Origin of the sequence: Arcanobacterium hippocoleae (assembly GCF_031456295.1) — a bacterium.
GTDB classification, from domain to species: Bacteria; Actinomycetota; Actinomycetes; order Actinomycetales; family Actinomycetaceae; genus Arcanobacterium_A; species Arcanobacterium_A hippocoleae.
The window spans coordinates 1,672,472-2,033,041 of sequence record NZ_JAVDUJ010000001.1 but is presented as its reverse complement, the minus strand read 5'-3'; the positions used below and the strand labels follow the sequence as shown (position 1 = coordinate 2,033,041).

302 protein-coding genes, 8 tRNA genes and 1 riboswitch (1 of these 311 running past the window's edge) are annotated in these 360,570 nt (G+C 48.9%); of the genes, 93 read left to right on the top strand and 217 right to left on the bottom strand.

Annotated features, from left to right (window positions below):
* Positions 1 to 209: 209 nt before the first annotated feature.
* The 7 genes from J2S36_RS08590 to J2S36_RS08565 all read right to left on the bottom strand — a co-directional run bounded on the left by J2S36_RS08590 (position 210) and on the right by J2S36_RS08565 (position 5,898).
* Positions 210 to 668, bottom strand: a complete 459-nt coding sequence (locus J2S36_RS08590; protein WP_309954355.1) for a hypothetical protein — start codon at positions 666 to 668, stop codon at positions 210 to 212.
* Positions 659 to 2,032 carry an SNF2-related protein gene (locus J2S36_RS08585; protein ID WP_309954353.1) on the bottom strand — a complete coding sequence of 458 codons (1,374 nt, stop codon included), beginning with the start codon at positions 2,030 to 2,032 and terminating at the stop codon, positions 659 to 661. The genes J2S36_RS08590 and J2S36_RS08585 overlap by 10 nt, the downstream gene beginning before the upstream one ends.
* A complete protein-coding gene (locus J2S36_RS08580; protein WP_309954350.1) occupies positions 2,013 to 2,291 on the bottom strand; it encodes a VRR-NUC domain-containing protein in 279 nt (92 codons plus the stop codon). Before J2S36_RS08580 ends, J2S36_RS08585 begins: the two co-directional genes overlap by 20 nt.
* Positions 2,292 to 2,419: 128 nt before the next feature.
* Entirely contained in the window at positions 2,420 to 4,681 is a 2,262-nt protein-coding gene (locus J2S36_RS08575; RefSeq protein WP_309954348.1) for a phage/plasmid primase, P4 family, read from the bottom strand.
* Positions 4,678 to 4,956, bottom strand: coding sequence for a DUF7768 domain-containing protein (locus tag J2S36_RS08665; RefSeq protein WP_510183386.1), 279 nt, complete (start codon positions 4,954 to 4,956; stop codon positions 4,678 to 4,680). The genes J2S36_RS08575 and J2S36_RS08665 overlap by 4 nt, the downstream gene beginning before the upstream one ends.
* Entirely contained in the window at positions 4,850 to 5,119 is a 270-nt protein-coding gene (locus J2S36_RS08660; protein WP_510183385.1) for a DUF7768 domain-containing protein, read from the bottom strand. The genes J2S36_RS08665 and J2S36_RS08660 overlap by 107 nt, the downstream gene beginning before the upstream one ends.
* Positions 5,116 to 5,898: a phage antirepressor gene (locus J2S36_RS08565; RefSeq protein ID WP_309954345.1), complete on the bottom strand. Its 783-nt coding sequence runs from the start codon at positions 5,896 to 5,898 to the stop codon at positions 5,116 to 5,118. The genes J2S36_RS08660 and J2S36_RS08565 overlap by 4 nt, the downstream gene beginning before the upstream one ends.
* Before the next feature lie 247 nt (positions 5,899 to 6,145).
* On the opposite strand from J2S36_RS08565, the gene J2S36_RS08560 reads away from it, so the two are divergent.
* Both J2S36_RS08560 and J2S36_RS08555 read left to right on the top strand, forming a co-directional pair.
* Entirely contained in the window at positions 6,146 to 6,328 is a 183-nt protein-coding gene (locus J2S36_RS08560; protein ID WP_309954343.1) for a hypothetical protein, read from the top strand.
* Positions 6,329 to 6,421: 93 nt separating this feature from the next.
* A complete protein-coding gene (locus J2S36_RS08555; RefSeq protein WP_309954341.1) occupies positions 6,422 to 7,180 on the top strand; it encodes a hypothetical protein in 759 nt (252 codons plus the stop codon).
* Here the strand turns inward: J2S36_RS08555 and J2S36_RS08550 are convergent.
* The 6 genes from J2S36_RS08550 to J2S36_RS08525 form a co-directional block, all read right to left on the bottom strand.
* Positions 7,177 to 9,144, bottom strand: coding sequence for a DNA polymerase (locus J2S36_RS08550; RefSeq protein ID WP_309954339.1), 1,968 nt, complete (start codon positions 9,142 to 9,144; stop codon positions 7,177 to 7,179). The genes J2S36_RS08555 and J2S36_RS08550 overlap by 4 nt on opposite strands.
* A gap of 77 nt (positions 9,145 to 9,221) precedes the next feature.
* Complete coding sequence (locus tag J2S36_RS08545) at positions 9,222 to 9,773, bottom strand: DUF2815 family protein (RefSeq protein ID WP_309954337.1); 552 nt, start codon at positions 9,771 to 9,773, stop codon at positions 9,222 to 9,224.
* 21 nt (positions 9,774 to 9,794) lie between these two features.
* Positions 9,795 to 10,931 carry a DUF2800 domain-containing protein gene (locus J2S36_RS08540; protein WP_309954335.1) on the bottom strand — a complete coding sequence of 379 codons (1,137 nt, stop codon included), beginning with the start codon at positions 10,929 to 10,931 and terminating at the stop codon, positions 9,795 to 9,797.
* A complete protein-coding gene (locus J2S36_RS08535; RefSeq protein WP_309954332.1) occupies positions 10,918 to 11,331 on the bottom strand; it encodes a hypothetical protein in 414 nt (137 codons plus the stop codon). The genes J2S36_RS08540 and J2S36_RS08535 overlap by 14 nt, the downstream gene beginning before the upstream one ends.
* The gene (locus tag J2S36_RS08530; protein WP_309954330.1) at positions 11,328 to 11,579 is read right to left on the bottom strand and encodes a hypothetical protein; all 252 of its coding nucleotides are present in this window, start codon (positions 11,577 to 11,579) and stop codon (positions 11,328 to 11,330) included. The genes J2S36_RS08535 and J2S36_RS08530 overlap by 4 nt, the downstream gene beginning before the upstream one ends.
* Positions 11,580 to 11,645: 66 nt before the next feature.
* Positions 11,646 to 12,107 carry an RNA polymerase sigma factor gene (locus J2S36_RS08525; protein WP_309957415.1) on the bottom strand — a complete coding sequence of 154 codons (462 nt, stop codon included), beginning with the start codon at positions 12,105 to 12,107 and terminating at the stop codon, positions 11,646 to 11,648.
* 633 nt (positions 12,108 to 12,740) lie between these two features.
* On the opposite strand from J2S36_RS08525, the gene J2S36_RS08520 reads away from it, so the two are divergent.
* Genes J2S36_RS08520 through J2S36_RS08500 form a run of 5 tightly spaced genes read left to right on the top strand, consistent with a single transcriptional unit; the run spans position 12,741 to position 17,326 of the window.
* Positions 12,741 to 13,712 carry an ABC-three component system protein gene (locus tag J2S36_RS08520; protein WP_309954326.1) on the top strand — a complete coding sequence of 324 codons (972 nt, stop codon included), beginning with the start codon at positions 12,741 to 12,743 and terminating at the stop codon, positions 13,710 to 13,712.
* A complete protein-coding gene (locus J2S36_RS08515) occupies positions 13,709 to 14,155 on the top strand; it encodes an ABC-three component system middle component 2 (protein ID WP_309954324.1) in 447 nt (148 codons plus the stop codon). Before J2S36_RS08520 ends, J2S36_RS08515 begins: the two co-directional genes overlap by 4 nt.
* Positions 14,152 to 16,026, top strand: a complete 1,875-nt coding sequence (locus J2S36_RS08510; protein ID WP_309954322.1) for a hypothetical protein — start codon at positions 14,152 to 14,154, stop codon at positions 16,024 to 16,026. Before J2S36_RS08515 ends, J2S36_RS08510 begins: the two co-directional genes overlap by 4 nt.
* Positions 16,016 to 16,261, top strand: coding sequence for a helix-turn-helix domain-containing protein (locus J2S36_RS08505; RefSeq protein ID WP_309954319.1), 246 nt, complete (start codon positions 16,016 to 16,018; stop codon positions 16,259 to 16,261). Before J2S36_RS08510 ends, J2S36_RS08505 begins: the two co-directional genes overlap by 11 nt.
* 45 nt (positions 16,262 to 16,306) lie before the next feature.
* The gene (locus J2S36_RS08500; protein ID WP_309954317.1) at positions 16,307 to 17,326 is read left to right on the top strand and encodes a DNA methyltransferase; all 1,020 of its coding nucleotides are present in this window, start codon (positions 16,307 to 16,309) and stop codon (positions 17,324 to 17,326) included.
* Here J2S36_RS08500 and J2S36_RS08495 read toward each other — a convergent pair.
* From J2S36_RS08495 to J2S36_RS08475, 5 genes are all read right to left on the bottom strand, one after another.
* Positions 17,286 to 18,248, bottom strand: a complete 963-nt coding sequence (locus tag J2S36_RS08495; protein ID WP_309954315.1) for a hypothetical protein — start codon at positions 18,246 to 18,248, stop codon at positions 17,286 to 17,288. The two genes, J2S36_RS08500 and J2S36_RS08495, sit on opposite strands and share 41 nt — an antisense overlap.
* Before the next feature lie 472 nt (positions 18,249 to 18,720).
* Positions 18,721 to 20,337, bottom strand: a complete 1,617-nt coding sequence (locus J2S36_RS08490) for an ATP-binding cassette domain-containing protein (RefSeq protein ID WP_309954314.1) — start codon at positions 20,335 to 20,337, stop codon at positions 18,721 to 18,723.
* A 127-nt stretch (positions 20,338 to 20,464) separates the two neighbouring features.
* Positions 20,465 to 21,061, bottom strand: a complete 597-nt coding sequence (locus J2S36_RS08485) for a hypothetical protein (protein ID WP_309954312.1) — start codon at positions 21,059 to 21,061, stop codon at positions 20,465 to 20,467.
* Positions 21,062 to 21,541: 480 nt separating this feature from the next.
* Positions 21,542 to 22,219, bottom strand: a complete 678-nt coding sequence (locus J2S36_RS08480; RefSeq protein WP_309954311.1) for a recombinase zinc ribbon domain-containing protein — start codon at positions 22,217 to 22,219, stop codon at positions 21,542 to 21,544.
* A 587-nt stretch (positions 22,220 to 22,806) separates the two neighbouring features.
* Positions 22,807 to 22,882, bottom strand: a tRNA-Ala gene (locus tag J2S36_RS08475).
* A gap of 133 nt (positions 22,883 to 23,015) precedes the next feature.
* Here J2S36_RS08475 and J2S36_RS08470 point away from each other — a divergent pair.
* Together J2S36_RS08470 and J2S36_RS08465 are read left to right on the top strand one after the other, a co-directional pair.
* Positions 23,016 to 23,088: transfer RNA gene (locus tag J2S36_RS08470), tRNA-Val, on the top strand.
* A 119-nt stretch (positions 23,089 to 23,207) separates the two neighbouring features.
* Entirely contained in the window at positions 23,208 to 23,942 is a 735-nt protein-coding gene (locus tag J2S36_RS08465) for an FMN-binding negative transcriptional regulator (protein ID WP_309957412.1), read from the top strand.
* Positions 23,943 to 24,110: 168 nt separating this feature from the next.
* Here the strand turns inward: J2S36_RS08465 and J2S36_RS08460 are convergent, their stop codons facing one another.
* The 7 genes from J2S36_RS08460 to J2S36_RS08430 all read right to left on the bottom strand — a co-directional run bounded on the left by J2S36_RS08460 (position 24,111) and on the right by J2S36_RS08430 (position 31,154).
* Positions 24,111 to 27,083: an ExeM/NucH family extracellular endonuclease gene (locus tag J2S36_RS08460; protein WP_309957410.1), complete on the bottom strand. Its 2,973-nt coding sequence runs from the start codon at positions 27,081 to 27,083 to the stop codon at positions 24,111 to 24,113.
* Positions 27,084 to 27,235: 152 nt separating this feature from the next.
* Positions 27,236 to 27,763: a flavodoxin domain-containing protein gene (locus J2S36_RS08455; protein ID WP_309957408.1), complete on the bottom strand. Its 528-nt coding sequence runs from the start codon at positions 27,761 to 27,763 to the stop codon at positions 27,236 to 27,238.
* Positions 27,764 to 27,943: 180 nt separating this feature from the next.
* Entirely contained in the window at positions 27,944 to 28,591 is a 648-nt protein-coding gene (locus J2S36_RS08450) for a histidine phosphatase family protein (RefSeq protein ID WP_309957406.1), read from the bottom strand.
* 69 nt (positions 28,592 to 28,660) lie between these two features.
* Positions 28,661 to 29,095 carry a ribosome silencing factor gene (gene rsfS, locus J2S36_RS08445; protein WP_309957404.1) on the bottom strand — a complete coding sequence of 145 codons (435 nt, stop codon included), beginning with the start codon at positions 29,093 to 29,095 and terminating at the stop codon, positions 28,661 to 28,663.
* A 151-nt stretch (positions 29,096 to 29,246) separates the two neighbouring features.
* A complete protein-coding gene (locus J2S36_RS08440; RefSeq protein WP_309957402.1) occupies positions 29,247 to 30,140 on the bottom strand; it encodes a hypothetical protein in 894 nt (297 codons plus the stop codon).
* 197 nt (positions 30,141 to 30,337) lie between these two features.
* The gene (gene nadD, locus J2S36_RS08435) at positions 30,338 to 30,973 is read right to left on the bottom strand and encodes a nicotinate-nucleotide adenylyltransferase (RefSeq protein WP_309957400.1); all 636 of its coding nucleotides are present in this window, start codon (positions 30,971 to 30,973) and stop codon (positions 30,338 to 30,340) included.
* A 40-nt stretch (positions 30,974 to 31,013) separates the two neighbouring features.
* The gene (locus J2S36_RS08430) at positions 31,014 to 31,154 is read right to left on the bottom strand and encodes a hypothetical protein (protein ID WP_309957398.1); all 141 of its coding nucleotides are present in this window, start codon (positions 31,152 to 31,154) and stop codon (positions 31,014 to 31,016) included.
* Between the two features lie 148 nt (positions 31,155 to 31,302).
* Between J2S36_RS08430 and trxA the strand changes: the two genes are divergently transcribed.
* Positions 31,303 to 31,659, top strand: coding sequence for a thioredoxin (gene trxA, locus J2S36_RS08425; RefSeq protein ID WP_309957396.1), 357 nt, complete (start codon positions 31,303 to 31,305; stop codon positions 31,657 to 31,659).
* 170 nt (positions 31,660 to 31,829) lie between these two features.
* Here trxA and J2S36_RS08420 read toward each other — a convergent pair whose 3' ends face one another.
* The 5 genes from J2S36_RS08420 to J2S36_RS08400 all read right to left on the bottom strand — a co-directional run bounded on the left by J2S36_RS08420 (position 31,830) and on the right by J2S36_RS08400 (position 38,281).
* Entirely contained in the window at positions 31,830 to 32,819 is a 990-nt protein-coding gene (locus J2S36_RS08420) for an LLM class oxidoreductase (protein ID WP_309957394.1), read from the bottom strand.
* 120 nt (positions 32,820 to 32,939) lie between these two features.
* Positions 32,940 to 34,463: a GTPase ObgE gene (gene obgE, locus J2S36_RS08415; RefSeq protein WP_309957390.1), complete on the bottom strand. Its 1,524-nt coding sequence runs from the start codon at positions 34,461 to 34,463 to the stop codon at positions 32,940 to 32,942.
* 171 nt (positions 34,464 to 34,634) lie between these two features.
* On the bottom strand, positions 34,635 to 34,892 hold the full coding sequence (rpmA, locus tag J2S36_RS08410) for a 50S ribosomal protein L27 (protein ID WP_309957388.1): 258 nt from the start codon (positions 34,890 to 34,892) through the stop codon (positions 34,635 to 34,637).
* A gap of 69 nt (positions 34,893 to 34,961) precedes the next feature.
* Complete coding sequence (gene rplU, locus J2S36_RS08405) at positions 34,962 to 35,267, bottom strand: 50S ribosomal protein L21 (RefSeq protein WP_309957547.1); 306 nt, start codon at positions 35,265 to 35,267, stop codon at positions 34,962 to 34,964.
* Positions 35,268 to 35,518: 251 nt separating this feature from the next.
* Positions 35,519 to 38,281: an Rne/Rng family ribonuclease gene (locus J2S36_RS08400; protein WP_309957386.1), complete on the bottom strand. Its 2,763-nt coding sequence runs from the start codon at positions 38,279 to 38,281 to the stop codon at positions 35,519 to 35,521.
* A gap of 787 nt (positions 38,282 to 39,068) precedes the next feature.
* Here J2S36_RS08400 and J2S36_RS08395 point away from each other — a divergent pair.
* From J2S36_RS08395 to J2S36_RS08375, 5 genes are all read left to right on the top strand, one after another.
* Positions 39,069 to 40,577, top strand: a complete 1,509-nt coding sequence (locus J2S36_RS08395; RefSeq protein ID WP_309957384.1) for a cytochrome ubiquinol oxidase subunit I — start codon at positions 39,069 to 39,071, stop codon at positions 40,575 to 40,577.
* 21 nt (positions 40,578 to 40,598) lie between these two features.
* A complete protein-coding gene (gene cydB, locus J2S36_RS08390; protein ID WP_309957382.1) occupies positions 40,599 to 41,732 on the top strand; it encodes a cytochrome d ubiquinol oxidase subunit II in 1,134 nt (377 codons plus the stop codon).
* Positions 41,733 to 42,071: 339 nt separating this feature from the next.
* A complete protein-coding gene (gene cydD, locus J2S36_RS08385; RefSeq protein ID WP_309957380.1) occupies positions 42,072 to 43,934 on the top strand; it encodes a thiol reductant ABC exporter subunit CydD in 1,863 nt (620 codons plus the stop codon).
* A complete protein-coding gene (cydC, locus tag J2S36_RS08380) occupies positions 43,927 to 45,846 on the top strand; it encodes a thiol reductant ABC exporter subunit CydC (protein ID WP_309957378.1) in 1,920 nt (639 codons plus the stop codon). The genes cydD and cydC overlap by 8 nt, the downstream gene beginning before the upstream one ends.
* A gap of 19 nt (positions 45,847 to 45,865) precedes the next feature.
* Positions 45,866 to 47,644 carry a sensor histidine kinase gene (locus J2S36_RS08375; protein WP_309957376.1) on the top strand — a complete coding sequence of 593 codons (1,779 nt, stop codon included), beginning with the start codon at positions 45,866 to 45,868 and terminating at the stop codon, positions 47,642 to 47,644.
* 86 nt (positions 47,645 to 47,730) lie between these two features.
* Here J2S36_RS08375 and J2S36_RS08370 read toward each other — a convergent pair whose 3' ends face one another.
* The 8 genes from J2S36_RS08370 to J2S36_RS08335 form a co-directional block, all read right to left on the bottom strand.
* The gene (locus tag J2S36_RS08370) at positions 47,731 to 48,378 is read right to left on the bottom strand and encodes a response regulator (protein WP_309957374.1); all 648 of its coding nucleotides are present in this window, start codon (positions 48,376 to 48,378) and stop codon (positions 47,731 to 47,733) included.
* A gap of 209 nt (positions 48,379 to 48,587) precedes the next feature.
* Positions 48,588 to 49,448 carry a bifunctional DNA-formamidopyrimidine glycosylase/DNA-(apurinic or apyrimidinic site) lyase gene (gene mutM / locus J2S36_RS08365; RefSeq protein WP_309957372.1) on the bottom strand — a complete coding sequence of 287 codons (861 nt, stop codon included), beginning with the start codon at positions 49,446 to 49,448 and terminating at the stop codon, positions 48,588 to 48,590.
* 12 nt (positions 49,449 to 49,460) lie between these two features.
* Positions 49,461 to 50,165, bottom strand: a complete 705-nt coding sequence (gene rnc, locus J2S36_RS08360) for a ribonuclease III (protein WP_309957370.1) — start codon at positions 50,163 to 50,165, stop codon at positions 49,461 to 49,463.
* Positions 50,166 to 50,217: 52 nt separating this feature from the next.
* Positions 50,218 to 50,793, bottom strand: a complete 576-nt coding sequence (locus J2S36_RS08355; RefSeq protein WP_309957368.1) for a YceD family protein — start codon at positions 50,791 to 50,793, stop codon at positions 50,218 to 50,220.
* An 11-nt stretch (positions 50,794 to 50,804) separates the two neighbouring features.
* Complete coding sequence (locus J2S36_RS08350) at positions 50,805 to 51,878, bottom strand: hypothetical protein (RefSeq protein WP_309957366.1); 1,074 nt, start codon at positions 51,876 to 51,878, stop codon at positions 50,805 to 50,807.
* A 13-nt stretch (positions 51,879 to 51,891) separates the two neighbouring features.
* Positions 51,892 to 52,386: a pantetheine-phosphate adenylyltransferase gene (gene coaD / locus J2S36_RS08345; RefSeq protein ID WP_309957365.1), complete on the bottom strand. Its 495-nt coding sequence runs from the start codon at positions 52,384 to 52,386 to the stop codon at positions 51,892 to 51,894.
* Between the two features lie 48 nt (positions 52,387 to 52,434).
* On the bottom strand, positions 52,435 to 52,998 hold the full coding sequence (rsmD, locus tag J2S36_RS08340) for a 16S rRNA (guanine(966)-N(2))-methyltransferase RsmD (RefSeq protein WP_309957363.1): 564 nt from the start codon (positions 52,996 to 52,998) through the stop codon (positions 52,435 to 52,437).
* A gap of 184 nt (positions 52,999 to 53,182) precedes the next feature.
* Entirely contained in the window at positions 53,183 to 55,735 is a 2,553-nt protein-coding gene (locus J2S36_RS08335; protein WP_309957361.1) for an ATP-dependent DNA helicase RecG, read from the bottom strand.
* Positions 55,736 to 56,029: 294 nt separating this feature from the next.
* On the opposite strand from J2S36_RS08335, the gene rpmB reads away from it, so the two are divergent.
* Both rpmB and J2S36_RS08325 read left to right on the top strand, forming a co-directional pair.
* Positions 56,030 to 56,221, top strand: coding sequence for a 50S ribosomal protein L28 (rpmB, locus tag J2S36_RS08330; RefSeq protein WP_309957359.1), 192 nt, complete (start codon positions 56,030 to 56,032; stop codon positions 56,219 to 56,221).
* Positions 56,222 to 56,681: 460 nt separating this feature from the next.
* A complete protein-coding gene (locus J2S36_RS08325; RefSeq protein WP_309957357.1) occupies positions 56,682 to 58,157 on the top strand; it encodes an amino acid permease in 1,476 nt (491 codons plus the stop codon).
* Between the two features lie 85 nt (positions 58,158 to 58,242).
* On the opposite strand, the gene J2S36_RS08320 is transcribed toward J2S36_RS08325, so the two are convergent.
* The 5 genes from J2S36_RS08320 to leuC all read right to left on the bottom strand — a co-directional run bounded on the left by J2S36_RS08320 (position 58,243) and on the right by leuC (position 63,769).
* Complete coding sequence (locus J2S36_RS08320; protein ID WP_309957355.1) at positions 58,243 to 58,776, bottom strand: NADPH-dependent FMN reductase; 534 nt, start codon at positions 58,774 to 58,776, stop codon at positions 58,243 to 58,245.
* Positions 58,777 to 58,983: 207 nt separating this feature from the next.
* Complete coding sequence (locus tag J2S36_RS08315; protein ID WP_309957353.1) at positions 58,984 to 60,135, bottom strand: D-alanine--D-alanine ligase family protein; 1,152 nt, start codon at positions 60,133 to 60,135, stop codon at positions 58,984 to 58,986.
* Between the two features lie 41 nt (positions 60,136 to 60,176).
* Complete coding sequence (gene murA / locus J2S36_RS08310; protein ID WP_309957352.1) at positions 60,177 to 61,499, bottom strand: UDP-N-acetylglucosamine 1-carboxyvinyltransferase; 1,323 nt, start codon at positions 61,497 to 61,499, stop codon at positions 60,177 to 60,179.
* 111 nt (positions 61,500 to 61,610) lie between these two features.
* The gene (gene leuD, locus J2S36_RS08305) at positions 61,611 to 62,207 is read right to left on the bottom strand and encodes a 3-isopropylmalate dehydratase small subunit (protein ID WP_309957545.1); all 597 of its coding nucleotides are present in this window, start codon (positions 62,205 to 62,207) and stop codon (positions 61,611 to 61,613) included.
* A gap of 158 nt (positions 62,208 to 62,365) precedes the next feature.
* Complete coding sequence (gene leuC / locus J2S36_RS08300) at positions 62,366 to 63,769, bottom strand: 3-isopropylmalate dehydratase large subunit (protein ID WP_309957350.1); 1,404 nt, start codon at positions 63,767 to 63,769, stop codon at positions 62,366 to 62,368.
* Between the two features lie 103 nt (positions 63,770 to 63,872).
* Between leuC and J2S36_RS08295 the strand changes: the two genes are divergently transcribed.
* Entirely contained in the window at positions 63,873 to 64,604 is a 732-nt protein-coding gene (locus J2S36_RS08295; protein ID WP_309957348.1) for an IclR family transcriptional regulator, read from the top strand.
* A gap of 222 nt (positions 64,605 to 64,826) precedes the next feature.
* Here the strand turns inward: J2S36_RS08295 and guaA are convergent, their stop codons facing one another.
* The 3 genes from guaA to J2S36_RS08280 form a co-directional block, all read right to left on the bottom strand.
* Positions 64,827 to 66,392, bottom strand: coding sequence for a glutamine-hydrolyzing GMP synthase (gene guaA, locus J2S36_RS08290; RefSeq protein ID WP_309957543.1), 1,566 nt, complete (start codon positions 66,390 to 66,392; stop codon positions 64,827 to 64,829).
* A gap of 128 nt (positions 66,393 to 66,520) precedes the next feature.
* Positions 66,521 to 66,952 carry a (deoxy)nucleoside triphosphate pyrophosphohydrolase gene (locus J2S36_RS08285; RefSeq protein WP_309957346.1) on the bottom strand — a complete coding sequence of 144 codons (432 nt, stop codon included), beginning with the start codon at positions 66,950 to 66,952 and terminating at the stop codon, positions 66,521 to 66,523.
* 82 nt (positions 66,953 to 67,034) lie between these two features.
* Positions 67,035 to 68,234: a pseudouridine synthase gene (locus J2S36_RS08280; protein ID WP_309957344.1), complete on the bottom strand. Its 1,200-nt coding sequence runs from the start codon at positions 68,232 to 68,234 to the stop codon at positions 67,035 to 67,037.
* A gap of 493 nt (positions 68,235 to 68,727) precedes the next feature.
* Between J2S36_RS08280 and pta the strand changes: the two genes are divergently transcribed.
* The 4 genes from pta to J2S36_RS08260 all read left to right on the top strand — a co-directional run bounded on the left by pta (position 68,728) and on the right by J2S36_RS08260 (position 74,156).
* Positions 68,728 to 70,356, top strand: coding sequence for a phosphate acetyltransferase (gene pta / locus J2S36_RS08275; RefSeq protein WP_309957342.1), 1,629 nt, complete (start codon positions 68,728 to 68,730; stop codon positions 70,354 to 70,356).
* Positions 70,357 to 70,446: 90 nt separating this feature from the next.
* A complete protein-coding gene (locus J2S36_RS08270) occupies positions 70,447 to 71,619 on the top strand; it encodes an acetate/propionate family kinase (protein WP_309957340.1) in 1,173 nt (390 codons plus the stop codon).
* A gap of 160 nt (positions 71,620 to 71,779) precedes the next feature.
* On the top strand, positions 71,780 to 72,217 hold the full coding sequence (locus J2S36_RS08265) for a GNAT family N-acetyltransferase (protein ID WP_309957339.1): 438 nt from the start codon (positions 71,780 to 71,782) through the stop codon (positions 72,215 to 72,217).
* 262 nt (positions 72,218 to 72,479) lie between these two features.
* Complete coding sequence (locus tag J2S36_RS08260) at positions 72,480 to 74,156, top strand: fumarate hydratase (RefSeq protein WP_309957337.1); 1,677 nt, start codon at positions 72,480 to 72,482, stop codon at positions 74,154 to 74,156.
* A gap of 103 nt (positions 74,157 to 74,259) precedes the next feature.
* On the opposite strand, the gene J2S36_RS08255 is transcribed toward J2S36_RS08260, so the two are convergent.
* A complete protein-coding gene (locus tag J2S36_RS08255) occupies positions 74,260 to 75,375 on the bottom strand; it encodes a GuaB3 family IMP dehydrogenase-related protein (protein WP_309957335.1) in 1,116 nt (371 codons plus the stop codon).
* Positions 75,376 to 75,638: 263 nt separating this feature from the next.
* Between J2S36_RS08255 and J2S36_RS08250 the strand changes: the two genes are divergently transcribed.
* Positions 75,639 to 76,373, top strand: a complete 735-nt coding sequence (locus J2S36_RS08250) for an exonuclease domain-containing protein (protein WP_309957333.1) — start codon at positions 75,639 to 75,641, stop codon at positions 76,371 to 76,373.
* Positions 76,374 to 76,667: 294 nt separating this feature from the next.
* Complete coding sequence (locus J2S36_RS08245) at positions 76,668 to 77,474, top strand: formate/nitrite transporter family protein (protein ID WP_309957331.1); 807 nt, start codon at positions 76,668 to 76,670, stop codon at positions 77,472 to 77,474.
* Positions 77,475 to 78,176: 702 nt separating this feature from the next.
* Here J2S36_RS08245 and guaB read toward each other — a convergent pair.
* Positions 78,177 to 79,682, bottom strand: coding sequence for an IMP dehydrogenase (gene guaB, locus J2S36_RS08240; RefSeq protein WP_309957329.1), 1,506 nt, complete (start codon positions 79,680 to 79,682; stop codon positions 78,177 to 78,179).
* 371 nt (positions 79,683 to 80,053) lie between these two features.
* On the opposite strand from guaB, the gene J2S36_RS08235 reads away from it, so the two are divergent.
* From J2S36_RS08235 to J2S36_RS08225, 3 genes are all read left to right on the top strand, one after another.
* On the top strand, positions 80,054 to 80,353 hold the full coding sequence (locus J2S36_RS08235) for a WhiB family transcriptional regulator (RefSeq protein ID WP_309957327.1): 300 nt from the start codon (positions 80,054 to 80,056) through the stop codon (positions 80,351 to 80,353).
* Between the two features lie 278 nt (positions 80,354 to 80,631).
* Positions 80,632 to 81,234, top strand: a complete 603-nt coding sequence (locus J2S36_RS08230) for an MFS transporter (protein ID WP_309957541.1) — start codon at positions 80,632 to 80,634, stop codon at positions 81,232 to 81,234.
* A 110-nt stretch (positions 81,235 to 81,344) separates the two neighbouring features.
* Positions 81,345 to 81,863 carry an MFS transporter gene (locus J2S36_RS08225; protein WP_309957325.1) on the top strand — a complete coding sequence of 173 codons (519 nt, stop codon included), beginning with the start codon at positions 81,345 to 81,347 and terminating at the stop codon, positions 81,861 to 81,863.
* 259 nt (positions 81,864 to 82,122) lie between these two features.
* On the opposite strand, the gene J2S36_RS08220 is transcribed toward J2S36_RS08225, so the two are convergent.
* From J2S36_RS08220 to pulA, 3 genes are all read right to left on the bottom strand, one after another.
* Complete coding sequence (locus tag J2S36_RS08220) at positions 82,123 to 83,967, bottom strand: phosphoenolpyruvate carboxykinase (GTP) (protein ID WP_309957323.1); 1,845 nt, start codon at positions 83,965 to 83,967, stop codon at positions 82,123 to 82,125.
* A gap of 335 nt (positions 83,968 to 84,302) precedes the next feature.
* Entirely contained in the window at positions 84,303 to 84,599 is a 297-nt protein-coding gene (gene groES / locus J2S36_RS08215) for a co-chaperone GroES (protein WP_309957321.1), read from the bottom strand.
* Between the two features lie 194 nt (positions 84,600 to 84,793).
* Positions 84,794 to 88,471, bottom strand: a complete 3,678-nt coding sequence (gene pulA, locus J2S36_RS08210) for a type I pullulanase (RefSeq protein WP_309957319.1) — start codon at positions 88,469 to 88,471, stop codon at positions 84,794 to 84,796.
* A 241-nt stretch (positions 88,472 to 88,712) separates the two neighbouring features.
* Here pulA and J2S36_RS08205 point away from each other — a divergent pair, with 241 nt between their 5' ends.
* On the top strand, positions 88,713 to 89,924 hold the full coding sequence (locus J2S36_RS08205) for a class I SAM-dependent methyltransferase (protein WP_309957317.1): 1,212 nt from the start codon (positions 88,713 to 88,715) through the stop codon (positions 89,922 to 89,924).
* Between the two features lie 70 nt (positions 89,925 to 89,994).
* Complete coding sequence (zupT, locus tag J2S36_RS08200) at positions 89,995 to 90,825, top strand: zinc transporter ZupT (protein ID WP_309957315.1); 831 nt, start codon at positions 89,995 to 89,997, stop codon at positions 90,823 to 90,825.
* A 257-nt stretch (positions 90,826 to 91,082) separates the two neighbouring features.
* Here zupT and J2S36_RS08195 read toward each other — a convergent pair whose 3' ends face one another.
* The 9 genes from J2S36_RS08195 to J2S36_RS08155 all read right to left on the bottom strand — a co-directional run bounded on the left by J2S36_RS08195 (position 91,083) and on the right by J2S36_RS08155 (position 99,551).
* Positions 91,083 to 91,814, bottom strand: coding sequence for a succinate dehydrogenase/fumarate reductase iron-sulfur subunit (locus J2S36_RS08195; protein ID WP_309957313.1), 732 nt, complete (start codon positions 91,812 to 91,814; stop codon positions 91,083 to 91,085).
* Positions 91,811 to 93,784, bottom strand: coding sequence for a fumarate reductase/succinate dehydrogenase flavoprotein subunit (locus tag J2S36_RS08190; protein ID WP_309957310.1), 1,974 nt, complete (start codon positions 93,782 to 93,784; stop codon positions 91,811 to 91,813). The genes J2S36_RS08195 and J2S36_RS08190 overlap by 4 nt, the downstream gene beginning before the upstream one ends.
* A gap of 21 nt (positions 93,785 to 93,805) precedes the next feature.
* The gene (locus tag J2S36_RS08185) at positions 93,806 to 94,516 is read right to left on the bottom strand and encodes a succinate dehydrogenase cytochrome b subunit (RefSeq protein WP_309957307.1); all 711 of its coding nucleotides are present in this window, start codon (positions 94,514 to 94,516) and stop codon (positions 93,806 to 93,808) included.
* Positions 94,517 to 94,733: 217 nt separating this feature from the next.
* The gene (gene rimI / locus J2S36_RS08180; RefSeq protein ID WP_309957305.1) at positions 94,734 to 95,219 is read right to left on the bottom strand and encodes a ribosomal protein S18-alanine N-acetyltransferase; all 486 of its coding nucleotides are present in this window, start codon (positions 95,217 to 95,219) and stop codon (positions 94,734 to 94,736) included.
* Between the two features lie 25 nt (positions 95,220 to 95,244).
* Positions 95,245 to 95,958, bottom strand: a complete 714-nt coding sequence (gene tsaB / locus J2S36_RS08175) for a tRNA (adenosine(37)-N6)-threonylcarbamoyltransferase complex dimerization subunit type 1 TsaB (protein WP_309957303.1) — start codon at positions 95,956 to 95,958, stop codon at positions 95,245 to 95,247.
* 62 nt (positions 95,959 to 96,020) lie between these two features.
* Positions 96,021 to 97,055, bottom strand: a complete 1,035-nt coding sequence (locus tag J2S36_RS08170) for a hypothetical protein (protein WP_309957301.1) — start codon at positions 97,053 to 97,055, stop codon at positions 96,021 to 96,023.
* Between the two features lie 118 nt (positions 97,056 to 97,173).
* Positions 97,174 to 97,746 carry a tRNA (adenosine(37)-N6)-threonylcarbamoyltransferase complex ATPase subunit type 1 TsaE gene (gene tsaE / locus J2S36_RS08165; RefSeq protein WP_309957299.1) on the bottom strand — a complete coding sequence of 191 codons (573 nt, stop codon included), beginning with the start codon at positions 97,744 to 97,746 and terminating at the stop codon, positions 97,174 to 97,176.
* 26 nt (positions 97,747 to 97,772) lie between these two features.
* Entirely contained in the window at positions 97,773 to 98,918 is a 1,146-nt protein-coding gene (alr, locus tag J2S36_RS08160; RefSeq protein ID WP_309957296.1) for an alanine racemase, read from the bottom strand.
* Between the two features lie 270 nt (positions 98,919 to 99,188).
* Entirely contained in the window at positions 99,189 to 99,551 is a 363-nt protein-coding gene (locus J2S36_RS08155) for a hypothetical protein (protein ID WP_309957294.1), read from the bottom strand.
* 84 nt (positions 99,552 to 99,635) lie between these two features.
* On the opposite strand from J2S36_RS08155, the gene coaA reads away from it, so the two are divergent.
* The gene (gene coaA, locus J2S36_RS08150) at positions 99,636 to 100,604 is read left to right on the top strand and encodes a type I pantothenate kinase (RefSeq protein ID WP_309957292.1); all 969 of its coding nucleotides are present in this window, start codon (positions 99,636 to 99,638) and stop codon (positions 100,602 to 100,604) included.
* 130 nt (positions 100,605 to 100,734) lie between these two features.
* Here coaA and glmM read toward each other — a convergent pair whose 3' ends face one another.
* The 4 genes from glmM to truA all read right to left on the bottom strand — a co-directional run bounded on the left by glmM (position 100,735) and on the right by truA (position 104,785).
* Positions 100,735 to 102,066, bottom strand: a complete 1,332-nt coding sequence (gene glmM / locus J2S36_RS08145; protein ID WP_309957539.1) for a phosphoglucosamine mutase — start codon at positions 102,064 to 102,066, stop codon at positions 100,735 to 100,737.
* 430 nt (positions 102,067 to 102,496) lie between these two features.
* Positions 102,497 to 102,982 (bottom strand): 30S ribosomal protein S9, encoded by a 486-nt coding sequence (gene rpsI, locus J2S36_RS08140; RefSeq protein ID WP_309957289.1) that lies wholly within the window; start codon positions 102,980 to 102,982, stop codon positions 102,497 to 102,499.
* A gap of 38 nt (positions 102,983 to 103,020) precedes the next feature.
* Entirely contained in the window at positions 103,021 to 103,464 is a 444-nt protein-coding gene (gene rplM, locus J2S36_RS08135; RefSeq protein ID WP_309957287.1) for a 50S ribosomal protein L13, read from the bottom strand.
* A gap of 355 nt (positions 103,465 to 103,819) precedes the next feature.
* A complete protein-coding gene (gene truA, locus J2S36_RS08130) occupies positions 103,820 to 104,785 on the bottom strand; it encodes a tRNA pseudouridine(38-40) synthase TruA (RefSeq protein WP_309957285.1) in 966 nt (321 codons plus the stop codon).
* 97 nt (positions 104,786 to 104,882) lie between these two features.
* On the opposite strand from truA, the gene J2S36_RS08125 reads away from it, so the two are divergent.
* Positions 104,883 to 105,761 carry a phosphoribosylaminoimidazolesuccinocarboxamide synthase gene (locus J2S36_RS08125; RefSeq protein WP_309957283.1) on the top strand — a complete coding sequence of 293 codons (879 nt, stop codon included), beginning with the start codon at positions 104,883 to 104,885 and terminating at the stop codon, positions 105,759 to 105,761.
* Between the two features lie 85 nt (positions 105,762 to 105,846).
* Here the strand turns inward: J2S36_RS08125 and J2S36_RS08120 are convergent, their stop codons facing one another.
* From J2S36_RS08120 to J2S36_RS08100, 5 genes are all read right to left on the bottom strand, one after another.
* Positions 105,847 to 106,932, bottom strand: a complete 1,086-nt coding sequence (locus tag J2S36_RS08120) for an ABC transporter ATP-binding protein (RefSeq protein ID WP_309957281.1) — start codon at positions 106,930 to 106,932, stop codon at positions 105,847 to 105,849.
* Positions 106,933 to 107,143: 211 nt separating this feature from the next.
* On the bottom strand, positions 107,144 to 108,445 hold the full coding sequence (locus J2S36_RS08115; protein WP_309957279.1) for an ABC transporter substrate-binding protein: 1,302 nt from the start codon (positions 108,443 to 108,445) through the stop codon (positions 107,144 to 107,146).
* 95 nt (positions 108,446 to 108,540) lie between these two features.
* A complete protein-coding gene (locus J2S36_RS08110) occupies positions 108,541 to 109,458 on the bottom strand; it encodes a carbohydrate ABC transporter permease (RefSeq protein WP_309957277.1) in 918 nt (305 codons plus the stop codon).
* Entirely contained in the window at positions 109,455 to 110,390 is a 936-nt protein-coding gene (locus tag J2S36_RS08105; protein WP_309957275.1) for a carbohydrate ABC transporter permease, read from the bottom strand. Before J2S36_RS08105 ends, J2S36_RS08110 begins: the two co-directional genes overlap by 4 nt.
* 76 nt (positions 110,391 to 110,466) lie before the next feature.
* Complete coding sequence (locus J2S36_RS08100) at positions 110,467 to 110,652, bottom strand: hypothetical protein (RefSeq protein WP_309957273.1); 186 nt, start codon at positions 110,650 to 110,652, stop codon at positions 110,467 to 110,469.
* Positions 110,653 to 110,747: 95 nt separating this feature from the next.
* Here J2S36_RS08100 and J2S36_RS08095 point away from each other — a divergent pair, with 95 nt between their 5' ends.
* Entirely contained in the window at positions 110,748 to 111,599 is an 852-nt protein-coding gene (locus J2S36_RS08095; protein ID WP_309957271.1) for an ROK family protein, read from the top strand.
* Between the two features lie 201 nt (positions 111,600 to 111,800).
* Here J2S36_RS08095 and rplQ read toward each other — a convergent pair whose 3' ends face one another.
* From rplQ to J2S36_RS08030, 13 genes are all read right to left on the bottom strand, one after another.
* A complete protein-coding gene (gene rplQ / locus J2S36_RS08090) occupies positions 111,801 to 112,310 on the bottom strand; it encodes a 50S ribosomal protein L17 (RefSeq protein WP_309957269.1) in 510 nt (169 codons plus the stop codon).
* A gap of 34 nt (positions 112,311 to 112,344) precedes the next feature.
* Positions 112,345 to 113,355 carry a DNA-directed RNA polymerase subunit alpha gene (locus J2S36_RS08085; protein ID WP_309957537.1) on the bottom strand — a complete coding sequence of 337 codons (1,011 nt, stop codon included), beginning with the start codon at positions 113,353 to 113,355 and terminating at the stop codon, positions 112,345 to 112,347.
* Positions 113,356 to 113,539: 184 nt separating this feature from the next.
* Positions 113,540 to 113,935, bottom strand: coding sequence for a 30S ribosomal protein S11 (gene rpsK, locus J2S36_RS08080; protein WP_309957267.1), 396 nt, complete (start codon positions 113,933 to 113,935; stop codon positions 113,540 to 113,542).
* A 55-nt stretch (positions 113,936 to 113,990) separates the two neighbouring features.
* Positions 113,991 to 114,359, bottom strand: coding sequence for a 30S ribosomal protein S13 (gene rpsM / locus J2S36_RS08075; protein ID WP_309957265.1), 369 nt, complete (start codon positions 114,357 to 114,359; stop codon positions 113,991 to 113,993).
* A gap of 179 nt (positions 114,360 to 114,538) precedes the next feature.
* Positions 114,539 to 114,655, bottom strand: coding sequence for a 50S ribosomal protein L36 (gene rpmJ, locus J2S36_RS08070; RefSeq protein WP_309957263.1), 117 nt, complete (start codon positions 114,653 to 114,655; stop codon positions 114,539 to 114,541).
* Between the two features lie 141 nt (positions 114,656 to 114,796).
* Positions 114,797 to 115,018 (bottom strand): translation initiation factor IF-1, encoded by a 222-nt coding sequence (gene infA / locus J2S36_RS08065; RefSeq protein ID WP_309957261.1) that lies wholly within the window; start codon positions 115,016 to 115,018, stop codon positions 114,797 to 114,799.
* A 306-nt stretch (positions 115,019 to 115,324) separates the two neighbouring features.
* Positions 115,325 to 117,865: a hypothetical protein gene (locus J2S36_RS08060; protein ID WP_309957259.1), complete on the bottom strand. Its 2,541-nt coding sequence runs from the start codon at positions 117,863 to 117,865 to the stop codon at positions 115,325 to 115,327.
* 335 nt (positions 117,866 to 118,200) lie between these two features.
* Positions 118,201 to 119,043, bottom strand: coding sequence for a type I methionyl aminopeptidase (gene map, locus J2S36_RS08055; protein ID WP_309957535.1), 843 nt, complete (start codon positions 119,041 to 119,043; stop codon positions 118,201 to 118,203).
* 197 nt (positions 119,044 to 119,240) lie between these two features.
* On the bottom strand, positions 119,241 to 119,822 hold the full coding sequence (locus J2S36_RS08050; RefSeq protein WP_309957257.1) for an adenylate kinase: 582 nt from the start codon (positions 119,820 to 119,822) through the stop codon (positions 119,241 to 119,243).
* Positions 119,823 to 119,894: 72 nt separating this feature from the next.
* Positions 119,895 to 121,181: a preprotein translocase subunit SecY gene (gene secY / locus J2S36_RS08045; RefSeq protein WP_374717350.1), complete on the bottom strand. Its 1,287-nt coding sequence runs from the start codon at positions 121,179 to 121,181 to the stop codon at positions 119,895 to 119,897.
* A gap of 339 nt (positions 121,182 to 121,520) precedes the next feature.
* Complete coding sequence (locus J2S36_RS08040; protein WP_309957252.1) at positions 121,521 to 122,315, bottom strand: amino acid ABC transporter ATP-binding protein; 795 nt, start codon at positions 122,313 to 122,315, stop codon at positions 121,521 to 121,523.
* A complete protein-coding gene (locus tag J2S36_RS08035) occupies positions 122,315 to 123,190 on the bottom strand; it encodes an amino acid ABC transporter permease (protein ID WP_309957249.1) in 876 nt (291 codons plus the stop codon). Before J2S36_RS08035 ends, J2S36_RS08040 begins: the two co-directional genes overlap by 1 nt.
* Positions 123,191 to 123,220: 30 nt before the next feature.
* Positions 123,221 to 124,102 carry a transporter substrate-binding domain-containing protein gene (locus J2S36_RS08030; RefSeq protein WP_309957247.1) on the bottom strand — a complete coding sequence of 294 codons (882 nt, stop codon included), beginning with the start codon at positions 124,100 to 124,102 and terminating at the stop codon, positions 123,221 to 123,223.
* A gap of 127 nt (positions 124,103 to 124,229) precedes the next feature.
* Positions 124,230 to 124,397: riboswitch (Lysine riboswitch) on the bottom strand.
* 345 nt (positions 124,398 to 124,742) lie between these two features.
* Between J2S36_RS08030 and J2S36_RS08025 the strand changes: the two genes are divergently transcribed.
* A complete protein-coding gene (locus J2S36_RS08025; protein WP_309957245.1) occupies positions 124,743 to 125,342 on the top strand; it encodes a MarR family winged helix-turn-helix transcriptional regulator in 600 nt (199 codons plus the stop codon).
* 25 nt (positions 125,343 to 125,367) lie between these two features.
* Positions 125,368 to 127,458: an MFS transporter gene (locus tag J2S36_RS08020; protein ID WP_309957243.1), complete on the top strand. Its 2,091-nt coding sequence runs from the start codon at positions 125,368 to 125,370 to the stop codon at positions 127,456 to 127,458.
* A gap of 424 nt (positions 127,459 to 127,882) precedes the next feature.
* On the opposite strand, the gene rplO is transcribed toward J2S36_RS08020, so the two are convergent.
* The 27 genes from rplO to rpoB form a co-directional block, all read right to left on the bottom strand.
* Positions 127,883 to 128,359 (bottom strand): 50S ribosomal protein L15, encoded by a 477-nt coding sequence (gene rplO, locus J2S36_RS08015; protein ID WP_309957241.1) that lies wholly within the window; start codon positions 128,357 to 128,359, stop codon positions 127,883 to 127,885.
* A complete protein-coding gene (rpmD, locus tag J2S36_RS08010) occupies positions 128,359 to 128,535 on the bottom strand; it encodes a 50S ribosomal protein L30 (protein ID WP_309957239.1) in 177 nt (58 codons plus the stop codon). The genes rplO and rpmD overlap by 1 nt, the downstream gene beginning before the upstream one ends.
* Complete coding sequence (rpsE, locus tag J2S36_RS08005) at positions 128,535 to 129,227, bottom strand: 30S ribosomal protein S5 (RefSeq protein WP_309957236.1); 693 nt, start codon at positions 129,225 to 129,227, stop codon at positions 128,535 to 128,537. Before rpsE ends, rpmD begins: the two co-directional genes overlap by 1 nt.
* A gap of 21 nt (positions 129,228 to 129,248) precedes the next feature.
* A complete protein-coding gene (gene rplR, locus J2S36_RS08000) occupies positions 129,249 to 129,620 on the bottom strand; it encodes a 50S ribosomal protein L18 (protein WP_309957234.1) in 372 nt (123 codons plus the stop codon).
* Complete coding sequence (gene rplF / locus J2S36_RS07995) at positions 129,620 to 130,156, bottom strand: 50S ribosomal protein L6 (protein WP_309957232.1); 537 nt, start codon at positions 130,154 to 130,156, stop codon at positions 129,620 to 129,622. The genes rplR and rplF overlap by 1 nt, the downstream gene beginning before the upstream one ends.
* Positions 130,157 to 130,176: 20 nt before the next feature.
* On the bottom strand, positions 130,177 to 130,575 hold the full coding sequence (gene rpsH / locus J2S36_RS07990) for a 30S ribosomal protein S8 (RefSeq protein ID WP_309957230.1): 399 nt from the start codon (positions 130,573 to 130,575) through the stop codon (positions 130,177 to 130,179).
* A 55-nt stretch (positions 130,576 to 130,630) separates the two neighbouring features.
* A complete protein-coding gene (locus tag J2S36_RS07985) occupies positions 130,631 to 130,816 on the bottom strand; it encodes a type Z 30S ribosomal protein S14 (RefSeq protein WP_309957228.1) in 186 nt (61 codons plus the stop codon).
* A gap of 2 nt (positions 130,817 to 130,818) precedes the next feature.
* Positions 130,819 to 131,364 (bottom strand): 50S ribosomal protein L5, encoded by a 546-nt coding sequence (rplE, locus tag J2S36_RS07980; protein WP_309957533.1) that lies wholly within the window; start codon positions 131,362 to 131,364, stop codon positions 130,819 to 130,821.
* 14 nt (positions 131,365 to 131,378) lie between these two features.
* Entirely contained in the window at positions 131,379 to 131,723 is a 345-nt protein-coding gene (rplX, locus tag J2S36_RS07975) for a 50S ribosomal protein L24 (protein WP_309957226.1), read from the bottom strand.
* Positions 131,723 to 132,091, bottom strand: a complete 369-nt coding sequence (rplN, locus tag J2S36_RS07970) for a 50S ribosomal protein L14 (RefSeq protein ID WP_309957224.1) — start codon at positions 132,089 to 132,091, stop codon at positions 131,723 to 131,725. Before rplN ends, rplX begins: the two co-directional genes overlap by 1 nt.
* Before the next feature lie 64 nt (positions 132,092 to 132,155).
* Entirely contained in the window at positions 132,156 to 132,422 is a 267-nt protein-coding gene (rpsQ, locus tag J2S36_RS07965; protein ID WP_309957531.1) for a 30S ribosomal protein S17, read from the bottom strand.
* 20 nt (positions 132,423 to 132,442) lie between these two features.
* Entirely contained in the window at positions 132,443 to 132,685 is a 243-nt protein-coding gene (gene rpmC / locus J2S36_RS07960; RefSeq protein WP_309957222.1) for a 50S ribosomal protein L29, read from the bottom strand.
* Positions 132,685 to 133,101: a 50S ribosomal protein L16 gene (gene rplP / locus J2S36_RS07955; protein ID WP_309957220.1), complete on the bottom strand. Its 417-nt coding sequence runs from the start codon at positions 133,099 to 133,101 to the stop codon at positions 132,685 to 132,687. Before rplP ends, rpmC begins: the two co-directional genes overlap by 1 nt.
* A gap of 5 nt (positions 133,102 to 133,106) precedes the next feature.
* On the bottom strand, positions 133,107 to 133,949 hold the full coding sequence (gene rpsC / locus J2S36_RS07950) for a 30S ribosomal protein S3 (RefSeq protein ID WP_309957217.1): 843 nt from the start codon (positions 133,947 to 133,949) through the stop codon (positions 133,107 to 133,109).
* A 2-nt stretch (positions 133,950 to 133,951) separates the two neighbouring features.
* On the bottom strand, positions 133,952 to 134,317 hold the full coding sequence (rplV, locus tag J2S36_RS07945; protein ID WP_309957214.1) for a 50S ribosomal protein L22: 366 nt from the start codon (positions 134,315 to 134,317) through the stop codon (positions 133,952 to 133,954).
* 33 nt (positions 134,318 to 134,350) lie between these two features.
* Positions 134,351 to 134,632, bottom strand: a complete 282-nt coding sequence (gene rpsS, locus J2S36_RS07940; RefSeq protein WP_309957211.1) for a 30S ribosomal protein S19 — start codon at positions 134,630 to 134,632, stop codon at positions 134,351 to 134,353.
* Positions 134,633 to 134,649: 17 nt separating this feature from the next.
* Positions 134,650 to 135,486, bottom strand: a complete 837-nt coding sequence (rplB, locus tag J2S36_RS07935) for a 50S ribosomal protein L2 (RefSeq protein WP_309957209.1) — start codon at positions 135,484 to 135,486, stop codon at positions 134,650 to 134,652.
* Positions 135,487 to 135,519: 33 nt separating this feature from the next.
* Positions 135,520 to 135,837, bottom strand: coding sequence for a 50S ribosomal protein L23 (rplW, locus tag J2S36_RS07930; RefSeq protein ID WP_374717337.1), 318 nt, complete (start codon positions 135,835 to 135,837; stop codon positions 135,520 to 135,522).
* Complete coding sequence (rplD, locus tag J2S36_RS07925) at positions 135,834 to 136,481, bottom strand: 50S ribosomal protein L4 (RefSeq protein WP_309957208.1); 648 nt, start codon at positions 136,479 to 136,481, stop codon at positions 135,834 to 135,836. Before rplD ends, rplW begins: the two co-directional genes overlap by 4 nt.
* Positions 136,482 to 136,486: 5 nt before the next feature.
* Complete coding sequence (gene rplC / locus J2S36_RS07920) at positions 136,487 to 137,158, bottom strand: 50S ribosomal protein L3 (protein ID WP_309957206.1); 672 nt, start codon at positions 137,156 to 137,158, stop codon at positions 136,487 to 136,489.
* An 11-nt stretch (positions 137,159 to 137,169) separates the two neighbouring features.
* Positions 137,170 to 137,478, bottom strand: a complete 309-nt coding sequence (gene rpsJ / locus J2S36_RS07915; protein WP_034232511.1) for a 30S ribosomal protein S10 — start codon at positions 137,476 to 137,478, stop codon at positions 137,170 to 137,172.
* Between the two features lie 308 nt (positions 137,479 to 137,786).
* Entirely contained in the window at positions 137,787 to 138,977 is a 1,191-nt protein-coding gene (gene tuf / locus J2S36_RS07910; protein ID WP_309957202.1) for an elongation factor Tu, read from the bottom strand.
* A 178-nt stretch (positions 138,978 to 139,155) separates the two neighbouring features.
* Entirely contained in the window at positions 139,156 to 141,276 is a 2,121-nt protein-coding gene (gene fusA / locus J2S36_RS07905; protein ID WP_309957200.1) for an elongation factor G, read from the bottom strand.
* 72 nt (positions 141,277 to 141,348) lie between these two features.
* Positions 141,349 to 141,819 (bottom strand): 30S ribosomal protein S7, encoded by a 471-nt coding sequence (gene rpsG / locus J2S36_RS07900; RefSeq protein ID WP_309957198.1) that lies wholly within the window; start codon positions 141,817 to 141,819, stop codon positions 141,349 to 141,351.
* Entirely contained in the window at positions 141,819 to 142,193 is a 375-nt protein-coding gene (gene rpsL, locus J2S36_RS07895) for a 30S ribosomal protein S12 (protein WP_309957196.1), read from the bottom strand. The genes rpsG and rpsL overlap by 1 nt, the downstream gene beginning before the upstream one ends.
* Positions 142,194 to 142,488: 295 nt before the next feature.
* Positions 142,489 to 146,382, bottom strand: coding sequence for a DNA-directed RNA polymerase subunit beta' (locus J2S36_RS07890; protein ID WP_309957194.1), 3,894 nt, complete (start codon positions 146,380 to 146,382; stop codon positions 142,489 to 142,491).
* A 103-nt stretch (positions 146,383 to 146,485) separates the two neighbouring features.
* A complete protein-coding gene (gene rpoB, locus J2S36_RS07885; protein ID WP_374717336.1) occupies positions 146,486 to 149,956 on the bottom strand; it encodes a DNA-directed RNA polymerase subunit beta in 3,471 nt (1,156 codons plus the stop codon).
* A 614-nt stretch (positions 149,957 to 150,570) separates the two neighbouring features.
* On the opposite strand from rpoB, the gene J2S36_RS07880 reads away from it, so the two are divergent.
* Positions 150,571 to 151,593 carry a glycosyltransferase family 2 protein gene (locus tag J2S36_RS07880; protein WP_309957192.1) on the top strand — a complete coding sequence of 341 codons (1,023 nt, stop codon included), beginning with the start codon at positions 150,571 to 150,573 and terminating at the stop codon, positions 151,591 to 151,593.
* A 54-nt stretch (positions 151,594 to 151,647) separates the two neighbouring features.
* Here J2S36_RS07880 and J2S36_RS07875 read toward each other — a convergent pair whose 3' ends face one another.
* The gene (locus J2S36_RS07875) at positions 151,648 to 152,553 is read right to left on the bottom strand and encodes a DMT family protein (RefSeq protein WP_309957190.1); all 906 of its coding nucleotides are present in this window, start codon (positions 152,551 to 152,553) and stop codon (positions 151,648 to 151,650) included.
* Between the two features lie 242 nt (positions 152,554 to 152,795).
* On the opposite strand from J2S36_RS07875, the gene J2S36_RS07870 reads away from it, so the two are divergent.
* The 3 genes from J2S36_RS07870 to J2S36_RS07860 are packed head-to-tail and all read left to right on the top strand — an operon-like array spanning position 152,796 to position 155,739.
* Positions 152,796 to 153,839, top strand: a complete 1,044-nt coding sequence (locus J2S36_RS07870; protein WP_309957189.1) for a TRAP transporter substrate-binding protein — start codon at positions 152,796 to 152,798, stop codon at positions 153,837 to 153,839.
* The gene (locus tag J2S36_RS07865; RefSeq protein ID WP_309957187.1) at positions 153,839 to 154,429 is read left to right on the top strand and encodes a TRAP transporter small permease; all 591 of its coding nucleotides are present in this window, start codon (positions 153,839 to 153,841) and stop codon (positions 154,427 to 154,429) included. The genes J2S36_RS07870 and J2S36_RS07865 overlap by 1 nt, the downstream gene beginning before the upstream one ends.
* Complete coding sequence (locus J2S36_RS07860) at positions 154,426 to 155,739, top strand: TRAP transporter large permease (protein WP_309957185.1); 1,314 nt, start codon at positions 154,426 to 154,428, stop codon at positions 155,737 to 155,739. The genes J2S36_RS07865 and J2S36_RS07860 overlap by 4 nt, the downstream gene beginning before the upstream one ends.
* Positions 155,740 to 155,866: 127 nt before the next feature.
* On the opposite strand, the gene rplL is transcribed toward J2S36_RS07860, so the two are convergent.
* The 8 genes from rplL to J2S36_RS07820 all read right to left on the bottom strand — a co-directional run bounded on the left by rplL (position 155,867) and on the right by J2S36_RS07820 (position 160,663).
* Positions 155,867 to 156,256 carry a 50S ribosomal protein L7/L12 gene (rplL, locus tag J2S36_RS07855; RefSeq protein WP_309957183.1) on the bottom strand — a complete coding sequence of 130 codons (390 nt, stop codon included), beginning with the start codon at positions 156,254 to 156,256 and terminating at the stop codon, positions 155,867 to 155,869.
* A 67-nt stretch (positions 156,257 to 156,323) separates the two neighbouring features.
* A complete protein-coding gene (rplJ, locus tag J2S36_RS07850) occupies positions 156,324 to 156,845 on the bottom strand; it encodes a 50S ribosomal protein L10 (RefSeq protein ID WP_309957182.1) in 522 nt (173 codons plus the stop codon).
* Positions 156,846 to 157,128: 283 nt separating this feature from the next.
* Positions 157,129 to 157,752 carry a uridine kinase gene (gene udk, locus J2S36_RS07845; protein ID WP_309957180.1) on the bottom strand — a complete coding sequence of 208 codons (624 nt, stop codon included), beginning with the start codon at positions 157,750 to 157,752 and terminating at the stop codon, positions 157,129 to 157,131.
* A gap of 287 nt (positions 157,753 to 158,039) precedes the next feature.
* A complete protein-coding gene (gene rplA, locus J2S36_RS07840; protein ID WP_309957177.1) occupies positions 158,040 to 158,738 on the bottom strand; it encodes a 50S ribosomal protein L1 in 699 nt (232 codons plus the stop codon).
* Positions 158,739 to 158,827: 89 nt separating this feature from the next.
* Positions 158,828 to 159,265, bottom strand: a complete 438-nt coding sequence (gene rplK, locus J2S36_RS07835) for a 50S ribosomal protein L11 (protein ID WP_309957175.1) — start codon at positions 159,263 to 159,265, stop codon at positions 158,828 to 158,830.
* 97 nt (positions 159,266 to 159,362) lie between these two features.
* Positions 159,363 to 160,139 (bottom strand): transcription termination/antitermination protein NusG, encoded by a 777-nt coding sequence (gene nusG, locus J2S36_RS07830; RefSeq protein ID WP_309957173.1) that lies wholly within the window; start codon positions 160,137 to 160,139, stop codon positions 159,363 to 159,365.
* A gap of 182 nt (positions 160,140 to 160,321) precedes the next feature.
* On the bottom strand, positions 160,322 to 160,537 hold the full coding sequence (secE, locus tag J2S36_RS07825; RefSeq protein WP_309957171.1) for a preprotein translocase subunit SecE: 216 nt from the start codon (positions 160,535 to 160,537) through the stop codon (positions 160,322 to 160,324).
* 53 nt (positions 160,538 to 160,590) lie between these two features.
* Positions 160,591 to 160,663: transfer RNA gene (locus J2S36_RS07820), tRNA-Trp, on the bottom strand.
* 292 nt (positions 160,664 to 160,955) lie between these two features.
* Here J2S36_RS07820 and J2S36_RS07815 point away from each other — a divergent pair.
* On the top strand, positions 160,956 to 162,173 hold the full coding sequence (locus tag J2S36_RS07815) for a pyridoxal phosphate-dependent aminotransferase (protein WP_309957169.1): 1,218 nt from the start codon (positions 160,956 to 160,958) through the stop codon (positions 162,171 to 162,173).
* A gap of 235 nt (positions 162,174 to 162,408) precedes the next feature.
* On the opposite strand, the gene J2S36_RS07810 is transcribed toward J2S36_RS07815, so the two are convergent.
* The 4 genes from J2S36_RS07810 to J2S36_RS07795 form a co-directional block, all read right to left on the bottom strand.
* Entirely contained in the window at positions 162,409 to 164,094 is a 1,686-nt protein-coding gene (locus J2S36_RS07810; protein WP_309957167.1) for an ABC transporter permease subunit, read from the bottom strand.
* 12 nt (positions 164,095 to 164,106) lie between these two features.
* Complete coding sequence (locus tag J2S36_RS07805) at positions 164,107 to 165,615, bottom strand: sugar ABC transporter ATP-binding protein (RefSeq protein WP_309957165.1); 1,509 nt, start codon at positions 165,613 to 165,615, stop codon at positions 164,107 to 164,109.
* A gap of 91 nt (positions 165,616 to 165,706) precedes the next feature.
* Positions 165,707 to 166,960, bottom strand: coding sequence for a substrate-binding domain-containing protein (locus tag J2S36_RS07800; protein WP_309957163.1), 1,254 nt, complete (start codon positions 166,958 to 166,960; stop codon positions 165,707 to 165,709).
* Positions 166,961 to 167,138: 178 nt separating this feature from the next.
* The gene (locus tag J2S36_RS07795) at positions 167,139 to 168,428 is read right to left on the bottom strand and encodes an aminoglycoside phosphotransferase family protein (protein ID WP_309957161.1); all 1,290 of its coding nucleotides are present in this window, start codon (positions 168,426 to 168,428) and stop codon (positions 167,139 to 167,141) included.
* 121 nt (positions 168,429 to 168,549) lie between these two features.
* Here J2S36_RS07795 and J2S36_RS07790 point away from each other — a divergent pair, with 121 nt between their 5' ends.
* The 3 genes from J2S36_RS07790 to J2S36_RS07780 are packed head-to-tail and all read left to right on the top strand — an operon-like array spanning position 168,550 to position 171,449.
* Positions 168,550 to 169,653 (top strand): adenosine deaminase, encoded by a 1,104-nt coding sequence (locus tag J2S36_RS07790; RefSeq protein WP_309957525.1) that lies wholly within the window; start codon positions 168,550 to 168,552, stop codon positions 169,651 to 169,653.
* Positions 169,654 to 169,712: 59 nt separating this feature from the next.
* A complete protein-coding gene (locus tag J2S36_RS07785) occupies positions 169,713 to 170,621 on the top strand; it encodes an alpha/beta fold hydrolase (RefSeq protein ID WP_309957159.1) in 909 nt (302 codons plus the stop codon).
* 36 nt (positions 170,622 to 170,657) lie between these two features.
* Positions 170,658 to 171,449 carry an esterase/lipase family protein gene (locus J2S36_RS07780; protein ID WP_309957158.1) on the top strand — a complete coding sequence of 264 codons (792 nt, stop codon included), beginning with the start codon at positions 170,658 to 170,660 and terminating at the stop codon, positions 171,447 to 171,449.
* Between the two features lie 40 nt (positions 171,450 to 171,489).
* On the opposite strand, the gene J2S36_RS07775 is transcribed toward J2S36_RS07780, so the two are convergent.
* From J2S36_RS07775 to mtrA, 12 genes are all read right to left on the bottom strand, one after another.
* Positions 171,490 to 172,665 (bottom strand): UDP-N-acetylmuramate dehydrogenase, encoded by a 1,176-nt coding sequence (locus tag J2S36_RS07775; RefSeq protein ID WP_309957157.1) that lies wholly within the window; start codon positions 172,663 to 172,665, stop codon positions 171,490 to 171,492.
* A gap of 208 nt (positions 172,666 to 172,873) precedes the next feature.
* Positions 172,874 to 174,298 carry a hypothetical protein gene (locus J2S36_RS07770; protein WP_309957156.1) on the bottom strand — a complete coding sequence of 475 codons (1,425 nt, stop codon included), beginning with the start codon at positions 174,296 to 174,298 and terminating at the stop codon, positions 172,874 to 172,876.
* 901 nt (positions 174,299 to 175,199) lie between these two features.
* Positions 175,200 to 175,370, bottom strand: a complete 171-nt coding sequence (gene rpmG, locus J2S36_RS07765) for a 50S ribosomal protein L33 (RefSeq protein WP_309957154.1) — start codon at positions 175,368 to 175,370, stop codon at positions 175,200 to 175,202.
* A gap of 51 nt (positions 175,371 to 175,421) precedes the next feature.
* Positions 175,422 to 175,495: transfer RNA gene (locus J2S36_RS07760), tRNA-Met, on the bottom strand.
* 32 nt (positions 175,496 to 175,527) lie between these two features.
* Positions 175,528 to 175,600: transfer RNA gene (locus J2S36_RS07755), tRNA-Thr, on the bottom strand.
* An 88-nt stretch (positions 175,601 to 175,688) separates the two neighbouring features.
* A tRNA-Tyr gene (locus tag J2S36_RS07750) sits at positions 175,689 to 175,769 on the bottom strand.
* 150 nt (positions 175,770 to 175,919) lie between these two features.
* Complete coding sequence (locus J2S36_RS07745; RefSeq protein ID WP_309957152.1) at positions 175,920 to 177,308, bottom strand: FAD-dependent oxidoreductase; 1,389 nt, start codon at positions 177,306 to 177,308, stop codon at positions 175,920 to 175,922.
* Positions 177,309 to 177,501: 193 nt separating this feature from the next.
* The gene (hpf, locus tag J2S36_RS07740; RefSeq protein WP_309957150.1) at positions 177,502 to 178,176 is read right to left on the bottom strand and encodes a ribosome hibernation-promoting factor, HPF/YfiA family; all 675 of its coding nucleotides are present in this window, start codon (positions 178,174 to 178,176) and stop codon (positions 177,502 to 177,504) included.
* A 316-nt stretch (positions 178,177 to 178,492) separates the two neighbouring features.
* Entirely contained in the window at positions 178,493 to 179,344 is an 852-nt protein-coding gene (locus J2S36_RS07735; protein ID WP_309957148.1) for a ComF family protein, read from the bottom strand.
* Between the two features lie 128 nt (positions 179,345 to 179,472).
* On the bottom strand, positions 179,473 to 181,209 hold the full coding sequence (locus J2S36_RS07730; protein ID WP_309957146.1) for an LpqB family beta-propeller domain-containing protein: 1,737 nt from the start codon (positions 181,207 to 181,209) through the stop codon (positions 179,473 to 179,475).
* Positions 181,196 to 183,049 (bottom strand): MtrAB system histidine kinase MtrB, encoded by a 1,854-nt coding sequence (gene mtrB / locus J2S36_RS07725; protein WP_309957144.1) that lies wholly within the window; start codon positions 183,047 to 183,049, stop codon positions 181,196 to 181,198. Before mtrB ends, J2S36_RS07730 begins: the two co-directional genes overlap by 14 nt.
* 6 nt (positions 183,050 to 183,055) lie before the next feature.
* Positions 183,056 to 183,736, bottom strand: a complete 681-nt coding sequence (mtrA, locus tag J2S36_RS07720) for an MtrAB system response regulator MtrA (protein WP_309957141.1) — start codon at positions 183,734 to 183,736, stop codon at positions 183,056 to 183,058.
* Between the two features lie 274 nt (positions 183,737 to 184,010).
* Here mtrA and J2S36_RS07715 point away from each other — a divergent pair, with 274 nt between their 5' ends.
* The 11 genes from J2S36_RS07715 to J2S36_RS07665 all read left to right on the top strand — a co-directional run bounded on the left by J2S36_RS07715 (position 184,011) and on the right by J2S36_RS07665 (position 201,651).
* Positions 184,011 to 185,240, top strand: a complete 1,230-nt coding sequence (locus tag J2S36_RS07715; protein ID WP_309957139.1) for a DUF7847 domain-containing protein — start codon at positions 184,011 to 184,013, stop codon at positions 185,238 to 185,240.
* Positions 185,241 to 185,286: 46 nt separating this feature from the next.
* Positions 185,287 to 186,138 (top strand): DUF4129 domain-containing protein, encoded by an 852-nt coding sequence (locus J2S36_RS07710; protein WP_309957138.1) that lies wholly within the window; start codon positions 185,287 to 185,289, stop codon positions 186,136 to 186,138.
* Positions 186,135 to 187,460, top strand: a complete 1,326-nt coding sequence (locus J2S36_RS07705; protein WP_309957136.1) for a DUF4350 domain-containing protein — start codon at positions 186,135 to 186,137, stop codon at positions 187,458 to 187,460. Before J2S36_RS07710 ends, J2S36_RS07705 begins: the two co-directional genes overlap by 4 nt.
* A complete protein-coding gene (locus J2S36_RS07700; RefSeq protein WP_309957134.1) occupies positions 187,457 to 188,449 on the top strand; it encodes an AAA family ATPase in 993 nt (330 codons plus the stop codon). The genes J2S36_RS07705 and J2S36_RS07700 overlap by 4 nt, the downstream gene beginning before the upstream one ends.
* Positions 188,449 to 189,828, top strand: a complete 1,380-nt coding sequence (locus tag J2S36_RS07695) for a DUF58 domain-containing protein (protein WP_309957132.1) — start codon at positions 188,449 to 188,451, stop codon at positions 189,826 to 189,828. Before J2S36_RS07700 ends, J2S36_RS07695 begins: the two co-directional genes overlap by 1 nt.
* A 193-nt stretch (positions 189,829 to 190,021) precedes the next feature.
* The gene (locus tag J2S36_RS07690; protein ID WP_309957130.1) at positions 190,022 to 192,394 is read left to right on the top strand and encodes a glycogen/starch/alpha-glucan phosphorylase; all 2,373 of its coding nucleotides are present in this window, start codon (positions 190,022 to 190,024) and stop codon (positions 192,392 to 192,394) included.
* 177 nt (positions 192,395 to 192,571) lie between these two features.
* Complete coding sequence (locus tag J2S36_RS07685) at positions 192,572 to 194,614, top strand: maltotransferase domain-containing protein (protein WP_309957128.1); 2,043 nt, start codon at positions 192,572 to 192,574, stop codon at positions 194,612 to 194,614.
* A 58-nt stretch (positions 194,615 to 194,672) separates the two neighbouring features.
* The gene (gene treS / locus J2S36_RS07680; RefSeq protein WP_309957126.1) at positions 194,673 to 196,409 is read left to right on the top strand and encodes a maltose alpha-D-glucosyltransferase; all 1,737 of its coding nucleotides are present in this window, start codon (positions 194,673 to 194,675) and stop codon (positions 196,407 to 196,409) included.
* 182 nt (positions 196,410 to 196,591) lie between these two features.
* Entirely contained in the window at positions 196,592 to 197,986 is a 1,395-nt protein-coding gene (locus J2S36_RS07675; RefSeq protein WP_309957125.1) for a hypothetical protein, read from the top strand.
* Between the two features lie 269 nt (positions 197,987 to 198,255).
* A complete protein-coding gene (gene glgB / locus J2S36_RS07670) occupies positions 198,256 to 200,442 on the top strand; it encodes a 1,4-alpha-glucan branching protein GlgB (RefSeq protein WP_309957123.1) in 2,187 nt (728 codons plus the stop codon).
* A 195-nt stretch (positions 200,443 to 200,637) separates the two neighbouring features.
* Positions 200,638 to 201,651, top strand: coding sequence for a LacI family DNA-binding transcriptional regulator (locus tag J2S36_RS07665; RefSeq protein WP_309957121.1), 1,014 nt, complete (start codon positions 200,638 to 200,640; stop codon positions 201,649 to 201,651).
* 53 nt (positions 201,652 to 201,704) lie between these two features.
* Here J2S36_RS07665 and J2S36_RS07660 read toward each other — a convergent pair whose 3' ends face one another.
* From J2S36_RS07660 to J2S36_RS07650, 3 genes are all read right to left on the bottom strand, one after another.
* Positions 201,705 to 202,673: a co-chaperone YbbN gene (locus J2S36_RS07660; RefSeq protein WP_309957118.1), complete on the bottom strand. Its 969-nt coding sequence runs from the start codon at positions 202,671 to 202,673 to the stop codon at positions 201,705 to 201,707.
* A gap of 132 nt (positions 202,674 to 202,805) precedes the next feature.
* Positions 202,806 to 203,825 carry a hypothetical protein gene (locus J2S36_RS07655; RefSeq protein WP_309957116.1) on the bottom strand — a complete coding sequence of 340 codons (1,020 nt, stop codon included), beginning with the start codon at positions 203,823 to 203,825 and terminating at the stop codon, positions 202,806 to 202,808.
* Positions 203,818 to 205,125, bottom strand: a complete 1,308-nt coding sequence (locus tag J2S36_RS07650) for a hypothetical protein (protein ID WP_309957113.1) — start codon at positions 205,123 to 205,125, stop codon at positions 203,818 to 203,820. The genes J2S36_RS07655 and J2S36_RS07650 overlap by 8 nt, the downstream gene beginning before the upstream one ends.
* A 435-nt stretch (positions 205,126 to 205,560) precedes the next feature.
* Here J2S36_RS07650 and J2S36_RS07645 point away from each other — a divergent pair, with 435 nt between their 5' ends.
* Positions 205,561 to 206,745 carry a DivIVA domain-containing protein gene (locus J2S36_RS07645; protein WP_309957111.1) on the top strand — a complete coding sequence of 395 codons (1,185 nt, stop codon included), beginning with the start codon at positions 205,561 to 205,563 and terminating at the stop codon, positions 206,743 to 206,745.
* A gap of 197 nt (positions 206,746 to 206,942) precedes the next feature.
* Here the strand turns inward: J2S36_RS07645 and J2S36_RS07640 are convergent, their stop codons facing one another.
* The 20 genes from J2S36_RS07640 to argS form a co-directional block, all read right to left on the bottom strand.
* Positions 206,943 to 207,716, bottom strand: a complete 774-nt coding sequence (locus J2S36_RS07640) for an alpha/beta fold hydrolase (protein ID WP_309957109.1) — start codon at positions 207,714 to 207,716, stop codon at positions 206,943 to 206,945.
* Between the two features lie 67 nt (positions 207,717 to 207,783).
* On the bottom strand, positions 207,784 to 208,041 hold the full coding sequence (locus J2S36_RS07635) for an Rv1322 family protein (RefSeq protein ID WP_309957107.1): 258 nt from the start codon (positions 208,039 to 208,041) through the stop codon (positions 207,784 to 207,786).
* A 30-nt stretch (positions 208,042 to 208,071) separates the two neighbouring features.
* Positions 208,072 to 208,767, bottom strand: coding sequence for an endonuclease NucS (gene nucS, locus J2S36_RS07630; RefSeq protein ID WP_309957105.1), 696 nt, complete (start codon positions 208,765 to 208,767; stop codon positions 208,072 to 208,074).
* A 4-nt stretch (positions 208,768 to 208,771) separates the two neighbouring features.
* Positions 208,772 to 209,032, bottom strand: coding sequence for a hypothetical protein (locus J2S36_RS07625; RefSeq protein WP_309957103.1), 261 nt, complete (start codon positions 209,030 to 209,032; stop codon positions 208,772 to 208,774).
* 12 nt (positions 209,033 to 209,044) lie between these two features.
* Positions 209,045 to 210,499 carry a F0F1 ATP synthase subunit beta gene (gene atpD / locus J2S36_RS07620; protein ID WP_309957100.1) on the bottom strand — a complete coding sequence of 485 codons (1,455 nt, stop codon included), beginning with the start codon at positions 210,497 to 210,499 and terminating at the stop codon, positions 209,045 to 209,047.
* 47 nt (positions 210,500 to 210,546) lie between these two features.
* Complete coding sequence (locus tag J2S36_RS07615) at positions 210,547 to 211,455, bottom strand: F0F1 ATP synthase subunit gamma (RefSeq protein WP_309957098.1); 909 nt, start codon at positions 211,453 to 211,455, stop codon at positions 210,547 to 210,549.
* Between the two features lie 2 nt (positions 211,456 to 211,457).
* Positions 211,458 to 213,089: a F0F1 ATP synthase subunit alpha gene (atpA, locus tag J2S36_RS07610; protein WP_309957096.1), complete on the bottom strand. Its 1,632-nt coding sequence runs from the start codon at positions 213,087 to 213,089 to the stop codon at positions 211,458 to 211,460.
* A 61-nt stretch (positions 213,090 to 213,150) separates the two neighbouring features.
* Positions 213,151 to 213,963, bottom strand: coding sequence for a F0F1 ATP synthase subunit delta (locus J2S36_RS07605; protein ID WP_309957093.1), 813 nt, complete (start codon positions 213,961 to 213,963; stop codon positions 213,151 to 213,153).
* Positions 213,963 to 214,544, bottom strand: a complete 582-nt coding sequence (gene atpF, locus J2S36_RS07600; RefSeq protein WP_309957091.1) for a F0F1 ATP synthase subunit B — start codon at positions 214,542 to 214,544, stop codon at positions 213,963 to 213,965. The genes J2S36_RS07605 and atpF overlap by 1 nt, the downstream gene beginning before the upstream one ends.
* A gap of 2 nt (positions 214,545 to 214,546) precedes the next feature.
* Positions 214,547 to 214,756: an ATP synthase F0 subunit C gene (atpE, locus tag J2S36_RS07595; protein WP_309957089.1), complete on the bottom strand. Its 210-nt coding sequence runs from the start codon at positions 214,754 to 214,756 to the stop codon at positions 214,547 to 214,549.
* Between the two features lie 33 nt (positions 214,757 to 214,789).
* The gene (gene atpB / locus J2S36_RS07590; protein ID WP_309957523.1) at positions 214,790 to 215,632 is read right to left on the bottom strand and encodes a F0F1 ATP synthase subunit A; all 843 of its coding nucleotides are present in this window, start codon (positions 215,630 to 215,632) and stop codon (positions 214,790 to 214,792) included.
* Between the two features lie 141 nt (positions 215,633 to 215,773).
* Positions 215,774 to 216,229: a hypothetical protein gene (locus J2S36_RS07585; RefSeq protein WP_309957087.1), complete on the bottom strand. Its 456-nt coding sequence runs from the start codon at positions 216,227 to 216,229 to the stop codon at positions 215,774 to 215,776.
* Positions 216,207 to 217,367: an MraY family glycosyltransferase gene (locus J2S36_RS07580; protein ID WP_309957085.1), complete on the bottom strand. Its 1,161-nt coding sequence runs from the start codon at positions 217,365 to 217,367 to the stop codon at positions 216,207 to 216,209. Before J2S36_RS07580 ends, J2S36_RS07585 begins: the two co-directional genes overlap by 23 nt.
* 10 nt (positions 217,368 to 217,377) lie before the next feature.
* On the bottom strand, positions 217,378 to 218,022 hold the full coding sequence (locus J2S36_RS07575) for an L-threonylcarbamoyladenylate synthase (RefSeq protein WP_309957083.1): 645 nt from the start codon (positions 218,020 to 218,022) through the stop codon (positions 217,378 to 217,380).
* Positions 218,023 to 218,105: 83 nt separating this feature from the next.
* On the bottom strand, positions 218,106 to 219,086 hold the full coding sequence (gene prmC, locus J2S36_RS07570) for a peptide chain release factor N(5)-glutamine methyltransferase (RefSeq protein WP_309957081.1): 981 nt from the start codon (positions 219,084 to 219,086) through the stop codon (positions 218,106 to 218,108).
* Between the two features lie 20 nt (positions 219,087 to 219,106).
* Positions 219,107 to 220,210 carry a peptide chain release factor 1 gene (gene prfA, locus J2S36_RS07565; protein WP_309957521.1) on the bottom strand — a complete coding sequence of 368 codons (1,104 nt, stop codon included), beginning with the start codon at positions 220,208 to 220,210 and terminating at the stop codon, positions 219,107 to 219,109.
* 297 nt (positions 220,211 to 220,507) lie between these two features.
* Complete coding sequence (gene rpmE, locus J2S36_RS07560) at positions 220,508 to 220,720, bottom strand: 50S ribosomal protein L31 (protein ID WP_309957079.1); 213 nt, start codon at positions 220,718 to 220,720, stop codon at positions 220,508 to 220,510.
* Between the two features lie 180 nt (positions 220,721 to 220,900).
* Positions 220,901 to 222,643, bottom strand: coding sequence for a transcription termination factor Rho (gene rho / locus J2S36_RS07555; protein WP_309957519.1), 1,743 nt, complete (start codon positions 222,641 to 222,643; stop codon positions 220,901 to 220,903).
* A gap of 406 nt (positions 222,644 to 223,049) precedes the next feature.
* A complete protein-coding gene (locus J2S36_RS07550; RefSeq protein ID WP_309957077.1) occupies positions 223,050 to 224,024 on the bottom strand; it encodes a homoserine kinase in 975 nt (324 codons plus the stop codon).
* A 118-nt stretch (positions 224,025 to 224,142) separates the two neighbouring features.
* Positions 224,143 to 225,816, bottom strand: coding sequence for an arginine--tRNA ligase (gene argS / locus J2S36_RS07545; protein WP_309957075.1), 1,674 nt, complete (start codon positions 225,814 to 225,816; stop codon positions 224,143 to 224,145).
* A gap of 240 nt (positions 225,817 to 226,056) precedes the next feature.
* On the opposite strand from argS, the gene J2S36_RS07540 reads away from it, so the two are divergent.
* A tRNA-Arg gene (locus tag J2S36_RS07540) sits at positions 226,057 to 226,129 on the top strand.
* 88 nt (positions 226,130 to 226,217) lie between these two features.
* On the opposite strand, the gene aspA is transcribed toward J2S36_RS07540, so the two are convergent.
* From aspA to J2S36_RS07525, 3 genes are all read right to left on the bottom strand, one after another.
* Positions 226,218 to 227,669: an aspartate ammonia-lyase gene (gene aspA, locus J2S36_RS07535; RefSeq protein WP_374717335.1), complete on the bottom strand. Its 1,452-nt coding sequence runs from the start codon at positions 227,667 to 227,669 to the stop codon at positions 226,218 to 226,220.
* A gap of 185 nt (positions 227,670 to 227,854) precedes the next feature.
* A complete protein-coding gene (locus J2S36_RS07530) occupies positions 227,855 to 228,664 on the bottom strand; it encodes a glycerophosphodiester phosphodiesterase family protein (RefSeq protein WP_309957072.1) in 810 nt (269 codons plus the stop codon).
* A gap of 51 nt (positions 228,665 to 228,715) precedes the next feature.
* Complete coding sequence (locus tag J2S36_RS07525) at positions 228,716 to 229,936, bottom strand: M23 family metallopeptidase (RefSeq protein ID WP_309957070.1); 1,221 nt, start codon at positions 229,934 to 229,936, stop codon at positions 228,716 to 228,718.
* A 474-nt stretch (positions 229,937 to 230,410) separates the two neighbouring features.
* Between J2S36_RS07525 and J2S36_RS07520 the strand changes: the two genes are divergently transcribed.
* Complete coding sequence (locus J2S36_RS07520; RefSeq protein WP_309957068.1) at positions 230,411 to 234,136, top strand: multifunctional oxoglutarate decarboxylase/oxoglutarate dehydrogenase thiamine pyrophosphate-binding subunit/dihydrolipoyllysine-residue succinyltransferase subunit; 3,726 nt, start codon at positions 230,411 to 230,413, stop codon at positions 234,134 to 234,136.
* A 298-nt stretch (positions 234,137 to 234,434) separates the two neighbouring features.
* Positions 234,435 to 235,034, top strand: coding sequence for a GDSL-type esterase/lipase family protein (locus J2S36_RS07515; RefSeq protein ID WP_374717348.1), 600 nt, complete (start codon positions 234,435 to 234,437; stop codon positions 235,032 to 235,034).
* A 124-nt stretch (positions 235,035 to 235,158) separates the two neighbouring features.
* Here the strand turns inward: J2S36_RS07515 and J2S36_RS08635 are convergent, their stop codons facing one another.
* From J2S36_RS08635 to J2S36_RS07500, 3 genes are all read right to left on the bottom strand, one after another.
* Positions 235,159 to 235,233, bottom strand: a complete 75-nt coding sequence (locus J2S36_RS08635; RefSeq protein ID WP_369794720.1) for a 50S ribosomal protein bL37 — start codon at positions 235,231 to 235,233, stop codon at positions 235,159 to 235,161.
* Positions 235,234 to 235,435: 202 nt separating this feature from the next.
* Positions 235,436 to 235,765 carry a mycothiol system anti-sigma-R factor gene (gene rsrA, locus J2S36_RS07505; RefSeq protein WP_309957062.1) on the bottom strand — a complete coding sequence of 110 codons (330 nt, stop codon included), beginning with the start codon at positions 235,763 to 235,765 and terminating at the stop codon, positions 235,436 to 235,438.
* The gene (locus J2S36_RS07500; protein WP_309957517.1) at positions 235,762 to 236,367 is read right to left on the bottom strand and encodes a sigma-70 family RNA polymerase sigma factor; all 606 of its coding nucleotides are present in this window, start codon (positions 236,365 to 236,367) and stop codon (positions 235,762 to 235,764) included. The genes rsrA and J2S36_RS07500 overlap by 4 nt, the downstream gene beginning before the upstream one ends.
* A gap of 320 nt (positions 236,368 to 236,687) precedes the next feature.
* On the opposite strand from J2S36_RS07500, the gene J2S36_RS07495 reads away from it, so the two are divergent.
* Genes J2S36_RS07495 through J2S36_RS07475 form a run of 5 tightly spaced genes read left to right on the top strand, consistent with a single transcriptional unit; the run spans position 236,688 to position 244,125 of the window.
* The gene (locus J2S36_RS07495; protein ID WP_309957061.1) at positions 236,688 to 237,173 is read left to right on the top strand and encodes a DoxX family protein; all 486 of its coding nucleotides are present in this window, start codon (positions 236,688 to 236,690) and stop codon (positions 237,171 to 237,173) included.
* 2 nt (positions 237,174 to 237,175) lie between these two features.
* A complete protein-coding gene (gene aroA / locus J2S36_RS07490) occupies positions 237,176 to 238,591 on the top strand; it encodes a 3-phosphoshikimate 1-carboxyvinyltransferase (RefSeq protein ID WP_309957058.1) in 1,416 nt (471 codons plus the stop codon).
* Positions 238,592 to 238,612: 21 nt separating this feature from the next.
* The gene (rsgA, locus tag J2S36_RS07485; RefSeq protein WP_309957056.1) at positions 238,613 to 239,650 is read left to right on the top strand and encodes a ribosome small subunit-dependent GTPase A; all 1,038 of its coding nucleotides are present in this window, start codon (positions 238,613 to 238,615) and stop codon (positions 239,648 to 239,650) included.
* Between the two features lie 60 nt (positions 239,651 to 239,710).
* Entirely contained in the window at positions 239,711 to 240,907 is a 1,197-nt protein-coding gene (locus J2S36_RS07480) for an exonuclease SbcCD subunit D (protein WP_309957054.1), read from the top strand.
* Positions 240,904 to 244,125: an AAA family ATPase gene (locus J2S36_RS07475; RefSeq protein ID WP_309957052.1), complete on the top strand. Its 3,222-nt coding sequence runs from the start codon at positions 240,904 to 240,906 to the stop codon at positions 244,123 to 244,125. Before J2S36_RS07480 ends, J2S36_RS07475 begins: the two co-directional genes overlap by 4 nt.
* A 17-nt stretch (positions 244,126 to 244,142) precedes the next feature.
* Here J2S36_RS07475 and J2S36_RS07470 read toward each other — a convergent pair whose 3' ends face one another.
* Positions 244,143 to 244,607, bottom strand: a complete 465-nt coding sequence (locus tag J2S36_RS07470) for a DUF6912 family protein (RefSeq protein WP_309957050.1) — start codon at positions 244,605 to 244,607, stop codon at positions 244,143 to 244,145.
* Between the two features lie 302 nt (positions 244,608 to 244,909).
* On the opposite strand from J2S36_RS07470, the gene J2S36_RS07465 reads away from it, so the two are divergent.
* The 4 genes from J2S36_RS07465 to J2S36_RS07450 all read left to right on the top strand — a co-directional run bounded on the left by J2S36_RS07465 (position 244,910) and on the right by J2S36_RS07450 (position 250,756).
* Positions 244,910 to 245,632, top strand: a complete 723-nt coding sequence (locus J2S36_RS07465; RefSeq protein WP_309957048.1) for an Rv3235 family protein — start codon at positions 244,910 to 244,912, stop codon at positions 245,630 to 245,632.
* Positions 245,633 to 245,787: 155 nt separating this feature from the next.
* Positions 245,788 to 247,833 (top strand): acyltransferase family protein, encoded by a 2,046-nt coding sequence (locus tag J2S36_RS07460; RefSeq protein ID WP_309957045.1) that lies wholly within the window; start codon positions 245,788 to 245,790, stop codon positions 247,831 to 247,833.
* Positions 247,834 to 248,112: 279 nt separating this feature from the next.
* Entirely contained in the window at positions 248,113 to 249,387 is a 1,275-nt protein-coding gene (locus J2S36_RS07455; protein WP_309957042.1) for an LCP family protein, read from the top strand.
* Between the two features lie 19 nt (positions 249,388 to 249,406).
* A complete protein-coding gene (locus J2S36_RS07450) occupies positions 249,407 to 250,756 on the top strand; it encodes an LCP family protein (protein ID WP_309957040.1) in 1,350 nt (449 codons plus the stop codon).
* A gap of 98 nt (positions 250,757 to 250,854) precedes the next feature.
* Here J2S36_RS07450 and J2S36_RS07445 read toward each other — a convergent pair whose 3' ends face one another.
* From J2S36_RS07445 to J2S36_RS07435, 3 genes are all read right to left on the bottom strand, one after another.
* A complete protein-coding gene (locus tag J2S36_RS07445; protein ID WP_309957038.1) occupies positions 250,855 to 252,177 on the bottom strand; it encodes a sensor histidine kinase in 1,323 nt (440 codons plus the stop codon).
* Between the two features lie 82 nt (positions 252,178 to 252,259).
* Positions 252,260 to 252,937, bottom strand: coding sequence for a response regulator transcription factor (locus tag J2S36_RS07440; protein WP_309957036.1), 678 nt, complete (start codon positions 252,935 to 252,937; stop codon positions 252,260 to 252,262).
* A gap of 9 nt (positions 252,938 to 252,946) precedes the next feature.
* On the bottom strand, positions 252,947 to 254,014 hold the full coding sequence (locus J2S36_RS07435) for an adenylate/guanylate cyclase domain-containing protein (RefSeq protein WP_309957034.1): 1,068 nt from the start codon (positions 254,012 to 254,014) through the stop codon (positions 252,947 to 252,949).
* A gap of 251 nt (positions 254,015 to 254,265) precedes the next feature.
* Between J2S36_RS07435 and J2S36_RS07430 the strand changes: the two genes are divergently transcribed.
* Positions 254,266 to 255,933, top strand: coding sequence for a DUF885 domain-containing protein (locus J2S36_RS07430; RefSeq protein WP_309957033.1), 1,668 nt, complete (start codon positions 254,266 to 254,268; stop codon positions 255,931 to 255,933).
* On the top strand, positions 255,930 to 256,661 hold the full coding sequence (locus J2S36_RS07425; protein ID WP_309957031.1) for a Maf family protein: 732 nt from the start codon (positions 255,930 to 255,932) through the stop codon (positions 256,659 to 256,661). The genes J2S36_RS07430 and J2S36_RS07425 overlap by 4 nt, the downstream gene beginning before the upstream one ends.
* Positions 256,662 to 256,824: 163 nt before the next feature.
* Here the strand turns inward: J2S36_RS07425 and J2S36_RS07420 are convergent, their stop codons facing one another.
* The 5 genes from J2S36_RS07420 to typA all read right to left on the bottom strand — a co-directional run bounded on the left by J2S36_RS07420 (position 256,825) and on the right by typA (position 266,918).
* Positions 256,825 to 262,215, bottom strand: coding sequence for a glycoside hydrolase family 2 TIM barrel-domain containing protein (locus tag J2S36_RS07420; protein ID WP_309957029.1), 5,391 nt, complete (start codon positions 262,213 to 262,215; stop codon positions 256,825 to 256,827).
* Positions 262,216 to 262,549: 334 nt separating this feature from the next.
* Positions 262,550 to 263,881 (bottom strand): citrate synthase, encoded by a 1,332-nt coding sequence (locus J2S36_RS07415; protein ID WP_309957027.1) that lies wholly within the window; start codon positions 263,879 to 263,881, stop codon positions 262,550 to 262,552.
* A 299-nt stretch (positions 263,882 to 264,180) separates the two neighbouring features.
* On the bottom strand, positions 264,181 to 264,498 hold the full coding sequence (fdxA, locus tag J2S36_RS07410) for a ferredoxin (protein ID WP_309957515.1): 318 nt from the start codon (positions 264,496 to 264,498) through the stop codon (positions 264,181 to 264,183).
* Positions 264,499 to 264,624: 126 nt separating this feature from the next.
* Positions 264,625 to 264,987 (bottom strand): hypothetical protein, encoded by a 363-nt coding sequence (locus tag J2S36_RS07405; protein WP_309957024.1) that lies wholly within the window; start codon positions 264,985 to 264,987, stop codon positions 264,625 to 264,627.
* Positions 264,984 to 266,918: a translational GTPase TypA gene (gene typA / locus J2S36_RS07400; RefSeq protein ID WP_309957021.1), complete on the bottom strand. Its 1,935-nt coding sequence runs from the start codon at positions 266,916 to 266,918 to the stop codon at positions 264,984 to 264,986. The genes J2S36_RS07405 and typA overlap by 4 nt, the downstream gene beginning before the upstream one ends.
* Before the next feature lie 269 nt (positions 266,919 to 267,187).
* On the opposite strand from typA, the gene lipB reads away from it, so the two are divergent.
* A complete protein-coding gene (gene lipB, locus J2S36_RS07395; protein WP_309957019.1) occupies positions 267,188 to 267,955 on the top strand; it encodes a lipoyl(octanoyl) transferase LipB in 768 nt (255 codons plus the stop codon).
* Positions 267,952 to 268,977 carry a lipoyl synthase gene (gene lipA, locus J2S36_RS07390; protein WP_309957017.1) on the top strand — a complete coding sequence of 342 codons (1,026 nt, stop codon included), beginning with the start codon at positions 267,952 to 267,954 and terminating at the stop codon, positions 268,975 to 268,977. The genes lipB and lipA overlap by 4 nt, the downstream gene beginning before the upstream one ends.
* On the opposite strand, the gene J2S36_RS07385 is transcribed toward lipA, so the two are convergent.
* The 4 genes from J2S36_RS07385 to J2S36_RS07370 all read right to left on the bottom strand — a co-directional run bounded on the left by J2S36_RS07385 (position 268,946) and on the right by J2S36_RS07370 (position 273,740).
* Entirely contained in the window at positions 268,946 to 270,700 is a 1,755-nt protein-coding gene (locus J2S36_RS07385; RefSeq protein ID WP_309957015.1) for a class I adenylate-forming enzyme family protein, read from the bottom strand. The genes lipA and J2S36_RS07385 overlap by 32 nt on opposite strands.
* Before the next feature lie 5 nt (positions 270,701 to 270,705).
* Positions 270,706 to 272,037 carry a M18 family aminopeptidase gene (locus J2S36_RS07380; RefSeq protein WP_309957014.1) on the bottom strand — a complete coding sequence of 444 codons (1,332 nt, stop codon included), beginning with the start codon at positions 272,035 to 272,037 and terminating at the stop codon, positions 270,706 to 270,708.
* A 19-nt stretch (positions 272,038 to 272,056) separates the two neighbouring features.
* Positions 272,057 to 272,830 (bottom strand): alpha/beta hydrolase, encoded by a 774-nt coding sequence (locus tag J2S36_RS07375; RefSeq protein ID WP_309957012.1) that lies wholly within the window; start codon positions 272,828 to 272,830, stop codon positions 272,057 to 272,059.
* Positions 272,831 to 273,272: 442 nt separating this feature from the next.
* On the bottom strand, positions 273,273 to 273,740 hold the full coding sequence (locus tag J2S36_RS07370; protein WP_309957010.1) for a protein-tyrosine phosphatase family protein: 468 nt from the start codon (positions 273,738 to 273,740) through the stop codon (positions 273,273 to 273,275).
* A 363-nt stretch (positions 273,741 to 274,103) separates the two neighbouring features.
* On the opposite strand from J2S36_RS07370, the gene J2S36_RS07365 reads away from it, so the two are divergent.
* Both J2S36_RS07365 and J2S36_RS07360 read left to right on the top strand, forming a co-directional pair.
* Positions 274,104 to 276,317, top strand: coding sequence for an NADP-dependent isocitrate dehydrogenase (locus J2S36_RS07365; protein WP_309957008.1), 2,214 nt, complete (start codon positions 274,104 to 274,106; stop codon positions 276,315 to 276,317).
* 145 nt (positions 276,318 to 276,462) lie between these two features.
* Complete coding sequence (locus J2S36_RS07360; protein WP_309957006.1) at positions 276,463 to 277,569, top strand: TDT family transporter; 1,107 nt, start codon at positions 276,463 to 276,465, stop codon at positions 277,567 to 277,569.
* Positions 277,570 to 277,592: 23 nt separating this feature from the next.
* Here the strand turns inward: J2S36_RS07360 and J2S36_RS07355 are convergent, their stop codons facing one another.
* Together J2S36_RS07355 and J2S36_RS07350 are read right to left on the bottom strand one after the other, a co-directional pair.
* Positions 277,593 to 278,282, bottom strand: a complete 690-nt coding sequence (locus J2S36_RS07355) for a copper homeostasis protein CutC (protein WP_309957005.1) — start codon at positions 278,280 to 278,282, stop codon at positions 277,593 to 277,595.
* Between the two features lie 132 nt (positions 278,283 to 278,414).
* A complete protein-coding gene (locus J2S36_RS07350; protein WP_309957003.1) occupies positions 278,415 to 279,260 on the bottom strand; it encodes a DUF3159 domain-containing protein in 846 nt (281 codons plus the stop codon).
* Between the two features lie 287 nt (positions 279,261 to 279,547).
* Between J2S36_RS07350 and J2S36_RS07345 the strand changes: the two genes are divergently transcribed.
* Both J2S36_RS07345 and J2S36_RS07340 read left to right on the top strand, forming a co-directional pair.
* Complete coding sequence (locus tag J2S36_RS07345) at positions 279,548 to 280,693, top strand: LLM class flavin-dependent oxidoreductase (protein WP_309957001.1); 1,146 nt, start codon at positions 279,548 to 279,550, stop codon at positions 280,691 to 280,693.
* 166 nt (positions 280,694 to 280,859) lie between these two features.
* Positions 280,860 to 281,609: an NAD(P)H-dependent oxidoreductase gene (locus J2S36_RS07340; RefSeq protein ID WP_309956999.1), complete on the top strand. Its 750-nt coding sequence runs from the start codon at positions 280,860 to 280,862 to the stop codon at positions 281,607 to 281,609.
* A 190-nt stretch (positions 281,610 to 281,799) separates the two neighbouring features.
* On the opposite strand, the gene J2S36_RS07335 is transcribed toward J2S36_RS07340, so the two are convergent.
* A complete protein-coding gene (locus tag J2S36_RS07335; protein ID WP_309956997.1) occupies positions 281,800 to 283,257 on the bottom strand; it encodes an MFS transporter in 1,458 nt (485 codons plus the stop codon).
* Positions 283,258 to 283,600: 343 nt separating this feature from the next.
* On the opposite strand from J2S36_RS07335, the gene uidA reads away from it, so the two are divergent.
* Entirely contained in the window at positions 283,601 to 285,379 is a 1,779-nt protein-coding gene (gene uidA, locus J2S36_RS07330; protein WP_309956995.1) for a beta-glucuronidase, read from the top strand.
* Positions 285,380 to 285,588: 209 nt separating this feature from the next.
* The gene (locus tag J2S36_RS07325) at positions 285,589 to 286,662 is read left to right on the top strand and encodes a LacI family DNA-binding transcriptional regulator (RefSeq protein ID WP_309956993.1); all 1,074 of its coding nucleotides are present in this window, start codon (positions 285,589 to 285,591) and stop codon (positions 286,660 to 286,662) included.
* Positions 286,663 to 286,780: 118 nt separating this feature from the next.
* Here the strand turns inward: J2S36_RS07325 and J2S36_RS07320 are convergent, their stop codons facing one another.
* The 5 genes from J2S36_RS07320 to J2S36_RS07300 form a co-directional block, all read right to left on the bottom strand.
* The gene (locus J2S36_RS07320) at positions 286,781 to 287,356 is read right to left on the bottom strand and encodes a GNAT family N-acetyltransferase (protein WP_309956991.1); all 576 of its coding nucleotides are present in this window, start codon (positions 287,354 to 287,356) and stop codon (positions 286,781 to 286,783) included.
* A 96-nt stretch (positions 287,357 to 287,452) separates the two neighbouring features.
* On the bottom strand, positions 287,453 to 294,097 hold the full coding sequence (locus J2S36_RS07315) for a SpaA isopeptide-forming pilin-related protein (RefSeq protein ID WP_309956989.1): 6,645 nt from the start codon (positions 294,095 to 294,097) through the stop codon (positions 287,453 to 287,455).
* A 67-nt stretch (positions 294,098 to 294,164) separates the two neighbouring features.
* The gene (locus tag J2S36_RS07310) at positions 294,165 to 294,884 is read right to left on the bottom strand and encodes a hypothetical protein (RefSeq protein WP_309956987.1); all 720 of its coding nucleotides are present in this window, start codon (positions 294,882 to 294,884) and stop codon (positions 294,165 to 294,167) included.
* Positions 294,877 to 295,911, bottom strand: coding sequence for a class C sortase (locus tag J2S36_RS07305; protein ID WP_309956985.1), 1,035 nt, complete (start codon positions 295,909 to 295,911; stop codon positions 294,877 to 294,879). Before J2S36_RS07305 ends, J2S36_RS07310 begins: the two co-directional genes overlap by 8 nt.
* A gap of 263 nt (positions 295,912 to 296,174) precedes the next feature.
* Positions 296,175 to 297,809 carry a SpaH/EbpB family LPXTG-anchored major pilin gene (locus J2S36_RS07300; protein ID WP_309956983.1) on the bottom strand — a complete coding sequence of 545 codons (1,635 nt, stop codon included), beginning with the start codon at positions 297,807 to 297,809 and terminating at the stop codon, positions 296,175 to 296,177.
* 428 nt (positions 297,810 to 298,237) lie between these two features.
* On the opposite strand from J2S36_RS07300, the gene uxaC reads away from it, so the two are divergent.
* The gene (uxaC, locus tag J2S36_RS07295) at positions 298,238 to 299,656 is read left to right on the top strand and encodes a glucuronate isomerase (RefSeq protein ID WP_309956982.1); all 1,419 of its coding nucleotides are present in this window, start codon (positions 298,238 to 298,240) and stop codon (positions 299,654 to 299,656) included.
* A gap of 128 nt (positions 299,657 to 299,784) precedes the next feature.
* Here uxaC and J2S36_RS07290 read toward each other — a convergent pair whose 3' ends face one another.
* Positions 299,785 to 299,967, bottom strand: a complete 183-nt coding sequence (locus J2S36_RS07290) for a hypothetical protein (protein ID WP_309956980.1) — start codon at positions 299,965 to 299,967, stop codon at positions 299,785 to 299,787.
* A 579-nt stretch (positions 299,968 to 300,546) separates the two neighbouring features.
* Here J2S36_RS07290 and J2S36_RS07285 point away from each other — a divergent pair.
* Positions 300,547 to 300,819 carry a DUF3990 domain-containing protein gene (locus tag J2S36_RS07285; RefSeq protein WP_309956978.1) on the top strand — a complete coding sequence of 91 codons (273 nt, stop codon included), beginning with the start codon at positions 300,547 to 300,549 and terminating at the stop codon, positions 300,817 to 300,819.
* 153 nt (positions 300,820 to 300,972) lie between these two features.
* Here J2S36_RS07285 and J2S36_RS07280 read toward each other — a convergent pair whose 3' ends face one another.
* The 15 genes from J2S36_RS07280 to ychF all read right to left on the bottom strand — a co-directional run bounded on the left by J2S36_RS07280 (position 300,973) and on the right by ychF (position 329,257).
* Positions 300,973 to 302,700 carry an alpha/beta hydrolase gene (locus J2S36_RS07280; protein ID WP_309956976.1) on the bottom strand — a complete coding sequence of 576 codons (1,728 nt, stop codon included), beginning with the start codon at positions 302,698 to 302,700 and terminating at the stop codon, positions 300,973 to 300,975.
* 234 nt (positions 302,701 to 302,934) lie between these two features.
* Positions 302,935 to 304,038 carry a sugar kinase gene (locus J2S36_RS07275; protein ID WP_309956974.1) on the bottom strand — a complete coding sequence of 368 codons (1,104 nt, stop codon included), beginning with the start codon at positions 304,036 to 304,038 and terminating at the stop codon, positions 302,935 to 302,937.
* Complete coding sequence (eda, locus tag J2S36_RS07270; RefSeq protein ID WP_309956973.1) at positions 304,035 to 304,676, bottom strand: bifunctional 4-hydroxy-2-oxoglutarate aldolase/2-dehydro-3-deoxy-phosphogluconate aldolase; 642 nt, start codon at positions 304,674 to 304,676, stop codon at positions 304,035 to 304,037. The genes J2S36_RS07275 and eda overlap by 4 nt, the downstream gene beginning before the upstream one ends.
* Positions 304,677 to 304,768: 92 nt before the next feature.
* Complete coding sequence (locus tag J2S36_RS07265; protein WP_309956971.1) at positions 304,769 to 305,845, bottom strand: mannonate dehydratase; 1,077 nt, start codon at positions 305,843 to 305,845, stop codon at positions 304,769 to 304,771.
* Between the two features lie 2 nt (positions 305,846 to 305,847).
* Entirely contained in the window at positions 305,848 to 307,455 is a 1,608-nt protein-coding gene (locus tag J2S36_RS07260; RefSeq protein WP_309956968.1) for a mannitol dehydrogenase family protein, read from the bottom strand.
* A gap of 275 nt (positions 307,456 to 307,730) precedes the next feature.
* Complete coding sequence (locus J2S36_RS07255) at positions 307,731 to 312,620, bottom strand: GDSL-type esterase/lipase family protein (RefSeq protein WP_309956966.1); 4,890 nt, start codon at positions 312,618 to 312,620, stop codon at positions 307,731 to 307,733.
* Between the two features lie 228 nt (positions 312,621 to 312,848).
* Positions 312,849 to 313,958 carry a class C sortase gene (locus J2S36_RS07250; protein WP_309956964.1) on the bottom strand — a complete coding sequence of 370 codons (1,110 nt, stop codon included), beginning with the start codon at positions 313,956 to 313,958 and terminating at the stop codon, positions 312,849 to 312,851.
* Between the two features lie 112 nt (positions 313,959 to 314,070).
* Positions 314,071 to 315,861 carry a SpaH/EbpB family LPXTG-anchored major pilin gene (locus tag J2S36_RS07245; protein ID WP_309956962.1) on the bottom strand — a complete coding sequence of 597 codons (1,791 nt, stop codon included), beginning with the start codon at positions 315,859 to 315,861 and terminating at the stop codon, positions 314,071 to 314,073.
* 118 nt (positions 315,862 to 315,979) lie between these two features.
* Complete coding sequence (locus tag J2S36_RS07240) at positions 315,980 to 323,422, bottom strand: DUF5979 domain-containing protein (protein ID WP_309956960.1); 7,443 nt, start codon at positions 323,420 to 323,422, stop codon at positions 315,980 to 315,982.
* Positions 323,423 to 324,046: 624 nt separating this feature from the next.
* Positions 324,047 to 325,492, bottom strand: a complete 1,446-nt coding sequence (locus tag J2S36_RS07235; RefSeq protein ID WP_309956958.1) for a GuaB1 family IMP dehydrogenase-related protein — start codon at positions 325,490 to 325,492, stop codon at positions 324,047 to 324,049.
* Between the two features lie 156 nt (positions 325,493 to 325,648).
* Complete coding sequence (locus J2S36_RS07230) at positions 325,649 to 326,263, bottom strand: hypothetical protein (RefSeq protein ID WP_309956956.1); 615 nt, start codon at positions 326,261 to 326,263, stop codon at positions 325,649 to 325,651.
* A gap of 329 nt (positions 326,264 to 326,592) precedes the next feature.
* Positions 326,593 to 326,820 (bottom strand): type II toxin-antitoxin system RelE/ParE family toxin, encoded by a 228-nt coding sequence (locus J2S36_RS08630; RefSeq protein ID WP_374717334.1) that lies wholly within the window; start codon positions 326,818 to 326,820, stop codon positions 326,593 to 326,595.
* Positions 326,821 to 326,908: 88 nt separating this feature from the next.
* A complete protein-coding gene (locus J2S36_RS07225; protein ID WP_309956954.1) occupies positions 326,909 to 327,238 on the bottom strand; it encodes a type II toxin-antitoxin system RelB/DinJ family antitoxin in 330 nt (109 codons plus the stop codon).
* Positions 327,239 to 327,488: 250 nt separating this feature from the next.
* Entirely contained in the window at positions 327,489 to 328,010 is a 522-nt protein-coding gene (locus tag J2S36_RS07220) for a hypothetical protein (RefSeq protein WP_309956952.1), read from the bottom strand.
* Between the two features lie 167 nt (positions 328,011 to 328,177).
* Complete coding sequence (ychF, locus tag J2S36_RS07215) at positions 328,178 to 329,257, bottom strand: redox-regulated ATPase YchF (protein WP_309956950.1); 1,080 nt, start codon at positions 329,255 to 329,257, stop codon at positions 328,178 to 328,180.
* A 232-nt stretch (positions 329,258 to 329,489) separates the two neighbouring features.
* Here ychF and J2S36_RS07210 point away from each other — a divergent pair, with 232 nt between their 5' ends.
* Positions 329,490 to 330,722 carry a DNA recombination protein RmuC gene (locus tag J2S36_RS07210; protein WP_309956949.1) on the top strand — a complete coding sequence of 411 codons (1,233 nt, stop codon included), beginning with the start codon at positions 329,490 to 329,492 and terminating at the stop codon, positions 330,720 to 330,722.
* A gap of 2 nt (positions 330,723 to 330,724) precedes the next feature.
* Here the strand turns inward: J2S36_RS07210 and J2S36_RS07205 are convergent, their stop codons facing one another.
* A complete protein-coding gene (locus J2S36_RS07205) occupies positions 330,725 to 331,774 on the bottom strand; it encodes a 4-hydroxy-3-methylbut-2-enyl diphosphate reductase (protein WP_309957513.1) in 1,050 nt (349 codons plus the stop codon).
* Between the two features lie 141 nt (positions 331,775 to 331,915).
* Here J2S36_RS07205 and xseA point away from each other — a divergent pair, with 141 nt between their 5' ends.
* From xseA to J2S36_RS07190, 3 genes are all read left to right on the top strand, one after another.
* A complete protein-coding gene (xseA, locus tag J2S36_RS07200) occupies positions 331,916 to 333,202 on the top strand; it encodes an exodeoxyribonuclease VII large subunit (RefSeq protein ID WP_309956946.1) in 1,287 nt (428 codons plus the stop codon).
* A gap of 102 nt (positions 333,203 to 333,304) precedes the next feature.
* Entirely contained in the window at positions 333,305 to 333,748 is a 444-nt protein-coding gene (locus tag J2S36_RS07195) for an exodeoxyribonuclease VII small subunit (RefSeq protein ID WP_309956945.1), read from the top strand.
* A 1-nt stretch (position 333,749) separates the two neighbouring features.
* Entirely contained in the window at positions 333,750 to 334,718 is a 969-nt protein-coding gene (locus tag J2S36_RS07190) for a carbohydrate kinase family protein (RefSeq protein WP_309956943.1), read from the top strand.
* Positions 334,719 to 334,898: 180 nt separating this feature from the next.
* On the opposite strand, the gene J2S36_RS07185 is transcribed toward J2S36_RS07190, so the two are convergent.
* Positions 334,899 to 335,660: an isoprenyl transferase gene (locus J2S36_RS07185; protein ID WP_309956941.1), complete on the bottom strand. Its 762-nt coding sequence runs from the start codon at positions 335,658 to 335,660 to the stop codon at positions 334,899 to 334,901.
* Positions 335,661 to 335,849: 189 nt separating this feature from the next.
* Here J2S36_RS07185 and trhA point away from each other — a divergent pair, with 189 nt between their 5' ends.
* Both trhA and greA read left to right on the top strand, forming a co-directional pair.
* A complete protein-coding gene (trhA, locus tag J2S36_RS07180; protein ID WP_309956940.1) occupies positions 335,850 to 336,644 on the top strand; it encodes a PAQR family membrane homeostasis protein TrhA in 795 nt (264 codons plus the stop codon).
* 252 nt (positions 336,645 to 336,896) lie between these two features.
* On the top strand, positions 336,897 to 337,370 hold the full coding sequence (gene greA / locus J2S36_RS07175) for a transcription elongation factor GreA (RefSeq protein ID WP_309956937.1): 474 nt from the start codon (positions 336,897 to 336,899) through the stop codon (positions 337,368 to 337,370).
* Between the two features lie 21 nt (positions 337,371 to 337,391).
* Here the strand turns inward: greA and J2S36_RS07170 are convergent, their stop codons facing one another.
* Positions 337,392 to 337,562, bottom strand: coding sequence for a hypothetical protein (locus J2S36_RS07170; RefSeq protein ID WP_309956935.1), 171 nt, complete (start codon positions 337,560 to 337,562; stop codon positions 337,392 to 337,394).
* Positions 337,563 to 337,576: 14 nt separating this feature from the next.
* Between J2S36_RS07170 and msrA the strand changes: the two genes are divergently transcribed.
* Both msrA and J2S36_RS07160 read left to right on the top strand, forming a co-directional pair.
* The gene (msrA, locus tag J2S36_RS07165; RefSeq protein ID WP_309956933.1) at positions 337,577 to 338,218 is read left to right on the top strand and encodes a peptide-methionine (S)-S-oxide reductase MsrA; all 642 of its coding nucleotides are present in this window, start codon (positions 337,577 to 337,579) and stop codon (positions 338,216 to 338,218) included.
* Positions 338,219 to 338,412: 194 nt separating this feature from the next.
* Positions 338,413 to 338,817: an FKBP-type peptidyl-prolyl cis-trans isomerase gene (locus tag J2S36_RS07160; RefSeq protein WP_309956932.1), complete on the top strand. Its 405-nt coding sequence runs from the start codon at positions 338,413 to 338,415 to the stop codon at positions 338,815 to 338,817.
* Positions 338,818 to 338,987: 170 nt separating this feature from the next.
* Here J2S36_RS07160 and J2S36_RS07155 read toward each other — a convergent pair whose 3' ends face one another.
* On the bottom strand, positions 338,988 to 339,818 hold the full coding sequence (locus J2S36_RS07155) for a Bax inhibitor-1/YccA family protein (protein ID WP_309956930.1): 831 nt from the start codon (positions 339,816 to 339,818) through the stop codon (positions 338,988 to 338,990).
* Positions 339,819 to 340,280: 462 nt separating this feature from the next.
* A tRNA-Leu gene (locus tag J2S36_RS07150) sits at positions 340,281 to 340,354 on the bottom strand.
* Between the two features lie 244 nt (positions 340,355 to 340,598).
* On the opposite strand from J2S36_RS07150, the gene nhaA reads away from it, so the two are divergent.
* Positions 340,599 to 341,846 (top strand): Na+/H+ antiporter NhaA, encoded by a 1,248-nt coding sequence (gene nhaA, locus J2S36_RS07145; protein WP_309956928.1) that lies wholly within the window; start codon positions 340,599 to 340,601, stop codon positions 341,844 to 341,846.
* Positions 341,847 to 341,938: 92 nt separating this feature from the next.
* Here the strand turns inward: nhaA and J2S36_RS07140 are convergent, their stop codons facing one another.
* The 4 genes from J2S36_RS07140 to eno all read right to left on the bottom strand — a co-directional run bounded on the left by J2S36_RS07140 (position 341,939) and on the right by eno (position 346,098).
* A complete protein-coding gene (locus J2S36_RS07140; protein WP_309956926.1) occupies positions 341,939 to 342,961 on the bottom strand; it encodes a Ppx/GppA phosphatase family protein in 1,023 nt (340 codons plus the stop codon).
* Between the two features lie 44 nt (positions 342,962 to 343,005).
* The gene (locus J2S36_RS07135) at positions 343,006 to 343,602 is read right to left on the bottom strand and encodes a DUF501 domain-containing protein (protein WP_309956924.1); all 597 of its coding nucleotides are present in this window, start codon (positions 343,600 to 343,602) and stop codon (positions 343,006 to 343,008) included.
* Between the two features lie 87 nt (positions 343,603 to 343,689).
* Positions 343,690 to 344,622 carry an FtsB family cell division protein gene (locus tag J2S36_RS07130; RefSeq protein ID WP_309956922.1) on the bottom strand — a complete coding sequence of 311 codons (933 nt, stop codon included), beginning with the start codon at positions 344,620 to 344,622 and terminating at the stop codon, positions 343,690 to 343,692.
* 195 nt (positions 344,623 to 344,817) lie between these two features.
* Positions 344,818 to 346,098, bottom strand: coding sequence for a phosphopyruvate hydratase (eno, locus tag J2S36_RS07125; RefSeq protein ID WP_309956920.1), 1,281 nt, complete (start codon positions 346,096 to 346,098; stop codon positions 344,818 to 344,820).
* Positions 346,099 to 346,223: 125 nt separating this feature from the next.
* Between eno and J2S36_RS07120 the strand changes: the two genes are divergently transcribed.
* Both J2S36_RS07120 and J2S36_RS07115 read left to right on the top strand, forming a co-directional pair.
* Positions 346,224 to 347,021: a sensor histidine kinase gene (locus J2S36_RS07120; RefSeq protein ID WP_309956918.1), complete on the top strand. Its 798-nt coding sequence runs from the start codon at positions 346,224 to 346,226 to the stop codon at positions 347,019 to 347,021.
* Between the two features lie 95 nt (positions 347,022 to 347,116).
* Entirely contained in the window at positions 347,117 to 347,821 is a 705-nt protein-coding gene (locus J2S36_RS07115; protein ID WP_309956916.1) for a response regulator transcription factor, read from the top strand.
* 20 nt (positions 347,822 to 347,841) lie between these two features.
* Here J2S36_RS07115 and J2S36_RS07110 read toward each other — a convergent pair whose 3' ends face one another.
* Entirely contained in the window at positions 347,842 to 349,083 is a 1,242-nt protein-coding gene (locus J2S36_RS07110) for a YycP family beta-propeller protein (RefSeq protein WP_309956914.1), read from the bottom strand.
* Positions 349,084 to 349,470: 387 nt separating this feature from the next.
* On the opposite strand from J2S36_RS07110, the gene J2S36_RS07105 reads away from it, so the two are divergent.
* Positions 349,471 to 350,868 carry an MFS transporter gene (locus J2S36_RS07105; protein WP_309956912.1) on the top strand — a complete coding sequence of 466 codons (1,398 nt, stop codon included), beginning with the start codon at positions 349,471 to 349,473 and terminating at the stop codon, positions 350,866 to 350,868.
* An 82-nt stretch (positions 350,869 to 350,950) separates the two neighbouring features.
* Here J2S36_RS07105 and J2S36_RS07100 read toward each other — a convergent pair whose 3' ends face one another.
* The gene (locus J2S36_RS07100) at positions 350,951 to 351,148 is read right to left on the bottom strand and encodes a hypothetical protein (protein WP_309957553.1); all 198 of its coding nucleotides are present in this window, start codon (positions 351,146 to 351,148) and stop codon (positions 350,951 to 350,953) included.
* Here J2S36_RS07100 and J2S36_RS07095 point away from each other — a divergent pair.
* Genes J2S36_RS07095 through J2S36_RS07085 form a run of 3 tightly spaced genes read left to right on the top strand, consistent with a single transcriptional unit; the run spans position 351,139 to position 354,765 of the window.
* Positions 351,139 to 352,146: an extracellular solute-binding protein gene (locus tag J2S36_RS07095; RefSeq protein ID WP_309956910.1), complete on the top strand. Its 1,008-nt coding sequence runs from the start codon at positions 351,139 to 351,141 to the stop codon at positions 352,144 to 352,146. The genes J2S36_RS07100 and J2S36_RS07095 overlap by 10 nt on opposite strands.
* Positions 352,139 to 353,671, top strand: a complete 1,533-nt coding sequence (locus J2S36_RS07090) for a hypothetical protein (protein WP_309956908.1) — start codon at positions 352,139 to 352,141, stop codon at positions 353,669 to 353,671. Before J2S36_RS07095 ends, J2S36_RS07090 begins: the two co-directional genes overlap by 8 nt.
* Entirely contained in the window at positions 353,668 to 354,765 is a 1,098-nt protein-coding gene (locus J2S36_RS07085) for an ABC transporter ATP-binding protein (protein WP_309956906.1), read from the top strand. The genes J2S36_RS07090 and J2S36_RS07085 overlap by 4 nt, the downstream gene beginning before the upstream one ends.
* 42 nt (positions 354,766 to 354,807) lie before the next feature.
* On the opposite strand, the gene J2S36_RS07080 is transcribed toward J2S36_RS07085, so the two are convergent.
* The 6 genes from J2S36_RS07080 to J2S36_RS07055 all read right to left on the bottom strand — a co-directional run.
* Positions 354,808 to 355,809, bottom strand: a complete 1,002-nt coding sequence (locus tag J2S36_RS07080; RefSeq protein ID WP_309956904.1) for an HAD-IIA family hydrolase — start codon at positions 355,807 to 355,809, stop codon at positions 354,808 to 354,810.
* A gap of 118 nt (positions 355,810 to 355,927) precedes the next feature.
* Entirely contained in the window at positions 355,928 to 356,398 is a 471-nt protein-coding gene (panD, locus tag J2S36_RS07075) for an aspartate 1-decarboxylase (protein ID WP_309956902.1), read from the bottom strand.
* Positions 356,391 to 357,230, bottom strand: coding sequence for a pantoate--beta-alanine ligase (gene panC / locus J2S36_RS07070; protein ID WP_309956900.1), 840 nt, complete (start codon positions 357,228 to 357,230; stop codon positions 356,391 to 356,393). Before panC ends, panD begins: the two co-directional genes overlap by 8 nt.
* 137 nt (positions 357,231 to 357,367) lie before the next feature.
* A complete protein-coding gene (locus tag J2S36_RS07065) occupies positions 357,368 to 358,306 on the bottom strand; it encodes a Rossmann-like and DUF2520 domain-containing protein (RefSeq protein WP_309956898.1) in 939 nt (312 codons plus the stop codon).
* A complete protein-coding gene (locus J2S36_RS07060) occupies positions 358,303 to 360,090 on the bottom strand; it encodes a PH domain-containing protein (RefSeq protein WP_309956895.1) in 1,788 nt (595 codons plus the stop codon). Before J2S36_RS07060 ends, J2S36_RS07065 begins: the two co-directional genes overlap by 4 nt.
* 8 nt (positions 360,091 to 360,098) lie before the next feature.
* Positions 360,099 to 360,570, bottom strand: the 3' portion of a protein-coding gene (locus J2S36_RS07055) for a PH domain-containing protein (protein ID WP_309956893.1). The gene runs 26 nt beyond the window's last position; only the last 472 of its 498 coding nucleotides appear in the window; its start codon lies off the right edge, out of view; it ends in the stop codon at positions 360,099 to 360,101.

The following is a 360,570-nucleotide window of genomic DNA, read 5'->3' as shown; positions in this document are numbered from 1 at the left end:
GTTCAGGGCAGCCAGGATATGAGCATGGAGAGGCTGGTTTGACCGGCATCGCTGGCTCCTTCCCACTGGATGTGGTGAAGCCCCAAGATTCCCGTGTGTGTGGGTTCTTGGGGCTTCTCCTACTTTTCAACCACCTACAGTATTGCAGGCCGAAACAGGCAAATGCATCCGCTGTTCTTGACACCTTTTGGCGCAAAGGCGAAAAACCCTCACAAACGGCCGTACAGCGCAGTCGCAAGCCGAGCCAAGGCACGCGACTTCTTCTGGTAAGCGGTGGTGCGCTCGACGTAGAAGTGGTTACAGATCTGCTGCACGGCCTCATCTTGTGTGCCCTCGCCGAGGAAGAACGCCTCCAACACCAGCCGGTCATCCCCGGAGAGGATCTCCCATGCGGGCAGGAACCAGTCCATGTACTGACGAGCCTCAGCGTAGCGAGCCTTGTAAGTGTCGATGCGTTCAATCGTGGCCACGATCCTGTTCTCGGACGCATGCAGATCGCCAGATGGTGGTGTGCCGTCCATGCGCGGGGATGCTGGGCTGGCCGCATCAGCATAGGCGGCCTTGATCTGCTCGTCGGTACTCTCGATGATCTGTTCCATCACCGCATAATCCTGCAGGGCTGCAATCGCGGCTTTCCTTGTGTCGAGGTATTTCGTCATCACATGCATGAGCTTGTCCTTTCAGTGGTTGTGATTTCTGCTGTGACCGCGTCGATCAACGCAGCCTGCGTAGCATCTTTCGCATCAAGGGCTTTGAGCACGACTTCATCGAGCGTCCCTTCAGAGATCAGGTGCGTGATCGTCACAGGTTCGGATTGCCCTTGCCGATAAAGCCTGGCGTTCGTCTGTTGATAGAGCTCGAGACTCCACGTCAACGAGAACCACACCAGCAGATGCCCACCGCTCTGGAGGTTCAGCCCGTGGCCGGCCGACGCGGGGTGAATCAGTCCGAACGTGACTTCTCCGCGATTCCACGCTTCGATATCCGCGCTTGTTTTGAGTTCGCGAGCCTGCGGGAACCGGGAGACGATGCGTTCGCGGTCATGGGTAAACCAGTAGGCCACGAGCAGTGGGTTGCCGTTGGCTGCCTCGATGAGGTCTTCTAGAGCGTCGAGCTTGCGCTCATGCACAGAAGCCCAGTCACCCTCGCCGGTGTAGATCGCGCCGCTCGCGAGTTGGAGTAGCTTTCCGGACAAAGCTGCGGCGTTCGCGGCATCAACCGTCGCCTCATCAAGGTCGAGGACGAGGTCTGCCTTGAGTTGCTCGTAGACCTTGCGTTCTTTCGGCTCCAACGTGACGGGCGTGGTCGTGACCGTCAACGGCGGGAGTTGGAGGTGGTCGGTGGTTCGCATCGACAACGTCATGTCACCAATCGCCCCATAGATCTCATCCTCAGCACCCACACGGGGCTTATAGGTGAAGACCTGCATCCCATTGCGCTTATCGGGCACAAACCACCGCTCACGATAACGAGTAATGAAACGGCCCAAACGCTCGCCGCCGTCGAGAAGACGGAACCCAGCCCACACATCCATCAGCCCGTTCGACGCTGGCGTTCCGGTCAGGCCAACCCAGCGTTTAACGTATGGGCGCATTTTCACCAGCGCAGTGAACCTCTTCGCACGATGGTTCTTGAAGCTGGACAGTTCGTCGATGATGACCATGTCGAACGGCCACGCACTCCCAAGCTGGCTAATGAGCCATGGGATGTTTTCGCGATTGATGATGGTCACCATCGCAGACGCCGCGAGAGCGTCCAGCCGGTCTTGTTTGGTGCCAACAGCGACCGATACGGTCAAACCTCGCAGGTGATCCCACTTCGCGATTTCTGCAGGCCAAGTGTCTCGCGCGACGCGTAATGGAGCGATGAGGAGGACGCGGTGGATGGTGAAATAGTCGAGCATGAGCTGCCAGATCGCCGTCAACGTGATCACCGATTTGCCCAAACCCATCCCAAGAAAGATCGCCGCCTCGTGATGGTCGATGATGAAATCGGTCGCCTGGCGTTGGTAGTTATGCGGCGTGTAGTGCATCAAGCACCTCCTCGATCCCGTCAACCGAATCGACAACGAAGGTCTGGAATCCCTGGTCGCGCAGTTGGTTCATCCGATGCTGTTGGATTGGGCGTGGTTGTTTGCCTGGTGCTTTGAGCTCAACGAAAACTACGCGGTTTCTCATCAGGCATATCCGGTCAGGTACACCCGTGGTTCCAGGGCAGACAAGCTTCCAGCACAAGCCACCGATGTCTCCAATGGCTTTCTTAAGCTGAGCTTCGATTGTTCTTTCATTCATGACTTTTCCTTGAGTTGTCAAGGGTTGTGTTGGTCATGTAGGTCTAGTTCTAAACCTCTATATAGAAGTATTTTTTTGGCTTCTATATAAAGGGCTAGTACCGACGTACACGACCAACACACCCGTCGTTAGTTGAGCTCGAATTCGTCAAGCAAGCGAAGTCCTCGGATGAGTTTTCCGCGATTGTTTCGACGCGAGGTGAAGCCGTTTTTCTCCACGGCCGCATAGAAATCACTCGTTGAGCGCACGTACTCGCTACGGCTAAGCGCCCAAGCCCTGTAGGAGGAATAGAGCGCCCCAGACTTCTCTTCAAGACCCGGGTCGAGCTCGCAGCATTCGTCGAGGAAATGGGCGAACCAATCGTTAGCCGCCCGATACTTCTCCGACGCTTCTACTACACAGGCGGGTGGGGCGAGCCGGTAATTCTCGGCATGGATCAGGCGTGCGCCTTCCATAATCCAGGCCAGCACTGCTCCGCCTGCGTGGGTATAGAGGTGGTCGGCATAGTTCTTCACATCCACACTGGGCTGGATGGTTTGGGTGAAGGGGATGACGACAAGGCGCCTCCAGATACCGGTATCCATCGCCCCGACCTTGGGCAGGTGGTTTGTGTAGAGCACGAGGGTGTGGGAGGGTGTGAAGGAGAAGGGATCTTTGTATTTCTTCTCCGCTGCGATCTTATCCGTCGAGGCCAGCTGCTTCGTCGACGAGGTCGATAGACGCACGCCCTCATCGTTCTCGCCAGCGATCAGGAGGCGGCGGGCTCGGGTTTCTGCCATTTCGTGCTTGGCGTTGTTCTTCTTCCCCGCAATCAGCACCTCCGCCGAGATGGTCTCCGAATAGGAGCCGAGGACGCGGGCGATGGTGTTCCAAAACGTCGACTTACCGTTGTTTCCATCCCCGTAGGCGATGATGAGGGCTTCGATGAGAACTTTGCCAATCGCGGCCAGCCCGCAGACGCGTTGGACGTAGGCGATCAGCTCGGCATCGCCGCCGAAGGTCAGCTCGAGGGAATCACGCCAGACCTGTGCTCCCTCGTCGGAGGGGTCGGTTGCGGTTTGCTTGGTCAGCATGTCCGCTGGGTCATGCTCACGCCTACTCCCGTCCCGCAGATCAAACGTTCCTGAGGGCGTATTGAACAAATACGCGTCAGCGTCGAGCACTTCGGGATTGATGAGGGCGAGGGGTCGGGCTTGGCGCATGACCGCCTGGATCGTGCGGTCTGAGCGGCATTTGTAGATGAACTTCTGCCACTCTTGGGCCGCCGTCAGCTCCCGATACACCCGCGCCTGCTCAGGTGTAAACATGCCGAGAGCTTTAGCTTTGGTCATGGCCACGAGCATCGCCGTCACCCCGAGCTCGCTGGCGCGTTGACTGATCGCCTCCAGCTCAGCATCGACTTGCTCTAACTGGCGGGTGGTCAGTTCTTGTACGACGTGTTGGACTTTAGGTTCGTTTTCCTCCCACACCCCGCCTTCGTAAACCATCCACGCTGTCGCAGGCGAGTAACAGATCCGATTCGCATACTCACTGGCGAGGACCATGGCTTGGCCGACGTCAGTGAAATCCTCCGGCTTCAACGTGGTCAACTGCGCATACGCCTCGGGCGGCAGGTAGTCGGGGTTGGCTGCGACCTTGGCGGCGAACCGGCACGCCGAGTTCCAAATCGTCGTCAGCTCGCTGTCACTGAGTGGTGGTTCGCATAGATTCGCTTTACGGTCGAACAAGTCACGTGCCTGGTCGGTCTGCCCGTAGCGGATGAGCACCCTGCCTGCGAAGCGCGAGAGCGTAGCGTTGCGTGACCCTTCACCAATCACAAGAGTGGAAGCATCGAAGGTGGCGAATACGTCGATCTCGTCAGCGTTATCGAGCCAGGCATCGAGGATCTGGTCGCCTTCATGCACCGTCACTACCGCGTTCGACGCCCCGTAGATGAACCTTCCTGCGTCGAGAGCGTTGCGATCGAAGAAGGAGAACCGTGATGCGAGGCGGTGCTTGAGCCCCGCATAGTCGTCCGCGTTCGTGATCGTGTGGATTGGGAAGTAGACATGGAAACGCGGCCGCGCCGAAAGCACGCCCTTCGGCTTCATGTGGTTGCGGGAAGTCGCGGTCATAAACTCCACACCAGACATCACCTCAGCGACCTTCTCGGGTGTAATCCACTCGGCCTGGGTTTCTGTATGGTCGTTGTCGATATCCATCACCACGCAATCCGAAGACATGAACGTTGCAGTTGAGCGACGGTCATTCACATAGGTTGCGGCCACATGATCAAAGCCAGCAACCGCCACTAGGGATGCCGCGTCGGCGATGGTGTGTTTGTTCGGGTAGCGGTTATTGTTCTGCACGCCGCTCACATTTGCGGCGTACAAGGTGAAAGGCGTGGTCATGGCATGACCTCCTTGAAATCAGAATCGAAATACTTAATCGGCAACTCGAGGTCGCGTGCCCACCCAATTTCCAGGCGCATACCAGGGCTGACGTGTCCGACGTATGCCCACAGGGCTTCGCATTTGGCGAGCAGCACCCTATTGAAGAACATCGCCAACTCACGCTGATCAGAATCGGCGTCGTCCATGAACTGCGGAAATAACAGATGCGGGGCGAACGGGATCTTGCCTGCTGCTACTGCGAGCTGCATCGCAGAATTGGCGGGCGAGCTCAACGTTCGCCTGCGTGTCGCCCGAATACGGTGAGCAGATATAGACGAGCGGGCGGTAGCCAAACTGCTCGCGCTGGAGCTTCTTCAAAGCGTGGTAGCTTGTCAGGTCCAGATAGCCTTCGGTGTTCTTCTTCGAAAACCCAATATCAAGAGTCGTGACGGTCATGCTTGCACCTGGCCCTCACGCTCAATGACCGGCAGAATGCTGAGCTGGTTCTTGAGAGCCTCGTAGATGAACAAGCGGCCTTTCTGTGTCCAGTAGGTGTGAATCCGGGTGCGATTACCGTCGTCAATGACATGAGTTTTGGTGTCGGTGTAACCGTTGCCAGCGTGCTGGGCGTAGAGCAGCCACACGCCCGATTGCTTGTACTGGATACCGAGTTTGTGCAGGAGCTGGTTGAGCTTGCGACCAGAAAGCCCATAATCCTTCGCAATCACCGTTATCGGAAGAGCGTCCTTGGCTTTGAGTACCATGTCGTAGTAGGACAGTTTCGGTTTCGCTTCAGCCAAGGCTTGAGCTTGCGCAAGATTCTGCAACGTGAGCTCTGCGGTTTTGCGGCGCTCCGCGACGTAGGCATCAAGCACTTTGAGGAGCGCTTCAGGATTAGTGACCAGCTCATCAGTGGCATACAGGCCACGGTGGCGGATCGATGGCAGCACCTCGTGGGTGACCCAACGCTTGAATGCTCGGGCTTCTGGTTTGCGTGATGCCATGATCAGCCCGTAAAGGCCGGGTTCGTTGACGCACCATGTGGCACCGCCGGAGAACCCTAAGTTGAACTTAGCCTTCTCATCATCGTCGAGACGCGAGACAGCAACCGATGGGTTCGTTAGCTCGAGGGCTTGGCAGATATCGGCGGCGATGAACCACGTCTGATCATCGGCGGCGAAGCTACGTACCTGCCCAAAACGGTCATTGGTAAAGGTTTGAATGGTGTTTCCCATAACAAGGCTCCTGTTCTGAGAGCCAAATAGACGAAAGGTGCACCGATTGGTGCGAGCGACTCTCAGTGGTAGGCCACAAACCTTCAAGGAGTTAACCCCCAGGATGGGTTTGTGGTCACTGAGCTTTGGGGCTCTCGCACATACGCCCTCGAGCACCACCTAATCCGGACGGGTGTCATGAAAATTGCTTCCCGAGATGCCGGGTATACCCTGCAGACAAACAGTGCAGCGCGGGCGAGCAGGAGATATGGGTGAGATGGATAAAGCCACGGTGTGGGCGATGGCGAAAAACATGCGGCTATTCGCCTTCATGGAATACCTGCGCGACCTCAACAATGACCCAGCACCGAGTGCTGTAAACCAACAGATAGCCGCGTATCTGCGAGAGTTCATGGAAACCGACCCGAGCATTATCCTTGACGAACAGTAGAAGCGCGCTGGCTAGTTCCATCACAGGGCGTGTTCGTCAACTCGCCTTGGAGATAGAGATGTCTCTCGTCCGATACGAAACTAGAATTGCGTCATGGGAAGGATCTACGGCTACTACGAGTGGGATGAGACAGTTGGCAACCCTGGACACAGAATCGATGGTTCGCTTCATCAGAACCTATACAACGAAGATCGAGTATTGTCCGGTCACGCCCGATTCGTACCCGATGAAGATCGCTTGAATCCGGCAGACGAATACTCGTATGAGAACACATTCGTCACCTCTGACCATCGCCGCGAATCTGAAGAATCCAATGAGCTCGCCGAAGTTATCGGTGAACTTATTGTCGCAGTTACGGTGGCAGGGATAGCCAAGGCGGCTCCTCACGTCAAACAATGGTGGCAAGAAACGGCGCGACCTGCTGTGAACCGTCAGGCGAAATGGATCCGGAGCATCGGAAGAAAGAAGAAGTCTGACGAGCCCGAGACACAGGTGCTAAATCCAGCACGCGATGAACACGCCGCCATCGAACTGGATCAACGACAGATCATGTCCCGCCAAGAAGCAATGGCACGGATTATCGCTGGGCTTGCAGCAAAGGCGTATAGCGACGAACAACTACGCATGGTCAAATCCGCGCGAATCGTCGAGGTTGAAGATTACGCAGAAATTGAACAAGCACTCTCGCAGATTCCTTCTGAGCAGTTGCAAGCTCTAATTATCGAGATGGTCAAGAACCCGGCGCTTCTAGAGGACGGATCGCTCGCAAACCTCGCAAGCATGCTCAACCCGTCAAACCAGCACCTTGGGCTGTCTCCTGAGCCAATCCATCGCGAAGATCCAAAGATTTAATCCTTGCGGTAATAGGCACACTCATACCCATCCGCATCCAGCGGAAGGCCTTCCGCCCATGCTGGGAGCGTGGACATTAACTCACACGCATCGGCGACGGTGAAGTCCGAGTTTGTGGGTTCATCGATGACGATTTCGTCATGAACATGCATCACAATCCGATGCCCCGCCTTGGCGACTGCGTGCATGCCAGTGACGAGCAGGTCACGAGCGATCGCCTGGACGATATTCTCGACGAGTTTTCCACCGTAGGTTTCGAGTTGTCCCCAGCGCCGTGCAGTGGTGGTGCCGGTGTAGGTGATGGAGGTACCGCCCCAACGGTTCTCGCCCAGACGCGGCTGCACATACGCCAACCGTCTACCGGATGGTAGTTCGATGAAGAGAATCCCAGACTCAACACTAAAGCGCAGATTCCGTAGTCGAATCGGCTGGCGCGACGAGATCGCGGCAATCACGGCTTCTTCAACGTCGGCCCAGAGCTGCACAGTATGTGGATTAGCTTGCCGCCAGGCATCGACGACCGGTTTGAGCTCATGCTCGGCGAGTCCCATGTGCAGGGCACCCATAGCTTTCAGCGCACCAACAGAGCCGCCATAACCACAGGCGAGCACCGCAATCTTCCCCTTCTGGCGAAGCTCGGCGTTGATGCCGTGTTTTTCTACTGGGACGCCGAACATGCGGGAGGCGGTTTCGCAGTAGAGGTCTTTGCCCTCACGGAAGGCCTGGAGGGTGGTGGTTTCTCCTGCGAGCCAGGCAATCACGCGCGCCTCGATTGCAGAGAAGTCCGCGACAATAAACCGATTGCCGGTACTAGGGATGAAGGCGGTGCGGATCAACTGCGAGAGAGTGTCGGGCACGGAGTCATACAGCAGCTCAAGCGCATCAAGATCACCCACTCTGACCAAGGTTCGTGCTTGGTCGAGATCAGGCAGATAGTTCCTCGGGAGGTTTTGGACTTGGACGAGGCGTCCGGCGAAACGTCCGGTACGTCCTGCGCCGTAGAACTGGATAAGCCCGCGCGCCCGGCCATCGGATCCTGCGACGTTGTGCATCGCCTGGTATTTCTTCACGCTCGATTTCGCCAGATCACCACGGAGTCCGAGGACTTCTTTCACCTCACCGGTCGCGGTGTCAAGGGCGGCATCGACGTCAGCCTTGGCGAGTGAGTCGATGTGGCAGCCGTGGGTGGTGAGCCAGTCCTTCAGCTGGATGGGTGAGTTCGGGTTCTCCAGCCCGGTCAATGTCTGTGCCCGAGCGAGTGTCGCGTTGCGGTGATGATCGTCGACGGCAACCGCGTGATCGACCAGCGTGTGGTCGAGAAGAATCCCAGCATCATTAATGCGTTGGTCGAGCGTGTAGGTGTCCCACTCGTCATCGGGCATCGGGAATGATGAGAGCCGCTCGTGGATGGCGAGCTCGACTTCGACGTCGCGCCGGTTGTACTCGATGAACCGCGCCCACCCGGTCGGGTCAGCTGATGGTGGGTTCCTGCGTTTGCCGCCGTTCAGGACTGAGGGTGTGGCGGGTGTGCAGAACTGCTTTATCAGCTTCTTGCCTACTGTGTCTTTTTGGACGTCGAGTTTGAGGACGGTGGCAACCGCGTCGAGGCTCATCGGCAGACCAAGGTAGGTCGACCAGATCATGGTGCACCGCCACTGCCTTGGGCCAAGAAACCCATCAGCGAGAAGCTCTGGATGATGCGCTCGTAGCCAAGCGGACAAGCAGACACGTTCGAAGGCGGCGTTATGCGCCCACTTGACCACATCCGGATCCACCAGTGCTGCGAGAACCTCATCGGGCAGGGTCTCGCCGCTGGCAAGATCCACCACTTCGACCGGGCCGCCGTCGACCGAATATCCGAAGAGTAGCAGGGCGAAGTCGGGGTGGTCGGCATACGGGTAGACGCCTGTCTTGGCGAGTTGGGCGGGGCTGAAAGATTCGATATCGCAGAAGAGTGTTCGCATGACGAGGTTCCTTTCACATAGAGGAAAAGTGGAGGGAACCAACGGCATGTGCTGGTTTCCTCCACGTGTGGGGATGGTTAGTTCAGGAAGTCGTCATCAGCGGCGAAGGCACCGAAGTCGGTCTCAGCCGAGACACGCCCGCCGCCAAGGCTCTCACCGTCACGGGTCTTTTGAATGTTCCCCAGTCCGCAGGCGATGCCACGGTTGCCATTCGTGTTAAACGCATAGAAACTCAAGGAAACGCGGGCGTAGCAGCCTGAGTAGACCTCGGCACGATCAAGAATCGGTGCCACATGCTCGTCGACGATCTGCGGAGCCGTCAGGGAGTTGGCGTTGAGGAAGTAGGCGCCCTTGTAGGCTTCGTCGTCACGCTCAATATCCCCATCACGCAGCGGCAACTTGAGGGCGGCCTTGTTGGGTCGCTTCCCGCCAAACTTCCCGATCCCGGCCTCGATGGCGGCATCCACGGCCTTCTCAATAGCCGCAATCGTGGCGGTGTCGGATTTGGGGATAATGAGGGAGACGGAGTACTTGGGTTTTCCGCCTTGGATGGAGTTCGGCTCCCACACATGGGCATAGGACAGGCGTACTTCGCCGGTGACAATACGGGTCGGATTCTGAGTAGTCATAATCTTTTCTGCTTTCTTCGCTTACTTGTTTGTTTGAAAATCGGTGGCCGCACTCACCAGGTCGAGCGACGGCCGTTTGTCGGATGCAGGGACCAGGGTTGGTTTGCCGGCAGGCTTAGTCACGAGATCGCCGAGGATCTCGTTGAAGGCGGGTTTACCCATGAGCCGTTCCATTGCCGTGAGCGTGATGAGCTTGCGATCATAAATGTCCCTATATCCAGCCGCCTCAGCCGCCGCAGCCACGTCGGTTTCGGAGGTGTATTTGCGTACAGAACGTCCAGCGACGAGCTTGAACCCCTCAAAGACCACGCCTTGATTGACGGCCTTCGAGAGCGCGTAGGCCTCCACGTCGGCTGCCCAAGACTTCAAATCCGGAATCCGAGCCAGCACATCCGAGATCTCCACATCAGACAGCTCGGCCGGTGGGGCGAACTCGTGCTTTGCCAGGGTGAGGTTGGCTTCGGCTCGTGCCCGACACGTCGGTGCGATGCGACAGAACTGGCACCACGAGCCTGGACAAAACTCGCCCCCACCCGCCGAGGCCAGCTCAGCCTTCGGCTTGACCTCCGTCTCAGCCCACGCGAGGAGGTCTGCGACGGAGGTTTCCCAGGTGTCGACGTTGCCCCGGCGAGGCTGGTAGATCGTCACCGCTACGGTCTCGATGTCATACAAGTCCCCGAAAACGTGGACGGCTCCGAGCGCGTAGAGCATCAGCTGCGGGTTGTGTGCGGCCTCGACCAGCACGCCTTGCCCGTACTTGAGATCAATGATCTGCAAGGTGGGTTCGGCGATGATCACACAGTCGCCGGTGCCGAAACCTCCCGGAACAATGTGGGAGAAGTCGAGACGCTGCTCGATCAGCACCTGCGGATCACCACAGGATTCTTGGGCGATGGAGATGCGTTCTTGCACGAACGCCACATAGTCATCCGTGAGGGTTTCCATCTCGTCATCAACCCAAGTTGAGACTGGCCGCTTCGAGCGCTGCTTCAACACTCGGCGGAGCTTGTGCTCAGCCAGCGCGTGAGCGACAGTGCCTTGTTCGGCCGCAGCCGACGTCGACTCCGGCTCATCAGACTCCAGACGCGCCGACGGGGTGCAGTTGAGCCACCTGTGAGCACCAGAAGCTGAGAGGAGTGCGTGATCAGACGGTGCCATCAGCAATCTCCTTCGCCCGCTCAAGAAGCCAGCCGTACTTCGACGGGTCAACCGCCGAGAGCTTGTCCGCGCCGGTGGCAACAATCAGCTCGCGAATCTTTGCCGTGTGACCTTGCGCCGAGACCTCAGCGAGCACGCCGCGCACGTCCTCCAACGTCACCGCAGGTTCAGGCTCCGCAACTGGAGACATGTCTGGTGTTTCTTCGTGCGCTGGGGAACAGCTTGGTTCTGATGTGCCGATGAGTCGTGCAGCTGGTATCGGGCGGTCACCGATCATTCCCGCATGGTCTTCAACCTGCTCATACCAGTCGTCCTCGAGGGCCTGCGCCTGCTCACACGCATAGGCGGCAGCCTGGTTCCATGCGCCGATTAGTTGGTTGCGTGTCTGGAAATCCATCATCGCCCTCCACCTCCCGCGCGCCCGTCCAGAGCATCTACCAAGGCCATGAGGTCGTCATCAGGTTCAGTGATCTGGACTTCGACGTTCGTGGTATCGGATCCGGGCAGGAGGATCGCCATCTTGTGGAGCGGTGTGGTGGTGCCGAAGATGGCGCGCAGCATCCGCGTGGTGACTCGGATTTCCTTTGCCGACAGTGCCGCATCGGGGTTGGGGTTTTTGCCGATCTTGAGCTTGAGCTTGGTACTCATTTGTTCGTTCCTTCCTGAGCGGTGCCGTGTGCCTCGCTCATAGGGAGGCCATGAAGATCGCTGGAGTTAACCCCCTGCCGCGATCAGTCCCTCACGCAGGTGTTCAGTGGCTTTCTTCAACGTTTTCGAGATCGCCGCTTTTGACACGCCACGGGCAGCGGCCACCTCCACTGCAGGCCGCTGTTGGACACGGATGGCGATGAACACTTCCCGCTGCGCAGGCGGCAGCTTCTTGATGAGCTCGACCAGCAACTCGCCAACGGCCTGGAGAAGGTGCTCTTGTTCAGTGGCGGTTTCGTTCTCGCATACGATGTCTTCGGCTGACGGCGTGGATCCGGCTTCCTGGTTGCCGTAGGAGTTGTAGGCATCCCACGAGCAGAACTTGACGCCTTTACGGTCTTGACGGTGATATCCGTGTTCGTTGTTGTATTCAGCCCGGTCAAGATCAGTGACGATCTCAACCCACCGATCCTCAGCTTCAACAACGATCGGATCACCGACAACAGACGTATAGGTAATGAATCCCATGAGTGGGGTTCCCTTCTTGTAAAGGGAGACCCCGTTGAGGACTGCCGAGAGAAGACCGAAATGTTGAGCGGATGCAGTGACGGGCACCAGCCCCGCCGGGTTAAACCCGGATTGAGGTGGTGCCCGTCAAGCGCTCAACGGTGGTCTTCCCGAATACGGCTCTGCGCATGCGGAAAAGTAGGAGAAAGGTTTCAGCGTGCCGGTTGACCGGTGCGGCATCGCCGAAAAGGAAAATGAGAGAGTGTTTCGCGGCTGTCGACCGCGCTGCGAAACACCAGCGAGGGTGTTACTTGCCCTTACGCGGCTTGGCTTGGGCCAGCGCGGAGCCTGCTACGGACTTCGTCCTGGCTGAGGTTCGGCCATCGCGCAGAAGTGCCGATGCCTTGGTGGCTACCAGCCGAGACGTCTGCTTCATGTTTCGTTTACCCATGTCTCTTCTCACCTCCTGCCCACGCTCGTTGCGACACGACTACGCGTTCGCGTAGATGAACACGCCAAGAGTGAAGCGAGACTGTATAATCAGAAAGGATGTTGTCACTCGTTCCGCTCTTGCATTTCCATTAAACGAATCTGCGCGTGAGTAGGCGATGGTCAACCGATTGACAGCGATTGAACGCGATTGCGGAGGTGAAATTGGGCGAGAAGAATAACTTCACGCAACTCGTCGATGCGCTTCGTCCAATGATGAAAGGCACCCGCAAGCTTGGCGAGTTCACCGCATTCGTCATCGACCTGGGACTCGTACCAGCACCTGACACGGGTGATGAACGGACAGCTATCGAGCTGCGTGCCGTTTCCACGTGGAAGGGGTATGCGAACGGCTCGTATCCGATGAAGCCGGACTTTGCAGGTGAACTTGCTGGAAGGTGGGATGAAGAAGAATTCTCCTCGAACCTGCTCGACTGGTATCAAGAGCCCGTTCTCAATGAACTCGCCGACAGGTTGCACCATATCGATGCGAGAATCAACAAAGGCAATGTTGGACGTGGTCTCGGTGCGCTCATCCGCGAAGTCCTCGTCTCTATCCGCGACACCGCCCCGTCACCACTCGAGGTTTCGCTCAACCTGCCCACACCCGCCCCGCAGTCGGTTGCTCCGTATATTGATGAGAAAACCAACCGGCTGCGCCTTGGCGATCAATCAGTGGGGCTTCCACCGAAAAAGGACGTTCCCGAACATATTCAGCCCGACGAACTCATCTACGTCGCCGCCTTACTGCACGCCTACTGCGAAGGATTGCCCACCAGCAATCTAGAACCGGTGATTGACGATATTCCGCCACGCTGGTCGGCTCATTTCCAAGACCAACGCAAAGCGTTCTACAGCGCCGAATGGGTACGAGAAGCCTCATGGAGCTGTATCCATAACGGCAAGGCAATGTTCGACGAGTTCCTTGACAGCATGCACGCCGGAGTCACCGACACAAACCTGCGCACCTACCCAAACGGTGTCGAACGGCTCCTGGCCACCCTAGCCCAAGCTGTTCAAGTCCAACTCGATCGTCAGCGGCTCGATCAAATCATCACCCTTATCGACGTGTGGAGTCGTAAAGGCTCATGTCATGAACTGGCCGCACAAGGCAGATTGTCGTGGGTGGACGCATGAGACTTTCAGCCCTCGATACCAGCTTCGAAGCCGAGCTTCGCGCCCTGATCTTCCTATTCCTTCTCGACGAGCCAACCGACGTGGACTACTTGGCATGCCTTGACACGCTCACCGTCAATGCACACACCTTCGGTCTGGGCGAAACGAACGTGAACGGCACCCACCGGCTCGCCTCCGGCGAACTGAACGCCCGCACCAACCTCATGACCCAAGCCTTGCAGCACATGACCATCCAAGGGCTCGTCCACTACACCCAGGACAACGGGCATGGACGCTTCGTCATCAGTGACGAAGGCGCCACGCTGGTTAACCGGCTCAGCACCCAATACGCCACGGACTTTTTCAACGCCGCGCTGGAGACCATTGAGCGTGTCGACGACCAAGACACCAACACGCTCACATCATTCATTCTCACCGCAGCCACCCCAGGAGAGTCCCGATGAAACCAGGCTTTTGGATTACTCACATCACGGTGGCAGGACACCCCACCCGCGAAGACTCCCGCATCAACCTCACCGACGGCCTCAATATCGTGTGCGGGCCATCAAACACCGGAAAATCCTGGGTCTTGCAATCAATCGACTACATGTTCGGCGCGGCCACCAAGGATTTCGCCATCGACGAGCAGTCCGGATACACCGAAGTACGCATGGGGCTACGCACCCCGTTCGGACAACTAACGCTCACACGCCCAATCGGGCAAGGCCACACCATCGTCGACGTTACGAGCACCGACAAACGGATCCCATCAGGACAATACCGGCTCAACAAGACCAAAAACAGGGCGCTACTCAACTCCCTGTGGCTGCGCCTAGCAGGGTTCGAGAATCCTGATGAACTCAAGGTCATCAAGAACCAGAACTACGACGTTCAAAACCTAACATGGCGCACAGTTTCCCACGCGTTCTACGCTGACGAAGACAACATCACCAAGAAAGCCCCTATCCTCCTACCAGAGCAAAACACGGCACACACCGCCGCTAAATGCACGCTCGCAGCGTTCATCACCGACAAGGACTACGCCGCATACGCACGCGAGGAGAACAACGAAACCAAGAAGCTACGAAACAACGCGATCATCGACTACCTGACTCCAAAACCAGACGAGCTACGCCAACGCATCGATACCCTCGAAGCAGCCCTCGAAACCAGCAACCCCGACCAAGCCCAACGCACTATCGACGAACTATCTGCACAGGTCGCACACGTCAACACGCTCATTGAGAACGCTGCACGTGAAGGTGAACAGGTAGCCTCCCGGCTCCAAGAAATCCGTGACCAGTTAGCCGAATCTGGCGCGCTTCGGCATCGCTACGAAGAACTCGCGTCCTCCTACCAAGCCAAAATCGACCGTTTCGACTTCGTTCACGAAGGCCACGTGCTTACCAGTGCTATCCCCGCACCTGAATCGTGTCCCATCTGTGAGCAAACCCTGCCAGCAGACAAGACGCCTGCCGCGGCTGAACCTGATCCGCGCGAGCGGCAAAACCTTCTCACCAGGCTTGACGGGCTACGCCAGACGATCACCCAAATGGAAACCGAACACGCACCACTCGTTGCAGAAGAACAACAACTAGCCTTCCACTCCCGGCGCATTACAGAACACATTGAAAACCAGCTACGCCCGCAACTACATGCCCTCGCATCCAGCATTGCCGCCAACAATGCAGTCGTTGCGATGCAAACCGAACTGGAAGAACTCCGCGAGCGCAAAACAGCGATCGAGCAAGAAATCGCTGAGCGCCAAGCTAAGACGTTCCCCAAAGGTAATTTCAATGCCACCAATGAGTTCCCGGAATCGTTTTGGGAAAAGATGAGCGAAGGCTTGCTCGACACTCTTGGGGCGTGTGCGTTCCCGCGTCTTGACCGTGCAACGTTCTCGCGTGAACTGTTTGATGGCGTGGTCAACGGGAAAACGAAAAGCAAGCAAGGCAAGGGCTACCGTTCGTTCGTGAACACAGCGGTGCTGCTCACGCTGCGCGAATACTTCGCCTCAGAGGCTGCCATGCACAGCCCAGGTGTCCTCATGATCGACACTCCGCTCCTTGGTCTCGATGACCCGCAGCTCGATCCCGAGCTTCAAGAAGCCCGAGAGACCATCCCGATAGCCCTGTATGACTTCCTGACCGAGCGTCAAGATCTCGGTCAGATGATCATTGTCGACAACATCAAATACATGCCCGACATCACCAAACTGCAATCCCGTTGCAACCTGATTTACTTCACCAAACAAGAAAGTCACGGCCGCTACGGCTTCCTCGAAGACATCCACGACGAGGACATCATCGACACGGAGGAACCCGATGCCCAATAGCCCCACCTTCAGCTACAAACCCCTGTGGAAGCTCCTCATCGACCGTGACATGACCAAAACCCAGCTCCAAGAACTCGCAGGGCTCAGCCCAGCAACCATCGCCAAGCTCGGACGTGGAGGCAACGTCACCACGGATATTCTTCTACGGATTTGCGAAGCACTGGATTGCAACATCTCAGACATTTGCCAAGTTGAGCGCCGGGACTCAAGTACCTCTAACGAGACCCGAACTTGACTATCGCGAGCACGAGAGACAACATCTAGCCAACGAGAGGCAGATATGACAGACTTTAATCTTTTCCACAACGACGCCCTTGATGTCTACAGTCAATGGCAAACGCCCAACACTATTGTCAGCGACGGCGCGTACGGAGTTGGAGGCTTTCCAGGCGACCCTAGAACCCCAGACGGACTAGCTGATTGGTACAGACCTCACATCGAAGAATGGTCTAAGCGTTCCACTCTGGCGACCACATTGTGGTTTTGGAACACAGAAGTCGGCTGGGCAAATGCGCATCCCGTCCTCGATGAGAACGGCTGGCAATATGAGTTCACAAATATCTGGAATAAGGGCGTCGGGCAAGTAGCAGGTAACGTGAATTCCAAGACGATACGTCGCTTCCCTGTGGTAACAGAGGTATGTGTTTTCTACACCCGCAAGCCACTTATCTCGTCATCCGATAATAGTTCTGGGCATATTCATATGAAGGAATGGCTTCTGTCGGAGTGGAAGAGAACTGGTCTTCCCCAACGGCTAGCGAACGAAGCATGCGGAGTGAAAAACGCTGCCACTCGCAAGTACTTTGACCAAGGTTGGCTTTGGTACTACCCGCCAGTCGATGCAATGATGAAAATCGTTGCGTACGCAAACGAGCACGGCGATCCTGCTGGCCGCCCCTACTATTCACTGAATGGGGTATCTCCGGTCACCGCGGACGAGTGGGCGGGAACTAGATCTCCCTGGAACTACGAACATGGCATAACAAACGTTTGGGACAGGCCAAGTCTTAGAGGTAGAGAGCGTTATCGCGGAAGCCTCATTAAGTCTGCCCCGCGTGCAGGTAAGCCTACCCAAATGAGTGCGAGCCACCTGAACCAAAAACCGCTCGACCTGATGACACGTATCATCCAGGCAAGCACCAATCCCGGAGATACAGTTTGGGAACCGTTTGGAGGACTCTGTACCGCTTCCGTAGCAGCGCTTCAGCTAGGAAGACATCCGTGGGCCGCCGAAATCAACGATGATTTCTACCAAATGGCTAGTGAGCGCCTTCAGACTCTTCAGAAACCGATGTTTTAGGTTCTTCGACCTTCATCGAGTCGTAGAACTGCATGATGGTAGCTTCAGCCTTCTCCCGTTTCTTATCATTAGTGCTTGTAAGATCTGAGAACACAGTTTTCCAACTCGAAATCGTTTTGTCTAGGTACTTCAATTTCATGATCCGCCTTTTGAAGTCCTCGACATCTTTGTTTGCAACGCGATCAATTTTCGCAAAGTTCGTATCGAGGCGATATTCGAGGTCACGCATCAATTCTGTAGCCTCAGCTTGAGCCTCTTCAGAACACGGGTTCGACGTAGAAAACTCCCGATCCAAGGCCTCTTGGAGCAACTTCGGATCAGACTTCTCAACCTGTAATCTGTACCCATTTACGTTCGATTGCTGAAGATTTGCCGTCCGACTGCTTGTATCATTGGGCTCGATCGTCAGATAGTGCGGAGGTTTGTGATAATGACTATCGCGACTACGCGCCAATTCTTCACCAGAAACAATTAGCGTTCCGAGCACTTTAGGCTCACCAAAAACGAGATTGCTCATACACCAAGCAACGATCACGACATTGATATTTTGATCCAGAAGCAGATTCACAGATTCGCGGAAACGACCAGTAATCTCCGTGCTCAACACGAACCAAGCCTTGATCTCATACCCTGCCAAAATCTCTCTGGACGTGCTATCGACAAGCACCGCGTCTGGAAATCCGGGATCCTGCCGATGCCACTCAAACCCGTCAGATGCGGCTTCATTGAGAATAGAAGCAATTCGCTGCTCCATAAGATTTCCGACCATCGGGCTCAGTTTGCTGACGATCCGAGCGAGGAACGGCGCCTCATCAGCCTCAACGCTTTTTATCTCGATCGCATCCACATCGTCGCCAGCTAGCTCCTGTAGCGTGTCTTGGGCTATCTCTAGCTCGCGCTCAATCTCAGATGCTTCTACCATGACGAAATTCTATCAATCGAAGATGACCAAGCCTGTCTGGACACACGTGTCCCAGCCATGATCCCGCTAGCGTCTTCTGACGCCCCGTGAGCACTTTTGGCGCCTACCCATACTTTTGACGGTAGCCTGCTCTTTTTGACGCTCTCGGGCGCTCGGACCAGTAGACCACCCAACAGACACCAGATTCAGCTCCAATCGACCCTCCCCAGCGACCACTCTGTCACACCCAGAACGCAGAAAACCCCTAGGATTACGCGCTTGACTAGGCAAAGCATGTAACCCGAGGGGTTCTCAACTCACTCAAATCATTGTATCCAAGAGTGAGTACAAACGGTTGTCTGTACTCAACTTTGGCTACAAAGCCCAGGTGGGTGCATTTTTAGATCAGGTGGGTGCAAAATCTGGCTGGGTGGGTGCAGATTTCAGGTCGCATGCACCCACTTCCTGACCAGGGCTTTCAGCATTCATCAAGCTATTTACTGTGCGTCAGTTGAAGTCTGCGTCCATGCCAGTGTTCGATCAGCCATCGATCGTGACTCGCGATAATGAGCGTTCCTTCCCATGTTTGTAGAGTATCTTCTAGCGCTTGCATAGTATCGAGGTCGAGGTAGTTGGTCGACTCATCAATGATCAGAAGTGCAGGGTGGTTGGTTAATGCGATAGCAATCTGTGCTCGGCGCTGGTTTCCAGCAGACAGCTCCGCGATGGGACTAGACCACGTCGATGGGTGCAAGATTCCTTTGCCAATCGCTCCAATTCCATGTCGCCAGATGTCACTACCGAATCCGGGATCCTCTTCCACAGGCAGACGCTGAGGTACGTGACCGATGGAGCTATCTCGGGACAAGAACCCGCTTACGGTTGCGCCTGATGGTGGTTTGCCGGTGGCAATCCAGTTCAAAAGCGTGGTCTTTCCTGAACCGTTCGCGCCTGTGACTAACAGGTGCTCCCCTACTGAAAGATCGAGGTCTAGTGGTGTAAGTCGATGCGCCACGCCAGCTTGTCGTGCTGATACTGCGATTCCGGTAGTCAAGGGGCCTTGCCGGTGTGGGAACTCCAATTCGTAGTAGCGAGGTTTTCTTACTTCGCGCTCATCGAGCCGCTCTAGTCGCATATCGTCATTGCGTGTTCGCTTAACTGACGTTGATGCTGCTCGATCGGAGTAGAATTTCTTTGCTTTCCCTGAAGCGGTTTCGAGCCGGACCCCACCACGTGCGATCTTCATGCTCTCTTGACGATGCACTCGCAAGTGACGCTTCTGGGTTTGTTGTTCAGCGTGAATTTGATGGTGTTTGCTTCGCGCTGTCTCCTTTGCATTCAGGTAGTCCGAGTAGTTTCCGGCGTTACGGTGTAAACCCTGGACGCTCGTGTCACCTTGTGCCTTCGCAAGTTCGCGCCACACGGTGACGTCCATGTCATAAATGACGGTCGCAATGTTGTCGATAAAGGCTCGATCGTGACTGGCTAGGAGCACTGGCCCTGCCCAGTTCTTGATTGTGTTGGATAAGAAGTCGATTGCCGCGATATCGAGATGGTTGGTTGGCTCATCAAGAATCAGAACGTCGGGGTGTAAGAGTAACAGCGCTGCCAACCGTAAACGCGCGCGCTGGCCGGGAGACAATGATGACATGTCACGTTCCGACGACATGCCAATTCCAGCCAGTCCTAAACCAGCTAGTACTTCAGCGGCTCGGGCATCGAGGGACCATACGTCGTGTGCGGTCATTTCCGCTAGTACCCGGTCATATTCCGATTCCTGCGCCTTATCACCGTTGGCAAGGGAAACGGTGATCTGCTTAAAGCGCGCCGACAAGTCGTTGAGCGGTCCTAGGGCGACATCAAAGTACTTCGCTACTTGGCCTTCAAAACCATCAGGATCTGGCACGAGGTGATTTGCTGTGCAAGAAACAACCCTTCCTGAATCTGGTTGGAGGTCTCCCCTAATGATCTTAAGCAGAGTTGTCTTACCACAGCCATTTGGTCCGATGAGTACCGCTCGTTCCCCCTCGCCAACATGCAGGCTTACATGATCCAACACACGGTGAGAACCGTAAGAAAAAGAAATAGTGTCAAGGTTAATTGAAAGCATACTGATCTCCGGGACGTAGAAACTTCTGATACGTCTCAGCCAAGGCTGAGTGGAAATCACATGCTCATCGGAACGACAAACTCCTCAATATCTGATGTCTTAACACGGTCCTGACTTTGGAAGTCTATCAAAACTGACCGCCAACCTCCGGCCCATACGCACCTGTGGCCTCATCCTTAAACCTGACGCTGACGGCGCCTTCAGTGTCGACCATGGCATGGTCAACGAGTAGCGACCAGGCGTCGTCGCGGTACTCGAGCGGCGGGTTGGAGTCCAGGAAGTCGCAGATGGTGCGTGCTTGTTCGAGGCGTGCGTGCCGGTCGGTGATCTGTGATTTAAGGTCAGCGCGCTTAGTGCAGGCCTGATTGTAGCGGGCTTCAAGCTCGGCGTACTTCTGGTCGTACTCGTCTGGGTCGATCGCGGTCTGTACTGCGGTGAGAACCAGCTGGTCGATTAAGACTGTGATTTCCTCAACCTGCTGAGCAGCACGGTCACGTTGGGCTTCCAGCTCACTCGTGTCAAAAACTGTTGCTTCAAGGATTTCGAGCGCGTTGCGGGCACCGGTGTTTGACTTGACGCGCTCAGCGAGAGCTTCGACGAAGGCTTGCTCTAGTCGGTATCGGTGACGTGTGGTGTGGCGCATGGGGTCTTGCCGTGTCCGTATTTGTTGTTGCAGCGCCAGATGCGTCGTTCGTACTTGGTGTTCGAGTGCCAGGTCTTGCATCCGAAGATCCCCCGCAATCGGCGCAGTAGATCATTTTGGTGAGGGGGGGGGAGTGCGTGAGACGTAGCGGCCTGATCGTTGGCGTAGTTCGCTTTGGACGCGGTCCCCCATCCATACTTTTTGACGGTGGCCTGCACTTTTTGACACCCTCGGGCGCTCGGACAACCAGACCGACGTCTGGGCTCCCCAAAAGGGCCTCGCCCAGACTCCTCTAGCCCTGATGCGCACCCAACCCGAACGCAGAAAACCCCTCGTTTTCCACGTTCTACCAAGTAAAAAGCGGAACCCGAAGAGTTCTGTTCGCACTCACACTTTTGTATCCAAAGTTGAGTGGCAATGGTGGAGCCTACGAGAAGTGAACCGGTTTCTGCTTCACCTTGCCCGTCTTGCCTGTGAGCGCTCCGCGTTAGGTCTCTGCTCACCCTTATTGTCCTGTCGAACTTTTTCCAAAATAATGACGAGGAGTGCGTGTGTCTCCGGTCAGCAACGCCCTTTAACTGCTAAATCATCTGCATATAGCACTGGAGTCCATCGCTGCGGGAGGTCGAGTGTTACGGCCTCCCCAGTGATGAAAACTAGACCCAGCTGGTTGCTAGTAAGCACCATCCCGCCTTCGAGAATTTCAAGAAAATCAGGAAGGAACAACACCGCATCACCGCTACGCTCAAAACTACGCATACGGGCATGCAAAAACTGAGACGTAGCCACACACCCAATTTTACGCAGAACCCCCACTACTCCTTTGCGTAAATCCTGATGCCGCTCTGCGAGAATTTGCTGACTTTCGACCAGCTTGCGCTGCAGTATCTCCTGATAAATATGCGGAGTAACGCAGCTGCCACGTTTCTTGTGGTTTGTTGCGCACTCCCACACGTCCGCCCGGTGGGGTGTACCAGAATGCCAGGTCTTGTGACCGTACTTAGCGCCGCAATCTTCGCATTCAATTCGCCCGGAAAGCTGCCTACCAAAAGAACGTGGTTTGCCAAAGCCAAGTATTTTCCGGACTGCGCTGAAGACCTTAAGCTCGGCAGAAATAAAATCTTGAGCCGCCCTAAGCTCATCACAACTGATAACTCCTGCCACTGCAAGATTGTCGAGGTAAAAATTCGTTATCGAGTAATCCATGCGACGCTCTTGCGCTGAAATCTGCTGCTTCAATTCGTGCACCACCATCTACTTGGACTGATAATTGCTCAGTTACATACACGCTCTAAAACAGCCAAATATCCAGTCAGATCCCCGATAAGCATTACCTTTTAGCGACTCGGGAACATTTACGCGACTCTCTACGGTGGTGCGTTAAAGAGGTTCAAAGCCGCCAAGGTGGCGTCTCGTTTACAGAAGAGCTCAAACAGCTTACTGGCAGGAGGCGCGCGCTACACCCGGCTCTAAAGGTCTGCTTTCGAGTGCTGACAAGCGGAAACATGCCTTAATCCGCCAACATCGACACCACGGATATTGTATCCAAAGCAGCTGCTTGTGCGATCCAGCGTGCGATTCGGGATACTTTTCGGCGGCACTCATACTTTTCGGCGCAAGCCACACTTTTTGGCACTACCCCCTTAGAGCACTATTCGCGACCCGACCGAAGCACCCAAAACCTGCTCAGACACCCGCTTCCACGCCCGATCCGAACCATGCCAGAAGCACAACAAACCCCTCGAATTCCATGTTTTACCTAGTAAAACTCGGAACCGAGGGGTTCTGTTCGCACTCACGCTTTTGTATCAAAATGAGCGTCCTAGTGGTGGAGCATACGGGATTCGAACCCGTGACCTCTTCCATGCCATGGAAGCGCGCTACCAACTGCGCCAATGCCCCAAAGACTTTTTCATATTACCTAGATCAGCGCATTTTTCCCAATTCACATGCAAACTTTATAAGTGACACACATCATATTAAATAAAGTGAAAACAATTTTACAAATATTGAAATTACCCGTAAACTCATTTACGGACTCTTAGCTCAGTTGGTAGAGCACCTGGTTTACACCCAGGTTGTCATCGGTTCGAGTCCGGTAGGGTCCACGGATCCGAAAGGGTGGAAGTTATTCAACTTCCACCCTTTCGTATTTTGAAAAATATTCGTAAAATCGAATACGCCATCCAATACCAAGCACTTCGATCAACAAATTCAACAGAAAAATATGTACGTAGCAAACCAACACCGTCTCTCCGAAAATGATGCACTCGCCTACGCACGCAAAATTGGCAATGGCGAATTAATTTCACTTTTTGACGGAGAACTCCAAGCTACTCACATCCCCTTCATCATCGTCCAAGACACAGCCGCTACCAGCGAAGCACCAGCCACATACCATATCGAAACACACCTCTCACAGGTAAATCCGCAATGGCGCGGAACAAACGAAGGCCCCGCACTACTCGTCGTAAATATCGCAGACCAGCACGTTCCAGGGCACCTCCTCCCGCGAGAACAAAAATTTGCACGGCTTCCGCAAGCCCCCACATGGAACTATCTCACCGTACATATCAGAGGCCACTTTACAGCCATTCACGATACCGACTGGAAGCTTGCCCACCTTGATCGATTCGTAAAACATTTCGAACCAGAATGGCGCCCCGCAACTCACTCAAACTACGAACGCTTAAATCATGCACTACCAGCGCTCATCGGGATCAAAATGCAGGTAGAACAAGTGATTGGGAAAGCAAAACTGCATCAACAACTCGCCTCGACCGAAATCTCTCTACTCGCTGAAAAACTTCACCACATCGAGAAATCCAACAGCATTCCACAATTAATGCAAGACATTGCCGCCCCTTGGGCCAGGGAACGCGAAGCACGCGTAGCACTAGCACGAGATAAGAAAACACTGCCGATAATCCCAGCGAAAAACGACAGTAAAAATCACAAATAACAAATATTTTTCGTATTTTATGAAACAGTGTGGGTGCTACACGAAATAAACTTCCGTATAGCACCCACACTTATTCTCAGCACTGATTCCAAAATTAAAACAGCACCCATACAGTACAACTAACTACCAGACCACCAACGCCGCACAGCCTAGCGATCTGCAGCCGTTTTACGCATTGCGTCGCCGCAGCATCACGCCAATTGCCAGCACCAGCAAAGCAACTAACGTTAGCTCTACCGCCCCGCTGCCGGTAGCGGCAAGTACAACTGTTCGCGCATCCTTATCCGCAGAATCTTGCAAAGCCAATTTCCGATTCAACTCAGAATTCACTACAGACGGTACAGCCGGATTCCCAATCTGCGGCAGAATCTGTTCACGCAATTCCTTCCCGGCGTTTACCTTGCCAACGAGAGAACTGCCAGTACCCATGCCAGTTCCACCAGCAGAACCACTCGTAGAGTCGCTAGATGTGCCATCTGCAGTATCAGCAGCCGCTCCCCCAGCAGCCCCACCCGGCTCAGGTTGTGCAGCGCTTTCAGACTTCTTAAACCGCAGCCCAACCTTGATCGGATCATGATCAGAAGAACGATACGGCGTCAAATCAAACAGCTTTTCATACGCCACATTGTAGTTATAACGCGAATACTCAAATGCCAGCGGCTCCATCGCATTCACACTCCACACTTGCGCCCCACTAGCCAATTCCGCTGCTTTCGCATTTGCCAGTGCATGATCAAGCGAACCGACCAAGCCACTAAATTGATATGACGGCGCAAGCGGCCCATACTTTTCTGCCAGATTCGTGAAACCTGCCTTTTCAATCGCCAATACTGGATCTTCTTTCGAATAAGAATTCAAATCACCAATAATAAATACGGCATCCTGAGCAAAGTTTTTCCCAACCCAATCTACCAAGACCTGAGCTTGCGCTGTGCGCAGTTTATTATTATTCCCTTGATACACATCAGTATCATCAGCGATCTTCTTTGAGAGCGACCCTTTCGACTTAAAGTGGTTCACCACCACTACAAATTCGTTTTCACTCACTGCAGCATCATTCACCTGAAACTTTTGCGCCAATGGCTGACGTGCCACTTTCGCAAAAATCGGATCAATGAGAATCTGTGAACTACCTACCGGAGTCACCAAAGCTGGCTGATAAATAAACGCAAGACGAATCACGTCTTCATTACCAGGGATCTGCTCCGGCGCTGGAGAAGGCACCACCGCCCATTTCTCACTGCCAGCAGCCTGATTCAAAGCCTGCACCAGCAGCTTCAACGACGCATCTCGCTCATGCCCAAATTGCGCCGCATTTTCAATTTCTTCCAAACCAAGCACCGAAGCATCTAGCGCATTGATCGCCGCCACGATTTTCGCCTGCTGCCGTCCAAAAGCTTCCTCACTATACGCGCCGCGCACCTGGCAATCCTTCGCCGTCACCGGCTGCCCGTCTTTGTCGTTATACGCTTTACATTTTGCCTGATTTACGCCAAGATCTGTGAAATAATTCAGCACATTAAAACTTGCCAGACTAATTTCGCCAGCGAGCTTCCCAGGCGCTGCCGGACGCTGATTATTACGCAATTCAATATGTTCAAAGGAATGGTTATACCCACCGTTACCGTCAGCATTCGCCGCAGCCACTACCGGCTCGGTCGGTTGCAGATTCCACTGGAAGCGATGCTCCACGATCATTGGTTTCTGAAACACCACTTGCGCACCGACTCGCAGCGGATTATTCACATCGAGATAAGATACCGGAATATTATTGTATTTCTTATTCGTAAAATCGCGTGAAAGACCATCATCAAGCGTAATCAACTTTGCAGCATTCTCTTTCGCGATCTGCTCTACACGTGCCAAATCCGTTGTTGGATTAGCAATATCTGAAGGCTGCGGAAGCGGCTTTAAGCCAGCTGCAAGCCCAATTGAGCCATACCGGTTCGTCGCATAATTATTAGTGACGGTGTAATCACCAGTAATTTGCACAAGCATCCCCTCAAGCTTTTCACGCTCTGCATCACCAGCTGGCACTTGTGTTAAGTGTAATGGCTTCACTGTAAGCGAGCCTTTATCCAGTACTTTCCATACTGGCCTAGTAATTTGCGTAATAGTTTGCTCTGGCTGCTTTTTAGCATCTGGCGCATATTCCGCCACCGTACCAGTAACTTCCACCAAATCACCGATCTTTACCGCCTGTGCCATCTGTGAGCCATAGACAAAGATCCCTTCAGAAGCTTCAGGAACCGCAACCGGCGCACCCGCAGTCTGAATATACACGCCATTAAAACCGCCGCTTGGATAAGCTGCCGTCACAATTCCACGTGTCTTCACTTGCTTCCCAACCAGCGGTGAAGTATCTGAAGTACCCTGAATTTCATTGATTGCAACTTCATGAATCTGCTCTGCCGTTCCACTGGCACTTCCAGCTGAGCCAGCGGTTTCGCTGCTCCCAGTTCCAGAATTTCCATTTGCATTATCCGGTTGCGTTGTACCAGCGGAATTTGCCGCCACTGCGCTTGCCTTACCATGCATTGGCGAAGGCGTGCGAACAGTGAAATCCTGCGCATTATTATCACTATCTGCGCCAGCAGTTGTACGTTCAAAGGATTTTGTGGTGCTAGCTTTTTCGCCCGTTTCAGCGTTACCTTCAACAATTCCGGCCTTTCCCCAGCTGAAGGCATCAACCACGTTCGCCAAGTTCACTGTATTCGCCGGATTTTCAAGAGTTTGCGTATCGGCTACTTTGAATAGTACAACGGTTCCGTCTTTCGCAGCCAGATTAAGCTTTCCATTCGCTCCCGCAGTCAGCTCTTGATAGCCGGGTTTATCACTTTTACCAGTAATTAGATAGTAGCTATTTGGCGCGATTTCCCCGCTCAAAGCAATCCGATTTGCGGCTTTAGTGCCTTTTTGCGAAAAATACTGTAATGACCAACCTTGCAAAGAAATTGGCTGTGTAGTCGGATTATAAAGCTCTACATAGTCAACGTATTGATTCCCCTTATTTCCACCATACGTATAGACTTCGTTGATTACGACGTGATCCCCAGTTTGACTCGCAAAAACGAGTGGAGATATTGAAATGAATGCTAAAGATGTAACTGCAGCTGTTGCTGTAACTCGTTTCCGCATCATATTCCTTCCGATAAGTACAATGAGGCATTACCCCTGCGAGAATAAAATATCTCAAAAGACTATCGGTTTGGTGAAAATTAAGTAAACAATTTTTCGGCACATCAAATCAAAAAATAATTTGATGTGCCGTTTTTAGCGCTGTTAACTTCGGATCAGGCAATCAATTTCGCAAAATCTACCGCGAACTCACGTACCGCATCCCAATCTGTGTAGTCTACTTTTACTCCCTCACCGTGCGGTTTCCCAGAAATTTCAAGGATCTTATTCAGCATCACTTTATCCACACCACGGTAAAGATCGAAGTTCACTTCCCCAGTGAAAAGCTTTGCCATCGCAGGCTTCCAGCGCAGGTTACGGAAAAATTTCTGTGCATACACATTCGTATCTACCGTAGATTTTTCACGCTTTTCCGAAGATAAACTCACGCCCACAAATGCCGACGGTAATTGATTCAGTTCAGCTGCAAACCGCTTCGCAAATTTACGCATTTTCGGGGAATAAAATCCATAACGTACCGAACCGGCGAGTACAACACCATCAGCATCAGCAGGGAATTTCCGTGCTGCACACACTGGGCGAATCTCCACCGATATTCCTTGCTCGCGCCAGACGTATGCCATCTCATTAACAATGCGTAAGGTATGCCCAAATCTGCTTGAGTATAACGCTACGATTTTCACAGTGTAGTCTCCTCGTTAGTTCTTACACACTTCACCATAGATCAAGTGTCGCAAAGTTATCATCTTTCTCTCGAATCAAAATGATAACTCAGAGGAAACAATAAATAGAATTAAATCACAATATTCACGCGAAAATACACAAAGGTACGAATTGCAAAATGCGAAAACGCATAAAAATAATCAGCGCCAAAAATGAGATAAAGAATCAGTGTCGCTAACTGTGCGGTTATATGAGCAGAGTCTCCAGCGCGGATTTTGTAATGGCCTGGCTTCTAATAAAGCCCAATGGCAATTATCCAGACCATGCAATCCCGTCCATTGATCTGGATTCATCCCTAGTAAACCCATAATCCCATTCACGATCGACCCGCCATGAGCTACAAAAAGGATCACGTCATCATCACTGCTTGCCGCGAGCGCATCTTCCACACACTTAGTCACCCGTCGTGCTACCGTCAAACGCTCTTCTACCCCGACGGAAACAGGCGTATTTCCATTGCGCCAATATTGATACTCTGATGGCCAAGAAGCACTGATTTCAGCCGCAGTCAATCCCTCCCATAAGCCATAAGAGCGTTCCCGCAAACGTGGATCTATTTGCAGCTGCAGCTGGGTCAGATCCAGAAAGGCTTGTGCAGTTTGCCGTGCACGAATCAAATCCGAGCAATATACCTTCGTGATCCCCAGGTTCTGCAAATGCGGGGCTACGTGCTGCGCTTGTGCCAATCCAGTATCATTTAACGGATTATCAGTAGACCCCTGGATCCGCCCAGCCAAATTTTGCGCCGTCTGCCCGTGGCGCCAAAATACGATCTGTTTTGCTGGCACAGCACTCCCCTCACATCGTCAGCATACTTATTTAGACTCATTGACTCACAGAGTTCATGCAGACTTAAATCAGCTATTCCCTAAATCAGAAAAATCGAAATACGCACTCATCGAGGATTCGCGATACTCCGGATCAGCCGTCACATCATCAGGCAATTCAATTACCGGGCAATCTCCCCAAAGTTTTTCAAGCGCATAATATTCGCGATCTTCATCTTGCTGCACATGTACCATTAGCTCGCCAAAATCAAGCAAGACCCAATGAGCTTCTCCCTCAAGGCCTTCACGGCGCAGACGGCGATGCCCACTCTTTTCGACGGCTTCTTCAACTGCGTCCACAATTGAACGCACCTGCCGCTCACTTGAACCTGACAGTACCAAAAATGTATCTGTGAGCACCAAGCGCTCAGACACATCGATCGCAACAATTGATGTTGCCTTCATTTCTGACGCGGCACGTGCTGCCGTGATCGTCATTTCAATTGCTGTTTTGGTTGCGCTCACAAAACACCTTCCAACTAAAAACTAAAAACTATCACTATCGTTCTCGACGCAAATCGATCTCGGCATTCAGGCACCAGCAGCAGCCGAAAACACAGCTTGTACTTGCCGCAATGCCGCCCATTTTCGCTCACCTCTTATGTACTGATCACTATCAGTACAGTAATGGCAACTGCAAGGCAGCAATCTCTTGCGGTAAAACTCCTGCTGCAAAGAAAGTAGAGTTGATCCATGAGCCAAGAAGATAACCGATTAGCGCCACAATAATGGCAAGAATCAAGAAAATGAACCAGGTGCGCTTTGAATTTTCTCCGCCTTGTACTTCCAGCTCTGTTCCTTCAGCTGAAGATGCAGCTCCCAAACTAAGCGCTTTCACGTCACTCTCATGCTCCGTGATGCTAGCGCCAGTTTCAATGCTTTCCTTCGCTAAATCAACGGCCGAGGCAGCTTCTTCAGCAATCTGTACATCCGCATCTTGCACTGATGTATCCTGCGTTCCACCCGCCGAGGCTAACGCCTCTACCTGCTCAGATTGACGCATCCGTGCAAATAACTGCTCACGCAAAGACCCTTGCGCAAGCACTGGTTCATCTGATTCGCTATTTTGTACGGCACCAGATTCTTGCTGCAAATCCTCTCCAGTACCGCTCTTAGTATTTTGTTCCAGCGAATTACCTTCATCGGAAAATTTCCCAATTAGCAGATCCTGGGAAATCACCGAATCGTGCTGATGCGCCGGTAATACCTCAGCAGAGACTGCATCAGGTTCAGTTTCAAAACGATCAAATACTGATTTTCGTGCCAGCTGCGTTTCAGCGGATCGATCCACACCTGCGGCAGAATCAGCCTGTGCACTCGCATTGCGCTGCAACGTGAGCTCTTCATTGCGCTCACGTTCGGCACGCTCAGCCTCCCGCATTTCTTTTCGTGACGGGCGGCGAAGCCGCAATTCCTGGGTATCGGTGAGCGCTGGTGCGTCTAGAGACTTCGCCTCCAACTTTCCCATTTCACGCAACTGCTTACGCGTGAGACGCGGGGTTTCACTCATTACTTTTCCTTCCAAAATGGACAGATATCATCAATTCTACCTCAAGAAACCTACGTACTGGCAACTAAGAGCAGCAAAATCTGGCAACTTGCGCAGCTAAATCAGGAAATCACAGCAAATATGCCATCCTGACAAATCATGATTCTGGCTCACAAAAACGATTCTTGAGCACACTAACAGCCACTTGTTTCATTCAGCTACAGCGAATCAGGCGCGATTGAAACACTTTTCGATTGATCAGAATTATATAAATCGTATTTGTTGATATACTGCACCACACCGTCTGGCACGAGATACCACACTGGACGGTTACTTTGCGCGCGCTGACGAATATCGGTAGAAGAAATCGCCATTGCCGGCACTTCTATTAACGTATAATTCGATTCTGGCAGCCCCTCAGTATCAAGCCGATGCCCTGGACGATTTACACCCACAAAATGCGCCAGCTCCCAGAGTTCTGCGTGTTCCTTCCAAGTTAGAATCTGCGGTAAGACATCTGCGCCGGTAATGAAGAAAAGTTCTGCTTCAGGATACTGCGCATGTAAATCACGGAGAGTATCGATAGTGTACGTGATCCCACCACGCTCAATATCTACACGCGATACCGAAAAACGCGGATTATTCGCTGTAGCAATCACTGTCATTAGATAGCGATGCTCAGCAAAAGATACTTTCCGTCCCTGCTTAAAAGGCTGTGTGGAAGTAGGCACAAAAATAACTTCATCAAGCGCAAAATGAGATTGCACTTCCGAAGCAGCCACGAGATGCCCATGATGGATCGGATCGAAAGTGCCGCCCATGATCCCGATTTTCCGGCGCTTCTGTACACTCATAGCATTTATTTTATTTACCATCAGCTGCCTCTTTCACACTTTATTGATCTACAACTTCACCGGAAAACATCTCTTCATTCTTTTCACTATCGCAGCGAAGGAGTCTGTAGAGATTCTTCCAAGCTGATTTCATTGAGTCAACCTCATCGCATATTTTAGCTGTAATCGAATCTAAAGCCACACTAGGATTATCATCGATACGTGATGACTTTTTCCTGCACACTGATTTCATTCTGAGCACAATCTTTCCGGGAATAAGCACAATACTTGCTACGTTTAAGGCTATGCTCGGGTTTTATTCTGAATCCATCTTTTGAAAGGAACATTTTATGGCAACCATCGAAATCACCAAAGGGAATTTTGCCGAAACAATCAAAGAGGGCACAGTATTACTGGATTTCTGGGCTCCATGGTGCGGGCCATGCCGAATGTTCTCCCCAGTCTTTGAAGACGCTTCACAGCGCCATCCAGAAATCAAATTTGGCAAAGTAAATACCGATGCACAGGTAGAACTAGCGCAGGCTCACAGCATTATGTCCATCCCAACTTTAATGGTTTTCCGTGACGGCGTGAAGCTCTACGAAGGTGCAGGCGCGCTCGATAAGAAGGCACTTGAAGATTTAATTCAGCAGGCACAAGAGATTGATATGAATCAGGTACATGCCGAAATTGCAAAGAATGCATAAAGCTGAGCATCCACGATGAAGATGCAACAGGAGTCTTTTGAGAGAACTTAGATTATCTCAAAAGACTCCTTTCGTTTAGTTGCCCATCTGCTTATTTAGCGATTTAGCTGTGAAGCAGGGAGCGGTTTGCTGTTCTTGTGTATTGGCAATTCATTAGCCTCGGCAAATTCTCAAGATTCAGTAAAACTAATTGGCACATCTAACTTTGCACGTTCCCGCATTAACGGCACTACCCCCTTCAGTACGGAAGCAAGATCCGTCGGTAGGGATGCAGGCACAAAGAGAATCCCATCAGCAGCGCCACTGCCCACCCATTTTTCAATCTGATCCGCTACATCGTAGACGGTGCCAACCGAATTCGCGATCCCGTCAAATAGCGGAGAATGCGAGAGCTCGCTAATTAGTGCCGCACGCTCCGTAGCCGATTGCACCGTGGCAGAAATAACAATCCCCAGCTCTACTACCAGCTTAATTTTACGCCCCGCAGTTTTCCCTAGTTCATGAAAGCAAAAACGCATTTCACGAGCCTGCGCGATCGTACCGGCACGCAATTGCACACTGTCTACAAGCCCGGCAATTTTCGCTGCGTGATCAGTCAAAAACTGTAAATCCGCACAAATCGCCACAATTTTTAGATTATTTTCCTTGGCAGCTTGCGAAAAACGTGCAAGTAACTCAATATCAGCAGGCTCACGAATCCCCACTGAAATAGATTTTTTACCGGAAAAATCAGCAAGAAACCCCTTTATGGCAGGTAAACCAAGTTCAAGATCAAGCGGAACCTCAATATTTAATCCACCAGCTGGAACCATTTCCGCAATTTTTTCTGCCGTCTTTACTCCGTCAAGCAAAGCCGATTGATGAAAAGCAGCAGCGGCTTCGCCACCATACATCTGAAAATTATGATTCAACTGGATATAGTCGATCCCACCTTGAAATGCTGCGTTTACTGAAGCAACCAGTAACGGAAAATTCAATGCACTAACAGCCATTTCCGGCCCGTACTCACCTGGTATTTCGGTCGGACGAGCTCCCAGCCCGGATAAATCAAAACCGAGCGTAGCAGTTGTATAAAAATCTGGAAGCTGCGATGGATCATCATAATCTAGCGGACCGGATTCAGTGAGCGCCTTGCGTGAAGCAGCGATTTCAATCGTCATAGCACCTTTCCCCTCGGCAGGTGATGCAAATACAAATTAATTTTCAACAATTATTTATTCAACGGTAAGCGATGTCAGAACCGGATGCAAAATTATTGATCTGCACACCTATCTGCGCACTTAAGCTTCCGGATCGATCCAATGCCCAGCTTGACGCTCTTGCCATAGCTCCTGCCGGGCAGCTTCTTTCGCATCCATATTTTCGTAATATTCAGCTTTGCGTTCTTTACGTGTGGCACGTGTAGATTGATTGAAACGCAAATCTGTACCGCGTGGACCGAGTAATTCCGCACCGGTTGCCATAGTCGGCTCCCAATCAAAAATCATTCCGCCTTCTTCCGGCCCAATCACCACCATATCGCCAGCACGCGCCCCTGCACGCAGCAATTCCTTTTCAATCCCCAAAGTATTGAGCTTATCCGCAAGATAACCTACTGCTTCATCATTAGAAAAATCAGTTTGCCGAACCCAACGTTCAGCCTTTATTCCACGAATCTGGAAAAAAATCTCTTCGCCACGTTGGCGTCTCGTGATTGTAAATGAACTTCCCTGGCGCTTCGCAAGCGGACGAATCACCTGCCGTTGCTGGGTATTTGCCAGATCTAATTCACGTTCACGTACTGTCTGCACAACTTTCCCTAATCCAAAGGCAAGATCACGCAAACCTTCGCGGCTCACAGCCGATACAATAAATACCGGCAAACGCCGTGACTTCAAATCAGCGATCACAAATTCAGCAAGTTCACGTGCCTGCGGCAGATCCGTCTTATTCAGGACCACTACTCGCGGGCGATCCATTAATGGAATTTGCCCTTCCATCGGCGGAATTTGCTGCGCATAAGCCGCCAGCTCAGCTTCAATCGTATCGAGATCGCTGAGCGGATCACGGCCAGGCTCAAGCGTTGCACAGTCAAGCACGTGCACGATCGTGGCACATCGCTCAATATGCCGCAAAAACTCAAGCCCCAGCCCCTTTCCTGTTGATGCCCCCGGGATCAAACCAGGAACATCAGCCATCGTGAAGCGGAACTGCTCAGCTTCTACTACGCCAAGGTTCGGAACGAGTGTAGTGAATGGATAATCGGCAATCTTTGGGCGGGCCGCGCTCATCGCGGCAATCAAAGACGATTTCCCGGCAGATGGAAATCCGACAAGCGCCACATCTGCTACCGATTTCAGCTCTAAAATCAGATCCCGCTGCTCGCCTTCATCACCCAAAAGAGCAAAGCCAGGTGCACGCCGTTTCGGAGTAGCAAGCGCCGCGTTACCTAAACCGCCCTGCCCGCCTTCGGCAGCCAGATACTCAGCTCCCAGACCCACTAAATCAGCAAGCACATTTCCATCAGCGTCTTTTACTACCGTACCGGAAGGCACACTCACGATCAGATTTTCACCGCGTTTCCCATGCCGCAAATCACCAGCTCCCTGCCCGCCATTTTCTGCACGTAAATGCGGAGAATGATGCAGATGCAAAAGCGTAGTCTCTTGCCCATCCACACGTAAAATAATATCGCCACCGTGCCCGCCATTTGCACCATCAGGCCCGCCAAGCGGCTTAAATTTTTCCCGTCGCACAGAGGCCACACCATTACCACCCTTGCCTGCTTGCAAGTGTATCGTCACGCGATCTACAAAATTTGCCATATCCGTCTCTTTATCAGTTAAAAACTCTAGTTTCGGGAAAATCTATGTGCAGGAAACTCAATCCAGTCGATTCATTTGCTGTGCTAGTTTTTCTAAACAGCAGAATAAAATACTAGGGGCGGAGAGCCTAGCTCCCCACCCCTGAAAGAATTTTGCGCTACGATTTCTCGCTTATGCGTCTGCCAGCACGACGTTCACAACTTTGCGATCGCGACGCATACCGAATTCTACGGTACCTTCTGCGAGTGCGAAGAGGGTATCGTCCTTGCCACGACCGACGTTAACGCCTGGGTGGAAGTGTGTACCACGCTGACGAACAAGAATCTCGCCTGCATTTACGAACTGACCGCCGAAGCGCTTCACACCGAGTCGCTGCGCATTAGAATCGCGACCATTGCTGGTGGAGCTGGCGCCCTTCTTATGTGCCATTTTCCTTGACCTGCTCTCTTGAAATTATCTTAGAAGCTCGTTGAACGGATGATCCTTACGGATTCCAGATCACTTAATGCCGGTGACCTTTAGGCGGGTCAACTTCTGGCGATGACCCTGGCGCTTGCGGTAGCCGGTCTTGTTCTTGTACTTAACGATGTTGATCTTTGGACCTTTTTCATCGCGAACAATCTCAGCAGTGACCTTAGCGGAAATACCATCGGCGGCAGTGGTGACCTTGTCACCGTCGACGAGCATGATTGGCTCTAGCTCGACCTTATCGCCTGCTTCGCCTGCCATCTTATTCACAACGATGACGGAATCAACGGATACCTTTTCCTGGCGGCCGCCTACCTTTACAATCGCGTAAACCACGTTCTGCTCATCTCTGTCGATACGGTTGCAGTTACCTGATGCAACTGCACTGAAAAACTTTTGGTACGCGACAACGCACGCACCCAGATGTAACCCTACTGCAAACAAATCCTCTGAAACAACTTCAAATGGCGCGATTATCGCCACAATCAAAGTTATCAGAGACTTTTTGCAGAATCGGATTTGCAACTTTTCTAGCTTAGCGCAACACCGCCAAAATTAAAAACCAGGCGTGTTGCATCTCCTGCCACTTATTGCTCGTCCTTCTTCACTGCCGGAAAACTCATTATTGCAAAAGAAGCAGAGCTTGCCGGGGTGATCGTGCCAGTTGAAGAAACACGACGTCGTTTACTACCAGTTTTCATCTTTGCTTTTTCTGCAGCTTGCGTTTCGGGTTCATCTTTCGATCCAGCTTTTGCTTCCGTTTCCATAGCCGCTTGCAAATTTTCGGATCGCGCAACCTCAGCCGCTCCGCGCTGCTCCTGAGCAGTTTTCCGCCGCTTCACTCGATTCATCCGATTTTCTTTAACCGCATTCCGATTCTCTTGTATCTCGGATTTTTCCTCGGCTTGTGCAGTATCGGCTGAATTTAGTGTCTCCTCATGCTTCAACGCAGCCGCCGCAGCAATATTTGCCAACGCAGCCTTGACTTCAGCATGCTTCTCTTCCGCTTCCTGATCGACCAGCTGCGGCTTCACTTTCTCATTACGCCGCCGCTGATACTGCCGGGGATCAGAATCTTCATCAACTTCATCCTTTTCTACAGGATGATCATGACTGATATAACCACGCCCTTCACATGCTTCACAGGTAGTAGAGAACGCTTCCACTAAGCCTTGCCCGACTCGCTTGCGTGTCATTTGGACCAGCCCAAGAGAAGTAACTTCCGCCACTTGATGCCGTGTACGATCTCGACCGAGACATTCGATCAGCCGCCGCAACACTAAATCACGATTCGCTTCAAGCACCATATCAATGAAATCAATAACGACTATTCCACCGATATCACGCAAACGCAGCTGCCGCACAATTTCTTCCGCAGCTTCAAGATTGTTTTTCGTCACCGTTTCTTCGAGCGTACCACCTGATGCGCCAGTAAATTTTCCAGTATTCACATCAATCACTGTCATCGCTTCAGTACGATCAATCACAAGCGAGCCGCCAGAAGGCAGAAACACCTTTCGATCAAAAGCTTTTTGCAATTGTTCATCCACACGGTTTTGCGCAAAGATATCCGAATCGTGCTCCCACTTTGCGACACGATCTTCCAATTCTGGTGAAAGATCATGCACATAGCTCGAAATCGTCTCCCACGAGTTTTCTCCTTGTACTTTCAGCACATTGAAATCTTCGTTAAAGACATCGCGCACCACCCGCACTGCCAGTTCCGGTTCCCCTTTCAACAGCGACGGTGCATTCTTCGTACTCTTCGACTTCGCATCGATATCTTTCCAGGATTTGATCAGCCGTTGTACATCGCCAACAAGTTGCTCTTCACTAGCCCCTTCAGCAGCTGTCCGCACGATCACACCATGTTCGCTTGGCACAACCTGCTTCAGGATCTTCTTCAACCGCATCCGCTCAGATTCTGGCAGTTTCCGCGAAATACCCGTCATCGTACCATTAGGCACGAGCACAAGATGGCGCCCAGCAAGAGTTATTTGCCCGGTAAGACGCGCACCTTTATGCCCAATTGGATCTTTCGTGACCTGCACGAGTACAGTGTCACCGGATTTCAAAGCATCTTCAATCTTGCGCGGCTTCCCCTCCATCCCGGCAGCATCCCAATTGACTTCGCCAGAATAAAGCACAGCATTTCGCCCTTTACCAATATCCACAAAAGCAGCTTCCATTGACGGTAATACATTTTGCACCCGTCCAAGATAGACATTACCGACCATCGATATTTGGGTATGGCGAGCCACGTAATGCTCTACCAAAATGCCGTCTTCCAAAACTGCAATTTGATTTAGCCCATCGCGCTCACGTACCAGCATTTCACGGTTTACCGATTCACGCCGTGCCAAAAACTCCGATTCAGAAATCGAATGACGCCGCCTTCCAGCCTCCCGGCCTTCTTTCCGGCGCTGCCGCTTTGCTTCCAGACGGGTGGAACCTTTGGGGGCCGTGACTGCATCAACCGCAGCGCCCTCACCACGTCGTCGTCGCCGCCGGACAGTAGTATTCTCAGGATCGCTTTTCTCATTATCGAGCGTTTCAGATCCGTGCGCACGTGCCTCTGGCTGCACCTTCACTCGCGCACGTTTACGTGTCCGCTTACTACTTTCAGTTTCAGAGTTCTGCAGATCTTCCTCTTGTACTTCATCAAGTACAGCATCCGCAGGGGAAATTCGTGCTTCAGCTTGCTCATTAACTTCACCGCGCTTCCCGCCACGGCTTCCGCGCCGCGAGCGCTTCGGGCTTTCGCTTCCTGGCTCAGATTTTTGCTGATCTTTCGGCTGCGCTGCGGTAGCTGTTTCCGCATCTTTTGCAGCTGATTCCAGCTGTACTTTCGTAGCGCGTGCCCGTACTGCACGAGTCACATCCGGAGCCTGGAATAATAGCGCCGTCATCGGAGCCATTTTCGCTTCAACATTTGCTCCGCTGCTCGCTGCAGTTTCTTTCGCCGAGAAAAGATCCATTGGTTCTTGTGCCGTGAGCTCTGCGAGAGATTGCGCAACACTTGCTGATACTTCGCTTTTATCACGCATTTCACTCTTCTGCACCCGTCGCTTTCGCGGGTTTGCTTTTACTGCGGGCTTCTTTTCTGCCGTTACCGGATGTGCATCAGTTGTACCGACGGGTAGATCCTGGGCCGGCGTATTTGCTGCAGCGGTTTCAACTGGAGCTGATGTTTGCCGTTTTGTCCGCCGTGTACGTTTTGCAGGCGGTTTTTGGAACTCATTTTCCGGGGTTTGCTCTGGTGCCGACTTCTTCCGCCGTGTGCGCTTAACGGGTTTATCCTCGTTCGTGACTTCCAACACTACATCTACTGATGGATTTTCATCAGCCATGAAATTCTCCTCAGGTGGCAGCCACAAGCGCGCATCAACACTGTGAACAAGCCGACCATATATTCAATTCTATTTCCGGCGCACTACCTGGATCCAAAGAATCAGCGGATCCCTAAAATACGCTCGGACGAAAGCTTCTTTTCATTGTTCACACCGGCAGCACATTCAAGGCGCACAGGTGAAAACTTATCGGCATCGATGCAAGCCGACTCCCGTCACCATTCTACACGCATCAATTAAATATTCCTATCATTACCATCAAACCAGCTCCGGCAATGTAGCTTTCACAATTTCAGCGCCCCCTACTTTCTGCCTATTTCACGTGTCGAAACGTTTTTCTTCACATTTCAGCAAACTGGCAATTCCTGGCAATAGTAGTGATTTTTCATTGTTCCGCCCGCGGTTTTATTTACGAAAGGAAAATATGACGTATTATTTTTTGCGACGTAATGCCACGAAAAACGCGCCAGCACGGGCTTTTACCGAAAACACAAGGAAATCTCGCAAAACACAATTGAAAAATAGCTGGAAATCACCACAATAAATGCGCCAATATATAAGAGATGACTGAAATGGCCCTTAGTCCCGTTTTTCAACCCGGCTAATTCACCACCAAATCAGTCGAACAAACTTAATCACGCAGGCGCTTCTAGCGATTTAAGCATCTCTGTTAGGTCTTTTGGCTCGCCAAAAGATAATCAATGAGCAAAGTGAATTTCCATCGCAGCTGCGCTACGTAAGATTCGTTTGCACTCATAACGTCATTTGTCATACGAAAGGTGGAAAGGTGGAAGCCCTCGACCTCGCACGGTGGCAGTTTGCAATCACGACTGTGTACCACTTCATTTTGGTACCTCTCACGATCGGACTCTCCCCACTCGTCGCAATTATGCAAACAAAGTGGCTCCGCAGCGGCGATAAGCGCTGGCTGAAGCTCTCGGAGTTCTTTGGAAAACTACTCTTAATCAACTTTGCACTAGGAGTTGCTACCGGTATCGTGCAAGAATTCCAATTCGGCATGAACTGGTCTGAATACTCCCGTTTCGTGGGCGATATCTTTGGTGCGCCACTCGCATTTGAAGCATTGCTCGCTTTCTTCCTAGAATCCACATTCCTCGGTGTTTGGATTTTCGGTCGCGGTCGTATCTCACCAAAAATGCATACCGCAGCGATTTGGCTATTCGCACTTGGTACCAATATTTCCGCGCTATTCATCCTGGCGGCAAATTCCTTTATGCAAAACCCTGTTGGCGCTAAGCTCAATCCAGCAACTGGCCGGGCAGAACTTGATGGGGCTACTGGATTCTTGCAGGTCATCTTCTCCCCGACCTCAATGTACGCATTTGCACATACAATTTCTGCATCGTTGCTCGTAGCTGGTTCATTCATCGCCGGAATTTCGCTCTGGTGGCTCGTGCGCACCGCAAAGAAGGGTGACGGTACAGAGGCGCGTGATCTCTGGAAGCCAGCAGCAAACTTCGGTTTGGTAACAATGCTCATTGCCTCAATTCTCGTGCTAACCACAGGCCACTTTATGGGACAGCATATCTATAAAGAGCAACCCACGAAGATGATCGCTGCAATGGGTATTGCAAAATCTCAAGAAGCTGCACCATTAGCAATTCTCATGACGAGCAATGAACTGAACGAAGAATCGATCATTTCACTGCCAATCCCCGGGCTGGAATCTTTGATGGTCACAAATCATCTTTCCGGCAAAGAATCTAAAGTACTGGGCGCAGATGAAGTAAATAAGATTTATCAGTCATACTTCGCTGATGTATACGGGCCAAACCAAAACTATTTACCAAGTCCACTCATCAGTTTCTACTCATTTAGAGTCATGATGGTATTCGGCTTTGCATCCCTCGCGCTATCGATCCTGGGTCTGGTATTGATCCGTCGGAAAGAGCTTCCATCCGCAAAATGGATCGGCACACTCTTCGTTTGGACGATCCCCTTCCCATACATCTCCTCCACTTTCGGCTGGATCCTCACCGAAATGGGGCGTCAGCCATGGGTCGTATATCCAAACTTCCAGGCACAGCCAATGGATCAAACTGCACCAACTGAAGTTATTGCACAGCTGACGGAGGCTGGTGTGTCCCAGACTGTCAACTCAATCGAAATTATCATTTCACTCGTTGCATTCACCTTGATTTACGCTATTCTCGGTGTCATCTGGTACATCTTGATCAAGCGCTATGCAATTGAAGGCATCAACCCAGCAAAGCAGATCGATACTGAAGTCCGTAAGGAAATCACCATCGATACTAAGCTGAGCTTCGCATACTGAGAGTAAAGTGAGGAAAACATAATGGAACTTACGGCTCTACAGATTATTTGGTTCGTACTCATCATCGTGCTCTGGATCGGGTATGTGACCCTCGAAGGTTTCGGATTCGGCGCTGCAATGAATTTGCACGGTCTGGCAAAAGATGAAAAAGACCGTCGCTTGATTTTGAATACGATTGGTCCGCATTGGGATGGAAACGAAGTATTCCTGCTTACTGCTGGTGGTGCTACATTTGCCGCATTCCCAGAATGGTATGCCACAATGTTCTCTGGCATGTATCTCGCACTTGTAGTAGTTTTACTGCTCTTGATCGTGCGTATTTCAGCAATTGAATGGCGCGGTAAGATCGATTCTGCGAAATGGCGCAATGCTTGGGATAACCTCCACTTTGGAGCTTCCTGGCTAGTTTCAATCCTCTGGGGCGTAGCATTTGCAAACTTCGTCCAAGGCATGACGATCGAAATCGGGAAGTATGAAAATGGCGCTTTCCAAGCTTCCGATAAAGCTGATATATCCGGCGCGCTTGCTGACGGTGCACAGCATTTCCTTACCGGCGGCTTCTTCTCGCTGCTTACACCTTTCACAATTCTCGGCGGTATTGCCGTAGCATTGCTCTTCTTCAACCACGGAACATTGTGGCTTGCATTGAAGACGGCTGGTGATTTCCACAAGCGCGCATTAAAGCAGGCGAAGACCACTGGTTTGATTTCAACGGCAGTGACCGCTATCTGGGCAATTTGGGGTCAGTTGGCATATCACGTGAACTGGTACTCCTGGATTCCACTTCTGCTTGCAGCAGTGCTCTTGATTTGCTCAGCACTTCTGGCTCTGAAAGAAAATGAAAAGGGTGCATTCTTCGTCCACTCTGCTGCACTCGCGGTAGCTGTTATCTTCATCTTCCTGACGCTCGGAGCGAATGCAATCAAATCAACGATCGATCCGGCATATCACCTCACGCTGGCACAAGCTTCGGCTACTGGTCCGACTCACACAGTAATGCTCATTGCAGCAATTATCTTTGTGCCGATTGTGCTTGTTTACACCGTCTGGTCCTATCTGGTATTCGCACAGCGAATCAGCCGTGAAAATATTCCAGACACATTTGTTGGTTTAGATCTGCACGAAATCCGCAAATTTGAGAAAGTGAATTACTAAACTCCTAGTTTTGCGAGGCTAACCGTAATTTAACTAAATCAACTAAGGGTTGTGGGATGAGCATGATGCTCATCCCACAACCCTTTCATAATAGTTCTTTTATCTCACCCCCTCCCGCGATACAACTTTGACTTCGGATCAATGTCGGAATCTTCATCGCACTGCAGCAGTTACAGCTCCAAAGCATTCTGCCGCTCTGGCTCAAAATATTTCCAGCTATTCGGAATGTGCTTATTTAGGACGAAAAGGCTAGAATTGTTACCGTTATCTACCTTTTTGCCTATGCGCTTAGTCCGGTAAGAATTCTCGCAGTCGTCCGATGACGAACGAAGGAGCAGTATGAGACCTTTCGATCCACGCTTGCTGAAATATGCGCGAAGCACTCGGAAGTACATCATCTTTCTGGTAATCACCGGTGTGATCGGTACGCTTCTGATCGGGATCCAGACTCTGCTCATTGCCAGTGCACTTGAGCCGATTTTTTATGGGAAAGGAGATCTTTCCCAAACTTCATGGCTGATCATCATGCTATTCGGCGTTTTCCTGCTCCGTACAGCACTTGTATTCATACAGGAAGCTGTCGGGCATCGCGCTGCACTACGCGTGATTGCCACCTTACGTAAAAAAGTATTGCGCCATGCAGGTGATCTTGGCGCACGCTGGCTTAGCGAAGGAAATACCACCCGCTCCGTCACTCTCGCAACTCGCGGTCTTGATGATTTAGAAGCATATTTCGTCTCTTTCCTGCCGCAACTTTTCCTTACTTTTACTGCTACGCCTGCACTCATCCTGATTATTTTCTGGCTTGATTGGATCTCTGCACTCGCGATTATTCTGTGTATTCCGTTGATTCCCATATTCATGATCCTGATCGGGAAGATGACGGCTAATTACTCTGCGCAGCGGCTCAAGTCGATGCAGCGTTTAGGGAGCCAATTGCTCGATTTGCTGGCTGGATTGAGTACCTTAAAAGCGGTCGGACGAGAGCATGGACCGCAGCAAAGAGTGCGGGCGCTTGGAGAAGCATTTGCACAAAAAACGATGCAAACCCTTTATGTCGCGTTTCTTTCCGGCGCAGCCTTAGAGTTTCTTGCGACACTTTCTACTGCCATTGTGGCAGTAGAGGTTGGTTTCAGAATGGTAGCTGGAAACCTCTTACTCTTTGAAGGTCTTGTGATCATCATGCTCACCCCGGAGGCTTTTAAGCCGCTGCGCGAAGTTGGTACGCAATTTCATGCCTCGGCAAATGGAGTGGCTGCAGCAGCGCAAGCATTCGAAATTATCCAGACTCCGCTGCCAACTTCACCCGCTAAAAAGTCACACAATGCGGCTTTGGCTTGCACGCATAATGCTCATGCTTCCCTTCCCTCAGAGCAAAGCGAAAACAGCGCAAATCTTGCTCTTCCGGATTTGCGTCAGACAGCTATTTCTTTCCAAAATGTCAGTGTTTATGCAGACGGACGGGCGACCGTCGCACCGGCGAATCTTTCAATGCAAATTCAGCCAGGAAAAGTTACAGTTCTTCGTGGAGCCTCGGGAACAGGGAAATCTACTACGATACAAGTACTGCTTGGCTTGCTGCCGCCTTCCGCCGGTGAAATTTTTATTGGCACTACCCCGCTGGCAGAAATTCCCCAAACGCAATGGTGGGAACAAATCACTTGGGTGCCGCAACGGCCGGCACTCTTTCCCGGTACGGTCGCAGAAAATCTTGGGATCGCTGCTCCTGCTGAAAATGCTGCCGTACTTCGTGCCGCGAAACTCACTGGTTTTGCCAAAGTAGTGGCAGATTTGCCAAACGGCTGGCAGACACTGATCGGGCAAGGCGGGATCGGGCTTTCCGTTGGTCAGCGCCAACGCTTGGCACTGACCCGTGCACTTCTTTCCAGCAGGCAACTAGTGATCCTCGATGAACCTTCAGCGCACCTAGATGCCGTAGCTGAAGAAGCAATCCTTGCAACTATCAGCGAATTGAAAGAAACTGGGCACACCGTGGTGATTGTGGCGCATCGAGCAACGCTCACACAATTAGCCGATACCGTGGTTGAAGTATCCGCTGGCACACGCAATATTGATGCAGAGCTTGCATTACGACGGCAAAAAGAAGCCGATCAAGCCGAACGAGAACGCCGGTTACAGGAAAAAATAGACTATGCTTTACCAACCGCCTGGGGACGTGAAGAAGGTGCCACAAATGCATGACTCTCTGTATCAGCCAGAAATTTCCGTTTCCGATTCAAAGGCGCACTGCCAGGATTCGCGGCAGACGAAAGGTGTGCTTCCCAAAGCAGAGCGTGATGCCCTGCGTAAATGCTGCAAACTACTCGAAATCAATAAGAAGCGTTTTATCCTCGCAACGATCTTTGGTTCTGGCGCAATTGGTTCAGGCATCGGGCTCGGGTCAGTTTCTGCCTGGCTGATTGCTCGCGCAGCACAGTTGCCGCCTGTATTGGATCTTTCCATAGCAGCTACAGCCGTCCGTGCCTTTGGCGTAGGTAAAGCAATTTTCCGTTATTTAGAGCGAATTTCATCCCACTGGATCGCGTTAAAAGGGATGTCGGCAATTCGCACACATGCTTATTCCAAACTCGCTGCTGCCCCTACAGATCGCGTAGCATCGATTCGCCGCGGTGATTTACTTGCGCGCACCGGAGCAGATGTAGACGCACTTGGTGATGTGGTTGTGAAATCTCTGCTCCCAGCAGCAGTAGCGATACTGACCTCGGTTCTCTCCGTGATGATTGTAGCTACACTTTCTCCGCTGACCGGGATCATTCTTGCCGCCTGCCTCCTATTCGCCGGGATTCTCGGTCCGTATCTGGCAATGCGCGGAGCGCGGCTTGCAGAAATCCGCCAGGTTGAAGATCAAGCTGAATTGAGCGCACAAGCTTTAACCCTGCTTGAGCATGCGCAAGAATTGCGTGTATCAGGCAATTTAGCACAAATGGAAGCAGCTCAAGAACGCACCGAAATCCGGATTCTGCGAAATCGTGACCGCGCTGCCTTACCAATGGCACTAGCATCTTCCATTGATCTACTCGCACTTGCAATCAGCGTGATTTCAGCCTTATGGATCGGTTCGATGGAAGTGCTTGACGGTTCGCTCAGTGCAGTTAATCTAGTCGTTATCACTTTAACGCCCCTGGCTGCTTTTGAATCTACCCAAAGATTAACTGGGGCAGGCATCCAGTTGGTGCGTTCAGCACGTGCTGCTTTACGAATCGTCGAAATGCTTGGTGCCAATTTCCAGGATCCAGCTATCGCTCAGCGGGAAGATCTTTGTGACGGGAAAATTACACCGAGTGTTCCGCTGAGGCAAAATGCCGGTGCAGAGCTAGCAAAACTGACTCTCACAGCAGAAAATCTTGCACTCGCATGGCCAGGTGGCCCGCAAATTGCACACGGAATCGATCTGGAATTACAGCCTGGAAAGGCAATTGCAATCGTTGGCCCGTCAGGAATCGGAAAATCAACGTTACTCTCCACTCTGGCTGGATTGATTGCGCCAGCCGCAGGAACAGTTGCATTGAATGGCACCGCCGTCTCGCAGCTTGCCCGGGAAGAAATCTCCCAGCATTTGATTCTCACCGCTGAAGATGCACATATTTTTGAAACTTCGGTACTCGAAAATCTCCGGGTAGTACGTGCAGATGTAACTTACGAAGAGGCAGAATATCTGCTCGCACAGGCTGGTTTAAGTAACTGGCTGAGGCAATTGCCTGACGGTTTAGATACAATGCTTGGCAGCGATGCGGCCACGATCTCCGGTGGAGAACGCCGCCGCCTCTTACTGGCTCGCGCTCTCGCCGCTCAAGCCAGTTTCTTACTCCTTGACGAGCCTGGCGAACACCTTGATCCACTCACGGCCGATCAGCTCATTCGCGACTTGCTGCAAGCTGGAAAAACATCTGCAAAATCTGCAGCATCAGCAGATCACCGCACTGAACGCGGAATCATCCTCGTCACGCATCGTCTCAATCCTTTAGATGTGGCAGACGAAGTAATTTTACTCGGCGAAAAACCAGCCCAAATTATCGCGCGCGGGACACACGCCGAATTAATTGCGAGAAATTCAATTTATCGCTGGTCAGTGGCACAGGAAGTCCAAGAATAAGCTCTCAGATGGAGATGTTATGAAAAACCATCGCACCACAGGTAAATGCCCATTTCACGCGGTACAAGCACAGATCGCACGCGCAGCAAACCGTCAGGCGCGCAAGTCAGACCAGGAGACAAGCACCACTACACTCAATACATTCAGTGCATCCACTGACGCAACTTTAATTCGCGAAGTACTCTCAAAAGCCCTTGATCTTACTACTACCCTAGATCGAGATACGGCATTGCAATATTTTGTGGATTCTGCGTGCGAACTTACCGGAGCAAAATATGCTGCGATCGCAGTAATTGACGCACACGGAGACACAATTGAATTTCAATACTCTGGATTATCAAAAGAAATCGGAGCACGCATCGGATCTCCTCCTGAAGGACACGGCGTATTTGCCGATATTCCGGAACGCGGAGCACTGATCGTAAATGATTTGCTAAGCTACCCCAATAGTGACGGCTTTCCTTCGCCGCATCCGGTGATGCACAATTTTCTGGGCGTAATCCTGCCTGCAGCAAATGATGAAGTGTGGGGACGGCTATACTTGGCAAATAAACTTGGTGGTTTCACCCAAGCCGATGCTGAGACGATGTCTTTACTTGCCAGCGGTGCGCGAATCGCAATCCAAAACGCAAAGCAGTACGCCCAATCACAAAGCCGTGCTCGCTGGCTCACCGCATCGCAAAATATCGTTTCCTCACTCTTAGAAGGATCCGATGAAGAAGAAGCACTCCAGGTAATTACTGATGAGATGCGTACGGCTGCACGTGCGGATGTAGCCTTAATGGTATTACCATCAATCAACGATACTTGGGTGGCTGAGATTGGTTCTGGCGACGGAGCGATGGCACTGCTTGGCACTGATTTTCCAAGCGCAGGGCGAGCCCAAAGTGTGATTCGAGAGCAATCTGGAATTGTTGTCGAATCAATGCAAAGGCTCTCCACGGTACGCGTAGAATCATTACGACAATTCGGTCCGGCATTGTATGCGCCGCTAGTTTCTCAGGGAATCGGGCGCGGAGTAATCATTCTCTTCCGTCGTCCAAAAGCACCGGAATTTGATTTGCACGATTTATCAATGGCTGAAAATGTCTCGCAACAAGCAGCAATTGCGCTTGAACTCGCAGAAGCACGCCACGCGAAAGAACTGGCTGCTGAACTTGATGAGCGTGCTCGGATTTCCCGCGATTTACACGATTTGGCAATTCAACAATTGTTCGCATCGGGAATGCACATCACTGCGGTGAAAGAAGACTTGGGAAATCATCTTGACGCAAAAATTGTGAAAGCTCTCGACAGTGCGATTTGGGCGATTGATGAATCTGTTGGGCAAATTCGGAAAATTGTACAATCGCTCCGTGATGATTCTAATCCGGCTGCTGTGGTGGAACGTTTAGGGAATGAAACGTCTGTAGCTTTACAAGCCCTGGGGTTTGCTCCTTCACTGATAATTTCTTGGAATGGTGAGGAGATTAGCTCAGAATTTGATCGGACGATTATTGACGATGCAATCGGTTCGGATATCTCTGATGATGTGGTGGCAGTGGTTCGTGAATGTTTGAGCAATGTTGCCCGTCATGCACACGCTTCATCCGTCACGATCCAGATTTGTGCGAGTCTTGAACAAATCGAAATCTATGTGACTGATGATGGCACTGGAATTGCGCCTTCGCCGTCACGCCGATCCGGCTTAGCAAATCTTTCTGCACGTGCCAGGCGCCATCATGGCACATTCCGGATCGCACCACGCAATGATGGAATGTCTGGCACAGCGGTACACTGGCAAGTGCCGTTGCGCTAAACGGCACAGTAAATGGGAATTTCAATTTCTTGATTGCAAAGTTCAAGTCTCATACTCACCAACTCTGCAACTTTCAATTTGCGGCATTAATTTGCCTGATTTCTCCACCCTGATGCACGTTGCCCAGCGACCCATGCAGCTACTTGGGTCCGCCGCTGCATTCCCATTTTTGAAAGTAATGAGGTGATGTGGTTCTTCACTGTTTTTTCTGCCACGCCTAATTTTTCACCGATTTCCCGATTTGAAAGCCCATCACCGATCAGTTCAAGTACTTTTCGTTCCGATGGCGTTAAATCAGCTGTTGGATCGTTATGGTCAGCGCGACGGCGGGTAATCGTGCGCTCATCAAGCAAGACTCTCCCACCAGCCACAGCTTTGATCACTTCCGTGATTTCAGCTCCGCGCACTGATTTCAAGAGATATGCCTTTGCGCCTGCTGCAAGGGCTTCAGTAAGTGCATCGTCATCATCAAATGAGGTTAAAACTACGCACTTCGTTTCTGGAGAACGCTCACGTAGTTGGTTAATAATATCGATACCAGTGCCATCAGGAAGCCGCAAATCTACCAATGCCACCTGCGGCATCATTAATTCTGCACGCCGTACTGCCTCAGCCACTGAACCTGCTTCAGCGATTACCGTCAATCCTTCGCAACGATCAACCACTTCTGAGATGCCCCGCCGCACCACTTCATGATCGTCAATAATCATCACGTTAATTGTGTTTTCGCCCATCTTATTCCTTGTTGTTTCCGCTTGTATTTCGCGCCTTTAGCGCTGCATTTTCCGTTTCCAAAAGATAACTTCTCCAGATTCGCAGCTTTGCAAATCCGGTAGCTCAAGCACCTGACACACAGACAGTTTCAATTCTAGCTCGTATAGCACTAATTTCCTATTAGAGCAGCAATATCTCCTGATTGTATTTTGCACACAGTACAGTTATTTTATTTTCTGCATGCTTGACACTTCGGGCAAAAGGTAGACGAACGTCCCATAAATGGTTCGCGGATCATGAGTGTGCCACAACGATTACACGGCAAGCCTCCCCTACCGTACGCATTGAGTTCACGCGCAAAATATCCCGAACTCCCGTTCACATTTACGTAAAGCGCATCAAACGAAGTACCTCCAGCGGCAATCGAACGAGTCATCACATTAGCAGCAGCGATGAAAAGCTTTTTCAGGCGCGCTACCGGAATCTTATTTGCGGGCATCATCCCGTTGATTTTCGCTTCCCATAATGCTTCGTCCGCGTAGATATTCCCGATACCAGCCACAAAACTCTGATCTAGCAGCAATGATTTGATCCGCTTCTGCTTCTGTTTGGCTCGCGCAGCTAAATCTGCGAGATAAATATTATCGTCAAGCAAATCTCGCGCAATATGCGCAACGGAACTCGGAATGAGCGCATCTTGTGAGCCTTGCCAACCGGGGAAACCATCTTCAGTAGGGATGAGTGTATCAGCATGAAGATAGCCGAAAGTGCGTTGGTCAAGAAAATCGAGACGGAGCCCGTCCGTGAAGAAAAAACTCGCCCGCAGATGCGGATGTGGCCCGGAGTTGATGCGGAATTGCCCTGACATTCGTAAATGCGCTACCAGCGCCTGTGTCTGCCCGATACGAAACCAAAGGTATTTTCCGCGTCGAGCAACTTCGCTGATCGTTTCACCAGAAAATTTGGTGAACCCATCTGGATCGTGCCGTGATACACGCAGATGATATGTTTCAATCCGCTTGATTTCTTTGCCGCAAATATAAGGTTCAAGACCTGCGCGAATTGTTTCGACTTCGGGAAGTTCGGGCACTTCTTCACCTCACTATTGATTCAAATTTTCATAAGCCGTTTTACAAGCCGCAAGTTTCGCGTTTTTCTGCGAAGATGCACTACCACTGCCGAAGGATCGCCCACCCAAAAAAACTTCAGCAGTATACACGCGAGCATGGTCAGGACCGCTACCGTGCAACTGGTAAGTTAAATCGCCAGAGATCCCCTTCGCACGCGCAAGCTCCTCAAAGGAAGTACGCCAGTCAAGCGCTGGTCCATGCTGTAATGCAGATTCAATCCGTGGACGGATAAAACGTAATACGATTTCACGCGTGACATCAATTCCGTAATACAAATAAGTAACCGCAATCAACGCTTCAACCGTATCGGAAAGAATTGAATCCTTATTCGCACCGCCTGAAGCCGCCTCACCTTTACCGAGCCGAATATATTTGCCAAGTTCCAGTTCCCGCGCCACGATCGCAAGGGCTGCCTCTGAAACACTGGCAGCCTTGATTTTGCTCATTGTGCCTTCGTCGCTATCTGGAAAAGTCCGAAAGATTTCTTCCACAGTAATAATTCCAAGTACCGAGTCACCAAGAAATTCCAGCCGTTCATTATGCTTCGCATCGTGTTCATACGCCCAGGAACGGTGTGTAAGCGCATGTTCTAAACCTGCCAGCGGAATCTCTTTCCCCCAAGCTGCAAGCAAATTCGCATATTTACCTGTCGGCTCAGCATTTTTGTGTATTTGCATTGCGATTCATCACCATATTTTCAAATTGCAGGAAATAACTAACGGATACTACTTATTTTCCGCCATTATCTATTTCGTCAACGAATTGTGCGCGAAGTGCATCAAGTGCTGCAAATCGTGGATCAAGCTGCTCGTGATGATGATCTTTTGGAAGATCACGCCACATCTGCCCGCAGTCTGGGCAGAGTCCGGCACAATCTGGTGCACACAATGGAGTGAACGGCATTGCCAAGACGAGTGCGTCACGCAAGATCGGCTCCAAATCGATCCGGTCGTCTTTGATCACTGGGAAATCTTCAGCTTCTTCGTCATCCTCAGCAAGTAATGCCTGCTTCCGTTCAGGATAGTAGACGAGCTCGGCGACGGCTTCATCCAAATCCAATTCGATCTCACGGAGGCAGCGCGAACAGCGCCCTTGCGCCAGGGCCCGCACGCGCCCATGCACAAGCACTCCTTCAGAGACGGATTGCAAGGTCAAATCCGTAGCCATCACGGTACCAGCCGGTACTGCAAGTAATTGCACGCCACAATCATCGGGCGCAAGAAAATCGAATTGAAAATCTCGCGAAGCGCCTTCTTGCCGCGGTAAATCAACAATTGAAATCACATATGGGGAACGTAGATCCACGTCTCTCTCCTCTAAAACTTTTCGGCTCGAAAATCATCTAGCTCCTGCTCAAATTCGAGCTCTGGCACAAATTCATCAAAATCTTCCGGCAAGCGTGCAGGTAACTCGCTTTGGGGATCTTGCAGCGGCAAAGATCCAGCAGGCCGAGCTTGCTGCTGAAGCGAGTTCGCATGGTGATTTCCAACTTCTGGCATCGCTGCTGTTTCTGCCGTCAGTTCAGTATCAGAACGACCCCATTGATCATGCTCGCCCAATGCGACCTCACCACCGTGCGGTAACTGCGCAACACCCTCCTGCGGAGTTACCGGATGCGCAAACTGCTCCTTCACTGCGGCAAAATCCATTTCTGTGCCACCAAATTCTAACTTATCTTCCGGATTCGCAACGGGATCCAAAGATGCGGAGCCCAAGGCGTCAGCTGCATTCACGGGAGCCAAATGGCTACTACTCGAACGCGGCAGATCAGCAGCAGAAATTTCAGGACCGTTCCCAAACTCGAATTCCTGCTCAACAGATTCGCCATCCTGCTGCTGTAAGCTATATTCATCAAGCCGCTGCGCGAGCACATCTCTCCCAGCTTCGATTTGTACCTGAATTTGTGCCAGATACTCCTGCACGCCGGCAAGCTGACCAGAAACCTCGGCAAGTGTGGAATCTGAATATTGATTTGCCCCGTCCGTCACTCGTGATGCCTTCGACTTTGCTTCATCAACAATTTTCGCTGCTTGCTGACGCGCTTTAATCGTTACCGAATCACGCGAAGCCAAACGTTGCGCCTCAGCTTTTGCCTGCGCCAGAATATGCTTAGCTTGCTCACGGGCTTCAGCTATTAAGCGATCTGCTTCATCTCGTGCCTGACCCGAAACTTTTGCTTTATGTTGCAACATCTGATGTGCTTCCACTAACTGTGACGGGAGCATTTGCGCTGCGCGATCAAGCAAATCAAGCATCTCGTGACGGTTGATCAAAATCGAAGATGAGAGCGGCACCGACTTTGCATGATCAACTAGCGAAGTGATCTCTTCAAGCACAGCGATGAGCGATTCTCCAGTTTCAACCTCGTCATAATTTTCGTATTCACTCATGATTTTCTACTTTCTAGGACCGCTGGAAGCCGTGTGCAGAGATTTTTGCGAGAACGGCGCTTGCCACATTTTCAGGCACAAGTTTATCAATTGAGCCGCGATATGCCGCAATTTCTTTTACATAAGAAGATGCAATATGGGCCAGCCCCGGATTTGCCATTACAAAAACTGTTTCAATCCCGCCTAAATGCCGGTTCAGCAGCCCCATTGATTCTTCGTTGAAAAAATCTCCACCGCCGCGGATCCCTTTTACAATTGCATTCGCTGAACGTGCAGATGCAAAATCGGCAATCAGCCCAGAAACGAGCTCAACGCGCACATTAGGTAAATACGCAAGCGATTCCTGGGTAAGCTGGAAACGTTGCGGATCATCGAATAAATATTTTTTCGCTGCGTTCGTGGCTACAGCTACAATCACTTCATCAAAAATACTTGCGGCACGCTCGATAATATCGATGTGACCATTCGTGATCGGATCGAAAGATCCAGGGCAGATTGCGAGCGTCATAGGCTTATTCTATGCTGAAACACTCTCTAGTTTCGACTTTTCTCGCTTTCACTGCGAAGCAGAAGCGGAATTAACTGCCGTCCAAATTCGCGTATCCCCCCACGAGCGCTCGTCGTCAAGACGGAGAAAATCTGGCCAATTCGGCTCAGGTGTACGTTTTGCGCGTTCCACGATCACCATTGCGTCATCTTTTAGATGCAATTCGAGCCCAGCCAATACTTCAGTAAGTGCGGACTCGTCTAAATCGTATGGTGGATCAATAAAAACCAAATCAAATTTTGTAACTGGCACAGTATTGCACAAGTATGTCGCTACTTTTTGACTCGCAACTTTCACCGGAAGATTTAATTTTCGGGCATTTTGCAAAATAATTTTCGCTGCCCCCGGGTTTGCCTCTACGCAAACAGCATCGGAGGCACCGCGGGAAAGCGCTTCAAACGCGAGCGCCCCTGAACCTGCGAATAAATCCAAAACCACGCATTCTTTGATGTACCCATAATGCTCAAGACGGGAAAAGAGCGCTTCACGGACGCGTTCAGAGGTAGGGCGAGTGCCCGATTTTGGCACTAACAATGTTTGCCCTTTCGCACTGCCAGAGACGATTCGCGTCATTTTCCCTGCTCCTCACTTGAGTTCGTGGGGGATGCTTGTGTTACATATGATTTCGCACTACGCTCGCAAGTCATTTTCAATCTACCTAGATTTCACACATTTGATTTTTTGCATCTTCGCTACTCATCATCACACACGGGAGGCGAAAAATGGGAATTTTCCAGGGAGAAACCACATACACAAATCATCCCTTACCAAGATAATCCGTCTCATTTGCAGTCATTACGCGGGAAATCTCCAAGGCCAAATCCGGATATGCAGTAAGCTTTGGATCACTTGCCACTAAACGTGCAGCGCTCTCTTTGGCAATCTGAATGATCTCTACATCTTGCACAACATTCAAAAACCGCAGCGAACTTTGCATCCCAGACTGCTGTTTACCAAGCACATTTCCCGCATTCCGCAAGCGCAAATCCGCTTCAGCCAACGCAAAACCGTCACTAGTTGCAGCAAATTCCTGTAGCCGTGCAAAAGCAAGTGTCCCTGCAGCAGCCTGGTGCACTGCCAAACACAGCGAATCCTTCCTGCCACGCCCGATCCGCCCCCGCAGCTGATGCAATTGCGAGATCCCAAACCGATCAGCATCCAAAATCACCATCATCGTAGCTTCCGGCACGTCTACGCCAACTTCAATGACAGTAGTGGAAATCAGCAAATTTACTTTTCCAGCCTGGAAATCCGCCATAATTTGCGCTTTCTCTCCGGCACTTAGCCGACCATGCAAGAGCGCAATCCGAGCGTGTGAAAGATCCGGATTAGCTTCCAAGGCGGGTGCTAATTTCGCAACAGAAACAAGCTCACGCTGTGTATCATTGGCAACTTTCGAATCAGCTTCAAGCAAAGTATCAAAGAAGGCGCCTGCATCGGCGCTGCCACTGCCACCATCAACAGGATGCTTCGCGACAGCATCGAATCCTGGATCAATACCAGGTATCTTAACCGCTAAATCTTCACTACCAGCAGTACCGTCAGCAGAAATTCGCGGACAGACGGCATACACTCGCCCACCAGAGGCGATTTCCTCATCCGCCCGTTGCCATACGCGCCGCATCCAGCTTTCATTCCAAGCTGGTACGAGCGTTGTCGAAATCGGTTTGCGCCCTTTTGGCAGCTCATGCAAAGTGGAAACAGTTAAATCTCCAAATACCGTCATCGCCACTGTCCGTGGAATTGGTGTGGCCGTCATTACCAGCAAGTGTGCGCCATTTGCAAGCTTATCGCGTTGATTCACCCCAAAACGATGTTGTTCATCAACCACTACCAACCCCAAAAATGGGAGCTGAATCTTATCTTCAAGTAACGCATGAGTACCAATGATGAGCTGCGCCTGCCCACTCGCCATCCGCAAATAAGCTTTTTTCTTTTCGGCAGCCGTAAGCGATCCCGTCACTAATTCAAGCGAAATCGCTGCTGACGGCGCACCGATCATCCCTCCATCAGCCAGTTTGCCGAGCATCGCTTTGATTGACGCATAATGCTGCTCTGCAAGTACCTCAGTGGGGGCAAGCAGCACCGCTTGATGCTGGCTGTCGATCATTTGCAGCATTGCACGCAGAGCAACAATCGTTTTTCCAGTGCCTACATCGCCTTGCAGGAGCCGACGCATTGGCGTAGTTCGTGAAAGGTCAGTCGAAATTTGCGCACCGACGGAGATTTGCTCAGCTGTTAACGTAAAGGGCAGCTGCTGATCGAAATGCGCAAGCGTGCCATCTTGGAGTTGTGCGGCAGACGGCGCTGTAAAACTAGCCGCATGTGCACGGCGTGCAGCCAACAGCGTCTGTAAGATGAAGGCTTCTTCATGCACCATCCGCGCCCGGGCTTTTTCCCATTCCGCAATTGTTTGCGGTGCGTGCAAGGAGCGCAAAGCCGGCGCCCGCGCCGGCAGCCCGTGCGCTGCTAAATAGCGGGCCGGCAGGATTTCGGGGAAGGTTTCTTCGTTCACCAGCGGGAGTAGCGCAGCGACCGCACGGGCAAGCTGCCAGGATGGCAGCTTTGCGCTTGCATGATATATCGGGATCGGAGCCCCTATTTTTGCTGCTGCAAGCGAAATGCCGGGAGGATCCTCGGCTTGGCTGTCTGCCGCCTCTGACATAACTGGGATCTGCTGCGGATCGGCACCTTGTGCACCCCATTCTGGCCTAGGATCGGGAAGAATTTCGTATTCAGGATGTTGGAGCTGCAATCGACCGCGGTATTCGCTGATCGTACCGGAGAAAGCGGCAATCGCATCTGGTGCCAGTTTTGCCGCGTGAAAGTTTAGTGGGCGTTGGTTTTTTGCAAAAAAAGTAAGTGTTAGTTGCTGTAACCCATCAGTGATTTCAACTTCCATAAGATAACCGCGCCGCGCACGCATCGGGCGAATCCGATGCTGCACTACCCGTGCCACTACAGTAACGGACTGGCCTGCTTGCATTTTTTCAATTGGCATCAGTTTTCCGCGTTCTGCAAGACGGAACGGGGTGTGCCAGAGCAAATCGCCAACAGTTTCCAGCCCGAGTTTCGCGAGGGCATTGACACTGCGTTTGGGCAGGTATTTCTGCAGCGGAGCATCAATGATTGTGTGTTGTTCACTGATCAGTGCAGCAGATTCTGCCGTTTTCAGTGCTGGCGGTAAAAATTCAGACTGCAAGATATCTGCATCTGCAGCCGCGTTTCGATCTCGCGCAGCGAGATCAGCGATATCACTAGCATGATCCGGCACTGTTATGTCTTGCTCTGATTCGTCTTTTTCCCTCACAGTTCTAGGTTACACATCATTGAGTGTGATGCGATGTTTGTTTGGGCTGGGCACGCAAAATACTTACCTTTGTATTTGCTGATCTCGATTGCAGATAGACTAATGTTTCAGACTGTTCATGTTTTCAACTTCAGTAGCGGATCTACTCACATTAAACAGAGATAGTGCCCAATGCCACTTGCCTTAAGTAGTGCTGAAACTTGGTTTGTACTCTTATTTTCGATAGACTGCTTTAGTTGCAATATCGAGGTGCGCCCGATGCGCTCTCGTTTCACAATAACGAAGGAGATAACCGTGGCCTCTGTATGTGATGTCTGCGGCAAGGGCCCGAGCTTCGGCAAGAGTGTTTCGCACTCACATGTGCGTACTTCCCGCCGCTGGAATCCGAATATTCAGCGTGTGCGCGCACTTGTGAAAGGTGCCCCAAAGCGTCTGAATGTCTGCACTTCCTGCCTGAAGGCTGGTAAGGTGACGCGCAATATCTGATTGCGTCCGGCTCGTTGGATCTACTCAGTATTTTGAGTGATTCTGGCACCGCAAATAAACGCTAAAAGCTCTGTTTGAGTCATTTCGAGAAATCGCTCAGACAGAGCTTTTTGTTATTTTTTGACTTTCTTTATTCCGAATCCTTTTTTTTCCCCCCCCCTAAAAAATCTCGTGCCGCCAAAAGATATTTCACCAGCAAGGGCGCTACTTCATAACTCGCGTCTTTCACGAAACAATATGCGGACAGTCAGTAAATGAAAATTTCTTTTCCGCTAAGATTAACTCCACATTGCACTAAGCCTTTACTTCGCTGGCTAAACATTGCACATGCACGCAGGCACACAAGCCAAGCAAAGGTGATCTGCGGCAGTGGCACACATCCGCATAAATCAGGCTCAGCTCGCAAGTTCAGGTCAATACACTTGTAAGTTTAATTACCGAAAACATAGGAGAATTAAAGATGAGTAATGATTCTCTCAGCCGTACCAAGAATCCGCCGCGCACGCATCTTGAGCGACGGCTTACGAGTGCCCAAATTTCGATGATCGCTCTTTCTGGCGCACTCGGCACAGGGCTCTTCCTCGGAGCCGGATCGACTATTAGTTTTGCTGGTCCAGCAACCGTCATCGCATATCTGCTCGCTGGTTCCCTTGCATTAGCGGTCGTATGGGCACTTGCTGAACTCGTCAGCGCACACCCGATTCCAGGTGGGCACGGGGCAATCGCCGCCGCGCATCTTGGTAAACTCGGAGGCTACCTGACCCGCTGGAATTTTGCAATCACGATGCTTACCGCAGTAGGTGCAGAAGTAACAGCAACCGCTACTTATTTTCAGCATTGGTTCCCAAATCTGCATCTTGGGCTTGGCACGGTATTGTGTTCAGCTTTCATTATTACCTTGAATCTTGCTACAGTACGGCTTTATGGATTTACTGAATACTGGTTTTCGATGATTAAAGTCACCGCAATTGTCGTCTTTATTCTGCTTGGGCTCTCGGTGATTTTCTTCGGTTGGCCATCAGATTCACCCGCATTGGGAATTGTAAATCTGACGGAAGTAACCACCGATTCTGGGCTTTCCGGCTTCGCTCCTTATGGTTTCAGCGGAATTCTCCTTGCAGCGTGCATGGCAGTGTTCTCTTTTGGTGGCATCGAAAATGTATCAGTGTCTGCAGCAGAAAGTGAACACCCACAACGCGATATTCCACGAGCTGCCAGTACAATGATTTGGCGTCTATTGATTTTCTACGTGCTTGCGATTACCGTCATTGTGACCCTGCAGCCTTGGACTACTACAGTTGCAAACTCTGGGAATGCTGACGCCTCACCTTTTGTCCTCGTGCTTGACGAGGTTGGAATTTCTGGCGCTGGGCATATTATGAATGCAATTCTGATCGTCGCCGCGCTATCTGCCGCAAACGGCTGCCTTTACTCTGGTTCACGGATGATTCATTCACTCGCAATCGATAAAATGGCACCATCTTTCGCGGCATGCACTTCCGAATCTGGTTCACCACGCGGTGCTGTAATGCTTGCTTCCTGCTGTTTCTTTATTGCTTCAGCACTTTCGATCTGGAGTCCAAATAATGCATTTATGATCCTCTATGGCTGTGCCACTGTAGGGATTCTCTTCACTTGGGTGATGGTGATGATCACGCATCTGAAATTCCGTCAGGATTGGAAAGCACGCGGTCTGCCAGCTCCACGTGCAAGACTCTGGGGGGCGCCGTTTACAAACTGGGCGGTAATCTGTACTTCCGTTGCGATTTTTATTGCCTTATACGGATGTGACTTGCTGCCGATTTCTTTTTATGCTGGAATACCTTATTTGCTGCTCCTAGTTGGCTCTTACCTCCTGCTTTCACGGGTACGGACACTGCCTGTGCCTACCGAGTTGCCTTACGCAACAGATTCTGCAGAAGAAGTGCAAAACTAAGTTCGAGATAAGCGGAAATAGCAAAAATTTGGGGCTGGATTTATTCTGAAAATCCAGCCCCAAATCAATAACCAGTTAGCTAGTTTTATGCATTCTTTACAAATTCAGCAAATGCACCAATCCATCCCTTCAGGAATTCTTCACTTTCAGGATTCACATTACCCTCAATTAAACCGCTGGTAATAGCGTTAATATAGCCTTCTGGCTGCCCCATCAGTTTCGTACCGAAGAAAAGCAGTGAAGAGCGCAGCTGTGTTTGCCCGAGAGCCGCACCAATACCAGAAGGGGAAGTACCAATCGTGGCTACCGGCTTACCTGCAAGTGCCCATTCCCCATACGGACGCGAGGTCCATTCGATCGCGTTATGAATTGCTGCCGAATAAGAGCGGTTATACTCTGGAGTAATAAATAAAACTCCGTCAGCAGATGTGACGAGATCTTTAAATTCTCGTGCTGCTGGAGGAAAATCATTTTCCAAATCACGGTTGAATAGTGGCAAATCGGCAATATTCGCCTCAACCATTTCGACTCCTTCTGGAGCGTTCTGCACTAGAACATTAGCAAGTTGACGGTTTAGTGAATCCTTTGAAAGTGATCCAACCAAGTAAACAATCTTCATTTTCATTCCTTTTTTACGACGTCATTCTGCCATCCGAATTTGCGGCTGCATCGAAAATATTTCTGCCCGCAAAAATCTGCGCGGCGAATCTTATCCTTCAATCTCCGCCTGCATCAGCTTAACAGAATTAGTTAATTCTTCAACTTCTTATTTCTTGCTCAGCTGAATCGCAAATTTAATTCAATCCCCGCATAGCTGATCGCAAGCTCAATGCAAACCTGTACCACGCGCAATAGCAAGCGAAATTAATTCCTCAATCAACTCAGCGTAAGGCATTCCTGCCTTCTCCCACATCACTGGATACATTGAAAAAGGAGTAAAACCAGGCATCGTATTAATCTCATTGACCAGCAGCGTACCGTCAGCTTTCAAGAACATATCTATGCGAGTTAGCCCCTCACACTCAAAAGCTTGAAAAGCACGCACTGCAAGCTCACGCACCCGCTCACATTCAGCAGCAGAAAGATTCTTTGGCGGCACATTCATCACCAATGACTCAGTGTCCAAATATTTATGCTCAAAGTCATAAAATTCTTCGCTTTGCTTCGCAAAAGTCACTTCACCTGGAATCGCCGCCCGCGCAGGATTATTTCCCCGCCCACCAAGCACTGCACATTCAATTTCGCGCCCGTCAATACCAGATTCGATAATCACTTTCGGATCGTGCAGCTGCGCATCTTCCACTGCCGCAGCTACCTCTGCTAAAGATTCAACACGCGTGATCCCCAATGAAGACCCAGCCCTTGCCGGCTTTACATACACGGGAAAAGTCAATTTTTGGACTTCTTCCAATACCTGCTCACGAGAGTTAATCCAACGCTTTTTTGGCACAGCCACATAAGAACCGACGGCAATCCCCTTGCTTTGCAATACAATCTTCATAAAATCTTTATCCATACCAGCAGCAGAGGCGAATACACCGCACCCTACATATGGAACATTTGCCATCTCCAGCAAACCTTGAATTGTGCCGTCTTCACCGAATGGCCCATGAAGCAACGGAAAAGCTACATCAATTCTGCCCAGCGAAGTGATCTCTAATTTATCGTCAGTACCTGCCGCTGAGCGCACCAAGAGTAACTCCTGGCTGCCGTCACCGCCGCCAAACAAAATCCGCGTATCGCCCTTTTTTACGATTGTGCTTGCACCATTTAACTGCAATTTACCGGGATCTATCTCACCAGGTACCCAAGTCCCATCTTGCGCAATCGCAATTGAAAGCACTTCGTATTTTTCAGGATCAAGCGCGCGCATCACAGCGCCTGCCGTCGCACAGGAAATTGGATGCTCTCCAGAGCGTCCACCATAAATCAGCGCAATCCGGATTTTTTGTTTCTCTTGATTATCTAGATTATTCATAAAGGTGATTCTATCCTGTGTTCTCTCCGCCGCTGCGAAGATCAGCTAATTTTTTCTACATCCGAGCCTAATGCCCGCAATTTCTGCATAAAATGCTCATACCCACGGTTAATAATATCCACTCCAGAAACTACCGATTCCCCATCAGCCGCCAGCGCCGCAATCAAATGCGAGAAGCCACCACGCAGATCAGGCACTTCGATCTCTGCTCCCTGGAGCCGCGTTGGCCCTTGGATTACGGCTGAGTGGAAGTAGTTCTCGCGCCCAAAACGACACCGTTTTGAGCCTAAACATTCCCGATAGACCTGGATATGCGCACCCATCTTATTCAAAGCTTCCACGAAGCCGAAACGGTTTTCATAAACCGTTTCATGCACAATCGAGACACCTTCAGCTTGCGTTAATGCAACTACCATCGGCTGCTGCCAATCCGTCATAAAGCCCGGATGCACATCCGTTTCGAGCGGAAGTGAATTTAATTTTCCACCTGGATGCCAAAAACGGATCCCTGAATCAAAAACTTCAAACTGCCCACCGATTTTCCGAAAAATATTCAGAAAATTCATCATTGGCTCTTGCTGCGCGCCAAGAATCGTGACATCACCTTTTGTTGCAAGAGCAGCACACGCCCAAGAACCAGCCTCGATACGATCACCGAGAGCCCGATGCCGAAATCCGTGCAGCTCTTTCACCCCTTCGATGTATATCGTACGGTCAGTATCTACAGTGATCATTGCGCCCATCTTTTGCAGTACTGCAATCAAATCCATAATCTCCGGTTCAATTGCGGCTCCGCTTAATTCCGTCAGACCTTCAGCACGAACAGCTGCCAGCAAGGTTTGCTCAGTAGCACCAACTGACGGATACGGCAGGCTTACTTTGCGCGCCGTCAGACCTTTCGGCGCTGATAAATGCAACCCAAAATCCGTCACACGCCGGCGTGCACCAAAATCTTCAAGTACGGCAAGATGAAAATCCACGGGACGATCACCAATATGGCATCCACCGAGATCTGGAATAAATGCTTCGCCAAGCGCGTGTAAAAGTGGCCCGCAAAAAAGAATTGGGATCCGGGACGAACCGGCGAGCCGCTCAACTTCAAACGGGTTCGGAAGATGCAACTTCCCTGGCGTAATCGTGATTTCGCCAGCTTGCTGATCGTAATCCACCTGAGCGCCGTGGGCACGTAAAAGTGCAGAAACTACATCTACATCGCGAATCAACGGTACATTGCGCAATACTGATGTTTCTTCGGTGAGAAGGGCAGCAACCATCGCTTTCGGTACAAAATTCTTTGCACCACGCACTGAAATCGTGCCTTTCAGTGGCTTTCCGCCGACTACTTTCAGCTTTGCCTCACCCATCGCGTTCCCTTCTTCCGCATTTTATATCCGGACAAATTCTAACAGCTAGTGTATCTTACGCCGGCATCGGTAAAGCTTACATAAGTATTCCGGGATAAATTGCACTGATGCTTAAAATATTGGCAAAGTGCTTGGCTTATAAGCTTCACGTTGGGCTTCAAAAGCAGTGATCGCCGCATCTTCACGCAGGGTTATCCCAATATCGTCAAGCCCCTCAAGCAAACGCCATTTTTGATACGGATCAATCTCAAATTTACAGTTAAAATCTGCTACGCGCACAGTTTCTGACGGCAAATCAACAGTGATTTGTGTGCCAGGGGCTGCTTCCAGGATCTGCCAAATCTGCTCGATCTGCCACTCTGCTACGACACCAGCGACAAGCCCAGATTTCCCGGCATTACCCCGAAAAATATCTGCAAAACGCGGAGCAAGCACCACTTTGAACCCATAATCCATGAGTGCCCAGACGGCATGTTCACGCGAAGATCCGGTACCGAAATCCTGACCAGCTACCAGCACTGATCCTTGCGCATAAGCCGCCTGGTTCAATACAAAATCTGTATCTGCACGCCAACGAGAAAAAAGCCCGTCAGCAAATCCAGCCCTGGAAACTCGCTTGAGATAAACGGCCGGAATGATTTGATCGGTATCCACATTCGCGCGGCGCAACGGCACGCCAACGCCTGTATGCGTAATAAACTTTTCCATTCTTCGCCCTTCTTCTTTTTCTTTGTACTGACGTTCTTTGTACTGACGGCTTTTGCTTTGTTGCATCAGCAAAACAATGCAGCAATATTTTTTGCAACACCAAATTTATTTCAGGAAAGTTATACTTCCGCGGATTTTCCACATCTAACCATGAGATTTTAGTCTAAATCCGCCACGGAACTTATTGTGCCCCGCACGGCAGTAGCTGCCGCAACGAGCGGCGAAGCTAAATGGGTTCGCCCGCCGCGCCCCTGCCGTCCTTCAAAATTTCGATTTGAAGTGGAAATTGAGCGTTCACCTGGCTGTAATTGATCAGGATTCATCCCCAAACACATTGAGCATCCAGCATTTCGCCATTCAGCTCCAAACTGTGTAAAAATTTCGTCTAATCCCTCTTTTTCGGCCTGCATCCGCACACGCGCTGATCCAGGCACGATCAGTACTCTCACTCCTTCGGCCTTCTTCCGACCTTTCATCACACTCGCAGCCGCCCGTAAATCTTCGATTCGCCCATTCGTACACGAGCCGATAAAAACAGTATCTACGCGAATATCCCGAATTTTTGTATGTGGCGAAAGCCCCATATATTCTAATGCCTGCATCGCAGCGCTGCTTTCGTTCTTGGTTGTAAAATCTGCCGGCGCTGGCACCTGCCCGGAAATTGCAGTACCCTGACCAGGGTTAGTACCCCAAGTGACGAATGGCTGCAATTCTTGTGCGTCAAGGTAAATTTCCGAATCGAATTGCGCATCATGATCCGTATTTAGGGTGCGCCACTGCGCCACTGCCAGATCCCACTGCTCCCCTTGCGGCGCATGTGGACGATCTTTGAGATAAGCAAAAGTAGTTTCATCAGGAGCAATCATTCCAGCACGCGCACCGGCTTCGATCGACATATTGCAGATCGTCATTCGCGCTTCCATTGAAAGTGCACTAATCGCTTCACCGCGATATTCGATCACGTATCCCTGAGCACCATTTGTGCCAATTTTCGCAATCAACGCAAGGATAATATCTTTCGCCGTCACACCTGGCGCAAGTTTTCCAGAGATATTCACTGCCATAGTTTTGAAGGGTTTTAGCGGCAGCGTTTGGGTGGCCAATACGTGCTCCACTTCGGATGTACCGATGCCGAATGCAAGCGCCCCAAAAGCGCCGTGCGTAGAAGTATGAGAATCACCGCAGACGATGGTCATTCCAGGTTGTGTGAGGCCTAATTGTGGGCCAACTACATGTACGATCCCCTGCTCTATATCACCTAGCGAGTGGAGTCGAATCCCAAATTCACGCGCATTTTTCCGGAGAGTTTCAATTTGTACGCGGGAGGTGAGATCAGCAATTGGCTGATCGATATCAACGGTTGGCGTATTGTGATCTTCGGTAGCAAGCGTCAAATCTGGACGCCGCACTTTCCGCCCCGACATCCGCAATCCTTCAAATGCTTGCGGGCTGGTGACTTCATGGCACAGATGCAAATCAATGTAAAGCAAATCGGGTGCGCCATTTTCCCCCGGTTTTACAATGTGTTGCTTCCATACTTTTTCCGCAAGTGTTTTTGCCATCTTCGTTCCTCGATCAGCGTGCGATTATCTTCTTTTCATACCTTCGCGCACTTTCCCATTCCTCACATTTGTGTCTCACAAAGTGATATGCGAATATTGTTTTATGGACGGTACAGAACAAGGAAGCGGCGTAGGCGTATTAGATAAAGCCGCACACGTACTTGGCGCCCTGGAAGCAGGGCCGCTAACTCTCGCACAATTAGTGACGGCTACGAAGCTTGCCCGTCCGACAGCCCATCGTCTGGCTGTCGCCCTCGAATATCACCGCTTTGTAGCTCGCGATATGCAAGGGCGGTTTGTACTTGGGCCACGGCTGACGGAGCTTTCTTCGGCAGCTGGTGAAGATCGGCTCCTGGCTGCCGCAAATCCGGTGTTGATCGCCTTACGCGATCATACTGGCGAATCGGCACAGCTTTATCGCCGTCAGGGCGATCAACGAATTTGTGTGGCTGCAGCTGAACGTGCAATGGGGTTGCGAGATTCAATTCCCGTTGGCGCCACGCTTTCAATGCTTGCTGGTTCTGCTGCGCAAGTACTCCTAGCTTGGGAAGAACCAGAACGCTTACACCGCGGGCTGCATGGTGCAAAATTTACCGCCACAGTACTCTCAGCTGTGCGTAGGCGCGGATGGTCACAATCAGTTGGTGAGCGTGAAGCAGGAGTTGCATCGATTTCCGCACCCGTTCGCGGACCTTCCGGGCACGTGATTGCTGCCGTTTCGATTTCCGGCCCGATTGAGCGAATGGGGCGCCAGCCCGGCAGACTCCATGCTGCTGCAGTGATTGCCGCAGCAAATCGCCTCTCCGAAGTACTGAAACGCGCCGAGAGAATCTGAGAAGTTAAGGGCACTGCCGCAAATAAAGCAAAAACTCTCCAACGCTCCCTTCTAAACAGAGGGCATCTCGCAACACAGCAAGTGCTGCATTGATTGTGCATTAGCCTAGCATCACCCCAACAACTAGCTTTGACCGCCAAACTAGCGTAAAAAAAGAAGATTCCGGAGCCTGAAAGAAGCTCCGGAATCACTATGCAAATATCCGCACAATAATGTGTGGAATTATTCCCACTCAATCGTCCCTGGTGGCTTGGAGGTACAATCAAGCACCACTCGATTTATCTCCTGTACTTCATTCGTGATCCGATTCGAGATTTTTGCAAGCAAATCATATGGCAGCCGACTCCAATCTGCACTCATCGCATCTTCGCTACTCACAGGACGCAAAACTACTGGATGCCCGTAAGTGCGCCCATCACCCTGCACGCCCACTGAACGCACATCAGCAAGCAATACCACCGGACACTGCCAGATTTCACGATCAAGCCCAGCAGCAGTAAGCTCTTCCCGCACAATCGCATCAGCCTCACGTAAAATATCTAAACGTTCGCGGGTAACTTCACCGATAATCCGAATTCCCAGACCTGGCCCCGGGAAAGGCTGACGCCAAACAAGGTTCTCCGGCAAACCAAGCTCTAGGCCAATCGCGCGTACCTCATCCTTAAATAAATCACGTAGCGGTTCGATCAGCGCAAACTCTAAATCCTCTGGCAAACCACCCACATTGTGATGCGATTTAATATTCGCGGTACCGTCTCCACCACCTGATTCCACAACATCTGGATAGAGCGTCCCTTGCACGAGGAACTTGATTTCACGCCCTGCATCCCCTGCTTCAGAAATCAGTTTGCGCTGGGCAGCTTCAAAGGAGCGAATAAATTCGCGACCAATGATCTTCCGTTTAGTTTCCGGTTCCGTTACGCCGGCAAGCGCATCAAGGAAGCGTGCAGATTCATCCACGGCAAGGATCTTCATTCCGCGAGCTCCTGCGTAGTCACGAACCACCTGCTCTGCTTCTCCTTTCCGCAGCAGCCCGTGGTCTACGAATACACAAGTGAGCTGATCACCAATCGCACGATGCACAAGAGCTGCGGCAACGGAAGAATCCACGCCTCCAGAAAGCGCACAAATCACTCCCGCAGTTCCTACTTGCGCACGAATTTTCGCGATCTGATCTTCAATGATCCCTGAGGAATCCCAGTTTGGAGTAAGCCCAGCTCCTGCGCGCAAGAAATTTTCAAGCAACTGGCTGCCATTTTGCGAATGCACCACTTCTGGATGCCATTGCACACCATACATTTGCCGCGAAGGGTCTTCAAAGGCAGCGACGGGCGCGCCTGGAGTGGAAGCCGTCACTGTAAAACCTGTTGGAGCCACGGATACGGAATCACCGTGACTCATCCACACATTTTCACTACTTCCGGCATTCGCACAGAGCACCCCATCAGCAATGATTTGCGCTTCAGTAGCACCATATTCACGCTTACCAGTATGCGCGACGGTACCACCTAATGCCTGCGCCATTTGTTGGAAGCCATAGCAGATGCCAAGCACTGGCACGCCAGCAGCTAATAGCGCCGTATCAAGCTCTGGCGAACCTTCAGCATAAACCGAGGCTGGACCGCCAGAGAGAATAATCGCAGCCGGATTCTTTGCGAGAATTTTCGCAGCCGACCACGAATGCGGCACAAGCTCAGAGTAAAAACCAATATCACGCACACGCCGAGCAATCAGCTGAGCATACTGCGCACCATTATCAACAACAATTACGGGACGAAGTTCATTCATATTCACAGATCAAGCCTATCGGAGGGATGCCCGTATTGGAAATAAGACGCGAGAAATGAAAATCAAAATTCCACGAAGTGGACAAGTATTTCTAATTATTACTTTTCGCTCAAGAGAGCTTTTCCGATTTAGTCCAACAATAGCCGCGCCAGCTCTGCAATTATCGGCACATCAGCTGGCGCCCACTCCACCGAAAATAGTTCAGCTACATTCAGCCAGCGGATTTCCTGATGTTCAGTCAGCTTCAGCTGTGCACCAGGAATTTCGCAAAAGTAGGCATCTAGGGTAACAGTGCCGAAATCATATTCATACACTGAACGAGCTACAAATTCGCCGACTCGCGCCTCGATGCATAATTCTTCACGTAATTCACGCGCAAGAGCTTGTGGCCCGGTTTCTCCTGCCTCAATTTTCCCGCCTGGAAATTCCCAGAAACCAGCTAGACTCCGCCCAGCTCCACGCTGCGCTGCAAGCACTCTCTGATCCTGCACAAACACCGCACCCACCACATGGATCTGCTGCTTCACTTCTTTCTGCTCACTTTTCTTAATTTCTTTCACCACTTCAGCCTCCAGATATTCGCAGCAGATTTCAGCTCACACCGGCAACTCTGCACTGATTCTTCCCGCTGCCAAAACTAAATTACTGCACATCAAGCCACAATCGCTGGTTTGAAACAAAGCGCAGCAACTCCCCATCATCAGGGTCGATAAATTCCAGCTCAGCTGCAAGCAACTGGAGATAAAAAGCACGCGCAGCCTCCCGCTCCTTCGTAAACCACACTGGATAGAGCGGATCACCAAAAATCGGTGCTCCCAAATGCAGCATCACTGCCCGCAGTTGATGCAAATATCCCGTATGCGGGCGCAGCTCATAGATTCCCCATTTTTCCGGAAGCGCCACAAAATCAGGATGCGCCTCACGCTGAGCAGAATTAATCTCCGTCATTTTTCCGCGCCCGCTTTGTGTATTGGGATCTCTCCGTGCCCCGCACGTAAACTCAGAATCAGCACCAATCTCCAGCTGCGATTTCAAATCTCCACCGACGGCGCTCAACTTCGAGCCAAGCCACTTTGCTTTTCGCACCTCACGAACCAGGCGGATTTCCGTCTGCGACCCCCATACTCGCCCACCTTTTTCCAGATGTGCCTGCCCACATGGCGAATCTGCCGCAAATACATCCACCGAAATTTGCCCCGCCGGACGATACAACGGCAATTCAAGCGAATGCACCGCGCCGTCAGCATATTCTGCACAAATCGGAGCAGCCGCAAAATATTTCTTTTGGATTTCGCGCCGCTGAAAAACTGTTTGATACTTTGCGCGAAATTCTGGCGCTTTCGTGAGTAGTACAAGCCCAGCAGTCTCCAAATCGAGACGATGCGCCGCTACCAGCAAATCATTTTGAAACTGGCGCCGCGCAGCTACCGTCACCGTATTCGCCACATGCGAACCACGCGGAATCGTCGCCATCCCATGCGGCTTTTCCACCACCAAATAACGCTCATTTTCTGCCACGACGGCAAGCTCAATTGGTTTTTCAGGTTCATCAAGCACTGGCCGAAACACCCAAATGCGCTGCCCTGCCCGATAAGGCGTATCGGCACTCAGCAAAACATTTCCGTCAGCGAGATAATCACCACGCGCAAAAGCCGCGAGCGCATCGTCTCCCCAACCGGCATCCGCCCACTGCCCGAGTGTTTCAAAAGCTACCGGATTACCTTGCGAATCTGTCTGCGGCAAGACAATTTCTGAAGCATTTATTCCACCACGCAGCGGCGGAGCCAAATTTGCACGCATTGCCCGCTTTGCCGCGCGGCGCTCACTGCGTTTCCGATGCATCTTGTGACTCTCCTTCGCTTTAGCTGCCTGCTTTGTTTGAAATAAAATTCTGCTCCCGATTGTAACCAATCAGAAAGAATTAAACCGAAATAACTCCGTTGGCGCTTGAAAGCATGGCAAAAAATAAAGAAAAACTAAAAATTTCACAGCAGGGAAAGGAATTTCCAAAGTTTTTGTAAAGTGCCGTTTTGCTGCAAATATTTTCTGCTCACCAGCATTGATTCTGCTACTGCTGCTTCCACTTGCGTGAGATTAAACAGCTTTCTTAGAAAAAATGAGCAAAACGTCCTAAGAAATGCGAGAATGAAAAAGAATAAATCACATTCAAAACAAATCCGAAACGTGGACAGCGCGGTTCAAACGCACGAACACTCACGGCTTTCGTACTTCACAGCAGCAGCTCACGGTACGAAGGTGAAGAGCAGCGCGTATTTTCCCGCAGCCTCAACGCCGGCCATCATCTACACAATATTACTGTTTGAAAGGATTTTTCGTGACCAAGAGCGTCTATTTAACTGCCACTGAAGGCAACGCCGGCACTCGGCAAGTATTCCTCGCAGCTGTAGAAAAACTTCGCGAACGCTACCCGAATTTCGCAATTTTCCGTCCATTCACGAATGGTCAAATTGCCGATGACCACGTATTTCAGGAGCTTCTTGCCGCAATCGGTCGTGAAGATGATCTTGACCGCGCCTGGGGTACAAACCGCGAAGCACTCTTCTCCAACGAAGAAGCTGCAATGAATCAGCTCGTGAAGCGATTCACTGATTATACGCATCCTTTCGATGCCGTACTGATCGTAGGCGTATGTGACGGCGATACAATTTTCCCAGGTCTGCTCTCGCGAATCGGCCGGGCAGCTGCGCATCTTGGCACCACCGTCGTACCAATCATTTCCGGCGCGTTACGTTCGGCACACCAGATCTCGCATATCACCCGTCTCAGCGCGCAAGAAATTTCTGGTGCACACGCACCAATTTCCGCTCTGATCGTGACGGAAGCGGGCGAGGAATACACGGTTGAAGATGCAGCTGAGCTTGATTCCCCAGCAATTGTAAAAACGGCTGGCACCGCAATGGAATTAACCGATTCCGATACGGAAATTCTCGTGAGCGCAATGGAAGAAGAATCACAAGTAGTTACGCCATTGAGTTTTACGGCCTCACTGATTGCACGCGCTCGCGCGAACCGCAAGCGGATCGTGCTTCCAGAATCAACTGATGATCGAATTTTGAAAGCAGCCGATGAACTTATTTCCCGTGAAGTAGCAGAGATTATCCTGCTCGGTGATGCCCAGGCTGTAGCGAAGCGTGCCGCAGAGCTCGGGCTTGATTTATCTGCTGCACAGATCGTCAGCCCACAAGACCCAGAACTGCTCGATAAATATGCCACCGAATTTGCGCGTTTGCGTGAAAAGAAAGGCGTTACCTACGAGCAGGCTCGCGAGAAAGTCCAAGATCTTTCCTACTTTGGCACAATGATGGTGCATCTGGGTGATGCTGACGGCATGGTCTCCGGTGCGATTCACACTACCGCGCATACCATTGTTCCATCCTTCCAGATCATCAAGACCAAGCCAGGTGCTGATTTAGTTTCTTCCTGCTTCCTGATGCTGATGGAAGATCGGGTTTACGTTTATGGCGATTGCGCCGTCACACCGAACCCTGATCCTGCTCAGCTTGCATCAATTGCGATTTCTTCAGCAGAAACAGCTACGCAATTTGGCGTCGATCCGCGTGTGGCGATGCTTTCTTATTCTACTGGCACTTCTGGTAAAGGGCCGGATGTGGACGCCGTTGTGGAAGCTACCGCGATTGCTCGCGAGCGTCAGCCACAGTTGATGCTCGAAGGTCCGATTCAATACGATGCTGCTGTAGATGCAACAGTTGCCGCTACAAAACTGCCAGATTCTGCGGTCGCCGGGCGTGCCACCGTCTTTATTTTCCCGAATCTTTCGGCTGGCAATATCGGATACAAGGCAGTACAGCGTTCAGCTGGCGCGGTCGCTGTAGGGCCAGTATTACAAGGCTTAAATAAGCCAGTAAACGATCTTTCTCGTGGTGCGCTGGTAGAAGACATCGTGAATACGGTAGCGATCACCGCAATTCAGGCTCAGGGATAAACTGAGCAGAGTCGTTCAAAGCAATACGCAGTTAAACCCGGATACATTAGGTATCGGTTTGCAAACTTTAATATTTAAGGAGCACTATTCATGACAGTCCTCGTAATCAATTCTGGATCTTCTTCGATCAAATACCAATTGATCAATCCCGCTGACGGCGCAGCGATCGCCGCTGGTCTTGTTGAACGAATCGGGGAAGAAATCGGGCACTACGAACACACTTATGCCGGCAAGACCACCGAAATCGATGAGCCAATTTCCGATCATGGAGTCGGGTTGCGCCGCGTACTTGAGATCATGGAATCTGCCGGGCCAAATCTGCAAGAGGCAAATATTAAAGCCGTCGGGCATCGCATTGTGCAAGGTGGAAAATACTTCGACCGCGCGGCAATCATCACTGACGAAGTACAGGCCCGCATTGAGCAGCTCTGCCCATTAGCCCCCTTACATAATCCGGCACATTTGAAAGGGATCGAAGTGGCACGCAAGTTGCTGGATGTGCCGCACGTAGCCGTCTTTGATACCGCGTTCTTCCAGGATCTGCCGGCTGAATCAGCTATTTACGCGCTTGATCGCGAAGTAGCTGAAAAATACGAGATCCGTCGTTATGGCGCACACGGTACTTCCCATAAGTTCATTTCAGAAAAGGTAAGCGAGCTTTTAGGACGCGATGACTTACAGCAAATAGTGCTCCACCTGGGTAATGGCGCATCCGTATCAGCTGTGAAAAACGGGCACGCATTTGACACTTCAATGGGACTCACTCCGCTCGAAGGTCTGGTCATGGGCACCCGCACTGGTGATATCGATCCAGCAGTAGTATTCCATCTGCGCCGCGTTGCGGGAATGAATGTAGACGATATCGATACCTTATTTAACAAGAAGTCAGGCTTGAAAGGTTTATGCGGCGATAACGATATGCGCCAAGTGCGTAAGCGTGCAGCAGCCGGTGAACAAAATGCGATCGAAGCACTTGAGATTTACATCCACCGGATCTTGCGCTACATCGGAGCATATACTGCCGAAATGGGCGGCCTTGATGTACTCACTTTCACGGCTGGAGCTGGTGAAAATGATGCGGATTTGCGCGCTGACGTGTGCGCCCGCCTTGCACCTTTTGGAATTAAGCTTGATGCCGAAAAGAACAAAATTCGTTCAAAGGAGCCACGCACGATCTCAACTGAAGATTCCACGGTGCGTGTAATGGTGATTCCAACGAATGAGGAACTCTCGATCGCTCGGCAAGCGATGGAGCTGATTTAATCACTAAATAGTTGAATTCGCAAAACAGATTCTGAGGTTTTGGCAGCTGGTTACACGGTTATTGCCAAAACCTCAGAATTTTACGTGATACTTCGTGCAGCATATTAGTAGCGCGCAGCAAAATTTTAGTTTTCGTAACTTCCTCTTGAAAGGTACTCTGATGGCAGTTGAACTGATTGAAGCTGCAAGCCCTGAGCTTGCAGCAGCATTTGCAGCATTAATCCCGCAGCTTTCCCGATCTTCCAAGCCAATGGATCTTGAACAGCTTGAATCTTTTCTCGCACAAGAAAATATCTATCTCTTCGGTTATTTTTCGAGTGCAGACGGTGAGCGAAAAATGCTCGGTATGCTCACTCTCGTCACCTTTGAAATTCCAACAGGCTGGCGTGCGTGGATCGAAGATGTAGTCGTAGATGAGGCAGCACGTGGGCAAGGCGCAGGGCAACAGCTTGTGGAAGCTGCAATTGAAATGGCCCAGAAAGTGGGCGCGAAGTCGCTCGATCTCACTTCCCGTCCTGCAAGGGAAGCCGCAAACCGGCTCTATCAGCGTTGTGGTTTTACGATGCGCGAGACGAATATTTACCGTTATCAAGGTTAATTCTCGTTGCAATAATTTTTCCCTGGTACCCGTTAGTATTTTCACGACGGGTACCAGTACTTTATACCTAATGCTTCCCTGCACTTATCGCTCTCTTTTTCCCCACCATCGGCGTAAACTCAACGTTTTTCATAAATTTGCGGAAAATCTATGAAAAACACAAGGAAATACTTACGAATTATCGGGCCACTAGATCCCGTCTCTGACTACTGAGAAAGATATCCTAGAGAAGAAGTCAAAAATCGCTAGGAGAAAATGCGAAATGTCAGAAATCAAGTACAAAGATATGCTTCCTGTCGGCCAAGATAAAACTGAGTATCGGCTACTTTCCAAAGACGGTGTAAAAGTAGTTTCCGGGCCTGATGGAATGCAATTTTTGCAAGTTTCTGAGAGTGCGCTTGAATTACTTTCGGAAACTGCATTTCACGATATTAATCATTATTTACGCACTGCACACCTGAAACAGATCGTGAAGATCACAGAAGATCCTGAAGCTTCACCAAATGATCGTTTTGTGGCAAAAACTCTGCTACGTAACGCAAATATCGCTGCCGATGGTGTACTTCCGATGTGCCAGGATACTGGTACTGCAATTATCAAGGGCGAACGCGGTCAGCATGTGCTCACTCCAGGTGTGGACGAGAAGGCCCTCTCCCAGGGTGTGCAAAATACATACGAAAAATATAATCTGCGTTATTCACAAAACGCTCCGCTTTCGATGTATGAAGAGAAAAATACCGGCACTAATCTGCCTGCACAGATCGAACTTTATGCTGATACTCGCCTAGGGCATGAACTTGAATATCACTTTCTGTTTATGTCTAAGGGCGGCGGCTCAGCAAATAAGTCTTACCTCTATCAGGAGACGAAAGCGATCCTGAATCCAGATTCGATGATGCCATTCCTCGAAGGGAAGATCCGTTCACTTGGTACGGCAGCTTGCCCGCCTTACCATTTGGCAATTGTGATTGGCGGTACTTCAGCGGAATTTGCGTTAAAGACGGCAAAGTACGCTTCAGCAAAATATCTTGATGAGCTTCCCACCCAAGGTGGTATCGAAGGCTACGGTTTCCGCGATATCGAGATGGAAGAAAAAGTTTTGGAACTGACGCGGCAAATCGGGATCGGTGCGCAGTTTGGCGGAAAGTATTTCTGCCATGATGTGCGTGTGGTGCGTCTGCCACGCCACGGTGCTTCCCTGCCGGTAGCAATTGCTGTGTCTTGCTCTGCAGACCGGCAGGCAAAAGGCAAGATCACCCCAGAGGGAGTTTTCCTTGAACAGCTCGAATTTAATCCGGGGCAATTCCTGCCGGCAACTACAGATGCAGAGATCGGGCATCAGGCAGGTGATGAAGTAGTGCATATTGATTTGAACCGGCCAATGGATGAAGTACGCGCCGAGCTTTCAAAGTATCCGATCAAGACCCGTCTTTCTTTGAGCGGCACAATCATCGTGGCTCGCGATATTGCGCATGCAAAGATTCGTGAACGGATCGATAATGGCGAAGAAATGCCACAATACCTGAAAGATCATCCAGTATATTATGCTGGTCCGGCAAAAACTCCTGAAGGCAAGCCTTCTGGCTCTTTTGGTCCGACGACGGCTGGCCGCATGGATCCATACGTAGGACCATTCCAGGCACTTGGCGGATCAATGATCATGCTTGCAAAAGGTAACCGTTCACAGCAGGTAACGGATGCCTGCCAGAAATATGGCGGATTCTACCTTGGTTCGATTGGCGGCCCCGCAGCTCAGCTGGCAGAAGACTGCATCAAACATGTAGAGCTGCTTGAATATCCAGAACTTGGGATGGAAGCTGTTTGGAAGATCGAAGTAGAAGATTTCCCGGCATTCATTGTAGTTGATGATAAGGGCAATGACTTCTTTGCACATTCGCAGGAAGTATCGGTCACGATTGGCAAGCGTCCAGGGCTTTAAGTACGTTCTGAAAATTTTAGCTACTGCATCAGCGGTGAGCTTGCGGGCATCGGCTAAACCGGAAGTGCCTCTAAGCTCACCGCTTTTGCGCTCGTAAATCCGCTTAGCGATGTTCTACTGAAATTGATACCCGTTGGAACTCTTTCACATCGGAATAACCCGTCATCGACATTGCCTGCCGTAATGCGCCAAGAAGATTCGTCTGCCCGGAAGCATCTAAGGATGGCCCGTAAATGATCTGTTCAAGGGAGGCAATTTGTGGTACTTTCACCCGTTCGCCACGCAATAGCTGCTTGTGGTGCGCTTCTGCTCCCCAATGGAATCCTTGCCCAGGCGCCTCATGTGCACGCGCCAAAACGGTACCGAGCATCACCCCGTCTGCCCCGCAGGCGATTGCTTTAATCAAATCTCCAGATGTAGAAATTTGCCCATCAGCAATCACATGGACGTATCTGCCACCAGTTTCGTCCATATATTCTCGCCGTGCTGCAGCCACATTGGCGACGGTAGTAGCCATTGGCACTGCCACCCCGGCGGTACGCCGATTTGCGCTCGTTGCGCCGCCGCCAAAACCAGCTAATACGCCAGCTGCACCTGTGCGCATTAAATGCAGTGCTGCCGTATAAGAAGCTACTCCGCCCACGACTACAGGCACATCGAGTTCATAAATAAAACGCTTCAGATTTAGTGGTTCCCGATTTGAAGATACGTGCTCTGCCGAAACTGTAGTACCGCGAATCACAAACAAATCTACGCCTGCATTCATCACGATTGGCCAAAATTCTTGCGTCCGCGCAGGTGAAAGTGCACCTGCCACTGGTACCCCTGCTGCGCTGATCTGCCCTAAGCGGGCTTGAATCAATTCTGCTTGGATCGGTGCCCGATAAATTTCCCGCATCCGTTGAAAAACTTCTGACTCATCCAAGTGTGCGATCTCATCAAGGTATGGTTGCGGATTTTCGTATCTGGTCCAGATTCCTTCAAGATCCAGTACTCCGAGCATTCCCATTTTTCCCATCTGGATCGCTGTTTCTGGAGAGGTTACTGAATCCATTGGAGCTGCAATAATCGGCGCATCAAGCAAATAAGCATCGAACTGCCAGGTAACTGACACATCTGTTGCATCACGGGTACGCCGTGAAGGGATCACGGAAATATCATCGAAAGAAAACCCCACTGTGGCGCGTTTTCCACGCCCAATTTCCACTTCGTTACTCATGCTTTAAGCCTAACGGATTTTTCTTAAAGCCGGCGCGCAAACTATCGCTGAACGGCAGTTTGTAGCATAAAAATTCGTAACGAAATAATGGGCAAGCATACGATGCTGCGCAAAGCTAACTGACACTATTTTTCCTTTACTTTTCCGGATTTAAGTTCGATTCAAGCCAAAAATTCTCAATAGCACAACCCAATAGCTCAAATGGCAAAGAAATTATCAGGCTAAGACCTCGTATACTGAAAGCAGCAATAATAAATGAATTTATGAAAAGAGCTGTAATGTGGAGTAATCGCGGATTGGTGGGATTTGATACGGAAACTACTGGGATCAACCCGCTCACAGATAGATTGGTGACGGCTTCGGTGATTGTGGTAGACGAGCAGGGCACGCATAAGCACTATTGGCTCGCCGATCCGGGAATTGAAATTCCTGAACGCGCAGTGCAAGTGCACGGTATTTCTACGCAAAAGGCGCAGACGGAGGGTCGTCCGGTTGCCGAAGTATTGGAGGAAGTGGCAAGCCTTCTTTCGATGCATTTGCGTGAAAATCATCCAATCGTAGCTTTTAATGCCGGATACGATTTAACACTGCTCGAAAACGAGCTTCGCAGACATGATTTACCCACGCTTGCAGCTCGGATCGGGCAGGAGATCGCACCCGTGCTTGATCCGTTTTTACTTGATAAATATTTAGATAAATGGCGCAAGGGCAAGCGAAAATTGGAAAATGTGGCAATGCATTATCAGGTATGGGCTGATGATGCTTTCCATAATGCCGAAGCGGACGTATTAGCCACACTGCGGGTATTAGGTGCAATGATTGAAAAATACTCCGGCAATACTGAGGGGAAGGATATCGCAGCAATGGATTTGGCTGATTTAATGCGTATCCAAGGCGAAGTTCATGCAGAAAGTGAGGCTTATTTCCGTAATTTAGCAATAAAAAATGGACGCGCGCCCGCGAATATATCTGGTTGGCCAATTTCTCGGGAATTGTAAATTCATTCCTTCACTAATGCATTTGCCTCAGATTCTGCGTTGCATATACTGTCTTTCTTTTGCCGTATTACCTAAAATCAGGTTGTAATATAGCTATTATTCTTGTATTGCTTTCTTGCTTCTCACGGAGCAGATCTGAAACTTAGCAAAGTTAAAGTATGATTATCTAAATTAGGGCTTTATCCCTGTAAATAACAGTCCTTTATCCCCATAAGAAGAAGATATGTGAGAGCTCTAACGTACGATTTGCCAAGAAAATTTTCCGATTCCACATTTATCCGAAACAATTAACATATGCTTGATTTACACACAACTCTTTATGCGCAAATGCAGTCTGGTCAGCACAAAGCTGACGAGATGCGCACGCCGTTAAAATTTCTGATTGCAACGATACTTGCTGGCTTATATATCGGTATCGCCGATATATATATGATGACGGCAGCTGGTCCGTTTTTCGCAGCTGATTCTCCGGCAACGATGCTCGTAGCTGGTTTAGTTTTTGGAATCGGTCTGGTACTTGTTGTTTTTGCTGGAGCAAACTTACTTACCTCAGCGATGATGGCACTGCCCCATGCTGCTGCCGGAAAAATGATTACCTGGCGCCGCGCATGGCTGGCAATGATCCTGATTTTCTTTGGAAACTTAATCGGATCAGTTATTTTCGCTTACTTGATGGCACATAGCGGAATATTTGACGATGGTACTGCTGCGCGTGAAATGCTTGATTATCTTGTTCATTCCAAGACTGCTAAACCAACTCTTGCCCTGTTTATTCGCGGTATTTTCTGTAATGTGCTGGTTTGTGGTGGAATTTGGATGGCATCGCGCACAAAGAATGACTGTGCAAAGATTCTGATTCTTGTGCTTTCAATTGCGACTTTTATTAGCGCAGGATTTGAACACGTGGTAGCTAATATGACCACAATTTCCCTTGGAATGTTCCTGAGCATCCCTGATGCCACATTCGGAGGTTTTGCTTGGAATCTGCTCTGGGTGGGTCTTGGAAACCTCGTTGGAGGAATGCTTATCGTTGGCGGTTCATATTATGTGTATGCCGCTCCAGCAAAGGCACCAGCTGCAGAAATGAGCGATGCACACTAACAAGATCCGGTTTGCAAAATTTCACGAGTATCAACTCATACCAAGCGGGAAATATTTCCCTGAACGGAGCCGTGCTCAGCTGCATTAGGGAAATAGGAAGATTGCGCTCATAAAATAGTTCAGATTTCGATAATTTTCTGAGTACATTTCAGTTTGTGTTTGTGAAATACGACTTCAGGTGTGCGGCTTTTGAGAATCAAAAGTCGCACACCTGATACTTTTGTTTGCTGATATCTGCCTTCTATCCGCACAGAGATAGTTGCGGATTATTATTCGAGATTGAGATTCTCGCTGCGACAATTCTCTTTACAGTGGCAATCGCGTCGTCCAGTATATTTCCAGATCCTGATTCCGAAAACCACAATTAAAGCTACCAGTGCGCACCAAAGAACAAGATAAATAGGACCAAAAATTGCAACTAAATTCATTGCTAATTATTGTGCGTAGTCAAAGCAGTTAAACCGGATAGATTGAACCGCATCTTGGTTTAATCACCCAAAACTAAGCTATCCCAAATCCGTTTCCTTTATGATACATCTCACACATCGATGGAGTAAATAGTTTCGAATGCCCTCTTTTCACTAACAGCACTGATCGGCACTCCACCACGTTTACATGCTTCTCCTGGTGTAAGCTGCAAGCGCAAGACTTGCAGCTTACACCACACGCTAAATAAATTATGCGAAAAATATAAACCAAATATTAACGATGCGAAGAATAATTTGGCGCTTCTACCGTCATTTGCACATCATGCGGATGAGATTCACGCAATCCAGCTGCAGTAATCCGCACAAATCTGCCCTTCTCATGCAATTCGTCAATCGTGCGTGCACCCGTATAGAACATCGTCTGATGTAAGCCGCCAATCAGCTGATATGCCACTGATGCAAGCGGCCCCCGATAAGGCACCTGCCCTTCAATTCCCTCAGGAATAATCTTATCGTCAGTTGTTACATCAGCTTGGAAATAGCGATCCTTTGAATAGGAAACGCGCCCGCGTGAACTCATCGCCCCCAGCGAACCCATCCCGCGATAATTCTTGAATTGCTTTCCATTCACGAAAACCAGTTCACCAGGAGATTCTTCACAACCAGCAAGCAGCGAACCAAGCATTACCGTAGACGCACCTGCAACCAAGGCTTTCCCAATATCACCTGAATATTGCAGACCGCCGTCTGCAATCACTGGCACACCAGCAGGCTTACATGCCAGGGAAGCCAGGTAAATTGCCGTCACCTGCGGCACCCCCACCCCGGCAACCACCCGCGTAGTACAAATCGATCCTGGCCCAACGCCAACTTTCACTGCATCCACGCCAGCATCTACCAGTGCCTGCGCGCCTTCGGTAGTAGCCACATTTCCACCGATTACCTGAATATTTGCGAATTGCGGATCAGATTTGATTCGCCGAATCATTTCCAGCGCTAACTTTGCCTCGCCATTAGCGGTATCCACCACTAACACATCCACACCAGCGTCTGCCAATGCTTCCGCACGTTGCCAAGCATCTCCCCAATAACCAATCGCAGCCCCTACCCGCAACCGACCATCAGCGTCCTTCGTCGAATCCGGATACTTCTCAGACTTTACAAAGTCTTTCACCGTGATCAAACCGGCAAGCTTTCCTTCATTATCGACGAGCGGAAGTTTTTCAATTTTATTCTTCGCCAGCAATTGCGCTGCTTCTTCAGAAGTAATGCCCACATTCCCCGTAACCAGCGGCATTGGCGTCATTACTTCCTGCACTGCTAAATGATCCCACTTATCTGTGGAGATAAAACGCAAATCACGATTAGTGATAATCCCGAGCAGTACTTGATTCTCATCAACCACCGGCAATCCCGAAACGCGATATTTCCCGCAAAGTGCATCAAGCTGTGAGATCGTGGCCGTCGGCGCTACCGTGACCGGATCAGTCACCATCCCAGATTCGCTTCGCTTCACAATGCGCACCTGATTGGCTTGGTCTTCAATCGAAAGATTGCGGTGCAAAATCCCGATTCCTCCTTGCCGCGCCATCGCAATCGCCATCCGCGATTCTGTAACCGTATCCATTGCCGCAGAAAGCAACGGAAGTTTCAGTGTAATTTCGCGGGTGAGCTGCGAACTTGTATCTACCTCTGACGGCACCACATCAGTAGCGCCGGGAAGCAAAAGTACATCATCGTAGGTTAAACCTGTTAGGGCAAAAGGATCATGCGCAGTCACTTAAACCAACCTATCTGTCTATTTTGCAGGCAAATTTGCATCCTCTACCGCAAATTCACGCTTATTTTCAAGGTATCGGAGTTTTACCGGCAGAGCCGCACAAAACTCTTACTGCCAAGTATAGAACTCTCACTCAGCTTTTTAGCTATCAGCTTTGCGATGTGAGCAAACCTTGATTAATTGAACCGAAAAAGGATAGTCTAAATAGCGAATTAATCAAGAGTTGAACTACTTTTACGGTTTTGCCATCTTCTTGTTAGTGATTGTTCGCAACGGTTTTACAAGCTTTTGCAGCAATTTACAGTTACATACTGAATACTTACATTGGCGGAGAAGAGCTCATTTTCTTGACGGAGCAGGAAGGATAGACCTTGGTTTCACACATCAAAGATGTGCAGGGCGCAATAGTCGATTTTTGGGACTGGCAACAGCAAGGTCTATGCAACACCCTTGATCCTGAATATTTCTTCCACCCCGAAGGGGAACGCGGAGGTCCCCGCCGTCGGCGAATCGAACGCGCCAAGCGCATTTGCTTCAGCTGCCCAGTGATCGAAGAATGCCGCGACTACGCACTCCTCCACCACGAACCCTATGGCGTCTGGGGCGGGCTTTCCGAAGAAGAACGGACGGCAATATTACAGCAACGCCGTCAGCGAGCACGCAGCGCCTAGACACCTGGAACGCCCCCTAAAAGTGAAGTGTCACATAGCTAAATCTGGGGATATTCACAATATCTGAGATGTAAGAAGGTCTATCAGGTATTTTGAAAACGGGATATCATGTAGCCTGTCGTGTAATCATAGATCTACGCCACACAGAAGATAAAACATTGTGAGTTGTAATTTTCGTATTGGCGCTATAGAAGGAATTATCAATGGCTGGACAATCTAATAAAGCTGCTGATCTGACGCAAGATGAAAGCACCGCTAAATAACATTCATTAACACGCATTAAAGGTTATGTTCCCTGGTTTGCAACAGATACTTCTTTAGCATTCTCAAATGCGATTAACGGTTTCGTCCTCCCCGTATTAGTACTCTTAGTAACAAACTCCCCAACAGGAGCCGGAATCATTTCAGCCATCAGCCTTGCAACCGCTGGCATACTGGCAATTTTCGGCGGATGGATTCAAGATTTCTACAATAAGCGCACTATTGTGCTATGTAGCTCATTTGCCGGATTTTTGATTTTTCTCAGCGGAGCATTGCTGCTCATAACGGGATTCTTTAACCTTATCACCGCAGCGATCCTTGCATTTGCGCTCGGCATCCGCACCGGATTAGCCGGAAGCGTAACGAATATGATGCTACGTTCCTTTATTCCCGCAAATCTTCTTCCGAAAGCAATCTCAGTAAACCAGGCGCGCGATTCCGTTGTGCAATTAGGTGGCGAGCCGCTTGGCGGATTTTTATTAGAGCTTGGAAAACCAATTCCCTATCTCACAAACTGTATCTTGAATGCTGCTGGTTTCATCTCAGCATTAATGCTCCCAAGCAACACATTTGCCCCAGCTGCGGATGGAAAAAATACCGTAAAAAAATCAGTGCTGTAGAAGTTTTTATCGGATTTCGTGTATTTAAAGAAAGTTCACTGATTCGAATAATTATCATTGCAGGTAACTGCGCTTTCGCAATTTTTAATGCAGTACTTTTAGTTCTCACAATGCATATTGTAAAAGTCACAGAAAGCACAATTATCGCAAGTTTCTTAGGCACCTCAATCGCAGTTGGCGTATTTGCCGGTGCGCTGCTTGCCCCGAAATTAATCAATAAATTGCATGGCGGGTTGATCATAGTCCTTGCTTACGTGCTACCGCTACTTTCAATATTGGCACTATCACTGACAAATTCAATTTATTTGCAAATAATTTGCCTGCTGCCAGCCATGCTGCTCTTACCCGCCGGCAGTGCTGTAATGGAATCAATCCTGATGCTTGCCGTGCCAAAGAATATGCTTGGACGGTTCTTTGCCACCGTCGGAATTATCGAATTATCGCTGAGCGCCACTATATCACTAGGATTATCAGCTTTCTACGATTATTTTGGATTTTTCTCTACACTACTTCTCGCACTAGCTTTGACAGCAGGATGCGTACTTGTACTGTTGCTCAGTGAAAATATTAGAAAAATTCCGCTTCCAGACGAGTATGAATCATATCTTGCACAGCTTCAGAAGGCTTAACATCATTTTCTTTTAGGTTGCCGGTGTTCCACGTTCGCTCCACAAAAATTAAGTGAATTGAAAATAAATGCATTAAAAAACATCTGCACAATTTCTTGCACGGACACCTTCACAGACGCATTACTGCATGACAATCATACTCATTCAGCAAAATTCAAAACCTCGCTTAAAAATCGCAAATCGGAAACTTTTGGCAATGCAGTTAGACAGTTACCAAAAGTTTCCGATAAGTGCTCATGAGGAAGTTAAATTGCGAAGATTATTGTAATTTCTTTGCAACTCGGCGATGTGCCTCCCAAATTTCCGCTGGCAGATCCGTAAACTGCTGTAGATGCTCTTCGCGGTAGCCGATTTCACGCTTCCACAGTGCAACATCTACCGATAGCAGCGCATCTAGATCTGCTAAATCTCCGGTAAAACCGTCAAGATTCAATTCTTCACGCTTTGGCACAATCCCAACTGGTGTCTCTTCGCCTGTTACCCGTCCCGCTTTAAGATCCAGCAACCAAAGCAGTGCACGCAAATTATCTCGATAACCTGGCCAACGGAAATGCCCGTCAACCGGATCTTTCTGGAACCAATTTACGTGCGCAAAAATCGGCTGATGCTCAGCACTGCCAATCACACGCAGCCAATGACGAGCATACTCACTCTCTGGGTAAGACATGAATGGACGCATCGACATTGGATCGTACCGGAGCACGCCCTCTTTGCCTTCAGCAGCTGCAGTTGCTTCCGCACCGAGTGTCAGACCATCGTAAACACCTTCAGCCAAATCAGTAATTGCACGGATCAGCGGCTCACGGTCTTTTACCCGACCCCCGAAAATGATTGCATCAATTGGCACGCCACGCGGATCTTCATAATCTGGCGCAACATTAGGCACATTTGCCAAAGATGCAGTAAAGCGCGAATTTGGGTGTGCCCACTCATCCCCTTTTGCTTTCGAGCGTTGCTTTTCTGCTGGACGCTCAGAAATCTTATTTCCTTTCCAATCCAGCCAGCCAGTTACATCTTCAGGATAATCTGGGGTCTTGCCCTCCCACCAGACTTCTTCTTTTTCGGGATTATAAGCAACATTGGTGAACAGTGTCTTTGTACCCTCTTTGATTGCTTCCATCGCCGTCGGATTGGATTCCCAATTCGTATCTTTTGCAACGCCAAAAGCACCATATTCTGGGTTCATCCCATAAATCCGTCCGTCATCCCCTACGCGCAGCCAAACGATATCATCGCCATAGAAATGCACTTCATAACGATCACCCAAAGCATCTGGTGCCAGCATCATTGCTAAATTAGTTTTTCCAGATGCTGAGGGGAAGCCGCCACACACATAATAAGTACGATCTTCTTGCTTATCTTTGATCCCGATCAGCATAAACTGCTCAGAGAGGAATTCCTTGGAAGCCCATCCATCATAAGCAGCCTGCCGTAAACCGTGTGCGATTTTGCCGAGCAAAGCATTTCCACCATAAGAAGAACCAAAATGCAAAATTGTGCGATCATCAGCAACTGTTGCAAAAAGTCGCTGATCTTCTGGCGTACCTTGCCCAAGATTCTCCAAATCGCCGGTAACATGTACAGCTTTTACAAACTCATCCGGATCAGCAAGATCATTCAAATACTCGACGCCAACACGCGCCATCCGAATCATATGTAAAACAACCGTGAGATTATCGGTAAGCTCCACACCGCGTGCCCATTTTTCAAGCGGAGATTTTGGAGGTGCCATTAAATAAGGCACCACATACATCGTCTTACCCTTTGAAGCACCGCGCATATGCGCAATTTGAAGTTCCGTAGTTTCAGCAGCATCTTTCCAGTTATTGTAAACTCCTGCATCCTGAGGATTATGCGTTGCAACAACTGTGCGTTCCTCGCTGCGTGCAGTATCCTTGTGGTAGGAGCGTGAGTAGTAGAGATCTTTACCAGCCGGTGCAATTTCGCCACTTGCTAAGCCTTCGGCAATCAGGCGATCGTCGTCTTTTGCGGAAACAACTTCGATTTTCGCAGGTTCAGTGATTTCAGCCCAGTAACTTACATAGCGAACAACGGCTTCGTTGTGTAAGCCAGCATCGCTGAGGATTTGGGAAATATTTTCCATCAGGATTCCTCCATTTGCCAATCAGCAGTTTAACTTAGGGTTACCTAACTTAGGGCACCCTAAGTTGAGTTTACTGCAAAACTCACAAACAAAATAATGCCAAAAGTACTAGTCATAGAATTTCAACCAATATTCATCCTCAGCCACTGAAAACAATCGCAGATCACGGAAAAATTTGGATCGTCAATTTAGAAGCTTCCGCACTTTTCAAATCTAAATCCGGTTTCACACTTCCGGATGCGCAAAAGCAAACTATACACAGCAGAGATAACAAATTGGTCTGCTCAGCTATTTACCAAGCAGACCAATTTGTTGTTTTATTTAGATCACAGTATTTAACGCTCAACGATTGCGAGAATATCACGTGCAGAAAGAATGATGTACTCATCTGCACCATACTTTACTTCCGTACCGCCATAGCGCGAATAGATCACAACATCGCCCACTTGCACATCGAGCGGTACACGGTTGCCATTATCGTCGATCCGACCTGGACCAATCGCAAGCACCTTGCCCTCTTGCGGCTTTTCCTGAGCACTGCCTGGAAGTACCAGACCAGATGCAGTTGTTTCTTCTGCTTCAACCTGCTGGATCACAATACGATCTTCGAGCGGTTTAATGGAGACCGACACGGGTGCTCCCCCTTCTTATTCTTGGAATTTATCAGAACCTGTTTTACTCGTCGTCGCGGGAAACGAGCATTTCACAGGTGGCAGTATTCACCGCCATCAATTAAAGATTATGTCGAAAGTTGGCACTCAGCAAATCTGAGTGCCAACTTCTGTGCAGAAACTCGCTATCTGCGAAACCTACACTTCTTAAGTGCTCATTTCCACGCATACTGCAACTTGCGCAAAGCCACTATCGCAATCCCGCTCAGTACTGCAAGCAATGAAATCAGCACCCCATTCCCGATTCCCGATCCAGTATTCGCAAGATTCTGCTGCTGCACATGATCCGTTACATTGCTGTCTCGCATCGGCAAAATCGATTTGATCGCCGGATCTAGCTGCAGCAACGGATGCTGCTTCTTAGCTGGAGCCAATTCAAGCCACGGGATTATCTTTTTCGCTGTATCTTCGAGAGCGATCCACGGCTTCACCGTCCGACTCGGCTCAAGCTCCACCCACGGAACCACCCTCCGACTCGGCTCAAGCTCCACCCACGGAACCACCCTCCGACTCGGCTCAAGCTCCACCCACGGAACCACCCTCCGACTCGGCTCAAGCTCCACCCACGGAACCACCCTCCGACTCGGCTCAAGCTCCACCCACGGAACCACCCTCCGACTCGGCTCAAGCTCCACCCACGGAACCACCCTCCGACTCGGCTCAAGCTCCACCCACGGAACCACCCTCTTCGCATTGTCTTCAATTGGTGCTAATTCTATCGCTGGAGCACTACGCAGAACCATTAATCGCAGCGCAGCCACATCTGCCCCATTTTCCAAAGTGATTCGCTCAGGCTGCGCAAGCACTTGCCCGTCACGAATCAATACATCATACTTACCCGCAGGTACCATATTTGCCCGCCATTGCTCCATCGCAGAATTTGCCAATACGTAAATATCTGACTTTGCATTTAATTCACCAACAGCTACGGGCACATCTTTCACCTTATATGCAAGATGGAACGGTTCAGCGGTTAATTTTTCATAAGTTGCCGCAATCTTTTCGTACGAATCAAATTTCAGCCACGAATTTTCTGCACGGAATTTATTCAAGCCACGCAGATACTGCACTTCATTCGAATATTGTGCAGCACGGTCATAATCAATTGCATTTACGTGATCCGAGGATTTATACGAATTATGATCACCATTCTTTGTACGCAGCATTTCCTGCCCCGCATGCAAGAATAATACACCTTGCGCAATGTACTGCAAGGATGTACCAAGCGTCTGCCGCTTCGCAATTTCTGCATCTGAAGCTGTCGGCAGCGTTGCTTTTAGCTTGTCATACATCGTGAAGTTATCATGCGCTTCATTGTAAATTACTGATTGCGCCGGTGCAGCAAAATCTCGTACCCCTTTTGCGCCCGTAACGTTTCGATAAATCCGCTCGACGAGCCTCCCATCAGAATTTCCAGAAATGAACCCAGGATTATTCGCCGTGAAATTATCACCCTTCACAGCATCACGAAAATCGTCATTAAAATGCGCCACTCCAGGCATCTGTGCAGCATGACGATAATTTGACGGCACCACTCCGGCAGGATGATTCCCCATCTCCCAGCCTTCACCCAAGACGATGATCGAAGGATCGATCTGATTCAACGCTGCCCGTACCTGGTTCATCGTTTCCACGTCATGAATCCCCATCAAATCAAAACGGAATCCGTCAAGCTGATAATTCTGTGCCCAATATTTCACTGAATCAACGATAAATTTCCGCATCATCGGCTGCTCTGACGCCGTTTCATTCCCCACACCAGTACCATTTGTGAGATTACAATTTTCATCAAGACGGAAGAAATACCCCGGCACCGTCTTTTCCAATGGAGAATTTTGCACATTATAAACATGGTTGTAAACCACATCCATAATCACCCGCAAATCTTTTTCATGCATCGCTTTGATCATTGATTTAAGCTCTTTTACGCGCAGCATCGGATCAAGTGGATCGGTGGAATACGAACCTTCTGGCACATTGTAATTCACCGGATCATAACCCCAGTTATATTGCTTCCCGTATCCTAAATTGCCGGTTTCATCAACCGATCCAAAGTCATATATTGGCAGCAGCTGCACGTGAGTCACGCCAAGCCCGGCAATATAATCCAAACCAGCAGGATTCCCAGCCGTCGTTTTTGTGCCGGTTTCAGCCAATCCAAGGAATTTACCTTTGTGCGTGATACCGTTATTTGGGTGAATCGTGAGATCACGTACATGTGCTTCATAAATTACGGCGTTCTGTGGGGAACCAAAAGCTGCCATTCGCGCTCCCGCATCACCAATGCTTGGGTCGATCACCACTGAGCGCGTGCCATTAGCGGTAGCTGAACGCGCATATGGATCAACAGATTCATTGATCTTGCCGTCAGCAAATTTCAATCGGTAATTGTATTGTGTACCGGCTTGATCTCCGCTGAGCTCAATTTCCCAAGTACCTTTTTCGCCAGTTTTCATCTCAGTAACAGCACCGTTTTGAGAATAGTTCACAAACTGTACAGACTCAGCTGTTGGCGCCCAAAGCCGAAACTTAGTGCTCTGCGGAGTATAAATCGCACCGAGCTCGCCTTCATACGTGTACTTCTCATGAAATTCTTTGCTCCGCATTGCCGCACACTTCACCGGCTCAGGTTTTTCCGGCAAATGATCATTAGCGTAAAACACTACTGGATTTCCTTGCACTATCCATACTTCAGCCTTTCCGTTGGGAAATGACCGAATCGTCAAATCGTCTTTTGTATTCTTTTGTGCCCACTCATTTGCGTCAGTAGATTGACGTACGATCAAGCCCACCGAATCAATTCCGTTTTGATTCGTGTAGTTGATCGTGGCTACGCGTTCATTGCCGACGGCTCCAAAATCAGTGGATCTACCATTTGTTTCCGGAGGCAGCCAGGACCACACATTCCATCCGGTATAGTCTTCATCGTAGCGAATATAATGCACCTTTACTGCAACAGCTGTCGGAGCCTGCACCCCAACCGGCATTTCAGCTCCCGGCTGAGCTAGGATCACGTTCTGGCGATCTTGATAGTTAATGACGGCGGTAGAAGATACCGGAATATTTTTCAAATCTTCCGTCTGCCACGCCCACGCATTATCCGTTGTAGAGCGCCGCACGATTAGATTGATCGTGGAAGCAGGTGCCAGTGGGTGCAGATCTACAGTGAGGCGCCCGAATTGATCTTTACCAGTAAATTTCACTGAGCGCCCACGATCTTGCAGACCCCATACCCAAAGATTGTATTCCGCGGCAGGCACATTTGGATCGGGCGTGAACTTCACATTCACAACACCATTTTTTGCATTTTCTGCAGTACCCGTATTACCAGGATCGGTGCCAGGAGCAGGGGTCACATCACCTAAATTTCCACCTGGTTGATTTCCCGGCGCATCTGGCCCGCCGTGATCATAAATCCATTTATCCGGCTGATCATAGCTGACGGTAATTTGCCAACCGGGCTTAATCCCCTCCAGATTCTTCGTTTGCCAGAGCCACTTATTTTCCTGATTATTTGGGTCACGATGATGCACAATCAAATTCACGGTCGGTTTGCTCGGATCAGGATTTTGGAAACTTGCTGTATAGTTCCCGTGTTGATCCTTCCCGGTAAACATCACATCAATACCTTGCGCCCCGTCATTCCAGACATGAATCAAATATTGTGTGTCGGGAATATGTGCTTTCGCCGGATCAGGTTTGAAGGTCAGCCACACCATGTCTTGATTTGAAAAAGCCTGCGCCGACGCACCTTCGATCGCGGTAATCCCGAACGCGCTGCAAAGTATTGCAATAAACAGCGTGAAAATATTTTTTGACTTACGCTTTCGCACTAATCCTCCTTGATCAAACTTGAGGAAAAATCTATCAAGTTTTCTCTTAGCGCCGCAGGAAGAAGCTAAAAAATGTAAAATCCCGTGCAAAAATTTAAGTATTTAGCAGATATTTACAAGGATTACCGTCATCTTTGTGGAAAATCCTGCAAAATAATGATCAAAAATCCGCTCCCGATTTTGTAGTCAGCAAATTTTCGCTCACGTGAACCATACTGAAAATCTGTGCCACACTAGTATCGTGAGTATTCAAGATTTAGTTACCCCTAAAGGCGCACAGCTCCTTCGCACACTCCCGCCCTACTGCGAATCCGAAGTATTCTCACTCACCACCAAATTACGCAAGCAAGGGCACTCCAGCGAACTCATTTCCAGTGCACTTACGCAGATCCGGCTTCGCGCGAAAGCTCTCGCCAAATTTCCGTCAGCAATGGCGGCGCAGATGCTTTTCACCGCTGACGGTTTGGAACAAGCTACCAGACATAGTATCAGTCAGCTCCATGCCAGCCATTTTATCCACCACAATATCCGCACAATAACTGATTTGGGATGTGGTATTGGTGCCGATTCGATCGCCTTTGCAGAAGCCGGAATCGGAGTAAAAGCAATCGAAATCGATTCTGCAACAGCAACTGCCGCACAGCATAATCTTTCCCGCTACAATCACGCCGAGTTGATCCATGCCGACGGCACCAGAATTGATTTTTCTACACTCAAGACGGACGCGATCTGGCTCGATCCGGCACGCCGGCTGCACGGCAAACGCATCAACGATCCGGAACGGTGGCAGCCAAGCCTGTCACAAGCAATTTCATTTGGGCGCAAATTCAAAGCTGCCGGAATCAAAATTGCGCCTGGGATTTCCTATCAGAATTTACCATCCGATGCCTTTGTAACCTGGATCAGTACAGACGGAAATCTCTTAGATGCCGTGATTTGGCTTGGTGGCGCAGCGCCAGATAGCGGGCGTGCCGCGTGGGTAATTGCAGCAGGCATGGATGGTACCTGTGTGGTAAATAAGCTTACAGATACAAAAACAGATCCAAGCAATGAACCAGTTTTCCTACCTCCGCGAGAGCTGAGAGATTTTATTTATGAGCCTGATCCAGCAATTATGCGTGCTGGGCTGATTTACCGTGTCGCTGAAGAATTTGATCTTGCTCCAGTTTCAGCGAGAATTGCTTATCTCAGCACAGATAAAGAGATCGCTTCACCTTTTCTCAGTAAATTCAAAGTCTTAGAAGTATTACCTTTGAATCCAAAGAAAGCGCGAAAGCGTCTACATGATTTAGCAATTGGCAGCGTCGAAATCAAAAAGCGCGGTACCGATATTGCACCAGAAGTTTTTCGCAAAGCACTCAATTTAGATCGGACACAGAAAAAATCTGCCACACTTTTTGCGACGCAAATCCTTGGAAAGCATGTGTTGATTATTGCTGAGCGCTGCAAGTAAGAAGTTGTTCGGCGAAGAGAAATGATATAGTTTTGCTACCCAAACATAAATTTGATTTTAAGTGTGATCTATGAGTGCTTTTCTGCCTGCTTTTTTACTCACCCTCTTTGCCGGGCTTGCTACCGGCGTTGGGTCCGCGCTCGCATTTTTTGCAAAACGAACAAATCCCCGCTTCCTTGCGATCGCACTTGGATTTTCTGCTGGGGTGATGCTGTATGTGTCTTTTATTGAAATTGTTCCCAAAGCACGCGAGTCTCTAATCAGCGTAAGTGGCACAAGCACAGGATCATGGCAGACGGTGATTGCTTTTTTCCTCGGGATTGCGTTGATCGCGCTCATCGATATTTTCATCCCGGCCTCAGATAACCCACATGAGCTACGTAAAGAAGAGAAATTTAGCGGCGCACCTGGCACGGCAGATGTCATATTTCAGGCAAACCCTACGCAAAATGCGAAGCTAATGCGAATGGGGCTCTTTACTGCGGCTGCATTGGCGATCCATAATTTTCCAGAAGGCTTTGCGACCTTCCTTGCCGGGATGCATAGCGCCGAACTTGCTTTACCGATTGCTGTAGCAATCGCGATCCATAATATTCCCGAAGGAATCGCTGTATCTGTGCCGATTTTTTATGCAACTGGATCACGGAAAAAAGCATTCTGGCTTTCCTTTGCCTCCGGATTATCAGAGCCAGCTGGCGCATTGATTGGCTGGTTTCTGCTCTCGCAATTCCTTGGCACAGCAGGATTTGGTTGGGCTTTTGCCGCAGTCGCTGGAATCATGGTTTATATTTCTCTCGACGAGCTTTTACCAACCGCAGAAGAATATGGTCAGCATCATCATGCAATTCTTGGCCTGATTGCGGGAATGCTTGTAATGGCAATTTCATTACTCTTACTTTAGAATCAGTCACTATCGCAAACCGATAGTGAAGATACAATTTCTCACGCAGAAAATTCCAGCAAGCAGGGCATCATCCGGCTCTTTTGAACACAAAGTGGATATTGGGCTGCTGAAAATAGCGATGACATCACGAATTACCCGTATTTACCGATTATTTATTGCGGCAAGGTTTTGCCGACCGCAGATAAGTTCAACGAAGTTAAAAATGTTTTGGGGGTCAGCCTCTCGCAGGCTGACCCCCAAAACATTCAGCTAAGTTATAGCGCGCGAATCAAATCACGATTCAACATCGAGATAAACTCTAGCGGCACTTGCTTCGGGCAAGCAGATGCACATGCGCCAGTATTGGTACAACCACCAAATCCTTCTGCATCGTGCTGTGAAAGCATATTTACCACACGCTCTTTTCGCTCCGGCTGGCCTTGCGGCAAAATACCGAGATGCACTACCTTCGCGGAAGTGAAAAGCATCGCAGAACCATTTGGACAAGCAGCTACACATGCACCACAACCGATACATGCAGCCGCTTCAAAGGATTTATCTGCGTGTTCTTTGCGTACTGGCACTGCGTGAGCATCAGGAGCCGCACCCGTATTTACCGAAATGTAACCACCAGCTTGCACAATCCGATCAAGTGCTGTGCGATCCACTACCAGATCACGCAATACCGGGAAAGCGGTAGAACGCCACGGTTCGATCGTAATAGTATCGCCGTCCTTAAAGGTACGCATATGCAGCTGACAAGTAGTAGTAACTAGCGGCCCATGCGGATCGCCATTAATTACCAAACCGCACTGACCACAGATACCTTCGCGGCAATCAGAATCGAAAGCCACTGGCTCCTTGCCTTCAGCAAAGAGTTCCTCGTTGAGCTGATCGAGCATCTCAAGGAAAGATGCATCATCAGCAACATTTTGAATCGTATGCGTCTCAAAGTGGCCTTCCGCCTTCGGGCCAGCCTGACGCCAATATTCCAGATTAATTTTCACTTGTAGCTCCGCTGCTTCATCTCAACAAATTCGTACTGCAAATCTTCTTTGTGAAGAACAGGCGCCTGCCCTTCACCCTTCCATTCCCAAGCACCAACATAAGCGAACTGATCGTCATGGCGAAGTGCTTCGCCTTCTTCGGTCTGGTGTTCAGCGCGGAAGTGCCCACCACAGGATTCTTCACGGTGCAATGCGTCAATACACATCAATTCACCGAGCTCGAAGAAATCTGCTACGCGGGTAGCTTTCTCCAAAGATTGATTGAGTTCCATTGCTTTACCAGGCACACGTACGTTCTTCCAGAATTCTTCACGAAGTGCGCGAATCATCTCGATTGCTTTCTTCAATCCGGCTTCTGTACGTTCCATTCCGCAATATTCCCACATGATGTGGCCAAGTTCCTTATGGAAGGAATCCACTGAACGATTACCGTCATTCTTGATCAGGTGTTCGATGCGCTGCGCATTTTCCTGCTCAATTGCGACAAGCTCAGGATGATCTGGCTTCACTTCTGGGAAGGATGCAGCATCAGCAAGATAATCATTGATCGTATTTGGCAGCACGAAGTAACCGTCAGCCAAACCTTGCATCAAAGCGGATGCGCCCAAACGGTTTGCACCGTGATCGGAGAAGTTTGCTTCGCCAGCTACATACAAGCCCGGGATCGTAGACTGTAAATCATAATCGACCCACAAACCGCCCATCGTGTAATGCACGGCAGGGTAAATCCGCATCGGCACTTCATATGGATCTTCAGCAGTAATCTGCTTATACATATCGAAAAGATTGCCATACTTGGCTGAAACCTGATCTTTACCCATTCGCTCAATTGCTTCTGAGAAATCAAGATACACGCCGCGTGCAATCCCACCAATTTCTGGCCCTACGCCGCGACCATCATCGCACATATTCTTTGCCTGACGAGATGCGATATCACGCGGTACAAGATTACCGAATGAAGGATAGATCCGCTCCAAGTAGTAATCCCGATCTTCTTCTGGGATATCACGCGGATCCTTCTTGCAATCTTCAGCCTTCTTTGGCACCCAGATTCGCCCGTCGTTACGCAGCGACTCGGACATCAGTGTCAGCTTTGACTGTGATTCACCATGCTGTGGAATACATGTCGGGTGAATCTGCGTGTAGCACGGATTGCCGAAGAAAGCACCACGGCGATGTGCACGCCAGACTGCAGAACCGTTACATCCCATTGCGTTGGTGGAAAGGAAGAAGACATTACCATAACCACCAGTAGCAATTACCACGGCATCAGCGATGTGCGTTTCGAGTTCACCAGTGACCATATCGCGAGCAATAATGCCGCGTGCACGCCCTTCAACCACTATCAAGTCAATCATTTCGTGACGATTGAAGAGTTCCACCGTACCGGCTTTTGCTTGGCGCATCAACGCCTGGTAAGCACCGATCAGCAGCTGCTGACCCGTCTGACCACGCGCATAGAACGTCCGCGAAACTTGCACACCACCGAATGAACGATTATCAAGCAAACCGCCGTATTCACGAGCGAATGGCACACCTTGCGCCACGCACTGATCAATGATCGCTGCTGAAACTTCTGCCAACCGGTAGACATTCGATTCGCGAGCACGGAAATCGCCGCCCTTGATCGTGTCATAGAAAAGACGGAAGTTTGAATCGTTATCGTTCTTGTAATTCTTTGCTGCGTTGATCCCGCCTTGCGCCGCAATCGAATGCGCACGTCGAGCTGAATCCTGATAGAAAAAGGCTTTCACATGGTAGCCCATTTCGCCGAGCGAAGCTGCACCCGCACCACCAGCCAAACCAGTACCAACCACAATGATCGAACGCTTCCGACGGTTTGCCGGATTTACCAGCTTTGCACTGAATTTGCGCTGTTCCCAACGCTCAGCGAGTGGTCCTGTTGGAGCCTTTGTATCGACAATTGGCTCACCTTCGCGGTAAAGCCCATGAATTAGAGTATCTGTCATTATCGTGCTCTCCCCTAATATTTATGAAATGAAACCGAAGAGAATGAAGGTTGGTGGAAGCATAAAGCCAACCACGATCAAGCCAGCGACAAGGCTGCCAACGAGCTTGTACATCCGTTCACGGCTCCGGCTAGAAAGACCAAGAGTAGCCAGGGCTGACCAAACACCGTGACGAATATGGAAACCTATTGCCAGCATCGCAATCAGATAGAAAATGTAAAGCCATGGAATACTGAATGCGAGCACCATGTTATTGTATGGATTTGCGACATCGTATGCGCCACCTACCTGCAGCTTTAATGCAGTGAATTGCAGTAAGTGGAAGACAAGCCAAATCGCAATCAATACGCCGCCCCAGCGCATCACAAAAGCAGTGTAGCTCTGGCTTGCGCGTACTTTCTTCCCCGAGCTGACCTTGTAGGCATTACCGCGTGCTTTCACTGCACGCTTCCACAAGGTGATTGCCGAATACATATGCAAAACGATGCACAGCAGCAGTGTGATGCGCATGATCCAAACGAATCCCTTACGCGGCAAAATCGGATACAACAATTCATAATGCAAATAATGCGCGTAGTGATTGTATGCATCTGCTCCAAGGAACATCTTCAGATTTCCATACATATGGAACAGGAGGAAGAGGACAAAGATGATACCGGTTGCTGCCATGAGCACCTTCAGTGCCACGGTAGTCTTACTTCCGCGATTAGTTTTTACTTTAGAATTAGCCACGTAACGAAAATACCAGAAGATTCAACGGTTTTTCGGTGCTCAAGACCTATTTTTCATTTTTTCGCATCCCTATCGTCGCTAACTTCAAATCAAGATTATTTTTCACCTTGAGTAATCCGCATCAGCTCGCAGTTTCTGGAAAAATGGCGGGAAATAGCGAAATTTTGTGAGAGTTTATTTGCGTATATCGTTTATCCCCGAGCAAGGCACTGAAAACCTAAATTTCGCATTCTTTACAAAGTTTTTTCTGCATCACGAGCGCATCATCATGCCGATAATAATTCTTTCGCAATCCCACTTCAGAAAACCCGGCATTGCGATAAAGTGCTTGCGCCCCAAAATCAGCTGCGCGCACTTCAAGAAATAAATCAGCTGCCTGATGTGCTTGCGCAACTTCGATCAACTGGGCCAGAAGTGCTTGCGCAATCCCACGGCGGCGTAAATGCGCAGCTACCGCAATCGTCAAAATTTCTGCTTCAATCCCGAAACTTACGCCGCCCAGAGCAATGATTTCACCCAAACTTTGATGTGGCTCAGGCGGATTGAGCAACGCCAGATAGAGGCAGTCTGTACGTCTCAGCTCATTTTGCCAAACTGCTTCAGGCCAGGCATCTACAGCAAAATTTTGCGCATCAAAATTCGCACAGCGCTTCGCCCATGCAGGTGTCAATCGCTGAAATTCTACTTCTTGCAAATTACGCATGATCTGAGTTGTAAATCAGGAAGAGTCACTTTGCGCCAAGTTCATACGGATTTCCGGTTGCAGGCACTTGTGCATGGTTTCCTGCCTGCACGTCAGGACGGCGTAAATATTGCGGGCGCACAGCAAAATCAATTTCCGCTCCCGCATCTTTTTGCCCCTGACGGGAAAGATATAGCCGTGTAAACACTTCGGGAGTGCATTTGGCAGTGATCCGCTGCGTGAACTCATCTGGATAAAGCTCTGCATTTGCACACACCACTATCGCCGGAGATCCGCTCAATTCATCAGCAAGCGCGCTCGGCTTGAGCACCCGCGCAGCTACAAGCACTTCAATATCATCTGCGCCCATTGCTCTTGCACGGAGTGCGAAAACTTCTTTTCGCCGTGCATCGATCACGGCTTCGATCAGATTTGCCCCCTCCTGGGAACCGGCTAAGGCCAATGCTTCGAGTGATGAAATTCCATAGATTGGCACATCCCAGGCACGTGCGAGGGTCTGCGCCGTCACCAATGCTGCACGCAACCCAGTAAAAGCAGCTGGACCAGTACCAGCAATGATCGCATCTGGACGCGTTATCCCAGCCTCAGCAAGCACCTCCTGCACCATCGGGGCAAGATATTCAACATGGTGGCGGGTGTCTGCAGATTCACGCACCGCAATACATTTTACCGCTGCCAAATCACTTTCACAGATCCCAACTATCAAGGTATTGGAAGCATCAATTGTAAGAAACTGCATCGATTTCTTCTTTCTAAAATATTATTTTCGTTATCTGCCAATTCTGATCAGCAAATAACGAATTAATTTTCCAAACTTTCCTGTATCACACTGCCAGGCGGACTTTCATAGAGCGTTACTTCCCCACTTGATTCACTAAATTTTACTTTCTTCTTCCCGATTTCAGATACTTTCTCCGAAGAACGTACGGTACGATGATGCCCTGTTGCCCAATACCATAACGCATCGGCAGCGCTTTGCTTACGTGCTCGTTCAAAACGCGATTCCCAAATCAGCCAGGCAAGGGAAAACACCAATATCGCAGCAATCACTCCCGCAACGATCAACGATGCCAGCCACTGCGTTGAATCATATATTTGTGGTGCAGTCACTTGCTGTTTTTCAAGCGAATCAGCTGTTTCACCATCAGAGATGATCCCCTTTCGCTGGGTATAAAATACTTCCAATGGCACCGTGCCAAGCACCAGATTTTCACCGCTTGCTGAAGCTGCTAAAATCGACTTCCCTTTTACTGCGAACCAGGCTTTCAACTCCGTATCGTAAATCAGAGTTTCTGCATCAGGAACCTGCTGACTACTCGCTGGCGGCGGTAAAAGATGCTGTGCAAGTTTCGCATCGCCAAACACTTTTCGGGTGCTCGTAGCGTCAGTATCAAGTTCGATTTGAATCACGCCAAGAGCATTTCCCTGTGAATCAGAAATCGGCGCTACGCGCAGCTTGGATTGCGTGATTATCGGCCAGCCATTCACATCAGTTTCGTCTTTAAATGAGTAAACTTTTACCGGTTTTCCGATTTGTAACTGTGCGATCTGGGCTGCTTGCAAACTGGGAAATTCTTGCGATGCGAAGGATTTCACCAATGCCATCCCAGATTCCTTCAACCATTTCTCAAGCGTCTCATCACTGATCAGGAATCTTGGCAGTGGTAAAGGCATCCTAGTGCTGAAATTATTTAAGGCAGCTGTTTGCACTTGAATCGCTGAAACTGGAGGTACTGACGGGATGGCAACAACCGTGGAAATCATTGAAAGACAGCTCGCGAGCGCACCGCAAATTCTCACAAGCGAGTACTTCCACTGCCGCTTCAAAATCCGCATCGCCACTCCTTTCTCGCTTTCATTGATTTATTTGCGGAACTGTCATTTGGCAAAATCAGGCTGCACGTGATTTTCCCAATCCGTTTTGTATTTTCCGTTCTGCCTTGTGCCGCTGGCTTTAGTTTTCGTAGCTCATCAGTGCTGCCACATCAGTATCTGCAAGTACAGCTTCCAAATACTGTTTCCCCCGCTCACCATAGGCCACTGCAAGCAAAGTACGCGGTGCGTCAGCATCAAGATCTGCTGGTTCAAGCCCTGCAGCCGCTCCTTGTGGACGCTTAATCGTCAGTTCAATGCGATCAGCGGAGAGCACTTCTACTTTCCCTGCGCCCCATTCCACTACCGTTAGTGCGGCATCGAGAGAGGAATCTAAATCAAGCGCGTCAAGTTCTGCAAGCGAATCTAAGCGATAGGCATCTACATGCACCAAATCAACTCCAGCTGCTCCCGCATAATTTTGCGCAATCACGAAGGTGGGAGACGATATTTTGGCATTCACTCCAATTCCCTGGGCAATACCTTGAGTCATGGTAGTTTTTCCCGCTCCGAGCGGCCCGTTGAGCATGAGCAGATCTCCGCCTTGGGCATGCCGCCCAAATGCAGCACCCACTGCCTGGATCTGCTCCACCGTCAGTACCTCAATTTTTGCAGTCATGAACTTCCACCCATTCTTTTCACTTATTGTTTTCATGCGCTAAAACTGCTGCCAGAAATGCACTATTCTACGTAGTAACGCGGCACTCGTGTACCTAACCGAGACACAATCTCATATCCAATCGTATCGCAACATTTTGCAAGTTCATCGGCTGTTGGGTATCCGTCACCGGTCGCACCAAAAATTGTGACTGTGTCTCCGGGCACTGCATCTGGAGCCGCGATCACGAATTGATCCATGCAGATCCGCCCCACTATTTCGCATTTACTTCCATTTCGCATCACATGTGCCCGATTGGAAGCATGCCGTGGAAACCCATCGGCATATCCGAGAGGGACGGTAGCAAGACGTGTAGGCGTAGTGGTGATCGCCGTGTGCCCGTAGCTTACCCCAGTACCAGCAGGTACATCACGTACCGACACCAAATCAGCTTCGAGCCGCATCACGGGACGAAATCCGAGTTCCTCTGCCGAAGCATTCGCCGGTTCTGGGCTAATACCGTAGAGAATCGCTCCTGGTCGTACCATCGAATACCGCGTATCTGGATGCCAGAGCAGTCCGCTCGACGCAGCAATATGCAAGTATTGCACTTCGATCCCCGCATCCGACACGATTTGCCGTGCTGTTTCAAAAAGTCCTACTTGCTGCCGGGTGACAGGCGAATCTAGTTCATCTGCGCGAGCAAAATGACTCCATAGCCCGACTACTTCAATAAGTCCATTTTTTTCAGATGCAGCAATCACTGGCATCAGCTCACGCAATTGTGCAATCGAAAATCCACCGCGTGCCATGCCAGTATCAACTTCAATATGCACGCGCGCAGTGCATCCCGTATCGGTAGCGGCAAGCGCGATTTCGTCTAATGCCCAGGCAGCACTGAGTGAAAGATCGATTTCCAATTGCAGTGCTTCCCAGAATGGCGCGCCTGGTTCAGCGATCAGCGCGAGCATTCTTCCGCGTTGTGCTAAAGCTTTGCGCAATTCAATTGCTTCACCAAGTTGCGCTACAGCCAACCAATCGACTCCATGATCAAGCGCCCAGGTGCCGATTTGCTTTGCACCATGCCCGTACGCATCAGCTTTGATCACAGCCATCACTTCAGCATTCCCAGCAAGATCGCGCGCACGCTGCAAATTGTGGATAAAGGCGTTTCGTGAAATCAATGCTCGCGATGGGAAATGGGGATCTGCGATGCGGTTACTTGCCACAGATCACGCCTCCTCGCTAAATTGCTTGCTTCTCTTTCATATTCTTTACAGAACCTAGTGTTAGCTGCATCTGCAGCATTAATTATTTCAATGCGTGCAAAGCACTACTCGCAAAATTGTACGCCTGAATATTTCATCCGTACATATTTCGTGCTTTGCGGGCTCGAAATATTGATCGCGAGCAAAGTTCAGCTCCTGCAAAGAATATTTTAGCGCGCTTGCCGAGATCCTTTGCGCATATTTTCCAGCCGAGCAAACTTCGCACAGAAATCAACGTGATCCAAAAGCAATGCGCTTATTCAACAGTAACAGCCTTTGCAAGATTACGTGGCTGATCCGCTCACTGGGTGCACCGTGCGTCGCCCAGCGAGTATGCCCAATCGCAGCAAATGCATTTACCGGAAGCGGATTTGCGATAATTTCTGCGGTGAGATTAGCTACATGGCCAGTCTTCTTCCGCATCTGAATCTCTTCACCAGTATTTACGGCGATCCCAGCCGAATCGTAACCACGATATTCAAGCTGTTCAAGACCAGCAAGTACAGCTTGAATCGCCGGAGCGAATCCTTCGTCTGGCCGTTTAAGCTGGTCAGTTGTATTTTCGCTGCCAATATATCCTACAATTCCACACATAGGGTAAAGATCAAACGAGCATTGAAAGATGCTGATTCTCGATTCCCACAAAGCGATACAACTCACAATATTTGGTGGCTTATTTTGCATCGAAAAAATTCATCACAAGCGGATCCCTGCTTCTCAGGCGCATATGTGCAGATCCCCGCCGCAAAATGGCGTTCCCTTGCTGCTACTACCGAGCTTCCATTAACGGATGAAGACGTGCGTCGTCTGGCAGCCCTTGGGGATCCAATCGATATTGCCCAAGCCGACGCGATCTACCGTCCGCTCTCTGCCCTGATGCAAATGTATGCAAAAAGCACCCGCGAACTTTTACACGAATCTACTGATTTTATTGGTTTCCCAGAATCTCGCACACCGTGGATCATTGGGATTGCCGGCTCAGTAGCCGTAGGAAAATCAACTGCTGCACGTCTCTTGCGCGAGTTAATGAGCCGCTGGCCGCAAACCCCGAACGTAGATTTGATCACCACTGACGGTTTTTTGCTGCCAAATGCGAAACTTACCGAACTTGGGATCATGCATCGGAAAGGTTTCCCAGAATCCTACGATCGGCGTGCACTGCTGGATTTCTTGCATGACGTAAAATCCGGGAAGCCAAATTTGCAAGTCCCGGTATACGATCACGTTACTTATGACATCGTGCCCGATAAATTCATTACAGTAAACCAGCCACAAATTTTGATCGTGGAAGGGTTAAACGTACTGCAGCCTCCGCGCGCATCTACTACTGACGGCGAATTTCGTGCCGTCAGTGACTACTTTGATTTTTCGATTTATCTTGACGCTGCAGAAGCAGATCTCGAAAAATGGTATCTGCAACGAATGCTTGCATTAAAAGCAGGCGCATTTGCCGATTCCCGCTCTTTCTTTCGCAAATATGCAAATCTTTCTGAGCAAGAAGTACTTGCAATGGGGCGTGAAGTCTGGAGATCCGTAAACTTGCCGAACTTGCGTGAGCACATTGCCCCGACCCGCTCACGTGCTACTGTGATTCTCTCAAAAGCTACAGACCACACAGTCAAAGAAGTATTTTTAAGACGGCTCTAAATACATGATACGAAATCAAAATACGTAATTAGATTTGTGGGTGGGGAATCCAGCTTGCTGCATTCCCCACCCTTTCACTGAAATCAAAACAATCTTGCAAAATGCAATACCGCGCCTTGTGCCAAGCGTTTTAGCGCGATAACTTTTCTCGCACCACACCAGCAAGATACTCTGCTGCTCGATCTGCTTCCGCTTGCGTGCCTGCTTCAACCATTACACGAATCAACGGCTCTGTACCAGATGCACGCAACAGCACACGACCAGTCTCACCAAGTTCTGCCTCAACCGCATTCACCTGTGCTTCGACTTCGCTGACCCGATTTTTATCCACATTTGGCACATTGATCAAAGTCTGCGGAAGTTTCTCGACAAAAGCTACCATCTCAGCTAAACTCTTGCCTGCCTTAGCGACCTCACTCGCTACAAGTACGGCGGTGAGCGTGCCATCACCCGTAGTAGCATAATCGAGGTTGATCACATGCCCGGATTGTTCGCCACCAAGGTTATAGCCGCGTTTGAGCATTTCCTCGAGTACGTATCGATCGCCAACCTTCGTCGAGACTGTCTTAATCCCCTTATCACGCATTGCAAGGTGCAAGCCAAGATTCGACATCACAGTAAGTACAAGTGTATTGCGTTTCAAACGTCCGTCTGCTTTCATTGCAACCGCAAGCATCCCCATGATCTGATCACCATCAATGAGTTGCCCGGCACCGTCTACGGCTAAGCAGCGGTCAGCATCACCGTCAAAAGCAAAACCAAAATCAGCTTTCGTGGCCACAGTAAGCGCCTGTAATTGCTCTGGATGGGTAGAACCACAACCGTCGTTGATATTTTTTCCATCGGGCGCAGCATTGATCACCACTACATCTGCACCAAGTTTTTGGAAAACTCGCGGTGCTACATCGGCAGCTGCACCATTTGCACAATCGAGCGCAATCCGCAGCCCATGCAACGGCTGCCCGGCACGAATCAGATGATTCATATAGACCCGATCAGAGACAAGTGCCGTTTCTGAAATGGAACCCACTCCAGCACCTATCGGACGCTGCCATTCTTGCCCAAGCATGGCTTCGATTTCATCCTCGATCGCATCATCTAATTTGAAACCATCAGAATTGATGAACTTGATCCCGTTATCTGCCATTGGATTATGCGATGCAGAAATCATTACACCGAGGTCATAATCTTCTTCAGCCGTAAGATGCGCAACACCCGGAGTAGGAATTTCACGCACATGCTCCACATCCACTCCAGCGCTCGCAAGCCCCGCTGCTAATGCGTGCGAAAGCATTCCTGAAGACTGCCGCGTATCGCGACCAATAATTGCACGTGGCCGATGCCCCAGCTGCTCATTAGCAAGTACCCGCGCAGCAGCTTCACCCAATTGCAGGGCAAAGCCAGCAGTGATTTCTTGATTTGCAACACCACGTACGCCGTCGGTACCAAAAATACGTGCCATTTTCTGCCCTTCGTGAAAAGATACATCAGTTTCAGATGCCATCAGGTTATCTCTACCAGCGATTACGATCTGCTCGATATGACAATGAGCCGACCTAATAGTAGCAGAGCAAAAATCAGCAAGGTTTGCTCCAAGAGCAGATCCTGAGCTGACTCCAGCAAATTTCGTTTTACAAGCAGAAAGTCTAGCACTCTATACCGGTTATATCGATGCAATATTGACCGAATAAATAACTATTTCCGAATCGCGAGAAAACTATCTCAGCCCAATGCCATCACGAAAGTTTACGAAACTCCAAAAACGCCATCTGAAATAAATAGATCGGGTCCATCCCCTGGTTGTGGGGATGAACCCGATCAAAAAGCTTACTCTCCCAGAAATTCTCATTTCTGTGATGCACTGCGCGAAGCGAGCATCCGAAATAAAAGAATTAACGCTTGGAGAACTGCGAAGCCTTACGTGCCTTCTTCAAGCCAGCCTTCTTACGTTCAACAGCACGTGCATCACGGGTCAAGAAGCCAGCCTTCTTCAATGCAGGACGGTTTGCTTCACGATCAATTTCATTCAATGCACGTGAAATACCCAAGCGGAGTGCACCAGCCTGACCGGAAGGACCGCCACCGTTGATGCGAGCAATCACATCGAAACGACCTTCGATATCAAGAAGTGCAAATGGGGAATTCACAAGTTGCTGATGCAACTTATTTGGGAAGTAATCGTCAAGAGAACGACCATTAATCTTCCATTCGCCAGAACCTGGCACGAGGCGGACACGAGCAATGGCTTCCTTACGGCGACCAAGGCCTGCGCCCGGTGCGGTCAAGGATGCACCTTGACCTGTACGCGGAGCTTCGCTCTCGCTGGTATACGAGCTAACTTCGGTTAACTCTTCGGTTTCTACGGTGGTCTCAGCCACGGTACTCCTTAAGTTTGGTCCGGATTAGAATCTCGGATTTACTGTGCGACCTGCTTGAGCTCATATGGCTCTGGTTTCTGAGCAGTATGAGGATGCTCAGATCCGCGGTAGACCTTCAACTTGCTCAGCTGCTGACGGCCTAGTGTGTTCTTTGGAAGCATGCCTGCTACTGCCTTCATCACAGCCTTTTCAGGATTAGATGCGAGAAGCTCAGTGTAGGAGGTAGCCTTCAGACCACCCGGATAACCGGAGTGGTGGTAAGCAATCTTCTGTTCACGCTTAGAGCCGGTGAGCGCCACCTTCTCTGCGTTAATAATCACCACAAAATCGCCAGTATCAGCGTTTGGTGCGAAGTTTGGCTTATGCTTCCCACGGAGCAGGGTGGCAACTTGAGCTGCCAGACGGCCGAGAACGACGTCGGTGGCGTCAATGACGTACCACTTCTTTTCTACATCGCCTGGCTTCGGTGTATACGTGCGCACTTGCGTAGCCTTCGTTTCTATTCGGTGAATCGACACAAAACACTGCAGATTTATGGCTTTTGCAGTTTTTTATTGCTGCCGACTCTTTGGTCAAAATGTCAATCGTTGTACGACTTCGGTGCCAGACGAGTGGGAATGCATCTGCGCACAACCTGCACAACAGTAAATAAGACTATCGGGATTAGCGCACTGAGTCAAAGCTTTCTTAATTGCTGTGAGACGCTTCATTCACCTGATTTACTGAAATTGCCTCTAATTCAGCATATTCCATGCAAAGAATCGCTAATCTCGAAAAGAAAATTACTGAATCCGCATATTGCCTTCTCACCAAGTTACGCTGATGCCACACAAAATCTCAGGCGTCTGTACATCCACAGTCAGCTTCGTCTTGCCCCAGCTCAACTCCTCGGAAACGCCTTGCACGGAGAGCTTGCGCCGCCCACTCTGTGGGCGGCGGATATCCAATTTTCGCTAAAGTCAAACCATGCGCGGGAGCTACAATTACTTCCCCGTTCCGCAATCTTGCCGCAAGTCGTTTTGCCGGCCAGTCCGTTGGTCGCGCTCCACGCCCAACCTCAAGTAATGTGCCAACAAGTGTCCGTACTTGCGAATGGCAAAAGGCATCAGCTTTTACCCGCGCTAAAATAAAACTGTTTCCGGCAGCATCTTCAACGCGTCGGAAATTTAATTCTTGTAATGTCCGCACCGTAGACGCACCTAGCCGCGGCTTGCAGTATGAAAGAAAATCATGTTCTCCAAGTAAAGGTAGTGCAGCTTCGTTCATTGCCGAAAGATCCAGCTCTTGCGGCACCCACAGCACATCCGTGCGCATCGGATCCCAATTCGCTGCTCCGTCAGCGATCTGGTAATTGTACATCCGCCAAAGTGCTGAAAAGCGTGCATCGAATGATTGCGAAACTACCTGCGCAGAATAGACGACACAATCAGAGTATTCTTTCGGTTTGGGAGCATTGTGTGAAAGCACAGCATTTATTTTTCTTACAATCGCCTGCTCTGGCAGCAATTGCGAACGCCCCGGCAGTTTTTCCCAAACTGTGCGTGGTAAATCAAAATGTGCAACCTGCTCGCGTGCATGCACTCCCGCGTCCGTGCGGCCAGCTACAGTCAGCGTCACTGCTGCACGGCAAATCTGCATCAAAGCTTTTACAAGCTCACCTTCAACAGTACGCAGCCCTGGTTGCGCTGCCCACCCATGAAAAAACCTCCCGTGATAACGCAAATCGAGACGAATCCGTAAATTTTGTGCCAGTGTTTTTTCCACGTTCACCGTTCCCACCCCAATTGAAGAGCTACTACCCAATCTCATATTTTCTCAAAATTTTCCGCAAAAAATTTCACTATGTAAAATACCACGCAAAATAAGTTCATCGGAGAGTAAGCTAAACAGCGTGACTCTTATGAAAAATAGCCCCATCAAAGAAGTTCCCCTCCTCTCTCGCGGGAAGGTTCGTGATCTCTACGATTTAGGTGAAAATCTGCTGATCGTAGTGACTGACCGTGTTTCAGCTTTTGACGTCGTATTCGATGAAGTGATTCCAGATAAAGGCGGGATCCTCAATTCGATTTCAGCATTTTGGTTTGAAAAGCTTTCGCAGATCATCCCAAATCACATGATCTCGACGGACCCCGCTTCTTACCCTGAACCTTTCAGTAATTATGCTGAAGATTTAAGACATCGTTCAATGCTTGTCCGAAAGCTGCAGATGATCAATGCCGAGTGTATTGTGCGCGGATATCTTGAAGGATCTGCCCTGAAGTCTTATCGCAAAGACGGAACAGTTAACGGGATCAAAATGCCGGCCGGTTTGCAGCAGGGCGATGCGCTTCCTGAACCAATCTTTACCCCGTCCACAAAAGAAGAAGGCGGGCACGATATCAATATTTCAGTTAAACAACTAGCAAATATTGTTGGCACTGAAACTGCACAAGCTCTCGAATCTGCCTCATTAAAACTGTTCGCAGCAGCATCTACTTATGCTGGTGAGCGTGGGATCATTCTTGCCGATACAAAATTTGAATTCGGCTATCTTGACGGAAACCTTACGCTTGGTGATGAAGCATTCACTCCCGATTCTTCACGTTTTTGGGCAAGTGAAACCTGGGAGCCGGGTCATGCGCAAGAAAGTTTTGATAAACAATTCCTGCGCGAATGGCTGGAAACTCTCGAATGGGATAAAACCCCACCAGCTCCCGCACTTCCGCAAGAAGTAATTGCAAAAACAGCCGCAAGGTACCGTGACGCATACCAGCGTCTGACCGGAAATGCCTGGGTTTAATCAAATCTAGCGTTGATCTGAGAAAAGCAATTTGGGTGCTTGCAAAGATTTACAAGCACCCAAATTGCATTTTTCGCACAACAGCTTAAAGTGTAATTTCTGACTCCGCATCAAAATAGTGGATTTCCTCTTGCCGCGGACGGATCGTCAAAACTTCGCCAACATGAAAATTAGTTCCACGCGTTAGCAGTACCGCAATTCGCTCTGCATGATCATCATCGACTTGCGTACGCATCTTTCCATACAAATATGTTTGCGCACCAAGCATCTCAACCAAATCTGCTGAAATCTCAATTCCCGGCGTTCCAGGACTCACAACTTCCCACGATTCAGGGCGTACTCCAAGCAAAATTTCACCATGCACTTTTGCCACAATATTCCGTGGTATCGGAAGCAGGTAGGATCCAAGCACTGCATGTCCATTATCGATCCGGCAATGGAAGAAATTGATACTCGGTGAGCCAATAAACCCGGCAACGAATGCATTTGCGGGATTCGCGTAAAGCATCTTCGGAGTATCTACCTGCTGTAATTGCCCATCCTTCATCACCGCCACACGATGCCCCATCGTCATCGCCTCAACTTGATCGTGAGTCACATAAATGGTCGTCACTCCCAAGCGCCGTTGTAAGCTTGCGATCTCACCGCGCATTGAAACCCGCAATTTCGCATCAAGATTCGATAGCGGTTCGTCCATGCAATATACCGTAGGCTTCCGCACAATAGCTCGTCCCATTGCCACACGCTGACGTTGCCCACCAGAGAGCTCAGCTGGTTTGCGATGAAGCAGCTCATCTAATTCCAGCATTTTTGAAGCCGAATTAACTCGCTGCTCAATTTCAGACTTCGCAATTTTTGCGTTTTCCAAAGCAAACGCCATATTCTGTGCCACAGTCATATTTGGATATAACGCGTAAGACTGAAAAACCATCGCCACATCACGTTTCCGCGGACGCACGCGCGTCATATCTTCTGCGCCAATCAAGATCCGCCCAGACGTAGTCGGTTCAAGACCAGAAACCATGCGCAACGACGTAGACTTTCCGCACCCTGACGGACCGACTAAGACTAAAAACTCGCCGTCGGCAATTTCTAGATTGAGATTATCTACTGCTGGTTTTGTCGCGCCAGAAAAAATACGCGTAGCTGAATCAAAAGTTACACTTGCCACTTAAAGATCCGTATCCTGTTATGTCGCGTTTCTCAAACGCGAGAACTCATTAAAAAGCTATTGTTTTCTCAACGGCTTAATATCTGTCACTTCGGCGTGCATCACAAAAGCACTCCCTTTTACAGCGAGCGTGAGATGAGAGCAGTATCTTTGAACTGCTCTCATCTCCAGCACCGCCGCTGAACCAATCACTGGCTAACCAAGTATTCTCTTACTTCAGTTTCGGCTTGATTTGGGTGTCAATAATCTTCTGCTGCTCTTCATCAAGGGCCTTAAAAGTTTCTGCAACGTCAGCACCTTGAGAGATCTTGTCTAATGCAGCACCAATCCGCATCCCGCCACCAGGAACAAATGCACGAGCTGCATCCTGCTTTTGCGTAAGCTTCAGCTGTTTCACCGCAGTAAGGAAGTTTGGATTCGCTTCATAGTACTTCTTTGCTTCCGGAAGCTGCGAACCAGAAGTGCGAGTAATCAAGTAACCAGTGCCCTGGGAGAATGCGAAATTATTTTCTGGATTGGTTAAGAATGCCAAGAACTTTGCAGCCGCTTCCTTATTCTTTGCTTTCGCTGGAATTGCTACACCAGATCCGCCGGTGGAAACTCCAGAAACATTCTCTGGCGATGGCAAGAAAGCCGTCCCAACATTAAACTTTCCATCTTTTGAAACGGTCTGCAGGGAGCCAGTTGATTGCAGCATCGCTACTGCTTCACCTGCAACGAATGGTACTGCAGAATCCTTTGCGGCGGTGAAATAACCCTGCTTAAACTGGTCTTGCAAGAACTTTCCAGCTTCGATTGATTTCTCATCAGACATCGTCATCGTCCAGTCCTTTGAATAAGACCCGCCAAAGGACCAAATCATGCCCTGGAAATACCAATCCATATAATTCGCACCATCTGGGATCGAAAGCGGAGTAATATCTGGGAATTTCGCTTTCAACTTTGGCGCAAAATCGTCATTCCATTCTTGCCAGGTCTTTGGCCCACGATCAGGCAAACCAGCTTGCTGCCAAAGATCCTTGTTGTAGTAGAAAAGCGGCGTGGAACGAGCATATGGGACAGCAAAATGCGAACCGTTGAACTTGTACTCGTCATAAAGATTCTGGTTGTAATCTTCCGGCTTTGCATCTGCCTTTTTAAGCAGATCATCCAAAGGCTCCAGCTGACCATTTAACGCAAAGTTAAACCAGGTCACATCAGATGCCACAACCACATCTGGCACTTGCCCACCAGAGAGCGCCGCATTCAATTTTTGCGCAACTTCTTCATAGTCTTTTCCAGCATCCGTGAGCTTCACTTTGATATCTGGATTAGCTGCTTCAAAATCAGCAATAATCTTTTTTTCAATTTCTTTTGAAGATCCTGGGTGATTTGACCAAAAATCAACGGTCACTGGACCGTCAGCTTTATCTGAAGACTTTTCTGCAGCTCCCTGAGATCCCATCCCAGCACAGCCAGATAGTGCCAGCGAAACAATCGCCAGAGTCGCGAGTGCGATTTTGTGTGTTTTCATCATGTACCTTTCAAATACATTTTCATTTCGATTGCGAGAAAGAATTTTCGATTCACTTGTCAGAAGAACCGCTAAAAGTTCCCGATCCAGTGCATTTACCCCTTGACCGCACCAGAAGTAAGACCTTTGATCATGTTCTTCTGCAAAAGCAGGAAGACGATCAGCACCGGAATCACTGCAAGAACCGTGCCAGCCATCACTGGCCCCCAATTTGTAAGACCTTCGTTGTTTTGTAAGAAAGTCAAACCGATCTGTAGCGGTGCAGTAGCTTCGTCATCAGACATTAAGAATGGCCACAAGTACTCATTCCAATCATTGACAATGGTGATCAAAGCAAATGCCGAAAGTGTAGACCACGACATCGGCAAAACAATTCGGAACAACAGCTTCAACGGTCCTGCACCGTCCATCCGTGCCGATTCAATCACTTCCTTTGGCAGCGATAAGAAGTGGTTCCGCATCAGGAAAGTACCAAAAGCCGTTCCTGCAAGCGGCAAGATGATCCCAATAAATGTATTGCGCAAACCAAGATTCGCAATCAGAGAATAGTTTGAAATCAAAGTGATTTGGCTTGGCACCATCAAAGACGCAATGATCAGCATAAACACCAGGTTTCGCCCCGGAAACCGCAGTAAGGCAAGCGCATATGCAGAGGCAACGCCAAGAATTATTTTTATCGTCGAAAGGACAACAGTGATGATAATCGAGTTTCGCAAATAGGCGCCAAAAGCTAAATCTTCGCGAACCGTTTGGTAGTTCTCGATCGTCCACGGATTTGGCCAGTAAGTTGCAGGAGAAGTATAAATATCACCCTGTGTCTTAAAGGACGCAATCACGATCCAATAAATCGGAATCAAGATCAGCAGCAAAGCAATCAGCATTGCAATATAGCCAACAACTTTCAGCCAGACATTATGCGTAACTGCATTCATTTCATCACGGGATTCGACTTTCGTGCGTCGCTTTGGCAAAAATTTAATTTGCCCATTACCCGAAATCATCTTCGCTTTCATTTTTCACCTCGCTGCATGATCCGCACCTGCACCACGGTCACGATCAACAAGATCAAGAACAGGATCGTAGCTACCGTTGCACCATAGCCTGCACGGTTATTCACAAATGTTTCCTGATACACCTGGAAGACCATCGTTGTTGTGCCTGTCCCCTGCGGGCCACCACGAGTCATCACGTTAATAATGTCAAATACTTGGATCGAGTTGAGTAGCACCGTGATCGAAAGGAAGAAAGTTGTCGGACGGAGCTGCGGCAAAAGTACTTTTCGCAAATGCGTCCACGGCGAAGCGCCGTCAATTTCTGCTGCTTCATCGAGATCTTTCCGCCGTCCTTGCAATGCGGCAAGGTAAATCACGAAAGTATAGCCAAGATTTTTCCAAATATACGTCACAGTAACCATAAAAAGTGCCCAGTTGGGGTACTGATAAAAGTCTGGAGCTGCGATCCCGAAACGCTCTAATACGTCCGCGATCAGCCCAAAATCCGGAGCGAAAATGAATTGGAAAGCGACACCAATAGCGGCACCAGAAATCACGTAGGGCGCAAAAACCACTGAGCGCACAAAATTCCGTCCGATTAAACGCTGATCTAAAACAAGCGCTAAGAAAAGACCAAGTACAAGCGAACCAATTACTGCAGCAAGCGTGAAAATAAGTGTATTTCCAAGAATTATCCAGGTATTTGGATTCTTGAACCACTCTAGGTAATTATCAAAGCCAACCCAATTTGCAACGGGAGCAGCCAAATTCCAGTCAGTAAATGAAAGCCGAATATTGTCTGCTAACGGACGGTACGTAAATACTGCCAAGAAAATCAGATTTGGAATAAGTAATACTGCTGCCAATAGCAGCTCATGGTGATCTGGACGATCGGAACGTTGATTTACTTTCTGATCCTCTTTAGTTTTGCGCGCGGTTGCGTGGAACATCATGGGTTCGACTCTAGAGATGAAAATTAAATCGAAATCGTCTGCTCCTGGAACAGAAAATGAACAAAGTCTGAACTTTTTACTGTGCCATTTCAGATTCAGCCAAGTTGGCATTTCCGGCACGATTTTTCAGCTCCATAAACCTTAATATTTCAAGCAAAATCTGCTGCTGTGGCGCAGCTGCAAGATGATGATGCGATAAATAGAAATCAGCAGTAACTATTTGTGTTTTCAAGCACAAATAAATATTTAGATTCAGACGCATTGAGTGTTGCCAATAACTATCGTGAAATTTTTGCCGCATCCAAATGCAGCGCTGCAAAATAGGCTTTTTCCCGTTTTTGCGCTAATGTCATGCTCATGAATGTAGCATCGCACAAATGGCAAAGCGGCGCCCAGCGGAAGAAAATACGCCGGGCACGCCTTGATTCACTCCTCTTACCATTAAACACATTGACAGTTGATTGCGGTGGCGGAGGAATCAAAAGTGCGATCCTTGATCGGCAAGGCGCGGTGATCAGCAAATCGATTCGCACGCCAGTAGCTTACCCTTTTACGCCTGATGATTTACTTGCGATCATTGAACAGCAAATCCGTCAACATCAATTGCCTTTTAAGCGGATAACTGTGGGAATGCCGGGCATTATTCGGCGTGGTGTAGTTACACATACTCCGCATTATATCCGCCAAGGTGGTCCGCATACAGATATAGATCAGAGCTTAGAAGCAGCATGGAATGGTTTGCAATTAGCGCGAAATCTAAGTGCACATTTCAGCGTGCCATGCAAAGTCCTCAATGATGCAGAAGTTGCAGCTTATGCGGTGATTCGTGGAGTTGGAAACGAACTCGTTTTAACCTTAGGTACTGGTTTAGGATGTGCTTTTTTTGTAGCCGGAGATCTCTCAGCACATCTTGAAATATCACACGCGCCTTTTCGCACCGGAAAAACCTTTGATGAAGTACTTGGACAAAAATCGCGGATGCTACTGGGCGATACGGCATGGTCTGAGGAAGTATTTGCAGCCTTGCAAGCACTCTGGCCGGTGTTTCGCTGGGATCAATTGTATCTTGGCGGCGGAAACACACCTTTGATTACTGTGGATGTACAAACGAAAATAAATCATTTCGCACAAACCACTGCCGGGCAAGGATCAATTATTTTTATCGATAATTCTGCTGGCACCACTGGAGGCGTGCAAGCCTGGTATTAAATTTCAAAATTCCAGTGAGACATTTTTCCAAAATATTGCGCGGAAAAAATCTCCCTATTTGCAATATTCAAGATCCATTTTCGGAGTTATTTAGGCTTAATCCGGTAATGTAACTCCGTTTTGCAAATCGAAAATGTATTTCCCAAACAAAACTGGGGTCAAACCCTTTCGGATCTGACCCCAGTGAAGAAATTCGAGATGTTACTTCGTCTCTTCAGTTGCTTCTGCTTCCTCAGCAGCCACAACTTCTGCTTCCACTTCCGCAGCTTCTACTGCTTCAGCTTCTGGTGCTTCTGCTGGCTTTGTTTCTTCCGCAGCTGGCTTTGCCGCAGCTTTCTTAGCCTTTGGCGATACAGCTTCCAGCACAAGTGAAATCTCAGCTTGTGGAGCATTATCACCCTTACGGTTTGGCAGCTTCACGATGCGTGTATAACCGCCTTCGCGATCTGCAAACTTTGGAGCAAGCTCTTCAAAAAGAACGTATGCAGCTTCGCGATCACGCAATACAGCAAGCGCCAGACGACGGTTGTGGGTGTCGCCCTTCTTTGCCTTCGTAATCAGTTTTTCGATATATGGGCGAACGCGCTTCGCCTTAGCTTCGGTTGTTACCACGGACTCGTTCAGAATGAGCTGCTTGCAAAGGTTTGCAATGATTAGACGCTCATGCGCTGGGGAGCCACCCAGACGCGCACCCTTAGTGGGCTTAGGCATGTTTATCTCCTATAAGTTTGATCCAGAATCCGAATTAAATTCGTTCCTGTAGGTCGTCACTGAAAGTCATTGGATAGTTATCGTCTCCGAGGCCGGACATAAATCCTGCTGGAGAATCCTTCAGACGAAGATCGTACTTAGCGAGTTCGTCTTTTACATCCTCAATCGACTTCGCACCAAAATTGCGGATATCGAGCAAATCTGCTTCTGAGCGGAGCACAAGTTCACCGAGCGTATGAATACCTTCACGCTGCAAGCAGTTTTGCGAACGTGCCGGGAGATTCAGGACGGTGATTGGACGCTGCAAATCCGAAGATTGCTGCTCCTGTACTGGTGCTTCCTTCAGCTCGAGACCTTCTACCTCTTCGTTTAGCTCAGTGCACAAACCGAAGAGCTCTACGAGGGTTTTTCCAGCGGATGCGAAAGCATCGCGTGGAGCCATCGAAGGCTTAGTTTCCACATCAACAATGAGCTTATCGAAATCGGTACGCTGCCCCACACGGGTGGCTTCTACCTTGTATGAAACCTTCACCACTGGCGAGTAGATCGAATCAATTGCAATCCGGCCAATTTCGTAATCAGGTGAGTTGTTTTGCTGTGCAGATACATAGCCACGGCCACGCTCTACCGTCAAATCAACTTCAATCTTTCCCTTTTCATTCAGGGTGGCAATCACGAGATCTGGATTATGGATTTCTACGCCAGCGGGAGGAGTGATATCAGAAGCGAGAACTTGCCCTGGGCCCTGCTTGCGCAAGTACATCAACACAGGTTCGTCATGTTCTGAGGTCACTACGAGATCTTTCAAATTCAAAATAATTTCAGCTACATCTTCTTTGCAGCCTTCAATCGTTGAGAATTCGTGAAGTACACCGTCGATGTGAATCGAAGTAACTGCTGAGCCCGGAATTGAGCTGAGCAGCGTACGGCGTAACGAGTTTCCGAGGGTGTAGCCGAAGCCAGGCTCAAGCGGATTGAGAGTGAAGCGTGAGCGGGTATCGGATAGCTTCTCTTCAGTAAGAGTAGGACGCTGTTCGATGATCACAATTATTTCCTTTCGTCGGCGCCCACCATATGACGCCATTTTGATTCCAAGCTGGCAACTAAAATGCCAGCGGAAGTTGGTGCTGTTTCAGATCTTGCCCGGTTTTCGATTGCATTGAGCAGATAGTTTCAATGCCCGATGGGCTAATTCTGATTCACACCGGAAAGGGGCTGCGCCCCTGGGATCACACGCGACGGCGCTTTGGCGGACGACAACCGTTGTGAGCTTGTGGAGTTACATCAGAAATTGAGGTAACTTCCAGACCAGAAGCCGTCAATGAACGAATTGCAGTCTCACGACCAGAGCCTGGACCCTTCACGAAGACATCAACTTTCTTCATTCCGTGATCCATTGCGCGGCGTGCAGCATTTTCAGCAGCGAGCTGAGCTGCGTATGGGGTGGACTTCCGGGAACCCTTGAAGCCAACTTGACCTGAAGAGCAAGACGCAATCACTTCACCCTTTGGATCAGTGATTGAAACGATGGTGTTGTTGAAGGTCGACTTGATGTGCGCCTGACCCACAGCAATATTTTTGCGCACAGTACGACGCGGACGACGCGCCTGTGTCTTTTGTGGCATTTATATCTCCTGAATTTTATCGTCGATTCACGCTTTGCAACGTGAACTACTATTTTTACTTCTTCTTACCTGCAACGGTACGCTTTGGACCCTTGCGGGTGCGTGCGTTCGTCTTCGTACGCTGACCGTGTACTGGCAAGCCACGACGGTGACGCAGGCCCTGGTAGCTCCCAATCTCAATCTTGCGGCGAATATCAGCTTGGATTTCGCGGCGCAAATCGCCTTCGACTTTGTAGTTTTCGTCGATATGGGCCTTGAGCTTGACCAAATCGTCTTCAGTGAGATCCTTAACGCGGGTATCAGGATTTACGCCAGTTGCGGCGAGGGATTCCTGTGCGCGTGTGCGACCGATTCCAAAAATGTAAGTAAGCGCGACTTCGACCCGCTTTTCGCGAGGCAAATCAACGCCGGATAGACGTGCCATTCGTTTGGCTCCTATTTGTAATTCCGAAGGTGTGGAACACTGCTCTCCGAGTTACTTCTTTTCCCGGCCGCAGCCTTCGGACTGCGGGCTGCGCATTGCGCTAACAGTGTTTTTACTTCTCATCAAACTACTACTTGCAGTGCAATACGCATTACCGCAAGCTTTCGTTTGAGTTCAGGTTAGCCCTGACGCTGTTTGTGCCGTGGATTTGAATTGCAAATCACCATCACGCGACCGTGACGGCGAATGATCTTGCAGTGTTCGCAAATCCGCTTCACGCTTGGTTTGACCTTCATAGTGTCTTTCCCCTATCACAGCTTGTTATTCCCATAACTCACAGCGATATATCTCGTTGGTTTACTGATGTATTCGCATTACCGAAGTGCAACAAGTTTAGCTGTGCGGTTGCCGCAATCTTGCCGTAACCGCAGCTTACCTTACTTGTAGCGGTAGGTAATCCGTCCGCGCGTTAAATCGTATGGCGTAAGCTCTACAACTACGCGGTCATTTGGAAGGATCTTGATGTAGTGCTGACGCATTTTACCTGAGATGTATCCGAGCACCATGTGCCCATTATCCAACTCCACTGTAAACATCGCGTTCGGCTTCGCTTCAACAACGGTGCCTTCTACTTCGATGACGCCTTCTTTTTTAGCCATGTCCCCCGCTAACTTCGGTTTTTGCTGTGCTTGGTTAATACTAACCATCTACTATGCGTTTTCGGGCGCACAGTATCAACAAAAAATTTTACGCGATAGAGCTCGAAAAAAGGAAGGTGGTTTGTGGTGTATCGCGTCACTTTCTAGTTTTTACAAGGGTTTCCAGGCTAGCAATAGCCGAAAGTGCCGTGCCTGAAAACATCGCTGATATTTCAGGCACGGCACTTTTCATGCAGGTTCATTTATTCGCTGTGTACTGCAGTGCGAATTGAATACACATCTATTATTTACAGTTTTACAGCGAAATTAGATACTATGCTTTCCGCGACGGCGGGACACCAGCAGAGCTGCACCCGTTACTACGGATGCGGCCGTCATTACACCAAGAGAGATCACATCATACCCGGTTTGTGCAAGCATCTTTTGGGCTTCACCCATCGGCTGCTGCATCTTCGGTTGCGCCAGCTCGCTCTTCCCTCCCAGCATTGGAATCATCGGCTTTGCCGGTTGCAATGGAATCATTGGCTTTGATTCATTTACGTTAAATTCATACCTTGCCCAATCGCCCCACGCATTAGTTGCCGTTACGCTATGCGCACCTGCTTCAAATGGCGTAGTAACCTCAACCGTAAAATTACCTGCAGCATCAGCTTCAAATACTCCTAATTCGACAGGCGTCGAAGCAAGAATTACTTTATTTCGCGAATAAGGGCTAAAGCCGCTGAACATCACTTTGAATTTGCTGCCTGCAAGATGCTTTCCATCAGCTACGCTACTAACAACTTTTTGCTGTTGATGGTAAAGCGCAAACTTTGCTTTTGCCTTCGCAACTTCTGCTTTCCGTTGTGCTAACGTGAGCTGCTTCGACGCAACTAGTTTGCGAGCCTGATCCAACTGTGCAAGTGCTGCCGATACCGACTGCTGCTGCTGAACAAGATTTGCTTTTGCTTTCCGCACTGCCTCTTGCGCTTTCAAGACCTGTTCCTGAATACTTTGCAGTTGCGAATTTAGCTTCGCATCTACTGCTCTTAGCTCACCCAGCATTTTCGCTGCACTCTTCTTTTCTGCAAGTTTCGCCTCATAAGCTTTCTGACGTTCCTGGAATTTTGCGAGCGTCTTTTCAGCCTCGTCAAGAGCTCTTTGCTGCGAATCTGCCCTTGCAATCAGATCATTCAGTTTCTGCTGAGCTGCTGCAACTTTCCCTTGTGCAGCCACAACTTTTAATTCAGCTTCCTGCTTTGCGTCATTCGCATTTTTCAGCTCTGTTTTAAAAGCTGGCAAGACAAACTTGTACTGCTTATCAATTGCGATATCTTTTTCTTTATCCGCAACTTTTACTGCTTCTTCTGCAGCTGCTAGTGTTTTACCACTTTCTAAATCATTTTTTTCTTGTGCAAGAGCTTTGTGTCTATTAGCAAAATCTTGTTGCCGTTCTTCCAATTTAATTGCAGCATTCGCTTTTTCTGTAAATTCTTGTTCGCGTTTTTGCAGTTCAGCTTCTGCCTTTCGCTGCAATTCAACTTTGCGCTGCAGCTCTGATTCAGCTTGTGCAAGCTCTTTTTCTGCTTCTTGAACCGTCTTTTGCAGTTGCGTAACTTGCGCTTTTGCTTTTTCTGCACGCTGCTGATGCTGATAATGCGCATCCTTCAGCAACTGGTATTCTTGGGTCAATGCCTCGTATTTTTTGCTGATCTGATCGAAGGCAGCCTCAACTTTTGCAAGCTTCTCCTGATTTTCACCTGGTTTTGCTTTCAATTCATTACGTTCTTTTTGTACCCGTTGCAGTTCTTCTTGCAACTGATCTCTTTCAGCCTTCTTCTGATTTTTTGCCGCATCGGATTTAGCTACTTCATCGCGCGCAATCTTTTCCAGCTCAACTGCGGAAGCCAACTCACTGCGTTTTTGCGCAAGTTTTTCCGTCTTACTCTGCTTCTGCTGCAATGCCTGTGCAGACTGTCCTTTAGCTGCATCCAAACTCTGCTGCGCAGCATTCTTTGTGTCTCTCGCTTGCAATAAAGCACGATTAGCCTCGTTTACTGAAGCATTTACAGTTTTCCACTCTTCCTCTAATGCAGCTAACTGCGTCTTCAGCTCTTGCTTTCGAGCTTCCTGCGTATCTTTCAGATGCTGTAATTCAGCTCGCTTTGCTTTTAATGTCGCATCTTTCTCTTTGACTATTTCGTCAATCTCGTTCTTCGCCCGATTCAAGGCATCCACTTTTGCTTTCGCCTTAACAAGATCCTGCACTGCCTGAGATTCAGCTTCTTTTTCCTGCGACAATTTTTGCTCGGCAAGATTCTTTTCTGACAATATCGATTCTGCCAGCTTCTTTTCCGCACTAATAGCATTATTTGCCGCAGCAAGTTCCTGCTCGGTAGGAGCTGGCAGGGCTTCCAGCTGAGCAGCTAAATCATAAATTTTTTGTGCAAGCACACGAGCTTCGTCTTTATTCGCCTTAATTGCGCGTTCCAGATCCACCTGGCGACCCATTGCTGCCAAAAGCCCTTCTTGCTCTTTATTTGCAGCATCTTGAGCCGCACTCAGCACTTTCTCAGTATCAGCTACCGCCTTGCTCTTTTCCTCCGCTACATGTGCAGCTTTTTCGACCTCGGATTTTGCTGCCGTCTCAGCTGCTTCAGCAGCTTGTAATTCAGTTTCGGATTGCTTCTTGAGATCAGTTTTTGCTTCACGATCATTCGCCGCAATATTTCTCTCCGCACGATGCGAATCTGCGATATCAGCAGCAGGAGAAGCAGTATCAGCAAATGCCATTGGAGTAACTGCCACTGTCGTTGCCGCAATGCCTACTGCAGCAATTTTCTGAACGGAAGTAAATGAGTCTTTCATCGTGCCAAAGCACCTTTCTGCGTTTTTGGAAACGGAGTTCTTTTAAATTCCAGCCCATATTACATAACCGAAAAAGTCTAAAAATACCTTTGCGTCATACCAGCGAATGAATCTCAAAATACTACTGCATTAAATTCAACAAATAACGATCAAAGCGCTTCGCACAAACCAACCTAGATATTTCCCGCATTACATTCGCAATGCATTTGAAAACTCCACTGCGCCCGTAAATCTTCGCGTCCAAGTACCACTACCCAGCATTTTTTAAAAAAGGACGGCTGTCATTTCAGACAACCGTCCCGATAAAAACTCGCAATTGGAATCAAAAGCAAATTTTAATCACCAAGCGGTACCGGAGTGATTCCAAAACGTGCCAAATCTGCTGCACCACCATCCGGTGCCGTCAACACCCAAATCCCGCCGTGATGCAATGCCACCTCATGCTCCCAATGGCAGGCATCTGAACCATCTTGCGTCACCACAGTCCATTCATCATCAAGAGTACGATTACGCTGATTTCCCGCAGTCAAAATCGGCTCAATACATAAAACCATTCCTGGCCTTAATTTTGGTCCACGCCGATTATTCCGGAAATTGATCACTGTTGGTTCCATATGCATCTGCGTACCAATCCCATGCCCAGTAAAATCAAGCACAATATCAGGACGTTCCGCCTCTGCAATCGTGCAAACATAATCGTCAATCGCGTTACCAATATCGCTGACACGTTTACCCGTAGCCATTGCAGCAATTCCATGCCAGAGCGCTTCACGCGTGATTTGGGAAAGTCGCTCACGCGCTGCCGTAACCTCCGGATCACCACCAGGCACCACCACTGTGAAACAAGCATCGCCATGCCATCCATCAACCACCGCGCCGCAATCCATTGAAACAATATCTCCCGGCTGGATCACTTGCTCCCCTGGGATCCCATGCACAACCGTATCATTCACCGAAATGCACGTTTGCGCTGGATAATTGTAATAACCATAAAAATTCGACTTCGCGTTATTTTCCTGCAAAGTTTGCAAAGCCACCTGATCAAGTTCTGCAGTAGTAATACCAGGGCGAATCGCTGCCCGCAAAGCCGCGTGAATTTTTGCCACTATTAATCCAGCACGGCGAATCTGCAAAATCTCTGCATCACTTTTGTACTCGATATTGTCACGACTAAAAATCGCCATCTCAAAATCCTTTCGACCCTAATTTCTCCATACATTTCAGACCACAGCTTAAAAGATCCCAGACATATTTGTTGTACTAGTACATCTCAACAGCAATCACACAAGCAAGTTTCAAAACGAAACTGAGCATATTCGCCAAATAAATTAGATGGCGTCTTGACCAAACATATCAAGACGCCATCTAAAATAGATCAACGAGTTAAGAAATCTTGCAAACTCTGTACAAGCCGTTGCAGCACTTCATCGATCGTGCCAGTACCATCAACCTGCAACAACTGCCCACGCTCTTGATAAATATCAATCAGTGGAGCCGTTTCCTGATGATAAACCTCAATGCGATGACGGATCACATCTTCAGTATCATCCGCACGATTCTCGATCTGTGCACGCTTTAACAAACGCCCTACAATTGCCTCATCTGGGATATCAAGCTTAACGACCCCATCAAGTGAAACTTCCAAATCCGAAAGGATCTGATCTAAAGCCGATACCTGATGCACATTACGTGGATAGCCATCAAGAATAAAACCGTCACGCACATCATCTTGTGAGAGCCGATCACGTACCAACGCATCAGTCACCTCATCAGGCACCAGATTTCCGCCATCAATATAAGATGCAGCAAGCTGACCAAGCTCAGTGCCCTGTGAAATATGGCTACGGAAAATTGAACCGGTAGAAATCGTCGGAATCCCAAGCTTCTCGGCAAGTACTTTTGCTTGTGTACCCTTGCCCGCGCCTGGCGGACCGACCATGATCAATCGTGCTTTCACTATTCTCAACCTCAAATATACTTCTGATTTATTTAGCGTAAAAAGCCAAATAGCGAAATGAAGATCTCCGAATTAACGCAAGAAACCTTCATAATGACGCTGCTGCAACTGCGCGTCAATATCCTTCACCGTCTGCAATCCTACGCCCACAAGAATAATAATCGAAGTACCACCGAAAGAAGCGGACTGAATACCCAACTGTGTAAAGACGATGTGTGGGATCAAAGCAATCGTTGCCAAATAAAGCGCACCCACCCAATTAATGCGATTAATTACATAACGTAAATAATCGGCCGTTGGCTGCCCCGCGCGAATACCCGGGATAAAACCGCCATAGCGCTTCATATTATCAGCGATCTCTTCCGGATTGAAAGTAATCGAAGTGTAGAAGAATGCAAAGAAAACAATCAACAATGCATATGCCAACATATACCAGATTGAGGTCCAGCTAAAGTTTGCATTCAGCCATTGCACCCAGCCAGCATCCTGATTACCGAATCGCGAAATCATCTGCGGCAAAGAAAGGATCGACGAAGCAAAAATCACAGGGATCACATTCGCCATATTGATTTTGATTGGAATATAGGTAGAAGTACCACCGTAAGTACGACGCCCAACTACCCGCTTTGCATACTGCACTGGGATCCGCCGCTGCGACTGCTCAACAAAAACCACCACAGCCGTGATCGCCAAGAACATTACTACTGTGATTGCCACATAAGACCAACCACCAGCAGACTTTGAAATTGTACCGAGAAGCGTTGGGAAAGAAGCAGCAATACCAGTGAAAATAAGCAGTGACATCCCGTTGCCTACACCACGCTCAGTGATCAGCTCAGCCAACCACATTACCAAACCGGTACCGGCCGTCATCGCCAGAATCGTGAGCAGCCGCACGAATACGCCATCATGTGGAATTGGATTTACCGTACATGCTGGGAAAAGTTGGCTATTAGCCACTGATACGATCACCGATGACTGCAAAATCGCCAAGAAAATCGTGAGATAACGAGTATATTCAGTAAGCTTTGCAGTGCCAGATTGACCTTCCTTATGCAGCTCTTCAAAACGCGGAATCACCACCCGCATCAACTGCACGATGATCGACGCCGTAATATACGGCATAATTCCCAGCGCGAAAATTGAAAGCTTTAACAATCCGCCACCAGCAAACATATTCATCATCGTGAGCAAATCTGCGCCACTTTGCTGATCAAGACAAATCCGAATATTTGCATAAGAAATAAAAGGTGCTGGCACGTACGTACCAAGGCGATACAACGCCATGATCATCATCGTAAAGAGTAACTTCCGGCGAAGATCTGGTGTGCGGAATGCAGATCCTAATGCTTTCAGCAAGAGTGTACCTCCCATTAGAGTTGTTTATCTTTTGGCGGATGCGAGGATAAACAACGTACGTAGCCACCACTTAGAGCAGCAGACAATGAATTTTCCTGATCTCTGACTAGCCAAATTCTCGAATATCGATAATCGGAAAATTCGCGAACAAATGCTATTTTGTATCCATCCCACAGTTTTGTGCAGAAAGTATACGCCAAACAAGGATTATACCCTGAAGACCACCGCGAATTACAACACAGATTAAGAGAGATGGCTCAAATATTTTCATACATGGCGTGCAAAATTCCTCGATCCGTGTATTTCACCTGTATGTAATACACCTTCACGGAATCTTGCCTAAAGATAACGCTGAAGAAATTCTCGCGTCCGCTCACGGCGCGGATGCGAAAAAATCTGCTCCGGAGAGCCCTGTTCGGCAATCACACCGTCAGCCATAAAGACCACATTCTTACTCACAGTCCGAGCAAAAGCCATCTCATGCGTTACTACCAGCATCGTCATGCCTTCTGCGGCAAGCTGTGACATCACCTGAATCACTTCACCTACCATTTCCGGATCGAGAGCCGAAGTAGGTTCGTCAAAAAGCAATACTTCCGGATCCATCGCCAAAGCTCGCGAAATTGCCACACGTTGCTTCTGCCCGCCAGAAATTTGCCGCGGCTTCGCATTTATGTATGGCAGCATGCCAACTTTTTCAAGATAATGCAATGCTTTTTCTTTTGCCTCAGCTTTGCTCCGGCCCAAAACCTTCTCTTGCCCAATCATGCAATTTTGCAAAATCGTCATATTATTAAAGAGATTAAAGCTCTGGAAAACCATCCCGACCTTTGACCGGTAGCTACTTGGACTCACCGCGCGATCACGCACATTTTTCCCGTGAAAAAGAATCTCGCCCGAGGTGGCCGATTCCAGTAAATTAATGCAGCGCAACAAAGTGCTTTTACCCGAACCTGAAGCCCCAATAATACTCGTCACATCGCCAGGATAAACGGCAAAATCTACATCCTTCAGCACCTCATGCCGACCGAAACTCTTTGACAGATGCTGTACTTCAATGATCGGTGAATTCGGTGCAATCAGCTGCGCTTCTGCACTTCCCTGAGGTTCTCCAACCGGCTGCATTGTTTCCATCAAAGCACTCCTTTCTGCCCTTTGCGTGGCTTCGGATAAGTATAGTTCCCTGCTGCCATTACAAGCTGATCCTGGTTTACCAAATCGTATCCTTGCGCACCATCTTGATGTAATTTTCCGCTGCCAGCATTCCCTTTCCCAGGTGCGATCTCATACTCGTCAGCACCGTCGAGACGGCGTTCCAAAGCACGCAATAAGAACGACGAGATCAGCGTCAACGTAAGATACCCAAACATCTCAATCGTAGCTGACGGGAAGTATTTGAAAATCGCACCCGAAACCATCTTGTGGACGGAGAAGAAATCAGCAAAACCGATAATAAACATCACTGAAGTATCTTTGATATTGATGATGAAATTATTCCCGATTTGCGGCAATAGATTGCGAAGTGCTTGCGGTAATATCACGTATCGCATCGTCTGGAAATGGTTCATCCCGATCGCACGCGCGCCCTCCGTCTGCCCTGGATCCACTGAGATAATCCCGCCACGCACTGATTCGGAAATATATGCGCCAGTGTTGATCGAAACTACAAAGATCGACACTCCCCAAAGGCTGGAAAACTGAAACGCGTTATTCGTGAAATAGGGTAGACCATAGAAAATGAAAACCGCCTGCAAAATCATTGGAGTACCGCGGAAAACTTCCACGTAAATCCGAATGATCACACGAATTAGTGCCAATAAGACGCGCTTGGCAAGAGCATCATTTTCCGAGCTAGGAATCGTCTGCAAAATACCGCAGACAAAACCGATTACACATCCGAAAAATGTGGCTACCACCGCGAGAGTCAAAGTGTTTAACATCCCGGAGAGATATGTGCCGCCATAATCATTTAGCAACTCGAAAATATCTTGCCAAAGTTGGAGTAACATCTGCTTCTACCCTATTTCGTTACGTTACGCTTACTCGTTTGCTGGCGCGATCGATACCGCCTGCACCATCAGTTTCTCGAAATCAGCTGCGCTCTTGCCGGCGAGTACTTTATTGAGTGTATCTTTTAATGCTGTATTTCCTTTTTTCACAGCAATCCCGATATTGATATCTTCATCAGATACTTTGAAATTATCTGCAGAATCACTAAAGTTGAGAATCTTCATCTCAGGATAGGCTTTTACAGCGCTTTGTGCAGTCGGCATATCCGTTACCACATAGTCAACTTGCCCCGTCTGCAGTGCCATCAGCATCGCTGGCGCACTTTCAGCCGGTGAAAGGCGGTTTGCATCAGGAATTTGCGGAATCAGGGTGTCATACCAGATCGTACCGGTTTGGCTGGTGACCTTCCCGCCGCTCAGCTCTGAAATGCCTTTCGCATCAGCAAATTGCGAGCCCGCTTTGGTGAGCACCACAATATTTGCATAAAGATACGGACCAGCGAAATCTACTTCCTCCATGCGTTGAGCCGTCATTGATTGACCTGCAATCACCGCATCGATCGTACCTGCTTGCAATGCCGGAATCAGCGAATCCCAATCTTGCTTCACAATATGCAACTCCCAGCCATTTGCTGCAGCAATTTCTTTCGCCGTCAAAACATCATAGCCATTTGCATAACCAGTGCTATTATCGATTTTCACCGCAGCATTTGCATTATCCGGCTGCTCCCAATTGTATGGAGCATATGCGGCTTCCATTGCAATCGTGAATTTACCGTCTGCAATCAGACCAGAGGCGTTTGGAGTACCGCCAGATTTTGCATTGGAAGCAGAATTTCCGCCAGTTGCACTGCATGCGCTAATACCGAGTGCAAGAATTCCGGCAGTCATCGCAGCTAATCCTCGTCTCATCGTTTTCCCTTTCTGTTCACGTTCTTTCAAACATACATAAGCCTGAAGCTGACCCCAGAAAGAAAATTGGAGCCATGCCAGACATGACTCCATACTGTTTGCAAAGATGTAAACTCTTGCAACGATGCGCCATGACAGCTCTCCGCATCCGCGACAGTGCAACAGATCTTATCCGTTACCCCGAGAACTTGTGAGTGTGGGCCACATCCAAATTCTCTCGGCGACCTCCCCTTTCACTTTCCGCATATCCCATTCGCGAAAAGCTACTGATGTCGGACGCGCCTCTATCATGCTTATGTTGCAAGCAACTCTATGATACTTCCAAGGCAAAAGCAACCCGTTTTACATAGTGAGAATTTTTCCGATAATTTCCCTCAGCTTTCAATTTGATTAAAATATTTAATTGTTAATAAACTTAACTACCGTCAAGGTGTGAAACCTCCGCTCCTGCCGTCGCAAAATTACTAATCGCTTCCCCAATCTGCGCGCGATTAGCTGATCAACCGGCGGCTGGCACTCGCTGCAGTGCGCTATGCAGTGCAAATATTGTGCATCCTAACAATCCAGATCTTGCACACAATGACACAGAAAACTTATCGATCATCAGTAACACCAGCCTACTTTCAGAACGGAGATGCATATGAAGGGCCCGCAAACTGACGGCACTACCGAATACCCTGATCACACCCCCACAGATCACACACCTCCAATAGCACCAGCAAAAGCAGTGCCACGCACACAACATCGACAAAAACTCGAAGATCACATCATCTTTGAATTTCATAAACTTGCGCTTCACGCTACAAAAATGCTCACAGGCTATGCCGTCAGCACTGGGCTAACCACACGTGAAACAGATGCGATTCTCAAAGTCTGGCAAGCCCAGCTCACCGACCAGCCAATCACCGCCTCTGAACTTGCGCTGGAACTTGGCATCTCACGAGCAGCCGTCAGCTACCTTACTGAGAAACTCGAAGCTGCCGGCTACCTCAGCCGCACATCAGACACGAAAGACCGACGTCGCTCCTACCTGATCCTTTCTGAACTAGGTGCACATATCGGGAGTGAATTTGTAAAAACAGTTGAACCGCATCGCGAAATTGCAGATATCCTTGCACCTTATGACGACGGGCAAGTTGCAACTTTTTTACAAATCGTGCGCGAACTAACGCGTATTTTGCCCCAATCCCACCAACCAGCAGCATTACATCCAAAACTAAAAAACTGCCACCAAGATTAAATACTCACCAAAGAAAATATTGAAAATGATTCAAAAAGAAAACAAAACTCAAAATAACTCAGCACAAAGTAAGGCATCCGTCAATATGATAGACGAGCAGCGAGAAAAAACATCAAAAAATCCTGCAAACTGGGTCATGGTGATGGCACTTTACCTGTTGGGAATTTTTATGGGCGCCATCGATACTGGAATCGTCACCCCTGCACGTACCGTTATCCAAAATAATCTCGGCATCAGCGAAACCGTCGGCATCTGGATGATTACCATTTACACTCTTTCCTACGCCGCTGCAATTCCAGTAATGGGAAAATTAGCTGATAGATTTGGGAAGAAACGCCTTTACGTGATTTCCATTGTGCTCTTTGGGATCGGTTCATTTGGATGCGGGCTAGCACAAAACCTCGCATCATTCCCGCTGCTCTTATTCTCGCGAGTTGTGCAGGCGATCGGCGGCGGCGGAATCGTGCCAATCGCAACAGCCGCAATTGGCACGATTGTGCCAAAATCGAAGCAAGGAATGGCGCTTGGGCTTGTCGGCGGAGTTTACGGCGTCGCAAACGTTTTTGGCGCTTCTGCTGGTTCAGCAATTCTCGATATTGTCGGTATTGATAACTGGCAATGGATTTTCTATATCAACGTGCCAATCGCTGTGTTCGTGATTGTTTTCGGAATTCGCTCATTGCCAGCAGATGCACCAAGCGCAGCAAAGAAAATCGACTACGCAGGGATTACCTTGATGGTCGCAATAGTGCTTGCTTTACTTTGGGTATTCCAGCATCTTGATTTCTTTGATCTGATAAAGTCCGTCCAAGATCCGAATGTCTGGGCTGCAAGTCTCGCCGTCATAGTCTTCACACCAATCTTCATAATTTGCGAATTAAAAGCTGACGACCCCGTGATCGATATTCGTTATTTTGCGAAATTCCAGGTAGCGTTAACGATGCTGCTCGCAGCGCTCTCGGGGATGACGATGATGGCGATTATTTTTGTGCCGCAATTTGCTGAGAACTCGATGCGTTTAGCTGCCGGTGCAGGGGGATATCCGGTCATTATCCTCGGACTTGCATCAGGCGTGGGTGCCCCTTTGAGTGGGAAACTCACAGATAAATATGGTCCACGCCTTGTGATCGGCTTTGGCGCGTTAGTATCTGTAATTGCTGCACTCGCCTTGATTTACTGGGCTTCTCCCAATCCTGGATACTTCTCGGCAATTGTGTGCTTGATTTTAATGGGCTTAGGACTCGGTTTTATTATTGGCGCTCCACTGAATTATCTGATTTTGCATTTACTGCCTGCATCACAGGCGACCAGTGGTCTCGCTAATCTCTCGCTTGTGCGGGCTTTCGGCACCACGATCGCTCCTGCAATATTGGTAGGCTTACTCGCAAACTCGCTTTCCGGATTGCAAAATACGCTGATGGACGAGCTCCCAGATACAGTATCTATTGGTGAACTTCCACATGCGCAAGAATTGCAAAACCGTTTCGCGGCATTGAAAGCAGACCCACGCATGGCAGAGGTAATTGGAGATTTCGCAATACCTGATTTCACCCAGACAACTTTTCCGGTAAAAATGAGCACTGTTAATGCCGGAAAAGCCGCGACGGACAATGGAATCGTCCTCCCCGACCAGCTGATTTCTTTATTGCAAACAGCTGATGTGACGAATATTGTTGCGCGCAGCATACAGGTTTCTGATTATATTTTTGAGCAGCAGCTGCCAACGCAGATTGCGCAGATCCAAGCTGGAATTGCAAAAGGTATTCATGAAATCAGTAACGGGCAAAAGCAAATTGATGCCCGGATCGTGCAGCTAAAGTCTACGGGAGCACCTGCTCCCGTAATTGCACAACTTGAAAATTCGCGGAAAGAAACGGCACAAACAATTATTTGGATGGAAGAACTCAGTGCAGCACTTCCTGATGCTTTTACCGTAGGACAAAAGAATTATGCTGCTGATATTCGCGAAAATAGCGCTGAGCTTGAGAGTACTTTCCAATTAGCATTAAATCGTGGGTTCGCAAATCTGTTTTGGTTCTATGGTTTGGCTTCATTGGCAATGCTGATTTTATTGATCGGTGTTCCGGGAAAGAAAAAAATAGACTCAACTGAGTAATTTCGGTTCGTTTAGCCATAAAGGCGGTGGTGAGTTGCAGAATATTTCTCCCACCGCCTTTGTGGCATCTGGCAAAATGACGGGAAAGAATTGATTTGTTGCCGTGATGCGAATTCTAAAATCCGAAATTGGGAAAGCGCAAGTAATTTTATCTCCGCTAAGCTCACTTATTTGCTGAAATGTTCCCAGCAACAGCAACAGCAACAGCAACAGCAACAGCAACAATACTATCTGTTCGTTATCGAAATAAGCATCACTGTAAATATTGCGAGATCCAAGACGAATGATCGCATAGTGCGAATCACTAACTAGCTCAGATCCTATTCAGCTGGAGATACAATAGTGCTCCTCCCTTATATTTAGGGAGGAGCACTATCAATATTCTATTGCGTTTGGAGCGATCCAAACAGCAAATAAAATCGTGTTATTCAGCGTCGCGCTTTGCGAGTGAACCACCTGCAGCTTCAATCTTTTCCTGAGCAGATGCGGACCAAGCATCAACTACAAGGTTGAATTTCGCTGAGACTTCACCAGTGCCGAGCACCTTCACAAGCTCACCGGAACGAACTGCACCCTTTGCGATGAGATCTACAACCGTTACTTCTCCGCCATTCGGGAAAAGTTGAGCCAGCTTATCAAGATTTACAACCTGGTATTCGATACGTGCAGGGTTCTTGAAGCCACGCAACTTTGGCAAACGCATATGCATTGGCATCTGACCGCCTTCAAAACCAGCAGGAACCTGGTAACGAGCCTTTGTACCCTTGGTACCACGGCCAGCAGTCTTACCCTTCGAACCTTCACCACGACCAACACGGGTGCGAGCCTTGTTCGAACCCGGAGCTGGACGAAGATCGTGAATCTTCAATACTTCAACGGAATCGGTTTTCTTTTCAGACATCAGTCAACCTCCTCCACGGTGACAAGGTGAGCCACAGTACGAATCATGCCGCGAGTTGCGGAATCGTCCTGACGTACCACCGACTGGTGAATCTTACGCAGACCAAGCGTACGCATAGTCTCCTTCTGATTCTGCTTAGCGCCTACAAGGCCCTTCTTCTGTGTAATTTTCAGCATTATGCACCAACTCCTGCTGCAGCTGCTTCATTCTCTGCCGTCTGAGCAGCGATTTCAGCATCTTCACGTTCCTTGGCTTCATGCTCAGCGCGCTTGCGCAGCATTGCTGCTGGTGCAACTTGATCAACAGGAAGACCGCGACGAGCTGCCACAGCTTCTGGTTGTTCAAGTTTCTTCAATGCAGCAACAGCGCCACGAACAATGTTGATCGCATTTGAAGAACCGAGAGACTTGCTCAGCACATCATGAATGCCAGCGCACTCCATCAGTGCACGCACAGGACCACCAGCGATAACACCAGTACCTGCAGAAGCCGGACGAAGCAAAACTACGCCTGCTGCGTCTTCACCCTGCACGAGATGTGGAATCGTGGTACCAATACGTGGCACTTTGAAGAAGTTCTTCTTTGCGTCTTCAGTGCCCTTCGCAATTGCTGCTGGCACTTCCTTTGCCTTGCCGTAACCAACACCAACGGTACCATTGCCGTCACCAACTACCACAAGGGCAGTAAATGACATCCGACGGCCACCTTTTACGGTCTTAGCCACGCGGCTGATCGTCACAACGCGCTCAATATATGGGGTCTTTTCTTCGGCGCGACGATCGGTGCGACGGTCATTACGGCGACCTTCGCGACGGTTTTCGCGCTCTTTGCGCTCGCCGCCTTCTAGTACTTGCTGCTCTGCAGCCATTGTCTTTCCTCTCGTTTTGCCTTAAAGCGTCAAACCTGCTTCGCGTGCGCCGTCAGCAACAGCAGCAACGCGACCGTGGTACTTATTGCCACCACGATCAAAAACGACCGTGGTGATACCTGCCTCAAGCGCACGCTTTGCGACGAGCTCGCCAACTTCGCGTGCCTTATCTACTTTGTTTGCTTCCTTCGTGCGAAGAGCTTCTTCCATAGTAGATGCGGATGCAAGAGTCTTGCCGACGGTATCGTCGATTACCTGTACAAACATATGACGGTTTGAACGAGTAACCACGAGACGCGGCCGTTCGGTAGTACCGGAAATGCGCTTGCGGAGACGTGCATGACGACGTGCGCGAGCAATGAACTTGCCTTTGCCCTTGAATGATACAGCCATCACTTACCAGCCTTTCCAGCCTTGCGGCGGATAACTTCGTCAGCGTACTTAACGCCCTTGCCCTTATAAGGCTCAGGCTTGCGGAGCTTACGAATGCGTGCAGCCATTTCGCCAACCTGTTGCTTGGAAATACCGTTCACACTGAATTTGGTTGGACCTTCCACCTGGAATGAAATTCCTTCTGGCGCTTCCACCAAAATGGTGTGGGAGTAGCCGAGGGAGAATTCAAGATCCTTTCCCTTTGCAACTACACGGTAACCAGTACCAACGATTTCCATTGCCTTGGTAAAACCTTCAGTCACACCAATGATATTGTTGTTGATCAAGGTGCGGGTAAGACCATGCAAGGAACGAGACTGACGCTCGTCATTTGGACGGGTAACGACAATTTCAGCATCGTTAACAGCCACTTCAATTGGCGCAGGAACAGCCTGTGAAAGTTCGCCCTTCGGGCCTTTCACGGTAATTACACCGTCAACAAGTGAAGCGGTAACGTTAGATGGGATCGCGATTGGGAGCTTACCAATACGTGACATTGTGCAGACTCTCCTTTCGCTTACCAGATGTAGGCGAGGACTTCCCCACCTACGCCCTTTTCTCGTGCCTCACGATCGGTGAGCATACCTGAAGACGTGGAAAGAATTGCCACGCCAAGTCCACCGAGAACTTGAGGAAGGTTTGTTGACTTCGCATAAACGCGAAGACCTGGCTTTGAAATACGACGCAAACCAGCAAGCGCGCGCTCACGATTAGCACCGAACTTCAGGTTAAGGATGAGGGTCTTGCCAACCTTTGCATCCTCAACTTCAAAATTCTTGATGTAACCCTCGCGTTCGAGGATTTCGGCGATATTCGCCTTCATCTTTGAGTACGGCATTGAAACCGACTCGTGGAATGCAGAGTTTGCATTCCGCAGACGCGTTAGCATGTCTGCAATTGGGTCTGTCATTGACATCGGGCTTTAGCCCTTTCTCGTCGTGGTTTCCTATTCAGACCTACGACGTAGATTCTTACCAGCTGGACTTCTTAACACCTGGGAGTTCACCGCGATGGGCCATCTCACGCAGGCAGATACGGCATAGGCCGAACTTGCGATATACCGAGTGTGGGCGTCCGCAACGCTGGCAGCGCGTGTATGCACGCACAGCAAACTTCGGCTTGCGGTTTGCCTTTTCTTTCAGAGCAGTTTTCGCCATCGTCAGTCCTCCTTGAATGGGAATCCGAGGTGACGCAACAATGCACGACCCTCATCGTCGGTTTTAGCGCTCGTGACTACGGTAATATCCATACCACGTACGCGATCAATCTTGTCCTGATCGATTTCATGGAATACTGACTGCTCGGTCAAACCGAAAGTGTAGTTTCCATTGCCGTCGAATTGCTTAGCTGAAAGACCACGGAAATCGCGGATACGTGGAAGTGCCGTCGAAAGTAGCCGATCGAGGAATTCCCACATGCGGTCGCCGCGAAGCGTTACGTGTGCACCAATTGGCATGCCTTCGCGCAATTTGAATTGCGCGATTGACTTACGGGCACGAGTCACGTGTGGCTTCTGACCAGTGATTGCGGTGAGATCAGCAACAGCGCCTTCGATTACCTTTGAATCGCGTGCTGCATCGCCAACACCCATATTCACCACGATCTTTACCAGACCAGCAGTTTGGTTTACATTTTCATATTTGAACTCGTCATGCAGCTTAGCCACGATTTCATCGCGATACTTCAGCTTGAGACGTGGCTGGATCTTTTCTGTGGTGCTCACAGTTCAATCTCCTTTCCGCCCCGACGACCAATGCGTTCACGCATGATCTTCTTCTTGCCGTTGCGTTCTACTTCAACCTCACGGAAGCCAACACGAATCGGCTTCTTGTCAGGACCGACAAGTGCCACGTTAGAAACATGGATTGGAGCTTCTACCGTCTCAATACCGCCGGTAGCGCCACCACGATCAGTGCGGCCTACCTTGGTGTGCTTCTTCACTCGCTGCACGCCTTCCACAACAACGCGGTCGCGTGCGGTGTCAACGGCGAGCACATGACCCTGCAAGCCTTTATCACGACCTGCAATCACCTGCACGAGATCACCCTTTTTGATCTTCGCCATTAGATCACCTCCGGAGCCAGTGAAACGATGCGCATGAACTTCTTATCACGCAATTCACGAGCAACTGGACCGAAAATACGGGTGCCTCGTGGCTCGTTCTCGTTCTTGAGAATCACTGCGGCATTTTCGTCGAAGCTGATGTATGAGCCATCAGCACGGCGAGTTTCCTTCTTTGCACGGACGACGACCGCTTTCACGACGTCACCCTTCTTAACATTTCCGCCAGGAATTGCATCCTTGACGGTTGCGACGATTACATCGCCAATTCCGGCGTAGCGCTGGGCTGAACCACCGAGTACACGGATGCAAAGAATTTCCTTTGCACCAGTGTTATCGGCGACCTTAAGCCGAGACTCCTGCTGGATCATTTATTATCTCCTGTCGTCGTGCCGGTTCTCGTTGAACGAGCCTTGCCGAACGGATGGTTACTAATCACTTCGCCTTTTCAATAATCTCAACCACGCGGAAACGCTTGGTTGCAGATAATGGTCGGGTTTCCATGATGCGTACTAGATCGCCTACGCGAACCTCATTAGATTCATCGTGGGCCTTAACGCGACGAGTGCGGCTCATGACCTTACCGTACAGCGAATGCTTCCGGTGATCTTCAACCTCAACTACGACGGTCTTATCCATTTTGTCACTAACCACGTATCCACGCTCAACCTTCCGGTGATTACGTACTGTGGTTTCAGTCATTTCTTCGCTCACGATAGACCTCACTTCTTAGCCGACTTCTTTGGAGCCGGTGCTGTACGAATATTGAGCTCGCGCTCGCGGGCAATGGTGTAAATACGCGCAATATTGCGACGTACTTCCTGCAGCCGACCAGAATCCTCAAGACGGTGAGTGACGGCTGAGAATCGAAGATTGAACAATTCTTCCTTCGATTCAGTGAGCTTCTTTGCGAGCTCAGCGTCAGTGAGCTTATCAAGCTCTGCAGTGGTGATCCCCTTAGCCATTATTCACCATCCTCTCGAGAAATAATGCGGGCCTTCATTGGTAGTTTGTGCATTGCACGAAGCAATGCACCACGTGCGAGTTCTTCAGAAACTCCGCTGAGTTCGAACATCACACGACCTGGTTTCACGTTCGCAACCCAGGTTTCAACCGGACCTTTACCTGAACCCATACGCAAGCCAAGAGCTTTCTTGGTGAGCGGGCGATCTGGGAAGATATTGATCCAAACCTTACCACCGCGCTTTACGTGACGGGTCATTGCAATACGAGCTGCTTCAATCTGACGGTTGGTAACGTATGCTGGAGCGAGAGCTTGTAAACCAAACTCGCCGAATGCCAACTCGTTTCCGCCCTTCGACATCCCGTGACGATCTGGCCGATGCTGCTTACGGTACTTTGTACGACGTGGAATAAGCATTTAACTTAAGCCTCCGTTTTCTCGGTAGTAGCCGCAGCTGCACTTTCTGGAGCAGCTGCTACAGCAGCTGGAGCTTCCTGCGGAGCTGCCGTCTGAGCAGCTCCCCGCTGACCGCCACGTGCATTGCGGTTACCGCGACGCCCACGACGTTCAGCGCGGTTACCACGACCACTACGGTTACCTTCTGCAAGTTGACGGTAGTATTCAGAATCAGTTACATCACCGCGGTAAATCCAAACTTTTACACCAATGCGACCGAATGTGGTACGTGCTTCGTAGAAGCCGTAGTCAATATTCGCACGCAAGGTATGCAATGGCACGCGACCTTCACGATAGAATTCCGCACGTGACATTTCCGCGCCGCCCAAGCGACCAGAGCACTGAATTCGGATCCCCTTTGCACCTGCGCGCTGAGCAGACTGAATCGCCTTACGCATCGCGCGACGGAACGAAACACGAGCAGACAGCTGCTCGGCAACGCCCTGTGCAACAAGCTGTGCGTCAGCTTCTGGATTCTTTACTTCCAGAATGTTCAACTGCACTGCTTTACCAGTTAGTTTCTCCAAATCCTGACGCAGACGGTCAGCTTCTGCCCCGCGGCGTCCAATCACGATACCAGGACGTGCAGTGTGGATATCGACAACCACCCGTTCGGTACGGCGTTCGATATTTACACGGGAAATACCTGCACGCTCAAGATTCTTTTCCATCAACCGGCGAATCTGAATATCTTCGCCAAGGTAATCAGCATAACGCTGACCTGATTTTGCGGAATCAGTGAACCACTTAGAACGGTGCTCAGTGGTAATACCGAGGCGGAATCCGGTTGGGTTAACTTTCTGCCCCACGATCAGGCCTCCTTCTCGTTCTTACCATCGCTGACGATTACGGTGATGTGGCTGGACCGCTTCAAGATGCGATTCGCACGGCCCTGTGCACGTGGCTGAATCCGCTTCATGGTTGGACCTTCATCAACGTATGCTGCTGAAATTACGAGTTCAGCTTCGTCAATCCGCTCACCTGCCTGATCAGCAGCGTAACGTGCATTCGCGATTGCGGATTCAACAATTTTCTTTACATCCCGAGCCACTGCCTGTGGTGCATACTGCAGCACGTCGACGGCATCCAGTGCACGCTTACCGCGGATCTCATTTACCACGCGGCGCGACTTCTGGGGCGTGACGCGCACAAATCGTGCTTGCGCCTTAGCTTCCATAATTTTGCCTATCTCTTTCTCGTGCTACGTGCCTTAACGGCGACGGCCCTTTTTATCTTCTTTAACGTGGCCCTTGAAGGTGCGGGTCGGAGCGAACTCGCCCAACTTGTGACCAACCATGGATTCCGTTACGAACACTGGCACATGCTTGCGTCCGTCGTGCACAGCAAATGTGTGCCCGAGGAAATCAGGGGTGATCATTGACCGGCGGGACCAGGTCTTGATTACGTTCTTTGTGCCCTTTTCGTTTTGCTCATCGACCTTCTTGTAAAGGTGAGCATCAACGAATGGGCCCTTCTTCAAACTACGCGGCATTACTCATATCCTCCTGATCAGCGCTTCTTACCAGTCTTGCGACGGCGAACAATGAGCTTGTCGCTGTGCTTCTTTGGATGACGGGTACGCCCTTCCTTCTGCCCCCACGGGGATACAGGATGACGACCACCGGAAGTCTTACCTTCACCGCCACCGTGTGGGTGGTCAACTGGGTTCATTACCACACCACGCACGGTCGGACGGACGCCCTTCCAGCGCATTCGACCAGCTTTGCCCCAGTTGATGTTCGATTGTTCAGCATTGCCAACTTCACCAACCGTTGCGCGGCAACGTGCATCAACATTGCGGATTTCGCCTGATGGCATCCGCAGCTGCGCAAGCTTGCCTTCTTTTGCTACAAGCTGTACCGAAGCACCGGCTGAACGTGCGATCTTCGCACCGCCGCCTGGACGAAGTTCGACAGCGTGGATCACGGTACCGACTGGAATGTTCCGCAGTGGAAGATTGTTACCTGGCTTAATATCAGCACTTGGTCCATTTTCCACGATCATGCCTTGCTTCAAGTTAAGTGGTGCAAGGATGTAACGCTTTTCGCCGTCCACGTAATGCAGCAGTGCAATGCGTGCAGTACGATTTGGATCGTATTCGATATGCGCAACGCGTGCGTTGATACCGTCTTTATCATTCCGACGGAAATCAATTACGCGGTACTGGCGCTTGTGACCGCCGCCCTTATGGCGGGTAGTAATACGCCCGTTGTTATTGCGACCACCGGTCTTGTGCAGTGGGCGAAGTAGCGACTTTTCCGGAGTGGTCCGGGTGATTTCAACGAAATCTGCTACGCTCGCACCGCGACGACCTGGTGTGGTCGGCTTGTACTTACGAATTCCCATGAGATCTTATTCCTCAATTATCTTCCGTGGGCCTTAGCCTACGATATCGCCGTAAATATCAATCGTGCCTTCACGAAGCGTCACAATAGCCCGCTTCGTATCCTTGCGACGACCGATACCATTACGGGTCCGGCGGGTCTTACCTGCACGATTCATCGTGTTCACCGATGCGACCTTGACTTCAAAAATAGCTTCGATTGCAAGCTTAATTTCAGTCTTGTTTGCATCCTTTGCCACGAGGAATGTGTACTTACCTTCATCCTCAAGACGGGTTGCCTTCTCTGAAGCCAATGGCGCGAGAATCACATCGCGAGGATCTTTATTCTTGAGTGCTGCAATTTCGGAAGTCACTTCGTCTCCTCCTTGGTGTTTGCACCAATCCAAAGCTTGAGTGCAACTTCGCTGAAGATTACATCATCTGCGCAAAGCACATCGTAAGTATTCAACTGGTCTACGTACAATGTGTGCACTTGCGGAATGTTCCGCAGTGAGAGCACGTCAGTATCATCGCCACGGTTAAGTACAACGAGCGCACGACGGCCTTCGTTCACTTTACCGAGCAGCGAGAGAGCTAACTTTGTAGAAGGCTTCTCGCCCGCAACAAAACCCTTCACCACATGCAGACGCTCATTACGTGCACGATCGGAAAGTGATTGACGCAAAGCTGCAGCAATCATTTTCTTCGGGGTGCGCTGTGAGTAATCGCGCGGGGTTGGACCATGAACGATTCCACCACCAGTGAAGTGTGGAGCACGAATCGAGCCTTGACGTGCACGACCGGTTCCCTTTTGCTTGAATGGCTTAATACCACCACCGCGAACTTCACCGCGAGTCTTTACTTTATGTGTTCCCTGACGTGCAGCAGCAAGCTGTGCATTTACTACTTGGTGCAGCAATGCGACGTTTGCATCAACGTCAAAAAGTGCTGCAGGAAGGGTCACACTGCCAGCTTTTTCGCCGGCAAAGTCGAGAATATCAACCTTGAAGTCTGCCATTTATATCAGGCTCCCTTCACGGCAGTACGAATCATGACGACGCTGCCCTTGTTACCTGGAAGAGCGCCCTTCACGAGAATGAGATTATTTTCGGTGTCAATTGCGTGAATCGTGAGATTCTGAGTGGTTACGCGAGCGTTACCCATCCGACCTGCCATCCGCATTCCACGGAAAACACGTGAAGGAGTCGCACAAGCACCAATTGAACCTGGCTTCCGGTGATTGCGATGTGCACCGTGCGATGCTGAAACACCAGCAAAGCCGTGACGCTTCATCACACCAGCAAAGCCCTTACCCTTGGAAGTGCCGATTGCATCAATAATCTGACCTGCTTCAAAGGTTTCTACACCAATTTCCTGACCGAGCGTATATTCGCTGGCATCAGAAGTACGAATTTCAGCAATGTGACGGCGTGGTTCAACGCCAGCTTTTGCAAAATGACCAGCCATCGGCTTGGTTACGTTCTTCTTCTTGAGCTCACCAGAAGCAATCTGGAGTGCTTCATAACCGTCAACTTCAGCGGTGCGAATCTGAGTGACTACGTTCTTCCCTACTCGCACAACGGTAACAGGAACGAGCTTTGCATTTTCGTCCCATACTTGCGTCATGCCGAGCTTGGTGCCGAGCACAGCCTTTACCGGCTTGGCTACAGCAGCTGCTTGGATGTTCTTTACCATAATGCGTTACCTCAGAGCTTGATTTCTACACTGACATCAGCTGGCAAATCCAGACGACGCAGCGTGTCAATTGTCTTCAGGGTTGGATCGACAATGTCAATTAGTCGCTTATGCGTGCGCATTTCAAATTGTTCGCGACTATCCTTGTACTTGTGGGGCGAGCGAATAACCGTGAATACGTTCTTCTCGGTCGGTAGTGGCACTGGCCCTACGACCGATGCTCCCGTCCGGGTAACTTCGTCGACGAGCTTTTTCGCTGCACTGTCGATGACCTCATGGTCATAAGACTTCAGACGGATGCGGATTTTTTGTCCCGCCATGGCGTCGTCTCCCTCTCTAATATTCCGTGGCTACACCGAAACCCGCACTCGGGCGTGTCGCACACTAAGAAGTAACAACGAAAGCCCTATGGAGTTTTGAGTAACCTTTGAATGTACCGAAGCGCTTTTGCAACTCCGGCCAAGCTAAGCTCGTTAATCGAGCAACTCGTCTAGTATGCCAAATATCTATTACCAACTGCAAGGCACAAAGCGCTTTGGTGGCACACTACACAGAGATAAGTGCAGGCTCCGAACAAAAAGCTCGGAGCCTGCACTTATTAGTCAAAGACGATATTCAAGCAAATAAATTACTTGATAACCTTCGTCACACGACCTGAACCAACGGTACGACCGCCTTCACGAATCGCGAAGCCGAGGCCTTCTTCCATTGCGATTGGCTGAATCAGTTCAACCGTAATGGTGGTGTTATCGCCTGGCATAACCATTTCGGTGCCTTCTGGAAGAGTGATCACACCGGTAACATCCGTGGTCCGGAAGTAGAACTGTGGACGGTAGTTGGAGAAGAATGGATTGTGGCGACCGCCTTCTTCCTTCTTCAGCACGTACACCTGACCCTCGAATTCGGTGTGTGGGGTGATGGTGCCTGGCTTTGCAACAACCTGACCGCGTTCAACTTCATCACGCTTGGTGCCACGAAGCAGAAGACCGCAGTTTTCGCCGGCATCTGCGTGATCCATTTGCTTGTGGAACATTTCGATACCAGTAACGGTGGTCTTCTGAGCTTCACGAATGCCGAGAATTTCGACTTCTTCGTTGATGTTGAGCAAACCGCGCTCCACACGACCGGTAACAACGGTACCACGGCCGGAAATTGTGAAGACGTCTTCGATTGGCATCAGGAATGGCTTGTCGAGATCGCGAACTGGATCGTCGAAGTAAGTATCAACTGCTTCCATCAAATCTTCGATGGACTTAACCCACTGTGCTTCACCCTGAAGTGCCTGGTAACCAGAAATCTGAACCACTGGAGCGTTATCGCCGTCGTAGCCATTATCAGAAAGAAGTTCGCGGATTTCCATCTCGACGAGTTCGATCATTTCTGGATCGTCAACCATATCGCACTTGTTCAGTGCAACGATGATCTGTGGAACGCCCACCTGACGAGCCAACAGCACGTGCTCACGGGTCTGAGCCATTGCACCGTCGGTAGCAGCAACCACGAGGATCGCGCCATCCATCTGTGCAGCGCCGGTGATCATGTTCTTGATGTAATCGGCGTGGCCTGGAGCGTCAACGTGTGCGTAGTGACGCTTTTCGGTCTGGTATTCAACGTGTGCAACGTTGATCGTAATCCCGCGCTCGCGTTCTTCTGGAGCGTTATCGATGTTCTCGAATGCGGTTACCTCGTTGAGATCTGGATACTTCTCAGCGAGAACCTTGGTAATTGCTGCGGTCGTGGTGGTCTTACCGTGATCCACGTGACCGATGGTGCCGATGTTCATATGCGGCTTGGACTTATCATACTTGGCCTTGGCCACTTGTGCCCTCCTGGGACTCGGGTAGTGTTTTTCAGCTTTGTCAGTTTCGAAACATAGACGTTAGCGCCTTTTTCAAACCTTAACGGATCGATTTTAGCACTTTCATCGACGTCAGGAAAACATGGCTAAGTGAAATCCTACTGGTTGAATTGTATTTTTGTAAATTTAACCTGTTGGCTCACTCGCCACGGGTCTTAGAGATGATTTCGTCGGCAACAGCCTTCGGAACCTCTTGATACTTTGCGAATTGCATGGTGTACACCGCACGACCCTGCGTCTTTGAACGCAAATCGCCAACATAACCAAACATTTCGGAAAGTGGTACATTCGCACGGACGATCTTCACGCCCGTTGCGTCTTCCATTGAAGCAATCTGACCACGGCGAGAGTTAAGATCGCCAATCACATCGCCCATATACTCTTCTGGAGTACGAACTTCAACGTCCATCACTGGTTCGAGAATCACCGGGTTAGCGCGCTTTGCACCCTCACGGAAGACCATCTGACCAGCAATCTTGAACGCCATTTCAGAAGAATCGACATCATGGTATGCGCCGTCTTCCAAAGTTGCCTTCACGCCAACCATTGGGAAGCCTGCCAGCACGCCATTCTCCATTGCTGCCTGAATACCTGCATCAACTGACGGAATGTATTCGCGTGGCACGCGACCACCGGTCACAGCATCAACGAATTCGTAAATATTACCTTCGTCATTTTCCGGAAGCGGCTCGAAAGTAACGAGCACCTTCGCGAACTGACCAGAACCACCAGTCTGCTTCTTGTGCGTGTATTCAACGTTTTGTACAGCCTTGCGGATCGTTTCACGGTAAGCAACCATTGGCGCACCAACATTTGCTTCCACTTTGAACTCGCGGCGCATCCGATCAACGATGATATCCAAGTGGAGCTCGCCCATCCCGCCGATGACGGTCTGACCGGTTTCCTCATCAAGCTTCACCGTGAAGGTTGGATCTTCTTCAGCAAGTTTCTGAATCGCGATCCCCATCTTTTCCTGATCGCCCTTTGACTTCGGCTCTACCGCAACGTGAATCACAGGCTCCGGGAAGGTCATTGATTCGAGTGAAATCGGATGAGCTTGATCCGAAAGCGTATCACCGGTGGTGGTATCCTTCAAACCAACTACTGCGTAAATGTGGCCAGCGTGTGCTACGTCTACCGGGTTTTCCTTATTGGAATGCATCTGGAAAATCTTTCCAACGCGTTCCTTCTTCCCCTTAGTCGCATTGAGCACCTGCGCACCAGCGTCAACTTTACCAGAGTAGACGCGGATGAAGGTGAGACGACCGAAGAACGGGTGTACTGCGATCTTGAATGCGAGTGCTGAGAACGGTTCTTTTTCAGAAGGTTCACGAGTCATCTCTTGATCTTCATTTGCCGGATTAACGCCCTTCACTGCACCCACATCAAGCGGAGACGGCAGGTAAGAAACAACTGCATCAAGCACGAGCTGAATTCCGATGTTCTTGTATGCAGAACCACAGAATACTGGGAAGACTTCACCGGCAATCGTGAGCTTCCGAATCTGCTGCTGCAACTCATCGACCGAGATTTCTTCGCCACCGAAGAACTTCTCAAGAAGTGCATCATCAGATTCTGCAACTTTCTCGATCAGCTTTTCGCGGTATTCTTCAGCTTTTTCGAGCATATCGGCTGGAATTTCTTCTTCCACCACGATCGCGCCCATGGTCTTATTGCCTTTTTCATCTTCAGCTGGGAAGCGGATCGCCTTCATTGAGAGCAAATCAATTACACCCGAAAGTGTTGATTCTGCACCGATCGGGAGTGCCATCACGAGCGGAGTCGCGTGCAAACGCTCTTCAATCGTCTTCACTGAGAAGTAGAAATCTGCACCCATCTTGTCCATCTTATTGATGAAACAGATACGTGGCACATTGTACTTATCAGCCTGGCGCCAAACCGTTTCAGACTGTGGCTCCACGCCCTCTTTACCGTCGAATACTGCGACGGCGCCGTCAAGTACCCGCAAGGAGCGCTCTACTTCGACGGTAAAATCAACGTGGCCTGGGGTATCAATAATATTGATCTGATGATTCTTCCAGAAGGAAGTCACAGCGGCGGAAGTGATCGTGATACCACGTTCCTTTTCCTGCTCCATCCAGTCAGTGGTGGAGGCGCCGTCATGAGTTTCACCAATCTTATAGTTAATGCCTGTGTAGAACAGGATACGTTCAGTAACGGTGGTCTTACCCGCATCAATATGCGCCATAATCCCGATATTCCGAACCTTGGTGAGGTCAGTAAGCACTTCGTGTGCCATTGAGAACTCTTTTCTTTTGCCTGGTTGCCAAAATCAGGCAACCTTTGATTTACATTGCAAATTACGCTGTGATTACCAGCGGTAGTGTGCGAATGCGCGGTTCGATTCAGCCATGCGATGCATGTCTTCACGACGCTTCACTGCTGCACCAAGACCATTAGCGGCATCCATGATTTCATTCTGAAGACGCTCAAGCATGGTGTTTTCACGACGCTGACGGGAAAAATCCACAAGCCAACGAAGTGCAAGAGTATTTGCGCGACCTGGCTTAACTTCCACTGGCACCTGATAGGTAGCGCCGCCAACACGGCGAGACTTCACTTCGAGCTGTGGCTTGATATTTTCCAATGCGCGCTTGAGCACTGCGAGGGAATCTTGACCAGTCTTTTCCGCAACTGCATCGAGTGCACCATAAACAATGCGCTCTGCAGTGGACTTCTTACCGTCAAGCAGCACTCGGTTAATAAGCTGAGTAACGATCGTTGAGCCGTGTACTGGATCGGCAATCAACGGACGCTTGCGTGCAGGACCCTTACGTGGCATTACTTCTTCTCCTTCTTCGCGCCGTACTTCGACCGTGCCTGCGCACGGTTCTTCACACCCTGCGTATCAAGGGCGCCACGGACGATATGGTAACGAACACCAGGAAGATCCTTCACACGTCCACCACGCACAAGCACGATGGAGTGTTCTTGAAGGTTATGACCTTCACCTGGAATATATGCAGAAACTTCGATACCGGAAGAAAGACGCACACGAGCGACTTTTCGGAGAGCCGAATTCGGCTTCTTCGGGGTAGTGGTGTAAACGCGAGTGCAAACTCCACGACGCTGAGGACTTGCCTTCAACGCCGGTGTATTGGAGTGGCTCGCCTTGCTTGAGCGGCCCTTACGAACCAGCTGCTGAATAGTAGGCACTATTTCTCCTGTTTAACTATGCGATATTAGCTAATTGCCCGCCGCAAGAAGCACTTACTTCAAGCATGCGCCCGGGAATTCACCGTTCTTCCCTCACGTCCGACCGTCTTTTATCTAATAGAACACACAGCAACATTTGCAACCAGTACTGTGATATTAGAAAAGCAACGTAAAAGCAGCCGAAACGGGCATCGTGTTTAAGCCTAGCGAATATAGACTTTCAACGTCAAAGAAAGAGGCGAGATTGTGACGTGTTAATCCGCACAATCTCGCCTCTCACAGTTCTCCATGATACTTAGAAATTCAACCCGTACCCATAGCCGAGTGAAGAATCGTAATCATCGAAACCGTTATAACCGTAGATATCATCCAATGAATCGAAATCACGAGAGATGATATTGTTCAGCTGTTCGTATTCACTACGTGCAGCCGGAGTTGGCTCGACTTTCATTCCGCGCAGCGTCTCCAAACCAGTACCAGCTGGGATCAGCTTACCGAGGATCACATTCTCCTTCAGACCCGCAAGCGGATCAGACTTCGCATTCAGCGCAGCCTCAGTGAGCACCTTTGTTGTCTCCTGGAAGGAGGCAGCTGAAAGCCAAGAATCAGTAGCCAAAGAAGCCTTGGTGATGCCCATCAGCTCTGGGCGACCAGAAGCTGGCTTCCCGCCTTCAGCCAATGCTGCACGATTTGCATCTTCAAAGACGGATACATCCACAAGCTCGCCCGGAAGCAAATCGGTAGAGCCGGCCTCAAGCACCGTCACCCGGCGCAACATCTGGCGCACGATCACTTCGATATGCTTATCGTGGATTTCCACGCCCTGTGAGCGGTAGACATGCTGTACTTCAGATACTAGGAAGAGTTGCGCAGCCCGACGACCAGAAATCCGCAAGACCTTCTTTGGATCGATCAAACCTTCGACGATCTGGGTTCCAACAGTAACATGCGATCCTTCTGGGACCAGCATCTTTGCGCGCTTACCGACGAGATAAACCAAATCTTCATCGCCGTCATCACGCTTGATAATCAAGCGGCGCGAACGCTCAAGATCTTCTACTTCGAGCCGGCCAGCAGCTTCCGCAATTGGTGCTTCACCCTTTGGTGTACGTGCTTCAAAAAGCTCTTGCACACGCGGCAGACCCTGAGTGATATCTTCTGCGGAAGCAGCACCACCAGTGTGGAAGGTACGCATCGTCAGCTGAGTACCAGGTTCGCCAATGGACTGCGCCGAAACGATCCCGACTGCTTCGCCAATATCAACGAGCTTACCGGTAGCCAGTGAGCGACCATAGCACTTTGCACAAGTACCAACGCGGGAATTACAGGTCAAAACGGAGCGTACCGTAATTTCCTTGATCCCTGCATCGATCAGCTTTTCAAGTGCGACATCACCAATATCAGTGCCCGCTTCGACTATCACATTGCCATTGGCATCCACCGCATCTTTTGCCAAAGTACGTGCAAATACTGAGGTCTCGATATCTTCTGAACGACTTTCGTTGCCCTCAGCATCAGTAACGATAATTGGCTTGAGCAAACCGCGCGTGGTACCGCAATCTGCTTCACGCACAATCACGTCTTGCGCCACGTCTACAAGACGACGGGTCAGGTAACCGGATTCTGCGGTACGCAAAGCAGTATCAGCAAGACCTTTACGTGCACCGTGGGTCGCAGTGAAGTATTCCAGCGCAGAAAGTCCTTCACGATAATTGGAAGTAATTGGACGCGGAATAATTTCGCCCTTTGGATCAGCCACAAGACCGCGCATCCCCGCCACCTGACGAATCTGCATCCAGTTACCACGTGCACCAGAGGTCACCATGATATTCACGTTATTCCAGTCATCGAACTGGTCACGCATTTCGTCAGCCACTTGGTCGGTTACTTCCGTCCACAATTCCACCAAATCGCGGCGGCGATCCTCATCGCGAATATTACCTTCCTGGTACTCCTGCTCGATCTTTGCTGCACGCTTTTCGGCAGCAGCCAAAATCTCAGCTTTATTTGCTGGAGTCTTCACGTCAGAGACGGCAATCGTCACGCCAGAGCGACCACCCCAGTAGAAACCAGTATTCTTCAATGCATCAAGTGAAGCGCCAACTTCGACCTTGGAATAACGCTCAGCCAGTTCATTCACGATCGCGCCAAGCACCTTCTTCCCCACCACTTCGTTAATGAATGGGAAAGCGGTCGGCAATGCGTCGTTAAATAAACAGCGCCCAAGTGATGTTTCAAGGACGATCGCAGCACCTTCGGTGTAGCCTTCAGGAGTCTGGAAATCACGTGGCAGCACAATTTCGTCTGCCTGGAAGCGAATGTGAACCAACGAGTTCAGATCCAAATCGCCCAGATCCCAAGCCATCTGTGCTTCAGCTACGGAAGTGAAATAACGACCTTCGCCGATTCCACCTGCACGCAGCATCGTCAAATGGTAAAGCCCAATGATCATATCCTGCGATGGCACCGTCACCGGGCGACCATCTGAAGGCTTCAAAATATTATTTGCAGAGAGCATCAAGATGCGTGCTTCTGCCTGTGCTTCTGCTGAAAGCGGCAAATGCACAGCCATCTGATCGCCGTCGAAATCGGCGTTGAATGCCGAACAGACGAGCGGATGCAAACGGATCGCCTTACCTTCGATCAGCTGCGGCTCGAAAGCCTGAATCCCGAGACGGTGCAGCGTTGGTGCACGGTTGAGCAATACTGGATGCTCGCGAATAACTTCTTCGAGCACATCAAAAACCTCATCATGCTGACGCTCGATGAGACGCTTTGCAGCCTTAATATTCTTTGCCAATTCGAGATCCACAAGCCGCTTTTGGACAAACGGCTTGAAGAGTTCGAGTGCCATCGTCTTTGGCAGACCGCATTGATGCAATTTCAGGGTTGGACCGACGACGATCACAGAACGACCAGAATAATCGACACGCTTACCAAGCAAGTTTTGCCGGAAACGCCCCTGCTTACCTTTGAGCATATCCGAAATCGACTTCAACGGACGATTGCCCGCACCTTGTACCGGACGACCACGGCGACCATTATCGAAAAGCGCATCCACAGCTTCCTGCAGCATTCGCTTTTCGTTATTTACCATGATCTCTGGCGCGTTCAAATCAATCATGCGCTTCAAACGATTATTACGATTGATTACCCGACGGTAAAGATCGTTCAGATCAGATGTTGCAAAACGGCCACCATCAAGTTGCACCATTGGACGCAAATCCGGTGGAATCACTGGGAGCGCATCGAGTACCATCGCTTCTGGCTTCGTGCCGGAGTGCAAAAATGCATTCACAACTTTGATTCGCTTCAAAGCGCGGGTCTTTCGCTGTGCCGTACCCGTCTCGATTTGTTCGAGCAGTGCCTCATGCTCTGCTTGCAAATCAAAATTCTGCAACCGGCGCTGCACTGCTTCAGCACCACGGCAAGCATGGAAGTAATCACCCCAGCGCAATTCCATTGCGCGGTATGCTTCTTCATCACCTTCCAAATCGCCAACCTTCAGCTTGGTAAATTTATCCCAAACTTCTTCCAGGCGAGCAAGATCTTCCTCATATTGACGGCGCACGCGCTTTGTTTCGGCTTCTGCGATGCGCTTGATCTTATTCCGCTCTGCAGGAGTTTTGGCTGCTTCTGCTGCTTTCAAAGCTTCTTCTTCAGCCTTTAATGCCTTCTCAATTTGCACATTACGTTCCTGCTCAAGGCTTTTCCGCTCAAGCTCATATTCTGCAGTAAGGGTGGGCAGATCGTCATGACGGCGCTGTGCATCCACATCCGTCACCATATATGCAGCAAAGTAAATTACTTTTTCGAGATCTTTTGGAGCTACGTCTAAAAGATATCCAAGACGGCTTGGCACACCCTTGAAATACCAGATGTGTGTAACCGGTGCGGCAAGCTCAATATGCCCCATGCGCTCACGGCGCACTTTTGAACGCGTGACTTCTACGCCACAGCGTTCACAAACAATACCCTTGTAACGTGGCCGCTTATACTTCCCGCACGCACATTCCCAATCACGAGTTGGACCGAAAATCTGTTCGCCAAAAAGACCATCTTTTTCAGGCTTCAAAGTACGGTAATTAATTGTTTCAGGTTTCGTCACTGTGCCGTGTGACCAGGAACGAATATCGTCAGATGTTGCCAACGAGATGTGGAGCTGATCGAAGAGATTAACGTCGAGCAAGATTCCTACTTCCGAAGATTTTTACGCCGAGGCTTTAAATTCTTTTCCTGTAGTTTGCCAGACGGCGGGCGTTTTGGCCGTCTGGCAAACTGTGCACGCGGTTTTAGAAATCCGCGCCTGTCTGAAGATCTTCAAGACCCGTCTGAACTCCTACAGACTGCGGAGCCTTAAACGCATCTTCATCAGTGTCTTGCAAGTTGATCGAGTTACCTGCAGCATCAAGAGCTTCCACATTCAGGCACAGTGAACGCATTTCCTGCATCAAGACCTTGAATGATTCTGGGATCCCTGGCTCTGGGACGTTATCGCCCTTCACAATCGCTTCATAGACTTTTACGCGACCGACAGTATCGTCAGACTTGATCGTCAGCATCTCTTGGAGTGTATGCGCAGCACCATAAGCTTCCAGCGCCCAAACTTCCATTTCACCAAATCGCTGACCACCGAATTGTGCTTTACCACCAAGTGGCTGCTGGGTGACCATCGAGTATGGGCCGGTAGAGCGGGCGTGAATCTTATCATCTACCAAGTGATGGAGCTTCAGCATGTACATATAGCCCACCGAAACTGGCTCTGGGAATGGCTCGCCGGTACGCCCGTCAAAGAGACGCGCCTTTCCTGCACCATTCACCATATGATCACCATCGCGATTTGGCAAAGTACAACCAAGCAGCCCGTTCAGCTCATCAGAGAGCACGCCGTCAAACACTGGAGTTGCTACATTCTGGCGTCCATCAGTCTTCACCGCATTCTCCGGCAAGCGCTGTGCCCAGGCTTCGCCATTCTTCCGAGCTTCAGTTGCGTCCCAGCCCTGAGCTGCAATCCAACCTAAGTGAAGTTCAAAGACCTGCCCGAGATTCATTCGGCTTGGCACACCAAGCGGATTCAAGACGATATCCACTGGCGTTCCGTCTTCCATGAATGGCATATCTTCAATTGGCAGGATTCGTGAAATCACGCCCTTATTACCGTGACGGCCAGCCATCTTATCGCCAATCGTGATCTTGCGGCGCTGTGCAATGTAGACACGTACCGTCTGGCGGACATCGGCAGCCAATTCATCGTGATTATCCGAATTGAATTCCTTCACACCAATCACAATGCCGGATTCACCGTGCGGCACACGCAATGAGGTATCACGCACTTCCTTTGCTTTTTCGCCAAAGATTGCACGCAACAAACGCTCTTCGCTGGTCAGCTCAGTTTCGCCCTTCGGAGTGATCTTGCCAACGAGAATATCGCCTGCATTTACTTCCGCGCCGATCCGAATAATGCCACGCTCATCAAGATGCGAAAGCGTATCTTCAGATACATTCGGGATATCACGCGTAATCTCTTCTGGCCCGAGCTTCGTATCCCGAGCATCTACTTCATGCTCTTCAATATGGATCGAAGTGAGAATATCTTCGGACTGGCAACGCTCAGACAAAATGATTGCATCTTCGTAGTTATAACCATTCCATGCCATAAACGCCACAAGTAGATTCTGACCGAGCGCCAATTCGCCTCCGGAGGTAGCCGGACCGTCAGCAATCAACGAACCAGTTTCGACGCGGTCGCCTTCTGCGACGGCAACGCGCTGATTCGTACAATTTCCCGGGTTAGAGCGTTCAAATTTGGTCAGCTTATAGAGCTTGCGCACACCATTATCTTGCTCCACGAGCACTGCATCGGCACTTACTTCAACAACCACACCAGGTGCTTCAGCTACCGTGGCATCACGACCATCAATTGCTACGCGCGCTTCCATTCCAGTACCAACAAGTGGCGCAACCGGACGAATCAGCGGCACAGCCTGGCGCTGCATATTCGCACCCATCAAAGCGCGGTTTGCATCGTCGTGTTCCAGGAATGGGATCATTGCCGTACCAACAGAACACATCTGACGTGCAGACACATCCATATAGCCAACTTCTGCTGGCGGCACGAGGGCTGGCTCGCCACCGGGCAGGCGCACAAGCACTTCGTCGTCAATAAAGTATCCATTTTCGTCTACTTTTGCCGAAGCCTGCGCCACCGCATAACGATCTTCATCGGCAGCATCGAGATAATCTACTTCGTCAGTAACACGCCCATCGACAACCTTACGGTATGGAGTTTCGATAAAACCGAAGGAATTCACACGACCGAAGGACGCCAAAGAACCAATCAAACCAATGTTTGGACCTTCTGGAGTTTCAATTGGACACATCCGCCCATAGTGCGATGGGTGCACGTCTCGCACTTCCATCGAAGCGCGATCACGAGAAAGACCACCCGGACCAAGCGCTGAGAGACGTCGCCGGTGAGTCAAACCGGCAAGCGGATTATTTTGATCCATGAACTGTGAAAGCTGCGAGGTACCGAAAAATTCTTTGATTGCCGCCACGATCGGACGGATATTGATCAAAGATGACGGAGTGATCGCTTCTGCTTCCTGAGTCGTCATACGCTCGCGGACCATCCGATCAAGCCGGGAAAGACCAGTACGCACCTGATTTTGGATCAATTCGCCTACAGCGCGGATCCGACGATTGCCGAAATGATCGATATCGTCAGTTTCCAGCACGACCTCACGACCGCCTTCGACGTTTACCAACTTCGCTTCGCCAGCATGTAATGCCAGGAGGTAGCGCAGTGTCGCGATAATATCATCAAGCAGCAACTGCCGTTTCGATGATTCAATTTCCAAGCCAAGCTTCTTGTTGATCTTATAGCGCCCGACCTTCGTCAAATCATAGCGCTTATTATTGAAGTAGAAATTCTTCAACAAGTTCCGACCAGCTTCAGCTGTCGGCGGTTCGCCTGGGCGTAGCTTGCGGTAAAGATCTTGCAGCGCGCCTTCTTGCGTGTCGATCGTATCTTTTTCAAGCGTCTCGATCAGCACTGGATATTCTTTGAAAGTTTCGCGAATTTCGGATTCCGTCATTCCCAAAGCCTTCAAGAAGATTGTGACGGATTGCTTCCGCTTGCGATCGATCCGCACACCGACGACGTCTTTCTTATCGATCTCAAATTCCAGCCATGCACCGCGAGATGGAATGATCTTTGTGGAATAGATCAGCTTATCGGTACCCTTATCTACAGCACGCTCAAAATATACACCTGGGGAACGCACAAGCTGCGAGACGACCACACGTTCGGTGCCGTTCACAATGAAGGTACCTTGTGGAGTCATAATCGGGAAATCGCCGATGAAGGTGGTTTGTGATTTGATTTCACCAGTCTCGTAATTCTGGAACTCTGCCGTCACATATAGCGCAGCGGAGTAGGTCATGTCTTTATCACGACATTCAGCGATTGTCGCTTTCTCTTCTTCTAAGTGCGGATTTGAGAGCACTAAGCCCATTGTGCGCGCAGTATTTTCAATCGGAGAGACTTCGTCAAAAATCTCTTCCAAACCCGATTTCTCGCCGGGGTGCTCGGCTCGCCATTCATCAGAGCCGATCAGCCAGCCATACGAGGCAGTCTGGAGTGCGAGCAAATCTGGCACTGCCAGTGGCTCGGTAAGTTTCGCGAATGAAACGCGATCTGGCACTAGCTTGCCGTCTTTTACGGTCAGCTTATCGTATATAGAGGTGCTCGAAGCAGCCAAAGGATGTTCCTTCCCTGGGTCCGGTAAGGCTTAAATTTTCAGCGTCTTTAGTAATTACCACATCGCATATCTCCACCCCGTCAATGCTGTTTACACGATCTGCTGCAGAGCGGAAAATGAAATCAGTATTCAACTGGAAGAAATTTAACGAACGATAATCACGTGCAGACACTGCACAAATCTCAACTTTATCGAAATAGGGTAAACAAATCCAGCCCCAACCGCTGTGGAAGAGGTCACGACACCTATGATTTTCGTAACCCTCGAAGATTTGCAGCTGGTGTGTGAGCTACAGCTTCATCGATATACGAAAATATTTACAATCGCTAACACTTTAGCATGCGCTCACACATCGGCAAAACCTCGGTGATTTCCCGGTTGTGGCTTTCAATCCTTTACAACACCGAATTGATCCAAGAATTAGCCGAAATGCAAATGAAAAATCACTGCAAAACAAAATCCAAATAATTATGATTGCTAATAGCAGAATCGACAAAGCGTCCCGTAACATGGAAATAGACTAAAAATGTTGCTGCTGCAATTGACGCTCTCAAATGCGAGAAATTCCTGTAAAGCGGTAAACAACCAGAGTGAGAGAAAAGAATATATACATAATGAAGAAAATCATTTCCTTCGTGGTGCCGTGTTATAACTCAGCGGCTTATATGGACGCATGTATCAAATCTCTTTTAGGCGGACCAGATATCGAAGTCATCATTGTCAATGATGGTTCAACGAAAGATAATACAGCCGAAAAGGCTGACGCATGGGCTGCCCGCTATCCCGATATTATTCGTGTAGTCCACCAGGAGAACGCGGGGCACGGCGGGGCGGTAATGGCTGGCTTGCGAGCAGCCAGTGGGATCTACTTCAAGGTTGTTGATTCTGACGACTGGCTTGATACCCATGCACGCGATGTATTGCTCTCAAAATTGCGCAATTTCATTCAAAACGAACAGAATGTCGATTTGGTCATTACTAACTATGTCTATGAGCATGTAGCGAGCGGTTCCCAGAAAGTGATCCGTTATCGTGGCGCTCTCCCGACCAACCGATTAATTGACTGGCAAGGGATTGGCAGATTCTCGATTGGGCAACATATTTTGATGCACTCAGCAACATTCCGCACCAAAGTCTTACGCGATTCTGGTCTGGAGCTGCCAAAGCATACGTTCTATGTTGACAATATCTACGTTTTCCACACGCTCCCGCACGTAAAAAGTCTTTTCTACTTACCGGTAGATCTATATCGGTATTTCATCGGGCGCGAAGATCAATCAGTAAATGAATCGGTGATGGTTGGTCGGTTAGATCAGCAGATGCGGGTAACCAAACTCCTGATCAGCGATTACCACATTCCTGCGGAAATCGAGAGCCCCAAATTAGCCAAATATATGATGCATTTCCTGTCGTTGATCGTAGCTGCCTCATCTTCACTGGCAAATGTCAGCCCACATGCTGACGCAGCAGAATTGAAAGCGCAAATGTGGCGCGATATATTCGCTCACGACGAGAAAATGGCGCAAAAAATTGCGCGAAATCCTTTAGTATTCGGCGCTAACTTAAAGACCCCGGCAGGTAAGAAACTCGCAATCAGCCTTTATCGGATTGCACAGAAACTGTACCGATTTAACTAGGCTTGGAAAGTAACTCCTCAGCGCTGATTTGCCAGCGAACTAGGCAGCGGATGCTTAGTTCGCTGGCAAATTCCTTAACCGGGTAATTTGCACCACACCAGATAGTGCAATAAAGCCACAAACCACCATGACCAGGCCCCACTCAATCGGAATCCCAGTGCCTTCACCAAGTACCGCAATTCCGTAAATCACTGCCACAACTGGAGAAGTGATCGTCATTGCCGCAACTACTACATCAGCTTTACCAGTCGCATAGCCCTGCTGCACCATCCAACCAGCAATCACGCTTCCCACAATCAGCGCAATCAAGACGATCCAGAATGAAGCGAGTTTAGTACCACCAGGAATCTGCGCATATTCGACGAGAGTTTTTGCCAGCGCCGCTTCAAGCCCATAGAGCATCGCTCCCCCAGATCCCCAGAATAATGCGCGCAAACTCTTTTTTCCGCGCCAACCAAGTACCCCAAGGGTCGCGCTGAACAAGTAGACAGCTACAGCTCCCACGCTAATACTGAAAAGCGAAAATCGATCAGGAGCATCAGAAAACTTTGAAACAATGACGGTAAAAATACCGGTGGCAAAAACAGTTGCGAGCACCCAAAGCACGAGAGTTTTGCGTAATCTTACTTTTTCGACGCGATTTTGAATCAGTACAGACCACGGGAAAGCGAGTAAGCCAACTGGCTGCACAATGGAAACGGGGGCGAAAATCAACGCAATCACCTGGCAAAGAAGCGAAGTGCTCAGCAGGAACATGCCCAAAAGCCACTTCGGTTCACGTACCGTCTTCCACAAACCAGCAGCGCTGAGTGCCGCTTTTTCCGGATTTCCCCCTAGTTCTTGTGCAATTGAGCCATGCTGATATTTTGCCGCCAGCGCAAAACAAAACGAACCAACGATCTGCAAGCCTACAGCTAAAGGAATATTTGGTGAAATCATCTTGCAGGCTGCCTCTTCCATTTTACAGTTTGTCCAACAGCATTTTACGCGAAAATTTACCAATGCGAATAAATATTGCTTATTTGATGCAATACTGACACAAAAATCGGGCGCAAATGCAAAGCATTTCTTTCATTTTCGATTACCACTGTTACGATAATGACATTAAGTTTTTCTTAATATTTGGCAATGACGACACAGCTGTCCAAATCACATCCGGCACTGAAAGCCGATGTAAAACGGTTCAGCATAAAGGAGATTCAATGCAAAAACCCTGGCGAGTTAGCACCATTTTCGCCGCCATTTCAACGCTCATATTATCGGGTTGTAGTGGATTTGGTGGGATCAACCTCGAACGCGTCGGTGCAGCCGACACCGTCACGTATTTCAAAGTGGCATTAAACCAAACTGAGCAGCATCCCTCATTTAAGGCGCTAGAAAAATTCGGTGCGGATATTAGCAAGAAAACAAACGGACGTTACAAAGTTGAAGTATTCCCAAATGAGCAGCTTGGCTCACAGCAGGAAGTATTGCAGATGGTCAAGTCCGGAGCTATTGAAATGGCAATCGTTTCAGGCACGCAGCTGGAAAATGTGAATCAAGATTTCCGCGTCCTGAATATGCCCACTACGTTCAGTTCAATCCAACATCAAATTAGCGTATTACAAGATCAAAATATCGTTGGGGATCTTTTTGCTTCGCTTGCAGATACTGAAAATATCACAGTGCTCGGCGGATACACACAAGGAGCACGGCATGTTTATACAACCTATGGGCCAGTGCAGACCCCGCAAGATTTACACGGGAAAAAGATCCGCGTGCAAGAATCGGATATGCATATTCGGATGATCGAGCTAATGGGCGGATCTGCTACCCCGCTCTCTTATGGCGAGGTTTATTCAGCTTTGCAGGCTGGTGTGCTTGACGGAGCCGAAAATAATGAGGTTTCCTTCAACACCGCACGACATATGGAAGTGGCACCATACTACTCATTCACGAATCATTTAGTGGGCTTAGACTATATGATCATGCGTCATGATTTGCTTGCTGCGATGCCGGCAGCCGATCGCGAACTTTTCTACGAGACGTGGTATGACTCAATGGATTATCACACCCAATTGTGGATCGATTACACTGCAGAATCAGTGAAAATCGCGAAAGAAAACGGCGCAAAATTTAATTCGGTCGATTCTGCAGCATTCCGCGAAGCACTATCCCCGATCGTGGATCAGTTCCTCCAAACCGATTATCAGCATCAGCTCTACACCGAAATTCGCAACGCTGATCAACAGGAAGGAAAGAAATAATGCAGAAAATATTCCAAGCCACAGACCGGGTTCTCGGTTTTTTGTGTATCATCCTTTTCTCGCTGCTGGTATTCACAACGACATGGCAAGTATTCTCACGCCTCATCCTCAATTCCCCAGTCACCTGGTCGGAAGAACTGGCAAAGATTCTTTTTGTTTGGCTTTCATTCCTTGGATTGGCATACGTATATGGCGAACGCGGGCATATGGCAGTTGAATTCTTGGCACGCAAGTTTTCGGCAAAATTAGAACGTGCACTCGCGCTCTGGACACATCTGATCGCCTTCGTTTTAGCGATTGTGGTTTTTATCTGGGGAGGTTTGAATGCAGCAATTAATGCTTGGTCGCAAAATTTGACGGCGCTCCCCGTGACTATCGGTTCTGCTTATCTTGTGATTCCGATTTCTGGTGTCGCAATTGCGTTATACGCCATATACCACTTGATTGAAATCGCTACTGGAAAAGAAACAAATTATCCAATTCCGGATGCTGCAGAAAATATTGCAAATGATGTAGCTATCGCAACTGAAAAAACCGGAGCGATTGCTCCCGCTTCAACTCAGGATGTGCAGAAAGGATCAGTCCGATGACCCCAACCACTGTTGCAGGTTTAATTCTTCTTATTGGCATCATCGTACTGATTGCATCCTCAGTACCGATTGCAATTGCGATTGGGTTGCCAACAGCAATTGCAGCAATGGCTGTGATGGCTCCAGACGTAGCGGCAATGTCGATTGCGCAACGAATGTTTACCGGCGTTAATTCTTTTACGCTTCTAGCGATTCCTTTCTTCATTCTGGCTGGAGTGCTGATGAATCAGGGTGGAATCGCAAGTAGGCTCATTGATGCTGCAAAAGTTTTAGTTGGCAAAACTCCAGCTTCAATGGCACAAACGAATATCGTGGCAAATGCGATGTTTGGCGCAGTCTCAGGCGCAGCTGTTGCGGCTGCATCAGCCATCGGCACGATCATGAATCCCCGCATGGTAAAAGACGGATATTCGCGTTCATATACAGCGGCTGTAAATGTCGCATCTGCCCCTTCTGGGATGCTTATTCCGCCGTCGAACACCTTCATCGTGTATTCGCTCGTTTCTTCAACGTCAATTTCTGCACTCTTCATGGCAGGCGTTGGACCTGGCCTACTGTGGGTAATCGCGTGTATCGCAGTAGCACTTTATTTGTACTATCGTTACGAGAAAAAGAACGTCGTACAGATCACTGAGCGCCCCTCGATGAAAATAATATTGGCGACCTTATGGCGTGCCGTGCCATCACTGTTGATGATCATCATCGTAATTGGTGGTATTTTGGGTGGTTTTTTCACAGCGACTGAATCTTCAGCAATTGCGGTGATTTATTGTCTCGTACTGAGCTTTGCCTACCGCACATTGAAGCTCTCTGATTTGCCTGGGATTTTATTAAACGCTACAAAGACGACGGCAGTGGTGATGTTCCTAGTTGCAGTCTCCTCAGGGCTTTCATGGGTGATGGCTTTTGCCCGGATCCCTGATCTAATTGCCAACGGCCTGCTCGGGATCACTGATTCAAAAACCGGTATTTTGATCATCATCATGTTGATCATGCTGATTGTCGGAACATTTATGGATCCTACGCCAGCGATTTTAATTTTCGTGCCGATTTTCCTCCCGATTGTCACCGAGCTTGGAGTACATCCGGTGCACTTTGGTGCGATGATCGTGATGAATCTTTCCGTCGGTGTGATTACTCCACCGGTAGGAAATGTACTTTTCGTTGGCGCAAAAGTGGCTGGGCTACGGATTGAACCAGTTACAAGTAAACTCTGGCAGTTCTTGGTCGGCATTATCTTGATGCTATTTATCGTAGTGTTTGTACCTGCGATTTCACTCTGGCTGCCGACGATCGCTGGTTTGATTTAATGTAGCGCAAGCGGAATTCATCCAAATATAGTTTTGGTGGCTCTAAACTAAATCGCTTAGAGCCACCAAAACTATATTCTCGTTTATCCGAGTGAAGTATCTGATTTGCGGTTTCACACCGCCAGAATTACTTCAGGGTCACGGTTGCGCCAGCAGCTTCGAGCTTTTCCTTAGCAGCTTCAGCAGTTTCCTTGTTTACGCCTTCGAAGATTGCCTTTGGAGCTGCTTCAACGAGTTCCTTAGCTTCCTTCAGACCGAGGCTGGAATCAAGTTCACGAACAACCTTGATAACCTGGATCTTCTTATCGCCAGCGGATTCGATTACAACGTCGAATTCGTCCTTTTCTTCAGCTGCAGCAGCTTCGCCACCAGCAGCTGGAGCAACAGCAACAGCAGCAACTGGAGCAGCAGCTTCAACTTCAAATTCTTCTTCGAACTTCTTTACGAAGTCGTTGAGTTCTACGAGGGTGAGCTCCTTGAAAGCTTCGATGAGCTCTTCAGCGGTAAGCTTAGCCATGATTGGCCTTCCTTCCTGTGCCTACGCGAGGCAATTTTTTCTTAATTTATGTTTTCTACACACCCGTTTAGGCGGCAGATTCCTGCTTCTCGCGCAGGGCGTCTACTGTACGCACCGTCTTTACGAGCGGAGCGGTAAAGACGTATGCAGCCTTGTAAAGCGAAGCTTTGAGAGCTCCCGCAGTCTTGGCCAAAAGCACTTCACGGGATTCGAGATCAGCAAGCTTGCCAACTTCGCCAGCATCAAGGAATGCACCTTCAAGTACACCGCCCTTAACTACCAGGGCTTCGTGCTCTTTGGAAAATTCTTTGATCGCTTTCGCAGCAGTAGCAATATCGCCAGTTACGAATGCAAGCGCAGTTGGGCCGGTGAGAACCTCATCGAGGCCTTCAATACCAGCTTCATGAGCTGCGATCCGTGCAAGCGTGTTCTTTGCAACGGAGTATTTTGCTTCTGTGCCCATTGCACGACGAAGGTTCTTCATCTGTGCAACAGTCAATCCGCGGTACTCAGTTACGAGAACGGCCGTAGAGTTGCGGAAATCTTCCGTAAGCTCTGCGATCGCTGCAGACTTGTCGGTCCGTGCCATGGGACCTCCTTCCAAATCTTTGCCGCAGATTTGTGAAGACATAAAAATACCCTCGGCGCAAAGCACGAGGGAATTACGCAGAAATATTCTGCGAAAATTTGAATCGTACCTGCGCTGGCTTCTTTTGAACTTCACCCCGTTTGGCAACGGGTGACCTGCGGTCTTAGGCAATGTTCAGGATATCGAAGTAATCTAATGCGTGCAAGAAAAGACACCTCATCGTGAGAGATGCCACGAAAAAATTTTGATCAGCGCTGGATCACGAAAACTTCTCTGCGTAATTTCAACTGATCCGACGCGCGATCATGGTGGCAATATGATGCGTGATCATCTGCAATGCTGCCTGATTTTGCCCGCCTTCAGGAATGATCACATCAGCTAATTTTTTCGATGGCTCAACATACATTTCATGCATTGGTTTGACGGTAGCAAGATATTGCGCTTGTACCGATTCAATTGTGCGCCCCCGCTCAGCTACGTCGCGGCTCATCCGCCGCAAAATTCGCACATCGGCATCCGTATCAACAAAAAGTTTCAAATCAAAAAGATCGCATAGCTGTGGCTGGGTGAAAATCAAAATTCCCTCCACCAAAATAACCGGGGCCGGCAACACTTCCTGACGTTCATCAGAGCGAGTATGCCGCGCAAAATCGTATACCGGGCACATGATTGGCGTTCCTGCAATCAGCAGGCGTAAATCAGTAATCAAGAGATCATTATCGAAAGCATCCGGTGCATCATAGTTAATTTTAGTGCGCTCTTCATAGCTCAGATCATCTTGCGCCCGATAGTAATTATCGTGATAAACAACAGCAGCCTGCTGCCCAAAATGCGTTTTTAAGGCGTTCGTAAGCGTGCTCTTTCCACTTCCGGTACCACCGGCAATACCAATTATCAAAGGACGCATCGATATCTCCTGAAACATTAAATCTTCATCTATCAGTGTGTTACTTCAGATTTTTGCCAAGCTGGCTTTTTCGCTTCCACCTTAACGGAAAACATCTTGCAGGCGAAAACTCGCTATTATGACGCTGCTTCGCATCCAAATCAGAGCTGCGAAAGCGGCAATACAAAGAGGGTGTCTGTAAGAATCAGAACTTACAGACACCCTCTTTGTAATTATCACATTCTAAAATCAAAAATCAGACTGAAGTGCTCACTTTGATTTTAGTCTGCACTAAATTTGCGTATTGATTATGAGCGCACAAGCTTAGCCACATCAAGTGGGATACCTGGCCCCATCGTGGTTGCCATTGTCCCTTTCAAAATGTAGCGACCCTTTGATGCTGAAGGCTTCAAACGAAGAATTTCTGCAAATGCTGCCTTGAAATTCTCCGCAAGTTTCTCTGGAGCAAATTCGGTGTTACCCAAAATGATTGGGAGGTTTCCATGCTTATCGACACGGAATTCGATACGTCCGCCTTTAATATCGGTAACTGCTTTTGCAGTATCCATCGTAACGGTGCCGGTCTTTGGATTTGGCATTAAACCACGTGGACCAAGCACGCGTCCAAGACGACCAACTTTACCCATCATATCTGGAGTAGCAACTGCTGAATCGAAATCTGTCCAGCCGCTTGCAACCTTCTCAATGAGGTCATCATCGCCAACTACATCTGCGCCAGCTTCGAGTGCAGCCTGTGCACGTTCGCCGGTTGCAAATACGATCACGCGGGCGGTCTTACCGGTGCCGTGTGGCAGCGAAACAGTACCACGCACCATCTGGTCTGCCTTGCGCGGATCTACGCCTAGGCGGAACACAGCTTCGACCGTGGATGGAAACTTCGTAACGGAAGTCTTGATTGCAAGATCAACTGCTTCTTCGACGGAGTATAGTGCCCCATCTTGAATCAACTCAGCTGCCTTGCGGTAATTCTTTGAGCGCTTTGCCATTCTGCTTTTCTCCTTAAATTTAGCAGCAGTGGTAAACGAGCCAGCTCCGGGCTCTACCACGCCAACACTTCGGTGAGTATTGGAAATTCTTAGATTGCGTCGGTGGTAAGACCCATCGAGCGAGCAGTACCGGCAATAATGCGAGCTGCGTTGTCGAGGTCATTTGCGTTCAGATCTGGTTCCTTCAGCTTCGCGATTTCACGTAGCTGTTCAGCACTGATGTGCCCAACCTTCTGGGATTGTGGAACTGGAGATCCCTTCTTGATACCTGCAGCCTTCTTCAGTAAATCTGCTGCTGGTGGGGTCTTGGTCACGAAGGTGAATGAACGATCTTCGTAAACCGTGATCTCAACTGGGATGACGTTTCCACGCATTGATTCGGTTGCTTGGTTATAAGCGGTGCAGAACTCCATGATGTTCACACCGTGCTGACCCAAAGCTGGGCCAACTGGTGGAGCTGGATTTGCAGCACCTGCCTGAATCTGTAGCTTGATCAGGCCTGCAACCTTCTTTTTCTTTGGTGGCATTGATTGATCCTTTTTCTTGTACGTACCGTCACATGGCAAAAGTGACGGCTCCTGCGAGCATTTCAGAAATTTGACTGTTTTGCGCGAGGGCGCGAAATCAATCCATCTTCTTTACTTGCCCGAAGGACAAATCGACCGGAGTTTCCTGGCCGACAAGTGTCATGAGCACAGTAAGCCGTTGGTTTACTGCATCAACTTGAGAAATTGTAGCTGGCAAACCGACCCAAGGCTCGGTGGTGAGTGTCACTGTTTCGCCAACTTCAAATTCAACAGCAATCTGCGGAGCACCCGATTTAACCGGCTTACCAGCAGCAATCGCTTCATGCGCAACTTCCTGCTCAATGGTTGGAGTGAGCATCTTCACGGCTTCGTCGAAGGTCAAGGCCACTGGATTACGACCATTACCAACAAAACCGGTCACGCCGTTTGTTTCTTGCACCACTCGCCATGAATCATCAGTAAGATCCATCCGAATCAGTGCATATCCTGGAATCCGGACTCGCGAAACGAGCTTATTTTGCCCTTTCTTGACTTCGATTACTTCTTCCATCGGCACGTCGATCTGGAAAATATATTCTTCCATATTCATGGAATGCACGCGCGATTCAATATCTTGTTTCACGCGCTTCTCATAACCAGCGTATGTATGCAATACATACCAACGCCCTGGCAGACCCTTCAGCTTTGCACGTACCATTTCTTCGGTAACAACGCCATCTTCGGGGATCTCAATTTTTGGCTCTTTCGAAATTTCGGTTGCCTCATCATTGACGACTTCCGCTTCCGATTGGACGTCCGCAGTTTCTGCTTGCAGCTCATCTGCTACTACAAGCTCATCCACTTCATTCAACTCGCTTTGGGTTTCTTCAGCCATTGTGCTTCCCTATTCTGTCTGGTTTAGCTTCTGAATTACTTTTTCTTCTGGTTATTTATGCGCAAATTTATTTCTTGCCGCTTTGCTCGCCTGGATTTGCGATACTTGGAGATTTTCATTGATCCAAATAAGTGATCGTGGAATTTACGAATCTCGTGGGAGCCTGCGGAAATCTTCGTAGTTTAGCCGAAGATCCAGAACACCAGCTGCCCAAAGACGAGATCGAGAATTCCGACAAAGACCATCACAATAACTAAGAAGGTGATGACGGTAAGAAACATCTTCCCTAGCTCTTCCCAGCTTGGCCGACGAACTTTCTTAAATTCCGCTAAAACCTGCTTGAAAAAAGTGATGATGCGAGCAAAGAAGCTTTGCTTCTCCGTTGCTACTTCGTTCAACTCGTTTCCTCTCGGTTAATATGGAAAACGGCCCTTGTGGGCCGCCTTCAGAGCAGGGCAGGAGGGACTCGAACCCACAACCGCCGGTTTTGGAGACCGGTGCGCTACCAATTGCGCCACTACCCTATTGCAAACTAAATCATGAAGATCAGTTTAACTTTGCGAGCAGTTCATATTATGCCTGAAAACCAAGCATAAATCTACGTGAATTGCACAGCTCTTGATAGTCTAATCGGAAGAATCGCGAAGCGCAAAGCAATGCCGAAAGTGAAGCTGTAAAGTGCTAAACATCTCAATTGGAAAGAAAATTTTTTCTACTTTTCGTGCGCCAGAAAATCTTTTCTCACACTGTAAACAATATTCAACGAATTATCTGTCTGCCTACAATTCTCCCCACAAATATGGAAATATTGTGGGTATGACTACTAACTATCAAACACCGAAAAGCCGAGCCTCTATACGCCTCGGCGCATTACAAGAATCTGCCACTCTGGCTGTAGACGCCAAAGCAAAGGCACTGAAAGCTGCTGGTAAGTCAGTGATCGGTTTCGCTGCAGGCGAGCCTGATTTCCCTACCCCAGCACCGATCGTAAAAGCTGCTTTAGCCGCTGTTGAAGATCCGCGAAATCATAAATACACCCCTGCTGCCGGTTTGCCTGAGCTGCGAAAAGTAATTGCAGAGAAAACTCTGCGTGATTCTGGCGTAGCTATCGATCCTGCGCAGATTATCGTCACTAACGGTGGCAAGCAGGCAGTCTTCCAGGCCTTTGCAGCGCTGGTGTCTGAGGGAGATGATGTGATCCTCCCTGCTCCTTATTGGACTACATATCCTGAAGCAATTCGCCTTTGCGGTGGCAACCCAATTGAAGTTTTTGCTGGTGCTGATCAAGAGTATAAGGTAACGATCGCGCAGCTTGATGCAGCGCTTACTGAAAATACAAAAGTGTTGCTGCTGTGTTCGCCGTCTAATCCAACTGGCGCGGTATATACTGCCGAAGAAATTCGTGCAATCGGTGAGTGGGCGCTCAAGCACGGTATTTGGATTATTTCAGATGAGATTTATGAGCATCTGGTTTATGACGGTGAAGTGGCATATATTTTGCGTGAAGTACCACAGCTAAAAGATCAAACGATCATCGTTAATGGTGTTGCCAAAACATATGCAATGACGGGCTGGCGTGTGGGCTGGATGTATGGTCCTGCTGATGTGATGAAGCAGGCGGCAAATTTCCAATCGCATTTGACCTCGAATGTTGCAAATATTTCCCAGCGTGCAGCTCTGGCAGCGCTTGCTGGTGATCAGGACGTTGTTACCGAGATGAAGCAAGCATTCAACCGCCGCCGGAAAAAGATGGTAGAAATGCTGCGCGAGATAGACGGCTTTGAAGTACCAGAACCAAATGGTGCTTTCTATGTTTTCCCAAATGTGGAAAAGCTGCTCGGAAAAGAAATCAACGGACGTATTGCAAACACCACTTCCGAGCTTGCCGTAATTATTCTGGAAGAAGCTGAAGTTGCAGTAGTTCCAGGTGAAGCATTCGGCGCTCCCGGATATCTCCGTTTCTCTTACTCGCTTTCAGATGCAGCACTCACAGAGGGAATTACTCGGTTGCAAAAACTTTTCGCCGAAGTGTGAATTTTGTTTTCTGAGCAATCTCACTGCAAAGCTAGGAATTTCCAAAACTGACTTCGTGCGAGATTTTGCTTTCAAATCCAGGGTGGGATGGCAAGGCGTGAATTGCTCCTTGCCATCCCACCCTTTTTGGCACAGGAAGAAAATCTCGCACCCAAACCGTTGGCAAAAGCTAAAATGTTGGGCTGAAGAAAAGCTTCAGCCCAACATTTTAGCTTTTTTGATTTATCGCTTTAATTTACCGCTTCTGTACGTACTTGATCGAATCAAGGGTGACAGCAGCAAGGATGATGATTCCAGAGAAAACGAATTGGAGATTCGTATCAATACCGAGAATCGTCAATGCATAGGTAAGTGCCGTAAAGATCGTCACACCAGTAACGACACCGGAGATCTTACCAATACCGCCGGTAAAGGAAACACCACCAACCACGCAGGCAGCAATCGCGTCCATATCCCAGCCTTGCCCGTAGGCAGCTGAGCCGGAACCAACCATTCGCAATGCTTCCAGCCAGGAACCAAAACCGTAAAGCACACCGGCCATCATAAAGGCGCCCATCGTGACCCAAAAGACAGAAATACCGGAGACGGCTGCAGCATCTGGATTGCCACCGACGGCGTAGAGATTCTTACCAAATTTGGTCTTGTTCCAAATAAACCAGACGACAGCGATCGCAATTACTGCCCAAATGATAATGGTTGGGATTCCACCAATTGTCGGGATGAAAGTTTGCGGGATCGCCTGATCGATCGCTCCGAAGGAAACACCTTTTGTAGCGTAAGTAACGATACCGAAGATGATCAGCATATTTGCCATTGTGGAGATGAATGGATGCATCTTAAAGCGGGCGGTAAAGAACCCCGCAATTGAGGTGAAGAGTACTGAGAGGATGATACATACTAAGAGCGCAAATAGTGACTTTGTAATCAGCCCCCACGAGGAAAAGTCGAATGCGATTCCAAAAACGGTACCGGTATTCGGGCCAGCGTGCATAATCACTGTTGCAGCTACCATGCCCATACCGACCATTCGCCCAATCGACAAATCGGTACCGGTGAGCAAAATCAGACCTGCCACACCGAGTGCAAGATACATTCGTGGTGATGCCTGCTGCAGGATATTCAGAATATTTTGTTGGGTAAAGAGCGAAGTATCTTTCAAGATCGGAGTGATGATTGCAAGGATCACAAAGATGATCGCAATCACAATAAACAGACCTTTATTCAGCAGGAACTGTTTTGTATTGAAAGTGTACTTGTAGTTTTCCCAGCGCTGCTTTTGATTTTGGATAAACGAAAAACGTGAGAGGCGGAGCAAATCAATCAAATGGTATTTATGCGCAAAAGCTTCATGGCGACGAGTTTTTAGCTCTTCAAGCTTCTGCTTATAACGCACCTTCGCATCAAATAATTTGTTCTTGAATACGTATTTTTCGTCTTTTATTTCTTGCTGTACTTCGCTTGAGCCGCTTTGCTTGATATCGGCAAGAGCCTTGAGATGATCTTGCTTCAATGTTTCTAATTGCCGGTCATAGTCTCGCTTTGCCTGCAGCTTTTCAGTTTTTACTGACGCTTCTACCGGCTTTAAGTATTTGTCATCGTAATTTTGTTCCAGATAAGCTTCGGCTTCGCCCACTAGCTTTTGCACTTCCGGACGATTTTCGACTTCCACCTTTTTCGCAATTGCCAATGCTTCTTTATCTGCATTGATCAGCGCGGTTCGCTCTTGTTTTGTGAGATGCTTATCTTCACTAACTATCTGCATATGGTTCCGCAGTTCTTGAATTTTATAGGTTCCATCTTTCCGCAGCTGATCAATTTTCTGCTGGATTTTTCCAATATGATCATTGATTGGTGCCAGGAGCTGTTCTTCTTGTTCAAAGGTAAGAATGCCGGAAGCATTCACCGTCGTTGTTTCGCTCATCTCATGCCTCCGTTACAGGTACTTTGCGCTGAGCTGCAAAAGTTCTTCTTGGTTAGTTTCTTTGGTATTTACGATGCCTGCAAGATGTCCGTTAGACATTACACCGATACGATTTGTGATGCCGAGAATTTCTGGCATTTCAGAGGAGACGAGAATAATCGTCTTACCTTCTTTCGCCATTTTGATAATCAACTCGTAGATTTCGTATTTCGCTCCAACGTCGATGCCGCGCGTGGGTTCATCCATCATAAAGACGATTGGATTACGTTCAAGCCATTTACCGAAAATCACCTTCTGCTGGTTTCCACCAGATAGCGAAGTAATCATGTCATCTGGCCCCATGCACTTGGTGTGCATGATTTTGATTTCATCCTGCGTAGCTCGCGTCATCTTTTTCTCAGAGAGCGCGATACCGATTTTATAGTGCGAGAGGTTGGCAATCGTCGTGTTAAAAGTAAGATCGCCTTTCAAGAAGAGACCATCTGCTTTGCGTTCTTCGGTGATCATCGCGAATCCGTGATCCATTGCTTCTTTCGGATTCGCAAAGTTCATCAACCGGTCGTTGTAATACACACGCCCAGCTGCACGAGTGCGAGTACCAAAAATAGTCTGCAAAAGTTCACTACGTCCGGCTCCAACCAATCCGTATAACCCGAAAATTTCACCTTTGCGCACGTCAAAACTAATGTCGGTAAGATGCGGAGCAAACTTCGTGGAAAGATTGCGTACGGAGAGAATCGTTTCGCCTGGCACATTGTCTACCGGAGGGAATCTGTTTTCCAGGGAGCGCCCCACCATTGCAGCGATAAGTTCATCCAGATTGGTATCTTTAGTATCTTTGGTAGCGACAAGCTTACCATCGCGAAGTACTGAAACTTGATCACAGATTTCAAAGATCTCATCCATCTTATGTGAAATGTAGACGAGTGAAATTCCCTGATCACGCAGTTTTCGCATCATCTGAAAGAGTTTCCGCACTTCTGGTTCAGTGAGCGAAGATGTTGGTTCGTCAAGCACGATAAGTTTGGCGTTATATGAGATTGCTTTTGCAATTTCACACATCTGCCGTGCTGATACGGACATATTATGCATTGGCTGAGTGAGGTTCACCGTCATCCCAAGGTTTCGGAAGAGAATCGCAGCCTCTTTCTTCATCCGAGCTTCGTCAATTATCCCCATCGAATTAGTGGGATACCTCCCCAAAAAGAGGTTATCGACTACTGACCTTTCAAGACATTGGTTGAGCTCCTGATGCACCATTGCCACACCATTTTCGAGTGCGTCTTTCGGGCCAGAAAAAGCTACTTCATGACCGTCTAAAACAATCGTGCCCTCGTCTTTTTGGTAGGTTCCAAAAAGACATTTCATCATTGTTGATTTACCTGCGCCGTTTTCGCCCATCAGACCCATAATTGAGCCTCGCTTCACATCAAAATCAATTTGATCTAATACGCGGTTGCGCCCAAATGATTTCGACATGCCCCGAATTGACAAGACGACGTCATCCCGTACTTCCGACATTGCCTCTCCCTCGATTAATTCCATGATTCAGGGCTGTAAGAGCCTTCCGCCTCACAGCCCTGAATCATTTACTGCCTGTAACGTTACTGGATTACTTCAGTAGCGCAGTATAGGAAGCTGCGTTATCCGTCTTCACCATATTGATTGCGAATGCATCATATGCGCCTGGGTTACCCAAACGGTTGGTGATATTGGATTCGGTCTGACCATCGCCAGCAATGTATTCAACCTTCAGGTTGAGTAGATCATCATACTTTTCTAGCAGTGGCTGATAGGTTGAACCAAGGAAGTTATCTGCTGAATTGTAGATATTCAACCAGACCTTCTTCTCTGGGCTCTTTGCTGCATCAAGCTTCTTTGATACTGGTTCGTAAATCACAGTGGAATCAAGGAAGTCCTTGTAATTATCTGCCGTTACTGCCAGGTTCAACGCATAGTAAGAGCGGGTCTGCTCGTCATACTTGTAATCCTTATCGGTAAGTACGTTGCCAGCTGCATCAGCCTTGGCGATACCGGTATCGATGTCTACACCGTCAAGCGCATTCCGGAGCACACGCAAAGTGAGATATGCCTGCACATCAGCATGTTGTGAAATCGTGCCGCCATAGCCTTCTGCGATTGCAGCCACTGCATCGGAGTTTGCATCGTAACCGAAAGTTGGCACCTTCTCAGCCTTTGACCAGCCGTTGAACATTGCCATACCCATGCCATCGTTATTCGAAATCACTACATCGATCTGATCGCCGAAAGAAGCTGACCAAGTCGCAATTGCGTTACCTGCGGTAGCTGCATCCCAAGTAGCGCCTGCAGAGTTCTTCATTTCCTGGGAAGCAAGCTCGCGCACCTTCAGACCAGCAACTTCGCCGTCCTTTACAATTTTCTGCGAACCATCAACGTTGGTACCAACTGCAGCAGAATCAATGCTTCCAGCATTTTCAACACCAGTGCCGAGAGCCTTGCGCACACCGCGAGTACGAGCGATCGAATCATTGTGCCCAACATCGCCAATCGCGAGCACATAACCAACAGTGCCATCACCATTGCGATCGATCTTGTCTTTGTTTGCCGTAATGTAGTCGGCAACCATTTTGCCTTGCAGTTCTGCACCCTGTGTTGCATCGAAGCCCACATAGTAGGTCTTGTCGTTGAACTTCAGTGCCTGCATATCCAGTTCGCCAGTAGAGCTATTTGATGGCTGACGATTAAACCAAACCAATGGCTTCTCAGCGTTCTTTCCGCCAGTGGAGCCGCCCTTATCAGAGCCTGTATCTGCAGACCCACCACCACAAGCTGCAAGTAGTGCCGATGCAGCGATTACTGCTGTCACTTTGAAGATGTTCTTCATATTCCCTCCTTTGGGAACTTCGATGTGCTTCCTCGCACATATTTTTGGACACTTCTAAAAATAGCACTCTCCAAACGAAATGAAAACTTGCCTCAGCTTTATTTCCATATTTTCCACATTTTGAAATGCGAAAAAATAGTTTTAATTTAAAGAAAAATTAACTCTTGAGACAAATTAATCACAATTGCGTAAACCCACGTTCAACCCAGCTCTGCGCAGCAGTCAACCGATTTATTGCTTCCGTGTTCCAGCCCGCACGAGATTTTCGTGCGCCAGCAACAAGCGAAAGTGCAGTACCTGCAGCAGATGCTGCCAGCGCTACCGGATCAACGCTGAACCCAAGTAGCTCATACCAGTCATCCACAATTGGCGCCACTCCGTCATAAATTTTTGGTGCAAGTGTCGGAAGCACGCTCATATGCCCAAGCAAACATCCCCAATCATGCACACGATACCCTGGCCCGAGCGAGTCTAAATCAAGCAGCCCACAGATCTTCCGTGTTTGCGGATCAATATAAATATTTGCTTCGTAAAAATCACCATGCGTAGGCACTTTGGGACCCAAATCTGCACGAGCAAGAAGATAGCGAATATCTTTCGCGATTTGAGTGCATTGCGACTGCATCTTGGGGAGCGTCAGCGCTGCAGCAGAAGCATAATGTTCACAACGATCGACCCACGCGGGGCGCTCACGCAGCGCAATCGCAGTTTGCGGGAGCGCTGCACTGATCTCTTCTAAATCACGCAAAATTGTGCGTGCAGCTGTTTTCGTGATCCGCTTTTCACTCGGGGTGCGCCGCGAACTCTGCGCAAGAACACGCGATAATGGCACACCTGGAATTGCCGTCATCAACACAATTCCAACTTCGCGTGCATAAATTTGTGGGCAAGCAATTCGAGCGCGTTGCATGATTTGTAAGCGATATTCAAAATCTTGCTGCATACTTGGCCGGATCACTTTGGCAAAAAGCGGGCGATGATCTACCCGATCCACACGCACTACCGCCCGCCTCGTCGGACGGTAACCGATCAATTCTAATTCCACCGGCTGCCCCAAATAAGCACTCATTTTTTCGACATCACAGGCAAGTGCAAGCGCTGGTAATTCCGGATCATACGGGTATTCCCAAATATTTACTGCGGTTTTTCCCAGACGGAGCCGCTTTCCCCCTACTTCGAGTACTTTTTCTTCCTGAATTTTTGCCGTCGCTGCAAGTACATATAAATCACGACGCGCAAAAGGAGGATTTGTATCAACTACGATGGAATAGCCGACACAGACTCCAGCACCTGGGCGATGATGCACCTGATGAACTTTCCACGAGCGCAAAATCCCTAAATCTGCATACGCAAGACGCAGCATTTCACCTGCCCGTTGTGAAGTCAATAATGCCAAATCGGTACGTTCTTGTTGCGCCCGTTGCGGATTTGGGCGCACAGCAGCAACTGCAGGAATCGATTTGGACATAGTTCCTTTATATGCGAGTAAACGTCTAGTGTCTAATCATCATCCTTGTATCTGTATCTCTTACCGGAAAGTATTGCTTGCAATAGTTGAGCCGATCAAAAGCGACTGGCAAGATAGACTTATGCGCGATCTAAAAGCCCTTCCGAAAGCACATCTGCACTTACATTTCACTGGATCAATGCGCATTACCACGCTGCGGGAGCTTGCCGCAGCACAGCAAATCCGCCTCCCGGAGAATTTTTCAGCCGATGCCGCATTACATGTACCAGCAAATCAACGTGGCTGGTTCCGCTTTCAGCGTGCCTATGATGCTGCCCGCAAAGTGGTCCGCAGCGAATCTACCATGCGGCGAATCATTCACGAAGCCGCAGCAGATGAACGTCAGGAAGGGTCGAAACGGCTTGAAATCCAAATTGATCCGACCTCATACGCACCATTCGTTGGCGGCATCACACCTGCGCTGGAGATCGTTCTTGATGCAGCAAAAGCAGCCAGTCATGATACAGGTGTCCAAATCGGGATCATCGTAGCGGCATCACGAATGAAGCATCCGCTTGATGCCGCGATTTTGGCACGGTTGGCAGCAAAATATGCTGGTGCAGAACCAGGATGCGTCGTAGGATTTGGACTTTCCAATGATGAACGGCGTGGTGAGACGGCACAATGGGCGAAAGCATTCAGGATTGCCCGGAAAGCTGGTCTTGCGGCAGTGCCGCATGGAGGAGAATTGCTTGGCCCGCAGCATTTGCGAGAAATTGTGGAGCATCTCCACCCTGCACGCATCGGGCATGGGGTGCGGGCAGTTGAAGATCCTGCACTCCTGCAGCAAATCGTGGATCAATCAATCGCGCTAGAAGTCTGCCCCGCCTCGAATGTGCATCTTGGCGTGTACCAGCAGTTGGGGGATGTTCCATTGCGAAACTTGCTGGATGCAGGCGTGAAAATCGCTCTGGGCGCAGATGATCCGCTACTTTTCCGTTCACGTTTAGCAGCACAATATGAGGCAGCACGGACCATTCTCGGCTTTTCAGATTCAGAGCTGGCAACTTTAGCCCGCTGCTCGATCGAAGCATCCCTCGCTTCCCCCTCAGATAAGCAAAAATGGTATCGCGAAATAGATTCGTGGTTACTCACTTCAGATGAAGCATCGCAGCAGTGCGCTTCCGCAGATCCTCCAACTCTCGCAAGCACACCCAAAAATTCGTCTCTACAATCCGATCACTAAAGCTGAAACTACACCGCATCACAAATAAACAATGTCATAACTTGAAAGAAGTGAAGAAGATGGAATTACCAGCCCAAACAATTGATTTTCTCGGCATGGAAGGTAATATCGGCGCGATTTATACTACGCTGTGGAAGGTTGACGGAGATTTTGTGCGGATGCGGCGTATTGGTACGCGCGATTCAGTGTTGAAAGCATCATTACAAAAAGCTGCATCAAAGCGAGTTACCTTTGTATTAGTACACGGAATTGGTCTTTCATCAACATATATGTTGCCTTTAGCCGAAGAATTGAGCGAGCTTGGGCGCGTAATTTTATTCGATTTACCTGGTTTTGGTAACCTTCCGCTCTCGCAAAAGCCGCAGCATATTCCGCGGCTTGCCACGATTCTCAATTCGATCCTTTCCCTTACAAGCGCGGATAATGTGATTCTCGTCGGACATTCGATGGGTGCACAAATCGTGACGGAAATGATGGCACAAAATCATAATTTCCGACGAGCTTGCCTGATTGGACCGCCAGTAAATCTTAAAGAACGTTCTTTTGGGTGGGTTTTGGCGCGCTATCTCCAATCAGCAATATTTGAAAAAGCCGATCTGGTGCGTGTAGCTACCTTGTTGTATCTGCGATCGGTAAAAACCTGGCTCGTCAGGCTGCTTCCGCAGATGCTTGATTATCCGATTGAGCAGCGGATTCAAGATGTAAATCCGCATAGTTTGATTGCCGTATTGAGCGGTACCCGAGATTATTTAGCACCCCAATATTGGCTGAACGAGCTTGCTGACCGTGCGGCAGGAGAAGCTTGGACGGGGCGAATTTCCAATGCTGCACATTCAACTATCTATTCTCATGACGAGCAAGTGGCGCAGGCGATTGAACGTTTAATGACGAGCACTGAAAGTGATGCGCAAGAAGACTTTACAGCAGCAGAGTCGCCAGCGAAGCACTCGAAATGGAGTACTCATTAAATGTTTCAGCTCGGCAAGATAAAGCAAAAAATTTGCTTGGTCGCCAATCATGGCTCGCAGATGATCCAAGATTACACTTGGTATCTCAGCCATGCGCTTCCGTGCCCGGCATTGCCAAAAATGTTTTCTCTCAACTCGCTGGTACGACGCAAGCATCCGGATCTGGAAAAAATAAAACAAGGCTCAAAACGCACAGTAGCTTCTGCAGAGCTACCAGCAAAATGGTCTGATTCGCCACTGATTGTTTGTATTCCTGGGATTTATGAAGGCGAAGCATATTTCCGTTATTTGCGCCGTAAGTTATCTGAATACGAGCTTTACAATATAAACACGAAGCAGCTCCGCCAAATGCAGCCTCCGGTAGCAGAGCTGGCGAGAATCGTGATTTCCGAAATTCGCGAAATCAAGCAGCCGATTATTTTACTTGCGCACTCGAAAGGCGGTCTTGTTGGGCGTGCAGTATTGGCTGCGCGGCTGCCAAATGTATACGGGCTGGTAGCATTTGCTACCCCCTGGAATGGATCCCAGCGAGCACAGATTTTTCCACCGCATCATCCGCTTCGGGCCTTGCTTCCTGGTGGTCAGGATTTATCAACCCCGTGGTCAGAAGAGTTGAACTCACAAATCAATGAAAGAATTATCGCGATTTCCCCACATTGGGATTTCCATGTGCCACAAGGATCAACGCTTTCCGGCGCTGCCAATCTGCATTTATCACAAAGTGGGCATTTTCGTCCGCTTTATCACCGTGATGGAATCGCGGCAGTAAAGACTGCGATTTTGCAGTTGCGCGCGCAAATTCCAGATCCAAAAGATGATCCATTTTAGCCACGTCGCGAGAAATACGCGTGAAAACTAGGAAATGGCACTAGATTTCAATTCCAATTGTGATCGGCTCAGCTTCGAGAGTGACCCCAAATTTTGCAGCAACTTCAGCTTTGATCTTCCGTGCAAGCTCCCCAATTTCGGTAGCAGTGGCTTGCCCCCGGTTTGTTAAAGCCAGTACGTGTTTTGTCGAGAGTGATGCGTGAGCAGAAATGCGAAAGCCCGGATTGAATCCTGCGTGTGCAATGAGCCATGCTGCAGAAGTTTTTACCTGACCAGGAATTTTCGGTGCGGCTGCACCGATCTGATTTATCGCAGAATTATCACGTACCGTAAAACGGGGAGCAGCTTCTGGAAGATTTCGCGCAGCTTCCACATCCAAAACTGGATTTGTGAAGAAAGATCCAAGCGAATAGGTATCGCGATCGGAATCATCGAGGACCATTCCTTTTCCTGCGCGTAATTCAAGTACTGCTGCCCGCACATCCGTTGCCGGTACTCTTTTTCCGACCTCCACCCCAAGATATGCAGCAAGTTGGGCATATTGAATCGGTTCGCTGAGCGTCGCGCGGCGCAGCTGAAACTCTACATCAAGCACGATCCAACGCGGAGATTTCCCCCATCGTCCGCTCAAAATTGATTCTTTTAAGACGGAATAGCGATATCCGAAATCTAAATCACTTCGGAAAAAAGTACGTTGGGTGCAGTATTTGCGATCAAAAGTGCGGACAGCAGCGATTGTGCCGGAAACGTCCTGCCCGTAGGCACCAATATTTTGTACCGGAGCCGCACCGGCTGTACCAGGAATTCCTGAGAGGCATTCGAGCCCCATCCAACCGTGCTCAATCGCGTAAACTACGACTTCATCCCAAGGTGTACCTGCGCTTACACGCATCCGTGCCCCGCCGCAGGAATCTTCACTTAAGATTTCAATTTCCGCACGTGTATCGTGTACAACTGTGCCTGGAAAGTCAGCATCGCTGGCAAGGATATTTGAACCGCCTCCGACGACAAGCAATTCTTCTGCATTTTCGACAGTTTCGGTTAGTGCTGCAATAAATTCTTCACGAGAATGCACATTCGCAACTTTTGCAACGGAACCGCCGACGCCGATTGTAGTCATTTCAGCTAATGTACGCGCTTGCGGAAAATAACGCATCGCCTGCCGTGCTGGGATCGTGTGTACAGGTTCGTAATGCTCTGGAATCATACAACTCATAACTTCAAGACTACCGCAGCTATTGCAATCTCGCTTAGGTGAGCAAAGCGATACTTTTCGCGCTTTGCTAAAACAATCATTCTGAAAAAGTGGGAAAAGGGTTGCGGATGAAATCCTCTCGGATTCCGCCCGCAACCCTTGTTACCTTCAGCCTGGAATTTCTTTCCCGGCATCAGGATCGATTCGCTTGCAGATCGCTGCTTTCAGCTTAGCTAAACTTGCGGCGAGCTGCGAAAGCTGCACCGCCCAGAATAATGAGTGCAAGGGAACCAGCTAATAAGCCTTCAACATCAGCACCCGTCTTGCTCAGCTCAGGGGTCTTCGCTGCTTTCACCTTATTCGGATCCAATGCAGGCTTGGCTGGCTGGGTCAATGGAGCACCAGAAATACCAATTTCACCCTTCGGCTTCTCTGGCTGAACCAGCGGCGTACCAGAGATCTTATCCACTGCAGGCTTCTCTGGCTGAGTCAATGGAGCACCAGAAATACCAATTTCACCCTTCGGCTTCTCCGGCTGAACCAGCGGCGTACCAGAGATCTTATCCACTGCAGGCTTCTCTGGCTGAGTCAAAGCATTACCCGAAAACTTATCCACCGCAGGCTTCTCTGGCTGAGTCAAAGCATTACCCGAAAACTTATCCACCGCAGGCTTCTCTGGCTGAGTCAAAGCATTACCCGAAAACTTATCCACCGCAGGCTTCTCCGACTGAGTCAAAGGAGTAACAGAAGCATAACCCTTCTCGTAAATAAGGTTAATTACAAGTTCTCCATCAAGACGACGATTAATTTCACCCTTACGTGGAGAATTAGGATCAGCTGTTATACCATCAGGGAACTTCACGTCAATTAAATTCCACGGCAGACCTTTAACAGTCAACTTTTCAAAACCAGTCAAATCAATCTTCAGATTAGAACCATCAGGAGACAATGATGGCTGAGACAATACAGCAACCCGACCCGTACCAGGAATCTGTTCAAAACCACCATCTGCACGCAACTTATTGTAAACAACAGACACTGTCACATTCTGTGACTCCTTAGCCTTTACTTCTTTCGTAATGTTTTCTTTGTATGACTGAGAAACAATTACTTCTTCCCCAACATTCAAAGCTCGACCAATAAGGGTGGACCATTCTCCGTTATTACCAGCAATAGTCTTAACAGCGATATCGACAATAGCGCTATTTTGCTTCTTATCACGAACTGTAACTGTCAAATACGTGCCAGGTTGAGCCGTGCCCGTCACAATATCCTGCCCTTCGACAGGCTGATTCACAACAGTTTTCTTACCAATTGTCACGGAAGTTTGATGTTTTTTGGAATCTGTTAAGGTCACTGTTTGCCCATGCTGAAGCACTGTACCTTTCGGAACTGTGTAAAACCAGTACCCGCCTCCATTAACCGGGACGGATTTACTTTGCCCACCAGGAAGCTTCACTGTGACTGTATTACCATTACCTGGGGTATCTTTACCCATAATAATGTTTTCACCCTCAGAAATCGGATAAACATGGAAATCTTTAGAGGCAGTTACGGTGGATGCGGGAGGAGCTGCAAGGGCAACAGATGTCCCTCCTGACAAAGCCAGCAGAGCACCCAGTGCGAGAGCAGCAGGAATCCGAAGTCGTTTCATAACGATCATCTCCTTGTGTTATATAAATGTGTTGTTTACAAAATGAAGTTCTCAATGAGTTGAGGCAATTGCACAAAGCAGGAATAGAATTTCGGAGAAATGCCATTCTGTCATTGAAAATCCTCACGATTAAATATGTGCTGCAACATTCTGCTACAGCTCGTTCAGAAAAACTTAGCCAAAATAAAGCCGCAAGGTACTACACTCTCAGCGGAGCTACCATTCTTTCTTTTCCGAAAAATCGCGCACGCCACTGCCGGAACATAACCGCATCACACAGCACGCCCAGCATTGATTGAGTTTTTGCACATTGCGCAACAAAAAATTGAAAATTGATACCAAAATATCGCGGCATTTTTACGCAGTGCCGCGATATAAAAAGGGAACGGAGATGAAAGCGCGCAGAAAAATCTAAATTAATGCAACCGTTTTGATATCTAAAATATTGGGAAAGAGACTTACACGGCAGAACAAGAGCGGGAGCCCCCCCCCCCCCGAACGTCAATAAAACCAAGATGCATCCGCACGTCTATCCCAACTATAAAATGATTATCTTTATTTACATAATAAACAATTTTCACATTATTGTCATCGCTTTTATAAAAGTCACACTTTAGACCAACGACTCAACGACTATTTCGTCCATCTTCGCGTAGTGCAGCCTTACAGGAAAGCAGTCTAAATTCTCGATCTTTGCCAACTGCGGCGCGAAGCGAATCCAGCTGCATCAGCACAGCACAGACTAACCATCAACCCAATCCCCGCCCAAAAATCAGCTAGCGGATCGAAAGTGTGCCCCATCTAAAGCCAAGATAGACAAAAACTCCTGCAAGAGATCCTTGCAGGAGTTTGCGAAAGATTAGCGAGAAGAACGAATTCAACCCGTAATATCCAGATTTACTTATCGCGTTTCACGATGAGTAGTTGACTGGTTGCAACGCGCACAGAACTTCTTCAACTCAAGACGATCTGGGTTGTTGCGACGGTTTTTCTTTGTAATGTAGTTACGCTCCTTGCAAACCTCGCATGCGAGGGTGATCTTGGGGCGAACGTCTGCTGACTTGCTAGCCACTGTTTAGTCCTCACGTTCGGTTTGTCCGGGAAGCGGGATTGCTTCTCGTCGTAGCGGAGGCGGGGTTTGAACCCGCGACCTCACGATTATGAGTCGTGCGCTCTGACCAACTGAGCTACCCCGCCGCATCATCTCTCAGGATTTGAGAAACGATTAGAGCCCCGAAAGGGAATCGAACCCTTGACCTTCTCCTTACCATGGAGATGCTCTGCCGACTGAGCTATCGGGGCAGCGTTGAAAACCTTACCAATTTCCGCAGTAAAATTCCAACAGTTTCGCATTACTGCGAGGTGAAGCTAATCACCGTAATGCGAATAGTGGCGGGTGAGGGATTCGAACCCCCGAACCCGAAGGAGATGATTTACAGTCACCTGCATTTGGCCGCTCTGCAAACCCGCCGATCGTGAGCAAATAAGTTTCACTCACGAGCATCTAGATTAGCACTCCACCCCGGCATGATGTCAAACCAATATCGAAAAATGTGACGCTATGCCTAAAGCCAGATCTCACCCACATCTCAGATGTTGGCAAGAATAGTTGCCAAAACCTTTAATAGAGCTTGCCATCGTGCGGCTCATTGCGGGAAATCGCCGTCATCGTTTCACGTTCCACCACTTTGATCCGTTCACGCCCTTTTGCTTCGCCTAAAGACTTTTCATACTCTTCAAGCAATTCCCAACCATGCCAAGTGGTGTATCTCACGCCACGATTTTCAAGGAGCTGCTGCATTGCTACCCAACCCGTATCCTGGCTGGTTGCGTGCAATAATCCCGCTTCATAATCTGCCACCAAATTCGCAATCGTCTCTTGCGCATCAGATTTAGTCGAACCAATCAGCCCGACCGGCCCACGCTTGATCCAGCCCGTCGCATAAAGTCCAGTTATTGTTTCGCCATTGACCGTGCGCGTCACGCGCCCACCTTGATTTGGCACTACCCCACGCGTACCGTCAAAAGGCGCACCCGGAATCGGCGAAGAGAAATATCCCACCGCACGATACACCGCCTGTACCGGATAATCGATAAATTCACCAGTACCTGCAACCGTTTCATCCCCCTGCAGCGCAGTCCGCTCCATTCGGATCCCGGTCACGTGTGTATCACCCAAGATCTCAACCGGTTGCTGCAATAAATGCAGGTGAATCCGGCGCGAAGCCGTCTTTGGCTCCTCCTGATCCAGTAAATAATCGGTGAGAATATTCACCACTTGCCGAGTCATCTTTGATTTCTCAACAGCTTCCTGCGAAGCTTCGTCATAGTCATAGTCTTCTTCATAGACGATAATATCCACATCTGGCACTTCGCCAAGTTCACGCAACTCCATTGGCGTAAATTTCACTTGCGCTGGGCCACGCCGTCCAAATACATGCACATCAGTAATCGGCGATTGCCGCAAACCTTCCTCCACATTTTGCGGAATCTCGGTAGTCAGCAAATCATCAGGATGCTTTGCCAATACACGCGCCACATCAAGAGCTACATTTCCAACACCAATCACAGCCACTTCCTTTGCCGCTAACGGCCAAGTGCGCGGCACATCGGGATGCCCGTCATACCAATACACAAATTCCGAAGCCCCATACACTTCAGGCAAATCCGCGCCCGGAATATGCAACGGACGGTCGCGATCAGCACCAGTGGCGATAATGATTGCATCATAGTGTTTGTGCAACTCATCGAAGCTGAGATCCTTACCAACTTCCACATTTCCAACCAAGCGAATATCGCCCCGCTGCAAAATATTGTAAAGCGCCTTGATAATCTGCTTGATCCGGGGATGATCCGGGGCCACCCCATAACGCACCAGACCATACGGAGCCGGGAGTTTTTCATATAAATCAATCTGTGCATCCACATCTGATTTCGCAAGGATATCAGAAGCGTAAATGCCAGCTGGGCCAGCGCCAATAACTGCAACTTGGAGTGGGCGATTCGTCAATGTCTTTACTTTCTTTGTCTGCCCGATACGGGCGCTGATAGAGCGGAACTAATTCTCCACCATTTTACAAAGGCAATCGCAGAAGGTACAGAAACAGTTGGCGGCAGGTGATGAATTCGTCAAAATCCATCCCTGCCGCCAACATCTCAATTCAGTTTTACCGCTAACTACAAAATCTTTTGCAGCACTGCGCTCATTCTACTCCACGACCAAACTCACTCGTTTTTGCATCAAGCCGAATCACGCCGTACGTCCAGCCATGCCGCCGATAAGCCGCGCACGGCTGGTGCGTCTGCGCATCAATGAAAAGGTAAAATGGATGCCCCACAAGTTCCATCTCGTAAAGCGCCTGATCAACCGTCATCGGTTTTGCTTCATATAGCTTTTGGCGCACCACAACAGGAGAGTCACCAAGTTGAGTTTCAGTAGCTTCACCAGGCTTCGTGGGTACTGCCTCCGATTCTTCCACTACTACTTCTGTTTCTTTTTGCGGAGTAAGAGAACTGAAAAGCGCTTCAAAATCCAGTTCCATCTCCCCTGAATCGATCTTTGCACCCCGGCGATGATGATCTTTCCGCCGCTCATTCGCACGCCGCAATTGCTCGATCAATTTTTCTGCTGCCAGATCAAGCGCACTGAGCCGATCTGCCGATTTTGCTTCAGCTCGCACTACCGGCCCGCGATCACGCAAAGTAATTTCGATTTTTTCGGAAAATTCAGCCTGTGCAGGATTTGGTTCATGTGTTACTTCCACCTCTACACGCTGTGCACGAGGAGCAAAAAGCTCAATCTTTGACAGCTTTTCTGTAACATGCTCGCGGAAACTTTCTGAAATCTCGGCATTCCGCCCTTTTACTACAAATTCCACGATGACCTCCAACTTCTCGCCATTGAAAATGCAACAACACAAGGAATCAGATTCAAGACGGATCAGCTGCTGCAAAGAATCAATTTCAAGAAACTATCAGCTAAATCCGTAAGCTAAAACTCGCCTCCAACACTAGAAACAGTCTTTTCGTAAACCTTGAATTAATTTCTTGTGTTTAAAACTTTAACACCAAAAGCATCATTTGTGAGCTGCCCCACGATTTTTTCTGCTCTCGGCGCAGAATTTAACTCTAAATTTCCGCGGAAAACCAAAATTACCACTTTAACCAGGCGCTTTAGTCCCAAGTAACGAAAAATTACAGCACTTTGCTGCAGGAATTTTCGTTGAAAACTGCGTTTGCAAAACAAATCGCGCCAATCACGATTCCTCCAGCTGCAGTTACCGCCCGCGCACTGCCAAGCAAAGTTGCACCAGTAGTCAAAACATCGTCAACCAGCAGCACCTGCTTTCCTTGTAAATCTAAAACCGCATACGAATCAGCAATTTTTTCGTGCCGAAGAGATAAATTCGCCACCGCATATTGCTGCGTGCACAGATGCCGCAAAAATCTGCTTAAGCTCCGTTTGAAATGCAACTTTTTTCGTAATGCGTCCTGTGGTTGCGCAGCGAACACAGCAGCAAGTGTGAGCGCAAGTTTCCACGCGATCAACTGCCCGTCATACCTCCGCCGAAACCCTGAAGGGGCATTCACAACTATCATCTCACGCGTACAATCAAGCTGCGGAAACAGAGATCGCAAATCCATATCCGCAGCTGCCAGCATTTGCTGCAACTGGCGTAAATCCGCATCCCACAGCCGCAATATTTGCCGTTCCAAATCACGTAAATTCGTATGCTTCCAACTCACGATCAGCTCTTTTACCGTACCGCGATAACGATACGGCGTATATACGGGGAAAATTGCCCGGAAATCCGATTCCGGAAAAGATCTTCCGCCCAGATTTAGCCTAAAATTATTTGGCACAATACTCTCTTGCGGAACTGGAGTAGTCAAATAGCTGGCTCCGGCATCTACCCGCTGCCAGTTCGGAACAATTTTCTCCTGGCAAGACGAACATAATTCTGCATCAGCCTTACCACATATGACACAAGCACATGGAAATACCAAATCAAGAATATTCCGCGTCAGTTTTGCAATCATGCTCATAAATGCAGCGTAAGCGATCTTGCAAAAAACGAATTTTGGTGCGCCCAAAAAAGTGGATTTCGCCAGCAAAAACATTCACTGTGGAAAAACAGCAACTAACTCTCGAAAGCGATCAATACACTTTCTGCTCATCCAGCCATTGCTGGATCTTTAACGCCGGCCGTAAAACGCCGCCATGCTCCAGAATCATATTCGTAAAGCACATCTGATTTATCTGCCAAAACAATCGAATTCTTCCCATGCCCAGCCGTTAAACCAACTGGATCATTGAGCACATTCAAAGTTTCTGACGGCCCGCCGATTTGCACCAGCAGCAGCGCATCAGTGCTTTGCGCTGTACTATGCCCAAGTACCGCCAGATTCGTTTCATCAATCCAAGCCAAATCAGCCACATCTGCCAGCCACTGATCAAAATGCAGCAATTGCCCTAACGCCTGCGGCTGCCCACTCGAACTACGCGTGAGCGCAGCAGCAGCCAGCATTATCGCGCCGTCACGCTCATAGGCAATCACCGCGCGTGCCCCCTCGCGCGAAATCTTCACAAACTTAACCTTCACCCCTGCTAATTCAGGCACTTTCACCTGCACTGTAGCGCCACTTTTCACCTCGATCGCGAGCAAATCACCACGCGACTGCTGCTCTCCACTCCAAATCCAACCAAATTTATCAATACTCGGAGCGATCAATTGCGTGCCTTTCAGCAGGCTTTGCACTGTCTTTTGGAAAAAATCCAAGCGGTAGAGCGTACTTCCAGAATCATCTAATGCACTGCCAAAGCTCAAGCTCTCCCCATACGCAAGTGTTAAATCACGCAGCCCCAAGCTCTTTATTATTTCGCTTGGCATGACGGGCAAAATTTGCTGCTTATTGCGTGAAATGCGGACTACACTTCCATCTTGTATCCCAACCAGTGGCGAGTCTTGCAGCGCATAAGTTTGTAAATCAATTTGCGATTCACCAGAAATTTGCACACCAGAAGCAGTGATAATGACATCTTGAGCAACTCCAGCTGCACTGAAACTATGGCGGTATTGTGCTTGCAGGATCATGATCGTTTCCTGCGGCAGAGCTGTCGCATTTGCCGAAAGATCAACTACCGCAACCGAATCACTACTGCGAACTTGTGAACCTGAAACTAACACATCTGGTGGCATCACCACACGCACAGCTGGGGAAATCCACTTTGCCGGCCCCTTCGCGATCCCACGTGCAATTGAACTAACCAAGCCTTGCCGCGGATACCACCGCACATCTGCTACTAAATCTTTTCCGATATGGCTCGGAAAATACAGCGGCGCCTCAATATAGAGCGAATTAAATAATGCACGCGACATCATCATCCCGTCATCAAGGACGGCAATACGCCACTCACCATCGGGATTCCGAATCAGCGAAAACTCATTTGTCAGCTGTGATTCCTTGCTCGCCGGGGTATAAATCCCATCAGCATCCACAGAACCAATCGTGGGAACTGAGACACGGTAGGCGCCAGCAGGAGTTTGCGAAGACGAATACGATTGCGTATCAGGATAGATCCGCACTGCACTCAGCGGATCCCACTTCCTTGCCATATCAGCGGTGAGAAATTGCCGTGCCGCCTGAAAATTATCAGTTAAGCCCACTGAAGCTGCACGCAAAAAACCAGCAATTACCTGCTCCGCCGTCGCTCCTTTCGCCGGACCTTTCGGATCGAGCACCACACCGCCTTCGCGTTGTGCCACACGCTCAACTACCTGCACATCACCATTTGTCGGAAGCCCAGAACAAGCACTCAACGGGAGGCTCAACGCAAGCACAATACTTCCCAGCAAGATCTTCTTTCCAGATTGCTGACGGGAATTATGCTGCCGTTTAATCGCGTTCACTTTCCACCTCCGGATTCTGTGCATCTTCCGAATCATTTTCCGCAGCAGGCGGATCTGCCACATCAAGTGGCACGTCTGCGAGTTGTGTATCGATCCGGGAATCAGTTTCGACCGCTACTTCTCCCACTTCCGGCGCAATCGGTTTCACTAAAGGCAGCGGTCGATTATAAGGAGCTCCCGGGATCTTCGGGAAAGTGAGTAGAAATACCGAGCCCACACCCAATTCGCCGACGGCTTCGAGCATCCCCCCGTGAATTAGCGCATCTTCCCGAGCGATCGTCAACCCAAGCCCAGTACCGCCAGTCTTTCGCACTCGTGAAGAATCAGCACGCCAGAATCGATCAAATACGTGTGCTGCCTGCTCATCGCTCAACCCAATACCGCGATCTTGCACCTGCAGCGCGACTGCCGTCTCATTAGCGACAACACTTACTTTTACTGGATTTCCTTCGGCATGCTCCAATGCGTTCACCACTAGATTACGGATCACCCGTTCAATTCGACGCGGTTCAATTTCTGCCTGTAATTCGCCCGCAAATTCCATTCGCACCACTACCCCATTATCGACGGCAAGCGGATCAAGGGACGCAACTACTTTCCGCGTTAATGTTTCAATGTTTGTAGTCTGTGTGGAAAGCGCCATCGCTCCTGCGTCATAACGCGAAATCTCCAGCAAATCGGCAAGCATTGATTCGAGGTTAATCACTTGATCGTGCTGTAATTCCGCTGAACGCTTCAGCAACGGCGGAAGTTCTTCACGCTTATCGTAAATTAGCTGACCAGCCATCCGCATTGTGGTCACCGGCGAACGCAACTCATGAGAGACAGCCGAGACAAAGTTTGTTTGCAATGCAGACATCCGCTCTAATTTCCCAAACTGGCGCTCCAAAGATTCAGCCATCTGGTTAAAAGATTTCGCCAGCTGCGCCAACTCATCTTTGCCTTTTACTTCCATCCGCGTATCAAATTCTCCCTCAGCCAAATGCTGTGCATTTTCTGCCGCTGCATGAACTGGACGTAACACTAAACGTAAAATTGCGTAAGTGAGCAGCCCAATCAAAACGCCAAATATCAATACCGCAACAGCAAGTACACGCTGCGTAGTTTGCAAAAGTTTTTGCTGAGTTTCCAAAGAGAATACTGCGTAAAATTCGTACTGCCCCGAATTTGGAATATAAATTGACGTGCCCATGAGCACCCCTGGTACCGTCAGGCCTTCGGGGGAAATCAATTTCACTGACTGCCATGCGACATCTTTTGATTTTTCAACTGCATGTTTTAATTGCGGAGTGATCAGGGAGCGAATCCGAGTGGCTGAAGCCGTGGCTGGTTCGATGATCTGATTTCCACTCGTACTTTGCCCTTGTGAACTTACCAGCAGCGCACCAAGCAAACCGCGATTGGGATCATACATCTTTGAAACGAGATCGTTTGCTACTTGCTGCGTCTGACCTGAAGTGGGAGCTGCAGAAGCCGAAAAATTAGCTTGTGCAGTATTCGCATCCGCACTGAACTGCTCCACATAAGATGTCGTAGACTGCTGAAAAATAGCAGCACTCAACTGGCTCGTGATCAAGATCCCGGCAAGCACCGTAATCAATAAACCGCCCGTCACAATGGATGCCGCCACCCGAATCTGCAAAGATGAAGCCCAGGCGTCCTGCACTCGATCAATCATCGAAGCCAGCTTCTCAAACGGGCTTAAGATTTCAGCCGGCTGCACTGCGGAATCTGCTGCAGATCCGCGCACAGCCGCACCATTATTCGCCTCAGTATCAGGAGCAATCATAGTTTGTTCACGATGTGCAGCTGCTGCGTCAATGAGAGCTCTCTCGCTCACTACTGCTCACTCTCGTCCTGCACCTGCACGGTAGCCTACACCGCGCACCGTCAAAACCACTTCCGGATTATCCGGATCGCGTTCCACCTTCGCGCGCAGCCGCTGAATATGCACATTCACAAGCCGCGTATCCGCACTATGCTTATACCCCCACACGATTTCTAGCAGCTCTTCGCGGGAGAATACCTGAAATGGCTTTCGCGCAAGCACAGTGAGAAGATCAAATTCGAGCGGCGTCAAATGGAGTTTCATATCGCCGCGCCGCACTTCATGCGCAGTAAGATCGATTTGCAAATCGGCAATCTTTAACATTTCAGATTCTGGCTCTTGACGCCGGAATCTGGTCTTGATCCGGGCAAGCAACACGGAGTTATCGAATGGCTTTGTGACGTAATCGTCCGCGCCAGCTTCCAGCCCTTTGATCACATCGGTTGAATCCGTCTTGGCACTCATCATGATAATCGGCACATCAGATTCTTCACGCAATGCGCGGCAAACTGAAACGCCGTCAAGCCCAGGAAGCATCACATCCAGAAGGACGAGATCTGGACGCTCGGCACGGAAAATCGGCAGTGCATTTGCGCCATTGGCACAAACCGTCGCACTAAAACCTTCCGATTCCAGCAAAATCGCAACCATCTCGGAAATCCCTGGATCATCATCAACCACAAGAATCCGCTGACTCATTTTCCATCCTCACCTATCTATTGCTCTGTTGATTTCGCGCAAAAGCACCTTCCGCGAAAATTTTGCGGAATAATCACTCTGAGACAAAAACCAGATTATGTTTTATTCTCTATCCTACAACGCTCGCCCCGGATTAACCTTGCCCGGAGTTAGATCCTTTCAACTAATGCCAAAGAGCTTTTCTGATGACGAAACAAGGCAATCTAGATCTTCGTTTTCAGCTAAACTGGATTCAACCACAAAACCAGTTTAGCTACAGAATTGGAGCGCAAAATTGAGTATCCCACCAATCAATTCCGAAGAAAATGGAATGAATCAACCCCACGAGAACAATGCTCTTTCCGAAGGCACTCCAATCAATAGCGCGACACCACCGAATACACCACCAGCCGGATATCCAGCTGCACAATCACAATATGGGCAGTATGGGCAGGCTGATCTAAATACGCAAAATTACACAGCTGGCTATCGCACTGTGATTCCAATGCGCCCACTGGGGATCGGCGATACGCTCGATGCCACGATCCGGCTCTTGAAATATAATCCGAAAGCTTTGATTCTTTTCCCGTTGATCGTTTCGGTATGTTTTACATTACTTAATTTCCTCGTCGAGCTTGCACTTGGGCAGACCACCATATTCTCAGCTAGCCAGTTCTATGATCCGCAACAGATGCTGCTCACCCCGGATAATAATGGCTTGAATTTGACGATGGTCATACTGGGTTCCCTGGGTCTGTCGTTATTCTTAGCGATCTTGATTTTTACTTTCGAGAGCGCAATCATCTCGATTGCAGCTACCCGCACCGTCATTGCCTCCGTACGTGGATACAAGCTTTCCTTAGGCGATACTTGGAAAATCGTCCGCCCACGCTTCTGGAGTTTACTTGGTCGGATAATCGCGCTTACGTTCATATTAGGGCTGATCAGTTTCGTCGCAGTAGTGATTCCAGGAATCCTGCTCTTGTTTGTGTCGATGGCTAACTTTGCTGTGGGCAGCGATCTCGGCATTGGCGGCGTGCTAATCACGATCTTATTCTTTCTCGCACTTACTTTTGTGGTCATCACGATTTACGTACGTTTCCTCATCGCCTTCTCAGTACTGGTGGCTGAAAACTGCGGTCCGATCACAGCCCTCAAGCGCGCTTGGGATCTCACCCGCGGCTCGTTCTGGCAAATTTTTGCGTTAATGGTCTTTACAACTATTTTCTTGGTCATCGTTGGCGCTGCACTCTCACTTTTCTTCGGATTACTTACTTTCGCTGTGGTTGGATTTGGCAGCAGCAGCTCAACAGTTCCACTAATTGCAAGTACGCTGATTGGGATTTTAAGTATGCTTGTGACACAAATCTTCATCTATCCAGTAATCACCACACTGACGAATATGGTGTATGTGAATATGCGATTCAAGCGTGAGAATTTCCATCAGCAGCTGCTTTACGAAGCAAGCCAGAAAGTGCAATCCGCTCCCGCAGCGCAAGCAACTGTCCAAAGCCCATTGCAATAACACAGATTTTTACTGCAAATTTTCCGTCTTTTGCAAAGGCAAACTAATGATGCATCCATTCCCAAAAATTGGCAGATCAGGTAGGCGAACTAGTGCTGCACTGCCGCCCCTGTTTCCTCGCGCCGATTTCGTGGTACTAAGTATTCGCAAAGCACGCAGCTTAGTACCACTGGGTTTGCTGCTTTTAGCCCGGACGGAAAATGATTTCACACCGGTCACTCCAAGCCCGGAAGATGCACGTGAACAAGCGCTTCGCGAATTATCTCAATTCAAATATCAGCGTGATCCTTCAATTTGGCAGCGGATTCTTGAATGGGCAAAGTCTTTACTCGAAAAACTCCTCACCGGAAAAACCGGCGAACTTTCGCTTTCGGAAATCGTGACCCTGATTTTTATCGCAATTGCGGTGATTGCCTTCATCTATTTCAGTTTTCACTTCGGAATCCAGCTGCGGCGGAAAAAAGTAAAAGCCACTGATGCACGACGGCGCAAAAGTTTATTCCTCGATGATTCCCGTTCTGCTGCTGAGCTCTTCACCGCTGCCAACGAAGCAGAAATTCAAGGCGATCTCAATACCGCTATAATCGAGAGATTCCGCGGCGTAATCAAGCACCTTGCAGAGTTAGGCATGATTGAATTGCGCCCCGGGCTCACGGCGATGGAGGCAGTAAAACTGGCTGTTCAAAAAACTGGACACGCTGATCTTTTCGATCCAGTTGCACGATATTTTGACGATATTTTTTACGGATCAGCACAAGCTAGTCAAGAACAAGTAGCGCTAAGCGCCGCGCTCGCACAGTTCGTGCAAAACGTACAACCACAAACTACACAAAAGCAAAGCAGAAAATCAGCACACAAAACTGATTTCACACAATCAACTGGCGGTGCTGGAAAATGAACAGCTCATCGCCGCACCACAGCTCTTCACGCCAGCCTGGAAAGCAGCTCTTTTCCAGCGCAGATAAGAAGTTTCCCACCCTCCTGATCACAGTTTTGGCGCTCGTGATTGGATGCGCTGTAGTAATCAATATCTTTTTTCGGCAAGAAGCAGATTCGCGATTCCTTGCAGCAACATCCACCGCGCCAGATGGCGCTGGTGCATTATCTGCAATCGCACAAGATAATGCACTGCAATTTCATGATGTGCGTGAGCATTCACAAATCGCAAAAATTACTGCCCAGAGCACCGTTGTGATTGTAAATCCAGAAAATATTGGGAAATCTGATATTGCAGCATTAACTTCTTCGGGCGCAAAAATTATCCTGCTCGTCAGTAATACTGGATATTTTTTACCAGATTGGGGAATCGAGGCAATCACCGTACCTGTTGCGGCAGACAAAACAATCAAACAGACCTTTGTAAAGACAACAGCTGAAGACAGCACCGATTGGGATTCACCGCTGCACTCGGCACATAAAAAATTTGTTGCAAAACATAAAAACGGATACACGCTCACAGCCAATTGTGAATTTCCGCCCGCTGCCCAGGCACAAGCTATCGGCCCGGTCGAAGATGTATTTACAGATTTTATCTCCCAAACAGATGCTTGCTTCACTACTCATTCCAGCACCGGAAAATTAAATGCTGCTTTAATCACTTCTCCGAAATATCAAAATGTCCAAGCGTTTACCGCACCTGTTATTTTTGCCAATACTTTTCTCACACTTGCAGGAAATTCTGCTTTCGCTTTGAATCTGCTCGGGCAATATCCCGATGTTTATTGGATCGAAAATTATCACACTCCCAGCGATCCCAGCCAAGATCCAGCGGTGCTGCAATCTGGCGCACTTCCTGCATGGATCAATATTTTCGGGATCGGGATCTGCGCCTGCGCGCTCTGGTTGGTTTTATATAAATCACGCCGCTTTGGCAAGCTTGTGCCAGAGCCGATGCCAGTAGTAGTGCCGAGCGGAGAAAGCGATCTCGGCCGCGCACAACTCTATGCACGTAGCCGTGATTGGGCACATCTGGCACGTATTTTCCGGAATGATTTCTTGACGCGGCACGCAAAAATATATTTTTCGCAAACAGAAACAAGCGTCCCGTCTGAAACACAATTATTGCACGACCAAGAGCAAATTCTTGACGCACTTGCAATGCGTACAAATACTCCACGCAGTGAGCTTGCGCAATTACTCTTTACCCAAGAAATAAACACCAAAGCTAACTTAGCTCGGCTGCAAGCAGAGCTAGAAAAATTAACAAAGGAGCTGCAATGAGTGAAGAAGTACCTTTTACTGCTGCCAGGCAATCTGGCAGCAATCCTAATTTCACCAAATTTAACGCAATCCGCAGTGAGATCGCCAAAGCTGTAGTCGGTCAAGAAAGTGCGGTTACCGCAATTTTGATCGGTTTATTGACGAATGGTCATGTGCTCTTTGAAGGCGTTCCAGGTACAGCGAAAACCTTACTTGTAAAGGCGCTTGCACAAGCCGTTGACCTCACATCAAAGCGGATCCAGTTCACGCCTGATTTGATGCCCGGCGACCTCACCGGTTCCCTGATCTACAATGCAGCCAAAGCCGAGTTCACTTTCCGCCCCGGCCCGGTATTTACCAATATTTTATTGGCTGACGAGGTAAATCGTACCCCACCCAAAACCCAGTCAGCTTTACTTGAAGCAATGGCCGAAAAACAAGTGACAGTTGATGGTCAGCCGCGCCCACTACCCAACCCTTTCATTGTGATCGCCACGCAAAATCCAATTGAGTACGAAGGCACATATACGCTTCCAGAAGCACAACTTGACCGCTTCTTACTGAAGGTAACTCTCGATTTGCCGACCACCGCCACGGAATTAGAAATTTTGCAGCGGCATGCCCAGAATTTTGATCCCACCAATTTGCAAACTGCCGGAATTGATCGTGTAGCTGATTCCGCCGATATTTTAGCGGCACGCAAAGAGGTGCAGCAGGTACAAATCAATGACGGAATTTTGGAATATATTGTGCAAATCATAGCTGCCACCCGTACCTCTCCGGTCACGCTGCTTGGGGTTTCACCACGCGGTGCCGTTGCCCTGCTGCACGTGGTGAGAGCATGGGCCTGGTTAAATGGGCGAGATTATGTTACTCCTGACGATGTAAAGGCACTCGCACCAGCTACGCTCACGCATCGGATCAAACTTGCACCCGAAGCTGAACTTGACGGTTTACAGCCATCAAATGTGATCCAATCCATTCTCGATACAGTACCGGTACCGCGCTAATGTTTGTTTCACGAAACGTCTTAATTGGCGCTCTGATTGCACTATTGGCAGGCATACTCACGCTTGAGCTGCGAGTAATGTTGATCGCGCACATGATCCTCTTAGCGCTATGTGTGCTTGATGTGATCGCAGCCCCTTCCCCAAAACGGCTGCAAATTACACGCACTGGTCCGCAAAGCGGCAAACTCGGTTCACCGCTCGTACATCAATTGCAACTATCTGCCAATACTGATCGAAAAATTCAAGGTCAGATCCGTGACTGCTGGCCACCGTCAGTCGGGCTCCAAGAAGATACTTTTACCTTTGCAATCAGTAAAGGGATGCAAACTGATTTTCATGAAGAATTTTTGCCGTCTCGACGCGGCACTCGAAATGCGCAAGCGCTCGTGATTCGTACTCTCGGCCCATTGCATTTAGCTGGTCGGCAACGCGCTTTTCAGTCCACTGCCTCGATCCAGGTTTTACCTGCTTTCTCCGCACGTAAACATCTTCCTTCACGCATCATGCGGCTGCGCGAAATGGAAGGTCGCGCACTGCTTTTGATCCGCGGTCAAGGCACAGAATTTGATTCATTGCGTGAATATGTAGCTGGCGATGATGTCCGCGCAATCGATTGGCGTTCCTCTGCACGTTTAGCGCAAACGCTGGTACGAACTTGGCGTCCCGAGCGTGATCGGCGTGTGGTGATTATTCTCGATTCAGGACGCGCCGGTGCAATGCGAGTAGGGCACTTCCCCGCATTTGATGATTACATTGAAACTAGCCTTTTACTCACTGCACTTGCGCAAAAGGCGGGAGACACAGTAGATGTCTACGCTCTCGATACGCAAGTGCGCGCCCGGGTACGCGCAAACACTGAGCGACTTGCGATTCATAAACTTGCCACTGCACTTGCAGATGTTTCACCTTCGCTCACTGTCACTGACTGGCAGCTGGCAAGTGAAGAGATTCGGCAAAACGCAAATAATGCTGCACTTGTAGTGATTTTGACCGATACCGGGATTACGAGTATTTCTGACGGACTTTTGCACACAATCCCGCATTTAGCACGGAAGCATCGCGTCATTATCGCAGCAGCAAAAAATCCCGACTTGGTTGATTTTGATCAGCCAGATATCGCACAAACACCGCTTTCCCAGCATCTTCAACACCCCTTGGATCATCGCAAGACGCCCCCTTCAGCAGCCCACGATTTCTCTTATCGCAAAGATGCTGTACTTTATCGTGCAGCTGCACGCGCCCGCACTGCTCTTGAACGCAATGCAATCAATCAGCAACTCACACTTCTCGGAGCTGAAGTACTCACTGCGAGTCCAGCAGATCTGCCGGTACGTGTGGCTGATGCCTATATTGAACTGAAAGCACAAGGACGGCTGTAAAAATTATCTGCAAAATTTTGCAAAGATTTTCACCTTTCCTTATTCCGAAAATGTTGAAAAATCCAGATTTCCCGCAGCACGCGATTACCAGATTGCAACACCGAAACTTTGGCACGCGCTCCTTTGTCGATAGACTTAGTGTGAATGCGAGGTTTTTCTTCGCACTTTCAAACAGTTATTTTTAGGGAGATTCATGAGCGACGCGAATATCACTCGTGCAGTTGGACATCAGGTGCGTACCGTATCTGGACGCAATCCAAAATCTGCAAGCCCACTCGAATACTGGGCAGCTACCGCAAATACAGTGGTAGCCAAGCTCGCCGATAATTGGGAAAAGACGGAAGAGACCTACAACGCAACAAGAATGCAGCACTACTTCTCTGCTGAATTTTTGATGGGTCGAGCACTCCATAATAATCTTTCCAACCTCGGGCTGCTCGAAGAAGCCACCGGAGCTTTCAAAGAATACGGTCTTGAGCTCGCCGATGTACTAGAAGCTGAAAATGATGCTGCACTTGGCAACGGCGGTTTAGGACGTCTTGCAGCATGTTTCTTGGATTCATGCGCCACCCTTGATTTGCCAGTGCGCGGATATGGGATCCTCTATCGATACGGTCTATTCAAACAATACTTTGAAAACGGCTACCAAAAAGAAAAGCCCGATGCATGGATGGAAGAAGGATACCCCTTCGTAATTCGCCGTGAAGAAGAGCAGAAACTCGTGCATTACGCCGATCTGACGGTACGTGCAATTCCTTACGATATGCCCATTACCGGCTATGGCACAAACAATGTAAACACCTTGCGCCTATGGAAGTCTGAACCAATGGAAGACTTCGATTACAACGCCTTTAACTCGCAGCGTTTTACTGACGCAATCGTCGAACGCGAGCGCGTCAACGATATCTGCCGCGTGCTTTATCCGAACGATTCTACTTTTGAAGGTAAAGTGTTGCGTGTGCGCCAGCAGTACTTCTTCTGCTCCGCATCACTGCAAGCAATCGTTGCAAATGAGATCGCCCAGCGCGGGGATGTGCAGCGCTTTGGCGAATTTAACTCAATTCAACTCAATGACACCCACCCGGTACTCGCGATCCCAGAATTGATGCGAATCCTCCTTGACGAACATGGTTTGACTTGGGAAGAAGCATGGGAAATCGTCACCCAAACCTTCGCCTACACGAACCATACCGTGCTCGCAGAAGCACTCGAAACATGGGAAACCACAATTTTTGAACGGCTCTTCCCGCGCATTATGGAAATTATCCGCGAAATTGATCGCCGTTTTAGAGCAGAACTTGCAGCTGCAGGATTCCATCCTGGCAAGATCGATTATATGGCGCCAATCAATGGGAATCAGGTGCGGATGGCGTGGATTGCCTGCTACGCAGCATTTTCGATCAACGGTGTAGCCGCACTCCATACTGAGATCATCAAAGCCGATACCCTCCACGACTGGCATGATATTTGGCCTGAGAAGTTCAATAACAAGACGAACGGCGTCACCCCTCGCCGCTGGCTCAAGCAATGCAATCCGAAACTCGCTGAGCTCCTCACTGAGCTGGCTGGCTCTGACGAATGGGTACGGAACCTCGATGAGCTCCAAAAGCTTGCGCCATTTGCGAATGATCCAAGCGTCCTCACCCGTCTGAACGATATTAAGCATGAAAACAAGGTAGCTTTCGCGAAATGGATCAAGGCGCGGCAAGGCATTGAAATTGATCCTGACGCAATTTTTGATGTGCAAATCAAGCGCCTGCATGAATATAAGCGGCAATTCATGAACGCTCTGTATATTCTCGACCTATACTTTAGGATCAAGGATCAGCCAGAGAGCGAGTTCCCAAAGCGCGTCTTTATCTTCGGTGCGAAAGCAGCGCCTGGCTATGTGCGTGCAAAAGCAATTATCAAGCTGATCAATGAAATTGCGGTACTGGTGAATAACGACCCAGTAGTTTCCCAGACGATCAAGGTCGTATTTGTCGAGAACTACAATGTTTCCCCAGCTGAGCATATTATTCCGGCAGCAGATGTTTCCGAGCAGATTTCACTTGCCGGCAAGGAAGCATCGGGCACTTCAAATATGAAGTTCATGATGAATGGTGCGCTCACGCTTGGCACGATGGACGGTGCAAACGTGGAAATCGTTGCTGCCGTCGGCGCTGAGAATGCATACATCTTCGGCGCGGAAGTTGAAGAACTACCCGATCTGCGGAAGCACTATTCGCCACACGCTACCGTGGAAAATACTCCTGGTTTGCGTCGCGTGATCGAAACAATCGGGAATGGCACGTTAAATGATGACGGCAAAGGTCTGTTCCATGATTTACTCAATTCGTTATTTGAAAATAACGGTTGGGAACCAGCAGACGTGTACTATGTGCTTGGAGATTTTGCTGATTACCGTCACACACGCGATCAAATGGCGCAAGATTTCAATGCTGATCGTCTGGCGTGGGCAAAGAAATGCTGGATCAACATTATTGAATCCGGGCGTTTCTCCTCTGACCGTACGATTCGCGATTATGCGAAAGACGTATGGAAGATTGAACCACATCGGATCTAAGCGTTAAATACGAGCTGATTTAGCTTTGGGGGATCTTTTGGTAGCTTTGCCAGAAGATCCCCCAAAGCTTTTACTCTCCCAAATCTCGCCTATACCTGCGCAGTTTCGATTAAGCTAGAGTTAAGAAGTTTATTTTTCCGTTAAAGCGTACTCTCCTGCGAAGAAGGTGCAAGCAATATGAGCACAAAGACAGTCTCTGAGATCCCGCAAACTGCTCCATTTAGCCCGATCGGCAGGATCCCGATCGTCGATGTCACACCGAATCTGGAAAATGGTGCATGGCCGGCAAAAGCGACGGTGCATGAAGCATTCCCGGTACGTGCCACGATTTTCCGTGAAGGGCATGATTTATTTGCTGCCGAGTGCGTGCTTGTTGATCCAAAAGGTAAAGAAGTGCAGATTTCGCCAATGCGTGACATTGCGCCAGGATTGCGCCGTCATGAAGGATGGCTCACGCCTACAGCTCCTGGTACCTGGGAATTTTTCGTGCGCGCCTGGTCAGATCCAGTCGCTACATGGCGGCATATGGCTGAAATCAAGCTTGATGCAAATATTGATGTGCAGCTGGTCTTCCTTGAAGCCGAAGTGCTTTATAAACGTGCCATGAAAGCGATGCCGCGTGCCAGTGTGCAACGTCAGATAATGCGCGAAGCAATCAAAGAAATCAGCCGGCGCCGCGCACCAAAAGAGGTGCGTTTTGCAGCTGCTACCGCACCAGAAGTACTTGCAGCTCTCGCACAGTACCCGGTACGCGATGGAATCACTGAATCTGCACGCTATCAGATAAATGTGGATCGGATTCGCGCGCTTTGCGGATCTTGGTACGAGATTTTCCCCCGCACCGTCGGCGCAAAATTTGATCCCAAAACGCAAAAATGGATTTCTGGCACTTTGCGTACGGCTGCTGAAGATCTTCCCCGCATTGCCGGAATGGGTTTTGATGTGGTGTATCTCACCCCGATCCATCCAATTGGTAAAACGAACCGCAAAGGCCGGAATAATGCGCTCGTCGCGGGGCCGGAAGATCCTGGCTCGCCATATGCGATTGGTTCCAAAGATGGCGGTCATGACGCAATCGAGCCTACTCTTGGAACTTTCAAAGATTTCGATTTCTTCGTTGCCCGTGCAAAAGAACTCGGACTTGAAGTGGCGCTCGATATTGCCTTGCAATGTTCACCAGATCATCCGTGGGTTACTAAGTATCCGCAATGGTTTACTACCCGTGCTGACGGTACGATTGCATATGCAGAAAACCCTCCGAAAAAGTACCAGGATATTTACCCGCTCAATTTTGATCAAGATCCAGAGGGCATCTTCCAAGAAATCGTGCGGGTACTTGAGAAGTGGATCCGCCACGGAGTGACGATTTTCCGCGTCGATAATCCGCATACTAAGCCGCTTACCTTCTGGCATCGTTTACTGACATATTTCCGGATCCGCCACCCGGAAACAATTTTCCTTGCAGAAGCATTTACCCAGCCACCAATGATGCAAACTCTTGGAAAAATTGGTTTCCATCAGTCTTATTGCTATTTCGCGTGGCGTAATGAAAAAGAAGAATTAGCACAATATCTCCATGAGCTATCGCACGTCACAGATACTCAGATGCGTCCAGCGTTCTGGCCAACAACCCACGATATCCTCACCCCATATATGCAGCGCGGCGGAATTCCAGCTTTCGCGATCCGCGCGATCCTTGCTGCAACCGGCTCTCCCACGTGGGGGATCTATTCGGGCTATGAGCTCATTGAGAATATTGCACGGCCTGGTTTTGAAGAGCAAATCGATAACGAAAAATACGAATTCAAGCAGCGCGATTTTGCCATCGCAAAATATAATGGCATGGAAACTTTGCTCACAATGCTCAACGCGATCCGGAAACGGCATACTGCGCTCCAACGTCTGCGCAATGTCTGCGTGCATGGTTCAACCTCCGATAAGATCCTGGTTTTCTCCAAAACTGCCAGACCAGAGGAAAATAATGGGGTGCAAGATATGGTGCTCGTAGTAGTAAATCTTGACCCTTATGCTTCTCGTGAGGCGACACTCGAATTAGATTTGCGCGCATTTGGTACCCAATCACGCTGGGATGGAGCACCAGTATTGAAGGTTACTGATGAGCTTTCCGGTGAGAGTTATTTGTGGAATGATCGCCCATATGTGCGCCTGGATCCACACGGGCAAGTAGCACATATTTTGAATGTGGAAGTAATTAGCTAAAGTATCCAGATATTTTTTGAAAGTTAGTGATGCAAGGCAAGCAATCAGGAGATCCAGCGTGACCATATCTGCCCCAGGTTTTTCCGTTCACCAAACGAACCCGAGTTACCCGTTCACCGGTGATGGCACCGGGCTTTCAAATGATCCGCATTGGTTTCGGACAGCAGTATTTTATGAAGTATTGCTGCGTGCTTTCGATGATTCACGCGGCTCAGGCATTGGAGATTTCCGCGGCTTGATCAACCGTCTCGATTATCTCCATTGGCTGGGGATCGACTGCATCTGGATTCCCCCGTTCTTCCCTTCTCCGATGCGCGACGGCGGATACGATATCTCCGATTACACTTCCGTCGATCCCAAATATGGCACGCTTGCTGATTTTTCCGAATTAGTGACGGCAGCGCATCTGCGTGGGATCCGGGTAATCATTGATTTGGTGATCAATCATACTTCAGATCAGCATCCCTGGTTTACGGCTTCGCGAAATGATCCCGATGGCCCCTATGGAGATTTCTATGTCTGGCGTGATACTGATGATGCATATTCAGATGCACGAATCATTTTCGTTGATACAGAAGCATCGAATTGGACTTTCGATGCCCAACGGCGGCAATTTTTCTGGCACCGATTCTTTTCGCACCAACCTGATTTGAACTATGAAAATCCTGCAGTGCGCGAAGCCGTTTTTGATATTGTACGTTTTTGGTGCAAATTTGGCATTGACGGTTTCCGTCTCGATGCAATCCCGTATCTCTATGAAGAAGAAGGTACTAATTGCGAAAATTTACCGCAGACCCACGCTTTTCTTCGTGAGTTGCGAGCAATGGTGGATGCTGAATTCCCAGGGCGAATACTGCTTGCAGAAGCTAACCAATGGCCTGCAGAGGTGGTGGAATATTATGGCACAGCTGATGCGCCGCAATGCCATATGTGTTTCCATTTCCCGGTAATGCCACGGATTTTTTATGCTTTACGTGATCAAAGTGCACGGGCAATCCGTGAGATCCTTGCGATCACACCAGAAATTCCCAATGACGGGCAGTGGGGTACGTTTTTACGCAATCATGACGAGCTGACTCTGGAAATGGTCTCTACTGAGGAACGCGAAAAAATGTATTCATGGTATGCCGAAGATCCACGGATGCGAGCAAATGTGGGGATTCGGCGCAGACTTGCACCGCTACTGGGAAATTCGCGATCCGAAATCAAGCTTGCAAATGCGCTTTTGCTTTCGCTTCCTGGTTCTCCGTGCATTTATTATGGAGACGAAATCGGAATGGGCGATAATATCTGGCTCTCTGATCGAGATTCAGTACGCACCCCGATGCAATGGAGTCCCGATCGGAATGGCGGTTTCTCCCTTGCTGATCCCGGAAAACTGTATCTGCCAGTAAATCAATCATTGGTCTATAACTATCAAGCAGTGAATGTGGAATCACAATTAGCCCAACCTGGCTCACTCCTGCATTGGACACGCAGTATTCTGCAATTGCGGCGTTTATTTCCAGTGCTCGGAAATGGAGATTTTCAGCTTTGTGATACCACCGATCCAGCGATATTGGCATTTACTCGCACAAACTCTGAGCAGACGATGCTCTGCGTAATGAATCTTGCCGCGAATCCCCGCACTACCACAGTGGAGCTTGCTAATTTTCCAAATGCACAGCTTTTTGATGCATTTGGAGGCACAGACTTTGGCGCAGTGAACGATGCTGGATATATCACATTAAATCTTGGTTCGCGGCAGTTCTACTGGCTTCTCGTGGATTGTTCCACAGCTCTCGATCCGCTGTAAAACCCCTGCTCAATATCGGGAAAAACGCAGAACTGAAAGTGTAAATAGCTGCTTTGCATGCGCATCGCATGCGATATCCAGTGTGTCACAGTAAACTGTGAAAGATCGTGAAATCCGTTAGTGTATAGCACGCACTGTTCTTCTTGCGAAAAATACCACTATGTGCTGCTGAAAGGAATAATTTGCAATCGATGAATCTGGATCAGCTCAGCGTGCGCGATATGGATGCTCTGGAAGCTTTGATCAATGATTGGATCGGCGAATCACGCTGGTTCATTTCTGACCGGAAAAATCCCCAAGCCCGCATTCTGCACAGTTATCCGCTGACGATGGATGCCAGCAGTTGCACCATACTGCTGATTGTGCGCAGTGCGAATACTGACTATTTCGTACCAGTCACCCTCAATATAACTGATCCAAATCTTCTTTCTAATTTGGCACAATACCCGCAAGCAGTGCTGGGATATCTTGATCTTAACGGCAGAAATCTAATGGTTACTGACGCCTGTGAGCATCCTGATGGGCAAATTGCGCTGCTACAAGCCTGCTTCGGTCAGTTGGCAGTGCCGTCTTTATCTGGAACTGCACTGCGTGGTGAGCTAAAAGATTTACCTCCTTTTGCGAGTGTCGCAAAACTGCGTTCCGAACAATCAAATACTTCGATTATTTATAAATTCACAACCCCCGATAGCGCCAATAGCGCCGGTATCATTTTGAAACTCTTCCGGATCGTGCAGCCAGGCACTAATCCGGATGTTGAGTTGCTCGGCGCGCTCGATAAAACTGGTATTGGCGTGGTTCCAAAACAGTATGGTCACGCGCAGATCGCGCGCTCTTCCACCGATGCGAATCTCACTGCAGATGTGCTCGTGGCGCAAGAATTTCTCACCGATGCAAAAGATGCCTGGCAAGTATTTCAAGCTGAGCTTGCAAAGAGCACCTCGATTCTGGAAAATCTTGATCCGATATTCTCGCTCGGCACTATTACCGCTGATATTCACCATCACCTGGCGTCAATTTTTCCAACTGCCAAAATTGATGCAGCAGCAAAGATCGCAACCCGAGAAAAGTGGTCTGCACAAACTGCACTCGCGATTGCCGCAGCTCCCAAGCTGGCGCAGTACGAACAGCAAATTTCAGCCATTTTTGATGCTGCAATTGCAGTTGATTGGCCTGATGCGCAAAGAATTCATGGCGACTATCATTTGGGGCAAGTTTTAGATGTGCCCGATCGCGGCTGGATTGCCCTTGATTTTGAAGGCGAACCGCTCAAACCCTTGCCTGAACGTACCCAATTGAGCTTGGCTTTGCGTGATGTAGCTGGGATGCTTCGGTCATTCTCCTATGCTGCTGGCGCAGCGGAGTTGAACGGCAAACCAAGCAGTGCTACACACGCCTGGGCGGAAGCTGCCACAATGCAGTTCCTAGCCGGCTACGGCCAATTATCCACTGCAGAAGCTACTTTGCTGACGGCATTGGTTTTAGATAAATCACTTTACGAAGTGGTGTATGAAGCCACCTATCGACCACGCTGGCTGCAAATTCCGATCCAGGGAATTGCGCAAATTATTGGTTAATTCCGCATTCGTGAGAGATTTTCTGCAGCCTCTGGTCTGATTTTGGAAATGAAATCATCACGTACATATTTTTTCCATTTTCTACATTGCGAAAGAATGTGAGCTAAGACAATAAAAGCGGTACGCTAGAGATATATTTTTAACTCGCTATTTCGCTTTCTCAACCCGGTTGCGAAGTATCTCTGATGCATCAGCGAATACTTCACAATCTGGAAAAGATTCTGGATCGATGAGAAACGATGAGCACTCGCATGGAAAGAAGGCCAGCAATGAGCCCTAAGGCAATCGCAATTGCTCCAGAAATTCTTGATGCCGTCTCCAACGGCACCCATTATGCCCCACATGATGTGCTTGGTGCGCACAGCGACGGCACGAATGTCACGATTCGGGTAATCAGGCAATTCGCAAAAGAAGTTCAGATCGTTACTGAAAATGGAGATTTTCCCGCACAGCACGAATCCAACGGAGTATGGGTTGCAGTGCTCAACGGGCGAGAAATTCCCGATTACCGCGTGCGTGCAAAATATGGAGACTGTGAAAATACTACCGACGATCCGTACCGCTTCCTGCCCACGATTGGAGAAGTTGATAAGTATTTATTTGCTGAAGGGCGCCATGAAGAACTCTGGAAAATGCTCGGAGCGCAAATCCATACATACGATTCACCACTTGGCGAAATACACGGCACGAGTTTCAGTGTTTGGGCGCCAGCTGCCCGTGCAGTGCGGGTAGTCGGTGATTTCAACGGCTGGAATGGTGTGGGTGCGGCGATGCGTTGCCTAGGCGAAACGGGAATCTGGGAAATTTTTATTCCGGGAGCAGGTGAAGGCGATCGCTATAAATTTGAAATTCAATATCAGGACGGCTCCTGGCACCAAAAAGCCGACCCAATGGCACGGCGCACGGAAGTACCGCCTTCTACTGCTTCCGTGATCACCGCAAGCAGCTTCAGCTGGTCTGATGAAAAGTGGATGCAGCAGCGGAAAGAAATTGACCCACATGCCGGGCCGATTTCAATTTATGAAGTGCATCTTGGGTCTTGGCGGAAAGGCTTAAGTTACAAAGAACTCGCTGAGCAGCTGATTGGGCACGTAAAATATCTTGGTTTTACACACGTCGAATTTTTACCTATTGCCGAGCATCCATTCGGTCCGTCCTGGGGCTATCAGGTCACATCATATTATGCGCCATCAGCCCGCTTTGGCACCCCTGACGAATTCCGTTATCTCGTTGATGAACTACACAAAGCCGGGATTGGCGTAATTATGGATTGGGTACCAGCGCACTTCCCGAAGGATGAATGGGCTCTGGCAAAGTTTGATGGATCATGCTTATTTGAAGATCCAAATCCACTCCGCGGCGAGCATCCTGATTGGGGTACGCTAGTCTTTAATTTCGGGCGCAATCAGGTCCGCAATTTCCTTGTTGCAAATGCACTTTACTGGCTTGCTGAATTCCATATTGACGGGATCCGAGTAGATGCCGTCGCCTCAATGCTTTATCTTGATTATTCACGTGAGCATGGCCGTTGGCAACCCAATATTTATGGCGGACGGGAAAATCTCGAAGCAATTTCTTTCATCCAAGAAGTAAACGCTACCGCATACCGCAAGTTCCCAGGAATCATGATGATCGCCGAAGAATCCACCTCATGGGGTGGGGTGACTGGCATGACCGAAAACGGAGGCCTCGGCTATGGCTTGAAGTGGAATATGGGATGGATGAACGACACTCTCCGATATTTGCAGGAGAAACCGATCAATCGCCGCTGGCATCATGGTGAGCTCACATTTTCACTTGTTTATGCTTTCTCTGAGCAATTCCTCTTGCCGCTTTCACACGATGAAGTAGTGCATGGAAAAGGTTCGCTCTACAACAAAATGCCCGGTGATCACTGGCAAAAACTGGCAGGGCTGCGTTTACTCTATGCATATCAATGGTCACATCCGGGCAAACAGCTACTGTTCATGGGGCAAGAGTTCGGGCAAATTGACGAATGGTCTGAGGCGCGTTCAATCGATTGGTGGCTCACCGATAATCCACAGCATGATGGCGTAATGAGCTGCGTAAAAGCCTTGAATGAAGTTTATTTGGCACATCCAGCATTATGGTCAGATGATTTTACAAATTCCGGCTTTGAATGGATTGACGTCACCGACGGTGACCACAATGTGCTCTCCTATTTGCGTAAATCAAAAGATGGTAACGAACAAATTGCGATCCTTTGCAATTTCTCTGGCGTACCACACAATGACTATCGCATCGGATTGCCCGAAGGCGGCATCTGGAGTGAAGTATTCAACTCCGATGCAACCGAATTTGGCGGCTCTGGTATCGGCAATCTGGGGCAGGTAACTGCTGAGGAAATTGCCTGGAATGGTCGTCCATTTTCGGCGCAAATTCAGCTTCCTCCCTATGGCGTAGTCTTCTTGGCTCCGTTGGTGAAGAAAGACTAAATTTCTTTCTGCACTGGATGCGATTGGGGCACTGGCTTCAATTCGGATCCAGTGCAGATTTTTTTGCGAATCAAAAAAGATTTTCAATACTTAGCTTTGCAAGTTTGCAAGCAGAGATTTCAATGGCAGACTATTAGCTAAGCAAAGCGGATTGAGTAAACGCGCAAAGGCATCCAAGAAAGTGAGTTATTAAGTATGGCATCGAAGATCCGGCTGGAGGATATCGCAAAACAAGCTGGAGTATCTACTGCTACTGTCTCGCGCGTACTGAACGATAAGAGCCTGGTCGCTCCAGAAACACGCCATGCAGTTATCGAAGCACTTGATTTACTTGGCTATGAGCGGCCCGAAAAACTCCGTCGTCGTTCAGGCGGCTTGATTGGAATGATCGTTCCAGAGTTAACGAATCCAATTTTCCCGATGTTTGTACAAAAGTTACAGACGGCAATGTCATTGCAAGGATATACACCGCTATTAGCCACACAGTTAGCTGGTTCAACTACTGAAGATGCTTACGTAGATACCATGCTTGAATACGACGTTTCAGGGATTGTCTTCCTTTCCGGTTTGCACGCTGATTTGACGGCAAATCTTGATCATTATGCACGAATCACGGAAAAACGGATCCCCTATGTCACAATCAATGGGGCAAATCCGGCGCTCCAAGCTCCCGATTTTTCTTGCGATGATCATTTTGCTGCAGCCCTCGCCGTCCGCCATTTGATCCACCAGGGGCACACACAAATTGGGCTTGCCACCGGGCCGACCAGGTTTAGTGTCGCGCGTGCAAAAAGTGAAGCATACTTAAGCACAATGCGCCGTCTCCTACCAAATGTGCGGCCAATGCAAGAGCACACGCTTTACACTGTTGAAGGCGGGCAGTTGGCTGCTGCTGCACTTTACGAACGTGGCTGTACTGCGATTATTTTCGCCTCGGATGTGATGGCATTAGGCGCAATTCGCTACTTTCAGAATATGGGTGTGGATGTACCACGGAATGTGTCGATCATCGGTTTTGACGATTCACGGCTAGTAGCATTTGCCAATCCTCCGCTGACCACATTACATCAGCCAGTAAAGGCAATGGCGGATGCTGCCGTAGGCACGCTGATTGCAATGATCAATGGTGAAAAGCCAGCTTTTGAATCAATGAAATTCCCGCCTGAGTTAGTAGTCCGCGCTTCTACTGGCACTCTCCGCAAGAACTGACTGCAAAGCTGTTTTCACGTCTCGAAAATACGTGAAAACAGCGAAACAGTCGATCAAAATAGCACATTCGCCAAAGCCCGACGAGCTTGCTTTACAAGCTCATTGCCAGGCTCAAGCGTCGCAAAAAGCGCCAGCAATCGTTCGCGAACGAGATTTCGATTTTCTCCTTCAGTTGCTGCAATCACGTCAATCAACCGTGCAAATGCTGCTTCTTCACGCTGGTGCATCATCTCAAGATCTGCGGCAGCAAGATGCGCAGATATATCGGTCAATTCTGCTGCCGCAGCAGTTTCAAGAATTTGTTTCGTCACTTTTGGATCCCGTACCGGGTTCAGCTCCTCGATCCGCTGTAGCAGTTCCACTTGGCTCAGAGCGGCCTGCGCTTCTGCATCTGCCGGGTTTTCTTTTAGCGCCGCACTATAGGCTGCATATGCGCCAGCTAAATCGCCTGTGTCGAGTGCATCTAAGCCGTCTTGATGATGCTTTGGTAACGGCGGCACTTGTGCAGCTGCATCTGCTCTTTCCACCCCTCCGGAAAGTATGCCGGTGATCCCGTATTGTGCAGCAGCCGCCAGCAGTTTCTCGATCGTCTGCGTAATTTCGGCTACTTGCGGTAATCCCTGGAATAAAGGTATCGGCTGACCTTGCAGCACAGCAATTGCAGCAGGCACAGCAGTTACCCCAAATGCTTGCGCTACTTGCGTTTGCTTATCCGTGGAGACGGTTGCAAGCCCAAAGCGTCCTTGGAATTGCTTTACTAAATCCGTAAATACTGCAACTAATTTTGCCGAATTCTCCGATTGCGTTGCATGAAATACCAGTACGAAAGGCACTTGCGCCGATTGCAGCAAAGTTTCCTGCAGATTTTGGGTAGTGATCTCGCGTACTGCTGAGCCAGATACTACATTGCTTCCAGCCGCTGCTGAATCTTGCTGTGCATGGGCTTGTTTAATTTCATTCGCCGCTGCAAGCGCACCCAAATCCACTACCCCGGATAAATTAACTGGAATCTGTTGGTTCATCTTTCACTCATTCTCTCGATTATTTGTTTCGGATCCGCAGCGAAGCCTCTCGCCAAATTCAATGCATCAGCATATCGAAATATTACCCGGTTCCGTTGCGCATCCTGATCCAAATTTTACTGGCGCTCTTTTCTATTCGTTCGTCACTGAAATCAGCGTCGGAGCTGTTGCCCCAATCACTTGCACCACTTTGCTCTTTGCATTTTTCGGCGGCAGATAGAAGGATGCCAACAAGGAATAGCTCGCCGTTAGCTTGGTTTTTACATCTACCTGTGGATTCGCACCATTTTGCGCGGCAAGCGCCCCGATTTCACCCTTCAGGCGTAAAGTGGCATTTTCTTTTGCCCGGGTCACGATCACATTGTACTGAATTGCTCCGCTGAGAATTGCCCCACCGTCAGCTGTGGGAACCATTTTGAATCCCTGTTCTGAAGCGATAGCGGGTGTTTCAACTTGTGCTAACTCCCCTAATGCAGCTGTGAGCTGTTCGCGTTGTGATTTGATCTGCGTAAAAATCGGATCAGCTTCATTAAACTTCGGCGTACCTGGTGTACCTGAATTTAGATAAGCGGTGTATGCGCTAACTAATTCTTGTGGCGCAGCGACATATTTTGCTGCATCAAGAATTGATTTCGTATCAGTAAGTTTTGACTCCAATTTCGGTATTTTCAGATCAGGGAAGAGATAGGTCTGCCCCCAGAGCTGATAAGGAGCGCGCGCATTTTCTTGCACCCAGATACTCAGAGTCTGAAAATTTTGTGTCTTGCCAGGTTGATTCACATTTCCTGCGATCCGTGGAAACTCAGTGCCTGCGCTGATCGGCACTGCATCAGAATCAATGATGACGGCAGGCAGCAAGTATTTATCACCAAGAATTTTCTTCAACTGGTATTGCCCACTTCGCTGGAATTTCATTACGCCATTAATTCGTTTGCCCAGCAGATTCGCATCGAGTGCAGCATCTGCTGCGTTCAACTCTTGCTTCGCGCCACTCAGGATTTTCGCAAAATTTCCGGTATTCACAATCGGTTCAGCGATTCCTGCCGCAACCGGCTCCGGGAAGTGCGTATTTTGCGCACAAGCGCTCATTGAGAATATTGCTGTGGCTGTGAGCGTCAGCGAAATGGTTCGCCAATAAAATGATTTACGCATGATTTTCACCGTCTTCTGTATTTTCTCCAGCTGGATTAAGTACATCGTGTGATGCATCTTCCACTGCTTCACGCTGTGAATCGACAGCATCAGCATCATGCCACAGTTGCTTCCAGTCGTCTTCTGCAGCTACTTCAGCTACCTGAGTTTCGGTAACTTGATCTGGATCTTGATCTTGCGCATTTTCAGCATCCAATTCCGGCTCAGCGTCTGCTGCGAAGATCGGCAATACTACCCGATTTTCTGGAGCTAGCGGCCGCTGCCGAATTTCGCGATAACGCACTGTGCCAGGAAGGATTGCCGCACCCAATGCACCCTCAGTCAATGAAACATTTTGCAGCCGGAGCTGAGCTGCTGCTTGCGCGTAGCGTTCAGCTTCCGCCTCCTGCGCTGGATCTTCACCTAGATTATTTTGCGGAAAAATGATCCGATCAGATTCATCTAATTCAGATTCACGCAGTGCAAGCGTGCGTGAAGTGCCAGGTAAAATCGCGGCGCCAAAGGCTCCATCAGTATGTTTATGCTGCACCTCGCGAGTTGTCTGGGGAGCAGCTAAATCACCTTGATAAAGCGGAAGAACTTGCGTTGCAGCGCTTTCATCTGCGAGTCGTTGCGCTTTTCGTTCCACTTCGCGCTTCCTGAAATAATTTACGCGTGCACGTGATTGCGTGTCAGTAAAAAGCAGATAGATCCCGATCAACGCAAGCAGAATTCCCAGTATCGTTATTTGGATGGTCGGGAAAGTCGCTGCCTTGATTTTCCAGGTGAGCGTAACTTCAGGAGCAACTCCATTTGTTGCGGTCACAAGAACAGCACGCTGTGTCCCCTTGGGCACCTCATATTGCAGTTCCAGATCGTCTTTTTGCCGCCCAGATTTCTCCCAAATATCGCTGTCTATAAAATTCTGCGCGCCGTCTTTCAAGAATTTTTCATCTGCCACACGCAATTCTGATTTCGCATTGTGCAAAGTGGTCTTTGCTTTTTCAGCGGATTGGATTCCGGCAATGCGGGTATAACTCGATTCGCCGACGTACGCCCGCACATCTTCACTGCGCCCAATTGCCCAGAGCAACTCGCCATTCTTCGGAGCGGCAGCTTGAATCCTTACACTGCTCTGCGGAAAGAGTGAGAGCACGCCAGAATCCGTATATACAAATGTAGTTTTCGCACTAGGTACCTGCACTTGCACCGTCTGTGGAGCATTGCGCAAAGCACCAAAAATGAGCGCAAAAAGTGCTAATAATACGCCACAAATGCTCAAGCCGATCCCGGCAATACGTTTTATCGATATATCCTTCAATCTTCACTCTCACTTTGGCTTAGCGTCCACCACTCAAATTAATTCTCGTACCACTATCGCAATAGCGCGACCCGATCAAAATCATAGTGTTCAAATACTAATACTGCTTTGCTCATAGTTGATTTTAAGTCGTCCTGAGATTCACGAATTTGCGAAACTGCTGCACACATTGCTTTGACTCACACAATGCAAAAAGTGCATTCAATCGCAGAATGCCAGTCCCTTAATTATAACGATTTTGCAACAATTAGCGAAGAGAGAATTACAAGCCGAGAGCTAAACCATGTTTCACCACATGAATTTATTTGACGGTAGCCGAAAAATCAGTAAGCCACCCGCGTCATAAAATATCATGATGCGCTTTATTTCGATAGGCTTGAGACAAGTAGTGAATTGGCACCGTGCTGAAAAGCGATACCGCCAAATGGAGGATTTATGAGCGAGAATGAACAACTATTCCCAGTAGTAATGCGCGGTTATGACCGCACCCAAGTAGATGCAAAAGTTAGTCAACTCCAACAAACACTTGAAACTACACGCGCGCAAGTTACACATCTGGATTCGCAAATTCTGCAGTTATCTGCCGAGCTGGCACAAGCTCACGAAGCTGCACGCGAACAAGAGCGTCCAAGTTACTCTGGGCTCGGTACACGTGTAGAGCGGCTCCTGCGCTCCGCTGAAGAACAAGCTTTAGATGTAATGACGCGCGCACGGAAAGAAGCAGCAGAGATTATTGCACACGCGCAAGTAAAGGCAGCACAGCTGCACAACAGTGCAGATTTAGAGAGTGAAAAAATAATGCGTGATGCGCGCTCGTGGGCTGCCACCACCCGTTCAGAAGCTACCCAAGAGGCACAAACTGAAACTAAAAATGCGCAACTAGAAAGCGCTGAGCTACTCACATCAGCACAGCGGGAGGCAAAAATGCTCCAAGCCGAAGCAGAAACAAAAACAGCTGGGATGTACTCCAAGGCACAACATGAAGTGGATCTCCTGCGCAAAGAAACAGCACAGGAGATTGCCCAACTGCGCGCAGCAGCAGATACTGAGATTGCAAAAATGCGCGCTCAGGCAGCAACAGAAGTCGCACAATTGCGCGCTACCGCACAGGAAGAAGTAGCACAATTACGTGCCGCCGCCGCACAAGAGATTGCAGCTCACGAAAGCGAATCAGCACAAGAGCTCGCCCGCCGCGAAGGCGAACTGCGCACGCAGGCCGAAGAATTGATCGAGCTTGCCCGTACGCGCACTGAAGAAGCACAATCACGCGTAGCAAAAGCAACTGCCGAATCAGTGCAACTACGTGAAGCAACTAGCAAAGAAGTGAAAGAACTACTTGCTTCAGCACAGTTAGATGCAGATGAAATCATCACGAATGCAAAAGACGAAGCCCATACGATTCGGCAGCTTGCCACTGAAGACGCACAGGCCGCAAAACAAAGTGCAGATGCACACGTAGCATCTTTAGAAGAGCAACGCAAGAACCTCAGTTCCTATCTGGAAGAGATGCGCACACTTTTAAGTAATTCAGCTCAATCGTTAGTGGTGCAGGAAATTATCGATCGTTCACCCGCCCATTCACAAGCAGCAACATCTCATGAAGGCACGGAAGATGAATAAGCTACATCCCAAAAATTAGCGGCTTCCCAGCTGGTTTCAGCAGCTGCTAGCAACTTTCCCGATGTGAATAGCTCAGAGGGGCAGTGATAGTGTAAAACTATCACTGCCCCTCTGAGCTAAAGCTGAAAGCTGCACTGAAGAAAATTGCAAGATCTCACTGCCGCTGCTTTACCACGAGAAGCTTGTTACTTTGTTACTCAGGCAGCCACAAATTGTGCCAGGATTTGTGCCAGCGCTGCCGGTTGCTCATCAGCACTAAAATGGCCAGCATCTTCAATCTCAATAATCTTCGGCTGCTCAGCGCGCAGTGCAAGTTGCATTAAGTATTCGAGAGAACATGTGGCATCATCTACTCCGCGCACGAAATAAACTGGACCATCTACAAGTTCGATCGCATCAGTACGATCAAAGCGATTGACCATTGCCCGCTGGATCCAAGCCAGAGCATCGCCGGGAATTTTCTGAAAGCGCTGATCTAATGATTCACGCACAACAGCCGATACATTTGGCGAAACCATCGTCGTAGTCCAATTTGCTACCGCTTCATAAGCTTTGCCAGATTCAGCCATTTGCGCCATATTTTCGCGGAACTCACGCTTTGGCGCATCGTCTGCACCAATTCCCGTATCAATCAGCGCCAACCCAGTGATCATTTGCGGATATTGCGCCACAAACTCTGCTGCAACAGCACCACCCATTGACAATCCGCCAATTTTAATTTGGGTGATTCCTGCATCGTCAAGTACATCCTTAATTGCTGCAGCATACGCTGGGATACTTGGATCCGCGCTAAATTCTGAGCCTGCAGGCGAATCACCAAATCCGGGAGCATCCACCGTAATAATATCGATTTCAGGCAATAGTGCACGCACTTCATCCCACATCGAAGAATCAAGTGGAAGAGCGTGAATCAATACGAGTGGGCAATTTGAGGGCGTGCCGCTGCGCCGCATTGCAAGTTTTGTACTCATATTTTCACGTTACCACTTTGCCCCAGCTTTGTGAATGGCAACTGTTGCATATCCGCGGCAAGAAAATTTATCTAGCTCTCCCCCGCGCACGCCAACAGCTCGTATGCCAATGCCGCCGGTCTGCTTGACCAGCTGCTACTCCAAACCAGTTTTCTTCCGTCCAGGCTACTTCATGCGCTTCCCCGACCATAATCACACCATTGCAACCAGGACAAATATACTGTTTTGCACCATGCACAATATGATGCACTTTATACTCAAAACCGTCAGCGCCCATCTCGGTGTGCGTATTCCCCATAATCGCATCTAGATTTAACGGACGCACTTGCTGTTGGTATTTTTTCGATCTGCGCACTTAAAACAACCGATCTTCTGAACGATCCAGACCACGCATTTCATCATAGTTGAGTATGATACATTCAATGCCGCGATCGGCTGCAAGTACTCGTGCCTGCGGTTTGATTTCCTGTGCTGCAAAAATACCCCGGATCGGGCTAAGCGTAGAATCTCTGCCAAGATACTCTAAATACCGCGTCAGCTGTTCAACTCCATCAATTTCGCCACGTCGTTTCACTTCTACCGCGATATGCCCGCCATTAGCATCTAACAGCATTAAATCAACTGGCCCAATAGGAGTCGGATATTCCCGGCGCACCAGGCGCACATGATCCCCAAGCAATTCCACCTGCTCTGCAAGCAGCTTCTGCAAATGCGCCTCCACACCATCCTTTACCAAGCCTGGTTCGATTCCAAATGCCTGCTCAAAATCATGGTGAATTTGCTGGATCTGCACCACAAGCCGATCGGTAGTTTTCGTACTCGAAACTTCCCAAACCTGAATAATGCCTAAGCTCGCTTCAGCTGCTTCGGGATCACGCACCATCAGCTGGCACGGTGCACTCATCCAATTCAAAGGCTTATATGAGCCACCATCAGTATGCACCAAAACGGAACCGTCAGCTTTCACCATTAACAAGCGTGTAGCTAACTCAAGGTGCGCATCAAGACGCCCGGAATAATCAACCGCGCAATCGGCAACTACCAAGCGCAAGAGACTAAACCTCCACAGATTTAACGTCAGATTCAACAACCACCATGATGTGATCTGAATCGACTGTCACGAACCCGTTACTCGTATGGATCACTCCCGATTCACCTGCAACGGTACGGTAGCGCAACTCTCCAGGCAAAATCACCGCAAGCAGCGGGGTGTGCCCAGGCAAGATTCCCAGTTCACCAGCAGCGGCATTCACTACTACTTCACTGACCTCGCCTGAAAAAAGCTCTCCCGCTTGCGCAACAACTTCAAGTTTCATCTGAACCTCGACTCAGCCTTCCGCCTGAATCTTCCGGTAAGCCTGCTCAATATCTTCAATCCCGCCGATATTGAAAAATGCCTGCTCCGGAATATGATCGTACTCGCCTTCGCAAATCCGACGGAATGCCTCCACAGTTTCATCAATCGGCACAGTAGATCCTTCCACACCCGTAAATTTCTTTGCAGTATAAGTGTTTTGGGAAAGGTACTGTTCAATACGCCGCGCACGGGCAACTGTTACCTTATCCTCTTCGGAAAGTTCATCCACACCAAGAATCGAGATAATATCCTGCAATTCTTTATTTTTCTGCAAAATCGCTTTCACATGGGTTGCAGTATCGTAATGAGCTTGCCCCACATACTGTGCATCAAGAATCCGCGAAGTTGAGGAAAGCGGATCAACCGCCGGGTAAAGACCACGCGAAGCAATCTCACGTGAAAGCTCAGTGGTCGCATCCAAATGCGCAAATGTAGTAGCTGGAGCTGGATCAGTATAATCATCAGCTGGCACATAAATTGCCTGCAATGAAGTAATCGAGTGCCCGCGCGTAGACGTGATTCGTTCCTGCAATGCACCCATTTCATCAGCAAGTGTTGGCTGATACCCCACCGCCGACGGCATCCGCCCAAGCAGTGTGGAAACTTCCGAACCAGCCTGAGTAAAGCGGAAGATGTTATCGATAAAGAGCAGCACATCCTGATTTTGCACGTCGCGGAAGTATTCTGCCATTGTCAGCCCGGAAAGTGCGATACGCAGGCGCACCCCTGGCGGTTCATCCATCTGCCCAAAGACAAGAGCTGTCTTATCGAGCACGCCAGCATCTTCCATTTCGTTGATCAGATCGTTACCTTCACGGGTCCGCTCACCCACGCCCGCAAAGACAGATACACCACCGTGATCTTGTGCTACACGCTGGATCATTTCTTGAATCAGCACAGTTTTGCCCACACCTGCACCGCCAAAAAGACCGATCTTTCCACCTTGTACGTATGGCGTGAGTAAGTCGATCACCTTAATGCCAGTTTCAAACATCTTAGTTTCCGGCTCAAGTTCGTCGAAAGTTGGCGCCTTGCGGTGAATTGGCCAACGCTCATGCACCACAAACTTTTCTCCGTCTGCAAGATTCAACGGCTCGCCGGTAACATTAAAAACGTGACCTTTGGTGATATCGCCAACTGGCACAGTGATTGGTGCGCCAGTATCGATTACCGTCGCACCGCGCACCAGCCCATCGGTTGGCTTCATCGCAATCGTGCGCACGATATTATTCCCCAGATGCTGCGCTACTTCGAGCGTCATCTGCAGTTTTTGTGCCTCGCTTGCATTACCCAAATCCACTTCCGTGATCAGCGCATTATTGATATCCGGGAGTGCATCAGGTGGAAACTCGATATCCACAACTGCACCTACGACCTGCACAATCCGGCCAGTGGAAACTTTCTGTGTTTCATCTACGACGGTCATTGTTTCTTCCTTTTTCAATCCCGGCAACCGGGCTTTTGTTGACAGGATCACTTCCCCAGCGCATCTGCACCGGAAATAATCTCGGTAATTTCTGTAGTAATTTCTGCTTGCCGGGCATTATTTGCCAGGCGCGTGTACTTCTCGATCAGTTCGTGTGCGTTATCAGTAGCTGAATGCATCGCCTGTTGGCGTGCAGCCAGCTCCGCCGCAGCAGACATTAACATTACTGAATGAACTCGCTGCCCGATATACATCGGAAGCAATGCATCGAAAACTTCTTGTGCCGACGGCTCAAACTCGTAGAGCGGCGTAGAATCCTCAGCTTCTTGTGCTAAATCCGGTTGGTGCCCTGGAGCGTCCACCACTTCTAGGGGCAGCATCCGACGGATCTCTACAACTTGTGAAACCATTGAGACGAATTTCGTAGAAACCACATGCAGCTCGCTAACTCCACCAGCATCAGCCGGAGCGAGAAAGAGATCTAAGAATAGATGCGCAATCTCGCGCGACGTTGCATCCGTTGGCTTATCAGATTCTCCCACCCAGCTCCGTTCAACTGGTACGCCGTGGAATCTAAAATGTGCGTCCCCGCGCCGTCCAGATACGCAAAGCACTGGCTCTTTGCCCTGCTCACGCAAATCTTCCAAGAGCTGATCTGCTTCGCGTAATACTGATGAAGAATATGCACCAGCCATTCCACGATCAGAAGTGACAACAAAAACAATTACTCGATTTGTATCTTTTCGCTCCGTCACAAGTGGATGCTCTGCCTGTGCATGTGCAGCAACAGTCGCGATCGAGGCAGTAAGCGCGCGCGTATACGGATCTTGCCCCAAAGCCGCATCTCGCGCCTTCCCGATTCGCGATGCGGCAATCAGCTCCATCGCCCGGAAAACTTTTTCGAGTGTGCCAGTGGCTCGAATCTTTTGCTTATAAATACGCTGTTTGCCCGCCAATTTCAGCCTCGCTTCTTGCGCACGATCTGCTCTTGGGTCTTTTGGGCAGCTACCGCTTCAGGTTCAGTTAAATCAGTTTCAGGCACGTAAGCAGCCTGGAAAGATTTTGCAAATTCATCAGCAGCAGCTGTGAGACTCTCTTCCATCTGCGCACTAAGCTGCCCGCTTTCACGCAAATCACTGAGCACTGAAGTGTTTTGCTCCAAGTATGCCAAGAATTGTGACTCAAATTCATGCACTTTTTCGAGCGGTACTGTATCGAGATATCCCTTCGTACCAACCCAAACCGAAGCTACCTGGTGTTCAATTGAATACGGCGTATACTGCGGCTGTTTCAGCAATTCCATCAATCGTGCACCGCGTGTGAGCTGCCTTTGGGTAGCAGCATCCAGATCTGATGCAAACATTGCGAAGGCTGCCTGCGCACGATACTGCGCCAAAGTGATCTTTAAAGTACCGGCAACTTTCTTCATTGCCTTGATCTGCGCATCGCCACCCACACGGGAAACTGAAATACCAACATCTACTGCTGGACGCTGATTCGCATTGAATAAGTCTGATTGTAAGAAAATCTGCCCGTCAGTGATTGAAATTACGTTTGTTGGAATATACGCCGAAACATCATTTGCCTTAGTTTCGATGATCGGCAGACCAGTCATCGAGCCTCCACCAAGATCATCGGAAAGCTTTGCGCACCGCTCCAGTAAGCGAGAATGTAAATAGAAAACATCGCCAGGATACGCTTCACGCCCTGGCGGACGGCGCAGCAACAGCGATACTGAACGGTAAGCTTCAGCCTGCTTGGATAAATCGTCGAATACGATCAGCACATGCTTGCCCTGATACATCCAGTGCTGACCGATTGCCGAACCAGTATATGGAGCTAAGTACTTATAGCCAGCAGAATCTGATGCCGGGGAGGCAACAATCGTGGTGTATGCGAGTGCTCCAGCGCGCTCCAGCGTTGCACGCACCGATGCAATCGTCGAACCTTTTTGCCCGATCGCCACATAAATACAGCGCACCTGCTTTTGTGGATCGCCCGTTTCCCAGGCAGCTTTCTGATTCAAAATCGTATCGATCGCAAGTGCCGTCTTTCCGGTCTTACGATCACCAATAATCAGCTGACGTTGCCCACGACCAATTGGGATCATTGCGTCGATCGCTTTGATCCCCGTCTGCAATGGCTCATGCACCGACTTGCGCATCATTACACCTGGTGCCTGCAATTCGAGGGCGCGACGTTCTGTCATATCGGAAATTTCTCCCAGACCGTCAATCGGGTTACCCAAAGGATCAACTACACGACCCAAATATCCTTCACCGACTGGCACGGAAAGCACTTCACCGGTACGACGTACTTCCATCCCCTCTTCGATTCCGGCAAAATCACCAAGTACGACCACGCCGATTTCACGTTCTTCCAGGTTCATCGCCAAACCTAGCGTACCGTCTTCAAATTTCAGCAATTCGTTTGCCATCGCACCAGGCAAACCCGATACACGGGCGATACCGTCAGCGGTGAGTGTCACGTGGCCAACCTCTTCGCTTGCTACTTTCACCGGCTCATAAGAGCTGACGAAAGAATCAAGCGCCGCCCGAATTTCATCGGGCTGGATTGTTAGTTCAGCCATTCTTTTCTTTTCCTTCGCTCGCAGCGAGATTCATCCCTGATGAGATCTCGCAATGGATCAGTTATTTCTTTAGTAAATCTTTCACCGCTGCCAAACGAGTAGCGATGGTGCCGTCGATCACGTCATCTTGTACATGGATCCGCAAGCCCCCAATCACTGCTGGTTCGATCGTGGTATGGAGTCTGATTTCTTTCCCATAATGATCAGCAAGAATTTGCGCCAGCCGTGCCTCTTGTGCAGCAGAAAGCGGAATTGCACTTGCCACCGCAGCTACGAGATGTTTTGCATGCTGCGCACTGCGCTGTACATAAAGACTCAATGAAGCAGCGATCGAGTAATGCTCAGTCCGCCGTACAGCGTGCGAGATCAGGAACCGAGTATACGGATTAACCTTTGCAAAAACCCGCTCAACAAGCTTCGAGCGTTCTGCACGTGGGTAAAAAGTATCGTTTAAGATCAAACGTAAATCACGCTGTTTCTTTAATACCCGCATCGCATGATAAAGCTCTTCTTCCGTTTTGGAAAGCAAATCTTCACGCTGCGCACCAAGCAGTACGGTGTCGATTCCAAGATACTCAAGCGCCTGAATGAGATCACCCGGCTCCGACCAGTTTTCGCGGACAACTGCAAGAACCAATTCAAGCACTGCGCTCTCAATATGAGCTGCAAAAACTTCTCGTGCTAGTACTGCTCGCGCATTCGCATCGCGAGAACGGTCTTCGAGTGCCCCCAACAGATTTGCGTGTTGCCGCAAAATATCGGCTGCATCAAAAATTAGCCGCGCCAGCATGATTTCCTGGCCGGGCTGCGTGCGAAGCACGCCTTCCCACATCTGACCGATCTGCTGCAGTGCAGCTTCACTTCCCGTTCGCATCACCGCTCCTGCCCAGCGGCGCCTTGCTTTGTTTTTGCAGGCAATGCCACCGAAAGCTCATCAAGGAAACGATCAATTACCCGTGATGCGAGTGCCTGATCAGTAATCGCTTCACCGAGAATTTTTCCTGCCAACTCCGTCGCGACCGTGCCCAAATCGGAACGGAGCGAATGCGTTGCAGCCTGCGCATCGGCATCAATCCGCTTTTGTGCACCAGCAACGATCGCAGCAGCATCCACACGAGCTTTCGCTTGTGCATCTGAGATAATCGACTTCGCGTTATCTTGTGCCTTTTCCCGGATCAGGGCAGCCTCTCGCTGTGCATTCGTCACTTCTACGGCGAGATCCTCACGCTCGGACGCAATTTCAGCACGTGCAATCTCAGCAGCTTTCAAGCCGTTGTCGATTTTCTCGGTGCGCTCATCAAGCATCTGGCTATATTTCGGCCAAGCAAGCCGATAGATCACAAACGCGACGATAGCAAAAGCGAGTGAACCCCAGACTAAATCAGGCAAAGCTGGCCAGAGCATCGAATATACACTGCCAGAACCAGATGCGAGAACCTCACTCGTTGCAAACATATTTAAGCTCCAAATACGAATCCAGCAAGGAAGCCGAAAATGCCAAGTGCTTCAGCGAATGCGATCGACAAGAACATATTCACCCGCAGATAGCCCTTTACTTCTGGCTGACGTGCGGTTGCTTCCTGATTCTTCGCACCAATCAGACCAATGCCAAGACCTGGGCCGAGAGTAGCGATGCCGTAACCGATGGTGGCGATGTTACCAATCATTTGATTCTTTCCTTTTGTTCGGTTTTTCACAAATTAGTGTGCTGAAATGGACAAAGATACGTAAGCGGCACTCAGCATCGCAAAGATGTAAGCCTGAAGTGCGCCGACGAACAGCTCGAAGACAACGAAAAGTGTGCCTGCGAGAAGCGTAAGAGAACCGAGTCCGACGCCTAATCCGCCAGAAATCGAAAAATATAGATAGTGCGTACCGAGGAAGCAGAGCACCAGGATAAAATGGCCTGCAACCATATTTGCAAGCAGACGAATAGTTAAAGTCGCCGGGCGCAAAATAAATGTCGAAAGAAATTCCAAGGGCACCATAATAAAATAGAACGGCCACGGTACGCCTGGCGGCATCAGCTGTTCTTTGAAAAATTTACCGCCGCGTGCCTGCAAACCAGCAATGATAAAACCAAAATATGCAAAGAGTGCATAAATCAGCGGCATTCCAATTAGTGATGTACCAGCGATCTGCAGCCCAGGGATCACACCCGTGATATTCATAAACAGCACGCCCAGGAAAATCGTCAAGAGCATTGGCTGGAAGCGCTTTGCGTCTTCCTTGCCTAAAATTTCCTCACCAATTTGCACGCGCGAAAAATCAATCAATGATTCGACTACACCTTGCGCGCGACCCGGCACGAGCTTTGCACGCCGAGCATATATCACCATTATCGACGCGAGGATCACAACAGCTACAAGACGTACTAAAAGCACCCGATTTAATTCAAAAGGAGTACCTGCGAAAAACAACGGATCAGGGTTAAATTCATGTTCGAGAGTTGGACCGGTGAAACCAGAATCACCACTCGTTGCGCTTAGCAACGGCATCCACAAAGCACTGTGCAAAATATTCACTTTCGCTTCAATCCCCATACTCACGATTATTACCTTGCGCAGAATTTATCTTTTCTCCGGAACGATGCACGAAATAAGATAAACCAAAGTTTGCAAGCCTGACCTACCTAACTCTACATGAGAAAGAATGAAATCTTCAAAGGGTCTGTACCAAAATTTTCACGCACATTCCGTTGGCAGATCAAAATCAGGCCCCTCAGCACGCAAAATAATTACTGATGTAACCACCAGCGTGAGGATCATCCCCAAAAAGATCCCGGCAATTACAAAATTCAGCTCCAGCAGATCGATGGCACGAATTATCGGAAGAGCGCAAAACAACAGCGAAATTTTCAATAAATAGGCAAGCGGGAAAACGAACTTCTGCAGATTCGCCAAATATCGGGTGATCCAGATCTCACTAAACCAGGAGATCGTACTTAAAAGTGCTACTATCAATCCACCGATCAAGAAGCTGAAAGCGGCTTGCAGCAAATTTATCGAAAATAAAATAATCGCAGTGACGGCAGCAGTGCCCAAGACCCAAAGCACATTCCAAAATGCTACCGCAGCAAGTAATTCATCAGCAGTTTTCCGCTTCCCCGCAGTTTTCTTAAGATTTGACTTCCGGAACATGATTTTCCTCCCGTGCTCCTGCCAATTCTGTTGCAGCGGCCACGGTACAGTCAGCTTGCTTTGAAAGTACACGCAAGGTCATAAAAATTGCAAAAACAACCATTAAACCCGCTGGAATGATCACAAACCGTGCCGGAAAAATCACAAAAGTAACTGCATTAAACGAACCCACTGCCGCCCAAAGATACAAAATCAATACGGCATTCACATGCGAGTGCCCCAGGCGGAGCAGCCGATGATGCAAATGCCCAGCGTCAGCTTCAAAAGGTGATTTACCGTGGCTCACCCGGCGAATCACCGCCCAACTCATATCAATCAGCGGAATCGAAAGCACCAGAATCGGCACAAACAATGGCATAAAAGCTGGAATCGCCATCCGCGCAGTAAGATTTGCCGGATCAATTTGCCCCGTCACTGTGATCGAAGCTCCAGCAATCACACTGCCAAGCATCAACGCCCCCGAATCTCCCATAAAAATCCGCGCCTGATGAAAATTATGCGGTAAAAATCCGAGACAAATCCCGACCAACACCGCAACAACCGCAGCTCCCACTGACGCATAATCTCCCGGCGAAGATTCACGCACGAAATAATATGCGTAACCGAAAAATGCGAGCGCTGCGATCCCCACTACGCCCGCAGCAAGACCATCAAGACCGTCAATGAAATTTACCGCATTCGCAGCCACTAAAACTACAAAAATCGTACTGAAAAGGGTCAACCGATCAGAACCGATCGTCAAGCCCAAAAGTGGTACTGAAAGTAATTGCACCCCAAACCACGCCATAATCGCAGCCGCTAAGATCTCGCCAGCAAGTTTCGCGTACCAGCGTAATTCCCAAATATCATCGATCGCGCCAAGCAAGCACATTGCGCCTGCGCCAAATAACACACCCCATGCTCCCGAGCCTTTGATAAAAGTTTGCGCAAGAAATGGGATCTGTGACGCAATTACAAAAGTAAAAGCCAAACCGAGAAACATTGCTACTCCACCAAGACGTGCAATCGGCACAGTATGCACATCACGCCCGCGCACCTGCGTAATCGCCCCAAGTGAAAGCGCCAAATGTAATATCAACGGCACTAACAGATAGGTGATCACTCCCGCAAGGAGCATCATCAGCAAATATACTCGCACTCTCGACTCCTCACGCACGAACTTTCAATTGCGCAAAGTTAAGTAGCTGCGCTGACGGCAAAGCACCTTCACGAATCACTTGCGCTGCATCAGGCCAAGCTGGATCAAATTTCAAAATTGTAGACGGCACCCCAGTGCGACTCACTCCCCCATCGAGATAAACGCTTACCGCTTCGCCAAGCTGCTGGTACGCCTCAGTAATCGTTTGGGCAGGCGGCTGACCAGTGATATTTGCACTCGTGACGGCGAGCGGTCCACATTCACGGAGCAGTTCAAGCGCAGCTAGATCATCGGGCATCCGCACTGCGACAGTACCATGCGTCTCCCCAAGATCCCAGCCTAAATCATCCACTGCCGGAAAAATTAATGTTAGTGCACCAGGCCAATATTTTTCAGCTAACTTGATCGCAGCTGGATTGATCCAGGCTGCGATTTTCTCCACCGTTTGCCAATCAGGAACTAATATTGGCGGAGGCATTTGCCGGGTGCGTGATTTCGCACTTAAAAGTGCCGTGATTGCCTCAGCATCAAACGGATTAGCACCAATTCCATAAACAGTATCAGTGGGCAGGCATACTACCTTCCCGTTTTTGATCGCATTTTTTGCTGCTGCAATACCTTCTTCGGCATTCTCACCGCGTACATCAAAAAACATTTCAACTCTCTATCTCTCGTCTATTATCCTAGCTGCCTCCGAATTTTTTGCAGCGATATCTTTGCAGTAGCCGCTGCGATTATTTACGCAAATTTGGATTTCTCATTCTTTTTTGCAAAATCGGGTGATCCCGTTTTCACACCTTGCACAACATCATCGTGTGCAGCAGGTTTTCGCGCCGATAAAAATCTTGGCTTCTGCGCCAGATCAAGATTCGTACGTGGATCACTGAAACCAGCAGCTCCAGCAATCTTACAAATCTCATTTGCTTGTTCATCAGCATGTTCAAGGAGCAGCAGACCACCTGGCCGCAGCAGTTGGAAGGAACGTTGGATCAATCGACGCGGGAAATCAAGCCCATCGGCACCTCCACCATAAAGTGCAAGTTCAGGATCTGCAAGCACCTCTGGGGAAAGCCGATGACCAGGCGGCACATACGGTGGATTCGTCACGATTATCGAGACTTTTCCAGCAAAATCAGAATCAACAGTTAATGCATCACCCTGCTGAAAGGATACGAGACTTCCATATTGACGATTATTTTCACCGGAAATCGCAAATGCTAACGGGCTGATTTCAACCGCATGTACATTGCTATTTTGTGTCTCTGTCGCTACTGCAATTGCGATTGCGCCCGATCCACTGCAAAGATCTAATACGAGTGGATTGCGTTCACCCATTTTTTGCAGCCGTCTTACTTCTGCGATCGCGCTATCTGCAACCATTTCAGTTTCCGGACGCACAATAAATACGCCCGGCACACACTTTAATTCCAGATCACGAAACCACATTTTGCCAATGAGATGCTGCAATGGTATCCGTGCTGCCCGTTTTTCAACCAACTGCGCATAAGCTTCAGACTGCTCCGCTGAAAATTCACCAGCTGCACGATACAACCGGCAGCCAAGCACAAATTCAGCTAATTCGCGCGCATCTACCGCCGGACTGGCCACACCGGCGGTAGCTAACCGTTTAATTGCTGCCCCAATCGCCTGATTCAGATCGCGCACTGAATTTTCATCTTTACTTTGCCTGTTACGTGATTCTTTCGCAGAATTTGTCATTTCTGGCTCGTCAGTTAAAATCAGTTTTCCGAAGCGTGTGCAAGGCGTTCAGCTTCGTCCATTTCACGCAATGATTCAATTACTGCTGCGAGATTTCCGTCAATCACTGAATCAAGATTATAAGCCTTGTATCCCGTACGATGATCAGAGATCCGGTTTTCTGGAAAATTATAGGTACGCACCCGCTCAGAACGGTCTACTGTGCGCACTTGGCTGCGCCGCTGATCTGCCTCTTTCGCTGCCTGCTCGGCTAACTGCATTTGCCGTAAACGCGCGCGCAATACTCGCATTGCCGATTCACGATTCTTGATCTGTGATTTTTCGTCTTGCATTGACACAGTGATCCCTGTCGGCAAATGGGTGATCCGCACAGCCGAATCGGTCGTATTCACACTCTGCCCGCCAGGCCCAGAGGAGCGAAAAACATCAATTCGGAGATCGTTATCATTGATTTCGATTTCGCCTGGATCTTCAACTTCGGCAAATACCAGTACTCCGGCAGCCGAAGTATGCACCCGGCCTTGGGACTCAGTTACGGGAACTCGCTGTACCCGATGCACACCAGCTTCAAACTTCAGCCATGCCCAAACTCCATCACGTGGATCTTCAGGCACGCTTTTTGCCTTCACCGCTATTTGCACATCCTTAAACCCACCCATATCGGTCGGGGTAGCATTGAGAATTTGGGTGCTCCAGCCTTTCGTCTCCGCATAACGCTGATACATCCGCAGCAAATCAGCAGCAAAGAGGGCAGATTCTTCGCCGCCTTCCCCTGCCTTCACTTCCAAAATCACATCGCGTAAATCATCAGGATCACGCGGAATTAGTGCATTCCGTAAATCTTCTGCAGCCAGTTCATAAGCAGATTCAAGCCGTGGGAGTTCAGCTGCAAAAAGTTCTCCGTCCGCACCGCCGAGTTCCACGATCTCACGAGTCTCGCCAAGATCCTGCGCAATTTTCAACCAGTTTCGATATCGCGTAACAACCGGTCCGAGTTGTGCATAGCGCCGTGAAAGTTGGCGCAATCGCTCCGGATTTGCAAGCACCTGTGGATCAGCCATTTGCGCTTCTAAATCACGATATTCTAACAGCATCGCTTCCGCAGCAGGGTATTCAGTATTAATTTGTTTTTGAGAATCGGAGCTCATAAAAATCCTTTTGTCTGCAAAATATCTGCAACATTTGGAACGCCGTCAGCCGTTCCCTTATTTGCCGATCTGAAAAGCAAGTTTACCTTGTGCACAGTTTTCTATTGCATTTGTTTTCCAGCTTCTTTGCGATCTGCAATGATGCATCATGCATGATGCGATGCAGTAAACAACGAACGCGGTTGCGATTGCAATTTAGTTTCAGAACGGTTTTCACTTTGGATACGTTGAACGCCGGCCTCGCATCGCGAAAGCCGGCGTTCAAAATAAAAGCTACTTATTACGCTTTCCGTAACGTGCTTCGAAGCGTGCCACGCGACCGCCGGTATCGAGGATCTTCTGCTTACCGGTGTAGAACGGATGGCATGCGGAGCAAACATCCACACGCAAGTGATCGGTATCAAGCGTAGAGCGAGTATCAAATTCCGCGCCACAAGTACAGCTTACGTGTACTGGGGTGTATTCAGGGTGGATTCCCTGCTTCATAATATTCTCCTTGGATCGATGAATGCTCCTGGGTCCAATCCACACATTCTCCGCACGGACGGAGGCCGCTTGCAGCAGATGCGCATTTATATTTGCATCAAACCTGCCGTGAACCGGTGAACCAGTAGCCGACGTTTTATTAAACCATTTTCAATTAAATTTTTCTAGCTCCGTGAGGAATCACTCAGCTCCGTTTGCTTGCATCCCGCGCACAATGGAGACTAAAAATTCTTTATTCGATTCGGTCTTCCGCAGCCGCCCAAGCAGATAATCGGATGCTTCCTGGACATCAAGCGTGCCGAGAGCACGCCGCAAATGCCATACGATCTTCAGCTCTTCTGGGCTGAACAACTGTTCTTCACGACGAGTACCTGAAGCATTCACATCAACTGCCGGGAAAATCCGCCGGTCGGCGAGCTGCCGGGAAAGCCGCAATTCCATATTTCCCGTCCCCTTGAATTCTTCAAAAATCACTTCATCCATCTTCGATCCTGTTTCAACCAAAGCTGAAGCAATGATCGTCAATGAACCACCGTCTTCAATATTGCGCGCAGCACCAAAGAATTTCTTTGGCGGATACAATGCAGCTGCATCTACACCACCAGAAAGAATCCGCCCGGATGCTGGCGCAGCCAGATTGTAAGCACGCGAGAGACGAGTAAGCGAATCAAGCAAAATGACCACATCCTGCCCTAGTTCTACCAACCGTTTTGCCCGTTCTACTGCGAGTTCGGCAACGATTGCGTGATCCGAAGCGGGACGGTCAAAGGTCGAAGCGATCACTTCACCTTTCACCAGGCGCTGCATATCAGTCACTTCTTCAGGGCGTTCGTCTACCAATACCACCATTAAATGCACATTTGGATTATTCTTTGCGATAGCTACAGCCATCTGCTGCATTACCATCGTCTTACCCGCCTTCGGTGGCGAAACGATCAGCCCGCGCTGCCCTTTTCCAATTGGCGCAACCAAATCAATTACGCGGGTTGTCAGCGCATTCTTGGTTGTTTCCATCCGTAGCATTTCTTGTGGGTACAACGGAGTAAGCTTATTAAATTCCGGGCGCTGCAGTGCTGCCTCAGGCGTCAGCCCATTCACAGAAGTTACTTCCACTAACGGATTGTACTTGTGCTGACGTTGACCACGCCGTCCCGCGCCGTCAGTAACTGAACGCACTGCACCAACTACGGCATCTCCCCGCCGCAAGCCATACTTCTTAATCGTTTGCTGCGATACGTACGCATCAGATTTTCCTGGCAGATATCCACCAGTGCGCAGATAAGAATTCGTTCCGGCAGTATCAAGAATACCTGCCACTGGAATCAAAACTTCTTCATTTCCAGCTTGTGCATCTTCCGAATTATGCTGCTCTTCATATTGCAGCGATTCTTCGCCTTGCACATTACGACGGTCATTATTATTGCGTTCACGACGGTTGCGCCGCCCATTGCGATCGCGTCGATCACGACGGCCATTACGCTCACGCCGATGATGCCCGTTTTCGCGCTCACCTTCAACTTCTGTGCCATCGCTATTCCGCTTGTGATCAGCGCGCCGCTGTGCTGCATCACCAAGTGCATCTAAAGCTGCCTGCTTTTCTTCTGGAGTCATCTCAACTTTGCCGGATTTCACTCCAGTTTCTTCCGCAGTACGTGCATTATTTCGCCCACGATTGCGTTTTTCTGCAATCGATGGAGCTTCTTTTGCCACATCAAGTGAATCTGCTGACGCATCGGCATCCCCGGTACTGCTCTTGCGTACTTTGCGCGTGCGCTGCGGGGGCTGCGCAGATCCGGATTCTCGCGATTGCGTACTCCCGCTAAGTTTTTCTTGGATCGCTGCAATGTAATCAGCTTTCCGCGATTTTGGCGGCATTTTAATACCGAGCTCAGCTGCACGCTGCTTTAATTCCGGAAGTAGCATTGTAGCTACTTTACGCTCAGCACCTTCAGTTTCTTTCACAGGTTTCCTTCCCCGGACGTCACAAACATTGACGTACTTGTTAGATTCGGGCCTCGGGATGATCATGCTCCCGTATCAAACGGAAAAGCATTTAATTTTCGATCTGGCAATCCGCTAAAACAATTGAATCTGCAAGCGAAAAATTCGGCTTAAACATCGAGCCGTGATTACCTGGCTCAATCTTACACAATGATTCACTAATTTGAAAATATGTTCGGGTAAAATCTAAGTAGTTTCACGCACATTTCCGATGCTACAGCGAAGCTGAAAATTACTTTTCGCAGCAGCTGCATTTATTCATGCGCTCCAGCTTTGAGGCTGCAAAGCATAAAAAGAAAAAATTAAGATTGCCGAAGTTGTAAAAAGTTCAGGAAAAATAATTCACAGCAGCCTGCGCAGCAGCAACTTCTTGTACTGCAAAACCTGCATCTATTAGTTTTGCCTGCATTGCTTGCGGCATTTTTGCAAACAAAAGCAGTGCAGTCCCTGTTTCGGTATAGATCACCGGCCAGTGTGCTTTTTGCAATGATCGGGCAAGATCAGTAATTGCGCTCGCGGCAATTTCCGGATTTGCTTCCAAAGCAGAATGCCACGAAATACTGCCTGTAATTTCACACAGCAGCAGCGGATCGTATTGCAACGCATAGACGAATGCTGCAGTATGTGATGCCGGTAGCTGAAAGTCCACCTCTTTCGCACTCACTGCTCGGGAATCCATTGAATCGTCAAAGCTGCTGGTAATCAGTGTGAGACGCAAATCCGAATGGATTTGTAGCGCAGCATAACTGGATCCAGATTGCTGCTGCGTTTGCAAATTTATTGCACCAGCGGGAGCGAGCAATACATTTTTCGCTAACTGTGCCGAACCCGGCGATTTGCGACTCGGCCAGGTAAGCGCCGCACCTCCAGCAAGTATCGCCGTCAAGATCGCGCAATCGCCCCGATAGCGTTCAGCGAAACAACGCAATATCGGTAGTGAGAGCTCTGCCGGATTCCCAAGCATCCCTTTTACCAGCAATAACGCCGCTGCTATCTGTGCTTCATTTTCGCCTAAACCGATATTCCGCCTGATATTGTTCCGGCAGACAAGCTCGATCCCGAAAGCCGGCTGCCCCAGATCTGAAAGCAGCCGATGCATTGTTTGAATCACTGGATGGCGTTCATCTTGTGCAATTTGCCGACTCCCCTGCCCAAGGACGATCGCGCGGGAAGCCCGCGTAGTAAACGAGGCTGAAATTTCATCCCATAAATTCAAACTTAATGCGAGATTTGAAAAACCTGCACGGAATAACGATATGCCAGCTGGCACTCGCACATTTACCTGCTCGTTAACAATTCGCATGCTGTTCTTTCCAAGATTTTCACACAATCCATGAGGATCACAAAGCATCATTCATGACGCACATTTACCTGAGCCGACCCAAACGCGCCCCCTGGATTGTGCAAATATCTTTTACTTCTTACATCTTTTCCGGCGCACTAACACCCAAAAGCCCAAGCCCATTCGCAAAAACTTGGCCTGCAGCATCATTCAGCCACAAACGTGCCTGATGCGTGGTAGTTACTGCTTCGTCAGCACGCGGAGTCACACGCGATTTTGCATACCAACCGTGGTAAGCAGCAGCAAGCTCTTCGAGATACCGGGCGACACGATGTGGCTCACGCAAAGCTGCGGACTGCGCCACCACCTCCGGATATTTTGCGAGAGTAGCAAGCAATTCCCCATCAGCTTGAGAATCGAGCTTACTCGGATCAAAATCATCACGCGTAACCCCATGCTGCGCCGCATTTTGAGCGACAGAGCAAGTCCGGGCATGCGCATATTGCACATAATAAACCGGGTTGTCATTTGTATTTGAAGAAATGACGGCAAGATCAATCTCCAGCGTGGTATCCATTGCTGCACGCACCAAGGAATAACGCGCCGCATCAACTCCAGCAGCCTCTACCAAATCGGAAAGTACCACGATCGTGCCAGCACGCTTTGACATTTTCACTGGCTGCCCGTCTTTTACCAGATTAACCAATTGCCCAATCAAAATTTCAAGGTTTTCACCCTTGCCCGCACGATCACCAAATGCGCGAGCCATCGCATACATTCGCCCAATATAACCGTGATGATCAGCTCCCAGCAGATAGACCGCATAATCGGCACCGCGCTCGCGCTTATCCAGATAATATGCAATATCTCCCGCAAAATACGCTGCTTCGCCATCGCTCTTGATGATCACGCGATCTTTATCATCACCGAAATTGGTGGTGCGCACCCACTTGGCACCATCTTGTTCATAAATCATCTCGGCAGATGCAAGACGCTCAATCGCCTTTTCCACCTTACCTTGTTCATAGAGCGAATCTTCATGGAAGAAAACGTCAAAATCGACCCGGAAATCACGCAGCTCCTGCTTGATCTCACCGAACATCAGATTCACTCCATGCTCCCGGAAAAACTCCTGTGCCGCAGCATCGTCAAGCTGTGCAAGATCTACCTCCGGGTGCGCAGCAAGTACCCGTTGCGCAATATCAGTAATATATTGCCCGCCATAGCCATCAGCTGGTACTTCCGCCCCGCGAGCGCGCGCGAGCAGCGATGCCGAGAATCGATCGATTTGTGCCCCATGATCATTGAAATAGTATTCACGGGTAACTTCTTGACCTGTTGCCTCAAGGATCCGCGCAAGAGAATCGCCGACAGCTGCCCATCTTGCACCGCCAATATGTACTGGGCCAGTGGGGTTTGCAGAGACGAATTCGAGATTTACCTTTTTCCCTTTTTCGATATCGCTGCGTCCGTAATCCTTACCGAGCGCAAGGATCGTACGTGCTAATTCTCCGGCAGCACCGGCCTCCAAAGTGATATTAATAAATCCTGGACCAGCTACTTCTGCGCCTGCGATCCCATCATGCGCAAGCAGTTTCGCTACCAAAATTTCTGCCAAAGCACGCGGATTCATACCGGCTTTCTTTGCCAGTTGCATTGCAAGGTTTGTTGCCCAATCTCCATGCTCACGCGAGCGTGGACGTTCAATTTTCACCTCGTTTGGCAAATCTTCAGATGCGAGGGAAATTTCACCATTCGCTACAGATTCGGATAATACACTTTGTAGATATGCAGATAATTCCTCAGGAGTCATGGGTTCATTCTATCGGCTCACATCTTTTCCCCCAATGTGAGAAGACGTGAAATCGGGCAATTTTCTTCCCTGCACCACATTGCGAAAATGTGCAATTAGATCTTTCTTTCGCACTTTTGGGTTGGTATCAGCAGCTTTATTACAGACGAAGCAGAAAGCTATCCGGCTCACAAATTGTCTCGATTTTCCGTCCGGATTTCTGTACTCGTGGTATTTATTGCTAGACTAGGCAAAGTCCCCGCCCCGATAGCTCAGGGGATAGAGCGTCCGCCTCCGGAGCGGAAGGTCGCAGGTTCGAATCCTGTTCGGGGCACAATGCAAAGAATCGCAGAGTTTCAACATTAAAACGATCCTCGCAGTTCAGTCATCAGTAACTGCTAGGATCGTTTTAATTCATTCGTTTAAGGTTTTTGCAAAATCCCTTTTTCATCATCGCGATAGTATCTACCGCGATACGTTGGATTCATAAATGCTTCTTCGGTGAGGAGCTGGTCTACTTCCGCAGCTGTCAGCAGCCCCATTTCCACAACCACATCTTTTACAGATTTACCAGTACGTGCCGCTTCTTGCCCGATGCGATCACCATTGTGATGCCCAATCACTTCATTCAGATATGTCACTACCCCGATCGAACGATACACATGCCCGCGCATTACTTCAGGGTTGGCGGTGATTCCGGCAATGCATTTCGTCCGCAGCGTGTCACAGGCGTTGATCAGCAATGAGAGCGATTCATTCATTGCTTGCGCTATTACCGGTTCCATCACGTTCAGCTGCAATTGCCCGGCCTCGGCAGCCATCGTCACCGTCAGATCGTTACCGATCACCTTAAAGCAGACCTGGTTTACCACTTCGGGAATGACGGGATTGACTTTTGCTGGCATGATCGAAGATCCGGCCTGCAATTGCGGAAGGTTGATTTCGTTGAAGCCCGCTCGTGGCCCAGAGGAAAGCAAACGCAAGTCATTTGCAATTTTCGAGAGCTTATGGGCGAGCCGTTTCAACGCCGCATGCACGCTCACATAGTCACCATTATCAGAAGTTGCTTCAATCAAATCCGGCGCGGATGTAATTGGCAGACCGGTAACTTCGGCCAACTTCTTAGCTGCCGTTTGCGCATAATCTGGCGGCGTATTGAGTTTTGTCCCAATGGCTGTTGCGCCAAGATTCACATGCAGTAAATAACTCGAAACGCGCTCTAATACTTCAATTTCTTCGCGTAAATTTGTGGCAAAACCATGAAATTCCTGACCCAGCGTCATTGGTACCGCGTCTTGTAATTGTGTGCGTCCCATTTTCAACATATGTGCAAATTCCGTGCCCTTTTGCGCTAAAGTTTCAGCTAATTTCGCCACACACAAATTAAGTTTTTGCACGCTTGCAAAAATTGCTAAGCGCAACCCCGTCGGATATGCGTCATTCGTTGATTGAGATTTGTTTACATGATCATTTGGATTGATTACATCGTAACGCCCTTTCGCAAATCCCAGCGATTCTAGCGCAAGATTTGCAATCACTTCATTCGTGTTCATATTGACGGAGGTGCCTGCTCCGCCTTGAAATTGATCGATTGGAAATTGATCAAGGCAGCGGTGCTGCACAAGGATTTCATCACATCCGGCTACGATTGCCTGCGCGATATCGTGCGGCAATACTTTTAGCTCCTCGTTCGCCAGTGCACAAGCTTTTTTCACTTGCACCATTGCCGGTACAAATTCTTTCATGGCACCAACCGTTTGCCCTGAAAGCTGAAAATTTTCGATTGCACGAACGGTATGGATCCCATAGTAGGCATTGGCTGGGACTTCTCGCGTGCCCAGGAGGTCTTCTTCAATCCGATCAGTCATCTTCATTCCTTTCAAGCGTCTTTGCATGAGGAGTGCGAGATTTATGCCGTAACAGCTTATTTCACGCACCACAATTATATCTTGAGATTGAGATATAGCTTGAAAGGAAAACCAAATTTCACGAGAAATTAAAATCGTTTTCTGCCTAATCTGCTTCCAGATTCACGAAATACACAGGCGGCAGTAAATTTCTAGTAAGCCCCATCCCAGTAAAAGTTAATTACGCGCCGCGCTAAAGAAGGTTCATCAGTGATAATTGCGTCCACCCCCATTTTCAGCAACCGCAACATTTCGTCAGCCTCATTCACCGTCCACACGTGCACAGCCTGCCCGCGACGGTGACATAAATCAATGAGCTGCGGAGTGACAATATTGATTTTTGCAAATACACACGGCACCTGAATCGCTTGTGCACCTTGTGCTACTCCAGGCACAAGCCGATCAACAAATTTTTGCAGTCTGCGCGGCAATTTCGATTGCAATAAGAGCAGCGCCATCGCCCCCTGCCCGAGCGAAGTAACCACTCCCGGCAGCATTCTGCGCAGCATTTTCAAACGAGTCTCATTAAAAGAGGAAAGACTCACCCGACGCAAGGCATTTTTCTCCCGAATCACTCGCGCCAATGGTCTTACTACTTTGAAATTTTTTGCGTCAATATTCAAGATCAGATCCGGAAAACGCGCAAGTACTTCATCGAGACGCACTGGCGAATTTCCTGATTCATCATGCACATCAGTAAGCTCTTCCCAAGTATAATTTGACACCATCCCATGCCCATTCGTGGTGCGATCAAGAACCGGATCATGAAAGAGGATCACTACGCCATCTTTCGTCGCATGTGCATCGGTTTCAATATAGCTAAATCCGAGCTGTTCCATTTTCATAAACGCAGCAAAAGAGTTTTCGGGAGCTTCATTCCCTCCTGCACGATGCGCCAGCACAATCGGTTTTTCGCCAATCTTCCAAATTCGCTCAGACGGCTTCCGCTGTTGGTACTTCACCGAAATACCCACTTCCCATTGATCGCAATAAGTCTCAAACCAGGAATAAATCTATTCGCACTTCTGGCTAATATCAATTGCTCCGAGCTGGCTGATAAAACTAACTGGCTCGACTGGCTTTTCTGAATAGTCTTTCGTTGGGCGAATTTCAAAATGCAAATGTGGACCAGTTGAACGACCAGAGCTGCCAACTTCGGCAATTTTCTCACCGGCCTTCACTTTTTGCCCAACCTTTACAAAAATTCCATCGCGATAGCTATGCAAATACCAGGTGTAAAATACTTTTCCGTCAATTTCATGCCGGATGCGCACATCGTTATTGCCTGGAGTTTCTGAACCATCCATCTCCACTACACCATCAGCTGCAGCATATATTGGGGTACCGGCAGGGGCAGCAAAATCAACACCCGTATGAAATTCCATCCCGCGCCCAGTAGGGTTTTTCCGCATCCCAAAAGGTGAACTGATGTGATACGAGCCAGTTTCCATTGGGAAAAATACTTGCTTTTGCTCTGGGGATTCATAGGCTGAGTTCAGGCTGTTTGCACCTTGATAATCAACACAACGCAATTTTCCACTGTTCGCAGCCATCTGGGTTTCAATCAACTTCGCCAATTCAACCGAGCCGGAAGTTGGCTCCAGAATCTCTGCAGCACCATCTGCTGCAGTTTCTTTCGCGGTAACGGTATTCAATACCGAATTCGGATACTTTAAGCCAGCTGTACCGACGGCATTTTGCACTTCCATCACTCCGACGATGCTTGCCACCACTACACCTGCCACCGCTACTGCGGAAAGCGCCGGACTCTTCCGGATAAAATTGTGTAACGCCGAAGATTTTTTCAGCCCCACCGAAGCAGCACTTGCAAATTTTGCATTGAAAGCTTTTTGACCTGCCGCAGTCTCGATTTCACAGGTTGAAATTGCTGGGATCGCCGTTGTAACTTCTGCGGTTTTCAACTTTTCCGGCATCTTTGCTGACGGCGTTGACGATCCAGAGGCCAAAACTTCGGCAGCTCCCTGCACGGCAATAAACTGCTTTTCCACTTGTGATAAATTTGGGGCTTTTTCGCGATCCAGTTTCTCTTGCCGTTGTATACTTCGCCGTCTGCGTGGAATTTCTGGCATCTCACAAGGCAAACCGGCACCCGCCAATTGCTGCGGATTTTCACGCTCTTTTTCCAGCTGCGCCGCACGCTCTGCAGCTTGCCGAGCGAGACGAAGTTCTTTGCGGGAAGGTAACGTTTTCCCCGTGAGAAGCTCTTGCGACACTCCGTCTCTCCTTCGGTTTATTCCTTTGTTTTGCAACAAAAACTACACTTGTGAAAAATCTTTTCGACTTTCCACGATGCAAACTAAAGTTAATCATAACGGTTTGATAACACAACGTCTACTGCTCCAGAAAACTGTGACGCACTCTTTTTCCAGAGCGGAGATCTTTTAGTTTCAGCCCGCACTCACGCAAACCGATTTTCCAGACACTTCCGACAAATCAGCACCAAAATTATCAACACCAAAAAGCTCAAACAATAATTTTTCCAGAAAGTTTCTTTACGATTTACCGAGAAACAAACAGCTCCTTCTTTACACTCGCTCCACACTTCAACATAAAATCTCTTCAAATCAAGGTATTTTTTCGTTTTGCGCGCAAATTCAGATTAATCGTCATTAAAATGAGATGTATCGACAAGCAAATTAATGCATTGCCTGCATCAAGGACGATTACAAATCGAAGCTGAGGACACAATGGTAGACCAACATTTTGGCCCAAATGACGGATTCGTGGCAGATCTCTATGCCTCTTTCACCAAAGACGCTTCCAGCGTGGGCGAACAATGGCAGGAATTATTCCGCACCTGGCAGCTAAATGGCATCGCGCCTGAGCCAACTTCACCATCATCCTCAGCCACAGCAGATGCAAATCGGCTCACCACAAAACAAGATCTGCATTCACATCCAGACCGTGCAGCTACCGCGGATATCAACGTCACCCGCTCAGATTTGCCGCCAGCTCCTCGCTCCGCAGCATGTCCAGCCCTGACCCCATATACCGCAAAATATGACCTTGCCCCCACCCTGGCAGATAATTTCGGCGAAGATGAAGAGGAAATCATTTTCCTCAAAGGAGCCGAACGCGGCCTCGCGAAGAATATGGACGCATCCCTCACGATTCCTACCGCGACCTCCGTGCGCGCACTTCCCGCCCGCGTAATGTTCGATAACCGTACCGTCATCAACAGCTACCTAGCTGCCACTCGCGGCGGAAAAGTTTCATTCACCCATTTGATCGCTTACGCAATGGTTGAATCCCTAGCCGAAATGCCTGAAATGAACTACTCCTACCGGCTGGATGAGGCAGGCAAACCGCAGTTGATCAAGCCCGCAAACATCAATCTCGGAATCGCAATCGATGTCGCCAAGCCGGACGGCACGCGAACGCTCGTAGTGCCCAATATCAAAGGCGCAGAGCGGCTCACTTTCACCCAATTCCACTCAGCATACGAAGACCTTGTCGCGCGCGGACGGGAAAATCTGCTGAAAATCGAAGATTACACTGGCACCACTGCTTCCCTCACCAACCCGGGCGGGCTGGGCACCGTCCACTCGATCCCGCGGCTAATGAATGGCCAAGGGGTGATCATTGGCGTTGGATCGATGACCTACCCTCCTGAATTTCAAGGTACCTCTAATGCAGCAATTTCACGTCTCGGCGTATCGAAAGTCGTACATCTTACTTCCACCTATGACCATCGCGTGATTCAAGGTGCAACTTCTGGTCGTTTCTTACGCTTAATGGAAGAAAAGCTACTCGGTCTTGATGGCTTCTACGAACGCATTTACATGGCACTACGTATTCCCTACCAGCCCTTCATCTGGGAACGCGATGTGGAATACAATGCTGAACGCGAGATGGGCAAACCAGCGCGCATCGCCGAATTGATCCACGCTTACCGTTCCCGCGGCCATTTGATTGCCGATATCGATCCGCTCTCTTTCCACGTCCGACGGCACCCAGATTTGGAATTAAGCTTCTACGGGCTCACCCTTTGGGATCTTGACCGCACCTTCCCGACCGGCGGTTTTGCTGGTACCACGCATGCCACTTTACGTGAGATTCTGTCGCAACTGCGCGAATCATATTGCCGCAGTGTCGGCATCGAATATATGCATCTGCAAGATCCCGTACAGCGCCGCTGGTTCCAAGAGCGGATCGAACGTCCAGCAAAACCAGCATCCGATCAAACCAAACGCAATATTCTACACCGCTTGAATCAGGCGGAAGCCTTTGAAGTGTTCCTCCAAACCAAATATGTCGGGCAGAAGCGATTCTCTCTCGAAGGCGGCGAATCTTTGATCCCTGCACTTGATACGATTTTGCAAGGGGCTGCCCATGATGGTCTTTCCGAAGCCGCAATCGGTATGGCACATCGTGGAAGATTGAATGTGCTTACGAATATCGCCGGGAAATCCTATGGTCAAATCTTCTCCGAATTTGACGGGATTTTCGATCCAGCTGCCCAACAAGGTTCTGGCGATGTAAAATACCATCTCGGCACAGAAGGTATCTTCACTTCCCTTGACGGCGATGAGATCTCCGTCTACCTCGCAGCAAATCCGTCGCATTTAGAGGCAGCTGACGGCGTATTAGCAGGCGTTGTACGCGCCAAACAAGATCGCTTTGCCACAGGTGATGCTTCATATCCGGTACTGCCGATTTTGATTCATGGCGATTCCGCACTTGCCGGGCAGGGGGTAGTTGCAGAAGTATTGAACTATTCTCAACTTCCGGCATACCGCACCGGCGGCACAATCCATATCGTTGTAAATAACCAGATCGGTTTTACGACGGCGCCCTCATTAGCACGTTCCTCACGCTACGCCACCGATCTCGCCAAAGGTCTGCAATGCCCGATTTTTCACGTGAATGGTGACGATCCCGAAGCCGTAGTTCGCGTCTCACAGCTTGCATACGAATACCGGCAAGAGTTCCATAAAGACGTATTCCTAGACATTACGTGTTATCGCCGTCGCGGACATAATGAGGGCGATGATCCGTCAATGACCCAACCAATCATGTATTCACTGGTAAACTCAAAGCGCACTACACGGCGTCTCTATGCTGAATCATTGATTGGGCGCGGCGAATTTACCAGCGATCAATTTGCAGCTTTGGAAGCGGAATTCCAAAACCTGCTTGAAGCAGCTTTTGCTGAAGTCCGCGAAGCTGAAAAAGTGCAAAATATCGACTCAAGCGCAGATGCCGCTGATGTTCTGGGGCTGCCCAAAGCACAAGTCGAAGAAGACTCGACGATCGTAGGTTGGGAATCTGCAGTAAGTGCGCAAGTACTGCAACGGATCGGCGATGCACATACGATGCCACCTGAAAACTTCCAATTGCATAAAAAAATTGGGCAACTCTACGAAAAGCGTGCAGAAATGGCGCGTAATGGCGATATCGATTGGGGTTTTAGCGAATTACTTGCCTTTGGCTCACTCTTGATTGATGGCGTACCAGTGCGGCTTTCAGGGCAAGACTGCCGACGCGGCACATTCGTACAACGCCACGCTACCGCGCACTGCACTGTCACCGGTCAGGAATGGACCCCGCTTTCCGGATTAACAGAAGAACAAGCCGAAATCAATATCTCTGATTCTTCATTGTCGGAATACGGTGTACTTGCTTTCGAGTATGGATACTCGGTAGAACGGCCAGATGCACTCGTCCTGTGGGAGGCACAATTCGGCGATTTCGCCAACGGCGCGCAAACTATTATTGACGAGTTTATTTCTTCGGCTGAGCAAAAATGGGCGCAAACTTCTGGTCTTGTAATGCTCTTGCCGCACGGATACGAAGGTCAAGGGCCCGATCATTCTTCAGCACGAATTGAACGCTATCTCCAATTGTGTGCCGAAAATAATCTCCTCGTTGCGCAGCCTTCAACCCCGGCTAACTATTTCCATCTCTTAAGACGGCAAGCATTTATCCGTCCACGGAAACCTTTGATCGTATTTTCGCCAAAGCAGCTGTTACGGCGAAAAACAGCCGTCTCACAAATTACTGATTTCACGCAAGGCCAATTCCAGCCAGTGATCGGTGAAATAGATGACCGGATCAATACTGTGGATCGAGTGCTGCTGTGCTCTGGGCGGATATACTACGATTTGCTTGCAGAACGTGAAAAACGTCAGGATTGGCACACCGCGATTATTCGCGTTGAGCAGCTTTACCCAGATCCAATCACTGAACTGCGGCAGCAGACGGACAAGTATCCCGATGCCAAGTTTGTTTGGGTTCAAGACGAACCACAGAATCAAGGCGCATGGAGCCATTTTGCACTTAATGTCTTCTCGGAAGTGGGGATTTCGCCGCAGCTGATTTCACGTCCGCGGGCAGCAGCTCCGGCAACTGGAATTGCAGCAATTCATCGGATGCAGATCGCGCAGATCCTCGCTCACGCCTTCACTCGGTAGTTCATAGTTCTCGCGCTCTACATTAAGATCCTGACTCGCAGAAAGCTGCGGCAGCAGGTTTGCGCTGAAAGTTTACCTGGTTTTCACCAGCGAAATCGGCACGAGATCCTGATACCGCTGTTGCACCTGCTGATTACGCACATCGCTGCTGCATATCTGCTTGCGTGATCAGGAACGATCAGAGTACGCACATTCTCAGATTTCGACTAATATCAAAATATGCTTGCAAGCGCTGATTGCCATATTTTTCACGCAATTGCTGGCAGCATCCACAAAGGTGACGAACGAGCAGGGAAAAATGCAATACAAGCAAATCTTTTTTGTTGGCGATGAGCTTGTCTCAACGATGGGCGATGACCGCGCATTGGGTTGGGTTGGGCGTGTACTTGCACGCACCCCCAGCAATCCGCCGATCCTCCCGATCCCACTGCCTTTTGCAGGCGAAAATACTGCTGCTTTAACGAATCGTTGGCAAGGTGAAGTCGAACCTCGGTTGAATCGCGAATACGATAACCGGCTCGTGATCGGGCTTGGTTCACACGATCTTGATGCTGGGATTTCTGCTGCCCGTTCACGTCTCTATCTGGCAAACCTGCTTGATAACGCAGAACAGCTACAGATTCCGACTTTCGTAGTCGGGCCACCTCCACGACCAGATCGAAGCGCACGGGAAGTCGGGATGCTCACGAAGGCCTTTGCTGAGGTTTGCCACCGTCGTTCCACAATCTACGTTGACACTTTCTCGCCACTGATCAATCATGAACAGTGGAATACGGATATGTCTATTTCTGCCCAATATACGCCACGGCAAGCTGGATACGGCTTGATGGCATGGCTGGTTTTGCATTGCGGCTGGCATCAATGGCTTGGATTACCGCAAAGAAATACTGACTATTAATTCGCTGCAGTGGGAAAAATTAGTAATGCGAAAATTCCAAACAGCTTTGTAAAGCAAAATAAAATCGAGAAAAGCAAAAAATGGGGTACGAATTTCGCACCCCATTTTGGCATTACACCACAGCTTAAGCGTTTGGACGCTTACCGTGGTTTGCGCCACCCTTTTTCCGGGTACGACGCTTATTTGCACGCTTTGACATTTTTATTCTCCTTTGTGCTTCAATCGGCACAAGAATATGTGCGCTAAATTTGCACTGCCTACCTATTTAATCAAAAAGTCTTCGAAATCGCACACTGCAAACAAAATTTCATGCAAATTCACAAGACTGCAAGTTCCCAAGGCGTAATCTGCGCGATCTCGTCAGATCATTTTGCCAAGGCTGATCAGTTTCGATTAGCGAATCATTTTTGGAGAAACTGTGCAAAAGTCTCCGTAATCCGCACCCGCAATGCAGCCGGAGCCGTATCAGCCACAGATTTCCGCATCAATTCACGGATTCGCTGTTCACTGCTTAAATGTTCAACACATTCCGGACAATTCTTGGCGTGTGCAAGTAAACGCAATGCAGCTGCTGCAGAAAGTTCACGATCAAGCAGTTCAAAGATATTTTCAAGCAAATCATCACAGTTACAATCACAATCATGATGTGCTGCCAGTTGGCGCAATTGTGGAGCAGCTGCACCGTCTGCAAAATATCGTGCAAACACAAAATCTAAAGATTCGTAACTCACTTCGTCACCTGCATTCCATATCCTAATTCAGCTGCATATTCATGCAGGATCTCCCTTAATTGTTTCCGCCCCCGGTTTAACCGCGACATCACCGTACCGATTGGAGTGCCCATGATTTGCGAAATTTCCTGGTATGAAAACCCCTCGACATCAGCCAAATACACTACCTGCCGGCGATCTTCAGACAGTTGTGAAAACGCTTGCCGAATTTCTTCGTTTGGCAGATTTTCAAGCGCTTTCACTTCAGCTGATTCAAGCCCAATACTTTGATGCGAAGCAGCCCGATACTCTTGCCAATCTTCGATTTGCGCGCCGTCAACTTCCTGCGGCCGGCGCTGTGCCTTGCGATAATTTGAAATGAAAGTATTATGCAATATTCGGTAGAGCCAAGCTTTCAAATTCGTGCCCGGCTGGTACTGGTGAAATGCGGAATAAGCTTTCAGATATGTTTCTTGTACGAGATCTTCAGCATCTTGCGGCTTGCGCGTAAGCTGCATTGCCGCCGAATATAACTGATCAAGGTAAATCAAAGCTTCCTGCTCAAATCGGGAAAGCATTTGCGTTTCAGTTTCAACCTTTTGCATTTCACCTGAATCTGGCATATTTCGGGCTACCTGGCTTTGCTCAACAGCATCAGGAAAATTTTTGGTGATGACGGATCCTTCTTTCATAGTGCCTCCAGCCTACCGCAGGATCGAAAGCTGCGCCCACCGATCAACCGATTTCCACAAGCTAATGCCACCTTCCGGAGGCTAAAATAAGAAAACGCCCCAAGGAATCAGTTTCGGGATAATCGCCGTCAGAGCCAGGCAGCGCATGTAACAGTACGCAAAGAACCGATACAATCAAAGATATCTCTGAGAAACATCAAGCTGAGCATTCCTCAGCTGCGAAGTACACCGGAAAAAAGAAAGAGCTACACATGAAATTTATGCGCAAAATCGCCCGTCCAATGCTTGCCGCACCTTTCGCAATTGCTGGCATAGATGCAGCACTTTACCCGCGCGCGCACCGCGCACGGATCGAAAACTTGTGCAAATTAGCGCAAAAGGCGGGGATCAACACACCTGCACCAGAGCAACTCGATACACTCACGAAGGCCAGCGGGACGGCAATGACTCTTGCTGCTAGCGCGCTTGCTTGCGCAAAGTTTCCACGCCTGAGCGCAGCAGCACTCGCTGCTTTACAAATCCCAGTTGCTTTTGCGAATCATCCTTTCTGGCTGCACAGTGGCGATACCCGCCGCAAAGATTTGATTGGATTTGCTGGCGCGATTGGACTCGTAGGCGGAGCGATTATTGCCGCATATGACCGTGAAGGTCGCCCTTCTGCTGCCTGGCGTGCTAGCAAGTGGGCAGATGCGGTCAAAAATTCGGTGGAAGTAAAACTGAGCCAGATTGGAAATTAAAATTGACCGCTTGGCTTGCTCCAACTCTTGCACCAGCGGAGCAGATAAATGCTCAAGTCATCGTTCCAGCATCGAAATCGTTGACGAATCGGTATTTAATTTTGGCTTCGCTTTCAAAAGCTCCGTCCGTGATAAAAAATCCGTTACGTGCTCGTGACACTGCCTTAATGACAGCAGCTTTGCGTACATTCGGGATCGAGATCACTGAGCTTCCTACGCAAGACGGATGGCGTGTGGCACCTCCAGGATCAAGAAAATTGCATGGTGGCACAATTTATGCCGGGCTTGCAGGTACAGTGATGCGCTTTATCCCTGTGCTGGCAGCACTCGCACACGGAAAAACGGTGATCGATGCAGATGCGCAGGCTTATTTGCGACCAATGGATACTACCATTTCAAGCCTGCGCGCATTAGGAGTGGAAATTGCTGGTAATGGCGCTGCTGGCAAAAGGCTGCCTCTTGAAATTCATGGCACAGGGAGTGTCGCGGGTGGAGCAATCACAATCGATGCTTCCAGCTCGTCGCAATTTATTTCGGCGCTGCTTTTAACCGCACCCAGATTTGAGCGTGGCCTGACCCTCAAGCATTGCGGTACTTCCCTCCCCTCCAAGCCGCATATTGAAATGACCCTCGCTTTATTGCGTGAATGCGGTGCCCAAGTACGTGCAGATGATCATGCCAAATCTCCCGTTTGGCACGTTGCCCCTGGTGAAATCCAGCTTCCGGAAGTGGAAGTCGAAAGTGATTTATCAAATGCTGGTCCATTTTTAGCTGCCGCAATGGTCTGCGGCGGGCAAATTACGATCCCCCACTGGCCGCGCAAAACCACGCAGCCCGGAGCACAGTTTGCAGCGATTTTTTGCCGTCAAGGAGCAAAAATAGATTTTGTTGATGCGGATTCATTACGGCTGACGGGCCCGCGAAAAATTGCACCGCTCGATTTGGATTGCAGCGCAATTGGCGAGTTGGTGCCAACGCTGGCAGCTGTCTGCGCTTTTGCGCAAGGGAGTTCAGCACTGCGAAATATCGGGCAATTGCGCGGACACGAAACTGATCGATTACAGGCGCTCGTCACGGAATTAAATAAAGTTGGCGTGAATGCACAAATTTCGGGCGATGATCTGATCATTGTTCCGCCGCCAAACCAGGATCCTGCGCAAACCATAGATCCGCAGAGTCCTCCCGCAGTTCAAGATCTGAGCCGTGGATCAGGCTATCGCGGTGCCGCATTGGCATCCTATGCAGATCACCGGATGGCTACCTTCGGCGCAATTTTAGGTTTGAAAATTGCCGGGATTACCGTCGATCACATTGAAACAACTGCAAAAACTTTGCCGAATTTTCCGCAGCTCTGGGCGCAGATGATTCAGCAATCTACAAATCAGCGCAATACTGAATATTGTAAAGATGAAATTTGATGAAAGTAGAGTGCACGAAAAATGAGTCGGCGAGATATTGGCACCGATGATTATCGCGTCAGAGTGCGCCCAGGAAAGGGCTCACGGCCGCGCACAAAAATTCGCCCAGACTATTCGCAAAAACCACGCGGGCAGGTGTATCGCATTGACCGTGGGCGTTACCATGTGCGAATCTTAGAAACACAGATTGAAGTGGTGGCAGTAAAAGCTCGCGAATTACCGCATCGTTCAGTGGCGATTGGCGATATTTGTGCAATGACGGGCGATCTTTCCGGCCGGAAAGATACGCTTGCCCGAATTGCAGCGGTTGATCCACGCTCTTCACAATTGCGGCGCACCTCGGAGGAAGGAGAAGCTTCCGGCACGGAGCGTGTAATGGTAGCCAATGCAAGCCAGCTATTTATTGTGACGGCTGTAGCACAACCAGAGCCGCGTTTCGGGATGATCGATCGCTGCCTTGTAGCTGCTTATGACGGTAAAATGCATCCGATTCTCGTACTTACGAAATGTGATTTAGCCGATCCACAGCCTTTGATCGATCAATACTCGATGCTCGATTTGGATCTCGTCACCTCGTATTCAGGTGGGATCGACACCAAATCTGGCATGGAAATTCTTGATCCGCGTGCGATCGCGAATGTGCAAAGTCTGGCAGCGGATAAAACTTCTGTTCTTGTGGGGCACTCTGGAGTGGGAAAATCGACACTCATTAATGCCTTGATCCCAGCAGCGCAACGGCTCACTGGCGCAGTAAACGAAGTTACCGGGCGCGGACGCCATACTTCTACTTCTGCTGTTGCTTTTGATTTGCCTGGTGGCGGGATCATGATTGATACGCCAGGCGTGCGCACTTTTGGTCTTGCCCATGTTGGACCAGAGCAACTCTTACAAGGATTTCCCGATTTAGCTCAGATCGCGTCCTCTTGCCCGCGTGGATGTACGCATGCGCAGGTGGAAAGCGAATGTGTTTTTGATCTGTGTACAGATTCTCGGATCTTGCTGCGAGTTAGCTCTTTTCGTCGGCTTTTAGCTGTGGCAAGCAAAGCCGATTGGGAATAACCGGGAAATTTTACAAAAAGCAAAGAAATTTTCCATGAGCAGCCCGATACACTTATTCACATGAGAATCCTTCACACATCAGATTGGCATCTTGGACGGAAATTTGCTGAGTATGATCTCACTGAAAGCTTTATCCGCTGGGGTGATTTCTTGGTCGATTTGGCACGCAGCGAAAAAGTAGATGCAGTATTGGTTGCGGGCGATGTCTATGATCGCAGCGTGCCTGGAGTGCAAATGATTGAGCTATTTGAGGATATTTTGTCTCGATTGTTATGTACTGCTCAGGTCGTGATCACCTCTGGTAATCACGATTCAGCTACTCGGCTCGGCTTTGGCGCGCAATTCTTACGCGAAGGTTTATATCTTCAAACCGATTCACGCCGTAGCGGGCAGCCATTACGTTTATGCGATAAAGCTGGAAATCTGGGTGCAATCGTCTACGGGATCCCCTATTTGGATCCCGATGTGGAGCGGATTCGTTTAGCGCCAGATGGCGTGCCACTGGCAAGATCTCACTTTGCAGTATTAACCCAAGCATGCAATTTGATTCAGGAAGATATTCTTCGGAGCACAGATATCCCTGCGCGAGTTCCCCGGATCGCAATGGCACACGCATTTGTGAATGGCAGTGAAAAAAGCGATTCGGAGCTGGATCTGAGCATTGGCGGAGTGGATTCAGTGCCAGCGCAAATTTTCCGGCTCGGCAAGCAATCATCTAGTCCTTTGAATTATGTTGCATTAGGGCATCTGCATGGGCCACAAAAAGTTGGGGCGCATACAGCTCCTTTGATCCGTTATTCAGGCTCTCCGATCCCTTTTTCATTCTCTGAAGAAAATCACCAAAAGAGCACTGTGCTCCTTGATTTCAATGATTCTCAGCCCGTTCATACTGAACTGATTCCACATAATTTCTTCCGTAAATTAAAAACGATTCGGGCAAACGTAGCACAGCTATGCAATTCTCCAGAATTTACGCAGCATGAACAGAAATACGTACGTATTGAGCTCACTGATCTTGAACGTCCACGCGATTTAGTAGCTACATTAAGGCGGAGATTCCCCTATTTGGTAAGCGTATTACAGCTAAAACAACTTTCTCCAAATGCGCAATACACTACGCAGATGCTCAAGCATCAACCTCTTGACGTGATCAATCAATTTTTTGCCGAATCCGGAGGGCGAGATTTGAATTCTGCCGAACTTGCACTAATTCAAGAGATTTGGGAAGAAACCGAGAAGATCGGAACTCAGGAATGATTATCGAAAGCCTACATTTTTCCGGTATTGGCCCGTTTCGTGGCGAATCTAAAATCGATTTCGCAGCGCTGTGTGCCGATGGCTTATTTTTGTTCGACGGTCCGACGGGCAGTGGCAAATCAACATTGATCGACGCAATCACATTCGCTCTTTTTGGCGATGTAGCCGGAAAATCTTCTTCAAATGAACGCATCCGTTCTACTCACAGCGCGCCAGATGCCGAATCCTGGGTTGATTTAGTGTTCACCGTCAGTTCCGGCACGTATCGCGTGCGGCGAACTCCCGCTTGGAATCGTTTGAAGCGAAGCGCACAAAAGCAGCAAAGTAATGCCACTGGAATCCCCAACATTACTTTTGGCGAAAATGATTTTCGAAAAATCAATGAAACAGCCAAATTATGGCGTATCGACCCCGCAGCTAGTACCCGGAAAGATTGGGAAAATGGAAAAATAATTGCCACGCAAGTACGCGAAGTTCGCCCAATTATCGAGGATTTAATTGGCCTGACGAAAGATCAATTTCTCCAAACTGTAGTATTACCTCAAGGGCAGTTTGCGGAGTTCTTACGTCTCAAATCAGCTGAACGTCAACCAATTTTGGAAGCAATTTTTCGCACGAAAAAATATCGTGAATTTACTAATGCTTTAGCGGATCGTGCAAAAGAGAGTTTGCAGCGTATCGCAAATGAAAAACAGACATTTTTCCAGGCGCTGGATACCTGGCTGACGAACCAGGGGCTTCCTGCCAATCACATTACACAGATCAAAGCGCTCAGAGCAGATTTATTTACAGCTCCCAACGATCACATTAACGAGCTGAAATCGACACTGCTGGATGCGATCTTAGCTGCACAGTCAGATCTTGCAAAAGCAGCAAAAGAGTCTGCAGCGATGGCTCAGCAAGCACAGCTTGCTGAAGATGAATGCCGGGCAAAACTCGCTGCCGAAGAGCAGCTTTTTGCGCGGATTGCACAGCGGATTGAACTTGAAGAAAAACTGGCAATTTTGCAAAGTGAGCGCCCCGAGCACGATTCCCGTCTGCAGGCGCTTGCTCTCGCCGCAAAAGCAAGCGTGCCTTTTTCACGCATCACCGATTACAAAACGCAAGCAGCAGAAATTAGAGTCAATGCAAAAACGTTCCAAAATCTGCTGGAAAAATACTTTACTTCAGCAGAAAATGCCAAACTAAAAATTTCACAATCAACTATTACTGAAAATTTTGCGCTCTGCACCGAAATTGGATCTTTGTCTCAAAAACCAGTATTTGAGCTTTCTGCGCTCCAGCTGATTGTAGATAAAGCACAAAAATCACTCAAAGCTTTACTTGAAAATCAGGTAAAACTGCAGCAAAAGATAACTCATTTTGCACAGCTTAAAGAGCTTGAAACAACTACACAAACCACCGCTGATCGCATTACACAGCTCACTGAGCAGCTTGCCAAAATACGTGCAGAGCGCGCAGAAATCGGCAGCGAAATCACACAGATCCCGCTGCAAAAAGCAGCTGCTATGCAAGCACTTGCCGATGCTACAGAGAAAAGTAGCAAACTTCTACAACTGGAAAAAGAGCTTGCCCACTTACTGGAAATATCCAAAGCTTTCACAATTCGCAAAGAAGCAGAAGCAGCACTCGCGATTGCTAATTCACGTCTGCTAAAAGCAGCGCAAAAGCTACACAAAATAAAATCTGAATATCAAGAAACGCTCAGGCGATGGCAAAAATCTTTTGCCGCCGATCTTGCACAAGAATTATCTACCGGCTCAGCGTGCCCAGTTTGCGGAGCAACCGAGCATCCTGCACCAGCCGAATCTACACAGAAAGTATCTGCAGCACAAGTAGAACAAGCGCAAGAAAAACTTGACCGTGCCCATCACGCTTTCAATGATGCCACAGTACAGCAGCAAGCATGTGAAATCACTGTCGCAAAACTATCTGAGCAGACTACAAACTTTGCTGAGCACAAAATCAAAACCGATATTTCAACCACACGTGAAATGATCACTGCCGCACAAAATGCTGAAAGCGAAAAAGCCGCGGCAAACGAAAAAATCACTTTATTATCCAATCAGCTTGCCGATCTGACAACAAAAGATACACAATTGGCGCTTACAGAAAAAGCAGCAGCAACTGAACTCACCCTACTCACTACGCAGGTCACGGCAAATGAAAAAACACTTGCCGCCGCTAAAGATGGCTACCCAACAATCAAAAATGCCTTCGCACAGCTCAAAAAAGTTTTCACGATACTTGATTCTCTGATCGAGATACATCGCTTCTTAAATAATTTACTCGACCAATTGCTACGCTTTACACAATTACTGCACAATGCCCTTGAAATAAGCGAATTTGCAGATATTTCCGCCGTGGAAGCTGCTCAGCTGTCAGCTACACAAGCCCTGGAGCTCACGCGAAAAGTCAAAGCTTATGAAGAAAATCTCCAAAGTACCCAATCATTTTTACAAGACCCCTTAATCACTGCAACAAAAGGTAAAACACCGCCCGATCTTGAAATACGCAAAGCCGAACTCGCAGCGCAGATTGAAAATCGCCAAAGGCTAGCCGCAAAATCTGCAACTACATCCCAATTTGTAAAAGACGCCAAGCTGCTTTATTCCCCGATTCGCAAATCCGCAACAGCTTGGGAACAAATTATCGCAGAAAGTAAAGCAATTATTCATCTCGCTGACCTTGCAACCGCACATAATCGACAAATAAATCGAGTACCTTTAGATATCTGGGTGCTGATGCGCCGCTTTGAAGCAATCGTCACCCGCGCAAATATGCATTTGCAAGAAATTTCAAACGGCCGCTATGAGCTGATTCGCAGCGAAGAAGGCGGTCGCGTAAAGAAAACCGGGCTCGGATTAAGCATTATTGATCGAGATGGATCACAATTAGGAGATATCACTCGTTCTACCACTTCACTATCTGGAGGCGAAACTTTCTACACGTCCCTCGCGCTGGCTCTCGCGCTCGCTGAAATTGTGCAAGAAGAATCAGGCGGAGTCCGTATTGATACACTCATTATTGACGAAGGATTTGGCACATTATCAGCCGGGATTCGCGATCTCGTCTTGCACACGCTCCATGATCTACAGAAGAACGGACGGAAAATCGGTATCGTCTCGCATGTACCAGAGCTAAAACAGCTCATCGCAAATCGCATCGCGATCACCGCAGAAAAATCGGGAGAATCAACGATCCAGGTGATCTGCTGATAACTGCAAAGTAAAAATCAGCGCAACAGCTCACGGGATAATGCCGAGCGCTCAACCGCGTCATACCAAAGCAATTCGATCTCTTCAGTTTCCAGGAACGCAGCTTCATCACCATCAACTGCCCGCCGCACCAAATCAATATTTCCCGGCTCATCCACTAAAAATGACTCAAATTCGTTCACATTAAACGGCTGCACAAGATAAATCCCAGACTCAAGCAAAGCTGCATCATGCTCAGCATCAGCAAGCATGGAATTTTTTACTTCTGCCACCCCTACGATCCGGCGAAAACCCTTTGCACCATCCGCACTCATCTTCCGCAAAGAATCATCAGCTGCTGCAAGCGTAGCTACATACTCTAACCCTTCTGCATCAGCATCAGGGAAAACAGCAGCTAGTTTTTCACTTACATAATGCACAAGACGAGGCGAAATCTCTTCGCTTTGTAAATCACTAACTTCCAGAGGCACAAATATCCGCATATCCCTATGCTAAACGAAAAAGATACCCAAAGCACCCATGCCAGGGCACAAAACATTACTCAAAAGCTGGAAATAACCAGTAGCAAAAGTGAAAAACGTCTCTCTATACTTTCATCAACTTCTTAAAGTAATTGATTCTTAACGCAAAATTTACAGACAATACGCTTTCTTGCTCATCGCCTATCACCGCAAGCTTTCGCAGCCGCAAAACTGCGAAAGCTTCCATCCCCGCAGCTGCCCGCCGAAATAGGCAGGCAGCATCCACTCACCGGCATACACGCGCCACGATTCTAAGGCTTATCATGGTAAAATCCGATCCCGATGCAATAAATGCAGGCTCACTAAACCCAACAGTAGTTCCAAACCGTAACACCATGCGTGAAGAAAAACAGGTCACAAATCCGCCTCCGGCATTCCAACACGAAAATACACCAGAGCTAAAGAAGCTCCACAAAATTGGCAAAGTAACGTATCTGCGAAAGCCGCCACGCACCTTCATCTCAAATCATGTCAGCACTCAAAACCAATGTAAAAACTTACATCTTTCGCCAAATTTTACAGTCAACCCACTGACCAATAACGATATTCCAGAAACACGTTTTGACCGTACCAGTTTTCATTACAATCACCGCAATGACTGGAAATATCATCAAACTTCGCAAAATGATCACGAAACGATGCAAATCGTGCGGATCGCGCCACCAGAAAAACGTTTTATTGGCACAATTGTGTTGCACATTATTGATGTGCTCAATGGTCATCGCCCAGCAAAGCATCTCCAAACTTGGATGACTCCACCTGCATACCAGGCACTGGTACGCAGGTCACGGCTTGGCATGGAACTAGCTGGCGGAGCAGCAAAGTGCACTGCCCCAAAAATACGTCGAGTCCGGATTTTCCAGCCCACCCCTAATGCGGCAGAAGCCGGCGTAGTACTTTACGACGGAAGAAAAGTGCGCGCAGCTGCTCTCCGTTTTGAGGTATGGAAAGGACGCTGGCACATCACTGAAATCGAAGTGATCTAAAGCGTTACGAAATCGCAATCTAACTTTGCGCAGCTTTCAGACTCCGGTATGAGCTGCCCCTATTTGCCGAGTGTTAGTCTGAAAAACGGACACAAACTTGCACTGTAATTATCATTGCGCAAGTAAAAATAAGGCAAAATACCGAGGCAAAGTTCATGGCTCAGCTAAGCGAAGTTTTTACAGCAAAATCGAGAGAATCTGGCTCCACGAATCTTTCAAACGTTTTCACTAATCCGCTCTTTTCCACGCCAACTGCGGAAAAGAGCGGACAGAAATCCGTTGCTCGTCCAAAAATCATCGGTTTGGACGGTTTGCGGGCAATCGCGATGATCTTTGTAGTGCTTTATCATATGTTTCCAGAAACATTCGCGGTAGGTTTCATTGGAGTTGACGTATTTTTCGTTATCTCAGGTTTTTTAATTACTTCTCTGCTTTTGCGTGAAGCTGCAATTCACGGAAAAGTAAAAATCTGCTCCTTCTGGATGCGCCGTCTGCGACGAATCATGCCAGCAGTGATCTTCACTACGATAGTTACCGCCGCATTTGCCACAATACTTGCAGCTCTCGGTCCAAAATCAAGCACAGACGCAACAACCGGCTTACTTTGGCAAATTTCCGGAGCTTTCAGCGGCACCTACAACTGGTTCACGATTGCACATAGTTCATCATATTTCGATGCTACAAATCCGATCCTGCTTACTAATCTCTGGTCATTAGCGATCGAACTACAGTTCTATATTTTCTGGCCGCTTTGCTTATGGGCAATCGTGCGTTTTGTGAAAGATTTGAAAACGCGCTTCGGTTTAGCTGCGGGAATCGCAATAATCAGCGCTGTATGGTACCAGCTATTACTATTTTTCCCCGCAGCAAATCCAACCCGCGCATACGTCGGCACAGATTCACACCTATTTGGATTGATGATTGGCACTTCGCTCGCGCTTGCGCTCCCAGAAATAATGGTGTGTCCCAGAAAAACAGCAAAGACCTATTGGGGATGGATTTCACTTGGAGCGCTCCTGGCACTTCTGATCCTGGTTGCTTTCGCTCCTGATGATACCTGGTTCTACCCCTGGGGCATGGTGCTCGCTGCGCTCCTGACGATGCTGATCATCCGCGGAATTTTGCCTGATAATACTGCGCAGCCAAGCCTCCTGATTGGGATGATCCTGCAAAGTACCCCCTTCACTTGGCTCGGCGTACGCTCTTACGGTATTTATCTTTGGCATTGGCCACTCCTAGTAATTGGCATCTACACCTTACCCATCAGCCGTACGACACTCGCGCTGATCGTGATTCCGTTATCTGTGCTCCTGGCAGATATCTCTTACCGTTTTATTGAACAACCGATCCGCAAAAAAACTTTTCTTGGCTGGTGTAAAGAACGCCTAGCATTTTCACACAAAATATTTGTGACGATATCTGTTTTTGCTACTTTGCTCACCAGTATTGCTTTCTTTGGCGCCGCTACAGCAAGCAATACCACTAGCGCACAGGAAATCGTAGCGAAAGGCGCAGCTCACTTAAATGCCCAAAAATCAGCAAACCAAGATGCTGAGAAGAAATCCCCTTCCGCCCCCACTTCACAGGCAGAGCAGAAACCGGCAACACCGGCAACACCAGAAAAACCAAAAGCTAAATCTGCACCGCCGCAGCACGTTCCCACGGATCCGCCAATTGGCGAACTTGGTGTACAACCGAGAGTTTCTGGAAATGACGTGACGATAATTGGCGATTCCGTCACGCTTGCATCTGCTCCGGCAATTCTTGCACAATTTCCAGGCGCACAGATTGACGCAAGTGTTTCACGTTCTGCCGCTGTTGCCCCAAAAATTTTGCGGAATCTGAAAGCAGCCGGGAATTTGCGTAAATACGTGGTAATTTCCCTGGCAACAAATGCCATCATCAAACCGGAAACTATTGATGAACTGCTCCAAATTGCTGGTGCAGCGCATAAATTCGTATTTGTGACGGGTTTTGCTCCCAAATACGCTACCTGGGTGCCAATCGCCAATGAACATATTAAACAAGCTGCAACAGAACACCCACAGGAAATTGCAGTCGCAGATTGGGCAGCAATCGCACCAAATCATCTTGCAGAATTTGCTGGCGATAAAATCCACCCTGGAGAAAACGCAGCCCGCTACTATGCAAATGAAATCGCACGTGCGCTCAACAGTTTCAGCTCCGAAAACTCTCATTAAAGACGAATTCACAATGAGGCGGAGAAAACACACTGATCAACCTAAATCTCCCGGAAGCTTTGACACTCTAATCCTGCAAGCCCAAATTCAGATAGTTTCGCCGCACGCTGATCTATGATAACTTCCCCAATAATGTACCAAAACTGATTTATAATTTTGAAGCAGTATCCGAAGCCGAATCTTTCACTTGATATTCATTTACAAAAGCACAATGCGTATCAAGCATTGATCCGCTTCCGAAGATTTGCCGAAAACCGAAACAGAAACGGACCTTGATAAATGAGCAAGACTTCTGAATCAGGGCTGAAGCCCACTCCACATGCCACGGCTGCAATGCATCAGCGCACAAAATCAGCCTGGCATTCGATTTGGCGTGTGCTGCTCGCTGCATTACTTGCCGTTTTTCTCTTTTTCAGCTCCGCTTTCGCCACCGCATACTATAAGCTGCAAAATAGTATCAAACAGCACGATATCAGCGATCTGTTCACTACCAAGCGTCCTGAGCCTGCTATCCCACTTGATCAAAAAGCTGGGCAGCCATTAAATATCCTCATTCTCGGCTCGGATACACGTACCGGACTAGCCGGTTACGAAAACTCTCATATTACTGGGATGCGCTCGGATACCACGATGCTCGTGCACATATCAGCAGATCGTACCCGCGTAGATGTCGTCTCAATCCCCCGCGATACGCTCGTTGATATCCCGTCCTGCGCACTACCAAACGGGAAGCGCACAAACGCTAAATCCGACACAATGTTTAATTCCGCATTTACCATTGGCGGCAGTACCGGCGATGTTTCTGCAGCAGCAACTTGTACCCTGCAGACGGTCGAGCAACTTTCCGGAGTGCTCATTGATGGTTTCGTAGTAGTAAACTTCAATTCTTTCCGCGACGTGGTCAACACTATTGGCGGCGTAGAAATGTGTTTCAACCGGAATATCCGCGATCCAAAAGCTGCGCTTGAAATTTCAGCTGGCTGCCATACGCTCGATGGCGATCAGGCACTTGGCTTTGCGCGGGCGCGTTATTCTGTGGGTGATGGTTCAGATCTTTCCCGCATCGGAAGGCAACAAGAATTGGTCAGCAAAATTGCTGATAAAATTTTCAGCTTAAATATCTTCACCAGCATTCCACAGCTCTACCAACTCGTCTCCAGCGTCACCAAGAATCTTGATACTTCTGCTGGATTAGGGAATATTGACTGGCTTGCTGGATTAATGTACTCACTGCGCAATCTGAGCTCACAGAATATCAATTTTGTGACGATGCCTTATACGACTGATGCAGTTGATCGCAACCGTGTCCGCCCGTTACCCCAGGCTGAACAAGTGTGGGAAGCTTTACGTACCGACACAAAAATTCCAGATTCTGCATTGCTCCCAAAGAATCCCTTTGAAGATAAAGTAACGGTAAACCCAAATCCGGATCCGCAGACCCCTGAATCAAATAATTCGCGTCCTGCTGCTCCAGGTGCAGATCAGAATTCAGGCAATCCAAAAACTAATTCCAATACTTCAAGTAGCCCAGCCGGCTCCTCTGCCCAAAATTGAGAAGAGCAAGCAGATAAATATGGATCACGAATCACCAATTCCATCTTATGCACCAAAGCACCACACCCCACGCCCGAATGCCAATGGCGCGAAACGCGTGGGGAAAGGTCCGCTGCCAGCATCACATTCCGGCACCCTAAATCAGCAGCAAAGCGAATTAAAATCCAGCAAATCTGCAATGCCGCCCGTCTTTCGCCCAAGCGCGCAAAATACTTCGCACTCCGCCATATCCGCTGATTCACACCACTCAAGGAAGCATTCACACAGCGCAAACCCCGACGCATCCGCGCAGATTCCAGCTGCCCCGATTTTCTTACCACAGCAAACAGCTGCGACTGCAGAAAACCATCACCAAGTATTGAGTTCGCCTTCAGACGCTGCAGCAGCTGAAGTTTTACGCCCGCGGAATCTTCGTCGGAAGATCAAACTCACGCTTACCGTCTTTGCCACGATCATCTTGCTTACCGTAATATCCATCGCCGGTTGGGGATATCATCTCTACAACTACGGTACTGATCGAATGCACAAAATCGCAGCACTCTCTGGTGCTCCCGATACTCCTGGTACCACATATCTGATTGCGGGATCGGATCAACGGCATGGTGCCGAGGCCAAAGAAATATCAGGAAAGCGATCCGATACGATCATGCTCCTGCATCTGCCAGAAAGCGGCACTCCGGCGCTGATCTCTCTCCCGCGTGATACTTACGTCAAAATTCCAGGGCATGGCGGCAAAAAAATCAATGCCGCATTCGCACTCGGTGGCGCACCGCTTCTTGTCAAAACGGTTGAGCAACTCTCTGGTTTGACCATCGACCATTATGTCGAAATTGGGATGGACGGAGTAATTGCGCTTACTGATGCAGTGGGTGGGATCAACCTTTGCTACGACCATGATGCCGCAGATCAATACTCTGGGCTGATTTGGACGGCAGGCTGCCACGATGTCGATGGAAAGACGGCACTAGCTTTTTCGCGTATGCGCTACCAAGACCCGCAAGGTGATATTGGGCGCGCAAAGCGTCAGCGCCAGGTAGTCTCGAAAATTTTGGCAAAGGCCGTCTCGAAAGAAACTTTCCTTAATCCAGCACGGCAAAAACGGCTGGTTGGTGCAGGAGCAGAAATTCTCACTGTCGATCAGTCGGATTCGCTTTGGGATGTGGGAATGTCTGCGTTTGCGCTAAAGGATGCCACAAGCAAAGGTGGCGTAACGGGCACACCACCAATTTCCAGTCTGAATTATCATGCGGCAGGTATTGGCGGCTCAGCAGTATTACTTGATCAATCTTTGCTCGCAGCTTTCTGGGAAGATTTCCGCAATGGTACGCTTAGCCCAGATAAATACGAAACGATTCACGCCAGCGAATAAGTTAGCTTGTTTCAGGTAGCCTAAACCTTAATCTGCGGCTGCCCTTACGGAGCAAATTCGGATCTGAATACCCGCACTACTGCTCAGTATTCGCGGATTTAACGCCGATGCCGCCGTGCACCAACTGTGTATGCCGCGCCTTGTGGCATTAATCTTGATGGATCAAAAGAAGCTGGCATCGAACGCATCGTGAGGGTAAATTCAGCTTCTTCCCGATTCGTCAGCTCTAGCCTTCCACCGATATTCTCTGCGAGTTCTTTCGCTACCGGCAAGCCGATTCCGCTGGAGCCGCCAGCCGATACGCCACGCATAAAAATCAGCGGCGCCAATTCTGCAGAGATCCCCTGCCCTTCATCTTTTACTCGAATCACGATCATTGATGCCGATTTTGTGGCGCGCACACTCGTCAAACCAGCTCCATATTTTAAGGAATTTTCAATTAGCGTAGCTAAAATTTGTGCCAGGGAACTGGCAGTGGCAAGAACGATCGCATCCGTCTCGATCATGAATTTGATTTTTCTTCCTGCGTGCGCAAATGTGCGCTCCCATTCATCTTTCTGCTGATGGAAAATATCGTCAATTGACAGTGCTTCATTATTTCCATGAGCGGCCTTTTTCGCATTCGCCATCAGCTCATTGATCACGCCGCCTAAACGTTCAATTTGTTCCAGCCCAATTTCAGCTTCCCGCGCGATTTGCGGATCTTCAGCCAAGTATTGGATTTCTTCCAGCCGCATACTCAAAGCCGTCAGCGGAGTACGTAATTGATGCGCTGCTGCTGCCGCGAATTGCCGCTCTGCCGCGATGCGCCCGGCTAGTCTGTCCGCAGTTCGTTCAAGCTCCTGATTTACTAAATCAATTTCTTCGATCCCTGACGGTTTCACTTTTGGACGCACCTGCGCTGCACCAAGTTGCTCTGCTGAAGCAGCCAGATAAATCAAAGGAGCTGAGATCCGCCGAGATTGCCGTAATGCTACAAGCACTCCAATCCCAAAAGCAGCGAATATAAGTAGCGTGGCGAAGCATCCAAAGCCAATCATTGTCTGCGTCATTTTCCCAGCATCAAGCCATACTTTCACATCGCCACCGTCTGGTAAAGCATCGGTAGCAGTAATTGTATTTGCTGGATCAACTGGTTTTTTCCCCGCAGCGACAACGGCGCCATCGGGTAAATGACATTCAATATAAAGCGGTTCCGAATCGCTCAAATACTGGTATCCAGCAAGTACTTGACTCGTCACCGGCTGATCAAGCTCCACTCTTCGGGAAATCACTGTGGCAATTGCTGACGTACGCGCCATTACACGCTGTTCCGCACTCCCCTGAATATTCAAAATCCCCAGGATAATCAGCGGAATACCCAAAAAAATGACGGCCACTGCCACTGATAATGACACCATTTGGATTGCACGCCGACGCATCGATGCGTCACCTCTATTTCACTATTGAGATCTAAACTGCTCGCATTGACCAATAATTTGGAACTGAAAAGGCATCTGAATTTTACGCTTCAAAGCGAAAACCCATTCCACGTACGGTAGAAATATAGTGCGGATCGTTTACATCATCCCCCAGCTTCCGCCGGAGCCATGAAATATGCATATCGAGCTTCTTCGTGGATTCGTCAACAGTGCTTCCCCAAACTGCACGCATCAAATCTTCGCGAGAAACTACTGCCCCTGCGTGGCGCAACAAATGTGCAAGCAAATCAAACTCTTTGGCAGTAAGTTGCAGTTCTTTATTTTCCACATAGGCACGATGCGCTTCAATATCCAAACGTACATTTTGCGCACGAATTTCTCCGTTCGCATTTGGATTAGCAATATTTCTCCGCAAGAGCGCACGTACCCGAGCCAACAGCTCAGCTAAGCGAAATGGTTTCGTAACATAATCATCTGCGCCAGCATCGAGCCCCACCACCATATCTACTTCTTCTGCCCGCGCAGTAAGAATCAAAATTGGGAACTCTTTTCCATCACTTCGCGCTTTTCGTGCCACATCTAAGCCGTCCATATCCGGCAAACCAAGATCCAACACTACCAAATCGATTGCTTCATGCATTTTTGCAAGCGCATCCACTCCGGTATGAACTGGCACAACTTCGTACCCTTCACGGCTCAACGCACGCACAAGTGGTTCGGAAATAGCCGCATCATCTTCCACAAGCAATACTTTTGTCATACCACAACTTTACTCAGATTTTACTTCACGTCGCAATACTTGCACCTGCGCTGCCTCGATATTGCCAATCCCCTGCAGCTCCGGTATCTCATAAGGCGAAATCTCAAAAGCGTCAGGATCAAGGCTGCGCAGTTTTCGCGCTGTTTCATAATCCACCAAAATCCCATTTAACGGCGCAACATTACAAAGTCTTGATGCAAGATTTACTTTCGGACCAAATACATCACCAAAACGCGAGACTACTCCTCCCCAGACAAGCGATGCACGCACATCTGGCATATACGGATTCTCACGGAGCGATTCAACGATCCCATCAACCGAAGCGATTCCCGTGGCAATATCGTCCGCAATGTAAAGTACTGCATCACCTACCATCTTCACCACCCGCGCACCGTGCGTCGAAATCACATCACGGCATGTAAATTCAAATGTCTGAATAAAATCCACGAGCGCATGTGGTGAAAGTTCACCGGAGCGATGTGTAAAAGACACTAAATCCACAAAACCAAGTGCCCGCTTCAAGGGCATTTGCCCTTGCGTGCCGTCAAGCTGCTGATCAAGCTCAGTTTCCGAACGGCGCAGTAGCGCAGCCAGATGCCGGCGCCAAGCATACTTCATTTGGTAAGTTAAAAACTCTTCGTATTGGTCGATTTTATCGAGCAGCATATAGCGTGCCGAAATTTCGTCAATCCCATAACGCCCTTCAAATTCTTCAACGAGCGCCTCGTGCTGCCATAAGACCATCCTGTCTGCGAGATGTGATTGTGCCCGGATCAGCGAATTTAACGTATCAAAATCAGCCAAACCATCTTCCCGCATCTGAAAATGGGCGCGGATCACGTCGAGATCATAATCTGTGAACAGTTTTTTATCAGGATTCACGATTCCTGGAAATCCCATTGATCGCCAGAAACGACGAATCGAATCCGTGCTACACCCCAATACTTCTGCTGCCTGTTTCAAGCTACACTTCGCCGCACCACCAAGGAGCCGCACCACATGGTTTTCTACCGTGGTCGGCTGTATTCTTTGCCGCGGTTCTCGCGGCGTTTCCTGGGAGTTGGCTAATTCTGACATGTATTTTTTGCTCCATTAACGCAACGCAAACCACAATCGTTTTACAGCTCGCGTGCGGAAAAGATAAGTTCCTCGGATGCTCGCACAATAACCACCTATTGTGCGTTGAATCACAGAGATAAATATAGCAGTATTTTTCAAATCTCGAAACCGAAAACTGTATTTTTTACGAAATTTGCAAATATTCTCAATTTGCCCCAACTCGCTGTGCAAAATAGCGAAAATCAAATATTGGCCGATAACCTGGATACATGACGCAAAGAGCACAAACACAAATCGATAAATTAGCTGACGACTACTTCCAATATTGCCTCAACACAAGCCCTGAGCTGGTGAGCGCCATCGGCATGCCCGGTGCAAGCGAAACGGAATTCGACGACAACTCCCCACAAGCCCTTGCCGCGAAAGCCGAAACGCAACGCGAATATCTACACAAATTACATACTCTGCCGACTCAAGACGAGATTGATCGCGTAACGGCGAACGCCTTACGACAAACACTTTCAATCGAGATCGAATTACACGATTTAGACGAATACGGAGATTTGAATAATCTCGCTACACCACTGCAAAGCATCGGCGATATCTTCGACAATATGCCCCAGGAAACAGCAGCTGATTGGGAAGTTATCAGCACGCGTCTGGGAAACGCCGCAAATGCACTTCGCAACTGGCAAAAGACGCTCTTACTGCGCGCCCAGAAAGGTGCCCCCATCGCTGCGCGGCAAGTAGCTATTTGCATCGCGCAAGCAAAGCGATATGCAGGAGAAAATTCCCCATTCATTGCGCTTAGCGAAACCGGCTGCAAAAGTAATCCGCAGCTCGGCGAGAAAATTATCACAAATGCCACCAGCGCACGAGCCGCCTACGCGCAATTAGCAACTTTTTTGCAAAACGAAATTGCCCCGCATGCTGTTGCACGCGATGCTATCGGTCGTGAACGTTATGAACTACGTTCCTACCAATTCTTAGGAGCTGCCATCGACTTCGATGAAACATACGCATGGGCAGAATCCGAACTCGCACGAATCGATGCAGCACAAAAGCAGATTGCCGCTCACCTGTACGGTCCTGGCGTGAGCATAAAAGAAGCAATGGAAAAGCTAAATACCGATCCGGCACGAATGATTCACGGCACAGCAGCATTAAAAGCATGGATGCAGGAAACCTCTGACGCAGCTCTCGACGCACTTACCGGAACACATTTTGAGATCCCTTCACAACTACGCAAACTTGAATGTATGATCGCCCCGTCTAGCTCCGGAGGGATTTATTACACTGGCCCAACTGACGATTTCACGCGTGCAGGAAGAATGTGGTGGTCCGTACCTGAGGGCACCGATACTTTCACCACCTGGCAGGAAAAAACTACGGTCTATCACGAAGGTGTACCTGGGCACCATTTACAGATCGGCTTCACTACGCTGCAACAAAATCAGCTCAATAATTGGCGCCGTCATGGCTCATGGGTTTCCGGGCATGGCGAAGGCTGGGCGTTATATGCAGAGGGATTGATGGCAGAGCTCGGATTTATGGATGAGCCAGGAGATAAAATGGGGGTGCTTGATTCTGAGCGTCTCCGTACTGCACGAGTAATGCTGGATATTGGCGTGCACCTGGAAAAGGAAGCGCCAACACAGTATCAGCATATTTCACGTACCTGGAATCGTGATGTTGCCTGGCAGTTCCTACGCGATAATGTTGCCATGGATGACGCCTTTTTGCTGTTTGAACTAAATCGTTATCTCGGCTGGCCAGGTCAGGCACCGTCATACAAGATCGGGCATCGAATTTGGCAGGAGCTGCGCACAGAAGCAGAGCTCAAAAAGGGCGCAAATTTTGATCTGAAAGACTGGCATATGCAGGCTCTTGCACTTGGATCCGTCGGACTTGATGTGATGCGGGAGGCTTTACAATGAAACTCCTTCTCGCCTCTGCATCTCCCGCACGCCGGCAAACACTGATCAATGCTGGGATCACCCCGCTTGTTGCAATTTCACATGTCCCTGAAGCGGAACTACTGGCAAAGCTCAAAGCAACTGATCCCGATGTTTCTCCCGCAGCTCAGGTACAGCTGCTGGCTACTGCAAAAGCGCATGATATTGCGCAGAATTTAGCGCATTTAGAATTTCCCGCTGCCAGCACGCCGGCAATATTCAATGATCATAACGCGAATCCTGGTGCCGATACTGCAAATACAAATCATGAAAGCCTCACTGCGATAACCAAAATATCTGGATCTTTGCCAGTGATAGTTGGTTGTGATTCAATGTTTGCCTTCGCTGGTGAAGTAGTAGGCAAACCGCACACTCCGGAGATTGCCCGTGCCCGGCTACGAAAAATGCGGGGGAATTTTGGCGATCTTTACACTGGGCATTGTGTGATCGATCCGCTTACTGGGCGTGAAAGTACTGGCGTATCGGTTGCTCGGGTTTATATTGGGCAGATGAGCGATCGCGAAATCGATACTTATCTTGATTCTGGCGAGCCATTAAAAGTAGCTGGCTCATTTACAATTGACGGCTACGGCGGGCCTTTTGTAGAAAAAATCGAAGGTGACCATCATGGTGTAGTTGGGATTTCACTGCCGCTCCTGCGTAAGCTGCTGGCAGATTTAAATTTCCAAATCACAGATTTCTGGAATTGAAATTTGGTGTCAGCCAGACTGGATCAGATCCGTTTATTTTTTTGTGCGTCTGCATTTCCGCTCTGCTCCGCTGTAGCACCTGATCCGATAAATTGTGGGGCGAGTTTTTTGATTTCTCGCCCCACAATTAACAGCAACTATTTACTTTCGCTGGTAAGTACTCTCACTTTTCACGACGGCGTATGACCATCATTCCAGCAGCTCCCAGCACTCCAGCCAGCACAACTAAGCCGAAGATTCCCGCGCCCGTCTTGGCAAGATTTATCCCTCGGGAAGCGCTTGCTGCAAAGCGATCAGTAAGGCTTCGAGCTGTTGGTTTCGGCTGAGCAGCGGCTACTTTGCGGTGCGCTTGCGCAGTAGCAGTACCCGAATTTACATTCGGATCTGCACCTGCTCCAGTTTCCGATCCACTATTAGCTTCAGTGCTGCTATCATGATTCGATGCATCAGATCCATTGCCTTCACCCGGCTCAGAATCGGTAGTCGAATCACCGGGATCAGGAGCACCGCTTGTGCCATCACCTGTGGCATCAGAAATTGCCTGATCTTGCAAGATCGCTTCTGCGCCCACAAGTGATTGCACCGCTGTAAGTACATCTTCTTGGGTTGCATCAGCCCGATCCAGCACTGCCTGTGCAGATGCAATTGCGGCTTTGAAAGCTGCCACAGATTCAGGAGTCTTTCCGTCCGTTGAAACTTTCGTAAGTTGCGCTAAACGATTTGCAAGTTCCTGCTTCGCTACTTGCGATTTTGGCGGTACCACCTTGATCACATATTGGGCAGTGAGCGTACCTTTATGCGTATTTATTCCCGTCACTTTCACCATTGCTGTGCCTGCTTGCGCATCGCCAGTGTAGCTCAGCCGATAGTTTACTCCTTCGATCAGCTGATTCCCGTTTTTATCAGCTACCGTCACTTTTTCTGGGCGTGCAAGATGCTCCGCATCCACTTTCTCCACCAGCACTTCGCTTGGTTCTGGATTCACCGTATATCCGCGTGCTGCATCTGCAAGATCAATCACTGGCTTAGCTTCACGTAAGCGAAGTTCTGCGGCACTCACAAAAAGGTTCGGACGGGTATCACTAGCAGTTGCCTTTGGCACCAGCTTCACGTAACGCACAGTACGCACCTGCTCAAATTGTGCAATCTGCCATTGATGATTATCAGCCCAAGTACCGCTTGCGACTTTCGTAAATTCTGTATCAGGCGGTAAGACTGCCGCAGTATCTCCAGCTGCACGCGCTGTTGGCGAAAAATTGCTTACAAATACATCGTATTCAGTAATCGTGCCATTATTGCCATCTGCTCGTGGCAGGTAGCGCAATGCTGCAATATCTCGCGGCTGATCAAGGATCAGCATTGCCCAGCCTTTTTCAGCAAATTTTGCGGTGTTCCCATTGATTGGATTCTGATTCCCCCAAGGAGTATGCCATACCGTCTTTGGATTATTATCGAGCGCACTCTCCTTCGAGTTATTTCCGCTTGCAGCAGCTTCACTACCGACCACAATCTTCATTTCTTTCGGAGCGATATCGCGAGCAGCATCATCAGCAGCAAGTGGCTGATCTTGCCCAAGCAAAATCTGGAAAATTTTACGCATTTGCTGATTTTCAGATTCGACGATCACTCGCACTATCCCTGCATATGCTGGAAGTTCAGTGACGGCAGAATTGTCTTTTGCTGTGGCTTTTAGCTGCACTACTTTTTCTGCTGGCGTGACGAATTTCCAGGCTGCGAGCGCCGAAACTGGCACAGCGGCATGATTTACCTGCAATGATTCCAGTCCAGCAGTTTCGTTTGCGCTTACGGCAATAGTTTGCGCACCTTTCAGCAATACTTCCGAAATTCCGATACACGGTTTACGGTTCGCAAGGTCTTGTGCTGAATTAGTTAGCTCGATCTTCACGAAAGTTGCCGTCACTGGTTTTGCCAACTTGTAAGTGTAGGGTTTCACATTCGTCGATTCGGTGCCGATCGTCTCTGTAGCTTCCACCGGTGTCCATGGACCAGATTCAGTTTCGCTGACATAGAACTTTGTAGCTCCCGCAGCCGGATATCGTGCCGCCCAGGAATCGCGGTAAAAATATACCCCAAATTCGGCAAAACGCTGCTGTGTCGCATAAGCGAAAATAATATGAGATTTTGTTTCTCCGTCTTGTGAGATCGTGTAGTTCGTCCAGACATTCGGGTTTTTACCGCCTCCGGTATATGCAGGGGCAGCGGTTTTTCCGTCATTGATCGCGGCAAGCGTATCGTCTTGTTTTCCTTCCGGCACACTTTGCGTTACTTTCAATGCTGCTGAAGCAAGATTCTTCCCTACAGTTACCTGCTCATTTTCCACCCGGATCGTGGCTTTTACTGGCAATTCTTTCCCAAATACGGTTGCAGTACCAGCAATTTCGAGCAGCCCGGGAGCATTATATTGATCTGCCTTCGGCTCTTCCCAACGCACCGGGAAGGTCGTGGCGAGTACTTCCCCATTTGGCAAAACGGCTGGACGGGCGGCTGGCAATGTATGTGGATTCCCAACAGATGTCACAGCTGAATAATTCAACACCGCTCCAATGCTGTTTAGCATCGTCACATTTACGCTGATTTCATCACCAAGCGAGGTGCGACCTTTGACGATGAAGCTTCCGGCTTGCGTGATTTGCGCTGCAGCAATTTCTGCCCATGCAACACTAGCTTCGCGCGTCTGACCATCTTTCATGATTGCATCAATCTGCGCTGGTAATTTCGGCTGCTCGCCCAACTGCACATAATAGTTGCGCGGATAACGGTAGGCATCAACTCCATCAGCATCTGCCGTCCCAACCTGCTTGGTACTCACTACTACCGTCTGAGATTCGAGTCCTTGTGCGCTCACCGTCACCTGGCATTCGCCCGGAATGTTTGTAGCCTGCAAAATTCCCAACACTTTACCGGCAAAAGCTTTCCGCTCAGTTGCCAGGAATGAAGTGTGATCAGCATGCTCGCCATTATCCGTACCCACGATCCGGCATTGACCTTGCGTCGCAAATTTGACGATATGCTCTGCATTCGGCACTGGCACATTGTGCTCATCAGTGATCGTAACGTCGATATAGGCGAGATCTTCACCGTCAGCTTTGATCTGCGGACGGTCAAGATGCACTGCTAGTTTCTTCGCTGTACCAGCAGTTTGCACAATATTCCGGCCAAGCGTATTTTCCAGCTTCACACCTTGCGCATCATACCCGACAGCTTCCAGCTTTCCGTCTTGATATGGCACTTGCCAGGTGAGATAAAGGTTCTGATGCGGTGCGGATTGTTTCTCGGGGCCGGTATATATTTGATATTTGAATCCACCCGGAGTGGTTTTTTCGGTGAAACTTTTCTCGCCGATTTTTTGCCGGGTACCGCCAGTTGGGGTGAAGTAAAGTTCCACCCGATGTGCATCTGTGTAAACCACTACCGGCACGTTACCCTGCCCTTGATTTACAACTACATCTGAATTCCATGCCGGAAGAAGATGCAATGTATGCGCCTTTTCGTTCCATTGGCTCTGGTAGAGATAGTATGAATCCTTCGGGAAACCTGCAGTATCGATAATGCCAAAGTAAGAATTCTTTGGTGCGGGCCATCCGCCTTTTGCTCCAGCATCGGTACCATTCCAGGGAGTTGGTTCGCCGATATAATCAAAACCCGTCCAGACGAATTCGCCAGCCACAAAATCGCGAGTGATCACGTCATACCACGCTTCGGAGGCAAAATGCCCCCAGTTCACTTTCTTCTGGTCATAAGCAGTCAGGCGCCTCCGGTGCTTTGGGCTTTCATTATTGACCGAATCATATACTCCGCGGCTATTGATTGCGGATGCCGTCTCTGAGCCATAAATTTTCCATTGCGGATGCTCGCGGTGAAGCGTATCGAACTGTGTACCATTAGCATAGTTTGTACCGACGAGCCCGCTGCTGCCAGCTGTTTTCGCTTCGGTTACAAGATTCTCCATTGCTTGTACCGAATTATAAGATTTGCTTTTCAGCATATTATCGCCACGCGTGAGTGGTCGAGTTTGATCAATTGCGGCTGCCCATTGAATCAAATTACGCTGCGCAGATCCGTAAACTCGCACGAGATCCCCATAGCCTGCACCTTCATTGATCTCATTTCCTAAAGACCACATGATCACACTTGGCGCGTTGTAATCGCGCCGCAAAGTAGCTTCCACATCAAAACGTGCCCAAGTGCTGCCGGCAGTCACATTTTCAAGTTTCGTATCCGCTGGCACTTGCTGATTAAAGAAACGGGCATAGTCATGATGATTACCGTTCTTTGCCACATGCCAACCATCAAAAATTTCTTCAACGATCAACATCCCTTTTTCGTCAGCAAGTTGAATCAAATCACGCGAAGCCGGATTGTGGGTCACTCGGATCGCGTTTGCACCCATTTCTTGTAGAATCTCAATTTGCCGTTCGATTGCACGTCGATATGCTTTTGCACCAAGCGCACCTTGATCGTGGTGCATTGAGACGCCCTTCAGTTTCATTTTTTCGCCGTTTAATGCAAAACCTGTATCTGCCAGGAATTCGATCTTGCGAAAACCCGTCGTCGTCTCAACAGTATCGACTACTTTGCCGTCTCTGGTTACTTCAGTTTTCACAATATAAAGCGACGGATTAGAAAGATTCCATAGTTTTGGCGAATCAACTGCCAGAGCCACACTTTTCGTAGCTTTCGCACCCGGCGCCAGACGCTGCTCAGCTTCGGCTTCCCCGATCTTTCTCCCATCTGACTTTGCGTGCACAGTGTGCTTTAGCGTCACATTCGCATCCACTGCACTTTCATTTTCAATGGCAGTCTCAATTTGCAGATTTAAGGTGCCCGAACCTGTGTACGTATCAATATTCTTGGCTGTAACTTTCACGCCGTCATGGCTTAGGTGTATCGGATCGGTGATCACTAAATCTACATCGCGATATATTCCAGACCCCGAATACCAGCGGCTTGAGGGAGTTTGATGATTTACCCGTACTGCGAGGATATTATCTGCTCCATATTTCACCGCATCAGTAGCATCCACCGAAAAAGGAGTGTAGCCATAGGGATGGGTGGCAAGCTGGATCCCATTGAGATAAATCGTGGCATCCATATAAATCCCGTCAAAATTCAGGTTGATTCGTTTTCCTGCAAGCTCAGCAGGCACTGGTAACACTTTCCGATACCAGCCGATCCCGCCCGGCAAATATCCGCTTTCAGCTTCACCAGTTTGGGTATAATCCCGTTCAATACTGTAATCATGCGGCAGATCGACATTCCGCCAGGCGGAGTCATCAAATTGCGGATTTTGTGCGCCGCTTTGCTCCCCCAAGATAAATTTCCAATCCGAATTTATCGTCTGTTGGCGTTTAGTGGTATCGATCGTACCTACTTTTACATTTTCTGGATTTGAAACCATTTGCGTTGAAGTTTGCAAATTTGTGTACTCCGTCCCTTGAGCTACGGGTGTAATCCCAAATACGCCAACTACACCAGCACTAACAGCTGCAAGCATCCGTTTGCCAGATTTTTTCTGCGGGAAAAATCCCATCATTATTCTCCTTCACACGCCTTCGTGTTTATTTAGCAGCACTTCTTGATGCTCAATTACTGATTTGCTGCTGCTTCTTGATGCAAGAATCGAATTTCTTTTGGAACACCATTGGCAAAGCTTGAATCTAATTTTGTGCGCAGCAAACGCCTTGCACAAGGAGCAGAGATCACACCGATGAAATCTCATTGCCACAAGCAATCTCAAATACTGCCTGATGCAGAGGATAACAAAAACTCACTCCATTTTGCCACTTTGACCCCAAAAACAATTCACAGAGCTGCGCTTTTACGCAATTCTGCAGCAAATATCAGAGTGTGCAGTGCAAAATATTCTCTTATACGATCCCGTCCGCGAGGTCGGAGAAACGACGATTTTGTGTCTCACGTTCATTCATTGGCACCCAATTCCGCTCAGGTGCGCCAATATAAACTTGCCGCGGACGCCCAATCTTCTGCTCTGGGTCAAGAATCAGCTCATGATATTGCGCAATCCATCCTGGCAAGCGCCCTAATGCGAAAAGCGGAGTAAACATTTGCGTTGGGAAACCCATCGCTTTGTAAATCAAGCCAGTGTAGAAATCAACATTTGGATACAAGTTTCGCTGCACAAAATAATCGTCGCTTAAAGCAAATTGCTCCAGCTCGCGTGCCATATCGAAAAGCTCTGAATCTCCGCCAAGCTGATCGAGAACTTCATCCGCAAGCTCTTTCACGATTGTGGCACGCGGATCGTAGTTTTTATAGACACGATGCCCAAAGCCCATTAGTTTCACCGAATTTTGCTTATCTTTTACCTGGTCTACGAAATCAGATATTTGCAGCCCCTGCTCTCGAATCGAGCTCAGCATATTCAGCACGGCTTCATTCGCACCCCCATGCAATGGCCCAGAAAGAGCTCCTACTCCTGCTGCTACCGATGCATAAATACTGGCATGGGAAGAACCCACTAGCCGCACTGTAGAGGTGGAGCAATTCTGTTCATGATCCGCATGTAGGATGAAGAGCTTATCGAGTGCATTCACGATAGTCGGATCCACATCATGGTTTTGATATGGCAGTGCGAAGGTCATGCGGAGAAAATCTTCGGTATACGATTTCGAAGAATCTGGATAGAGCAGCGGCAAACCAGTCGCCCGCTTGGACGCATAGGCAATCATCGTCGGTACTTTTGCTAAAAGCAAGACGGACGCTAAATCGCGCTGTGCAGAATCATGCGGATCGAGAGTGTCTTCGTAGTATGTCCCCAGGCCAGCGATTCCTGCCTGCAAAATTGACATCGGGTGACCATGCGAGGGAAATGCAGTGAAGAATGAACGGAAGTCCTCATGCAGCAGCGTATGCCGTTTGATTCGATGCACGAAAGCAGCTAACGAATTTGCATCGGGTAAACGTCCATAGATCAAAAGATAGGCTACTTCAAGGAAAGAACAATGCTTTGCGAGTTGCTCAATCGGATAACCACGGTACCGCAAGATCCCATTCCCGCCGTCAATGTACGTGATTTTAGATGCACATGAGGCGGTATTCGTAAAACCGGGATCGATAGTGACGGTGCCAGTGGTTTGTAATAGGTTGTTTATTTTGAAACCGTCGTTTCCTGCAGTAGCGTTTATTCGCTGCAGTTCAAGCTCATTGCCATCAATTGTGATTTTTGCATTAGAAGCCATTAGCTTGCCCTTCTCTTGAGCACTGGATCTCTCAAGCACTGGATCTCAGCGACTGCTTTGTCACCAGATTTGCAAATTTATCTAAATTTCTTAATCACCAGCGTACTCTAATGTGAGTCTCCTCGCAGCATTTTATCTTTACTTAAAGATATTTTCTTTTTTTGTGCCACCTATCACGCTACAGAAAAGTGCTCAAGCAGGCGAACCATGCAAGGGAAATTGTAAGGCTTGATGCTGGCGCACAAAAGCAAACGCCCGCATCAAGCCTTACAGAAATACCGGGAGCACTAGCTCCTCACTTAAGCCTGCGGAGGAAGTTTCGCAATTAACGGGTGATCATGCTGAATCACACCCATTTTCGCCGCACCACCCGGAGCCCCGATCTCATCAAAGAACTCAGCGTTTGCATCTTGATATGCAGCCCATTCCGCCGGCAAATCATCTTCATAATAGATTGCTTCCGTTGGGCAAACAGGCTCGCAAGCGCCGCAGTCTACACACTCATCAGGATGAATGTATAACGTGCGTTCTCCTTCATAAATGCAATCCACTGGGCATTCATCCACACATGCGCGATCCTTTACATCCACACATGGCAAGGCAATTACGTACGTCATTTCTGCTTCCCCTTCCAAAACTTTCAACGCATTCAAGCAGCTATTTTCGCTGAACAGCAAAACCTGCCTGGCACATATTCCAATAAAGAATATTGCATAAAAACATTTCCTGATTCGCTACAAATCTTAGCGATAATTCTTCACCAATGCTGCGGTGAACAACACAGCAGCTAAAATCGGGGCGGTATAAACCCAGATTTGTGAGGCAAATTCATTTGGCAAGGCTACCAAATCATCACCAACGAGCGCGAGCATTAAGCTGCAAGTAACCCCAATCACCGCTAAAGAGTATCCCAGCTCACCAAAAAATCCTGCCCCTTCGTAAGCTAACCACCCTCCGGTAAGAATGATCACAGTGGCGAGAATCAAACCAACCCACGCCAAATCAACCGGCGAAGCGTGTACGATCACCGCCACGCTTCCCGCAAATCCGCCAAGCAGCACCCCAGCGAGCAACTCCCATAGCGAACGTTGCCGTTGCCGATTCACGCTTGTGCTGCTTTCGCCTCACGCTTCTTCCGCCCAGCTTCGCGAGCGCGCTCAATCGCTGAGAGCGTCACTTTCCGCAAGCGCACCACTTCTGGAGTGACTTCAATGCATTCATCCTCTGCTGCGAATTCGATTGACTCTTCGAGGGTGAGCGTGCGTGAAGCCTGCAAAGTTTCAAATACATCCGCTGTTGCCGAACGCATATTCGTCATTTCTTTTGCTTTTACGATATTCACGTCCATATCTTCATTGCGCGGATTCTCACCCACAACTTGCCCTTCATATGTTTCTTCACCTGGTTTCACAAAGAAGGTGCCGCGATCTTCGAGCCGTTGCAGTGAATAGGCAGTGATCTGCCCGGAACGGTCGGAAACGAGTGAGCCGGTGATCCGCGATTCGATCGGCCCTGCCCACGGCTGGTATCCTTCCGAAATCGATGCGGCGATCCCGGTTCCCCGAGTTTGCGTCAGGAACTGGGTGCGGAAGCCAATCATCCCACGCGATGGCACCACGAATTCCATCCGCACCCATCCAGTACCGTGATTCGTCATTGTTTCCATTTGCCCTTTCCGGGCAGCCATCAGCTGTGTGACGGCACCAAGATATTCCTCAGGCACGTCAATCGTTGCACGCTCCCACGGTTCATGTACTACCCCGTCGATCACGCGTTTGACCACCTGCGGTTTGCCTACCGTCAATTCAAAACCTTCCCGGCGCATCGTCTCTACCAGAATCGCAAGTGCAAGTTCGCCACGATCTTGCACCTCCCAAGCATCTGGACGGTCGGTTGGCAGCACCCGGATTGAAACATTACCGACCAGCTCTTGCGTGAGCCGATCACGTACTTGCCGCGCTGTCAGTTTATGCCCTTTTACTTTGCCTGCCAACGGTGATGTATTAATGCCGATCGTCATTGAAATTGCCGGATCGTCAATATGGATCCGCGGACGAGGGCGCGGGTCTTCGAGATCGACGAGTGTTTGCCCGATCGTAATATTCGGGATCCCCGCAATTGCTACGATTTCACCTGGACCAGCTGATTTCGCCGGCTTCCGCTCAAGCCCTTCCGTCCGCAAAAGTTCGGTCACGTGTACGCGTTCAAGCTTGCCTTCTGCCCCATCCATCAGCCCCATCCACGTATTTGCCTCCAGTTTTCCTGAGTATATGCGGCAAAGTGCGAGACGCCCGAGGAATGGCGAGGCATCCAGATTCGTTACTTGGGCTACGAGCGGAGCATCGGCTTCATATTCTGGAGCTGGAATATATTCAAGAATCGCCCGGAAAAGCGGTTCAAGATTTTGGTTTCTGGGAAGCCCACCATCAGCTGGCTGTTCAGTATCTGCATAACCAGCTTTTGCCGCCGCAAAAATCGTTGGGATCTCCAGCAGCCGGTCAAGATCCAAAGCAGCAGAATCTTCAATATCGGCAGCGAGCGAAAGGAGCAAATCTTGCGTTTGGCTCACGATTTCCGAAATCCGCGCATCTTGCCGATCTACTTTATTAATGACGGGGATCACCGGAAGATTTGCTTCAAGCGCTTTGCGCAGCACAAAACGAGTTTGCGGCAGTGGCCCTTCAGATGCATCTACCAGCAAAACCACACCGTCAACCATTGAAAGTCCGCGTTCAACCTCGCCGGAAAAATCAGCGTGCCCTGGAGTGTCGATCACGTTGATCGTCACTCCTTGCGGCGCACCAAATTCTGCTGCAGACGGTCCATGATAGGTGATCGCAGTATTTTTTGCGAGAATCGTGATCCCTTTTTCGCGCTCCAGATCGCCCGAATCCATGATCCGTTCACCTGTCTTTTCGACGGTGGTGTGCGCATCAAATGCGCCTCCTTGCCAGAGCATCGCATCCACAAGTGTCGTCTTTCCATGATCGACGTGTGCCACAATCGCCACATTTCGCAAATCTGCGCGTTTTGCCATCCATATCCCCTAAGTCGTTGATTCCTGCCAGCCTGCTCAAATTCACCAGTTTCTTCATAGTGCATCAACTTTTTGCTCAGATCACAGCAGGTTACTTTCCGAGAGTAAAGTCTACGCGTCTGCCTTTGTGCTTTTATATTTCAACGCTCTTTCTGCGCTGAGTATCACCAAATGATGTTTTATTTCTTTTTCGCATTCGGCTGCTGCAAGTTAAGCTGTCTCACAGCCATGAACTCGCAGCGATGCACTGCAGCAGTTAGGCTGAGAAGGTGCATATTTTAAATCTCCTTGATCAAGGTCCGCTCGATTACATGCTCGTGGATACGATCCAGCGGCGGCTCAACCGGGAAGTTGGCAAACTTTCCCATCCTGATACTTTTATCGCTTGGGAAGCTTGCGATACTTATACTGCTGGGCGCCGCACTAAACCGGAAGATATTCCAGACCGCAGTGTCCCTGTGATTCAAATGGATCGTGGCGGGTCAGTAACTTATCATGGCCCTGGGCAGCTTGTGCTTTACCCGATTGTGAAAGTGCAAGCCCCTCACGATGTGGTAGCTTTTGTGCGGAATACTGAAAAAGCGATTATTCGCGCACTGGAAAAATTCGCGATTTACGGCGTGCAAATACCTGGTCGCTCCGGAGTATGGATTTGTCAGGACGGCAAACAAGACGAAAAAATTTGTGCAATTGGCATTAAATTTGCGCACGAAACTTCAATGCACGGATTAGCATTCAATGTGAATACGAATTTGGCAAAGTTTCTGGAAGTGATCCCATGTGGAATCACTGATGCCGGTGTTACTTCGCTACAGGCACAAGGGATGCAAACTTCGCTTGCTGATGTGCTCCCAATACTTGCCGCCGAGCTAAACCGGTCCTACTCCCAGTTTCTGCTCCTGGCACGTAAGCAGACGGAGTTGATTCAGCTCGATCCTAGCCCTTACCTTGCCCAAGCTTGGAAAGATCTGGCAAGCAATGATTTACCGGCAAAAACTGGCGTAGCATGGAAGCCAAAGCAGGAGGAGGAAAAGTGAGTCCAGCACCCCGCGTTGATCCAGATGGACGTAAACTGCTGCGTGTAGAAACACGCAATATGGAAACTCCGATTGAAACAAAACCGGAGTGGATCAAAACTACCGCCACGGTCGGAAAAGAATATCACGATATGCGCAATCGTGTGCATGGTGCTTCTCTCCACACAGTATGCGAGGAAGCGAACTGCCCAAACATTTATGAATGCTGGGAAGATCGTGAGGCTTCGTTCCTCATTGGTGGAGATATTTGCACTCGCCGCTGTGATTTTTGTTTTATCAAGACGGGGCGGCCTACCGAATATGATGTTGATGAGCCGCGCCGCGTGGCTGAAAAAGTGCGTGAAATGGATTTACATTACACCACTATTACTGGTGTTACCCGTGATGATCTAGCTGACGGCGCATCTTGGCTTTATGCCGAAACCTGCCGAAAGATCCATGAGCTTGCCCCAAAGACGGGTGTCGAGTTACTCATTGACGATATGCGTGGCGGAGCTCCAGCATTACAGCAGGTATTCGATGCCCGTCCTGAGGTGTTGGCGCATAATCTGGAAACGGTGCCACGAATTTTCAAAGAAATTCGCCCCGCATTCCGTTACGAGCGCTCCCTGGATTTAATTACTTTCGCTGCAGAGAATTCTTTGATCACGAAATCGAATTTAATTCTCGGAATGGGTGAGACAACGGATGAAATTATTGCCACAATGCAGGATTTATCTGAAGCCGGCTGCGATATCCTGACGATTACACAATATTTGCGTCCTTCTCCATTGCATCATCCGATCGACCGCTGGGTGAAACCAAATGAGTTTGTAGAGTTGACGAAAATCGGCTATGAAATCGGTTTTGCCGGTATTATGGCTGGCCCGCTGGTGCGTTCTTCTTATCGTTCGGGTACGCTTTGGGCGCGGGCGATGCGCGCAAAAGGTTGGGAGATCCCAGAGCATTTGCGCGAAATCGGGAATGCCCAAAGCGTTCCCCGTCAGGAGGCTACAGCTGTGCTTGCAAGGATGCAGCACTAAGTAGTTTGGCAAGCGCAAGCCGATCTACTTTACCGTTTGCCCCAATCGGAAATTCCGGTACCGGAACAATAAATTTTGGCAGCTTATAGCTTGCGATCCGTCCTTTTGCGAAAGAGTGGAGTGCAGGCAGGTCTGGAACCGGGGTTTCTTTTTCGAGTATCAGGGCGGCAGCAATAGCTTCGCCCCAACGCTCATCTGGGATCCCCACTACGGTACAGTCACGCACTCCGGGAAATTCGCTGAGCACCCGTTCGACTTCTTCTGGCGCAACCTTCTCGCCGCCAGTATTGATGAGATTGTGGATTCTTCCCGTCACCCAAAAGTTACCGTTTTCATCCATCTGCACTAAATCGCCGGTATGCAGCCAGACACCATCGAATGCCGCCTTTGTAGCTTGCGGATCATTCCAATATTCTTGCACCACACTTGGCCCGGAAAGGACTAGCTCGCCCACACCATTTTCACTATCAGTGCCAGTTTCCGGATCGATAATGCGCGTAGCTATTCGCGGAAAAGGTACCCCAATCGATCCGATGGCGGTGAGTGCCTGCGCACTTGAAAGGCAACATCCTGAGGCGGCAGTTTCCGTCATGCCCCAGACGTTAATTGGCCGCAGACCAGCATCGATCATTCGTTGCAGGAGGCTTTTTGCTGCTACGGCACCTCCGATCAGGGGCAAGCGAAAGTTGGATAAATCAAATTGTGCAAATTTTGGATGATTCAGCATTGCAGCGTAAATTGTGGGCACTCCAAACATCATTGCCACACGATGCCGTTCGAGCAGTGTTAAGAGTTGTTCAGGATCAAATTCTCGCATCACTACGACCGTGCCACCGTGTGCGAAAAGATCGAGGGTGGTGCCGTTAAATCCGCCAATATGGGTCAGTGGAGCAACCACTAATTCTCGATCTACCGTGGAATATTCGAATCCGTCGCGGAAATTCTGATTTCCCCAATAGAGTTGTGCGTGTGTTAGCCCAACAGCTTTCGGGATTCCTACAGATCCGGAGGTGAAGAGAATTGCGGCTAATCCAGTTGGATATTCTATCTGGCTCAGCAGAAGTGGATCAGCCTGCGATTTCGCAGCAGGGATCTGGGCAATTTTTCTTTTCACGACGGAGAGTAGTTTTCCTGGAAGATCTCGGTAAGCAGCTGTAAAAGCGTGTATTTTGTGCCGTTCCAATAGGTTTGTATCGCATTGCGGCGCCTGCGGGTCAGCGTCGAGATAGAATACTGAGTTTATTTTTGGCAGCTGTGTAATTGCATCGCTGTATGTTGCGCTAACTGTTTCTACATCAAATACGGCTACGCGCGGGGTGCAGATTGTGAGCAGTTGTGCTAATTCACGTGCTTGCAAGCGGTAGGAAATTGGCACGAAGATTGCCCCGATTCGTGCACATGCGGCGTGGATCCATAAATGGTATGGAGTATTGCGAGCGATGAGCGCCACCCGCTCACCTGCTGCTACGCCTAGGTGCAATAATAGTTCAGCAATCTGGCGGGTTATTTTTGCGCTTTCACGTACCGTCCAGTTTTGCTCACCATAGATCAGGTTTGTTCGTTGCGGGTGTGCTAGTGCTACGCGATCAATACTGTGCGCTGGATTGCAGAATTGCGCTTGCAAAATTGATTCGCTTTGCGCTACTTTTTCAGTTTTTACAGCGTCCGCATCCGGATCTTGATTTTTCTGTGCGATTTTTTGTTTTGCTTGTGGATCATGCATCTGTTTTAGGCTCCAGCGTAGTATCCTTGTAGCGCTTTGGCTAATGCAAGTAGGTCTGCTGGTGCACTGATTTCACGCACGGAGTGCATTGAGAGTAGCGGGATGCCTACGTCGACCGTCACGATTCCGAGACGGGTAGCTGTGGCTGGACCAATTGTGGATCCGCATGGTACATCGTTATTTGATACAAATTCTTGTGTTGCTATTTCGCCAGCTTCACAGGCTCGTAACCAGAGTGCTATTCCTTGTGCTTCGGTTGCATAGCGTTGCTGTGAGTTAATTTTCAGTAATGGTCCGTTTCCAAGTACTGGTTGATGTGCTGGGTCATGTTTTTCGGTTTTATTCGGGTTGATTGAGTGCCCTGCATCAGCGGAAATACATGAAGAATTTGCAAGCATTTGGAGGAATCTTTCGGCACTGTTAGTTTTCTCCGCTGCGGTTAATCCAGCGCTGATTCGGCGTAGGAGATGCTCTAAGAACGGACCTTCTGCTCCCGTAAATGTACATGAGCCAACTTCTTCATGGTCGAATGCGGCAAATATGAGCACATCTCCGGCTTCTTCTGGATCAGAATTTGACTCGTTTTTTTCTGCGTCGGCAGCGATTTCACAGAATGCACGAAATGCTGCAAATACAGATGACAAATTATCTTGCCGTCCGGCAGCGAGGAAGTCTGCTTCACTTGTGCCGCCAAAAATTCGGGGTGCTTGCCCGTCGTAAGCATATAGATCCATCCCTGCAATCCGGCTTTGCTCTACTCCAATATAGTCGGCGAGATAAGTGAAAATACTGTGATCGCCGATCGCCCAGATGGGATGGTAATCATTTTGTGCGCTTAATTTCAATTCACCATTTTGTGAACGGTCAAGGTGCGGGGCGAGTTGCGGGATATACATTATTGGCGGGGTTTTTACAAGGTGTATTTCACCGTCAATGGTGCTAATTTGCCCAGCGATTCCCAAATCTCGATTCAGCCAGGAATTTAGCAGGGGCCCTCCGTACACTTCTACATTTACTTGTGAAAAGCCGAAAGCAGCCGTATCTGGATTTGGCTTGATTTTGAATGACGGCGAATCGTTATGTGCTCCAACGATCCGGAAGCCTGTTTGGGCATCAATTTTTTGCGGTAGTTGCCATGCGATCACTGCGCCTGAGCGGCGTACGAATCCGCGCCGATGATTCATCCATATTTCGTGTTCGTCTTGCTCGGTGAATCCTGCTGTATGCAGCTGCTCTGCTTCCCAGGCTGCCGCATGATATGCGGATGGTGCTGCCGTGATGAATGCAGCAAATTCTTGTGCGAATGTTTTTTCGGTGGTTTGATCTATTTTAGCCATATAGCTAGTTTAAGCTGGTTTATCCGAGTGCTCCAAGCAGGAAAAGCCAAGCATCATGGCCTGGGCAAATTACGTCGTTATGGTTTGCGTCTGCCACGATTGCGATATTAAATGGCTCTGCTTGAAGTGTTTTAATATGTTGCACTGGTATTGTTTGGTCGGCTGAACCGTGAATAATATCGAGATGGTATCCGTTTGCTGCGAATCCGTCTGCGCTCCCGTTCCGCACATATAGTACTGCTGGATCATATTCAGCATATGTATCGGGAAGATAATTTGGCGATCCGCCCATCCATTGTGTGATTGTTTGTGCGATTTGGCTGTTGGATGTTTCTTCCTCTTCCACTTCGCGGCGCAAATTCATGATCGGTGCAGCTACTACACAATGTTTGATTGAGTTTTCTGGATCGTAAAGTGCTTTTAATACGCAGAGACTGCCAATAGAATGCCCAAACCAGATCGCATTTTGTAATCTTGGATGCCGCGCTAAAGTGGCAATATCTTCAAAGGTTATTTCAGGATGGTGGGGCATCTGCCGATATTCAACTAATGCTACGCGATATCCAGCGTCTCCTAAGGCTAGTGCTGCAGGGCGTAAATAGGATAACCGATTATCAGTTTCTGTAAATCCGTGTACTGCTACTACTACTCGTCCTGTGATTGGCCCGTACCATTCAATAAATTGGTCTGGATGCACACCATATTTTTCGACTTCTTCGCTGGCAACATCAAGTGAAGCAAGGTCTGTAATCACTTGCTTTTCTTGCCGCTGTTCTTTAGTCGAAATGTTCACTCCTGTTAGTATATTGATATCTGCTTGAATGTAACTAATTAAGTGGTTTGCAAATTATCGGATTTATTCTATTCGCACGGTTTTTCGTTTGCAGATTTTACATATTTGATTATTTATAGTGTTGCTTTTGATTTTTTTCGATTCGCGCTAGCTGGATTAGTGTTTTAGAGAGTATTACTTCAAAAATCAATCACAGCATATAATATGGCATTTTCAAAATCTATATTAATTTGATTACTATCTCTTGTGATTTGGTATTACAAGATTCAGGTGAATCTTAGGATTTTCTTATTTCCGCTAAAAAGCCAATAATCAGCTTTTCGCTAATTTTCCAGCTAAATCAAAAGTGGTCAGTAAAGATCAAAGAACCATAAAACAGAAAATAGTTGATACCTATTTCCCGTGTAGTGATGAGCGCGCAATAATTTTGCGCTCTCTCCCATTATTGCAAGATCTCATTCGCGCGCATTGCAGCATATTCGCGTAAAAATCCGCGTTGTGCCGGCGATTTTACCGAATCGGGATGGTAGTTTTTCTGCACAAATTCAATTGCAGCATCGGGGTCCATACCTTCAAAAACGGCAATAATTGCAAGTGCCGTACCAGTGCGGCCAATCCCAGTGCGGCAGGTAATTTCTACGCGTTCATCTTTTGCACGCTCCCAGATTTCGTTCAACTGCGCAACAGCATGTGCGCCGCGGCGTGGAATACGCTCATCGGGCCAGTCAATCATCATGCTTTCAGTTGATCCTGGAAAAACTGCGTAACTCGCAAATTCCTGCCCGGTAACGGTTGTTAACACAAGTGAAAGATCGGCTTCTTCCGCAGCTTTCACTTTCCAAGAGCGCCCACGGATCCGCCGACCTGACGGGAACTGCACTACACCGTCATCAAGCTGCCATTTTTCCATCTCGTCGCCCTAACCTTACAAATCATCTTTAGTGCCATGTTTTTTCGTCTCAACTAACGAAAAATATCGCCGCATCCGCCCATACTAAGCTGCGCATATTTATGTACGCTTTGCGAATTGCCGACTATCTCTAGCTGTCTTGATTTTAGCCGTGCCTAAACAAGGTAAACCAAACCAGAAAAGGCTGTAAGCGGATTTATTAAGGCAGTTCACACAATGAATAAAAATTAACCACACAAGCTTATCTTAACATCAAGACATTTTCGCGAATTTGAGCTAGAATCAAAACAAAGCTGAAATTCGCTCACCAAAACGCGCAGCGCGAGAAGAAATAACTAACGAGAAGCAAAGGGGCAGCTCACTATGGCTCGAATCATCTACACACATACAGACGAATCACCAATGCTCGCCACAGCCTCACTCCTACCGATCATCGAAGGTTTTGCCAAACAAGCAAATATCACAATTGAAACTGCTGACATTTCGCTTTCCGGTAGAATCCTGGCTGCCTTTAATGACCAGCTCCCGGAAACTATGCGCGTACCAGAGGCTTTGCAATATCTCGCGAAACTCACTAATGATCCAAGCGCCAATATCATCAAACTGCCCAATATCTCAGCCTCACTCCCCCAACTAAAAGCAGCAATTGGCGAATTACAATCACACGGATATCCGCTCCCTGATTATCCTGACGAGCCGCGCAATGCCACCGAAGCAGAAACTCGCCGACGCTACGATACTGTAAAAGGCTCAGCAGTTAATCCCGTCTTACGTGAAGGAAATTCAGATCGGCGCGCCCCGCTTGCAGTGAAAAACTATGCCAAAGCACACCCACACAAAATGGGGCAATGGGATAAAAATTCACAAACACGCGTCGCCACTATGGAATCTGGAGACTTCCGCAGCAGCGAGAAATCAACCGTGATCGAAGCAGACGGCAAAGTGCAGCTAGTACTGAAAACGGCAGCTGAAAGCATCACGCTGCATGCAAATATCCCGGTACAGGCTGGCGAAATTTTTGATTTAGCAAAAATGAGCCGCAGCGCTTTAGTTGATTTTCTTACCACCCAAGTAGCTACTGCTCGCGCAGCAGGTGTACTTTTCTCGACACACTTAAAAGCAACAATGATGAAGGTATCTGACCCAATTATTTTTGGGCACGTAGTCGAGGCATATTTCGCGGATGTATTCTCACAATACGGCGCACAGTTAGCCGCCGCGAATCTGCACGCACGTGACGGTCTTGCCACCATTTTTGCCGGATTGCAGAACTTGCCAGAGGGCGCAGAAATTCGCCGTGCTTTCGATACAGCACTGGCAGCTGGCGCAGGGCTGGCAATGGTTGATTCCTCCCGCGGGATCACCAATTTACATGTGCCTTCTGATGTGATCGTAGATGCCTCCATGCCAGCAATGATCCGAAACTCTGGAAAAATGTGGAACCGTGACGGCAAGCTGCAAGATACTCTCGCCGTGATTCCAGATTCTTCCTACGCTGACGTTTACCAAACTGTAATTTCCGATTGTAAAAAACACGGCGCATTCGATCCAGTAACTATGGGATCAGTGGCAAATATCGGGCTAATGGCACAAAAAGCTGAAGAATACGGCTCACACGATAAAACTTTTGAGATCGCGCAAGCAGGGCACGTAGAATTACAGACCGCCGATGGCTCTACCCTCCTAAAAATTGCAGTAGCCGCAGGTGATATTATCCGCGGCTGCCAAACAAAAGATGCCCCCGTCCGCGATTGGGTGGCACTCGCAGTACGCCGTGCTCGGCAAACAAATACCCCAGCTATTTTCTGGCTTGACCCAACCCGCGCCCACGATTCATTACTTGCTGCAAAGGTCCGCCAATATTTGCAAGCAGAAAATACAGACGGTTTAGAAATACAGATTCTTTCCCCGCAAGCAGCCACCCAGCTAAGCATCGACCGGATCCGAAAAGGGCTGAACACAATTTCTGTTACCGGAAATGTACTCCGCGATTACCTCACCGATCTCTTCCCGATCCTCGAACTTGGAACCTCTGCAAAAATGCTTTCAGTAGTGCCACTAATGGCTGGTGGTGGACTATTTGAAACTGGTGCAGGAGGCTCTGCTCCAAAACATGTAAAACAGCTCATCCAAGAAAACCATTTACGTTGGGATTCCCTCGGAGAATTTTTAGCGATCGCGGAATCTTTCCGGCAATTTGCGCAATGCCATGCACATACAGATGCAGGCATACTGGCCGATGCGCTTGATCACGCCACCGAGAGGCTTTTAACGCAAGGCAAATCCCCGCAACGCCAAACAGGCACGCCTGATAACCGCAATTCTCATGCATGGCTTGCGATATGGTGGGCAGAAAATCTCGCAAGGCAAACCCGCTCTCTGGAGCTAGCCGCGAAATTTGCACCGTTCGCAAAGCGGCTGAGGGAAAATGCACAACAGATCGAAAGCGAATTGTTGGCAGTTCAAGGTAAGCCGGTAAATATTGGCGGATACTATCACCCAGATCCGCAATTGCTTTCCGCAGTGATGCGCCCTGCAAAAACATTGAACACGATCGTGGACGAAATGCGTGGTTAATCTGCTGCCGAGTTAATTACGGCTGGATTTTACTGCAAATCTGGCCGCACTTCCTTTTCCCGCAGTTGCTCATTCTCACAACCTTCAGGTTTCGTAGCACTATGTCTCTTGATACTCTGAAAAGGTGCCATCCGAGCAGAAATGAATGAGAAAATTGAATCAACCACGCAATACTCGATACACGCAAGTTCCACTGCCACCGGCAGGTCCGTCATGGTATCCAGCAGTAATGGGCACCGGAATCCTTTCCACGCTACTGCATTTACAAGGCGATATTTTACCTGGAGCACGCCTCCTTGCATTACTGCCTTTCACCCTCAGCTGGCTGATTTTAATTGGGCTCACAAGCATTTTTGCAATTCACATATTGCGTGATCGGCGCGCTTTTACACAGACGATTCGGAATCAAAACCTGATCCCAATGTGGGGTACCGTCGCGATGGGAATACTTTCTGTTGGTTCAGCTACCTTAACGATTTTGCCATATTGGTTTCCGGCACTGGCAGTAAGCGCATTTTGGATTGATCTGTTCTTCTGGATTATTGCTACTTTCATCGGTTTGGTCACTGCTTTCGGTTTCGGCGTGGTACTTTCTGGAAGAATCATTTCCAGCCCGATTGCCGTTTGGGGATTAGCCGTGGTGGGGCCGATGGTTTCTGCGACCGTGGGGGCAGGGATTGCCGGAAAGATTGAAGATATCGCAATTCGCGGACTCATGCTTTTCCTTTCAACAGCTTGTTTCTTTATTGCCTTCGTGCTTGGCACAGTGATTTTTGCCCGCGTATACCACTATCATTGGCGGATCAGTAAGATTCCGGTAAACGCTTCACTCACAGCATGGATTCCGCTTGGAATGGTAGGGCAATCGACCGCTGCCGTACAAGTAATCGCCTTAAATTCTGAAGTTGTATTACATCCCGATTTTGCACACATGCTGCACCGACTTGCTAATTTTTACGGATACTGCATGTTTTTGATTAGTGTGCCGCTGATTATCTGGGCGATTAAGATGACGGTACACGGTTTCCGGAATAATATGGTCTTCACTTCCGGCTGGTGGGCGCTGACCTTCCCGATCGGGACGCTCGCTCTTGGATCATTCTATTTGTGGCAGGCACGGCATCTTGCGATATTCCAAATAGCTTCACTACTCTACGTATTTACTTTATGCTGCACTGTTGGCTTTTGCCTCTACGCATCTATTCGTGCAATTGCGGCACAAGCCCAACCACAGCTACAGCCGTCGGCTTAAGTTTTCTTAAATCAAAATTCGATTCAAGAAATAAGCTCTGCCCATTTCCGTACAAGTTCAGCAGCTACGGGACGGCTCCAGTTGCGATCTGGGCGGACGGCACTGCCCACATGAAATGCGCTAATCCCTGCCGCTTGCAATAGCGGCAAGTGTTTTTGCGCAAGCCCGCCGCCTGCCATTATTAGATTCTGTGCGAAAGGATTTTTTGCTGCTGCAAGAATATTTTCCAGCCCTGCATTCACGCCCTGTATCGATCCTGCGGTAAGCACTTGGGTCAGATTAAAATCTGCGCGGCCCGCCAGCTGCGCCAGCTGCTCCCATGCCCCGAAATAATCCGTGGCAGCATCTATCGCACGGTGAAAAGTGACTGGCATTTGTACAAGCTCTAAAGAGCTGATCGCACTATGGTCAATATTCCCAAAGCGATCGAGAAATCCTAAGACCACACCGTCGGCACCATTTTCGCAAAGCTCTGATATAAGCTGTAAAAGTGCTTGCTGATCTGTTTGCTCAAATAAGAACCCAGCCCGCTTGCGAAGCATCACCCGAATTGCGATTCCAGCTTTCTTTGCTTCCACCACCGCACGGTGCAGCTGCTCGTGATCAGGGCTGAGCCCGTCAGCATCCATCGTCCCAACGAGCTCAACCCGGTCTGCTCCTCCGCGTGCTGCTTGGCGGATATCTTCCGGATTTAAGGCAATAATCTCAAGCATCTGCACTCTTTCACGCAATTTTACCTAAACAAAGCATAGCGCGCGCAGCATCCGATGCACACCAACAGCTAAAATCCACCAAAACTAGCAAACTAGCGCTACGCAAACCCGCCGAAACGATAAAAGCCTAAATCAGCTATTTACTCGCTCTTTCGCGCCAGCTTCTGCGAGATGCTGATCTTGCCTCACACGTTTCCGTTTCGGGAGCGTGCACAGTAATTTCCAGCAAAAGTATGCAGCGATTGCATCGGCTGGCATTCCCAATGCCAGTTTCATCAGCGCCAACCACTGCACGCTATCAGCAAAATAGAATGGGATTTGGACGCTTAATCGCGCCGCGAAAATAAAAACCCAAATCCACGTGATTTGATAGTAGCGCGTCCGCGTCAGCTTAAATTGTTCACCTTTTCGCCAATGCGTCTTTTCACCGCGAATCATGCCGAGCATCACTCCCAGCAATGGCCAGCGCACAATAATTGAGATCAGCAGAATACTGCCATAGGTCATATTTTTCAAAATACTGATGAGGAATACATTTACTGCCTGCCCAGTTTTCCACGCGACGAAAACTGAAGCAGCCATGCTTACCACACCGATTAATGCTGGCTTGATTGGCAGATGCGAAAGTGCGCGCAAAATTGCTGCACATGCCGTTACACCAAGTGCGATCAATGCTGGCACGAAGTAATCGCCACTCAGATTTAAGCCAACAAGAAAAGTAATTGTCGGAATGACGGCTTCGGCGATCACGCGCCAGCCTCCAATTACCGTCAGGAGCTGAAAATCATCGGAATTTAGCGCTGCAAGACCGCTTTTTTTCACCGTATCTGGCTCGGCTATCTTCTCTGCCGCAGTTTCTTCCGTGATCGAGATATCGGGTTGTGCCTCTTCTTTCGCATCTTTAGCAGTTTCATTTGTAGCCAAATTTTGTGCCACAGATTCCCCATACCCCATATCTATCTCCAGTTTCAATCGCATTATAGAACCGGAAAAAGTATAACCGTCGCTAAAATAAAATCGTTATTCAAATTGATATAGAGAAATATTTCATCACCTATATCAAATACCCACATACAAGGTGTCGCGAAAAAATAAACGGAATGCACAAACTTTACCAAAGATTACATTCCCACTAGCCCGATACACACTAACTTTGAAACAAGCACTTTTTGCAGTAAACTAAAGCTTAGATAGTTGAGTATTCAACTACTTGCTAGTTTTCTCAACCACCAAAAGTCATCCCCTACCAGCTCGAAGGAAAAATCATGGAATTTGGCGTATTCACCATCGGCGATCTCACCACCGACCCAACCACCGGGAAAACCCCAAGCGAACACGAACGCATTAAAGCAACCGTAAAAATTGCAAAACATGCCGAAGCAGCCGGGCTTGACGTATTCGCCACTGGTCAACATCACAACCCGCCATTCATCGCACCCGCAAATCCCCCGATCCTACTTGCACACCTCGCTGCGCAAACCGAAAAAATCCAACTCTCTACCGCAACCACCCTGATCACCACCACCGACCCAGTGCGAATCGCCGAAGACTACGCATACCTCCAACACCTCGCAGACGGGCGAATCGATCTAATGATGGGACGGGGCAATACTGGCCCCGTCTATCCTTGGTTCGGAAAAGATATTCGCGACGGCATCCCCCTCGCCGTCGAAAATTACCAACTCCTCCACCGTCTCTGGCGTGAAACCGATGTAAATTGGCAAGGCCGCTTCCGCACACCATTGCAATACTTCACCGCAACTCCACGCCCGCTTGACGATATTGCACCTTTCGTCTGGCACGGATCTATTCGCTCCCCCGAAATCGCCGAGCAAGCAGCATACTATGGTGACGGCTTCTTCCATAACAATATCTTCTGGAATACGGCACATACGGCAAAAATGGTAAACCTTTACCGCCAACGCTATGAATACTACGGGCACGGCAAAGCACATCAAGCCTTCGTCGGCTTAGGCGGGCAAGTATTTATGCGCAAAAATTCTCAAGATGCAGTAAATGAATTCCGTCCTTATTTCAACAACGCCCCCGTATACGGGCATGGTCCGGCACTTGAAGAATTTATGGAGCAAACACCACTCACCGTCGGCTCACCGCAGCAAGTCATTGAACGCACCCTCTCATTCCGTGAATGGGCTGGCGATTACCAACGTCAATTATTCCTCATCGACCACGCCGGCTTGCCATTAAAGACGGTACTCGAACAGATCGATATTCTTGGCGAAGAAGTAGTGCCCGTATTACGTGCAGAATTTGCAAAAAATCGCCCTGCCGATGTGCCAGATGCCCCAACGCACGAATGGCTCAAAGCACGAAAAGCTGCTGGTAATGAGCCTGTACCAGGTGGAAAAGCAGATTCTCAAGCTGCAAAAGATCAGGCAGCACAAGGCTAAACCACTAGCGCTCAGGAATAGGCTGCAATATTTTGCAGCCCATGCAGCTGGCTTTTCCAGATCTTTCAAATCCGAATCGTAAGGAATCGGATGGAAAAGCCAGCCAAGGCTGAATCAGCAGCTGCCGAAAATCGTAAAATATCTTACTCAAAGCTAAGGATCATAAATGAAAATCGCTGCCATTTGGATGGGAGTCAGCTCCGAATCGACAACCACAAAACTAACCGCACAAATTCTCAAGTCTATTTCGAAACACGCCCAAGCTCTTGGGGTCGAAATCGAATTTATTGAAATCAATCTGCGTGATTTCGCAAAGCAAATTACTCTTAGCATCCTCACCCCCGTGCCGAATGCAGAACTAACAGCAGCTTTTGAAAGCATCACCACAGCTGATGCCGTGATCACGATTGCACCTATTTACAAAGGTGCACCAATCGGGATCCAAACACTTTTCTGGCAGCTGATCGACGATGCGGCGCTCGCAGGTAAGCCGGTATTGATTGGCGCGACGGGAGGAACCGCACGCCATTCACTCGCGATCGAATACACTATGCGTCCGATGCTTTCCTATCTGAAAGGGATCGTACTTCCAAGTACGATTTTTGCGGCAACCGACGATTGGGGATCTGCCACTGGCGCCTCAGCGCTCCAACGCCGGATCGAGAGCGTGGCAAGTGAACTGCTCCAAGCAGTGGTGCACCCATCTCCACACGCCACCCAAGAAAGCTCTGCAAACGATACAGCCGCTTTAGCCGCAGCCGTCACCCCGCCTGAACGGAGTAATGAAACGATTGAGCTATTTGACCAAAAAGCATACGCAGCAAATAAGCAATCTTTAGCGCATCACGGAAAACCAGCAAATCCTTTTGACCCAAACTCAGTAACGCCTTTCGCGCAGCTCTTAAACCGGCAATAAATACGCCGAGAAAAATCTTGGAAGTAAGTTCAGAAAGCTACCCGATTCAGAACTATTTTCACGAAATTTTATGAAAGATGCTTGTGTATTGCTTTCAGTAAGCAGCACACAAGCATCTTTTGACTATCAGGTAAACTATTTGCTCCACTTGGGCAGTGGCATAGTTAATGCCCTGCCCAAGCTAACTCAATCAAGCGTGAGCCGCAGCCTTTTCCGCACGACGAGCTTCCAAAATCTTCTCGTTTTCTACCACACGCTTCTTCTTCAACGGGTAAAGGAACATCAACGCTAAACCGACGAGGATACAGCCAACACCAGGCACAAGATTACCGAAAGTATAGATTCCATCGATCACGCTTTGTGCTTGCTGCCCGCCTTCTTTTGCGATTGCCGAATCGAACCCAACGAAGCTCAACGCCCACGTAGTCAAGAAACCAGCCAATGCTTGACCAAGCTTCCGCGCCCACGAATAAACCGCATAAACTGTAGCATCATCACGGTTGCCGGTACGCACTTCCTGATCGTCGATCACGTCAGTAATAAATGCCCAAACTAGGAAGTTGAAAATCGCGATACAGAACATTGCAACCGAGTAGAAAACAATCCACAGCATCGCATTTTCAATCTTCAAGAAGTATGCAGCTACGAGCACCACGCCGCCAACCAGCATTGCAATTGCACCGACTTCAGCCTTCCCGAAACGCTTTGCCAGCCACGGAGCAAGGACGATCAGCACGAAAGCTGGCAGCATCCCAGCCATTGAAGCTGGCGACTGCAATTTGCCATTACCGAACCAGTTCAAGAAGAGATAGCCGAGCATCCCGGTAAGGAAAAGATTTGCAAGCAAAAGTAGGAGTGCAGCTACAATCAAACCGAGCAGTGCCTTGTTTGAAACCACAGATACGAGCATCTTGCCAATACTTGGCTGCTTTTGCGCACCCGCACCTTCCGCATTTGGCTGCGACTTCACACGTTCTACAGAAAATACGTAAAGCACCGCATAGCAAATCACTGCAGCAACTGAGCAGAAGATTGCCGAGTACGTCATCATCGACCCGTCAAGCACTGCTACACCTTCAGCATTCTTCGTGTACACCACGAGTGGAAGTACTGAGCTAATGAGCAGCACTGCAAGATTCGCGCCAGTGGAACGCCACACTGAAAGCTGTGCACGATGATTCGGATCAGCGGAAATTACCGACGCCATTGAGCCGTAAGGAATATTAATTGCGGTGTAGCAAATTGAACCCCAAAGGAAGTAGGTTGCACACATCCACACGATCTTCGCCGTATAAGACGTAAAATCAGCCACGAAGGACATATACATTAACGTAGAAGCAACAGCTACCGGGATCGCAATCCACTTGATCCAACGACGGAACTTATCTGCCCCTTCTTTCAATGGCAACCGGTCTACCAGAACTCCCATGCCAACATCAGTAAAACCGTCCACTACGCGTGCTACCAGCAATAAAATCCCAACGTGGATTGGGTCAATTCCGATCACGTTCGTGTAGAACAAGGTAAAGAACATTGCCTGCAAAATAAAGGTGAAATCATTTCCAAAATCACCAAACATATAGCCGATTCGATCACGCATTCCAAATGGACGTGGTGCCGCAGCGGCGTTATTTCCTGGTCGAGTCATATTTTCCTCCTGGCCAAGACCGAAACGCTTCCTCACGTTTAGCTTTCGTCTTTTCTGTTTTCTTTGCGACACATCCGCCAAATTCGCCATGAATCTGCGTATTGCCGAGATTTGTGTACTTGCACTTTACAGCTTACCCGTATTCTGACACCTTCATCAGATTGTGTTAGCTATCAGACCCATCTTCGTCGAAATTTAGCCTCTTCTCCTAGTTGTTGCACAATGTTGCAAGTTTTAGCGATTTTCCTTGCCGAGCTTTTCAATGATTGAAAAACTGACAGCGTTCGACAACTGGCGTAAACGACAGATTTTCTAACATCTAAACCAAAGCAAAGGAGCTTCAATGCTATCAGTTCGCGATTCGATATCCCGTCACTCGACCGTCCTTGACGGAGTGTGGAATTTCAAAGTTGATTCCCATAATTCTGGTTTTGCCAAAAATTGGGAAGCTCAGCCACTTCGCGACACTCGTCCAATGGCGGTTCCCGGTTCCTATAATGATGTGACAGTTGATGCCGATGTACATGATCACGTTGGCGTAGTGTGGTATGAGCGCACTGCGATCGCACCAAAGTACGGGGAAGATCGACTGATCCTCCGCTTTGGCTCCGTCACTCACGAAGCCGTAGTATTTATTAACGGCACACAAGTAGCCACACACAAAGGCGGCTATCTGCCATTTGAAGCTGATATCACTGAACTGGTAAAGCCGGGCGAAGAGTTCCGCCTGACGGTAGCAGTCGATAATCGTCTCCTCTGGCAATCCATCCCGCCAGGGTATATTGATCAAAACGAAGCAGGCGAAGACGTCCAGCACTACTGGCATGATTTCTACAATTATGCTGGGATCCATCGTTCCGTACGGCTCTATACCCGCCCAGCAGTACACGTTTCAGATGTGACTATCGTGACGGATATTGCTGGCGCTGACGGCATTGTAAAGTACGAGGTAATTGCTGAAGGCGCGAGAAAGATCGCCGTCCGCGTACTTGATCCAAAGGGGACGCAGGTAGCTACAGCTGATGGTGCTACGGGCGAGATCCGCGTTTCAAATGCAGATTTTTGGGCTCCGGGCCACGGCGCGCTCTATACACTCGAAATCACTGCGGACGAGGATGTGTACCCGCAGCGTTTCGGTATTCGCACCGTTGAAATCAAGGATCACCAGTTCCTGATCAACGGAAAACCATTCTACTTCCGTGGCTACGGTCGGCACGAAGATAACATTATCCGCGGAAAAGGGCACGATAATGTGATGATGGTGCACGATTTTGAGGTGATGAAGTGGCAGGCCGCAAATTCCTTCCGCACCTCGCATTATCCGTATGCGGAAGAGGTCATGGATTATGCTGACGAGCAGGGGTTTGTAGTAATTGACGAAACTCCAGCCGTTGGGTTGAATATGAGCATTGGCGGCGGTATTTTCGGCAATCAAGGCTTCACTACTTTCTCTCCGGAAACCGCTAATGATGCTACCCGCGCAGTTCATGAGCAGGAGATTCGGGATCTGATCAAGCGCGATAAGAATCATCCTTGTGTGGTGATTTGGTCGATTGCAAACGAACCGGAAACTCATACGGATGCTTCACGCGAATACTTTGCGCCGCTTGCACAAGCAGCTCGCGAAGCTGATCCGACCCGCCCAGTCGGGTATGTAAACGTAATGATTTCCACGCCAGAGAAGGAAAAGATTACGGATCTTTTTGATGTGATCATGCTCAATCGTTACTACGGTTGGTATGTAGATACAGGCGCTTTGGGTGATGCGGAAAAGCATTTGCGTGATGAAATCGACGGCTGGCTGAAGCTCTTCCCCAATAAGCCGATTATCTTCACCGAATACGGGCCAGATACGCTTTCTGGGCAAAAAGATTACTTCCGTCGCCCGTGGTCAGAAGAATTCCAAGAAGACATGATTGAAATGTTCCATAAAGTTTTTGACGATTATCCGGAAGTGGTTGGCGAACAGATGTGGAACTTTGCTGATTTCCAGACCACCCCTGGAATCATGCGCGTAGGCGGAAATAAGAAGGGTATGTTTACTCGCGACCGTCTGCCAAAGACGAATGCATATAAGGTGCGCCAGCGGTGGATCCAAATGCGTGATCAGCTTGGCTGGTGATCAGTGTGCTTTCGCTAAGTTAGCGTAAGTTAGTTAAGTGCGGACGGCGCAAAGATCTGAGTCGTCCGCACTTATTTTTTCCCGCACCACGCGCTAGACTGCCGAGATTGGTGCCACTAATTCGATTTTTCCACTGCCGAATTTTTCCTTCTGTGCATATTTTTGTTTTCTCTTCGCTATGATGAATCTAGAAAAAGCAAAGGAGTGAAATGGCAGGCTCAGGTACCGAGAAAAAGGTGACGATATACGATATTGCCGCCGCCGCGAATGTTTCCGTCTCAACTGTTTCGCGCGCTTTTTCTCGCCCTGGACGAGTTTCAAACGAAACTTTGAATCTTGTTTATGAAGCTGCCGAGCGGCTCGGCTATCGTTATGAAAATCGCCCTGCGCGCACTACGAATAAAAAAGCTATCCCCACGATTGCTTTCATCACACAAAATATTACGAACTTGATCCATGAAGATATCATGACGGGTTTCGATGATGCTTTCGAGGACGAATATTTTACAATCGTGGCTGAAACACGCACTCGTAATCGCAGCGTTGATGAAGTCGCAAATTTTTTGGCACCGCACGTATCTGGCATCGTATTAGTGGGGCCGCTGGCACAAGATTCGCAGTTGGCGCAAGTTTATAAGCGTTTCCCGACGGTAATCGTGCAGCGTTTTGCCCCTGGGATTCCTTCCGTGGCTTCTGATGCGGAGGATGGGATCCGGGAGCTTGTGGATTTATTCGTTGCCAAAGGGCACCAGACTTTCACTTACGTCCGCGGTCCGAATAGTTCGTGGATGGATGGGATGCGTTGGCGGACTTTGCATAATTATTGCCATGAAATTGGGGTAAAACTGTATCGGACGAATGATACCGATCCGGATCCGCAAGGTGGTTTTAAGGCAGCGAAGGAATGGCTGGCAAAGCCCACATCGGCTGTGATCACTTTTAATGATATGCAGGCGAGTGGTTTTATTCAGGCATTAGGACGGCGGGGTTTGCGCGTGCCAGAAGTTGTATCAGTGGCTGGGTTTGATAATTCGCTTGCTGCCCCGTTGTGCAATCCCCCATTGACTACACTCTCTGGGGCATATCATCGGATTGGTCAGGAAGCAGCCCGTCTGCTGCGCGCACAGATCCGTGGCAGGCAGGAAGTGCCTGAGCAAATTCATGTTCCCGCATTTTTGACGGTACGAGGTAGTGTCGGCGCAGCAAATCCGAAAGTTCGTGAGATCGTAGCAGCTGTTTTAGCACATTCGCAGACGGCAAAAACCGCGAAAACTTCGATGTGAGTAAAACTGCCAAGATTGCAAAGCCGGCAAATCCGCATCCGGGTATTTTAGATTAAAGGGTATTGGTTTTTCAGTTTTCTCGTGAGCCGTAAAATTCGGGGAGCTCACCTGCTGCGATCTACCAGCTAATTTCCGGTAATGCTGCACCATTGCGGGTGCGAATCATTTCGAGCCATCCGTAGTATTCGCCGTGCTCTTTTCGCTGAATCAGATCCCAACGTACATTTAGCTGATAACCGTACTGCGCATAGAGGTTTCCGAGCCCTTCACCGGCACGGAATTGGAGATGCAGAAATTCTACTTCTTGCGGGAGCATCCCAATTACTTCAGGCGAATGGAGATAGTCCAAAAGTAGGCGACCAAGTTTTTCACCGTGGCGGCTAGGCTTTATTTGCATCCGTTTAATTGTTGCGATGTGTGCTGGTTTGCCTTCTGGAATCCCAATAATCCACCATGCAAAACCGACTAGCTCGTCTGCTCGCTTCGGATCACTCATCACCACGAGAATGCCTTTACCATTGCGCATCGCTTCCTCGTGTGCTGCACACAATTCTGCATAGTGGGATTGTGGATCTCCTGGCTTTGCTCCGAGTGCAGCCCCAGCTTCAGTATTTTCTTGCCAGATCTTTAGGATCTGTGCACGCAACTCTTGGGAAGGTATTTTCGTCAGTTTTTGAAAATTCATTTTTTCCACGATAATACTCTTCCTGCCTTAATTTTGAATACACGTATGTGCATGGAATATGTTTCTTTCAGTTACTGAGTATAGCGCTTTACGCGGTTTTGGGTGTTATTCTTCCTGCACTCGTGTACGACGGCGGAGCCAGATAATTGCGATAGTGGCGATGATTGCGCCGATACCGATATAAATCCAGATACCAATATCGCCGGTGAGCGGGAAACGCCCCGGGATCTCGGTGATCCGGTTATTAGTCATGGTGAGGAGATAGGTGTGCGTGGCAGTGTCATAGCTCAGTTTTGCAAACTTATTGATCACAATTTCGCTTGTATATTTAGCTGGGATTTCAAATACGATTGGTGCAGCAATCTTTTCATAGCCCGCAGGGGCGATGAGTTCTGTGAGTCGATACTTTCCGGCAGGGGTATCGTGGTTAATAGCTAAACCGTCATTGTTATTCTGGTAGGTCCAACCCGCATAGCGATAGTTAGGATCTGCACTGCTGCCGTCAGCGGTGAGTTTTTGGATCTCAAAACGGGCATTTAATGGTTGTACAACACCAGTTTCTGCATCTCGTTTGAGAATCTTTAGATAGTTTGCATGCTTATTAACGATTGTTACTTCGCTGGTTTTGATATTTGTAATCGTGGCTGAAGTGTTGGAGTATGCATATTGTGCTTGGAATTCTTCTGGGTTAATTGCTTTTCCGTCAAGCGCTGTTTCAATAACGCTATAGCGGATTTTTTGTCCTTCTTTTAGCGCTGGCAAGTTTTTGAATACGTGTACAAAATTCTTGCTGTTATTCAACTCAACTGTGGTAGCAGCTACTCCTAATTCAGTGAGATTTACAGCTTGTTCTCCAATATGGCCTTGGAGTTGCAGTGTTACTGCTTTACGCTGCTCGGCTGGGGTATTTTCCCAAAGTTTTCGCACAGCGTATTCTACGGGGCGTGGATAAACGTAGAGTTTGACTGGCGTTCTCATTTGTGTGCCAACGTCAGCGCCCTTAATCGCAGTGTATCCGGTTTGGTTGTTGTATTGCATTTCTGTGCCTAAATATTCGGGCAAACCATTTTCAACTATGGAGTATTCGAATGCAATACCGTTTTCGTCATACACTGGCACAGCTTCAAAGGCAGTATTCGCTTCAGATTTATAAATCTTGCTTTGCACTACTGCGGTACCTTTATTATCTTTGCGGATCAGTGAAACCAATGTTTGCCGATTCTTGTCGCTTTCGCTCACGTCATGATGCCATTGCCGATTCAGGGTATAGATTGCCCCTGGGATTTTTACTTGTGGGATTGGCAGCATTTGCACCCCGCCGCTATTTATCCCCGCATTGTATCGGGCGAAACTATTGATTGGCTGATATTTATTGAGCTCTGCAGCTTCTGCTTTTGCTTTCAGATAGTAGCTGAATGTAATACTCGGATTCGCTTTTCCGCCGTTTACTGGCGATACTTGGAAATTCTTTCCTTCAATCATCCCGGTTGCTTGATTGTAGCTGATTTCAGGGTCTTTCCCATTGCCAGGTTTTAATAAACCAATGCTCTTAAATTCGATTTTATTTGTGCCTGCTTTTAAGCTCTTGGCAGCATCGAAGATCACGTTATTACTTAATTTGAGTTCTAGCTTACCGTTTTCCGAGCCGATCATATCTGCTATTTTCTGCAATTGCAGACTGTATTGCCCAGAATCGACTGCATCCTTAATTTCTTCAAAATAGCTGGTTGCTTGGAGCATATGTGATTCTTGTACGCCTACAGCTTCGCCGATTGTATAGAATTCGTCGCCGAGTGGGGTGAATCGCATCCAGCGATCTCCGTCATATTCGTAAGTATATTGCGGGCTGGATGGATCATTTGGATCAAACTTTGGATTCAAATGACGGGTGCGACCTTGTGCTCCTGCTTCTTCAAAGGAGTAGAACTCATAATCTCGCATAATTTCTCTCAAATATGTTTTGTTTTGCGGTTGATGGAAATTTGCTGAATCGTTATTATTCCACTCACTTGCGAATATGGAAGGATTGTGTTTGTAATCGTTCAAACCGTGCCCAGCATAGCTGACCACTACTCTGCGGCTATTTTGATTAGATTTATTCATCGTCTCGAGAATAATTTTGGAAAATCCGTATTTCTCATTGTCTGGGTAGTAAAAATGCCGTGTATGCCAGTCTGTAGCATAGTTAAGCTTTCCACTATTTTGCATGAATACTGCATTTGCGTTTTGAATATCAGTAAATGGCATTACTTCGCTATTGGATACATTCCGATACACCGCATCAGTCCCCCAAACGTGTACCGAAATTCGGGAACCAGCGGGTAGTTTTGCTTGCAGCGGCTGAATAATATGCTTACTTATTTGGTCACGATAGAAGTTTCCATCACCATACATATCTACGCCCTGTTTACGGCGTTCAAGCATAATCAAAACGTCAGTAGCTACACGCTGGTTTACCATCCCAGCCCCACTAATCGTGGCATTCACTTGATAAGTATTGGGAGCACCAGCAGGCACGATTTCTTGATTCAGGAAAATATCTTGCGCTTCTGGTCTTACACCGGAGTTAATCGTCACTCGCTGGGTATTTCCATTTGGAAACTTTGGATCTTTTTGGTGCAGCGTGCCTAATTTATTAGTTAAATCAAGCGGATTTGCAGCTGCTGAAGCAGGGGTAGTTCCGGTGCCAGCAGCGGCAGCATGCGCGGCGTCTGTGACAGTGATTGGTTGTGCTGCGCCAGCAGGCTGTTCCACTAAGGTTTTCCCTTCTGGGGTAACAACTACTTTCAATGGCTTTGCAGCTTTATATCCTTTGGGTACAGTGGTTTCTTTCAAATAGTAGGTACCTGCTTCAAGATCAGTAAAATAAAGCACTCCTAAATCATTGGTCTTCTTTTCAACACCGACCTTCCGTGCAAAATCAGGATCTTGATAAAGCGTAAAACCTACTCCTTGCATTTTCTGCGGCTTGGCAGCATCATCCGTCTTGATCACTTTGAATCTGCCAAGCCGATAATTCTTTATCGCTACTTTATTATCTTGCGCATCAGAATAAACCGTGCCTTGTTTTACATGGAAAACTGCAACTGGATATTTAGGTGTGATCATTCCTTGCGGTGCCACCGTCTCCAGAAGATAATAAATCCCATCAGGCAATGACGAATACCGAAAACTACTGCTATTTACAATATTTGCTTCTTTGCCGTAAGTATCAGCTTTTATCGTTGCTCCGTTTTGCAGCGTGATATTTTTCTTTCCATTTTGCTGCTGCTGATAAAGCTGGAATTTTGCCTTGGGATCGTGAATCGGATTGCCGGTAGCATCCTGCTTCATAAATTCGATCCGGTTGATCCGCTTATTTGGAAGCTGATACGTAAAACTAGCCGTATCTGCATCAAATTGAAGTGTTTTTGCATTCTGCCCACGCGAATCAACTTGTGCAAACTCGATTTTTTGTGTTTGCGCATTTGCTGTTGCTTTAATATAAATTTTTTCAGTCAAGCGATCATACCCAGTAGGTGCGGTTATTTCTTCCAATACGTAGAGTCGATTTGCGCGGGTATGCGGCAGACGGAACTTATCGACCTGCAAATTTTCGCAAGCGGTTAAAGTGGTATTTTCCAGATCAGCACAGCCGAGCATCAGTGTGCGCAAAGGATTGCCTTGTGTATTCGCACCGAAATTATATTTGCTTAAATCGTATTCGGTTAGTTTTAATACTGCCCCCGGCAATGGCGCATGTGTAATTGCGTCAACTTTCGAAATCTGCAATGCCGGAATTGGCTGGTTTTTGACCTGAAACAGCTTACTGAAATCATGATTATTCAAGACGGCAGGATACTGCTTGCCTTGATATGTGATCTGCGGTTGATTGTTGCGGTCAAGCGTGATTCGTAAATCCATTTTTGCCGCAGTCTGGTAACCATTTGGAGCTTTGATTTCAACTAGCTCATATTCACCATTAGACTGCGAACTATCGCCTTTCTTCCCTGCCGGGATTACGTCTTGGAAGGTCACAATACCATTCGCATCCGTAGCAGCTTTCGAACTGTATACGCCATCCTGCTTTGATTTTAGATAAAACGAAGCAGGATCGCCTTTGATTGGCAGACCTTTTTCGTCCACTTTCATAAAGCTGACATTGTACGTATTCCCAAAGCTGGCGGTGCCCATACCGCGAGTCGCCCGATACCGATTATTATTAATCACGTATTTGAACGAACCACCAGAAACATAGAAATTTGCTTCGTTATAGTAAAACCCATCGGAAGCGGGAGCCTTTTTACGGGTTTTCACATCAAATACAATTGTTTGATTTGAATGCCCAGATACGCCAGCGTAAAACTCGTGATGGAATTGGATTCTGCTCCCATCACGGGTATAGCCCTCACGGCTAAAATTCACTGGTTTTATTACTACGTCAGTAATATTCAGCCCCGGATCTGCGGTAGCGCTTTTTGCCGGCCACAACTCTTTTAAGGATTCACTCACTACACCACCAGAACGAATCGGATCTCCCTGGTAAATTTTCAAGTCATGATATAAAGCGTCCTGCGTATTGCCATGATATAAATCAATGGTGTTGGTAAGCCGATCATAGAACCATTTTTGCCGCAGCCAAGTATCTCCAGCAGCGTTAAACACCAAACGATAAGTAAGCGAATCTTCTGTTTCTTCGATTACATACTTATTCGCATATTTAAGCATTTCGTAGATTTCGTTATCTTCAAAATGGAAAGTTATCGGCTTCTCAAGATGATAATGGCATGGTACTGCACTGTTATTTAAGCCAATATATTCCGTATTAAATCTTAATGTTTTTGTAAAATATGTCTGATTATGGTTACGCACATCATAAGCTGCGCCAAAGCCCGGTTCGAAGCCCCAACTATAAGTTGTACGCCCATCGTAGCTATTCCCATTAACTCGCTTAATAATACTTTTATTCGTATCCCAGCCGATGCTAAAAGTACCATTGTAGGAAGAACTATGCTGCGCATTATTATTGAGCTTAAAGCTAATCAAATCGGAGTTGATTAAATAAAACTTTCCGATTTGCTTATTTGCTCCGTTAATACTTGCGGTGAGGGTGCCCAGTGGTTTATTTGAATCAACTAGCGCATTCAGTTTCAGCTCTGGCGGGATCCGTAACGTAAAATAATCACCATCGCCAGCATTTGCCGGGATTGTAAAATTACCTGTTAGCTTCGACCCCCAACCATAGCTATTACTATTGTAAAGAAACTGGTTGATCTGCCCCGTTCCTTGGTGGTCTGAAAAATTCAATGACGTTACACCAAATGTTTTAGTGCCTCCACACTGCGGAGTATCTGCCTGTGGGGTTTCGTCTATTTCTTGGAGTTTTTCGTTATAGAAAATATAACGCAGTTTTTGATCATCAGCTACCTGATTGTATAGCTGCATTCCCGTGATTGGTGCTTCTGATACTTCGTAGCGAATCCGGTACCCTTGTGGATTAAAGACGTCTACTGCTGGCAGAATCGTGCTTTCTTTTCCTTTGGGGATTATTAATTCTTTGACGGTACGCTCAGTATTTTTCTTCGCATAATAGCTGACGGTAAAATGCGTATCCACCTTTTCGGCTTCTTTTACACTGCGATCCCAGACTTTTCGCACTTCTAAATTAGCTTTTTGCGCCGCAAGCGTAGCCTGCGCGAAAGTGTGGCTTGCATATTCGTCAATCACTTGCGTATCTGCAACTAATTGCACCATCCACCCAGGCTTCAAAGCTGGAACTTTCACCGTAGTACCGGATACGGATTCATTTTTTACAATTTTGTAGCCATTTGTATCAGGCTGATAATAGTACAGCGTACTATTACGAAGCTGGTGGGATGAGTCTAAATCGAGGGCGATTATGTGGTCTTTTGCCGTGCCGCTGCTATTCACATAAGAATACGACCATTTGATCTGCTGAGAATTATGTGGATCGTAACTACCTGCCACATTCACACCGTCACCAACAAAAGACTTCACCTGCGGGGTGTTGCCCGCACAATCGTGCAGCAGTTGATTACTCGTCATATCTAGTGGATATGCGAAAGCGGAAGGCACTGTGATTTGCTCATCTTTTTCAACAAATTGCGGTTTACCGCTGATTGCAAGAATTGTGCCTGGTGGATATGTACCCGTCACATTAGTAAGTACATTGAGTACGTACTGCTGACGTGGGGCAATCACTTCAGTGGTGATCGTATAGACATATTTTCCTGTTTCTAAATCTTTTCCGCTCCGCAAATCCGTTGTCGAATACAAGTTTGTGTTGTTACTACTTGTTTTGCCACTGTGCGAGAGTGTCTGACCGTCTTTTGTGATTTTCGTGATTTTCGGCTGCCCCAAACCAGATTCAAGGGTGGTAGTAAAGTATCGCTGTACTTGGTTTACTTTGCCGAGATTAAGGGTGCCAAGGGAAGCAGTTTTTTTGACGTTCGCAGTATATTCCCAAGTAATAGTGATGCCGCACTTCTCAGCACCGCTGCCAGCGCCTGTTTTTGCAATGCTTTTTACTGCAAGCGACTGATTTTGCTGAAAATCTCCAAGTTGCAAAGGAAAAGTCTGCTCAATCGGTGGGAATAAATAGGTGTCTGATTCCCACTCGTAATGTGTAGTGTAAGTCCACGAATCGCCAAAGGCAGCATTGGCACCGCCAATAACTACTCCTGCCAGCAGTAGCAGCGAAACGATCCCAGCCACGCAACGGCGAATAAAGCTCTGCAATTTAATTAACATTCTTCAATTCCCTTAAAATTCTCATCAAAGTATTTCCAGCAACCACAGCTAGCTATGAAATCCACATCTACGCGCAGGAGCTTGGATCCTGCCGCTTTCGGCGCCGCAAAATCATCACACCGAAAGAAAGCAAACCAAGCGAAAGGAAAACCGCTCCAATAATTGGTGCCCCAGTTTGCACCAATCGTTCCAACGGTGGAATGTTCGGCGAGGGCGGTACTGGCGGCGGCATATCTGGTGGGGCTGGCGGCTGATCGGAAATAGTTTTTAGTGCCACAACTGAACTATTACTCCAGCAGCCACGTACCGTATCAAAATTCGGGATCGATACGAGACTCGGGCGCACCAAGCGATGTAAGGAAGAATCAGAGCTTGCGCTCACTACGTATATCCCGATAGGCAGATTTGGGAAGCTGAGATTTTCGCCGGTGAGTTTGCCTGCTGCTGCAAGCGGCAGGCTCGCTAAATTATTATTTTGCTTGCGTAACCAATTCTGCCAATATGTTGGGTCTTGATTTTTGCCGCGAATCAGATCCGTATCAGTGCTTACTTGACGCACTTCCACTTGCCATGCGCGATTATCTCTAGGCTTGTCGTCATACGGATTACTTGCAGCACGCTGCACTGTTAGTAATGATTCACCTTGCTCTGCGCATACTGGTAGAAAAAGGCTTTCATCAGCTACGGCAGGCGCAATTAGTGTCGGAAAGCTGCAAACGAGTGCACTTAAAGCGAGGATATTCGTGGCAAATAAAGCTCGCATCCGCTTGCGAAAAGAACTATTCATGATCTGCCTCTTCCTGCTTTCGATTCTTTTTCACCACTCGTAAAACCGCATAGGCTACTGCCAGTACCACGGCAATAATCACGCCGATCATCCACGGCTGCCATACTAATCCGGAAGCAGGAGGCGCTTTACTGCTATCTCCATCGGGAAGTTCAATCCGTTCTCCGGTCACTAATAGCCGGTGAGAATTAACTCCGTAGGGGGTGCAGGTAACAACTGTCAATAAATCTTTATCCGGTACGGGGAAAAGTGATTCCACATCTTCAGGTGAAACCACTTTGATTTCTCGTACCTGATAAAGCAAATGTTCCCCTGCTACATAAATCGAGAAAGTATCACCTTTTTGTACATCTACAAGCCGATCGAGCATCGTTGCGTAAGGCAAACCTGTATGCCCAGTGATCACAGCGTGAGTGCCAACGCCGCCAACGGGGAGATCCGTACCGAAAAGATGCCCGATTCCCTTGTCGAGAGTTTCATCAGTGGTGCCATGATAGATCGGCAAATTTACGTCAATACTGGGAATTTCTAGTGTACCCATCATTGGGAATACGGAAAGTTTTGATAAATAGTTTTGATAGCCTGGATTATCTTCCGCTACACGTGCAGGCCATGGCTCCAGCATAGGTGTTGAGGAGAGAACCTGGTTATATAGTTGGGCTTCCAAAATTGCTTGATTGAGATCATTTTTCGGAACGCTCTGTAGTAATTTCCGGTATTCATCTACCACTACTTGTTGCGAATGATTATTTACTTGTGACGCTAATACTGGATACAGCAAAATCACTAGCCCGATTAAAAGTAGGATTAAGGGTGCGACGGCAGATGCAGCTTTCTGCTGTTTCCGCGGATTTTTTGTTTGCACCTGTTTTACGCGGATCGTATTTGTGTTTTTTGTGCTGCAGCCGAGGATTGCATGTTTCGGTGCAAGATGCTTTGGATCATTGTGCTGATTTGCTGTAGCCCGCTCGGTAGGCTCGTTTAATTCAAGTAATTCAACGCGCGGCGATATCAATCCTTGTACCAAGTTCGATTCTTCCTTTCTCCACCGTCAAATATGAATACGAATTAAACTAGCTAAAGCAGTATTAGAAAGCTTGCGAATTTTGTGCTGCTTTTGCAGCAGGTTTTAATGAGTGGTTAGCTCAAAGCGCGGGGCACAAGAAGAGCGTGGGCGGATTCTAGGGATCATCGCAGCAATCCCTAGAATCCGCTCGTGAATTTATCCACGAAAAGGTGCGCTCGCACAAGCCCCAAGAGGGCTATTCCGCTAAAAGATTAGCCCTCAAATTAGGCATTATTGGTACGCTTACGCAACCAAAGCAGAGCCACACCTACGAAGGCTGCACCGATCAGGATAATTGCCGCGATACCGGCACCACCTGTGAGCGGCAACTTTGGAGTATGCGAAGGAGCATTCTTTACCTTCAGCTGATGCATAATGGTTTGGTCATTAGCTACTGTATCGGTCTTTGCTAAACGTACGAATACCGGCTTTGGAAGCAATTCGTATCCTTGTGGAGCTTTAGTTTCAACCACACAATAGCCGGCTTTGTTTTCCTTGACTGCAGTATTATCTGCGAAATCGTTTACATGCAGTGTGGGGAAGGTGATTTCACCTTGCCCGTCGGTAGTAAAGACTCCAGCATTGTAGTTATTCCCAAAGCTTCCAGTCTTGAAAAGCTGATTCTGCTCTTGAATATCATCAAAAGTTACATTCGAGATATCTTGTGGCGTACACTTGTAAATCTTAAATTCAGCACCCGACAACTTAGTTTGATCATCTGCGCCGGTCTTAATCAACTTAATCTTGCCAAAATAAGATTTCACTTCATCAGTCGGCTTCTCAACTACTTCACTCTTACTAGATGGTCGCGTACGGAAACCAGCCTTATTCACGATACCATCCTGTTTATTAAAATCAGCTGCTACAGTGAGTTTAATCGTGGTGCGCACTTGCAGAGCTTCGCTATCACGAGAATTGCTAGAAAGACTTGCTAAACCAGTTTTGTTGAACTTGACCCGAAGACCATGTTTAGGCTGCTGATCAGCACCATTTTCGATGGAAACAGTGTAATCAGTTTGAGCATTAAACTGAACTTGTTTAGTAGGTGGCGTCTGATTTTTGTCAATAATTTCGACTTTAGTTACAGAATCTTCCGAGTATGTAGCAGTAGCACCATTGGTATTTAGCTGATCGTAAACTTCGTAAGAAGCAATATCTTCATCGCCACCCTTTAATGCTGGCACATCAGTGAGTACGGTATAGATAATATCCTGCGTTTGATGCTTATCTGCATCAGCTACCGTCTTGGTGGCATCCAAAGTATAGTTCTTCGGGTAAACATGCAGATCATACATCCATTTATTGCGGGCTTCTCGATCAGTGGTTGGAATCGCTACGATAAACGGAACTGACTTCACCGTACCTGCAGGAGCCTGAGTTTCTTGCACCAGGTAAACACCAACGGGAAGCTGAGTAAACGTAGCTACACCTTGATCTCTAGTTATTTGAGTATCCGTTTTTTTACCCTTGAAGCCTTCCATATTTGACTTCCACACACCAGTGGTAAAATCAACGAACTGCTCCGCCTTCAGCTGAGAAGCAAAAATAATATCTCCGCTCTTCGAAAAATCAAAGTCTTCGCTTTGCGTCTTCTTCAGCTGCGTGATCTTAAAGGTCACATCGTTCATAGTCTCGCCAAGTTGACTAACATCATCGAGTTGTTTACCAGTAGCCGCAGCAGGAACTCCGGTTGGGTTCTTATACTTATGAACGGTGATTGAACCCTGCTTACCAGTATTGATTTGATATTCGGGACTAGGCATTCCAAGCTGCCCAAAGGCAGTACTAATTAAACCAGCAAATATCAGTGGCACTACAGCAACCACTGCTAAAAGTTTGCGTGGACGAGAAACATTCACTGCATCTCTCCTTTCAAAAAAAAGATGAATATTAAACAGCAGCAAAGATGCTACCCCCCCCCCGCTGGTGAAAAGCTACCGCTAAAAAGTAAAAACACACCACTATGAGCAACGCCACAACGAAATAGGGAATACTCTGAAAATAGAAACTAAACAGTACGCAAACTTGCCAAAAAATATTTTTCCCTATGCTATCCCGAGCAATAAGAAAGCCCTTCGCATCCCGCTCTAATACGTCAATAAACTTATCCCCAACTACTGGTATCACACGTCTTTATCCCGCACTCTCGTGTTAAAGTTATTTCTATCAAAGCTACTTGCAACGGCGTCTGGAGCCAATGTTTTTAGCGCCCTCCCGTCTACATCCAAAATCTGCATCTCCATCTGGAGCATCAGCAGACACGATTAATGTTATTTAAGGAGTTTCTATGCCAACGCCGCTAAATCTTAATCCTGATCGTCTTTTCCCGAGCGAAGCAAAGCAACGCGAAATCGCCCGCGAACTTTATGAGGCTGCTAACGCTCACCCGATCATTTCCCCGCACGGGCATGTGCCGCCCCAGTGGCTTGCTGAAAATACCCCATTTACTGACCCAACCTCAATGCTGCTCACGCCAGATCACTACACCAATCGGATTTTGCATGGTGTAGCCGGCGTGGATTTGGCTGATCTTGGCGTGCCGGTAGGTTCCCCGATGGATGCGCATCGTGCACGTGAAGCATGGCGAATTTTCTGCAAGAATTGGTGGGTTTTCCGTGGCACTGCGGTGCAGACCTGGTTTGAGCAGGTATTTGCAGGAGTTTTCGGAATCGATGTTCGCCCAAGCGAAGAAACCGCTGATCAAATTTACGATACGATCAACGAACAATTGCAGACGGAAGAATTTTTACCACGATCCCTCTACCATCGTTTCAATTTGGCGCTCCTTGCCACCACTGATGATCCGCTCTCTGATTTGCGTTACCATCAGCAGCTCAATGAAGATCCGCAATGGGACGGCCGTGTGATCCCAACTTTCCGTCCTGACCAATATTTAGAACCAGCTCGCCCTGATTTCAAGCAGCTCACTGAAGCGCTTGGAGCTGCGGCAGATACAGACATTTCTACTTACGCTGGGCATCTGGAGGCAATGCGCAAACGCCGCTTGTTCTTCAAAGAAATGGGTGCCGTCTCTTCCGACCATTCACATGCAGATGCGGGCACTGTGCGGCTTTCTGCGAAAAAGGCGGAGAAGCTTTACCAGAAAGCATTGAATGGTGAGATTAACGCAAAAGACGGAGCGAAACTGCGGCGGCATATGCTTAACGATCAGGCACGTTTAGCTTGCGAGGACGGCTTAGTAATGACGCTCCACCCGGCAGTACACCGCAATCATGATTCTGCTGCTTTTGCTCGGCTCGGAGCTGATGTGGGCGGAGATATCCCGGCTGCGGTTGAATTTACACATGCACTGCAACCGATGCTGAGCGAGTATGGTAATCACGAAAACTTCCAGGTAGTAGTATTCACGATGGATCAGGACGTATATCAACGCGAATTAGCTCCGCTTGCCGGCTACTATCCTAGTGTTTATGTGGGTGCTCCTTGGTGGTTCCTCGATGAAGCAGACGCGATTTTGCGTTACCGTGAGCAGGTGACGCCTTACGGCACGTTCTACAAGACTTCCGGCATGATTGATGATACTCGCGCCTTTGCTTCTATCCCGGCACGGCATGATGTGGCTCGCCGGATGGATGCACGATATCTTGCACGCATGGTAGCTGAGCATCGTCTTGAAATGGATGAAGCACGTGAAATAGCAGTAGATCTTGTAACCACAATCCCGAGCCGTGCGTTTAAGCTCTAAACCGAAGTTCAACTCTGAACTCCCTCGGGATAGTCCTTCAAACACACCCCCTGGGAAATAACGAGACTGGGAAATATATAGCTTGAGGTGCAATGCATTCTGTTTGCATTGCACCTCAAGCTATATTGTTATGCCGTAAAATCTAGATTCACGGTTTCCTCTGGGATTAATGCCGACGGCAGAATACCGTGCAGAATATAATCTTTCAGTAGTTTGTCCATCTTAATGCTCACCTTAAAGATTGGCGTTGACTCGCCTAAAATTTCATCAAAAAATTGCTTCGCTTTTACCCGGTTAACTGTTTCTTTCAAAGCGTCAACCGCCCATCTTCGTTCAGATTATTTTCTATCACATGTGCTTCAAGCAGACTTATGAGTAATCTCTAATAGTGGGATAACTTGCATTAGTTTGAGTATCACACGTATCTGCAAAACAATACTTAGAATATCTGCAAAATAATATCTAGAAACCCTGCAAACGTATACCTTCATGCTAAAATTTCCTTATGAAACCTGAATTACATGGCTTTTCTCCGTATCGTTCACGAGCGATCGATTCATTGGTAAAGCAGCGATTGCAAGTCTCGAAGAAATTGAGATAGATTTAGGCGATTTACTGCCACGTATTCATGATTTAGTTGAGACTCTTGCTCGGTTACCCTCACCGAAATCGGCATGTCAGCGAGGATATTTATGAGGGAGAACAAAGAAACAGATATCGGCTTGTATACTGGCAGATAGTTTTTAGGGGCTGCTACTGAAGCCTGTATCTGCTGGGAGTACCGCCCTTCAACGTCGTAAGTTGGAAAAGATGTAAAATATCAAGAAATCTATGTTTGAAAAGATGTTCCCGCCTGCACGGAGGGCAGATGTTTAGGAGGAAATGCGAAAATGAGCGAGTTGATCTTATTTCACGGTTCTCCTAACAAAATCGTAGTACCAGCATACGGCAAGGGCGAAGAAAAACATGACTACGGGCAAGGTTTTTACTTGACTGATAGTATCGACCTTGCCAAAGAATGGGCAGTTTGCCGACCCAATGAGGAAAACGGATGGGTTCACAAGTATCATCTTGATACTGCCGCAAGGCAGAAAATGCGAGAACTTGTTGATTCCGATGCTAATTGTGTAACTAAAGTGTTCAGTACGCTTTTTACGGAGTGATGATTATGAGAGCGTATCCAAATGATTATTTGAATGATGTGGTGGAAAATCAGGGAAAACTCTTTATTTCGAGATCTTTTACCGGACTTCTTTCCATCGCGAGAAGATAATCTTCTTTGCCAACTTTGCGCTCATAAATCAGTAGCTCCGAATTTATTTTTCAGCCTCACCAGCATCTCCTTCTTCAGTATCCACAATAAAAGCATCTATCAGCTTGCTCACTTGTGCCCACACTTTACTGCCTGAAACAGACAGTGCCCCATGAAACGTACCCGCAGGCAGATACACAGAAACTTTTCCACCCCGATCAATCTGGGTTTTTGCCCATGTCAGCGCCTCGTCACGCAATGGGTCAACCGGATTGACGAAAAGGATTGCGGGAATCATGACGGGTGGCATCGCGTATGGGAAAGCAAACTCTGGCAGATCAGCGTTTCCAGCGTAAGCCTTCCATGCCGATGCTGCGGCTTTGCGGGTCCAAATTGGCCCTTGCGAATATTTTGCATAAGAAGCACTACCCATACTGGCATCAAGGCAAGGTTCAAGCAGGATCAGACCTTTTATTTTTTCCGCAAAATCTTTATTCACGCTTTGCAGAATTTGATTTACTAAACCAGCCCCTGCCGAATCACCGTACAGATAAACTGGCAAATTCTGATATTCATCAAAACAAAACTGTAATGCAGAGATACAATCTTCCACTGCCCCAGGATAAGGAGTTTCCGGAGCGAGACGATATTCTGGAGAAACAACTAACGCATTAAAGCGTTGCGCGATTTCCGCATTGCGAGCATCATCAAAAGCTGCCTTTCCAGCCACATAACCGCCACCATGTATCGCAAAAATAATTCTCTTCACTGAAGCATTAGCACTTGTAGCTTCTTTGCTGATAAATCTACTCACAATCTGCCCCGTGCGAAGCACAGTGACATCAACACCGGCAGGCACCGTCACATTATTTAACAGCTCTTCCCCTTTTGCACGCATTTTCTTCAAATCCCAGGTGCGCTGCTCTGGAATATCAGCTATGACGGGCAAAAGCTCAGGATCAATATAAGGCTCGTAAGCGTAATCCGCTGCCCCGGTAATCACACGATCAAAGAACTCCTCAACGGCAGCATAAAATTTTTCGCTTTGATCACGGCGTACCGTATGTGTTGCATTCGCAATCTGGACGCATTGCAGATTCGGATTATTGTAAGAGTTTGCCTGCTTCATCCCCTGCTCGCCAAAAAGCACATCTTCCCCATCACCAGTTATGAGCAAAGTCGGCATCTGTAAGGTTGCAAGGAGATCACGATTTATCGTCCCCACGATCCCAGTAGCCAGAAAATCTTGATCTACTTGGATTTTCCCTTGTGCCCATCCAAGATATTCCACTTCAGACCAATGCGGATAAGATGCACGCAATAATTCAAGCGCCGGTGACGGATACTGTTTCGTTTGCTGCACTTTTTCAAGGAGATGCAGGGCATTTTGTTGATACATGAGTGCTTGTGTTTGGGTTAGCAGCGCCGGATCTTCGAGCACAAGCGCACGAATCATCTGCGGAAACCTTGCGGCAAGAGTAGCAGCTATCGCCCCTCCTAAAGAATGCCCCATCAGCACAACTGATCCGTTAAGCGAACGGCTCGTAATATCAACTAGCGTTTGTGCAGCTGCCTTCACCATCGCAGCAAAAGGATCTTGCAACTCTGCTGCAGAAAAACGCGCAGACAAGCCATGCCCCAGCGTATCTACCAGTATGACTTCCCAATCAGCGTGATATCGCTGCGCTAAATCCATCAACGATGAGGCACTATCCGTCACCCCATGAAATGCAACAATTGTGCCCCGCAGCGCATTCCCTGACCGTGTATACGCCAAACGCTTATCACACATAAATTCTCCTCCATTGCAGCCGTAATAAAAGCGTACTTAAAACACTTTCGAGCGTCTAGTGCAGTGTTTCTCCCCCCCCCCATTAAGCAGTGCCACATAAAGTATACATATTAAAAAGGTGGTATAAATATACCGATTAGCTCTCTCCTTCCCTCCCCTCCTCAAAAAAATGTACCCCGCTAGGAACTTTCATTCCGTGCGGAGCACATTTATGTTCTTTGAGCGATGCGCTACTTAACGCTTCACGCGGGCTGATCCGCCGCGCATCACATTCTCAATCTCTTCCAGTGACGCCATCGAAGTATCACCAGGAGTGGTCATCGCAAGAGCACCATGAGCCGCGCCATAGTTTACTGCCTTTTCGATATCTCCTGTCTCCATCAAACCGTAAATCAACCCGGATGCGAAAGAATCGCCGCCGCCGACACGATCAAGGATCTCAAGCCCGTCACGCTGGATTGCTTGCACGAATCCCTGCTCACGGCTCCACGCTACAGCACCCCAATCATTTACGGTCGCGGTGCGTACTTGGCGCATCGTGGTGCCGATTGCCTGGAAGTTCGTAAATTCTGCGGAAACCTGTTCGATCATCTTCCGGAAAGATTCTACTTCCAGGTTGTCAAGGTTTTCGTTTACGCCTTCTACTTCAAAGCCGAGCGACGCAGTGAAATCTTCTTCATTACCGATCATCACGTCTACGTACTTTGCCAGTTCACGATTCACTTCCTGGCAGCGCGCCTGCCCGCCGTGAGACTTCCACAGCGATGGGCGATAATTCAGATCGAAAGAAACGATCGTGCCATACTTCTTCGCTGCCTGCATTGCCGCTTTTGCGGTAGCCGCAGTTTCTTCAGAAAGCGCGGCATAAATGCCGCCGGTGTGGAACCAGCGCACGCCAAGCTCACCAAATAAGTATTCCCAATCAATATCTTCCGGCTGCATCTGCATTGTTGCCGTATTGCCGCGATCATTATTCCCGACGGCACCGCGAATCCCGAATCCTCTTTCGGTGAAGTTTAAGCCATTGCGCACTGTGCGCCCCACACCGTCAGATTCAACCCACTTAATGAAAGAAGTATCCACACCGCCTTGCAGGATCAAATCTTCTACGAGCCGGCCAACTTCATCTTTCACCAGTGCGGTAACAATCGCTGCGCGCTTGCCGAATGCACGACGGAAACCGCGTGCTACATTATATTCACCGCCGCCTTCAGATGCACGGAAGGAACGTGCAGTGCGAATCCGGCCTTCACCTGGATCGAGGCGAAGCATCACTTCACCGAGGGAAACGATATCGTAGCGGCACTCTGCTGCCGGGCGAATTTCAATTGCGCTCATGAGCGATACTCCTTTACTAATTCCATCGCTTCCTGAGAAAGCGCGGTAATCTTTTCAAATTCTGCATTATTTACCATTTGCTTGGTCACCATCCACGATCCGCCGACGGAAGCGATAATTGGTTCGCTGAGCCATTCACCAATATTCTTTGGCCCGATCCCACCAGTTGGCATGAACTTAAACTGTGGGAATGGCGCTGCCATTGCCTTAATCAACGGAAGCCCGCCGAGTGGTACTGCCGGGAAGAATTTCAGCGTATCTAGCCCGTATTCGAGGGTCGCCATAATATCGCTTGGGTCTGCAATTCCTGGTAGGAATGGCACTTCGAGTTCGGCAGCCACATCTGCAATTTTTGCGGAAAAGCCTGGAGAAACGAGGAATTTCGCACCTGCTTCGACTGCTTTGCGAGCCTGCTCAGGCGTAGTGACGGTACCGGCACCAACAGTGATTTCTGGATATTTTGCCATTTCGGCAATACATTCAGCAGCTACTGGAGTCCGGAAGGTCACTTCGGCTGCCTTAATACCACCAGCCACAAGCGCCTTCGCTGTAGGTAGTGCATCTGCTACACGGTCAAGTACGACCACTGGCACGATTGGGTTCTCAGCAAGGAATGGCTGAGGAGACGGGATTGCCATGGGGATTCCTTTTCTTTATTTGATGATTTGGGCGAGAAAGTAGTATTTTGCGTGGATCGCACGCGATTCTCACGCGTGCGATCCGAAATGTTTTAGCGGTTCTTGAACTTTGTGATTGATTCCCAAAGCCCACCGAGGTATACGGCACCGAGTGCACGATCATAGAGCGGATAACCTGGACGGCCAGTTTCTCCCCAAATCATTCGCCCATGATCAGGACGGATATGAATATCTGGGCTTGTATCGTAGATTGCTTCCATGATTGCATGCATATCGAGTTCACCCGTGGATGACGGATGCGGTGCTTCGTGGAACTTCTTCTCGCTCAAGTACTTCACATTGCGTACGTGTGCTGCGTTGAGTAGCCCGCGTTCACCAAATTCACGGAAAATCGCTGGCACATCGTTCTCTGGATTTGAGCCAAGAGATCCGGCGCAAATACAGAAACCGTTGTATTGCGAATCGTACAGTTTCGCGATTTTGTCCATATCGTCCCGGTTGCGGTAAATCCGTGGCAAACCGAAGAGATCCCATGCCGGATCATCTGGATGGCATGCCATCTTGATCCCGACCTTCTCTGCCGTTGGGATAATCCCTTCCAGGAAGTAACGATAGTTATCACGCATTTTCGCGTGATCGATCTCCTCGTAGAGCGCCATTACTTCGTCGAGACGTTCAAGGCGTTCCGGTTCCCAACCTGGCAGCGTCAATCCGCCTGATTCTTTTGCAGTCAGCTCAACAATATCCCGTGGCGTCATTCCTTCTACGTCTGCGTGATCATAGTAGAGGCAGTTTGAGCCGTCTTCAGTTTCGTGAGCAAGCTCAGTCCGCAGCCAATCGAATACTGGCATGAAGTTGTATACAACCGTCTTGATCCCGTATTTAGCGAGATTTTCGAGGGTTTTATTATAGTTTTCAATGTACTGATCACGGCTTGGCAGACCCATCTTGATGTCTTCATGCACGTTTACAGATTCGATTACTTCACATTCAAGACCGGCAGCATTCACTTGGTCTACAAGCTTCTTGATTTCAGCTTCTTCCCATACTTCTCCAGCCTGATACTGGTTGAGCACGCCCATGATGCCCGTCATTTCTGGAATTTGCTTAATATACTGGAGCGGGATCGGATCGAAGCCCTCACCATACCAGCGGAAGGTCATCTTCATTTTTAGTTCATCTCCTTATCGATGGTGGAGCGTACTGCGCCTGCTCCGGTAATCATTTCAGTAAATAGTGCTTCGGCTTTCGCAGCTAGCGGGGTGTCGTAGAGGTTTACACCGAAAATTTGCGGGTTGCTAAAGATTGGTGCAAGCGTGGTATGAATCAACTGCTGATCGCTCTCGCCGAGCTTGATTGCACTCATTTGTGCGGTGAGCTCATCGAGCAGCGGATCGGAGGCAAGTTCGAGCGTGGCACCTTGATCATCTACACCCAGCAGGTAACGTGCCCAAAGTGCATAAACCAGCGGAATCACTTGCAATTGCGCAAGATCCATTCCACGGCTTTGATATTTCTTGATTGTTTCGCCGAAACGGATCGGGAGTTTCTGTGAAGTATCCATCGCGATACGTGCTGGCGAATCTGGCAGGTATTCATTCGGGAAGCGTACTTCAAGTACTTCACGCAGGAAGTCTTGCGGCGTAACGATCTTTGGATCTACCACTACTGGCAGACCTTCTTCACTGCCAAGACGGTTGACCATTTTTGCCAGTGCCGCATCGCGCATTTCAGCATCGATCGTTGGGAAGCCAAGGAGCATTCCGGAGATCGCAAGTGCCGTGTGGAGCGGGTTCAGGCAGGTGGTTACCTTCATGTTCTCAAAATCGTCACACACTTGGCGTTCTACGATGTGCACGCCAAATTCTTCAAATGGCGGACGCTCAGCTGCGAACTTATCTTCAATGATCAGGTATTCTGTTGGCTCAGCGTTTACAAAACCAGCGAATGCTGCACGCCCAACCGTCTGCACTTCTAGATCAGTGAATCCGAGCTCGGCAAGTTCGGCGGCGATTGACGGATTCGGGCGCGGCGTAATCTTATCGATGACGGAGATCGGGAATGCTACCCGGCTCTCGTCTGCTACATATTCCCGGAATTCTGCACTTGCCATTCCGGAAGCTACCCATCCGTCTACGATTGTGAGCACGGACTTGCGGAGTTTATCGCCGTTATGCGAGAAATTATCGGTGGAAAGCAGCGTGATTGGTGCAGCCCCTGCCGTAAAACGTGCATACAGCCCTGCTGCTACCAGCACCATCGTATTTGGATGATAGGTGAGTGGGTCTTTTGTAAATGCTGCAACTACAGATTCTTGCAGTGCACCAGATGAATCTTCAATCACATAGCCTTTTTCGGTGATTGTAAAGGAAAGCAGGGTGACGCTTTGCGCACGCATCAGCTCAAGGTAACGCGCATAATCTGCTTCACGACGGGTGGCGACCACTTCGCTCATCCCGGCGATGACTTTCATTTCACGCTTACCGTCTGGATTCAAGGTGACTCCGAGAGTCATTAAATCGAAAGGTGCAAGCTGGGTATCAAGTTCAGCTGGATCAAGCGGGATCACGCCAGCGATTGGCCAATGATGCCCTGCTGCTAGGAGATCGTGTGCTACGCGCGCGGTGAAAATACGGAAAATATTTCCTGGGCCGATATGTACCCAACGCGGGTTTGCTTTGCCAGCTTCCTGCATTTGTGCAACATCAAACGTTGGCAGTGCCACGCCGGCTGCTTCGTAGCTTGCAGTATCGCGAATTCCTTCAATCGAAAGTTTCATTCCGTCCTCGTTGACTCTCTCTTGTATGGAGTTGGATTTTCAACGGCTGACGGCTGCTCCCAGCTTTGCATTTGCGCTGCTTATTCACTGGGTTCAACTGTGATTCACCGTTGAACTTGGTAGTTTCATTTTCGATTGCACACGCATTGCGCGGCAAGGAGTTTCCATTTGTTTCCAGTTTTCGAAAATGAGGCGAGGCCGTGCAAATCCGGCGCTCGCCTCATTTCACTTTATCGCTTCTATCTTACGATATCTGCGCAGGATCTGGAAACGTTTTATGCTGATTTACTAGCGCAATTTCCACCTCGTCTGCGTTGATCTTTCCAACGCAGCTGCAAGGTGAGCATCATGCCCGTCCCAAGCATGAGCAGCAGCGCCGGAATTACTGGCCAGATTGCGGATCCGCTTGCAGCCAGTTCTTGTTTCGGATGAGTATAATGCTGGTCCGGCAAGGTTAGCGACGGTATCGGGGCAATGCTTAGATTCAGTTTCTGCTCCGGCTTCGTAGCTTCGCTCGATCCGATCTTCCCGCCCGGCTGTGCCGGATCCACACCCGGCTGATCTGGAGTTCCGCCCGGCTGTGCCGGGTTTACATCAGGCTGTGCCTGATCCCCACCAGGTTGCACTGGATTTACATCAGGCTGCACTGGATCCGCACCCGGCTGATCTACATTCCCACCAGGCTGTGCCGGATCCGCACCCGGCTGATCTACATCCCCACCCGGCTGATCTGGAGTTCCACCAGGCTGCCCCGGGTTTACATCAGGCTGCACCGGATTTTCTGAGGGGCACTCCCCCTGCCGGTAATCAGGCACGTTTAGCGTAGCGGGCGTGCCGTCGCCGTCGTAATTCAATGCCCAAATCTTGGAAGTACCAAGATTCTCAGGAAGCATCTGGATCACACCCATGAAGTGCTTCGCCAGTTCGATTTGCCCTTTTGCCCGCATGAATGAATTTGCATCAAACCATTCTTGCGCAACTACCCCACTAGCATTGTTTGCCGCCACAGCAGCAAGCCATTCATACCCGTCCACGTAGGTCAGTTTCTTTTCTGCCGCGATCTGCTTTAGTGCCTGCGCATACTCAGCGATATCTGCTCCGAGCTGTGCCGGGCTCATCAAGATCACGTAGGTATTGGCTGCCGTAGCTTTTTCCACGAGCGCTAAAATGTGTGCGGTAAAATCAGCCACGGAAGTTTCCACCAGTTTGTTCTTGAATTTCACATCCGGGGAAATCACCATTACATTCGGATTTTGCGCAGCAATCACCGCATCATATCGCGCAAGCAAATCTTTCGCCGATAATCCATTCAGCCCTGCATTTTGCACGAATTTCATGCGCATCCCTGCTGGGTTGCTGCGGTATTCCCAGCGAACTACTTCCTCGAATGCTTGCACGTAATTCTTTGCCGAAATTTCTGGCAATGTGCCTTGAGTTGTGGCGCCTCCCAGGAATGCCCACATTTGCGGCTGAGTACTTGCGTAAAGATTTCGCAACTGCGCAGCAACCGGAGCTGCATCATTCCCGAGTGAAGCAATCTGCTCCTCGGTAAGATTTTGCCCGTAGACTTCAACGTAATCGATCGCCCCTTTCAAATGCGAGAATGTTTGCCCCGCCGAATAGGAGCGCCCAAATCCGCCTACTGTGAGCTTGTCTGCTGCAAAGAACGACGGCGGCTGGGTCCATCCGGAAATCGGAGCAAGTTTTTGCCCGTCAAGATAAATCGTTAAACCGTTTTGCCCATAATTGATTGATGCAATATGGAAGTTTCCGTCACCGGGATTTGCCCCTCCGCGCGTGTAGTATCCATAATTTTGCCCGTTGCCCAGATCGCGCCCGACCCGGATTTCACCGTTATACACGCCAACGGTAACTACCTTCGCCGACTGTTCATCTTCAAGCGCGGCAAGCACATAGTTCACCCCGTTACGGGCCTCATCCATGCGGAATCGCACAGTAATATTGCCATTATTCGCTGCCGTATTTTCCGGCACGCCCGCAGTTATTTGATCTGCCGCCGAGCCGTCAAAATTCTTTTTCGGAGCGTATTTTAAGCCGTTGATGCTAAGCCCGGAAGCACCCGCGAAGGATTGAATCCTCGTCTTGACGGTTGTGCCGCTGGCAGGTACTTGCGCCTGCGCTGTTGCCATTAATCGCGCGTCTTTAGCTAATCCCAATTCCTGCAAAATAAATTTTGCCCAATTGAGGTGCCCGATTTGGTTCGGGTGCAGATCGTCATTCATCCATGCCGTGTTTGCACCGCCATCGCCGTTTTCTTGCCACCACGAATTGTAATCGATCATCATCACATGCTTTGCTCGTGCCATTTCACGTTCTGCCGCAAAGTATGGGCTCAGGTTTTTATTTGCCTGAGCTTGGCGGGTATCATTTTGCGTCATCAGAATTGGGATGGCACCAGATTCCCGGATCTTGTCTATTGCTGTGCTGAGATTCGTCTTGAATTGCGCAAGATCTGTGACGGGTTTATTGGCACGTCCGTCGTTCATTCCATAGGTGATAAATACTACATCCGCATTCCGCTGCGCTACGAAACTATCCCAGTATTGTGCCATCCACGATGAGGTTGCGGAAGAAACTCCGGTATTGAGCACTACATCTTTACTCCGATTTTGGCAGAGGATGGAATGCGTGCGGAGCACATCTTCAAAATATTCCGAGAAGCGCTTCAAACCATTGCTGTGCACTACCCCGTGTGTGATCGAATCACCCGTGAAAAGCCAATTCATTGGTTTTTCATCTTGTAGCCGCGCTTTCAGCTGCTGGTAATCTGCGGTGGCAAGATTATGTATTTTCCATGCTGAATCATTCGGGTTTGCTCCTGCAGGGAGGATCGTCAGCTTCACTATCCCTGTTGCCTGGCGGGGGATTCCCGTGCCATCGTCTGCTTCCGTAAAAGTTACCTGGAGGTTTATTTGCTGCTCGGCAGCATTACCCAGATTTGGCGTGCCAGTAATCGTGCCGGTGCGCGGATCAAATTCTAATCCAGCAGGAAGCCCGGTGATGGCGAAGTGATCGGCAAGTACTGGATCATTTCCGTTGACGGTGATTTGGGCAGGATTCATTGGCGTGCCGTCAGCGATGCGGATCGTTTGTGTACCTGGGATCGCTGCCTCGAACGGAAGATTATCCGTCAAATATCGGAGGGTGAAGTTAAGATAAGCAATATCGTTAAATCCAGCAGGTTCCATCAGTAATCCGATCTTCCCGTCTTTTTGTGGGGTCATCACAGTGTAGCCGGTCATGCCGGTACGGATTTGTTTTGATACCGGCCAGGTTTTGCCGTCGTCATATGACATCGACACATGCCCGTCTTTGCGCTCCCAATGGTGTTTTGTATTTGAAAACAGCAATACTTTTGCTCGGAGGGTATCTGCTTTTGCTGTTGGGAAGGCGCGCATTAGGTGTGCGTTATTTTGTGAATCTTGCAGCGCATGGTCGATTTTGTATTCACCCCATGTTTTTCCGCCGTTGCTGGAGATCGCCGTCAAGCGATACCCTTGCCCGTATGAGCCTTTCGGGATTCGCGAGTTGAGCATCAGCCGTCCGTCGGAGAGTTCTGTCACTTTGTTTTCGTCGAAGTTCCATGAGTTTCCATTGGCGCCTTCACTATCAGATACGAATTCGCCGCTTTGCCAGGTTTTCCCGTGATCATCTGAAAATATGGAGAGGGCTTTGAACCGCCCATTGGGGAAAAGGCAGGCAGCTTGCTGGATGAGCCGGTCCTTATGCGGTTCATGCATTTTTTGGATTCCCGCTCCAGAGGTGGCGAAACATCCACGCACCTGTGTCGCACGCGATCCGAGTACTTCGTTGGTGATTGTGCGCCGCTGCCAGGTATGCCCGTTGTCTTTGGAATTGGCGACTGTAAAATTCATTGCACTGCGGTGATGAATATTTACTGTACCGTCAGGATTCATTGCATAGTTTGGATTGTAGCCAAAGCCTGCGTCTAATGATCCAACGAAGAAAGCAAAAATTTCTCCAGTTGTATGATCAACCACGTATGACGGATCAGACCAGCCATAGCGCTCGCCTGCACCGGCAACTTTCCCTTGTGCGATCACGGTACGTGGCCCCCAGTTTTTTCCTTGATCGGTGGAGCGGCGTTGCACGATCGAATTTTCGTTTGGCGAATCTCCGCCTTGCCGGATCTGACCTCCCAGTGGGCGCAAATCGTATGCAGCGATCAGATCTCCATTGGAATCTGTGGTGAGTGCCGGAATCCGAATATTGTATTGATCCGTGTGCCGGTCAATATAGGTTAGTTCAGAGATTTCGGGGGCGAGGCGCGGATCGGCGTTGAAGGCTTTGAATCCTGTGGCTTGCTCCCAAATTCGGGGCACAGCTACTTGTGTAGATTTGCTGAGGTTTACAAGACGGCGTGCATCCGCAACGGTTGCTGTGGCAACTATTTCTGCTGATCCGCGCTGTAAATCCGCAGCATTTACTGTGTAGCTTCCGGTGCAGCGGGTATTCTCACCTGGTGTAAGCACTTGTTTTTGGCATTGCGCGCCGGTGATCGTGATTTGTGCTTTGGAAAGTGAGTTGATCGTAAATTCGTAGCCGAATTTATCACCGACCTTGTAGGCGGTTTTCCCGGTACCTGAGGTAATTGTCAGGGCTGAAATTTCTGCTACTTTTGCAGCTACCGGAATCGGTTCGCCAACGGTTTCGGCAAGGTTCACTCCAGCGGCAGAATGCGATGCACTATCGCGCATAATCCAGGTGATTCGCGGGGTGAATGAGCCAAGTGCGACGTCTTGCGCAGTTACCTTGTGATATGGCATTGTGCAATCTCGTTTTGTTTCATTTGGCGCGATCTTCCACCAGCGGCAAGTGGCATTCGTGAGATTCGAGCTGTGTGTGCCAAATGCACGTGCTTTCTCCGTATCGTTTTTTAGTGTGACGAGGAACCTGATCGTATCTCCTTCCGCAAATCCCCCTTCCTTAGGATTTTGCACCTCAAAACTTGATATTGCTGGGCGCGGCGGTGGCGAAGCTGCACCAGCTGCTGTGGGTGTATCTTCAGTTGTATTTGTTGCGATCGCCGCAGTTGGCAGCATTCCGGCACTGCCGATAATCGCAACGCCAATTAAGGCGACAAAACGCGAGAATTTTCTTCGCGTATTCAAAATTTGGAGCATCTTTGCACCTTTCGTATTTTCCGCTTCATTGCGTAATGTGTCAGACGTCAGTTGTCTGACAGTTCCGCTATCCTATCAAGGGGGCGAAAAGTGCTTGAGGGGCTTTAGACCTTTTCTGAGCTAGTTTTTTAGTTCCTGATCCAGCTTTTGCTGGTGCATTCTCTGATCTGATTTTTTCGGCGTGTAGTGTAGCTTTTGCTCCTGATTCGGCGCAAATTATGTGCAGCTTTACCGAGTGTTTGTTGGATTCGTATTTGCGTAATTTTCGCGCTTTTCACGTTTTTCACGCTTTTCGCGTTTGAATTTGAGTAGTAGCCAGATCATTCTTCCGAGTACGAGGCAGCCGATCAGTACGCCTGCTACTAAGAACCACATCCAGCTTGGTAATGGCGTGCCGCTGGCACCCGTATTTTTTGGTGTTGGAATTACTCGTTCGGCAGTGATCAGGAGGCGATGGGAATTTATTCCGTATGGGGTGCAGGTGATTAATGTGACGAGGTCGCGTCCTTTTACCCGCACAAGTGTGGAGGTTTCTTTTGGCGTGACGGTTTTGATTTGGCTTACTTTGTAGCCGAGTTCTTCGCCTTGGACTTTGATGAAGAATTCGTCGCCTTTGCGTAGTTCGATCAGACGGTCGAAGAGGGTGGCATTTACCATTCCGGTGTGTCCGGTGATCACGGAGTGGCGGGTTTGCCCGCCGACTGGCAGGTCTGAGCCGTAGAGATGCCCTAATCCGCGGCGGAGGGTGGCGTCGTCTGTGCCGTGGTATATCGGTAGTTTTAAGTTGATTTTCGGGATTTCGAGGGCTGCCATCGTGCCGTCACCGCTGTGGAGGAGGCGCAGGTAGTCTTGATATTCTTGGTAGCCGCGCACGAACGAAAGGCGGGGTTCAAAGACGGGTACTCCGTCGATCTTTGCATTGTATTCTTGGGCGGTTTTTAGTGCGGTTTGGCGTTCTTGGACGGGCGTATTTTTCACGAATTTTTCGTATGTTTCTACGCTTCGGCGCTGTACATCGTTGTTCCAGACGCTTGAAATCACCGGATAGCTGATGAGGATGATCCCTAGGAGCACCACGGTAACGGCGAGGGTGACGGGCCAGTCGATTTTCCAGCGGCGCTTTTTTGGCTCTGCCGGATCTTGGGTTACATCTTGCAGCGTGTTTTCCGTATTTGCAGTGCTGGTAGTGATTTTTGCGTGTCTGCCAATCCGGTGGGGGCTGCGGGATGGTGTGCTTGTGTGGTTTGCTGCTGCATTATTTGTGTTTTCGGCAAGCATTTCCGAAGTTTCTTCGGGGCTTTCGGCGGAGAAGATTTGGTGGTAAAGATCTTTGCTCAAGATTGCCTCTTTTTTGCAGCATTGTTTGGCTGATAGTTTTGCTTTTGACGGTCTGGAGGCGGAACGGATTTGATCCCGTTCCGCCTCCAGGTTATTTAGTTTTGAAAGTAGCTTATGCTACTGCTTCTTCTTCCTTGCGGCGCTTGCTTGCCACGAAGAAGATCACAGCACCGGCGGTAATGAGCGCTGCACCGATGAGCACGATAAGCACTACACCAGTAGAACCGGTGGTTGGGAGGGTGAACCAGCTACCTTCATCGCCACTAGCAACAGAGACGTTATATGCGGTTGCAGTGAAGTTGTAGTTGCCGCCTACCGTTTTCTTGATGTCAATCTTTTGTGGCTCGAATGGCAAAATGTAGTTTGCCGGAGCCTTTACTTCAACGAGATAGTACACGCCATTCACCAGATTTTGTTTGAAGGTACCATCCTGCTCGGTGATAAACTTCTTCGCACTATTATCACCAAACTTCAGTGCCTTATTGCAGTCTGCTACGTTTACAGCTGCATCTTCTGCACACTTCTTTGCCGCTACTTCATTATTTGCATCAAAGAGATAGAATTCTGCACCTTTAAGAACTTTATCTGTTGCTTTATCTTTCTTGGTGAGCACGAAGTTATCGAATTTTAAGCTCGGATCATCACTTGGATCATTTGGCACTGTGTCTTCTGGATTCTGTGGTGGCTCTGGATCATTTTCATTGCCGCCCCATGGATCGGTTGCCTTACCTAGAATGAAACCACCTTCATTGGTAACTTCCGTACCTGCTGCAGTTTGCGGATCAAGGGTAAACTTGAAGGTGACACTGGCTTCCGCTTTAGGATCTGCTTTCTTTGCAGCGGCTAACTTTTTCAAACCAGCATCGGTGAACTTCACAAAAACGGTCTTATTGGGAGCTGTAGCGTTCTTATCACTCCAGCTATCAGCATAAATTACTTTGTAATCATCTGGAGAAGAGAAGGTCTGCTCTTGCATCACGATACCGTTTTTATTCAGTACTTCTACCTTTTTCACAGTCTCTGCTGCATTATCATTACCCACTGCAGCTGGTGGATCAACTGGCGCAAAGAGATGTGTACTTGGTTGATCGTAGATTGCAAATCCTTTGAGAGTGTCTGCGTTATCGCTATTAATTGTGGCTTTAACTTGATATTCCACATTATCACCTGGCTGTGTCACACCCTTGTGCTCATCTACGAAGCTCTTGGTTGCCTTAGCAACTTGATTCTTTGGGTAGATATGCGTGGTATAAAGAAAGTTTGCAGTTTTGTCGCCATCCGCAGTGGTTGCAGGATCCTTGGTAATCGCCATTGGCAGCGTCATATAGAATGGGGCAGCTTTAGTCAAACCGCTCAGCAAAGTTTGTTCATTTTCTCGCTTTGCTTTTGAGACATCGATTTCTTCTACCTTATAGAAACCAATCGTGAGATTATCTACTTTACATTCACCAGGAGATTGTGCCGTATCGCCCGTTGTACACTCTTTACTGGTTTGCTCCAAATGTACATCTGCAGAATTGGGATCCTTGTTCAACTTATTCACCAAAGTTGCAAGTTCATTCCAATCCTTATACTTAGTCAAATCTAGAGTTACATTATTGCCAGGCGCTTTATCAATTGATGTTACTTTAGTAACCTTGTATTTAACACCATTGAGCTTAGTTTGATTCGCAAGCGCATCTCCTTTAATCTCACGCCCGTCATTGGTCGCATTGATCTTATCGCCCACTTCATACTTATGAATCGTAATTGAGCCAGTGCGGCTATCTTCACCTTGAACCCAAGGCGCCTTCGGAGTTGGATCCGGCTGTGGCGGTGCACCAAAGGCTGCCATGGATGAGCCCATCAGCGCTACACCGGTAACGGCAGCGGCAAGAGTGCGCTTAAACCCTTTCGCTTTCATTTATTTTTTCCTTTCAAAATATGGAGTTCAGATCAATATTGAACTTTCCAAAACTTTTTAGTTGTTTGAACTTACTAGACGCTGCCCAATGCGGGAAGCTCCTGCCTGCATTCCACCATTAAGGTTCTTGCCGGCGAAATACGAGATATACGGCGCCTCCTAACAACGGAACTAGTAGTAACAACACGTACAATCCGAAGCCGTCAATCCCGGTAGTCGGCAAAGTAGCTGCTTCGCGATCGTAAACCTGATATCCCACTACCTGCATTGGCGTACTTGCATTAAGCGCAATCACTGAATCCGTGCCGAAAGTGACCCGCGGCAAAGGCGTTTTCACTGCTACACCGGTTTCGTTTTCAGTAATCGACACAAATTCGGGGTTGTAAAGAAGTTCATTGTTGCTTGCATCGAAAAGAACTTCCTGCGGCGGATTCGCGATCACGCTTGGTTCTGCCGCAAAATTACTTGCCGCAAGTAGATTCACTGCCTGCTTCGGCAGCGGCGTGCTCGCACCAGCTTCTGCCATTGGGCGCACTTCACAAGCAGTGCCGACTGGCAGCGGAGCAAACGTATGATAATTCGTGGCTTTCTCAAGTGGCACCGTCTTGCCTGGCTGAGCAGGAGCCGGATTCGGCTTAGTAGCAAAAGTATTCACGATGTCATTGATTTCCCCTGGCTGCTGATTCGCTTTCACCGTCCAACCGCCAGCTTTCATCAACCGTTGCGGGATTAACGGCGCGCCGTTCGCACCAGATGGAAGCTCACACTTGTATCCATAATTGAATGCCACATTATGCAAATCCACTGCACGGCCATTTAACTGTGCACCACCTTCAAGACCCTCCAGATAGGTAGCAAAACTGTAGTTCACACGCGGCACATAATACGAATTATTGAAAAGTACAAAGTTCCCGCGCTTATTTTCCGCAGCTTGCGGATCTACCGCTGCCAACTCGATATTTTGCACAGCAGCTGCACTTGGATCATTGATATTCGCCATTTCCTTCAGCAGGATTCGCTTAGCTGGATTATCAGGCATCCCCTTGCCGTTGATCTTATGCTCCACGCGAGAATCTAGCCGCACTAGCTGCGTATCGCCAGCCTTGAACTTGTCTAAGGGGTTTGCCGGCTCAGCAGTAGCTCCCAAAGTGTATCCAGGATTATGCTGCACGAAACTGCATCGCGAGCCTACCGGCAAATCAATCAGCCGCTGATTTTGCGCAGACTCCGGCTCGCCAGCCTGAAACTCAGGATTATCCACTTGGATCCGTGCCAAACTGATTGCTTCGCTTCCGGCTGGAGGCGTATTATTCGCCGGCAAGCTTACAACGCCCTGATAAACTACCGCTTTGCCTTCGGCAGCCGTAGCTGTACCTGCGCCGCTCACCTTTTCTTTCAACACTGGATCTTCGCAAACATAGGAAACCACGTAATTGTTGATCCCGAGCTCTTCCTTTTGCAAATTGAACTGATCATGATTGCTCATCATCTGCCCCAACACCATTGGGGTACGTTCACGAGTGTACTTATTATTCAAGGTGATTAAGGATGCGATCTGCTTTCCATTTTCACTACCAACAAGGCTCTTCGTGATCGGGAAACTTGCCTTGAATGCTTCATTTTCAGCAGGTGTTTGCGAAGCAATCGCAAAATCAGCGTCGGTAATTGCCGTCGGAGCATTCTCCCCTACCTGCCGTTGCACAGTCAGTGCGGTGGAAGTAGTTGCATCATATGATTCAAATTTGTCTTCGGCGATCTCGCAGGTGTATCCGAGCGGGATCTCGCGCATCAAACGCTGCTCATCAGCGGTATTCCCAAATTGCGTATTCGGTTTCAACCCGCTATTACCGCCGACAGTGAATGTCCAATTCGACTGATTGGTATTCACATCGACACCGCCGATATTGGTGGACGCATCCTGCTTCACATAGCAGCGCACCCGCACACCAAAACTATCATTTGCGCCAAGTGCTTTTCCGTCGCCACTCAACTTCTTCTCGAATATTAGCTTCGTTTTTTCAAAATTGTATGTATTCAACGGAGAAAGCGTGCCAAAGAAGTTCTCCGGCAGTTTCCGTGGTACGTAAGGCGCTACAGCCTGATTATAATTCCCATAGGCTTTCGCATCATTATCCGTATTACAATTCTGGAGCGCACTTGCATCGGAATTGATCTGCAAATTCAATGGATCGATCCCTTGCGGAGTATCCTGGCATTGCTTGGAAAGATACTTGTTTCCTGCTGCTGGCTGATCCTTTGGCAGCGTGATTGTGATTTCCTTTTCACCGGTTGCCTTGCCTGAATCTTTATCAGTAACAGGCTTTTCAGTGAGTGGAATCCGCTGTTCGCCGTCGCGTGCCATCGGCCCGTCAGTAGCCGACCAAGCCATGCTCCATTTCGCATTTTCAATGATCGCGCCTTGATCGCTTTGATCCTGCGGATTCGTAGCATGTGCTAGTTCTTTGAAGGTACAGTCAGCACCAGCCGGTAAACCTTGCATGAAGTTTGGTACAGCGCCAAGGTTGAAACGCGATAGGTTGTACCAGGTATCATCAACTACCGTCTGACCATTCAAAGTACACTTGTATGCCACAGCATAGAGTTTCGCAGCAAGAATTTGCGATACGCCTTCACCAGCGACCTTCTTCTTCATCCCCACGGTAGCGCCCTGCATCTGGTAGCCCAGATTATAGGTGGCGTTAATCGCTTGCTCACCCACCGTGAACTTCGCGGAAGTAAGTGGCTCTGTGCCGGTGGTGGGCTGCACACCAGTTACACTCCAACCTGGCTGCGCCCCACTGGCAATCGCTGCGTCAGGCGAGGTGAGCAGATTTGCGCCAGCTACTTTGAGTGCTTTCGCTGGCTCGCCGCTTTGCCCATTCACATTCGTGGTAAATTCACACTTCCAGCCCACGCCAACTTCTTTATTGAAGTTGACGGTAGCGAAAGTCCCATTCGGATTAGCAATAGTAGTACGTTCTAGGGTAAGTGCACCATCAGTTGGATCAGCGCCGTAATAGCATTTCGCTGTGACCTTCACTTGCGCAGCAGCATTACGTGCCGCAAATGCTTTCTGCCAATTCTCAGCAGCGCCGCGTGCATTAGCAGGCTGTTTTGCATAAGTATTCACAGTTGCTTGCAGCCGCACAGTGTTCAGCGAGTATGGTGCCGTGATTTGAATCGTGTATCCTGCATCGGCTGTTGCGGGAGTGGTGAAAGTATAGGTATTTCCTTGTGTTGAAGTAGAAACACCTGCATCTAGCCCGGTGCTATTGAATCCGATCGCCCCAAGTTTGAGCGCCTTATTTGCGATCGTGCCGGAGTTGAGCGTTAAGGTACATTCCGTGCCGACCGGCAGTTTCACATTACCGTTTGCGGTAGAAACGCCATCAGCAAAGTTCAGGTTCACCGTCTTTACTGGCTCTGCCCCGCATCGCAGTGTAGCAGTCTGCTGCTTTGGAATAGCTGTAGCCACGGGATCACTAAGCGCAAAGCCTTTTGCTTGCAATACCAAAGAAACATTTGCTTCTCCGACGAGCGGTTTGAATGTGCTGGTAACTGCAATCCTATTTGATGCAGGATTTTCGGCAATCGTAACTTCATTCGGCTGTGCCTCATTAGTTACTGATGCGCGGGTAGTGCTCACTATTGTAGTAGATTCATGTGAACACACAGTGCCTACCGGCAGATCCGAGATCTTCCATGTTTTCCCTTCTCCGGAAGCAGGAGAGTTTGGAAAATCCGTCCCTGGATAAGTGTATGATTTCGTATTCGGCTTACCAGCTTCGTCTTGACTCCACGGGAAACGGCATTGAATCGTAGTAGCCTTTAGCAAATCACGCATTTCTTGCTGATGGGCAGATTCCATTGCGCTCACGTCTGAAGTGTGTGAGACGGTTAAATCCGCTTTCTTAAATTCCAGATTGTGCGTTACCTTCAGTGGATTTTTAGCTTTTTCTGCACTGGATTCAAATGTCACCTGATTCGCCGTTATCTTCAGCATATTGGGCTTGTCGATACCAGTGATCGAATCGAGCTTCGGCTTGAGCGTGCAGGAAAGATTCGCCGGTACAGTGAACTTATTATTCACATCATTCTTGCCTTTGGTGAAGGAAAGATTTTTATCGGTGCCAGCTTCTTCGTCACCGTTTAGATCAACCTTATTATTTGCGTTCGCTGGGTCTGTACAGGAAAGCTCCCACGGGAAGGATCCGTTATTACCACGGAAAGCTGCTTCACCGGTGAGTTGCTGATCAACTTTGAACGTCACTGGCTCGCGATCAATCTTGAAGTTTAACTGCAAGCGCAACTGCATATCCGTATTTTTCGGATCGCGATCTTCGCGCCATGCTTGATCGCCAACTGGCACGTAGATCGTATTTGAACTACATTTTGGCGCATCTGGGCGTTGCGCGATTGGGAGCGGCTGCCCATTTCGGTAAAGATTTTGATGTAATTTACCATTTTCAAATACTAAGGAGCCGTCGCCATTAGTTTTTGGTACGCGCACGTCTTTCGCGCCCGGCACATTACGGATCAAATGCTTTTGATAATAATCTGCATAATCCGCCTGGCACATATCCGAGTTGAGCGTCATATTTGATAGCGACCATCCCTGATGATTCGCAGAAAGCCATTCATCCATCGTTGGGATATTTTGCCCACCAGATTGCGGGCGTGCCACACCAGCATCTGCTAATGCTTTAATCTGTTCCGTGCTGGCTTGCACGAAACAATGTGTGCCTACTGCGAAGAATTTGTTTTTGTTACTATCGCTAATGGCAAGATAGCCATCAGTTCCACCCGCATTATTTTTTACGAGCTTCAGCGGCACAATACTATCGGCAAGATCACCAGTGCCAGGGTAGTCAAGAGTACCAACCAAGCTTTCTGGCGGATTTGCTGGGTCAGGCATATAACGGCACTTTAAGCCGACGGCTATTTGCTCTGGCAGTTGCGCGTTCTGCAAAGCAGCTGGAAGATCAACTTTCACCCGTGCCGTGATTGCAGATTTTTGGGCAGTGTAATGAGTTTGCGATCTAATCAATGCTGCTTTCCCAGAAGCCGCAGGCATAGACATTAATGCGCTTTCATATTTACGCGGATTAGTAATCGGCGTATTGCCCTGCAACTTCCCCGTCACTTTATCTGTGACTTTCACACCCGCTATAGCACGATATTCAGTATTCGTATCGAAAAGATTATCTGCCGGTACGGAAGCGAGCAGCTCAGGCTTATCGTATACGCCTTCTTCATCATTGGTGGTCGTATTCCATTCATTTTCTTTGTAACGGAAGGATTCCCAATCGAATTTTGGCGGCAGCTTTACCTGCTCTTCAAAATTACAGACAGTGCCGAGCGGTGCACGGGTAATTACTTTATCGCGCCCAGTCAAATACTGGGTTTCGATTGATTGCGGCTGCCCAGCAGTAGTTGACCGTTTCTCAAACGGATAAAGGGGTATTTCAAGTTCGTCTTGCACTTTCGTGTGAATCTTGAAATTCGCTGGATTCGGCAGCTTTTGATTATCTTGCAGACCGCCATTGATATTGTAATTATCTACATTTGATTTCCCTGTATTGGAATCATATCCACGATAGACACGCGGTTTGCCATTATTTTGACCACCGCGCTCAATATCGAGCGGATCTTTACAAGTATAGCCAACCTTAAATTCGGCACCAGAAATATCGTAGCCAAGCGCAGAAGGAGCCACATCCGCGTATTTATTGAATTTAATTTCTTCAATCGGACGAGAATAGAAGGCGCACTTCACATAGGTGTAATCAGGATTAGCTCCAGTATGATTCGCAAATGATGCACCAACAGTTATTCCGTGCCCGCTTGCGCCAACATTTAAGCCTGCCTCTTTCCCCATACTTTTAATGACAAGATTGGTGATATCTTTCGGCTTTTGATTTCGGGAATATCCGATACACCGCAACGGCGGTTTACCCGGATATTTAGCGTTGAATGCAGTGGTAAGAAAATCTCTTTGCGGATTCGTAGGATCGAGCTGCTTCATCCCAAGAAATTGAAAACGATCAATTAACCGACCATTTTGCTCTTCCATTGCCATCGTTGGAAACTCGGCAGCACCAAATTCATTCGTAGTGAGAGGAGCATTAATTTGTTGGTTAACGCCGTTAACATCAAATTTTACAGTAGCACCTGCACGCGGACCGAGATGGTTAAATTCTCCATCCACTTTTTCGCTGCGCACTGAAACACACGGAGATTGGTAAAATAAATCGCCAATCGTTTCGGAAAATTTGCCGGTAATCGTAGCATTCTGCGCGTGCGCGCCATTGCTGTAATCAAACGTAAAGCCAATACCGTAACCACCGGGATTGTGAGTTAGGAAGATGATTCTATCAGAAGACGTATCTCCACCACTGCCTGGGATCGCGCGACCTTTACCATCAGTAATTGGTACGACGGTACCACGTTCATCAATGCGCCGTTCGAGATTTGCAAAGGCTTTTTCGAGCTTCCATTTTGCATTATTTCCAGCAGGACCAACTGCTACAAAATGGATATCTGTACCCATCAGGCTCAATTCTTGAAAATATTTATTTAGCTTTTCTAAAACCTTATTTTCGTTCACTCTCGTATCATTTGGACCCTCGAAAACTGTCCACATAGGGCCGTAGAGGAAAATATCTGAATATGGTGTTTGACCGCTGTTAACCATATCCCAGGAATCTTGCAAGACCTTCTGAATTGCCATATCCCAATTCGAGCCGTCTCCGCTTCTACGGCGATCCCCATCTTCTGTAGCATCAAGTGACTTGATTTTATTTACAATCGTCTCATAACCATCCGGAGTATCAAGCGGGGTCGCAGGAATATCCTGAGTATTACCCGATGCGTGACCACCAACAATTCTGCCGCCATTCATCCAACCAGTAGCTTTAAACTTATCAAAAGTGTAAATGCCTAAATCGACAGGCGCGCCAGCTACTTTATCTACAATGTCAAGAATCTGATCAGCTTGATCTGTACGACGAACTATTCTCTCCGTCTGGGATCTGCCGTTTATATCAATATAAGTAGTTTCCCGGAGAGACCGCTTCGGATCTCCACCGATATTGATTATCTTGCGTACATCCTGCGTTGAAGGAATATTTTTCCGATCGGATTCTCTCGGCACACGACGTGTATTAATGGCAGCCCCAGTAGTGAAAATACCGCCCATCGTCTCCCAGGTATATTCAGGCGCAAAATCAAACATCAACGCAATTTTTGAGCGTTGGCAACGCTTGAGTTTCTGTTGCGGATCAACCGTATTCGTATCGAAAGGCTTATTTACATCACGCGGCCAGGGATCGCCTTTCCCGCCAACAATATAATCTCCAGCAAGGGGATTGCCAGCAGCGCGATCATCTGCGAGCGCGCGGGTTTCACCAGCTGCACGGTTCGTCCGGTCAAGAGCAGAATTAGCATCATTCGGTGCTGCAATCGCTGAGTTTGCATCCCCAGAAATCAGAATGCTTGGAAATAGCAAACCAAGCGCCGCCAAAGAGACGACGAGTTTCTGGCGAATCCTGCGATTTTTCACGTCACAATCCCTATCTAGACAATACAGATTGCCGAGAGTAGAGCTGCAGCATCAGATGCAATCTAGAATTTTTGTGAGCAGAGCGCAGAGGAATACCAGGGTACAACCAATATTCGGGGCTGACAGCTGAGCTTAATTACAAAATTCCGTGCACGAAATGCGTTAGATACAGCTACTACTGCCCCCCCCCCCGAGAATCTGAAGTGCTCTTCATTAGTATTCTTCACAAGTGCAGCGCAAATCATATTGCATATTTAAATCAAAGCGCTGATTTACTTTCGATGATATACCCAGATTGTGAAAAAATAAAACGGTTTTCGCAAAATTCTTCCAGAAAAATTATAAAAAGCCTGCTCAATCGCGATTTTCTGATTTCACAGAAATTGTTACATTGTTATTTAATAATCAACTTTTCTCGCAAAGCGCGATTTTTCGGATTCATCATCCGATTCGTCTTCATGATCAGAATCGCGCCCATCGTCAATATTGCGGCAAATACATATCCCCCGGGAGCAAGCCTGATCACGCCCCTGCCACGCTAATCCCCTTCGGCAGCAGAAAGCGGCGGGGATGCGCTAGATTTGCAGCGCATCCCCGCCGCTTTCTGTGATTACCCGATATTCGTCACCATGACTGCGGCACTGGAGCACCTTCACGATAACCAGAAGCAGACTGCAAGCCCACCACTGCCTGCTCCCTAAATTCACCTATCGTGCGCGCACCAGCATAAGTAAATGCCGAACGGACACCAGAAATAATTTGATCAATCAAATCTTCCACACCCGGACGTTCAGGATTTATATACATCCGTGCCACCGAAATGCCTTCCTCAAAAAGCGCCTTCCGGGCCCGATCAAAATCAGAATCCGCAGCCGTCCGGTTCCGCACCGCACGCTTCGATGCCATCCCGAAAGATTCCTTATAAATCCGCCCGTCAGCATCCGAACGCAAATCACCAGGAGATTCATACGTACCGGCAAACCAAGAACCAACCATCACATTAGATGCACCTGCCGCAAGCGCCAGCGCCACATCACGCGGATGCCGTACACCGCCATCCGCCCACACATGTGCACCAAATTTTGCAGCCTCAGCCGCACATTCAAGCACTGCCGAAAACTGTGGACGCCCCACACCCGTCTGCATCCGTGTAGTACACATCGCGCCCGGCCCGACGCCGACCTTCACGATCGAAGCACCTGCTGCCACGAGATCACGCACACCAGCTGCAGCCACGACGTTTCCCGCCACGATCGGGAAATCTGCCGGAAGCACTGCACGTACCTGCCGTACTGCTGCCAACATTTTTTCCTGATGCCCATGCGCAGTATCTACCACGATCACATCTACACCAGCTGCTACAAGCTGCTGTGCTTTCCCTGCCGGATCACCATTCATCCCGATTGCCGCGCCAATCCGTAACTGATTATTGGCATCAACTGCTGGCGAATAAATCGTCGAACGCAGCGCGCCCGCACGCGTATACACGCCAAGGAGCTTCCCCTGCGCATCAACCACTGGCGCAAAATTAAGATGCGCCTCTTTTAACTGGATAAAAGCATCCCGCGGAGCAGTGCCTTCAGCAATCGTGATCAGCTTGGTACTCATCACCTCACGCAATTGCGTGAAACGATCCACGCCCGTAAGATCCGATTCAGCCACCATCCCAAGTGGAATATTGCTTTCCGGATCAATCACTACCGCAGCTTTATGGGCACGCTTCGGGAGAAGCGTCAGCCCATACCCACACGTATGATGTGGTTTTAATACCACTGGAGTTTCGTAAACCAGATGCCGAGACTTTACTTTACGTACAGTTTCGATTACCACATCGACTGGGATATCCTGCGGGATCACCACCAGACCACCGCGGCGGGCCACGGTTTCAGCCATCCGCTTCCCGGCGATTGCCGTCATATTCGCGACCACCAGCGGGATCGTAGTACCCGTGCCGTCTGCGGTTTTCAGATCCACATTATTGCGAGATCCAACATTCGAGTATGACGGCACCATGAATACATCGTCATAGGTTAAATCAAAACTGGGTTTCAAATCATTCAAGAACTTCACCGATATATGGTACTTGAATTCACCACATCACGTGAAGCTATTCCAAATACTGGATAGATTATGTTCAATTCATCCCCACAGCTACGAGTCATCACTCCCAAAACCAGTACAACAAAACTCAACATAAAATCCCACATGCAAATCTTGAACTCACACTCACTTTGCCATCGAACGATAAACATCTAAAGATGGAAGAGTTTCAATATACGTCATCAAAACACCATGAGTTCGATACACTTTCGTGAATGTTTCACTAGGATCTCCAAGAAAAGCAAGATCCCACTGGCAATACATGCCCACATCATCACAAACACGATACATTTCATGTTCACGCACATGCTCCGGCACACTCTCATATAATTCGCCAAATGATAAAAGCAGCAACAGACCAGTAACTACACACGCTATCGCAGCATACACCGAGCTAATCAGCAGATAGATCCCGTCGCCAATTATTTTCCATCCCTCCGAAAATCTTTTTCGCAATACTGACAGCATCCATATTTTATAAATCACAATTGCCAGCATTGCCGCAAGCACCAATACCTGTGTAGCACTCGTGCACCCGCACAAAATAAAAAGAAAATTATAGAGCCACCACACATAAACCGTGCCTGTAGGGAAGAAATTTTCACTTAGCAAAAGCAAATAGCTCAAAATTGCTGTAATTAGTAATGCTACTTCAGCTCGGAACCACCAGCGCTGATACCAAGGTACTTTTTTCTGAAAAGCCGTTGTCTGAGAATTTTCTTCACCTGCCAACAGATGCATCTCACTTCCCAAACGCAGTATCCGCTTTTCATTATTGAACCGACTTGTTTTGCACTATTTTACCGCCAGCTAGATGAAATAGGCTGCGCAGCAGATCTTATATATTCAGTGCAAGATACAATCTTCCGCACCGAAATTTACTGTAGTATAGCGCGAATTTCGAAGACGCTGTATTCAGTTACCATGATTCTGGGTAAAGACGGGCTGAAGATCTCACTCACCCAAAACATTTCCCTGGGACTATTACACGTTGAATCGAAACTCCACCCAGTACACTTCACTCTCGATATTCTTCGGCACCGTAGTAGTAGTCTTCGTGATTAACTAATTCATCCTCTTAACTGTTCAGCTATGTCGCGACCAGCATACAGAATCCGCACGACTACTACTGAATTAGTCAGCTCATCCGCATGATAAAAGATTTCATAATTGCCTACCTTAGTCACTCGCACTTGCACAGCACCCATCGCTAGATCGTCTAGCACTCTGTGGCGCAAAGGATACTCAGCGAGGCTACGAATCCTTGATCTGATTGCCTCTTCAATATGATTCGCCACCTACGGAGCACCCAAATCCCAAGCAAGGTAGACGTAAATGTCGGCCAAGTCCGCCTGCGCCTCAGCCGAATAGGCGATGTCCCACATTTTAACGTCCGATTGTGCTCACACTGGCGCGAAGCGCGCTCATTGCTGCATCTACCTCGTCAGCTGTAGCGGTGCGACCAGCCGCAATCGAGTCGAGCCCTTTTTGGAGTTCATCGCGAAACTCTGCTTCACTCAAGCTCGCATGCGCCACAGGCACACCTGTGCGCGGACGGCTAGTCAGCGCAAACGGTATTCCACCTTGGATTACTACTTGCCGCAGAAACATATCCACCGCATTGCTCATAGGGATACCAAGTTTACTTAACACCTCTTCGGCGTTCTCTTTTACTTCTGGTTCTACCCGAGCAAACACCGTAGCACTTCGTGCCATAGCTGTTCCTTTCTCCGTCCTATTCACCATAATCTCACATTAGCTAGCTTATAGCTAGCTAATAACTTACAGCATGACTAGCGCCGGATTGTTCGCGCTACCGGCTCACTAGTAGCAGCATCCCTCAGGAGTTGGACTCTGGAGCCACCAGCCACTCGCGCGCCTTCCGGCAGACATCCCGAAACTGCGGGTGATCTTGCACGATCTGGCGCTGCCGCACGTAAAAGACATTCATTTTTAGTAATTATGCTTACTGCTTTGAGTGCAGCTGCCCGGCAGCACCGATTGTCCAGATTTGATGTGAAGAGTCTGCAAATTCAAACCTAGTAATCATCCCCGCACCTTTCCCCTTAACAAGCAAATCCACAATTTCTGGTTTCAAGGACAAGTCAACAAGTGTTCCCCAATGATAAACCGGATGACTTGGAACGACGAACTGCCCCGGAGGTATCACGCTCAAGGCAAGAGGCTTATTCGGAGCGCGGCCATCAAGTTTTTGGCTTTCAATTTTAATATCAAAAATTGGTTTGGTTGATCCATTGTAAATATAGATTGCCCATTGTTCTGATTTATCTCGATTAGGCAAGCATGCACCCACCGCAAACACTAGCTCCGCCTGTTCACGCCGCATGGCAAGTGCTCGCTTTGAATCACGATTCTGCTCAATATTCAGCATTCGCTGACTGGACTTCCAGCTCATCGAAGCTGCGATAACAGCAAGAAGACCGCCGACTGCCGAAATCCAGTCAGCAAGACTGCCCATTTCAAACATCGTTCGTCCTAAACCTACTAGTATTTTCTTTATCTATGCATAAATTTTCTCTTAATCGATCAATCTGAAACCAGCCTATACGAACCGGATACTGCAGGTTAGTTTCAGATTGAACAGCAATAGCGGAATAAGATAATCGCGAAAATCATTATCAATGCCGATAATGATTACACATTAAACCGAAACTCCACAACATCTCCGTCTTGCATTACGTATTCTTTGCCTTCCATGCGTACTTTGCCGTGTGCTTTACATTCTTGCATCGAGCCATATTCGAGCAGATCGGCAAAAGATACTACTTCCGCTTTAATGAAGCCACGCTCAAAATCAGTATGGATCACGCCAGCCGCCTGCGGGGCCGTCCACCCTTTGTGGATCGTCCAGGCGCGGGCTTCTTTCGGACCAGCAGTGAGATACGTTTGCAATCCGAGCGTATCGAATCCAACACGGGCGAGCTGATCAAGCCCTGATTCCTCTTGCCCTGCTTCCGCGAGCATCTCGCGAGCTTCATCTTCTGCAAGCTCTACCAGCTCTGCCTCAAATTTCGCATCTAGGAAAATTGCCTCTGCCGGCGCAACGAGTGCCCGTAGTTTTTCCTGCATTTCTTGATCTGCAAGGCCAGCATCGTCAGTGTTAAATACATAAATAAACGGTTTCGCCGTCATTAATTGGAACGACTTCAAGATGTCTGGATCAAGACCTCCGCCAGCAGCAGAAAGCGTCTTGCCCTGTTCAAGAATCGCAAGTGCAGCTTTTGCTGTTTCCACTACTTCTTTCTCAATTTTCTTTCCGGTCAGCTCCTTTTGCAGGCGCGGCAACTGCTTTTCCAGTGTTTGTATATCAGCAAGCACAAGCTCTGTAGTGATCGTTTCAATATCGGCTGCCGGATCCACTTTTCCATCTACATGCACCACATCAGGATCCGCAAATGCCCGCGTGACCTGGCAGATCGCATCTGCCTCACGAATATTTGCAAGGAATTGATTTCCCAGCCCTTCACCTTCTGAAGCACCGCGCACGATTCCCGCAATATCCACGAACGACACTGTTGCCGGTAAAAGTTTTGCCGATCCGAAAATTTCGGCGAGTTTTTGCAACCGCGGATCTGGTAAAGGCACCACACCAACATTTGGTTCGATAGTTGCGAACGGGTAGTTTGCCGCAAGCACGGTTGCGCGAGTAAGCGCGTTAAAAAGAGTTGACTTCCCGACGTTTGGGAGTCCTGCAATTCCAATTGTTAAAGCCACGCGCTTAAGTCTAGTGGGAATGGCGTGTTTGTGCGAATTTGGGGATGCACCTGAGTTTCGGGTGTGAAATTCGGCTTGCCGCAGGAAAATTTGCGTTTTATTCGTATTGCGGGGGCTGATGGCGTGCTTGCAGAATCAGATTTTTCCTCACAAAGATCACTTTTCCGCTTAATTTCAGGCTTTATCGAAAAAGCAAGGAATTTTCCAGGGAGCGGTCAGTTAATCTGTTTTCATGGAAATCAATGTAGTAATAATGATGCTTGTAATGCTTGCAATCGGTAGCGCAGCTGGTTTTTTCGCAGCTAAATTCCAGAATGCGAGCCAATTACGGCAGGTAGAATCAAAGGCAAGTGCTTTACGTGAAGAACTTTTACTCACGCAAGGGCAATTGGAGCAATTACGCGTATCGAATCGTGAGCTATCTGCACGCCACGAGGAGCACGGTGAGCTACTCCAAGCGCTCACCCCGCTGCAAAAGCAACTCGATTTAGTGAATCGGCAAGTATCTGAGCTTGATCAGCATACTGCCGGAGCATCAGAAAAATTACTGAATCAGCTTGCCAATGATGCAAAATTACAGGCAGAGTTACGCAACACTGCAAATGAGCTCAGCTCCGCTCTTCGTTCCACATCCGCGCGCGGAAATTGGGGCGAAATGCAGTTGCAACGTATTTTTGAAGCAGCTGGGATGATCGCGCACGTAGATTTTAGTTTGCAGCAGCAAAGTTCTAATTTCACGGACGGAATCTTAAGTAACGAAAAACGTGGGCTGCGCCCTGATGCTACCGTTCACTTACCGAATGGAGGGCATCTTGCGATAGACGCAAAAGTACCACTCAGCGCATATTTGAAAGCACAAGCGATCACCGGCAGCGATGCTACGCAAATCGCTGCAAAAGCGCAATATCTTAATGCGCACGCAAAAGCGCTGGCTGCGCATGTAAAAGAATTAGTGAAACGGAATTATCCTGCAGATTTTACCGATTCTCCACAACTCACAGTGCTGTTTGTACCTTCAGAAGCATTGCTTGCTGAAGCACTTGAGCGCGATCCAACACTGCTTGAGAATTCTTTTCGTGACGGCGTAGTGCTTACTTCACCTACTTCACTACTTGCATTACTGCGAGCAATTGCCACGATTTGGGCATCATCTGCAGCTACCACTGAAGCAGCAAAAATCGTGAATCTTGGGCGCACACTGATTGATCGCTTAAACGTTACAACAAAACACTTAAACTCACTCGGAAAGTCTCTCAGCGCTTCAGTAAAACACTACAATTCCGCATTAGGTTCATTAGAATCACGCGTACTAACCACTGCAAGGCAGTTCGATTCGATCGAAACGGAAGGGCTGGAATTAACGCAAACAGCTTTGCAGATCAGTGCGGAAGCAGGGCAAGTGCGGCAATTTGTCGATCCAAGATTCACGATTCAAGAATCAGACCCCGATGAAAATCTATTTTAGATTCACTTCGTGTTCTGACTCGAACGTGCATTAGATACCGGCACATCCTTGTCACGCGGACGATGCGGACGATCCACTTCAATTCCTACTTCCTTCAAATCAGAACGGAGATTCTTTGGCAATGAAAAACGCACATCCTCACGCACCGTCTTCACATTCTCCACCTCAGTGAATCCCAGATCGTTCAGCCACTGCACTACTTCACGAACAAGAATCTCAGGCACGGAAGCTCCCGAAGTAACGCCAATCGTGCGCGCACCGGTAAACCAATCCGGATCAAGCTCGCTCACCTTATCCACACGATAAGCTGCACCAGCTCCAGCCTCAAGCGCCACTTCCACCAACCGTACCGAATTAGAAGAATTGGCTGAACCAACTACAATCACCACATCAGATTGCGGAGCCATTACCTTTACCGAACCCTGCCGATTCTGCGTGGCATAACAGATATCATCAGAGGGCGGATCGATCAGATTTGGAAAACGCTCACGCAAACTCTGCACAATTTTCATCGTTTCATCAACCGAAAGAGTAGTCTGTGAAATCCATACCACTTTATTTGGGTCACGCACCTCAATTGCAGCAACATCATCCGGACCGTTCACCACCTGAATATGTTGCGGAGCCTCACCTTGCGTGCCTTCAACTTCCTCGTGCCCTTCATGCCCGATCAATAAAATATCGTAATCTTCGCCCGCGAAACGCACCGCTTGCTTATGCACTTTCGTCACCAGCGGGCAGGTAGCATCAATCGTCATCAATTGCCGCTCATCCGCCTGCTCGTGAACTACCGGAGAAACACCATGCGCCGAAAAAACAACCCTTTTCCCATACGGCACATCTTCGATTTCATCAACAAAAATTGCCCCTCGCTGCGTAAGCGTTTCCACCACAAACTTGTTGTGCACGATCTCTTTGCGGACATAAATTGGAGCACCATACAATTCGAGCGCTTTCTCAACAGCATCCACTGCACGATCCACCCCCGCACAATAACCGCGTGGAGTTGCAAGCAGAATCTTCTTCCCCTCCGGTGAGGGCACAGACGGCATATCTGTTGGAAAAGCAGACACACCCGCAAGCGAGACTTTCGTCCTTTCCATACTTCCGCCTTCGATATTTGCCATCAACATTCCTCCCGTATCAACCGCTATGCCCCCACATTACCAGCAGGAAGTGAAACAATTACAGCTATGAAACAACAGACCCCGATACCGTCACATCTTCCGCAACTCGCAGCTCACACCACGCCAGAGCAGCCGTGGCCGCTACGCCTGCTCTCGACAAAAATTGCCGAGTACGTAAGCAAAATGTCACGTCTCTGGGTCGAAGGTGAGATCATCACCCTCGTACGCCGCCCAAACGCGAAAGTACAATTCTTTACACTCGCCGATTTAGAAGAAAAAGTCTCAATCAACGTAAAAATTTTCTCCCACGCACTCCCTGCCGGCATTGAATCCGGTTCACGCGTAGTGATCTGCGCTAAACCAGACTTCTGGGCAGGAAACGGATCACTTGCATTATTTGCCGACGAAGTACGCGCTGTGGGAATCGGAGAAATCCTTGCCCGCATTGAGCAACTCAAACAACGGCTCGCAGCAGAAGGACTATTCGCCGCAAACCGCAAACTTCCCCTCCCATTCCTCCCGCAAAAAATCGGATTGATCTGCGGGCGCAACACCAAAGCCATGCATGATGTGATCGTAAATGCGCGCGCCCGCTGGGCAAGCGCCGAATTTGCAGTAAAAGAAGTACAAGTGCAAGGCACCGAAGCAGTTCCAGCAATGCTGAAAGCTTTCGCAGAACTGGATGCAGATCCAAATGTAGCAGTGATCGTATTTGCTCGCGGTGGCGGATCAGTAGAAGACCTCCTCCCCTTTTCCGACGAACAACTCGTGCGCGCAGTTGCCGCAGCAAGCACTCCCGTCGTCTCTGCAATCGGCCACGAAACTGATAACCCCGTGCTCGATTTCGTCGCCGACTACCGCGCATCTACCCCAACAGCAGCTGCAAAACGCATCGTGCCAGACGTAACCGAAGAAAAACAAAACTTAAATCAAGCTCTTTCACGAATGCGCAATGCATTCACGCAAAAGATCAACATAATGCAAAATGAGCTCAACCAAATCAGACAACGCCCGATCTTCGCAAACCCAGAAAACTTAGTCATTAACCGTCACGAAGATATCCAAAATCTGCACTACACACTCCGCAACCAAATCCAACACAGAATTAAACTTTCCACCACGGATTTCACAGGTTTACTCAAACAACTGCGGACTTTATCCCCATATTCAACGATTTCTCGCGGATACAGTGTGTTACATAGGATTGACGGCACTATCGTCACCAGCACAAAAGAAGTTAAAGCAAACACAAAACTTGCAGCAATTTTGAAAGATGGCACTCTCGCCCTGCAAGTAAATAATTCTCAAACAAATACAAATACAAATACAAGCGATAATTTCACCCAAAAATAAAAAGCAAAATAGACTCATTCCAAAACTGCCAATACCTTACTAAACTAAACCCGACAGCAAAATAAGTATGCAACTCAAAACAAGCCACAGGAAAGGAAAAACATGAATCATGAACCACCCTCCTCCGCAGGCACAGCAGCTCAACTCGATGCAAAAGTTGCAAACCTTAGCTATGAAGAAGCACGTGCCCAGCTCGTAGAAATAGTGAGTCGTCTTGAGCAAGGAAGTATCCCACTCGAAGAATCGATCACGCTTTGGGAATTCGGCGAAGCCCTGGCACGCCGCTGCGAATCATGGCTCGAAGGAGCACGCGAGCGCCTCGCCCAAGTACAGGCACAGGCACAGGCACAGGCACAGGCACAGGCACAGGCACAGGCACAGGCACAGGCACAGGCACAGGGAAATTATCAGCTAGAAACACAAACCCCAACTAGCCCAAACCCAACAGCTTCTTTCACCGACCCATCCGTTACGATAGCGCACCAAAACAGCGCTCCTGCATCAGCAAAAAGCACCAACACAAGCACAGAAAATCCTAAGGACTAACATGTCGCTGCTCGTAATTGGAGAATCGCTGATCGACGTGATCTATGACGCCGATAATGCCGTCCGCGCAAGACAGCCGGGCGGATCACCATTGAACGTTGCAATTGGGCTCTCCCGGCTCGGGCGCGAAGTCATGCTCCTGACACACATTGGGAAAGATGCCGACGGGCAGGCAATCCAAGATTACTGTGAACGTGAAGGAGTCGAGTTACAACCAGGATCAGTAACAGCCACCCCTACTTCACTAGCTCACGCACACCTCTCGCAGGATCTGTCAGGTATCTACAGTTTTGAAATACACCCCAATTACCCTCACCCACCCACCGATCCCCACGAGCGTGCCGCTTTACTCGAATCAGCACCAAAACTTGTTCACTTCGGGTCAGTCGGAGCACATCTCGCGCCAGGAAATCAAGCAATCAAAGAATGGCTTGACCTCTATCACGGCACGTCCACAATCTCCTACGACCCCAATATTCGGCTCGATCTCGTTGGCCCAGCCACCCGAGTCCGCGAAGAAATCACGAACTTCTTGCCATACATCGACATTTTCAAAGCCTCAGAAGAAGATCTCGCTGCCGTCTTCACCAACGAAACACCAGCACAAATTGCACAACACTGCCTGAAAGCTGGAGTAAAACTCTTCGTCGTCACATACGGCAGCAACGGGCTTGAACTATTCACAACACAACACCAAGTACGCATGCCCGCGATCAAAGCAGAAATAGTTGACACCGTCGGGGCAGGCGATTCACTAATGGCTGCCCTCATTGATGGGCTCGCAAAAATGTCGGTACTCGGAGCAGAAAACAGCAACGGGCTGGCGAATATTTCCCGCGGAATGCTCGTCTCGCTAGGCAAATTTGCTGCCACAGCAGCAAGCATTACCGTCCAGCGTCGCGGAGCAAATCCGCCTACTCGAAAAGAAGTAGCAGCACAATCAGACCTTTACTCAGTCGGCGCGCTCTAACTACAGAACTCCGTATACCCGCCTGAATCTCACCACACATTCTGCAAGAAGGATCTTAAATCTAAGAATTATTTGGCGAGAACCTCCCGCACCAAAGAGCGCAAGAAAAATCCTGCTCCGCACGTCGAGATATTTCACCCGCAAATCCTTCTTCACCCCAGCCGATCGATTCAAAAATATTCACTTCCCGAGCCGTCGCTCACGCAAGGAATAATCACGCAATGCCCGCAAAAAATCAGTCCGCCGAAAATCAGGCCAGTAAGTTTCACAGAAATAAAACTCTGTATGCACCGTCTGCCAGAGCAAAAAACCACTCATTCGCTGCTCGCCAGAAGTACGAATAACCAAATCCGGATCAGGCTGCCCGCGCGTATACATGTGATCCGTAATTGACTCCACTGAAATATTTTCCGCAACCACAGCTAAAGGCACGCCATGCGTAGCCTGCTCACGCAAATAAGACTGCACCGCCCGAGTAATCTCCTGACGTCCGCCATAACCTATCGCCACATTCACCGTCATCCCGGAAAAACTGGCTGTACACGCACAAGCATCACTGATTCGTTTCGCAATAGCTGCTGGCAGCAAAGATAAATCACCAATCGGTAATAACCGCCAATGACCTTTCCTTGAAAGCGTCTCAACTAGACGCGCAATAATATCGAGCAACTCAGTCAGTTCACCAGCAGCCCGCGCCAAATTATCTGTCGAAAGCATCCAGAGTGTCACGATTTCAATCTGCGCAGCATCACACCAGCCAAGCACTTCACTCACGCGATCTGCACCCTTGCGATGCCCAGACGAAGCAGCAACTCCCAAAGATTTTGCCCAGCGACGATTACCATCCAAAATTATTCCAATATGTGCAGGAAGCTTTTGCCCAGCTAATTGCCGACTCAATCGCCGCTCATAAATCGAATATAAAAACTCAGGTACGCGCATGAAAATCACCCAGCTTTACCAGCCACTCGGTCACTAATAAAATAAGTCTAACTGAATCACAGTGTGATTCCTGGCTAATATCCACTCCGATATTAAAGAAAATGGAATGAAAACACTTTCGGAAATACACTCGAAACTAACAGCAAGCACTGCTACCCAAAATATGAGAAGCGGGAAATTGGAGAAATCATGGTGAAAATACGCCAGGCAGCCCAGATCAAGGCAAAGTCATCACCCACCGAAACGGAAAAACTTTCCACCACACGAACACGAAACGAACACACTTCCACCGCATCCCAACACGTGCAAACCCAGCAAAAGAAAAATACAAAACTCCACCGATCCCAGCTACCGAAAACAAAACTTCGCGGCTGGATCCACCTCATTTCCACCCCGCTTTCTCTCGCAAACTCCATCGTGCTACTCGTTTTTGCAGCAAATGGCGGGCAAGCATTCGCCGCGGTACTCTACCTCATCGCCGGCCTCGTTTTATTTGGCTGCTCCGCCACATACCATATTGGCAACTGGAACCCGCGCACAAAAGCAATTCTCCGCCGTTTAGACCATTCAAATATTTTCTTACTCATCGCCGGCACATACACCCCCGTCTCGGTAATGCTGCTTTCCCCACGCGATGCCACTATCGTGCTCTCAATTATTTGGGGCGGATCACTGATCGGCATTCTCATGCACGTCTTTTGGATCAATTCCCCGCGCTGGCTATACGTGATTCTCTACATCCTTCTCGGCTGGGTTGCAATCTGGTTTTTACCCACCTTCTGGCAAAACGGTTCGCCAGCCGTCGTAGTGCTACTCATTGCAGGTGGCGCAGCCTATACGATTGGCGCACTCTTCTACGCATTTCGCTGGCCGAATCCCTGGCCACAATATTTCGGCTTCCACGAATTTTTCCATCTCGGCACTGTCGCCGGATACGCCTGCCATGCCGTAGCGATCTGGCTCGCATTGTTCATTATCCGTTAAACACCTTCATCTCAGCCCGCCCCACTAGCTCATTAACATATCTACGCCTTGGCAGGAATCGGCGCAAATAAATCCGTTTCCCGCCACAACCTTGTTTCGCGTGCAGGAAAAATATCGGCTTCAAATCGGCAATAACGCAAACATGAGATAGACTCATTTCATCAAAAATACACTTACCCGTCTCCCGATATTTCATCTTTTACGAGACAAGCGTCGGGAGGTTCGCGTGTGCAGTTTATCAAAGGAGTAAAAATGGCAGAAAGCACATGGCTTTCCAAAGAAAGCTACGAGCGCCTCACCGCCGAGCTTGAATCATTGAAAACCACCGGTCGCGCAGAAATCGCTGAACGTATCGAAGCAGCACGTTCAGAAGGCGATCTTTCTGAAAACGGCGGTTATCATGCTGCTCGTGAAGAACAGTCAAAAATGGAAGGGCGCATCCAAGAACTCACTTACCTGCTCAACCATGCAGAAGTGGGCGATAACCCAACCGACATCGAAAAAGTAGCACCCGGGCTGATCATCACCGCGCAGGTAAACGAAAATCAGAAGCGTTTCATGCTTGGCGCCCGCGAAGCATCCGCAGATATGGATATCGATGTTTATCCGCAAACAGCACCACTGGGCGCAGCAATTCTCGGTTTGAGAGTAGGCGATAAAACCTCTTATACCGCACCGAATGGAAAAGAATTCCAGGTGGAGATCCTCAATATCGAAACGATTTAATCCATCTCGCTTCGTAAGACTTCACTTATGCAGGTTGGCGCGGGTAAGAATTACTAGCGCGAGCTCGCCAAAACGAACAGCAGCTAATGCGATATCTGTTTCCCTCCTGCATCTGCCATATGCGCTGATCACACCTACATGGGCGCTGCTCACTTCTCGATTCCAGATTGAAGGTCGGAATGTTTCTTTCATTAAAGCAACCACAGATGGTATCTCCAGATAATGCACTATCAGGGCGAAAATCCCCCGTTCTCTCCGCCCCAAAGCCGCACGCCGTGAACGGATCTGAGATCCTCAACCGTCCAGCAGGCTGTGAAATAATTTTTCTCGCCGCCGGCTGCTACTGGGGAGTAGAAGAAATCTATTGGGAGACGGCTGGAGTAAAAACCACAGCAGTCGGTTTTATGGGCGGATACACCCCAAACCCGACTTACGAAGAAGTTTGCACTGGCCTCACCGGACACACCGAAACTGTGCGAGTAGTTTATGATCCGCAGCAAATTTCGATTGGTGAAATTTTGCAAATATTCTTCGAGTGCCACGATCCTACCTCACTTCACAGGCAGGGAAATGACATTGGCACCCAGTATCGTTCAGCTATTTTCACCACCACAGACACCCAATTCCAAATCGCAAATGAGCTGAAAGCAGCATATCAGGAAGTGCTGACACAGCATGGAAAAGGTGAAATTATTACCGAAATCCACGCTCCCGGAGATACCTTATTTTTCCCTGCGGAAGATGCTCATCAGCAGTATCTCTCCAAAAATCCCGACGGCTACCGGTGCCACAGCAAGTCAGGAATCGCATGCCCAATTCCAGGGGCTGGGCCACTTCACCTAGATTAGTTAAATGTGTGACGGTAGGTCACTTTTACTTGCCGTCACACACCAACAGGTTATTCAAAACCATAAAAGATAGATAGTATTAAACGAGACAATCACTACAATGATTGTGAGAGTATACTGGAAACTTTCTCTTGCCAGTGCACGAGATTTCAAGCAACTTATATCCCGCTCATAATATTTGAAAGAGGAACCTCATGGAAGTAATCATGCCTACCGTCAGTGGTAAATTTGGTGACACCCCAACATTGACATTCCCAGTAGAAACTGCACCAAAGGGTTTGCGCGTAGAAGTACTTGAAGCAGGAACTGGCGCTGTTGTGCGTGCTGGTCAGGAAATTGAAGTAAACTATCACGGGCAGATCTGGAATGGCGAAATCTTTGATTCCTCCTACTACCGAGGCGAGCCTTCACGTTTTCCGATCGGTGTAGGCATGGTAATTCAGGGATGGGATCAAGCGCTCGTCGGAAAGCAAATTGGTTCCCGTCTGGTGATTTCAGTTCCGCCGAATAAGGGATACGGCGAAAACGGCAATCCGCGCGCAGGTATTTCCGGTACGGATACGCTTGTGTTTGTAGTTGATATTATTGGGGCACACTAAAATTTTCAGCTGCTGCAGCTATTCACTGCAGCAGCAAGATGCGAGAAAAATTTTTCTGTGTAGCATTTCAGCTTCAATAAACTAGGGGTGTGGGTTCACGAAAATATCGAATCGTGAACCCACACCCCTAGTTCGTTTTCACTTCGCCGCCTTTTGCAGCAAAGTATTATTTACCGTTCTGAGTAGAAAATCATTAGCAGCCGTAATACTTCTACGTATATCCAGAGAATCGTCATCACGATTGCGGTTGCACACGTCCAAGCGAATTGCTTTGGCGCTTGATTTTCAACGGCATATTGCACCATTTCAAAATCAGCAATCAGCATATATGCTGCTACGAACAGCATCAGCACACCAAGCAATACTCCGAGCGGAATGCCAGCCACCGTCACCATGCGCAGGTTTTGCCCGCCAAATATCATCACGATTGTATTCACCAACGCGAAGATGATCCCGCCAATAGCCACGATCATCGCATACTTCATTCCTTTAGAAGTAGTGCGCACCGCGCCAGAATAGTGCAAGGCAAGGCAGACGCCAACAATCACGGTAGTAGCAAGAATGGTTTGGAAAGCAATTCCTGGCAGATACATATCCGCAAAACCAGTAATCGCACCAAGAGCCACGCCTTCCAGCGCGGCATATCCGAGGCTCAGCCCGGCTGAAACTTGCTGCTTGAAAGCAATCACCATTCCCAGCACGCAGGCAATAAGTGAACCAACAATTGCCAGCGGACTCCATAAGCCGACCGGTGCCACAACGACGGTAGCAATTCCCGCAAATAAGGTTGTAGCAAGCAAAATCGCAGTTTTATTCATCGCATCGCGATACGTCATGCGTACTGATTCTGGCTGCAGCACATATGCTGGCTGCTGCGGAGCAAATCCTGATGCCGCATACTGCGCAGAATAATCAGTTTGATATTGAGTTTGATTGAATTGGTTTGGACGCGCCTGCCCCGCTTTGAAGTACGGGTTGCGCTCCATAATTGGGTTGCTCATTTTTCTCCTCAAAATGCCACCGTCAATAATCTTTTACAGATTATACTGGCACCTACTCAAGGTTAGAACCTAGCTTGATCTTCGTATTTCTTGATTTATAGACGAAACACAATTAGGAAGCTAACAGGTAGAAACCTTCTACTTATCCCTTAGTTTAACGAATTGAAGTGGAAAAGCTCATCTGCGTTCAGACTTTCCGCGCAGAGCGTGAATATAACACGAATATCGACTCTCCCATAAAGTCAATAAAACCACCTCGATAAAAATCGAGGTAATAAATTGATAAAAATCGAAGAATAAGAATTTATCAGCAAGATAAAATCAGGATTCCCAACGATTTATTCGAGAACTATCAATTAGTTTGCACAACACAAACCCGTCCGCACCATATCTAAAAGCATGTGCCAGGAAAAAAATACAGATAAAAAATCAGGCTGATATTCAGTATCAACCTGATGAAAGTGCCTCCAGTGGGACTCGAACCCACACTGAACAGATTTTAAGTCTGCTGCCTCTGCCGATTGGGCTATGGAGGCGTTTGTATCGAGCCATGATACTAACTACCGATACCATCGATCAGTGCAAGTACCATCAGAATCTTCCAAACACGTCAAGCATACCGGCAAAATCCGTTCCATACCAAAACCAACACTGCACTAGAAAAATTCGATCAGCACGTTATACCCAAATCTGGGCTCTTCCATCAAAATATAATCGGATCCAGCATTCTAAAAAATCAGCACGTATAATTATGAAAAATAGAGATAGAAGAAGGTAACCATGTCACGGCAACCGTCAATTCCCCAACGCTACCGGAGGGCGCTTCATAATGAGACCACTGCTGGTTTCGTCTTGATTCTCGGTGCAATTATCGCTTTGATCTGGGCAAATTTTCCACTCCCAGAAGTTCGCTCATTTTATTCAAATATTGCAAATTTCCACATCGGATTTACAGCAATAAATCTCAATCTTTCACTAGGACATTGGGCTGCTGACGGCCTATTGGCGATTTTCTTTTTCATTATTGGGCTAGAACTGAAGCAAGAGTTCGCAATTGGATCACTACGTGATTTCCGTAAGGCACTCGTACCAATGATTGCCGCAGTATTTGGCATGATTGGTCCAATTTTGGTTTATACACTCGTGCAGTTACTTTCACAAAGTGGCGAATACGGCGGATGGGCGATTCCCGTTGCTACTGATATTGCTTTTGCACTAGCCATACTCGGACTCTTTGGCAAAGGTATGCCGCCAGCTGCCCGCACCTTCCTCATGACACTTGCTGTCGTTGACGATCTCTTAGGCATTATCTTGATCGCAGTGTTCCTCTCCGACAATCTGAATTTTATTGCGCTCGGAATTTCACTCGTGATTACGATCTTATTCGGGATTCTGGTGCAAAAACGCATCACCAAATGGTATATTTTGTGGCCGCTTGGCTTACTAGCATGGTATTTCATGCTCCAGTCCGGCGTACACGCCACAATATCGGCAGTAGCCTTAGGCTTGACGGTACCAGCGATCCAGACCAAGCAAGAAGCCGAACCGATGACGGCACGTTTCACACATAAAATTGAGTTCTATTCAGCAGGATTCGTACTGCCAATATTCGCATTCTTTGCCGCCGGAGTAAATGTGATAGATTCAGGCGGAATTCTTTCAATGGTGGCAGACCCGGCAGCAATCGGCGTATATCTAGGGCTTCCACTTGGGAAACTCATCGGCATTACCGGATCAGTTTTCGTGATGATCACAATATTCAAGCTCCGCCTCGGAAAATCGTTAAAGATTGCCGATATTATCCCGATCTCACTGATCGCTGGAATTGGGTTCACCGTCTCGCTCTTAATTGCGACACTCTCCTACCCGCCGCTTTCAGTAACCGGTGCGCACGCTCGCGTAGCAGTACTTGTCGGCACTTTACTTTCAGTAATTCTCGGTGGGATAGCTGCAAAAATGCGTGCCGATCATCGGATGCGCAAAGCTCGCCGCACGGAAATCCATACTTCAAAATCCCCTACCGATTAAATCAGTTAGCGAATTGCTGCAGGCAAGTGAGAGATCACACATTAGCTGCAAGCGCTCGCAATTGCTTCTGAGCACCAAAAAATTAACCTATATTAGCCCTTTGAGCTGCAGTTTCCCACTGGAGACTGCAGCTCATTTGCTGCCCACAATGCCAGACCGTCGAGAATATCATGTTCCGAAGTGACCACATGCGAAATCTCATGCCCTGCTTCCTTACTCCGCTGCACCACTCGCTGCACCACTTCCTGCCAAATCAAAGCACCAGCCTGAATCACATCCGCACGGCCAGGATGCATAAATCCGAGAGCTTTGCGTTGCGCTAAATTCGCATCAATAAACCACTGGCAAGTTTCCTGCACCTGCGAAATACTCATTTTCGCACCATGAATCCGCTGCGAATCATAAACATCCAACCCAAGCCATTTCGCGGTAATCGAAGTAACAGTACCTGCCAAACCAATCAATGCATGTGCAGCAGCCAAATCTACATGCATTTCAGCCGTATCAAGGAAAGCTTGCACATCGGCACGTGCGGCAGCAATTGCCGCCGCCGCAGGATTAGCACCCAAATGGCGTTCATGCATCCGTACCGATCCCACATCCATTGAAAACGATGAAAGTAATTCTCCACGCAGCGTCCCTAATGCGAGCTCAGTTGATCCACCACCCAAATCCACAGCAATTACCGGCGCATCTTCCGCTAAATCTAAATCACTGCGATCAACAGCGCAGACGGCTCCTGTAAATGACGTAAGCGCTTCTTGCTCTCCGCTGATCACCTGCGGTCGCACACCGAGCAGCCGATACACGCCGTCAATAAAAATATCGCGATTTTCCGCGTCACGCGTAGCTGAAGTAGCCGCAAAACGGATCGATACAACCTCATGTGCCCTGCATAGCTGCGCATACTCTGCCACCGCATCCAGCGTCCGTTGCAATGCCTGCGGATTAAACCTGCCAGTTTTATCTACCCCTGCGCCCAGGCGCACCACCCGCATCTCACGTACGCAGTCACGCAATGCTGGCCCGCCAAGTGCATTCACTCTCCCCGGTAAAATTTCAGAAATCAGTAGCCGAATCGTGTTTGTGCCGCAATCGATCCCCGCGACCTTCATCTTTCTCCCTTTGTTCAAAAAAAATAAATCCACATCAGTTACTGTTATTCGCGATCAAATATGCACCGGCAGATCTCAGCATCCCAGCCAATCTGCGCAAGCACACGATCCCCAAAAGGCGTCACTCCAGCGCCAACAGCCAAAGCATATCCTGCCAGGGCATGTAAACATTTCACCCGATCAGGCATTCCACCCGCTGAAAAATCAGCGATCTCCAATACTTTCGCAAGCAAATCCCGTCGCGTAATATAGCTTTCATGGGCTGCTTTATGCGCTGCTAAAAGTGCTTCGTCTGATGCCAGCTCGGCATTCAATGCGAGCATTTCACCTGCACTTTCGATACGTGAAATTTCTTTCACGAGCCACGGATGGGTGAGATAAAAAAGCGTCGGAAACGGAGAGCCATCCGGTAAGCGAGGATATGTAATCGTCACGAGAGGCGCGCCGCATCTGCATCGCGCCCCAATTCCAATCAGACCACGCGGCACACGCCCAAGTTGGTGCGTCAAAATTTGAATATCTCCATCTTTTACCTCACTTGCGTTCACTGCAATTTCTTTTAACAGCTGCAGAGATATTTCCGGAATTTCAATTTCATTCTCTAAATTTGCACGCTTTGGATTATCAAACTGTGTTCCCATCGCCACCCTCCCTTTGCGATCACGTTATCCAATGAATTTACTGGCTACCCGTTTATTTCAGCTCTTTTTTTGACTGCTGGCTCATGTTTACTTTGGTGTATCAACTTTTGCACTGCCTGTATCAGGCTGCGGCTCGTTCACTAGCGGCGCATCTTCCGGATTTAGCAACGCTTCAGGTTTGAGTTCTACAGTGCCGGCAATCTCAATTGATTTCCACAGCCCCAGATAAAATGGCATGGATTTACGCCGCAACGCGATCGCCCGCTCTTCTTCACTGGCTTTCTTTTTCTTTTCAGCATCAGTCAATTCGCCACTCACGTAATATAGCGTCTGCCCCGGGAGTACAAAACCGAGCCGCTTCCGCGCTTGCGCCTGCACATAACTTGGATCATTCCACAAGTCTATTTGCTGTTGCAATGCATCCAGTTCAGCTTTCGTCTCGGTCAGCTTCGCACTCAGCGCACGCTTTTCCTCTTGTTGCGCAAGAAAATCCTGCACCGGATTTGCCAAAATAATGACGGCAATCAGGCACGTAAATACGATCGCAAGAATTCGCACCGGGATTTTGCGCGTTTTTGCAGTACCTTGCAGCACCACATCCCAGTCTTTCCCGAAACGTTCACGCACATTTGCCCGGCGCTTCTGCCCTTGCTCTCCCCTCAGACCAGTTTTTAATGAATCCGCAGCTTTCGGCTCAGTATCCCGTCGCTGCACGCGATGATTCCGCTCCTGCCTTTGCGATACTTTCCCCTTGCGTGTACTACTAGGCTGCGGACGGTGAAGTGCAGCATTTGCATTTTCGCGAAGCCTTGGCAAATCACCACTATTTTCTGTGCCGTGCCGTGGTATTAAACGCTCACTATTAGCATTTCGAGTCTGCGAGCTAAGCCCTTTTTGTTTTGCCACATGCTGGTTTTTCTCAACCATTTTGCCGCTAGTGTGCGTACGCTTCGCCCCATCACCAACGACATTACGTGACCGCTGCGACTGTTTCGGAGATTTTGGTTTACGCACACTCATGCTGCCTATCTTATCGTTTGTGCATTACAAATTTCATGAGCACCCGCTAAAGCATACTCACAATAGATATCAGCCAAAATAAATATTTGGAGGCAGGTAGCGCACCGGCACTACCCGCCTCCAAATATGTAGCTATGTATTGCTCTGAATCCTAGTTAGTTACCCACTGCAAACACAGCAAAAGCTCACGTTAATTTACTTCTTGAAACGTGGGAAAGAAGTGCGCCCAGCATATACTGCTGCATCACCGAGTTCATCTTCGATGCGGAGCAGCTGGTTGTACTTGTTTACACGCTCGCCACGAGCTGGCGCACCGGTCTTAATCTGACCAGAGTTAGTAGCCACGGCAAGATCAGCAATGGTTACGTCTTCAGTTTCGCCAGAACGGTGTGAGGTCATCGTCTTGTAGCCTGCACGATGTGCATTTTCTACAGCTTCAAGCGTCTCAGTGAGGGAACCGATCTGGTTTACCTTCACGAGAAGTGCATTTGCAGCACCAATCTCGATTCCCTTTGCGAGACGCTCTGGGTTGGTAACAAAAAGATCATCGCCGACGAGCTGTACGCGATCACCAATCTGCTTGGTGAGCGCAACCCATGCATCCCATTCGTCTTCTGAGAGTGGATCTTCGATGGAAACGATCGGATAATCGGTAATCAACTTCTCGTAGTAGTTCACCATGTAATCGGTTGGCTTGATTTCGCCTTCAAACTGGTAACCGCCGTCCTTGAAAAATTCGGTGGAAGCAACATCCAATGCCAAAGCTACATCAGCGCCTGGCTTCAAGCCAGCCTTCTCAATTGCTTCGCAAATCAAATCAAGAGCTGCCGCATTTGATTCGAGATTTGGAGCGAAACCGCCTTCATCGCCAAGACCGGTAGAAAGACCGCGAGCCTTCAGCACAGCCTTGAGTGCGTGATAAACCTCTGCACCCCAACGAAGTGATTCTTTGAAGGTTGGAGCACCGATTGGAGCAATCATAAATTCCTGGATGTCCACATTGGAATCAGCATGTGATCCACCATTGAGAATATTCATCATCGGCACTGGAAGTACGTGCGCGTTCGGGCCACCAAGATACTGGTAGAGCGGAAGACCAGCAGATTCAGCTGCTGCCTTAGCTACTGCCAAGGAAACACCAAGAATCGCATTAGCACCGATCTTGCCCTTGTTTGCAGTACCGTCAAGATCAATCAGAGTTTGATCAAGTACCCGCTGTTCGGAAGCATCAAGACCAATAATCTCTGGTTCAATCACTTCAGTAACAGCTTCAACTGCACCTTGTACGCCTTTGCCAAGGTAACGTGAATCATCGCCATCACGACGTTCAACAGCTTCGAATGCACCAGTGGATGCACCTGATGGAACTTCAGCACGAGCAAAAGTGCCGTCGTCAAGCACTACTTCGACTTCAACGGTTGGGTTTCCGCGGGAATCAAGAATTTCGCGGGAAGCTACGGCCTCAATAGTTGCCACAAGGACTCCTTTTCTTAATTGAATATGTCGGCATCATTCTACCGCAAATCCGCCGTTTTTCGCTTGGACGTTTGACCCTCTTTCGACTCTTAGCGAACATCGTCCATAGCGCATAGAATTCCGGTATGGAATATCTACCCTGGATCATCGTCGTGCTATTCATTGCAAGCACTGGCATTTCCTTGTATTTGCTGCACTTAAGCCGCAAGCACGCGGCAAAGCTTGCAGCAGAATTAGCTGAAAATGAATTTCGCCCGGCAATTATTTCCCACGAGATCCGCACGCCGATCACTCTTATTTCCGCCGCCGCAGAACTACTCAATGACGGTCTTGCAGGAGAATTAAATCCGCAGCAACGCAATTTCATCCAAACCATCAGCGAAAATTCTGCACAAGTAATCAATATTGCAGAAAATTTTCTGATTAATGTAAAACTCACCAACTCCCAGGCACTTTCACCAGAATCGGTAGATTTGCAGCAAATCGTCACCCAAACTGCACGCGAGCTGCGGCATACTACAACCACTCCAATCAATGTTGAAAGCACAAACGGAATTGGGAAAATCCAGGCAGATCCACAGCTGCTGCGGCAACTGATCTGGAATTTGATCAATAATTGCACTCGTCATGCTGGAGAAAATGCGCAAGTAAATGTGCGAGTTACCACCAATACCAGCAACAGTGCATTGATTGTAATTTCTGATGACGGCGCAGGAATTGCTCCCGAAGAATATGCCAATATCTGGAAGCCATTCACTACCGGCACTGCACGCCGTCCAGGAACTGGCATCGGGATGATGGTGGCAAAACAAATCGTTGCAGCGCACGGAGGAAGTATCATGCTTGATTCCATTCCCGGTAAAGGTACCGCATTTCATGTGCTCTTACCGTTAAATCAAACGCCAGTACGGAAACGTCAGTGATACAAAACCAAGTTAAACGGATTACGACCAGCAGTAAATAATCTACATCCCCGGAAAATACCGCGAAATCTGAACAGCGAATTAAGATAAGCATCATGCAAAATAAACCTCGTGCCCTCATTGTCGATGACGAAAAGCAAATGACCGCAATAGTCGCATTTACACTGGAAACTCAGGGTTTTGTGTGTGATTGCACCCATCGCGGAAGTGACGCGAAACAACTACTGGCAGAACGAAACTATCAATTGATTGTGCTCGATGTGCTCATGCCAGGAATTTCCGGAGTGGAATTAACGCGGCAAATTCGCGCCATGCGCGTCGAAACTCCAATTATTCTCCTGACCGCACTTGGCGAAGAAGAACACCGGATCAAAGGGTTGGAAGCCGGGGCCGACGATTACGTGACCAAACCATTCAGTCCACGCGAGTTGGCTTTGCGCGCCGGAGCAATTGTCCGCCGTGCGCAGCCAGCCAAATTGGAAACCCAAATTAAAATCGGCGAATTATCTGTTGATACTCAACGTATCGAAGCGAAATGGCAAGAAAAAATATTCACCGAAAGCCTTACCGAAGTGCGGATTCTTTGGCTGCTGGCAAATAATGCCGACGAACTGGTGCCAGCGCGCACTCTGATTACCAAAGTTTGGAACACTACAGATTTAACTGGCGGACGCGAAATGCTGAAAACAGCAATCTACCGTCTGCGCAAGAAAATGCAAGGCAGCGGGCTTGATAGCAGCTGTATTGAATCTCGCCGCAGCCTAGGATACGCATTAAACAGCGCTTTGATGAAACAATGAAATACTGTGAAGTACCGCAATCACTGCTTACCACCGTGATGCTTTTCAAGCCAGTTCGGGTTAATCGCAATATCCCGAATCACATTCCTTGACATTCGCAAACGATCAATACTCGGCAGACCGTTTAGATCAAAATAATGCGTCTTTTCACCTGTCGGAAGATCATATTTGGCAAACTCAAGTAATTCTTTATGACGGCTTTCGTTCAATACGAACACAGATTTATCGGTTACATAAAACACTGCCCCTCCCCTTTGCTGAAACAAATCAAGAGTAAAGAGATACGTAACGATTCCAGAGGAAAGATTTACCGAAAAAACTTTCCCGTCTTTCCAAGACACCCAGTGATAGGCAGAAGCATCAGAATTCAAACTCCCGCGCACACTGCTAAAACTCTCCGCGTTAAAATCATGTTTTGCTGTTTCTGAAAAAATAAGCGGAATTTCTTTATATGCACCAGAAGCAGTATCCCAAGAACGTAAAACAAGCTCAGCATCCTGATTATGTGCATTATATTTTTCCGCTAACATATACATCACCCCATTCACACACGGGGAATATTCCGCAGCCGGTCCATATTCATAAAGATCTGTGCGATTCACCTGCCCTAAAATCCGGGATTCCACATTTTCTGGCTGAGGATAAAGCTGTATTAAAACTTCTGAAGTTTCAGGAACACTAATATATTTTCGGGTTGTAAAATCAAGCTCTCTATCATCAGTAATCCCAACAATCTGTTCTCCGCATTGAGCAATTGCCATAAACATCCCAGGAGCTTCCCAAGCTGCAAACGAAGCTTGGCTTCCAGAAACCACTCTGTTGCGATAACCATTCTCTGCAAAGCCCACGTTATATACCGAAATAAACCCATCTTTTTTGCCATTAACAAATCTAGATGTTTCAAACTCTTCTTTCGTTCCACGCGATTGCGAGATTAATCCAGTATTAGTAAGCAGATACTCCGTTTCTAAACCTCCGAAAAATAGCCCATTTCTTGCCCAGGCAAGCTGCCCGTGATCCATAAGACCTACGTCAACATAATCAGCAGTGCCATCTTCTCGAACAAGCAGCAAGTATCCCTCGGTAGCTGCTCCAAAACTATCTCCATCATGCAGCTGCGGACTAAGCCGAAGTGCAAACACAATATCGTCAGTCAATTTCACATCTTCCAAAGAAACACTATGTAAATTCGATGCAGCACACCCCGCCGCAAGCAGCACCGTCATACCCAATAAGAATCGCAAAAACTGACGCTTAAGCATTTTAGCTACCGCATCATATCTTCTCGATCAGTTATCAAAACCGCTACCAGAAAATCCAAAAACAGCAAAAAATACCGAACTTACAATTCCGGCAATCCGAATAAAATGCTTCTTCATTGAAACTCATACCACTCAAATAAATACACAATTATGAGGCAATACACATCACAACCGCTAGATTTAATGTAACATAAATCTCAATCGAAATCAGTAAAACCGCCAAACTTCCTGAAATTCTTTCCCGAAATTCGGAAGTTTCTGCAAAAACATTCACTACCAGCAAAGTAACACTTTGTTACCAAGCGTGACCCTACTACAAGAAATGTCACCATTGTTCTTCCCATACTTAACTAGTAAGAGCTCAACGACGACCTCAAGGTAGTTAATATGACAAATAATTCACGCAGTCTCGGCTTCCTTTCGGCTCCGCCGAAGGCACAGCCAGTAGCACAAAGCCAAGTGGCTTCATTTTACAAGCGCTATCGCGCACAAGCATTTATCGGGATTTTTCTCGGTTATGCCGGCTTCTATCTGATCCGCAACAACGTCTCGCTTGTTTCCGCAATCCTGAAAGAATACGACGTCCTCAACACCGTCGGCATCGGTATTGTAGCCAATGCCGTGCTTTTCTCATACGGACTTTCAAAGTTCTTCATGGCAATGCTCTCCGACCGGGCAAATGCACGCTACTTCCTCCCCCTCGGGCTCGCACTTTCGGCACTAATGAATCTCGTAGTCGCATTCGTGCCGGCAGTTTCCGCAAGCGTAGGGCTATTTGCGACGGTAATGTTCATCAACGGCTGGTTCCAGGGCATGGGCTGGCCTCCATCAGGCCGCGTGCTCGTACACTGGTTCTCCACTAACGAACGCGGTTGGATGACCTCAATTTGGAATTGTGCGCACAACGTTGGCGGTGCCGGTGTAGGTATTATTTCCGCATGGGCAATCAGCCACTTTGCTGCAAGTGCAGCAGACTGGACTCCTGCTTTCTGGGCGCCGGCAGTCGTCGCACTGCTCGTGGCACTCGTGGCGCTCTTCCTGATTCACGACCGTCCGGAAGCTGTGGGACTGCCGACAATCGAAGAATACCGCAACGATCCGGCAAAAGTTGAAGTAAAAGCAGAAACGATTCCGTGGAAAGAGCTGCTCTTTAAGCACGTGCTTACCAACCGCGTAGTGGTAATGCTCGCTGTAACCAACGTATTTGTATATACACTGCGCTACGGGGTGCTGAACTGGATCCCAATTTACCTTACCGAAGAAATTCACGGCGCAAACATTAAGGACGGTTTCATCGGCTTCGCAATCTACGAACTTGCAGGCATTATCGGCACACTGCTGTGCGGCCTTGTCTCCGATAAGGTCTTCAAAGGGTGGCGTTCTGGCGCTGGCATCCTCTTCCTAGTTGGCGTCGGCGGTGCGATCGCCGCTTACTGGCTGATTCCAAACACTGCTCCAATGTGGATTTTCTACCTTTTGATTGCCCTCATCGGCGGACTCATCTACGGCCCAGTGATGCTGATTGGTTTGCAGGCAATTGATCTCTCCCCACGGAATGTAGCTGGCACCGCTGCCGGATTCACCGGCCTGTTCGGCTATCTGCTTGGCGCGACACTCGCCTCAACTGGCGTTGGCATTTTGATTCACAATTACGGGTGGGACGTCACCTATGGTGTACTGCTCGGGATCGTGGTGCTCTCAGTGATTTTGATGTGGATCGTCGGCAAGGATGAGCGCAAGTTGATGCAAGCTCACGAAGAGCTCCAGCAGCTGCAGCAAAATTAAGCTTTTATCCGAAAACCTCTCAGTGAATGTGGTGGCTGACGGCAAGTTAGCCACCACATTCTGATCCACGCAAACTTCATTTTCAGCGCACAGCGCCATGTTTGCGGTGAGCTTGATCCACACAGATAACGAATTTTTGCGCAAAACTTGGGCTAATCCCCAAAACTTCCGCAGAAATTTCATGCGAGCGAGCAAAGCGCTCAACAATAATTCCTGAAAATTCTAGTGGCGCAACTCCCCTCAGAACCACAAAAGGAATAGAATTTTGCAATGAATTCAATTTGGCTGCGCAAATATCTGCCCCGGTTTATTGCCCTCGGCTGCCTGTTTTGCGTTCCCCTGATTCTCATTTTTTCCCTGCGCATAAACCAAAATCAACTGCATGTACTGTGCGCCAATAACTACAACTCATGCAAAGCACTCGTTTCCGAATACGAAAAAATGAGTGGAAAAAGTGTGCGATTGGTGCGTCTGCCAACTTCAAAAGCACTCGAAAAACTTACTGTCAGCGTAAATGCCCCTGAATTTGACGTGTTCATCGGCGGCCCAGCGGAAGCATACGAGCAGGCTCGCGTACGCGGAATCATCACCCCACATCAACTTAGCGATATTGCCGATCCTGATTTTTCTACCGAATATTGGCTCGGTACTTACGGTGGGATCCTCGGATTTTGTATCGACCCGCAGCGCACTCCCGTCAACACAGCCCCACATTCCTGGGCTGAATTGCAAGATCCACGATTTCACCGCCAACTCATCCTGCCATCTCCGCTCACCTCCGGCACAGCGAGCACAATGATTGGCACACTCAACGAAATTTTTCCGATCCGCAGCGATTATTTACAGTATTTACGTACACTGCATACGAATACGCTCACATATACCGATTCTGGTACGCATCTGGTAAATCTCATCGCTGACGGTCAAGCAGCCGTGGCCGTCACTTTCGCCCCATATTGCAACGCATCAGCAGAAGCACATCTGAAAGTAATTTATCCATCCGATGGCACAGGCTATGAGGTAGGCGGTGCCGCGATTGTGCGTGGCGGAAATTTCCGTGCAGCACAAGACTTTCTCCGCTTTGCCGTTTCGGATTCGGGTCAAGCACTCGTGGCGAGTATTGAAAACCAGAATCCGCTCTCACGAAATCTGCCAAATAATCTTGCCGCTTCTCTCGCCGCACTGAAAGTACCAGTTTACGATCTGAACACAGCCAATGCCGGCTCACAGCGAATGAAACTGATTGAATTATTTGCACGCGAGGTGCTTTATGATTAAACAAGATCCGCCTTTGGCGCCAACAACTGCAAATCCCTCACTACATTCTGCAAGATTTGCCGCCAGAATATTGTTTATTTGTCTTTTCGTCGTCAGCATCTGCTTATTTTTTACGATCAACTGGAATATTTTTACGCTCCCCACATTGCATACGCTAATATTTGCAACTAGTGTGGCGCTTCTTGCGGTACCTTGCGGCACTTTCCTTGCGATCACTGCGCTCATTTCACAACGAAAAATCCTGCTCACAGCGATTGCCGTCACTCCTTTATGCTTCCCGTCAGCAGCAATCGGGATCGCAATCAGCGCTAGCCCGTTACCTGTGCCAAGCTATTCCTGGGCGCTGCTTGCTTGCGTTTACTTCATTTACAGCGTGCCGATCGGATACATTTTCCAGATGCTATTTCTCGCACCAAACTTTCCGGCTATTTTTGCGCAAGCAGCCACGCTTGCAATACCGCCCGCTCGCGCTTTGCGTTTGCTACTTTTACCACGGCTAAAGCTAACCTCTCTTTCTGCCTTTTACCTTGTGACGATCTGGATTATTTTCGATTCTTCAGCAAATCTTGTATTTACTGGAAATTTTCAAACCTTAGCGAAAGTGTTTTACAGTGCTTTGAGCGCTGCACCGGTAAGTATTTTTGACGCAATTAAAATTGGTCTTTTTTCTGCTACTTGCGCAACGATGATTTCACTCTTTGCGCCACTTAGCTTGTCGGCAGGAAAGATACACACTTCAAAGCTGCACATCTCCCAGTATTTCTCCGATTTTTCACGCAAACTCTTTCCGATTGCAGCAATATCCGGTGTCGTCTTATTTAGCCTGCTCGTATCTGCGCTACGGATTTTCGCAAATTCTGAGGCACTCCAGATCCCTTGGGAAGAGCTTTTTAACACTTTGCTCATTCTGCTCTTAACTGTCCCATTATCTGCTACTACTGGTGTGGCTTTTGCTTTGCACCGTTGGAAGTACCCGCAATTATTCCGTTATTTTCTAATATTTGCGGCGCTTTTTGGCTTCACCTGTGCCGGGCAGACCGCTTCGGCACTCTTTCAAAATCCGCTTCATATTGGCAAAATTCAGATCCTTCCAGCTTTGATCGGAGCTGGTGCTTGGGGCAACGGAATTTTCGGAATGATTTTGTGTTACATCTGCCTTTGCGTGCCAGTAGCCTATTTGATTGCCGATATTTTCATTCTCAAACCTGATCCATCCATGATCTCAGCACAACTTCTGCGTGCTCCAAGATTACGTATTTTGCTCCTTGCACTACGGGAAAATCGCTATCTAACAACCGCGATTGCAGCAATCCTGAGCGCAATCGTAGTATCACAGACGGCTCCCGGGATTTTCGTGCAGCCAGCAGATTTTCCGCTCCTCGCCCCCGCGATTACCACCTCAGCTGAGGCTGGACTAACCGCCCAAGCATTTGCCGCATCTCTTGCAAGTGCTTTACTTTCGTTATTGTTCCTGATTTTTGCAGCATTCATTTTCAAGTTCCGACGGAAGGGAAACAGCCTGTGAGCTTACATATTTCAGGGCTAAATGTCCGATACCGCACACGGATCTTGCATGATATTTCACTACAGATTGCTGACGGTGAAGTACTGGCAATCATTGGTCCATCCGGTTCCGGAAAAACTACTTTCTTGCATGCAATTGCAGGTTTAACTCAGATTGAAACTGGCAAAATCAGCGTTAATGGCATAAATATCACGCAGCTGCGTACAGATCGGCGACGTGTAGGTTTGGCATTCCAAAACCCGGCGCTCTTCGATATGACGGTAAAGGAAAATATTGAATTCGGGATCGACGATCCAGATATCCCAGCATTGCGCCGAGCACAACTTGCAGACATCACAATGTCGGCACTAAATATTATTGATTTAGCGCAACGGCATGTACGTACGCTTTCAGGCGGGCAAGCCCAGCGAGTTGCGCTTGCCCGCACACTTGCCGCTGAACCCCAGATACTGTTGCTTGATGAACCAATGGCACACCTGGAAGCAGCCGTGCAACAAAATATTCACGCCGATCTGCTTGCCCAAATCAAACGGCATCAGATCCCGACCATCTACGTTACACATGATTTAGCTGATGCTTGCGCAGTAGCCGATCGGATCGCGGTAATGGATCAGGGGCAAATCGTGCAGATTGGCACGGCAGAAGAATTATTTTTCCGCCCAAATTCGCCGGTAGTAGCACAAATGCTGGGTGTGGCAAATATATTTTCCGTGCAGGCAGAAAAAAGCCCACATGCACTGGGCAAAGAAGCTGATATCGGCGTACAAGATGGCGCAAAAGTAAGTATCAGCCTTGGACGAACCACAATTCTAGTATCGTGCGCCAAATCCTTTACCGGCGCAGGGATTGTCTTTTTTACGCCAAATAATGTCATCCTAAGGCACAGTAAAAGCAGATCCGTCTTCGGCTTGACCGGAAAAGTACTGCGCCGCAGTTTTGCACGCTCGCACTACATTTATTGGCTTGAAACAGAATTTGGCACTGTAATTTCCTGGCAACTCACGCAGTACCCGCCTGGTGCATATGTAGACTTGGATTTTCAAGCTGGTTGGGCAATCCCAGCAGCAGCGGAACCCCAGACTCTTGTAGATTAGCTTAACACCATTAGCAGTATCTGGAGATCATTCCTGCATTCCTCATTCTTCCGCTGCATATTCTGCCGGATGCTCCACCTGATCCATAATGTAGGCTGGCACAAGTTCCGCAACTGAATCCACAAGATAGTTTGGCTGATCTTTCTGTTTCGCAGATTTTGCTTGTGCCAGTGTAGATGAACCTGTGAGCAATAGTGCCGTCGGCAATCCAAAACGTTTAGTAGGTCGGATATCGTTGCTTAACGAATCGGATACAAAAAGCGTATCAGCTGGATCAAGCCCACTTTCGGCGAAAATAACTTCAAGATACTTCACACCTGGACGCCCCAAATTTTCATAATACGATGTACGTGTAGCAGATTCGAGCGCGCGTACATATCCACGCGTACCTGGCACTACCTGCCCGTCTGCTCCCATTTTTCGGGTACGCATCATTGATAACGTGACGAGCTTTGTATCCGCAGAAGCAGCTAGCGCCTGGTAACCTTGCGTAAATAGCTCGAAATTAAAATTCAGATTATGACTCAAAAGCACTACTTCTGCTTTTAACGGATCAGCAACGAGGTTGATTCCAGCATTGCGCAAAGCTTTGTTAAAACGCTCGTCTGCAAGGGAAAGTACTTTGGCACCAGCAAATTCCCGTCGTAAATAAAGCTGCGCAATACGCACCGGGGTAAATACATTTTCCACTGGCACTTCGAGTCCGTGACGGGCTAAACGCTCAACGAAATCCTGCGGGTGAAGATAGCAATCGTTTGCCACAAAATATGCTTGCCGGCGTACTGATTTCAAGCTGTTAAGGAGCCGATCTAACTCTGGAAGAAGAAAATTATCATCACGCACTGACGAATCGAGATTGATCAAATATCCTGCAAAAAGCTGCTGCGGAGCACCTTCAACCATCACTGCAAGCTCTTTTAGATTCGGATGTTCAAAATCGTCATCGGGTATTTCAGGCACTTTTCCCACGCGCCCAACGATTTTCTTCGTCAGCCGCAAATCTTTCAGACCACTGAGAGCTTCTTTCACTGTTTCTTTTTTCATGAAGCGGGGAAGTTTCATTGCCAGCTCTTTCGGTTAAAAGTTTCAGGAGCAAGGGATCTAGTGAGATCAGGAGGAAATGCTTGGATCATTCCCGCCAAACATATCCGCAGTTAATAGTCTAGTTTCTCACAATTGGTATTCCAGAGGACTTCAGCCCATTGCCTGCCGGTGAATTTGTACTTTCTAGCGTATCGGGTGAAGTTTCCGGTACGATTCCAGGCTGATCGGAAATATCCACAATTTGGTTTGTATCGTTTACAAAAACAACCTTCGGTTCGTATGTATGCGCTAAATCTTCACTGAGCATTCCGTAACACATGATAATGACCAGATCACCTTTGTGTACCAAATGCGCAGCAGCACCATTAAGAATGATCTCCCCCTTGCCAGGCTCACCCGGAATTGCGTATGTGCTGAGGCGCTGCCCGTTATTCACATTCACCACATCCACACGTTCACCTGGCAAAATATCAGCCGCAGTGAGCAAGAGTTGATCAATCGTGATCGAACCAACGTAGTGCAAATCTGCTCCAGTGACGGTGGCACGATGAATTTTCCCTGTCACCATTTGCCGCATTCGTTCAGCCAATTTGCACCTCACGATTATCGATCAAACGTGTATTGCCAATCCAAGCCGCAATCACAATCAATGCTTGCCCACAATAATCAGCGGGTAAATCAAGAAATGTTTGCGGATCAACGATTTGCACATAATCTCTGCGCACACCTGCGGATGCAGCTAGTTCGCTTTGCACAGCCTGCAATACTTGCTGCACTTGCCCCCCAGCAGCAGCTTCCACTGCCCCCGCTGCAAGTGAACGGGAAAGAGCCAGCGCATCAACGCGTTCTTGCGGCGATAGGTAAGAATTTCGTGAACTCATTGCTAACCCGTCAGCTTCTCGTTTGATTGGCACTGCGCAAATTTCAAGTGGCAGATCCAAATCTGCCACCATCGTCCGAATCAATGCCAACTGTTGTGCGTCTTTTTGCCCAAAGAAAGCTAAATCAGGCGTGGTGAGTTGAAACACTTTATGTACAATTTGCAGCACCCCTGCAAAATGGGTCGGGCGAGTTTTCCCTTCCAAGATTTTTGCTACCGGGCCGGGATCGATTCGTACCAGCGGGGTGCGTGGATAAACGTCAGCTTCATCAGGAGCATATACAAGGTCAACTCCTTCCGGAGCGAGCAAAGATAAATCTGCATCGAGAGTGCGCGGGTATGCTGCGAAATCTTCATTTGGTGCAAATTGCAGCGGATTAACGAAAATTGAAACAATCACATGATCGGCTGCTGCTTTCGCAGCTTTCACAAGCGAAAGATGCCCGGCATGCAAGGCTCCCATCGTCATTACCAATGCGACGCTCCCTGAGAGTTCTGCTCTGCTCTCACGAAGCGCTATTTTTGTTTGAACTAGTTTCATTTTACTTTCCGCCTTGTATCGTCATATTACACACCGTGCAATATCCGGATTCAAATGTACCGTGCACAGCAAATCTCAGCAAAGCAAGCTGCAGCTTCTTCTCGCCGATCCTCACTGGATATCAGATTTGCTGCCACTTATTCATGCAAATCTGGATTTGGATTGTGAAATACCGCTGTATCAAACTCCTCACCAAGTAACTGGTTAATTTCACGCGCCTGATTTGGGTGCAAAATTCTGCGCTCACAAGCACGGCGGGTAGTAGCCATTGCAAGCACGCGATATGTAGAATCTAGGTCTTGCAAAGCTGGAACTTCTCGTGAAAGCTTTTCTATTACATCCAGATGCCCTGCAAGAGTACCAATATCGCCACGTACCACTGGCCCGGTCTGTAGTGCATCTGCCGAACTTAACGCGCCTTCAAGCGATGCTGTGGTAAGCGCTTGCAAATACATTCCAGGATCTGCTACTCCAATTGCGGCAAGCATTCGCATTGCTTGTGCCACGAGAGTGACCAGATGGTTGGCTCCGTGAGCAAGCGCAGCATGGTACGCCTGCCGATGCTCTTCTGAGATCACCACCCCGAAACCGCCCATTTCTGCAACCAGTGCATGAGCAATCGCCTGATATGGTGCAAGTGCCGTAATCGCAAAAGGGCACCCTTGCAAACGAGCCACATCGAGTGATGTGCCAGTAAATGTCATTGCAGGGTGGATTGCCAAGCAAAGCGCACCAGCTTCTTGTGCTGGGCGGAGAATCTCGATTCCAAAATGTCCAGCTGTATGCGCCACTATTTGCCCAGCTTGCCACAAGCCAAGTTGTGCAATTCCGGATACTACACCAGCTAATTCATCATCAGGCACGGCAAGGAGTACCAATTCTGAGCGTTCCACAATTTCTTCGATACTCAGTGACGGCACACCTGGCAGCATTGCGTCAAGCCGATCCTGAGATGCTTCCGAGCGTGCATATGCTCCGATAATTGAATGCCCTTGCCCACGCAGAGCACTGGCTAGTGCCGTACCGACTTTTCCAGCTGAAATCAGACCAATGCCGATCCGTCCGGATGCCTTCACTGATTCGGCCCAGCTTCCTGCATTGGAATTTCATTGCTGCTTGCAGCAATGAAACTCTCTTTCGCAAAAAGCACACCGGAATCGCTTGCCTGCTGCGCTGCTACAGGCGGCACATCACGCGGCGAAATCAGCCCAACGCGTTCTTTCCATTCATGCAGCGTTTCCGATACACCTTCAGCGCGAGCAAGCTTTGAAAGCTCATTCTCACGTTGCTGAAGTGCCGTAACCACCTCAATATCGAAATTCGTCACTTGCGCGCTCACCTTGCCGACTACCAAATGCAATTTCAGCGAAGCCAGCTTTTTCCGTGCCTGCAGTGGGCCTTGTGAAATCGCCATTGACTGTGTCCGGTCTTGGAATACAAAGCTGACGCTCCGCCCCCATCGCCCTTCGCGGCTGATAAATACTTCACGTGAAGCAAAAAATCCGCGCCCCGGAAGTGAAATCGGATCAAGCAATTTTGCTCGCTGTGATGCACCTTGGAAATATTGCCCAGTACCAGACCCTTCCAGCGCTTCTTGCACTAGCTGTACGTCATTATCAGTACCCAGCTTCGGAAGAATTGCCCAAAGTATGCGCAGGGCATCAGCTTTCGGAGCTGCAAGGACTAATTTTCCTGCTATTTCTTCGCCATCAAATACGTTATTCCCTGCTACTGTAACGAATATTTGCCACAATCCGAGCCACCGCCAAATAATCGGCTGATGAATCTGTACCGCATGAATCCGCTGCGGCGGGTAAGTGCGAGTCTTTACTGTAGTAGCACCGGAACGCTGACGTAAACCATTTTCCGAGAGATAAATTTGGGTACCATAATCATCAAATAATGATTTCGTAGTATTCCAAACTAAACCAACCACCGCAAATATGATTGCCACATACCCTTCTTGCACAATTATTGGAATCGCAATTACCGGGATTGCCAATAAAATCATCCAGATAGTGCTTGGAGTAAGCAAGCTTGCCAAGAGCAAATTCGTAAACGAGAGCTGATAAAGCAAGATATCAGTTTCATTTTGGTCTACATCAGTGATCGGAATATCTCCATCAGCTACAAAGTGCATCCCACCTTGGAGCTCCAATTGTGGATGTTCCAGATGCGCATTTGCAGCATCAGAAAACTTTTGGGCACTACGATCCTTCCCTGAATGAGCTGTACTGAGAGGGAAATTCGGGGCTACCTCAGCAGCACGCTGCGCAAGGGCAAAGGCGGCAGGCTTACCGCTGCGCACCAAATCTAATACTCGCAAAATTTCTGAACGTAATTTGGCACAATCAGCAAGACGCAATAGCCCGAGTTTAATATCTTTATCTGTACCGCCAGAACTAATCTCGACCGAGGCAAAACCAAAGATCCGTCCGAAAAGAGTTTGCTCCACATCAACTGTCTGCACTCGATCCCAGCGCATTTGTGTATGTTTCACAAATATCACGCCACGGCGCCAATGAATCCCGTTCTCTACCACTGCATAGCTCATCTTGCGCCATGACACCCAAGTAAATAAAACGATCAGCAAACTGATTCCGAGCAGTGCCCCCAATCCGATCAACACCAAAATGTGTGTATCTTGCGAAGCTACAAAATCTTGAATCTCACCCCAGGTAACTTCCATATTTTCCAGTGATTCAAAGATATTTTGCAGTAACAAAAATACAATCGTCACAATTACCGCCCAAAATGAGCCGAGCTTCGCAATTGGCGTGACCTTATGAAATTTTCGCCACTGATCAAGTGGTACTGAATCTGCTCCAAGCTGCACTCGTTTTTGCTTCTCTTCTTGCATCTGGCACCTCATAGCCCTTCCATTTGCGCACTGCCAAGATCCGTCAGGCGATCACGCAAACGCTCCGCCTCTGCACGCGTTAATCCAGGGATAGTTGCATTGGAATCTGCCGAGGCTGTAACCAGCTCTACACTTGCCAAATCGAAACGCCCAAGTAGTGGACCACTAGATACATTCACCTGCTGCATTCTGCCGTAGGGCACCACATTAAGGTGCTCAAACATGATCCCGCGATGGATGATCAGCTCATTCTCACCTTCAAAATATCCAATCGCACGCGCACGACGCTTTGCAAAAATAAGCGAAATAGCACCTAATACCAACGGAATAACCGTCGCAATCCACCACAAATTTGCTGGAAAACTCACCCCGCCATAAAAACAGCCAAATATGATCAACGGGAGAGTGAAAATGCCTGTTGTAATTAAAGCCGAGATCCGCAAAACTCGAAAATAATTTTCATCAACACGTGTAAAGGGA

Bases quoted from the DNA above. Each gene is read 5' to 3' on its own strand.
- J2S36_RS07585 (WP_309957087.1), bottom strand. From the start codon at position 216,229: ATGTTCCGGAAGTCAAATCTTAAGAAAACTGCGGGGAAGCGGAAAACT.
- leuD (WP_309957545.1), bottom strand. From the start codon at position 62,207: ATGGAAAAGTTTATTACGCATACAGGCGTTGGCGTGCCGTTGCGCCGC.
- J2S36_RS07865 (WP_309957187.1), top strand. From the start codon at position 153,839: ATGCAGAAAATATTCCAAGCCACAGACCGGGTTCTCGGTTTTTTGTGT.
- rpsG (WP_309957198.1), bottom strand. From the start codon at position 141,819: ATGCCACGTAAGGGTCCTGCACGCAAGCGTCCGTTGATTGCCGATCCA.
- J2S36_RS08060 (WP_309957259.1), bottom strand. From the start codon at position 117,865: ATGAAAGACTCATTTACTTCCGTTCAGAAAATTGCTGCAGTAGGCATT.
- J2S36_RS07660 (WP_309957118.1), bottom strand. From the start codon at position 202,673: ATGAACCAACAGATTCCAGTTAATTTATCCGGGGTAGTGGATTTGGGT.
- J2S36_RS08325 (WP_309957357.1), top strand. From the start codon at position 56,682: ATGAGTAATGATTCTCTCAGCCGTACCAAGAATCCGCCGCGCACGCAT.
- J2S36_RS07080 (WP_309956904.1), bottom strand. From the start codon at position 355,809: ATGAAAAAAGAAACAGTGAAAGAAGCTCTCAGTGGTCTGAAAGATTTG.
- xseA (WP_309956946.1), top strand. From the start codon at position 331,916: ATGAAACAACAGACCCCGATACCGTCACATCTTCCGCAACTCGCAGCT.
- J2S36_RS07665 (WP_309957121.1), top strand. From the start codon at position 200,638: ATGGCATCGAAGATCCGGCTGGAGGATATCGCAAAACAAGCTGGAGTA.
- J2S36_RS08565 (WP_309954345.1), bottom strand. From the start codon at position 5,898: ATGGGAAACACCATTCAAACCTTTACCAATGACCGTTTTGGGCAGGTA.
- J2S36_RS07135 (WP_309956924.1), bottom strand. From the start codon at position 343,602: ATGGGAACACAGTTTGATAATCCAAAGCGTGCAAATTTAGAGAATGAA.
- J2S36_RS08525 (WP_309957415.1), bottom strand. From the start codon at position 12,107: ATGGGATTCATTACCTATACGTCTGTTGTCGGTGATCCGATCGTTGTT.
- rpsQ (WP_309957531.1), bottom strand. From the start codon at position 132,422: ATGACTGAAACCACAGTACGTAATCACCGGAAGGTTGAGCGTGGATAC.
- J2S36_RS07325 (WP_309956993.1), top strand. From the start codon at position 285,589: ATGGCAGGCTCAGGTACCGAGAAAAAGGTGACGATATACGATATTGCC.
- J2S36_RS08540 (WP_309954335.1), bottom strand. From the start codon at position 10,931: ATGGCACCGTCTGATCACGCACTCCTCTCAGCTTCTGGTGCTCACAGG.
- rplA (WP_309957177.1), bottom strand. From the start codon at position 158,738: ATGGCAAAGCGCTCAAAGAATTACCGCAAGGCAGCTGAGTTGATTCAA.
- J2S36_RS08585 (WP_309954353.1), bottom strand. From the start codon at position 2,032: ATGCACTACACGCCGCATAACTACCAACGCCAGGCGACCGATTTCATC.
- J2S36_RS07120 (WP_309956918.1), top strand. From the start codon at position 346,224: ATGGAATATCTACCCTGGATCATCGTCGTGCTATTCATTGCAAGCACT.
- J2S36_RS07155 (WP_309956930.1), bottom strand. From the start codon at position 339,818: ATGAGCAACCCAATTATGGAGCGCAACCCGTACTTCAAAGCGGGGCAG.
- J2S36_RS07625 (WP_309957103.1), bottom strand. From the start codon at position 209,032: ATGAAACTTGAAGTTGTTGCGCAAGCGGGAGAGCTTTTTTCAGGCGAG.
- J2S36_RS07470 (WP_309957050.1), bottom strand. From the start codon at position 244,607: ATGCGGATATTTGTGCCTCTGGAAGTTAGTGATTTACAAAGCGAAGAG.
- J2S36_RS07640 (WP_309957109.1), bottom strand. From the start codon at position 207,716: ATGAGTACAAAACTTGCAATGCGGCGCAGCGGCACGCCCTCAAATTGC.
- J2S36_RS07655 (WP_309957116.1), bottom strand. From the start codon at position 203,825: ATGCGTAAATCATTTTATTGGCGAACCATTTCGCTGACGCTCACAGCC.
- J2S36_RS07355 (WP_309957005.1), bottom strand. From the start codon at position 278,282: ATGCTTGAGATTATTGCCTTAAATCCGGAAGATATCCGCCAAGCAGCA.
- rplV (WP_309957214.1), bottom strand. From the start codon at position 134,317: ATGGAAGCTAAGGCGCAAGCACGATTTGTGCGCGTCACGCCCCAGAAG.
- J2S36_RS08660 (WP_510183385.1), bottom strand. From the start codon at position 5,119: ATGACCGTCACGACTCTTGATATTGGGTTTTCGAAGAAGAACACCGAA.
- J2S36_RS08250 (WP_309957333.1), top strand. From the start codon at position 75,639: ATGAAAAGAGCTGTAATGTGGAGTAATCGCGGATTGGTGGGATTTGAT.
- J2S36_RS07465 (WP_309957048.1), top strand. From the start codon at position 244,910: ATGGTAAAATCCGATCCCGATGCAATAAATGCAGGCTCACTAAACCCA.
- J2S36_RS07285 (WP_309956978.1), top strand. From the start codon at position 300,547: ATGAGCGAGTTGATCTTATTTCACGGTTCTCCTAACAAAATCGTAGTA.
- udk (WP_309957180.1), bottom strand. From the start codon at position 157,752: ATGCGTCCTTTGATAATTGGTATTGCCGGTGGTACCGGAAGTGGAAAG.
- atpE (WP_309957089.1), bottom strand. From the start codon at position 214,756: ATGATTGGTAACATCGCCACCATCGGTTACGGCATCGCTACTCTCGGC.
- J2S36_RS08530 (WP_309954330.1), bottom strand. From the start codon at position 11,579: ATGAGTACCAAGCTCAAGCTCAAGATCGGCAAAAACCCCAACCCCGAT.
- trhA (WP_309956940.1), top strand. From the start codon at position 335,850: ATGGTGAAAATACGCCAGGCAGCCCAGATCAAGGCAAAGTCATCACCC.
- J2S36_RS08515 (WP_309954324.1), top strand. From the start codon at position 13,709: ATGAGACTTTCAGCCCTCGATACCAGCTTCGAAGCCGAGCTTCGCGCC.
- J2S36_RS07360 (WP_309957006.1), top strand. From the start codon at position 276,463: ATGAGAAAATTGAATCAACCACGCAATACTCGATACACGCAAGTTCCA.
- J2S36_RS07445 (WP_309957038.1), bottom strand. From the start codon at position 252,177: ATGCGTCGGCGTGCAATCCAAATGGTGTCATTATCAGTGGCAGTGGCC.
- J2S36_RS07700 (WP_309957134.1), top strand. From the start codon at position 187,457: ATGAGTGAAGAAGTACCTTTTACTGCTGCCAGGCAATCTGGCAGCAAT.
- J2S36_RS08100 (WP_309957273.1), bottom strand. From the start codon at position 110,652: ATGCGTCTGAATCTAAATATTTATTTGTGCTTGAAAACACAAATAGTT.
- J2S36_RS07110 (WP_309956914.1), bottom strand. From the start codon at position 349,083: ATGCTTAAGCGTCAGTTTTTGCGATTCTTATTGGGTATGACGGTGCTG.
- J2S36_RS08320 (WP_309957355.1), bottom strand. From the start codon at position 58,776: ATGAAGATTGTTTACTTGGTTGGATCACTTTCAAAGGATTCACTAAAC.
- tsaE (WP_309957299.1), bottom strand. From the start codon at position 97,746: ATGAAAACAATAAGTGAAAAGAATGGGTGGAAGTTCATGACTGCAAAA.
- panC (WP_309956900.1), bottom strand. From the start codon at position 357,230: ATGAAACTAGTTCAAACAAAAATAGCGCTTCGTGAGAGCAGAGCAGAA.
- obgE (WP_309957390.1), bottom strand. From the start codon at position 34,463: ATGGCAAATTTTGTAGATCGCGTGACGATACACTTGCAAGCAGGCAAG.
- J2S36_RS08575 (WP_309954348.1), bottom strand. From the start codon at position 4,681: ATGACCACGCCTTTCACCTTGTACGCCGCAAATGTGAGCGGCGTGCAG.
- J2S36_RS07185 (WP_309956941.1), bottom strand. From the start codon at position 335,660: ATGCGCGTACCTGAGTTTTTATATTCGATTTATGAGCGGCGATTGAGT.
- J2S36_RS07605 (WP_309957093.1), bottom strand. From the start codon at position 213,963: ATGCGAACGGGAAGTGAAGCTGCACTGCAGCAGATCGGTCAGATGTGG.
- J2S36_RS08535 (WP_309954332.1), bottom strand. From the start codon at position 11,331: ATGATGGATTTCCAGACACGCAACCAACTAATCGGCGCATGGAACCAG.
- J2S36_RS07710 (WP_309957138.1), top strand. From the start codon at position 185,287: ATGATGCATCCATTCCCAAAAATTGGCAGATCAGGTAGGCGAACTAGT.
- J2S36_RS07705 (WP_309957136.1), top strand. From the start codon at position 186,135: ATGAACAGCTCATCGCCGCACCACAGCTCTTCACGCCAGCCTGGAAAG.
- J2S36_RS07380 (WP_309957014.1), bottom strand. From the start codon at position 272,037: ATGGCTAAAATAGATCAAACCACCGAAAAAACATTCGCACAAGAATTT.
- J2S36_RS08495 (WP_309954315.1), bottom strand. From the start codon at position 18,248: ATGGTAGAAGCATCTGAGATTGAGCGCGAGCTAGAGATAGCCCAAGAC.
- fusA (WP_309957200.1), bottom strand. From the start codon at position 141,276: ATGGCACACGAAGTGCTTACTGACCTCACCAAGGTTCGGAATATCGGG.
- prmC (WP_309957081.1), bottom strand. From the start codon at position 219,086: ATGACAAATTCTGCGAAAGAATCACGTAACAGGCAAAGTAAAGATGAA.
- J2S36_RS08115 (WP_309957279.1), bottom strand. From the start codon at position 108,445: ATGAAAACACACAAAATCGCACTCGCGACTCTGGCGATTGTTTCGCTG.
- fdxA (WP_309957515.1), bottom strand. From the start codon at position 264,498: ATGACGTACGTAATTGCCTTGCCATGTGTGGATGTAAAGGATCGCGCA.
- rpsH (WP_309957230.1), bottom strand. From the start codon at position 130,575: ATGTCAATGACAGACCCAATTGCAGACATGCTAACGCGTCTGCGGAAT.
- J2S36_RS07645 (WP_309957111.1), top strand. From the start codon at position 205,561: ATGAGCGAGAATGAACAACTATTCCCAGTAGTAATGCGCGGTTATGAC.
- rpsE (WP_309957236.1), bottom strand. From the start codon at position 129,227: ATGGCTGCAGAGCAGCAAGTACTAGAAGGCGGCGAGCGCAAAGAGCGC.
- rplB (WP_309957209.1), bottom strand. From the start codon at position 135,486: ATGGGAATTCGTAAGTACAAGCCGACCACACCAGGTCGTCGCGGTGCG.
- mtrA (WP_309957141.1), bottom strand. From the start codon at position 183,736: ATGAGTCAGCGGATTCTTGTGGTTGATGATGATCCAGGGATTTCCGAG.
- atpF (WP_309957091.1), bottom strand. From the start codon at position 214,544: ATGTTTGCAACGAGTGAGGTTCTCGCATCTGGTTCTGGCAGTGTATAT.
- rplN (WP_309957224.1), bottom strand. From the start codon at position 132,091: ATGATCCAGCAGGAGTCTCGGCTTAAGGTCGCCGATAACACTGGTGCA.
- J2S36_RS08295 (WP_309957348.1), top strand. From the start codon at position 63,873: ATGGACGGTACAGAACAAGGAAGCGGCGTAGGCGTATTAGATAAAGCC.
- J2S36_RS08105 (WP_309957275.1), bottom strand. From the start codon at position 110,390: ATGATGTTCCACGCAACCGCGCGCAAAACTAAAGAGGATCAGAAAGTA.
- J2S36_RS07140 (WP_309956926.1), bottom strand. From the start codon at position 342,961: ATGAAGGTCGCGGGGATCGATTGCGGCACAAACACGATTCGGCTACTG.
- J2S36_RS08560 (WP_309954343.1), top strand. From the start codon at position 6,146: ATGGGTGAGATGGATAAAGCCACGGTGTGGGCGATGGCGAAAAACATG.
- J2S36_RS07190 (WP_309956943.1), top strand. From the start codon at position 333,750: ATGTCGCTGCTCGTAATTGGAGAATCGCTGATCGACGTGATCTATGAC.
- J2S36_RS07515 (WP_374717348.1), top strand. From the start codon at position 234,435: ATGCAATACAAGCAAATCTTTTTTGTTGGCGATGAGCTTGTCTCAACG.
- J2S36_RS07415 (WP_309957027.1), bottom strand. From the start codon at position 263,881: ATGGCTTCTAATGCAAAAATCACAATTGATGGCAATGAGCTTGAACTG.
- J2S36_RS07475 (WP_309957052.1), top strand. From the start codon at position 240,904: ATGATTATCGAAAGCCTACATTTTTCCGGTATTGGCCCGTTTCGTGGC.
- J2S36_RS07815 (WP_309957169.1), top strand. From the start codon at position 160,956: ATGACTACTAACTATCAAACACCGAAAAGCCGAGCCTCTATACGCCTC.
- guaA (WP_309957543.1), bottom strand. From the start codon at position 66,392: ATGAATGAACTTCGTCCCGTAATTGTTGTTGATAATGGTGCGCAGTAT.
- murA (WP_309957352.1), bottom strand. From the start codon at position 61,499: ATGGGTGAGGCAAAGCTGAAAGTAGTCGGCGGAAAGCCACTGAAAGGC.
- glmM (WP_309957539.1), bottom strand. From the start codon at position 102,066: ATGGCACGTATTTTTGGTACCGACGGCGTACGTGGTGTTGCAAATCAA.
- leuC (WP_309957350.1), bottom strand. From the start codon at position 63,769: ATGGCAAAAACACTTGCGGAAAAAGTATGGAAGCAACACATTGTAAAA.
- J2S36_RS07480 (WP_309957054.1), top strand. From the start codon at position 239,711: ATGAGAATCCTTCACACATCAGATTGGCATCTTGGACGGAAATTTGCT.
- J2S36_RS08460 (WP_309957410.1), bottom strand. From the start codon at position 27,083: ATGATGCGGAAACGAGTTACAGCAACAGCTGCAGTTACATCTTTAGCA.
- infA (WP_309957261.1), bottom strand. From the start codon at position 115,018: ATGGCTAAAAAAGAAGGCGTCATCGAAGTAGAAGGCACCGTTGTTGAA.
- J2S36_RS07795 (WP_309957161.1), bottom strand. From the start codon at position 168,428: ATGTCCAAATCGATTCCTGCAGTTGCTGCTGTGCGCCCAAATCCGCAA.
- rplR (WP_309957234.1), bottom strand. From the start codon at position 129,620: ATGGCTGTATCATTCAAGGGCAAAGGCAAGTTCATTGCTCGCGCACGT.
- J2S36_RS07205 (WP_309957513.1), bottom strand. From the start codon at position 331,774: ATGCCGTCTGTGCCCTCACCGGAGGGGAAGAAGATTCTGCTTGCAACT.
- J2S36_RS08580 (WP_309954350.1), bottom strand. From the start codon at position 2,291: ATGAATGAAAGAACAATCGAAGCTCAGCTTAAGAAAGCCATTGGAGAC.
- J2S36_RS07520 (WP_309957068.1), top strand. From the start codon at position 230,411: ATGGTAGACCAACATTTTGGCCCAAATGACGGATTCGTGGCAGATCTC.
- typA (WP_309957021.1), bottom strand. From the start codon at position 266,918: ATGGCAAAACGCGCAGATTTGCGAAATGTGGCGATTGTGGCACACGTC.
- J2S36_RS07340 (WP_309956999.1), top strand. From the start codon at position 280,860: ATGAAAATCGCTGCCATTTGGATGGGAGTCAGCTCCGAATCGACAACC.
- J2S36_RS08020 (WP_309957243.1), top strand. From the start codon at position 125,368: ATGATTCAAAAAGAAAACAAAACTCAAAATAACTCAGCACAAAGTAAG.
- rpsJ (WP_034232511.1), bottom strand. From the start codon at position 137,478: ATGGCGGGACAAAAAATCCGCATCCGTCTGAAGTCTTATGACCATGAG.
- J2S36_RS07775 (WP_309957157.1), bottom strand. From the start codon at position 172,665: ATGAGTTGTATGATTCCAGAGCATTACGAACCTGTACACACGATCCCA.
- J2S36_RS08245 (WP_309957331.1), top strand. From the start codon at position 76,668: ATGCTTGATTTACACACAACTCTTTATGCGCAAATGCAGTCTGGTCAG.
- J2S36_RS07575 (WP_309957083.1), bottom strand. From the start codon at position 218,022: ATGTTTTTTGATGTACGCGGTGAGAATGCCGAAGAAGGTATTGCAGCA.
- rplO (WP_309957241.1), bottom strand. From the start codon at position 128,359: ATGTCTGAAAAGAAAACCGATTCCGTTGAAGTATTGAAGATTCACGAT.
- rsmD (WP_309957363.1), bottom strand. From the start codon at position 52,998: ATGACGCGAATCGTCTCTGGCAGTGCGAAAGGGCAAACATTGTTAGTG.
- J2S36_RS07275 (WP_309956974.1), bottom strand. From the start codon at position 304,038: ATGAGCGCAATTGAAATTCGCCCGGCAGCAGAGTGCCGCTACGATATC.
- J2S36_RS07685 (WP_309957128.1), top strand. From the start codon at position 192,572: ATGAGCACAAAGACAGTCTCTGAGATCCCGCAAACTGCTCCATTTAGC.
- J2S36_RS07495 (WP_309957061.1), top strand. From the start codon at position 236,688: ATGAAATTTATGCGCAAAATCGCCCGTCCAATGCTTGCCGCACCTTTC.
- J2S36_RS07450 (WP_309957040.1), top strand. From the start codon at position 249,407: ATGGATCACGAATCACCAATTCCATCTTATGCACCAAAGCACCACACC.
- trxA (WP_309957396.1), top strand. From the start codon at position 31,303: ATGGCAACCATCGAAATCACCAAAGGGAATTTTGCCGAAACAATCAAA.
- cydC (WP_309957378.1), top strand. From the start codon at position 43,927: ATGCATGACTCTCTGTATCAGCCAGAAATTTCCGTTTCCGATTCAAAG.
- J2S36_RS08155 (WP_309957294.1), bottom strand. From the start codon at position 99,551: ATGTGTGGAATTGTAGGATATATTGGCAGCGAAAATACAACTGACCAG.
- J2S36_RS08280 (WP_309957344.1), bottom strand. From the start codon at position 68,234: ATGCATCGGAAACGCAGTGAGCGCCGCGCGGCAAAGCGGGCAATGCGT.
- J2S36_RS07800 (WP_309957163.1), bottom strand. From the start codon at position 166,960: ATGAAGAACATCTTCAAAGTGACAGCAGTAATCGCTGCATCGGCACTA.
- J2S36_RS07805 (WP_309957165.1), bottom strand. From the start codon at position 165,615: ATGTCGGAAGTACGGGATGACGTCGTCTTGTCAATTCGGGGCATGTCG.
- nusG (WP_309957173.1), bottom strand. From the start codon at position 160,139: ATGGCTGAAGAAACCCAAAGCGAGTTGAATGAAGTGGATGAGCTTGTA.
- J2S36_RS07460 (WP_309957045.1), top strand. From the start codon at position 245,788: ATGGCTCAGCTAAGCGAAGTTTTTACAGCAAAATCGAGAGAATCTGGC.
- J2S36_RS08040 (WP_309957252.1), bottom strand. From the start codon at position 122,315: ATGGAAACAATGCAGCCGGTTGGAGAACCTCAGGGAAGTGCAGAAGCG.
- rpmJ (WP_309957263.1), bottom strand. From the start codon at position 114,655: ATGAAGGTCAAACCAAGCGTGAAGCGGATTTGCGAACACTGCAAGATC.
- J2S36_RS07365 (WP_309957008.1), top strand. From the start codon at position 274,104: ATGGCTCGAATCATCTACACACATACAGACGAATCACCAATGCTCGCC.
- J2S36_RS08110 (WP_309957277.1), bottom strand. From the start codon at position 109,458: ATGAAAGCGAAGATGATTTCGGGTAATGGGCAAATTAAATTTTTGCCA.
- zupT (WP_309957315.1), top strand. From the start codon at position 89,995: ATGAGTGCTTTTCTGCCTGCTTTTTTACTCACCCTCTTTGCCGGGCTT.
- J2S36_RS08550 (WP_309954339.1), bottom strand. From the start codon at position 9,144: ATGCGAACACTCTTCTGCGATATCGAATCTTTCAGCCCCGCCCAACTC.
- atpB (WP_309957523.1), bottom strand. From the start codon at position 215,632: ATGGGGATTGAAGCGAAAGTGAATATTTTGCACAGTGCTTTGTGGATG.
- J2S36_RS08370 (WP_309957374.1), bottom strand. From the start codon at position 48,378: ATGGGCGAAAACACAATTAACGTGATGATTATTGACGATCATGAAGTG.
- J2S36_RS08490 (WP_309954314.1), bottom strand. From the start codon at position 20,337: ATGCTTTCAATTAACCTTGACACTATTTCTTTTTCTTACGGTTCTCAC.
- J2S36_RS07335 (WP_309956997.1), bottom strand. From the start codon at position 283,257: ATGACTCGACCAGGAAATAACGCCGCTGCGGCACCACGTCCATTTGGA.
- J2S36_RS08315 (WP_309957353.1), bottom strand. From the start codon at position 60,135: ATGAATAATCTAGATAATCAAGAGAAACAAAAAATCCGGATTGCGCTG.
- J2S36_RS08190 (WP_309957310.1), bottom strand. From the start codon at position 93,784: ATGACAGATACTCTAATTCATGGGCTTTACCGCGAAGGTGAGCCAATT.
- uidA (WP_309956995.1), top strand. From the start codon at position 283,601: ATGCTATCAGTTCGCGATTCGATATCCCGTCACTCGACCGTCCTTGAC.
- argS (WP_309957075.1), bottom strand. From the start codon at position 225,816: ATGACTCCTGAGGAATTATCTGCATATCTACAAAGTGTATTATCCGAA.
- J2S36_RS08265 (WP_309957339.1), top strand. From the start codon at position 71,780: ATGGCAGTTGAACTGATTGAAGCTGCAAGCCCTGAGCTTGCAGCAGCA.
- atpA (WP_309957096.1), bottom strand. From the start codon at position 213,089: ATGGCTGAACTAACAATCCAGCCCGATGAAATTCGGGCGGCGCTTGAT.
- J2S36_RS07095 (WP_309956910.1), top strand. From the start codon at position 351,139: ATGAATTCAATTTGGCTGCGCAAATATCTGCCCCGGTTTATTGCCCTC.
- J2S36_RS08400 (WP_309957386.1), bottom strand. From the start codon at position 38,281: ATGGCTGATGAAAATCCATCAGTAGATGTAGTGTTGGAAGTCACGAAC.
- J2S36_RS07170 (WP_309956935.1), bottom strand. From the start codon at position 337,562: ATGAAAGAAACATTCCGACCTTCAATCTGGAATCGAGAAGTGAGCAGC.
- J2S36_RS07430 (WP_309957033.1), top strand. From the start codon at position 254,266: ATGACGCAAAGAGCACAAACACAAATCGATAAATTAGCTGACGACTAC.
- J2S36_RS08025 (WP_309957245.1), top strand. From the start codon at position 124,743: ATGAAGGGCCCGCAAACTGACGGCACTACCGAATACCCTGATCACACC.
- J2S36_RS08545 (WP_309954337.1), bottom strand. From the start codon at position 9,773: ATGACTACTCAGAATCCGACCCGTATTGTCACCGGCGAAGTACGCCTG.
- J2S36_RS07060 (WP_309956895.1), bottom strand. From the start codon at position 360,090: ATGCAAGAAGAGAAGCAAAAACGAGTGCAGCTTGGAGCAGATTCAGTA.
- J2S36_RS07255 (WP_309956966.1), bottom strand. From the start codon at position 312,620: ATGCTCCAAATTTTGAATACGCGAAGAAAATTCTCGCGTTTTGTCGCC.
- rpmC (WP_309957222.1), bottom strand. From the start codon at position 132,685: ATGGCTAAGGGGATCACCACTGCAGAGCTTGATAAGCTCACTGACGCT.
- J2S36_RS08420 (WP_309957394.1), bottom strand. From the start codon at position 32,819: ATGACGATTGAAATCGCTGCTTCACGCAAGGCGCTCACTGAATCCGGT.
- J2S36_RS08590 (WP_309954355.1), bottom strand. From the start codon at position 668: ATGCATGTGATGACGAAATACCTCGACACAAGGAAAGCCGCGATTGCA.
- rpsK (WP_309957267.1), bottom strand. From the start codon at position 113,935: ATGCCACAAAAGACACAGGCGCGTCGTCCGCGTCGTACTGTGCGCAAA.
- J2S36_RS07260 (WP_309956968.1), bottom strand. From the start codon at position 307,455: ATGAAACTTTCGATTGAAGGAATTCGCGATACTGCAAGCTACGAAGCA.
- rho (WP_309957519.1), bottom strand. From the start codon at position 222,643: ATGCTACTTCCGGAATTAAAGCAGCGTGCAGCTGAGCTCGGTATTAAA.
- glgB (WP_309957123.1), top strand. From the start codon at position 198,256: ATGAGCCCTAAGGCAATCGCAATTGCTCCAGAAATTCTTGATGCCGTC.
- J2S36_RS08485 (WP_309954312.1), bottom strand. From the start codon at position 21,061: ATGCAAGACCTGGCACTCGAACACCAAGTACGAACGACGCATCTGGCG.
- J2S36_RS08270 (WP_309957340.1), top strand. From the start codon at position 70,447: ATGACAGTCCTCGTAATCAATTCTGGATCTTCTTCGATCAAATACCAA.
- eda (WP_309956973.1), bottom strand. From the start codon at position 304,676: ATGGCAATCCCGTCTCCTCAGCCATTCCTTGCTGAGAACCCAATCGTG.
- rsgA (WP_309957056.1), top strand. From the start codon at position 238,613: ATGAGTCGGCGAGATATTGGCACCGATGATTATCGCGTCAGAGTGCGC.
- J2S36_RS07195 (WP_309956945.1), top strand. From the start codon at position 333,305: ATGAATCATGAACCACCCTCCTCCGCAGGCACAGCAGCTCAACTCGAT.
- uxaC (WP_309956982.1), top strand. From the start codon at position 298,238: ATGCCAACGCCGCTAAATCTTAATCCTGATCGTCTTTTCCCGAGCGAA.
- J2S36_RS07265 (WP_309956971.1), bottom strand. From the start codon at position 305,845: ATGAAGATGACCTTCCGCTGGTATGGTGAGGGCTTCGATCCGATCCCG.
- J2S36_RS08375 (WP_309957376.1), top strand. From the start codon at position 45,866: ATGAAAAACCATCGCACCACAGGTAAATGCCCATTTCACGCGGTACAA.
- rimI (WP_309957305.1), bottom strand. From the start codon at position 95,219: ATGCGTAATTTGCAAGAAGTAGAATTTCAGCGATTGACACCTGCATGG.
- J2S36_RS08220 (WP_309957323.1), bottom strand. From the start codon at position 83,967: ATGGAAAATATTTCCCAAATCCTCAGCGATGCTGGCTTACACAACGAA.
- rpsM (WP_309957265.1), bottom strand. From the start codon at position 114,359: ATGGCACGTCTATCCGGCGTTGATTTGCCTCGCGAAAAGCGGGTCGAA.
- J2S36_RS07440 (WP_309957036.1), bottom strand. From the start codon at position 252,937: ATGACAAAAGTATTGCTTGTGGAAGATGATGCGGCTATTTCCGAACCA.
- J2S36_RS08095 (WP_309957271.1), top strand. From the start codon at position 110,748: ATGAATGTAGCATCGCACAAATGGCAAAGCGGCGCCCAGCGGAAGAAA.
- J2S36_RS07550 (WP_309957077.1), bottom strand. From the start codon at position 224,024: ATGCGAATTGTTAACGAGCAGGTAAATGTGCGAGTGCCAGCTGGCATA.
- J2S36_RS08500 (WP_309954317.1), top strand. From the start codon at position 16,307: ATGACAGACTTTAATCTTTTCCACAACGACGCCCTTGATGTCTACAGT.
- J2S36_RS07690 (WP_309957130.1), top strand. From the start codon at position 190,022: ATGAGCGACGCGAATATCACTCGTGCAGTTGGACATCAGGTGCGTACC.
- J2S36_RS07130 (WP_309956922.1), bottom strand. From the start codon at position 344,622: ATGAGTGTGCGTAAACCAAAATCTCCGAAACAGTCGCAGCGGTCACGT.
- J2S36_RS07870 (WP_309957189.1), top strand. From the start codon at position 152,796: ATGCAAAAACCCTGGCGAGTTAGCACCATTTTCGCCGCCATTTCAACG.
- J2S36_RS07425 (WP_309957031.1), top strand. From the start codon at position 255,930: ATGAAACTCCTTCTCGCCTCTGCATCTCCCGCACGCCGGCAAACACTG.
- J2S36_RS08030 (WP_309957247.1), bottom strand. From the start codon at position 124,102: ATGAGACGAGGATTAGCTGCGATGACTGCCGGAATTCTTGCACTCGGT.
- J2S36_RS07220 (WP_309956952.1), bottom strand. From the start codon at position 328,010: ATGTTTGAAATGGGCAGTCTTGCTGACTGGATTTCGGCAGTCGGCGGT.
- J2S36_RS07230 (WP_309956956.1), bottom strand. From the start codon at position 326,263: ATGCATCTGTTGGCAGGTGAAGAAAATTCTCAGACAACGGCTTTTCAG.
- J2S36_RS07385 (WP_309957015.1), bottom strand. From the start codon at position 270,700: ATGCATGATCCACAAGCAAAACAAAAAATCGCACAGAAAAATCAAGAT.
- greA (WP_309956937.1), top strand. From the start codon at position 336,897: ATGGCAGAAAGCACATGGCTTTCCAAAGAAAGCTACGAGCGCCTCACC.
- rplQ (WP_309957269.1), bottom strand. From the start codon at position 112,310: ATGCCTAAGCCCACTAAGGGTGCGCGTCTGGGTGGCTCCCCAGCGCAT.
- rplD (WP_309957208.1), bottom strand. From the start codon at position 136,481: ATGGCAGACTTCAAGGTTGATATTCTCGACTTTGCCGGCGAAAAAGCT.
- J2S36_RS07455 (WP_309957042.1), top strand. From the start codon at position 248,113: ATGAGCAAGACTTCTGAATCAGGGCTGAAGCCCACTCCACATGCCACG.
- J2S36_RS07435 (WP_309957034.1), bottom strand. From the start codon at position 254,014: ATGTCAGAATTAGCCAACTCCCAGGAAACGCCGCGAGAACCGCGGCAA.
- rplJ (WP_309957182.1), bottom strand. From the start codon at position 156,845: ATGGCACGGACCGACAAGTCTGCAGCGATCGCAGAGCTTACGGAAGAT.
- J2S36_RS08225 (WP_309957325.1), top strand. From the start codon at position 81,345: ATGCATATTGTAAAAGTCACAGAAAGCACAATTATCGCAAGTTTCTTA.
- J2S36_RS07500 (WP_309957517.1), bottom strand. From the start codon at position 236,367: ATGCCAGATTCAGGTGAAATGCAAAAGGTTGAAACTGAAACGCAAATG.
- msrA (WP_309956933.1), top strand. From the start codon at position 337,577: ATGGTATCTCCAGATAATGCACTATCAGGGCGAAAATCCCCCGTTCTC.
- J2S36_RS07345 (WP_309957001.1), top strand. From the start codon at position 279,548: ATGGAATTTGGCGTATTCACCATCGGCGATCTCACCACCGACCCAACC.
- rplC (WP_309957206.1), bottom strand. From the start codon at position 137,158: ATGGTAAAGAACATCCAAGCAGCTGCTGTAGCCAAGCCGGTAAAGGCT.
- J2S36_RS07810 (WP_309957167.1), bottom strand. From the start codon at position 164,094: ATGAGCGAAACAACGACGGTGAATGCTTCCGGCATTCTTACCTTTGAA.
- J2S36_RS08350 (WP_309957366.1), bottom strand. From the start codon at position 51,878: ATGAGTGAATACGAAAATTATGACGAGGTTGAAACTGGAGAATCGCTC.
- J2S36_RS07105 (WP_309956912.1), top strand. From the start codon at position 349,471: ATGACAAATAATTCACGCAGTCTCGGCTTCCTTTCGGCTCCGCCGAAG.
- J2S36_RS07210 (WP_309956949.1), top strand. From the start codon at position 329,490: ATGGAAATCAATGTAGTAATAATGATGCTTGTAATGCTTGCAATCGGT.
- J2S36_RS08125 (WP_309957283.1), top strand. From the start codon at position 104,883: ATGAAAAATAGCCCCATCAAAGAAGTTCCCCTCCTCTCTCGCGGGAAG.
- atpD (WP_309957100.1), bottom strand. From the start codon at position 210,499: ATGACCGTCGTAGATGAAACACAGAAAGTTTCCACTGGCCGGATTGTG.
- J2S36_RS07785 (WP_309957159.1), top strand. From the start codon at position 169,713: ATGGAATTACCAGCCCAAACAATTGATTTTCTCGGCATGGAAGGTAAT.
- rpmD (WP_309957239.1), bottom strand. From the start codon at position 128,535: ATGCTGAAAATTACACAGAAGAAGGGCCTTGTAGGCGCTAAGCAGAAT.
- J2S36_RS08465 (WP_309957412.1), top strand. From the start codon at position 23,208: ATGTACGTAGCAAACCAACACCGTCTCTCCGAAAATGATGCACTCGCC.
- J2S36_RS07420 (WP_309957029.1), bottom strand. From the start codon at position 262,215: ATGATGGGATTTTTCCCGCAGAAAAAATCTGGCAAACGGATGCTTGCA.
- J2S36_RS08505 (WP_309954319.1), top strand. From the start codon at position 16,016: ATGCCCAATAGCCCCACCTTCAGCTACAAACCCCTGTGGAAGCTCCTC.
- J2S36_RS07880 (WP_309957192.1), top strand. From the start codon at position 150,571: ATGAAGAAAATCATTTCCTTCGTGGTGCCGTGTTATAACTCAGCGGCT.
- rpmE (WP_309957079.1), bottom strand. From the start codon at position 220,720: ATGAAGCAGGGAATCCACCCTGAATACACCCCAGTACACGTAAGCTGT.
- tsaB (WP_309957303.1), bottom strand. From the start codon at position 95,958: ATGCAGTTTCTTACAATTGATGCTTCCAATACCTTGATAGTTGGGATC.
- J2S36_RS07225 (WP_309956954.1), bottom strand. From the start codon at position 327,238: ATGGCACGAAGTGCTACGGTGTTTGCTCGGGTAGAACCAGAAGTAAAA.
- J2S36_RS07860 (WP_309957185.1), top strand. From the start codon at position 154,426: ATGACCCCAACCACTGTTGCAGGTTTAATTCTTCTTATTGGCATCATC.
- J2S36_RS08170 (WP_309957301.1), bottom strand. From the start codon at position 97,055: ATGCGGATTTTGAAGCGGCAGTGGAAGTACTCGCTTGTGAGAATTTGC.
- J2S36_RS08260 (WP_309957337.1), top strand. From the start codon at position 72,480: ATGTCAGAAATCAAGTACAAAGATATGCTTCCTGTCGGCCAAGATAAA.
- cydD (WP_309957380.1), top strand. From the start codon at position 42,072: ATGAGACCTTTCGATCCACGCTTGCTGAAATATGCGCGAAGCACTCGG.
- nadD (WP_309957400.1), bottom strand. From the start codon at position 30,973: ATGAGTGTACAGAAGCGCCGGAAAATCGGGATCATGGGCGGCACTTTC.
- nhaA (WP_309956928.1), top strand. From the start codon at position 340,599: ATGTCACGGCAACCGTCAATTCCCCAACGCTACCGGAGGGCGCTTCAT.
- J2S36_RS07790 (WP_309957525.1), top strand. From the start codon at position 168,550: ATGCGCGATCTAAAAGCCCTTCCGAAAGCACATCTGCACTTACATTTC.
- rpmA (WP_309957388.1), bottom strand. From the start codon at position 34,892: ATGGCACATAAGAAGGGCGCCAGCTCCACCAGCAATGGTCGCGATTCT.
- rplK (WP_309957175.1), bottom strand. From the start codon at position 159,265: ATGCCACCAAAGAAAAAGAAGGTTGCAGGCCTGATCAAGCTACAGATT.
- aspA (WP_374717335.1), bottom strand. From the start codon at position 227,669: ATGAAGATGACTGATCGGATTGAAGAAGACCTCCTGGGCACGCGAGAA.
- J2S36_RS07310 (WP_309956987.1), bottom strand. From the start codon at position 294,884: ATGAATAGTTCTTTTCGCAAGCGGATGCGAGCTTTATTTGCCACGAAT.
- J2S36_RS07770 (WP_309957156.1), bottom strand. From the start codon at position 174,298: ATGAAACGACTTCGGATTCCTGCTGCTCTCGCACTGGGTGCTCTGCTG.
- J2S36_RS07090 (WP_309956908.1), top strand. From the start codon at position 352,139: ATGATTAAACAAGATCCGCCTTTGGCGCCAACAACTGCAAATCCCTCA.
- coaD (WP_309957365.1), bottom strand. From the start codon at position 52,386: ATGACGCTCGCAATCTGCCCTGGATCTTTCGATCCGATCACGAATGGT.
- J2S36_RS07160 (WP_309956932.1), top strand. From the start codon at position 338,413: ATGGAAGTAATCATGCCTACCGTCAGTGGTAAATTTGGTGACACCCCA.
- rnc (WP_309957370.1), bottom strand. From the start codon at position 50,165: ATGCAAATACACAAAAATGCTGAGCCGACAGGTAAATATGCGAATTTG.
- J2S36_RS07985 (WP_309957228.1), bottom strand. From the start codon at position 130,816: ATGGCGAAAACTGCTCTGAAAGAAAAGGCAAACCGCAAGCCGAAGTTT.
- J2S36_RS08035 (WP_309957249.1), bottom strand. From the start codon at position 123,190: ATGTTACTCCAACTTTGGCAAGATATTTTCGAGTTGCTAAATGATTAT.
- J2S36_RS07735 (WP_309957148.1), bottom strand. From the start codon at position 179,344: ATGAGCATGATTGCAAAACTGACGCGGAATATTCTTGATTTGGTATTT.
- J2S36_RS08555 (WP_309954341.1), top strand. From the start codon at position 6,422: ATGGGAAGGATCTACGGCTACTACGAGTGGGATGAGACAGTTGGCAAC.
- J2S36_RS07280 (WP_309956976.1), bottom strand. From the start codon at position 302,700: ATGTGTGATAAGCGTTTGGCGTATACACGGTCAGGGAATGCGCTGCGG.
- J2S36_RS07695 (WP_309957132.1), top strand. From the start codon at position 188,449: ATGTTTGTTTCACGAAACGTCTTAATTGGCGCTCTGATTGCACTATTG.
- J2S36_RS08255 (WP_309957335.1), bottom strand. From the start codon at position 75,375: ATGAGTAACGAAGTGGAAATTGGGCGTGGAAAACGCGCCACAGTGGGG.
- J2S36_RS07875 (WP_309957190.1), bottom strand. From the start codon at position 152,553: ATGGAAGAGGCAGCCTGCAAGATGATTTCACCAAATATTCCTTTAGCT.
- rplP (WP_309957220.1), bottom strand. From the start codon at position 133,101: ATGCTTATTCCACGTCGTACAAAGTACCGTAAGCAGCATCGGCCAGAT.
- J2S36_RS07370 (WP_309957010.1), bottom strand. From the start codon at position 273,740: ATGGAAAAATGGCAGCTTGATGACGGTGTAGTGCAGTTCCCGTCAGGT.
- J2S36_RS07350 (WP_309957003.1), bottom strand. From the start codon at position 279,260: ATGCGATTGAAACTGGAGATAGATATGGGGTATGGGGAATCTGTGGCA.
- J2S36_RS07115 (WP_309956916.1), top strand. From the start codon at position 347,117: ATGCAAAATAAACCTCGTGCCCTCATTGTCGATGACGAAAAGCAAATG.
- J2S36_RS07245 (WP_309956962.1), bottom strand. From the start codon at position 315,861: ATGAAAGCGAAAGGGTTTAAGCGCACTCTTGCCGCTGCCGTTACCGGT.
- J2S36_RS08440 (WP_309957402.1), bottom strand. From the start codon at position 30,140: ATGAGTGAAACCCCGCGTCTCACGCGTAAGCAGTTGCGTGAAATGGGA.
- cydB (WP_309957382.1), top strand. From the start codon at position 40,599: ATGGAACTTACGGCTCTACAGATTATTTGGTTCGTACTCATCATCGTG.
- rplX (WP_309957226.1), bottom strand. From the start codon at position 131,723: ATGGCGAAGATCAAAAAGGGTGATCTCGTGCAGGTGATTGCAGGTCGT.
- J2S36_RS08510 (WP_309954322.1), top strand. From the start codon at position 14,152: ATGAAACCAGGCTTTTGGATTACTCACATCACGGTGGCAGGACACCCC.
- rplL (WP_309957183.1), bottom strand. From the start codon at position 156,256: ATGGCTAAGCTTACCGCTGAAGAGCTCATCGAAGCTTTCAAGGAGCTC.
- rplF (WP_309957232.1), bottom strand. From the start codon at position 130,156: ATGTCACGTATTGGTAAGCTCCCAATCGCGATCCCATCTAACGTTACC.
- rpsS (WP_309957211.1), bottom strand. From the start codon at position 134,632: ATGCCGCGTAGTTTGAAGAAGGGCCCATTCGTTGATGCTCACCTTTAC.
- J2S36_RS07315 (WP_309956989.1), bottom strand. From the start codon at position 294,097: ATGTTAATTAAATTGCAGAGCTTTATTCGCCGTTGCGTGGCTGGGATC.